This is a genomic window from Phytohabitans houttuyneae, from assembly GCF_011764425.1.
Lineage (GTDB): Bacteria > Actinomycetota > Actinomycetes > Mycobacteriales > Micromonosporaceae > Phytohabitans > Phytohabitans houttuyneae.
The window spans coordinates 627,638-1,078,959 of record NZ_BLPF01000003.1 but is presented as its reverse complement, the minus strand read 5'-3'; the positions used below and the strand labels follow the sequence as shown (position 1 = coordinate 1,078,959).

Annotated in this window: 421 protein-coding genes, 25 pseudogenes and 1 riboswitch (1 of these 447 cut by a window edge); of the genes and pseudogenes, 190 read left to right on the top strand and 256 right to left on the bottom strand. The window is 71.1% G+C overall.

Translation table 11 applies throughout. The features are described from left to right. Positions 1-314 precede the first annotated feature (314 nt). Positions 315-962 carry a TetR/AcrR family transcriptional regulator gene (locus tag Phou_RS39805; protein WP_173067452.1) on the bottom strand — a complete coding sequence of 216 codons (648 nt, stop codon included), beginning with the start codon at positions 960-962 and terminating at the stop codon, positions 315-317. A 226-nt stretch (positions 963-1,188) separates the two neighbouring features. Here Phou_RS39805 and Phou_RS39800 point away from each other — a divergent pair, with 226 nt between their 5' ends. Together Phou_RS39800 and Phou_RS39795 are read left to right on the top strand one after the other, a co-directional pair. Continuing rightward, entirely contained in the window at positions 1,189-1,818 is a 630-nt protein-coding gene (locus Phou_RS39800) for a DsbA family oxidoreductase (RefSeq protein ID WP_173067449.1), read from the top strand. Positions 1,819-1,915: 97 nt separating this feature from the next. Then, entirely contained in the window at positions 1,916-2,179 is a 264-nt protein-coding gene (locus Phou_RS39795) for an amphi-Trp domain-containing protein (protein WP_173067446.1), read from the top strand. A 38-nt stretch (positions 2,180-2,217) separates the two neighbouring features. Here Phou_RS39795 and Phou_RS39790 read toward each other — a convergent pair whose 3' ends face one another. From Phou_RS39790 to Phou_RS39780, 3 genes are all read right to left on the bottom strand, one after another. After that, the gene (locus Phou_RS39790) at positions 2,218-2,757 is read right to left on the bottom strand and encodes a GNAT family N-acetyltransferase (RefSeq protein ID WP_173067444.1); all 540 of its coding nucleotides are present in this window, start codon (positions 2,755-2,757) and stop codon (positions 2,218-2,220) included. 93 nt (positions 2,758-2,850) lie between these two features. Then, complete coding sequence (locus Phou_RS39785) at positions 2,851-3,828, bottom strand: sigma-70 family RNA polymerase sigma factor (RefSeq protein ID WP_173067441.1); 978 nt, start codon at positions 3,826-3,828, stop codon at positions 2,851-2,853. 51 nt (positions 3,829-3,879) lie between these two features. Continuing rightward, on the bottom strand, positions 3,880-4,644 hold the full coding sequence (locus Phou_RS39780; protein WP_173067438.1) for a hypothetical protein: 765 nt from the start codon (positions 4,642-4,644) through the stop codon (positions 3,880-3,882). Between the two features lie 148 nt (positions 4,645-4,792). Here Phou_RS39780 and Phou_RS39775 point away from each other — a divergent pair, with 148 nt between their 5' ends. Further along, positions 4,793-5,362: an RNA polymerase sigma factor gene (locus Phou_RS39775; RefSeq protein ID WP_173067435.1), complete on the top strand. Its 570-nt coding sequence runs from the start codon at positions 4,793-4,795 to the stop codon at positions 5,360-5,362. Further along, positions 5,355-6,242 (top strand): hypothetical protein, encoded by an 888-nt coding sequence (locus Phou_RS39770; protein ID WP_173067431.1) that lies wholly within the window; start codon positions 5,355-5,357, stop codon positions 6,240-6,242. The genes Phou_RS39775 and Phou_RS39770 overlap by 8 nt, the downstream gene beginning before the upstream one ends. Positions 6,243-6,250: 8 nt before the next feature. On the opposite strand, the gene Phou_RS39765 is transcribed toward Phou_RS39770, so the two are convergent. Beyond that, positions 6,251-7,528 carry an aminotransferase class I/II-fold pyridoxal phosphate-dependent enzyme gene (locus Phou_RS39765; protein WP_218579497.1) on the bottom strand — a complete coding sequence of 426 codons (1,278 nt, stop codon included), beginning with the start codon at positions 7,526-7,528 and terminating at the stop codon, positions 6,251-6,253. Beyond that, complete coding sequence (locus Phou_RS39760) at positions 7,525-10,566, bottom strand: putative bifunctional diguanylate cyclase/phosphodiesterase (protein ID WP_173067428.1); 3,042 nt, start codon at positions 10,564-10,566, stop codon at positions 7,525-7,527. The genes Phou_RS39765 and Phou_RS39760 overlap by 4 nt, the downstream gene beginning before the upstream one ends. A gap of 143 nt (positions 10,567-10,709) precedes the next feature. Between Phou_RS39760 and Phou_RS39755 the strand changes: the two genes are divergently transcribed. After that, positions 10,710-11,468 carry an N-acetyltransferase gene (locus Phou_RS39755; RefSeq protein WP_173067425.1) on the top strand — a complete coding sequence of 253 codons (759 nt, stop codon included), beginning with the start codon at positions 10,710-10,712 and terminating at the stop codon, positions 11,466-11,468. 52 nt (positions 11,469-11,520) lie between these two features. Here the strand turns inward: Phou_RS39755 and Phou_RS39750 are convergent, their stop codons facing one another. Then, positions 11,521-12,276, bottom strand: coding sequence for a class I SAM-dependent methyltransferase (locus Phou_RS39750; RefSeq protein ID WP_173067423.1), 756 nt, complete (start codon positions 12,274-12,276; stop codon positions 11,521-11,523). A 10-nt stretch (positions 12,277-12,286) separates the two neighbouring features. Continuing rightward, on the bottom strand, positions 12,287-14,023 hold the full coding sequence (locus Phou_RS39745; protein WP_173067420.1) for an aminotransferase class V-fold PLP-dependent enzyme: 1,737 nt from the start codon (positions 14,021-14,023) through the stop codon (positions 12,287-12,289). Positions 14,024-14,220: 197 nt separating this feature from the next. Between Phou_RS39745 and Phou_RS39740 the strand changes: the two genes are divergently transcribed. From Phou_RS39740 to rpmG, 5 genes and pseudogenes are all read left to right on the top strand, one after another. Beyond that, positions 14,221-14,427, top strand: a complete 207-nt coding sequence (locus Phou_RS39740; protein ID WP_173067417.1) for a hypothetical protein — start codon at positions 14,221-14,223, stop codon at positions 14,425-14,427. Beyond that, on the top strand, positions 14,424-14,672 hold the full coding sequence (locus tag Phou_RS39735; RefSeq protein ID WP_173067414.1) for a hypothetical protein: 249 nt from the start codon (positions 14,424-14,426) through the stop codon (positions 14,670-14,672). Before Phou_RS39740 ends, Phou_RS39735 begins: the two co-directional genes overlap by 4 nt. After that, positions 14,564-15,942, top strand: a pseudogene (locus Phou_RS39725) (amidase). The gene Phou_RS39735 and the pseudogene Phou_RS39725 overlap by 109 nt, the downstream one beginning before the upstream one ends. Before the next feature lie 77 nt (positions 15,943-16,019). After that, complete coding sequence (locus tag Phou_RS39720) at positions 16,020-16,400, top strand: VOC family protein (RefSeq protein WP_173067408.1); 381 nt, start codon at positions 16,020-16,022, stop codon at positions 16,398-16,400. A gap of 71 nt (positions 16,401-16,471) precedes the next feature. Then, a complete protein-coding gene (rpmG, locus tag Phou_RS39715; RefSeq protein ID WP_173067405.1) occupies positions 16,472-16,639 on the top strand; it encodes a 50S ribosomal protein L33 in 168 nt (55 codons plus the stop codon). 54 nt (positions 16,640-16,693) lie between these two features. On the opposite strand, the gene Phou_RS39710 is transcribed toward rpmG, so the two are convergent. The 4 genes from Phou_RS39710 to Phou_RS39695 are packed head-to-tail and all read right to left on the bottom strand — an operon-like array spanning position 16,694 to position 18,249. Beyond that, positions 16,694-17,104 carry a VOC family protein gene (locus Phou_RS39710; RefSeq protein WP_173067402.1) on the bottom strand — a complete coding sequence of 137 codons (411 nt, stop codon included), beginning with the start codon at positions 17,102-17,104 and terminating at the stop codon, positions 16,694-16,696. Positions 17,105-17,114: 10 nt separating this feature from the next. After that, entirely contained in the window at positions 17,115-17,489 is a 375-nt protein-coding gene (locus Phou_RS39705; protein ID WP_218579549.1) for a helix-turn-helix transcriptional regulator, read from the bottom strand. Between the two features lie 41 nt (positions 17,490-17,530). After that, positions 17,531-17,689, bottom strand: a complete 159-nt coding sequence (locus tag Phou_RS39700; protein ID WP_173067396.1) for a hypothetical protein — start codon at positions 17,687-17,689, stop codon at positions 17,531-17,533. Next, positions 17,674-18,249 (bottom strand): NAD(P)-dependent oxidoreductase, encoded by a 576-nt coding sequence (locus tag Phou_RS39695; RefSeq protein WP_173067393.1) that lies wholly within the window; start codon positions 18,247-18,249, stop codon positions 17,674-17,676. Before Phou_RS39695 ends, Phou_RS39700 begins: the two co-directional genes overlap by 16 nt. 60 nt (positions 18,250-18,309) lie before the next feature. On the opposite strand from Phou_RS39695, the gene Phou_RS39690 reads away from it, so the two are divergent. Together Phou_RS39690 and Phou_RS39685 are read left to right on the top strand one after the other, a co-directional pair. Continuing rightward, the gene (locus tag Phou_RS39690; RefSeq protein WP_173067390.1) at positions 18,310-18,672 is read left to right on the top strand and encodes a winged helix-turn-helix transcriptional regulator; all 363 of its coding nucleotides are present in this window, start codon (positions 18,310-18,312) and stop codon (positions 18,670-18,672) included. Beyond that, complete coding sequence (locus tag Phou_RS39685) at positions 18,669-19,211, top strand: GNAT family N-acetyltransferase (RefSeq protein ID WP_173067387.1); 543 nt, start codon at positions 18,669-18,671, stop codon at positions 19,209-19,211. Before Phou_RS39690 ends, Phou_RS39685 begins: the two co-directional genes overlap by 4 nt. Here Phou_RS39685 and Phou_RS39680 read toward each other — a convergent pair. After that, positions 19,208-20,176, bottom strand: a complete 969-nt coding sequence (locus Phou_RS39680; protein ID WP_173067384.1) for a zinc-binding dehydrogenase — start codon at positions 20,174-20,176, stop codon at positions 19,208-19,210. The two genes, Phou_RS39685 and Phou_RS39680, sit on opposite strands and share 4 nt — an antisense overlap. 34 nt (positions 20,177-20,210) lie before the next feature. Continuing rightward, entirely contained in the window at positions 20,211-23,126 is a 2,916-nt protein-coding gene (locus Phou_RS39675) for a glycoside hydrolase family 3 protein (RefSeq protein WP_246274258.1), read from the bottom strand. A gap of 314 nt (positions 23,127-23,440) precedes the next feature. Here Phou_RS39675 and Phou_RS39670 point away from each other — a divergent pair, with 314 nt between their 5' ends. The 4 genes from Phou_RS39670 (at position 23,441) to yicI (ending at position 28,690) form a co-directional block, all read left to right on the top strand. Next, positions 23,441-24,745 carry an ABC transporter substrate-binding protein gene (locus Phou_RS39670; protein WP_173067381.1) on the top strand — a complete coding sequence of 435 codons (1,305 nt, stop codon included), beginning with the start codon at positions 23,441-23,443 and terminating at the stop codon, positions 24,743-24,745. A gap of 103 nt (positions 24,746-24,848) precedes the next feature. Next, a complete protein-coding gene (locus Phou_RS39665; RefSeq protein ID WP_246274256.1) occupies positions 24,849-25,634 on the top strand; it encodes a carbohydrate ABC transporter permease in 786 nt (261 codons plus the stop codon). A gap of 490 nt (positions 25,635-26,124) precedes the next feature. Further along, entirely contained in the window at positions 26,125-26,451 is a 327-nt protein-coding gene (locus tag Phou_RS53835) for an ABC transporter permease subunit (protein ID WP_246274254.1), read from the top strand. Between the two features lie 13 nt (positions 26,452-26,464). Continuing rightward, a complete protein-coding gene (gene yicI, locus Phou_RS39655; protein WP_173067378.1) occupies positions 26,465-28,690 on the top strand; it encodes an alpha-xylosidase in 2,226 nt (741 codons plus the stop codon). On the opposite strand, the gene Phou_RS39650 is transcribed toward yicI, so the two are convergent. From Phou_RS39650 to Phou_RS39640, 3 genes are read right to left on the bottom strand one after another with little or no spacing between them, the layout of a single operon-like run. Continuing rightward, a complete protein-coding gene (locus Phou_RS39650; RefSeq protein WP_173067375.1) occupies positions 28,687-29,274 on the bottom strand; it encodes a hypothetical protein in 588 nt (195 codons plus the stop codon). The two genes, yicI and Phou_RS39650, sit on opposite strands and share 4 nt — an antisense overlap. 41 nt (positions 29,275-29,315) lie before the next feature. Next, positions 29,316-31,823 carry an NACHT domain-containing protein gene (locus Phou_RS39645; protein WP_173067372.1) on the bottom strand — a complete coding sequence of 836 codons (2,508 nt, stop codon included), beginning with the start codon at positions 31,821-31,823 and terminating at the stop codon, positions 29,316-29,318. A gap of 59 nt (positions 31,824-31,882) precedes the next feature. Next, a complete protein-coding gene (locus Phou_RS39640; RefSeq protein ID WP_173067368.1) occupies positions 31,883-32,995 on the bottom strand; it encodes an FAD-dependent monooxygenase in 1,113 nt (370 codons plus the stop codon). Positions 32,996-33,119: 124 nt separating this feature from the next. On the opposite strand from Phou_RS39640, the gene Phou_RS39635 reads away from it, so the two are divergent. From Phou_RS39635 to Phou_RS39620, 4 genes are all read left to right on the top strand, one after another. Continuing rightward, a complete protein-coding gene (locus Phou_RS39635) occupies positions 33,120-34,073 on the top strand; it encodes a TetR/AcrR family transcriptional regulator C-terminal domain-containing protein (RefSeq protein ID WP_173067366.1) in 954 nt (317 codons plus the stop codon). 78 nt (positions 34,074-34,151) lie between these two features. Next, entirely contained in the window at positions 34,152-34,940 is a 789-nt protein-coding gene (locus tag Phou_RS39630; RefSeq protein ID WP_173067362.1) for a DUF5919 domain-containing protein, read from the top strand. Between the two features lie 52 nt (positions 34,941-34,992). Next, the gene (locus Phou_RS39625) at positions 34,993-36,258 is read left to right on the top strand and encodes a DUF1800 domain-containing protein (RefSeq protein WP_173067359.1); all 1,266 of its coding nucleotides are present in this window, start codon (positions 34,993-34,995) and stop codon (positions 36,256-36,258) included. 12 nt (positions 36,259-36,270) lie between these two features. Then, positions 36,271-37,515, top strand: coding sequence for a DUF1501 domain-containing protein (locus tag Phou_RS39620; RefSeq protein ID WP_173067357.1), 1,245 nt, complete (start codon positions 36,271-36,273; stop codon positions 37,513-37,515). A gap of 197 nt (positions 37,516-37,712) precedes the next feature. On the opposite strand, the gene Phou_RS39615 is transcribed toward Phou_RS39620, so the two are convergent. Then, entirely contained in the window at positions 37,713-38,894 is a 1,182-nt protein-coding gene (locus Phou_RS39615; RefSeq protein WP_218579496.1) for a pyridoxal phosphate-dependent aminotransferase, read from the bottom strand. A gap of 19 nt (positions 38,895-38,913) precedes the next feature. Between Phou_RS39615 and Phou_RS39610 the strand changes: the two genes are divergently transcribed. From Phou_RS39610 to Phou_RS39600, 3 genes are all read left to right on the top strand, one after another. Next, the gene (locus Phou_RS39610; RefSeq protein WP_173067354.1) at positions 38,914-39,456 is read left to right on the top strand and encodes a helix-turn-helix domain-containing protein; all 543 of its coding nucleotides are present in this window, start codon (positions 38,914-38,916) and stop codon (positions 39,454-39,456) included. Between the two features lie 250 nt (positions 39,457-39,706). Beyond that, the gene (locus tag Phou_RS39605) at positions 39,707-40,801 is read left to right on the top strand and encodes a winged helix DNA-binding domain-containing protein (RefSeq protein WP_173067351.1); all 1,095 of its coding nucleotides are present in this window, start codon (positions 39,707-39,709) and stop codon (positions 40,799-40,801) included. A 19-nt stretch (positions 40,802-40,820) separates the two neighbouring features. Further along, positions 40,821-41,384, top strand: a complete 564-nt coding sequence (locus Phou_RS39600; protein WP_173067349.1) for a TetR/AcrR family transcriptional regulator — start codon at positions 40,821-40,823, stop codon at positions 41,382-41,384. A gap of 173 nt (positions 41,385-41,557) precedes the next feature. Here Phou_RS39600 and Phou_RS39595 read toward each other — a convergent pair whose 3' ends face one another. Continuing rightward, positions 41,558-41,782, bottom strand: coding sequence for a hypothetical protein (locus Phou_RS39595; RefSeq protein ID WP_173065073.1), 225 nt, complete (start codon positions 41,780-41,782; stop codon positions 41,558-41,560). Further along, a complete protein-coding gene (locus Phou_RS39590; protein WP_173067347.1) occupies positions 41,779-42,360 on the bottom strand; it encodes a TetR/AcrR family transcriptional regulator in 582 nt (193 codons plus the stop codon). Before Phou_RS39590 ends, Phou_RS39595 begins: the two co-directional genes overlap by 4 nt. 94 nt (positions 42,361-42,454) lie before the next feature. Between Phou_RS39590 and Phou_RS39585 the strand changes: the two genes are divergently transcribed. Next, positions 42,455-43,180 (top strand): peptidylprolyl isomerase, encoded by a 726-nt coding sequence (locus Phou_RS39585; protein ID WP_173067344.1) that lies wholly within the window; start codon positions 42,455-42,457, stop codon positions 43,178-43,180. A gap of 18 nt (positions 43,181-43,198) precedes the next feature. Here Phou_RS39585 and Phou_RS39580 read toward each other — a convergent pair whose 3' ends face one another. Further along, a complete protein-coding gene (locus tag Phou_RS39580) occupies positions 43,199-45,787 on the bottom strand; it encodes an ATP-binding protein (protein WP_173067341.1) in 2,589 nt (862 codons plus the stop codon). Between the two features lie 162 nt (positions 45,788-45,949). On the opposite strand from Phou_RS39580, the gene Phou_RS39575 reads away from it, so the two are divergent. Next, a complete protein-coding gene (locus tag Phou_RS39575) occupies positions 45,950-47,005 on the top strand; it encodes a class I SAM-dependent methyltransferase (protein WP_173067338.1) in 1,056 nt (351 codons plus the stop codon). Between the two features lie 61 nt (positions 47,006-47,066). On the opposite strand, the gene Phou_RS39570 is transcribed toward Phou_RS39575, so the two are convergent. Genes Phou_RS39570 through Phou_RS39555 form a run of 4 tightly spaced genes read right to left on the bottom strand, consistent with a single transcriptional unit; the run spans position 47,067 to position 50,672 of the window. Then, positions 47,067-48,347, bottom strand: a complete 1,281-nt coding sequence (locus Phou_RS39570) for an FAD-dependent oxidoreductase (RefSeq protein ID WP_173067335.1) — start codon at positions 48,345-48,347, stop codon at positions 47,067-47,069. Then, complete coding sequence (locus tag Phou_RS39565; protein ID WP_173067332.1) at positions 48,344-49,030, bottom strand: SDR family NAD(P)-dependent oxidoreductase; 687 nt, start codon at positions 49,028-49,030, stop codon at positions 48,344-48,346. Before Phou_RS39565 ends, Phou_RS39570 begins: the two co-directional genes overlap by 4 nt. Next, entirely contained in the window at positions 49,027-49,800 is a 774-nt protein-coding gene (locus tag Phou_RS39560) for a sugar isomerase domain-containing protein (RefSeq protein WP_173067329.1), read from the bottom strand. The genes Phou_RS39565 and Phou_RS39560 overlap by 4 nt, the downstream gene beginning before the upstream one ends. Then, positions 49,797-50,672 (bottom strand): ROK family protein, encoded by an 876-nt coding sequence (locus tag Phou_RS39555; RefSeq protein WP_173067326.1) that lies wholly within the window; start codon positions 50,670-50,672, stop codon positions 49,797-49,799. The genes Phou_RS39560 and Phou_RS39555 overlap by 4 nt, the downstream gene beginning before the upstream one ends. Before the next feature lie 102 nt (positions 50,673-50,774). Between Phou_RS39555 and Phou_RS39550 the strand changes: the two genes are divergently transcribed. Further along, complete coding sequence (locus Phou_RS39550) at positions 50,775-51,488, top strand: GntR family transcriptional regulator (RefSeq protein ID WP_173067323.1); 714 nt, start codon at positions 50,775-50,777, stop codon at positions 51,486-51,488. A gap of 65 nt (positions 51,489-51,553) precedes the next feature. Here the strand turns inward: Phou_RS39550 and Phou_RS39545 are convergent, their stop codons facing one another. After that, entirely contained in the window at positions 51,554-52,498 is a 945-nt protein-coding gene (locus tag Phou_RS39545; protein ID WP_173067320.1) for a phosphotriesterase family protein, read from the bottom strand. 143 nt (positions 52,499-52,641) lie between these two features. Here Phou_RS39545 and Phou_RS39540 point away from each other — a divergent pair, with 143 nt between their 5' ends. Next, positions 52,642-54,036 carry a glycoside hydrolase family 30 protein gene (locus tag Phou_RS39540; RefSeq protein ID WP_218579495.1) on the top strand — a complete coding sequence of 465 codons (1,395 nt, stop codon included), beginning with the start codon at positions 52,642-52,644 and terminating at the stop codon, positions 54,034-54,036. Between the two features lie 99 nt (positions 54,037-54,135). Continuing rightward, on the top strand, positions 54,136-54,900 hold the full coding sequence (locus tag Phou_RS39535) for a LamG domain-containing protein (protein WP_173067317.1): 765 nt from the start codon (positions 54,136-54,138) through the stop codon (positions 54,898-54,900). Positions 54,901-54,915: 15 nt separating this feature from the next. On the opposite strand, the gene Phou_RS39530 is transcribed toward Phou_RS39535, so the two are convergent. Further along, complete coding sequence (locus tag Phou_RS39530; protein WP_173067315.1) at positions 54,916-55,446, bottom strand: GNAT family N-acetyltransferase; 531 nt, start codon at positions 55,444-55,446, stop codon at positions 54,916-54,918. 202 nt (positions 55,447-55,648) lie between these two features. On the opposite strand from Phou_RS39530, the gene Phou_RS39525 reads away from it, so the two are divergent. Continuing rightward, on the top strand, positions 55,649-56,998 hold the full coding sequence (locus tag Phou_RS39525; protein WP_173067312.1) for an MFS transporter: 1,350 nt from the start codon (positions 55,649-55,651) through the stop codon (positions 56,996-56,998). A gap of 191 nt (positions 56,999-57,189) precedes the next feature. Here Phou_RS39525 and Phou_RS39520 read toward each other — a convergent pair whose 3' ends face one another. Beyond that, on the bottom strand, positions 57,190-57,564 hold the full coding sequence (locus Phou_RS39520; RefSeq protein ID WP_173067309.1) for a RidA family protein: 375 nt from the start codon (positions 57,562-57,564) through the stop codon (positions 57,190-57,192). 6 nt (positions 57,565-57,570) lie between these two features. After that, positions 57,571-58,830: an amidohydrolase/deacetylase family metallohydrolase gene (locus Phou_RS39515; RefSeq protein WP_246274250.1), complete on the bottom strand. Its 1,260-nt coding sequence runs from the start codon at positions 58,828-58,830 to the stop codon at positions 57,571-57,573. Between the two features lie 52 nt (positions 58,831-58,882). On the opposite strand from Phou_RS39515, the gene Phou_RS39510 reads away from it, so the two are divergent. From Phou_RS39510 to Phou_RS39500, 3 genes are all read left to right on the top strand, one after another. Next, positions 58,883-60,049: an alanine racemase gene (locus Phou_RS39510; RefSeq protein ID WP_246274248.1), complete on the top strand. Its 1,167-nt coding sequence runs from the start codon at positions 58,883-58,885 to the stop codon at positions 60,047-60,049. A gap of 105 nt (positions 60,050-60,154) precedes the next feature. Next, positions 60,155-60,520 (top strand): spore germination protein GerW family protein, encoded by a 366-nt coding sequence (locus tag Phou_RS39505; protein ID WP_173067300.1) that lies wholly within the window; start codon positions 60,155-60,157, stop codon positions 60,518-60,520. Positions 60,521-60,631: 111 nt separating this feature from the next. Further along, the gene (locus Phou_RS39500; RefSeq protein ID WP_173067296.1) at positions 60,632-61,474 is read left to right on the top strand and encodes a universal stress protein; all 843 of its coding nucleotides are present in this window, start codon (positions 60,632-60,634) and stop codon (positions 61,472-61,474) included. A gap of 146 nt (positions 61,475-61,620) precedes the next feature. On the opposite strand, the gene Phou_RS39495 is transcribed toward Phou_RS39500, so the two are convergent. The 8 genes and pseudogenes from Phou_RS39495 to Phou_RS39470 all read right to left on the bottom strand — a co-directional run bounded on the left by Phou_RS39495 (position 61,621) and on the right by Phou_RS39470 (position 70,319). After that, positions 61,621-62,313 carry a hypothetical protein gene (locus Phou_RS39495; protein ID WP_173067292.1) on the bottom strand — a complete coding sequence of 231 codons (693 nt, stop codon included), beginning with the start codon at positions 62,311-62,313 and terminating at the stop codon, positions 61,621-61,623. Continuing rightward, positions 62,310-63,038: an ATP-binding cassette domain-containing protein gene (locus Phou_RS39490; protein WP_173067288.1), complete on the bottom strand. Its 729-nt coding sequence runs from the start codon at positions 63,036-63,038 to the stop codon at positions 62,310-62,312. Before Phou_RS39490 ends, Phou_RS39495 begins: the two co-directional genes overlap by 4 nt. 23 nt (positions 63,039-63,061) lie before the next feature. Then, the gene (locus Phou_RS39485; RefSeq protein ID WP_173067285.1) at positions 63,062-63,964 is read right to left on the bottom strand and encodes an NADP-dependent oxidoreductase; all 903 of its coding nucleotides are present in this window, start codon (positions 63,962-63,964) and stop codon (positions 63,062-63,064) included. A 37-nt stretch (positions 63,965-64,001) separates the two neighbouring features. Then, the gene (locus tag Phou_RS39480; protein WP_308784944.1) at positions 64,002-66,494 is read right to left on the bottom strand and encodes a DNA topoisomerase (ATP-hydrolyzing); all 2,493 of its coding nucleotides are present in this window, start codon (positions 66,492-66,494) and stop codon (positions 64,002-64,004) included. Beyond that, a pseudogene (locus Phou_RS55145) lies at positions 66,480-67,181 on the bottom strand (LAGLIDADG family homing endonuclease); the annotation flags it as partial. The pseudogene Phou_RS55145 and the gene Phou_RS39480, both read right to left, overlap by 15 nt. Before the next feature lie 12 nt (positions 67,182-67,193). Further along, positions 67,194-67,454 (bottom strand): annotated as a pseudogene (locus tag Phou_RS55140) (DNA gyrase subunit A); the annotation flags it as partial. A gap of 15 nt (positions 67,455-67,469) precedes the next feature. Further along, the gene (locus Phou_RS39475; RefSeq protein WP_246274246.1) at positions 67,470-69,506 is read right to left on the bottom strand and encodes a DNA gyrase/topoisomerase IV subunit B; all 2,037 of its coding nucleotides are present in this window, start codon (positions 69,504-69,506) and stop codon (positions 67,470-67,472) included. A 66-nt stretch (positions 69,507-69,572) separates the two neighbouring features. Beyond that, complete coding sequence (locus Phou_RS39470) at positions 69,573-70,319, bottom strand: SDR family NAD(P)-dependent oxidoreductase (protein WP_173067279.1); 747 nt, start codon at positions 70,317-70,319, stop codon at positions 69,573-69,575. Positions 70,320-70,439: 120 nt separating this feature from the next. On the opposite strand from Phou_RS39470, the gene Phou_RS39465 reads away from it, so the two are divergent. The 3 genes from Phou_RS39465 to Phou_RS39455 are packed head-to-tail and all read left to right on the top strand — an operon-like array spanning position 70,440 to position 73,423. Beyond that, positions 70,440-71,279, top strand: a complete 840-nt coding sequence (locus Phou_RS39465) for a helix-turn-helix domain-containing protein (RefSeq protein ID WP_173067276.1) — start codon at positions 70,440-70,442, stop codon at positions 71,277-71,279. A 33-nt stretch (positions 71,280-71,312) separates the two neighbouring features. Next, a complete protein-coding gene (locus Phou_RS39460; protein ID WP_173067273.1) occupies positions 71,313-72,830 on the top strand; it encodes a DHA2 family efflux MFS transporter permease subunit in 1,518 nt (505 codons plus the stop codon). Next, on the top strand, positions 72,827-73,423 hold the full coding sequence (locus Phou_RS39455) for an acyl-CoA-like ligand-binding transcription factor (protein ID WP_173067270.1): 597 nt from the start codon (positions 72,827-72,829) through the stop codon (positions 73,421-73,423). Before Phou_RS39460 ends, Phou_RS39455 begins: the two co-directional genes overlap by 4 nt. Before the next feature lie 59 nt (positions 73,424-73,482). Here Phou_RS39455 and Phou_RS39450 read toward each other — a convergent pair whose 3' ends face one another. After that, the gene (locus Phou_RS39450; protein ID WP_173068989.1) at positions 73,483-74,091 is read right to left on the bottom strand and encodes a hypothetical protein; all 609 of its coding nucleotides are present in this window, start codon (positions 74,089-74,091) and stop codon (positions 73,483-73,485) included. Positions 74,092-74,565: 474 nt separating this feature from the next. Then, positions 74,566-74,898, bottom strand: coding sequence for a DMT family transporter (locus Phou_RS39445; RefSeq protein WP_218579494.1), 333 nt, complete (start codon positions 74,896-74,898; stop codon positions 74,566-74,568). 64 nt (positions 74,899-74,962) lie between these two features. Between Phou_RS39445 and Phou_RS39440 the strand changes: the two genes are divergently transcribed. The 3 genes and pseudogenes from Phou_RS39440 to Phou_RS39430 all read left to right on the top strand — a co-directional run. Beyond that, positions 74,963-75,520: a TetR/AcrR family transcriptional regulator gene (locus tag Phou_RS39440; RefSeq protein WP_173067264.1), complete on the top strand. Its 558-nt coding sequence runs from the start codon at positions 74,963-74,965 to the stop codon at positions 75,518-75,520. A 48-nt stretch (positions 75,521-75,568) separates the two neighbouring features. Beyond that, a complete protein-coding gene (locus tag Phou_RS39435) occupies positions 75,569-76,744 on the top strand; it encodes an ROK family transcriptional regulator (RefSeq protein WP_173067261.1) in 1,176 nt (391 codons plus the stop codon). Between the two features lie 56 nt (positions 76,745-76,800). Next, positions 76,801-77,859, top strand: a pseudogene (locus tag Phou_RS39430) (ABC transporter substrate-binding protein); the annotation flags it as partial. Here Phou_RS39430 and Phou_RS53830 read toward each other — a convergent pair. Continuing rightward, the gene (locus tag Phou_RS53830; RefSeq protein WP_246274446.1) at positions 77,823-77,963 is read right to left on the bottom strand and encodes a hypothetical protein; all 141 of its coding nucleotides are present in this window, start codon (positions 77,961-77,963) and stop codon (positions 77,823-77,825) included. The pseudogene Phou_RS39430 and the gene Phou_RS53830 sit on opposite strands and share 37 nt — an antisense overlap. Positions 77,964-78,127: 164 nt before the next feature. Here Phou_RS53830 and Phou_RS39425 point away from each other — a divergent pair, with 164 nt between their 5' ends. The 4 genes from Phou_RS39425 to Phou_RS39410 are packed head-to-tail and all read left to right on the top strand — an operon-like array spanning position 78,128 to position 82,030. Further along, positions 78,128-79,051 (top strand): carbohydrate ABC transporter permease, encoded by a 924-nt coding sequence (locus tag Phou_RS39425; RefSeq protein WP_173067258.1) that lies wholly within the window; start codon positions 78,128-78,130, stop codon positions 79,049-79,051. Further along, positions 79,048-79,863: a carbohydrate ABC transporter permease gene (locus Phou_RS39420; protein ID WP_173067255.1), complete on the top strand. Its 816-nt coding sequence runs from the start codon at positions 79,048-79,050 to the stop codon at positions 79,861-79,863. Before Phou_RS39425 ends, Phou_RS39420 begins: the two co-directional genes overlap by 4 nt. Next, positions 79,860-81,062: a family 4 glycosyl hydrolase gene (locus Phou_RS39415; RefSeq protein WP_173067252.1), complete on the top strand. Its 1,203-nt coding sequence runs from the start codon at positions 79,860-79,862 to the stop codon at positions 81,060-81,062. Before Phou_RS39420 ends, Phou_RS39415 begins: the two co-directional genes overlap by 4 nt. Continuing rightward, on the top strand, positions 81,059-82,030 hold the full coding sequence (locus Phou_RS39410; RefSeq protein WP_173067249.1) for an N-acetylglucosamine kinase: 972 nt from the start codon (positions 81,059-81,061) through the stop codon (positions 82,028-82,030). The genes Phou_RS39415 and Phou_RS39410 overlap by 4 nt, the downstream gene beginning before the upstream one ends. Before the next feature lie 3 nt (positions 82,031-82,033). On the opposite strand, the gene Phou_RS39405 is transcribed toward Phou_RS39410, so the two are convergent. Continuing rightward, a complete protein-coding gene (locus Phou_RS39405) occupies positions 82,034-82,666 on the bottom strand; it encodes a DUF4232 domain-containing protein (protein ID WP_173067246.1) in 633 nt (210 codons plus the stop codon). A gap of 32 nt (positions 82,667-82,698) precedes the next feature. Between Phou_RS39405 and Phou_RS39400 the strand changes: the two genes are divergently transcribed. The 3 genes from Phou_RS39400 to Phou_RS39390 are packed head-to-tail and all read left to right on the top strand — an operon-like array spanning position 82,699 to position 84,754. Beyond that, the gene (locus tag Phou_RS39400) at positions 82,699-83,679 is read left to right on the top strand and encodes a zinc-binding dehydrogenase (protein WP_173067243.1); all 981 of its coding nucleotides are present in this window, start codon (positions 82,699-82,701) and stop codon (positions 83,677-83,679) included. 5 nt (positions 83,680-83,684) lie between these two features. Next, positions 83,685-83,996: an antibiotic biosynthesis monooxygenase family protein gene (locus Phou_RS39395; RefSeq protein WP_246274424.1), complete on the top strand. Its 312-nt coding sequence runs from the start codon at positions 83,685-83,687 to the stop codon at positions 83,994-83,996. Positions 83,997-84,010: 14 nt separating this feature from the next. Then, complete coding sequence (locus tag Phou_RS39390; RefSeq protein ID WP_173067237.1) at positions 84,011-84,754, top strand: SAM-dependent methyltransferase; 744 nt, start codon at positions 84,011-84,013, stop codon at positions 84,752-84,754. On the opposite strand, the gene Phou_RS39385 is transcribed toward Phou_RS39390, so the two are convergent. Beyond that, positions 84,751-85,401, bottom strand: coding sequence for a response regulator transcription factor (locus tag Phou_RS39385; protein ID WP_173067234.1), 651 nt, complete (start codon positions 85,399-85,401; stop codon positions 84,751-84,753). The genes Phou_RS39390 and Phou_RS39385 overlap by 4 nt on opposite strands. Beyond that, positions 85,389-87,359 (bottom strand): sensor histidine kinase, encoded by a 1,971-nt coding sequence (locus Phou_RS39380; protein WP_173067231.1) that lies wholly within the window; start codon positions 87,357-87,359, stop codon positions 85,389-85,391. The genes Phou_RS39385 and Phou_RS39380 overlap by 13 nt, the downstream gene beginning before the upstream one ends. Positions 87,360-87,517: 158 nt before the next feature. Here Phou_RS39380 and Phou_RS39375 point away from each other — a divergent pair, with 158 nt between their 5' ends. Beyond that, positions 87,518-88,171 carry a hypothetical protein gene (locus Phou_RS39375; RefSeq protein WP_173067228.1) on the top strand — a complete coding sequence of 218 codons (654 nt, stop codon included), beginning with the start codon at positions 87,518-87,520 and terminating at the stop codon, positions 88,169-88,171. Positions 88,172-88,195: 24 nt separating this feature from the next. Here Phou_RS39375 and Phou_RS39370 read toward each other — a convergent pair whose 3' ends face one another. The 3 genes from Phou_RS39370 to Phou_RS39360 are packed head-to-tail and all read right to left on the bottom strand — an operon-like array spanning position 88,196 to position 90,571. After that, positions 88,196-89,041 (bottom strand): AfsR/SARP family transcriptional regulator, encoded by an 846-nt coding sequence (locus tag Phou_RS39370; RefSeq protein WP_173067225.1) that lies wholly within the window; start codon positions 89,039-89,041, stop codon positions 88,196-88,198. Then, a complete protein-coding gene (locus Phou_RS39365) occupies positions 89,025-89,543 on the bottom strand; it encodes a hypothetical protein (protein ID WP_173067222.1) in 519 nt (172 codons plus the stop codon). Before Phou_RS39365 ends, Phou_RS39370 begins: the two co-directional genes overlap by 17 nt. Beyond that, positions 89,540-90,571 carry a helix-turn-helix domain-containing protein gene (locus Phou_RS39360; RefSeq protein WP_173067219.1) on the bottom strand — a complete coding sequence of 344 codons (1,032 nt, stop codon included), beginning with the start codon at positions 90,569-90,571 and terminating at the stop codon, positions 89,540-89,542. Before Phou_RS39360 ends, Phou_RS39365 begins: the two co-directional genes overlap by 4 nt. Before the next feature lie 509 nt (positions 90,572-91,080). Between Phou_RS39360 and Phou_RS39355 the strand changes: the two genes are divergently transcribed. Continuing rightward, positions 91,081-91,821 carry an NAD-dependent epimerase/dehydratase family protein gene (locus Phou_RS39355; protein WP_173067216.1) on the top strand — a complete coding sequence of 247 codons (741 nt, stop codon included), beginning with the start codon at positions 91,081-91,083 and terminating at the stop codon, positions 91,819-91,821. Between the two features lie 61 nt (positions 91,822-91,882). On the opposite strand, the gene Phou_RS51730 is transcribed toward Phou_RS39355, so the two are convergent. Together Phou_RS51730 and Phou_RS53825 are read right to left on the bottom strand one after the other, a co-directional pair. Further along, on the bottom strand, positions 91,883-92,488 hold the full coding sequence (locus Phou_RS51730; RefSeq protein ID WP_218579493.1) for a GH12 family glycosyl hydrolase domain-containing protein: 606 nt from the start codon (positions 92,486-92,488) through the stop codon (positions 91,883-91,885). 155 nt (positions 92,489-92,643) lie between these two features. Then, positions 92,644-92,958: pseudogene (locus tag Phou_RS53825) on the bottom strand (cellulose binding domain-containing protein); the annotation flags it as partial. A 118-nt stretch (positions 92,959-93,076) separates the two neighbouring features. Between Phou_RS53825 and Phou_RS39345 the strand changes: the two are divergent. The 3 genes from Phou_RS39345 to Phou_RS39335 all read left to right on the top strand — a co-directional run bounded on the left by Phou_RS39345 (position 93,077) and on the right by Phou_RS39335 (position 98,202). Beyond that, positions 93,077-93,844: a DUF4184 family protein gene (locus tag Phou_RS39345; RefSeq protein ID WP_173067213.1), complete on the top strand. Its 768-nt coding sequence runs from the start codon at positions 93,077-93,079 to the stop codon at positions 93,842-93,844. Positions 93,845-94,225: 381 nt separating this feature from the next. Further along, the gene (locus Phou_RS39340; RefSeq protein WP_281365151.1) at positions 94,226-97,087 is read left to right on the top strand and encodes an AfsR/SARP family transcriptional regulator; all 2,862 of its coding nucleotides are present in this window, start codon (positions 94,226-94,228) and stop codon (positions 97,085-97,087) included. A gap of 359 nt (positions 97,088-97,446) precedes the next feature. Then, on the top strand, positions 97,447-98,202 hold the full coding sequence (locus Phou_RS39335) for a copper homeostasis protein CutC (RefSeq protein ID WP_218579491.1): 756 nt from the start codon (positions 97,447-97,449) through the stop codon (positions 98,200-98,202). Here Phou_RS39335 and Phou_RS39330 read toward each other — a convergent pair. Beyond that, positions 98,184-99,380, bottom strand: coding sequence for a phosphatase PAP2 family protein (locus Phou_RS39330; protein ID WP_173067204.1), 1,197 nt, complete (start codon positions 99,378-99,380; stop codon positions 98,184-98,186). The two genes, Phou_RS39335 and Phou_RS39330, sit on opposite strands and share 19 nt — an antisense overlap. A gap of 58 nt (positions 99,381-99,438) precedes the next feature. Here Phou_RS39330 and Phou_RS39325 point away from each other — a divergent pair, with 58 nt between their 5' ends. Further along, positions 99,439-99,795 carry a hypothetical protein gene (locus Phou_RS39325; RefSeq protein ID WP_173067201.1) on the top strand — a complete coding sequence of 119 codons (357 nt, stop codon included), beginning with the start codon at positions 99,439-99,441 and terminating at the stop codon, positions 99,793-99,795. Beyond that, positions 99,732-100,280: an EamA family transporter gene (locus tag Phou_RS39320; RefSeq protein ID WP_173067198.1), complete on the top strand. Its 549-nt coding sequence runs from the start codon at positions 99,732-99,734 to the stop codon at positions 100,278-100,280. Before Phou_RS39325 ends, Phou_RS39320 begins: the two co-directional genes overlap by 64 nt. A 43-nt stretch (positions 100,281-100,323) precedes the next feature. On the opposite strand, the gene Phou_RS53810 is transcribed toward Phou_RS39320, so the two are convergent. Beyond that, positions 100,324-101,166: an LPXTG cell wall anchor domain-containing protein gene (locus Phou_RS53810; protein WP_246274244.1), complete on the bottom strand. Its 843-nt coding sequence runs from the start codon at positions 101,164-101,166 to the stop codon at positions 100,324-100,326. A 293-nt stretch (positions 101,167-101,459) separates the two neighbouring features. Here Phou_RS53810 and Phou_RS39310 point away from each other — a divergent pair, with 293 nt between their 5' ends. After that, positions 101,460-104,153, top strand: coding sequence for a PQQ-dependent sugar dehydrogenase (locus Phou_RS39310; protein ID WP_173067195.1), 2,694 nt, complete (start codon positions 101,460-101,462; stop codon positions 104,151-104,153). Here Phou_RS39310 and Phou_RS39305 read toward each other — a convergent pair. Then, positions 104,098-104,718, bottom strand: a complete 621-nt coding sequence (locus Phou_RS39305) for an MFS transporter (protein WP_246274242.1) — start codon at positions 104,716-104,718, stop codon at positions 104,098-104,100. The genes Phou_RS39310 and Phou_RS39305 overlap by 56 nt on opposite strands. 229 nt (positions 104,719-104,947) lie before the next feature. Between Phou_RS39305 and Phou_RS39300 the strand changes: the two genes are divergently transcribed. After that, complete coding sequence (locus tag Phou_RS39300) at positions 104,948-105,889, top strand: LysR family transcriptional regulator (RefSeq protein WP_173067192.1); 942 nt, start codon at positions 104,948-104,950, stop codon at positions 105,887-105,889. Here Phou_RS39300 and Phou_RS39295 read toward each other — a convergent pair. From Phou_RS39295 to Phou_RS39275, 5 genes are all read right to left on the bottom strand, one after another. Then, positions 105,876-107,117: an SGNH/GDSL hydrolase family protein gene (locus Phou_RS39295; RefSeq protein ID WP_173067189.1), complete on the bottom strand. Its 1,242-nt coding sequence runs from the start codon at positions 107,115-107,117 to the stop codon at positions 105,876-105,878. The genes Phou_RS39300 and Phou_RS39295 overlap by 14 nt on opposite strands. Positions 107,118-107,189: 72 nt before the next feature. Further along, positions 107,190-108,011 (bottom strand): LLM class flavin-dependent oxidoreductase, encoded by an 822-nt coding sequence (locus Phou_RS39290; protein WP_173067186.1) that lies wholly within the window; start codon positions 108,009-108,011, stop codon positions 107,190-107,192. An 83-nt stretch (positions 108,012-108,094) separates the two neighbouring features. Continuing rightward, the gene (locus tag Phou_RS39285) at positions 108,095-109,156 is read right to left on the bottom strand and encodes a hypothetical protein (protein WP_173067183.1); all 1,062 of its coding nucleotides are present in this window, start codon (positions 109,154-109,156) and stop codon (positions 108,095-108,097) included. Positions 109,157-109,313: 157 nt separating this feature from the next. Continuing rightward, on the bottom strand, positions 109,314-110,705 hold the full coding sequence (gad, locus tag Phou_RS39280) for a glutamate decarboxylase (protein WP_173067180.1): 1,392 nt from the start codon (positions 110,703-110,705) through the stop codon (positions 109,314-109,316). Positions 110,706-111,070: 365 nt separating this feature from the next. Next, positions 111,071-111,745: a TetR/AcrR family transcriptional regulator gene (locus Phou_RS39275; protein ID WP_173067177.1), complete on the bottom strand. Its 675-nt coding sequence runs from the start codon at positions 111,743-111,745 to the stop codon at positions 111,071-111,073. Positions 111,746-112,030: 285 nt separating this feature from the next. Here Phou_RS39275 and Phou_RS39270 point away from each other — a divergent pair, with 285 nt between their 5' ends. Continuing rightward, complete coding sequence (locus Phou_RS39270; RefSeq protein ID WP_173067174.1) at positions 112,031-112,726, top strand: hypothetical protein; 696 nt, start codon at positions 112,031-112,033, stop codon at positions 112,724-112,726. A gap of 28 nt (positions 112,727-112,754) precedes the next feature. On the opposite strand, the pseudogene Phou_RS56220 reads toward Phou_RS39270, so the two are convergent. From Phou_RS56220 to Phou_RS39260, 3 genes and pseudogenes are all read right to left on the bottom strand, one after another. Further along, positions 112,755-112,802 (bottom strand): annotated as a pseudogene (locus Phou_RS56220) (hypothetical protein); the annotation flags it as partial. Positions 112,803-112,897: 95 nt separating this feature from the next. Next, a complete protein-coding gene (locus Phou_RS39265; RefSeq protein WP_246274238.1) occupies positions 112,898-113,533 on the bottom strand; it encodes a DUF899 family protein in 636 nt (211 codons plus the stop codon). 53 nt (positions 113,534-113,586) lie between these two features. Then, positions 113,587-114,810, bottom strand: coding sequence for an MFS transporter (locus Phou_RS39260; RefSeq protein WP_173067169.1), 1,224 nt, complete (start codon positions 114,808-114,810; stop codon positions 113,587-113,589). Positions 114,811-114,941: 131 nt separating this feature from the next. Here Phou_RS39260 and Phou_RS39255 point away from each other — a divergent pair, with 131 nt between their 5' ends. Further along, positions 114,942-115,292, top strand: coding sequence for an STAS domain-containing protein (locus Phou_RS39255; protein ID WP_173067165.1), 351 nt, complete (start codon positions 114,942-114,944; stop codon positions 115,290-115,292). Here Phou_RS39255 and Phou_RS39250 read toward each other — a convergent pair whose 3' ends face one another. Next, positions 115,293-116,684, bottom strand: coding sequence for a short-chain fatty acyl-CoA regulator family protein (locus Phou_RS39250; protein ID WP_173067162.1), 1,392 nt, complete (start codon positions 116,682-116,684; stop codon positions 115,293-115,295). It abuts the gene before it with no gap. A gap of 203 nt (positions 116,685-116,887) precedes the next feature. On the opposite strand from Phou_RS39250, the gene aceA reads away from it, so the two are divergent. From aceA to Phou_RS53800, 6 genes are all read left to right on the top strand, one after another. Next, positions 116,888-118,159, top strand: a complete 1,272-nt coding sequence (aceA, locus tag Phou_RS39245) for an isocitrate lyase (protein WP_173067159.1) — start codon at positions 116,888-116,890, stop codon at positions 118,157-118,159. 56 nt (positions 118,160-118,215) lie between these two features. Then, on the top strand, positions 118,216-119,811 hold the full coding sequence (aceB, locus tag Phou_RS39240; protein ID WP_345514878.1) for a malate synthase A: 1,596 nt from the start codon (positions 118,216-118,218) through the stop codon (positions 119,809-119,811). 126 nt (positions 119,812-119,937) lie between these two features. Continuing rightward, a complete protein-coding gene (locus Phou_RS39235) occupies positions 119,938-120,864 on the top strand; it encodes a hypothetical protein (RefSeq protein WP_173067153.1) in 927 nt (308 codons plus the stop codon). Between the two features lie 101 nt (positions 120,865-120,965). After that, positions 120,966-121,574: a MerR family transcriptional regulator gene (locus tag Phou_RS39230; protein WP_246274236.1), complete on the top strand. Its 609-nt coding sequence runs from the start codon at positions 120,966-120,968 to the stop codon at positions 121,572-121,574. After that, on the top strand, positions 121,571-122,890 hold the full coding sequence (locus Phou_RS53805) for a VIT domain-containing protein (protein ID WP_246274234.1): 1,320 nt from the start codon (positions 121,571-121,573) through the stop codon (positions 122,888-122,890). Before Phou_RS39230 ends, Phou_RS53805 begins: the two co-directional genes overlap by 4 nt. Next, the gene (locus Phou_RS53800) at positions 122,875-124,002 is read left to right on the top strand and encodes a vWA domain-containing protein (RefSeq protein ID WP_173067149.1); all 1,128 of its coding nucleotides are present in this window, start codon (positions 122,875-122,877) and stop codon (positions 124,000-124,002) included. The genes Phou_RS53805 and Phou_RS53800 overlap by 16 nt, the downstream gene beginning before the upstream one ends. Positions 124,003-124,012: 10 nt before the next feature. Here the strand turns inward: Phou_RS53800 and Phou_RS39215 are convergent, their stop codons facing one another. Then, the gene (locus tag Phou_RS39215) at positions 124,013-125,083 is read right to left on the bottom strand and encodes a CU044_5270 family protein (RefSeq protein WP_173067146.1); all 1,071 of its coding nucleotides are present in this window, start codon (positions 125,081-125,083) and stop codon (positions 124,013-124,015) included. A gap of 14 nt (positions 125,084-125,097) precedes the next feature. Beyond that, positions 125,098-125,646: an RNA polymerase sigma factor gene (locus Phou_RS39210; protein ID WP_173067143.1), complete on the bottom strand. Its 549-nt coding sequence runs from the start codon at positions 125,644-125,646 to the stop codon at positions 125,098-125,100. Positions 125,647-125,760: 114 nt separating this feature from the next. On the opposite strand from Phou_RS39210, the gene Phou_RS39205 reads away from it, so the two are divergent. After that, positions 125,761-128,895 (top strand): ATP-binding protein, encoded by a 3,135-nt coding sequence (locus Phou_RS39205; protein ID WP_173067140.1) that lies wholly within the window; start codon positions 125,761-125,763, stop codon positions 128,893-128,895. On the opposite strand, the gene Phou_RS39200 is transcribed toward Phou_RS39205, so the two are convergent. Both Phou_RS39200 and Phou_RS39195 read right to left on the bottom strand, forming a co-directional pair. After that, on the bottom strand, positions 128,886-129,671 hold the full coding sequence (locus tag Phou_RS39200; protein WP_173067137.1) for an ABC transporter permease: 786 nt from the start codon (positions 129,669-129,671) through the stop codon (positions 128,886-128,888). The two genes, Phou_RS39205 and Phou_RS39200, sit on opposite strands and share 10 nt — an antisense overlap. Next, complete coding sequence (locus Phou_RS39195; protein WP_173067134.1) at positions 129,668-130,615, bottom strand: ATP-binding cassette domain-containing protein; 948 nt, start codon at positions 130,613-130,615, stop codon at positions 129,668-129,670. The genes Phou_RS39200 and Phou_RS39195 overlap by 4 nt, the downstream gene beginning before the upstream one ends. Before the next feature lie 103 nt (positions 130,616-130,718). Between Phou_RS39195 and Phou_RS39190 the strand changes: the two genes are divergently transcribed. From Phou_RS39190 to Phou_RS39180, 3 genes are all read left to right on the top strand, one after another. After that, complete coding sequence (locus Phou_RS39190) at positions 130,719-131,948, top strand: MFS transporter (protein WP_218579489.1); 1,230 nt, start codon at positions 130,719-130,721, stop codon at positions 131,946-131,948. A gap of 76 nt (positions 131,949-132,024) precedes the next feature. Then, positions 132,025-132,765 carry a hypothetical protein gene (locus tag Phou_RS39185; RefSeq protein ID WP_173067128.1) on the top strand — a complete coding sequence of 247 codons (741 nt, stop codon included), beginning with the start codon at positions 132,025-132,027 and terminating at the stop codon, positions 132,763-132,765. 163 nt (positions 132,766-132,928) lie between these two features. Further along, positions 132,929-134,998, top strand: coding sequence for a penicillin acylase family protein (locus Phou_RS39180; protein WP_173067124.1), 2,070 nt, complete (start codon positions 132,929-132,931; stop codon positions 134,996-134,998). A gap of 122 nt (positions 134,999-135,120) precedes the next feature. Here the strand turns inward: Phou_RS39180 and Phou_RS39175 are convergent, their stop codons facing one another. The 3 genes from Phou_RS39175 to Phou_RS39165 all read right to left on the bottom strand — a co-directional run bounded on the left by Phou_RS39175 (position 135,121) and on the right by Phou_RS39165 (position 136,985). Further along, positions 135,121-135,747 carry a DUF305 domain-containing protein gene (locus tag Phou_RS39175; RefSeq protein ID WP_173067121.1) on the bottom strand — a complete coding sequence of 209 codons (627 nt, stop codon included), beginning with the start codon at positions 135,745-135,747 and terminating at the stop codon, positions 135,121-135,123. A 110-nt stretch (positions 135,748-135,857) separates the two neighbouring features. Beyond that, positions 135,858-136,304 carry a DUF6153 family protein gene (locus Phou_RS39170; RefSeq protein ID WP_173067118.1) on the bottom strand — a complete coding sequence of 149 codons (447 nt, stop codon included), beginning with the start codon at positions 136,302-136,304 and terminating at the stop codon, positions 135,858-135,860. A gap of 84 nt (positions 136,305-136,388) precedes the next feature. Next, on the bottom strand, positions 136,389-136,985 hold the full coding sequence (locus tag Phou_RS39165) for a TetR/AcrR family transcriptional regulator (RefSeq protein WP_173067115.1): 597 nt from the start codon (positions 136,983-136,985) through the stop codon (positions 136,389-136,391). A gap of 92 nt (positions 136,986-137,077) precedes the next feature. Here Phou_RS39165 and Phou_RS39160 point away from each other — a divergent pair, with 92 nt between their 5' ends. Then, entirely contained in the window at positions 137,078-138,487 is a 1,410-nt protein-coding gene (locus Phou_RS39160) for an MFS transporter (RefSeq protein WP_173067111.1), read from the top strand. A gap of 61 nt (positions 138,488-138,548) precedes the next feature. Here Phou_RS39160 and Phou_RS39155 read toward each other — a convergent pair whose 3' ends face one another. From Phou_RS39155 to Phou_RS39130, 6 genes are all read right to left on the bottom strand, one after another. After that, positions 138,549-140,417, bottom strand: a complete 1,869-nt coding sequence (locus tag Phou_RS39155) for a right-handed parallel beta-helix repeat-containing protein (RefSeq protein WP_173067108.1) — start codon at positions 140,415-140,417, stop codon at positions 138,549-138,551. A gap of 32 nt (positions 140,418-140,449) precedes the next feature. Beyond that, positions 140,450-142,240, bottom strand: a complete 1,791-nt coding sequence (locus Phou_RS39150; RefSeq protein ID WP_173067105.1) for a right-handed parallel beta-helix repeat-containing protein — start codon at positions 142,238-142,240, stop codon at positions 140,450-140,452. Further along, positions 142,237-143,451, bottom strand: a complete 1,215-nt coding sequence (locus Phou_RS39145; protein WP_173067101.1) for a glycosyltransferase — start codon at positions 143,449-143,451, stop codon at positions 142,237-142,239. Before Phou_RS39145 ends, Phou_RS39150 begins: the two co-directional genes overlap by 4 nt. A gap of 9 nt (positions 143,452-143,460) precedes the next feature. Further along, entirely contained in the window at positions 143,461-144,372 is a 912-nt protein-coding gene (locus Phou_RS39140) for a UDP-glucose/GDP-mannose dehydrogenase family protein (RefSeq protein WP_173067097.1), read from the bottom strand. Positions 144,373-144,629: 257 nt separating this feature from the next. Next, on the bottom strand, positions 144,630-146,999 hold the full coding sequence (locus Phou_RS39135; protein ID WP_173067094.1) for a hypothetical protein: 2,370 nt from the start codon (positions 146,997-146,999) through the stop codon (positions 144,630-144,632). A 97-nt stretch (positions 147,000-147,096) separates the two neighbouring features. Beyond that, positions 147,097-147,828 (bottom strand): SDR family oxidoreductase, encoded by a 732-nt coding sequence (locus tag Phou_RS39130; RefSeq protein ID WP_173067092.1) that lies wholly within the window; start codon positions 147,826-147,828, stop codon positions 147,097-147,099. Positions 147,829-147,941: 113 nt separating this feature from the next. Between Phou_RS39130 and Phou_RS39125 the strand changes: the two genes are divergently transcribed. Next, positions 147,942-148,781 carry a LysR family transcriptional regulator gene (locus Phou_RS39125; RefSeq protein ID WP_173067089.1) on the top strand — a complete coding sequence of 280 codons (840 nt, stop codon included), beginning with the start codon at positions 147,942-147,944 and terminating at the stop codon, positions 148,779-148,781. 386 nt (positions 148,782-149,167) lie between these two features. Here Phou_RS39125 and Phou_RS39120 read toward each other — a convergent pair whose 3' ends face one another. Further along, positions 149,168-151,000, bottom strand: a complete 1,833-nt coding sequence (locus Phou_RS39120; protein ID WP_173067086.1) for a DUF6461 domain-containing protein — start codon at positions 150,998-151,000, stop codon at positions 149,168-149,170. Positions 151,001-151,093: 93 nt separating this feature from the next. Here Phou_RS39120 and Phou_RS39115 point away from each other — a divergent pair, with 93 nt between their 5' ends. Together Phou_RS39115 and Phou_RS39110 are read left to right on the top strand one after the other, a co-directional pair. Beyond that, the gene (locus Phou_RS39115; protein WP_173067083.1) at positions 151,094-153,319 is read left to right on the top strand and encodes an ATP-binding protein; all 2,226 of its coding nucleotides are present in this window, start codon (positions 151,094-151,096) and stop codon (positions 153,317-153,319) included. Positions 153,320-153,342: 23 nt separating this feature from the next. After that, positions 153,343-153,798: a DUF5990 family protein gene (locus Phou_RS39110; RefSeq protein WP_173067080.1), complete on the top strand. Its 456-nt coding sequence runs from the start codon at positions 153,343-153,345 to the stop codon at positions 153,796-153,798. A 243-nt stretch (positions 153,799-154,041) separates the two neighbouring features. Here the strand turns inward: Phou_RS39110 and Phou_RS39105 are convergent, their stop codons facing one another. The 3 genes from Phou_RS39105 to Phou_RS53795 all read right to left on the bottom strand — a co-directional run bounded on the left by Phou_RS39105 (position 154,042) and on the right by Phou_RS53795 (position 159,543). Further along, on the bottom strand, positions 154,042-155,133 hold the full coding sequence (locus tag Phou_RS39105; RefSeq protein ID WP_173067077.1) for a sugar phosphate isomerase/epimerase family protein: 1,092 nt from the start codon (positions 155,131-155,133) through the stop codon (positions 154,042-154,044). 93 nt (positions 155,134-155,226) lie between these two features. After that, complete coding sequence (locus Phou_RS39100; RefSeq protein ID WP_173067074.1) at positions 155,227-158,550, bottom strand: ThuA domain-containing protein; 3,324 nt, start codon at positions 158,548-158,550, stop codon at positions 155,227-155,229. 420 nt (positions 158,551-158,970) lie between these two features. Then, complete coding sequence (locus Phou_RS53795; protein ID WP_246274232.1) at positions 158,971-159,543, bottom strand: hypothetical protein; 573 nt, start codon at positions 159,541-159,543, stop codon at positions 158,971-158,973. 215 nt (positions 159,544-159,758) lie between these two features. Here Phou_RS53795 and qcrB point away from each other — a divergent pair, with 215 nt between their 5' ends. The 3 genes and pseudogenes from qcrB (at position 159,759) to Phou_RS39080 (ending at position 163,133) form a co-directional block, all read left to right on the top strand. Beyond that, the gene (gene qcrB, locus Phou_RS39090) at positions 159,759-161,378 is read left to right on the top strand and encodes a cytochrome bc1 complex cytochrome b subunit (RefSeq protein WP_173067071.1); all 1,620 of its coding nucleotides are present in this window, start codon (positions 159,759-159,761) and stop codon (positions 161,376-161,378) included. Positions 161,379-161,560: 182 nt separating this feature from the next. Beyond that, positions 161,561-161,908 (top strand): YciI family protein, encoded by a 348-nt coding sequence (locus Phou_RS39085; RefSeq protein WP_173067068.1) that lies wholly within the window; start codon positions 161,561-161,563, stop codon positions 161,906-161,908. Continuing rightward, positions 161,905-163,133: pseudogene (locus Phou_RS39080) on the top strand (RNA polymerase sigma factor). The gene Phou_RS39085 and the pseudogene Phou_RS39080 overlap by 4 nt, the downstream one beginning before the upstream one ends. Before the next feature lie 10 nt (positions 163,134-163,143). Here Phou_RS39080 and Phou_RS39075 read toward each other — a convergent pair. From Phou_RS39075 to Phou_RS39065, 3 genes are read right to left on the bottom strand one after another with little or no spacing between them, the layout of a single operon-like run. After that, positions 163,144-163,650 carry an SLATT domain-containing protein gene (locus Phou_RS39075; RefSeq protein WP_173067065.1) on the bottom strand — a complete coding sequence of 169 codons (507 nt, stop codon included), beginning with the start codon at positions 163,648-163,650 and terminating at the stop codon, positions 163,144-163,146. Next, positions 163,647-164,411, bottom strand: coding sequence for a glycerophosphodiester phosphodiesterase family protein (locus Phou_RS39070; protein ID WP_173067062.1), 765 nt, complete (start codon positions 164,409-164,411; stop codon positions 163,647-163,649). Before Phou_RS39070 ends, Phou_RS39075 begins: the two co-directional genes overlap by 4 nt. A 14-nt stretch (positions 164,412-164,425) precedes the next feature. Then, on the bottom strand, positions 164,426-165,223 hold the full coding sequence (locus tag Phou_RS39065) for an NAD-dependent epimerase/dehydratase family protein (RefSeq protein ID WP_218579488.1): 798 nt from the start codon (positions 165,221-165,223) through the stop codon (positions 164,426-164,428). 71 nt (positions 165,224-165,294) lie between these two features. Between Phou_RS39065 and Phou_RS39060 the strand changes: the two genes are divergently transcribed. Beyond that, positions 165,295-166,080, top strand: a complete 786-nt coding sequence (locus Phou_RS39060; RefSeq protein ID WP_173067059.1) for an AAC(3) family N-acetyltransferase — start codon at positions 165,295-165,297, stop codon at positions 166,078-166,080. Between the two features lie 32 nt (positions 166,081-166,112). On the opposite strand, the pseudogene Phou_RS39055 reads toward Phou_RS39060, so the two are convergent. From Phou_RS39055 to Phou_RS39045, 3 genes and pseudogenes are all read right to left on the bottom strand, one after another. Then, a pseudogene (locus Phou_RS39055) lies at positions 166,113-166,810 on the bottom strand (isocitrate lyase/PEP mutase family protein). A 50-nt stretch (positions 166,811-166,860) separates the two neighbouring features. Then, positions 166,861-168,303, bottom strand: a complete 1,443-nt coding sequence (locus Phou_RS39050) for a DHA2 family efflux MFS transporter permease subunit (protein WP_246274230.1) — start codon at positions 168,301-168,303, stop codon at positions 166,861-166,863. 27 nt (positions 168,304-168,330) lie between these two features. Further along, on the bottom strand, positions 168,331-169,362 hold the full coding sequence (locus tag Phou_RS39045) for a sigma-70 family RNA polymerase sigma factor (RefSeq protein WP_173067056.1): 1,032 nt from the start codon (positions 169,360-169,362) through the stop codon (positions 168,331-168,333). 133 nt (positions 169,363-169,495) lie between these two features. Between Phou_RS39045 and Phou_RS39040 the strand changes: the two genes are divergently transcribed. From Phou_RS39040 to Phou_RS39030, 3 genes are read left to right on the top strand one after another with little or no spacing between them, the layout of a single operon-like run. Next, positions 169,496-170,431, top strand: coding sequence for a DUF6282 family protein (locus Phou_RS39040; protein ID WP_173067053.1), 936 nt, complete (start codon positions 169,496-169,498; stop codon positions 170,429-170,431). Then, entirely contained in the window at positions 170,428-170,997 is a 570-nt protein-coding gene (locus Phou_RS39035; protein WP_173067050.1) for a carboxymuconolactone decarboxylase family protein, read from the top strand. Before Phou_RS39040 ends, Phou_RS39035 begins: the two co-directional genes overlap by 4 nt. Continuing rightward, entirely contained in the window at positions 170,994-171,836 is an 843-nt protein-coding gene (locus Phou_RS39030; RefSeq protein WP_173067047.1) for an N-acyl homoserine lactonase family protein, read from the top strand. Before Phou_RS39035 ends, Phou_RS39030 begins: the two co-directional genes overlap by 4 nt. Here Phou_RS39030 and Phou_RS39025 read toward each other — a convergent pair. Then, positions 171,833-173,296, bottom strand: coding sequence for a flavin-containing monooxygenase (locus Phou_RS39025; RefSeq protein ID WP_173067044.1), 1,464 nt, complete (start codon positions 173,294-173,296; stop codon positions 171,833-171,835). The genes Phou_RS39030 and Phou_RS39025 overlap by 4 nt on opposite strands. Then, the gene (locus tag Phou_RS53790) at positions 173,293-174,990 is read right to left on the bottom strand and encodes an aldolase/citrate lyase family protein (RefSeq protein WP_246274228.1); all 1,698 of its coding nucleotides are present in this window, start codon (positions 174,988-174,990) and stop codon (positions 173,293-173,295) included. The genes Phou_RS39025 and Phou_RS53790 overlap by 4 nt, the downstream gene beginning before the upstream one ends. 159 nt (positions 174,991-175,149) lie before the next feature. On the opposite strand from Phou_RS53790, the gene Phou_RS39010 reads away from it, so the two are divergent. The 4 genes and pseudogenes from Phou_RS39010 to Phou_RS38995 all read left to right on the top strand — a co-directional run bounded on the left by Phou_RS39010 (position 175,150) and on the right by Phou_RS38995 (position 177,983). After that, positions 175,150-175,824, top strand: a complete 675-nt coding sequence (locus tag Phou_RS39010) for a GntR family transcriptional regulator (RefSeq protein ID WP_173067041.1) — start codon at positions 175,150-175,152, stop codon at positions 175,822-175,824. An 85-nt stretch (positions 175,825-175,909) separates the two neighbouring features. After that, on the top strand, positions 175,910-176,308 hold the full coding sequence (locus tag Phou_RS39005; RefSeq protein ID WP_173067038.1) for a carboxymuconolactone decarboxylase family protein: 399 nt from the start codon (positions 175,910-175,912) through the stop codon (positions 176,306-176,308). Continuing rightward, positions 176,305-177,237 (top strand): annotated as a pseudogene (locus tag Phou_RS55875) (thiamine pyrophosphate-binding protein); the annotation flags it as partial. The gene Phou_RS39005 and the pseudogene Phou_RS55875, both read left to right, overlap by 4 nt. 269 nt (positions 177,238-177,506) lie before the next feature. Next, entirely contained in the window at positions 177,507-177,983 is a 477-nt protein-coding gene (locus Phou_RS38995) for a thiamine pyrophosphate-dependent enzyme (protein WP_281365150.1), read from the top strand. Here Phou_RS38995 and Phou_RS38990 read toward each other — a convergent pair. The 12 genes from Phou_RS38990 to Phou_RS38940 form a co-directional block, all read right to left on the bottom strand. Further along, positions 177,976-178,731 carry a carboxymuconolactone decarboxylase family protein gene (locus Phou_RS38990; RefSeq protein ID WP_173067032.1) on the bottom strand — a complete coding sequence of 252 codons (756 nt, stop codon included), beginning with the start codon at positions 178,729-178,731 and terminating at the stop codon, positions 177,976-177,978. The two genes, Phou_RS38995 and Phou_RS38990, sit on opposite strands and share 8 nt — an antisense overlap. Then, entirely contained in the window at positions 178,725-179,615 is an 891-nt protein-coding gene (locus Phou_RS38985) for an NAD(P)-dependent oxidoreductase (protein ID WP_173067029.1), read from the bottom strand. Before Phou_RS38985 ends, Phou_RS38990 begins: the two co-directional genes overlap by 7 nt. Then, complete coding sequence (locus Phou_RS38980; protein ID WP_173067026.1) at positions 179,612-179,995, bottom strand: cupin domain-containing protein; 384 nt, start codon at positions 179,993-179,995, stop codon at positions 179,612-179,614. Before Phou_RS38980 ends, Phou_RS38985 begins: the two co-directional genes overlap by 4 nt. Continuing rightward, the gene (locus tag Phou_RS38975) at positions 179,995-180,888 is read right to left on the bottom strand and encodes an NAD(P)-dependent oxidoreductase (protein ID WP_173067023.1); all 894 of its coding nucleotides are present in this window, start codon (positions 180,886-180,888) and stop codon (positions 179,995-179,997) included. Before Phou_RS38975 ends, Phou_RS38980 begins: the two co-directional genes overlap by 1 nt. After that, the gene (locus Phou_RS38970) at positions 180,885-181,709 is read right to left on the bottom strand and encodes an SDR family NAD(P)-dependent oxidoreductase (RefSeq protein ID WP_173067019.1); all 825 of its coding nucleotides are present in this window, start codon (positions 181,707-181,709) and stop codon (positions 180,885-180,887) included. The genes Phou_RS38975 and Phou_RS38970 overlap by 4 nt, the downstream gene beginning before the upstream one ends. Before the next feature lie 3 nt (positions 181,710-181,712). Next, on the bottom strand, positions 181,713-182,483 hold the full coding sequence (locus Phou_RS38965; protein ID WP_173067016.1) for an N-acyl homoserine lactonase family protein: 771 nt from the start codon (positions 182,481-182,483) through the stop codon (positions 181,713-181,715). Further along, positions 182,480-183,421 (bottom strand): DUF6282 family protein, encoded by a 942-nt coding sequence (locus Phou_RS38960; protein WP_173067013.1) that lies wholly within the window; start codon positions 183,419-183,421, stop codon positions 182,480-182,482. The genes Phou_RS38965 and Phou_RS38960 overlap by 4 nt, the downstream gene beginning before the upstream one ends. Before the next feature lie 19 nt (positions 183,422-183,440). After that, complete coding sequence (locus Phou_RS38955; RefSeq protein ID WP_246274224.1) at positions 183,441-184,355, bottom strand: ABC transporter ATP-binding protein; 915 nt, start codon at positions 184,353-184,355, stop codon at positions 183,441-183,443. Continuing rightward, the gene (locus Phou_RS53780) at positions 184,352-184,561 is read right to left on the bottom strand and encodes a hypothetical protein (protein WP_246274222.1); all 210 of its coding nucleotides are present in this window, start codon (positions 184,559-184,561) and stop codon (positions 184,352-184,354) included. Before Phou_RS53780 ends, Phou_RS38955 begins: the two co-directional genes overlap by 4 nt. Before the next feature lie 2 nt (positions 184,562-184,563). After that, the gene (locus tag Phou_RS38950) at positions 184,564-186,273 is read right to left on the bottom strand and encodes an ABC transporter permease subunit (RefSeq protein ID WP_173067010.1); all 1,710 of its coding nucleotides are present in this window, start codon (positions 186,271-186,273) and stop codon (positions 184,564-184,566) included. Between the two features lie 5 nt (positions 186,274-186,278). After that, on the bottom strand, positions 186,279-187,301 hold the full coding sequence (locus Phou_RS38945) for an extracellular solute-binding protein (protein ID WP_173067007.1): 1,023 nt from the start codon (positions 187,299-187,301) through the stop codon (positions 186,279-186,281). A gap of 145 nt (positions 187,302-187,446) precedes the next feature. Next, on the bottom strand, positions 187,447-188,226 hold the full coding sequence (locus Phou_RS38940; protein WP_173067003.1) for an IclR family transcriptional regulator: 780 nt from the start codon (positions 188,224-188,226) through the stop codon (positions 187,447-187,449). 243 nt (positions 188,227-188,469) lie between these two features. Here Phou_RS38940 and Phou_RS38935 point away from each other — a divergent pair, with 243 nt between their 5' ends. Both Phou_RS38935 and Phou_RS38930 read left to right on the top strand, forming a co-directional pair. Continuing rightward, positions 188,470-189,198, top strand: a complete 729-nt coding sequence (locus Phou_RS38935; RefSeq protein ID WP_173067000.1) for an SDR family NAD(P)-dependent oxidoreductase — start codon at positions 188,470-188,472, stop codon at positions 189,196-189,198. A 104-nt stretch (positions 189,199-189,302) separates the two neighbouring features. Further along, complete coding sequence (locus tag Phou_RS38930; protein WP_173066997.1) at positions 189,303-190,493, top strand: AI-2E family transporter; 1,191 nt, start codon at positions 189,303-189,305, stop codon at positions 190,491-190,493. Between the two features lie 360 nt (positions 190,494-190,853). Here the strand turns inward: Phou_RS38930 and Phou_RS38925 are convergent, their stop codons facing one another. Then, the gene (locus Phou_RS38925) at positions 190,854-192,116 is read right to left on the bottom strand and encodes an aminotransferase class V-fold PLP-dependent enzyme (protein WP_173066994.1); all 1,263 of its coding nucleotides are present in this window, start codon (positions 192,114-192,116) and stop codon (positions 190,854-190,856) included. Between the two features lie 15 nt (positions 192,117-192,131). Then, a riboswitch (SAM riboswitch) is annotated at positions 192,132-192,250 on the bottom strand. Positions 192,251-192,291: 41 nt separating this feature from the next. Between Phou_RS38925 and Phou_RS38920 the strand changes: the two genes are divergently transcribed. After that, entirely contained in the window at positions 192,292-193,224 is a 933-nt protein-coding gene (locus tag Phou_RS38920) for a quinone oxidoreductase family protein (RefSeq protein ID WP_218579487.1), read from the top strand. A 10-nt stretch (positions 193,225-193,234) separates the two neighbouring features. Here Phou_RS38920 and Phou_RS38915 read toward each other — a convergent pair whose 3' ends face one another. Next, positions 193,235-194,410, bottom strand: coding sequence for a PP2C family protein-serine/threonine phosphatase (locus Phou_RS38915; protein ID WP_246274219.1), 1,176 nt, complete (start codon positions 194,408-194,410; stop codon positions 193,235-193,237). A 274-nt stretch (positions 194,411-194,684) separates the two neighbouring features. On the opposite strand from Phou_RS38915, the gene Phou_RS38910 reads away from it, so the two are divergent. After that, entirely contained in the window at positions 194,685-194,975 is a 291-nt protein-coding gene (locus Phou_RS38910; protein WP_173066988.1) for a DUF4193 domain-containing protein, read from the top strand. 42 nt (positions 194,976-195,017) lie between these two features. On the opposite strand, the gene Phou_RS50750 is transcribed toward Phou_RS38910, so the two are convergent. Genes Phou_RS50750 through Phou_RS51715 form a run of 3 tightly spaced genes read right to left on the bottom strand, consistent with a single transcriptional unit; the run spans position 195,018 to position 196,122 of the window. Then, positions 195,018-195,407 (bottom strand): hypothetical protein, encoded by a 390-nt coding sequence (locus Phou_RS50750; RefSeq protein ID WP_178135004.1) that lies wholly within the window; start codon positions 195,405-195,407, stop codon positions 195,018-195,020. A gap of 24 nt (positions 195,408-195,431) precedes the next feature. Next, positions 195,432-195,995 carry a DUF429 domain-containing protein gene (locus tag Phou_RS38900; protein ID WP_218579486.1) on the bottom strand — a complete coding sequence of 188 codons (564 nt, stop codon included), beginning with the start codon at positions 195,993-195,995 and terminating at the stop codon, positions 195,432-195,434. Next, positions 195,946-196,122: a DUF429 domain-containing protein gene (locus Phou_RS51715; RefSeq protein WP_218579485.1), complete on the bottom strand. Its 177-nt coding sequence runs from the start codon at positions 196,120-196,122 to the stop codon at positions 195,946-195,948. Before Phou_RS51715 ends, Phou_RS38900 begins: the two co-directional genes overlap by 50 nt. Before the next feature lie 121 nt (positions 196,123-196,243). Here Phou_RS51715 and Phou_RS38895 point away from each other — a divergent pair, with 121 nt between their 5' ends. Continuing rightward, positions 196,244-197,464 (top strand): PQQ-dependent sugar dehydrogenase, encoded by a 1,221-nt coding sequence (locus tag Phou_RS38895; protein ID WP_173066985.1) that lies wholly within the window; start codon positions 196,244-196,246, stop codon positions 197,462-197,464. Between the two features lie 27 nt (positions 197,465-197,491). Here Phou_RS38895 and Phou_RS38890 read toward each other — a convergent pair whose 3' ends face one another. Further along, entirely contained in the window at positions 197,492-198,154 is a 663-nt protein-coding gene (locus tag Phou_RS38890; RefSeq protein ID WP_173066982.1) for a GNAT family N-acetyltransferase, read from the bottom strand. A gap of 183 nt (positions 198,155-198,337) precedes the next feature. Here Phou_RS38890 and Phou_RS38885 point away from each other — a divergent pair, with 183 nt between their 5' ends. Next, positions 198,338-198,538, top strand: a complete 201-nt coding sequence (locus tag Phou_RS38885) for a DUF5957 family protein (RefSeq protein WP_173066979.1) — start codon at positions 198,338-198,340, stop codon at positions 198,536-198,538. A 52-nt stretch (positions 198,539-198,590) separates the two neighbouring features. Here the strand turns inward: Phou_RS38885 and Phou_RS38880 are convergent, their stop codons facing one another. The 10 genes and pseudogenes from Phou_RS38880 to Phou_RS38840 form a co-directional block, all read right to left on the bottom strand. Next, a complete protein-coding gene (locus Phou_RS38880; RefSeq protein ID WP_218579484.1) occupies positions 198,591-199,925 on the bottom strand; it encodes a hypothetical protein in 1,335 nt (444 codons plus the stop codon). Positions 199,926-200,061: 136 nt separating this feature from the next. After that, complete coding sequence (locus Phou_RS38875) at positions 200,062-200,808, bottom strand: sigma-70 family RNA polymerase sigma factor (RefSeq protein ID WP_246274217.1); 747 nt, start codon at positions 200,806-200,808, stop codon at positions 200,062-200,064. Positions 200,809-200,930: 122 nt separating this feature from the next. Continuing rightward, positions 200,931-201,152 (bottom strand): hypothetical protein, encoded by a 222-nt coding sequence (locus Phou_RS51710; RefSeq protein ID WP_218579483.1) that lies wholly within the window; start codon positions 201,150-201,152, stop codon positions 200,931-200,933. Beyond that, positions 201,134-201,835, bottom strand: coding sequence for an NAD-dependent epimerase/dehydratase family protein (locus Phou_RS38870; RefSeq protein WP_218579482.1), 702 nt, complete (start codon positions 201,833-201,835; stop codon positions 201,134-201,136). Before Phou_RS38870 ends, Phou_RS51710 begins: the two co-directional genes overlap by 19 nt. A gap of 170 nt (positions 201,836-202,005) precedes the next feature. After that, on the bottom strand, positions 202,006-203,142 hold the full coding sequence (locus tag Phou_RS38865) for an amidohydrolase family protein (RefSeq protein WP_173066973.1): 1,137 nt from the start codon (positions 203,140-203,142) through the stop codon (positions 202,006-202,008). Positions 203,143-203,510: 368 nt separating this feature from the next. Continuing rightward, positions 203,511-203,710, bottom strand: a pseudogene (locus tag Phou_RS38860) (transposase family protein); the annotation flags it as partial. Next, positions 203,677-203,835, bottom strand: a complete 159-nt coding sequence (locus tag Phou_RS38855) for a hypothetical protein (RefSeq protein WP_218579481.1) — start codon at positions 203,833-203,835, stop codon at positions 203,677-203,679. The pseudogene Phou_RS38860 and the gene Phou_RS38855, both read right to left, overlap by 34 nt. A 245-nt stretch (positions 203,836-204,080) precedes the next feature. Continuing rightward, a complete protein-coding gene (locus tag Phou_RS38850) occupies positions 204,081-204,887 on the bottom strand; it encodes a VOC family protein (protein ID WP_173066967.1) in 807 nt (268 codons plus the stop codon). Positions 204,888-205,025: 138 nt separating this feature from the next. After that, positions 205,026-205,565 (bottom strand): hypothetical protein, encoded by a 540-nt coding sequence (locus Phou_RS38845; RefSeq protein ID WP_173066965.1) that lies wholly within the window; start codon positions 205,563-205,565, stop codon positions 205,026-205,028. Positions 205,566-205,840: 275 nt separating this feature from the next. Next, positions 205,841-207,706 carry a glycoside hydrolase family 6 protein gene (locus Phou_RS38840; RefSeq protein WP_173068962.1) on the bottom strand — a complete coding sequence of 622 codons (1,866 nt, stop codon included), beginning with the start codon at positions 207,704-207,706 and terminating at the stop codon, positions 205,841-205,843. 628 nt (positions 207,707-208,334) lie between these two features. Here Phou_RS38840 and Phou_RS38835 point away from each other — a divergent pair. Next, positions 208,335-209,348 carry a LacI family DNA-binding transcriptional regulator gene (locus tag Phou_RS38835; protein WP_173066962.1) on the top strand — a complete coding sequence of 338 codons (1,014 nt, stop codon included), beginning with the start codon at positions 208,335-208,337 and terminating at the stop codon, positions 209,346-209,348. Between the two features lie 22 nt (positions 209,349-209,370). Here the strand turns inward: Phou_RS38835 and Phou_RS38830 are convergent, their stop codons facing one another. Beyond that, the gene (locus tag Phou_RS38830; RefSeq protein ID WP_173066959.1) at positions 209,371-210,090 is read right to left on the bottom strand and encodes a hypothetical protein; all 720 of its coding nucleotides are present in this window, start codon (positions 210,088-210,090) and stop codon (positions 209,371-209,373) included. A 328-nt stretch (positions 210,091-210,418) separates the two neighbouring features. Here Phou_RS38830 and Phou_RS38825 point away from each other — a divergent pair, with 328 nt between their 5' ends. Next, positions 210,419-211,333, top strand: a complete 915-nt coding sequence (locus tag Phou_RS38825; RefSeq protein WP_173066956.1) for a serine protein kinase RIO — start codon at positions 210,419-210,421, stop codon at positions 211,331-211,333. A gap of 315 nt (positions 211,334-211,648) precedes the next feature. Here the strand turns inward: Phou_RS38825 and Phou_RS38820 are convergent, their stop codons facing one another. Next, a complete protein-coding gene (locus tag Phou_RS38820) occupies positions 211,649-212,563 on the bottom strand; it encodes a helix-turn-helix transcriptional regulator (protein WP_173066953.1) in 915 nt (304 codons plus the stop codon). A 142-nt stretch (positions 212,564-212,705) separates the two neighbouring features. Between Phou_RS38820 and Phou_RS38815 the strand changes: the two genes are divergently transcribed. Further along, entirely contained in the window at positions 212,706-213,752 is a 1,047-nt protein-coding gene (locus tag Phou_RS38815) for a zinc-binding dehydrogenase (RefSeq protein WP_173066950.1), read from the top strand. A 41-nt stretch (positions 213,753-213,793) separates the two neighbouring features. Further along, a pseudogene (locus tag Phou_RS38810) lies at positions 213,794-214,120 on the top strand (YnfA family protein); the annotation flags it as partial. A gap of 56 nt (positions 214,121-214,176) precedes the next feature. Here Phou_RS38810 and Phou_RS53770 read toward each other — a convergent pair. The 5 genes and pseudogenes from Phou_RS53770 to Phou_RS51705 form a co-directional block, all read right to left on the bottom strand. After that, positions 214,177-214,560, bottom strand: coding sequence for a hypothetical protein (locus Phou_RS53770; RefSeq protein ID WP_246274215.1), 384 nt, complete (start codon positions 214,558-214,560; stop codon positions 214,177-214,179). Between the two features lie 39 nt (positions 214,561-214,599). Next, a pseudogene (locus Phou_RS53765) lies at positions 214,600-214,970 on the bottom strand (maleylpyruvate isomerase N-terminal domain-containing protein); the annotation flags it as partial. Between the two features lie 104 nt (positions 214,971-215,074). After that, positions 215,075-215,362, bottom strand: a complete 288-nt coding sequence (locus Phou_RS38800; protein WP_173066944.1) for a hypothetical protein — start codon at positions 215,360-215,362, stop codon at positions 215,075-215,077. A gap of 8 nt (positions 215,363-215,370) precedes the next feature. Further along, complete coding sequence (locus Phou_RS38795) at positions 215,371-216,228, bottom strand: hypothetical protein (protein WP_173066941.1); 858 nt, start codon at positions 216,226-216,228, stop codon at positions 215,371-215,373. 84 nt (positions 216,229-216,312) lie between these two features. After that, a complete protein-coding gene (locus Phou_RS51705; RefSeq protein ID WP_218579480.1) occupies positions 216,313-216,537 on the bottom strand; it encodes a HEAT repeat domain-containing protein in 225 nt (74 codons plus the stop codon). Between the two features lie 368 nt (positions 216,538-216,905). Here Phou_RS51705 and Phou_RS38785 point away from each other — a divergent pair, with 368 nt between their 5' ends. Both Phou_RS38785 and Phou_RS38780 read left to right on the top strand, forming a co-directional pair. Continuing rightward, a complete protein-coding gene (locus Phou_RS38785; RefSeq protein WP_246274211.1) occupies positions 216,906-217,418 on the top strand; it encodes a hypothetical protein in 513 nt (170 codons plus the stop codon). Positions 217,419-218,102: 684 nt separating this feature from the next. Next, entirely contained in the window at positions 218,103-220,145 is a 2,043-nt protein-coding gene (locus Phou_RS38780; protein WP_173066935.1) for an ATP-binding protein, read from the top strand. Here Phou_RS38780 and Phou_RS38775 read toward each other — a convergent pair. Next, positions 220,104-221,012 carry a hypothetical protein gene (locus Phou_RS38775; RefSeq protein WP_173066932.1) on the bottom strand — a complete coding sequence of 303 codons (909 nt, stop codon included), beginning with the start codon at positions 221,010-221,012 and terminating at the stop codon, positions 220,104-220,106. The two genes, Phou_RS38780 and Phou_RS38775, sit on opposite strands and share 42 nt — an antisense overlap. Before the next feature lie 315 nt (positions 221,013-221,327). On the opposite strand from Phou_RS38775, the gene Phou_RS38770 reads away from it, so the two are divergent. Further along, on the top strand, positions 221,328-221,945 hold the full coding sequence (locus Phou_RS38770) for a TolB-like translocation protein (RefSeq protein ID WP_173066929.1): 618 nt from the start codon (positions 221,328-221,330) through the stop codon (positions 221,943-221,945). Between the two features lie 44 nt (positions 221,946-221,989). Continuing rightward, complete coding sequence (locus tag Phou_RS38765) at positions 221,990-222,733, top strand: alpha/beta hydrolase (protein ID WP_173066925.1); 744 nt, start codon at positions 221,990-221,992, stop codon at positions 222,731-222,733. On the opposite strand, the gene Phou_RS38760 is transcribed toward Phou_RS38765, so the two are convergent. Continuing rightward, entirely contained in the window at positions 222,711-223,271 is a 561-nt protein-coding gene (locus Phou_RS38760) for a TetR/AcrR family transcriptional regulator (protein WP_173066922.1), read from the bottom strand. The genes Phou_RS38765 and Phou_RS38760 overlap by 23 nt on opposite strands. 53 nt (positions 223,272-223,324) lie before the next feature. Here Phou_RS38760 and Phou_RS38755 point away from each other — a divergent pair, with 53 nt between their 5' ends. After that, the gene (locus Phou_RS38755) at positions 223,325-223,804 is read left to right on the top strand and encodes a DUF1772 domain-containing protein (RefSeq protein ID WP_173066919.1); all 480 of its coding nucleotides are present in this window, start codon (positions 223,325-223,327) and stop codon (positions 223,802-223,804) included. A gap of 13 nt (positions 223,805-223,817) precedes the next feature. Here Phou_RS38755 and Phou_RS38750 read toward each other — a convergent pair whose 3' ends face one another. Then, complete coding sequence (locus Phou_RS38750) at positions 223,818-224,771, bottom strand: threonine ammonia-lyase (protein WP_173066916.1); 954 nt, start codon at positions 224,769-224,771, stop codon at positions 223,818-223,820. A 556-nt stretch (positions 224,772-225,327) separates the two neighbouring features. Between Phou_RS38750 and Phou_RS38745 the strand changes: the two genes are divergently transcribed. Genes Phou_RS38745 through Phou_RS38735 form a run of 3 tightly spaced genes read left to right on the top strand, consistent with a single transcriptional unit; the run spans position 225,328 to position 228,574 of the window. Further along, positions 225,328-226,530, top strand: coding sequence for a Fe(II)-2OG oxygenase family protein (locus Phou_RS38745; protein WP_173066913.1), 1,203 nt, complete (start codon positions 225,328-225,330; stop codon positions 226,528-226,530). A 14-nt stretch (positions 226,531-226,544) separates the two neighbouring features. Beyond that, the gene (locus tag Phou_RS38740; RefSeq protein ID WP_173066910.1) at positions 226,545-227,507 is read left to right on the top strand and encodes a transporter substrate-binding domain-containing protein; all 963 of its coding nucleotides are present in this window, start codon (positions 226,545-226,547) and stop codon (positions 227,505-227,507) included. Continuing rightward, positions 227,504-228,574, top strand: a complete 1,071-nt coding sequence (locus Phou_RS38735; RefSeq protein WP_173066907.1) for a hypothetical protein — start codon at positions 227,504-227,506, stop codon at positions 228,572-228,574. The genes Phou_RS38740 and Phou_RS38735 overlap by 4 nt, the downstream gene beginning before the upstream one ends. A gap of 20 nt (positions 228,575-228,594) precedes the next feature. Here Phou_RS38735 and Phou_RS38730 read toward each other — a convergent pair whose 3' ends face one another. From Phou_RS38730 to Phou_RS38710, 5 genes are read right to left on the bottom strand one after another with little or no spacing between them, the layout of a single operon-like run. Further along, complete coding sequence (locus tag Phou_RS38730) at positions 228,595-229,359, bottom strand: phosphotransferase (RefSeq protein ID WP_246274209.1); 765 nt, start codon at positions 229,357-229,359, stop codon at positions 228,595-228,597. 52 nt (positions 229,360-229,411) lie between these two features. After that, positions 229,412-230,299: a DMT family transporter gene (locus tag Phou_RS38725; protein ID WP_173066903.1), complete on the bottom strand. Its 888-nt coding sequence runs from the start codon at positions 230,297-230,299 to the stop codon at positions 229,412-229,414. Positions 230,300-230,309: 10 nt separating this feature from the next. Further along, positions 230,310-231,152, bottom strand: coding sequence for an AraC family transcriptional regulator (locus Phou_RS38720; RefSeq protein WP_173066900.1), 843 nt, complete (start codon positions 231,150-231,152; stop codon positions 230,310-230,312). After that, positions 231,149-232,372, bottom strand: coding sequence for an NAD(P)-binding domain-containing protein (locus Phou_RS38715; protein ID WP_246274207.1), 1,224 nt, complete (start codon positions 232,370-232,372; stop codon positions 231,149-231,151). Before Phou_RS38715 ends, Phou_RS38720 begins: the two co-directional genes overlap by 4 nt. A gap of 36 nt (positions 232,373-232,408) precedes the next feature. Then, positions 232,409-232,954 carry an OsmC family protein gene (locus Phou_RS38710; protein ID WP_173066897.1) on the bottom strand — a complete coding sequence of 182 codons (546 nt, stop codon included), beginning with the start codon at positions 232,952-232,954 and terminating at the stop codon, positions 232,409-232,411. A 96-nt stretch (positions 232,955-233,050) separates the two neighbouring features. Between Phou_RS38710 and metX the strand changes: the two genes are divergently transcribed. From metX to Phou_RS38695, 3 genes are read left to right on the top strand one after another with little or no spacing between them, the layout of a single operon-like run. Further along, entirely contained in the window at positions 233,051-234,256 is a 1,206-nt protein-coding gene (gene metX, locus Phou_RS38705) for a homoserine O-acetyltransferase MetX (RefSeq protein WP_173066894.1), read from the top strand. After that, a complete protein-coding gene (locus Phou_RS38700; RefSeq protein ID WP_173066891.1) occupies positions 234,253-235,575 on the top strand; it encodes an O-acetylhomoserine aminocarboxypropyltransferase/cysteine synthase family protein in 1,323 nt (440 codons plus the stop codon). Before metX ends, Phou_RS38700 begins: the two co-directional genes overlap by 4 nt. Next, complete coding sequence (locus tag Phou_RS38695) at positions 235,575-236,054, top strand: CoA-binding protein (protein ID WP_173066889.1); 480 nt, start codon at positions 235,575-235,577, stop codon at positions 236,052-236,054. Before Phou_RS38700 ends, Phou_RS38695 begins: the two co-directional genes overlap by 1 nt. Here the strand turns inward: Phou_RS38695 and Phou_RS38690 are convergent. Further along, positions 236,026-237,240 (bottom strand): MFS transporter, encoded by a 1,215-nt coding sequence (locus tag Phou_RS38690; RefSeq protein ID WP_173066886.1) that lies wholly within the window; start codon positions 237,238-237,240, stop codon positions 236,026-236,028. The genes Phou_RS38695 and Phou_RS38690 overlap by 29 nt on opposite strands. A gap of 185 nt (positions 237,241-237,425) precedes the next feature. Between Phou_RS38690 and Phou_RS38685 the strand changes: the two genes are divergently transcribed. The 3 genes from Phou_RS38685 to Phou_RS38675 all read left to right on the top strand — a co-directional run bounded on the left by Phou_RS38685 (position 237,426) and on the right by Phou_RS38675 (position 240,263). Beyond that, a complete protein-coding gene (locus Phou_RS38685; protein WP_173066883.1) occupies positions 237,426-237,938 on the top strand; it encodes a CGNR zinc finger domain-containing protein in 513 nt (170 codons plus the stop codon). Between the two features lie 239 nt (positions 237,939-238,177). Then, positions 238,178-239,266, top strand: coding sequence for a carboxylate-amine ligase (locus tag Phou_RS38680; protein ID WP_173066880.1), 1,089 nt, complete (start codon positions 238,178-238,180; stop codon positions 239,264-239,266). Positions 239,267-239,288: 22 nt separating this feature from the next. Continuing rightward, positions 239,289-240,263, top strand: coding sequence for an iron-containing redox enzyme family protein (locus tag Phou_RS38675; protein ID WP_173066877.1), 975 nt, complete (start codon positions 239,289-239,291; stop codon positions 240,261-240,263). Here Phou_RS38675 and Phou_RS38670 read toward each other — a convergent pair. The 10 genes from Phou_RS38670 to Phou_RS38630 all read right to left on the bottom strand — a co-directional run bounded on the left by Phou_RS38670 (position 240,255) and on the right by Phou_RS38630 (position 246,954). Beyond that, positions 240,255-240,455, bottom strand: a complete 201-nt coding sequence (locus Phou_RS38670) for a CDGSH iron-sulfur domain-containing protein (RefSeq protein ID WP_173066874.1) — start codon at positions 240,453-240,455, stop codon at positions 240,255-240,257. The two genes, Phou_RS38675 and Phou_RS38670, sit on opposite strands and share 9 nt — an antisense overlap. Then, on the bottom strand, positions 240,439-241,065 hold the full coding sequence (locus Phou_RS38665) for a methyltransferase (RefSeq protein ID WP_218579478.1): 627 nt from the start codon (positions 241,063-241,065) through the stop codon (positions 240,439-240,441). Before Phou_RS38665 ends, Phou_RS38670 begins: the two co-directional genes overlap by 17 nt. Positions 241,066-241,217: 152 nt before the next feature. Then, the gene (locus tag Phou_RS38660) at positions 241,218-241,475 is read right to left on the bottom strand and encodes a hypothetical protein (RefSeq protein ID WP_173066868.1); all 258 of its coding nucleotides are present in this window, start codon (positions 241,473-241,475) and stop codon (positions 241,218-241,220) included. A 66-nt stretch (positions 241,476-241,541) separates the two neighbouring features. Next, positions 241,542-242,480 carry an NAD(+) diphosphatase gene (gene nudC / locus Phou_RS38655; protein WP_173066865.1) on the bottom strand — a complete coding sequence of 313 codons (939 nt, stop codon included), beginning with the start codon at positions 242,478-242,480 and terminating at the stop codon, positions 241,542-241,544. Between the two features lie 7 nt (positions 242,481-242,487). Then, positions 242,488-244,026, bottom strand: a complete 1,539-nt coding sequence (locus tag Phou_RS38650) for an FAD-dependent oxidoreductase (protein WP_173066862.1) — start codon at positions 244,024-244,026, stop codon at positions 242,488-242,490. A gap of 104 nt (positions 244,027-244,130) precedes the next feature. Continuing rightward, a complete protein-coding gene (locus Phou_RS54770) occupies positions 244,131-244,253 on the bottom strand; it encodes a hypothetical protein (RefSeq protein ID WP_281365146.1) in 123 nt (40 codons plus the stop codon). A 129-nt stretch (positions 244,254-244,382) separates the two neighbouring features. Beyond that, the gene (locus Phou_RS38645) at positions 244,383-245,021 is read right to left on the bottom strand and encodes a DUF3618 domain-containing protein (protein ID WP_173066859.1); all 639 of its coding nucleotides are present in this window, start codon (positions 245,019-245,021) and stop codon (positions 244,383-244,385) included. Beyond that, positions 245,018-245,458 (bottom strand): phage holin family protein, encoded by a 441-nt coding sequence (locus Phou_RS38640; protein ID WP_173066856.1) that lies wholly within the window; start codon positions 245,456-245,458, stop codon positions 245,018-245,020. The genes Phou_RS38645 and Phou_RS38640 overlap by 4 nt, the downstream gene beginning before the upstream one ends. Then, on the bottom strand, positions 245,455-245,994 hold the full coding sequence (locus Phou_RS38635; protein ID WP_173066853.1) for a hypothetical protein: 540 nt from the start codon (positions 245,992-245,994) through the stop codon (positions 245,455-245,457). Before Phou_RS38635 ends, Phou_RS38640 begins: the two co-directional genes overlap by 4 nt. 153 nt (positions 245,995-246,147) lie before the next feature. After that, positions 246,148-246,954, bottom strand: a complete 807-nt coding sequence (locus Phou_RS38630) for an STAS domain-containing protein (protein WP_173066850.1) — start codon at positions 246,952-246,954, stop codon at positions 246,148-246,150. 269 nt (positions 246,955-247,223) lie between these two features. Here Phou_RS38630 and Phou_RS38625 point away from each other — a divergent pair, with 269 nt between their 5' ends. From Phou_RS38625 to Phou_RS38605, 5 genes are all read left to right on the top strand, one after another. Continuing rightward, the gene (locus Phou_RS38625; protein WP_173066847.1) at positions 247,224-248,354 is read left to right on the top strand and encodes a sigma-70 family RNA polymerase sigma factor; all 1,131 of its coding nucleotides are present in this window, start codon (positions 247,224-247,226) and stop codon (positions 248,352-248,354) included. A 213-nt stretch (positions 248,355-248,567) separates the two neighbouring features. Beyond that, on the top strand, positions 248,568-249,659 hold the full coding sequence (locus Phou_RS38620) for a hypothetical protein (protein ID WP_246274205.1): 1,092 nt from the start codon (positions 248,568-248,570) through the stop codon (positions 249,657-249,659). Beyond that, positions 249,652-250,221, top strand: coding sequence for a hemerythrin domain-containing protein (locus tag Phou_RS38615; RefSeq protein ID WP_173066841.1), 570 nt, complete (start codon positions 249,652-249,654; stop codon positions 250,219-250,221). Before Phou_RS38620 ends, Phou_RS38615 begins: the two co-directional genes overlap by 8 nt. A gap of 37 nt (positions 250,222-250,258) precedes the next feature. Continuing rightward, positions 250,259-250,837 (top strand): hemerythrin domain-containing protein, encoded by a 579-nt coding sequence (locus Phou_RS38610; protein WP_173066839.1) that lies wholly within the window; start codon positions 250,259-250,261, stop codon positions 250,835-250,837. 371 nt (positions 250,838-251,208) lie between these two features. Next, entirely contained in the window at positions 251,209-251,604 is a 396-nt protein-coding gene (locus Phou_RS38605) for a PPOX class F420-dependent oxidoreductase (protein WP_173066822.1), read from the top strand. A 17-nt stretch (positions 251,605-251,621) separates the two neighbouring features. On the opposite strand, the gene Phou_RS38600 is transcribed toward Phou_RS38605, so the two are convergent. Both Phou_RS38600 and Phou_RS38595 read right to left on the bottom strand, forming a co-directional pair. Next, entirely contained in the window at positions 251,622-253,565 is a 1,944-nt protein-coding gene (locus Phou_RS38600) for a potassium transporter Kup (protein ID WP_173066819.1), read from the bottom strand. A gap of 228 nt (positions 253,566-253,793) precedes the next feature. Beyond that, positions 253,794-254,369 (bottom strand): TetR/AcrR family transcriptional regulator, encoded by a 576-nt coding sequence (locus Phou_RS38595; RefSeq protein ID WP_173066816.1) that lies wholly within the window; start codon positions 254,367-254,369, stop codon positions 253,794-253,796. Positions 254,370-254,456: 87 nt separating this feature from the next. Here Phou_RS38595 and Phou_RS38590 point away from each other — a divergent pair, with 87 nt between their 5' ends. The 5 genes from Phou_RS38590 to Phou_RS38575 all read left to right on the top strand — a co-directional run bounded on the left by Phou_RS38590 (position 254,457) and on the right by Phou_RS38575 (position 258,994). Then, a complete protein-coding gene (locus tag Phou_RS38590; RefSeq protein WP_173066813.1) occupies positions 254,457-255,365 on the top strand; it encodes a zinc-binding dehydrogenase in 909 nt (302 codons plus the stop codon). A 74-nt stretch (positions 255,366-255,439) separates the two neighbouring features. Then, positions 255,440-255,685: a protease inhibitor I9 family protein gene (locus Phou_RS53760; RefSeq protein ID WP_246274202.1), complete on the top strand. Its 246-nt coding sequence runs from the start codon at positions 255,440-255,442 to the stop codon at positions 255,683-255,685. Further along, positions 255,682-256,617 carry a S8 family peptidase gene (locus Phou_RS38585; RefSeq protein ID WP_246274197.1) on the top strand — a complete coding sequence of 312 codons (936 nt, stop codon included), beginning with the start codon at positions 255,682-255,684 and terminating at the stop codon, positions 256,615-256,617. The genes Phou_RS53760 and Phou_RS38585 overlap by 4 nt, the downstream gene beginning before the upstream one ends. Positions 256,618-256,708: 91 nt before the next feature. Next, positions 256,709-257,899 carry a serine hydrolase domain-containing protein gene (locus Phou_RS38580; protein ID WP_173066810.1) on the top strand — a complete coding sequence of 397 codons (1,191 nt, stop codon included), beginning with the start codon at positions 256,709-256,711 and terminating at the stop codon, positions 257,897-257,899. Positions 257,900-258,565: 666 nt separating this feature from the next. Then, positions 258,566-258,994 (top strand): response regulator, encoded by a 429-nt coding sequence (locus Phou_RS38575; protein ID WP_308784754.1) that lies wholly within the window; start codon positions 258,566-258,568, stop codon positions 258,992-258,994. A 15-nt stretch (positions 258,995-259,009) separates the two neighbouring features. Here the strand turns inward: Phou_RS38575 and Phou_RS38570 are convergent, their stop codons facing one another. From Phou_RS38570 to Phou_RS38550, 5 genes are all read right to left on the bottom strand, one after another. Continuing rightward, complete coding sequence (locus tag Phou_RS38570) at positions 259,010-259,822, bottom strand: RNA polymerase sigma factor SigF (protein ID WP_173066807.1); 813 nt, start codon at positions 259,820-259,822, stop codon at positions 259,010-259,012. A 253-nt stretch (positions 259,823-260,075) separates the two neighbouring features. Further along, positions 260,076-262,541: an FtsX-like permease family protein gene (locus Phou_RS38565; protein WP_173066804.1), complete on the bottom strand. Its 2,466-nt coding sequence runs from the start codon at positions 262,539-262,541 to the stop codon at positions 260,076-260,078. Further along, a complete protein-coding gene (locus tag Phou_RS38560; protein WP_173066802.1) occupies positions 262,538-263,263 on the bottom strand; it encodes an ABC transporter ATP-binding protein in 726 nt (241 codons plus the stop codon). Before Phou_RS38560 ends, Phou_RS38565 begins: the two co-directional genes overlap by 4 nt. Continuing rightward, positions 263,260-263,841: a PadR family transcriptional regulator gene (locus Phou_RS38555; RefSeq protein WP_173066799.1), complete on the bottom strand. Its 582-nt coding sequence runs from the start codon at positions 263,839-263,841 to the stop codon at positions 263,260-263,262. The genes Phou_RS38560 and Phou_RS38555 overlap by 4 nt, the downstream gene beginning before the upstream one ends. A 422-nt stretch (positions 263,842-264,263) precedes the next feature. Continuing rightward, the gene (locus Phou_RS38550; RefSeq protein ID WP_173066796.1) at positions 264,264-264,476 is read right to left on the bottom strand and encodes a hypothetical protein; all 213 of its coding nucleotides are present in this window, start codon (positions 264,474-264,476) and stop codon (positions 264,264-264,266) included. 156 nt (positions 264,477-264,632) lie between these two features. Between Phou_RS38550 and Phou_RS51700 the strand changes: the two genes are divergently transcribed. Both Phou_RS51700 and Phou_RS38545 read left to right on the top strand, forming a co-directional pair. Continuing rightward, on the top strand, positions 264,633-264,797 hold the full coding sequence (locus Phou_RS51700) for an ABATE domain-containing protein (protein ID WP_218579476.1): 165 nt from the start codon (positions 264,633-264,635) through the stop codon (positions 264,795-264,797). Then, on the top strand, positions 264,790-265,137 hold the full coding sequence (locus Phou_RS38545) for a CGNR zinc finger domain-containing protein (RefSeq protein WP_218579475.1): 348 nt from the start codon (positions 264,790-264,792) through the stop codon (positions 265,135-265,137). Before Phou_RS51700 ends, Phou_RS38545 begins: the two co-directional genes overlap by 8 nt. Positions 265,138-265,474: 337 nt before the next feature. Here the strand turns inward: Phou_RS38545 and Phou_RS54765 are convergent, their stop codons facing one another. Next, positions 265,475-266,215: a GAF and ANTAR domain-containing protein gene (locus Phou_RS54765; RefSeq protein WP_281365145.1), complete on the bottom strand. Its 741-nt coding sequence runs from the start codon at positions 266,213-266,215 to the stop codon at positions 265,475-265,477. Here Phou_RS54765 and Phou_RS38535 point away from each other — a divergent pair. Next, on the top strand, positions 266,150-267,028 hold the full coding sequence (locus tag Phou_RS38535) for an IS5 family transposase (RefSeq protein ID WP_308784942.1): 879 nt from the start codon (positions 266,150-266,152) through the stop codon (positions 267,026-267,028). The two genes, Phou_RS54765 and Phou_RS38535, sit on opposite strands and share 66 nt — an antisense overlap. A gap of 5 nt (positions 267,029-267,033) precedes the next feature. On the opposite strand, the gene Phou_RS38530 is transcribed toward Phou_RS38535, so the two are convergent. From Phou_RS38530 to Phou_RS38505, 6 genes are all read right to left on the bottom strand, one after another. After that, positions 267,034-267,258 (bottom strand): hypothetical protein, encoded by a 225-nt coding sequence (locus tag Phou_RS38530; RefSeq protein WP_178135003.1) that lies wholly within the window; start codon positions 267,256-267,258, stop codon positions 267,034-267,036. 45 nt (positions 267,259-267,303) lie between these two features. Continuing rightward, entirely contained in the window at positions 267,304-268,026 is a 723-nt protein-coding gene (locus Phou_RS38525; protein ID WP_173066793.1) for a GAF and ANTAR domain-containing protein, read from the bottom strand. A 318-nt stretch (positions 268,027-268,344) separates the two neighbouring features. Further along, positions 268,345-269,079, bottom strand: coding sequence for a GAF and ANTAR domain-containing protein (locus tag Phou_RS38520; protein ID WP_173066790.1), 735 nt, complete (start codon positions 269,077-269,079; stop codon positions 268,345-268,347). A gap of 104 nt (positions 269,080-269,183) precedes the next feature. Next, positions 269,184-269,987, bottom strand: a complete 804-nt coding sequence (locus Phou_RS38515) for a GAF and ANTAR domain-containing protein (RefSeq protein ID WP_173066787.1) — start codon at positions 269,985-269,987, stop codon at positions 269,184-269,186. Between the two features lie 381 nt (positions 269,988-270,368). After that, positions 270,369-270,698 carry a MerR family transcriptional regulator gene (locus Phou_RS38510; RefSeq protein WP_173066784.1) on the bottom strand — a complete coding sequence of 110 codons (330 nt, stop codon included), beginning with the start codon at positions 270,696-270,698 and terminating at the stop codon, positions 270,369-270,371. 1,689 nt (positions 270,699-272,387) lie between these two features. After that, positions 272,388-273,911 (bottom strand): serine/threonine protein kinase, encoded by a 1,524-nt coding sequence (locus tag Phou_RS38505; protein ID WP_173066780.1) that lies wholly within the window; start codon positions 273,909-273,911, stop codon positions 272,388-272,390. 738 nt (positions 273,912-274,649) lie between these two features. Between Phou_RS38505 and Phou_RS38500 the strand changes: the two genes are divergently transcribed. After that, positions 274,650-274,991 (top strand): STAS domain-containing protein, encoded by a 342-nt coding sequence (locus Phou_RS38500; protein ID WP_503827014.1) that lies wholly within the window; start codon positions 274,650-274,652, stop codon positions 274,989-274,991. 29 nt (positions 274,992-275,020) lie between these two features. Here Phou_RS38500 and Phou_RS38495 read toward each other — a convergent pair whose 3' ends face one another. The 3 genes from Phou_RS38495 to Phou_RS38485 form a co-directional block, all read right to left on the bottom strand. Further along, the gene (locus tag Phou_RS38495) at positions 275,021-275,821 is read right to left on the bottom strand and encodes an alpha/beta fold hydrolase (RefSeq protein ID WP_218579474.1); all 801 of its coding nucleotides are present in this window, start codon (positions 275,819-275,821) and stop codon (positions 275,021-275,023) included. A gap of 203 nt (positions 275,822-276,024) precedes the next feature. After that, a complete protein-coding gene (locus Phou_RS38490; RefSeq protein WP_173066771.1) occupies positions 276,025-276,783 on the bottom strand; it encodes a metallophosphoesterase in 759 nt (252 codons plus the stop codon). Positions 276,784-276,924: 141 nt separating this feature from the next. Further along, the gene (locus Phou_RS38485) at positions 276,925-277,689 is read right to left on the bottom strand and encodes a hypothetical protein (RefSeq protein ID WP_173066768.1); all 765 of its coding nucleotides are present in this window, start codon (positions 277,687-277,689) and stop codon (positions 276,925-276,927) included. A 19-nt stretch (positions 277,690-277,708) separates the two neighbouring features. On the opposite strand from Phou_RS38485, the gene Phou_RS51695 reads away from it, so the two are divergent. Next, positions 277,709-279,127, top strand: a complete 1,419-nt coding sequence (locus tag Phou_RS51695) for a Fic family protein (RefSeq protein WP_218579473.1) — start codon at positions 277,709-277,711, stop codon at positions 279,125-279,127. A gap of 41 nt (positions 279,128-279,168) precedes the next feature. Here the strand turns inward: Phou_RS51695 and Phou_RS38475 are convergent, their stop codons facing one another. Further along, a complete protein-coding gene (locus Phou_RS38475; protein WP_173066765.1) occupies positions 279,169-279,843 on the bottom strand; it encodes a response regulator transcription factor in 675 nt (224 codons plus the stop codon). After that, entirely contained in the window at positions 279,840-281,849 is a 2,010-nt protein-coding gene (locus Phou_RS38470; protein WP_173066762.1) for a sensor histidine kinase, read from the bottom strand. Before Phou_RS38470 ends, Phou_RS38475 begins: the two co-directional genes overlap by 4 nt. Positions 281,850-282,009: 160 nt before the next feature. On the opposite strand from Phou_RS38470, the gene Phou_RS38465 reads away from it, so the two are divergent. Together Phou_RS38465 and Phou_RS38460 are read left to right on the top strand one after the other, a co-directional pair. Further along, positions 282,010-282,594, top strand: coding sequence for a hypothetical protein (locus Phou_RS38465; RefSeq protein WP_173066759.1), 585 nt, complete (start codon positions 282,010-282,012; stop codon positions 282,592-282,594). Positions 282,595-282,642: 48 nt separating this feature from the next. Beyond that, on the top strand, positions 282,643-283,248 hold the full coding sequence (locus tag Phou_RS38460) for a hypothetical protein (protein WP_173066756.1): 606 nt from the start codon (positions 282,643-282,645) through the stop codon (positions 283,246-283,248). A gap of 112 nt (positions 283,249-283,360) precedes the next feature. Here the strand turns inward: Phou_RS38460 and Phou_RS38455 are convergent, their stop codons facing one another. The 6 genes from Phou_RS38455 to Phou_RS38435 all read right to left on the bottom strand — a co-directional run bounded on the left by Phou_RS38455 (position 283,361) and on the right by Phou_RS38435 (position 289,805). Next, complete coding sequence (locus tag Phou_RS38455; RefSeq protein ID WP_173066753.1) at positions 283,361-285,814, bottom strand: non-reducing end alpha-L-arabinofuranosidase family hydrolase; 2,454 nt, start codon at positions 285,812-285,814, stop codon at positions 283,361-283,363. 759 nt (positions 285,815-286,573) lie between these two features. Beyond that, the gene (locus Phou_RS55870) at positions 286,574-286,735 is read right to left on the bottom strand and encodes a hypothetical protein (RefSeq protein ID WP_371872262.1); all 162 of its coding nucleotides are present in this window, start codon (positions 286,733-286,735) and stop codon (positions 286,574-286,576) included. Positions 286,736-286,885: 150 nt separating this feature from the next. Then, a complete protein-coding gene (locus Phou_RS55865) occupies positions 286,886-287,071 on the bottom strand; it encodes a hypothetical protein (protein ID WP_173066750.1) in 186 nt (61 codons plus the stop codon). 18 nt (positions 287,072-287,089) lie between these two features. Then, positions 287,090-287,461 (bottom strand): three-helix bundle dimerization domain-containing protein, encoded by a 372-nt coding sequence (locus Phou_RS55860; RefSeq protein ID WP_371872250.1) that lies wholly within the window; start codon positions 287,459-287,461, stop codon positions 287,090-287,092. Positions 287,462-288,476: 1,015 nt separating this feature from the next. Beyond that, positions 288,477-288,800 carry a YciI family protein gene (locus tag Phou_RS38440; RefSeq protein ID WP_173066747.1) on the bottom strand — a complete coding sequence of 108 codons (324 nt, stop codon included), beginning with the start codon at positions 288,798-288,800 and terminating at the stop codon, positions 288,477-288,479. A gap of 150 nt (positions 288,801-288,950) precedes the next feature. After that, the gene (locus tag Phou_RS38435) at positions 288,951-289,805 is read right to left on the bottom strand and encodes an META domain-containing protein (protein ID WP_173066744.1); all 855 of its coding nucleotides are present in this window, start codon (positions 289,803-289,805) and stop codon (positions 288,951-288,953) included. A gap of 206 nt (positions 289,806-290,011) precedes the next feature. Between Phou_RS38435 and Phou_RS38430 the strand changes: the two genes are divergently transcribed. Next, a complete protein-coding gene (locus Phou_RS38430; protein WP_173066741.1) occupies positions 290,012-290,413 on the top strand; it encodes an STAS domain-containing protein in 402 nt (133 codons plus the stop codon). Here Phou_RS38430 and Phou_RS38425 read toward each other — a convergent pair. The 5 genes from Phou_RS38425 to Phou_RS38405 form a co-directional block, all read right to left on the bottom strand. Beyond that, complete coding sequence (locus tag Phou_RS38425) at positions 290,364-290,990, bottom strand: hypothetical protein (protein ID WP_173066738.1); 627 nt, start codon at positions 290,988-290,990, stop codon at positions 290,364-290,366. The two genes, Phou_RS38430 and Phou_RS38425, sit on opposite strands and share 50 nt — an antisense overlap. A gap of 69 nt (positions 290,991-291,059) precedes the next feature. After that, the gene (locus tag Phou_RS38420; RefSeq protein WP_173066735.1) at positions 291,060-291,593 is read right to left on the bottom strand and encodes a hypothetical protein; all 534 of its coding nucleotides are present in this window, start codon (positions 291,591-291,593) and stop codon (positions 291,060-291,062) included. Between the two features lie 49 nt (positions 291,594-291,642). Continuing rightward, the gene (locus Phou_RS38415; protein WP_173066732.1) at positions 291,643-294,123 is read right to left on the bottom strand and encodes an FtsX-like permease family protein; all 2,481 of its coding nucleotides are present in this window, start codon (positions 294,121-294,123) and stop codon (positions 291,643-291,645) included. Then, positions 294,120-294,794: an ABC transporter ATP-binding protein gene (locus tag Phou_RS38410; protein WP_173066730.1), complete on the bottom strand. Its 675-nt coding sequence runs from the start codon at positions 294,792-294,794 to the stop codon at positions 294,120-294,122. The genes Phou_RS38415 and Phou_RS38410 overlap by 4 nt, the downstream gene beginning before the upstream one ends. Then, positions 294,791-295,315: a PadR family transcriptional regulator gene (locus Phou_RS38405; protein WP_173066727.1), complete on the bottom strand. Its 525-nt coding sequence runs from the start codon at positions 295,313-295,315 to the stop codon at positions 294,791-294,793. Before Phou_RS38405 ends, Phou_RS38410 begins: the two co-directional genes overlap by 4 nt. Positions 295,316-295,431: 116 nt before the next feature. Between Phou_RS38405 and Phou_RS38400 the strand changes: the two genes are divergently transcribed. The 3 genes from Phou_RS38400 (at position 295,432) to Phou_RS38390 (ending at position 299,533) form a co-directional block, all read left to right on the top strand. Beyond that, positions 295,432-296,814: a condensation domain-containing protein gene (locus tag Phou_RS38400; protein ID WP_173066724.1), complete on the top strand. Its 1,383-nt coding sequence runs from the start codon at positions 295,432-295,434 to the stop codon at positions 296,812-296,814. A 9-nt stretch (positions 296,815-296,823) separates the two neighbouring features. Continuing rightward, positions 296,824-297,261 (top strand): hypothetical protein, encoded by a 438-nt coding sequence (locus Phou_RS38395; RefSeq protein ID WP_173066721.1) that lies wholly within the window; start codon positions 296,824-296,826, stop codon positions 297,259-297,261. A gap of 118 nt (positions 297,262-297,379) precedes the next feature. After that, positions 297,380-299,533, top strand: a complete 2,154-nt coding sequence (locus Phou_RS38390) for a type 1 periplasmic-binding domain-containing protein (RefSeq protein ID WP_173066718.1) — start codon at positions 297,380-297,382, stop codon at positions 299,531-299,533. Between the two features lie 22 nt (positions 299,534-299,555). Here Phou_RS38390 and Phou_RS38385 read toward each other — a convergent pair whose 3' ends face one another. From Phou_RS38385 to Phou_RS38375, 4 genes are all read right to left on the bottom strand, one after another. Then, positions 299,556-300,089: a Rossmann-fold NAD(P)-binding domain-containing protein gene (locus Phou_RS38385; RefSeq protein WP_218579471.1), complete on the bottom strand. Its 534-nt coding sequence runs from the start codon at positions 300,087-300,089 to the stop codon at positions 299,556-299,558. A gap of 65 nt (positions 300,090-300,154) precedes the next feature. Then, the gene (locus Phou_RS51685; protein ID WP_218579470.1) at positions 300,155-300,361 is read right to left on the bottom strand and encodes an SDR family NAD(P)-dependent oxidoreductase; all 207 of its coding nucleotides are present in this window, start codon (positions 300,359-300,361) and stop codon (positions 300,155-300,157) included. A 28-nt stretch (positions 300,362-300,389) separates the two neighbouring features. Further along, a complete protein-coding gene (locus tag Phou_RS53745; protein WP_173066715.1) occupies positions 300,390-300,686 on the bottom strand; it encodes a CGNR zinc finger domain-containing protein in 297 nt (98 codons plus the stop codon). A 605-nt stretch (positions 300,687-301,291) separates the two neighbouring features. Next, a complete protein-coding gene (locus Phou_RS38375) occupies positions 301,292-301,438 on the bottom strand; it encodes a hypothetical protein (protein ID WP_173066712.1) in 147 nt (48 codons plus the stop codon). 208 nt (positions 301,439-301,646) lie between these two features. Between Phou_RS38375 and rox the strand changes: the two are divergent. Continuing rightward, positions 301,647-303,085, top strand: a pseudogene (gene rox / locus Phou_RS38370) (rifampin monooxygenase). Positions 303,086-303,176: 91 nt separating this feature from the next. Continuing rightward, complete coding sequence (locus Phou_RS38365) at positions 303,177-303,830, top strand: VOC family protein (RefSeq protein ID WP_173066709.1); 654 nt, start codon at positions 303,177-303,179, stop codon at positions 303,828-303,830. Here the strand turns inward: Phou_RS38365 and Phou_RS38360 are convergent. The 3 genes from Phou_RS38360 to Phou_RS38350 all read right to left on the bottom strand — a co-directional run bounded on the left by Phou_RS38360 (position 303,827) and on the right by Phou_RS38350 (position 305,594). Then, complete coding sequence (locus tag Phou_RS38360; protein ID WP_173068944.1) at positions 303,827-304,009, bottom strand: antitoxin; 183 nt, start codon at positions 304,007-304,009, stop codon at positions 303,827-303,829. The genes Phou_RS38365 and Phou_RS38360 overlap by 4 nt on opposite strands. Positions 304,010-304,679: 670 nt before the next feature. Further along, positions 304,680-305,201, bottom strand: coding sequence for a hypothetical protein (locus tag Phou_RS38355; protein ID WP_173066706.1), 522 nt, complete (start codon positions 305,199-305,201; stop codon positions 304,680-304,682). A 177-nt stretch (positions 305,202-305,378) separates the two neighbouring features. Continuing rightward, complete coding sequence (locus Phou_RS38350; protein WP_173066703.1) at positions 305,379-305,594, bottom strand: hypothetical protein; 216 nt, start codon at positions 305,592-305,594, stop codon at positions 305,379-305,381. A gap of 150 nt (positions 305,595-305,744) precedes the next feature. On the opposite strand from Phou_RS38350, the gene Phou_RS38345 reads away from it, so the two are divergent. The 5 genes from Phou_RS38345 (at position 305,745) to Phou_RS38325 (ending at position 309,541) form a co-directional block, all read left to right on the top strand. Then, a complete protein-coding gene (locus Phou_RS38345) occupies positions 305,745-306,446 on the top strand; it encodes a dihydrofolate reductase family protein (protein ID WP_246274189.1) in 702 nt (233 codons plus the stop codon). 14 nt (positions 306,447-306,460) lie between these two features. Continuing rightward, positions 306,461-306,922 carry a hypothetical protein gene (locus tag Phou_RS38340; RefSeq protein ID WP_173066700.1) on the top strand — a complete coding sequence of 154 codons (462 nt, stop codon included), beginning with the start codon at positions 306,461-306,463 and terminating at the stop codon, positions 306,920-306,922. A 176-nt stretch (positions 306,923-307,098) separates the two neighbouring features. Then, complete coding sequence (locus Phou_RS38335; RefSeq protein WP_173066697.1) at positions 307,099-308,118, top strand: sigma-70 family RNA polymerase sigma factor; 1,020 nt, start codon at positions 307,099-307,101, stop codon at positions 308,116-308,118. Continuing rightward, positions 308,106-308,708, top strand: coding sequence for a TIGR03086 family metal-binding protein (locus Phou_RS38330; protein ID WP_173066694.1), 603 nt, complete (start codon positions 308,106-308,108; stop codon positions 308,706-308,708). The genes Phou_RS38335 and Phou_RS38330 overlap by 13 nt, the downstream gene beginning before the upstream one ends. A 125-nt stretch (positions 308,709-308,833) precedes the next feature. Further along, positions 308,834-309,541, top strand: coding sequence for an SDR family NAD(P)-dependent oxidoreductase (locus Phou_RS38325; protein ID WP_173066691.1), 708 nt, complete (start codon positions 308,834-308,836; stop codon positions 309,539-309,541). Between the two features lie 554 nt (positions 309,542-310,095). On the opposite strand, the gene Phou_RS38320 is transcribed toward Phou_RS38325, so the two are convergent. From Phou_RS38320 to Phou_RS38305, 4 genes are all read right to left on the bottom strand, one after another. Then, positions 310,096-310,920, bottom strand: a complete 825-nt coding sequence (locus Phou_RS38320; RefSeq protein ID WP_173066688.1) for a carbohydrate ABC transporter permease — start codon at positions 310,918-310,920, stop codon at positions 310,096-310,098. Next, the gene (locus Phou_RS38315; RefSeq protein WP_173066685.1) at positions 310,917-311,840 is read right to left on the bottom strand and encodes a carbohydrate ABC transporter permease; all 924 of its coding nucleotides are present in this window, start codon (positions 311,838-311,840) and stop codon (positions 310,917-310,919) included. The genes Phou_RS38320 and Phou_RS38315 overlap by 4 nt, the downstream gene beginning before the upstream one ends. A gap of 62 nt (positions 311,841-311,902) precedes the next feature. Then, a complete protein-coding gene (locus Phou_RS38310; RefSeq protein ID WP_173066683.1) occupies positions 311,903-313,261 on the bottom strand; it encodes an ABC transporter substrate-binding protein in 1,359 nt (452 codons plus the stop codon). A gap of 9 nt (positions 313,262-313,270) precedes the next feature. Beyond that, a complete protein-coding gene (locus tag Phou_RS38305) occupies positions 313,271-314,263 on the bottom strand; it encodes an alpha/beta hydrolase (protein WP_173066680.1) in 993 nt (330 codons plus the stop codon). Positions 314,264-314,389: 126 nt separating this feature from the next. Between Phou_RS38305 and Phou_RS38300 the strand changes: the two genes are divergently transcribed. After that, positions 314,390-315,025 (top strand): TetR/AcrR family transcriptional regulator, encoded by a 636-nt coding sequence (locus Phou_RS38300; protein WP_173066677.1) that lies wholly within the window; start codon positions 314,390-314,392, stop codon positions 315,023-315,025. An 11-nt stretch (positions 315,026-315,036) separates the two neighbouring features. Here Phou_RS38300 and Phou_RS38295 read toward each other — a convergent pair whose 3' ends face one another. Both Phou_RS38295 and Phou_RS38290 read right to left on the bottom strand, forming a co-directional pair. Further along, positions 315,037-315,420, bottom strand: a complete 384-nt coding sequence (locus Phou_RS38295; RefSeq protein ID WP_173066674.1) for a VOC family protein — start codon at positions 315,418-315,420, stop codon at positions 315,037-315,039. Between the two features lie 68 nt (positions 315,421-315,488). Further along, entirely contained in the window at positions 315,489-316,202 is a 714-nt protein-coding gene (locus Phou_RS38290; RefSeq protein WP_371872249.1) for a helix-turn-helix transcriptional regulator, read from the bottom strand. Positions 316,203-316,322: 120 nt separating this feature from the next. Between Phou_RS38290 and Phou_RS38285 the strand changes: the two genes are divergently transcribed. After that, complete coding sequence (locus tag Phou_RS38285) at positions 316,323-316,718, top strand: RidA family protein (RefSeq protein WP_173066668.1); 396 nt, start codon at positions 316,323-316,325, stop codon at positions 316,716-316,718. A gap of 24 nt (positions 316,719-316,742) precedes the next feature. On the opposite strand, the gene Phou_RS38280 is transcribed toward Phou_RS38285, so the two are convergent. Next, on the bottom strand, positions 316,743-317,348 hold the full coding sequence (locus Phou_RS38280; RefSeq protein WP_173066665.1) for a YdeI/OmpD-associated family protein: 606 nt from the start codon (positions 317,346-317,348) through the stop codon (positions 316,743-316,745). 179 nt (positions 317,349-317,527) lie between these two features. On the opposite strand from Phou_RS38280, the gene Phou_RS38275 reads away from it, so the two are divergent. Then, a complete protein-coding gene (locus Phou_RS38275) occupies positions 317,528-317,965 on the top strand; it encodes a hypothetical protein (protein ID WP_173066663.1) in 438 nt (145 codons plus the stop codon). Between the two features lie 141 nt (positions 317,966-318,106). Here the strand turns inward: Phou_RS38275 and Phou_RS38270 are convergent, their stop codons facing one another. The 3 genes from Phou_RS38270 to Phou_RS38260 form a co-directional block, all read right to left on the bottom strand. Then, positions 318,107-318,313, bottom strand: coding sequence for an RNA-binding S4 domain-containing protein (locus tag Phou_RS38270; RefSeq protein ID WP_173066660.1), 207 nt, complete (start codon positions 318,311-318,313; stop codon positions 318,107-318,109). Positions 318,314-318,592: 279 nt separating this feature from the next. After that, positions 318,593-320,152, bottom strand: a complete 1,560-nt coding sequence (locus Phou_RS38265; RefSeq protein WP_218579469.1) for a DUF5722 domain-containing protein — start codon at positions 320,150-320,152, stop codon at positions 318,593-318,595. Continuing rightward, on the bottom strand, positions 320,149-323,382 hold the full coding sequence (locus Phou_RS38260) for a cutinase family protein (protein ID WP_173066656.1): 3,234 nt from the start codon (positions 323,380-323,382) through the stop codon (positions 320,149-320,151). The genes Phou_RS38265 and Phou_RS38260 overlap by 4 nt, the downstream gene beginning before the upstream one ends. A gap of 222 nt (positions 323,383-323,604) precedes the next feature. Here Phou_RS38260 and Phou_RS38255 point away from each other — a divergent pair, with 222 nt between their 5' ends. Next, entirely contained in the window at positions 323,605-324,786 is a 1,182-nt protein-coding gene (locus tag Phou_RS38255) for an FAD-dependent monooxygenase (RefSeq protein WP_173066653.1), read from the top strand. A 53-nt stretch (positions 324,787-324,839) separates the two neighbouring features. Further along, positions 324,840-325,616: a transglutaminase-like domain-containing protein gene (locus tag Phou_RS38250; RefSeq protein WP_173066650.1), complete on the top strand. Its 777-nt coding sequence runs from the start codon at positions 324,840-324,842 to the stop codon at positions 325,614-325,616. Positions 325,617-325,787: 171 nt separating this feature from the next. Here Phou_RS38250 and Phou_RS38245 read toward each other — a convergent pair whose 3' ends face one another. Beyond that, on the bottom strand, positions 325,788-326,186 hold the full coding sequence (locus Phou_RS38245) for a MerR family transcriptional regulator (RefSeq protein WP_173066647.1): 399 nt from the start codon (positions 326,184-326,186) through the stop codon (positions 325,788-325,790). Between the two features lie 59 nt (positions 326,187-326,245). On the opposite strand from Phou_RS38245, the gene Phou_RS38240 reads away from it, so the two are divergent. From Phou_RS38240 to Phou_RS38225, 4 genes and pseudogenes are all read left to right on the top strand, one after another. Continuing rightward, the gene (locus Phou_RS38240; RefSeq protein ID WP_173066644.1) at positions 326,246-326,917 is read left to right on the top strand and encodes an SDR family oxidoreductase; all 672 of its coding nucleotides are present in this window, start codon (positions 326,246-326,248) and stop codon (positions 326,915-326,917) included. Between the two features lie 296 nt (positions 326,918-327,213). Next, positions 327,214-327,678: a hypothetical protein gene (locus tag Phou_RS38235; RefSeq protein ID WP_178135002.1), complete on the top strand. Its 465-nt coding sequence runs from the start codon at positions 327,214-327,216 to the stop codon at positions 327,676-327,678. After that, positions 327,675-328,842, top strand: a pseudogene (locus Phou_RS38230) (zinc-dependent alcohol dehydrogenase). The gene Phou_RS38235 and the pseudogene Phou_RS38230 overlap by 4 nt, the downstream one beginning before the upstream one ends. A 258-nt stretch (positions 328,843-329,100) precedes the next feature. Beyond that, a pseudogene (locus tag Phou_RS38225) lies at positions 329,101-330,042 on the top strand (cytochrome c oxidase subunit I); the annotation flags it as partial. Here the strand turns inward: Phou_RS38225 and clpB are convergent. Genes clpB through Phou_RS38195 form a run of 7 tightly spaced genes read right to left on the bottom strand, consistent with a single transcriptional unit; the run spans position 330,039 to position 336,473 of the window. Next, a complete protein-coding gene (gene clpB, locus Phou_RS38220; RefSeq protein WP_173066641.1) occupies positions 330,039-332,663 on the bottom strand; it encodes an ATP-dependent chaperone ClpB in 2,625 nt (874 codons plus the stop codon). The pseudogene Phou_RS38225 and the gene clpB sit on opposite strands and share 4 nt — an antisense overlap. Continuing rightward, the gene (locus tag Phou_RS38215) at positions 332,645-332,953 is read right to left on the bottom strand and encodes a chaperone modulator CbpM (RefSeq protein WP_173066638.1); all 309 of its coding nucleotides are present in this window, start codon (positions 332,951-332,953) and stop codon (positions 332,645-332,647) included. The genes clpB and Phou_RS38215 overlap by 19 nt, the downstream gene beginning before the upstream one ends. Next, on the bottom strand, positions 332,950-333,477 hold the full coding sequence (locus Phou_RS53740; protein ID WP_246274188.1) for a J domain-containing protein: 528 nt from the start codon (positions 333,475-333,477) through the stop codon (positions 332,950-332,952). Before Phou_RS53740 ends, Phou_RS38215 begins: the two co-directional genes overlap by 4 nt. Next, positions 333,441-333,824: a DnaJ domain-containing protein gene (locus tag Phou_RS53735; RefSeq protein ID WP_246274187.1), complete on the bottom strand. Its 384-nt coding sequence runs from the start codon at positions 333,822-333,824 to the stop codon at positions 333,441-333,443. Before Phou_RS53735 ends, Phou_RS53740 begins: the two co-directional genes overlap by 37 nt. Before the next feature lie 6 nt (positions 333,825-333,830). Then, positions 333,831-334,328: a nucleotide exchange factor GrpE gene (locus tag Phou_RS38205; protein WP_173066635.1), complete on the bottom strand. Its 498-nt coding sequence runs from the start codon at positions 334,326-334,328 to the stop codon at positions 333,831-333,833. A gap of 23 nt (positions 334,329-334,351) precedes the next feature. Then, positions 334,352-336,247 (bottom strand): molecular chaperone DnaK, encoded by a 1,896-nt coding sequence (gene dnaK / locus Phou_RS38200; RefSeq protein WP_173066632.1) that lies wholly within the window; start codon positions 336,245-336,247, stop codon positions 334,352-334,354. Position 336,248: 1 nt separating this feature from the next. Continuing rightward, complete coding sequence (locus Phou_RS38195) at positions 336,249-336,473, bottom strand: hypothetical protein (protein ID WP_173066629.1); 225 nt, start codon at positions 336,471-336,473, stop codon at positions 336,249-336,251. Positions 336,474-336,651: 178 nt separating this feature from the next. Here Phou_RS38195 and Phou_RS38190 point away from each other — a divergent pair, with 178 nt between their 5' ends. The 4 genes from Phou_RS38190 to Phou_RS38180 all read left to right on the top strand — a co-directional run bounded on the left by Phou_RS38190 (position 336,652) and on the right by Phou_RS38180 (position 340,094). Beyond that, the gene (locus Phou_RS38190; protein ID WP_173066626.1) at positions 336,652-337,218 is read left to right on the top strand and encodes a hypothetical protein; all 567 of its coding nucleotides are present in this window, start codon (positions 336,652-336,654) and stop codon (positions 337,216-337,218) included. After that, complete coding sequence (locus Phou_RS53730) at positions 337,215-337,766, top strand: hypothetical protein (RefSeq protein WP_246274186.1); 552 nt, start codon at positions 337,215-337,217, stop codon at positions 337,764-337,766. Before Phou_RS38190 ends, Phou_RS53730 begins: the two co-directional genes overlap by 4 nt. Positions 337,767-337,780: 14 nt before the next feature. Beyond that, a complete protein-coding gene (locus Phou_RS38185) occupies positions 337,781-339,421 on the top strand; it encodes an alpha-amylase family protein (protein ID WP_246274185.1) in 1,641 nt (546 codons plus the stop codon). A gap of 247 nt (positions 339,422-339,668) precedes the next feature. Further along, a complete protein-coding gene (locus tag Phou_RS38180; protein WP_173066620.1) occupies positions 339,669-340,094 on the top strand; it encodes a DUF2267 domain-containing protein in 426 nt (141 codons plus the stop codon). A gap of 301 nt (positions 340,095-340,395) precedes the next feature. Here the strand turns inward: Phou_RS38180 and Phou_RS38175 are convergent. Continuing rightward, positions 340,396-341,463: pseudogene (locus Phou_RS38175) on the bottom strand (GNAT family N-acetyltransferase). Positions 341,464-341,493: 30 nt separating this feature from the next. Between Phou_RS38175 and Phou_RS38170 the strand changes: the two are divergent. After that, entirely contained in the window at positions 341,494-341,994 is a 501-nt protein-coding gene (locus tag Phou_RS38170; protein ID WP_173066617.1) for a MarR family winged helix-turn-helix transcriptional regulator, read from the top strand. Between the two features lie 46 nt (positions 341,995-342,040). Here Phou_RS38170 and Phou_RS38165 read toward each other — a convergent pair whose 3' ends face one another. Beyond that, complete coding sequence (locus Phou_RS38165) at positions 342,041-342,229, bottom strand: hypothetical protein (protein ID WP_173065069.1); 189 nt, start codon at positions 342,227-342,229, stop codon at positions 342,041-342,043. Between the two features lie 759 nt (positions 342,230-342,988). Here Phou_RS38165 and Phou_RS38160 point away from each other — a divergent pair. The 3 genes from Phou_RS38160 to Phou_RS38150 all read left to right on the top strand — a co-directional run bounded on the left by Phou_RS38160 (position 342,989) and on the right by Phou_RS38150 (position 346,270). Next, positions 342,989-343,441 carry a hypothetical protein gene (locus tag Phou_RS38160; protein ID WP_218579468.1) on the top strand — a complete coding sequence of 151 codons (453 nt, stop codon included), beginning with the start codon at positions 342,989-342,991 and terminating at the stop codon, positions 343,439-343,441. Positions 343,442-344,141: 700 nt separating this feature from the next. Beyond that, positions 344,142-344,825 carry a response regulator transcription factor gene (locus Phou_RS38155; RefSeq protein ID WP_173066614.1) on the top strand — a complete coding sequence of 228 codons (684 nt, stop codon included), beginning with the start codon at positions 344,142-344,144 and terminating at the stop codon, positions 344,823-344,825. Beyond that, the gene (locus Phou_RS38150) at positions 344,822-346,270 is read left to right on the top strand and encodes a HAMP domain-containing sensor histidine kinase (protein ID WP_173066611.1); all 1,449 of its coding nucleotides are present in this window, start codon (positions 344,822-344,824) and stop codon (positions 346,268-346,270) included. The genes Phou_RS38155 and Phou_RS38150 overlap by 4 nt, the downstream gene beginning before the upstream one ends. 296 nt (positions 346,271-346,566) lie before the next feature. Here the strand turns inward: Phou_RS38150 and Phou_RS51675 are convergent, their stop codons facing one another. Both Phou_RS51675 and Phou_RS38145 read right to left on the bottom strand, forming a co-directional pair. Continuing rightward, entirely contained in the window at positions 346,567-347,301 is a 735-nt protein-coding gene (locus Phou_RS51675; protein WP_218579467.1) for an MMPL family transporter, read from the bottom strand. Then, positions 347,223-348,716, bottom strand: a complete 1,494-nt coding sequence (locus Phou_RS38145) for an MMPL family transporter (RefSeq protein WP_218579466.1) — start codon at positions 348,714-348,716, stop codon at positions 347,223-347,225. The genes Phou_RS51675 and Phou_RS38145 overlap by 79 nt, the downstream gene beginning before the upstream one ends. 540 nt (positions 348,717-349,256) lie before the next feature. Here Phou_RS38145 and Phou_RS38140 point away from each other — a divergent pair. From Phou_RS38140 to Phou_RS38130, 3 genes are all read left to right on the top strand, one after another. Then, positions 349,257-349,706: a hypothetical protein gene (locus Phou_RS38140; protein ID WP_173066607.1), complete on the top strand. Its 450-nt coding sequence runs from the start codon at positions 349,257-349,259 to the stop codon at positions 349,704-349,706. 97 nt (positions 349,707-349,803) lie between these two features. Then, entirely contained in the window at positions 349,804-350,811 is a 1,008-nt protein-coding gene (locus Phou_RS38135; RefSeq protein ID WP_173068932.1) for an alcohol dehydrogenase catalytic domain-containing protein, read from the top strand. 19 nt (positions 350,812-350,830) lie between these two features. After that, positions 350,831-351,712, top strand: coding sequence for a LysR family transcriptional regulator (locus Phou_RS38130; RefSeq protein WP_173066604.1), 882 nt, complete (start codon positions 350,831-350,833; stop codon positions 351,710-351,712). A gap of 184 nt (positions 351,713-351,896) precedes the next feature. On the opposite strand, the pseudogene Phou_RS56100 reads toward Phou_RS38130, so the two are convergent. The 4 genes and pseudogenes from Phou_RS56100 to Phou_RS54760 form a co-directional block, all read right to left on the bottom strand. Continuing rightward, a pseudogene (locus Phou_RS56100) lies at positions 351,897-352,031 on the bottom strand (IS982 family transposase); the annotation flags it as partial. A 414-nt stretch (positions 352,032-352,445) separates the two neighbouring features. Next, complete coding sequence (locus Phou_RS38120; RefSeq protein WP_173066601.1) at positions 352,446-352,631, bottom strand: hypothetical protein; 186 nt, start codon at positions 352,629-352,631, stop codon at positions 352,446-352,448. Positions 352,632-352,877: 246 nt separating this feature from the next. Further along, positions 352,878-353,822: a C45 family autoproteolytic acyltransferase/hydrolase gene (locus Phou_RS38115; protein ID WP_173066598.1), complete on the bottom strand. Its 945-nt coding sequence runs from the start codon at positions 353,820-353,822 to the stop codon at positions 352,878-352,880. 43 nt (positions 353,823-353,865) lie between these two features. Then, positions 353,866-353,994: a hypothetical protein gene (locus Phou_RS54760; protein WP_281365144.1), complete on the bottom strand. Its 129-nt coding sequence runs from the start codon at positions 353,992-353,994 to the stop codon at positions 353,866-353,868. A gap of 1,036 nt (positions 353,995-355,030) precedes the next feature. On the opposite strand from Phou_RS54760, the gene Phou_RS38110 reads away from it, so the two are divergent. After that, positions 355,031-356,116 carry a nucleotide-binding protein gene (locus Phou_RS38110; protein WP_173066595.1) on the top strand — a complete coding sequence of 362 codons (1,086 nt, stop codon included), beginning with the start codon at positions 355,031-355,033 and terminating at the stop codon, positions 356,114-356,116. 84 nt (positions 356,117-356,200) lie between these two features. On the opposite strand, the gene Phou_RS38105 is transcribed toward Phou_RS38110, so the two are convergent. Both Phou_RS38105 and Phou_RS38100 read right to left on the bottom strand, forming a co-directional pair. Next, positions 356,201-356,464, bottom strand: coding sequence for an acyl-CoA thioesterase (locus Phou_RS38105; protein WP_173066592.1), 264 nt, complete (start codon positions 356,462-356,464; stop codon positions 356,201-356,203). Positions 356,465-356,531: 67 nt separating this feature from the next. After that, positions 356,532-356,891 (bottom strand): hypothetical protein, encoded by a 360-nt coding sequence (locus Phou_RS38100; RefSeq protein ID WP_173066589.1) that lies wholly within the window; start codon positions 356,889-356,891, stop codon positions 356,532-356,534. 26 nt (positions 356,892-356,917) lie between these two features. Here Phou_RS38100 and Phou_RS38095 point away from each other — a divergent pair, with 26 nt between their 5' ends. Continuing rightward, positions 356,918-357,283: a hypothetical protein gene (locus Phou_RS38095; protein WP_173066586.1), complete on the top strand. Its 366-nt coding sequence runs from the start codon at positions 356,918-356,920 to the stop codon at positions 357,281-357,283. A 126-nt stretch (positions 357,284-357,409) separates the two neighbouring features. Here Phou_RS38095 and Phou_RS38090 read toward each other — a convergent pair whose 3' ends face one another. Then, positions 357,410-357,895 carry a MarR family winged helix-turn-helix transcriptional regulator gene (locus tag Phou_RS38090; RefSeq protein WP_246274183.1) on the bottom strand — a complete coding sequence of 162 codons (486 nt, stop codon included), beginning with the start codon at positions 357,893-357,895 and terminating at the stop codon, positions 357,410-357,412. A 121-nt stretch (positions 357,896-358,016) separates the two neighbouring features. Between Phou_RS38090 and Phou_RS38085 the strand changes: the two genes are divergently transcribed. Then, complete coding sequence (locus tag Phou_RS38085) at positions 358,017-358,664, top strand: FMN-dependent NADH-azoreductase (protein ID WP_173066579.1); 648 nt, start codon at positions 358,017-358,019, stop codon at positions 358,662-358,664. A gap of 270 nt (positions 358,665-358,934) precedes the next feature. On the opposite strand, the gene Phou_RS53725 is transcribed toward Phou_RS38085, so the two are convergent. Together Phou_RS53725 and Phou_RS53720 are read right to left on the bottom strand one after the other, a co-directional pair. Next, entirely contained in the window at positions 358,935-359,327 is a 393-nt protein-coding gene (locus Phou_RS53725; RefSeq protein WP_246274182.1) for a hypothetical protein, read from the bottom strand. 2 nt (positions 359,328-359,329) lie between these two features. Then, positions 359,330-359,998, bottom strand: coding sequence for a hypothetical protein (locus Phou_RS53720; protein WP_246274181.1), 669 nt, complete (start codon positions 359,996-359,998; stop codon positions 359,330-359,332). A gap of 516 nt (positions 359,999-360,514) precedes the next feature. On the opposite strand from Phou_RS53720, the gene Phou_RS38075 reads away from it, so the two are divergent. From Phou_RS38075 to Phou_RS38060, 4 genes and pseudogenes are all read left to right on the top strand, one after another. Further along, positions 360,515-361,057, top strand: a complete 543-nt coding sequence (locus Phou_RS38075) for an SRPBCC family protein (RefSeq protein ID WP_173066576.1) — start codon at positions 360,515-360,517, stop codon at positions 361,055-361,057. Further along, entirely contained in the window at positions 361,054-362,229 is a 1,176-nt protein-coding gene (locus tag Phou_RS38070) for a zinc-dependent alcohol dehydrogenase (protein WP_173066573.1), read from the top strand. Before Phou_RS38075 ends, Phou_RS38070 begins: the two co-directional genes overlap by 4 nt. Before the next feature lie 81 nt (positions 362,230-362,310). After that, positions 362,311-362,610: pseudogene (locus Phou_RS55855) on the top strand (tylosin resistance protein TlrC); the annotation flags it as partial. Positions 362,611-362,629: 19 nt separating this feature from the next. Continuing rightward, entirely contained in the window at positions 362,630-362,767 is a 138-nt protein-coding gene (locus Phou_RS38060; RefSeq protein WP_173065066.1) for a hypothetical protein, read from the top strand. A 188-nt stretch (positions 362,768-362,955) separates the two neighbouring features. On the opposite strand, the gene Phou_RS38055 is transcribed toward Phou_RS38060, so the two are convergent. Next, the gene (locus Phou_RS38055) at positions 362,956-363,621 is read right to left on the bottom strand and encodes an Ig domain-containing protein (protein WP_246274179.1); all 666 of its coding nucleotides are present in this window, start codon (positions 363,619-363,621) and stop codon (positions 362,956-362,958) included. A 354-nt stretch (positions 363,622-363,975) separates the two neighbouring features. Here Phou_RS38055 and Phou_RS38050 point away from each other — a divergent pair, with 354 nt between their 5' ends. Next, on the top strand, positions 363,976-364,713 hold the full coding sequence (locus tag Phou_RS38050; protein ID WP_173066567.1) for a hypothetical protein: 738 nt from the start codon (positions 363,976-363,978) through the stop codon (positions 364,711-364,713). A 5-nt stretch (positions 364,714-364,718) separates the two neighbouring features. On the opposite strand, the gene Phou_RS38045 is transcribed toward Phou_RS38050, so the two are convergent. Continuing rightward, positions 364,719-365,531, bottom strand: coding sequence for an IS5 family transposase (locus Phou_RS38045; RefSeq protein ID WP_173068929.1), 813 nt, complete (start codon positions 365,529-365,531; stop codon positions 364,719-364,721). Between Phou_RS38045 and Phou_RS50740 the strand changes: the two genes are divergently transcribed. The 3 genes from Phou_RS50740 (at position 365,532) to Phou_RS38035 (ending at position 369,509) form a co-directional block, all read left to right on the top strand. Next, positions 365,532-366,629 (top strand): hypothetical protein, encoded by a 1,098-nt coding sequence (locus Phou_RS50740; protein ID WP_178135000.1) that lies wholly within the window; start codon positions 365,532-365,534, stop codon positions 366,627-366,629. Between the two features lie 2 nt (positions 366,630-366,631). Then, positions 366,632-367,789, top strand: coding sequence for a hypothetical protein (locus Phou_RS50735; protein ID WP_178134999.1), 1,158 nt, complete (start codon positions 366,632-366,634; stop codon positions 367,787-367,789). 703 nt (positions 367,790-368,492) lie between these two features. Continuing rightward, the gene (locus tag Phou_RS38035) at positions 368,493-369,509 is read left to right on the top strand and encodes a phospholipase D-like domain-containing protein (protein ID WP_173066564.1); all 1,017 of its coding nucleotides are present in this window, start codon (positions 368,493-368,495) and stop codon (positions 369,507-369,509) included. Between the two features lie 128 nt (positions 369,510-369,637). On the opposite strand, the gene Phou_RS38030 is transcribed toward Phou_RS38035, so the two are convergent. The 3 genes from Phou_RS38030 to Phou_RS38020 form a co-directional block, all read right to left on the bottom strand. Then, entirely contained in the window at positions 369,638-370,201 is a 564-nt protein-coding gene (locus Phou_RS38030) for a hypothetical protein (protein WP_173066561.1), read from the bottom strand. A gap of 415 nt (positions 370,202-370,616) precedes the next feature. Further along, positions 370,617-371,366, bottom strand: a complete 750-nt coding sequence (locus Phou_RS38025; protein WP_218579464.1) for a methyltransferase — start codon at positions 371,364-371,366, stop codon at positions 370,617-370,619. Positions 371,367-371,449: 83 nt separating this feature from the next. Then, positions 371,450-372,301 (bottom strand): oxidoreductase, encoded by an 852-nt coding sequence (locus tag Phou_RS38020; protein ID WP_173066559.1) that lies wholly within the window; start codon positions 372,299-372,301, stop codon positions 371,450-371,452. 430 nt (positions 372,302-372,731) lie between these two features. Between Phou_RS38020 and Phou_RS38015 the strand changes: the two genes are divergently transcribed. Then, entirely contained in the window at positions 372,732-373,373 is a 642-nt protein-coding gene (locus Phou_RS38015; protein ID WP_173066556.1) for a hypothetical protein, read from the top strand. 244 nt (positions 373,374-373,617) lie between these two features. Here the strand turns inward: Phou_RS38015 and Phou_RS38010 are convergent. Both Phou_RS38010 and Phou_RS38005 read right to left on the bottom strand, forming a co-directional pair. Further along, positions 373,618-374,732, bottom strand: a pseudogene (locus tag Phou_RS38010) (MerR family transcriptional regulator). Between the two features lie 68 nt (positions 374,733-374,800). Further along, the gene (locus tag Phou_RS38005; protein WP_173066553.1) at positions 374,801-375,196 is read right to left on the bottom strand and encodes a hypothetical protein; all 396 of its coding nucleotides are present in this window, start codon (positions 375,194-375,196) and stop codon (positions 374,801-374,803) included. Positions 375,197-375,341: 145 nt separating this feature from the next. Here Phou_RS38005 and Phou_RS38000 point away from each other — a divergent pair, with 145 nt between their 5' ends. Next, positions 375,342-376,085 carry an MtrA family response regulator transcription factor gene (locus tag Phou_RS38000; RefSeq protein ID WP_246274178.1) on the top strand — a complete coding sequence of 248 codons (744 nt, stop codon included), beginning with the start codon at positions 375,342-375,344 and terminating at the stop codon, positions 376,083-376,085. On the opposite strand, the gene Phou_RS37995 is transcribed toward Phou_RS38000, so the two are convergent. Both Phou_RS37995 and Phou_RS37990 read right to left on the bottom strand, forming a co-directional pair. Then, on the bottom strand, positions 376,065-377,648 hold the full coding sequence (locus tag Phou_RS37995; RefSeq protein ID WP_173066550.1) for an alpha/beta hydrolase: 1,584 nt from the start codon (positions 377,646-377,648) through the stop codon (positions 376,065-376,067). The two genes, Phou_RS38000 and Phou_RS37995, sit on opposite strands and share 21 nt — an antisense overlap. A gap of 84 nt (positions 377,649-377,732) precedes the next feature. Then, the gene (locus Phou_RS37990; protein ID WP_173066547.1) at positions 377,733-378,536 is read right to left on the bottom strand and encodes a hypothetical protein; all 804 of its coding nucleotides are present in this window, start codon (positions 378,534-378,536) and stop codon (positions 377,733-377,735) included. Between the two features lie 238 nt (positions 378,537-378,774). Between Phou_RS37990 and Phou_RS37985 the strand changes: the two genes are divergently transcribed. Next, the gene (locus Phou_RS37985) at positions 378,775-381,882 is read left to right on the top strand and encodes an AfsR/SARP family transcriptional regulator (RefSeq protein ID WP_308784728.1); all 3,108 of its coding nucleotides are present in this window, start codon (positions 378,775-378,777) and stop codon (positions 381,880-381,882) included. 16 nt (positions 381,883-381,898) lie between these two features. Here the strand turns inward: Phou_RS37985 and Phou_RS37980 are convergent, their stop codons facing one another. Next, positions 381,899-382,576, bottom strand: a complete 678-nt coding sequence (locus Phou_RS37980) for a sulfotransferase family protein (protein ID WP_173066542.1) — start codon at positions 382,574-382,576, stop codon at positions 381,899-381,901. Positions 382,577-382,656: 80 nt separating this feature from the next. On the opposite strand from Phou_RS37980, the gene Phou_RS37975 reads away from it, so the two are divergent. Then, positions 382,657-383,319, top strand: coding sequence for an O-methyltransferase (locus Phou_RS37975; RefSeq protein ID WP_173066539.1), 663 nt, complete (start codon positions 382,657-382,659; stop codon positions 383,317-383,319). Positions 383,320-383,324: 5 nt separating this feature from the next. On the opposite strand, the gene Phou_RS37970 is transcribed toward Phou_RS37975, so the two are convergent. Genes Phou_RS37970 through Phou_RS37930 form a run of 10 tightly spaced genes read right to left on the bottom strand, consistent with a single transcriptional unit; the run spans position 383,325 to position 398,821 of the window. Next, on the bottom strand, positions 383,325-384,401 hold the full coding sequence (locus Phou_RS37970; protein WP_246274176.1) for an HAD-IIIC family phosphatase: 1,077 nt from the start codon (positions 384,399-384,401) through the stop codon (positions 383,325-383,327). Continuing rightward, positions 384,398-385,513 carry an acyl-CoA dehydrogenase family protein gene (locus Phou_RS37965; RefSeq protein ID WP_173066533.1) on the bottom strand — a complete coding sequence of 372 codons (1,116 nt, stop codon included), beginning with the start codon at positions 385,511-385,513 and terminating at the stop codon, positions 384,398-384,400. Before Phou_RS37965 ends, Phou_RS37970 begins: the two co-directional genes overlap by 4 nt. Then, entirely contained in the window at positions 385,506-385,787 is a 282-nt protein-coding gene (locus tag Phou_RS37960) for an acyl carrier protein (protein WP_173066530.1), read from the bottom strand. The genes Phou_RS37965 and Phou_RS37960 overlap by 8 nt, the downstream gene beginning before the upstream one ends. Then, positions 385,784-386,638, bottom strand: coding sequence for a 3-hydroxyacyl-CoA dehydrogenase family protein (locus Phou_RS37955; RefSeq protein WP_173066527.1), 855 nt, complete (start codon positions 386,636-386,638; stop codon positions 385,784-385,786). The genes Phou_RS37960 and Phou_RS37955 overlap by 4 nt, the downstream gene beginning before the upstream one ends. Then, complete coding sequence (locus tag Phou_RS37950; RefSeq protein WP_173066524.1) at positions 386,638-389,124, bottom strand: type I polyketide synthase; 2,487 nt, start codon at positions 389,122-389,124, stop codon at positions 386,638-386,640. The genes Phou_RS37955 and Phou_RS37950 overlap by 1 nt, the downstream gene beginning before the upstream one ends. Next, positions 389,081-389,935, bottom strand: coding sequence for a phosphopantetheine-binding protein (locus Phou_RS54755; RefSeq protein WP_173066521.1), 855 nt, complete (start codon positions 389,933-389,935; stop codon positions 389,081-389,083). The genes Phou_RS37950 and Phou_RS54755 overlap by 44 nt, the downstream gene beginning before the upstream one ends. Next, a complete protein-coding gene (locus Phou_RS37940; RefSeq protein WP_173066518.1) occupies positions 389,857-393,537 on the bottom strand; it encodes a MupA/Atu3671 family FMN-dependent luciferase-like monooxygenase in 3,681 nt (1,226 codons plus the stop codon). Before Phou_RS37940 ends, Phou_RS54755 begins: the two co-directional genes overlap by 79 nt. Then, positions 393,534-397,331: a non-ribosomal peptide synthetase gene (locus Phou_RS37935; protein ID WP_246274409.1), complete on the bottom strand. Its 3,798-nt coding sequence runs from the start codon at positions 397,329-397,331 to the stop codon at positions 393,534-393,536. Before Phou_RS37935 ends, Phou_RS37940 begins: the two co-directional genes overlap by 4 nt. Positions 397,332-397,363: 32 nt before the next feature. Beyond that, complete coding sequence (locus tag Phou_RS53700; protein WP_246274175.1) at positions 397,364-398,584, bottom strand: AMP-binding protein; 1,221 nt, start codon at positions 398,582-398,584, stop codon at positions 397,364-397,366. Between the two features lie 30 nt (positions 398,585-398,614). Next, positions 398,615-398,821, bottom strand: coding sequence for an MbtH family protein (locus Phou_RS37930; RefSeq protein WP_281365142.1), 207 nt, complete (start codon positions 398,819-398,821; stop codon positions 398,615-398,617). Between the two features lie 730 nt (positions 398,822-399,551). Here Phou_RS37930 and Phou_RS37925 point away from each other — a divergent pair. From Phou_RS37925 to Phou_RS53695, 6 genes and pseudogenes are all read left to right on the top strand, one after another. Next, complete coding sequence (locus tag Phou_RS37925) at positions 399,552-400,880, top strand: MFS transporter (RefSeq protein WP_173066512.1); 1,329 nt, start codon at positions 399,552-399,554, stop codon at positions 400,878-400,880. Between the two features lie 9 nt (positions 400,881-400,889). Beyond that, on the top strand, positions 400,890-401,396 hold the full coding sequence (locus Phou_RS37920; protein ID WP_173066508.1) for a flavin reductase family protein: 507 nt from the start codon (positions 400,890-400,892) through the stop codon (positions 401,394-401,396). 124 nt (positions 401,397-401,520) lie between these two features. Beyond that, the gene (locus tag Phou_RS37915; protein WP_173066505.1) at positions 401,521-402,561 is read left to right on the top strand and encodes a helix-turn-helix transcriptional regulator; all 1,041 of its coding nucleotides are present in this window, start codon (positions 401,521-401,523) and stop codon (positions 402,559-402,561) included. Next, a complete protein-coding gene (locus tag Phou_RS37910) occupies positions 402,561-403,157 on the top strand; it encodes a hypothetical protein (RefSeq protein WP_173066502.1) in 597 nt (198 codons plus the stop codon). Before Phou_RS37915 ends, Phou_RS37910 begins: the two co-directional genes overlap by 1 nt. A 761-nt stretch (positions 403,158-403,918) precedes the next feature. Beyond that, positions 403,919-404,587 carry a TIGR04222 domain-containing membrane protein gene (locus Phou_RS37905; RefSeq protein ID WP_173066499.1) on the top strand — a complete coding sequence of 223 codons (669 nt, stop codon included), beginning with the start codon at positions 403,919-403,921 and terminating at the stop codon, positions 404,585-404,587. Between the two features lie 41 nt (positions 404,588-404,628). Beyond that, positions 404,629-404,846 (top strand): annotated as a pseudogene (locus Phou_RS53695) (DUF5926 family protein); the annotation flags it as partial. Here Phou_RS53695 and Phou_RS37900 read toward each other — a convergent pair. Continuing rightward, positions 404,843-405,376, bottom strand: a complete 534-nt coding sequence (locus tag Phou_RS37900) for a hypothetical protein (RefSeq protein ID WP_173066496.1) — start codon at positions 405,374-405,376, stop codon at positions 404,843-404,845. The pseudogene Phou_RS53695 and the gene Phou_RS37900 overlap by 4 nt on opposite strands. Positions 405,377-405,594: 218 nt before the next feature. Beyond that, positions 405,595-405,954 (bottom strand): winged helix-turn-helix transcriptional regulator, encoded by a 360-nt coding sequence (locus tag Phou_RS37895; RefSeq protein WP_173066493.1) that lies wholly within the window; start codon positions 405,952-405,954, stop codon positions 405,595-405,597. A gap of 80 nt (positions 405,955-406,034) precedes the next feature. Between Phou_RS37895 and Phou_RS51670 the strand changes: the two genes are divergently transcribed. Both Phou_RS51670 and Phou_RS51665 read left to right on the top strand, forming a co-directional pair. Then, entirely contained in the window at positions 406,035-406,487 is a 453-nt protein-coding gene (locus Phou_RS51670) for an alcohol dehydrogenase catalytic domain-containing protein (RefSeq protein WP_218579462.1), read from the top strand. Next, on the top strand, positions 406,418-407,014 hold the full coding sequence (locus Phou_RS51665; RefSeq protein ID WP_218579461.1) for a zinc-binding dehydrogenase: 597 nt from the start codon (positions 406,418-406,420) through the stop codon (positions 407,012-407,014). The genes Phou_RS51670 and Phou_RS51665 overlap by 70 nt, the downstream gene beginning before the upstream one ends. A 105-nt stretch (positions 407,015-407,119) precedes the next feature. On the opposite strand, the gene Phou_RS37885 is transcribed toward Phou_RS51665, so the two are convergent. After that, positions 407,120-407,707: a methyltransferase domain-containing protein gene (locus tag Phou_RS37885; RefSeq protein WP_246274174.1), complete on the bottom strand. Its 588-nt coding sequence runs from the start codon at positions 407,705-407,707 to the stop codon at positions 407,120-407,122. Between the two features lie 753 nt (positions 407,708-408,460). Here Phou_RS37885 and Phou_RS37880 point away from each other — a divergent pair. Beyond that, entirely contained in the window at positions 408,461-409,588 is a 1,128-nt protein-coding gene (locus tag Phou_RS37880; RefSeq protein ID WP_173066490.1) for a NucA/NucB deoxyribonuclease domain-containing protein, read from the top strand. 10 nt (positions 409,589-409,598) lie between these two features. Here Phou_RS37880 and Phou_RS37875 read toward each other — a convergent pair whose 3' ends face one another. The 12 genes and pseudogenes from Phou_RS37875 to Phou_RS37830 all read right to left on the bottom strand — a co-directional run bounded on the left by Phou_RS37875 (position 409,599) and on the right by Phou_RS37830 (position 423,367). After that, positions 409,599-410,222 carry a hypothetical protein gene (locus Phou_RS37875; RefSeq protein WP_246274173.1) on the bottom strand — a complete coding sequence of 208 codons (624 nt, stop codon included), beginning with the start codon at positions 410,220-410,222 and terminating at the stop codon, positions 409,599-409,601. Positions 410,223-410,389: 167 nt separating this feature from the next. Further along, positions 410,390-411,772 (bottom strand): carbohydrate-binding domain-containing protein, encoded by a 1,383-nt coding sequence (locus Phou_RS37870; protein WP_173066487.1) that lies wholly within the window; start codon positions 411,770-411,772, stop codon positions 410,390-410,392. A 111-nt stretch (positions 411,773-411,883) separates the two neighbouring features. Beyond that, positions 411,884-412,618, bottom strand: a complete 735-nt coding sequence (locus tag Phou_RS37865; RefSeq protein ID WP_173066484.1) for a polyphosphate polymerase domain-containing protein — start codon at positions 412,616-412,618, stop codon at positions 411,884-411,886. Next, positions 412,615-413,205 carry a DUF4956 domain-containing protein gene (locus Phou_RS37860; protein WP_173066481.1) on the bottom strand — a complete coding sequence of 197 codons (591 nt, stop codon included), beginning with the start codon at positions 413,203-413,205 and terminating at the stop codon, positions 412,615-412,617. Before Phou_RS37860 ends, Phou_RS37865 begins: the two co-directional genes overlap by 4 nt. Before the next feature lie 413 nt (positions 413,206-413,618). After that, the gene (locus Phou_RS37855; RefSeq protein WP_173066478.1) at positions 413,619-414,929 is read right to left on the bottom strand and encodes a ricin-type beta-trefoil lectin domain protein; all 1,311 of its coding nucleotides are present in this window, start codon (positions 414,927-414,929) and stop codon (positions 413,619-413,621) included. 71 nt (positions 414,930-415,000) lie between these two features. Further along, complete coding sequence (locus Phou_RS55850) at positions 415,001-415,750, bottom strand: RICIN domain-containing protein (protein WP_371872261.1); 750 nt, start codon at positions 415,748-415,750, stop codon at positions 415,001-415,003. Positions 415,751-415,804: 54 nt separating this feature from the next. Beyond that, positions 415,805-417,738: pseudogene (locus Phou_RS37850) on the bottom strand (glycoside hydrolase family 95 protein); the annotation flags it as partial. Positions 417,739-418,260: 522 nt separating this feature from the next. Then, positions 418,261-419,388, bottom strand: coding sequence for a ricin-type beta-trefoil lectin domain protein (locus tag Phou_RS37845; protein WP_173066475.1), 1,128 nt, complete (start codon positions 419,386-419,388; stop codon positions 418,261-418,263). A 262-nt stretch (positions 419,389-419,650) separates the two neighbouring features. Beyond that, the gene (locus tag Phou_RS51660; protein WP_218579460.1) at positions 419,651-420,007 is read right to left on the bottom strand and encodes a carboxylesterase family protein; all 357 of its coding nucleotides are present in this window, start codon (positions 420,005-420,007) and stop codon (positions 419,651-419,653) included. Further along, entirely contained in the window at positions 420,004-421,131 is a 1,128-nt protein-coding gene (locus Phou_RS37840; protein ID WP_218579459.1) for a carboxylesterase/lipase family protein, read from the bottom strand. Before Phou_RS37840 ends, Phou_RS51660 begins: the two co-directional genes overlap by 4 nt. 145 nt (positions 421,132-421,276) lie before the next feature. After that, the gene (locus Phou_RS37835) at positions 421,277-422,497 is read right to left on the bottom strand and encodes an MFS transporter (protein ID WP_173066471.1); all 1,221 of its coding nucleotides are present in this window, start codon (positions 422,495-422,497) and stop codon (positions 421,277-421,279) included. Positions 422,498-422,500: 3 nt separating this feature from the next. Beyond that, complete coding sequence (locus Phou_RS37830) at positions 422,501-423,367, bottom strand: alpha/beta fold hydrolase (protein ID WP_173066468.1); 867 nt, start codon at positions 423,365-423,367, stop codon at positions 422,501-422,503. Between the two features lie 63 nt (positions 423,368-423,430). Between Phou_RS37830 and Phou_RS37825 the strand changes: the two genes are divergently transcribed. The 4 genes from Phou_RS37825 (at position 423,431) to Phou_RS37815 (ending at position 426,147) form a co-directional block, all read left to right on the top strand. Beyond that, positions 423,431-424,057 carry a TetR/AcrR family transcriptional regulator gene (locus Phou_RS37825; RefSeq protein ID WP_173066465.1) on the top strand — a complete coding sequence of 209 codons (627 nt, stop codon included), beginning with the start codon at positions 423,431-423,433 and terminating at the stop codon, positions 424,055-424,057. Positions 424,058-424,153: 96 nt separating this feature from the next. Continuing rightward, positions 424,154-424,807: an MFS transporter gene (locus Phou_RS51655; protein ID WP_218579458.1), complete on the top strand. Its 654-nt coding sequence runs from the start codon at positions 424,154-424,156 to the stop codon at positions 424,805-424,807. Further along, a complete protein-coding gene (locus Phou_RS51650) occupies positions 424,795-425,277 on the top strand; it encodes an MFS transporter (protein ID WP_218579457.1) in 483 nt (160 codons plus the stop codon). Before Phou_RS51655 ends, Phou_RS51650 begins: the two co-directional genes overlap by 13 nt. A 102-nt stretch (positions 425,278-425,379) precedes the next feature. Continuing rightward, positions 425,380-426,147 (top strand): DUF899 domain-containing protein, encoded by a 768-nt coding sequence (locus Phou_RS37815; RefSeq protein ID WP_371872260.1) that lies wholly within the window; start codon positions 425,380-425,382, stop codon positions 426,145-426,147. Positions 426,148-426,409: 262 nt separating this feature from the next. Here Phou_RS37815 and Phou_RS37810 read toward each other — a convergent pair whose 3' ends face one another. Then, positions 426,410-427,597, bottom strand: coding sequence for an MFS transporter (locus Phou_RS37810; RefSeq protein WP_173066462.1), 1,188 nt, complete (start codon positions 427,595-427,597; stop codon positions 426,410-426,412). Between the two features lie 47 nt (positions 427,598-427,644). Between Phou_RS37810 and pdxR the strand changes: the two genes are divergently transcribed. Next, positions 427,645-429,099, top strand: coding sequence for a MocR-like pyridoxine biosynthesis transcription factor PdxR (gene pdxR, locus Phou_RS37805; RefSeq protein ID WP_173066459.1), 1,455 nt, complete (start codon positions 427,645-427,647; stop codon positions 429,097-429,099). A 300-nt stretch (positions 429,100-429,399) separates the two neighbouring features. Here pdxR and Phou_RS37800 read toward each other — a convergent pair whose 3' ends face one another. The 3 genes from Phou_RS37800 to Phou_RS37790 all read right to left on the bottom strand — a co-directional run bounded on the left by Phou_RS37800 (position 429,400) and on the right by Phou_RS37790 (position 432,559). Beyond that, positions 429,400-430,269, bottom strand: coding sequence for a carbohydrate ABC transporter permease (locus Phou_RS37800; protein WP_173066456.1), 870 nt, complete (start codon positions 430,267-430,269; stop codon positions 429,400-429,402). Continuing rightward, positions 430,266-431,228 carry a carbohydrate ABC transporter permease gene (locus Phou_RS37795; RefSeq protein WP_246274172.1) on the bottom strand — a complete coding sequence of 321 codons (963 nt, stop codon included), beginning with the start codon at positions 431,226-431,228 and terminating at the stop codon, positions 430,266-430,268. The genes Phou_RS37800 and Phou_RS37795 overlap by 4 nt, the downstream gene beginning before the upstream one ends. A gap of 89 nt (positions 431,229-431,317) precedes the next feature. Next, positions 431,318-432,559, bottom strand: coding sequence for an ABC transporter substrate-binding protein (locus Phou_RS37790; protein WP_218579456.1), 1,242 nt, complete (start codon positions 432,557-432,559; stop codon positions 431,318-431,320). 484 nt (positions 432,560-433,043) lie between these two features. On the opposite strand from Phou_RS37790, the gene Phou_RS37785 reads away from it, so the two are divergent. The 3 genes and pseudogenes from Phou_RS37785 to Phou_RS53685 all read left to right on the top strand — a co-directional run. Beyond that, positions 433,044-433,370, top strand: coding sequence for a TraR/DksA family transcriptional regulator (locus Phou_RS37785; protein WP_173066453.1), 327 nt, complete (start codon positions 433,044-433,046; stop codon positions 433,368-433,370). 81 nt (positions 433,371-433,451) lie between these two features. Continuing rightward, positions 433,452-433,568 (top strand): annotated as a pseudogene (locus Phou_RS53690) (hypothetical protein); the annotation flags it as partial. A gap of 54 nt (positions 433,569-433,622) precedes the next feature. Next, positions 433,623-433,760 (top strand): annotated as a pseudogene (locus Phou_RS53685) (SDR family oxidoreductase); the annotation flags it as partial. 131 nt (positions 433,761-433,891) lie between these two features. Here the strand turns inward: Phou_RS53685 and Phou_RS37775 are convergent. Continuing rightward, on the bottom strand, positions 433,892-434,299 hold the full coding sequence (locus Phou_RS37775) for a hypothetical protein (protein WP_173066447.1): 408 nt from the start codon (positions 434,297-434,299) through the stop codon (positions 433,892-433,894). A gap of 527 nt (positions 434,300-434,826) precedes the next feature. On the opposite strand from Phou_RS37775, the gene Phou_RS37770 reads away from it, so the two are divergent. Further along, entirely contained in the window at positions 434,827-436,320 is a 1,494-nt protein-coding gene (locus Phou_RS37770; RefSeq protein ID WP_173066444.1) for a carboxylesterase/lipase family protein, read from the top strand. Positions 436,321-436,581: 261 nt separating this feature from the next. Here Phou_RS37770 and Phou_RS37765 read toward each other — a convergent pair. Together Phou_RS37765 and Phou_RS37760 are read right to left on the bottom strand one after the other, a co-directional pair. Beyond that, positions 436,582-436,786, bottom strand: a pseudogene (locus tag Phou_RS37765) (cold-shock protein). A gap of 771 nt (positions 436,787-437,557) precedes the next feature. Then, complete coding sequence (locus Phou_RS37760; protein WP_246274171.1) at positions 437,558-437,818, bottom strand: DUF3052 family protein; 261 nt, start codon at positions 437,816-437,818, stop codon at positions 437,558-437,560. A gap of 169 nt (positions 437,819-437,987) precedes the next feature. Here Phou_RS37760 and Phou_RS37755 point away from each other — a divergent pair, with 169 nt between their 5' ends. Beyond that, the gene (locus tag Phou_RS37755) at positions 437,988-442,145 is read left to right on the top strand and encodes a P-loop NTPase family protein (RefSeq protein WP_173066441.1); all 4,158 of its coding nucleotides are present in this window, start codon (positions 437,988-437,990) and stop codon (positions 442,143-442,145) included. A gap of 373 nt (positions 442,146-442,518) precedes the next feature. On the opposite strand, the gene Phou_RS37750 is transcribed toward Phou_RS37755, so the two are convergent. Together Phou_RS37750 and Phou_RS37745 are read right to left on the bottom strand one after the other, a co-directional pair. Further along, complete coding sequence (locus tag Phou_RS37750) at positions 442,519-443,115, bottom strand: hypothetical protein (RefSeq protein ID WP_173066438.1); 597 nt, start codon at positions 443,113-443,115, stop codon at positions 442,519-442,521. Between the two features lie 359 nt (positions 443,116-443,474). Then, positions 443,475-443,771, bottom strand: a complete 297-nt coding sequence (locus Phou_RS37745; RefSeq protein WP_173066435.1) for a Dabb family protein — start codon at positions 443,769-443,771, stop codon at positions 443,475-443,477. A gap of 351 nt (positions 443,772-444,122) precedes the next feature. Between Phou_RS37745 and Phou_RS37740 the strand changes: the two genes are divergently transcribed. Further along, a complete protein-coding gene (locus Phou_RS37740) occupies positions 444,123-445,214 on the top strand; it encodes an IS630 family transposase (RefSeq protein WP_173066432.1) in 1,092 nt (363 codons plus the stop codon). Positions 445,215-445,253: 39 nt separating this feature from the next. Beyond that, the gene (locus Phou_RS37735; RefSeq protein ID WP_173066429.1) at positions 445,254-445,616 is read left to right on the top strand and encodes a tetratricopeptide repeat protein; all 363 of its coding nucleotides are present in this window, start codon (positions 445,254-445,256) and stop codon (positions 445,614-445,616) included. Between the two features lie 185 nt (positions 445,617-445,801). Here Phou_RS37735 and Phou_RS37730 read toward each other — a convergent pair. The 3 genes and pseudogenes from Phou_RS37730 to Phou_RS37720 all read right to left on the bottom strand — a co-directional run bounded on the left by Phou_RS37730 (position 445,802) and on the right by Phou_RS37720 (position 449,270). Continuing rightward, a protein-coding gene (locus tag Phou_RS37730; protein ID WP_371872259.1) for an IS5 family transposase occupies positions 445,802-446,679 on the bottom strand; the annotation gives its coding sequence in 2 pieces (ribosomal slippage) (positions 445,802-446,302 and positions 446,305-446,679; 876 coding nt in all). A gap of 181 nt (positions 446,680-446,860) precedes the next feature. Beyond that, positions 446,861-447,980 (bottom strand): annotated as a pseudogene (locus tag Phou_RS37725) (IS630 family transposase). A 522-nt stretch (positions 447,981-448,502) separates the two neighbouring features. Beyond that, complete coding sequence (locus tag Phou_RS37720) at positions 448,503-449,270, bottom strand: SDR family oxidoreductase (RefSeq protein WP_173066426.1); 768 nt, start codon at positions 449,268-449,270, stop codon at positions 448,503-448,505. A gap of 77 nt (positions 449,271-449,347) precedes the next feature. On the opposite strand from Phou_RS37720, the gene Phou_RS37715 reads away from it, so the two are divergent. Beyond that, on the top strand, positions 449,348-449,956 hold the full coding sequence (locus tag Phou_RS37715; RefSeq protein ID WP_218579455.1) for a TetR/AcrR family transcriptional regulator: 609 nt from the start codon (positions 449,348-449,350) through the stop codon (positions 449,954-449,956). 535 nt (positions 449,957-450,491) lie between these two features. Here the strand turns inward: Phou_RS37715 and Phou_RS37710 are convergent. Both Phou_RS37710 and Phou_RS51645 read right to left on the bottom strand, forming a co-directional pair. After that, entirely contained in the window at positions 450,492-451,103 is a 612-nt protein-coding gene (locus tag Phou_RS37710; RefSeq protein ID WP_218579454.1) for an imine reductase family protein, read from the bottom strand. Then, on the bottom strand, positions 451,100-451,322 hold the 3' portion of the coding sequence (locus Phou_RS51645) for an NAD(P)-binding domain-containing protein (RefSeq protein WP_218579453.1). It continues 59 nt past the right edge of the window; only the last 223 of its 282 coding nucleotides appear in the window; the start codon falls outside the window, past its right edge; its stop codon occupies positions 451,100-451,102. Before Phou_RS51645 ends, Phou_RS37710 begins: the two co-directional genes overlap by 4 nt.

Genomic DNA, 451,322 nt, shown 5'->3' with positions numbered 1-451,322 from the left:
CCGAGCAGCCGCAGCGTGAGTGCGCCCGCCCTACCGCAGGTTTCGGTGTGCTGACCTTGCCCGTCCGATATGTTGCATTGACACGGCTGCCCCACCTCGCCCCCCTCAGCGATAAACAGAATGTAGGGGAGCCACCACTCTGAGTTAATCCACTTGCCAATGGATTGCCCTAATCGAGTTGATTTGCCGCGCACGCCGTAATAGACCTTGAATCCGCCCGTCTAGGCCGGAGCCTGTTGATCAGGGACTTCATGGTCGGACACACCGGCCGACGCGCCCATTGACTCCCTGATCAACCGCCGCGGCGGGTCGGCTTAGAGGTGGCCTGCCTCGCCGAGGCGGAACATGACCTCTTCCATCTGGTCCCGGGTGAGCGGCGCGGCCGGCAGCGGGTGGGCGGCGCCGGCGCGCAGGCCGTCGAGGAGGAAGCCCACGCTGCGCCGCCACGCGTCGGGCGCGGCCTCGCTCGTGTGGCGCACCAGCATGGCGGTGGACCAGAAGATGAAGAGCAGGTCCTCGCGGGTGAAGTCGGCGCGGAGCAGGCCTTCACGCTGCGCGCGGTCGATGATGTACCGCTCGCGCTCCTCGGTCGCCCGGCAGATGACCGTGAGCTGCTCGGACGCGTACCGCCGGGAGATCACGTCGTTGAGGGCGGGGCAGCTTGCCTGCAGCTCGCACACGCCCATGACGTAGCCGGCGAACCCGGTCCACGGGTCGCGCTCGGCGATCGCCCGCCTGGCGACCGCGCCCAGGCTCTCGGCGGCCAGCTCGGGCATGACGGCGTCGATCAGGGCCTCGCGGCTGCCGAAGCGGTTGTAGAGCGTGCCGGAGCTCACCCCGGCCCGCTGGGCGATCTCGTCGAGGGGGACGTGCAGCCCCTTCTCCTGGAACGCCAGCAGGGCGGCCACGCGGAGCTTCTCGATGTTGCGGCGCGCGTCCGCGCGCAGAGTGCCCTTCGCCATGTCCCTGCCCCTAAGTTGACGGTGTCCCCAAGTTTAGTGCTACGGTTCGACACGCAAGTTGAGGACTACGTCAAGATACCGGGAGCGGCGTCGTGGACGACACCCAGGTGGAGGCCGTCGAGGCCCCCGAGGACGAGGAAGCGCCGGTCGCTCTCGTCATGGTGGAAGCGGACGGTGCGGACGTGTGCGCCGCCGACGGCACGTGCTGGTAGCGAGGAGGACACGCGTGAAGATCGAGGTCTGGTCCGACATCGTCTGCCCGTGGTGCTACATCGGCAAGCGCCGCCTGCAAAACGCGCTCGCCCGGTTTGACCACGCCGGTGACGTGGAGGTCACCTGGCGCAGCTTCCAGCTCGACCCGTCCCAGCCGCGCGGTGAAAACCAGCCGACGACCGACATGCTCTCCGGCAAGTACGGGGTGGCGCCCGCAGAGGCCAAGGCCATGCAGGACCGGGTCACGGCGCTCGCGGCCGAAGAGGGCCTCACGTACCACCTGGACAGGTCGCTGACCGCCAACACGTTCGACGCGCACCGGCTGACCCACTTCGCCGCCTCGCGCGGGCTGGCCGACGGGATCCACGAGCGGCTCTTCCAGGCGGCGCTCATCGAGGGCGAGGCGGTCGACGACACCGAGACGCTGGTCCGGATCGGCACCGACGCGGGGCTGGCGGCCGACGAGGCGCGCAAGGTGCTCGACACCGACGCGTACGCCGACGACGTCCGCGAGGACATCCGCCAGGCCCGCGCGCTCGGCGCCAACGGGGTGCCCTTCTTCGTCTTCGACCGCACGTACGGGATCAGCGGCGCGCAGCCCATCGAGGTCTTCCTGCAGACGCTGGAGCGGGCCTCCTCCTGAGTGGACGGTCCGGCACCGTGCGCGGCCGCCTCGCGCGCGGCTGGTTGAATGTCGGCGCAGGCGCGCCCACGGGGGCGGCCCCGACATCGGAGGTCCCGTGACCGACACGACGCGAGACGTCGAACGCATGTACTCCACGCAAGAGGTCGTCGCCAAGCTGCGGCGCCTCGCGGACGCGCTGGAGTCCGAGACGCCGTTCCGGATCCAGATCGCCGGCGAGCGGATCCGCGTTCCCGCCCGCGCCCAGTTCTCCATCGAGCACGAGCGGGGCGAGGACGAAGAGGAGATCGAGTTCCAGCTCAAGTGGACGCTCGGGGAGGACGACGAGGACGAAGACGGCGACGAGGACGCTGACGTCTAGCTCGCCCCGCGGGTGCCGGGCCGCGGGCCCGGCACCCCTCACCTCAGCTCGCCTTCGAGCAGCCCCATCGTGTACTTGTCGAGCCACCGGCCGCCGCGCCGGAAGACCTCGCGCAGCCGCCCCTCCTCGGTGAATCCGACCCGGCGGTACACGGCGAGGGCCGCCGCGTTCTCGGTCACCACGGTCAGCGTCACCTTGTGCAGGCGCATCGACTCGAAGCCGTACCGGCACGCGGTGCGCACCGCGTCGGTCGCGAACCCCTTGCCCCAGTACTCCTTCTCGCCGAGGTAGATGTCCAGGTCGGCGCAGCCGGTCTCCGGCTCCGCACCGTGCAGCCGCACCAGCCCGATGAGCTGCCACCCGGTCTCGTCGCCGGCCGGCGCGTCCACCCCGAAGAGCACGTCGTCGTACGTGTTGCGGGGGCGCTCCGCGAGCCACGCCCCCACCCGGGCGAGCGTCTGCGGGTAGCCGGCGTCCATCCAGCGCATGACCTCGGGGTCGTGGTTCCACCGCCACAACGCCTCCGCGTCCGCCGGCTCCATGGCCCGCAGCCGCACCCGCTCGCCGTGCACGAACATGCACCCTCCCCCGTCTGGCCGTCCCCGGCATCATCGCTCAAGGCCGGCGGCGGCTCACCCGAGTTCCACGGAGCCCGAGCGCGGGGCAGAGGCTCACCCGAGTTCTGAGGGACACCCGAACGCGGCGGCCAGGCCGGGCTCGCCGAACGCGTTGATCCGCCGGATCCCGCCGGCCGCGACGGTGAGCACGACCACGCCGTACGCCCGGTACACGCCGTCGCCGCCGTCCACATAGGCCACGACGGCGGGCTGCCCGTTGGCGCCGGTCGGCACCATCCGCCAGCGGCCCGCACCGAACACGTGCCGGACGAGGAAGGGCAGGCAGGTCGCCACGCCCGCGTACCAGGTGCGCTGCGGCGTCGCCTCCAGCACCAGGTCGTCGTGGAGCAGCCGGCGCAGCGCCTCGGGGTCGGCGTTCTCGATCGCCTCGATGTACCGGTCCAGCAGCGCCCGCCGCTCCGGCTCGCTCGGCTCCGCCACGTCGTCGCGGGCCGGGGCGACCTCGTCCAGCCGCCCGCGCGCCCGCTGCAGCGTGCTCTTCACGGCGGCGACCGTGGTGTCGAGGATCTCGGCGACCTCGGCCGCCGAGAACGCGAGCACGTCGCGCAGGATCAGCACCGCCCGCTGCCGCGCGGGCAGGTACTGCAGGCTCGCCACGAGCGCCAGCCGCATGCTCTCCCGCGACGCCACGATCTCGCCGGGGTCCTGCGCGGACGGCGCGACGAGCGCGTCCGGTACCGGCTGCAGCCACGCCACCGACTGGTCCGCGGCCAGCGGCGCCGCGGGGTCGGCGGCCGGCCCGCCGAGCCCGGACGGCAGCGCCCGGCGCTCGCGCCGCTCCAGCGCGGTCAGGCACGTGTTGGTGGCGATCCGGTACAGCCACGAGCGCACCGACGCGCGGCCCTCGAACCGGTCGTACGCCCGCCACGCCCGCAGGTACGTCTCCTGCACCGCGTCCTCGGCGTCCGCCACCGAGCCGAGCATCCGGTAACAGTGCGCGAGCAGTTCGCGACGCAGCGGCTCGGCCGCGGTCGTGAAGTCGCCCGGCGCCTCGGTCCTCGTATCAGTCATGGCACTCCCTCCGACCTTACGACCCGGCTCGCCGGCCAAAGGAATCGGAGGTCAGGAGGGTCGGCCGGCGATGATCTCGCTCAGCCGGTCGCCGAGCCGCGCGACCGGCTGGTGGAAGCGCTTCTCCCGGCGCTGCGCGCGGGCCAGCCGCCGGGCCCACCGCTCGCCCGGCCGGTGGTAGAACCACCGCGCCCACGGGGCCTTGGGCCGGGCCAGCCGGATCGCACCGGCGTAGAGCAGGATCGGAAAGAACAGCCCGATCAGGCCGGTCCACAGCTTGCCCTTGAGGACCGTCACGACGGCGAGCCCGAGGTTGAGCAGGGCCAATGCGATCCCGGCCACCCAGCCGGCGATGCCGCCCTCGTCGTCGGCCTTGATGAGGTCGGTGAGGTTTTCCGGGAAGACGCCGAGCACGAGCAGGCCGGTCACCGCGCAGGCGGCGAACACGGCGGTGACGGACTCGCGGCCCTCCTGCGACCAGTACACGTCCTGCAGCCGCAGGATCAGCGCGAACTCGTCCAGCACGAGCGCGGCACCCAGCCCGAACACCGCCGCCGCGACGGCGCGCCAACCGGCCAGGTCCGGCGCGAGCGAGAAGCCGACGATCCCGCCGAGCAGCATGAACCCGATGCCGAACACGGCGTGGTGGATGTGCAGCCCGCCGGGCGTGACGTTGCCCGGCCACCACCGCACCCCGGCCCGGATCATGCGAGTCGAAAACCGGATGGAGACAAACCCGAGCACCATCGCCGCGAAGAAGCAGAACAGCGGCAGCCGGCCGGTGTCCACAATGGTGTGTCTGAACCAGTCCCCCATGACGCCCCGAATGGAGGCTATCAGCGTGGCGGCGGCGCCGTGGCCGGGTCGTCACACTCCGCTACGAAAAAAGTTGACGCCGGCCGCAGCATGGTGGGTACGCCGTCCGTCTTCATCTCGAGTGCACGGCGAGGGGTGGGGACACCGGATGCGGGACGCGGACAGTTTCGACGAGTTCTACCGCAGCACGTCGGTGCGGCTGATGCGGTACGGGTACGCCGTGGTCGGCGACCTGACCGAGGCGCAGGACGTGGTGCAGGAGGCGTACACCCGGGCGTGGCAGCGGTGGCGGACGGTCGCCGCCCATCCACACCCGGAGGCCTGGATGCGGCTGACCGTGACGCGGCTGGCCATGGACCGGTGGCGGCGGATGGCCCGCTGGCACGCGTACCTGCGCCGCGCCGGACCGCCCGACAACGTCCACCCGCCCAACGAGGACACCGTCGTCGTGGTGGCCGCGCTGCGCCGGCTGCCGGTCGCGCAGCGGCAGGCGCTGGCCCTGCACTACCTGTTCGACCTGCCGGTCGCGGAGATCGCGGAGGAGACCGGCGTGCCGGTCGGCACCGTCACCTCCTGGCTGTCCCGCGGCCGCGCCGGCCTGGCTTCGGCCCTGGCCGGCGACGGGCCGCCCGGCACCGGCGCGCCGCCGAGAGCGACGCGGGTCGCGGGTGCCAGACCGGCCGCCAACGGCGTGTGGGAGGGAAACGGCGATGAGTGAGCTCGACCAGGCCTACCGCGCGCTGGCGCACGAGGCCGACACCGTGCGGATGGCCGCACCGCAAGCGCTGCGCACCCGCGGCGACCGGCGAGCCCGCGTCCGGGTCGCCGCCGTTGCGGTCGCCGCGGCGGTCGCGGTGGGCACCGCCCTCGCCGGTACCCAGTGGGTGTTCCGGGCGGACGGCACGTCACCGGCGCCGATACCGCCGGCCGCCACGCCGTCGGCCACTCCCCCGCCGCCCACGGCGTCGCCGGCCGCGACCACCTCGCCGACGCCTTCGCGGAGCACGTCGACAGCACCGAGCACGCCACCGCCGACGGCCGCGCCGAAGAGCATCCCGAACAGCGCGTTCCTGCAGAAGGTCGACGCCAACGGGCCGGAGCAGGTGGCCGACACGCCGAGCGAGGACGTGCTGCCGTCACTGTGCGGTGCCTCGTTCGCCACCGACCGGGACATCGACCTCGAACGCAGCCGCCGGATCACGTACTGGAACCCGCCGTACCGGGAAGGCTTCGTGCCCGACGGCACTTTCCGGCAGACCATCAGGGTGTACGAGGCGGGCGGCGCGACGCGGTTCCTCGCCGAGGTGCGCGCCGCGGTCGCCGACTGCCCGACCGAGGACGACCGGCGCTACCGCATGCTCTCGGCGCCCAAGCGCGGCGACGAGTCGCTGATGTTCGAGCTGCGGTACCCCTTCGTGCCGCCCGACGGCGAGCCCAACGGCAACTACGACGTGCGGATGGTCTCGGTGGTACGGATCGGTGACGCGGTGACCATCCTCTACGAGACCGGCTGGGAGGCGGGCTGGTCCGTCGAGCAGGACGTGATGAACACGTTCACCAGCAAGGCGTTCAACCGGCTCCGCTCCTGGTTGGACTGATCGACGGGTCAGGAGTGAGGGCCCGGTCGCGCCTGCCGAGGCGCGACCGGGCCCCGTACCGCGCGGAGGTCGCCCCGCTCGGCCAGCACCTCCAGCGCGTCGAGCAGCCGCTCCACGTCCGCGTCGGTGTGCGTGGCGGTCAGCTGCACCCGCATGCCGACGTCGGCCCGGGACACCAGCGGGTACGCGGCCAGCGTCACGTAGATCCCCCGCCGCCACAGCTCGGTCGCCACCTCCGACAGGTCCCGCCCGGTGGCCAGCGGCAGCTCGATGATGGGGGTACCGCTGGTGTTCGGCGTCGCCACGCCCAGCTCGCGGAGCCGGTCCAGCACCCGCGCGGTCAGCCGGTACAGGCGCCCGCGCAGCAGGTCGCCGCGGGTGTCGTTCACGTCGAAGCCGGCCAGGACCGTGGCGAGCGAGGCGGTCGGCGACGGTCCACTGTAGAGGTACGGCGGCGCGGCCACCTTCAGGTGCTCCTTGACCGCGGTGGGCACGGCGATGAAGGCGAGCAGCGAAGAGTACGCCTTGGAGAAGCCGCCCACCAGCACGATGTTCTCGTAGCTCTCGCCGGACCACCGCACGACCGCGTTGCCCCGCGCGCCGTACGGCGTGGTCTCGTCCGGCCGGCGCTCGCCGAGCAGGCCGAAGCCGTGCGCGTCGTCCACATAGAGCAGTGCGCCGTACTCGCGGCAGAGCCGGGCGTACGCGCCGAGGTCCGGCGGGTTGCCGGTCATGCTGTTGACCCCGTCGACGCAGACCAGCCGCGGCTCGCCCGGCCGCGCGGCGCGCAGGCGGCGCTCGAGGTCGGGCAGGTCGCCGGCGCGGAAGCGGTGCACGGTGGCGCCGAGCCCGCGGGCGTACTGGCAGGCGTCGAAGATGGTCCGGTGCGCGTTGTGCTCGTAGATGACGGTGCCGCTGCCGGCGAGCACCGGCACGACCGCCATGTGGATGAGCGTGACCGTGGGAAGCACGAGCGCGTCGGGCGCGCCGAGCAGGTCGGCGAGGCGCTCCTCGATCTGTGGATAGAGCGCGGGGCTGCCCAGCATGCGCGACCAGCTCGGGTGGGTGCCCCACTTCTGCACGGCCGGCCCGATCGCCGCCTGGATCTCGGGGTCGAGGTCGAAGCCGAGGTAGTTGCAGGACGCGAAGTCGACGAGCCAGTGGTCGCCGACCCGGATCTCGCGGCCGCGCACCTCGTCGATGACGGCATCCATCATCGGGTGGGTGGCGGTGAGCCGGGCCAGGTCGGTGAAGCGCCCGTCCACCGGCGTGTACAACGCGCTCATGCCGCGACCTGCGCGTCCGCGAGCCAGGTGAGCACGTCGGGATTGTTCATCGGGCGGCAGAAGAGGTAACCCTGCCCGTACCGGCAGCCGGCCGCGACAAGCGCCGCGCGGTCCGCCTCCTCCTCGATGCCCTCGGCGACCACCGTCAGCCCGAGCGTGTGCGCGAGCCGCAGGATCCCCTCGACCAGTGCCCGCTGCTGCGGCTGCGTGGACACCGCGTCGATGAACGACTTTTCTATCTTGAGCACGTCCGCGGGTACCTTCCTCAAATAGCTCAGCGACGAGTAGCCGGTGCCGAAGTCGTCGATCGCGACCCGGATGCCGGCCTGGCGCAGGCGGGCCAGGTCTTGGCGGGTCTGGTCGTCGTCCCTGAGCAGCAGCGTCTCGGTGATCTCCAGGACGAGCCGGTCGGCGGGGAGCGCGGCGGCGGCGAGGCGCTGCAGGGCGCGGTCGACGAAGCCGGGGTCGCTGAACTGGCGGGCGGAGACGTTGATGCTGACGTAGGGCCCGTCCTCGCCGGACCCGCGCCACTGGGCCGCGTCGGCGAGCGCCTGCTCGATCACCCAGTCGCCGATCGGCACGATCTGCCCGCTCTCCTCGGCCACGTCGATGAAGCGCCCCGGCGCGAGCAGCCCGCGCGTGGGGTGCTGCCACCGCACGAGTGCCTCCAGGCCGGACGCGGCGCCGGTGCGCAGGTCGACGATCGGCTGGTACTGCAGCACGAACGAGCGGTCCACGATCGCCTGGTCCAGCTCCGCGCGCAGCTCCAGCCGGTCGAGCACCTGGTTGTGCAGCGCGGCCTGGTACCGGCGCCACTGGCCCTTGCCGGCGCCCTTCGCCACGTACAGCGCGAGGTCGGCCTGGCGGAGCAGGTCGTCGCCGTCGATCGCCTCGGCGGTGGTGGCGATCCCGATGCTGGCGGGTCCGTTGACCACGTTGTCGCCGATCAGGTACGGCTTGCCGAACGCGGCGACCACGCGCTGCGCCACCCGCTCCACCTCTTCCGGGTCGCGGGCGTCCTCGATCAGCGCGACGAACTCGTCCCCGCCCATCCGCGCGGCGGTGTCGCCGGCGGACAGCTCGGCGGTGAGCCGCTGGCTGGCCGCGACGAGCAGCTCGTCGCCGCAGGCGTGGCCCATCGTGTCGTTGATCACCTTGAAGTCGTCGAGGTCGATGAAGAGCACCCCGACCATGGTCTCGTTGCGGGCCGCCCGCCCCAGCGCGTGCTGGAGCCGGTCGTGGAAGAGCACCCGGTTGGGCAGGCCGGTGAGCGAGTCGTGGAACGCGCGGTGGGTGAGCTCCTGCTCCAGCCGCCGCCGCTCGGTCACGTCGCGCAGCGTGAGGACCAGGCCCGCCACCGTCGGCTCGGCGCGCAGGTCGCGGCAGGACGCCTCCACCTGCACCCGGGCGTCGTCCGGCCCGAGCGCCACCCAGTCGTCCTGCGTCATGCCGCGCTCGCCGGTGCGCAGCAGGTTGAGCATGCGCCGGGCGACGATGCGGGACGCCGCGTCCAGCAGGTCCAGCACCGGCGTGCCGGGCAGCGGGTCGCCGCCGAACATGGCCCCCGCGGACGGGCTGGCGTACCGGATGCGGTCACCGGCGTCCAGGATCAGGATGACGTCGGAGTTGTTCTGCACCAGCGTCCGGAAGTACTCCTCGCTGCGCCGCCGCGTGATCTCCCAGGCCAGCCCGATGCGGTCCAGGGCGAGCGCGGCCTGCGAGGCCAGCACCTCGATGGCCTCGCGGAGCGTGGCGAGCGTGGCCTCCCCGGCGGCGACGAAGAGCGTGCCCAGGTACGGGTCGCCCGCCGCCCGGTGGGTGACCACGAGCGGGCACTTCGCGGCGACCTCCATGTGGCCGAGCCGGCTGGTCAGGTCGGGGCCGAGCGTCGCGGTGTACACGAAGCTGACGCCGCCCCCGGACAAGGTGGCCGCGGAGTCCGGCTCGGGCTCGTCGAGCGCGAGCACCACCCGGTGCGCGTGGCCGGGCGGCAGGAGGCGGCGCACCGCGGCCTGTACCGCCTCGCTGACGTCGGCCACGTCGCTCGCGGAGACCAGCGCGGCCCCCGACTCGCGCAGCGCCCGCTCCCGGGAGACGACGCCGCGGTAGCCGCTGGCCGCGCCGTACAGCCGGGCCAGCACCAGCAGGAACATGGCGGCGGCGACGGCCGCGCTGACCCCGACGTACCGGTCGTCGTGGCGGATCGCCTGGACGATCAGGACGGTCGGCGCGATCATGGTGGAAAGCGTCAGGAGGACGACGCGCCGCACGGTCAGGGCCGAGCGCGCCGGCACCCGCGGGTCGGTGAGCGCGACCATCGACGGGTGCAGGGCGGCCAGGCCCCACGCGGCGTAGAAGACGATCCAGCCGAGGTCGATCGGGCCGCCCATCAGCCAGGACGCGCCGATGCCGAGGCGGGAGAAGCCGTACAGGACGTCCGCGACGAGCATGCCGACGCCGCCGATCGCCATCAGCAGGACCGACGGGGTCAGCCGCATCGAGATCACCAGGCGGGCGAGGATCGCGAGGACCAGGACGTCGAACAGCGGATACGCGATGGAGATCGCCTTCTGTACCCAGGTCAGGTCGTCGGCGTGCACGTACGGGTCGATGAGGAACAGCCACGACAGCAGCCCGAGGCCGATGGTCAGCGCGAGCGCGTCGAGCAGGCTCGCGCGGTCCCGGCCGGCGGCGCTGGTGCGGGCCAGGCCGATCAGGCCGGCCGCCGCGAGCGGGAAGAACAACCCCAGGTAGATGGCGTCGGCCAGCGAGGGGAAGGGCTGCGGCTGGCCGAGCACGTCGGTGAGGAAGATGTACGTGCTGTCGCCCATCGCGAACGCGAAGATCCCGACGGACAGCAGCAGCCAGGGCAGCTTCCGGCGCGGGCGGTTGCGGGCGACGCCGACCGCCACGCCCACGGCGCTCGCCGTGCCGATCGCGGTCCAGATGGCGATGTGCCAGCCGGGGCGGGCGTAGTAGACGCCCGTAAGAACGATCATCACCACGGTGAAGATGGCGATGATCCGACGGCTGGACATGATCACCTCTCCCGCGTGCGCGACCGGCCGGGGGCCTGGCACCGATTTCCGGCTGGCAGGCCAATCCGCTGGCCCCACTGCCGGGCCAATATCCGTAGGCTAACCCTCGGATGATCCGTTGAAGCAGCGTTCAGGAGCGGCCTGTGGACCTTCAGGTGGCGACGATCGCCGAACGTCCGGATCTTGCCCCCCTACTTGACGACCTCCTGGGCACCTGGCCGCGCTTCCTGCATCACCATCCCCTCTCGGCGCTCTTCTACGCCTCCGTGGCCCCCCGCCACCCGGGTTTCTGCCTTGTCGCGGTCGACAGGTCGGCGCCGGACGAGCCGGTGGCGAAGGCGTACAGCTTCCCGGTCTCCTGGCAGCCCGGCAGCCTGCCGCCCGACGGGCACGATGCCGCGATCATGACGGCCGCCGCCGACCTGCTGGACGGCCGCATCGGTCGCCTGGTGGTGGGCGTGGAGGTGACCGTCGCGGCGCGGTGGCAGGGGCGCGGCGTCTCCCGCGTGATGGTGGACGCGATGCGCACCAACGCCGCACGGCACGGGTTCGGCACGCTGCTCATCCCGGTGCGCCCCACGCACAAGCACGAGGAGCCGGAGGTGCCGCTCGCGTCGTACGCGGCCCGCACCCGCCCGGACGGGCTCCCCGCCGACCCGTGGCTGCGCACCCACGTCCGCGCCGGGGGTGAGCTCGTCGGCATCGCACCGACGTCGATGACGCTGACCGCCCCGCTCGCCGACTGGCGCGAGTGGACCGGCCTGCCCTTCGACACGCCCGGCCCCGTCGAGGTCCCCGAAGCGCTGGTCCCCGTCCATTGCGACCCGGTTCACGACACCGCGGTCTACGTCGAGCCCAACGTCTGGGTCCGCCACCAGCTCCACCCCGGCCCCGCGGGTTGATCAGGGACCTCGCGGGCGGACACGCCGGCCGCCACGCCGACCAACTCCCTGATCAACCGCGGGTGGGGCCAGTGGGGCGGGTGGGGTCGCGGCGGGCGGAGAGCAGGATCATGCCGGTGTAGCCCCAGTCGGGCAGGTCCGGGTCGGCGTCGATGCGGCGCACCGCCAGGTCGACGGTGTGCGGGGCGAAGACCTCGGTCACCCGTGCGACGTCGACCGGGACGCCGGGCCAGTCCCGCCCGCCGGCGATGGAGTAGCGGCCCATGCCTTCCATGAAGGAGGCCACGAGGTGCCCGCCCGGGCGCACCGCGCGCGTGAACGCGCGGCAGAACGCCGCGAACTCCTCCCCGTCCTCGGTGACGCTCTCCGCGACGAAGTTCATCGAGCCGAGCGCGTACCGCCCTTCCGGCAGTGCGAATGCGTCGGCGCGGGTCACCCGTACCCGGGAAAGGGCCTGGGCCAGCGACGGCGGCAGCGCCGGATTGCGCTGCCGGCACCGCGCGTAGAACGGCTCCCAGCTGGGGTCCGGACCGTCGCGGAGCTGGCGGCGCAGGTAGCCGGCGGAGGCCGCGCTGGGCTCGACCGCGTGCACGAGCCGGCTCGCGGCGGCGGCCAGCGCCAAGGGGTACAGGTTGGGGCCGGCTCCACATTCGACGGTGCGGTCGAGGGAGTCGGGCGCCAGCCGTGCGTACACCTCGCTGTGGTGGTCGATGACCGCCTCGTCGGCGCGGTGCAGCCGGCGGTAGTTTTCCGTGAGGTAGTCCTCCACCGGCCACGCGTCCCAGTCGGCGTCCCGGTTGCGCAGCATGATGTGGATCTTAGGCGGAAACCCCGGTGTCGCCGCACGGACCGGGCGCGGGCGACTCGCCGTCGAGACATCCCGGCGGCAGGTGAAACCAGCGCAGCGCCTCGAAGTCGCCGGCCAGTCCGGTCGGCCCGTCGCCGGACGGCTCCGGGTGGTCGGCCAGCAGCCGCCGCGCCTCGTCCAGGTAGCCGGCCAGCGCCTCCTCCCCCGCCTTGCGCGGCCGTGCGGGGCGGGCGAGCGTGCCGTCCGCCGCGTACATGAGGTCGCGCAGCCGCAGCGGCGGACGGCTGGTGCCGGCGCGGTGCCGCCACAGCCCGGTGCGCGGGTCGAAGCGGTAGTCGGCGAGCAGGCGGTGGCCGTACCGCGCGATCAGGTCGACCGCGTCCACGAGGTAGTCGGCGACGGTGTCGGAGATGAAGTAGTTGAAGTTGATCCGGGTCCAGCCCGGCTTGATGCCCTCGCAGCCGTGGCTGATCTCGTCCTGGAAGCGGTGCGAGTGCACGACGTCGATGGCCAGCAGCCGGTGCCCGTACGGCCCGGCGCACGAGCAGCCGCCGCGCGACTGGATGCCGAACAGGTCGTTGAGCACCGCCACGACGAAGTTGTGGTGCAGGTACCGGTCGCCGCGGCGGACGCGCAGCGAGACGATCGACAGCCGCCGGGCGTCCGGGTTGCCCAACAGCTCGACGTCCGGGTTGGCCGACCAGCGGCGCAGCGCGCGCTTCCACAGCCGCTCCTCGCTGGCCTGGATCACGTCGGTGCCGACCGCCTCCTTCAGCGCGAAGACGAGCCCGGCGCGGATCGACTCGACGATCGCCGGCGTGCCGCCCTCCTCGCGGGCGACCGGGTCGTCCAGGTAGCGGTGCGAGGTCGGGTCGACGAACGCGACGGTGCCGCCGCCCGGCACCGTGGGGACGGCGTTGCGGACCAGCTCGCGGCGGACCACCAGCACGCCGGGCGTCTGCGGGCCGCCCACGAACTTGTGCGGCGACAGGAACACCGCGTCCTTGTGGTCGGCCGCTCCCGGCGCCGACTCGCGCACCCGGATCGGCACGTACGGCCCGGCCGCCGCGTAGTCCCAGAACGACAGCGCCCCGTGCGCGTGCAGCAGCGCGGCGACCCGGTCGGCGTTGGAGAGGATGCCGGTGACGTTGGAGGCGGCGGAGAAGCTGCCGATGCGCAGCGGGCGGTCGGCGTACCGGTCGAGCAGCGCGGCGAGCTCGTCGAGGTCGATGTGCCCGTCGCGGTCGGCGCCGATCGGCACCACGTCGGCGATGCTCTCCCGCCACGGCAGCTCGTTGGAGTGGTGCTCGTACGGCCCGACGAACACGACCGGCCGCCGCTCGGGACGTGGGTGCCCGGCGGGCAGGCGCAGCTCCAGGATGCCGATCAGCTTGTTGACCGCGGTGGTCGCGCCCGAGCCGCAGAAGATGACGAGGTCGTCCTCCGTGCCGCCGACCGCGTCGTGGATGATCTGGCGGGCCTCCTCGCGCAGCCGCCCGGTGGCGAGGCCGGTGCCGGAGCTTTCCGTGTGCGTGTTCGCGTACCGCGGGAGCACGTGCGCGCGGATCGCGTCCTCGATGAAGTCGAGGGAGCGGCCGGAGGCGGTGTAGTCCGCGTACGTGATGCGGCGCGGCCCGTACGGCCCGTCGAGCACCGCGCCCTCGCCGATGATGCCGGCCCGGATCCGCTCCAGCAGCGCGGCCTTTGTCGGCTCCGCCGCCCGCGTCGTCGCGATCACGCCGGTCATATGTCGAGAGTGCGCCTCACGTCGCGGCGGCGCCAGGCACTTTCGGGCAACGGCGCTGCGTAAACCGGACAGACCGGCCGGACGGGCACAGGCGCGTTAATACCCCGAGGCGACTTGGTTTCGACTGTTGATCTCTGGGCTGGCTGATCGCACGCTCAGTCCACATCGACCCGGGTCACCGTACCGGAGGGAGTGTCATGCCGCCCCCTTACACCAACGAGACCGCGCTCGAACTCGCCAGACAGCTTGCCCCACTCCTCGGCCTGTCCGACATCCACCTGCCGACCGCGATCGCCGCCGACGTGCTCAACGGCGCGGCCGAGTGCGACGCCCTGCTCGCCGGCATCCCGCAGGAGCGCACGCCGGGTCCGCTGACGCAGCTGGTACCGGAGTGGCTCCCGTGACCGCCACGGTGAGCCGCCGCACGCTCGTCGCGGGCGCGGCGGTGGCCGGCGTCGCCACCACCCTGGCCGGCGCGCCCGCACAGGCCTCGCCGTTCGGCGGCGGGGTGCCGGACGTGCCGCTGTACGACCTGGAGGTGTGGCAGGCGGCGCAGCTGATCCGCACCCGCAAGCTCTCCCCGTGCGGCTCGCGGAGGCCACCCTCGCCCGCATCGCGGCCGTCGACGCGAAGGTCAAGGCGTTCGTGAACCTGTACGCGGCCGCGGAGATCCTCGCCGCGGCCCGCGAGGCGGAGCGCGAGATCCGCCGCGGCCACTACCGCGGCCCGCTGCACGGCATCACCGTCGGCCTCAAGGACATCTACTTCACGAAGGGGAAGGTGACCGAGGGCAACTCGCGCCTGTACACCGGCTTCGTCCCGGACTTCGACGCGACCGCGGTGGCCCGCCTCAAGGCGGCCGGCGCCATCATCCTCGGGAAGGTCGGCACCAGCGAGCTGGCCACGTCGACCGCGAGCGAGGCGAACAACCCCTGGGACCTGGCCCGCACCCCGGTGGGTCCAGCTCCGGGTCCGCGGCGGGCGCGGGTGCGTCCGAGTTCATGATCGGCATGGGTACCTGCACCGGCGGCTCGATCCGCGGGCCGGCCGCCAACTGCGGGCTCACCGGCTTCAAGCCCACCTACGGCACGATCAGCCTGCACGGCATCTTCCCGCTGGCCTGGTCGATGGACCACCCCGGGCCGCTGGTGCACAGCGCCCGGGACGCCGCGCTGCTGGTCGACGCGATCGGCGGGGAGGACCCGCTCGACCCGTTCAGCCGCAAGGTGAAGCGGTACCGGCTCGCCGACGAGGTGGCCCGCAACACCGGCCGCAGGCCGCTGCACGGCATCGTGGTCGGCGTACCGGTGCCCGACGACTTCCTCAGCGGCGTGCCCAACGACGAGGAGGTCGCCGCGTTCGAGGAGGCGGTCGGTGTGATCCGGTCGCTGGGCGCCACGGTGCGGCCGGTGCGCAGCAAGGCGCGCCTGACCGGCCTCAGCAGCGTCAGCTCGTTCTACGACCCGATCCGCAGCGCCGAGGTCGCGGCGTTCCAGCACCGCAACCTCTTCACCCAGCCGCAGAACATGTCACAGGACTACCGCAACAAGGTCGTCGCCGGCCTCATGCTGCCGGGGACCGCGTACCTGCAGGCGCAACGGGTGCGGCGGCTGTGGCGGGACGGCTTCCTGTCGATGTTCGACGACATCGACGTCGTCATCCACGCCGCGGACAACATCGCGGGCCTCAAGGCCGGCGGCAACCCGCCGCTGCCGCGCCCGTCCAGCGGCAGCAAGACCAACATCTGGAACCTCAGCGGGGCACCGGCGGTCGCGATACCGACCGGCTTCTCCCGCGCGGAGCGGATGCCGCTGTCCATGCAGGTGGCCGCCAAACCCGGCGACGACGGCGTGGCGCTGCGGGTCGCGGACGCGTTCCAGTCGGTGACCGCCCACCACAAGGCGCGGCCGGCGCTCTGACGTTTCGCCCTCCGGCACCGGCGGGCCGGCGTAGCGTTCGAAAGTGGGGCAAGGCGTCAACGACACGGGAGGTCGCCATGCTGTCGGACTGCACACCGATCGCCACGCTGCCCACGGCGGATGTCGCGCGGGCCAGGAAGTTCTACGAGGGCACGCTCGGCCTCACCCCGCTGCAGGAGGCGGCCGGCGGCATCATGTACAGGTGCGGTGAGGGAAAGCTGTTCGTCTACGAGTCGGAGTATGCCGGCACGAACAAGGCCACCGCGGTGTCCTTCTCGGTGACCGACAAGCAGTTCGACGAAGAGATCGACCAGCTGCGCAAGAAGGGCGTCACCTTCCTGACCTTCGAGTACGAGGGCATGGAGTGGAAGGACGACGTCATGGTCAGCGAGGAGATGAGAGCCGTCTGGTTCAGCGACCCGGACGGCAACGTGCTCAACGTCGGCACCGAGATGTGAGCCCGGCGCGGGCATGAAACGCGCCGCCTCGTTGTTGGCAACGATTGTCAACAGCGAAGGAGGAGCTGATCATGGCTCGCCGCACCGACAACCGGCCGGTGATCTCCGTCCGGAGCACCGCCGGCACCGGCTACACATACGTGACAAGGAAGAGCCGCCGCAACAACCCCGACCGCCTCGTGCTGCGCAAGTACGACCCGGCGGTCCGGCGGCACGTCGAGTTCCGCGAGACGCGGTAGGCCCGACGAGTGCCTTGGCCGCCCGCCGCACACCGCGGCGGGCGGCCTTTCGCATCAGGCCTTCGCGCGCTGGTTGATCCGGACCTGGTTGCCGGCCGGGTCGCGGAACGCGCAGTCCCGCGTGCCGTAAGGCTGGTCGATCGGCTCCTGCATGACCTCGGCGCCGGTCGCCCGCACCGACTCGAAGGTGGCGTCCACGTCGTCGGTCTCCAGCACCAGGCCGGCCAGCGAGCCCTTCGCGAGAAGGGCCCGGAGCGCCTCCGCGTCCTCCGCCGGGCGGCCCACGCCCACGGTCGACAGGACGACGCCGAGCTCCGGCTGCGCCTTCGGCCCGACGGTCAGCCAGCGGGCCCCCTCCATGGCGACGTCCTGGCGCACCTCCAGGCCGAGGGCGTCGCGGTAGAAGGCCAGCGCGGCCTCGTGGTCGTCGACTTCGAGATATGTGTACTTAACGGAAAGATCCATACCCCGAACGTTACGAGGCGGGGCTGGCCTGCGCTTCTCGATTCCTGCTCGGCCTCGTGACGACTTTCGCCCAGCACCCGGGGATGGCGCCGAGGTCCGCGTGGTTGCGCGCCCGGTACGCGCTCGGCGACTCGCCGACCAGCTCGGTGAAGCGCGAGCTGAACGAGCCGAGCGAGGTACACCCGACGGCCATGCACACGTCGGTGACGCTCATGTCGCCGCGGCGCAGCAGCAGCTTGGCGCGCTCGATCCGCCGGGTCATCAGGTAGCTGTACGGCGTCTCGCCGTACGCCGCGCGGAACTGGCGGGAGAAGTGTGCCGGCGACATCAACGCGGTACGGGCCATCGCGGGCACGTCCAGCGGCCGCGCGTACTCCCGGTCCATGAGGTCGCGCGCGCGCCGGAGGTGTTTGAGCTCCTCGGGCTTCACCCGGCCAGCATAGGCAGGTCATCCACAGGCGGCGGCACGACGGCGGCCCGACCGCCGTGGAGGGTCGGCGCCCCCAGCTCGCCGGCGACGGCGTCCGCGTAGTCCGCGTGGGACAGCCCCGCCGTGGCCTGGCGCCGGGTCACCGGCTCACGCACGAGCGACCGTCCAGGGCCGGCCGGCGGCGCGAGGCCGAAACCTGACGGTGGTACCAACATCGCCCATTCCAGCCCGTGTCACGCAGCGCGTCCGCCTGCCGTGCGTGTGCGAGCGCGAACGGGCGCAGGAAGGGCGGAAACAGCTCCGGGTCGTCCATGACCAGCTCGCCGGTGTCCAGCCGGAGGGTGGCCGCCAGCCCGACCGCGACGAGCCGGCGGTGCGGCGCCGGCCAGTGCGCGGCCAGCCCGGTGACGATCGTGACGTAGTAGTCAGGATCGAAGCCGTCGAACGAGTCCGGCGGCGCGGTGAAGGGTGTGACCGCGAGCACCGCCGCCTCGACGGTGGCAAGCGCCGGCGCCAGCCCGTCGGGCCGCTGCGCGTCGCCCCGCGTGACGTGCAGCCGCGGGTGCGGCGGCAGGTCGTGCCGCTCCGGGTCGCGGACGACGGCGACGACGTCCCAGGAATCGCGCAGGAGGGCGGCGGTGACGGCGCGCCCGACCCGGCCGCCGGCACCGATGACGGCCGCGCGGCGGGACGGTTCGGCGGAGGTGTCTGGCATGGCGCGAGGCTAGATCGCGGGTACCCGGTCACCGCAACGTAACCGGGTAGCCTGGGCCGGATGGACGGGACCGTGGCGCCGCTGCCGGCCTTCGACCCGCTCTGCCCGAGCAGCGCCTTCCCGGTCCAGATCGGCGGCAAGTGGACCGCGATGATCGTGCTGTGCCTGGAGGCCGGACCGCGCCGCTTCGGTGAGCTGCGCCGGCATCTGCGGCCGATCAGCGCCAAGGTCCTCGCCGAGACCCTCGACGCGATGGAGCGCGACGGGCTGGTCACCCGCCGGCCGGTGGCGGACGGCGTCGAGTACCAGCTCACGCCGCTCGGCGGTACCCTCCTCGGCCTCATCGACCACGTCCGGGCCTGGGCCCGGGCCAACCTCGACGAGCTCTCGCGCGCCCGCGCCCGTGGCACCATGGCCGGGTGACCCGCGTAGAGATCCTCTTCGTGCCGCCGGCCGCGAGCGGCGACGCCGCGTTCCTGGCGGAGGCGACCGACCTCATCAACCGCGTCTACGCCGACGCGGAGAAGGGCATCTGGCGCGAGGGCACCGAGCGGACCACCGTGGAAGCGCTGGCCGGCATCGTGCGCGCGGGCGAGCTCGCCGCGGCCCGCGTGGACGGGCATCTCGCCGGCGCGGTGCGGGTGCAGCGCCTGGCGACCGGCGAGGGCGAGTTCGGCATGCTGGTGGCCAGCCCGGAGCACCGCGGGGCGGGACTCGGGCGGCGGCTGGTCGAGTTTGCCGAGGGGTGGGCGCGCGACCAGGGTCTGGCGACGATGCAGCTGGAGCTGCTGCTGCCGCGCGAGTGGGAGCACCCGGTCAAGGAGTTCCTGCGCGCGTGGTACACCAGGATCGGCTACCGGCCGGTGCGCACCGCGAGCTTCGCCGAGGAGTTTCCCGGGCTGGAGCCGCTGCTGGCCACGCCGGCCGACTTCGTGGTGTACCACAAGCGACTGTCGAGTTAGGACCCGACGAGCAGCAGCGACTTCCCGGCGACCGTCCGCGCGGCGAGCGCGCGGTGCGCGTCGGCCGCGCGCTCCAGCGGATATGTTGCCGCGATGACCGGGCGCAGGCGCCCCTCGACGGCGTACGCGAGCGCCCGCTCCATCAGCTCCCGCACGACCGGCGGCGGTGGCGGGCCGTCCAGCAGCGGGGTGGCCACCCGCAGGCCGCGGCGTTCCACCACCGCCGGGTCCGGGGCGGCGAGGCCGTCGCCCGAGCCGTACGTGACCAGGCGCCCGCCGTCCACGAGCGCGTCCACAGTGGCCGTCCCCAGTGCGCCGCCGGCTCCGTCGTAGGCCAGCGCGACCCCGCCGCCGGTCGCCGCGCGTACCCGCTCGGTCCAACCGGCCCGCGTGTAGTCCACCGTGACCTCGGCGCCGAGGTCGCGGGCGAGCGCGCGCTTGGCCTCGCTGGAGGCGGCGGCCACCACGCGCGCGCCGGCGGCGGCCGCCAGCTGCACCAGCAGCGAGCCGGCCCCGCCCGCGGCCGCCGTCACCAGCACCCACTCGCCCTTCTCGGGCGCGCCGAGCCCTTCCATGCTGAGCGCGGTCACGCCGTCGTGCAGCAGCGCCGCCGCGGTCGGAAGCGGCAGCGCGTCCGGCACGGGCGTCACCTCGCCGAGGTCGGCGGCCACCTGCTCGGCGTACCCGGCGGAGGTGCGCACCACCACCCGCCGGCCCACCCACGCCGGGTCGACGCCCGCGCCGGCCCGCAGCACCTCGCCCGCTCCCCCGCCGCCGGGCACGTACGGCAGCGGGCGCGGGAAGACCTCGCGCCCCCAGCCGCCGCGCAGGAGGGTGTCGAGGAGGATGACGTCGGCCACGGCCATGCCGACCACGACCTGGCCCGGCCCGGGGACCGGGTCGGGCAGGTCGACGGCCGTGAGCACTTCCGGACCGCCGAAGGCGGCCACCTGTATCGCACGCATGGGGCCGAGTCTTCAACCTCAAGCGTGGTTGAGGTCAAGCCAGGCGGACGGTGTCCAGCCGGGCGGCGCCGGTGAACACGAGGTACACGTCGTGCCGCCCGCCGGTGCGGGCCAGCGCGCCGGACACCTCGGTCCACGCGTAGCGCCCGCCGGTGGCCGGCACCGCGACCGTCCCCAGCAGCCGGCCCCGGGTCGGGTGGTCGAGGCGGACCTCGACGCCGGCGGGGGCGTCCGCGGAGACCCGCAGGGTGGCCCGGCCGGGGCCCCCGCCCAGGTCCACATCGGAGTACCGCACCCACTGCCCCGCCGCCGTCGCCGCTACCGCGGTGCCCGCCTGCTTCGTCGTGTCCACCAGCGTGGTGCCGGCGTAGTCGTCGAAGGTCCAGGCCGCGACCGGCGCGCGGAGGGTGCGCGGCGGGGTCGTCTCGCCCTTCACCTTCAGCGTCGCCGTGCGCCGGATGTCCGTGGCGGAGGAGCCGACCAGCAGGTCGTACGTGCCGCTCTCCACCACCGGCCGGCCGCGCGTCACGTCCCAGTAGGACAGGTCGCCAGCCCGCAGCGGGATGCGCACCGACGTCGTCTGGCCCGGCGCGAGCGACACCCGCGCGAAGCCGCGCAGCTGCTTGAGCGGCTGCTGGGCCCGGGAATGCCCGAGGCGGGTGTACAGCTGCACGGTCTCCACGCCCGGACGCCGCCCGGTGTTGGTGACGTCGAGCGATACGCCGGTCGCGTCCACGCGCAGCGGCGAGTACCCGAACGTCGTGTAGCTCAGCCCGTGGCCGAACGGGTACAGCGGTGTGCCGCGGTGGTAGAGGTACGTCATGCCGGTCTTGGCGATGTCGTACTCGAGGATGCTCGGCAGCTCCGCGTCCGAGCGGTACCACGTCTGGGTCAGCCGCCCGCTCGGGTTGGTGTCGCCGAAGAGCGCGCCCGCGACCGCGTTGCCGGTCTCCTGGCCGGCGTGGCTGGTCCACAGGATCGCCGGCACGTTCGCCTGCTCCCAGTTGACCGTCGTCGGGTAGCTGTTCTCCAGCACCACGACCGTGTTGGGGTTGGCCTTGCGGACCGCCTTGACGAGCGCGGCCTGGCTCGGCGCCAGCGCGGTCGAGACGCGGTCGTTTGTCTCCCGCCCGTTGATGGCCGGCATGCTGCCGACCACGACCACCGCGACGTCCGCGCCGGTGGCGGCGGCGACCGCGTCCTGCGTGCCGCTGCGCACGACCTCCTTCGCGAACCGCGCGGCGGTGGCGACCGTCGGAGCGCCGAGCGCCAGCCGGCCGCCTGAGTCGACGGTCAGGTACCGGTTTGCCGGGAACCACGGCTCGCGGGTCTCGTAGCCGGCGTACCGGATCGCGTACGTGCCGTCGGGCTGCGCCTCCAGCTTGAACTGCTGCTGCACGTACCAACCGTTGGGTTGGGTGTCGCGGGTGACGAACGGGCCCCAGTTGTAGCCGAGGTAGCGCCCGTTGGCCGCGCTGCGCAGCGTGAGCAGGCCCTCGCCCCAGTCGAAGACGTCGAACTGCGCCGCCTCCCCGGCCGCCGTCCCCGCCACGGTGACGGCGTCGGCGTCGGTGGTGCCGGTGGCCGTGACGTACCGCCCGGTGGCCACGTCCCGCAGCGCGATCCGGTCCACGCCCTCGCCGCCGACGACGGTGCCGCCGGCGCCGAGCCGGTCGGTGACGCCCTGCCGCGGGGTGACCGTGTACGGCGGGGTGCCGCTGTACCAGTCCGTGTAGACGGAGTCGGCGAGCGGCCCGACGACGGCGACGCGGCGGGCCTTCCCCGCGGACAGCGGGAGGGTCGCGCGCTCGTTCTTCAGCAGCACCAGCTGCGCGTCGGCGGCCTGGCGGGCGAGCCGGCGGTGCTCCGGCGAGTCGATGACGTCGGGCGTGATGGCCGCGTACGGGTTGCGCCCGGGCGGGTCGAACTCCCCGAGGCGGAAGCGGATCGAGAAGATGTGCCGCAGCGCGTCGTCCACATCGGACCAGGACAGCAGACCCTGCTCGGTGGCGGCGGTGAGGGCGGCCACGGTGGAGGCGGCGCTGCTCCCGTCCTGGGTGAAGCTGTCCACGCCCGCCTTGACCGCGTCCGCGTTCGCCTCGGCCTGGGTGGCGTAGTAGGCCTGGGATCCGGTGAGGTTGCCGGGCGCGTACGCGTCGCTGACCACCAGCAGGTCGCGGTCGGACCAGGTGCGCACCTCGGCGTCGAGCGACGGCTCCACAGTGGCCGGTCGCCCGTTCAGCAGGTTGTACGAGGTCATCACGCCGGTCGCCGCGCCGGCCGCGATGGCCGGGCGGAAGGCCGCGTACTCGTAGTCGTGCAGCAGCCGCGGCGGCAGCACGGAGGAGGCCGTGTCGCGGTTCACCTCGTTGTTGTTGGCCAGGTAGTGCTTGAGCGTCGGCGCCGACTGCAGGTAGGTGGGGTGGTCGCCGGCGAGGCCGCGCGCGTACGCGGTGGACATCACGCCGGTCAGGTACGGGTCCTCGGAGTACCCCTCCTCGTTGCGGCCCCAGCGGGGGTCGCGCAGCAGGTTGACGACGGGCGCCCACAGGTTGAGGCCGTTGTTCGCCGGGTCCTGTGCGTGGAAGCCGCGGGCCTCGCGCCCGACGGCGTCGCCGACCCGCCGGATCAGCTCCGGGTCCCAGGTGGTGGACAAGCCGATGGCCTGCGGGAAGACGGTCGCCTCGCCGAGCCAGGCGACGCCGTGCAGGGCCTCGGTGCCGGTGCGGAACGCGCCGATCTCAAGGCGCGGGATCGCGGGCTGGTACTGGTGCAGGAGCGAGATCTTCTCCGCCGGGGTGAGGCGGCCGACAAGGTCGTCGATCCGCACGGCGAGGGGTAGGTCGGGGTCGCGGAAGGGATACGCCGGCTCGGCCGCCCGCGCGGGAGCGACCGGGGCGAGCAGGACGGCGGTGACAGCGGCAGCCAGCCAGGCTCTCGGAACGCGCACGCGCACGACACTTGCCGAGAGCGCGAGAACCTGTCAATAGTTTAGACGCCATACGAACTATTCGGAGGAGCCGGTTTGCCGAAACCGTTACGAAATCATCGGTTGATTCCGTTGACACGGCGGCCGGTGGTCAAGTTAGCTTGCGAGCGGGTAGTCGAAGCGCTTCGACAAGGCGCTTCGACGGCACCGCATTCGACACGTCGCCCGACCGGGGCGCGGGCCCGTTGACGCCGGGCCGGCGAGCCGCACCCCGTACCCACCCCTGTCTCGCTACGCGGGCCCCGGTCCGCTCACCGCTCCACGAGGAGGCAGCAGTGTCAACTTCTCGCCTACGCGCGGGCACCGTCGCCGTACTCGCCGCCGCATCGCTGGTCCTGGCCGCCTGCGGCGCCGACTCCGACGACAGCGCCGGCAGCGGCGACGGCAAGACCCTCAAGCTCTGGCACTACGAGGGTGCGAACAGCGCCATGGGCATCGCCTGGGCCGAAGCGATCAAGCAGTTCGAGGCGTCTCACCCCGGCGTCAAGGTGCAGTTCGAGGAGAAGGGCTTCGAGCAGATCCGGCAGAACGCCGGAATGATCCTCAACTCGGACGAAGCGCCCGACATCATGGAGTACAACAAGGGCAACGCGACCGCCGGCCTGCTGTCGAAGCAGGGGCTGCTCACCGACCTCACCGAGGAGGCGGGCAAGCGCGGCTGGGACAAGATCGGCCCAAGCCTGCAGACGACCTCGAAGTACGACGCCGAGGGCATCATGGGCGACGGCAAGTGGTACGGCGTGCCCAACTACGCCGAGTACGTGATGGTCTACTACAACAAGGACCTCTTCGCGAAGCACAAGGTGCAGGTGCCTACGACGCTCGCCGAGTTCGAGGCGGCGATGGACACGTTCGTGAAGGCCGGCGTGGCGCCGCTGTCGGTCGGCGGCGCGGAGTACCCGGCGCAGCAGATCCTCTACGAGCTCGCGCTCGCCAAGGCCAACCGCGCCTTCGTGGACAGCTTCCAGCTCTACAAGGGCAAGGTCGACTTCAAGGGACCCGAGTTCACGTACGCGGCGAACACGTTCGCGGACTGGGTCAAGAAGGGGTACATCCCCAAGGACTCGGCCGGCATCAAGGCCGACCCGATGGGCGTCTCCTTCACCCAGGGCAAGTTCCCGATGGTCATCTCCGGCAGCTGGTGGTACGGCCGCTTCGTCGCCGAGGCGAAGTTCGAGTGGGGCACGTTCCTGTTCCCCGGCAACACGCTGCACCCGGGCTCCGGCGGCAACATCTGGGTCGTCCCCAAGAACGCCAAGAACAAGAGCCTGGCGTACGACTTCATCGACATCACGATGAAGCCGGAGATCCAGAACCTGCTCGGCAACTCCGGCGGCGTGCCCGTGCTGGCCGACCCGGCGGCGATCACCGACGCCAAGAGCAAGGAGCTGATCGACAACTTCAACAAGGTGACGTCGACGGACGGGCTGGCCTTCTACCCCGACTGGCCGGCGCCCGGCTACTACGACGTGCTCGTCGCCGGCGCGCAGCACCTGATCAACGGGACGAAGAGCCCCGAGGCGGTGCTCGACGAGATCGCCAAGCCGTACAACGACAACCTGACCAGCCTCGGCAAATGAGATCCAATCGGGGGTACGCCGCCTTCCTGATCCCCGGCGCGCTCCTCTCGCTGGTGGTCATCGTGGTGCCGCTCGTGATGAACGTGGGCATCAGCTTCACCCGGTGGCAGGGGGTGGGTACCCCGAGTGGATCGGGCTGGACAACTACACGCGGCTGCTGGAGGACGACAACTTCTGGGCGTCCTTCCGCAACATCATCTTCCTGATCGTGGCGATGGCGGTCGTGCCGACGCTGATCGGCCTCGTGCTGGCCGCGGTGCTCTTCGACTACGTGGCCAAGGCGATCGGCCCGCGCACCGCCAGCGCGCTGCGGTCCGGGTTCTACCTTCCACAGGTACTCCCGGTCGCGGTCACCGGCATCGTGTGGGGCTGGATCCTCAACCCCAGCTTCGGCGCGCTCAACGCGATCCTCACCGGCGCGAACCTCGACAGCCTCGCCAAGAACTGGCTGGGCGACCCGACCTACGCGCTCTACAGCGTCATGGTCGTGATGATCTGGTTCCAGGTCGGCTACCCGGTCGTGATGTTCATGTCCGGACTCCAGCGGGTCGACCCGGAGCTCTACGAGGCGGCGTCGATCGACGGGGCCGGCTGGTGGCGGCGCTTCACCCGCATCGCGGTCCACCAGATCAAACCCGAGATCTACGTGGTACTGGTGACCACCACCATCGCCGCGCTGAAGATCTTCGGGCAGATCTTCGTGCTCACCCGCGGCGGCCCGGGCAACGCCACGCTCGTGCCGTCGTACTTCGCCTACCAGAACTTCTTCGAGAAGGCTCAGGTCGGGTACGGCTCGGCGATCGCCACCGTGCTGGCGCTCATCATCGTCGTGCTGTCGGTGGTCTTCCTGCGCATCCAGGCCCGCGACGAGCGGCGGGACCTCGCATGAGCCGGGCACTGCGGCCGGCGGTCCTGGCCACGCTGACCGTGCTGGTGCTGCTGGTGCTGGCGCCGTTCGCGCTGGTGGCGGTCAACGCGGTCAAGAGCCCCGACGAGTACGCGACGGACGGGCCGCTCTCGCTGCCGAACGGGCTGTACTTCAAGGGGATCACCGACTTCTGGATCCGGGTCGACTTCGGCGAGAAGCTCTTCAACAGCTTCGTCATCGCCTTCTCCGTCGCGGTGCTGGCGGTCGTCATCTCGGTGCTCAACGCGTACGCGCTGGGCATCGGCCGGGTCCGCGGCCGCTCCGCGTTCCTCGTCTTCTTCCTGCTGGCCAACCTCCTGCCCCAGGAGGCGCTGGTCTACCCGCTCTACTACCTGTCCAAAGAGGTCGGTCTCTACAACAGCCAGCTCGCGGTCGTCATCATCTTCACGGCGATACAGAGCGCGTTCGGCACGTACCTGCTCTCCTCGGTCTTCGCCGCCTTCCCCGCGAGATGCTGGAGGCGGCCGCGATCGACGGCGCCGGCAAGGTGCGCACGCTGTGGCGGGTGGTCGTGCCGATCAGCTGGCCGAGCCTGTCGGTGCTCTTCACGTTCTTCTTCATCTGGACGTGGAACGAGTTCTTCCTCCCGCTCGTGTTCCTCATCTCGAACGACAAGCAGACCGTGCCGGTCGCGCTCGGCGTGCTGCAGGGCGACCGGCTGATGGACGCCACCACGACGAGCGCCTCGGCGCTGCTCGGCATCCTGCCCGCGATCCTGTTCTTCCTCATCTTCCAGCGGACCCTGTCCCGGGGCGTGATGTCCGGGGCGATCAAGTAGTAGTGGAGTCGCCTTGAAATTCTCCGACGGCTACTGGCACATGCGCGAGGGCGTGCGGCCCCTGTACCCCGCCCAGGTGCACGACCACACCGCCGACCGCGACTCGCTCACCGTGTACGCGCCGACAAAGCGCCTGGAGCACCGCGGCGACACGCTCAACCGTCCACTCGTGACGGTGCGGGCCGAGTCGCCGATGCCGGACGTGATCGGGTTGACGGTGTCCCACTTCGCCGGCGGGGTGTCGCGCGGCCCGTCGTTCGAGCTGTCCGGTGTGGACGGCGCGGCGTCGGTCGACGGGCTCACGCTCACCTCCGGGTCGCTGTCGGTGCGCTTCCAGCGCGACCCGTGGCGGGTGGAGTTCGTCGCCGGCGGGAAGGTGCTGACGTCCAGCGGGTACAAGGCGATGGCGCTCATCGAGGACGGCGGGCACCACTACGTGCGCGAGCAGCTGACGCTGGGCGTCGGCGCGTGCGTGTACGGGCTCGGCGAGCGCTTCGGCGCGTTCGTGAAGAACGGCCAGACCGTCGACATCTGGAACGCGGACGGCGGCACCAGCAGCGAGCAGGCGTACAAGAACGTGCCGTTCTTCCTCACCAACGCCGGCTACGGCGTCTTCGTCGACCACCCCGGCCTCGTCTCGTACGAGGTGGGGTCGGAGGCGGTCTCGCGGGTGCAGTTCAGCGTGGAGGGCCAGGCGCTGCGGTACTTCGTCATCCACGGTCCGACGCCGAAGGAGATCCTGCGCAAGTACACCGCGCTGACCGGCCGGCCCGCGCTGCCGCCGCCGTGGTCGTTCGGGCTGTGGCTGACCACGTCGTTCACCACCTCCTACGACGAGCAGACCGTTACGTCCTTCGTGGACGGCATGGCCGCGCGCGACATCCCGCTGTCGGTGTTCCACTTCGACACGTTCTGGATGCGCGAGTTTCACTGGTGCGACTTCGAGTGGGACCCGCGCACGTTTCCCGACCCGCGCGGGATGCTGAAGCGGCTGCGCGAGCGGGGCCTGCGCATCAGCCTGTGGATCAACCCGTACATCGCGCAGCGCTCGGCGCTGTTCGCCGAGGGCTCGGCCGCCGGCTTCCTGGTACGCACGCCCGACGGCGGCGTCTGGCAGACCGACAAGTGGCAGGCCGGGATGGGGCTCGTCGACTTCACCAACCCGGCCGCCCGCCGGTGGTACGCCGACAAGCTGCGCGCCCAGCTCGACCTCGGCGTCGACTGCTTCAAGTCCGACTTCGGCGAGCGGATCCCCACCGATGTGGTGTGGCACGACGGCTCCGACCCCGAGCGGATGCACAACTACTACACCCACCTGTACAACGAGACGGTCTTCGAGCTCCTGCGCGAGCACCGCGGCGAGGCCGAGGCGGTCCTCTACGCCCGGTCCGCGACCGCCGGCGGGCAGAAGTTTCCGGTCCACTGGGGCGGCGACAGCGAGTCCACACTGGAGTCGATGGCCGAGAGCCTGCGCGGCGGGCTGTCGCTGTCCATGTCCGGCTTCGGTTTCTGGAGCCACGACATCGGCGGCTTCGAGGGCCGCCCCGACCCGGCCGTCTTCAAGCGGTGGATCCCCTTCGGGCTGCTCAGCTCGCACAGCCGCCTGCACGGCAACCAGAGCTACCGCGTGCCGTGGCTCTTCGACGACGAGGCGGTGGACGTGCTGCGCGCGTTCACCCGGCTGAAGAACCGCCTGATGCCGTACCTGTTCGCGTCCGCCGTCACCGCACACCGCGAGGGCGTCCCCGTCATGCGCCCGATGGTCGCCGAGTTTCCGGACGACCCGGCCTGCACCCACCTGGACCGCCAGTACATGCTGGGCGACGGCCTGCTCGTCGCGCCGGTCTTCTCCACGTCGGGCGAGACGGCGTACTACGTCCCGGCCGGCCGCTGGACGCACCTGCTGACCGGCGAGGTGGTGGAAGGGCCGCGCTGGGTCCGCGAGGTGTGCGGCTTCGACATGGTGCCGGTCTACGTGCGCCCGGGGACTGCGCTGGCGTGGGGTGCCCGCGACGACCGCCCGGACTACGACTACGCGGACGGCGTGACGCTGCGCCTGTTCGACGTGGAGACCGAGACGGCGGTGGAGATCCCGGCCGCGGACGGGACGACGGTCGCGACCTTCACGGTCGGCCCGGCGGGCGTCCGGCGGAGCGGGCCGGCCGCGGCGTGGCGCATCGAGGCGGCCGGCCACCCTCCGGTCGACCTGCCGGCGGGCACCAAGAGCTGGCAATCCTAATCGTGATTGTTCTTCTCCTTCCGGCGTAGTAGTGAGACTGCCAGCTCTGGGATAAGGCGACGGGCAAGTTCGGGCGGCATCGCGATGACAGCGCGCCCTTCAGGGGTTGTTGCGTATTCTTCGGCCGCCTCGGACAACGCCTCCCGCCTCCGTGCGCCGCCTTCGTCGTCAATCAGGGCGGCGAGCTCGAGCATTACTCGGGCGAGTGGCACACGCCTCGCCACAAAACTGTCCGGATCCATCTCGGGAAGCCGAACACGAAGTGCGGCCCAGCTCTCCTCGGCTGAGTCTGTGCGATCGTCCTCAAGCAGGCTTAATGCGGGGGCCGCTGCACGCGCAGGTAGATAGGCGCCGTGGCGGTCGCAGACGGCCCGTGCCAGCCGTTGCAGATACCAGGGCAATTCGTCCGCCGCCGAAATGAGCGCGACGAACGGCTCCCCCGGCATCCATCTACGCAACAAGAGCGCTAACGATTCCGCGGTTGCGGGTGGGTCTAAGTCGCCGCCTACCGGGTGGTCCTCCGGTGCCATCAGGGCGCGGCCGGCCGCAAGCTTCGCCGCGCCATAGTCGTCGAGGGCGAGCATTGCGGCTGCGTCCTCGAAATAGCCGCTCGACGTTCTCCAGGTCAGAACTGGGCGAGTTGCCCCTCACGGCGGATCGAGCTGACGAGCGGCCCCCACTGAGCCATCGGCAACACCGCAGTCCAGAGTCGGACCTGCCTTGGCCACCATTCGTGTAGGTTTGCGCCCTTCGGACAGAGTCGGTGCAGAGGAACGGGAATGGTCGCCATCGACAGTCTCAAGGAGACCGCGTTTGCGGTATAAGCCGCGAGTCGAGAGGCGGCACTCAGCGCGGAGGGGTCATAGGCAGCGCAGCGCCCCTTGCCCCAACGCTCGTGGGCTAGGACCGTTATGTGCTCCAGGACCGCCGCGACCTCCTCGTCGTTTCCGACGAGTTCGCCGAAGAATTGAATGGCCCGCGAGCCGAACGCTACGAGCAGAGCGTGTGACAGGAGAGCAAAGAGAAGGTCGTCGTCCCACTGCTGCGAGGTCGTACGGAGCCTTCGGACGGCGGCGGCGTCACGCAACAGTTCCACGGTGTGATGGGCGATCAGGTAATCGCCGAACGTCGCGTGAAGAAACTCGTAGCTGCGCCCGCCCGCACCGGCCTCGGCCTCAGCTGTGTGAACAAAGAAGAACCGCCCCACCACGCGCCGCGCTGGCTCCAGGTTACGACCAACGTCGCGCCCTCTACTTTCCATAGGCGGAGTCGGCGGGGGAAGGGCCGCCAAGTCGGCTGCCAAGTCCTGCTCGTGCAGGTGTTGCTGCCCGCGGTTGAGCATGCCGAAGGCGACCAAGCCAAGCTTCCACAGCTCCGAGATCCGCCGCTCCGCATAGGTAAGGTGGTCCGAGCCGCGGTCGGGGCGAACGAGTTCACGCCGTATAAAGTCGTCGAGCAATAGGCGGTAGAGGTCCGCTGATGTTTCGCTCGACGGCAGCTCACGCTCCGCCGCGACGATGGCGAGCAGGAGGAGCAGGAGCGGTTGGCGCGCGAGGTCGCCATACTCGCGCAATGACGCGGCCTCGACACGCTTGACTTCGCCGCTAGCCACGGCAGTCGCGTTGGCTGCACTCCACCGATCAACCCAGGTATCGATCTGCTCGTCGGTGAACTCCTCCAACTTCACAATGATGCAACCCGGAGGGATCGTCGCCAGATCGGCAACCACTGTCCGGGATGTGACCACCACCGCAACAGGACCGGTGGACGCGGCCTCGGTGCGTTGGAAATCGACGACGTTGCGGAGGTACTGCGACTCGGTAGCACCCGTCGCTTGCATCAGCTCATCAAGGCCGTCGATAAGCACGACGCGGACGAGTTGCTTGCTGGCCTCGCACAGCCCGGCCCACTCCACCTTCCCATGGGTCGACTCCTGCAGGACATCCGCGATCTGTCGGTAGACACTCGCGGACGGGTCAGGTACGTCTCGCAGCGGGACCCGCACGGTGACGAACGCATCGGTTGCGGCCAGTCGCGCCGCGCATACCTTGGCGAACAAGCTTTTGCCAGCGCCGGGATGCCCGAGGATGACGAGTGGCCGGCAGGCTGCTTCAGGAGAAGCAAAGTGGGCCGCAAGGAAATGACCGAGGTCCGTCTCCCGCTTCTGACCCTTCCACCAGCCCTCGTCCGCAGGTCGAGCGCCGGAACCCGACGTTGCCCATCGGAAATGGGGCTCGACGTAGCCATCCGCGACGGTGGGGACGCGGACCGCTGTTAATCTCGCCGTTTCGTCCAGCTCCACGATGTCCCGGTCCAGGATGGAGCGGTTGATTCCAGCGATCGCCGCGCGGACAGCGGCCGGTCCGCGGGTGATGCTGACAAGCCCGCCGACTAGTTCCTCGAGCCGGCGGAGAGCGCTCTGCTCGGCGTGATGCTCGCCGAACTGGGCCCAAATCCCGAACTCTGGCACATCGGATGCTAGGGCGAGGTACTCCGCGCGGTACCGATGGGCGGCATGTGCTGCAATCTCGGTCCACAAGGGCCGGAGACCGTCGTGTTCGCCGAACCGTCGCACCCAGGCTTCCAGTCCCCGAAAGTACCGAAGGCACTCGGCGGCAAGATCCTGGTAATACGGATGGATACGTTGGGCGAGATTTTGTTCGAATCCGCCGTCGGCCCCTGGCAGTGGAAGTGTGCTCTGCGAAACCGCACGAACGATCCCGCTAAACCTCGTCAATGACGACTCCTCGACCGCCATTCGCTCGATGTCCCTTTCGGTCAGACCCAACTCCGCATAGGTCGGACCGATCACCTCGCGTAGGCTCGCGAAGAACGACCCTACGACGAGCGCCGTATGAGTCGCGGCGAGTACCTCGTACCGGCGGCCGCCGGTCGCATTGCGCAGCTTGCCGTGACCTTTCGCGACCAACTCGTGCAAGCGGGCGACCAGCTCGTTTTTCTGATCCATCCAGCCCCACGCCGCCAGCAGCCATGGCTGACCCGTCGCCACGCCTACCGGGCCGGCGGCAAGGATGCCGACGCCGAGGAGCCGGTCGAGCACCTTAACAGCCGACGACTGTTTGCCCGCCAGGATTTCGCGGGCAGCCTCCAACGTGTACTGCGAACCGGCCATGACAATTGACCCTAAGGGCCTTCGCAACACGCGCCGAGACGACTTGCCGACACCACCCGTCAGAGGGTGATGGCGTGATTGGCGCGCTCCATCGACTCCTCCGACGCCGGGCTGCCGGGGTTTTCGGTGGCGAGCGCCTGGTTGACTTCGGCGAACGGCCGCATCCTCGCCTCGTACCGGCCCAGCGCGCCGTCGAGGTCCCGGACCAGCGCGCCGTCGAATCCGCGCGCCAGCTCGTCAGCCAGGAGGTAGGCGCCGACCAGGGCCAGGCTCGTGCCCTGCCCGGACAGGGGTGAGGCGCAGTGCGCGGCGTCGCCGACGAGGGTGACGCGGCCGGCCGACCAGGTGTCCATGTGGATCTGGGCCATCGCGTCGAAGTAGAAGTCGGGGGCCTGCCACATCGCCTTGAGCAGCCGCGGGATCTCCCAGCCGAGGCCGGCGGTGCGGTCGGCGATCAGCTGGCGCTGCGCGTCGAGGTCGCGGCGGTCGTACGCCAGCGGGCCGGACATGAAGCCGATGTTGACGCGCAGCTCGGCGTTGTCGCGGGCGGTGTAGATGCCGGCACCCGCCTCGCCGTCGTTGAGCCACACCTGCCAGCGGTCGAGGCCGAGCACGTTGTCGGCGGTGAAGACGGCGACGTAGCTGCCCAGGTGTTGGGCGAAGCGCTCCTCCGGGCCGAACGCGAGGCGCCGCACGTTGGAGTGCAGGCCGTCGGCGCCCACCACAAGGTCGAATCGGCGTGGGGCGCCGCGCTCGAACGTGACGTCCACACCATCCGCGTCCTGGTGGATGGCGCGGATCGAGTCGCCGAAGATGTACTCCACGTCGCTGGTCCGCGTGGCGAGCAGTGCGGTGAGATCTTCGCGGAGCACCTCGATGTCGTCGCCGTCCAGGCGGCCGCCGCTCTGGGTGTGCTCGGTCGAGCGCATCAGCTCGTTGCCGGCGTTGTCCACCATGGACATGCCCAGCATCTGGGTACGGGCGGCGCGCACCTCCTCCAGCAGCCCCATGCGCTCGACCACGGTCAGCGCGGCGCCGCGCACGTCGATGGCCTGCCCGCCGGGACGGGGCGCGGGCGCGCTCTCCACGATGGTGGGGGTGACGCCGTGGCGGGCCAGCCAGTAGGCCAGCGCGGGACCGGCGACGCTCGCTCCGGAGATGAGAACCTTCATGACACTGCCTCCCGTGATCTGCATGTACCGTGTACGCATCTGACTGTACGGCGTACGCATACGGGCAGCAAGCGCGGATGTGTACTATGACAGGGCTATCTGTACTAGCTCAGGGAGGTCGAGGATGGCGGTCGCGCCGTACCAGCGGATCGTCAGCGACGTCCGTGCCAGGATCGCCGACGGGCGCCTCGCGCCCGGCGACCGCATGCCGTCCACGCGGCGACTGGCCAAGGAGTGGGGTGTGGCGCTGGCGACCGCGACGAAGGCGATGGCGCTGCTGTGCCAGGAGGGCGTGCTGGAGGCCCGGCCACGCTCCGGGACGTTCGTCGCGTCGACGGAGCCTTCGCCGTCCGCGCCGGCACCCGCCGCCCGGCCGGCCGCCGCCACCCGCGCTCCCGACGGTGACCTCACCCGCCAGCGGATCGTGCGGGCGGCCATCGAGATCGCCGACGCCGAAGGGCTCGACGGGCTGTCTATGCGCGGCGTGGCGGCGAAGTTGAGGGTGGCCACTATGTCGACGTACCGGCATGTGGCCAGCAAGGACGACCTGGTGCTGCTGATGGCGGACGCGGCGTTCGGCGAGCTCGGCTATCCCGATCCACAGCCCGACGACTGGCGCGCCCTGATCGAGCGGGCCGCACGCACCCTGTGGAAAACGTTCCGCCGGCACCCGTGGCTCGCCCAGGTCTTCCCACTGACCCGGCCGATGCCGCTGACCGGCCTGCTGACGCACAGCGAGCAGATGCACGCCGCGCTGCGTCCGTTCGGCCTCGACGCCACCGCCCGCCTCGACGTGCTGGTCATGCTCTACAGCCACATCCAGGGCCTCGCCATCCACCTGGAGCGCGAGACGCAGGCACAGGAGGCGTCCGGCCTCACCGACGAGGAGTGGATGGATCAAAACGCGCACGCCATGGAGGCGATCGCCGCATCGGGGCGGTACCCGGGCTTCGCCGGGATGATGGCCGAATTCGGCGAGGCGGGCTACGACCTCGACCTGGACAAGATCTTCGAGCTCGGCCTGCGCACGCTCCTCGACGGGCTTTCCGTCACTCTGGAGCGCCACACGCCGGCGTAGCGGCTACCGAGCCATTCTTGACAACGCTCACGACGATGGGCTGAGTACGTTTTTCCGGCGCCCGGATGTGAGTGACAAATGGATATCGTGGCCCGCCTGGACAAGCTGAGATCATCGACGATCATCTACCACCTCGTCCACATCCTGATGATTTCTCTCGGCGTATCGATCAGCCTCCTCGGCGGCGCGATCTGGACCTCCATCGGCACCTCGCTGATCGCCACCGGATCGGCCGGCGTGCTCATCTACCTGTACTACGCGCACAACCAGCGCAACGTCGAGCTTGTCGAAGGGCTCCGCGAGTTCGGCCTCCAGCAGATCTACGACGAGCGGAGCGGGCGCATCCGGCACGAGGAGTACGCGAGCCGCCTGCAGCGGGCGCGGTACCACGTGGACATCATCGGGTTCGGCCTCACCTCCTTCCGGGTCGACTACATCTCCGACCTCGGCGCGCTCGCCACCCGGGCCAAGGTGCGCATCCTGCTGCTCGACCCGGACTCGCCGTTCGCCGCGCAGCGCGACCGCGAGGAAGGCCTCTCCGAAGGCGTGATCGCGGGCGAGATCCGCGAGTTCGTGTCCCAGTACGAACGGCAGCGGTCCCTCAGCCCGAACGGCGCGACACCGCCCCGGATCGAGGTCCGGCTCTACACGTGCCTGCCATTGTTGAACGTGTTCAGAATCGACGACGAGATCTTCTACGGTCCCTATCTCGCCGGCCGCGCGAGCCGGAAGACGGTCACGATGCGGGCCCGGCGCGGCGTCATTTACGACCAGATGGTGCACCATTTCGACGAGGTGTGGGAGCGGCATTCGCGGCCGCTGCCGCACGTGCCGGTGGCGATCGCGGCCGGGCCGTCGCCCACCTGAGCCGAACGCCGCGCTTACGTTCCTCGAACGTGCAGGCCCTAGGGTCGGGGCAATGGCGGACAGGGAGCAGGTGGCGGCGCTGCTGCGCCGGGCCACGTTCGGGCCGACGGCGCAGGAGGTCGACGCGGCCGCGCGGGTCGGGTTCGCGGCCACCGTCGACCGGCTGCTCAGCCCGCGCGCGGCGGACGCGGGAGCGCGCCAGACGCCGCCGCCGGAGCTGGGCGCCGACCCGGCGGCGGCGCTCACCAAGGAGTCCACCCGCGAGCAGCGCCAGCGGGCCCGCCAGGAGCAGCGGGAGCAGGCGCGGCGGCTGGTGCTGTGGTGGCTTGACCGGATGGTGGCGGCGGACGACCAGCTCGGCGAGAAGCTCGTCTTCTTCTGGCACGGCCACTGGGCGACGAGTGTCCAAAAGGTACGGTCGGCGGTGCTGATGCGCGGGCAGCTCGACACCCTCCGCCGGTACGGGCGGGGCGAGCTGCGCGACCTCGCCACCGCGATGGTGACCGACCCCGCGCTGGTGCTGTGGCTGGACGGCCACCGCAACACGCGCAAGGCGCCCAACGAAAACCTCGCCCGCGAGCTGATGGAGCTGTTCACGCTCGGGCCGGGCCACTACACCGAGGCCGACGTGAAGGCCGGCGCGCGGGCGCTGACCGGGTGGACGGTCGACCGCGCCACGGGTACGGCCGTGTTCGTGCGGCGGCGGCACGACCCGGCGGCGCAGGCGATCCTCGGCGAGACGGCGGCGTACGACGCGCGGTCGCTCGTGGCGCTGCTGTGCCGGCAGCCGGCGGCGCGCACGTTCGTGGCCGGGCGGCTGTGGCGGCGCTTCGCGAGCGAGGCGGTGCCGCCGCCGGAAGACCTGGCCGGCACGGCCGCCGTCCCGCTCCTGCGGGCCGCCTTCAGCCATCCGGCGTTCGCGGCCACGGCCGGCCAGCACGTGAAGGAGCCGGTGGAGTGGGCGGTCGGCGCGATGCGGCAGCTCGGCGTGCGCCCGTCGGCCCTGAGCGAGCAGAAGCGCAAGCAGCTGCTGTCCGGGCTGGACGCGATGGGCCAGGTGCCGCTGCGGCCGCCGAGCGTGGGCGGCTGGCCCTCCGGCGCGGCGTGGCTCACCACCTCCTCGCTGCAGGCCCGCGCGCGGCTGGCGCGGCTGCTGGCCGAAGCCGCCACAGTGGACGCCCGCGGCGAGGACGAGCTCGCGCGGCTGCTCGCCGTCGACGCGTGGAGCCCGCGCACCCGCGCCGCCCTCGCCCCGATCCGAGGCGCCGCGCCGCGCCTGGCCGCCGCGCTGATCAGTCCTGAGTACACCGTCTGCTGAGGAGGCTCCACGATGGACACGGTGACGCGGCGCCGCTTTCTGCTCGCCAGCGGGGTAACCGGAGCGGCGGCCCTGGCGGCCGGCGCTGGGGCGTACACGCTGCGGGACATCCTCGCGACGGCGAGCGACCGGCCCGCGGACGCCCGCACGCTCGTGCTGGTCACGCTCTACGGCGGCAACGACGGCCTCAACACGGTCATCCCCTACGCCGACCCGGCTTACCACGACGCCCGCCCGGACCTCGCCTACGGCGCGGACGAGGTGTTGCGTGTCGACGGTGAGCTCGGCCTCAACCCCGCGCTGGCGGGGCTGCACACGCTGTACGGCGCCGGGCAGCTCGCGATCGTGCGCGGCACCGGCTACCCGAAGCCCAACCGCAGCCACTTCCAGTCGATGGACATCTGGCAGACCGCGCAGCCGGACCGGCCCGGCACCACCGGCTGGCTGGGGCGCTGGCTCGACGCGAGCGGCGGCGACCCGCGCCTTGCGGTCTCCTTCGAGCCGGCGCTGCCGGTGCTGCTGGCCGGCGAGCGCGGCGCGGGCGCGGCGGTGCCGGTGACCCGCCAGCTCGTGCGGGAGGCGCTCGCGGACCCGGTGCTGGCCGCGCTCGGCCAGCCGCAGGAGGGTGAGAGCGCGCTGCGCGCCCGGGCGTCCGCCTGCTTCGCCGACCTGCTCGCGGTCGACGCGCTCGTGGCCGGCGCCCGGCAGGCCGCCGCCGGTGACGACGACCCGGACGCCGGCGACGGCGCGGAGGGCGCGACCGCCACCGGCGGGGCGACGAGCCCGCTGCAGGCGCAGCTCGACCTCGTCGCGCAGTGCGTGGAGGCGGGCGTGGCGACGCGGGTGTTCTCGGTGTCGCTGGGCGGGTTCGACACGCACGCGGACGAGAAGCAGGCCCAGGCGGTGCTGCTCGGCCAGGTGGACAAGGCGCTGGCCGGGTTTGCCGAGCGGATGGCCCGCACCGACGCCGGGCGGAAGGTGGTGGTCGCGGTGTACTCCGAGTTTGGCCGGCGGGTGCGCGCCAACGCCTCGGACGGCACCGACCACGGCACGGCCTCGAACGTGTTCCTGCTCGGCGCGGCCGTCCACGGTGGACTGTACGGCGCCGCGCCGAGCCTGACCGACCTGGACGACGGCGACCTCAAGCACACGACCGACTTCCGCGACGTGTACGCCACCCTGCTCGAGCGTGTGCTCGACACCGGGGCGGACCGGGTGCTCGGCGCGTGGCGCGGCCGCCTGGACGGGCCCCTCTAGGAGACCGTCCGGCGTCAAGGTGGGCTGCGGTTCAGAAGATCTACTTCGAAGCAGATCCGGGCTACCGCGACGTCCGTCGTGGTCCGGACCGTCGCTCCCGCGGCCTCACCCTCCGCGGTGGGCGAGCTCAAGTGCGGTAACCACTCAGTGGGCATCGCACCAGCGACGCCGGCGCGCTCCGGGACATCCGATCCGACCTAGCGGAGGCCCGCCGCGGCCAGGCGCTCCGGCAGGGTGGCCAGGCGGTCGACCGGCTCGGCGCTGAAGACGAAGCGGATGTGGCGGGCGGCCACGGCGTCGCCCCAGCCGGTCATCGCGGTCGCGGCCACCGCGCCGTCGCGCAGCAGGCGGCGTGAGGCGTCGGCCGGGTCGATGCCCATGGCGACCGTGTCCAGCAGCAGTGACCAGCCGCCGGCCGGGCGCACCAGGGGCAGTCCGGCGAGGCCGGTCAGGATCGTGTCGCGGCGGCGCTGCAGCTCGGCGGCGGCCTCGGCCACGTGGGACTGGTCGCCGCGCAGGACGGCGGTGGCGCCGGCGCGGGCGATGCCGACCGGGGTCGTGGTGTTGTAGACGTGGGCCCAGCCGACGTGCTCCACAAGGGACCGTGGTCCGGCGACCCAGCCGACCCGCCAGCCGATCATGCGGAACTCCTTCGACAGGGACCCGATCACCAGCGTGCGCTCCGCCATGCCGGGCTCGCGGACCGGGTGGACGAACGGCCGCCCGTCGAAGAGCAGGCTCTCCATCGCGCCGTCGTAGATGAGCAGCAGGTCGCGCTCGCGGCACAGGTCGCAGACCGCGCGCCACTCCTCCTCGTCGAGCACCGCGCCGGACGGCATCGACGGGCTCATCAGCAGCAGCGCGCGGGTGGCCGGCCCGACGGCGGCGCGCAGCGCGTCCAGGTCGAGGCGCCACTCGCCGCCCACCACCCGGTACGGCGCGAACCGCGGCACGCCACCCACCAGGCGCACCCTGTTGACCAGCCCCGCGTACGTCGGGTCGCCGAGCACCACCTCGTCGCCCGGGTCGATCGTGGCGAGCAGGCAGTCGAGGGCGGCCTCGGTGCCGCCGCTGGTCACGATGACCTCCTCGACCGGGTCGTAGCGGTGGCCGGTGCGGGTGGCGAGCAGGTCGGAGATGGCCGCGCGCAGGTCGAGGTCGCCGGTGAACGGGAGCCACGAGTTGGCCGCCGCCGTCGAGAGCGCGGCGGCGGTCACCGGCACGGCCTCGGGCGGGAGCGGCAGGTCGGTGTCGAGGTTTTCCAGGCGCAGCACGGGCCAGCGCGCGGTCACGCGGTCGGCCGAGCGCGCCACCCGGTCGATGCCGAAGCCCACGATCTCGGACATGCGGCGCGCCGCTCTGACTCCTGAAGTAGTCATGGTGACTACTATAGTGCGCATGACCGACTCCCCCGCCAGTCGAATCGCCGCCAATCTCCGCGCCATCCGCGAGGCCCGGGGCCTCTCGGTCGTGGCCCTCGCGGAGCGGAGCGGGGTCGGCCGGGCCACGCTGACCAACCTCGAGGCCGGGCGGGGCAACCCCACGATCGACACCCTCTACGCGCTCGCGGACGCGCTCGGCGCCGCGCTGGGCGACCTCATCGGCGAGCCGGCGCGCACGCGGGTCGAGGTGGTGCGCGCCGGCGCGGGCACGCGGGTGGAGGGCGCGGTCTCCGCCCGCCTGCTCGACCGGGTGCGCGGGCAGCGGCTGGCCGAGTTCTACGAGGTGGAGTTCGCCACGACCGCCCGCCACGCCGACCCGCATCCCGCGGGCGTGACCGAGTCGCTGCTGGTGGTCGCCGGCCGCCTCCGCGTCGGCCCGCTCACCGAGCCGGCCGAGCTCGGCCCGGGCGACTTCATCCGCTTCCCCGGCGACGTCCCCCACCTCTACCAGGCGATCGGCGGCCCCGCGCGCGGCGTCCTGGTGATGGCCCACCCCTGATCAAGACCGAAGATGTGAGCTGCCGCGACGTCCGCCATGGTCCGGACCGTTGCGCGGTCGGGCTTGGCCGGCGGGCCTGGCAGCGGAGGTCGGGGATCTCGGCGAGCCCTGGCGAGCCGCCGACCTCCGCGTTGCCCGCGGGAAAGCACCCAAAGAAAACGCTCCGCTGCGCTTCACGTCTCCCCCGGGGCCCGCGCGTGCGGTCCGCAGGTGACGCGGGCGCGGGAAATGGTTGGCCTAGCCTGTGGGCGTGAGCTTGATCGCGGAGCGGCGCCTCGCGAGCGTGTTGCTGGCCGGCGGCCCGCAGCTGGGCACGCCGGCGGAGGTGGTGCGGTGGTTCGGCGCGGTGCAGGCGCAGGACTTCGGGCCGGCGAAGTGGTCGCTGGGTGAGCGGCTGCCCGGCACCGGTGACGCCGAGGTGCAGCGGGCCTTCGACGCGGGTGAGTTTCTGCGCACGCACGTGCTGCGGCCGACCTGGCACTTCGTGACGCCCGACGACATCCGGTGGATGCTGCGGCTCACCGGGCCGCGGGTGCACGCGACGAACGCGTACTACTACCGCCAGTCCGGCCTCGACGACGCCGTCTTCGCGAAGGCGCACGACCTGCTCGCGGAGGCACTTGCCGGCGGGGCGCACCGCACGCGTAAGGAGCTTGCCGGCGTGATCGGCGGGGCCGGGCTGCCGACGGCGGGCTTCGCGATGGCGTACATCCTGATGCACGCCGAGCTCGACGGCCTGATCTGCAGCGGGGCGATGCGCGGGAAGCAGCACACGTACGCGCTGCTGGACTCCCGCGTCCCGCCGGCACCGGAGCGCGACCCGGACAGCGCGCTCGCCGAGCTTGTCACCCGCTACTTCACCAGCCACGGCCCGGCCACCGCCAAGGATCTGCGGTGGTGGTCCAGCCTCACGCTCACCGACATCGCGCGCGGGGTCGCGCTGGCCGGCGACCGCCTGCGCCACGAGGTGGTCGACGGCGTGTCCTACTGGTCGGGGCCGCCCGCCGCGGCACGGCCGCGCTCGCCGATGGCGCACCTGGTGCAGGGGTACGACGAGTACGTGGTGGCGTTCGCGGAGAGCAAGTGGGTGCTCGACGCCTCCGGCGCGGCCCGCGCGGTGCCGGCCGGCACACTGGTGCCCAACGGGGTGCTACTGCTGGACGGGCAGGTGGCGGGGCACTGGCGGCGTTCATCCACAAGGGACACACTGCTCGTCGAGGCACTGCTCTACCGCGCGCTCACGCCGCCCGAGTCCGCGGCGCTGGATGCGGCCGCCGCGCGCCAGGCGGCGTTTCTGGGCCTACGCCCGAGCGTCGCGACGAGCGTGCTTGACGGCGCCGGCTAATAACGTTAGCTTGTCAGCTATGAAGCGTAGTCACCGTGCGGGCCTCTCCACCGCTGCCGTGGTCGAGGCCGCGCTCGCCATCATCGACGAGCAGGGCGCCGCCGCGCTCACCCTCGCGGCGGTGGCGCAGCGCACCGGCGTCGCCGCCCCCTCGCTCTACAAGCACGTGGGCAGCCTCGCCGGGCTTCGCACGCTGGTCGCCGCGCGCGTGCTGGAGGAGATGACCGAGCGCTTCTCCCGCGCGGTGATGGGCCGTTCCGGCGACGACGCGGTGGAGGTGCTGATGCGGGAGTACCGCGCCTACGTCACCGAGCACCCCGCCCGCTACGCGGCCGCCCCCGCCGACGCGCTGCACGAGCCGCGCACGGCCGAGGCGGGGCAGCGGCTGCTGGAGGTGTTCCTCGCGGTGCTGCGCGGCTACGGCCTGACCGACTCCGCGGCCATCCACACGACCCGGTGCGTGCGCGCGGTGGTGCACGGGTTCGCGTCGATCGAGGCGAGCGGCGGGTTCGGGCTGCCGGAGGATCTGGACACGACGTACTCCCAGCTGGTGCGCATGGTCCTCGCGAGCTTGCCGCGCTGATCCCTGGTCGCCCTGGGCCCGCTCCCCATTTTCGGGGCGGCTCTGCGTCGCGGGTGCTGGTGCGGCGTCACCCGGACCGCTCGCGAGTCTGCCGAGCTGATCGCCGGTCGCCCCTGGTTGGTGGCGCCGGCTCCCCACGTCGGAGCCGCTCTGGTTCGCGGTGCTGGCGCGCGTCACCGGACGGGGGCCAGGGTGCCGGTTGGAAGGCGGGTGGCCAGCGCGGCGCCGGTGGCGGCGACGGCGATGAGGTACGCGGTGCTGCTCCACTGCACCTGCGCGAACGTGGCGTGCAGGTCGTGCCGCAGCGTCGGGTACGCGACCGTGAGCACCGTGCCGTCCAGCGCGACCAGCATGGCGCCCGCCACGCTGACCGCGAGCGTGGTGCGCGCCCGCCTCACGCCGCCTCCGGGCCGGCGTGGGCGTCGACCGCCGCGCGCAGCAGGGGCTCGACGTCGTCCAGGTCGGTGGCGAGCTGGAGGCTGCCCCAGATCCAGAGCTGGGCGAGGCCGTGCAGGTTGGCCCAGAGCGCGGCGGCCGCCACCCGCGCGGACGGCGCCCCGGGCGGCGTCGAAGAGCCGGCCTGTGCGACCAGCTCGACCAGCACCTCGAACAGCGGCAGGCTTGTCTCCCGCAGGCCGAGCTGGTTGCTCTCCAGCAGGTCGTGCCGGAACATCAGCTCGAACATGCCGCGGTTCGCCGCCGCGTACTCGACATAGGCGCGGCCCAGTGCCACCAGCTGCGCGTGTGGCGTGCCTCCGCCGCTCAACAGCCGGGCGACCTGCTCCCCCAGCTCACGGAAACCCTGGCGGGCGATGGCGGACAGCAGCGACAGGTGGGTCGGGAAGTAGCGCCGCGGCGCGCCGTGCGACACACCGGCGCGGCGGGCGATCTCGCGGAGTGTGAGCATCTCGCTGCCCTCCCGCGTCACCAGCTCCACGCCGGCCGCGACCAGCCGCTCTCGCAGGTCCTCGCTCATAGACAGTGTCTACCACGGGCAGTAGACACTGTCTACACAGGTTGACGGATGCATCGATGTTCGTTAGACCAGGTGAGGACAACTACGCCGGTCAATGGAGGACAACGTGGTCCCACGCCGCATCGCCGTCACGGTGCTCACCGCAGCCCTGCTCCTGGCCGCCGGGGCCGCGCCCGCGCAGGCCGCCGACGCGCCGCCGCGCGTCACGAAGGGGCCGTGCGGGTACACCGAGACGCCCGACGACCCGGCCGCGCGCCCCGTCCCGCTGCCGCCCGACCCCCGGCGCACCCCCGACCGCGGCACGGTCACGACCACGCTGATCACCAACCTCGGCCTCATCCCGCTCACGCTCGACCGCGAGCAGGCGCCGTGCACGGTGCAGAGCTTCCTGCACCTGGTGCGGCACCGGTTCTACAACCGGACGATCTGCCACCGGCTCACCACGTACCCGACGCTGAAGGTGCTGCAGTGCGGCGACCCGTCCGGCACCGGCTCGGGCGGCCCGGGCTACCGGTACAAGGACGAGCTGCCGACCGGCCTTCCGCCGGCGCCGACGGACCCGACCGGCGAGCGCAAGGTGTACGCCCGCGGGGTGCTGGCGATGGCCAACGCCGGCCCGGACACCAACGGCAGCCAGTTCTTCCTGGTCTTCGCCGACTCGGCGCTGCGCCCCAACTACACGATCTTCGGCAGCGTCCGGCCGCTCGGCCTGCGCACCCTCGACCGGGTGGCGGCCGGCGGCGTGGCACCGACGCCCGAGGACCCGGCCCCGGTCGACGGCGCCCCGGCCCGGCGCACGGAGATCCTCCTGGCGCTGTAGCGACGTTCCGGCCTGGCGTCAGGAGACCAGGCCGAGCTCCCGCGCGCGTGAGGCGGCGTCGCGGCGGGTACGGGCGTCGAGCTTGTCCAGCACGGCTGCGACGTGCGTGTCGACCGTGCGTACCGACAGCACGAGCCGGGCGGCGATCTCCGCGTTGCTCAGCCCTTGCGCGAGCAGCCGCACGACCTCGACCTGGCGCTCGGTGAGGCCGGCCGGGTTGTCGCGTGTGGACGGTACCGGGCCGCGCGGCACCCGGGTCACGCCGAGGTCCTTGAGCCGCTGGCGGACCCGCCGGGCCAGCGGCTCGGCGTGCAGGCCGTCGAGGGTGGCGAGGGCGCCGAGCAGGTCGTCGGCGTCGTCGCTTTCGGCCAGGGCGCTCGCCCGGTGGTACGGGCAGCCCGCGCGCTCCCACAGCGCGGCCGCCTCCCGCCAGCGCCCGGCGGCCTGCAGCGCGTACGGGTGCGGCGAGTCCACCAGCGGCACCTGCGCACCGGCCAGGCGCATCCAGTAGCCCAGCTCGGCGGCGAAGGCGTTGGCGCCGTACCGCCGCACCTCCTCGTAGTAGGGCGCCACCGCGGACGCCGCGCCGGCCGCGTCGCCGCGCAGCCAGGCGGCCTCGATCAGCGCGTTCGCCGCGGGGGCGAGGCGCTGCGCCTCGCCCAGGTCCTTGGCCAACTCCCACGACGCGGCGACAAGCTCGTCGCCGCCCTCCTGGCCCCGGCGGACCCGGGCCCGGCCGGCGACCGCGAGCGCCGGGCACCGCTGGGTGGGCCCCTCGTGCAGCGCCCAGTCGGCCTCGCGCTCGGCGTCCTCCCACGCACCGCGCAGCAGGTGGAGCATGCCGAGCGTGAGGTGCAGGTAGCGCAGGAAACCGAGGAACTCGCCCTCGTCGGCGAGGTCGATGGCGTCGCGCAGGAGCCGGTCGGCCTCGTCGAGGCGCAGGTCGTCGAGGAGCTGCCAGGACAGGTTCGTGTACGACCGGCAGGCGTGCTCCACCTCCCCCGCCGCGAGCGCGACCGACAGGCTCTCCTCGAGCTTGCCCCGCCCCTCTGGGATCCCCGCGTGCAGGGAGGCGAAGCCGACGTTGTTGAGCGCGTGCGACAGGATGCCGGCGTCGCCGAGCGCGCGGGCCATCGCCTCGGCCCGCTGCCCCACCGCGATGGCCTCGGTGCTCCGCCCGGCCAGGGCAAACAGCTGGGAGCGGTTGCTGAGCGCCAGCGCCAGGGCCCGCTGGTCGCCGGCCGGCTCCAGGATCTCGATGGCCTCGGCGGCGCTCGCCTCGGCGCCGGCGCGCATGCCGGCCCACCACTGCATGCGGGACAGCCACCGCAGGCTGAGGCCGAGCGCGCGGGGGTCGCCGAGGCCGCGTCGCGCCTCGATCGCCTCCCGCTGGGCGGTCACGGACTCGACGCCGAGGCCGACCGTGTAGCACTCGATGGCGTACCCGTCGAGCAGGTCCGCCAGCTCGTCGACCGGGAAGTGCGCGCGGTGGGTGAGCACGAGGCGGTAGTGCGCGACCGCCTCGCGGTGCGAGCCCGCCGCGACCGCCTCGCGCGCGGCGGCCGGGCCGTGCCGGATGACGGCCTCGTCGCTGCCGGCCTCGGCGGCGTGGTGCATGATCCGGGACACGTCCACAGTGTCCGGACGTTCGAGCAGCGCGGACAGCACCGCCTGGTTGCACGCCACGCGCCGCACGGCCGGCATCGAGTCCACGATGGCGCGCCGGGTCAGCTCGTGGCGGAAGCCGATGCGCCGCGCCGAGGCGGTCAGGACCCCGCGCCGCTCCGCGGCCGCCAGCGAGGCGAAACCGCCGGGCACGACCGCGTCGACCAGCCAGCGTTCCACTGTGGAGGGTACGACGGCCAGCTGCTCCAGCGCGTCGCGGGTGCGGCCGTCGAGGTCGCGCAGCCGGGCGGTCACCGCCTCGGAGATGGTCGGCGGCACGCCGTCGGCGTCGCCGGAGGCGAAGAACTCGGCCACGTAGAAGGGGTTGCCGGCGGTCACCGCGTACACCCGGTCGGTGTCCATCCCGGTGTCGGCGCCGAGCCGCCGGACGGCGTCCGGGGAGAGGCGGGCCAGGCGCAGCCGCCGCACCCGGCGCGCGCCGGAGGTGAGGCCGAGCAGCTGCTGCATCGGGTGGTCGCGGGTCAGCTCCTCGTCGCGGTACGTCAGCACGAGCACCACCGGCAATTGCCCGATCCGCCGGACCAGGAAGCGCAGCACGTCGAGCGTCGCCTCGTCGGCCCAGTGCACGTCCTCCACGACGAGCACGGTGGGGTGGTCGGGCCAGTCCAGCTCGGCGCGGAGCGCGTCGATCACGGCGCCCCGGTCGCCGGACTCCAGCGCCTCGGTGAGCCGCTTGCCGACGCTGCCGATCAGGTCGCGCAGCGGGCCGAGGACGCGTGGTGTGGCGAGGTCGTCGCAGTACCCGACCAGCAGCCGCCCCTCGGCGGGCAGCACGCCGCGCACCGAGTCGACGAGGCTGGACTTGCCGATGCCGGGCTCGCCCATGATCAGCACGATCGAGCCGTCGCCGCCCTTGGCCTCCCGCGCGGCGGCGCCGAGTTCGGCGAGCTCGTGCTCGCGTTCGAGGATCTGCCGGCCCATTTTTTGGATCATTGCACGCCGGCCACCCGCCCGGTGTCGGCAATCCGGCGCAACCCGATGTACGTATGGCGCCGCCCCGACCTCGGTATTGAGCACGGATCCGCCGCACCCGTCGCGCGCCGTAGAACTGCCGTACGACGACGCGACACAGGAGGTAAGGCAATGGCAGTCGACGAAGACCGGCTCATGGAGTTCCTGCACAGGTTCGTGGGTGACCTCGGCGCGACGATGGCGGCCGGCGGCATCGTGGTCGGCGACCGGCTGGGGCTGTACCGCGCGCTGGCGCAGGGTCCGGCCCGGCCGCAGGAGCTGGCCGAACGGACCGGCACCGCACCCCGGTACGTCGAGGAGTGGCTGCGCGGGCAGGCCGCCGGCGGGTACGTGCAGTTCGACGCGGCCAGCGGCGAGTACTCGATGACCGAGGAGCAGGCGTTCGCGCTCACCGACCCGGACGGGCCGGTCTTCGTGCCCGGCGCGTTCCAGCTCGCGCTCGGCGCGCTCAAGGCCGAAAACGAGATCACCAGGGCCTTCCGCACCGGTGAGGGTGTGGGCTGGCACGAGCACGACGCCGATGTGTTCGCCGGGTGCGAGCGGTTCTTCCGGCCCGGGTACAGCGCGCACCTGGTCAGCTCCTGGCTGCCGGCGCTGGACGGGGTGGAGGCCCGCCTGCGCGCCGGGATCCGGGTCGCCGACGTCGGCTGCGGCCACGGCGCGTCGACGATCCTGATGGCGCGGGAGTACCCCGAGTCGACGTTCGCCGGCTCGGACTACCACGGCGACTCGGTCGCGGCGGCCCGCAAGCACGCCGAGAACGCGGGTCTCGACGGCCGGGTGCGGTTCGAGGCGGCCAGCGCGCAGTCGTTCGGCGGCGGCCCGTACGACCTGGTGACCACGTTCGACGCGCTGCACGACATGGGCGACCCGCTCGGCGCCGCCCGGCACATCCGCCGCCAGCTGGCCGACGGCGGCAGCTGGATGATCGTGGAACCCGCCGCCGGCCCCACCGTGAGCGACAACCTCAACCCGGTGGGCCGGGTCTACTACTCGTTCTCGGCGTTCCTGTGCGTGCCCAACGCGCTGTCCCAGGAGGGCGGCTACTCGCTGGGCGCCCAGGCCGGCGAGGAGCCGGTGCGCCGCCTGGCCACCGACGCCGGCTTCGGCAGCTTCCGCCGGGTGGCCGAGACACCGTTCAACATCGTTTACGAGGCGCGACCGTAGCGCCATTCGGGGGTCTCGGGCGGCACCGTCGGGGGCGGTGCCGCCCGAGCGCGTTTCCGGCTCAGAGCACGGCGCGGTCCGCGCGCAGGCGGTCCCGCAGCGGCGCGGGATCGAGGTCGCCGGGCAGGCAGCCCCGGCTGGCGGCGAGCGCGGCCGCCGTGCCGGCCGCCTGGCCCGTCGCCATGCACTGGGCCATCGAGCGGACCGAGGCGTGCGCGTCGTGGGTGGCCGACAGGCAGCGGCCGGCGACCAGGAGGTTGTCCAGCTCGGCGGGGAGCAGGCTGCGGTACGGCACGCCGTAGGTGCGGCCGGAGGGCTCGCCGCCGACGTACGCCCACACCGTCCGGTCGCCGCCGTCGTGGTCCTCGACCGGCGCGCCGCACCGGGCGACCGCGTCCGGGAAGTCGTGCGCGCCGAGCACGTCGTCGCGGGTGAGCACGTACCGGCCGACGAGCCGCCGGGTCTCCCGCACGCCGATGCGCACCGAGGACTGCAGCAGGTACGCGGACTCGTAGCCGGGCACCTCCGCGACGAGGAACCGGGTGTACTCGGCGACCTGCCGCCGCCCCTCGGCCTCGGCGGCGGACAGCTCCCAGGGGTCGGTGGGGTCGACGCCGCTGACCCGGGTGAGGTTGGTGTGCACCACGCCGGGCAGGACGGTGCGGTGCACGGAGCCCTCCCGGCGGGGCAGCCGGTAGGCGCCGGAGTCGGCGGCCTTCGCGATCCGCTCGTGCAGGTCGGCGGTGGACAGCCGCGCGGTGTCCACACCGCCGAGCCGGAACGTGGCGGTCAGCGGCTGCACCCGCCGGCTGGCCGACGGCCGCTCCAGCGCGGCACCGGCCTGCCAGGCCACCTCGGCGTCGCCGCTGGCGTCCACGATGGACCGCGCCGCCACCGTGCGGGCGCCGGCCCTGGTGTGCACGGCCAGGCCGGTCACCCGCCGCCCCTCGCGCCGCACGTCGACGCAGGTGGCGTGCAGCAGTACCGCCACGCCCGCGCCGGCGCACAGCTCGTCCCAGGCCAGCTTGAGCGCCTCCGGCTCGTAGGTGACGCCGGTGCCGGCTCCGTAGGTGTTCGGGCGCTCGAACGCCTGCCCCTCGCCGAGCAGCCGACCGGCCAGTTCCCAGCCGACCCCGCCGACGACCCGTTCGCGGCTGCCGCCCGGCGCGTAGAAGCCGTAGAACGTGTCCAGGACGGCCGCGCCGGTGCCGCCGAGGAAGCCGGCCGACTCGATCAGCAGCGTGCGGGCGCCGCCGCGCGCCGCCGCCACCGCCGCCGCGCAGCCGGCCGACCCGCCGCCGACCACGGCCACGTCCCCGGTCCAGATCACCGGCGCGGTCATCGCAGCGTCCAGCCGCCGTCGACGGGTACGACCGCACCGGTCACCCGCGCCGAGTCCGGGCCGAGCAGCCAGACCACCGCGGCCGCGACCTCGTCCGGGGTGCAGGCGCGGCCGCCGAGCGGCATCAGCTCCGGCAGGCGCGCGCGCAGCGGGGGGTCGCCGAGCGCGCGCCCGGCCATGGGGGTGTCGACGAGGCCGGGTGCCACCGCGTTGACCCGGACGCCGTGCCGGGCGCCTTCGTACGCGGCGAGCCGCACAAGCGTCTCCACGCCGCTCTTGCTCACCGCGTAGGCCGCGGTCAGGAAGTCGTCGTCGAGCGTGTGGGCCAGCGCCGAGCCGACCACGACGACCGAGCCGCCACCCGTCCTGGCCAGGGCCGGCAGCGCCGCGCGCAGCAGCCGGAACACCGACTCGAGGTTGACCCGCTGCACGCTCGCCCACGCCTCGTCGGTGCAGGCGCCGACCGGGCCGTCGCCGAGCGAGCGGCCGGACATGCCGATCGCGTGCACGACGCCGTCGAGGCCGCCGAGCCGGCTCGTCGCGTACCCGACCGCCTTCTCCGCACCGCCCGGCGCGGTGATGTCGACCGTGTCCCGGTCGACGCCGACCCCGCGGTCTCCGGCGGCGGCCAGGCAGGCGGCCCCGATGCCACCGGTGGCGCCGCAGACCAGGACGCGGGTCATGCCGCCGCCTCGTCCCGCAGCAGCGCGGCGGCCCGGCGGCCGTGTTCGGCGTACGCGGCGTCGAACAGCCGCGCGCTGCCCTCCTGGCCGACCAGGGCGGCGCTGGTGAGCACCGGCGGCAGCGCGCCGGACGCGGCAAGGATCTCGGCCACGCGCACCTTGATCTCGTTGACGACGGCGACCGAGGCCAGCGAGGTGCCCGGGCCGACCGGCACGTCCAGACCGTCCACATCGCACAGCGCGTCGGCGACCGGCGTGCACAGGTCGATCACCACGTCGGCGTGGTCCTGCAGGCGGGTGCCGGTGCTGTGCCGGGGCGGCGCGGCCGTCGACTGGGCCAGCGAGGTCACCACGATCACCGGGAGGCCGGCCTTGCGCGCCTGGGCGGCGATCTCGATCGGCACCGCGTTTCGCCCGCTCGCGCTGAAGACCATCATCGTGTCGGTGGGCCGCAGGTGGAAGTTGGCCAGGATCTGCTCCGCGAGCCCCTCGACCCGCTCGATGAACATCGCCTGCCGCTGCCCGTTGGCGCCCACGACCTGGGTGTGGAACGTCATCGACAGCTCGACGATCGGATGGAAGCCGGGGTACGACCCGTACCGCGGGAACAGCTCCTCGACCGGGATCCGGGAGTGGCCGGTGCCGAACGTGTGCACCACGCCGCCCCGGCCGATCGACGCCGCGCAGAGCCGGCTCGCCTCCTCGATCGCGCCGGCCTGGGTACGGCCGATGGTGTCCAGCACCTCGACCGCCCGCGGGATCCACCTCAACGTCCACTCCCCTCTTCCGCCGCCAGCGCGGCACCTGTCGCTCCTGCCTCGTCGCCGAGTTCGGCGGCGAGCACCCGTACCGGCCCGATGAACGGCTCCCGGGCCGCGAGCGCGGCCTCGACGTGCGGGCGCAGCGCGGGCAGCGCGCCGGCCACCCCGCCGCCGACGACCAGCGCGGTCGACGGGAGCAGCGCCGCCACGGACGCGATGCTCTCGCCGATCGCCCGCCCGGCCCTGGCGATGGCCCCGGCCGCTGCCGGCTCACCGCCCGCCGCGGCGCCCGCCACCTCGGCCGGTGTGCGCCCGCCACCCGCGGCGGCGGCGATGGCCGGGCCGCTCGCGTACATCTCCAGGCAGCCTCGGCTTCCGCAGCCGCAGGCCGGCCCGGCGCGGTCGTACGTGGTGTGCCCGATCTCGCCGAGCCGGTCGTCGGCACCGACCAGCAGGCGGCCGCCGGTCACGACCCCGCCGCCGACGCCGGTGCCGAGCGTCAGGAAGAGCACGTCGGTGAGGCCGCGCGCGGCGCCCAGGCGCAGCTCGGCGAGGCAGAAGGCGCGCGCGTCGTTGAGCAGGCGGGTGGGGCGGCCGGTGGCCCCGGTGACGGTGTCGCCGAGCGGGAAGCCGGACCAGCGGCCGGGCAGGTTGGGCAGGAATCGGACGACGCCGGTGGCGCGGTCGACGTGGCCGGGCACCGCGAGGCCGACGCGGTCGGGGTCGGCGGCGCGGGCGAGGGCGACCAGCGCCTCGACGATGGTGTCGCGGTCGCCCGGCGTGGGCACGCCGCCGCGGCCGGCCACCTCGCCGGTGGCGGTGTCGCGGGCGACCCACTTGATCGCCGTCCCGCCGACGTCGATGCCCAACGTGACAGCCACCCGCGGTCCTCCGGTCGATCAACCTGTCTAGACGGCTAGACTACCTATACTGCTGCGAGGGTCGTCAAGAGGCGGTCCACGCGCTCCGGAAGGGCGTCCCCGATGAGACCCGCCACGCCCGCGTACCTGCTCATCGAGCAGGAACTGCGCCGGATCATCAGCAAGGCCGAGCCCGGCGACCCGCTGCCCTCGGACTCCGAGCTGTGCGACCGCTTCGGGGTCAGCCGGATGACCGCGCGCCAGGCCGTGCAGCGCCTGGCCGCTGAGGGGCTGCTCTACCGCGTCTCCGGCCGGGGCACGTTCGTCGCGCAGCACCCGGTGCACCGGCGGATCAACACGCTGCTGTCGTTCACCGAGGAGATGGCGCGGCGCGGCCTCACCGCACGCTCGCAGGTCATCGACTCCGGCGTCCGCCCCGCGCGGCACGACGAGAGCCAGGCTCTGCAGCTCGGCACGGGCGGCTCGGTCGCCGCGCTGCGCCGGGTGCGCCTGGCCGACGGCGTGCCGATGGCGGTCGAGCACGTGCGGCTGCCCGCGGTCTGCGCCAGCGTGCTGCGCGGCGACCTCACCAACGCCTCGCTCTTCGTCGCCCTGGAGGGGCTCGGCCGGGTGCCGACCCGCGCGCTGGGCACGATCACCGCGGCCGCCGCCGACCCGACCGAGGCCAAGCTGCTCGACGTCGCGGTCGGCGCGCCGCTGCTGGTCGAGCTCCGCACGATCCTCGACCAGCACGACAAGCCGGTCGAGTACACCGAGTCGCGCTACGTCGGCGAGCGCTACCGCTTCGACATCGAGCTGCTCCGCGCGCAGCCCTGACCCCTGCCGTTGATCACGGAGCTCGTGGGCGTGTCGGCCGGCGTTTCCACCCACGAACTCCCTGATCAACCGCGGGTGGGGGTGAGCGCGGCGGCGGGGTTGGCGACCAGGATCTGGTCGACCAACGCCTGGCCCAGGCGGGCGGCGAGGCGCGGGGCGAAGGTCTCGCCGAGCACGGCCATGCCCGGGCCGCCGCCGTAGGCGCGGAGCATGCTCCGGCGGCCGACGTCGGTGCCGAGCAGCACCCGGTCGCCGTGTCCCGCCGACACGACGCGCTCGATGAGGTCGAGCAGGGCGGACTCGGGCCGGTACTTGACCCGGCCGACGGTGTCGTAGAGCAGCCAGGCGCCGCGGGCGGCGAGGTCCGCGTGCAGGTCCGGGTCCGGGTTGCGGTCCAGATGCGCCAGCAGTACCCGAGACGCGGCGACGCCCCCGTCGGACAGCGACTGGAGGATCTCGTGGCCCATCGTGCCGACCTCGCAGTGCACCGCGACCGGGACGCCGGTGCGCCGGGCCGCCTCGGCGCCGGCGGCCATGCGCCGGGCCTCGGAGGCGCTGATCCGCTGGTACGACGCGCCGAGCTTGATGACGCCCGCCCGGTGCGGGGTGGGCGCCGGCAGCGGGCCCTGCCAGTCGCGGCCGTCCATGCCCCGCTCGAGGTCGGCGAGCATCACCTCGACCAGCGTCTGGACCGGCTCGCGGTGCGCCCAGTGCCCGGCCGGGTAGTGCGCGTCGCGGTGGAAGCCGGTCGCGGCGACCACGTGCACGCCTGAGCGCTCGCTCAGCGCGGCGAGCTTGGCGGGCTCGCGGCCCAGCCCGATGGGCGTCAGGTCGACGATGGTCCCGATGCCGGAGGCGCGCACCTGGCCGGCCTCGGTGACCATCCGCTCCAGGTCGTCGAACTCGTCGCCGGGCAGCGCCGGCGTCCGCAGGAACAGGTGCTCGTGCGCGTCGACCGCGCCGAGCCGCCCGGCCGGCACGGGGCCGAGGACGGTCCGCACCTCGGTCACGGGCCGTCTCCCGCCGAACCACAACCCGCCATCTGGCTATCTAGACAGGTAGACACCCGCGCACCGTAACGCCCGCTCGACCGCCGGGTCAACGCGCGCCGGCCACCTTCCACCGCATAACATTGACGACTATCGTTGGCGCCGTGCTACGGCTACCCACCGTCGTCGCCGTGATCCTCACCGCGACCACCGTCACGACCACGCCCGCCCACGCCGCCTCCCCGCCCGGCATCGACCTTCGCCGGGCGCAGACCCACCAGCACATCGACGGCTTCGGCTACTCGATCGCCTTCCAGCGCACCTCCCTGGTGCACAACCTGTCGGAGGCCAAGCGGGAGGAGGCCCTCGACCTGCTCCTCGGCCGGGACAACGGCGCCGCCCCGAGCATCCTGCGCCTCGGCATCGGCTCGTCGGCGACCACCGTGTACGACAAGATGCTCTCCATCCAGCCCACCGACCCCGGCGGGCCGTCGGCGCCGCCGAACTACTCCTGGGACGGCTGGGACGGCGGCCAGGTGTGGTACGCGAAGGAGGCCCGCGAGCGCGGCGTCCACCGCTTCTACGCGGACGCGTGGAGCGCGCCCGGGTACATGAAGGACAACGGCACGGACACCAGCGGCGGCTCGCTGTGCGGGCTGCAGGGCGTCACCTGTGCCAGCGGCGACTGGCGCGAGGCGTACGCCCGCTACCTCGTGCAGTACGCCACCTTCTACCGGCAGGAAGGCATCCGGCTCGACGAGATCGGCTTCACCAACGAGCCGGACTACACCGCCTCGTACGCCTCGATGCGCTTCACACCCGCGCAGGCGGTCGAGTTCGTGAAGGTGCTCGGCCCGATCGCGCGGCGGGCCGGTCTCGGCGTGGCCTGCTGCGACTCGTTCGGCTGGCAGCACGCCGACCCGTACGCGCGGGCGATCGAGGCGGACGCGCAGGCGCGGCGGCTGGTGGACGTCGTGACCGGCCACGGGTACGCGAGCCCGGCCGACCGTCCACTGTCGACGCGCAAGCCCACGTGGATGTCGGAGTGGGCGCCGTCCAGCGTCGCGGACGGCTGGAACGAGGCGTGGGACAGCGGCAAGGGCACCGACGGCATCGCGCTGGCCCAGCGGATCCACGACACGCTCGCGCTCGCCGACAGCAGCGCGTTCCTGTTCTGGCTCGGCTCCTCGCGCGGCGGCACGGCGGCGCTGCTGCAGATCGACGACGCCAACGACCAGTACCGGGTGTCATCGCGCCTGTACGCGTTCGCCGCGTACAGCCGGTTCATCCGGCCGGGAGCCGTCCGGATCGGCGCGGAGACCACCGCGGAAGGGCTGAAGGTGTCCGCTTACCGCAACGCCAACGGCACCGAGGTCGTGCAGATCCTCAACACCGGCACCACCGCGGTCGCGACGACGATCGACATGCGGCGGCCGAACGTGTACCTGACCGACGCCACCCACCGCCTGGAGAAGGTGCCCGGCATCGTCACCAGGCACGGGCAGCGCTCGGCGATCGCGCTGCCGCCGCGCTCGCTGACCACCCTGGTACGCGCCTGAACGGATGAACCGCCCGCCAGGGTCCTTGTGGAGCCGTCCGCGCTCGGCTTCCATGAACCCGTGCGACCTGTCCGATATATCCGAAACTTTGTCGCGACCGTGGCCGCGGCCGTCATCGCCGTCACGGCGTCCGGCGCGGCCGCGGTCGCGGGGCCGCCGCTGGGCCAGGTCGAGCTGCGGTACGCCGGCGAGCTGCTGGACCCGGCGCGGGTCGCCGACAGCAGCGGCAAAGGGCTGCACGGCGCGGTGAGCACCGGCGGCGGTGGCGCGGTGACCTCGGTGGTGCCACCGGGTGGGGACGCGTTCCTGCGGTTTCCCGGCGGCAGCTGCACGCTCGCGCCGCCGTGCCCGCAGGCGATCGTCACGCCGGCCGCGAGCACGAGGCTCGTACCGGCGGGAGGCCGCTTCTCGTTCGGGGCGGACATCCGGCTCACCGAGCCGCCGTCACCGGCCGCCGGCATGAACGTGTTCCAGTTCGGCGCCGCGGCGGCCGGGCTCAGCCAGTGGAAGCTTCAGGTCGACGGCGGCCGCCCGTCGTGCCGCTGGTCCGACGGCGTGACCGCGGTGCTGCTTCCCGCCGGCCCGGACGGCTACGCGCTGACCGCGGGCCGGTGGTACCGGGTCAGCTGCTGGCGGCTGTCCCGCTCGGTCTTCCAGATCCGGGTGGACGATCCGCGGACCGGCCGGCCGGTCCTCGCGCCCGGTGTCGCCGTCGCCCACCTGGACGGCATCGTGCCGACCGGACAGGCGGTGATCGGCGGCAAGCGGGTCCGGGACATCCAGACGGACGTGGACACCGACCAGTTTCACGGTGATCTGGACAACATCCGCTTTGCCCGGCGCGGGGTGCCGATGGCCGGCTGAGCGGCGCGGTCCGGATCAGTCGACGTCGCCGGGGCGCAGCCGGAAGACCTGCAGGCGCAGCCCGTAGTACTTCTCGGTCTCGCCGACCCACTGCATACCGATGCGGCGGGCGGTGGCGCCGGCCCGGTCGTTGGCCGGCCGGGCGACCGCGAAGATCTCGTCCTGCCCCTCCTCGAACGCCCACTGGGCGAGCCGGCGACCGGCCTCCGCCGCGTATCCCTCACCCCAGGCGTCGGGCCGCAGCTGCCAGCCCATCTCCAGGTCCTCCCCGCCGGGCGGGAGCGGGAGCAGCACGGCGCCACCGATGACCTGCTTGTCCTCCAGCCGCTCGATGGCCCACCGGCCGGCCGGGGTGAACAGCCGCTGGTCCTCGGCGATCCACTGCTGCAGGATCAGCCGCATCGCGCCCAGGTCGGAGACCGTGTCCATGGCCGGACTGAGCCAGCGCGCCACGCCACCGTCGCCGTAGACGCCGAGTGCTGCCTCGGCGTCGTCGACCTCCCAGGGGCGCAGGGTCAGTCGCTCGGTTGTCAGACGTCCAGCCACCTGGCAACTCTATCCGCGGCGCGGCGCAGGACGACACGCCGAGTGTGGGAGCACACCGACCTGACGGCCGGCGGCAACCGGCCGTTCACCCATCCTCTGTCCGGTTTGCGCGGTGAGTCGGAAAGCCCGGTCCCAGAGATCGCGAGACTCTGTCGCACATCACGAATGGATAACGCAGAAACAGGGCCTACGCTAGGTCGTCATGGCCACCCGCGACACCCACAACCTCCGCTCCGTGCTCGCCGTCCGCGGCTTCCGGAGACTGCTGGGCGTGCGGCTGTCCAGCCAGCTCGCGGACGGCCTCTTCCAGGCCGCCCTCGCCGGCAGCGTGCTGTTCAACCCGGACCGGCAGACCAGCGCCATGGCGATCGCCGCGGGCTCGGCGCTGCTCGTCACGCCGTACTCGCTGATCGGGCCCTTCGTCGGCGTGTTCCTGGACCGGTGGAGCCGGCGCCAGCTGGTGGTCTTCACCAACCTGCTGCGGGCCGCGCTGGTGCTGCCCGCGGCCGCCCTGATCAACGGCGGCGGCAAGGGGGTCGCGTTCGTGGTGGTGGCGTTCGCGATCATCGGGCTCAACCGCTTCCTGCTGGCCGGCCTGTCCGCGGCGGTGCCGCACGTCGTCGAGGACCGGCGCCTGGTCACCGCCAACTCGCTGTCCGGCACCCTCGGATCGATCTGCTTCTCCGCCGGCCTCGGCATCGCCGTCCTGCTGATCAACGTGCTGGTCTCCGCGGGCGACTCCGGCTACGCGGTGATGGCGCTGGTCGCACCCATCGGGTACGTGGCGTCCGCGCTGCTCGCGTGGCGCTCGTTCCGGGTCGACGAGCTCGGGCCCGACCACGTGACCGCCCCTAAGCGCGCACCGATGCACTCGGCGATCGGCGACGTGGTGCGCGGCATGGGCGACGGCCTGGCACACCTGGCGAGCAAGCGCGGCGCGGCGTACACGATGGCGGCCAAGGCGGGCTTCCGCGCGCTGTTCGGGGTGCTGACGCTCGCCATGCTGCTGCTGTACCGCAACTACTTCGTCACCGACGACGACGTGCACGACTCGATCACGGGGCTGGCCTTCGTGGTGGTGGCCGGCACCCTGGGCGTGATGGTCGCCGCGCTGGTCACGCCGCCGGTGACCCGCCGGATCGGCGGCTGGCGGTGGGTCGCGGGCCTGATCGCCGGGATCGCGATCGCGCTGCCGCTGACCGTGTCCTCCTTCACCCAGCCACTGCTCGTGGTGGCGGTCTTCTGCGTCAACATCGCGGCGCAAGGCACCAAGATCGTGGTGGACACGTCGATCCAGCACGAGTGCGACGACGACTACCGCGGCCGTGTCTTCGCCGTCAACGACACGACCTACAACCTCTCGTACGTCCTCGGCCTCTTCGCCGCCGCCCTCACCCTCCCCGCCGACGGCCACTCCCCCACGGCGGTGTTCATCGTCGCCGCCGGGTTCGCGCTGATAGCCGGCTGGTACGCCGTGGTCGCCGGCCGCTGGGCCCGCCGCGTGGGCGACGACATAGCCCAACCCGACCCCGTCCCCACCCCCGTCGGCTAGCCTGCCCCGCGCGCGCGTCCCCCGCGCGTTGACCCATCTGCGCGTTGACCCCTATGGGCGTTGATCAGGGAGTTGGTGGGCGTGTCGGCCGGCGCGCCGTCCCACAAAGTCCCTGATCAACGCGCAGAGGGGCCTCGCACAGAGGGCCGCGCGCAGGGGGCCGCGCGCAGGGGGCCGCGCAGGAGCGGGGGTCAGGAGCCGGTGTAGAGGACTGCGTCCGCCTCGATGTCGAAGCCGGTCAGGGCCACCGGCAGCGTGGTGCGGACCGGCGGCACCGGGCCGGCGAAGTACTCGGCGAAGATCTCGTTCATCTCGGCGAAGTCGTTCCACTCGCGCAGGTAGACGCCCACCCGCACGGCGCGGTCGAGATCGGTGCCGGCGGCCTGCGCCGCCCGCGCGAGGTTGGTGAACGCGGCGCGCGCCTGCTCCGCGAACGCCCCGCGCACCCACGATCCGTCCGGGAGCCGCGGGACGGCGCCGGCCAGGTACACGAAATCTCCGGCAATGACCGCCTGGGAGAACGGGCCGCCGGGCGGCGCCGCCTGGTCGGTCGAGATCGCGCGCATGCTCGGTCATCCTTTCCTGGTTCGGGAGAACTGCTCGCTGAGCCCTTCCGGCCCGACGAGAGGCTGGCCGAGGAGGTCCCGCAGCGCCTTGTCGCGCCGCTCCAGCGCCGCCCGCTGCGACTCGGTCAGCGGTACCCACGGTGGCGGCGGCTCCGGCAGCGCCGGCGGGAGGGGACGCCCGGCGCGGTAGGTGGCGAGGTTCCGCAGCCGCTCCGGCGCCTGGCGCACCTGCCCGTGCGCGTCGACGACCGGATACGGCCCACTCTCCACCGCGAACACCGCCACATCCGCCGGCGCTCCCACGGCGAGCGTGCCGACCCCGCCGGGCAGGCGCAGCGCCGCCGCCGGCGTCACGGTGGCGGCGGCCACGACGTCTTCCAGCGCCATGCCCGCGGCGCGCAGCTTCGCCATCGTGGTGGGCAGGTCGAACACCGGCCCGTACCGGCACCGCACGTGCAGGTCCGTGGAGACGGTGTGCGGCGCGAGCCCGGCCGCGAGCTGCTGCTCCAGCACGTCGAACGCGAAGCCGCCCGCGCCGTGCCCGATGTCCAGCAGCACGCCCCGCTCGTACGCGGCGCGCACCACCGGCCCCGCACCGGTCGCGGCCACGCCGCTGGCGCAGTGGGTGAGGATGTCGCCGGGGCGCAGGAGGGGAAGCACGTCGGCGGGGCCGGGCGGGCCGGCCGCGACGTGCACCATCACCGGCAGGCCGGCCGCGCCCGCCACCTGGAGGGCGCGTTCGAGGGGGCGCAGCCCGTTGGCGCCCACCGTCTCGCGGTCGATCCGCACCTTGACGCCCACGACGAGGTCGGGGTGGCGGGCGACCGCGTCCAGCGCCGCGTCGACGTCGACGTGCTCCAGGTCGGTGGACTCGCCGGTGCGGCCGGTCAGGCCGAGCGCGGAGACGTTGAGGAGCGCGCGGACCCGTACCCGATAAGCGTCGGCCGCGGCCCGCAGCGCGTCGATCCCCCACGCCCCCGCGGAGCCCGCGTCGACCCACGTCGTCACGCCGGAGTGCCAGGCCACCGGATCGGGGTGGATGCCCCAGTAGGTGGCGCCCGGATGCACGTGCGTGTGCAGGTCGACCAGCCCGGGCGCGACCAGGCAGCCGGTCACGTCGACGACCTCGCGCGCGTCGTGCGGCGGCAGCGCGGACGCGACCGCGGAGATCCGACCGCCCCGGACCGCCACGTCGTAGCGGCCGACGTGCCCGCCGCCCACGTCGATCACGCGTCCGCCAGCCAGCAGCAGGTCGTGGATGGTCACCGCTCCTCGTCGGGCGCACATAAGATCAGCACGGGATCTTATCGGAGGTGCGGTGCTACTCGACAAGGGATTCTGGGGATCCGACAGTCCGGTGGGACAGAGCCTGTTCGGGGGTAGCTTCGGGTGGCCCCTGCTCGTGGCCAGGGCCGCCGCGGTCGACCGCAACATCGCCACCATCGCGGCGTACGCGGAGCGTCACGGCCTGCTCCTCGCCCCGCACGGCAAGACCACCATGTCGCCCACGCTCTTCGCCGCGCAGCTCGCGGCCGGCGCGTGGGGCATCACGGTGGCGACCGCGCAGCAGGCCCGGGTGTGCCGCGAGTTCGGGGTGCCGCGCGTGCTCGTGGCCAACCAGATCCTCGACCCGGCCGCGCTCGCCTGGGTCGCGGCCGAGACCGACGCCGGCCTCGACCTCTACTTCCAGGTCGATTCACCCGAAGGGGTGGCGGCCGCCGCGGCCACGACCGGCGTCCGCCCGCTGCCGGTCCTCGTCGAGATCGGGTACCCCGGGGGCCGCACCGGCTGCCGCACCGCGTCCTCGGCCCTCGCCGTGGCCCACGCGGTGGCCGCCTCGCCGCGGCTCACGCTGGCCGGCGTCACCGGCTACGAGGGCGGCCTGCCGGACACGGCGGCGGTGGCCGCGTTTCTCGACCAGCTCCGCGCCGCCGCGGCCGAGCTGTCCGAGCTGCTGCCGCCGTCGGTCGTCGTGTCCGCGGGCGGCAGCGCCTGGTTCGACGTGGTGGCCGCCCGACTGCCCGGCGACTGGCTGCCCGGCCACCAGGTGGTCCCGGTGCTGCGCAGCGGCGCGTACATCACCCACGACGACGGCTACTACCGCGAGCACACGCCGTTCAACCGGGTGCGTGGCGAGGGCATGCTGGACGCGGCCCTGGAGGTGTGGGCCCAGGTCATCTCGACGCCCGAGCCGGGCGTGGCGATCGCCGGCATGGGCAAGCGGGACGCGCCGTTCGACGAGGGGCTGCCGGTGCCGCGGGCGGTCCGCCGGCCGTCGGGCGAGGTGGTGCCCGCGGACGGCCTGCACGTGACCCGCCTGATGGACCAGCACGCGTTCCTCAGCGTCGACGGCACCGGTGTCGCCCCCGGCGACCTGGTGCGCTTCGGCATCTCCCACCCGTGCACGGCGTTCGACAAGTGGCGCGCGATCCCCCTCGCCGACGACACGGACCTGGTCGTGGACGTGCTGCGTACGTACTTCTGAGCCGCCGCTTCCCGCGCTTTGCCCCCGGCCGCCTTGCGGGGATCGCGCCCGGAGGGTTGCCAGAGGGGCGACGATGGGCGAAGACGAGACCTGGAGGTGTACGCCATGACGGACACGGCAGCGCGGACGCTGGAGCTGCTCGACAAGATTCGCGGCGGCATGACCGCCGGCACCGTGGTGTCGGAGCCGATCACGCAGGACGGCCTGACCGTCGTGCCGGTCGTGCGCGTGCTCGGCGGGGGTGGCGGCGGTGGTGGGACCGGCGCCGGTACCGACGGCGGCGAGGGTGACGGGACCGGCGCCGGCTTCGGTGTGTCGTCGCGGCCGGTGGGGGCGTTCGTCATCAAGGACGGCACGGTCCGCTGGCGCCCGGCGGTCGACGTCAACCGCATCATCCTGGGCGGGCAGGTCGTCGCCGTCGTGGCGCTGCTGACCATCCGCGCGATCGTCAAGGCCCGGCACAAGCGCTGACGCCCCGGGGCCTGGTGCGGTGGCCACCGCGCTAGCTCGTTCGGGGTGAACTGCCCGCCGGATTCGCCCGTTTCGGGTGCTTCGCCCGTCCGCGGTGCCTACGTTGTAAGGATGCCTGAGTCCGCACCACCGATCGTCGTCGGCTTCGACGCGTCCGACGGCGCCCACGCGGCGCTGCGGTGGGCGATGGACGAGGGCGCCCGCAGCGGGCGGCCGGTCTCTTTGGTGTTCGCGTTCGACTGGCCGGTGAACACCGGCGTGGCGGGCCTGGCCCCCGCCTTCTGGCCGGACTACGGCGCCCAGGAGGAGGCGGACGAGGTCGTCGTCGCCACGGTCGCGGAGGCGCGCCAGGCTCACCCGGGGGTGCCGCTGACCGGCACGGTCGTGCCCGGCGCGGCCACCGCCGTCCTGGTGGAACGCTCGCGGCAGTCCCACCTGGTGGTGCTCGGCGGGCGCGGCGCGGGCGGGTTCGCCGGCCAGCTGATCGGCTCGACGAGCATCAGCGTCTCCACCCACGCGCACTGCCCCGTCGTCGTGGTGCGCGGCCGCGAACCGGCCGCCAACGCCCCGATCGTCGCCGGCGTCGACGGCTCGGACTACGCGCTGATGGCGCTGGAGTTCGCGTTCGCGGCGGCGGCCGGACGTGGCACGGGCCTGCGCGTGGTCCGCGCCGCCGAACGCTCCGGCACGCGCGGCGACGAGGACCGGGCCGCGACCGCGGAGCTGGTGGCACGCTGGCGCGACAAGTACCCGCAGGTCGCCACCAGCGTCCACATCGACTCCCGCCCGCCGGCCGAGGCGCTGGTGGATGCCAGTGGCGGCGCGCAGCTCGTGGTGGTCGGCTCCCGCGGCCGGGGCGGCTTCCGCGGCATGCTGCTGGGCTCGGTCAGCCAGCAGCTGCTCTACCACGCCGACTGCCCGGTCGCCGTCGTCCGCGAGCTGCCCGCCCGCTGAGACCCACCCGCCGAGGCCCGCCCGCCAGCAGGCCGCCCGCTAAGGCCCGCCCACACGGTGAGCCCGCCCGCGGGCGGCCGCGCGATAAGGCCCGCACCCGCGGTGAGGACCGTCCGATGTCAGAAGCGGACGTCGGCGGTACCACGTCAGGTGTTGCGGCGACGGAGGGTGACGTAGCCCGCCAGGGCGACCCCCGCCCACGCCGCCGCGACCGCGGTCTGCAGCGCCAGCGGACCCGCCGCCAGCCCGTCCACAGTGGCGCGGGCGGTGGGCAGCAGCGGCGGCGCGAGCCACGGCACCGGCGAGTCCTTGGTGCCCACGACGAAGGCGAGCACCGTGCAGCCGGCCAGCACCGCGAGCCCGCGCGCCGCGTTGCCGACCGCGGCGCGGCTGGCCAGCGCACCCAGCAGCAGCGCGGGCGGCACCAGCAGCAGATGGGCCCACACCCCCGCGCCCACGCCGGCGGCCAGGGACGGGTCGCCGGGGTCCTCCGGGCCGGTGATGCCGCCCAGCGGCCACGGCAGTGCCAGCGCGACCGCGACGAGGGCGAGCGCGGGCACCAGGGCGGCGAGCAGGCCGGCGCCGATCTCGCGGGCCAGGCCGCCGGCGGCCACTGTGGACAGCTGCCGCTGGGTGTCGGGCTCCACGTTGAACAGGATCTGGGTCTGCCACGCCATCACCGGGAAGAGGACGGCGGCGGAGAAGCCGTACGCCTCGGCGGCCTGCGCCCGCCCGCCGCCGTAGATGACGCCGAGCACGACAAGGACGCTGAGCAGCGGGGTTAGGGCGCGGCCGGTGCGCAGGAACGCGGCGAGCCGCAGGCGGACGAGGGCGCTCATGACGGTGTGCGCACCCCCAGGACCCGGTGCCCCGCCGCGCGCAGGCTCGCCACGGCGGCGTCCACGTCGGAGCCGGCGACCGCCACCTCGATCACGCACTCGACGGGCGCCAGCGCGGGCGCGGCGAGCGTGCCGTCGGCCAGCTCCCACGTGCGCACCTCGGGCAGCGACGCCACGCCGCCCAGGTGGTCGCTGATCAGCACCCGGCCGCCGCGGTCGAGGGTGTCCCTCACGATCGCCGGGATCTCGGCGCGGGTGGCCGCGTCCAGGCCCTCCCACGGCTCATCGAGGATCAGCAGGTCGGGGCGGTGCACCAGGCCCTGGATCAGGCCGACCTTCTGCGCCGACCCCTTGGACAGCTCGGCGAGCGGGCTGTCCAGCAACCCGTCAAGATGCAGCCTGGCGGCCCACTCACCCACCGACCGGACCGCGTCGGCCGGCGCGAGGCCGTGGACGGCGGCCATCCCCAGCAGGTACCGGCGGGCGGTGAACGGCTGGTCGGCGGGGAACCGCTCCGGCACGTACCCCACGCGGGCCGGCCGGTCGCGGACCGCGCCCCGCTGCGGGCGCAGCAGCCCGGCGGCGAGCTTCAGCAGCGTCGACTTGCCCACCCCGTTGCGGCCGACCACCGCGACCGCCTCGCCCGGCGCCACCGAGGCATCGACGCCCCGCAGCACCCACGGCTCACCCCGGCGGTACCGGAGCCACACCCCGTCCAGTCGCACCGGTCGATGATGCCACGCGAACCTCAGTCCACCAGCAGCACGATCTTGCCGCGGCCGTGACCGGACTCCAGCGCGCGGTGCGCGTCGGCCGCCCGTTCGAGTGGATACGTATGCCGGACGTGGAAGCGCAGCTCACCCTTGGCGTACAGGTCGGCCAGCGCGGCCAGCCGCCCCGCCGAGCGCACCCCCTCCACCACCCGCACCCCCAGCTCCGCGGCGCGGGCGTGGTCGACCAGCGTGAGGATCCGGCCCCGGTCGGCGACCAGCGCGAGCGACGCGTCCAGCGCCGCACCGCCCGCACCGTCCAGCGCCACCGTCACGCCGAACGGTCGCAGCCGCTCGACAAGCCCCTCCCCGTACGCGACCGGGGTGGCCCCCAGCTCCCGCAGGTAGTCGTGGTTGTCCGGCGCCGCCGTTCCCACCACCCGCGCGCCGGACCGCGCCGCGAGCTGCACCGCCATCGTGCCGACCGCGCCGGCCGCCCCGTGTACGACGAGCACGTCACCCGAGCCGACACTCAGTGCCTCCAGGGCGAGCGACGCCGTCTGCGCACCCGCCGTGAAGCCGCCGGCCACCTCCCACGGCATCGCCTCCGGCTTCGCCGTCACGTGGTCGGCCGGCACGACGAGGTACTCCGCATACGCCTGCAGCTGCCCGAACCCGAGCACCTCGGCACCGGCGGACACCCCCGTGACGCCCGCCCCGACCTCGTCGACCACCCCGGCGAACTCGTTGCCCGGGATGCGCGGCAGCGGCCGCGTCCAGCCGGGCGGTGTCCACCCGGCGCGCACCGCCAGGTCGTACGGCTGCACGCCGGCCGCACGCACCCGCACCCGCACCTGACCGGCACCCGCCCGCGGAGTGTCCACCTCGGACACCCGCAGCACCTCGGGTCCCCCGTACTCGCTGAATATGGCCGCCCTCATACAGACAGCCTGCGACCTCAACCGCGCTTGAGGTCAATCACCCGCGCTCTATGAGGTGGCCCACAACAGCCGGGCCGTACATCGCGGCGCCCGACCCGTCACGCCGCATATCCACCTCCGGCAGCGTCACCGGCTCGCCGCTGCTGCTCGCCGCCGCCGGCCGCGGGCCCACCCAGGCCAGGGCCAGCCGCCGCTCCCCCTTGAGGAAACGCTGCGTGCGCACGCCGCCGGTCGCCCTGCCCTTGCTCGGGTACGCCGACAGCGGGGTCACCTTCACACTGCCGCCGCTGGAGGTCACCACCATCGGGTCGCCGTGCTCGGGATCGTCGGTGCGCACCGCCCCGAAGAACACCGCGTGCGAACCGGCCGTCAGGTTGATGCCGGCCATGCCACCGCCCTTGAGTCCCTGCGGGCGCACGAGGTTGGCCGGGTAGTACAGCAGGGAGGTGTCGGAGCTGACGAACGCGAGCATCTCGGCGCCGTCGGTGAGCCAGGTCGCCCCGACCACCTCGTCGCCCTCGCGCAGGGCGATCACCTCGAACTCGTCCGAACGCACCGGCCACTCCGGCGCGCACACCTTCACCACACCCTGCTTGGTGCCGAGCGCGAGACCCGGCGACCCCTCGCCGGCGAGGGGGGCGAGGCCGATCACCGTCTCCCCCGCGGCCAGCGGCACCAGCTCGGACGCGGACATGCCGCCGCTGAGCGAGACGGTGCCGGTCTGCTCCGGCAGCACCGGCAGGGGCAGCACGTCGGTCTTGAACGCCCGCCCGTGGCTGGTCACCAGCAGCACCCGGCCGCGGGCGGTCGAGTGCACCAGCGCGCGCACGCTGTCGTGCTTGACCCGGCCGCGGCGGCTGCGCCCCTCCGCCGCCTCCTCCGACTCGACCGCGGTGCGCGCCACCAGGCCGCTCGCCGACAGGATCACCTGGCACGGGTCGTCGCCGACCTCCAGCGGCCCGGACGGCACCGACGCCGCGAGGGTCTCCTTGAGGTCGCCGTCGATCAGCGTGGTGCGCCGCTCCCGCGCGAACTCCTTCGTCACCGCGGCAAGCTCGTCCGACACGACCTTCTTGAGCACCTCGTCGTCGTCGAGGATCTTGGAGAGCTCGGCGATCTCGCCGCGCAGCTTCTCCCCCTCGGTCTCCAGCTCCAGCCGGTCGAACTTGGTCAGCCGCCGCAGCGGAGTGTCCAAAATGTACGTCGCTTGGATCTCGGAGAGCTTGAACTGGCTCATCAGCCCGTCCTTGGCCGCCTGCGCGTTTTCGCTCGCCCGGATCAGGCGCACCACCTTGTCGATGTCGAGCAGCGCGATGAGCAGGCCGTCGACGAGGTGCAGGCGCTCCTCGCGCTTGCGCCGCCGGTAGGTGGTGCGGCGGGTGACGACCTCGTACCGGTGGGCGAGGAAGACCTCCAGCAGCGCCTTGAGCCCCAGCGTCTGCGGCTGGCCGTCGACGAGCACGAGGTTGTTGACACCGAACGACTGCTCCAGCGGCGTGAGCCGGTACAGGTCGGCGAGCAGCGCCTGCGGGTTGACGCCCACCTTGCACTCGATGACCAGGCGGGTGCCCGCCTCGCGGTCGGTGAGGTCCTTGACGTCGGCGATGCCCTGCAGCCGCTTGGTGCGGTTGACCTCCTCGGTGATCCGCTCGATCACCTTTTCGGCTCCCACACCGTACGGCAGCTCGGTGACCGTGATCGCCTGCCGCCCGCGGCTGCCCTCCAGCGGCCCGATCTCCACCTTGCCGCGCATGCGCACCACGCCGCGCCCCGTCTCGTACGCCTTGCGCACCTCGTCGAGGCCGAGCAGCAGCCCACCGGTCGGCAGGTCCGGCCCCGGCACGAACGTCATGAGCTTGTCGAGCGTCGCGTCCGGATGCTTGATCAGCCAGCGCGCGGCCGCGACCACCTCACCCAGGTTGTGCGGGATCATGTTGGTGGCCATGCCGACCGCGATGCCCGAGGTGCCGTTGACGAGCAGGTTGGGAAAGGCGGCCGGCAGCACGGTCGGCTGCTGCAGCGACCCGTCGTAGTTGGGGTAGAAGTCGACGGTGCCCTCGCCCAGCTCCCCGACGAGGAGCATCGCCTCCCGCGACATCCGCGCCTCGGTGTACCTCGAAGCAGCCGGTCCGTCGTCTGGGGACCCAAAATTTCCGTGCCCGTCGACGAGGGTCGCGTTGAGCGAGAAGTCCTGCGCCATCCGGACCATGGCGTCGTAGATGGCGCTGTCGCCGTGCGGATGGTACTTACCCATGCAGTTGTGCACGACGAAGCCCTCGGCCACGAAGGCGTGCTCGTCGCTGCCGACCTGGATGTCGAACGTGGTGTCGGGCTCGACCTCCTCGACCGACTCGACGCTCAGGAACGCCGCCTCGGGCCATGCCTGAGCGGCGAGGGCGGCGAGGGCGGCGTGCTTGTCGCCGACCCGCACGGCGGGCAGCAGCGCGGCGGCGAGCGCCGCGGCGTCACGGCCGGAGACGGCGAGGCTCCCGCAGCGGTAGCCGCCGTGGATTCCTACGTCGGCCAGCATCGAGTAGAGCTGGCGGATCAGGCGGTCGCTCGTGCTGGCGAAGACGATCTCGCGGTCGCGCACGTGTCCGTCGCCGTCGAACAGGCCGGCCAGGAACGGCACCCAGGTGGCGCGGTCGGCGAGCACGTCCGCGGGCACGGCCCTCGCCGCGCCGGGCGGGGTGGCCACGGTCAGCAGTCCCTCGTGCGGGGGGAACGTGAGGATTAGCTCGTCCTTGTGGTGCGGCTGCTTCGCCGCGCGTTTGTCCCGGGAGGCGTCCAGCCCGGCCTCGATCGCCCACGCGTGGGCGGCGTCGACCGGTCCGGTCTCGTGCGAGTGGAGGCTGACCCGCCCGCCGGCGGCCGCCGGGCTCGCGGCGGCCACCAAGCCGCGCACGTACGCGTACAGGTCGTCGCCCGGGGTCAGAAGGTCGTGCCGCGCCGCGCCGAATCCGACGGTGCGGCGGCCGGAGAGGTCGCGCGCGGCCACCCACTCGGTGTCGAGGTCCGCCCCCACGGCCCGGAAGCGCTGGCCCGGCGTGACGAGCATGGTGTGGCCGTTGGACCAGCGGACGCGGACCAGGTCGGAGAGCGGGTTTTCGTAGACGGCGGTGACCGGCACCGCGTGCCCCTGCACGTCCAGCACGAGGTCGCCGACCTCGACCTGCTCGATCGGCCGCAGGCCGGCCGGGGTGGAGACGAGGGTGCCGCGCACGAAGCAGTCGCCGACCACGCGGGCGGACTTGACGTGTGGGCGGTCCGGGCGGTGGCCCTGCTCGTACATCGAGAAGAGGATGCGGCGGTGGACCGGCTTGAGGCCGTCGCGGGCGTCGGGGAGGGCTCGGGAGTGGATGACGGAGACCGCGTACTCCAGGTAGGAGTCCTCCACCTCCTGGATCAGGGGGTTGTCGACGACCGTCGCGCCCGCCCGGTCGAAGGCGGAGAGGTCCACAGTGGACCCCTTGTCCTTGCGGCGTGCCATTGGTTCGCTTCTCCCTTACGCGTCGATGGCGTCGCGGTCGACGCGTGCCGCCTGGTCGATCAGCCACGCGCGGCGCGGGGGCACCGCGTCGCCCATCAGCAGGTCGAGCACCCGCTCGGCCGCGTCGACGTCCTGCATCGTGATGCGGCGCACGGAGCGGGTGGCCGGGTTCATCGTGGTGTCCCACAGCTCGTCGGCGTCCATCTCGCCGAGGCCCTTGAACCGGGGCACCGGCGTGACCACCTGCTTGCCGGACTTTTCCAGCTTGGCGACCGTGCCTTCCATCTCCGCCTGGGTGTAGGTGTAGATGGTCTTCGGGTCGCGCCCCTTGGTGGTGACCTTGTGCAGCGGCGGCATGGCGGCGAAGAGGCGGCCGGCCTCGATGACCGGGCGCATGTAGCGGGCGAAGAGTGTGATCAGCAGGGTGCGGATGTGTGAGCCGTCGACGTCGGCGTCGGCCATGATGAGGATCCGGCCGTAGCGCAGCGAGGTGAGGTCGAACGTGCGGCCGGAGCCGGCGCCGAGCACCTGCACGATCGCCGAGCACTCGGCGTTGTCGAGGACCTGCTGCAGGTTGGCCTTCTGCACGTTGAGGATCTTGCCGCGGATGGGCAGCAGTGCCTGGTACTCCGAGGAGCGGGCGAGCCGCGCGGTGCCGAGCGCGCTGTCGCCCTCGACGATGAACAGCTCGCTGCGCTCGACGCCGGTGGAGCGGCAGTCGACGAGCTTGGCCGGCATGGACGCGCCTTCGAGGGCGGTCTTGCGGCGGGCGGCGTCCTTCTGCTGCTTCTGGGTGAGCCGCACGCGGGCCGCGTCGACGATCTTCTGCAGGACGGTGCGCGCCTCGGCCTTGGTCTTGCGGGCGTCGACCCAGCTTTTCAGCTGCTGCTCCACGACGCCCTGGATGACCCGGGTGATGCCGGCGGTGGAGAGCTCGTCCTTGGTCTGCGAGGTGAACTGCGGCTCCGGGATCCGCACGTGCACGACCGCGGTCATGCCTTCGAGCACGTCGTCGAGTACCGGCGGATCCTCTTTGGGTTTGAGCAGGCCGCGCGTGTTGCGCACGGCCTCGACCAGGGCGCGGGTCGCGGCCCGCTCGAAGCCCTTGCGGTGGGTGCCGCCGTGCAGGTTGCGGATGGTGTTGGTGAAGCACTCGACGGTGCGCTCGTAGCCGGTGCCCCAGCGGAGGGCGACCTCGATCTCGGCCTTGCGCTCGACGTTGGACTGCATGACGCCGTTTTCGTCGGCGGCGTTTTCCCGGTAGGACCCGGATCCGTTGATCAGGACGGTGCCGCAGACGGGCCGGTCTCCGGCGGGGGCGAGGAACTCCACCATGTCGGAGAGCCCGTTGGGGAAGTGGAAGGTGTCCTTGCCCTCGGCGTGGGTCAGCACGTAGGTCACGGTGGGGACGAGGAACGCGGTGTTGCGCACCTTGGACCGCACCGCCTCCACGTCGAGCGCGGCGCCGGTCTCGAAGTAGCGCGGGTCGTGCCAGTACCGGATGGAGGTGCCGGTGGGTTTGCCTGCGCGGAGGCGGCCGGTCACGCGCAGGCCGCTCTGCGGGGTGAACGGCGCGTCGGGCCCGGTGCCGTCGAAGACGCCGGGCTCGCCGTAGCGGAAGGACATCTCGTGGACCTTGCCGTCCCGCCGGACGGTGACGTCGAAGCGGCGGGCGAGCGCGTTGACCGCGGAGGCGCCGACGCCGTGCAGGCCGCCGGAGGTCTTGTAGCCGGAGCCGCCGAACTTGCCGCCCGCGTGCAGCCGGGTCAGCACCAGCTCCACGCCGGACAGGCCGGAGCGGGCGTGGACGTCGGTGGGGATGCCCCGCCCGTCGTCGTCGACCTGCACCGACCCGTCGTCGTGGAGGATCACCTCGACCCGGCTGGCGTGGCCGGCCACGCCTTCGTCGGTGGAGTTGTCGAGGATCTCGTTGACCAGGTGGTTGACGCCGCGGCTGTCGGTCGAGCCGATGTACATCCCGGGGCGCTTGCGGACAGCGTCGAGCCCCTCGAGGTGCGTGAGGTCGTCCGCGCCATAGAGGGTCTCGGTCACCGTGCTGCTCCCGTATCGTGCGGCTGCGTCGCGGGCCAGCCTAACGGCCAGCCCCGACAACACCCCTCACGAACCGCCAGTGACGGCCACCACCTGCCCGTTCACCCCGGTGTTGGCGGCCGAGCCGAGGTACACGACGGTGCCGGCGACCTCGGCCGCGTCGAGGAGGCGGCCGAGCGGGCTGAACGCGGCGTACGCGTCGCCGGCCGCGTCCACGATGTGCCCGTTCGTGTCGGTACGGGTGAGGCCCGGCATGACCACATTGGACAGGATGTCGCCGTCCCTGCCCAGGTTGAAGGCGACCGAGCGGCTGAAGCCGTGCAGGGCCGCCTTGGCCGCGCCGTAGTACTCGCCGCCGGCCATCCCGTCGGTCGCGATGCTGGAGGAGATGTGCACCAGGCGCCCGAACCGGCGCTCCCGCATCGCCGGTGCGACCGCCCTGGTCAGCTGGATGGCGCCCTCCACGTTGGGGCGCACCACGGACAGCCAGCTCTCCTCCGCCAGCGACTCGAACGGGCCTTCGGAGAGGGCCTCGCCGCCCCACTGGACCGCGTTGTTGACCAGCACGTCGATGCGCCCGGTGCGGTCCAGCACCTCGCGCACCAGGTCGGCGGCCGAGTCCGGTTCGTCCAGCGCGTACCGGACCGCGACCGCGTCGAGGTCGCCGGCCAGCCGTTCGGCGGCCTCCTTCCCTGAGTGGTAGGTCAGGACGACGCGCGCGCCCTCCGCCGCGAAGCCGCGCGCGATGTGGCGCCCGATGCCGCCGGTGGCCCCGGTCACGATGACCGTGCGGCCGTTGAGTCCCAGATCCATGTCGTGCTCCTCTCGGTTCGAGGACCAACCTGCTCGTCCTGGGCCGGCGCAGGGAGACCGCGGTGAGAGTGGCCCCGCGAGGGCCACGCTGGGGGCGGGCGCCGCGGATAGGCTCGGCCCATGAGTGAGCTGGGCGAATATCTGCGCGGCCGCCGCGAGGCGATCACGCCCGCGCAGGTCGGGCTTCCGGACGGGCCCCGCCGCCGTACGCCGGGGCTGCGCCGGTCCGAGCTCGCCACGCTGGCCGGGGTGAGCGTGGAGTACCTCACCCGCCTGGAGCAGGGCCGCGACCGCCACCCGTCGCCGCAGGTGCTGGGCGCGCTCGCGGACGCGTTGCACCTGGACGCCGACCAGCGCTTTCACCTGCACCTGCTGGCCAAGGACGGCAGCGGGCCGATCTGCGCGGGCCGGGCCGTTCCGGCGAGCACGGTACGGCCGACGGTGCGGGCGTTGCTGGAGCGGCTCGAGCCGGCGCCGGCGTACGTGGTGAACCGGCTCGGCTCACTGATCGCGTACACGGCGGGGTTTCGGCGGCTGGCCGGCCCGGTGGGGCTGCTGGACGGCGACCCGCCGAGCCTGCACCGCTTCCTGTTCACCGACCCGCGGGCCCGCGCCGCGTACCCGGACTGGGAGCGGCGGGCGGACGAGGCCGCGGCGGCGCTGCGGTTCGAGTCGCGGGGCGGCGGCGGTGACGAGCACACGCGCGAGCTTGTCGACTGGCTGAGTGTGGCGGCGGGCGCGCCTTTCATCCAGCGGCTGTCGCGGCCGCCGGCGCTGGCCGCCAGTACCGGGGTGGACCTGCTGGTGCACCCGGAGGTGGGCGAGCTGCGCCTGGCGTACGAGACGCTCGACCTGCCGGCCGGCGACTACCAGCGGCTCGTGGTGTACCTGCCGGCGGACGGGCGGACCGAGGCGGCGCTCGACGCACTCACGAACGAGGTGATGGTCGCCACCTTTTGACAGCACCTAGATTTTGGCAGTTACTCTCATTTCATGGCTGCTATCAAGTCACGCTGGTGGGCGCTGATCGCGCTCGCCCTCGCCACGCTCGCGATCGGCCTGGACGCCACCGTGCTGAGCGTGGCGCTGCCGACCCTGGCCCGGGACCTCGACGCGTCCACGGGCGACCTGCAGTGGTTCACGAACGCGTACCTGCTGGTCATGGCCGCGGCGCTGCTGCCGGCCGGCATGCTCGGCGACCGGTTCGGGCGCAAGCGGATGCTGCTGGGCGCGCTCGCGCTGTTCGGCGCCGCCTCGCTCGCCTGCGCGTACGCCACCTCGACCGGCCAGCTGATCGCCGCGCGTGCGCTGCTCGGCCTCGGCGCCGCGGTGCTCATGCCGCTCACCGCGGCGGTGCTCACCGTGCTGTTCACGCCGCAGGAGCGGCCCCGCGCGCTCACCATCTGGGTCACCGCGAACGCGCTCGGCGTCCCGCTCGGCCCGCTGGTCGGCGGCTGGCTGCTGGACAACTTCTGGTGGGGCTCGGTCTTCCTGATCAACCTGCCGCTCGTCGCGGTCGCGATGCTCGCGGTCGGCGCGCTGGTACCGGAGTCCCGCGGCGACGAGCGGCGCGGCTTCGACCTGCCCGGGGTGGTGCTCTCCGCGGTCGGGCTCGTCGCGCTCACCTACGGCGTGATCGAGGCCGGCGAGCGCGGCTGGGGCGACGCCCGCGCGCTGGTCACGATGGTCGCCGGCGCGGCGGTGCTGGTGGCGTTCGCGGTGTGGCAGCGGCGCGCCCGCGCACCCCTCGTCGACCTCGACCTCTTCCGCTCGCGCGGCTTCACCTGGGGCGCGATCCTCGCGACGGTGGCGACGTTCGCGATGTTCGGGCTGCTTTTCACTCTCCCGCAGTTCTTCGGCACCGTATACGGCACCGACGCGTTCGGTACCGGCCTGCGCCTGCTGCCGGTCATCGGCGGCCTGATGGTCGGCGCCCGCCTGGCCGGCCGGATCGCGGAGCGGGCCGGCGCCAAGGCGGTGGTCGCGGCCGGGCTCGCGGTGATGGCCGCCGCCCTCGGCGCCGGCACCGCGACGGGTGCCGGCACCGGATACGGGTACGTGGCCGCGTGGATCGCCGTCGCCGGCGTGGGGCTCGGCTTCGCGATGCCGCCCGCGATGAACGCCGCGCTCGGCGCGCTGGAGCCCCGCCGCAGCGGCGTCGGGTCCGCGCTCATCCAGGCGATGCGCCAGGTCGGCAGCGCGATCGGGGTGGCGGTGCTGGGCACCGTGCTGAACGCCGCCTACCGCGACGGCCTGCCCGCCGGTGCCGGGGACGCCGTGCGCCGCAGCGCCACGGGCGGTGTCGAGGTGGCGGCCCAGCTCGGTTCGCCGGGGCTGCTGGAGTCGGTCCGTACCGCGTTCGCCGCCGGGATGGACGCCACGCTCGCCGTCTCCGCGGTCCTGGCCGCCGCCGGCGCGGTGCTCGCGCTGCTCTTCCTCCCGGCGCGACCCGCGCCGCACGCGGGCCAAGACGCCGAACCGGCCCCGCTGCCGGCAGAATCGACGGTATGACGACCACCCCCGGCCTGCGCGAACGCAAGAAGGCCAAGACGCGTGCCGCGATCCAGCGGCACGCGTTGCGGCTGTTCCAGGAGAGGGGGTACGCGGCGACCACGATCGACCAGATCGCCGAGGCGGCCGAGATCTCGCCGAGCACGTTCTTCCGCTACTTCCCCACCAAGGAGGACGTGGTCCTGCTCGACGGCTACGACCCGATCTTCATCGAGGCGGTGCGCAACCAGCCGCCGGAGCTGAGCCCGCTGGCCGCGATCCGCGCCGGCATCCGGGAGGTCAGCGGCCGCATGTCGCCGGAGGAGTGGGCGGCCGAGCGGGAACGCCAGGAGCTGGTCCGCACGGTGCCCGAGCTGCGGGCCCGGCACCTGCAGCAGTACGTGCAGGCAATCGAGCTGGTCGCCGGCGTGATCGCGGAACGGTCCGGCCAGCCCGACGACCACCCCGCGGTACGCGCCATGGCCGGCGCGGTGATCGGCGTGTCCCTGGCCGCCACACCGCACGTCATCGACGGCTCGCACGAGCTGGCCGACTACAGCTGCATCGACGAGGCGCTGGCGCTGCTGGAAGCCGGCCTGCCACTGCCGGGGTAGGCACACACGACGCGGCCGGGCCCTCGCGGTGAGGGCCCGGCCGGTACAACGTCACGGCGTCAGCTGGTCCAGTGCTCGGCCACGATCTTCGCGGCCTGCGACTCCCACTGCGCGTAGTGGAACGGGAACGCCGACACCTGCACCGCCTGCGCGGCGTCGGTCAGCGGCATGTCACGCCAACCGTCCACGTTCTTCAGCGCGGACAGGAACGCGATCGTCGCGTACTCCGGATCGGTGATCTGCGACACCGAACCCCAACCCGCCGACGGCCGCTGCTGGAACAGCCCCTGCGAGTCATGGTCGTTCAGCTCACCCAGATGACCCAGGTTCTCCAACTTGGACTCCTGCAACGCAGTGGCGATCGCCACCACAGCCGCACGCTCGTCCAAGCCAGCCTTCTTCGTCGCCGCCATAATCGCCTTCGCGTTCGTCACCTGCTCACCCGAAAGCCCGATGTACGACTGCTTGCCCTGCACACCGTGCGGGATCAGCTTCGCCATGCTCGGCTTGTCCGAACCGACCTGCGCCACCGCGACCATCGGCGACTTCGCCGCCTGAGCCGGCTGCGCCGGCGAAGCAAGCGCGGCCGTCGACGGACCGATCAGCACGCCACCGGCGAACGCGAAACCCGCGACCGCGGTAACCGTCTTACGCAGCATCGTGTTCATGCTCGACAACTCCAATCCAGGGGGATGCGCAAGCACACGCGAGATTCCAGGGGGATGCGCACGCACGCGCGAGCACCTTTCGGCGCTGTCAAAAGGGGGAACTCTGAACGCCCGGCGGTCTCTTCTCACCGGCGCCGGTCAGTCAACGACCCGAACCGGCGCGCCATTCCCACCGGACTTCGCCCACCGCCGCGGCCTTGCCGGGCCTATCTCCGTGGGCCGCATGCACAACGACGCCCGGCCGCGCGCCATTCCGCCCGGCGACCGGACATCCGGTCGCGGACCGCGCTTAGCGGACGCGGGGGCCTGCCGCCCGCCCGATGAGGCGCCGGCCGCACCGGATGCGAGGTTTCGCCTGGCGGCCCGGTGGCGGCCGCGGTGTTCCTGGTCGTGGCGGTGCCCAGCGAGGCGATCGTGGTGGGCGTGCGCACGTTCGCGGCACAGGGCAACCCAGCCAAACGCCGACGTCGCGGGTCAGGCGGGTGACGTGACGCGCGCAAGGACGATGCCGGCGACGATCAGGGTCAGCGCGGCCAAGCGGCCCGCCGAGACCGGGTCGTCGTGCACCACGACGCCGAGCGTGATCGCGCCCACCGCGCCGATGCCCGTGAACACCGCGTACGCCGTGCCCACCGGGAGTGTGCGCATCGCGTGTGAGAGCAGGTACACGGCGCCGGCGCCGAGGACGAAGCAGGCGGCCGTGGGCAGGGGCCTGGTGAAGTTCTGCGTCGGTTTGATGCTCTGCGACCAGACGATCTCGACCAGGCCGGCGGCGACAAGGATCAGCCAGTTCACGGAAACCTCCAAGTGGACACGATGTCCACTTAACGCTAGGACGGAAGCGGACGGGGCGTCCAGTAAGGTGGGCCACATGACCGAGCGGGCCGACGCGGCGCGCAACCGGGCCAAGGTGCTCGATGCCGCGGCCCGCCTGTTCGCCGACCGCGGCGCGGCGAACGTGACGATGGAGGACATCGCCCGCGCGGCCGGCGTCGGGCGGGGCACGCTCTACCGGCGGTACCCCGACCGGGCCTCGATCGCCGTCGCGCTGCTGGACGAGCACGAGCGGGCGCTGCAGGAGCAGCTGCTGCGCGGGCAGGCGCCGCTCGGACCGGGTGCGGCGCCGGCGCAGCGGTTGGCCGCGTTCTACCGCGCGATGGTCGACCTGCTCGAACAGCACGTGCACCTGGCGCTGGGCGCCGAGGTCGGGCAGAGCCGCTTCGCCACCGGGGCCTACGGCTTCTGGCGCGCCCACGTGGGCAGCCTGCTCCGCGCGGCCGGCGCCCCGGAGGCGCTCACCGACTCACTGCTCGCGCCGCTCGCCCCAGACGTGTACGACTACCAGCGCCGCGACCGGGGGCTCACGCCGCAGGCGATCGGGGACGCTCTGGCGGTACTCGCCGAGCGGGTCTTGACCGGCGAGCGGTGAGCCGTAATAGTTAATCAACTTACCTAACCATCGACCCCGGAGGGTGGGATGACGCGGCTGGCCGGCTCCTCCAAGCTGCTCCGAGCCATGAACGAGAGCGCGACCCTCGCACTCCTGCTCGACCGGGGCACGCTCACGCGGGGCGACCTGCGCGACCTCACCGGCCTGTCCAAACCCACGACGTCCGAGGTCATGCGGCGCCTGACCGACGCCGGCCTTGCCGTCGTGGTCGGCCACACCAGCGGCGGGCCGGGTCCGAGCGCGGAGATCTACGCGGCCAATCCGGCCGCGGGGCACGCCATCGCGATTTCGGTACGCGAGACGCAGCACCCGCACCTCACGGGAGTCCTGTGCGACCTGGCCGGGGCCGAGGTGGCCCGGGCCGAGGTCGCGGTCGCCGCCGACCCGGTGCCCACTGTGGTGGGGCTGGTCGACGGCTTGTCCCGCCGGGCGGGCCTGCCGGCGGGCAGCGTGCGGCTGGTCCAGATCGGACTGCCCGGCGCGTACGACGCGGCCGCCGGCGTCATCCGGCACATCGACGTGCCCGGGTGGGACCGGCCCGGCCTGGTCGCCGAGCTGGGCACCCGGCTGGGCGCCACCGTCGCGGCGGACAACGACGTCAACCTCGCCGCCATCGCCGAGCGCCACCACGGGGTGGCGGGCGAGGTGGAGAGCTTCGCGCTGGTGTGGTTCTCCGGCGGCCTCGGCCTCGCCATCGACCTTGGCGGCACGCTGCTGCGGGGCGCCCGGGGCGGCGCGGGCGAGATCGGGTACGTGCCGGTGGGCCTCGGCCGCGGCGCCGACCGCGCCGACCTGACCGACCTCGTCGGCGGCCCGGCGGTCCTCGCGCTCGCCCGCGAGCACGGCATCGACGCACCGACCCCGGAGGCGGCGGTCGCGGCCGGGGTGGCTGCGGCCGGCTCCGATCGGGCCGGCTCCTTCGTGGACGGGCTCGCCGAGCGGATCGCGTACGGGCTGGCCGCCGTGGCAGCCGTGCTCGACCCGCAGCTGATCGTGCTTGCCGGCGACGTCGGGCGGGCCGGTGGCGACACGCTCGCCCGCCGGGTCACCGCGGCGCTGCACTCCACCACGCCACTGGACACCGCGATCGCCGTCACCGGCGTCGCCGACGACCCCGTGCTGCTGGGCGCCCAGGTCGCCGCCCAGCGCGCCCTCCGCGATCAGATCATCGCCACCCTCCGGGACGCCGCACCCGCCGCATAGACCCCACACCCCACCCCCGATCCGCCGGAACACACCACCGGAAGGAGCGCTCCACCATGCCCTCAATGAGCCGAAAAATAGCTATAAGTAGCGCGATAGCCGTACTCGCTCTGGGCGCCTGTACGCCCGGCGAGCCGGAGAAGCCGGTCGCCTCCGCCGGCGCCGAAGCCTCCGGCAGTGTCGAGTTCTGGCACTTCTTCACCGATCGCGAGGCCAAGGCGATCGACACGATCGTGGCCGACTTCAAGGCCGCCCACCCGAAGATCGACGTGGTGGTCAAGTCGGGCCAGGACGACACCAAGATGCTCCAGGCGATCGGCGCCGGCCAGGGCCCCGACGTCGGCCTGTCCTACTCCACCGACACGGTCGGCAAGTTCTGCGCGAGCGGTGCGTGGCTGGACCTCAAGCAGTACATCGAGCGGGACGGCGTGGACCTCGCCAAGCTGCCGCCGACGGTGCGCAGCTACACCGAGTTCAAGGGCCGGCGGTGCGCGATGCCGTTCCTCGCCGACACGTACGGCTTCTACTACAACAGGACGCTCCTCGCCGAGGCCGGCATCACCGCGCCGCCCAAGACGCTGACCGAGCTGACCGACGCGGCCAAGAAGCTCACCAAGCGCAAGCCGGACGGCACGATCGAGCGGGCCGGCTTCCTGCCCCTGTTCGGCTTCTACGAGCACTCCCCCTCGCACCTCGCGCCCGCGGTCGGCGCCAAGTGGCTCAACGACGACGGCACCAGCGCGATCGGCTCCGACCAGGCATGGCTGGAGCTGCTGAAATGGCAGAAGGAGCTCGTCGACTGGTACGGCTACGACAAGCTGGAGAAGTTCCGCGCCAGCCTGGGCGACGAGTGGTCCGCCGACAACGCGTTCCACAAGGGACAGGTCGCGATGATGGTGGACGGCGAGTACCGGATCGCCTTCCTGCGCGACCAGGCCAAGGACGTGAAGTTCGGCACGGCACCGCTGCCGGTCAGCGACGCGCACCCCGACTGGTACGGCGGCGGCTACGTCACCGGCAACGTCATCGGGGTCTCCAAGACGGCCAAGAACCCCGAGGCCGCCTGGGAGCTGATCCGCTACCTGACCACCGACACGGCCGCGATCGTCAAGCTCGCCAACCTCATCAAGAACGTGCCGAGCACCACCGACGCCCTCGCCGCCCCGGCGACCTCGGCAACGACCCCGACTTCAAGGTGTTCCTCGACATCTTCGCCCACCCGCACACCTCGACCACCCGCCGAGCGCGGTCGGCCCGGCGTACGAGGAGGCGCTCGCCACGTACCTGCAGAAGTACCAGGCCGGGCCGGGCGGCGACCCGAGTGCCGGGCTCAAGGACGTGGACAAGCAGATCAACCAGCTCGTCCAGCTCGCGGGCTGATTGATGACCACCCTGGCACAACGCCGTCGGCGGGACCGGCTCACCGTGCTGAGCTTCATGGCGCCGGTCCTGCTCGGCCTGCTCGTGTTCCTCGTGTACCCCCTCGTCGCCAGCGTGTACTTCTCGTTCACCACGTTCGACCTGGTGAACGCGCCGCGCTGGGTGGGGCTGCGCAACTGGGAGCACCTGCTGCAGGACCCGAACGTGCGCACGGCGGCCGCCAACACGGCGTGGCTGGTGGTGGTGCTCGTGCCGGCGCGCATGCTCGGCGCGCTGGCCACCGGCATGCTGCTGGCACGGTTCAAGCGCGGCGCGGGCCTGTACCGCACGCTGTTCTACCTGCCCGCGCTCGCGCCGCCGGTGGCCGCCACGCTCGCCTTCGTCTTCCTCTTCAAGCCCGGCACCGGCCCGGTCAACACGCTGCTGGCGCAGATCGGCGTGCAGGGTCCACTGTGGTTCAACTCGCCGGAGTGGGCCAAGCCGTCGCTGGTGCTGCTGGGCCTGTGGGGCGTCGGCGACCTCATGATCATATTTTTGGCGGCGCTGCTGGACGTGCCGAAGGAGCAGTACGAGGCCGCCTCGCTCGACGGCGCCAACGTGGCGCACCAGTTCCGGTACGTGACACTGCCGAACATCGCGCCCGTGCTGCTGTTCGCCGCGGTCACCGGGGTGATCCAGACGTTGCAGTACTTCACCCAGGCGGCCGTCGCGGCCAGCGTCGCCTCCGGGCAGGCCACAACCGGCGGCGGGATCTCCTCCACGTTCGGCTATCCGGAAGGGTCCACATTCACCTATCCACTGTGGCTGTACGTGGTCGGCTTCCGGTACGGCGCGCTCGGCTACGCCAACACCCTCGCGGTCGTGCTGTTCGTCGTCGCGGCGGCGGTCACGGTCGTGATGCTGCGCAGGTTCCGGAGCTTCCTATGAGGTTGGCGTTCATAGCCCGGCACTCGATCGCGATCGCGCTCGGCGCCATGTTCCTGTGCCCGATCGTGTTCCTGGCGCTGACCTCCTTCATGGCAAGCGACCAGACCCTCACCGCCGACCTGTGGCCGGCCTCGTGGCACCCGGGCAACTACGCCGAGGTGTTCGCGCGCACCCCACTGCCCCGCTACCTGCTCAACACGGCCCTCTACGCCACCGGCGCGACGCTGTTCATGCTGCTGGCCAGCGTGCCCGCCGCGTACGCGCTGTCCAAGCTGCGGTGGCGCGGCCGCACCGCCATCTTCGTGGCGATCGTGTGCATGATGATGCTGCCGCCGCAGGTCACCACCGTCCCGCTGTACCTGATGTGGGCCGACTACGGCCTGACCGGCTCGCTGTGGCCGCTGGTGCTGCCGATGCTGCTCGGCGACGCGTTCTCCATCTTCCTGCTGCGGCAGTTTCTGCTCACCATCCCGGACGAGTACCTCGACGCCGCCCGGGTCGACGGCTGCGGCGAGTGGCGCACGCTGCTGCGCGTGGTGCTGCCGATGGCCCGGCCCGGCATCGCCGCCGCGGCCATGTTCCAGTTCTTCTACGCCTGGAACGACTACTACGGTCCGCTGCTCTACACCAGCGAGAACGAGTCCGCGTGGACGCTGTCGCTGGGGCTGGCCTCGTTTCGCACGCTGCACGCCGTCGAGTGGAACATCGTCTCGGCGGCCACACTGCTCACCATGGTGCCCATCGTCGTCGTCTTCTTCTTCGCGCAGAAGGCGTTCGTGCAGGGCGTGACACTCACGGGAGTCAAGGGATGAAGATCGCGGTCGTCGGCGGCGGTTCCACGTACACGCCGGAGCTTGTCGAGGGCTTCGCCCGCCTGCTGCCGGGGGCCGACCTGCACCTGCTGGACCCGGCCGCGGACCGGCTCGCCGTCGTCGGTCCCTTCGCGCGGCGGCTCAACCCCCGCGTCACCTGGACGACCGACCCGGACGAAGGGCTGGACGGGGCGGACATCGTGGTGATCCAGCTGCGGGTCGGCGGTCAGCAGGCCCGGATCCACGACGAGACGTTCCCCCTGGCCTGCGGCTGCGTCGGCCAGGAGACCACCGGGGCGGGCGGGCTGGCCAAGGCGGTACGGACGGTGCCGGTCGTCCTCGACATCGCCGAACGGGCCGCGCGCCGGGCGGCGCCGGGTGCCTGGATCGTCAACTTCACCAACCCGGTCGGCATCGTCACCCGCGCGCTGCTGGACGCCGGCCACCCGGCGGTCGGGCTGTGCAACGTGGCGATCGGGTTCCAGCGCCGCTTCGCCGAGCTGCTGGGCGTACCGCCCGACGCGGTCGACCTCGACCACGTGGGGCTCAACCACCTCACCTGGGAACGGGCCGCCCGTGTGGACGGCGTGGACCGCCTGCCGGCGCTGCTGTCGGAGTTCGGCGACGACCTCGCCGCGCAGGTGGGGCTCCCGCCCCAGGTGCTGTCCGCGCTGGGCAGCGTCCCCTCCTACTACCTGCGCTACTTCTACGCGCACGACCAGGTGGTGCGGGAGGAGCGAGGCCGCCCCACCCGCGCGCACGAGGTGGCCCGCATCGAGGCGGAGCTGCTGCGGCTATACGCCGACCCGGCGCTTTCGGAAAAGCCGCCGCTGCTGGCCCAGCGCGGCGGTGCGTACTACTCCGAGGCGGCGGTCGGCCTCGTCAACTCCCTCACCCTCGACGACGGCGCCCACCACGCCGCGAACGTCCGCAACAGCGGCACCTTGCCCTTCCTGCCCGACGAGGCGGTCATCGAGGTGACCTGCGAGGTCGGCGCGAGCGGTGCGACACCCCGGCCGGTGGCGCCGGTCGGGCCCGCGCTGTCCGGGCTCATCGCGGCGGTCGCGGCGTACGAGGAGCTGGCCGTCGCCGCCGCTGTCCATGGTGGACGGTCGCGGGTGTACTCGGCGCTGCTGGCCCACCCGCTCGTCGGCCAGCACGAGCGGGCCGAGGCCCTGGCGGGCGAGGTGCTCGCGTGAGCCGGCTCTTCCTCGCCGTCGACGGCGGCGCCACCAAGACCGCTCTCGTGCTCGGCACCTCGGCCGGCCAGGTGCTCGCGTCGGTGCGCGGCCCGGCGTCCAGCCCGCACTACGTGGGCGTACCCGGCTGTGTCGCGATCGTCGACGCGCTCGTGGCACAGGCCCGCGCGGCCGCCGGCCTGCCGCCCGGAACGGTGGTCGACCGGGCCGAGGTGTACCTGGCCGGCGCCGACCTGCCGGTCGAGGTGGACGTGCTGCACAAGGCGGTGGGCGAGGCCGGGTGGGCGCGCGAGCACCGGGTGGACAACGACACGTTCGCGCTGCTGCGGGCCGGCACGGACGCGCGAGACGCGGTCGCGGTCGTCTGCGGCACCGGCATCAACTGCCTCGGCCGCGACGCCGCCGGCCGCACCGCCCGCTTCCCCGCACTGGGGCAGATCACCGGCGACTGGGGCGGCGGCGAGCACCTGGCCGCGCTGGCGCTGTACCGCGCGGCACGCGGCGAGGACGGCCGCGACTCCCCCACCGCCCTGACCGCGGCGGTGGCCGCCCACTTCGGACGGTCCACAGTGGAGGATGTCGGCGCCGGCCTGCACCTGGGCGAGATACCCAAGGAGCGGATCAACGAGCTGTCGCCGGTGCTCTTCACGGTGGCGGCGGCCGGCGACCCCACCGCGCGGCGGATCGTGGCCCGGCAGGCGGACGAGATAGTACGGCTCGTGCGGGTGGCGGCCACGCGCCTGGACCTGCGCGACCTGCCGTACGCGGTGGTGCTCGGCGGCGGCGTGCTGGCCGCCCGGCACCCGCTGCTGATGGACGCGGTCGAGGCCGGCATCGCCGAGCACTCCCCGCACGCCACGCTCGCCGTGCTCGCCGCCGCGCCGGTGACGGGTGCGGCGCTGCTCGCGCTGGACGCCTTCGGCGCACCGGCGTCGGCCGGCCGGGCCCTGCGCGCGGCGCTGCCGTGACCGTCAGCGGTACGCGACCCAGGGCGCCACGCCCAGCTTGCCGGTGTTGCCGAGGTCGATGCCGCCGTCCGGCTCGATGACCTGCGACGGCGCGCCGTCCGCGACCGCGACCTGCACGTAGCGGCCCAGCGTGGCCCGCACCGAGGCGTCGGTGACCGTGTTGCGCCACAGCAGCGCGGTCATCGCCCGCTCCCCCGGCCGCAGCGTCACCGCCGTGGCCGCGGCGTCGAAGCTGGGCACCGTCGCGATACCGGACGAGCCGGGCGTGGCCGCGACATCGATCGTCCCGCGGTCCTCGTCCAGCAGGCGCACCGCCGGATGGCCGTGCAGGGTGCGCGGCACCGCGCCGCAGTTGGTCACGACGATCTGCAGCACCCGCAGCCCCATCGCGGCCTCGGCGCCGCCCGGCCGCACGGACAGGCCGGACTGCGGGCAGGCGGCCGGCGCCGGGCTGTGCGGCGGTGACGGTGAAGGCGCCGTCCGGCTGGGCAGGGCTCGCGCCGACGGCTGCTCGCCGCCGCCGCCGCCGTCACCGGCGAGCGCCCCGATGGCCACGACGGCGACCGGGGCGGCCAGCGCCACCCCGACCGCGAGCCGGATGAGGGGCCACATCCAGGGGCGGGGCGCGCGTTCCATGCCACGAGACTACGGGTGGGTAAGGTTTGATCATGCGAGCGGTCGTGCTGTCCGGGCCCGGTCCGGTGGAAAACCTCGAGCTGCGGGACATCCCGCTGCCCGAGGCACCGCCCGGCTGGGTGCGGATCGCGGTGAAGGCGTTCGGCCTCAACCGCTCCGAGCTGCACCTGCGCCTGGGGTACGCGGAGAACGCGCGCTTCCCGGTGGTACCCGGAATCGAAGCCGTCGGCGTCGTGGACGCCGCGCCGGACGGCGACCTCGCGCCCGGCCAGCAGGTGGCGGCCATGATGGGCGGGATGGGCCGCGCGTTCGACGGCGGCTACGCCGAGTACACGGTGGTCCCCCGCGCCCAGGTCATCCCGTTCCGCTCGCAGCTGCCGTGGTCGGTGCTGGGCGCGGTGCCGGAGACGCTGCAGACCGCGTACGGGTCGCTGACCACCGGCCTCGACCTGCGCGCCGGGCAGAGCCTGCTGATCCGCGGCGGCACCTCCGCGCTGGGATACGCGGCCGCCGCACTCGCCCGCGACACCGGCGCCACCGTGCTCGCGACCACCCGCCAGCCCGACCGCCTGGACGCCCTCGCCGCGCACGGCGTCGATCACCCGATCCTCGACGGCGGCGCGGTCGCCGAGCAGGTGCGCCGGATCGTGCCGGGCGGGGTGGACGCCGCGCTGGAGCTGGTCGGCACGCCCACGCTGCCGGACACGCTGGCCGCGACGCGGGTGCACGGCACGGTCTGCTTCGCCGGCATGCTCTCCAACGTGTGGACGGTCAAGGACTTCTACCCCATCGGGTACATACCGAGCGGCGTGCGCCTCACCGGCTACGGCGGAGAGGCCTCGGACCTGCCCGCAGCCGTGCTGCAACGCGTCCTGGACCGGCTGGCGGCCGGTGAGCTGTCGCTGGGACCGGTGCGGACCTACCGGTTCGGCCAGGTGCGGGACGCGCACCGCGACATGGAGTCCAACGCCGCCGGCGGCAAGCTCGTGGTGACGCTCGAGGACGGGAGTTGACGGCGATGGTGGTACGGGAGTGGTCCGGCACGGTGCGCGACGAGGACGCCGCCGCCTACCTGGAGCTGATGGTGCGGCACGCGATCCCCGACTACCGCGCGGTGCCGGGAAACCTCGGCGCCCAGGTGTGGCACCGCCCGGACGGCGACGGCGTGGTCCGGTTCGTCACCGTCTCGTGGTGGCAGTCGCGGGCGGCGATCACCGCGTTCGCCGGCGACGACATCGAGACCGCGCGGTACTACGACTTCGACGACCGCTACCTCGTCGACCGCGGTCCGGTCGTGCGCCACTACGACGCGGCCGGATCCCAGCCATAGGGTTGACTGCTGAGGTGGATCGTCAACGGCTGAGCAGCATCGCGCACTCGCACCATCCGATCGCGGCGCCGATCTTCGGCGTGAACGTCAACCGCCTCCTGCGCCGGGCCGGGCGCGAGCCCCGCGCACGCATCCTCGACCTCGGCTGCGGCGAGGGCGCCTGGGCGCTGCAGGCCCTGGCCCACTACCCGGACGGGCACGCGGACGGCGTCGACACCAACCCGTACGCGCTGGAGCGCGCCGCCGACGCGGCCGCGGCGCGCGGGCTGGCCGAGCGGCTCACGCTGCACGAGCGGGACGCGCACACGTACGTGCCGGACGGCGACTACGACCTGGTGATGTGCGTCGGCGCGACGCACGCGTTCGGCGGGTTCGCCGGCACGTTGCGGGAGGCCGGCCGGCACGTCAACGACCACGGCATCCTCCTGGTCGGCGAGGGCTTCTGGGCGGTACCGCCGACCGCCGCCGCCCTCGCCGCGCTGGACGCCGGGCCGGGCGACTACACCGACCTGCCGGGGTTGCTCGACACCGTCGACGAGGCCGGGTGGGCCGCGGTGTACGCGCACGTCAGCGACGCCGCCGAGTGGGACGACTACGAGTGGTCCTGGATCGGGTCGCTCACCGAGTGGGCCTTGGACAACCCCGGCCACCCCGACGCCGCGCAGGCCCTCGCCGCCGCCCGCGAGCACCGTGAGCAGTGGCTGCGCGGGTACCGGGACGTGCTCGGCTTCGTGACGCTCGTCCTGCGCAGGCGCTAAGGGATCCGGTGCACGGCGCGCAGGTGCGCCAGTACCGCGAGCACCCGGCGGTGGCCGCCTTCGCTTTCCGGGATGTCGAGCTTGGTCAGGATGTGGCGCACGTGCGCCTCGACGGTGCGTTCGCTGAGGACGAGGCGGCCGGCGATGCCGGTGTTGGTCAGGCCCTGCGCCATCAGCTCCAGCACGGTCCGCTCCCGCTCGGATAGCCTGCCCAACTGTCCACCGTGGACCGGTGCGACGAGGTGGGCGACGACGCGCGGCTCGAGGGCGGAGCCGCCGTTGGCGACCCGCTCGGCGGTGGCCAGGAAGTCGCCGACCTCCAGCACCCGGTCTTTGAGCAGGTATCCGAAGCCCGCCTGGGCGACCAGCGTCACGGCGTGCGCGGTCTCGATGTGCTGGGACAGCAGCAGCACGCCGACCTCCGGGTGCGCCGCCTTGATCGCCGTCGCGACGCGGGCGCCCTCGTCGGTGAACGTCGGCGGCATGCGGATGTCCAGCACGACGAGGTCCGGGAGGGTGGCCGCGACCGTCGCTGGCAGGTCCTCGGCGTCGGCGCGGGTGGCCACCACCTCGTGGCCGCCGTCCCGGAACAGGCGGGCCAGCCCTTCGCGGAGCAGGGCCTGGTCTTCGGCGATCACGACGCGCATGGAAACTCCGCGGTCAGCACCGTGCCGCGTCCCGGCACGCTGTCGAGGACGAGCGTGCCGCCGTGCGTGGCGACCCGGTCGGAGAGGCCGGTCAGGCCGGAGCGGTCACGCGGGCGGGCGCCGCCCACCCCGTCGTCGATGACCCGCACGACGAGCCTGTCCCGCTGCCGGCCGGCGCTGAGCACGACCGTGCTCGCTCCGGCGTGCTTGACCGCGTTGGTCAGGCCCTCGCAGACGGTGAAGTAGGCGGCCGTCTCCACGTCGGCGGGAAACCGGTCGGCGGTCGCGTCGACGCGCACGGGCAGCGGTGCGCGGCGGGCGAGCTCGCGCAGCGCCGGACCCAGCCCGCCGTCCAGGTGTGCCGGCCGCAGTCCCTGCGCGAGCTCGCGGAGCTCGTCGATGGCCACCGTGATCTCGGCGATCGCGCCGTCGATGGTGCGCACCGCCTCGCCCGCGCCGGACCCGATCGAATGCTGCGCGTGCCGCAGCGCCAGGCCGATCGACACCAGCCGCTGCTGGGCCCCGTCGTGCAGGTCACGCTCGATGCGGCGGCGCTCGGCGTCGGCGACGGCGACGATCCGGGCCCGGGACGCCTCCACCTCGCCCAGCCGCCGGCGCAGCTCCACCCGCAGCCGGGCCATCTCGACGGCCAGCGCGCCCACGTCCAGCAGCGTGGGCAGCAGCGCGTGGGCCCGCTCCGGCGCCGCGCCGGTCAGCGCCACGCCGAGCGTGGTGCCCCCGTGGCGGATCGGCCACCGCTCGCGCGCGTCGTCCGGCCGGTCCACCACCGGCTGGCCGCGCAGGTCGACGGCGGTCCCGCTGTCGGGCAGGTGGATGCGCACGTCGAGGTCGTCGACGTCGAGCGCCCTGCGCAGCACCCCCTGGATCTGCTCCGGCGCGGCCCGGCCGGCGCGCAGATCCTCCAAAAAGCCGCTCACCTGGCTGACCGCCGCGTAACGGGCCCGGTTGAAGCGGCGGTCGACGCCGGCCTGGAGGCGGTCGCGCAGCGGCCGGAACGCGACCGCGACCACCAGCGTCGCCCCGGCCGTGACCCACGCCGAACGGCCGCCGGCGACGATGCCGAGCACCAGCGCGCTGGCCGCGTACGCCGCGGCGAGCAGGGCGGTGAGCGTCAGGTAGACGACGGTGCGGCTGATGACCAGGTCGATGTCGTACAGCCGGTACCGCAGGATCGCGACGCAGGTGGCGACCGGCAGCGCGGCGAGCGCGACCGCCGAGACCGACTGCACGATCGGGAACACGCTCCACAGCAGCGCCACCAGCGGCAGGAGCCCGACGCTCACCGCGGCGCCGAAGACCACCCACTTGAGCTGCAGCCGCTCCACACCGGTCGCCCGCCGCAACCGCAGCACCAGCGGGACCACCGAGGCGACCAGCGAGGCCAGGAACAACGCCATCCCGGCCGCGACGAGAGGGCCGGCCGGCAGCTGCGGCACCACGTACGGGTTGCGGCCGGTCAGAAACTCCGACCCGAGGTCGGGGCCGAACGCCCACCCGGGCAGCAGCAGGGCGGCGCCGGCGACGTTGACCCAGGCGACGGCCCGCCAGCGGTCGCGCGGCAGCCGCCCGTCCGGAAACAACAGCAGCGTGAACACGATCGCGGTACCGGCCGGGATCCAGCTCACCGCCGAGATCCACTCACCCAGCGGCCCGGCCGGCCAGCCGTGCGCCGGAGCGCGCAGTCCCCAGCCCTGCGCCACGTCCGCGGTCACCGCGGTGGCCAGCGCCGTCGCGCTGAAGAGCCACCCGATCGCGTTACGCGGGTGCCGCGCGGCGATCAACGCGCCCGAAGCGGCGAGCGTGACCGTGTAAAGGCAGTACACGACCGTCTGGAAGCGCGGCTCGAGGCCCCACGACAGCGCGACCCCGACGGCCTCCAGCACCAGCGTCGTTACGAGCAACGACGCCGGCAGCGCACCCAGCCGCACACCCCTCACGTGCGGAATCCTCCCAACCGCCGCGGGCCGCGGGCAATCGTGCCAACGCGTGGTCCCGCTCAGTGCCAGCACTGACGCCGCGATTGCGATCCCGCACCGATGCCCCGGCCCGCCGCCCGTTCCTACGGTGCCTGCAACACCCCGGAACGGAGGAAACCATGAACACTTCCACTGTCGAGTCGACCAACCGGGCCGCGCTGGCCTTCATCGTCGGTGCGGCCGGCACCGCGCTCAGCGGCGTGATCGTGCAGCTCGCCGTCCAGCCGGCCAGCGACGTACCGGACGACCGGTGGAGCTACCCGTGGTCGGCGGACGCGTTCGTCGCCGTGACCGCCGTCTACGCGCTCTGGCACGTGCTCATCGCGATCGGGCTGGTGGGCTTCGGCCGCAGCGGCGCCGCCGGCGCGTCGTTCAGCGGGCGGTGGGGCGTGCGCCTCGCCGTGGTCGGCACGCTCATCCTCACCGCCGCCGAGCTGGCCTCGATCCCGATCCGCGACGCGGCGCTGGACGACACGGCCGCGGGCGCCGTCGGGACGATGTTCGGCCTCGGCACCCTTGTCTCCGCCGCCGGCCTGCTGCTGGCCGGCGCCGGAACGCTCGCCGCGGGCGTCTGGCGGGGATGGCGGCGGTACACGCCGATCGTGGCCGGTGCCTGGACCACCGCGCTGCTCGGCCTCGCGCTCACCAAGGCGCTCGCCGGCGGCGTCGGCGTGTACGGCCTGCTGCTGCTCGCGATGGCCGTCGCCCTGCACACGCGGCCGCGGGCGGCCGCCGATCCCGCCGCGCCGCGTGCGGCCACCGCCCGTGGCTGAGCCGGAGCCGGGCCGGCCGCGCACCTACGGGCGGGTGCGCGGCCGCAGCCTGGGGCGGTGGGCGCCGCGGCGGGCACGGTTGACGCGGCGCCCGGGTGCGGCCACCGCCGGGTCGTGCACGAGCACCGCGCGGTGGGTGGCCAGCAGCTCCCGGCCGGGCCGGACGCCGAGCTCGTCGGCGAGCAGCTCGCGGACCCTGCCGAACGCCTCCAGTGCCTCCGCCTGCCGGCCGGACCGGTACAGGGCCACCATCAGCCGGCACCACAGCGACTCGCGCAGCGGCTGGCGGGCGGTCAGGTCGCGCAGCTGCGGTACGAGGTCGGCGTGGGCACCGGTGGCCATCAGCAGGTCGACGCGGCGTTCGTTCGCGGCGTACCACTGCTCGGCCAGTCCCGGCGCGTACTCGGCCACGAGCGCGTCCGAGCCCACGTCCTGCAGCGGCTCGCCGTGCGCCCGCCAGCAGGCCAGCGCGCGGTCCAGCAGGTCCAGCTCGGCCGCACCGCCGGCGGTACGGGACGCGCGCAGCAGGGCGCGGAAGCGGTGCACGTCGACCGCGTCGGGCGGTACCGCCAGCGCGTACCCGCCGGCCGTGCCGCGGATCACGTCCATGCCGAGGTCCTGCCGCAGCCGGGTCACCACAGTGGACAGTGCCCGGCGGGCGTGCGACGGGACGTCCTCGCCCCACAGGTAGCGGGCCAGCGCGGCGGTGCCGACGCTCTGCCCGGCCGCGAGCGCGAGGGCGGTGAGGATCACCTGCCGCCGCGGCGCGGTGATGGTCACCGGCCGCCCGTGCGCGAGCACCCGCACCGGGCCGAGCAGCCCCACCTGCAGCGCGTCACTGGCCGCGAGCGCCCTACCAGCAGCCGCCACAGGTGCCGCCTCCCCCTTGGTCGAACGGGACAAAGCGCACCGGCCGGTCCACCAGCGGATCGCTGGTCGGCAACGGCTCCACGGCCACATATCCCGACGGGTACCGCTCCACGCGCACGCACCCGACCCGCACGTCGTAGTCGGTGACCACGCAGATGCCCAGCTCCGGCGCGTCGGGCAGCTTGGCGGTGGCGGCGAACAGCGTCGGCGCGGTCAGGGAGTAGATCTGCAGCCACTGCCCCGGCGCCACCGCCTCGCCCTTGCGGGGGTAGAGGCCGTGACCGAACCTGGCACCGGGCACGTCCGGCGACGCCGCGCAGTCCAGGTGCCACTCCATCGTGAGGTTCAGGCCGTCCGGGCTGGCGACGGCGCGGTCGATGGCGCCGGAGGTACACGGGATGCGTTTCCATTCGTCGGACGCGGCCCGCGCCGGCCCGGCGGTGGCCACCACGACGGACGCGGCGGCGAGCGCGGCCACCACCCGTACGAATGCGCGCCTCACGGCTGGCTCCCTTCCTCGTGCTCGCCGGCCGGCCCGGCGGGCGGCGTGACCGCGTGCATCGCGCCGAGGGCCAGGCCGAGCTGAAACCTGTTCTCCACGCCGACGCGGTCCATCAGGCCGCGCAGGGTGTACGTGAGCGTGCGCGTCGACACGCCGAGCTGCTTGGCGGCGGTGGCGTCCGTGTGCCCGTCGGCGAGCAACGCGATCACCGCCTTCTCCCGTTGGGTGAGCACGAGCGAGGGCACTCCGTTCCGGCATGGATCTGTCGCGCCACTCCACTGGCGGACAAACAGGCTGACCAGGGACTCGACCGCGGCCGGCTCGGTAAACTCCCAGCTGCCGTGGTCCAGGTCGAGCGGGTCGACCGCGACCAGCGCCACCCGCCGGTCGAAAATCATCATCTTGTGCGGCAGCCGGTCGGCGAGCCGGTACTCGCCGCCGAGCCGCGCGAACCGCACCGCGTACGCCGACGACCGGTCGCCGTCCGCCGGCGGCAGTCCGAGCGAGCGCACACGCACCTTGCGGCCCAGCAGGTCGGCGTCGATGGCCGAGCCGATCGCCAGCGTGTCGGAGCTGAACGCCTGCTCCGGGTTCATCGCCAGGTGCTCGGCACGCTCGACCGCCACCAGCTGCGCGATCCGCTGCCGGGTCGCCCGCAGATCCGGCAGCAGCCGCGCCGGCACCGGCCCCGGACCCGCGCGCCCCGGCGCGGGCACCCGGTGCAGCGCCCGCCGCCGCAACGCCTTGACCGCCGCGTCCGGCGGTACCGCATGCCAGCTGAGACCGTCGACCGCGCCCGCCGCCGGCCCTTGGCCGCCCCGCACCAGGTCCGCCGCGACGAGCTCGTCGAGCGCGGCGCGCACCCGGCGCGGGGCCAGGCCGAGGTCCGCCGCGACGTCGCCCGCCCGCTGCGCACCGAAGCTCACCAGGCACCGGTACACCAGGTCGGCGTCCGCCGAGACACCCCACCGCACCAGCGACGGCACCGCGCGGCCGACGGTCAGCACCCCCCGTTCGCTACCAGCCATGTACAACCTCCCCCGTTGATGGCCGATACGGACGCATACAAGCACAGGACGCCGACCATGTCTCCACCCACAAGATCCACTAGCGAGATCCGTTGCTGAATAGCGCAACCCTCACTGCTCGAACCGTCGGCGGTCCCGCCGCGGGGTCGCTCCCGACTTGGACGCACGCCCAGCTGAACCGAGGTCCGGCCCCACCGCCCTTCGCAGATCGTGGACGCCAACTGCCCACCCAGGGGCCGCTCGCGTCCACGATCACAAAGCGCCGGGACGTGGCTGTCCACCGCGGACGGTGGCTGCCCGAGCGCGGCAAGCGCGCAGCTTGACGGCGGGCGGGGCAGGACCTTGTCGTCGCGGAGGGTGAGGCCGCGGGAGCAACGGTCCGGACCACCGCGGACGTCGCGGTAGCCCAAGTCTTGATCGGTGAGGGACAACAGCCACCATCGTGCGGATCGTGGAAAGCTGTCCGGGTCGAGAGCTGGCTCGGCGGGTGATGGTGGGATGGTGAGCGCGTGAAGGTCCTGGTCACCGGTGCCGCCGGTGGGGTCGCGCGGCTGCTGCTCGGCGGCCTGGCCCCGGCGTTCGACCTGCGCCTCACCGACGTGGCGGGCGGCGCGGGGGTGGTCGCCGGCGACCTGTGCGAGCCGGCGTTCGCGCGGGAGGTGTGCGCGGGCGTCGACGCGGTCGTACACCTCGCGGCCAACGCCGACCCCGACGCGCAGTGGGCGGACCTGCGCGGGCCCAACGCCGACGCGGTCGTCAACGTCCTGGACGCCTCGGTCGCCGCGGGCGTGCCGCGGGTGGTGCTCGCCAGCTCGCTGCACGCGCTGGGTGGGTACGTCGACGCCGGGGTGGCCGAGGTGGGCGAGGACGCGCCGCCGTACCCGTGCTGCGCCTACGGGGCGCTCAAGGTGTTCGCGGAGGCGACCGCCCGGGTTTACGCGGACCGGTTCGGCCTGCGGGTCGCCTGCCTTCGCCTGGGCGGGGTGCGCGACGAGCCGCCGGCCCGCAGCTGGCTGCCCGGGTGGCTGAGCGGGCCCGACCTGGTGCGGCTGGTGACGGGCGCGCTCACCGCCGACGTGGGGTACGGCGTCTACCACGGCGTCTCGGCCAACTCGACCCCGCAGTGGCGCTGTGACCGGGCGCGCGCCGAGCTGGGCTACGCGCCGCGGGACGACTCCGCCCGCTACGCCGCCGGGCTCCCCGACGACCTGGCCGGCGCGGGCGGGGCGCGGCGACTGCACCTGACCTGAAGGCGCGTGGGACGTGAAAGGGGTGCGGGACCGCCGCGCCCACACCCCTTTTCCGCCCGGGTCAGCTGAACGCGACCGAGTAGCTGTTGGTCGTGAAGTTGAGGCCACCCGCCGACGAGGTGATCTCGTAGCCCAGCTGCACGTCGCCGATCAGCACGTCGCCGTACCAGCCCTGCGTGCGGATCCAGTTCATGACGGCCAGGATGTCGATGGAGCCGGAGTTGGTGTTGCTCGTGCGGATGAACGAGAACACCTCGTTGGCGCCATTCGAGCCGCGGTAGATCTGCCACGTGTGGCCGCCGACGCTCGCCGTGGTCTGCAGCGAGCCGAGCGGGCCGACCGGGCCGGTCTTGTTCATCCACAGCATGATCTCGTAGGCGTGGTTGTTGGCCCAGATGTCGTACGTGGTGGCGTACGCGCCGCTGCTCGGCACCGTCACGTTGAAGCTGCTCGTCAACGTGCGCAGCGCGCTCAGGTTGCGGTTCACGTTCCGGGTCGCGTTGGGGTACGACTTGACGCCGCCCGTGTTCGGGTGGTTGGCGGTGACGCCCCAGTTGCTGTACGAGTTGGCCCAGATCGTCTGCGTGCCGGCGCCGCTGCCCCAGATGTTGTTGTAGAGCGTGTACCCGCCGTTGGTCCACGTCCCCACTGGTCGGACGAGGTCCACGCGACCCCACCCGGCGGCCGCGTGGTGGGCGGCGCGGCGGTCGTGGGCGGCGCGGCGGTGGTGGGTGTGGGGTTGCCCGGCGTGGTCGAGCCGGTGCAGGCGACCCCGTTCAGCGTGAAGGCGGTGGGCGTCGAGTTCGTGCCGTTCCAGGTGCCGTTGAAGCCGGGCGTGACCGTCGCGTTGGTCCCGAGGCCGCCGTTGTACGAGGTGTTGGCCACCGTGACGCGTGAGCCGCTCTGCGTGAAGACGCCGTTCCACCCCTGGGTGACGGTCTGCCCGTTGGCGAAGCTCCACTCCAGTCGCCAGCTGGTGAGCGGGTCGCCGAGGTTGGTGATGGCGACGTTCGCGGTGAAGCCGCCCGGCCACTGGTTCGTCGTGTAGCCGACCCGGCAACCGGTGGCCGCGCTCGCCTGGGCGGCCACCACGACGGCCACGCCCGTGGCCAACGTGAGCACGGCCGCCAAGCCCATGCCGGTACGTGGTCTCATGTCGACCTCTCTCCATATAGTTGGGCGTCTATACAAACTTTTCCCACATCCTGCCAGCCCGGCAAGACCACGACAACTGTCAATGTTGTGGAATCGTCCGGTGCCGTTCACCGCCAGCCACGCCGCGGCCGTGCTGCCCCTCATGCGCTGGGGACTGCCGCCGTCGGCGCTGGTGATCGGCAGCATGTCGCCCGACCTGCCGTACTACCTGCCCACGCCCATGGACGGCGGCACGACGCACAGCGCGGCCGGCGTGCTCGGCGCCGACCTGCTGGCCGGTCTTGTGGTGTTCGCGGCGTGGCACGCGCTGCTGGCCCCGTTCGCGATCGCCGTCGCCCCGGCCGCACTCCGCGCGCGGCTTCCCCGGCCCGCGCCGGCCGGCGCCCACCCGGCCCTGCGCGCGGCGCGCGTAGTGGCCGCGCTGGTCCTCGGCGCCGCCACACACGTGGTGTGGGACTCGTTCACCCACATTGGACGGTGGGGACCCGCGCACCTCGACTGGCTCGCGCGCGCGCACGCCGGCCTGCCGGGCTACCGGTGGGCGCAGTACGCCAGCGGCCTGGCCGGCGCCGCCGTGATCGGGTGGTGCCTGGTCCGCTGGTGGCGGGCGACGCCTCCGGCACCGGCCGCGCGGCACCCACGGGCGCCACGCGGGTTCGCGGCCGCGAGCTGGGCACTCATCGCGCTGGCGACCGCGGCCGGCGCTTTGGTCGCCGCCCTGCCCGCCCTGCGGGACGCCGACCCGCGCGAGGCGCTCTTCCTGGCCGTCACCCGCGGCGGCGGCGCAGGGCTCGCCGCCGCGGCCCTCTGCGCCGCCGTGCTGGTTTCCCGCCCGATCCCGGCCGGCGACCGCGGCCCGACGCGTTGATCAGGGAGTTGGTGGGCGTGTCGCTCGGCGTGTCCACCCACGAAGTCCCTGATCAACCGTGCGGCGTCAGGACACGCCGGCCGCGGAGATCGGCGCCGTAAAGCGTGGGCTTTTCCATTGTCATTTGCCGTCTCTGGACACAATCCTTTCTTTTTATTTGGACCTGCGCATTTCTCCACACGCCTGTACAGTGATGCCTTTCATTGGGCTGGGCACGCTTTCCCGGAGGCGGTTGGTGGAGTTCCGCATCCTGGGGCCGCTGCGGGTGGTCACCGACACGGGTCAGGTGACGCTCGGCGGCCGGCGGCGGTCCACACTCCTCGCGGTCCTGCTCACCCATCCCGGCCAGGTCGTCTCCCTCGACGACCTGATCGACGCGGTGTGGGACGAGCGCCCCCGGCCACCGCCCGGCGCCAGATCCAAAACGACATCTCCGCCCTGCGCCGCCTGCTCGGTGACGGCTCGAGCGGACGGGCGATCATCGTCGCCGACGGCCGTGGCTACCGCGCCCAGCCGGCGCCCGGCGAGCTGGATTCCCAGGTGTTCGAGGAGCGGGTCGCGGCGGCCCTCGGGCTGGCCGACGAGGGCCGGCTCGCCGACGCGGTCGCCGAGCTCCGTGCCGCCCTCGCTCTGTGGCGCGGGCCGGCGCTGCTGGGGCTGGTCGGCCAGTCCGTGCAGGCGTCCGCCGCCCGGCTCGACGAGCAGCGGCTCGCCGCCCTCGAACACCGCTTCGAGCTGGAGCTGCGCCTGGGCCGGCACGACGATCTGGTCGGCGACCTCGCCGAGCTGGTGGCGGCGCACCCGCTGCGTGAGCGCCTCGTCGGGCTGCTGATGCTCGCCCTGCACCGCGCCGGCCGCCGCGCCGACGCCCTGCAGGTCTACCACCAGCTGCGCGAACGCCTCGCCGACGAGCTCGGCCTCGACCCGGGCCCGGCACTGCGGCAGCGGTACGCCGTGCTCCTGCAGGACGACCCCGCCGATCCGGCCGAGGCGGGACCGGCGCCGCAGGTCCCCCGGCAGCTGCCCGCCGACGTCTCCGGGTTCACCGGCCGGCGTGAAGACCTCAAGCGGCTCGACGAGCTGCTGCCCGACCACGACGGCCGGGACACCGCGGTCGTGATCTCCGCGATCACCGGCATGGCCGGCATCGGCAAGACCGCTCTGGCGGTGCACTGGGCGCACCGCGTCGCCGGCCGCTTCCCGGACGGGCAGCTCTACGTGGACCTGCGCGGGCACGCCCACGACGAGCCGGTACGGCCGATCGACGCGCTCGCCCAGTTCCTGCGCAGCCTCGGCGTGCCGGCCGGTGAGATCCCCGGCGAGGAGGCCGCCGCGGCCGCCCGGTACCGCTCGCTGCTCGCCGAGCGCCGCGTGCTGGTGGTGCTCGACAACGCGGCCGGCGCGGCGCAGGTGCGGCCGCTGCTGCCGGCCAGCCCGGGCTGCCTGGTGCTGGTCACCAGCCGCGACCGGCTCTCCGGCCTGGTGGCCCGCGACGGCGCCCGGCGGCTGAGCCTGGACGTGCTCGGTGCCGGCGAGGCACAGCTGCTGCTGGAGCGAATCCTCGGCGGCGAGCGGGTGGCCGCCGAGGCCGGCGCCGCCACCGAGCTGGCGCGTGCCTGCTCGTACCTGCCGCTCGCGCTGCGCCTCGCCGCCGCCACCATGCTCGACCGTCCCGCGCGCCGCATCGGGGACCTCGTCGCCGAGCTGCGGCGCGACGCACTGTCCACACTCGACACCGACGACGAGCGGTCCGGAGTGCGGGGCGCTTTCGAGCTGTCGTACCGCACCCTCGGCCCGGACGTACGGCGGCTGTTCCGGCTCGCCGGCCTGGCGCCGGTGCCCGACCTCACCGCCGAGGCCGCCGCCGCGCTCGCCGGCACCACGGCTCCGGCCACCGCGCGGCTGCTGGAGCGGTTGGCCGCCGCGCATCTGTCCACTGAGCACGGTGCCGGCCGGTACGTCAGCCACGACCTGCTGCGCCGGTACGCCGCCGACCGCTCGCACGCCGAAGACACCGCCGAGGCGCGGCAGGACGCGCTGCGCCGCCTGTTCGACTGGTACCTGCAGGGTGCCGACGCCGCGGCGAAGGTGCTGTACCCGGACCGGCTGCGCCTGCCCGTGCCACCGTCCGGGACCGCCGGACCGGCCTTCGACTCGGACGCGGCGGCGCTGGCGTGGCTGGACGCCGAGCGGCCCAACCTCGTCGCGGCCATCGTCCACACCGCCAACCACGGCCCCCGCCCCACCGCCTGGCTGTTGACCGACACGCTGCGCAGCTACTTCCTGCTGCGCGTGCACATGGTCGACCTGGCCCGCGCCACCCACGCCGCGCTGCGCGCCGCCGAGGCCGAGGGCGACCCGCGCGCGCAGGCCATCACGCTGCTCAGCCTCAGCAACCTCGACCACCGCCAGCTGCGGTACCCGGCCGCCATCACCCACGGCACCCGCGCGCTCGCCCTCGCCGAGAGCGCCGGATGGACGCAGGGACAAGCCACCGCGCTCGGTGTCCTGGCCACCGCCTACCGCGAGGCCGGACGCATCGAGGAGGCCGCCGGCGTGTACGACCGGGCGCTGACCCTCTACCGCCGCGAAGGCTCACGCGGCGGCGAGGCGCTCACCCTCAACCACCTCGCGCGCACCTACTGGTACCTGTGCCGCTTCCCGGAAGCCCTCGAGTCGGCCACACAGGCGGTAGCCCTGCGCCGCGAGGCCGGCTCGCGCGAGGGCGAGGCCGCCGCGCTGGACACCCTCGGCGAGATCTGCCACGCCGCCGGCCTGCTCGACGAGGCCCTGGACCACCTCACCCAGGCCCTCGCCCTCACCCGCGAGATCGGCGACCGCGGCGTCGAGGCATACACGCTGCGCGACCTGGCCGAAGTCCACCGCGACCGCGGCGAACCCCGGCGCGCCCTCGACCTGGCGCAGGCCGCCGTGGCGCAGGCCCGCATGCTCGGCGAGATGCGCATCGAGGTCGACGCGCTGAACACACTCGCCGCCGTCCACCACCGCCTCGGCCAGGACCGCGAGGCCCTGGACCTGCACCGCCAGGCACTCGACCTGGCCGGCGCGGGCCGCGAGCAGTTCCCACACATCGAGGCGTACCTCGGCATCGCCGCCGCCTGCCGCGGCCTCGGCCACACCGACCAGGCCGTCGAGCACGGGCAGCGCGCGCTGACCGCCGCGCGCCGCGCCGGCTTCCGCATCCTCGAGGAACGCGCCCGCACGATCCTCGCGCCCACCTGACAAACCCGTTCCAGAAGACATCGAGCTACCGCGACGCCCGCCGTGGTCCGGACCGTTGCTCCCGCGGCCTCACCCTCCGCGGTGGGCAAGGCACCCCCGCGCCCCCGACCGCGTCTCAAGCTGGGCGCACCAATGCGCCCAGCTTCAGAGCCTCCCCGACCCACGCCCCGGCCACGGCCGGTCACGCGTAGGCGCGGAGTGGCAATGGGCTTGGCCCGCGGGGCTGGCAGCGGAGGCCGGGGATCTCGGCGAGCCCTGCGAGCCGCCGGCCGGAGCGGTGCCCGCGGGAGCTTGCGGTCCGCAGGTGGCGCGGACCGGGGCATATGCGGTTGAAAGGGATGGTCTCGTAGGGTGTGCGGGTGCGGTTCGAGGTGTGCGTTGACGGTGTCGACGGCGTGCTCGCGGCGGGGGCGGCGGGTGCCCACCGGGTGGAGTTGTGCGCGGGGTTGTCCGAGGGCGGGCTGACGCCGAGTGCGGGCGCGGTCGCCGCGGCGGTCGGGGCCGGCGCGGTCGATGTCAACGTGCTCATCCGGCCGCGCGGGGGTGACTTCATCTACGACCGCCACGAGGTGCGGGCGATGCGGCACGATGTCGAGGCGGTGGCGGCGGCCGGCGCGCACGGGGTGGTTGTCGGGGCGCTCACCGCGGACGGTGATGTGGACGCGGCGGTTTGCCGGGAGGTGCTGGCGGGTGCGGGTGGGCTGTCGGTGACGTTTCATCGGGCGTTCGACATGGCGCGGCGGCCGCATGACGCGCTCGCGGCGGTTGTCGACCTTGGCTGCCAGCGGCTGTTGACGTCGGGTCAGGAGGCGACGGCGCTGGAGGGTGCCCCGCTGATCGCCGAGCTTGTCGCGGCGGGCGGTGACCACCTTGTCGTCATGCCGGGTGGCGGGGTGACGGCTGGCAACGTGCGGCGCCTTGTCGAGCTTACCGGTGCGCGCGAGGTCCACTTCACGGCACGGACCACTGTGGACAGTCCGGCGCGGTATCGCAATCCGCGGGTGGTGATGGGTAGTCGGGTGGGCGTCGAGGAGTATGCGCGGCGGCGCACCAGCCGCGCGGCGATCGAGGCGCTGATCGCGGCAGCCGGCTCCGGTCAGCTGTCGGGGCCGTAGGAGATCACGGTGCCGGTGCGGGCGTCGATGTCGACGTCGTACTCGACGGACTGCCGCATCACGTCGACGCTCCAGACCAGCGTGCCGTGCTCCCACTCCAGCTCGACCTCGGTGGGCGTGCCGTCGCCGGCGTGGTCCAGGGCGATCTGCCTCGCCTCGGCCGAGGTGAGGTGCGGGACCGCGGCCTCCGCCGTCGGGTCGGCGTCGTCCCGTCCGGCGGCGCCGGGCTCCTCGACGGCGGGTGTCCTCGGCCAGCCGGTGACCGCCAGGGTGCCGACGATGCCCATGGTGGCGGAGAGCACGGCGACCGCGCTCATCGACAGGACGGTGACGAACCTGCGGACGAGCAGCGGGTCGGCGGGGCGCCGGTCGCGGTCGGACCGCGGGCCGGGGTCGAGCTTCCAGGCGATCAGGACGGTGGTGAGCCACACGCCGCCGAGCGTCCAGCCGCCGATCACGTCGCTCGGGTAGTGCACGCCGAGGTAGATCCGGGACAGGCCGACCGCGACGGTGAGCAGCGCGGCGGACACCCACGCGGTGGCCCACACGGTGCGGTTGGCGGTCAGCCGGCAGACCAGCCAGGCGACAAGTGCCCAGCCCACCAGGGCGCTGGCCGAATGGCCGGACGGGAAGGCGAACCCGGACTCGGCGAGCGCCTGGTGCGGCTGGTCCGGGCGGGCCCGGCCGATCACCACCTTGATGCCGGCCACGAGGAGCGCGCAGCCGCCGAGCGCGCACAGGGCCAGCAGCAGCGGGCGCACCGAACCGAGCCGGCGTGCGGCCACGACCGCGGCGGTGGCGACGGCGAGGGTCAGCAGCACCTTGCTGCCCAGGTCGGTCACGGACACCACGAACGGGGTCAGCCACCCCGGCCGGTGGGCGGCGATCCACTCGACGGCAGGGCGGTCGATCGCGGTCAGGTCGTCGTTTTCCACGACCGCGTCGAGGACCTCGACGAACACCATGGCGAGCGCGAAGGCCAGCGCCGTCCCGGCGATGAGCACGAGCAGCTGGGCGGTCATCCGGGCGGTGAGCCAGGACAGCCCAGCCCGCATCGGGCGCAGGACGGGCGCCGCGTCGAGGCGGCGCGCGGTGCGCTGGGAGAACCGCACGAGGGCGTACGCGGACGCGCTCAGCGCCGCGGCCACCGCCAGGCTGACGACCACGCTCCAGACCATCGAACCCCTCCCGCCCTCCGCCGACACGGTACCCCGCGGCAGGCTAGCCTCGGCGGCGATGATCGTCGCCGCCGTACTCGCCGCCGCGGTGCTGCACGCGAGCTGGAACGCGGTCGTCAAGGGGGTCTCCGACCGGGCCGGCCTGTTCGTCCGCACGAGCGTGGTGGGCGCCGCGGCGTGCGCGGCCGCGCTCTGGTTCGTGCCGTGGCCGGCCGGCGGGTCGTGGCCGTGGCTGCTCGCCTCGGTCGCTGTGCACGTGCTGTACAACCTGGGGCTGCTGGCGGCGTACCGGCTGGGGCGTTCAACCAGACGTACCCGCTGGCCCGCGGCGTCGGCCCGATCGTGGTGGCGGTGGTCGCCATGCTGGCGCTCGGCGAGTCCCTCGCTCCGGCGCGGGCGGCCGGCGTGGTGCTGATCGCCACGGCCATCGCGGTGCTCGGGCTCACCCCGTGGCGGCTGGTGCGCGCCAACCGGCCGGCCGTGCTCGCCTCGGTGCTGACCGGGCTGACGATCGCGGCGTACACGCTGATCGACGGGGTGGGCGTGCGGGCCAGCGGCTCGGCGGCCGGGTACACGCTGTGGCTGATCGGGCTGGAGTGCTCGGCGACCGCCGTGGTGGCCGCGCTCCTGCGCCGGCGCACGGGCGTCACCGCCGGTTCGGACGCCCGGGGTTGGCTGCTGGCCGGCGCGGTCACGGTGATGTCGACGCTGGCGTACGGGCTCGTGCTGTGGGCGCAGACGCGGGGTGCGCTGGCGGCTGTCGCCGCGCTGCGGGAAAGCAGTGTCGTGGTGGCGGCGCTGATCGGCGTGGTGGTGTTCAAGGAGTCGCTGGGCCGCGTGCGGATAGCCGCGAGCGTGGCGGTCGCGCTTGGCGTGGTGCTGCTGGCCGTGCCCGGCTGAGCATCCTCGGGCCGACCCGCGCGGGCCGGCCCGAGGATCGCCACTACGCCACGAAGCGGGTGCGGCGCCGGCGCGCGATCAGGAACGCGACGCCGCCGGCGAGCAGGAGCACGCCGCCGAGGCCGGCCGCGGCGGCGGTACCGGCGCCGGTCACCGGCAGCCCACCACCCTCGCCACCCGCGGCGCCACCCGGCGCGGGCGCGGTCGTGGTGGCGGTCGGCGCCGGCGTCGCGGTCGGCTGGCCGGTGGGCGTGAGCAGCTTGACGCCGATGAAGCCGAGCGGCCCGCCGATCCCGCCGAGCTCACCGGACGGGGTGGACAGGCTCAGCGGGGTCTCGGTGCCCTGTGCCGCCTGCGTACCCGGGCCGGCCGCACCCTGGGCGAGCGCCTGGATGCCACCGCGCTCGTCGGCGTACGCCTTGCTGAACCACATGTAGATGATCGAGGAGATGTTTTCGGCGCGGGCGTCCGCCTTGGTGGCGATGCCGAGGCCGGTCACCCCGAGGCTGGCGCCCGCCGCGAGGCTGTCGCCGAACTCGCACCAGGCCGACTCCTGGTTGGTGTAGTCCGCGTACCAGCAGTTGTCGTACTTCTTGGTGAAGTCGAGGTCGTTGAGGATCCGCACGTTGAGGACCAGGCCCTCGACGGGTGCCTCGCCGCGGTTCGTCACACCGAGCAGGGCGGGCACGTCCTGGCCCTGCCCGACGAGGTGGCTGCGGTTTTTGCCGGTCTGCGGGTCCTTTTCGGTACCGGCGGCGAGCGTCGCCGGGTCGGGATTGCTCGGGGCCGGAGCGGCGGCCGCGGGCGCGGCGGCGAGACCGGCGGCGAGAAGCAGCGCGCTGACGGTGAATCCGGCGTACCGGCGGATCATCAGGAACCCCCCCATAAGTCCTTAAGACAACCGCGACACCATACAGTTCGTCCCTTGCCGGCCTCCGTCCCAAATAACGGCGCGAAATGCCCCTATCGGACCCTATGAATGTGATGCCGGACACATACGAACTCGCATGCGTCAATTGCAATGTCCCAATTGGACGGTCCGCCCGAACCATCGACAACTTGAAATGCACGTCCACGGGGCAGACGCGGGCAGTGGCCTTCGCTAGCGTCTTCCGTCACGTACCGTGCCGCCACGACTGCGCTGCGGTGATCACCCGTGCCTACCGTGCAGGAGACCGGATGTCGACGCGCCGCCGCTTCGCCGCTTCCATGCTCGTCGCCGCCCTGGCCGGAGCCGGGCTCGCCCCGCTGGCCGGTGCCGCGCCGGCGCCGGCCGCTGTGCCCACGGGCTTCCAGGAGCAGGTGGTGCTCAGCGGCCTCAACCAGCCGATGAACATCGAGTTCTCGCCGGACGGGCGGATCTTCGTGGCGGAGAAGGCCGGGATCATCAAGGTCTTCGACGGGCTCGCCGACACCACCGCGACGGTCTTCGCCGACCTGCGCACCAACGTGCACAACCAGAACGACCGGGGCCTGCTCGGGCTGGCGCTGCATCCGAGCTTCCCCACCACGCCGTACGTCTACGTGCTGTACACGTACGACGCTCCCCCGGGCGGGACGGCGCCGGTGTGGAACGACAACTGCACCGCGGTCGGCGGGGCCAACGGCGGCCAGTGCGTGGTGACCGGCCGGCTGTCCCGGCTGCAGGCCGCCGGCGACGTGATGACCGGCACCGAGCAGGTGTTCCTGCACGACTGGTGCCAGCAGTACCCGAGCCACTCCATCGGCGACCTGCGCTTCGGCCCGGACGGCGCGCTGTACCTCAGCTCGGGCGACGGCGCCAGCTACTCCGCGGTCGACTACGGCCAGCTCGGCACGCCACCCAACCCCTGCGCCGACCCGCCCGGCGGCACGATGACACCACCCGCGGCGGAGGGTGGCGCGCTGCGCTCGCAGGACGTGCGCACGCTCGCCGACCCGACCGGCCTCGACGGCACGATCCTGCGCCTGGACCCGGCGACCGGCGCGGCCGCGAGCGGCAACCCGCTCATCGCCAGCGCGGACCTCAACGCCCGCCGCATCGTGGCGCAGGGGCTGCGCAACCCGTTCCGCTTCACCTTCCGGCCGGGCACCGGCGAGCTCTGGCTCGGCGACGTCGGCTGGAGCACGTGGGAGGAGATCAACCGGGTGGTCGACCCGGTCGCCGGCGTGGCCAACCTCGGCTGGCCCTGCTACGAGGGCAACGCCACGCAGAGCGGCTACGACGGGGCGAACCTGTCGCTGTGCGAGACGCTCTACACCGGCTCCGGGCAGGTCGCGCCGCTGTACGCGTACCGGCACGGCCAGCCGGTGGTCACCGGCGAGACGTGCCCGGTCAACGCCGGGTCGTCCACGTCCGGCGTCGCGTTCTACCCGACCGCCGGCGGCACCTACCCGGCCGCGTACCGGGGTGCCCTGTTCTTCGCCGACTACTCGCGCGACTGCATCTGGGTGATGCCGCCGGCCACCGCGGGTGGCGTGCCCGACCCGGCCGCCCGGCAGGTGTTCGTCTCGTCCGCCGCCAACCCGGTCGACCTCGCCATCGGCCCGGGCGGCGATCTGTACTATGTGGACGCAGGCGGCAGCGTCCGGCGGATCCGCTACTTCGCCGGCAACACGCCGCCGACCGCGGTGCTGCAGGCCACCCCGACCTCCGGCACCGCGCCGCTGACCGTCAGCTTCGACGCCCGCGGCTCGTCCGACCCGGACCCGGCCGACGCCGGCCTGCTGCGCTACGAGTGGGACTTCACCGACGACGGCACCGTGGACGCGACCACGCCGACGGCGACGTTCACGTACCCGGCGGGCGGGTCGTACACCGCGCGGCTGCGGGTCTTCGACACGCTCAACGCCACCGACACCACGACGGTCGCCATCCAGTCGGGCAACAGCCCACCCACCGCGGTCATCGACTCCCCCGCGCCCACGCTCACCTTCGCCGTCGGCCAGACGATCAGCTTCGCCGGCCGCGGCACCGACCCCGAGCAGGGTGCGCTGCCGGCGTCGGCGCTGCACTGGCGCCTGCTGCAGCACCACTGCTTCACCGTGGACAACTGCCACGTGCACACCGTCCAGGACTGGGACGCGGTGGCGTCCGGCGCGTTCCCGGCGCCGGACCACGAGTACCCGTCCTATCTGGAGCTCGCCCTGACCGTCACCGACTCGGCCGGCCTGTCGCACACCACGAGCGTGCGGCTGAACCCGCGCACGGTCGACCTGACGTTCACCAGCAGCCCGGCGGGCCTGCAGATCGCGGTCGGCGGCACCGCGCAGGCCACCCCGTTCACCCGCCGGGTGATCCAGGGCTCGGGCAACTCGGTCAGCGCGGTGACCCCGCAGACGCTGGGCGGCACCACGTACACGTTCGCCAGCTGGTCCGACGGCGGCGCGCAGACGCACCTGATCACCGCCCCGGCGACAGCGACCACGTACCAGGCCACGTACGCCGCCACCGGACCGGTGCGGCTGCCCCAGTCGCAGCTGACCGTCCGCTCCGTCGACAGCCAGGAGACGCTGCTGCTCAACGGCCGCGGGACGAACGTGCTGGACGGCAACGGGACCACCGTCTGGATGAGCCGCATGCTGCTGCCCGCGCCGATGCCGCACGAGATCCAGCTCGACCTGGGCGCGAGCCGCTCGGTGGCCGCGCTGTACTACCTGCCGCGGCAGAGCAGCGCCAGCGGGCGCATCGCCAACTACGAGGTCTACGTCTCGACCGACGGCACGACCTGGGGTGCGGCGGTGGCCACCGGCACGTTCGCCAACGGCACCGCCGAGCAGGCGGTCACGTTCCCGGCCAAGACCGGGCGGTACGTGCGGCTGCGCGCGCTCAGCGAGGTCAACGGCAATCCGTGGGCGTCGGTCGCCGAGCTGAACGTCGGGGTGCTCCCCTGAGGAGCGGCCGCAGTCCGGGGTGGGTCAGCAGGTGCCGCCAGCCGTCGAGCAGGTCGCCGGCGCGGCGGCCGGCGGTGGTGCGCCGCCGACGGTCCTCACGGCCGCGGATGGCGGTGAGGCAGAGCGCGGAGCCCAGGTAGCTGACCGCGTCCGCGACCACGGTGGTGACCGGGCCGGACAGGCCGACCGCCGCACCGCCGAGCGGCGGCCCGACCGCGATCGCGCTCCACGTCGTCGACTCGAACCGCGCGTTCGCCACGAGCAGGTCGTCCGGGCGTACGACCGCCTTGAGGTAGGCGCCCGCCGCGGCGGCGAAGGCGATCTTGGCCGCGGCGACCACGGCCGACACGACAAGCAGCTGGCCGAAGCTGAGCACGCCGGCCGCGAAGGCGACCGGGACCGTCATCAGGGCCGCGAACCGGGCCAGGTCCATCGCGATCATCACCGGCCGCTTGCGGCGCGGCTCCACCCACGGCCCGAGCGGCAACGCGATCAGCGCGCCCACCGCCGGCCCCACCGCCGCCAGCGCGGAGACCTGGGCCGGGCTGGCGTGCAGCACCAGCACGGCGACCAGCGGCAGCGCGCCGAACCCGAAACCGAGCCGTAGGCGCTGACGGCGTACCCGGCCCAGAGCCAGCGGAGCCGCCGGCCCAGGGATCGTCCGGCCACCAATCCGGTACCTCCCCCACAACCCGCCGTTGACCGCGCCGATCCAAGCAACGGCGGCTGCTGGGGATCAAACAACGGCACTGGCGGCGAGCCACAACCCCGCGTTGTACCGGTAGGGTTCGCGCGTGGATCTCGACGGTGTGCGCACCTTCGTCGCCGCCGCGGACGCCGGGCAGTTCCAGGAGGCCGCGGCCACCCTGTCGGTCACCCAGCAGGCCGTGTCCAAGCGGATCGCCACGCTGGAAAGGGACCTGGGGGTGCGCCTGTTCACCCGCACCGCCCGGGGCGCCCGGCTCACCGTCGACGGCCAGGCGTTCCTGCCCCACGCGCGGGAGCTGCTGCGGGTGGCCGAGCGGGCCGACGCGTCCGTGCGCCCCGGCCGGCGTGCCCTGCGCGTCGACGTGATGAGCCGGCGGGTGGCGCCGGCGGTGGTGCTGCAGGACTTCTACCGCGCGTACCCCGAGATCGCGCTCGACGTCGTGACGCTGAGCGCCGACGTCGACGGTGCGGTGGCGGCGGTCGAGGCCGGGACGGTGGACGCCACCTTCCACGCCGTCCGTACGCCCGCGCGGCACCTGCCGGATCCGATCAGGACGGCCCGGGTGATCGACGAGCGGCACGAGCTGCTCGTCGGGCCCGGCCACGCGCTCGCGAACGCGCGGTCCGTCACGCCGGCGCAGCTGGTCGGGCACCGGATCTGGATGCCCGGGATGGAGCGCGGCACCGAGTGGGCGGACTACTACGACGCGCTCGCCGCCGCGTTCGGGCTGGCGATCGACGTGGTCGGTCCCGCCTTCGGCAACGAGGCGCTGATGGCCGAGATCGCCGACTCCACGCAGCTGGCGACGCTGGTCGGCGAGCGCTCGCGCTACCTGTGGCCGGACAGTTGGGACCTGCGGCGCATCCCGGTGCGCGGCCCGGCACCGGTGTACCCGATGTCGATCATCTGGCGCCACGACAACCCGCACCCGGGATTGGGCCGGCTGCGCGAGCACCTCCACGCCCGGCGCGCGGACCTGCTGCCCGACGCCGACATCTGGACCCCCGCCTGGCTCAGCTCACGGTGATCGCGCCGCCGGCCGCGCGGGTGCAGCGCACGCTCCGCGCCGCCGTGACCGCCGCGCCGGACAGGCACTGCCCGAGCACGCCGTGCCCGGCCGCGTTCGGGTGCCACGACTCCTGGCAGGTCTGGAAGTAGGTCACGCACGCGTTGGCGATGCGCTGGATGGCGATCTTGTCGTAGCCGTCCAGGTCGGTGACGAACACCCCGGTCGGCCCGTCCTGGAGCCGGATCGGCGTGGCCAGCGCCCCGTCCGGGCTGCCCAGCTGCTCGCACAGCCGCGCGCCGGTGAACGCGCCCTGCACGTTCAGGTACACAAGGTCGGCGCCGGCGAACTCGCCGCTCATCGCGGTGTGCACATCGGACACCAGCGTGCCCAGCCCGGTGGAGAACGTGTGGCCGGCCGGCAGGCTCGCCCGGTGGATCGGGCAGCCGGCGCGGTACCGCTCGGCGCCGAGGGCGCGGAACTTGTCCCGGTCGTCGGCCCGCCCGTCCTCGGTGTGCAGGCTCGTCTCCAGGTCGGTGGGGAGCGGGTTGGTGTAGTCCTGGAAGACCACGCGGTGGAAGCCGTCGGCGTCGACCTCGTCGAGGACGCGCAGCAGCTCGCGCACCGCCGCCGCCGTCTCGTCCCGCGCGGCGGCCAGCTGCGCCGCGGTGGCGAGGTCGGCGTTGGTGCAGGGCTCCTGCGGCACCGGTCCGCCGAGGTACGCCCAGAACTCCCACCAGCCGGTCCAGGCGTCGGCCACGAACCGGTTGGCGCACTTGGAGGCGACGTCGCCGAAGGTGAACGAGCTGTTGTTGGAGCCAAGGCCGAGCAGGACGAGGTCGATGTCGTGCGTGCCTGCCACGGCGCGCAGCTGGTCGATCTGCGAGGCCACCGTGCGGCCCTTCGCGCGGGCGCTGGACGGCGCGGTGATGTCGTGCGGCTGCGCCCCCGAGCAGGCCAGGTTGAACCGCTGCTGTATGCCGGGCAGGTCGGCGCGCAGCAGCGACGCGTTGGCCGACCGGTGGCAGAAGAAGGCGTTGCTGTTGGCCGCGGACCAGCCGGGGAAGCCCTGCGCCTGGCCGGCGGCGTCGACGACCGGCTGGTAGGCGCCGGCGCCCTCGCCGCTGACGAAGCTGTCGCCGAGCGCGACGGCGGCGGTCGGCAGCGCGGCGCTCGCGGGCGCGGACACGGCGGCGATCGGCACGAGGGCGAGCACGGCGGGAACGGCGAGTCGGCGCCAGAGCGACACGTCAGCCTCCAGAGATCCGGACTTAGCATCGGATCACAGGAGCGCCACGAACGTCAATGTCCGCCCGGGGACTCAGCCGGCGCGCCGCGCGGGACCGTCGCGGACCACGCCGCGGGCGGTGTCCAGTGTGGTGCCCGGGTCGATCTCGGCCAGCCACCAGGTCGCGCCGGCGGCGGCGTAGGGCGCGACGTCGGTACCCAAGGAGAGGGCGACGGCGATGTCGAACGGCGCCGGATCCGGGCCGCGCAGCTCGGCCAGCACGGACGCCATCTCCGCGACCTGGTCCGGGTGGGCGAGGTTGACCGGGACGAACCCGTCGTGGCGGGCGGCGCGGCGCAGCGGGGCGCGCTTGCCGGGCAGGCCGGCCACCCACACCGGCACGCCGGGACGCTGCACCGGGCGCGGCAGGAAGGTGATGTCGTCGACGGTGTGGTGCCGGCCGTGGTGGCGCACCGGCTCGCCGGACCAGGCCTGGCGGAGCACGTCGAGGGACTCGTCGAGCATGCCGGCCCGCTCCCGCTCGTCGAGCTCCTCGCCGGTCTTGGACCACTCGCTGCCGAACTGGTCGCTGCCCAGGCCGACGCCGAGCGTGAGGCGCCCGCCGCTGAGCAGGTCGAGGGTGGCGGTCTCCCGGGCGACCTTGGTGGGGCGCCGGCGGGCCAGCGGGGTCACCATCGGGCCGAGCCGGATCCGGCTGGTCGCGGTCGCGACCGCGGCGAGCGTGATCCACGGGTCGGCGAGGCTCTGGACCGGCGGCCGCCACCGCACGTGGTCCCAGACGAACATGCCGTCCCAGCCGGCCTCCTCGGCCTCCGCCGCCAGCCCCGCGACCGCGCGCGGGTCGGCCAGCTCGTCGAACAGTGGCAGGAACAACGCCGAACGCAACCCGGCCACGGCTTCTCCTCTCGTGCCCCTTTCGCCGCACAATAGCGGCGGGACCAGGGGTCCGCCGGCATCGGCGGACCCCTGGCCTGTGTTTACGCGGCCGCGACCGGCAGGACGTGCAGGCTTGGTGCGCCGCCCGACCAGTCCTGGCTCACCGCGTAGAGCCGGCGGCCACCCGGTGCCCAGGCCAGCGCCCCGGACACGAGGTTTTCGCCGAGCTCGAACGAGGCGACCTGGATGCCGTCCGGGCGCAGCAGGAACACGTCCGGGTCGTACGTGGCGTCCGAACCCGCCGCGATGAGGGTGCCGTCGCGGGACACCTCCACCGCGTTCGGGTACGCCGTCGTGGGGATGAACTGCGACTGCTGGTTGAGGTCGGCCACGGCGAAGGCCTGCACGCCGTACGGCGCGCCCTGCGCGAGGTAGACCGTCGCGGCGTCCCGGCTCAGCGCGAGGTCACGCAGGTTGCTGCCGGTCGCGCTGTGCGCGCTGCGCCGCTCGAAGGTCAGCGCACCGCCGGTGCCGACGCTGTAGACGTGCACCGAGGCGGGGCTGAGCGACGGCTGCCCGGCGATCAGCACCGACGGCGCGGCCGGCGTGGTGTTCAGGATCGGGTGGTCGTAGAAGTTTTCGGTGACCAGTCCGGTGCGGACCACGGCCGGCTGGCGGCTCAGGTCGACCAGCCCGATGTTGCCGCCCCACTGGTCGCAGCCGTACCCGAAGTACAGCCGGCGCCCGGACAGGGCCAGCGACGACGGGCACGCCCCGGTGCCGGTGGAGTAGCGCGCCGACTCGACAAGTGAACCGGTGTCGAACGCCACGATCTGGTTGGCGTTGGGCAGCGCCACGAACAGCGTGGTCTGGTCATTGCTGAGCAGCAGGTCGGACGGGCCGGGCAGCTCGCCGAGCACGCCGGTGACCGTGCCCGCCGCGTCGGTGACGACGACCGAGGTGGTCGCCGGGCCGCCGCTGACGAACACCCGGTCGCGCGCCGCCACCACGTCGTGGCCTCGCGTGAGCGGCAGCACGGTCTCGGTCGGGGCGGCTGCCTGTGCCCCGGGGCTGAACGGGTTGAGCAGGGTGCTCACGATGACCAGGCCGCCAACCAGGGCGAGCCTGGCGATCGAGCGGAACGGTCGTGTCGTCTGGTGCAACGATGCCTCCCGTAGCGGTGGTGCCGGTGGCTCCGCACAGTGCGGCCGGCACGCACGAGCGCACGCGGGAAGCAGCAGCAGCGCTCCCCGCAGCGCTTTCATGCTGGTCCATGTATAGCGGAGGGGTACGACAAAAACTGACCCGTGTCCGAAGTGGTCAGTGGTGGAAACTGGGCCGCTGCCCCTCGACCGGCATCGGAGCGCTCAGTCTGTCCAAATAGGCCACTTCGGCCCGCAGGTCGGAGACGAAGGCACCGGCCAGGTCGCGGCTCAGGCCGTTGCGGACCACGACGCGTTGCACGGTGACGTCCGCGAGGTCGTCCGGCATCGGGTACGCGGGGACCAGCCATCCTCTGGTGCGGAGGCGGTCGGAGAGGTGGTACAGGTTCCAGTTTTCGGTGTGGCCGTCGCGCAGGCGCCAGGCGAAGACCGGGATGTCGGCGCCGTCGTTCCAGAGCGCGAACTGTGGCAGCTTCGCGACCTCGCCGGCCAGGTACCGCGCGACGTCGTGGGCGGACTGCTGCACCCGCCGGTACCCGTCCATGCCCAGGCGCAGGAACATGTAGTACTGCAGGAGCACCTGCGCGCCGGGCCGGGAGAAGTTGAGGGCCAGCGTCGGCATGTCGCCGCCGAGGTAGGTGACCCGGAAGATCAGGTCTTCGGGCAGCGCGGCCTTGTCGCGCCAGACCACCCAGCCAAGGCCGGGGTACACCAGGCCGTACTTGTGGCCGGACGTGCTGATCGAGGCCACCCGCGCCACCCGGAAGTCCCACTCCAGGTCGGGCTGGACGAACGGTGCGATGAACGCGCCCGACGCGCCGTCGATGTGGATCGGGACGTCGAGGCCGGTCGCCGCCTGGATGCGGTCCAGCGCGTCGGCGATCCGCCGCACCGGCTCGTACATGCCGGTGTAGGTCACGCCGAGGATCGCCACGACGCCGATCGTGTTCTCATCCACATAGGACTCGAGGTCGTCGCCGTCGAGCACCTTGTGCTCCTCGCTGATCGGCACCAGCCGCGCCTCGACGTCCCAGTAGTTGCAGAACTTCTCCCAGCACACCTGCACGGCGCTGGACATCACCAGGTTGGGCCGGTCGGTCGGCTTGCCCGCCGCCCGCCGCGCGTGCTGCCACCGCCGCTTGAGGGCGAGGCCGCCGAGCATGCAGGCCTCGGACGAGCCGACCGTCGAGGTGCCGATGGTGTCGCGCGGGTCGGGCGCGTGCCAGAGGCCGGCGAGCATCGTCCAGCAGCGCGTCTCCACCGCGGCCGTGGCCGGGTACTCGTCCTTGTCGACCATGTTCTTGTCGAACGTCTCGGCGTACAGCCGCTCCGCCGGGCCGTCCATCCAGGTGCCCACGAAGGTCGCCAGGTTGAGCCGCGCGTTGCCGTCGAGCATCGCCTCGTCGTGCACGATCTGGTACGCCGTCTCGGGCAGCGACTCGCCCTCGGGAATAGCGAAGCGGGAAAGCTCGGTCGCCTCGCCCGGCCGCACGAACACCGGGTTCAGAGCGACCGTGTCAGAGTCGGCGGTGCGGCGCGTGACTGGCATGCCCCCCTCCAGCGGTCCGATCTTGACCGTACTCGGCGGGGCCGTGCCCGGCGGCCACAATCCGCGATCCCACTTGATCAACAGGTAAGGGTGGCTAACCTGCGGGCCGGTTGGGGAGCAGGTCGGCGATCGCGGTGCGGATCGCGCCACGGCGGAGGCCGTGTTCGCGGGCCGGAGCGGCGATGCCGGCACCGGCGCGGAAGGCGTCGCGTGCCTGGTCAGTCGCGCCGAGTTGGGCAAGGCGAGGGCGTCGGCCGGACGTGCTGCCGTTGGCCCAGGCGGCGAGGCCGTAGCGGGTGAGTTCGTTCCGCGGTGATGGATCGGAGCTGCGGTGCAGAGGGCCGCGCGACGGTCCGTGAGCGTTGCTATGCGGAGGCTCTCAGGGGCTCGAGGGCGGCCAGGATGAGGTCGAGGCCGAAGATGAACTCCTCTGCCGGGTCGTAGCCGGCGGCGACGAGTGCCGCGGCGGACTCGTTGAGGTAGGGGAACTCGTCAGGAGGAAGCTGGGGCAGGAAGACGTCCTCGGTCATGTCCGCGAGCTCGTCGGCGGTGTCGAACGGCAGGCTGGCTTCCTGCAGGGCGAAACCGTAGACGTAGCTGTCGATCAACCAGTTGGCGTGCGTCGCCATCAAGACCGGGAAGCCGGCCCTGCGCAGGCAGGCGGTGACCGCTTCGCGGTGGCGCAGGTTCGCGGGCCCGGGCGATGTCCGCGACTCCATCAGGCCGATCGCCCACGGGTGGCGTGCGAGAACCTGTCGGGCGGATACCGCCCGCCGTCGCATCGCTGACTGCCAGTCGGTCTGTTCGGGCGGGAGCTCGATCTCCTCGAACACGATGTCGATCATGGCGTCCAGCAACTCGTCCTTGTTCGCCACGTAGTGGTAGAGCGACATCGCGCCCGCGCCGAGCGCGCCAGCCAGCCGGCGCATGCTCAGCCCGTGGACCCCCTCGCGGTCGGCGAGCCGGATCGCCTCGGCCACCACCCTTTGCTTGCTCAGCCCCGCGTCTGACGCGACCTGGCGTTGTTCCCTCGCAGACACGGGTCTCCTCGCTCCCTCGAACGGCTTGACAATCGTACAGCGTACGACCCATAGTACGGCGTACGACGTACGGTGTACGAGACAGCGAGAGTCGCAGCTCGGACGCGAGGAGCTTCAGTGGGAACCGAACAGCGATCGAATGCCGGAGACCGCCTGGTGCCGTGGGCGAGTCCGGCCGGAGCGGCGACGATGCGGGCCGCCCTCCAGCACCGCTACGGCCCGCCCTCGGTGCTCAAACCTGCTCGACAACCCGCCGGCCATCCGACCGCAACGAAGGAGCAAAAGATGAGATCACCGAAGAACACCGCCGCCACGCTGGCCCGCAGGTGGTTCGTTCGAGGCCGGCTCGTCGGTGCCGCGGCGATCGCGTTCGCGGTGTTGGTGGTGATCGAGAACGTGTTGTTTGCGGTAACGGGCGCGCTGTCCTACGGCGCTCCGATCGAGGACGTGCTGGCCTACTACGCGGCCAACCGCGACGCGGTCGCGATCGTGTCCGGTCTGGTAGCCCTGTACCTGCCGCTGCTGCTCGTGTTCGTGACGGGCCTGCACGGCCTCGTGGAGCGGCGAGGCGGAGCGGGCGCCGACGGGTCGCGCCTCGCCGTGGCCGCTGGCGCGACGCTGTCGGCCATCTTCGTGCTTGTCAACGTCCTGCAGATCGGGCTCGCGCTCTCCGCCGGCGCGCTCGCCGAGCCGACGCCTGCGTTCGAGCTCGTCTGGCAGCTTCACGCGGCGGCGTTCGCGCTGGCGCTGCCGACGCTCGGCACCACCTTCATCGGCGCGGCCCTCGCCGCGCACGCGAGCGGGCTGACTCCGGCCTGGCAGCGCCTGCTCGGCCTGGTGGGCGGGAGCCTGCTGCTCGCCGCGGGGCTCGGCAACCTCGCGATCGCCGACGGCTCGGCGCTGATCTTCGTTGGGCTCCTAGGGTTCGCCGCCTGGCTCGTCTGGCTGCTCGCGACCGGCGTGCGCCTCGTCCGGTCGTGACCGAGGTGAGGGCGGCGCCGAGGTCGCGCACGCGGGCGAGGACTCCGTGGAGGGCCGCCTGATCGAGTCCCTCCAGCCCACCGCGGAGGGTGAGGCCGCGGGAGCAACGGTCCGGACCACGACGGACGTCGCGGCAGCCCGGATCTGTCCGAATTGGACCTTCTGAAACGGCTACACGATCGCACCCCGCCCTGACCCCGAAGGGCCGGCTCCGCGCGTCCCTGGGCCGCGGCGAGCTACGCGCCGGTGAGGTCGTCGGAGCAGGTAGCTGACCAGATGCATGAGCCCTATGTTGCGGCCGGCCAGGAGGGTGTCGAGGGACTCCTGCGCGGAGTACCACGGCATGTCCCAGCCCATGAAGTCTCGGTAGCGGCGGCTCTCGTCGTACGGGCCCTGGCACAGCACGGCGTACGTGATGTCGCGGGAGTGCAGGTAGGACAGCTCGCTGACCTGGGAGTTGTTCCACGTGCAGCCCTCGCACTGCTCGGCGGCGGGCCGGCCGGGATGCCACATGAAGTAGTAGGCGATCAGCTGGCGCCGCCCGCCGAACGCGTCGCGCAGGGTCATGGGCCCGTCCGGGCCGGTCAGCGGGGTCTGCGGATCCAGCTCGATCATGGGCAGGCGGCGCCGGGCCGCGGCGATCGCGTCGCCTTCGCGGGTGTGTGCCTTCTCGCGGATCCGCAGGCGCGCGATCTCCGCCTCGTACGCGGCGCGGTCGGCGACCTCGGGCTTGGCCGGCTCGCCGGCGGCCGGGGGTGCGGGCGTGGCGGCCTGCGCCGGCGAGCAGCAGTGGGCGGGGTCGTTCACGACTGTCTCCTCTCTCGGGTCACCGTCTGCGCGGCGGGCGTTTCGGTCCGGCTTCACGCCTGGCACAGGGCCGGCTCCCGGATCGGCGGCGGCGCCGCGGCCACCTCGACCGCCGGCGGCGTCAGGAAGCTTGTCGCCCATGCGACCGGGATCGCGATCACCGCGATGACCAGGCCGGCGATCACCGCCGCGGAGGTGTTGAAGGCGCCGACCGCGGCGCCGCCGGCGAACGAGCCGAGCGCGATGCCCACGTTGGCCGCCGAGGCCGGCAGCGACTGCGCGAACGCGCCGCCGGGGCCGGCCAGGCTGACCACGCGGTACTGCATGGAGGGGGCCATGCCCATCGCGAAACCGCCCACGGCCAGCAGCGCGAGCGCCACCAGGACCGGGACGGCGCCGACCAGGTACAGCGCGAGCAGGCATCCCGCGACGCCGGCGGTCCCCACGACGAGGGCGCGGGCGGCGTCGGCGTCGGCGAAGCGGCCGCCACCGAACGAGCCGGCCGCCGTGGCCGCCCCGTAGGCAAGCAGGAACACGCTGATCAGGCCGCCGGAGACGCCGGTGACGGTCTGCAGGAACGGGACGATGTAGGTCAGCGCCGCGTAGACCGACGCGAAGATCAGGCCGGTCAGGGCGAGCACGGCCAGCACGCGCGGGGCGACCGCGGACCGGACCTGGCCGCGCGCGCCGGCACCGGCACCGGGCACCGAGGGCACCACCGCGAGGGTGGCGACGAGGGCGGCGGCGGCGAGCCCGGTGGCGGCCGCGAACGCGCCGCGCCAGCCGAGCGCCTGGCCGACCAGCGTGCCCAGCGGCACACCCACCGCGCCGGAGACCGCGACTCCGGAGACGACGACGGCCATCGCCCGGCCGGCCCGCGCCGGCGGGACCACGGCGGTGCCGGCGGCGAACGCGGCGGCGATGAACAGGCCCTGGAACGCGCCGGTGAGGATGCGCGCCACGAGCAGCAACCCGTAGCTGCCGGTCAGCACCGCGACGAGGTTGGAGACGATGAACAGCGCGAGCGCGCCGGCCAGCACCGTCCGCTTGTCCAGCCGGATCGTCGCGGCGGTCAGGACCGGGCCGCCGACGGCGAGGCCCAGCGCGTAGACGGTCACCAGCAGGCCGGCGGCGGGGATCGAGACGCGCAGGTCGGCGGCGATCAGGTCGAGCACGCCGACGGCGAGCAGCTCGGTGCCGCCGATCACGAACATGCCCAGGAACAGCGTGGCCAGGACGAGATTCGCCCTGCTCGGGCTCGGTGCCGGCGCATCCATGACGGGCCCCCTCGCGAGATATAGCAACTAGCTGGTTGCTATTCAACCTATAGCAATCGCCCGGTTGCGTCAATCGGGGCGTCGCCGCGCGGTCAGGTGGGGATTCCCGTAGGATTTCGCGCGGAGGTCAGATGTCCGTCGAACCCGCGGCCGCACCGCACGACCTTGCGGTGGAGGTCAGCACCGATGCCGCCGGCACAGTCACGTTGGCGGTGACCGGCGAGATCGACGTCAGCACGTCGACGTTCCTGCGTGGACGGTTGGAGGAGGTCCTGGACGCCGAGCCCGCCGCCGTCGTCGTCGACATGGCCGGCGTCCCGTTTCTCGACTCGTCCGGCCTCAGCACGCTGATCTACGCGTTCAGCCGGGCCGAGCGGCAGCACGCGACGCTGGTCGTGGCCAGGCCGCAGCCGATCGTCGACCGGCTGCTGCACGTGACCGGGCTCTTCGAGATGCTCTGCGCGCCCGCCAAGGCGCAGTGATCAGCGCGCCTTGAGCGGGTACGGGATGAAGGTGCTCCGGTTTTCGTCCAGGTCGAGGCTGCGGCCGATCGGTGCCGCGGCCCGCTGCGGGCAGGACAGGCGCTCGCAGGTCTTGCAGCCGGGCCCGATCGGGGTGGCGGCGTCGGTGGCGTCGAGGTCGCGGCCGTCGGAGTAGACGAGCCGGCCGGCGTGGCGGGTCTCGCAGCCCAGGCCGATCGCGAACATCTTGCCGGGCTGCCGGAAGCCGCCCAGGTGGCGGGTGACGGTGCGGGCGATCCACAGGTACCGCTGGCCGTCCGGCATCGCCGCGATCTGGGTCATCACGCGGCCGGGCGCGCTGAACGCCTCGTACACGTTCCACAAGGGACACGTGCCACCCGAGCGGGAGAACGGGAAGCCGGTGGCCGACTGCCGCTTGGACATGTTGCCGGCGCGGTCGACCCGCACGAACGAGAACGGCACGCCCCGGGCCTTGGGGCGCTGCAACGTGCTCAGCCGGTGGCAGACGGTCTCCCAGCCCATCGCGAACTGGTTGGTAAGCAGGCCGATGTCGTAGCGCACGGCCTCGGCCGCGCCTAGAAAGCGCTGGTACGGGAAGATCAGCGCGGCGGCGAAGTAGTTGGCCAGCCCGACCCGCATGAGGATCTGCGTCTGCACGTCCTCGACCTGCTCCTCCTCGATGATCTCGTCGATCACGTCGGCGCACTCGAGCAGGCCGATCTGGGCGCCGATCCGGCTCGCCTCCTGGCCGGGGCGCATGGACGTGGACAGGTACAGCGTGCGGGTCTCCGGCCGGAAGCGGTGCAGCTCGCCGCCGAGCGTCTCCGGGCCCTCGCGGGCGATGCGGATGCCGTGCCGCTCGGCGAGCCGCTCGGCCAGCGCCGTGCGGGTCTCGCCCGGGCGCACCCCGATCTTCTCGGCCAGCGCCTCGGCCGCCTCGTCGAGGTCGGGGATGTAGTTCTGCCGGCGGTAGAAGAAGTCGCTGACCTGGTCGTGCGGGCTGCGCCCGGCCACCAGCTCACGGTCGCCGACGATCTCGGCGAGCTGGTCGCCCGCCTGCCGGTACCGGCGGAACAGCTCGATCACGGCCTCGGCCACCTCGGGCTGCTTGGTGGCCAGCTCGGTCAGGTCGGGCAGGCTCACCCGCGGCGGCAGCGCCTCGCGCAGGTCGTGCACCAGCCGGGGGATGTCGTGCGGCGCGAAGAACGTGGTGTCGACGCCGAACAGCTCCGTGATGCGGATGAGCACCGGCACGGTCAGCGGCCGGGCGTCGTGCTCGATCTGGTTGAGGTAGCTGGCCGAGATGCCGAGCTGCCGGGCCAGCTCGACCTGGCTGATGGCGCGCTCCTCGCGCAGGCGCCGCAGCCGCGCCCCGGCGAACGTCTTGGTCACGCGCGCTCCTTCCGCCATTTGCGCCGCCATTCGATCCGGTCAGATTAGCAGGCTTGAAAAGAAGCGAATTCGCAACTTTGCAAAACGGCGGCGAGGCTTTTCAATAATTGGCTCTTTCCGTCCCTTTACCGGCCATCGGCGCTGGTGCGAAGTTTGCGAATGCCCCCGAGGCGCGTTCGGGGACGTAATGAAGGAGGCACCGAATGAACGCGACCGCGCGACAGTTGCAGGACGAGTGGACGACCGACCCGCGTTGGCGTGGCATCGAACGGACATACACCGCCGAGGACGTGATCCGCCTGCGCGGCGCGATCCAGGAGGAGCACACGCTCGCCCGCCGCGGCGCCGAGCGGCTGTGGACGTTGCTGCAGGACGAGCCGTACGTGCACGCGCTGGGCGCGCTGACCGGCAACCAGGCCGTGCAGATGGTGCGGGCCGGCCTCAAGGCGATCTACCTGTCCGGCTGGCAGGTGGCCGCGGACGCCAACCTCGCCGGGCACACGTACCCCGACCAGAGCCTCTACCCGGCCAACTCGGTGCCGGCGGTCGTGCGCCGCATCAACAACGCGCTGCTGCGGGCCGCGCAGATCACCACGGCCGAGGGCGCCCCGCAGCCGTTCGACTGGCTGGCGCCGATCGTGGCCGACGCGGAGGCCGGGTTCGGCGGCGTGCTGAACGCGTACGAGCTGATGAACGCGATGATCACCGCGGGTGCGGCCGGCGTGCACTGGGAGGACCAGCTCGCCGCCGAGAAGAAGTGCGGGCACCTGGGCGGCAAGGTGCTGATCCCGACCGGCCAGCACATCCGCACGCTCAACGCCGCACGGCTGGCCGCCGACGTGGCCGGCGTGCCGAGCGTGATCGTGGCGCGCACCGACGCGCAGGCGGCGACGCTGATCACGACCGACGTCGACGAGCGGGACCGGCCGTTCATCACCGGCGAGCGGACGGCCGAGGGCTTCTACCGGGTGCGCGACGGCTTGGAGCCGTGCATCGCGCGTGGCCTGGCGTACGCGCCGCACGCCGACCTGCTGTGGATGGAGACGAGCACCCCGGACCTGGAGGTGGCCCGCCGCTTCGCCGAGGCGGTCAAGCGGGAGCACCCGGACCAGCTGCTGGCCTACAACTGCTCGCCGTCTTTCAACTGGCGCAAGCACCTCGACGACGCCACGATCGCCAAGTTCCAGCGCGAGCTGGGCCACATGGGGTACCGGTTCCAGTTCATCACCCTGGCCGGCTTCCACGCCCTGAACTACTCCATGTTCGACCTCGCCCGCGGCTACGCCGCCGAGGGCATGCCGGCGTACGTGTCGCTGCAGGAGCGGGAGTTCGCCGCGGAGGCCGACGGCTACACGGCGGTCAAGCACCAGCGCGAGGTGGGCACCGGCTACTTCGACCTGATCAGTACCGTGCTCAACCCGGCCGCCGAGACCACCGCGCTGCGCGGCTCGACCGAGGAGGCACAGTTCTCGTGAAGCACCCCACAGAAACGCTCCGCTTCGCTCCACATTTCCGCGGGGGCCCCGCGAGGATCCAGGTCACCGGAGCGATGGAGGACAGGTTCGCCGAGGTCCTGGACCAGAAGGCGCTGGACTTCCTGGTGGCGCTCGACGGGGAGTTCTCGACCCGGCGGGTCCAGGTGCTCGACACCCGCCGGGCGCGGCGCGCCCGCTACGCCGAGGGCCAGCTGCCTGGCTTCCTGCCGCAGACGCGGGCGATCCGCGAGGACCTGACCTGGCGGGTGGCGCCGCCGGCTCCCGGGCTCGTCGACCGGCGGGTGGAGATCACCGGGCCGACGGACCGCAAGATGACCGTCAACGCGCTCAACTCCGGCGCCAGGGTGTGGCTGGCCGACTTCGAGGACGCCACGTCGCCGACCTGGCACAACATCGTCAACGGCCAGCTCAACCTGATCGACGCGGTCGACCGCCGGATCGACTTCACCGCGCCCGGCGGCAAGCGCTACGCGCTCGGCCCGGACCCGGCCACCATCGTCGTCCGGCCGCGCGGCTGGCACCTGGCCGAGAAGCACATCGTGGTCGACGGCCGGCCGATCTCGGCGAGCCTGGTGGACTTCGGGCTGTACTTCTACCACTGCGCGCAGCGGCTGATCGACGCCGGCCGCGGACCGTACTTCTACCTGCCGAAGCTGGAGAGCCACCTCGAGGCGCGGCTGTGGAACGACGTGTTCCGGTTCGCGCAGACCTATGTGGGCATCCCGCAGGGCACCATCCGCGCCACCACGCTGATCGAGACGATCACGGCGGCGTTCGAGATGGAAGAGATCCTGTACGAGCTGCGGGAACACTCGGCCGGCCTCAACGCGGGCCGGTGGGACTACATCTTCAGCATCATCAAGAACTTCGGCGACCGCGACGACTTCGTGCTGCCCGACCGGGCCGCGGTCTCGATGACGGTGCCGTTCATGCGGGCGTACACCGAGCTGCTCGTGCGGACCTGCCACCGCCGCGGCGCGCACGCCATCGGCGGGATGGCGGCGTTCATCCCCAGCAAGGACCCGGCCGTCAACCAGGTCGCGCTTTCCAAGGTCCGCGCCGACAAGGACCGCGAGGCCGGCGACGGCTTCGACGGCTCGTGGGTGGCCCATCCGGGTCTGGTACCGGTGTGCCGGGAAGCCTTCGACGAGGTGCTCGGCGAGCGGCCGCACCAGGTCGAGCGCCTGCGCGAGGACGTCGCGGTCACCGCTGACGACCTGCTCGCCGTCGACCGGACGCCGGGCCAGGTGACCTACCACGGCGTGCGCAACAACGTCGCTGTGGCGCTGCGGTACTTCGACGCGTGGCTGGCCGGCACCGGCGCGGTCGCCATCTTCGACCTGATGGAGGACGCGGCCACCGCCGAGATCGCCCGCTGCCAGCTCTGGCAGTGGATTCACCACGGCACCCCGCTCGGCGGCGGTGGCCGGGTCACCGAGGACCTGGTGCGGTCCATCATGGACGAAGAGCTGGCGCGCCTGCGCGAAGGCCGGTCCGCGGCCGAGCTGGACCGGCTCGCGAACGCCGCCGACATCCTCACCCGGCAGGCGCTGGGCGAGGACCTGCCGGCCTTTTCCACCACCGTTGCCTACGCCCGCCACCTTGTCGGGCGGGGCTCGCGGGACGGCTGACGGCGCCTGGAACTTCCACCTCGCGGCACGCGCGCACACGCACCCGGTTCGGCTACCCTACGGCGTCGCGTCCGGCCGGCGCCGGACGCGCACGACCGTCCAATCACACCGGGGAGGAAGCTCCACATGACCGACATGGACAAGACCACCGACCGCCGGCGCCTGCTGCGCCGCGCGGGCACCGTCGCCGCCGGTGTCGCGGGTGCGGGCGTCGCGGGTGCGGTGGCCGCGACGCCCGCACAGGCGGCTGACGGCGACCCGGTCATCCAGGGAGAGGCGAACCAGGCCCAGAGCTCGACCGGGCTCACGACGAACAGCTCGACGGCTCCGACGCTCGAGCTGGCCAACACGTTCGAGGAGCCGGGCGGCGGTGGCGGCGGGCCGTCGCTGCGCCTGGTGCCGAGGGGCAATTTCCTGTACGACGACGCGCCGGCGGGCTCGCTCGGCGCCGACCAGGCCGGCGTCCCGTGGGTGTCGGTCCAGTACCCGGGCTTCACGTTCTCGCACCGGGTGCTCACCGACTACAACTCCAACACGACCGTGCCGATCCTGCCGACCCGCGTCTGCGACACCCGCAACGCCGCGGGCCGGGCACGGATCCTCAACCCCGCGGCGCTGGACAGTGCCTTCCGGCTCCGCGCCAACCAGGCGATGCACATCGACCTCAGCGACATCGCGTTCTTCCCGGACGCGGTGCTGCTCAATGCCACGGTGGTGGGCCAGGTCGGCCCCGGCTACCTGACCGTGTACGGGTACGGCAGCGCGCGCCCCGTGGCCTCCACGCTCAACTTCCCGGGCACCGGTGTGCTGTCCAACTTCGCGTTCACCGCGGCCGGCTACGACGAGGGCGCCCTTGTCGACGCCGCCTTCACCGTGCACACGATCATCGCCACCCACGTCGTGCTCGACGTGGTGGGCTTCGTGATCAGCACCGGTGGGGTCAACCCGGACGTGCTGCCCAGCGCGCTGTCGACGGCGGCGGGCTTCGCCGCCACCGACTCGGCGAAGCGGCGCGAGCAGGCAATCCGCAAGCGGAAGCCCTCCTGGAAGTAGCAGTCCCCCGATCTGGCGCCCGCCGCGTTCTCGCGGCGGGCGCTTCCGTTTGTGAACTCAACGACGTTGACAGTGTCATATGACAGTGTCATCGTGTAGGGGTGGCGGACGACGGGTGGACGATGAACGAGCTCGTGTCGCGGGTGGCCGCGGCACTCGGCGACGGATACCCGGGCGCGCCAAACGGCCGGGTCCGCGACGTGCCGGACGCGCGCGCCATCCGGTGGTATTCGACGATCGGGCTGGTCGACCGGCCGGCGGCGATGCGCGGCCGCACGGCGCTCTACGGCGAGCGCCACCTGCTGCAGCTCGTCGCCGTCAAGCGGCGCCAGGCCGACGGCCGCAGCATCGCCGAGATCCAGGTCGAGCTGGCCGGGGCGAGCGAGAGCGCACTGCGGCGGATCGCCGCGCTGCCCGACCCGACACCGGCCACCCCGCCCGCACCCCGGTCCGCCCGCTTCTGGACCGAGCGCCCCGCTCCCCCACGACCGCCCGCGCCGCCACGCGCGGACCCGCCGCTGCCCGCGGACCCGCTGCCTGCGAACCCGCCGCCTACGGAGCCGGTGCTGACCGGGGTTCCGCTCGAGGGTGGGGCGGTGCTGCTGCTGCCGGCGGCGCCGGACGCCGACGACCTGGCCGCCATCGCGGCGGCCGCCCGACCCCTGCTCGACCTGCTGTCCGCACGAGGCCTCCTGAGGAGCACACCATGACCGCTGTCACGCCGATGACCGAGGCCGAGCTCACCCAGGAGCGGGGCCGTGACCGCACGGACGACTCCGGGCTCGGCGCCCTGCGCACCGACCGCGGCAACCTGCCGCTGGACCGGCTCGACGTGCGCGCCGACATCACCGGCCTGGTCAGCCGGGTCGAGCTGACCCAGGACTTCCTGAACGTGCACGACGCGACGCTCGAAGCGACGTACGTGTTTCCGCTGCCCGACCGGGCCGCCGTCACCGGCATGCGGATGGTCGCCGCCGACCGGGTCGTCGAGGCCGAGCTGGCCGAGCGCGGCGCCGCCCGCCAGGAGTACGACAGGGCGGTCGCGGCCGGCCAGCGCGCGTCGATCGCCGAGGAGGAGCGGCCGGACGTCTTCACCATGCGGGTCGGCAACATCCTGCCGGGCGAGCGGGTCAGCGTCACCCTCACGCTCGCCGGCCCACTGTCCATGCAGGACGGTGAGGCGACGTTCCGTTTCCCGCTCGTGGTCGCCCCGCGGTACATCCCGGGAGCGCCGCTGCCGGGGCCGAGCGTCGGCGACGGGCACGCGTCCGACACCGACGCCGTGCCGGACGCCTCCCGGATCACCCCGCCGGTGTTGCTGCCCGGCTTCCCCAACCCGCTGCGCCTGTCCATCGACGTCGGCGTCGACCCGGGCGGGCTGCCGCTGGACGCGGTCCGGTCCAGCCTGCACACCGTCGTCGAGGAGGACGGGCGGCTCCGGGTGCGGCCGGGCGAGCGGGCCGACCGCGACTTCGTGCTCCGGCTGGCGTATGGCGCACCGCGGGAGGCGGCCGCGCTCGTCACGGTCGCCGACGCCGAGGGTGCGGAGGGCACGTTCCAGCTGACCGTGCTGCCGCCGGCCGGCTCCGGCCAGCCCCGCCCCCGCGACGTGGTCCTGCTGCTCGACCGCTCGGGCAGCATGGGCGGCTGGAAGATGATCGCCGCCCGCCGGGCCGCCGCGCGCATCGTGGACACGCTCGGCGACGCCGACCGGTTCGCGGTGCTGGCCTTCGACGACATCGTCGAGGAGCCCGCCGGGCTGCCGTCCGGCCTCGTCGCCGCCACCGACCGGCACCGCTACCGGGCCGTGGAGCACCTGGCCCGGACCGAGGCCCGCGGCGGCACCGTGATGCTTGAGGCACTGCGCCGCGGCCTCGGCTACCTGGCCCCGGGGCCGGCGGGATCCGATCCGAGGAGCGCAGCGACGAGGCCGGATGGCGCCGGCTTCCCGGGCCATCAGCGAGCGAAGCGAGCGCAACAAGCACGGCCCCGGACGGCGCGCGTGACCGGGTGCTGGTGCTGGTGACGGACGGCCAGGTCGGCAACGAGGACCAGATCCTGCGCGAGGCCGGCGACCTGGCCGGCGTTCGGGTGCACACGGTCGGGGTGGACCGGGCGGTCAACGCCGGGTTCCTCGGCCGCCTGGCCGCGGCCGGCGGCGGTCGCTGCGAGCTGGTGGAGAGCGAAGACCGGCTGGACGAGGCGATGGACAGCATCCACCGGCGCATCGGCGCGCCGCTGGTGACCGGCGTGACGCTCGCCGCCGACGGACTGTCCCTCGTGGACGGTGCGCGGACGCCGGACCGCCTGCCGGACCTGTTTCCCGGCGTGCCGTACGTGGTGACCGGACGCTACCGGGGCGCCCCGGCCGGCGGCCTGACGCTGCGCGGCACGACCCGCGACGGTCGCGAGTGGACGGTCGACGCTCCGGTGACGCCCAGCGCCAACGCCGCGCTCACCGCGATCTGGGCCCGTGCGCACCTGCGCGAGCTGGAGGACCGGTACGCGGCGGCGGCCGGCACCGACCTGACCGGGCTGGAGCGGCGGATCGTGGACGCGTCGCTGCGCTTCGGCGTGCTGTGCCGGTTCACCGCGTACCTGGCGGTCGACAGCCGCACGGTCGCCGGCGGCGGCCCCGGCCACCGGATCGTCCAGCCGGTCGAGCCCACCTCCGGCTGGGACATGCTGTCCGCGCCGCCGGGAGGCATGAGCCGCGGGATGGGCGGCTTCGCACCGGCGGCGGCCGGCATCGCACCGTCCGCGCGCGCCGCGTTCGTCGCCCGACCGGCCAAGCGGCGGGCCGGGGACGGCGGCGGAATGCCGGTACCGCTGCCGGCGTCCGCACCCGCGCGGCCCGCACCGCCGGTGGCCGACCTGGCCGGGCTGGCGGCCCGCGAGGCGCGCCGGCTGCGCGAGCTGGCTGGCCGTCCGGAGTACGAGCGCCGGGAGGCCCTCGAAGACCTCGGCAGCCGGCTGGCCGTCCTCGCCGGCAGCGGTCCGCTGCGCACGCTCGCCGAGGCGCTGCGCCCGCAGGCCATCGGCGGCCGCCCGTTCGAGGAGCTGTGGGCGCACGTGCTCGAGGTCCTCGACGCGGCGGCCGGCGGCACCGACCGCGGCTCGTCGTTCTGGCGCCGGTAGGGGGCGCGGATCAGCCGAGCCGGTCGGTGCGGTCATAACCGAGGTAGAGCGTCGCGCCGGCGACGGTGTCGGTCGGCCGCTCGACCTCGTCCCAGGCCAGCAGCCCACCCGTGCCCTCGTCGAGGATCAGGACCTGCCGGGTGGCGCCGGTGTCGACGCTGATCGCCACGCCCGCGCGTCCGGCGCGGTCGGTGACGCTGCCGTGCCAGGAGACGCCCGGCAGGTCCGCGAGGATCCGCAGGATGTGCGCGCGGGACGCTGGCGGCGGGGCGAAGACGGAGTACAGGTCACGCACGGCGGACAGCACGCGCTCCGGGCCGTACCGGTCGACCTCGCCGACGCCGAGCCGGGCGGCCAGCTCCGCGGGGTCGGTGGTCAGCGGCTCGCTCGGCCCGGCCCGGTCCGCCGGCAGGTCGTCGACCCGCGGCTCAGAGGTCGCCGGGAGGGCCGTGGCGTGCTGCTGCCAGTACCGCCGGGACTGCTCGTTGGGGTAGACCGGCGGCAGTGGCCGCACGGCCTGCCGGCCGGAGCCGTCGGCGGTGTACCAGAGCCGCTTGTCCTGCGGGAAGATGACCTGCGCGGTGCCGCCCGGTGCGTCGTCGAACACGGCGTTCCAGTCCACCGTGTGGACGTACGTGTAGCGGCCGGTGGCGCCGTCGTAGGGTGCCGGGCCGACCGCGCCGGCGAGAGCGCGCAGGCGGTCACCGGCGTCCACCGGACTCGTGCCGGCCCGCATGGCCACCGGCCGGACGACCGGCCCCAGGCGCAGCTCCGCCGGCGTGCCGGACGGCGTTGCCGAGCCGCCGGCCCGTCCGGGCGGTGCCGGGCCGTCCCTGGTGACGGAGTGGATCCCCGCCGTCGCGGCCACCGCACCCGCGGCGATCACCGCCGTCACTGCGGCCACCGCGAGCCGGCGCCGGGCCGGTCGCGCGGCACCCCGGTAGCCGGCCGGGTCTACGGGTGCGGGGGCCTCGGCGATGGCGATCAGCTCGGCCGCCGGCGTGCGGGGCGGCGGTACCGCAGCGTCGCGGGCCGGGTCCGCCGGCCCGAGCAGTGTTCTGATGCTGGTCTCGTCGACCATGTCCGGTGTCCTTTCTACAGTCGGATGGGTGCCGCGCTCGGTTCGTCGAGCGGGACCGCGCGCAGCGACTCGGCCAGCCGCCGCCGGGCCCGGTGCAGCCGCACCGCCGCCGTGGCGCGGCGGCAGCCCAGCACCGTGGCCGCCTCCGCGACGGTCAGCTCCTCCCACCCGACGAGCCGGAGGATCTCCTGGTCGGTCTCGGACAGCGTTGCCAGCGCGGCCCGCACCGCGGCCAGCCGGTCGGCGGCCCCGCCGTCGGACGGGTGCGCGACCGCGCGCTCGTGCGGGGCGCCACCCGCGGCGAGCGTCACGAGCGCGGGTGCGGCGTGCCGGGCGCGCCACTGGTTGGCCAGCAGCCGGCGGGCCACGCCGTACAGCCAGGGCAGGCCGCGGTCGGGCACCTCGACCCGCCGCCGCCAGGCGACGACGAACACCTCCTGCGCGAGGTCGACGGCGGCGTCCGGGTCCGCGAGGCGGCGCAGCGCGTACCTGAAGACCTGCGGGTAGTGGGTGGCATAGAGCGCGGTGAACCATTCCTCGCCGCGCTCCCGCGATGGTCGCATCCAAGCTCCTGACTGGTTCGACGGTGGCACCCATGCTTGTGTCACCGCCGGCCCGAGGATTACCGCACGGTCCCGACGAACTTCGCGCGCCCGCGCCGGGCCTACGCTGGCGGCGTGGCTGTCGATCTGGTCCTGCTGCGCGGGGTCTCCTACCGCGGCCAGGAGGTGACCGGGCAGCGGATGCGCGGCCTGCTGGCGCTGCTCGCCACCGACCTGCGCACCGGATGCAGCACCGGGCGGCTGGTGGACGGGCTGTGGCCCGACGAGCCGCCCGCCAACCCGGTCAAGGCGCTGCAGGTGCTGGTGTCCCGGGCCCGGGCGCAGCTCGGCGCGGCGGTGATCGCCAGCACGCCTGTGGGGTACCAGCTCGCCCTGACCGAGGACCAGGTGGACACCGGCGTGGTGCTCTCGCGGGTCGCGGCGGGCGCCCGGCAGCTGCGCGCCGGTGACGACGCGGCCGCGCTCGCGCACGCGGAGGCGGGCCTGGCTCTGTTCGGCGGCACGCCGCAGGACAGCGTCGGCACGGACGACCCGGTGGAGGCGCTGCGCGCCGAGCGGGTGCCGGCGCACCGGGCGCTGGCGCGTACCCGGGCGCTGGCCCTGGCCCGGCTGGGGCGGCACGGCGAGGCGGTCGAGCCGCTCACCGCGCTCGTCGAGCGGCTGCCGCGCGACGAGGAGGTGCTGCTGGAGCTGCTGCGCTGCGAGGCGGCCACCGCGGGCGCGCCGGCGGCGCTGGCCCGCTACGAGGCGTACCGCCGGTCGCTGCGCGACGAGCTGGGCACCGACCCCGGCGCGCCGCTGCGGGCCGCGTACCAGCGGCTGTTGCAGGGCGACACGCCGGTGGTGCGGCACGGCGTCGCGTACGAGCCGAACCCGCTGCTGGGCCGTGACGAGGACATGGCCGCGGTGACCGCGATGGTGCGCCGTTCCCGGGTCACCTCGATCGTCGGGCCCGGCGGCCTGGGCAAGACCCGCCTGGCGAACGCGGTCGCGCGGGAGGCCGAGCAGCGGGTGGTGCACGTGGTCCCGCTGGCCGGCGTGGCCACCGACGCGGACGTGGTCCGCCAGGTGGCGTCGTCCGTCGGCAGCGGCGAGCAGCGGCCGACCCCCGCGTCGGTACCGCCGGACGCGGTGGCCGGCATCGCCGCCGGGCTGGGCCCCGGCCCGGCGCTGCTGGTCCTGGACAACTGCGAGCACGTGATCGCCGGCGCCGCCGAGCTGGTCCGGTCCCTGGTCGCGACGATGCCCGAGCTGCGCGTGCTGACCACCAGCCGCACTCCCCTGGGCCTGTCGTCGGAGTCGGTGTACGCGCTGCCCGAGCTGAGCCTGCCGACCATGGTGGAGCTGTTCACCCAGCGGGCCCGGGCCGCCCGGCCCGGCGTCGACCTGCCCGCGGAGACGGTCGCCGGGCTGTGCCGCCAGCTGGACGGGCTGCCGCTGGCGGTGGAGCTGGCCGCCGCGCGGATGCGGGTGATGTCGGTGGCGGAGATCGCCGGCCACCTCGCCGACCGGTTCGGCCTGCTGCGCGGCGGCCCGCGCGACGCACCGTCGCGGCACCAGACTCTGCACGCCGTCGTCGACTGGAGCTGGGCGCTGCTGGACCCCGCGGGGCAGGCGGCGCTGCGCGCGCTGTCGATCTTTCCCGGCGGCTTCACCGCGGACGCCGCGCGGCACCTGCTCGCCGGTGACGTGCTGGGCACGCTCGAAGACCTGGCCGACCAGTCGCTGATCAAGGTGGTCGACACCGGTGCCGGCACCCGGTTCCGGATGCTGGAGACGGTACGCGAGTTCGGCGCGGCCCAGCGCGCGGCGGCCGGCGAGGACGACCAGGTCACCGCCGGCTTCCTGAGCTGGGCACGCGAGTTCGGGCTGGCACACCACCACGCCGCGATGGGCTCCGCCCAGCCGGCGCTGCGGCGGCTGCGGGACGAGCGGGACAACCTGCTGCAGGCGCTGCACCTGGGCGCCGAACGGGGCGACGGCGCGGCCGTGGCCTCCGCGACCGCGGTCCTGGCCGGCCCGTGGCTGCTGGAGTCGGACTACGCCCGGATGGCGGCGCTGATCGAGGAGTCCGGCCCGGTGCTGTCGCACTACCGGCCCGACGACGCCTTCGTCGAGGTGACCCGGACCGCCGCGGTGCTGTGCACGGCGTTCACGTTCAGCGTCGAGGGCCCGCGGGCGGTACGCGCGCTGGTCACCCTCCGCCGCCTCCCGCCCGCCCCGCCGGACACCCTGTTGCGGGCGGTGGCGACCGTGCTGGCGGCACTGCCGGAGCTGCTGGCCGAGGGCGGGCAGCGGCTGCGCGAGCTCTGCGACAGCGATCAGCCGCTGCTGGCCGGTGCCGCCAACGCGGTCGCCACCGCGCTGTGGGAGTACCAGGGCCAGCCCGACCTGGCCCTGTCCGCGGCCGAGCGCGCGCTCGCGGCGTTCCAGCGGGAGCCGACCCCGTGGGCGCGGCTGCTCGGCCACTCCCGGATCGCCGACCTGCTCATGCAGCGCGGCCGCGGCGACCTCGCCCTGCCGCAGCTCGACGCGGCAATGCGGGCGCTGGACGAGCTGGGTGTGCGGCACGAGACGCTCGGCGTGCGGCTCGGCATGGTGCTGGCACACCTGCAGGTCGGCGCCATCGACGCGGCCGAGCGGCACCTGGCCGTGGCCGAGCCGGACCAGCCCGAGGACGCGCTGGACGTGCGCTCGTTCAGCCTCGCCATACGCGCCGAGATCCTGCTCGCCCGCGGCGAGGACGAGGCCGGACTGCGGCTGTGGCGGCGGGCCGCCGGCCTACTGCGCGACAGCGTGGACAGCGGCGCGGCGGTCGGCTTCGACGGGTGGACGCTGGAGGTCGAGGCGGCGGCGGTGGTCGCGCACGTGCGGCGCGGCCGGCTCGACCTTGTCGCCCCGCTCGCCGCCGCGCTGCCGGACCGGCTCGCGGCACTGCTGGCCGCCCTCGACGCGAACGCCGCCTACGCGACGGGGTACCCGGTCGGCGGCGCGGCGCTGCTCGCACTGGCCACAGTAGACATTCATCGCGGCGCGGCCGCCTCCGGCGCCCGGCTGACCGCGATGGCCGAGCGGTTCCAGTTCACCCGCGGGTTCGTGTCCACCATGTCGCCGGAGCTGGCCCGGCAGGCCGCCGAGCGGGCCGACAAGGCGGCGTACGCGGAGGCCACCTCCACGTACGCCGCACTGGACCGGGACGCGCTGCCCGCCGCCGCCCTCGCCACGCTGCGCGGGCGGGTTCAGGACTGACGGTTGTACAGCCGCTTCGCCCACAGGTAGCCGGCCAGCGCGATGCCGGCGCACCACGCGGTGGCGGCGATGCCGCTGGTGCCGATCGCGGTGCCGAGCAGCAGCCCGCGGATCGTCTCGATGATCGGCGTGAACGGCTGGTACTCGGCGAACCAGCGCAGTCCGGCCGGCATCGAGTCGGTCGGCACGAAGCCGCTGCCCAGGAACGGCAGGAACACCAGCGGCATCGGCAGGTTGCTGGCGCTCTCCACGGTCTTGGCCACCAGGCCCATCGCGACCGACATCCAGGTGAGGGCGAAGGTCACCATCGCCACGACACCGGCTGCCGCCAGCCACTCCACGACGTTGGCGTTGGGCCGGAAGCCGATCGCCAGGGCCACGGCCACCACGGCGCCGACCGCGACGAAGGTCTGCAGCACGGCGCCGAGGACGTGGCCGGTCAGCACCGACACGCGGGCGATGGCCATGCTCTTGAACCGGGCCACGATGCCCTCGGTCATGTCCATGGCCACCGAGATCGCGGTGCCCTGCGCCACCGCGGCCACGGCCATCATCAGGATGCCGGGCGTGACGTAGTCGACGTACGCGCCGCGCCCGCCGGAGCCCGGGCCGAGGCCGTCGCCGAGGGTGCCGCCGAAGACGTACACGAACAGCAGCAGGAACAGCACCGGAACGCCGATCAGCTGCAGGGTCAGCGACGGGTACCGCCGCATGTGCTTGACCTGGCGGCGGACCATCGTGGCCGAGTCGGACAGCGCGAGTGACAGGGTGCTCATCGAACGACCTCCGGGGTCTGGGTCAGGCTGAGGAACACGTCGTCGAGGTCGGGTGTGTGCACGGTCAGCGACTCCACGTCGATCGACGCGTCGTCCAGCCGGGCCAGCAGCGCGCGCAGCGCGTGCACCCCGCCGTCGTGCGGTACCTGCAGCACCAGGCCCTCGTCGTCGCGGCCGGACGCGCCGAGCGTCCGCGCCGCCAGGTCCAACTCGGTCGGGTCGGCGAACCGGAGGGTGACGTGCCCGCCCGGGATGCGGCGCTTGAGCTCGTCCGGCGTGCCCTCGGCGACCACGCGGCCCCGGTCCAGCAGCGCGATCCGGCCGGCGAGCTGGTCCGCCTCCTCCAGGTACTGCGTGGTCAGGAAGATCGTCACCCCGCCCGCCGCCAGCTCGCGGATGATCTGCCACAGGCCTCGCCGGCTGCGCGGGTCGAGGCCGGTCGTCGGCTCGTCCAGGAAGATCACCCGCGGTGTGCCGACCAGCGTCATCGCCAGGTCCAGCCGGCGCTGCATGCCGCCGGAGTAGGTCGCCGCCATCGTGTCGCCGGCCTCGACGAGGTCAAGCCGTTCCAGCAGCTCGGCCGCCCGGCGGCGTCCCTCGCGCCGGCCCAGGTGGTGCAGGTCGGCCATCAGCAGCAGGTTCTCCCTGCCGGTCAGGAGCCGGTCCACCGCCGAAAACTGGCCGGTGAGGCCGATCGCGGCCCGTACCGCGTCCGGCTCCCGGTCCGGCTGGTGGCCGGCGACGCGGACCTCGCCGCCGTCCGCGCTGGTCAGCGTGGCGAGTATCCGCACGACGGTGGTCTTGCCGGCCCCGTTCGGGCCGAGCAGCGAGAAGATCGTGCCCTCGGCGACGGACAGGTCGATGCCGTCGAGCACGACCTTGTCGCCGTAGGACTTGCGGAGCCCGCGTACCTCGATCGCGGGCCGGTTCAGGTTCGCTGTCATGCCGCGAACCATCGCCGGTGCCGGTTTCAGCACGGCAACACGGCGGCAACGCGGCGGCCGCCCGGCTCGTTGCCGGGCCGCGGCCTGGGTGAGACTGGGCGGCGTGACCACCCTGTCCGAGCCGGCCCGCCCGTCGCTGCGCCGCAACCGCAGCTTCAACGCCTTCTGGGCCGCGCAGATCATGTCGGTGCTCGGCGACTCGTTCACCACGCTGGCCGTGCCGCTGCTGGTCCTGGACGCGACCGGCTCGGTGGCCACCGCCGGCCTGCTGACCGGTGCGATGGCGACGACCGCGGTGCTCACCGGGCTGTTCGCCGGGGTCCTTGTCGACCGGGTGGACCGGCGCCGCCTGCTGGTCGGCTGCGACGTGGTCCGGATGCTGCTGCTGGCCGCGGTACCGGTGATCTGGCTGCTGCCCGAGCCGCCGATCTGGCCGCTGTTCGTGCTGCTGCCGGCCGCGTCCGCGGTCGGGATCACGTTCCAGGTCGCGGCGGTCACCGCGGTGCGCGGCCTGGTACCCACCGAGGAGGTGACCCGGGCCAACGGCCGGATCTTCGCCGGCACGTCGCTGGCCGCGGTGGCCGGGCCGGCCGCGGCGGGCGGGATCTCGGGCTGGGTGGGGCCGGCCTGGGCGATCGGTGTCGACGCCGCCACCTTCGGCCTGTCCGCGCTGCTCCTGCTGCTCGTCCGGCTGCCGGCCCGGGCCACACCGGCCGGCGAGGGTACCGGCCGGCCGTGGGACGAGTTTCTGGCCGGGGCGCGGTTTCTGCTGCGTCACCCGGTGCTGCGCTCGCTGACCGCGCTGCTGACCGTGTTCATCCTGCTCACCTACGGCATCGACGACGTGGTCATCTACCACCTGCGGCACGACCTGGGTCAGCCGGACGGCACCATCGGCCTCGTGCTCATGGCCGGCGCGCTGGGCACCGTCACCGGTGCGCTGGTGGTCGCGCGGCTGCGCGAGCGGCTGGGCTTCGGCGCCTGCTGGATCGGGTCCGTCGTGATCACCGGCGCCGCGGTGGCCGGGCTCGCCCTGACCGGCCAGGCCGTCGAGGTCGGCGCCCTGATCGCGGTGTACTTCGCGAGCGTGAGCGTGGGCGGCATCTGCTCGATGTCGCTGCGCCAGCAGGTCACCCCGGAGCACCTGCTGGGCCGGGTCACGTCGGCGTTCTGGACGATCCACTTCTCACTGGGCGGCCTCGGCGCGGCCGCCTTCACCTGGCTGGCCGAGCAGCACGGCACCACCCTGACGTTCGTGCTGTCCGGCGCCGGCTGCCTGGCGGTCGCGCTCGCCGGGCTGGCCACACCGGTCCGCCAGGCGCACCCGTCCTGATCGGTTTGATCTTGGGTTCGCCCCCACCCTGACCGCGAAAGGGTCCTGAGTGGACCTGGTGCCCTACCCTGCGGGCATGTCACCGGTCGCGGGGCGCTGGTTCGCGCTGTGGATGTGCCTGCTCGCGTTCGCCGGGCGGCTGGTGGTCGACATCTGGGTCCGCCCCTTTGCAATGGGCATCGAGCCGACCGTTCCGAGTCTTTTGATCACCGTGGCCGCCGTCGTGATCAACATCGGCGTCCCGCTGGTGCTGTACGTCGCCGCCGCCTCCCCTCTGCCGTACCCCGCCGTGCTGGAGGTCGACGCCGCCCGGGCCGCCTTCGTCGCACCGGCCGGAGACGCCTGGCACCTGCAGGCGATCCTCCTTTCCTGGCTCGGCGCCGGCATCGGCCCGACACTGGCCGAAGGGCCGGTCGACGCGGGGTTCTGGTCGTCGACCGCGATCGTGGCCGTGACCGGCGCGGCCGTCGCGTTCCTGCTGTTCGGCAACCGCCCCCGCCTGGTCCTGGAGCCGGCCGGCCTCACCGTCCAGTACATGGTCCTACGGCGGAAAGTCCGGTGGAGCGAGCTGCTGCCGGGCGGCCCGCCACCGCCGGCCAGCCAGGGCTTCAGCGCCAAGATCAAGCTTCTCCTGCGGCCGCCGGACCCGCACACCGCGCCGGCCCGCGTCAACGTGCCGGTCGGGCAGTTGGCCGTGAGCCCGGAGTTCCTGGCCGCGACCATCCGGCACTACGCCGAGCAGCCGGAGCGGCGGCCCGCAATCGGCACCGGTGACGAGCTGGCCCGCCTGCGGTCGGAGCTGGCCGGAGCGCGCTGACCACCTGTCCACAGCGGGGGGCGCAATCTTGTGACGGCTTGCGTCACACCGCGACACCATATGTATGTGACGCGCGTCACCTTGTGGACCGTCAAACGATCCGGCGGCTGCCGATCAACGGACTAGCTGTGGCCGAAACTGACGGTTCGAAGGGGAGGCGCCGATGCGCCGATCGTTGTTCGCCCTGTTATGCGCGGGGGTTCTGGGTGCCGGTTCGCTGGTCGTGTCGCCGGCGGGGGCCGGCCACGCCGGCGTCGCCGGCCGGGTGGAGGTGCCGGGCCTGCGCGCCGCCGCGTCCGTGGTCCGCGATGTCGACGGGGTCTGGCACCCGATCGACATGCGCGGCGGCGGGTACGACGTACAGGGCGACAGCTTCGCCGGCGTGCCGTTCGTCGTCCTCGGCCAGAACAGGCACCTCGCGTTCGGCGCGACCCAGCACCTGATGGACGTGACCGACACGTTCGTCGAGCAGGTGCGCACCGACGCCGCCTCGCCGAGCGGCCTGTCCACTGTGTACAAGGGCAGGCGCGAGCCGGTCGTGGCCATCCCGGAGACGTTCCGGGTCAACCCGCGCACACCCGGGCGCCAGGACGTCCTGGACGTCGTGCCGCCGGGCGGCGCGATCCCGGCGCGGACGCTCGTCGTGCCGCGCCGCAACAACGGTCCGCTGCTGACCGTCGACGCCGTGGCCGGCACCGGGCTGTCCGTGCAGTACACCGGGTTCTCGCCGACCGCCGAGCTGGAAGCGTTCCGGCGCATCAACCTCGCGCGGGGCGTCGGCGACTTCCGCGAGGCGATCCAGCACTTCGACATGGGCGGCCAGCACTTCATCGTCGCCACCGTCAGCGGCGACATCGCCTACTTCACCAACGCCGAGGTCCCGGTCCGCGAGGACCTGCAGGCTGGCCGGGTACACGGCAACCCGCCGTACCTGCTGCGCGACGGCACCGGCGGCAACGAGTGGCTGCCGGTCGTCCACCGCCAGCCGCACCAGTCGGTGCCGTACGAGATCGTGCCGTTCCGCGAGATGCCGCAGCTGGTCAACCCGCCGGCCGGGTTCCTCGTCTCGGCGAACAACGACGCGAGCACCAACTCGTTCGACAACGACGTGCTCAACCAGACCCGGCCCGGCGGCGGCGTGTACTACCTCGGCTTCTTCCACAACGGGTTCCGCGCCGCCCGGATCACCGAGATGGTGCGGGCCGCGGTGGCCAAGGGTGGCGTGACGGCGGCCGACGTGGTCGCGATGCAGGCCGACACGACCACGCTCGACGGCCGGTACTTCGCATCGGTCATCACCGGCGCGCTGGAGCGGGCCCGGCGCAGCGCCACGCCCGAGCTGGCCGCGCTGGCCCGGGACCCGCGCGTCGTGGAGGCGGCCGGCCGGATCGGCCGCTGGGACAACACGTACCCGACGGGGATCCCGGAGGGGTACGACGCCATCGAGCGCGACGGCCGCCTCGAGACGCCGTCGCAGCGGGAGGTCGAGAACAGCGCGGCGGCCACGATCTACGTGCTGTGGCGCGGCCGGTTCATGGTCAACGTGCTCGACCGGCACGTCCAGCAAATCTCGCCGCAGCTGCCCACGGCCATCGACTTCTCCGCGTTGCAGGCGTTGCGGCGGCTGCTGGTCGACTTCGACACCCGCCACGGCGTGGGCCGCTCCGGTATCGACTTCTTCGCGGTGCCCGGTATCGCCGACCCCGCCGACCGGCGCGACTACCTGGTGCTCAAGAGCCTCGACGACGCCCTGAGGCTGGCCGCGGGTGACGCGTTCGCGGCCGCGTTCGGCAACTCGACGAGGCAGAGCGACTACCGGTGGGGCAAGCTGCACCGGCTCGTCATCGGCTCGCCGCTCGGCGCGCCGTACACGATCCCGTCCGAGGGGAACCGTTTCACCTCTCCCCTGCCCGGCCTGCCCGGCATCCCGGTCGACGGCGGCCCGAACGTCCCCGACGTGGCCGGGCATCCGTTGCGCGCCGACGCACCGGACCGGTTCACGATCGGGCTCGTGCCGAGCCGGCGGTTCGTCGCGCAGGCCACCGGCTCCGGTTGGCGGTCGGTCGACTCGCTGCCCGGCGGCGCCAGCGAGGACCTCGGCGGCCCGTTCGAGCAGAACCTGCTGCGCCGATGGCTCACCAACGACACCTATCCGATCCGCGAGAGTGCGCGGGACCTCGCCGGCGTCACCGACTCGGTGACGGCGTTCGTGCCGGCGCGGCGCACCGGGTAGGCGCAGGCATTACTGGGGGGCAAGCGGGGTCCGGGACGGTCGTCCCGGACCCCGCGCGGTGTCGGGCTCTCGGCTGGGCCAGTCCCACCCATGGCACCGGTTGGGACCACCGCCGGAACGGATCAGACCGTCGTCAGCATGGCTTGCATCTGCTGTATTTCGGCGGTCTGGTCTGTTTCGATCTTCCTGCTCAGGGCCGTGGCCTCCGGGTTTTGGCCTTGCCGTTGTTGCGTGGCGGCCATCTGGAGCGCGCCCTCGTGATGCTTGATCATCATCTCCAGGAACTTCATGTCGAAGCCGCGCCCACTGGCCTTCTCCAACGCCGACACGTCGGCGTCGCTCATCATTCCGGGCATGCCTTCGTGCGTGTCGTGACCACGACTGGTGACCGGCGGCGAGGCGCCCCATGCCGACAGAAGCCCGGTCATCTGAGTGATCTCCGGCCCCTGGGCAGCGGCGATCTTGGCGGCGAGATCCTTCACCTTCGGGCTCGCCGCGCGGGTTGCGGCGAGCTCGGCCATCTCGACCGCTTGCTGGTGGTGCGGGATCATCCCTTGGGCGAAAGCGACGTCCGCGTCGTTGTGCCTGGCCGCGTCCGTCGCGGCGCTTGCGCCGGCGGAGACGGCGGTCTGCTGGTCGGTGCTGTGCCCGCCGCTGTCGTGGTCGCCGCCGCATCCGCCGGTAAAGGCGAGGGCGGTGGCTACCGCGATGACGCCGGCGGCGCGACGGATGGCTGAACTGCTACGCATAACTTGATCGACTCCTTGGGTTTTCGTCGTCTGGGAAACGAAGGCGGACGGCAGCCAACGACCGCGCACCCACAACGAGGGCGCGGGCGGTCTGCCGTGAGTCGGTCGGCCTAAATGCGTCGCAGCGAAAGCTCGGACAGCCGGGGAGGACCGCAGCCGGTGCCGTTGCCAGCCTCGCGTGCGGCCGTTCGGGCGGTCAGCAGCGCGGGCTCCGAGGGCTCTTGGGGCAGCGGTGCGAGAGCGGGAATTCCGTCCGGGCCATTACCACTCTGGTGGGGCTGGCACACCTGCCCTGGGTGCCCGTGGAAGCGGTCCGGGCACTGCGCCCCGTCCGGGTGCGGGCAGTGATCGGTCGCTGCCAACACTGCGTGGATCCGCGGGGCGGCATCGTGGTCGTGGGAGTGGCCGGCCGGCAAGCCAGCGAGCTGATGCATCGCGACCAGGCCGAGCACGGCGCTGAGCAGAACCAGCCGGCCGACAAACGCCGCCGCCGCGGCCAGAAGGCCACGACGCACGGCGTGGACCTCGGCGACCAGCGGCGTCCGCGATTCACCCACGTCCTCTACCTACGTCAAGAACGGCGCTCCGGCTCAACCCGATGTCCCAGGCGGGCCGCCCGGCACGCCCACCGCCCGCCTCGGTCAGGACGCCCGTGCGGGGTCAGCCAGCAACGACTGTACGGATGCCGTCACGACGTGGGCGGCGTCGGCGGCGTCGAGGCGGCCGGCCCGCTGCTCTTGTGCGGCGCCCTTGAGCAGGTAGTGCACCGCGTTGACCAGCCAGGTGGTCGGCAGGTCGGCACGGAAGACGCGGTCGTCCTGGCCGCGGCGGATGAGGCGCTCCACCCGCTCGGCGGGCACGGCGTGCAGCTCGCGGACCCGTTCGGGAGACAGCACGCCTTCGGCCGCATCGAGCAGTGCCGCCGACTCGGCCACGAGCGCCCAACTGGATGCGAGCAGCCGGGTCAGCGCGGCGCGGGCGTCCCCACCGAGGTCCAGGCAGGACAGCGTCTGCTCGCCGGCCCGCATGGCGTCCGCCAGCGCGGCCTCGATCAGCAGCGCGCGGTTGGGGAAGTGGCCGTAGAGCGTCATCCTGCCCACACCGGCCGCCTCGGCGATGTCGTCGATGGTCGCGGCCGGGTCCCGCCCCAGGCAGGTCCGGGCCGCGGTCACGATGCGCGCGATGCTGCGCTCGGCGTCGGCCCGCCTGCGCCGGCCCTGGCCTGCGGTCGTCGACATGTCGCCATCTTAACTCGTACGGGAATATACGAGCTGAACCTCTGGTTTCTGAACTCGTACATACACATACGAGTTACGGCCGGAGGCAGATCATGATGTACGAAGCACCGCAGCAGCGGGCGCCGCACCCGCTGCGCTGGCGCATCCTCGGGTTCCTCGGGGTGGCGCAGTTGATGTTGATCCTGGACGTCACCGTGGTGGCGATTGCGCTGCCGCACATCGAAACCGACCTGGGGGCCAGCAGAGAGGCGCTGACCTGGACGGTGAGCGCGTACGCACTGGCGTTCGGCGGCCTGATGCTGCTCGGCGGGCGGGTCGCCGACCTGGTGGGAGCCAAGCGGGTGGTGTTGGCGGGGCTGTTGGTTTTCACGGCGGCTTCGCTGGTGACCGGGCTCGCCGAGTCGTCCGGCACGCTCATCGGCGGGCGCATCGCACAAGGTGTCGGGGCGGCGTTGCTGTCCCCGGCGGCGCTGTCGCTCGTCGTCACCCTCTTCGACGGCGACGAGCGGAACAAGGCGCTCGGCGTCTGGTCGGCCCTCGGCGGTGGCGGCGCGGCCCTCGGCGTGCTCCTGGGCGGGATCCTCACCGCCGGACCGGGTTGGCCATGGGTCTTCTTCGTCAACGTGCCGATCGGCCTGGCCATCGCCGTCGCGCTGGCCGGGATGCTGCCCCGCCAAGGCGCGGCCGGCACCGGCGGCCGACTGGACCTCCTCGGGGCCGTGCTGGTCACCGCGTCGTCCGGCGCCCTCATCTACGCGTTCATCACCGCCGGCGAACGCGGCTGGCTGACCGGAACCACCGGCCTGCTCGTGCTGCTCGCGGCCGTGGGGTACCTCGCGTTCGTGGTGTGGCAGCGGCGTGCCCGTTCGCCGCTGATGGACGTCCGCCTGCTCGCCCGCCGGCCGGTGGCGACCGGCACCTTCCTCATCCTGCTCGCGACGGCGCTCATGATCGCGGTGTTCTTCCTGGGCACGTTCTACTTCCAGCACGCCCGCGGGTACGGTGCCATGCGAACCGGGCTGCTGTTCCTGCCGGTCGCGCTGGCGACGATGGCGGGCGCGCACCTCACCGGTCGCGCCATCGGCCGGCTGGGCGCCCGTTCCCTCGCGGTGATCGGCCTGGTCGTCGCCGCCGCCGGGATGGCCCTGCCCGCGCTCGCGATCCACCCGGCGACCGTCGTCGTCGGCGTTTCGGTCGCCGCCGCCGGCACCGGCGCCCTGTTCGTCGTGGCTTCAGCGACCGCGCTCGGCCAGGTGGCCCCGCACGAAGCGGGCATCGCCTCCGGAATCGTCAGCACATTCCACGAGTTCGGGGCGGCCAGCGGCGCCGCGGTCGTGTCCAGCGTGGCGGCCGCCAGCCTCGTCGGCGACACACTCTCGGGGTTCACCAAGGGCTTCACCGTCGCGGTCATCGCCGCCGCGGTCGCCGCTCTCGTCGCCGCGGTCCTCACGCCTCCACGACCCGCACAGCCGGCAACGGCCCGAGACGACGTCTCGACCTGAGCCAGAAACTCGATGGCCGTTGAGCACTGAGCCATCGGACCACCGCTGACGTCGCGGTAGCTCAGAATCCCTGGATGGTGACGGCGTACTCGTGCGGTCCGGCGTGGGGTGCGGTGGCGGTGAACCGCACGACTCCCCCGTCGTCGGCGGTGACCGTGGAAAGTGCGGTCCCGTCGCGGGTGACGGTGTAGGCGACGCCGGGGCGCAGCCCGTCCACGGTGAACGCGACGGACGTGCCGGCGGCCGGCCCGGTGACCCGGACGGCGGTGGGGCCGGCCGGGGTGACCTCGGCGGTGCCGCTCGACGGCAGCACGGTGACCGGGTGCGGTGTGACGGTGGCGGTGGCCGCCAGCGGCAGCCGGCTTCCCGCCGCGGTGACCACTGTGGAGGGTCCGCCGGCGCCGGTGCCGAAGACCCTTCCGGCGGCGCTGGTCACCTCGGCGCTGCTGGCCGCGTCGAGGGTGAAGCGGATCGGGCCGGCGGGCTCGGTCACGCTCACCGAGGAGGCGGTGAGCTCGACGGCCTGCCCGGCGGGGAGCCGCACGGCGTCGAGCTCGGTGCCGGCCGAGTTGACGAACTGCAGCGGGGCGCGGCCGCCGGTGGCGGCGGCGCCGGTGACGCGGTTGCCGTCGGCGTCGGTGAACTTGACCAGGCTCGCGCCGGCGCCCTGGATGGTGTTGTCCTGGAAGAGGTTGCCGGTGGGGCGCCCGCTGCTGGTGCTGTACGCCGGCAGGTCCGTCCCGCGGAACAGGAAGATGCCGTACTTGCCGCTGTCGCGGATCACGTTGTCGCTGATCGTGTTGTGCGCCGAGCCGACCGACAGGCGTACGCCGACCATGTTGTCGTCGACCTCGTTGCCGGTGACCGTGTTGCCGGCGCTGTCGAAGATGGCGATGCCGGCGCCGTTGGGGTGGTTCCACACCCGGTTGCCGGAGATCACGGTGTTGGTGACGCCGCGATGGATCATGATGCCGTGCACCTGCCCGGCCACGTCGGAGTCGCCGGCCGCGCCGAGCCATGGCCGGCGCCCGTTGTCGTGGCTGTCGTTGTCGACGATCCGGAGCCGGTCGCAGCGCTGCGAGCAGATCACGCCGTGGTTGCCGTTGTAGGCGAACGTGTTGCCCTCGATGACCAGGTTGGAGGAGGCGTCGTGCGGGTCCAGGCCGTACGAGACGTTGCGCTCGTACCGGTTGCGCAGGAACGACACGTCCCGCGCGCCCCACGTGTACGTGCCCATGTAGTTGTGGTGGAAGTGGCTGCCGACCTGTGAGCCGGTCACCTTCACCCGGGCGCACAGGTCCGGCGCGGTCCGGGCGCAGGGGCGGGACTTGTACGTGATGCCGTAGCTCTCGGCGGCGTTGTAGCCCAGGTACGCGATCTCGCTGTCCACGATGTCCATCCGGGACTCCAGCGGGGTGCTGCCGTCGGCGGCGAGCGTGGACAGCACCCGGATGAACGCCCGGCCGCGGCTGCCGCCGGCCGGTACCGCCGGTTCGGTGTCCGGGCGGTCGGCCACGTCGTCCCAGGAGGTGACGGTGGTGGCGCGCAGGTCGACGGTGCCGTGGTTGGCCATGATCTGGCTGACCTCGGTCGGGGCGCCGCTGGAGCGGCTGCGCAGCCGGAACGTGTCCACGTCGCCGCCGTGCAGCCGCAGCGTGCTGCCGTTCTGCAGCACCAGGTCGGCGTCGAGCCGCCATACCCGCCGGGCCGCGTCCACCTGGACGAGCGGCGCCGACGGGCACGCCTGCTTGATGGTGGCGGGCGTGAACACCTGTGGGGCCGCCAGGTAGATGGTGTTGCTGGACGCGGCGTACCGCACCGGCGCGGTGCACGCGGCCGCCGAGGCGGGTGCGGGCAGGCCGGCCGGTGCCAGCACGGTGGTCAGGCAGGTGGCGAGGACGGTGACGGTACGGACGGTTCGGCGAGTCACGACTAGCGGTTCCCTCGGTCGGGTGCGGTCGGTCAGGCGGTGTTGGCGACGTGGTCGGGTGCGGTGACGGTGCGTTCCTCGCGGCGTTCGCGCAGCCGGCGCAGCACCTCGAGGGTGATCGCGGCGGCCACGACGAGCAGGCCGAGCAGGGCGATCCAGCGCACCGGCATCGCGGGCAGCTCGGTGGTGCCGGTCAGCCGCACCGGCCCGCGCGCGCCGGTGGGCGCCTCGACGCTGGTGTCCTCCAGCACGACGGCGGACAGGGCGTGTGCGCGTACCCCGACCGCGGCGCCGTCGAGCCGGCCGCGGGTGAAGGTGACGCTCGCGCCGGGCCCGGCGTAGAGCGCCTGGTCGGTGGCGGACACGCTGGTCAGGCGTACCGTGGCGATGCCCTTGAGGTGCATGCCCAGCGCCGCGCCGTCGACGTCGCTGTCCACGATGGACATTCCTTCGGCGGCGGATCGCAGCCCCTGCCCGCCGCGCTGGACGATGCGCAGGCGCTCGGCGGTGACGGTGCGGGAGCCGGTGTTGGCCTGCACGGCGGTGCGGCTGCCGTCGAGGCGTACCCCGGTGAGCGTGACGGCGGTGGCGTGACCGCCGATCCGGATGCCCGTGCCGGCGCCGGTGATCGTGGTGTCGGCGATCGCGGTGCCTTCGCCGTCGGTCGAGATGGCCAGCGCACCGCCGCGGAACGCACTGGACTCGACCCGCGCGCCGGTCACCGTGGGCGGCACCCGCAGGCCGGTCGCGACGGGGCCGGACTCGACGGTCATCCCGCGCAGGCGTACGCCGGCGGCGGCCACCATCACGCCTACCCGCTCGGCGTCGCGCACCGTGCCGGCGCTGACCGTGCTGCCGCCGGATCCGCGCTTGACCAGGATGCCGGTACGGTCGCCGCTGGCCTCGACGCGGTCGACGACGCACCCGGGGCAGCGGTCCAGGACGATCCCGGAGCCGCGGTTGTCCACGGTGCGCAGCGGGCCGACCGGTACCCCGCCGAGCCGGGACAGCTCGACGCCGGTGCCGTTGTGCGCGCTGGCGACGCGGGTCAGCACCGGTGCCCGCAGCGGCCCGCGCAGGACCAGCCCGGTGCCGGCGTTGTCGCTGGCCGCCACGTCGGTGAGGGACAGCGCGCCGGCCTGGTTGACCAGGATGCCGGCCTCGGTGTTGCCGGCCGCCCGGACGCGGGTGAGGCTGACCCGGGCCGCGCGGTACACGTCGATGCCGCGGCTGCCCGCCCGGAAGGTGCTGTCGACGGCCTTGAGCACGCCGCCGGCGCCGACGGTCACGCCGTGGTTGCGGGTGCCCGCCGCGCCGAGCCCTTCGAAGGTGCTCGACACGATGGACACTGTGGACCGGTTGAGGTAGCGCAGGTACGGGCGGTGCTTCGACTCCGGCGCCGGGCGGTCGCCGGCCGCGGGCGCGGAGGTCACCGTGACACCCCGGAAGTACACGCGGGCGCGGGTGCCGGTCAGGTACGCCGGCGAGGTGGCCGAGTCGACGAGGCGCAGCGTGCGGGCCGGTGCCCGGACGTAGAGCTCGGTGCCGGGACGCTGGGTGAGGCCGGCGCGCAGGCTCACCTCGCCGTGCGGGGACAGCGCGACCCAGGACGGGTCGCGGACCGCGTGGACGAGCGCGGCGATCGTGACGGCGCCGCGGGGCAGCGACACGGTGCGGTGTACGGCGCCGTCCCGCACGAGCTGGGCCTGTCCCGGGCGCACGACGATCACGCGGCCGCGGTCCGGTGCCGCCGCCGCGGCGGGCGGTGGGAACAGCGCCGTCACGGCCCCCACCGCGGCCGTGACGAACAGTGCCGCCCTCACGCGCTCTCCAGCGCGGGCTCGCCGGTGCGGACCACGGCGCCGTCCACGACGGCCACCTGGCGGGTCAGCCACCGCTGCCGGCGGATCGTGACCAGCGCGATGATCCGGATCACCGCCATGCCGAACGACAGCAGCACGAACGGTGGGATCAGGAAGAACGAGGACGGGCGGCGGCGCAGGTGCGGGAGCATCTTGACCGCCCGGCTGGCCCACCACCAGGCGGCGAGCAGGCCGACGAAGAACCAGTCCTGGCGGGCGATCGCGAGCGCCATGAAGACCGGCGAGGCGAGCAGCGTGAAGCAGCCGATCGCCTTGTCCAGCATGGTGTACGTCAGGAACGGGTACTGCCACGCCCACCGGTCGATGAACAGCGCGCGGATGTCCGAACGCCACGTGTTGCGGGACCAGCGCAGCCGCTGGCGGAAGAAGGTGCGCGGGTTGCCCGGAAACGTGGACCAGACCCGCGCGGTGCGCTGCAGGACGGTGCGGTGCCCGCGCTTGAGGATCTGCGAGGTCAGGCACTTGTCGTCGCCGGACATGCACGGTACGCCGAGAAACTGCTCGGCCATGAAGTCGGCGGAGACTTCCAGCAGCAGCTCGCGCCGGTACACGGCGGTGCGGCCGGACAGGCAGGAGATCGCCCGGCCCATCACGGTCTGCGCCGCGTTCTCGTCGAAGTAGCGGTAGTCCAGGTACATGTCGTTGACCCGTTGCAGGAAGCCGACCGGGTTGTAGACGTTCTGCCGCGTGCTGACCCCGCCGACGGCCGGGTCGGCGAACGGCATCTGCACCCGCGGCGCCACGTCGTGCGCCCAGATCGTGTCGGAGTCGACGAGCGCGACCAGCGGGGTCGTGGCCGCCTCCCAGCCCAGCCGCAGCGCGTCCCGCTTGCCGGGCACGTCGGTGACGACCACCCGCACCGGGTAACGGTCGGCGATGGCGCGGCAGGTGTGGTCGCTGGCGTCGATCACCAGGATGACCTCGGCCACGTCGTTGCGCAGCCACGACTCGATGGCGTACCCGAGGATCCGCGGGTCCTCCTGGTAGACCGGCACGACGACGGTCAGCGGCTCGCGGTGGTCGTTGTGGACGGGACGGTAGAAGGCGGCCGGCACGCGGCGGACCAGCCAGCCGATCCAGCGCAGCAGGCCGATGGTCGCGATCGGCAGGTAGTACAGCCAGTCGCTGAGGAAACGTACGTCCGAGCGCATCCGGCGGCCCTAGCGCGCCACGCTCGAGTCCGACTCGGCCTGCAGTGTGGCCAACTCCCGCTCGACGAGGTCGACAAGCCGCTCGTTCACGTCGACGACCGCGGAAAGCAGCGGCATCTCGATGTCGAGCTGTTCGGCGAAGCCGAGGAAGCCGTTGGTGTCCTTGGGCAGGCACACGCCGCCGTAGGGCGAGCCGCCGCGGATGCCGTACTGCGGGTTGTAGGACGCCTCGGCCGAGCGGGCGACGGTCGTGGCGACCTCGTCGTGGTCGACGCCGATCGTCCGGCACACCTGCCACATCTCGTTCCAGAAGCTGATCTTCGTGGCGTTGAAGATGTTGTGCGCGCACTTGATCATTTCGGCGGTGGTGGGCTGGTCGAACACCCGCAGCTCGCCGCCGAACGGGGCCAGCAGCGCCGACAGCCGCTCCCGCACCCGCTTGTTGCGCGCGCCGATCACGGTCATCCACGGCCAGCGGAAGTCCTCGACCGCCGAGGCCGCGCGCAGGAACTCCGGGTTGCTGGCCAGGCAGAAACCTGTGCCCTCCGCCTTGCCGGAGGCCTGCTCCAGCAGCGGCCGGACGAGTTCCTCGGTGGTGCGTGGCGGCACGGTGGAGCGCACCACGACGGTGTGCACCGCGCCGGCCTCGGCGAGCGCGGCACCCACGTCCCGCACGCCGCGCTCGAACGCCGAGAGGTCGTAGCGCCGGCCCGAGTGCGGCGTCGGGAGGGTCAGGAAGATGAACGCCTCCGGCTCGCCACGCAGGTCCAGCCCGATCCGCGCGTCGAGGCCCTCGGCCCGCAGCGCCGCCACCCGCTCCGGGAGGACGTCGACCAGCGTGACCTCGTGCCCGCGCTCGGCGAAGCCCTGACCGGTCGCCTTGCCCACGACGCCGGCACCCACGACGAAGACCCGTTCCATCAAAATCCGCCCCCATGGAATGAAAAGGTCAAACCTCCATAAACCCTATGGAGGGTACGAAGCATCAGCGGATTGCCACGCCTGCGATTCGCCTTTTTATCTACGTCACATTCGTGGGCGACGGCGTCGGCGTCGGCTCAGCGCCCGGTGTGGGGCTCGGCGGTGCCTCGGGCTCGCTGGGTGACGGGCTCGGCGAGGGCGGGGCGGGGCGGTCGCGCCCAGCACGAGGCGGCCCGGCCCGGTGAGCCGGAAGGTGGTCAGCTCGCCGTCGGTCTCCCCACCACGCCGGCGCCGTCGAACGTCGCGGTGGCATAGGTCCCGGCCACCCTCAGCGTGTACTCCTGCGTGGAGCCGGCCGCCACGTCCACCACCGGCAGGCGGGCGGCCAGGTCGGCGGTGAGCGAGAGACGCGCGCTCGCCTCCACATAGGACTTTCCACCGTGTGCGAGCCGGGTGCCGTCGACGAGCTGCCAGGCCGTGAGCGCCGGCCCCGCCTGCCGGGTCCAGGCGAGGCGGCCGTCGGTGGACAGGCTCCCCGCCGTCCGCTCGGTGTTCTCCAGCTGCTTGAGGACCGTGTCGGTGTGCCCGTCGTAGGCGACGCTCGCGGCCAGCGTGCCCGGTCCACTCTGGTCGGTGAAGACCGGCGCGGCCGCCGAGGCCGGCCGCGGCACGGCCACGCTCAGGAACTGCGCGGCGGCGGCGCGCTGGCGGCCGTGTACGAAGGTGGTCTGCTCGGTGTCCGGCGCGGCCTTCTTCGCGCCGAACAGGTTGCTCCAGCCGCTGCCGGTCGACTCGGCGCCGCCGCTGGGCAGCGTGAAGGCGTAGAGCTTCGCGCTGTCGCCGAAGACGTTGTCCGGCGTGGTCCAGACCGCGAGGGGCCCCTGCCGCTCGAACGTCCCGCGCGCCCGCAGGTAGCTGTCCCACTGCTGCTCCTGCGGCGAGTGCAGGCTGTCCGCCACGACCACGTAGTCGTGTGCCGCGAAGAGCACGCCGCGCCGCCACGACCTGGTGCCCGGCTCGCCCGGCACGCTCTGGTCGTAGTAGGCGAGCTTCTCGCTGTAGTCGGCGGCGGCGCCGTTGAGGTTGACCGGGTTGGCGAACACGTCGCGCACCCCGGCGCCGTCCATCGTCACCACGTTGTGCCGGTCCGGCGGGGTCCACGCCGAGCGCTCGGAAAACCGCTTCGGCCCGTACCCGCTGTCGTTGAGCAGCACGGTGTTCTCGGCGTTCAGCAGCACCTGCATGACGTCGCAGTGGTCGTGGTTGTTGGACTGCGGCGCGCCGTAGAACATGACCCAGCGGGTGGTGCGGTCGCCGTACCGCCAGTCGCTGCGCATGACCGTGGTGTTGCCGCCCCGGTCGTAGAAGTCGAACCCGTCCGCGTCCGGCGCCGTCTCGGCGATGTCCTGGTCGATGTGGATGATCTCGTCCGGCCACACGTACGCCTGGTTGGAGGCGCCGGTCCAGCTCTCCGGGTAGCGGGTGGCCGCCCAGTCCTGGGCGAAGAAGCGCCACTGCAGCACGTTGCCCAGCGCGGCGGTGCGGCTCAGCTTCGTGTCGGCGGACAGGTACGGTCCGGCGACCACCGCGGTCCACGCGGTCTTGACCCACGAGTCCTCGATGTTCATCAGCCAGCCCTGCGGGCCGCTGTCGCGCACCATCCACTCGAAGACCGGCCGCATGGGCGCGAACGCGTCGACGCCGGCGATGTTGCGGACCGCGTAGAGGAACGGCACGACCTGGAAGATCTGGTACGTCCAGTAGTACGCGTAGCCGTCGAGGTAGACGCCGTCGCGGGTGAACATGTACCGGTACACCGTGTTGACCTGCTCGACGGCCAGCGCCAGCCAGTCCCGTGCGGCCGGGTCGGCGGCGAAGACGAGCGACCACAGGCCGAGCGCGAGGGCCGCCTTTGAGCGGTGGTTGTGCGGGCGGGGGTTGCTGCCCTCCGGCTGTTCGCCGTTGATCCAGTCGGCCAGCCACTGCGCGCCGCGCTTGATCGCCGCGCGCGCCGGGCGCAGCTCGTCCGCGGCGCCGTCGCCGGCCACGTAGTCGTACGCCTGGGTGTAGTTGGTCAGCTGCGCGGCGATGTACGCGTCGTCGGAGTCGAAGCCGCGGAACGCCGACTCCATCGCCGACAGGGCCTGCTCGCGGTAGCTGGGGTTGCCGGTGACCGCGTACGCGAAGGCGTTTGCCTTGGCCCGGCGCGAGGCGGCGTCGTCGGCGCTGTCGCCGTCGAAGTCCCCGCTCGTCACGTCGGCGAGGATCCGCTGCCAGTTGCGCGCGTACAGCCGGTGCGGGTCGGCCGCTCCCCCGGTGGCCCGCTCGCGGATGCGGGGCAGGTCGGCCTCGGTGAAGTCGAGGCGCGGATGGCGCTCCCGTTCCGGCAGCGGCACGTCCGGCAGGGTGATCCCGCGGTCCGGGTAGGACGGCAGCTCGGTGTCGGAGTCTCCGCAGGTCAGCAGCGCGCCGGTGGCCGGCGCACCGGTAGCCGGTGCGCCGGCCTTCCCGCCGGAGGAGAGGATCGCGACGTCGGGCGTGTGGTTGGCCGCGACGACGGCGACGACCAGCAGCGCCGCGCCGATCCCGAACAGCGCGAGGCTGGTACGCCGCTTCAGCAGCTTCACGGGTCCCGTCCCATAATGTCGACTCACCCCAAATGTCTGCTTCGGACAAGCTAGCAGCGTTTCGGGCATTCGGGGCGAGCCACGCCGGGAGGTACCCCTACCAGGGCACCACGCCGTCGTCCTCGAAGAACGAGCCGCTGGGCCCGCCCGCGGGCAGCGTGGCGAGGCGGATCGCGATCGCGGCGCCCTGCTCGGGGGTACGGATCCCGCGGAAGCCGTTGAGGTCGGTCGCCACGTAGCCCGGGCAGGCCGCGTTGATCAGGATGTCCGTGTCCCGCAGCGCCTTGGCGTACTGGATCGTGACCGCGTTCAGCATCGCCTTCGACGGCGTGTACGCCACCGACAGCGGCCCCGTGCGCAGCACGTCGTCGGTGCTGCTCTGCCGGGTGAGGGAGCCGACGCTGCTGGACATGTTCACGATCCGGGGCGAGGCCGAGCGGCGCAGCAGGGGCAGCATCGCGTTGGTGACCCGGATGACGCCGATCACGTTGGTCTCCACCGCCGTACGCACGGTCGCCACGTCCACCGTCGTCGGCTCCTGCGGCACGCCGCCGGTCACGCCGGCGTTGTTGACCAGCACGTCGAGGCGGCCCGCGCGCTCCTCGACCAGCGCGGCCGCGGCGGCCACGCTCGCGTCGTCGGTCACGTCCAGCGGTACCCCGAACGCGTCGACGCCGTCCGCGCGCAGCTTCTCCACCGCGGCGTCCCGGCGGCCGCCGTCCCGAGCCCCCACCCCGACGCTCCAGCCGAGCGCGCCCAGGCCGGCCGCGATCTCGTACCCGATCCCCTTGTTCGCGCCGGTGACCAGCGCAATCGTCCGTTCGCTCATGCATCGATCCTGTCGACGCGCGGGCGACCCCTCCAACACCATCTGGGTGGCCGGCGATACTCCAGGGGTATCGATCCGGGCCGGATAGGCCGCGGCGCCGGTACCGTGGCGACATGGAGACGCGGGAGCTGCGCTACTTCGTCGCGGTCGCCGAGGAGCTGCACTTCGGGCGCGCCGCGCGGCGGCTCGGCATCGCGCAGCCGCCGCTGTCCCGGGCAATCCGGCAGCTGGAACGGCGGCTCGGCGTCGCCCTGCTGGAACGCACCAGCCGCGCCGTCAGCCTCACCGACGCCGGCGCGGTCCTGCTCCGCGAGGGCCAGGCCGCACTCGACGCGGTCGACGCCGCCGAACGCCGCACCCGCCGCACCGCATCCGGCCGCCCCGGCCTGGTGCTGGTGACCAAGGCCGGCGCCGCCAACGAGCTTGTCGCCAAGCTCCTGGACGCGTACGCCGCCGAACCCCACGCGGTCGCCGTCGACGTGCTGCTGTGCGGGATCGGCGAGCAGGAGGGCCTGCTGCGCGACGGCCGGGCCGACGTGGCGCTGCTGCACCACCCGTTCGACTCGACGACCGGGTTCGACATCGAGGAGCTGTCCACCGAGGGCCAGATCGCCGTCCTGCCCGCCGGGCACCCGCTCACCACCCGCACCCACCTTCGGATGGCCGACATCAGCGCCCTGCCCGACCTGCCCCTGCCCCGCTGGCCCTGCCGCGACGGCACATACCCGGACGGCCCCGGTCCGCAAATCCGCGACCACGTCCAGCTCTTCCAGCTGGTGGCGCTCGGCCGCACGGTCGCGGTCCTGCCCGAGTCGTCCCGCTCCCACCTGCGCAACGACGTCACCGCCGTACCGGTCCTCGACGCCCCGCCCGTGACGACCGTGATCGCCTGGCCGCCGCACAGCCGCTCCCTCGCCCTGGCCGGCTTGGTCCAAGCCGCCACCCGCCTCTAGCCCGCCGGCCGGCTGGAAGTGGAGCCCGCCCACCGCGGAGGGCGAGGCCGCGGAGCGACGGTCCGGACCGTCGCTCCCGCGGTCGCGGTCTGTGACTGCCGATCAGTGCATGCCGGGTGAGCTTCGAAATCTTGGTGAGTTAGCGCGTTATTCCGTCGCTAACTTGCCAAGATCTGCTGGTGCGGGCTCCTGGGTTGAGCCGGGCGACCGCGGAGAGTGAGCCGGCAACCGCGGGCACAGCACCGGCCGGTGGCTGGGTCCCACCCGGTCCAGCCCGCGCGCAGCCGGCGGCCGACGCAGGCCAGCAGGCTCGGGTCGTGGGTGCGCAGTTGGGTGGCGGCGGCCGCGAAGTGCGGCCGCCAGCCGGACGGTGCGTCTTCCATGCGTCAGGCCTGCGGGGCGATCCGGAAGCCGGTGCCCGCGGCCTCGATGCGGGCCACGTCGTCGGCGGTGACCGCGTGGCCGGTGAACCGCTGCACCGCCACCAGCCCTTTGGCGTTGCGGTCGCGGACGTCCTCGAAGTCGAGGCCGGTGAGGGCGGCGGCGACGGTGGGCGGCAGGTCGCCGGTGGCGGGCGGCTCGAACGCGGCGAGCAGCCGGCCGCCCTCGGCGAACGACAGGCGGCGGTCGGCGTTCACGCTCCAGTACAGGCTGGCCGCCCGGCCGTGCGCGGACGCCCGGACCAGCACGCTCTCGGACGCGCCCTGAAAGCCGTTGTACTCCACCGCGACCACGGCGTCACCGGCGTCCAGCGCCGCCACCCACGGATCGATCGATCCCCGTGCGGCCAGGTCGAGGGCGATCTCGCGCATCGGCTCGGGCCGGGCCGGATTGGCGCCGAACGCCTCGAGGACCTGCTCGACCCGCGCACCGGTGACCACCGTGATCGTCGCGGCGTCGGCGAGCGTGCCGCGCCGCAGCCACCGGTACGCCGCCTCGGGCCGCGGTGCCCTGGCCGGCTCCGGCTCGCCGCGCAGGCGGTGGCCGAGCAGGTCGGTGCGCAGGTGGACGACCTGCGGGGCGGGCGGGGCGGCCCACACGAGCAGCTCGTAGATCTCCTCCGCCTCGTCCGGGTCGTCGCGGCCCCGGGCGTGCACGCGCAGCCGGTAGTCGCCGGGCCACGGCGGTGTCATCAGCCGCAGCTGAGGGTCGCCGCCACCGTCCGGGCCGACCACCGAGGCGCTGCCCCGGGACGCGCGCCAGCTGACCTCCACCACCTCGTCCCAGCCGCTCGTGTCCACCAGCTCGGGCGGCTCGGCGAGCACCCGGGCGATGACCCGGACGGTGCCGTGGCCGGCGCCGGTGCGGACCAGCACGCCACCGTCCACAACGGACAGCAGGCCGTTGCCGTCGAAGTCGCCGCCGGCGGGCACCTCGCCTTCGGTCAGCGCGAACCGGTGGCCGGACACCGGCACCGTACCGCTGGTGTGCCGGGGCAGCAGGTACTCGGCGCGGACCTTGTCCAGCAGCGCCGCCTCGTACGCGGCCGGCATCGGTGCGGCGCGCAGCAGCATCGCCGCCGCGCCGACGGCGAGCCCCACCACGGCGGCCGGCCGGTCGACGAGGTCGGGTAAGGGCGCCTGGCCCACGACCGCGGCAGCGGTGGCCACCGCCAGCGCCAGGTGTGCCGCGCCGTGCCCGGCGGCCACCGAGGTTTCGTCGCCCGGCCCGACCGCCAGCAGCCGCCGGACCTGGTCGTGGGTGACGAGCCGCCCGCACAGCGAACCGACAAGGTCGGCCACGCCGGGGCACAGCTGCTCCACCATGCCGGCCGCTGTGACGGCCTCGCTTTGCACGGTGGTGTGCACGAACGCGTACCGGCCGGTGTGGACGGTGCCGAGGTAGGCCGCCAGGTCGGGCACATCGGCCAGCCGCAGGCCGGGCACCGCCAGCTCCAGCGCGCCCAGCAGCCGCTCCACCACCAGCGGCGACAGCTCGCCCAGCGCGGCGAGCAGCGGTGACTCGGTGCCGCCCGGCGGCATCGGGCGTACCCGAACCGGTCCGGCCGCCATCTGCGCCCCGCGCGGTGCCATCCGGGCCCGGAACGCGGCCACCGCCGCCGACCGCCCGACAAGCGGGTGCGGGCCGGGCTCGTCGGCGGCGCCGAGCCGCCCCAGCGCGGCGGCCGGGGCCGGCGGCACCCGCGCGGCGACCGCCGGAAGCACCGCACCCACCGCGACGGCGAGCCGCGCGACGTCGGCGCCGGAAACGTCCACCATCGAGCCCTCCCCCAAGGCATCGGCCACGGGCAAGCATACGGACGGGTCGGCTCGCCGACTCTCCCGTGTGGACGGATCGGCCATCATGTTCGTATGCCGGTGCGCGCGGGGAACGGACTGTCCTCATGGCGTGTCCGCATCGGCTGGGGCCTGCTGAGCTGGGCCGTGTTGATCGTCTGCGTCGCGCTGCCGGTGTGGGCGGTGACGTCGGGCGACCTCAACGAGGCCGCCGGCTGGGCAAACGTGCTCGCGTTGCCGATCACCGGCCTCGGCCTCGTCCTGGTCTTCGCCGACCAGCGGCGGGCGGGCGCGGCTCCGGCGGGGGCGGCGGCGGCCGTACCGCGGCAGCTGCCGCTGGACGTGGACGGGTTCACCGGCCGCGACGCCGAGCTGGCCGCGCTGGACGCGGTCGCCGGGACGCGTGCGCGGGGCCGCGGTGCGGGCGTACCCCTCGTGGTGCTCTGCGGCACCGCCGGCGTCGGCAAGTCCGCGCTGGCCGTGCACTGGGCGCACCGGGTCGCGGACCGGTTTCCGGACGGCCACCTCTTCGTCAACCTGCGCGGCTTCGACCCCTCCGGCGCGGCGCTGGAGCCCGGTGAGGCGCTGCGCGGGTTCCTCGACGCGCTCGCGGTGCCGCCGGAGCGCATCCCGGTGGGGCTTGACGCGCAGGCCGCCCTGTACCGCAGCCTGCTCGCCGACCGGCGGATGCTGGTGCTGCTCGACAACGCCCGCAGCGTCGAGCAGGTCCGCCCGCTGCTGCCCGGCACCGCCCGCTGCCTGGTGGTGGTGACCAGCCGCAGCCAGATGGGCGGATTGGCGGCCGCGGGCGCGCACCCGGTGACGGTCGACCTGCTCACCGAGGGCGACGCGCGGCGGCTGCTGGCCCTCCGGTGCGGTACCGGGCGCGCCGCCGCCGAACCCGAAGCCCTCCAGGCGCTGGTCGACCTCTGCGCCCGCCTCCCGCTGGCCCTCGCCGTCGTCGCGGCACGTGCCGCGACGCACCCCGCCTTCCCGCTGGCGGAGCTGGCGGCCGAGCTGTCCGGGCTGCCGCACCGGCTGGACGCGTTCTCCGGCGGCGACCCGACGACCGACCTGCGCGCGCTGTTCGACTGGTCCAGCCGCACGCTCAGCCCACCGGCCGAGCGGCTCTTCCGGAGCCTGGGCCTGCACCCGGGCCCGGAGATCTCGGCCGCCGCCGCGGCCAGCCTCGCCGCGATCCCCCGGCGGGAGGCCCGGTCCGCGCTGGCCGAGCTGACCCGCGCCCACCTGCTCGTCGAGCACCGCCCCGGCCGGTACGGCTTTCACGACCTGCTCCGCTCCTACGCCGCCGAGCGGGCCCGCGACGTCGAACGGGCCGCCGTCACCCGCCGCATGCTCGACCACTACCTGCACTCCGCACACGCGGCGGCGCGCCTGCTCAACCCGGTACGCGTCCCCATCGCGCTCGACCCGCCGTGCGCGGGCGTGGCACCGGAGTCGCCGGAGGGGCACCGGCGGGCGCTGGAGTGGTTCGCCGCCGAGCATCCGGTCCTGCTCGCGCTGGTGCAGCAGGCGCTGGCGGGCGGCCTCGACGCGTACACGTGGCGGCTCGCGTGGACAATGTGGACGTTCCTGGAGTGGCAGGGCCACTGGCACGACCTCGCCGCGACCCAGTCCGCCGCGCTGCGGGCCGCGGACCGCCTGGCCGACCCGGCCACACAGGCGTGGGCGCACCGCCTGCTCGGCCGGGCCTACACCCACCTGCGCCGGTACGACGACGCGGCGGGCCAGCTCGCACAGGCCCTCGCCGGCTACGAGGCCGGGCGGGACACGGCCGGGCAGGCGCACACCCACGTGTACCTCGCCCAGCTCGCCGGCCAGCGCGAGGACCACGACACGGCGATCGTGCACGCGTCGCGGGCCCTGGCGCTGTTTCCGGAGGCCGAGGACGACAGCGGCAAGGCCGACGCGCTGAACGTGCTGGGCACCTCACACGCCCGGCTCGGCCAGTACGACGAGGCACTGGCCGCCTGCCAGCGCGCGCTGACGGTCTTTCAGCGCCTCGACAACCGGTACGGCGAGGCGTACACGTGGGAGGGCCTCGGCTACGCCCACCACCGCCGCGGCGGGCACGACGAGGCGCTGTCCTGTTACGGGCACGCGCTGCGGCTGTTTCAGGAGCTGGGCGACCGGCACCGCGAGGCGATCGTGCTGGCCCGCCTCGGCGACACCCACCACGCCACCGGGGAGCACGCCGCCGCCGGGCAGGCGTGGGAGGCGGCGGCGGCCCTGCTGCGCGACATCGACCCGGCCGAGGCCGCGAGGCTGCGCGAACGGTGAAGCGCGTCTTCTAGAGTGCGGGTGTGCGCATCCGGATCGAGGGCCACGACCTGCCGGGCCGAGGCGGCGGGGCCGAGGCGTCGACGCTGCGGCGCGGCAACGTGCACGTGGGCGTACAGCGCAAGGCGGAGGTCGTCGACCGCTTCCCCGTCGACGCGGAGACGGTGACGTGGGAGTTCGAGGTCGCCAGCCGCGAGGTCGACGATCTGCTGGACGTCGGCGGGCCGTACGTGCACGGCCGCCCCGGTGCGCGATTCCTCTACCTGTGCTGGGGCGCGGTCAGCGGTGACGAGTTCGCCATGTTCAGGCGGATCAAGCTCATATTCGGCGACGTGCCGACCCAGGTGCTCCGTGCGGCGCACGACGGCGCCGGGACGCTCGTCGGCCGGCTCGGGTTGGCCGACGGCAAGGGCGAGCCGCGGGCCGCGCGGGTGCGTCCGCCCGACATCGTGTGGACGGTTTCTGACGACGTCCTCTGACGGATGTCGCCGTCGCAGCTGTGCGGCGGCGGGTTCGGGCGGCACCGTAGTGGCACGTCGGCACCCGCGTGGGGGTTCATGTCCCTGGATCGACACAGACCGATGCCCAGCCAGGACTACGGCTATCGGGCATCATCACGCTGACGAACTCATCGGCACCGTACCCGGCTCGCGGCGGCCGGCGAAAAGAGCCGGTGCGGGCCCCACGTCGACGGAGCCCGCACCAGCGGTGGCGGATCGGGGTCAGCCGCGCAGGCTGGCCATGTTCTCGTAGCTGACCGCGGCCGCGCCCAGGGAGCCGCCGCCGGTGTAGGACGGCGCGTTGTCCTGCTCGTACATCGGGTTGTGGTAGCCCTTCGCGCCCATGTTCGCGAAGAACGTGCCGTAGTCGATGTTGCCGGTGCCGAGCGGGACCATCACGTACCCCGACCCCACGCCGGGCGCGTCGGCGGTGCGCGCGCCGTCCTTGGCGTGGAAGAGCGGGAAGCGGATCGGCTGGGCCTGTACGAGCGCGAGCGGGTCGAAGGTGTCCGGCGTCGCCACGCCGTCCGGGTTGGTGTAGCTGATGAACCGGTGCTGGGCCACGTGCGCCCAGTAGATGTCCATCTCCAGGAAGACGTAGTCGGGGTTGGTCTGGGTCAGGAAGTACTCCAGCTTGCGGACGCCGGAGGACCGGGTGGGGCGGCCGAGCGGGTCGAGCGGTCCGCTGTCGAGCAGGAAGTTGTACGCCGCGTCGTGGTTGTGCGTGTACAGCTTGAGCCCGAACTTGGTCATCGCCCGCTCGCCGAGGATGTTCCACCGCTCCGCGGCGGCGTCCCAGTCGGCCTTGAAGTTGCTGTTGGTCGGGTCGCTGCCGGTGCCGATGTGCCCGAGGCCGAGGATCGCCGCGAGCTCGCAGGCCAGGTCGAACTGGCCGAGCGTGGTGTCGTTGAGCGTCGACGGGATGGAGGCGTGGTTGCCCTCGGCCTCCAGCCCGTTGTCGTCCAGCCACCCGCGCAGCAGCGCCGCGCCGGCCGGGTTGCCGAGGCTCGCGCCGCCCTCGGAGTTGGCGTGCTGGTTGTACCCGGCGAACTCGATCTGCTTGTAGCCGAGGCGGGCCAGCTCCTCCAGCACCCGGCGGAAGCCGGAGGGCTGCGGGGTGGTCAGCGGGTCGCGGCTGATCGCGTCGCGGACGGTGTACAGGATGATGCCCCGCTTGCCGGGCGGCACCAGCACCCCGTTGGCGGCCGAGGCCGCGCCCGGCCAGCCGGCGATGCCCAGCGCCGCGGCGCCGGCGGCCGCGCCGGCCGTGGCACCGAGGAACCGGCGCCGGCTCAACCCGTGGTTGTCGTTCATGTCGCACTGCCTTCCATCGATGGGTGACTGCTGTGTGGTCGAAGGAGTGGGGCGCCCCCAATTCCCGGTTGGGGGCGCCCCGGGGAGTGGTGCCTAGGGGGCGACGCCGATGCCCGCGCCGGTGAACTGGACCCAGTTGAGGTTGCCGAACCCGCTCGTCGGGCCGCCGCTCACGGGCTGGAACACCAGGTAGAGCTTGTGCGTGCCGCCCGGATCGGTGATCGGGACGGTGGTGCTGGTGAAGGCGTTGTTGCCGGTGGTCGCGTTGACCGTCGCGGTGGCGAGGAGCGGACCGTCCACCGCGTCGAGCCGCAGCTGTACGGCGAACCGGGGCTGCCCGGCCGTGGCCGCGCTGCCGCCCGAGGTGCGCAGGGTCACCGCGGTCATGTTCTGGAAGTTGACCGTGTTGTTGACGGCGATCCAGTCGCCCGGGTCGAGGCTGCCGCGCTGCTGCCCGCCGCCGGTGTCGGCGGAGTTGCCGACCGTCGTGCCGGACTGCGAGGCGGCGAACTCGACCTGCTGTAGCTTGTCCTGTATCACCTGCTGGTCCACTGTGGTCAGTGCCGGCTGGCCGTTAGCGCCGTTGTCGGTGTACCGGGCGCTGATCGCGCCGAAGATGTACCCGCCATGCGACGCGTCGTCGGCGAGCGTCGGCAGGACGCCGGAGCAGCCGAACTGGTTGGCCTCGCCGTGCCCGTGCTCGTCGTGGCCGAGCACGAACGTGACCTCGACCCGCGAGCAGTCGATCGGACCGTCCTCGGGGTCGGTGACGGCCACCGACCACGGGATGTTGTCGCCCCAGCTGAAGAACCCACCCTCGATCGGCAGGTTCACCGTCACCGACGGCGCGGTGTTGCCCACCGTGATCGTGGTGTTGGCCGACGCCGTCTTGCCGCTGGAGTCGGTCACGGTCAGCCGCGCCGTGTAAACGCCGTTGGTGGTGTACGTGTACGACGGGTTGGGGTCGATCGAGTCGGTGGTGCCGTCGCCGTTGAAGTCCCACGCGAAGGAGATCGAGTCGGCCGGGTCGGGGTCGTTCGAGCCGTCGCTGGAGAACGCCACGGTCAGCGGCGCCAGCCCGTTGGTCGGCGTGGCCTTGAGTACCGCGTTCGGCGCGCGCAGGCCCTTGACGTAGCTGAACTTCAGCATCGCGGCGTCGGGGTTGACGTTGAAGAACCCGTCGCCGTACGTGAGCAGGTAGAAGTTGCCGTCCGGGCCCCACTTCATGTCCATGGGGTTGTCGCACAGGAACGGCTGTGCCGGCGTGGTGGGCGCCTGCCCGCAGTTCAACAAGTTGTTGATCTTCAGGATGTCGCCCTGCGCGTCGAGCCGGATCTCCTTGAGCGTGTCCCGCGTGAACTCGCCGAAGAAGATCGCCCCGTCGTAGTACTCCGGGAACTTGGTCTCCGAGGCGAGGTCCGGGTCGTAGTCGTACTTCGCCGCGCCGTGCGGACCCACGCCGCCGGTGCCGAGCTCCGGCCAAAGCACGGGGCAGGTCTGGGTCGGCGTCGACAGGTACGACTCCGGGCAGGGCGTCGGCGCCTGGAACGAGTACCACAGCTCCGACTTCTTGACCGCCGGAAGCGCGGTGAGGCCGGTGTTGTGGCGAGAGGTGTTGCGCGGCGCCGCGCAGTCGAAGGGCGCGACCGGCGAGATGGGGCTGGTGGTCCAGTTCATCTCGATGTACGGCAGGTTCGGCTGCACGCACAGCGGCCAGCCGTAGTTCGCCGGCGCGTCCACGACCATCATCCGGCCGGTGCCGGCCGGCCCGCGCCCGACCTGCGGCGTGGAGGAGTCCGGCGAGTAGTCGGTGATGAACGCGACGTCGTTCTTGTCCACGGTGATCCGGAACGGGTTGCGGAAGCCCATCGCGTAGATCTCGGGGCGGGTCTTGTCACCCGGGTCCGCGGACTCGGGGAAGAGGTTGCCGGCCGGGACCGTGTACGAGCCGTCCGGCTGCACGGAGATCCGCAGGATCTTGCCGCGCAGGTCGTTGGTGTTGGCGGAGGAGCGGCGGGCGTCCGCGAACGGCGCCTGGTACACGCCGGCCGCGCTGACCGAGTCGTTGTGCGGCGAGAACCCGCCGGAGCCGCCGGAGCCGGCCGGCGTGTCGTCGCCGGTGACCAGCCACAGGTTGTTGTGCGAGTCGAACGCGATGTCGCCGGCCACGTGGCAGCAGGCGCCCCGGTCCACCGGTACCCGCATGATCTGCTGCTCGGAGGCCACGTCGAGCGACGGCGTCGGCCCGTCGACGAACTTGAAGCGGGACAGCTGGAAGTACCCCTTCCACACGTCCCAGGTCGCCGGGTTGGTGCTCGTGGTGGGCGCGGCGCCGGCGGGGGTGTCCAGCGGCGGCGCGTAGTACAGGTACACCCACTTGTTGGTGGCGAAGTCCCGGTCCACGGCCGGCCCGTACATGCCGTCCTCGCTGTGCGTGTAGACCGGGATCTGGGCCAGCACGGTGGTGCTGTTGGTGGCCGGGTTGTGCAGGCGCACCCCGCCGCGGCGGTCGGTCTGGATGACCCGGCCGTCGGGCAGCACGTCGAAGCCGATCGGCTCGTTGACGTTCGGCTGCGCGCCGACGACCGTCATCTGGTAGTTGGCCAGCACGGTCGCGCCGCAGTCGCCGTCGGTCACGCCGGCCGCCCAGCGGATCGCGCCGCCGAGGTGCGCGGAGAGGTCGCCGGTGCCGAAGCTGGCAGCGGTGCCGCCCAGCCCGGTGTAGAACGAGCGGCCACCCTGGTAGTCCTTGCACCAGGTGATGGGGTGGTCGGCGCCCATCGTGCCGCCGGTGTACGTGTTCTCGTCCACTGTGGCCAGTACGTGCGAGACGCCCCGCACGTTGGCCGCGAAGTTGTACCACCGGTCGGTGCGGTTCCACCGCTCCGGCAGCGTCTCCGAGGCCGGGTGCACGCGGTCGGCGACCTTGACGGTGGCCGGCGTGACGGCGGAGGCGCCGTTGGCCCGCGCGCCGAGCACGTTCGTGAGGAACGACCAGCCGGGCTCCGCCTCGATCGCGGAGTGGATGCCGACGAAGCCGCCGCCATCGCGGTAATACTCCTCGAACGCGGCCTGCTGGGCGTCGGTCAGCACGTCGCCGGCGGTGTTCAGGAAGACCACCACGCGGTACTGCTGGAGGTGCGCCCGGTCGAACTTGCGGGGGTCGTCGGTGACCTGCACGGCGAAGCGCTGGGCGTTGCCGAGCTTCAGGATGGCGGCCACGCCGGCCGCGGTGGACGGGGGCGGGGCGCCCTCGCTCTTGGTGAAGACCAGCACCTTGAACTGGTTGCCGGTGCTCACCGGCGCCGGCTCGGCCTGAGCCGGGCTACTGGAGGCGCCGCCGACCAGGGTGGCGGCGGCTAGCGCGAGGGCACCGGCGGCAGCCGAGACCCTGCGTCTGGGGGAGGTCGTGCGCATCGGGCTCCTTCACGGGCCCGGACCGGCCGGGCCCGCCTTCGGGGCAGCTGGAGCCGTCCGGTCGCGCTGGTGCGCGTCGGCGAGCTGCGAGTACGGCGAATGGGTCAGGACGCGCGCGCCGCGTGGCGGCGCGGGACGTCGGACACGCGGCCTCGCCGAAGATGCCGCCGGAGGGGGTGGGTTATGTCGCGGAAGGGGTGCCACACCCTCGCGCTGCCGAGCCTGGGGGGCGGTGCCAACGGAGCCCCTCGGCGTTCTTGTGTCTAGGAAGCTACCGCACCGTTTCTCAAAACTAAATACCCGTTCGCCTGAACTTTTGCTTGGGGTATGCAGTCTTTCAATTCATCGAGCAAAAGCTTTATTTATGAACGTGTGGGCGTGCTGCTCTCCGCTGGATAAGCGTCCGAAGGCGCGAACGCGTTACACCCCCGCCGAGAAGATCGTGCGCAGCTTGTCGGGGGCGGACCGGCGGCTGTCGCTGAGGTAGATCTCGTGATGCCGCCCCACCATGCGGGCCTCGTCGTCGATGGAACCGACGTGCGGGGTCTGCACGCACCGCCCTTCGGAGAGCGCCTCCAGGCCGACGGCGTCAAGGCGCGCCGGCTGGCCCTTGGCGGCGGCCCGCGCCACGGCGTCGGCGAACAGGTCGGGCTCTTCCTGAAGTCGACCTTGTCCGTCACCGCTCACCCCGGCGCGCGCCCGGGGCCCCGCACCGCGGTGTGGCGGCCGTGAAGGTCGTGGGCGGGTTGTGTGTGGAGTGTCGCGCGCGGGGTGGCGGCACCTACCGTCCCGGGTCTGCGGACTGTGCATGTGCTCGTCGTCGGCGCCGGTCCGGCCGGCCTGCACACCGCGCGCCTGCTGGCCGGGCGCGACTGGGCTATGTGCGTTCTTCGCCGCGTTCTTCGCCGCCGCCGTCGTGCGCTGCTGCTGGCGCGGCGATCCGCCGCAGCTCGCCTGGTGGAGGTAGCGCTGGGCGACCCGGAGACTGGCCACCCTCCTTCCTCGACAACTACTACATGCCGTAGTAATGTAGATCGAAGACAGTCGAGTGTCGATGGGCCATTGCCGATCGGCGGCGGGTGGCGGCGAATCCGATCGAGAGGGCCGCCGTCCGTCTGGACCATGAGCGGCGAACTGGAAGACGTATTCCTGGAGCCAACAATGTTGGGTAGCACGCGAGCCGACAGCACCAAGCTGGTGTCCCAGCCATGAAGCGCCGGAAGGTGGACGTCGCGGCAGTCCCGGCCAAGGTGGCCGGTGGTCTGGACGAGAGGTTCCAGGCGGCCACACCGCTGCGCAACATCCTCAACAAGGTCTTTCCTGACCACTGGTCGTTCCTGCTGGGCGAGATCGCGCTGTTCTCGTTCATCGTCCTGCTGCTGACCGGTACGTTCCTGACGTTCTTCTACGACCCCTCGCTGAGCACGACCACCTACGACGGCAGCTACGCGCCGCTGCGGGGCGTGCACATGTCACAGGCGTACGCGTCGAGCCTCAACCTCTCCTTCGACGTGCGCGGCGGCCTGATCATGCGGCAGATGCACCACTGGGCGGCGCTGACATTCATGTCGGCGATCGTGGTGCACATGTTCCGGATCTTCTTCACCGGCGCGTTCCGCAAGCCCCGTGAGACAAACTGGATCATCGGCTCGCTGCTGTTCTGGGTCGGCTTCCTGGCCGGCTTCACCGGCTACTCCCTCCCCGACGACGCGCTCTCCGGCACCGGCCTGCGGATCGCCTCAGCGATCATGCTGTCGATCCCGGTCATCGGCTCCTGGGTAACCACGTCGATCTTCGACGGCGAGTTCCCCGGCACCGTCATCATGGGCCGCTTCTACATCGCCCACGTGCTACTCATCCCGGGCGCGCTACTCGCGCTGATCAGCGTCCACCTCGGCCTGGTCTTCAAACAGAAGCACACCCAGTGGCCCGGCCCCGGCCGCACCGAGCACAACGTGGTCGGCGAACGCTTCGTGCCGCGATACACCATCAAGCAGGGCGGCTTCTTCATGATCGTCTTCGGCGTCATCGCGCTGATGGGCGGTCTGTTCCAGATCAACCCGATCTGGCTCTTCGGCCCATACGAGGCCCAGGTGGTCTCGTCCGCGAGCCAGCCGGACTGGTACGTGATGTTCCTGGATGGAGCAATCCGTCTGTTCCCGGCGTGGGAGATACGTTTCGACCTGTGGGGCTGGGGCGACGGCTATACCATCCCGTCGATGTTCTGGCCCGCGGTGGTGCTCTTTGGCATCTTGACGATGCTGCCGCTCGCCTATCCGTTCATCGAGGCCAGGCTGACCAAAGACCACCGGGCGCACAACCTGCTGCAGCGCCCGCGTGACGTGCCCGCCCGCACCGCGCTCGGCGCGATGGCGATCGCGTTCTGGCTCGTCCTGACGCTGTCCGGCGGCAACGACGTGATCGCCGACAAGTTCCACATCAGCCTCAACGCGATGACCTGGGCCGGCCGCATCGGCCTGCTGATCGCGCCACCACTGGCCTACTACATCACCTACCGGATCTGCCTTGGCCTGCAACAGCACGACCGCGAGGTCCTCGCACACGGCGTCGAGACCGGCATCATCCGCCGGCTGCCGGACGGACGCTTCATCGAGGTACACCAACCGCTCGCGCCAGTCGACGAGCACGGCCACGGCAGCCTGGACTACGCGGGCTGGGTGGTGCCGAAGAAGATGAACCGGCTCGGCGCGCTCGGCCCCGCGATCCGCGGCTTCTTCTTCCCGATCGAAAAGCCCGCCGAAGCCCCGGTCTCGCCCGGCCACCCACCGGTCACCGCACGCCCGGACCGCGCCGAGATCACCAAGTGAGGGCACGCACGCGGCAAGAGGCTGCGGCCTTTCAGCGCCGGCGACGAGGGCGGTTCTTATCGTGACAACCATTGGGGCGTGCGAGGGCTGAAAGCCGCGGTGGTGGGGATGTCCAGAATGAGGGCGGCGGCTCCGACCAACGGGCGCGCGCCCGCCCGGGCGCCGGGAGCCAGGGAGACGCGATGAAGTACATGATCATGATGTTCGGTGGGCTCGGGGCGTCGCTGGAGGGGCGTTCGCCGGAATGGGTCAAGGGCCTGCACGAGCTGATGGTGGCGATGGACACCGAGCTGAAGGAGGCCGGTGAGGTCGTCGCCTCGCACAAGCTGATGGATCCCAGCCGCGCCACCACCGTCCGCTTCGCCAACGGGGTGCCGGCGCCGACCGACGGGCCGTTCGCGGAGATCAAGGAGTCGCTGGCCGGGTATTGGATCGTCGAGGCGACCGAGGAGCGGGCGCTGCAGATCGCGTCACGGGTGGTGGCCTACACCGAGTACCCGATGGAGGTCCGACGGATCATGGAAGGGTGACCGGCGGGCCCGGTGTCGAGGATCTGCTGCGTGAGCTCGCGCCGCGGGTTCTCGGCACGCTCGCGCGCCGGCACGGCCAGTTCGACGCGTGCGAGGACGCCGTGCAGGAGGCGCTGCTCGCCGCCGCCCGACAGTGGCCGGCCGAGGGCCTGCCCGACCGGCCGCGCGCCTGGCTGCTGACCGTCGCCAGCCGCGCCCTGGTCGACGGTTGGCGCACGGACAGCGCTCGCCGCGACCGGGAACTGGCCGTCGCCACCGACCCCGCGCTTCGGCCGCCCGCGCACGCCGAAGCCGATGACACGCTCACGCTGCTCTTTCTCTGCTGCCACCCCGCCCTGTCGCCGCCCTCCCAGCTCGCGCTCACCCTTCGCGCGGTCGGCGGTCTGAGCACCGCCCAGATCGCGGCCGCCTTCCTGGTGCCGGAAGCGACGATGGCCAAGCGGATCACCCGCGCGAAGCGACAGATTCAGGAAGCCGGCGCCCGGTTCACACCGCCGCCCGACCCGCAGCGCGGCGCCCGCCTGGCCGTCGTGCTGCACGTGCTGTACCTGATGTTCAACGAGGGATACACGGCCAGCGCCGGCCCCGGCCTGTACCGCCCCGACCTCACCGCTGAGGCCATCTGGCTCACGCGACTGCTGCACCGCCTCCTGCCCGGCGACGGTGAGGTGGCTGGACTGCTCGCCCTGATGCTGCTCACCGACGCCCGCCGGGCCGCCCGCACCGACGCCGACGGCGCCCTGGTGCCCCTCGACGAACAGGACCGCTCCCGGTGGGACGCGGCCGCCATCCGGGAGGGAGTCGGCCTGCTCACCGCCGTCCTCGGGGCGGGCCGGTCGGGCCGTACCAACTGCAGGCCGCGATCGCCGCCGTGCACGACGAGGCACCCACCGCCGCGCAGACCGACTGGCCGCAGATCCTCGCCCTCTACGACGTGCTCGCCCACGTATCGCCCGGCCCGCTCGTCACCCTCAGCCGCGCGGTCGCGGTCGCGATGGTCCACGGGCCGCGCGCCGGGCTGGCCGTGGCCGGCACCCTCGACGCCGACGAGCGGATGGCACACACCCACCGGCTCGAGGCCGTCCGCGGCCACCTGCTGGAACGCGCGGGCGAACCCGCCGCCGCCCGGGCCGCCTACCTGGAGGCGGCGCGGATCACCGCCAGCGAGCCGGAGCGGCGGTACCTCACCCTGCGCGCCGCCGCCCTCCGCACACCTGAGCGGTGACACGGCATTGCTAGACCGCCTGGGGTGGGAAGCTGAGGGAGCCGAAGTAGCGTTCGGACTCGTCGCCGCGGATCTTGTCGGCGCGTTCGATCAGGGCCCTTGTGGCCTCGTAGGCCAGGCGCTCGCGTTCGGCCGGGTCGGGTTCGGACTCGGCGCGGCGGAAGTCGACCTGCCAGAGGTTGTGCGCGTGGGTGAGGTCGAAATGGGTGCGCCGCAGCACCGCCCACACCTCGTCCCAGCGGTAGAACGTGCGCAGGGCGGTGATGGCGGCGATGACCACGCCGGCGATCGCGACCACCAGGTCCTTGCGCGGGTAGCTGAAGGCGGCCAGCAGCGGCAGCCCGGAGCTGACCAGGATGATGAGGATGCCGCTGGTGCGGAAGATCCGGCGGTGCCAGTTCGCCCGCCAGTGGTACTTCTCCTGCAGCTGCTTGACGCAGTCGTGAGCCAGCTTGCGGTAGTCGTCGAGCGTGCCCGCCGGCACGGGTTGCGACGGTATCGACGTCGTGCTGGTCATGGTGTGGGCTCCTCCGGGCGGGGGGCGGCCTGGGGCCGGAAACCTGAGAAGATGATGTTGTCGGCGAGTGTGGCGGCGCGTGCCTCGTCGGCGGCGGAGGTGACCGGCCAGGCGATCACCGGGCGGCCGCGCCGGCGCCACCACGACGCGGCGCGGGACGGGAGCCCGGCCAGCTCGTAGGCGATGAAGTCGGGGCGGGACAGCACGTTGGCGACCATGCTCCGCCCGAGCAGCCGGCTTACTGCCGGCGCCGACCTGAGCAGGCCCGAGATCTGTCCGACGGGGACTTCGACGTCGGCGCGGCGCAGGTCGAGGACGAGCAGCGGGTCGAAGGAGGCGATGGCGTAGGGGCCGCGGTACGCGCGCATCGCGGTCAGGACGGCGCGCACGAGGCTCTTGTCGAACGCGGGCCGCGGCCGCTTCAGCTCGACCAGCAGCGGTACCCGCCCGGCGACGCAGGCGAGCACCTGGTCCAGCGTCGGGATGTGCTCGTCGGTGCCGGGCAGGGAAAGGCTGCGGCGCAGCGGCGCGGTCAGCTGGGCGGTGTGCAGCGGCTCGCCGGCGAGGGCGCGCAGCTCGTAGTCGTGTACGACCACCAGCTCACCGTCCTCGGTCAGCTGGACGTCGAGCTCGCACGGGTAGCCGGCGACGGCCGCGGCCTCGAAGGCGGGCAGCGAGTTTTCCGGGATGCCCCGTGCTTGGTCGTAGAGCCCGCGGTGCGCGATCGGCACCTCGGTCAGCCATTGATCCAAAGCTCGCATCCGCAGATTGTCCCTCAGGCGTGGTCGCCGTCGTGACGCCAGCCCAGGACGCGTGCGGCCTTGGCGCTGTCGAACAGGGCGGTGTGGCCGGGCAGCGGGTGGCGCAGCGGCACGTCCGGGTAGTAGGTGCGGCACAGCTGCTCGGTCGGGGTGTCCACGATGGTGCGCGGCGAGACGATGTAGAAGACCTCGTGGCCGGCGAAGTCGGCGGTCAGGGCGAGCAGGCAGGCCCGCGCGACGGCGGGAAACAGCACGTAGCCCCACAGGTCGCGGATGGCGAAGCCGTCCTGGTCGGGGTCGTCCGCCGGGTAGCCGGCGGGGCGGTCGGCGCGTACCCAGTGCAGGCGCAGGCTGGCGATGGACATCCGCTCGTAGCGGCGGGCGATGCTGTCGGCCTGGGCCTCGGCGATCCACTTGGAGAGGCTGTAGGGGTCCTCGTTGTAGGTCGGGTGGTCCTCGTCGATCGGGAAGTAGTCGAAGCGCGGGCGCCGGGAGAAGCCGCCGCCGAGGGCGTTGACGCTGGAGGCGAGGCACACCCGGTCGATGCCCAGCTCGGCGGCGGCATGCAGCGCGTTGTAGCTGGCGACCACGTTGTTGCGGTGTACCTCGTGTGCGGGGGCGACCTGCGGGCCGGGCAGCGCGGCCAGGTGCACGAGCGCGTCGCAGCCGTCGATCGCGGTGGCCACCTCGTCGTACACGGTGGCGTCGACCTCCGGCCGGTCTATCGCGACCACCTCGTGGCCGGTGGACCGTGCCAGGTCCACTACCGCCCGCCCCACCCGGCCGGCCGCGCCGGTCACCGCGATCCTCAACCCTTGTCCCCCGCCTCTCGCGCCGCTATGGCTCAAGAGTGAACCGGTAAGGTCGCCTCATCACCGCCGACATGCCGTACACGCGTGAAGGGCTCGCCGAGGAACTGGCGGCGCTCGGGGTGCGGCGCGGGTCGGTGCTGCTGGTGCACTCGTCGTTGTCGGCGCTCGGCTTCGTCGCGGGCGGGCCCGTCGCGGTGGTGTGGGCGCTGCTCGACGCGCTCGGGCCGGACGGGACGCTGGTGGTGCCGACGCACACGCCGGACAACACCGATCCGGCCGGCTGGCAGCATCCGCCGGTACCCGAATCGTGGTGGCCGGTGATCCGGGAGCGCACGCCCCCGTTCGACCCGGCGGTGACGCCCAGCCGGTGGATGGGTGTGGTCGCCGAGACGGTCCGCACCTGGCCGGGCGCGCGGCGCAGCGACCACCCGCAGGTCTCGTTCGCCGCGGTCGGCGCGGCCGCCGGCGCGGTCGTGGCGGGCCACCGGCTCGACGACATGCTGGGCGAGGCCTCGCCGCTGGGCGCCGTCCACCGCCTGGACGGTGACGTGCTGCTGCTCGGGGTGGGACATGGCCGCAACACGTCGCTGCACCTGGCCGAGTACCGGTTGCCGGATCCGCCGCGGCGGTGGGAGGGGTCGTCGGTGCGCGCGGGCGACGGCCAGATGTGGGCCCGCTGGGAGGATGTCGCCACCGACGAGGGTGACTTCGGGGAGCTGGGTGCCGCGTTCGACGCCACGGGTGTGACGCGGACCGGGACGGTGGGTGGCGCCGAGTGCCGGCTGATGCCGCTGCGGGCGCTGGTCGAGTTCGCGGTGGGCTGGCTGGCCGCCCGCCGCGTGCCCCCGCGAGCGTAAACAGGGTGCACGAGCAGCGGGCGGCCGAGGCGCTAACGATCGAGCAGGCCGCGGACGCTGGCTGCCAGGTCGGCCATGGCCGCGCGGTGGAAGCGCGGACCGTACGACACGCGGGCCACACCCACCTCGCGCAGGGTGGCCAGGTCCAGGTGTTCGCCGGTGTTGCCGTTGATCGGGCCGGGCAGCTCGGCGACGAGGGTGGCGATGTCGTGCCGGCGGCGTACGCCGATCGGGTAGACGCAGTCGGCGCCGGCCTCGCGGTAGAGCCGCCCCGGCGCACCGTCTCGGTGAGCCACGCGGGCTCCGATATGCCGCTGGTGGGCAGGAAGACGTCGACGCGGGCGTTGACGACGATCGGCACGCCGGCGTCGTCCGCGGCGGCGCGGACCTCGGCCAGCCACTCCGCCTGCGCGCCTGCCTCGACCAGGCCGCCCGCCTCGTGGTCGGTGTCCTCGAGGTTGCAGCCGACCGCGCCGATCGCGAGCAGCCGCTCCACCAGCTCGCGTGGCCGCATCCCGTATCCGGCCTCGGCGTCGACGGTCACCGGCACCTCGACTACCCGGGCGATCCGGCCGGCCGCGGCGAACATCTCCTGCCACGGCGCCCCTTGACCGTCGGGGTAGCCGAGGGCCGCGGAGACCGCGGCGCTGGCGGTGGCCACGACGGGGAAGCCCGCGTCGGCCACGACGGTCGCGCTGGCGGCGTCCCACACGTTCGGCAGGACGAGCATCTCTCCACTGTGGAGCTCGCGGAGCCGCTCGGCGTGCGCCTTCAGGTCGGTCATGACGGTACTCCCTCACGGATGGCGGTGGCCGGCACCGGCGGCGCGGCGGGCGCCGCCGCGGGCTTGCGGCCGGGCATGCCCAGGGCGATCAGCACGCCGCCGAAGGCGAACGCGGCGACCGCGGTCATCGCCGCTTTGAAGCCCTCGCTGAACTCTTCGGGCGAAGCGTAGCCGCCCACCCCGGCGAAGACGGCGACCGCGACCGCGACGCCGAACACCCCGCCGAAGATCCGCAGGGTCATGAACGCGCCGGACGCCTGGCCGATCTCCTGCGGCCGCACCGCGCCGACGACCGCCTTCTGCGCGGCGGGCATCGCCATGGTCAGGCCGGCGCCGCCGATGACCAGCGCCGGCAGCATTTCCAGGTACCCGGTGCCGGTGCCGGCCATGAGCGCGATCCAGCCCGAGCCGATGGTCTGCAGCGCCAGCCCGCCGACCACGAAGCGGCGCTCGCCGACCTTGTCGGCCAGCCGGCCGGCGATCGGCGCGCACACCATCAGCGTCGCGGTCCACGGCATCAGCCGCAGGCCGGCGCCGAGCGGGCCCTCGCCGGAGACCGTCTGGAAGTACTGCGCGAGGAAGAACAGGGTGCCGTACAGCGAGGCGAACACCAGCGCGTTGGCGACGTTGGCGGTGGCGAAGGCGCGCAGCCTGAAGAACCGCATCGGCAGCATCGGGGCGGGAGTGCGCCGTTCCCAGGCCACGAACGCGAGCACGAGCAGGACGCCGGCGGCGAGCGTGCCCAGCACCTCGGCACTGCTCCAGCCCGCCGCGTTGCCGCGGACCAGGGCCCACACGATGCCGAACGCGCCGGCCGTGACGAGCACGACGCCGGCGAGGTCGAGCCGGTTGTTGGGGCCGACGCTCTCCTCGACCCGCCGGGCGGTCAGCAGGATCGCGACGACGCCGATCGGCAGGTTGAGCCAGAAGATCCACTGCCAGGCGAGCCCTTCGGCGATGGCGCCGCCGATGAACGGGCCGCTGAACGTGGCGAGGCCGGTCAGCCCCAGGTACAGCCCCATCGCCTTGCCTCGCTGCTGCGGCGCGAACGCGGCCGTGATCAGCGTCAGCGACAGCGGCAGCACCATCGCGGCGCCGGCACCCTGCAGCGCCCGGGCCGCGATCAGCGTGCCGATGTCCGGTGCCAGCGCGCACGCCACCGAGGCCACGGTGAAGAGCGCGAGGCCGGCGGTGAACATCCGGCGGCGGCCGAACCTGTCCCCGAGTGCCGCGCCGGTCAGCAGCAGCACCGCGAAGGTCAGGTTGTAGGCGTTGACGGTCCACTCCAGTGACTCGACCGTCGCGGCCAGGTCCTGCCGGATCGTGCTCAAGGCCGTGGTCACGACCAGGCTGTCCAGGGCCATCATGAACGAGGCCAGCGAGGCGAGCCCCAACACCCAGGCCTGTTTGGACGTCATCCGACCACTGTCGGTACTCACGCTTTCTCCTTCGTTGCTCGCTGGTTCTCAGTGCCGCAGCGACCGCGGCAGGCCGAAGATCGGCAGGAGCGAGTTGTCCACGAAGCGGGTGATCCCGCTGATCCGGCTGCCGGTCAGGGTCAGCACGAGCACGCCGTGCGCGTGCAGGATCGGCGTACGTGGGTCGCGCAGGTAGCAGCCGAACGCCGGCTGGCCGTTGGCGCGGGTCGGCACCAGCACGTGCCGTACGCCGCTGCGCAGCGCCACGGTGGCCAGGAAGTTGCCGATGGCGTCCAGGCCCCGGTACTCCAGCGGCAGCGGCGGCATGCTCAGCGAGGCGTCGGCGGCCAGCATCGCCACGACCGCTTCGACGTCGCCGGCCTCGAACGCGCGGGCGAAGTCCTCCACGACCCGCCGCTCCTGCGGGGAGTCCGGCAGCGGCGCGCTCTTCCAGTCCCGGCCGGACAGCTCGCCGGCCAGCGTGGCGCGGGCGCGCCGGAGCGCGGCGTTGACCGCGTCCTCGGTGAGCTCGAGGATGCCGGCCGCCTCGGCCGCGCGGAAGCCGAGCACGTCCCGCAGCACCAGGACCGCCCGCTGCTTGGCCGGCAGCTGCTGCAGTGCCGCCAGGAAGGCGAGCGACACCGACTCGCGCAGCTCGTACCGGGCTTCCGGTCCGGGCTCGCGGTCGGCGATCTGCTCCAGCAGCATGTCGGGGTACGGCTCCAGCCAGCTCGGCTCGGCTCGCTGGTGCGACGGCTCGGGCAACGGAACCTCCGGTCGGTACGCCGGGTACTCGTGCGGGCGGCGGGACGCGGAACGCAGCGCGTTCAGGCAGTGGTTGGTCGCGATCCGGTACAGCCAGGTGCGGATCGAGGCGCGCTCCTCGTAGCCGCCGATCCCCCGCCACGCCGCCAGCAGCGTGTCCTGCAGCAGGTCCTCGGCGTCCTGCACGGAGCCGAGAATGCGGTAGCAGTGCACCTGCAGCTCGCGCCGGTACGGCTCGACGAGCCGGCGGAACGCCTCGCCGTCGCCGGACCTGGCCAGCGCCAGCAGCTCGCCTGCCGGCGGATCCCCACCCATGCGGACTCCTTCTCCGTTCGTCCTCTACATGGGTGGACACCGGCGGCGCCGAAAACTGGTCGCCGCACCTCGACGTTGGCCTCCGGCCGGCGACCGATTGTAGGATGATCATACGACTGGAGACGAGGTGGCGATGACCGATCCGAGGCCCGACCTGCTCCCGGCCGCGCAACCGGAAGGCTTCGACCGCCTGCTGCGCGGTGCCATCGACGTACACGTGCACGGCCAGCCCGACCTGTCGTCGGCGCTGCGCAACCGCGGCGCGGACCCCGACGTGGCGCGGCTGGCGCACGCGTACGGGATGTCCGGGTGGGTGCTCAAGTCCCACCTGTGGGCCACCATGGACCGGGCCCGTGCCATCGAGCGGGAGATGGCCGGCACCGGCTTCACCGTGTACGGCAGCGTCACCCTCAACCCTCCGGTCGGCGGCCTGGAGCCCGCGGTCGTCGAGCTCGCGGCCGCGCACGGCGCGCGGGTGGTGTTTCTGCCGACCTGGGGTGCCGCCGCCGACATCGCCCGCGACGGGTACATCTCGGCGCTGCTGCGGCGGATCTCGCCGTCCTTCGGCGAGTACAACGCCCGGACCGCCATCGCGCTGTGCGAGGCCGGCGGCACCCTCTCCGGCCGGGCGCGCGCGGTCGTCGACGCCTGCCACGGGCTCGGGCTCGCGCTGGCCACCGGTCACGCGTCCGCCGAGGAGAGCCGCGCGGTCGCGGCGTACTGCGCCGGGATCGGGCAGCGGCTGCTGGTCACCCATCCGCTGCACTACACGAAGGACCCCGCGCGGCTGCGCGAGCTCGTCGACATGGGCGCGTACGTCGAGTTCTGCAACGCGCCGCTGGTACACCCCGACGGGCACCTGAGCGTCCGGGACGTGCACGAGGCGCTGGCCACGGTCGGGCCGGAGCGGGCCATCCTCACCACGGACGTCTTCTCCCGCTGGGTGCCGCCCGAGCCGGAGTGCCTGCGTATGTTCGTCGAACAGCTCGCCTACCTCGGTTGGACGGCCGAGCAGATCGCCACGATGGTGGCCACCAACCCACGCGCCTTCCTGGGGGTACCGGCATGAGAGTCGACGGCGTCGACCCCGCGCGCATGAGCGAGGCCCAACGCGCGATCTACGACCGGTACGCCAGCGGGCCGCGGGCGACGCCGGACAACCCGTTCCTGCTCGTCGACGCCGACGGGCGGCTGCAGGGACCGCCCGCGGTGTGGATCCTCAGCCCCACGTTCGGGCAGGCGCTGCAGCAGATCGGCGCGGCCGTGCGCTTCGGCTCGCAGCTTCCCGCGCGGGCGTGCGAGATCGCGATCCTGCTCGTCGGCCACCGGCACCGCAGCCCGTTCGAGCTGTACGCGCACCGGCGCGCCGGGATCGCCGCCGGCCTGACCGAGGAAGACCTGGCGGCACTGGCCGCCGCGCGCGAGCCGGCCACGATGTCCGATGTGGAGGCGTGCGTCTTCCGGACCACGCTGCGGATCCTCGAACGCGGCACGCTGGCGGACGGCGAGTTTCACGACGCGGCCGGCGTGCTCGGCGAGGCCGGGCTCTTCGAGCTGGTCACGATCGTCGGCTACTACACAATGGTGGCCATGCAGCTCGCCGTCTTCGACGTCCAGCCACCGGACGCGCCGTGAACTACTCGATCTGGATCCTCGAGTACGGCTTCGTCGAACGCTTTCCGGCCAGCAACCTGTTCGCCGGGCAGCCCAACGAGGGGTACCGGCCGATGCCGTACTGCTTCGGGCTGGTCCGCTCGGCCGACCGCTGCGTGCTGGTGGACACCGGCTTCGTCGACCAGGCGGTGTACGACCGGCTCACCGCCAAGTACGGGCGCACCGCGTGGCGGCGGCCGGTCGACGTGCTCGCCGACGTCGGCGTCGCGGCCGAGCAGGTCGACACGATCCTGCTCACGCACAACCACTTCGACCACGCCGGCTGCGTCGAGGAGTTTCCCGCCGCGCACGTCCACATCCAGCGACGGGAGATCGACTCGTACCTGGCCGCGGCCGCCCGGCCGGCGCGGTTCGAGTTCCTGACCCGGTTCTGCCAGGCCGACCTGCCGCAGCGCCTGGCCAGCGGCGCGGCGACGCTCGTCGACGGCGCCGCCGAGGTCGCGCCGGGCATCGAGCTGCGGCCGGCCCACGACACCCACACCGCCGGCTCGCAGCTTGTCGCGGTCACCAACGACGCGGACGGGCCGTGGGTCTTCGCCGGCGACAACGTGTACAGCTACGAGAACATCGAGGGCCTGCGCGGCGACGGCGTCCTGGTGCCGATCGCGATGAGCACCGGCAGCGCCACCACCTGGCTCGACGTCGCCGACGCCATGCTGGACAGCGTGGGGCGGGACAGCCGGCGCGTCCTGCCCTTCCACGACGCGGCGGTGTGGGACCGCTTCCCCACGGCCACAGTGGACGGTGGTATGCACGTCGCGGAGGTCTCGCTCGCCGCCGGCCATGCCAGCCTCGTCTAGCGGCGCGTGCGCAGGCCCCAGCGGGCGAGCAGGCGGGTGGCGAGGGCGTACGCGAGGTGACCGCCGGGCCATTGGGTCACGTTGTGCCCGGCCGGGTCGTGGTAGTAGTTGTGGCAGCCGGATTCCATCGCTGACGCGCGGGTGGCCAGCCGCCGGTCGATCCAGGTGACGAAGCGCCGTGCCGCGGCCGGTGAGGTGTCGATGCTGCGCCGCCGGCGGCGGGCCAGGCGGCGCACGGCGCCGACGACGACCTCGGCCTGGCGTTCGAGTTGGGCGATGATCGACACGCCGCCGTTGGTGTTCGGTCCGTAGAGGATGAAGAAGTTCGGGAAGCCGGGCACGGTGATGCCCATGAACGCGCTGGCCCGCTCGCGCCAGGCGTCGTGGATGCCGCGCCCGTCGCGGCCTTTGACGTCGATGCTGGCCAGAAACCTCGTCGGCTGGAAGCCGGTGCTGAGGATCAGCACGTCGACGTCGCGGATGGTGCCGGTCGCGTCGACGACGCCGGTGGGCGTCACCCGGCTCACCGCGTGCGGAACGAGCTCGACGTTGTCGCGGTTGAGCGCCGGGTAGAACGTGGAGGAGATGACCGGCCGCTTGCAGCCCCAGGGGTAGTCGGGTGTCACCGCCGCCCTGGTCGCCGGGTCGTCGATGGCCCGCGCGATGAAGCGGTGGCAGACCTCGCGCATGCGCCGCTGGCGGCGGGAGCCGGCGTCGTAGCCCTTGAACCGGCGGTTGCCCTCGTGGAAGATCCAGGCCCGGCTGGCGCGCTGGGCCAGGGGCACGTTCCGGTACCACCACCGCTCGCGGGCGCTGAACTCGCGCTCGTGCTTGGGCTCGATCCAGCCGGGCTCGCGCTGGAAGACGTGGACGCGGCCGGCCGTCGACGCGATCGCCGGGACGATCTGTACCGCGGTCGAGCCGGTGCCGACCACCGCCACCGACTTTCCGGTGAGGTCGTGGTCCTCCCAGCGCGAGGTGTGGAAGCACGGGCCGGCGAAGGTGTCCAGTCCGGGCCACTCGGGATAGCGCGGCACGTTGAGCAGCCCGAGCGCGGAGATGACGACGTCGAACTCCTCGCTGTCGCCGTGCTCGGTGGACAGCGTGTACCGGCTTGTCGACTCCTCCCACACCAGGTCGGTGACCCGGGTGTTCAGGCGCAGGTGCGGCCGCAGGCCGAAGCGGTCGACCACGTGCTCGGCGTACGCGAGCAGCTCCGGCTGGGTGGCGTGGGTGCGCGGCCAGTCGTACTTGAGGAAGGAGAAGGAGTAGGCGTGCGAGTGCACGTCGACCTCGCAGCCGGGGTACCGGTTGTCGTACCAGGTGCCGCCGACGCCCGCGGACTGCTCGAAGATGACGACGGTGGCCGAGGTCCGGCGGCGCAGCTTGACCGCGGCGGCGATGCCGCCGAGCCCGGCGCCGATGACGGCGACCCGCAGCGGCGTGTGGTGGCGGCTCATCGGCCGGGCGGTGCCGGGTAGTCGGCGGCGTTGAACACCCAGCCCTCCATCGCCGAGAAGTCGAACCGCGGCGGGCAGAAGACGTCGATGAGGTGGTTTTCGCCGGCGCCGATCGCCTCGCTGGTGTGCAGGGACGGCGGCGGGATCACCGTGACGGACGGCGCCTCGGTCACCTCGTGCTCGTCCTCGCGCCAGTTGGCCCGGTTGGTCGTCCATGGCCAGCGGATGTGGTGCACGTACTGCCCGGCCAGGACGATGGAACACTGCTCGAAGTCGTCGTGCTTGTGCGGGGAGAGCTTGGCCGGGTCGCGCGGGCCCTGCTTCGGGTCGATGAAGTTGACCATGAAGGTGGTGCACCGGTACAGCCGGAACGGCGGGTTGGACAGCGGCGTGACGGTGAGGTCGTAGGCGCGCACCCGGTACCCGCCCACCGGCTCGGGCCACGGCTGGAACGGCGGGATGTTCTCGTGCGGCTCGGTGTAGGAGCCGGCGTTGGCGGCCAGCGAGGCGACGTCGGCCGAGCGGGTGGTCAGCAGGCGCAGCACCCGCCCCTGCCCGGTGACGGTCACGGTGCTGTCTCCCGGCGGCACGACGAGCATGGTGCGGCCGGCCGCCGCGACCTGCTCGCCGGGTGTGCGCACCTGGGCGGTCAGCGCGTCGTCGGCCAGCAGCACCACGTACTCGTCGGGCTGCCCGGTGCGGGCGAACGAGACCGTACCGTCCACTTCGGAGTAGCCGACGACGAAGTTCTGCCCGCGCGCGTACCAGGTCGCGGCGCCTTCGGTCTTTTCCACCGGCGCCAGGTCGCGGAACCGCACGTGCTCGGACCCGGAGAACCGCTCCGGCACCGCCGTGGTGGCCGCGGGCAGGGTCGAGCGCAGGTCGCTGGCGTCATACGCCATCGTTGTCCCCTCGGAGAGTCGGCTGCGAACGTCGGCGACGACGGCCGCCGCGGCGCTCCTCAGCACGCTGGTGTCGTTGCTGACCATCACGTACCGGTATCCCCGGTCGGCCGCCGCCGCGGCCTGCTCGGCGGTCTGCACCGCGGTGCCGGCGGGCACGCCGCGCGCCGCCGCGGCGGACAGCAGCTTGTCGACGAGCTTCTGGATCGACGGGTCGGACTGCGGCAGGCCGGATGAGAGCTGCAGGTCACCCATGCCGAGGAAGACCCCGTTGAGCCCGGGGACGGCGAGGATGTCGTCCACCGCCTCGATCGCCGCCCGCTCCTCCAGCTGCACGGCGCGCATGACCTCCTGGTCGCCGAAGCGCAGGTACTCCTCGCGGGCGAGGCCGCCCCACCGCCCGGCCCGGGACGTGATGCCGATGCCGCGGTCTCCGCCGGGCGAGAAGAGCATCTGCCGCACCGCCGCGCTCGCCTCCGCGACGGAGGTCACCCTCGGCACGAGGATGCCGTCGACGCCGGTGTCGAGCAGCCGCTGCAGGTAGCCGCCGCTGCGGTCGGGGACGCGGACGAGGACGGACATGCCGGCGCCCTGCGCCACGACCGTGGCCTGATATGCGAACTCGAGCGTCAGTGGCGCGTGCTCCTGGTCGATGACGATGAAGTCGAAGCCGGCGTCGGCCAGGATCTCCACCGGCTCCACGGCCGGGATCTTGACCCAGGTGCCCACCAGGCACCGCGTGGTCGACGCCAGTCGCCGGGCGAACCCCTGCCGGTTTTCCACCGCAGTCATGGCGCTCCTCACGAGGGGTTTTGGTGCGAGAAATTGTATCATCGTCATACGATCCTGAACAGCGGTGGGACGCGCCGATACGCCTCCCCACCAGCACACTTCGTCTGAGTACGATGTCAGGCACGACAGCTCAACCGAGCGCGGACGAGGAGGACGGCGGTGACCGGAGCCAACCCGCTGCGGGTTGAGCGCAACCCGGCTCTGATCCGCTCGCAGGTGGTGGCCAACCTGCGGCAGGCGATCCTCGACCGGCGGCTCGCACCCGGGCAGCGCCTGATCGAGCGCGAGCTCGTCGAGCTCACCGGCGCGTCCCGCACCAGCGTCCGCGAGGCGCTGCGCGAGCTCTCGGCCGAAGGGCTGGTCACCGCGATCCCCAACAAGGGCATGGTCGTCACCAGCGTCAGCGCCGAGGAGGCACGCCAGCTCTACCAGGTGCGCGCGGTCCTGGAGGCGCTGGCCGGGCGCCTGTTCGTCGAGCACGCCGGCGCCGCCCAGCGCAAGGCGCTCGTCCGCGCGCTGGAGAAGATCGAGCGGTTGACCGCTAAGGGCGCGCCGGTGCTGGCCGCGAAGGACGCCTTCTACGACGTGCTGTTCGAGGGCGGTGGCAACGACGCGCTGCGGTCGGTCGCCGGCGGCCTGCACGCCCGGGTCACCGTGCTGCGGTCGCTGTCGCTGTCGGTCCCCGGCCGGGTCGAGCACAGCACCAAGGAGCTGCGCGCGATCGTCGACGCCGTCCTCGCCGGTGACGCCGACGCCGCCGCCGCGGCCTGCGCCCGGCACGTCGAGGAGGCCGGTCGCGCCGGCCTTGTCGCCCTCGCCGAGCAGGACGCCTAGGCCCGATCCCCGTTCGCCAGGCCCTTCCGCACGGGTCGCAGGATTGTATGATGATCCCACATTTGCCAGCGGCAGGGAGCGGTCCATGAGTGTTGACGAAAGCCGGTTCGCGCGCGGCCTCGACATCCGGCGGGAGGTGCTCGGCGACGCGCACGTCGAACGCTCGCTGGCGCAGGCCACCGACTTCACCCGGGTGGTGCAGGAGTACGTGACGGCGACCTGCTGGGGCGACGTCTGGTCCCGACCCGGGCTCGACCGGCGCACCCGCAGCCTGCTCAACCTCGCAATGCTCACCGCGCTGAACCGGCCGCACGAGTTCTCGGTGCACGTACGCGGCGCGCTGCGCAACGGCTGCACCCAGCAGGACATCCAGGAGGTCCTGCTGCAGACCGCGGCGTACTGCGGCGCACCGGCCGCGCTCGAAGCGTTCCGCCTCGCCCAGCAGGTCATCGAGCAGCTGCGGCAGGAAAGCCTCACCACATGAGCGGCCGCACCGGCGCCCGCGTCGTCGCGGACATGCTCGACGGCTACGGGGTGACACACGTCTTCCTGGTACCGGCGATCCTGCGCCGCACCCTCGCCGAGCTCGAGCTGCACCACCCGCACATCCACCGGGTCGTGACGCACGGCGAGAAGGCCGCCGCCTACATGGCCGACGGCTACGCCCGCGCCAGCGGCCGCCCGGGCATCGCGGCGGCACAGGTGGTCGGCGCGCTCAACCTCGCCGCCGGCCTCCGCGAGCCGTTTCTTGCCGGCTCCCCGGTGATCGCGCTGACCGGCGGCCGGTCCCCGGCCACCAAGTTCCGGCACGTGTACCAGGAGATCGACGACCTGCCCGCCTTCGAGCCGGTGACGAAGTTCAACGGCACGATCGACGACGCCGACCGGTTTCCGGACATGCTGCGGCACGCGTTCCGGGTGGCGACCACCGGCGCGCCCGGCCCGGTCCACCTGCAGATCCAGGGCAACGAGGGCCAGCTCGACACCGCGCACGCCAGCGCCGAGCCGCTGGTGGAGCCGGCCTTCGCCCAGGTGCCACCGGTCCGCCCGGCACCCGACGAGCAGAGCGTCGCGGCCGTGCTGCGGCTGCTGGCCGAGGCGCGGCGCCCCGTCATCGTGGCCGGCGGCGGTGTCCGCGCGTCCCGCGCCGGCGCCGAGCTCGTCGCGCTGGCCGAGGCGCTGGGCATCCCGGTCGCCACCTCGGCCAACGGCAAGGACACCATCCCCGGCACCCACCCGCTGTCGGTCGGGGTGGTCGGCTCGTACTCCCGCGAGTGCGCCAACCAGGTCGTCGCCCGCGCCGACCTCGTCTGCTTCGTCGGCACCGCCACCGGCGGCATGACCACCCACCACTGGGCCGTACCGCCGATCGGCACGCCGACCGTCCAGATCGACATCGAGCCGGCCCGCCTCGGCCGCAACTACCCGCTGCGCGCCTCCGTCGCCGCCGACGCGAAGGCCACGCTCACCCGTATGCTGGCCCTGACCATCCACGGTGGACAACCGGACCGCACGGCCTGGCTGTCCGAGGTGGACGGTGCCAAGGCGGCCTGGCGGGCACGTTACCGCGAGGTGCTGACCAGCGACGCGGTGCCGATCCGGCCCGAGCGGATCGCCGCCGAGCTGACCGCCGCCCTGCCCGCCGACGCCGTCCTCGTGGTCGACACCGGCCACGCCGGCATGTGGATGGCGCAGTTTCACGACGTCACCGCGCCGGGCCAGGGCTACCTGCGCAGCGCGGGGCACCTCGGCTGGGCGTTCAGCGCCGGCGTGGGCGCCAAGTGCGCCGCCCCGACCGCCCGGTCGTGGCCTTCACCGGCGACGCCGGCCTCTACTACCACCTCGGCGAGATCGAGACCGCCGTCCGCCGCGGGGTCAACCTCGTCACCGTCGTCAACAACAACCACGGCGGAAACCAGAGCAGGCGCGGGTTCGACCGGGCGTACGGCGGGCAGGCCACCGACAAGGCCAGTGAGCTGTGGACATACCGGGACGTCGACTTCGCCCGGATCGCCGAGCAGATGGGCGCGCTGGGCATCCGGGTCGACCGGCCGGGCGACCTGGCCGGGGCGCTGGACCGGGCGCTGTCGGCCGGCCGGCCGGTGGTGGTGGACGTACACACCGACATCGGCGTGGCCGCTCCCCCACCGGTCAGCTGACATCGCGGGCCAGCTCCTCGGCCAGGATCGGCACCGCGGTCGTCGCGGCGTGGATGCCGATCACGCTGGCGATCTCCAGCACCTCGACGATCTCCTCGGTGGTGGCGCCGAGCCGGACCGCGTTGCGCATGTGCAGCTTCAGCCCCGGCACGTACAGGTGGGTCGCCGCGGCGTCGAACGCGATGTAGACGAACTCCTTCACCTTCGGCTCCAGGACACCGGTCTTCCACGGGACCGAGGAGAACTCGACGTACGCCTCGAACAGCTCCGGGTCCAGCTCCAGCAGGCCGTCCCAGAACTCGTGCCAGTAGCCGCGGTTGGCGGTGAACTCGGCCTTGAGCTGCTCCTGCCGCTCGGACAGCGGTGCCGGGCCGGTGCGCCTGCCCTCCTCCTCCAGCACCTCGACCAGCAGCGGGATGCCGATGTTGCAGGCGTGGATGCCCAGCGTGCTGGTCAGCTCCAGCACCTCCATCACCTCGTCCGCGGTGGCGCCGAAGGCCAGCGCGGCACGGATGTGCTGGCGGATGCCGGGCTCGTACAGGTGGGTGGCGGCCGCGTCGACCGCGATGTACATGAACTCCTTGACCTTCGGCTCGAGGTGGTTCTTGCGCCACGGCACGGCCGACCAGTTCAGGTAGGCGCGCAGGAAGGCGGGGTCGAGCTCCAGGATCCGCTCCCAGGTGTCGCTCCACGTGGAGCGGACCGCGATGAACTCGTCCTTGATCTGCTGCTGCTCGGCGGTCAGCACGTACCACTCCCTTGTTCGTCGGATGCCATCCGGGACATCAACCAGGCGGCGACCTGCGTGTGGTCGGCGTCGGCGGGCAGCGCCCCGGCCGCCTCCGCCCAGGCCGCCAGCGCCGCCGCGGAGACAGCGGCCGGTGTCCCGGTGGCCTCCTGCAGCCCCAGCGCGATGCCCATGTCCTTGACCATCAGGCGCAGGCCGAAGCCGGAGTCGTACGTGCCCGGCAGCACGAACTTCGGCCACTTGGTCTCGGTCGAGCCGCTGCGGCCGCTGGAGGCGTTGACGATGTCGAGCATCACCCGCGGGTCGAGGCCGAACGCGCGCCCGGCCAGCAGCGCCTCCGAGGTCACCATGAGGTGCGCGGCGGACATCAGGTTGTTCAGCGCCTTGATCGCGTGGCCGGCGCCGACCACCTCGCCGGCGTGCACCACGCGCGAGCCGAGCACGTCCAGGATCGGCCGCAAGGTGGCGAACGCGGTGGCCGGGCCGCCCACCATCACGGTCAGCGTCCCCGCGCGGGCACCGGCGACGCCGCCCGAAACCGGCGCGTCCACGAGCGTGACGGCGTGCCGCGCGGCGACGCCGGCCAGCTGGCGGGTGCGGGCCGGGTCGGAGGAGCTCATGTCGACCAGCAGGGTGCCCGGCTTGAGCCGGCCGAGCAGCCCGTCGGTGAGCAGGACCCGCTCGACGACCGCGGAGTCGGGCAGCATGAGCAGCACGGTGTCCGCTGTGGACACGCCGGTGACCGTGGCGGCGAGCGCCGCGCTGCCGGCGAAGCGCTCCCGGGCGGCCGGCACCACGTCGTACACGCACAGCTCGTGTCCGGCCTCGATCAGCCGGTCCGCCATCGGCCCGCCCATGTTGCCCAGCCCGACGAAGCCGATCATGGCCGGGCCAGGTAGTCGTCGTCCGCGACCGGCTCGCGCCACTCGGTCCTGCCCAGCGAGATCGCCAGGTGCACCAGGTAGGTTTCCGGGCCGCCGCCGTGCCAGTGCGCCTCCCCCGGCGGCACCCACACCGTGTCGCCGGGGTGCAGGACCTGCGGCACGCCGCCGGCCGAGCAGACCAGCCCGCCGCCGGCGGTGACGAGGAGGATCTGGCCCTTCTCGTGGCTGTGCCAGAAGGTGCGGGCGCCGGGCGCGAAGAAGACGCTCGCCATGGTGACGTCCGGGCCGGACCGCAGCGGGTCGGCGAACACGGTGCCGGTGAAGGTGGCGGTGCGCTGCTCGGACGGCAGCCGGTCGGCGTGCCCGCGGACGATCTCCATCAGTGCTCCTCCGTCGCGTACAGCCGGGTCCCGCCGGCGACGTCACCGATCGCGTCGACGACCCGGTTGCTGATCTTGTCGGCGTACCCGAGGTTGTTGGCGAGGCCGAACGCGGCGAGCGGGCCGGCCGCGGACAGCGAGGGCACGCCGAGCTGGCCGAGGCTGTCGACGTAGAGCGCGACGTCCTTGGTCATCAGCGCGCTGGTGAGCCCGCCCTCCAGATAGTCGCCCCGGATGATGTGCGGAAAGCGGTTGAGCGTGGCGAAGTTGACCCCGCTGCTGGCGTTGAAGACGTCCAGCACCTGGGCCAGGTCGAGGCCGGCCCGTTTCGCCGCGACCATCACCTCGGCGGTCGCGGCGAGGCTGACCGCGTTGAGAAAGTTGTTGAGCACCTTCGTCGTGTGGCCGGCACCCGACCCTCCCATGTGGACCACCTTGCTGGCGAAGGCGGCCAGCACGGGCTCCACGGTGGACAGTGCCCGAGGCGAGCCGCCGACCATGATGGTGAGGGTGCCGCGTTCGGCCGCCGCCGCGCCGCCGGAGATGCCCGCGTCGAGGTAGTCCACGCCGATGCCCGCCAGCGCCGCGTGGATGCGGACGGTCGAGGCCGGTGCGGCGGTGCTGAGGTCGACCACCACCTGTCCGGCCCGGCCGGAGGCAAGGACGCCGCCCGGCCCGAGGACGACCGCCTCGACCACCGCGCTGTCCGGCAGGGACAGCAGGACCACGTCGCTGCCCTCGACGACCGCCCGCACGCCGCCGGCCGGGGTGGCGCCCACCGCCGGGGCCCGGCCGGGATCGGTGTCGAAGCCCAATACCGGGGTACCGGCGTCGACGAGCCGGCGGGTCATCCGGCCGCCCATGTTGCCCAACCCGATGAACCCGACCCTCATCGCAGGTCCCTTCCGTACAGCGCGCGGTCATAACCGGCGAAGTCCCAGGCGCCCGCGCCGCCGGACGGCCGCACGGTGCTGACGATGCTGGCGCCGCCGTCGACGGAGACGACCTCGCCGGTCATGTACGCGGCCTCGTCGCTGAGCAGGAACGCGACCACGGCGGCGACGTCCTCGCCGGTGCCGGCCCGCCGCAGTGGCGTGCTGCTGGCCCGGCGCGCCATGTCGTCCTTGCCGCCGACCGCGTCCGGCGTCGCGGCGAACAGGTCGGTGGGCACGATGCCGGGCGCGACCGCGTTCACCCGCACGCCCAGCGGCCCGCCGTACATCGCGGCGCCGTGCAGGATGCCGAGCACCGCGTGCTTGGAGGTCTGGTAGGCCAGCAGGTCCGCGCTGCCGCGCAGGCTCCCGATCGACCCGGTGATGACGATGCCGCCGGTGCCGTCCTGCGCTTCGTACTGGCGGAACGCGGCCCGGACGCCGAGGAAGACGCCGCGCACGTTCACCGCCATCACCCGGTCGAACTCGGCGGCGGTCAGCTCTGGCAGCGTGGCGAACGAGCCGGAGATGCCGGCGTTGAGGTGATGCAGGTCGACCCGGCCGAACCGCTCGACGGCGGCGCTCATGTACGCCTCGACACCGTCCTCGGTGGACACGTCGGCGCGCACCCAGGCGGCCGCGCCGGCCGGCGGCGGCTGCGCGACGGCGGTGTCCACCGCGACGACCTGCGCTCCCGCCTCGACCAGCCGCCGCACGGTGGCCGCCCCGATGCCGCCGGCCGCACCGGTGACCACCGCGACCTTGCCCGCGAGCCCGCGCATCGGCTACCTCCCGTCCACGCTGATCCGCACGGCGAGCCCGTCGTCGCCGGTCGCGGGAAAGCGCCGCATCACGTCCGGGTCGTGCCCCGCGACAAGGCGGCGCGTGCCGGCCAGGTCGCGCAGCAGCTGGAACGCCCCGTACATCGCCGGCAGGTCGGCGACGTGGGCGAACGGGCGGTCCCGGTCGAGCTCCTCGTAGTAGTGCAGGGCGTCGGAGGCGAGCACGACGTCCCCGACCAGCACGATGAGCTGGCCGGGCGTGTGGCCGCCGACCTCGACGAGCTCGACGCCGCCGGGCAGGGTGGTGCGCGCGTCCACGAGGGTGAGCCGGCCGGCGGCGTGCGCCACGCGCAGGGCGGCGACGTCCTCGGGTTCGGCGGAGCCGGCGAACAGCGGCTTGCGCCCCATCGGGCCGGCCCAGAAGTCGTACTCGCGCCGCGACATCACGAACGTGGCGGCGGGAAAGGCCCCCAGGTTGCCGATGTGGTCGTAGTGGCCGTGGGTCAGCACGACCGTGGTGACCGCGGCCGGGTCGACGCCGAGCCGGTCCAGGGCCCGCGCCGGCGGGCAGAGCATGGTGCGCCCGCGGCGCGCGCCGCTCGCCTCGTTGAAGCCGCAGTCGACGACGGTGGTGTGCCCGCCGTGCCGTACGACCCAGAAGTAGTAGTCCATGACGATGCCGGTGTCCGGCTCGCCGTACGTGTCGAAGTGCAGGAAGACCTCGCTCCTGCGGGTGGTGCGGGTGCCGTACCGCACCGCGAGGACCTCGCTCATGGCAGCAGCAGCTGTGCCGCGTTGGTACCGACCAGCTGCCGCGTCTGCTGCTCGGGGACGCCCGCGTCCAGCAGCCCCCGGATGGCCCTGCGGTAGAGGGTGACCGGCAGCGGGTTGGCCTTCTGCCCCGAGTCCGAGGAGATGACGGTCTGCCCGGCGCCGACCGCCTCGATGAACGCCAGCAGCTCACCGAAGTCGCGCCGGCGCTCCGGGCGGCCGAAGTACATGACCGCGCAGTGTTCGATGTAGACGCCCTGGCGCGCCCACGCGGCCGCCTGTTCGATCGAGGCGCCGACGACGAAGCAGGGGTGGTTGACGACAATGCGCTGGACGCCGGCCTCCAGCGCGGCGTCGATGAGCCGCTGCGACTCGGTGACGCCGAGGTGGCCGCAGGTCAGCACCGCCTCCTCGGCCGCGATCACCGACAGGATGTCCCGGACCTCCGGCAGGACCCGGCCGTTGTCGTCGAGGATCGACAGGATCGGCTGGGGGCGCAGCTCCACCTCCGAGGTGGGAAAGCCGGTGTCGTGGTCCTCGTGGTGCCGGACGTGGGCGGCGGAGGAGAGCGTGGGAAACCACACCATGCGGCCACCCATCCGCAGGGCCAGCTCGACGGCGTACGGGTTGAGCCCGCCGACCGTCCAGTTCAGGGCGATCCCGCCGAAGACCTCGATCGGCAGGTCGGCCAGGCCCGCCGAGCGCAGCGCCAGGATGTCGGTGACCATGCTGTGGTGGTGCGACTTGGCCACGATCGCGCGGAAGCCCGCCCCGGCCGCGTCGCGCGCGGCGTCAAGGATGCTCATCCGCCGCGGAAACGGGCTCGGTCCGGGGTGCTGGTGCAGGTCGACCGCGCCGACCATGAGGCGGTCCGCCTCCTCGTCGGGGAGCCGGCGGTCCGCGTCCAGCTCGGCGTCCAACAGCGAGAGCTCTGCGATCATGTGGCTTCCTTACTGTGCTTCACGGGGTCACCAGGACCTGGTCTTCGGGCCGCCAGTGGGCGACGACCCGGTCGCCCGGGTGGACTGCCGCCGGGATGCCGACGGGTAGTGCGGCGCAGCCGACGGAGCCGTCGCCGTAGGTCAGCTCGACCCGGTTGAACGTGCCGTAGAAGGAGACGTCGGTGACCGTCGCCTCGGCGGCGTTGGATCCGGACGGCACCGGCTCGCCCACCACGGCCAGGCGGATGCGCTCGGGCCGCACGATCAGGACCCGCTCGCCGCCTCCGTCCGGCTCGCGGACCGTCCACGTGCGATCGAGCCACTCGTAGGCGCCACCGGGGACGTAGCGGCCGGCGAAGACGTTCGACTCCCCCAGGAACCGGGCCGCGAACTGGGTCGTCGGCCGGTGGTAGAGGTCGGCGGGGGTGCCGATGGAGTCGATCCGCCCGCGGTAGAAGATGGCGATGCGGTCCGACAGCGTCATCGCCTCGTCCTGGTCGTGCGTGACGAACACGAAGGTGAGCTTCAGCTCGCGGTGCAGGCGCTTGACCTCGCGCTGCAGCGACTGCCGCAGCTTGCGGTCCAGCGCGCTGAGCGGTTCGTCGAGCAGCAGCACACTCGGCGAGAAGACCACGGCGCGGGCCAGCGCCACGCGTTGCTGCTGCCCGCCGGACAGCTCGTGCGGGCGGCGCTTGTCCATGCCGGCGAGGTCGACGAGCTCCAGTGCCTCGCCGACCCGCCTGGTGATCTCCTCCCGCGGCGTCCTGCGCTCGCGCAGCGGAAAGGCCACGTTGTCGGCGACGGACAGGTGCGGGAAGAGCGCGTAGTTCTGGAACACCATGCCGAAGTTCCGCTTGTGCGGCGGGAGCCCGGAGATGTCCCGGCCGTTGAGGCGGATGCCACCCGAGGTCGGTGTGGTGAACCCGACGATCATGTTGAGCGTCGTGGTCTTTCCCGAGCCGCTGGGCCCAGCAGGGTGATGAACTCCCCCGGTTCGATGTCGATGTTGACGTGGTCGACGGCCGGCGGCTCGTTGGCCCCGTACCGTTTGCACAGGTCCACCAGCTCGATGCGGCCCCCGCTGCTGGCCGCCACCGCGGGCGCCGGCGCCACCGCTCGCTGCTCCATCCGGGTTCTCACGGCTACCTACCTTTTCCGCGCCGCGCGCTGATGACCTGGGCCAGCAGGATGGGGACGCTCACGAGGACGACGATCAGGCTCGACGCGGCGGAGATCGTCGGATCGATCTGGATGGTGACGCTGTTGAACATCTGGACCGGGAGGGTGATCGCTCCGGGCGCCTGCAGGAACAGGGCGATCACGACCTCGTCCAGCGACGTCACGAACGCCAGCACCGCGCCGGACAGGATGCCGGGCAGCAGCAGCGGGAAGGTGACCCGGCGGAACGCGGAAAGCGGGCTTGCGCCGAGGCTCGCCGCGACGCCGGGCAGGCGCGCGTCCATCCCCTGCAGCCGGGCGGTCACCGCGATCACCACGAACGGCACGGCCATCGCGGTGTGGGCCAGGATGATGCCCAGGAGGGTGCCGTTGAGGCCCGCCTGCAGGAACGCGGCGAAGACCACCAGGCCGACCAGGATGTGCGGGACGATCATCGGCGCGAGCAGGAAGCCGGTGACCGCGCCGCGCCAGCGGGGGGCCAGCCGCTGTACGCCGAGCGCGGCGGTGGTGCCGAGGACGGTCGCGAGGACCGCGGTGAAAAGCCCCGCCTGGATGGAGTTGAAGATGGCGGCGGTCCACTGCGGTGAGGTGAACAGCCGCTCGTACCAGCGCAGCGACCAGCCGTCCGGCGGAAACTGGAAGGTGCTGCCTGAGGAGAAGCTCATCGGGATGACCACGAGCGTCGGCGCGACAAGCAGGATCGCCACGAGCACCGTGTGCACCTTGAGCCAGGGCCGTACCTGCGCCGGCTGGCCCTCCTTGCCGTGCGACCGGGCCGGCTGGTAGCCGGGGGCGACGGCGGCAAGGCGCTGTCCGGCCAGGCGGCGGCTCAGGCCGAGCACGGCGAGCGTGACAGCCAGCAGGAACACGCCCATCGCGCCGGCGCCGCCGAAGTCGAGCAGCTCCTTGGCGCGCACGTTGATGACCTGCGCGATCATCGCGTTGCGGGTCGAGCCGAGCAGGGCGGGCGTGACGTAGAAGCCCAGTGCCAGCACGAAGACAAGGGACACGCCGGCGATGACGCCCGGCATGGACAGCGGCAGGTAGACCCGGCGGAAGGCGCGTGCGCGCGGTGCGCCGAGGCTCTGCGCGGCGGCCAGCAGCCGCCGGTCGATCTGGTCCATCGCGCTGTACATGGGCAGCACCAGAAACGGCAGGAGCACCTGGGTCATCGAGATTCCGACGGCCAGGGTGGAGCCGAGCAGCGTGACGTCGCCGAACCCGAACGGCCGGAGCATCCGCTGGATCACGCCCTCGTCCTGCATCAGGATCATCCAGGCGAAGTTGCGCGCCAGCATGCTTGTCCAAAATGGAACGAGCACGATCGTCACCAGCACCGCGCGCATCGTCGGACCGACAAGCGTCATGGCGTACGCGTACGGGTAGGCCAGCAGCACGCCGACGAGCGAGACGACCAGCGCGACCAGCAGCGTGCGGCCCAGCACCCGCAGCGTGTACCCGTCGGTGAACAGCGAGGCGTAGTTGCCCAGGCCCGTCTGCGGCTCGGTGACGCTGTCCACGACGACGCTGAGCAGGGGCAGTACGAAGAAGACGGTCAGTGCGACCAGTGCCGGCAGCAGGAGCAGCCAACCGCTGGCCCGCCCCCGGCCGGCGCGGGCCGGCGCGAGGCGCCCCGTGGAGGGCGCCCCGGCCGTGGCTGTGTCGACAGCCATCCGCGTCAGCCGACCTTCCAGGCGGTCCAGCGCTTGACGACCGCGTCGGTGTTGTCGATCCACCACTGCTTGTCCTGCTCGACGAGCCGGCCGCGGTCGGGCAGGAACGCGTTGAACGCCTTCTGCTGCTCGGTGTAGCCGATCGACGTGACGTCGACCTCACTGCGGGCGGGCGCCGTGCCGGTCAGCTTCGCGTACGCGGTGGCCTGTGCCGGTTCGGTGACGAAGACGAGCATCTCCTGGGCGAGCTGCTTGTTCGGGGTGCCCTTGGGGATCACCAGGGCGCCGATGTCGGTGGTGTTGAAGTCCCAGACCGGCACGAGGTTGGCACCGGTCTGCGCCGAGACGATCGACCGCGCCGTCACGGTGAGCACCATGCTGGCCTGGCGGTCCACGAGCTGTTGCTGGATGGCGCCGTAACTGGGTGCGAAGACCATCGAGCTCTTGATCGTGTCGATCTTCTTGAGCGCCCGTTCGAGGTCGATCGGGTACACCTTCTCCGGCGGTACCCCGTCGGCGACCAGCGCGGCTTCGAGCAGTCCGGCCTTCGGGTAGTCGTAGACGATCCGCTTGCCGGGGAAGCGTTTGACGTCGAAGAAGTCTTCGATCTTCGTCGGCTTCTCGCCGGGGAACAGGTCGGCGTTGTAGCTGAAGATGTTGGCGTAGCGGTACGTCGGCACGAAGCAGTCACCTGTCGTGCCCGGCGGAAACTTGCTGCGGTCCAGGCCCGGGTCGTCGAGCTTTTCGAACAGCTCGCCGCAGTAGGCGCCGGCGTAGATCCAGCTCATGTTGGCCAGGTCCCAGATCGTCTTGCCCGCCTTGACCATGGTCCGGACCTGGGCGATCTCGGCGGGCGTGACGTTTGTGAACTGGGTGCCGGTCTGGGCGGTGAACGGTTCCTGCAGGGCCTTCTTCTCGTCCTCCTGGAACTGGCCTCCGGTGCTCGCCCAGGTGAGCTTCTGCTCGCCCGTGCCGCTGTCGCCGCTGTCACCACCCGCACCACAGGCGGTCACCAATAGAGCACTCACCGCAACCACTGTGACGAAACGAAACGTCCTCATTTATTTCGCCTTTTCTCGATCGGGAACCGCCGCGCGTTCCCGCTCACGGATAACCCTCTGGGCCGGCGACTTCCCGGTCAGTGCGTATTGATTGCCGGCGCCGGCCGCGGTGTCAGTCCGCCGCGCCTTCGAGCGGATTGCTCAACCGCCGGCTGATCGTTTCCGCGCCCGCGAGCAGCGCACGCGCCATCGGGCTGTCGCTCCCCTCGGGCACGAACTGTGCGATGCCCACAATGGCCAGCGTGGCGACGACCCGGCCGGCCGGATCCCGGACCGGCGTGGCCACCGCGCTGACACCCTCGGTACGGCTCGCCCGGAACGAGATCCCGGTCCGGCGAACCTCCGCCAACTCTTCTTCTGTCGCGTCCGCCGCGCCCGCGCCGAACCGGTACAGCGACTCGCCCCGGAAGGCCCAGAAGACGACCGCCTGGGCCGTGCTGGGGCCGAGCCGACTCCCGACCTTGATCGACACGTGCGCCGTCCGGCTGCTGTCCTCGTGCACCCGCGCCACGACCGGAGACTGGCCGTTCCACACGCTGAGCACGACCGTCTGGCGCATCCGGACGCTGATCTCTTCCATCACCGGCCCGGCCAGGTCGGTGACCCCGAGCCGGGACAGCGCCATGGTCCCCAGTTCGGCCAGCAGCACGCCGAACTCGTACCGGTTTCGGTCCCGCCGCTGCAGCAGGCTGTGGTTTTCCATTGACGCCAGGTACCGGTGGGCGGTGGACTTACCCACGCCCAACTCCTCCGCGGCCGACACCAGGTCGATGGTCCCGTTGGACGCCAGTAGCCGCAGCAACTGGACGACGCGCGAGACCACCTGGATGTCCCCACTGGCGATCTCCAGGCCGTCGGCGACGGGCCGTGGACCGCGGGACGTGTTGGCCATCGGTTTCCCTTCCTCGTCACCTCGGGCGCCGTCCCGCATTGCGGGGCGACCATCCAGCTATCCGGTACGGCGAATCTAGGTGATCACGCCGGAGGCCTGTCAAGGCCTTGAACAAGATTTCCGTCGGATTTCGCAGAAGTTAGATCTTGGGCAAGGCAGCACCTTGACGGGCCGGCCGCAGGGGCCTAGCCTCGCTGCTCATCCTGGATAGCAGGATGCCCACCCCGGCAGACGGGATATCGCATGGACCTGACCGCTGTCGTGACCGGCGCCGCCCGGGGCATCGGCCGCAGCGTGGTGACCCGACTGCGCGAGGCCGGCTACCGCGTGGTCGCGGTCGACATCTCGCCTTCCGTGGCCGAGCTGGCCGCGGACGGGATCGTGCCGCTGCAAGCCGACGTGTCGGCAGCCGAGGCGCCACAGGCCGCGGTCGACCGCGCGGTCGAGGCGTTCGGCCGGCTCGACCTGCTGGTCAACAACGCCGCCCGCTTTCTGCGGCGGCCGATCCTCGACACCACCGACGCCGACTTCGACAACCTCTTCGCCGTCAACGTCCGGCCCGCCTTCCGGTTCGCCCGCGCCGCACTGCCCCACCTGACCGGCACCGCCGGCTGCATCGTCAACGTCGCCTCGATCTCGGGCCTGGTCGGCATCGCCAACCAGAGCGTCTACGCGATGACCAAGGGCGCGATCGTCCAGCTGACCCGCCAGCTCGCGATCGAGTACGCGGGCCGCGGCGTGCGGGTCAACGCGGTCGCGCCGGGCGCCGTCGACACCGAGTTCATGGCCGAGGCCCGGGCGGCCGACGCCGACCCCGCCGCCAGCCTCGCCGTCACCCTGGGCAACCACCCGATCGGCCGCATGTCGACCGCCGACGAGGTGGCGCGGGCGATCGCCTTCCTGGCCGCGCCCGAGTCCGCCGGCATCACCGGCACGATCCTCAGCGTGGACGGCGGCTACGTGGCCCGCTGACCGTCTAGCCCGGTGTGGCCGCACCCCGACCGGTGCGCCGGTTCACTACCCTGCCGAACAGCGGCGGGACCGCCGCCCACCGAGCGAACGCGGAGGTACCCAGGGTGTCCGAGCAGGCGCCGACCATCACGCCCGGGCCGGACAGCCCGCCGGCCGCCGATCCCGTCCCCGCGCCGCGGCAGGCCGAGGCGGACTCCTCGCCGGATCAACCGGCCGGCGACGCGACCTTCGACACGTCCGGGCCGGGCCGGTTCGGCAAGCCGGGGGCGCCGCTGTCGCGGTCACCGTTCGTCATCGGGTTCACGGCGGGGCTGGGCCTGCTCCTGGCGTACACGATGTTTCTGCTCATCCAGGACGCCGCCTCGATCCTCATCCTCATCTTCATCGCGCTGTTCCTGGCGATCGGCCTCAACCCGGCCGTGGTCCGGCTGCAGCGCTGGGGCCTGCCCCGCGGCCTCGCCGTCGCCGCGGTCGGGCTCGGCGTCCTGGCGCTGCTGGCCGTTGGCGCGCTCGCGCTCGTACCGCCGGTGGTCACCCAGACCGGCGCGCTGGTGGAAAACCTGCCCGACTACATCGACCAGATGCGCCGCAGCGAGACCCTCCGTGAGCTGAACGAGCAGTACCAGATCATCGACCGGCTCCAGTCCGCCGCCACCGCCTCCAACATGACCAAGGCGGCCGGCGGCGTGCTCGGCGGCGCCCAGGTGGTCTTCGGAGCCGTCTTCAACATCCTCACCGTGGTCGTACTGACCATCTACTTCCTGTCCGCCTTCGACCGCCTGCGGCTCGGCGCCTACAAGCTCGTGCCCGCCTCCCGCCGCCCCCGGGTGCAGGCGATCGGCGACGAGATCCTGGCCAAGGTGGGCGCGTTCATGGCCGGCGCGCTCGCCATCGCGCTGATCGCCGGCGTGTCCACCTGGGTGTTCCTGATGATCGTCGGCGTGACGTACCCGTTCGCCCTCGCCGTGGTCGTCGCCGTCTGCGACCTCATCCCCCAGGTCGGCGCCACCCTCGGCGCCGTGGTGGTCAGCGCCGTCGCGTTCGCCACCAGCAGCGTCAGCGTCGGCATCGCCTGCGTCGTGTTCTTCATCGTCTACCAGCAGCTCGAAAACTTCGTCATCTACCCCAAGGTGATGCGGCGCGCGGTCAAGGTCAGCGACCTGGCCGCGATCCTCGCCGCTCTGCTCGGCATCGCCCTGCTCGGCGTGGTCGGCGCGCTGATCGCCATCCCCGCGGTCGCCGCCGTCCAGCTCATCGTCCGCGAGGTGGTGCTGCCCCGACAGGAGCGCGGCTAGCCATGCAAATCCAGGCACGCGTACCGCTGGTCTGCACCTACGACAGCGGCGCCGACGCGGCATCACCTGGACATCGAGGTTCGACAACGCGGCGTGGGCCGAGCCCATCGTCGAAGACCAGTAGCTCGCCCACAACTGGTCGGAGCCCGGCAGCCGCGCCGCGGGTGCATCTCAACCTGGGCGCACCGATGCGCCCAGGAACCGATCCGTGGCCCCATACGCGGCTGGCCGTACCTGGTGAAGGGCCGTCCCTCCAACGCCGCGCGGTCCGGGGGTTGGCCGGCAACCGCGGAGGGTGAGGCCGCGGGAGCAACGGTCCGGACCACCGCGGACATCGCGGTAGCTCGCAATATCGTCGGGCTATCTCGCTGTGAGCAGCGCCAATCCCTCATTGCTGGCCACCGACCCGGTCTCGGCGGACAGCGCGGCCACGACGCGGTCGATGTCGCTGTCCGTGGTGCCCAGGCCGAAGCTGATCCGCAGCAGGGCGGCCGGACCCGTGGCGCAGCCGCCCGGCCGCGTGGCGCCGGTCAGGCGGCGGGCGAGCGGGTGTGCGCAGAACTGCCCGGCGCGCACCCCCACGCCGTGATCCGCGCCGAGCCGGTCGGCGACCGTGGCGGCGTCGTGGTCGGGCAGCGCGAGGGAGACGATGCCGACCCGCGGGTGGGTGTCGCTGAAAAGGCTGACGGGCACGGCGGCCGGTACGTCCGCCAGGCCGGCCTGCAACCGTGCCAGCAGCTGCTGCTCGCGGGCGTGGAGGGCGTTCCGGTCGGCGGCGGCGAGGGCCTCACAGACCGCGGCGAGGGACACGGCGCCGAGCAGGTTCGGGGTGCCGCCCTCGTGGCGTGCCGGGCCGGTCGCCCAGGTCACGTCGCCGGCGTGGTCGCCCACGGCCGCGCTCGCGCCGCCGCCGCGCAGGTAGGGCTCGGCGGCGTCCAGCCAGTCGGCGCGGCCTACCAGCGCGCCGGCGCCGAACGGGGCGTACAGCTTGTGCCCGGAGAAGGCGAGGTAGTCGGCGCCCAGCGCGTCGAGGTCGACGGGCCGGTGCGGGGCGAGCTGCGCGGCGTCGACGGCCACGCGGGCGCCGTGGGAGTGGGCCACGGCGGCCAGGCGGCGTACCGGCCAGAGTTCGCCGGTCACGTTGCTGGCGCCGGTGACCGCGAAGAGCGCCGGCCCGGCGATTCCGGCGAGTGCCCGGTCGAGCAGTGCGACCGCCGTGTCCGGGTCGGGTGGCGTGGGGAGGCGTACCGCGTTCGGCCACGGCAGCAGGTTGGCGTGGTGCTCACCGTCGAACACGACCGTGGTGGTGCCGGCGGGCAGCGCGTGGGCGAGCAGGTTGAGCGCGTCGGTGGTGTTGCGGGTGAACACCACCGTGTCGTCCGATCGTGCGCCGGTGAAGTCGGCGACCGCCTGCCGGGCCCGCTCGTACTCCAATGTGGACCGTGCCGACCGCGCGCCGGCGCCGCGGTGCACGCTGCCGTACCAGGGCAGGAGTCGCTGTACCGCGTCGGCGGCGGCGCGGGCGCACGGCGCGGAGGCGGCGTAGTCGAGGTGGGCGAAGCGGACGGTGGCGCCCGACCGCAGCCGCACGGGCAGGTCGGCGCCGACGATGTCCAGCGTCATGGGGGTGACCTCCGAGGCTCACGCTTACCCGCGGCGCGGCTCGGCCGAGGGTCTGGTCGTCACCCGGGGCACCCCACCGTGAACACGAGGGTTGCCGGCCAGCGAGCCGGGGCTTGGCGCTGGCACTCTTGACCTTTCGCGATCATACAAGACCGCGGTGCGGGAGGATCGACCGGTGAAGTGGATAGCGCCCGCGTTCGGCGGGCCGGAAGTGCTCACCCTGGTCGAGGACGAGGTTCGGTCGCCCGCCGCGGGTGAGGTGACCATCGACGTACGCGCCGCGGGCGTCAACCCGGCCGACTACAAGCACCTTGCCGCCGCGCGCGGCCCCGACCGGCCGCTGCCGCTGAGCATCGGGTACGAGGTCGCCGGCGTGATCAGCGCGGTCGGGCCGGACACCACGATCGGGTCCGGCGGCGGCCTGATCGGCGACACGGTCGTGGCGTTCCGGATCAGCGGCGGCTACGCCTCGCGGGTGACCGTGCCGGCCAAAGACGTCTTCGCCAAGCCCGACACGCTGGACTACCCGGCCGCCGCCAACCTGCTGCTGGCCGGCACCACCGCCGCCGAGGCGCTGCACGTCACCGGGGTACGGGCCGGCGACACGGTCCTCGTGCACGGCGCCTCCGGCGCGGTCGGCGTCAGCGTGCTGCAGCAGGCGCGGCTCATCGGCGCCACCGTGGTCGGTACCGCGAGCGAGCACAACTTCGCCGTGGTGCGCGGCTTCGGCGCGGAGCCGGTGACCTACGGGCCGGGCCTTGTCGACCGCGTGCGCGCCGCCGCGCCGCGGGGCGTCACCGCGGTCATCGACACCGTCGGCACCGACGAGGCCCTCGACTCCACGGTGGAGCTGCTGCCCGACCTGGGCCGCGCGGTCACCATCGCGGCGTCGGAGCGCACCCGTGCGGCCGGCGTCACCGCGATCGCGGGCGCGCTGCCGGACAGCGCGGCGTTCCGGGACGCCGTCCGGCCCCGGCTGCTGGCCTTGGCCGCGCAGGGCAAGCTCGTCGTCCCGGTCGCCCGCACCTTCCCGCTCGAGCAGGCCCGCGAGGCTCTCGAACTGGTCCGCACCGGGCACCCCGGCGGGAAGATCGCACTGATCCCCTGAACCGGCGTTGTCAGGGCCGCAGGCCGGGCGGTAGGACGTAGCCGGGCGGCTGCCACTGCACCAGGACCGCGGTGGCGTCGTCCTCCAACTCCTCGAACTGGTGCTCCACGACGGCACGCACCAGCCGGCGCATGCTTTCCGGCGCCGGCAGCTCGTCGTTGAGGGCCCGCTGCACGAGGTCGAGGAGGCGGCCGAGGCCGAAACGCTCGCCGGCCTCGTTGTAGGCGTCGGTGACGCCGTCGGTGTAGACGAGCAGCCGGTCGGCGGGTTGCAGGTTTTCCTCGTGTACCGTCGGCTCCCGCCCGGTCAGGTGGTGCAGACCGAGCGGCAGGGCGGTGGGTCCGGGCAGCTCCTTGACCGCTCTGCCGTCGCGCAGCAGCTGGACTCCGGGATGGCCGGCGTTGATCGTGCGCAGGGTGCCGGTGATGTGGTCGAGCTCGGCGAGGACCGCGGTGGCGAACTTGTTCGGGTGCTGCGCCCGCAGCCAGGTGTCGATCGTGCCGGCGATGCCGACCAGGTCCAGGCCGCTTCGGCGGGCGTTGCGGTACGCGTTGATGGTCAGGGCGGCCAGCGTGCTGGCGGTGATCCCGTGGCCGCAGGTGTCGAAGAGCGCGAAGCTGAGCACGTCACCGTTGAGGGCGTAGTCGAACACGTCGCCGCCCACGTCGTAACAGGGCTCCAGGATCGCGGTGATCACCACGTCGTTGGTGCCGAACGTCAGCGGCGGCAGCAGCCCCCACACGACCTCGGCGGCGATGTGCATCGGCATCCGGCGGCGGGCCCGCTCCACGGCGTCGCCGTACGGCCGCCGGTTCTTGACCAGCTGGGCGATGTACCCGGCCACCTCGCCGCAGGCCGCCTCCACCTCGTCGTTGACCACCGCCGGGGAGACGAACTCCACCACGCCGAGCCGGTCGCATCCGTCGACCAGCGGCACCCACAGCCGGTCCGGTTGATCCGGCGCGTGCTGGACCTCCAGGCTCATGTACGCCCGGCCGGCCATCGTCGCCTCGATCGGCACGGCCGCGCCCGACCCGGCGGGCAGCGGCACCAGGCACACCTGGGGGTAGTCGGCCAGGTAGATCACGACGTCGACAGCACCGACCGCCGCGGCGGCCCGACTCACCAGGGCGGGCAGCGCGTCCGGCCCGACCTCAGCGACGGCCGTCCGCAGCGACCGGATCACGCCGGTCACCCCTACCGGCAAAGTCTGCGACACACCTCACCGTATGCCCGTCACGACCCGACCGCGACCTCAGCGGGCCTGTCGCCACTGGTCGCCACTTTTACGGATTGACGGGGCGCGGCAGCGCCAGCGGGGTATGGTTCGCGGCGATCGGCGTCCGTGGTCTCGACGTCCAGGTGGACGAGCGCCGGCGGGTTCGCTGTCGGCGACTCGCTGGCAGCGGAATAGACCTGGCCGGGCGGATGTTGCCCTACCGCCTAGAGGAGATGAGCACATGGCAAAGACTGACTACGACGCCCCACGCACCTCCCCCACCGACGACGAGGACAGCCTGGAGGAACTCCAGGCCAGGCGCGCGGCTCCGCGCTCCGGCGCGGTCGATGTGGACGAGGCCGAGCTGGCGGAGGCGTTCGAGCTACCCGGCGCCGATCAACTCGATGAAGAGCTGTCGGTCGCGGTGATCCCGATGCAGGCCGACGAGTTCCGTTGCTCACGCTGTTTTCTGGTACACCACCGCAGCCAGCGGGCCGCCGCCGGCGTCGACGTCTGCCGCGACTGCGCCTGACCGGTTTCGTAGCCCTCGCCGTCGACGGTCGGTGACCCGGCCTCAGGCAGGCCCGGGGCAGCCGCACCGCAGGGCGGGCTCGAGCTCGTCGGCGCGTTCATGCCGGATGGCGTGGGCCCGGTCGTAGACCTGTCGCAGCTGGTCGGCGGTCAGCCGGCGGGCGTCCCAGATCAGGGCGGCGGCCTCGGCCGGGTCCTGCAGGGTGAGGTCGTCCGGCACCGGCCGGTCGGCGATGATGAACAGGTCGCTGCGGTGCAGGCCGAGGGCGGGCGCTAGCCGGCGCAGCAGTAGCGGCTCAGGCTCGCCGCCGCCGAGCACCGACGTGACCGCTGTTTCGGCGACCTCTGCCCGCCGGGCCAGCGAGCCGGCATCGACGCCGCGCGCCTCGATCAGCCGGGCCAGCTGCACGTCAAAGGCCGGCGGCGCACTCATCGGCCATGCTACGGGCCGCTCGGCCTACACCCAGATCGCTGTGGGCCAGCCATCGGAGTACACGACGGGTGGATCCGGCAGCGGCGTCGCCGTGCCTTCGGCGACCCGGGCGGCCGTCCACGCCGCGGCGCCGGCGTCGAGCACGTCGTCGACGGCCGCCTGGCGTCCCGCTTCGCCGAGGTCGTCGGCAATCTCCACTCCGGCGTCGGCGAGCAGCCGCCGGCGATGGTGCACTCCCGCCCACGTGCGCTTGCCGTCCGGCAGCGGTGAGTCGGCCAGCCGCGCGAACGACACCTCCGGATGTACCTCCACCACCCGCCGGCCGGCGTCGCGGGCCCAGGCGTCGACCTCGAGGATCTTCGACCGCAGCCCGTACATCTGCGCGGAGAACCCTTCGCCGGCCCGCGCCCTGTTCACCTCCACGGCCGCGGCGTGGCTGCCGGCCTCCAGCGCCGCGCGGACCGGCGTCATGAAGACCGATGCCCGTCGGGGCCCCACCAGCTTGTACGCGAGCACGTCGGCCGTGCGCCGCCCGGTGTCAGGAAGGCCGATCGGGGATGTCGATGCCGACGACGGCGAGGTCGCCATCCAGCTCCACAGCGGCGACAAGCGCGGCGACCGTCGTGGCGACATGCACGGCAGTGGCGCCATCGCCCAGGACGACGCCGACCCAGCCCGCCTTGCAGGCGTCCACGCCGAGCACCCGTGCCGCCACCTGAACAGGGTATCGACGCGCGGTCACCATCCCACCCGACAGGTTGGATATTGGTGGCAATCGATGTATGTTGGGAGGGCTCCCAGATTGCGTCCTCCACACTGCTCGAGGAGCCAAAAACATGTCGCCAAGGCGTCGTCGCCCGGCCACCGTTCTGGTCGGCCTGCTCGTTCTGGCCCTGTCCACGTTCCTGCTGCCACCGGCGTCGAACGCCGGCACCGCCGCGGCCGGCCCGTCCCCCACCAGCGCGGTGCCGCTCACGGAGCTGACCGTGTCATTCGAACAGGTGGCATTCGGGCTGCAGCGCCCGATCGCGCTGACCGGGCTGCCGGACGGCCGGATGCTGATCGCGGAGAAGGACGGCACCGTCCGCGCCTACCACCCCGATACCGGGTTGGCGGCCGAGCCGGTGCTCGACCTGCGCGCCCGGATCGACACGTCGGACAACGAGCGCGGCCTGCTCGGCATCACGCCCGCGCCGAACTTCGCGCGCACCGGGATCCTCTACGTGGCCTACACGAGCCTGCCGGCCGGCGCGCTCACCCTGGCGCGCGTGCCCCTCGGCGCTCCCGCGCGGCTGCAGGTGCTGCTCACCCAGGAGCACGCCGAGTACGGCAACCACAACGGCGGACAGGTGGCGTTCGGCCGCGACGGCTACCTCTACTGGTCCCTCGGCGACGGCGGCCACGCGAACGACCCGTTCAAGGCCGGCCAGAACCTCGGCACACTGCTCGGCAAGATCGTGCGGATCGACGTCAACCGCACGTGCGGCGCCAGGCCCTACTGCGTGCCCGCCGACAACCCGTTCGTCCGCACCCGCGGCGCGCGGCCGGAGATCTGGGTGTACGGCCTGCGCAACCCGTGGCGGTTCTCCATCGACGTCGACAACTCGCTGTGGATCGGCGACGTCGGCCAGGGCCTGATCGAGGAGGTCAACCACATCCGCCCGTGGCAGCGCGGGGCAAACCTCGGTTGGTCCTGCCGCGAGGGCACCCCGGTCTTCGACCAGGAGCAGTGCCGGCCGGGCGTGCGGTACACCGACCCGGTCTTCGAGTACCCACACTTCATGACCGAGAGCTGCTCGGTGACCGGCGGCGTGGTCTACCGAGGGTCTGTCACCCCGGAGGCGCGGGGCACCTACATCGCCAGCGACTACTGCTCGACCCTCGCGTTCGTCGTGCGCCCCACGTCCACGGGCGCATACGAGTCCGCCACGATCGGCAACTTCCCCACCCAGCCGACCGCGATCGACGCCGACGTGCACGGCGAGCTGTACGTGCTCAGTGACCTCCCGGGCTTCATGAGCAAGGTACGGTTCGGGCTGGTCCAGCCGGCCCGCTGAGCTGCCTGGTGCGGTGGCCACCAACCTTCACCGGGTGACCGGCGGCCTTCGGCCGCTGGTCACCCGTGCCGGCGAAGCCGGCCATGGTTGGCGGCCGCACCAAAGGGACGGCCGCCTCTTGGCGGCCGTCCCTTCGCGAACGGTAGCCTGCCACTCCCGCCTCAGCAGTCCGTAGACCCACGAGTCGGAGACGTCGCCGTTGACGACGCAGTCTTCCCGCAGCGTCCCCTCACGCACGAAGCCGAGCTTTTCCAGCACGCGGGCCGAGGCCATGTTTCGCGTATCGGTCTCCGCCTGGACCCGATTCAGGTCCAGCGTGTCGAATGCCCACAGCAGCAGGGCGCCCGCGGCCTCCGTCGCGTAGCCCTGACCCCACACCGCATCGTCGAAGCAGTAACCCAGCGACGCACTGCGGTAGTCGGCATTCCAGCGGCTCAGGCCGCACCACCCGATGAACGCTCCGTCGGCGACACGATCCACGGCCACCCGCGCCCCGGTGCCGTCCTCCGCCATCTGCCGGCAGGCCGTGACGAACCGTTTGGCACGCGCGCGCCCGGTCCACGGTGGCGCGTCCCAGAAACGCAGGACGTGGGCGTTGCTGTGCAGCGCGAAGAGGTCATCCTCGTCGGCGTCGCCGAAGGGACGCAGCCGAAGGCGAGCGGCGTGCAGCGTGGGGGTGGCCAGCACCATGCGCGTCGTTCCCTCTCGTGTTGTGCCCCCACCAGCCGACCTCCGATGCCGGCGACGTGCAACGGGTTTCCCGGTGGGCGGGGACCGACGGGCCTGGCCACCTCGCACGCACACGCCATCGCTCGCATAGGTAGACACGCAACATGTATGGTGGGTACTTAATTGTCGTGAGAGGGGTGCGAGATGCGAACAGCAGCGGCGGCGGGGGTGGGCGGTGTGGCCGGGTTCGTCGCCGGGCTCATGCTCGACGTGGTCATCGGCGTGGGCGGCGTGGCGACCGGCGGCGAACCGGGCGGCATCAAATTCCTGCCGCTCGCGACAGCGGTCCTCGGCGCACTTGTCGCGGTAGCGGTCTCACTTCGCATGCGCCGCAAGATCCGCTGAGCACCGCGGGTCACCCACCGCCCTCACGGCAGCCGACCAACGCGTCAGCCGGTCAGGGGCAGGCGGCGAACAGCCGGCGCGAGCCGACCCCCGCGGCGTACGCGGCCGGGTCGCTGAACCGGCAGCCGTAGTCCGCGGCGGCCACCGAACGGCGGTCGACGCGGTCGCCGGCGGGCCTGTCGCGGTGCTCGACCCAGTCGACGAGGTCGTTCCACGCGGTGGCCGCCTCGGCGGGCGCGAACTCGCAGTGCCCGGTGGCCCGGATCGCCCGCTGCACGAGCAGCGCGCCGCGGCCGTGCCGGTCGACGTCGGCGCGGTACTGCTGCTCCATCGAGAACGGCACGAACAGGTCGCCGATGTTGTGCAACGACAGCACGGGCACGCGCGGCCTGCCCTCGATCCTCGGGACCTGGGTGAGGCGGCTCGAGAGCCGCTCGGCGACGCGGTCCGGCGCCACCCGCTGCACAGTCCGGTTGACGTTGACCGGGGCGTTCGGGGAGTACACCGTAAAGAGGTTTGTCGCGATCAGCCCCGGGTCGTGGGCGACGGTGTCCGACGCGGCGGCCGGCGCGCCCAGGCCGAACACGAAGTCCTTCCACTGCGCGAACGCGGCGGCGGCGCCCGGCCGTGGCCCACCGGTCAGGTTGACCACGATGTCGCGGAACTGGCGGCCCAGCGCGTTGGTGGGCTCGGGCGCCAGCGGGTTGATCGTCGCGATGCCGAGCGTGCCCTGGATCCTCGGCACGACCGAGGTCAGGTAGTCCGAGCCCGGCGGGTAGGAGCGGATGCCGGACAGCGCCTGCGCGGTGACCTGGAAGTCCAGGAAGTAGTCGATCAGACGTTGGTCGCCCATCACGCCGCAGAACGGCAGGCCGCCGGCATAGAGACTCGGGTACTCCTCCAGCGACCGGCCGACGACGTAACCGCCCATCGACGCGCCGGCCACATAGGTGCGGTGCGGGCGCCGCTCCAGCCTGCCGAACAGTTCGGTGAGCGCCTTGGTGCTCAGCACGCCGGCGCGGATGTCGAAGCCGTTGGCGTAGTAGGAGGACGCCGCCCACGCGTACCCCTGGTCGAGCAGGTGTTGGCGCAGGCCGAAGCCGGGCGGCTCGGTCGTCAGGACCGTGCCCTGGCCGCGGTAGCCGTGCGCCCACATGAGGAGCTCGCCGTTCCAGCTCGGTGGCACCTCGATGATGTAGGCGGCGTGCGCGTGGATGCCCTGGCGCACCCGGGTCGGCACGCCGCCGACCAGCGCCGGCGCCAGCGGTGGGTTGCTCACGGTGAAGCCGGGAAGCGGCTGGTCACCGGGCGTGCCGGTGCCACGCCCGCCGTCGTGGCCGGCCGCCGCCGGGACGGGCGCGGCCGTCACCACGAGAGCCGTGACCACAGAAGACACGAGGGTACGGAACACGAAAGCACTGCGCATCGTCGTGATCCTCCGCGAGGGAGACGGGGGTAACGCGACGGTAGGCCCGGCGCCGACGACTGTCAATATGCACTGACAGTGCGGAAACCGGGGTGGCTCAGCGCGTGAGACCTCGGAGCTTGTCCGGGTTGCCCTGCATGCGTACCCCGGTGATCCGCTCGCCGTCGAAGTCCAGGCAGATCGCGCCGGCCGGTTGCCCGTCGACCAGGCCGAGGATGGCCGGCCCGCCGTTGATGTCGGTGATCACGAGCACCGTGCCCTGCGTCTGCGGCTTGGCGAAGACGCCGAGCAGCCAGCGGGCGACGTTGTCGGCGCCTTCCAGTGGCCGGCGGGCCGCGGTCACCTTGCCGCCGCCGTCGGACCAGCAGACCACCTCGGGGGCCAGGAGCTCCATCATCGCGTTCAGGTCGCCCCCGGCACAGGCCTTGCGGAACCGGTCCACCGCTTCTCGGCGTAGCCCTTGGTCGACGTCGAAGCGAGGCCGGCGGGCCGCGACATGCGCGCGCGCCCGGGCCGCGGTCTGCCGCACGGTGCCCTCGGGCTTGTCCAGAATGGACGCGATCTCGCCGTGGTTGTAGCCGAAAACGTCGTGGAGCAGGAAGATCGCGCGTTCGGCGGGGGTGAGCGTCTCCAGGATGACGAGCATCGCCATCGAGATCGACTCGGCCATCTCGACCTCCTGACCCGCGTCGGGCGCGGTGAGCACCGGCTCGGGCAGCCACGGCCCGACATAGGTCTCGCGGCGCGCGCGGGCCGAGGTGAGTTGGTTGAGCGAGAGGTTGGTGACGGTCTTGACCAGGTACGCCCGGGGTTGGCGACCTGGCCGCCGTCGACGTCGCGGCACCGCAGCCAGGCCTCCTGCAGGATGTCCTCGGTATCGGCGACGCTCCCCGTCATCCGGTACGCGACGTCGAAGAGCAGCCGCCGATGCTCGGCGAAGACCTGGCTATCGATCATGGAAACAGGCTAGACCTGCGCGGACGCCTGGGCCCGCAGCCCCTCCAGCACCGTCGGGTACACCGGCTGCCACCCCAGCTCGCGGCGGGCCTTGTCGCTCGAGACCCGCATGGTGACGCCGATCATCAGGTGCATGTAGGGCGCGACCGCCAGCACCCACCGCGGCACGGTGAACGGCTTGGGCGTGCCGAACGTCGCCGCTATCGTCCGGATCAGCTGCCCGAAGCCCATGTGGTCGTCGACGATGTTGTAGGCCTCCCCGGCCGGCCACGTTCGACCGCCGCGACGACGGCGGCCGCCGCGTCCGTCAGGTGCGTCCACGGCGAGACGTGACCGTGGTCGTTGAAGGCCGGCATCTGCCGCTTCCGCAGCATGTGCACCATCGCGTCGGTGCCGCCCGGGCCGTAGAAGAACCCGTACCGCAGCGAGATCGCCTCCAATCCCGACTCCAGGGCCAGGCGCTCCTTCTCCCGCATCCCCTCCAGGTGCCGGTTGATGTTCGGGTCGCTCACCGGCACCCCGAACTCGTCGGCCTCGGTCAGCACCCGGTCGCCGAAGTCGCGGTAGCCGTAGCCGACGGCGACGTTTTCGCCGATGAAGCGGCGCACACCCGCGAGCTTGGCCGCCTCGATCAGGTTCGCCGTCCCCGCAACCCGCAGATCATCGGTACCGAACATCCCCTTGTGCGACATCGGCGGCTTCCGCAACGCGGTCGCCGCGTGCACCACGACGTCGGCTTGAACCCCGTCGAACGCCCGCAACAACCCGTCCCGGTCAAGCAGGTCGGCGCGGATCTCATTGCCCTCGCCGCGCCCCAGACCGAGCACCGTGTGCCCGGCACCGTTGAGCGCCTCGCGGATGTGCCGGCCAAGGACCCCACTAGCCCCGGCCACGATGACTGTCTGGCTCTTCATCTCGTTCATGGCCATGGGACAAGGCAGCCCCACGATCCGTTACACCCACGGACGTGACCCCCGTCACCTGTCGTCCACCCCCGGCTCGCGCGAGCTGCCGCCGGGACGGCAAGCAGGTCTCCGGCCGCCTTACAGCAAAGCATTCTTTCACTCCGGCCGACGCTGGCGCGTCACTTCACGGGCACTTTCATTCGAAACAGTTTCTCTGCATTTCGGAACGCGATCTTTTCCTTGTCTTCGCGTGGCAAATCGACTCCGCGGAACCAGTCGGTCTGCGCCTTTATGTCCGCGAACGGGTAGTCGGTTGCGAACATCACTCGGTCCACGCTTATGAACTTGAGCAGGAGATCGAGCAGTTCGGTCTGGGGGAATGCGCTGGTTGTGATCCAGAAGTTGTCCTGGAAGTATTGCCCGAAGGGCTTCTCGAGCGAGTTTTCGGTGGGCTCGCCCATGTCTTCGATGATCCGCTTGTAGTAGAAGGGAAGACCTTCGCCCATGTGACCGATGATGATTTTCAGTTTGGGGAATCTGTCGAAAACCCCGTACGCGATCATCCGAATGCATTGGGTCAGCACCTCCTGGTGCCAGCCATATCCAGACCCACTGAAAATGTAGTCTTGGAACTCTTCCGTGTATTTAGACCGTGTGGTGCTGTAGTAGATCTGGAAGACTTCGTCAGCTGGATAGCCGGGATGCAGGTAGATCGGCACATCGAGAGCTTGGGCACGTGCCAGCACAGGCTCGAAATCGGGATGATCGAGGTACTTCTTCGCGATGTGTCCGTTGGTCAGTGCGCCCAAGAAGCCATCTTCCTTAACCGAGCGTTCCAGTTCGTCCGCCGCCGCCTCCGGGCTCTGCAAAGGCAAGGTGGCGAAAGCCTGGAAGCGGCCCGGATATTTGGCGATTGGCCCGTCTACAAGTTGCCGGTTAAGGCGATAGGCAAGGTCGATGCCCCTTTTCTCAGGGACATTTTGTACGGACGGCGTATGAGCAGAGAGGATTTGAACGTTGAGTCCCCCCGCATCCATATCGCCGATGCGGCGTTCGCCTAGATCCGAAAGACCAATTTCCTCAAGGAACGCTATGTGATCCTTATTGATGGAGTTCAGCTTCAACAACGTGGGAGTCGTAAAGGTCTCCTCCGTGCCGATGAAGGGCAGGTCCCGGTCTCGCGATGCAATGTCCGGAGTCTTGTCCGGAGTCTTGTTCCCGTCCGCTGCCGAAACAGCGGCATACGTGGACAAGCCGGCACCAGCGCCAAGTGCTGTGGCAGCGGCTAGAAAGCCGCGGCGTCCCATGGACTTCATGTCAATCTCTCTTCAGGTGTTTGTGTGGTGTGGTATCCGTACGGCATCCGTCTGCGAGATGCTTCAGTTCGACCCTTCGTCGCCGTCACCAGAGCCATGGCGCCCACCCCGAATCTCAACCGCCCGGGCGGCGCTTCCCTGACGGCGTTACAGTGACAAGCATCGAAACCTCCTACACAGGAGTTGCCTCGCTCATCTGACGCCGACTTCGTACCAAGCGAATCTGAGACGACCGTTAAAGCTCCTGACACGATCCCCTAGCGGATCCAGTTGATCAGTGAGCCGTTTTCCATCCTCAGTAGATCGGGTTCTCGACGTCGTGCAGGGCGAGGATGGCCAGCACGATCGCGGTGGTCCGGGACGGGCGTGATGCCGTGGGCGCGGGCGGCGGTCAGGTCGTGTGCCGAGCCGGGCAAGGCTGCCGACGCCCAGACGAGGCGGCCGGCCGGTTCGGCGATGACCTGACGTTCATGCCGTGACGGTGGTGTTTTCCGGTGTAGTACGGCTTCTGATCGGCGACGCGGTCGATCGGGATCAGCGTGCCGTCGCAGATCGCGTACGCCAGCCGGCCGGGAACGCGGCCAGCACGCCCGGCTCGAGATGGTCGGTGAGCTCGGCCAGTTCCGCGCCGTCACGCAGGCTCCCGTCGCCGTCGAGCGCCGCCACCCACTCGGCGGCAGCTCCAAGAGCCAACACCGCAAGCCGTGATCGTCTTGCTCAGCCGTGAACTCCGCGATCAACTCGTCTACGCTCGCGGCGGCGTCCGGTAGCAGAAGGTGGAGGCCGTCCTCGCGAGCCTGTGGATCGCGACGGCGCATCAACCGCATCGCCTGCTGAAATCGCGTCGTCACGCCCGCAGGCGATCGCTCATCGGCGCCTCTGCAGGTGGAGCCGTTGCCGAATGGGCCTGTGGCCAGTTGATAGAACGCGATGCCCGCCTACGCCAGGGGGGTCACCGCCAGCCGGCGGCCACCGCGGTAACTCCGCGAGTCCTGCCACTGAACCGGGCGCCGCCGCCGGATCTGAACACGGTGCCATCGGGGCGGCAACACCCGGAACTCGTTGCCGTCGGGATCGGCCAGCGCGACCGCGCCACCCTCGCCGCCTTCGAGTCGCGTAGCGCCCAGAGCGACAAGCCGGTCGACCTCGGCCTGCAGGTCACCGTGGACGGGCACAGCGAGATCGAAGCGCTGCCGGTTCCTTGCCTCCTTGGGGTGCAGCGGTGGTCCGCCCCAAGCGACCTTCGTACCACCGTGCGGTGACTGGATCGCGGTCTCCTCGTCCTGGTCCCACACCAGCGGCCAGCCGAGCGCTTCGCTCCAGAAATGGCCGACCTCGCGGGTGCCGTCGCAGGCGACCTCCCCCAGAAAGCCGCACCCGGCGAGGAAGTTGTTGTCCGGCTCGATCACGTCGAACGCGTAGCCCTCGGGATCGGCCAGCACGACGTGCCCCTCCTCGGGCAGCTGCCCGACGTCGAGATGGCTGGCGCCGAGCTCCAGAGCCTTCGTCACCGTGTGCTGCTGGTCGGCGAGGCTCGTGCTGGTCAGGTGCAGGTGCAGGTACTCCGGCCGCAGCTTCTCCGCCCGGCTCGTGACGAACCTGAGGCCGACCTGGGTGTCGTCGCCGGGCAACAGCGCGCCCCCAGCCTCCTCGACGACCTCCCGGCCGAGCAGTCCAGCCCAGAAACGCGCTAGGCCCAGCGGTTGGCGCGCATCGAAGCAGATCGCGAACAGTTGACAGGTCACCGCACATCCCCCGATCGCTGACCAACGCTGCCGCCCCGACGCGGTTTCCCGCCCCGGTCCAGCGGCTGGGAGCCTAGCGGAGCGCAGGCGGCTCCCGCAGCCGACTATTCAACGACAGCCCTACGGTGGCCCGCGCTGTCACACGCAGGTCCCGCAGGTCGGGCCGTCCGGGTCCACCGCTCCCCGCCTCACTCCAATCAGGACTCGCCGGTCGTCGGTGGAGATGGGGCCGACGACAGGCTGCTCCCCCGGGTCGCCCACGTCGATCCCGACACACGCCGCGCGGCCGTCGTAGGAGTGTGCGACGCACAGAGCCGTCATGGTGGGCAGCAGGACGCGGCGAAGACCGCCGACGTGGAAGGTGAACGACGTCGGCGCGGCCAGTGACTCGTACGGCACGAGCCGGCTGCGGAAACCGCCCTCGGGGTAGTACCGGACGATGGCGAACCCGTCGGTGAGCTCGTTGCCGGCGCACGGCTGGATCCAGCCGGATATCCAAAGCGTCGGGTTGTTCAGCCCGTCCACGTCAGGGCGGACGTCGGTGATCGCCCCGGTGGCGCAGGGGGCCGGTGACCAATCCGGCGGCGGCGTCCTGTCGGCCGAGGCGGGCGCGGCGAGCGTGAGGACGAGCGCGGTCGCCCCGAGCACTGCCAGCCCGGTGCGGTAGAAACCAGCCATCGCGACGCCTCCCCGTTACACGCGCGGTCAACTGCATGCAACCAAGCATCGACGGCGCCGTCACGGGGCTTTGCCGATTCGTGTCCAAGGCTGCGTGTTCACGCAGCGGCCCGCGGGGTGCGTGATCGCGCGGGAAACACCGGGCTGAACCGCGCAGCCGGGTCGGCGAAGCCGACCCGGCTGCGGCGCTTGAAACATCGATCCACTTGGTGTGAGCTGTCAAGGCGGTGGGGCCCGCGCCGCGCGACCAGACAGGCCCCACCGCCAGCTCGTGCCTACAGGGCTGGGTAGGCGTTCTGCATCAGTTGGGTGACCTGCGCCGGGAAGAACGCGCCGGAGATCGGTGCGTCGGGAAGAGCTCCGGACAGGTTGTTGCCGTTGAGGACGTTGCCGGTGTACGTGGGGTCACACATCCGGTCGAAGCCCTTGCCGTCCGGGTTATCGATCAGCCGGCTGGATCCGTCCGACTCGCCCGGCGGCTTGATCCACACGTAGGCGTCGATGCCGCTCGGTCCGGGGTTGGCCCGCGGACGCTCGCCGATGCCGGCTCCGGACTGGTTGCACCAGTTGCCCTTGTGCAGCCGCCGGTCGACCTTTGAGCCGTTGATCTGCTCGTCGAGGGTGCCGGTGGTGACTGGACCGGTCGGCCGGGCGGCGCCGCCCCACCCGTTGCGGGAGGTGTCGATCAGCATGCCGATGTTCGAGGGCATGCCCTGCGTGACCATTTCCTGGCGGAAGGCCTGGACGAAGCTGGTCTCGTCGTTGTACCGGTTCCAGTCGATCCACTTCGACGGGCGGGTCGTGTCGTTCACCGTGATGTACGGCTCAACCAGCGCCCCGTAGTTGGCCGTGTTGCTGATGAAGCCGTGCACGTTGTTGACGCTGCCCGACAGGCGGACCGTGTCGGCGATCAGCTGTGCGGTCGGGCGGAAGTTGTCATCCCAGCCGAGCCAGCCGTGGTGCCCGGCGTCGATGTAGTTGTAGACGTTCGGGATCGCGCCGAGCTTTTGCAGGGCGTACGCGATGCCGGCCTGGTAGTTGCCGTTGGCCTTCATCGTGTCGCACATCGGCTTCGCGGACGGGCGGCCGGACACGTTCGTGATCAGGTTCGGCAGCGAGTCGATCTCCACGATGTTGATGATCCGCACGCTGCGGAACCGGGCATCGTTCTGGTACACGGAGATCGGGTCGATGTACGCCGTCTTGTAACGGTCGATCTCGGTCGGGCCGAGCTCACCGTTGGAGGCCAGCGCCGAGCAGTCCCGGCCAGGCAGGTTGTAGATCACGAACTGGATGTACGACGCGCCCTGGCGCACCGCCTCCAGCAGGTGGTCCTCCACGCCCATCGGGCCGTTGGACTGGCTGCCGGCCGTACCCTCGATCGCGGCGATCCGGTCGATCCAGACCGCGGTCGGGTTGCTGGAGATCCGGCTACCGCCGGAGACACCCTCCACCTTGGCCTTCCACTCCGGGTTCACGTAGCCACGCCCACCCGCGTACGGGTTGTCGACGCGCTGTCCGGGCGGGCCGGTGGTCGGCGGGTTCGAGGTCGGCGGCTGGCTGGTCGGCGGCTGGCTGGTCGGCGGCGCCGAGGTCGGCGGCCGGCTGGTCGGCGGCGCCGAGGTCGGGTTGCTCGTCACGGGCGAGCCGGTGCACGCCACCCCGTTGACCGCGAACGAGGTCGGGTTGGTGTTCGTGCCGCTGTGGCTGCCGATGAAGCCCGGGTTGACGCTGGCGCCGTTGGCAACCGAGCCGTTCCACGACTCGTTGGCCACCGTCACCTGCGTGCCGCTCTGCGTGAAGCGACCGCCCCAGCCCTGCGACACACGCTGGCCGTTGGCGAACGAGAACGTCAGGTTCCACGACGTCCACGCGTCACCCACGTTGCGGATGACAATGTTGCCCTGGAAGCCGTTGTTCCATGAACCGGTGACCGAGTAGGTCACGCTGCAACCCGCGGCGGCGCTGGCTGGCAAAGCCTGGATCACCGACAGGCCGCCCAAGCCAAGCACAGCGACCGCACCAATGGCGAGGCGCTGTTTCCGGGTACGACTCGACACGAGTCTCACTACTGTTCTCCTAGTTTCGTCGCGGGCGCACACGCGCCTGACGGGTTGCTCGCCGGCCCGGATGGCGAGCATGTCGATGTCGAGTGCCTCGCCGCGTGGGCTGGCTCGCGCCAACCCACACGCCCTTGGCGAGGCGCACTCGCGTAGGCTCCCTATGCGTCAGCCGAGTCCATCAAGGTGACTCTGGCAATCGCAGCGTCTATCAGTGACTGCCTCCCGCCGTGGTGCGGCCAGAGGTGAATGTGCCGTTGACGTCCAATTTGTTCGCGTTAACGTTCCGCTCGTCTTCGTGCCGTGAGCGATACCGACACGAACACCGGATGCCTCCTGAGCGCGGGGTGGAAGCAGGTGGTCCCGTCAACGGCCGAATCTCGGCAAAGCTGGAAGCGCTTCCAGCAGCTCCCATCCGATGACGTCGATCTAATGTTGGGCACGTTACGGGCAGAAGTCAAGGCCGCTCCCCCAAGTCCTCGGTCAGGACGAGCCCTCTCTGGCGCCGCAGAACTGGAAGCGCTTCCAGGCTGAGGCGCGATCATGCGGGTCGTACCTCGCATCGACCGTGTCGACCCTGCCGTGGCAGGCCGATACCATCTATCGGCGGCCTTCGCGCCGGTAGCCGAGTCGGCGCCGACCAAGCCGCGCCGGGTGTCCCCGCTCGCCGGCCTGTCCCGACGTCAGCCAGGAAGGACGCGGCACCCACATGGAAACAGACACCAGCCGGCACCAGCCCACCCTCGACGAGGTGGCCGCCCGCGCCGGGGTGTCACGCTCTGCCGCGTCCCGGGTCCTCAACAAGGCACCGCACGTCAGTCGCGCCACCCGCGACGCGGTCGAGAGGGCCATCAAGGAGTTGGGATACCTGCCCAACCGCACCGCGCGCGCCCTGGCCACCCAGCAGACCGGGATCGTCGCCCTCGCGATCTCCCACGACGATCCCGAGTTGTTCGCCGATCCGTTCTTCGGCCAGGTCATCGTCGGCGTCTCCTCAGCACTCGAGGAAACCGACCTGCACCTGCTGCTGTGCCTGGCCAGCTCCGGCCGCGGCCGATCAAGGCTCACCAACCTGCTGAACACGCGCGGCGTCGACGGCATCATGCTGATGGCACTGCACGGAGACGACCCGCTGACCCACATCGTGCAGCGAGCCGGCCTACCGGCCGTCTACGGCGGCCGACCCTTGCACTTCCAGCCGCAGTGGTACGTCGACTCCGACAACCTCGGCGGCGCGCGGCTGGCCACCGAGCACCTCATCAGCCTCGGCCGGACCCGCATCGTCACCATCACAGGCGAGCTGACCAGCGAGGCCGGCGTAGCCCGCCACCGTGGCTACCGCGAAGCAATGATCATGGCGGGTCTCACCCCGTACGCCATGGCCGAAGGCGACTACACCGAGGCCAGCGGCGCCGCGGCCATGACCACACTGCTCGACACCCATCCAGACCTCGACGCCGTGTTCGCCGCCAGCGACAACATGGCCGCCGGAGCCCTACGCGTACTGAAAGAGGCCGGCCGATCCGTGCCAGCGGACGTCGCCGTCGTCGGCTTCGACAACCTGGGAATAGCCCAACACACCGATCCGCCCCTGACGACGGTTCACCAGTCGATCCAGTCCCTGGGGAAAGAAATGACCCGGGTGCTGATCGAACTCATCGCGGGCCGCGAAACCGCCTCGCTCATCCTCCCCACAAGACTGGTACGCCGCGACTCCGCATAACCCCTCGACCGGGCGGCACCCGTTATCGGGTCACCACGACCAGGTCGTACTCCTTGTTGCTGATCGCGGCCTTGCCGAACCCGTCGCCGTCGTCGCCCGACTCGACGTAGATCAGCAGGTAGATCGGGTCCGACGGAGCCGGCTGAGGTCCGTCGGTTGCCTCGAACTCCGACACGAACGCCACCATCTGCTTGCCGCTGATCGACACTCGGGTGTCCCCGAGGTAGTTGAACGCTTCCTTGTCGAGATACAGCGCACCGCTACCGGCAGCGGTGTCTGCCATGCCCTTGCCCGGCGTGAACGGTGACACCTCGTCGATGGGCTCGCCTTCCCGTACCGCGCCGAAGACGGAGGCATCCACCCATGCGCAAATCTTGATCGCAGCGTCGCTGTCGCCGGCCGGCAGCGGCGCACGGACCTCGAACGGCTGGCTGCCGACGTCAACCTCCATGACTCCATGCCCGCTAGCTGACCCTCCCGCGTCGGCGACGTCCGTCTCGTACAGCGGCAGCCGCTTGTCATCCTGGAAGAACTCGATCCCCAACCACGGCGTACGAGCGCGGGCACCCGAACGATCCGGAGGTACCGGTTGCGGCGAAGGCTGATTCGCCAGGATGACGGCGACAACAAGGCCAGCTATGGTCCCGACCGTTCCGAGCACGGTCGCTACTCCGGACCAGGACGCCCACCAATCGCGCGAAAACACACGAGGACGCTCAACCTGCGGCTCGATCGAAGGCACCCGCATCTCCTCTGTGGATCTACGTCTTGAGCCAGGCGACACTCCACGCCTACGGGGACGCCCGCACGCTGCCACCAATTGCACATCGTCGCAGCCATCGACCAACGCTGACCACATCCCCGCGTCGATGCCGGGGAGGTGCGGCCCCGTCTGCGGCGTGCGTACCCAAAATGCGTTGCGTCCTTCGGTCTTGCCTGTGAAGCTGGGCGACGTCGATCGGGAGCCGGCCGCGTGCCGGCCGAGCGGAAGGAGGCGAGCCGCGTGTTGAAGCCCGCCGTGGGCGCGATGCCGCCTGCCCTTTCCGCTTTCATCCCGAGGAGCACCTCCCTTGCGCGACTTCGAGCCGCGACGCCGTAGCAAACGGCGCTTTGACGACGACACACACTTCGAGCGCAGCCCCAGCCGCCTGCGCCTGTCCGCCGAAAACGCGTACGACGCCGTCGACGGGCTGCCCGAAGGCGACCGCTGGTCCACGTGGGACCAGTCGACCGCCGGACAGCGCGGGCCACAGCCACACCCCGACTGGTTGGTGACGGCGCTCGCCGCGGTCGACACCGAAATGGGCGTGCTGAAGACCGGCAAGGAAGCCGACGTCTTCCTGCTGCGGCGAGGCGTGCCCGGCACCGGCGAGTCCTGCCTGCTGGCGGCCAAACGCTACCGCAGCGCCGAGCACCGCCTGTTCCACCGCGACGCCGGCTACCTGGAAGGGCGCCGGGTCAAGGAGTCCCGCACCAACCGGGCGATGGCCAACCGCACCGCGTTCGGCCGGCAGGTGGTCGCCGCGCAGTGGGCCGACGCCGAGTTCGCCACCCTCTGCCGGCTGTACGAGGCGGGCGTCCCGGTCCCCTACCCCGTGCAGATCCTCGACACCGAGGTGCTGCTGGAGTTCATCGGCGACCCCGACGGCACGGCGGCACCCCGGCTGGCCGAGATCCGCACGCGCGGCGTCGACCTCGCTCCCCTGTGGGACCAGCTGGTGGACATGCTCGTGCTGCTGGCCCGCTTCGGGCTCGCCCACGGCGACCTGTCCGCCTACAACCTGCTGGTACACCAGGACCGGCTCGTCATGATCGATCTGCCGCAGGTCGTCGACGTGGTGGCCAACCCCCGCGGCGCGCACTTCCTCGACCGGGACGCGCTCAACGTCGCCAAATGGTTCACCGGCCACGACCTGACCGGCGGAACCGTCGCGCCCGACGAGCTCCCGGCCCTGCTCCGGAAGGAGGCCGGCTTGCTTGCCTAGTGCGGTGACCACTGACGTTTCCGGGTCCGCCCGCGCAGCGGGCGGACCCGGAAACCCTGCGCCTGGCAGGGCCCGGCGAACCGTAGTGGTCACCGCACCAGCGGCGACCGGCTTCGGTGCGGGCGAGCAGCCGGGCACGGCGCTCGCCGGCCGCCGTCGACAGGTTTGCCAGGAGCCCTCAGACGCCGTGACCGGACACCGGCGCACGGTGCCCGAAGGTGTCACCGGGAAACGGGGAACGCCAGCCAGGCCGCAGATCGTCCAGCTCCTCCTGACAGACCTGCCTGGCCTCCCGCCCGGCGAACCGCGACGGATTCAGCGCGGCGGCCCGACCTGCCCAGAGGGCTCTACCGCCCGAGACCGCGTAGCCGCCCAGCTGGCAAGCACTTTGAGCCGGTCTTCAGACGCGGTGCCGGGTTCGGCGGTATAGATGATCAGGTCGTGCACGGCTCGGCCGGCCAGGGGCAGGTCGAGGGACTGGAAGGTCAGCTCCAGGTGGCCGACGTCGGGGTGCTGGAGCCGCTTGATGCCGTCGTGGCGGATCAGGACGTCGTGCGCGGCCCACCGGCCGCGAAACTCCGGGCTGAGGGTGGACAGCTCGCCGACGAGCTCGCGCAGTGCCCGGTCGCGCGGCTCGCGCCCGGCCTCGGCGCGCAGCAGGGCGGCGGTGGCGACGCAGGCGGCGTCCCAGTCGACGAAGAAGTCGCGTGCGCCAAGGTCGAGGAAGATGTAGCGGGCGATGTTGGGACGGCCGCGCCTGTCGACGGTGGCGCTGTCGAACATCGGCGCGAGCAAGGCGCGGGCCAGCGCGTTGCTGGCGACGACGTCCATGCGGCCGTTGCGCACGAACGCCGACGACATCGTCATGGTGTCCAGCAGCCACTGGACCCGGGGCGGCACCTCGACATCCCTGCGACGCGACGGCGCGCGACTCGCCGGCCGCGATGAACGGGCCAGGTCAAACAGGTAGGTGCGTTCGTCGTCGTCCAGCTGCAGGGCGCGGGCCACCGCGTCGAGGACGTCCTCGGACACGCCGCCGATGTGCCCCTTCTCCAGCCGCGTGTACCACTCCGTGCTCACACCGGCAAGCACCGCGACCTCCTCGCGCCGCAGCCCGGCTACCCGGCGGCGGGCGCTGGTCGGCAGGCCGGCCTGCGCCGGCGTGATCTTGGCGCGCCGGCTGGCGAGGAAGTCGCGGATCTCGCCGCGGTTTCCGGGCCGCTGGTCCATGCCATTCACGGTAGCCGCAGGTCACGGCGCGAGGGGGGGTTGAGGCTAAACCCCGATAAACACAACCTTCTCCGGTACCGGCCATCGCCGTCTGCTGGGAGTCGAACGGCCCTACACGATCCCAGCCTTTGGAGCACACCACATGCGTGCGACCCTCATGCACCGCGCCGGCGACGTCCGCATCGAAAACGTCCCGGACTCCGTCATCAAGCACCCCACCGACGCGCTCGTGCGCGTCACCGCCTCCTGCATCTGCGGCAGCGACCTGTGGCCGTACGCCTCGATGTCGCCGGACGGCGGCCCGGCCCGGATGGGGCACGAGTTCATCGGCGTCGTCGAGGACACCGGCCGCGAGGTGACCACCGTCAAGAGGGGCGACCTGGTCGTCGCCCCGTTCGCCGTGTCCGACGGCACCTGCGGGTTCTGCCGGGAGGGCCTGCACACGTCCTGCGCCCACGCCCAGGCCGGCTTCTGGGGGCACGACGTGCCCGACGAGGGCGGCCAGGCCGAAGCCGTCCGCGTGCCGCTCGCCGACGGTACCCTCGTCAAGCTGCCTGTCGCGGCGGACTCGGCCCTCGTGCCGTCCCTGCTGACCCTCTCCGACGTTTTCGGCACCGGCCACCACGCCGCCGTCGCGGGCGGCGTCAACGCGCGCACCCGCGTCGCCGTCATCGGTGACGGCGCCGTCGGCCTGCTGGCCGTGCTGTCGGCCAAGCGCCTCGGCGCCGAACAGATCATCCTGATGGGACGCCACAAGGCCCGCACCGACCTCGGCCGGGAGTTCGGCGCCACCGACGTCGTGGTCACCCGCGGCGAGGAGGGCATCACCCAGATCCGCGAACTGACCGGCGGGCACGGCACCCACGTGGTCCTCGAATGCGTGGGCACGATGCCCGCCTACGAACAGGCCTTCGGCGCCGTCCGCCCCGGCGGCACCATCAGCCGCGTCGGCGTCCCCCAGTACGAAGCGGCCCCGATCGGCTTCGCCAGCCTGTTCCGCCACAACATCCGCCTCGCCGGCGGCCCCGCACCGGTCCGCGCCTACATCGAGGAACTCATGCCCGACATCCTCAACGGCACCGTCGAACCGGGAAAGGTCTTCGACACCACCACCGACCTCGACGGCGTCCCGGACGGATACCGGCACATGGCCGACCGCACCAGCCTCAAAGTCCTCATCAAGCCCTGAGCCGTACCCGCCCGACGCCAGCGGTGTGGTGGCATGGTCCGGTGACGATCATCCGGTCCATAGCCCTGTTCCTGGCCGCCGCCATCGCCGAGATCGGCGGCGCCTGGCTCATCTGGCAGGGCGTCCGCGAACACCGCGGGCTGCTCTGGATCGGAGCCGGCGTCGCCGCCCTCGGCCTCTACGGCTTTGTGGCCACCCTCCAGCCCGACGCCAACTTCGGCCGCATCCTGGCCGCCTACGGCGGCATCTTCGTCGCCGGCTCCCTCGCCTGGGGCATCGTCGTCGACAAGTTCCGACCCGACCGGTACGACATCGCCGGCGCCGTTCTCTGCCTGGCCGGCGTCGCCGTCATCATGTACGCCCCACGGGGTGACGCCGGATCCCGGGCTCACCGCGCGGTCCGGCCTTCGATGGCTCGCGATTGTCACACGGACGGGTCCCAGGCGATGAGCTGGTCGAAGATGCGGCGGTCGCCTTCCCACTTCAGGGAATCCAGCGGTATGCGGCCGTAGAAGAACAGGACCAGGTCACTGGCCGTGCCTCGGGCGGAGGCGTCGGCCGTGTCTGTGTCCGGGTCCTCGCCGGCGGCGGACGCGCCGAGGCGGGCGGCCCGTGCGCCGTCGCTGGACAGCCGGAGGCGCCAGGAGCGGCCCTCGGTGGCGTGGTAGTCCACGACGGCGGGTTCGTGTGGCCAGGCGACCGTCGTGGCGCAGAGCGTGAACTGGCAGTCGTCGAATCCGTCGAGGGCGACCTCGTCCGGTAGCGGCTGCGGGGCACCCACGGTGAGCTGGGCGTCGTAGGTGTGCACTGCGATCTCGGGAACCTGGCGCCGCGCCCAGGCACCGGAGGTTTGCGGTGATGGGGAGTCATCCCACCACGTCCAACAGCCGTGGTCCGGGCCGGCCTCGCGCAGCGTGCTCGTCAGTTGTTCGACGCACTCGGTCCACCAGGCCAGGAGGGCCCCCGTTCCCGAGGCGCACCCACGCCGTCCTCCCACGCCGACTTGTCCGGGGGAGCGTCTGCGGGCCCCGCGGCGATAATGGCGGCTGATTTGCGGCGACCCATGCCGACGTGCTGCACGAGGTCGAACAGCGTCCGCTCGGGATGCGTCGGCACCCGCAGGTCGAGGCTGGGTGCCGCGGAGACCGCGGCGCGGAAAGCGTTCGACCGTTCGTTGATCAGCCGCAGGTGATCGGGGAACGTGAGAATCCTGTGCACTCAGGCTTCCTATCACTGCGCTTCGGCCACCGGACAGCGATTTCACCCGTCTGCCGAGGGAACCCGGCGGCTTTGATACGCGTTCGGAACGGCGCCGCGTTGAATCAGCTGTGCGGGCGGATGACCTTCCCGTCTTGGGGATCGTAGATCGTGAGGCCGCATCGTCCGGCAAGGTCGAATATCAGATCGAGGGCAGGCCAGCTGCCTTCGCCGAAGCTCATGCACACGCTGACATGGTCGATGCCGACGTCCAGCGGCACGGACATCCAGGGCGAGTCGTCGGGGTAAGGCGGAAAGTCGGGGTAGCGGCCGCGGAGCGACTCGTAGAAGCCGACGACACGGTCATCAACCTCGCCTTCGGGATGCCCGTCGCCGCGGCACCGCCGCGCCATGGCACGCACTACTCGGGCTGGCCCTTCACGCACTCCTCCGGCGTGCCTGAACCGAAAGTCTCCCAGTAGGTGCAGGTGTGCGTGACGTTGCTGCGTCCAGTGACGCGGAACGGCTTTCCCTCGTCGTCGATCGCCACCGTCCCCGTCCTTCCTTGCGATGCCCACGAAAGATCGATGACGAAGGCACAGTCGCAGCGGTCGGTATGCGCGTTCACCAGAAACGACTCGGCCGCGGAGAGGCTGACCCGGTACGGGAACCGGATTGGCCGCAGCTCGTGCTCCTGCGCGAGGAAGTCGAACGCCTCGTCGACCGTCGGCGAGTGTGCGGGTGGGTCCTCGTCCAGGTCGACGTCGACGTACCGGTAGAACCCGGGATCACCGCCGGGGATCAGCACCACCGTGCCGCGGATCGCAGGCGCACGCTTGACGACGCGAACCCGCAAGCCGGTGAGCGTCACCTGGGCATCCGACCGCCCTTGAATGTTGATGTCGATCTCCAGCGCCACGGCCGGCACCGCCTCGGCGGCGGCCATCCACTTGTCCCACTCCGCGCCCCAGCGATCCCAGTCGCCGTCGAAGCCCGGCCGGTCCGGCAACTGCGGCAGCTCGCGGCCCGAGACCCAACCAAATGCTTGATCGTGGTACACCCGCACCGAGTGCGTAAAGGGCAGTCCGTCGTCGGCGGGTTGAGGGTCGTCGTTGGTGACGATCCACGCGGCCACGACGGTCGACACCACGGCCGCGGCCACGCCGGCGAGCCAGCCGCCGAGCGGTTTACCGCGCCGCAGCAGCCCGCCCAGTGTCGCCTTGCCTGTAGCGGCCGGCTCGCCGTCATTATCTTCGGGTGTCGGGGTGGTAGCCGACATTGCTACAGGATAGCGAGGAATAGACGCCGATAAGCCCGCCTCCTGGCCCTGACTCAGTCCCAGGCCGCAAGCCGGCGATGGTCTTTACCGCTCCAGGCTTCGCGCGGCTCGTTGCCTGACTGCCGGATGCCGGTCTTGCAGCGCTGCCAGGCACCGCTCACGGTGACCCGGCTCGCCGAGCTGGCGAAGCAGTTCGATGGAGATCTCACGCCGCTGAGGGCTCGTATCGGTGAGGCCACGCCGCGCGAGCGCGATCACCGCCGCGGCCAGCTGTGGTGACCGGGCAGCGACCGCGCGAAGGGTAGACATCGCCGCACCTTGCACCGACAGGTTCGGATCCGCCAGACCGTGCGGACAGCGACGGCGCCAGGGCACGCAACCCGCGAACAGCCTTGAGCCGAACCCTGGCGTCAGGGTCACCCGCCGCCCGCACAAGCGCCGGCGCGATCGCGTCATGCTCGACGCCGCCGGGCCGCGCCCGCCGGGCCACCGTCCCCAGCCCCGTGATCGCTACACGCCGTTCCGCCGCAACATCCGACGTGGAGCGACGCAGCAGATCCGCCACCTCATGGCGCATCGCCCCGCCGACTCCAACCACCACCCGATCCTTTCACCCGTGCGGCGTCCGGCAACCATCCTCATGACGGTCGGCCTCCGTGCCGTGGAACCATGTTCTGGTGGGCGAGGGCGCGGGTCGGAGAGACGTTCGCGGCCTTGTCCTCCCGGTTCTGTTGATCCAGCTCATCGAGACGGGCCGCTGGAAACACCCGGGCGAGCCCGCTCTCGCCCGCGCCATGCCTTGGTTCGAGGACCAGCTGGACTTCCTCACCGACGCCCACGAGATGGAACGCCAGTCACGCGCCCTCGACCGGCTCGCCGACGACGAGGAATCAAGCCGCCTCTTCCGCCTCGTCCGGCGACGCGGCTCGGAGGGCTCGGTCGACCTGCCGTGGTTGGAGGTCGAGCACGCCATCCTCATCGCCGTCAGCCACTACGCCGGGGACGACACCGCCGTCGCACTGGACTATCGCGTCGACCCCGCCAATCCCCGCGTCGTCGGCAGCGACATCTGGACAGTCTCTGGCCGGTATCAGTGGCGCACCATCGCCCCGACCTTCGCCGCCTTCGCCAACGCACTGGGCCTCGACGAGCCCGCGGGCGGCGGCCCACCGGGCCCGCCGGGTCGTTAGAGCATCCCGAGCGGAAGCCGCAGCGCGGCGGGTGGTCTCGTCGCGTTCGGCCGATCAGGCTCACGCCGGCCCGCGCGGTTGACAGGCCATGGTTTCTTCGAACTGGAACGTGGGGAGGCACGATGGATCCGAGCCTGAGCCCTACATCCGCGCCGAGCGACGTCTACGCAACAACCTCCCATCTGCCCGCGCGGCCACCACCTCACGGCCGCGCCGAGCGGCAGCCCCGCGGAGTCCTTGGCCACCCGTCTTATCCTGGGCTCCTACGGTCGCCGATGGGCTGAGGTGCGGTGTCGTGGCTATCGATCTGATCGGCGCGGTGGTTGGGTGGCTGACGGCCGCGGCCGCGTCGGGGACCGTCGCCGGTGGCCGGCGGTTGATGCTTGGTGATCCGCGGCGGCGCGCGCTGCGCCGGGTCGTCCGGTGCGCGGTGGTCGATGCCGTGGACGGCACGGGCCTGCCGCGATTGGACGCGCAGCGACTACGTGCCGCGTTGCTGGAGGGCAACGGCCCGGCGCGGCGGCTCCCGGTGGAGACGTACGAGCAGGTGCGCGCGGCGGTCGCGGAGTGGGTGCGGCCGTTCGTGCCAGCGGGCTTGGACCCGGCGACGTTTTCTGACGAGATCGTGAGTCGGATCGTGCGGGGTGTGGAGGCGGACGCGCGTGCGGGCGGTCCACTGTGGGGATGGCCGACTGGCTCTGGCGGGACGGCGCGACCCGGCGGCTGGAGGCGATCGACAGACGGTTCGGAGCCTGGCAGCAGGCGGGGGCCGGGCAGGTGCGGCGCGGGCTGCCCGGGGCGGTGTCCGACTTCACCGGCCGCCACGCGGTCCTCGCCGACCTGCGCGGCCGCCTCGCCCGGCACGACCCGGGCGGACCGTCTCCCGCGACCTGCGCGGTGACCGGCATGGGCGGCGTCGGCAAGACCACCCTCGCCGTCCACGCCGCTCGGGAGGCCGTCGGGCGGTACGCCGACGGCGCCTTCTTCATCGACTTGCACGGGTTCTCGCCGGGGATGGCGCCGCTGCTACCAGAAGCCGCCCTCGAGCAGCTGCTGCGCGACGCCGGCGAGCGCGGCGACGCGATCCCGCTTGCCCCGGCGGCCCGGCGGGCCCGCTGGTGCTCGATCATGGCGGAGCGCAAAGCGATCGTGGTGCTCGACAACGCCGAAAACAGCGCCCAGATCGGCCCCCTGCTCCCCGGCGCGCCCGGCTGCCTCGTCATCGTGACGAGCCGGCGCCGGCTGACCGCGCTCCCCGAGGTTGACGAGTTGGTGCTGGACGTGCTCAGCCCGGACGACGCCGAGGAGCTGTTCGTGCGGGTCGCCGGTGCCGAGCGAGCCTACGACCCGGCCGAGGTGCGCCAGGTCGCCCGGCTCTGCGACCACCTTCCGCTGGCCATCCGGATCGTGGCGGCCCGCCACCGGGACGAACCGACCCGCCCTTTGCGGGCCGTGCTGGCCGACCTGAGCGACCAGACCGGCCGGCTCGCCGAGCTCAGCCCCGAAGGCGCCGGTGTGCTCGGCGCCCTGCACCTCACGACAGCGCGGATGGGAGCCGAGCCGGCACGCGCCCTGCGCCTGCTGGGCCTGCACCCCGGACCGCTCTACCGCGCGCCGGCCCTGGCACACCTCGCGGAGGTCGGCGAAGCGGAGGCCCGAACGCTGCTGCGGACGCTGGCCGACCACCACCTCCTCACCCCCACCAAAGACGGGTACCAGTGCCACGATCTTGTGCGGGCCTTCGTGTGGGCGCAGTCCCGGGATCACATCGACCCGGCGGAACGGGACGCCGCCCACGCGCGGCTGCACGCCTGGTACGAGCGGGTGGCCGAGGAGAGCGCACCGGAGTGGCTCACCGTGGAGCGGGACAACCTCGTCGCGTTCTGCCTCGGCTCCCGCGCCAAGGAGGTGGCGCTGACCGGGCTGTCCGCCGCTGACAGGCTATCGGTGCTCGGCTTCTACGATCACGCGCGCGGGCTGTACAACCACTTCCGTCTGGTTTGCGTGGACGCGGCCACCCAAGCCAAGGCCCTGTTCGGCCTCGGCGACCTCGTCCGCCTCACGTTCGGTGAGATCGAACACGCGGTGAAACGCTACACGGAGGCCCGCGAGCGGTACCTCGCCGCCGGCGATCAGTGCGGCGCCGCCACCGCGCTGCTCGGCATCGCTCACATGGCCCGCATCACCGGAGACAACGCTTCGGCGCTGCTTCGGTACCAGGAGGCGGTGGAAACGTTCGTCCGGTTGCGGGACGTGCGCGGCGAGGCGTACGCGACGTGGGGCCTCGCGGCCATCCGAACGCGCCTCGGCGACCTCGACCAGGCCCGCGACCTGTTCGCCCACGCGCTCGATCTCGACATCCGCACCGGTTATGAGTTCGGGCAGGCGGAGGACGAGCGTGGTCTGGGCGGGGTCGCGTTCTGCGCCGGTGACATGGCTGAGGCGCGCACCCGCTTCAACCAGGCGTACGGGCTGGCGTGCACGATCGGCTACCGCCGTGGCCAGGCGCACAACCTCCTCGGCCTCGGCCGGGTCGCGCGGGCCACCGACGAGCTGGCCGAAGCCCGCCGGCTCTTCACCGAGGCCCTGATGATCTACGAGGAGCTCGGCCTCGACCTGGCGGAGAACGCCCGCACCGAACTGGCCACCGTCGCCGTCAGCGTGCCGGGCACGACCGTTGGCCGATCAGGTGGTGGGTACCAGGGTGGCCAAGAGTGCGGTGAGTAGCGGCGAGGCGATGCTCAACGCGCTTATCGGGCGGCGGAACAGGTTGGTGTCAAGACGCAGTCGGGCCTGTAGCCGGTCCTGGGCGTCCAGCCACGTCTGGTCCGGTATTCCCCACTTCGGCACGCCGAGCGCGGTCTCGACGAGGCGCACCGCAGTGGACCGCCAGGTCAGGACGAGCGGGACGACCGCGACGGCAAGCACGACGGCGAAGAAGGCCCCGTAGCCAAGGACCGCCGAGGCGGGAAACTCAGCCGCGTCCATGACGCCGGAGTTGATCAGGGCAAGGCGTAGTGCGCCGCCGAGGAAAACCGCGGTGGATACCAGGACCGCCAGCGCCAGCGCCGACGCTTCGATGACCCTCCACACCGCAAGGCTGTGCTCCACAGTGGCACTGATCGCTGAGCCGTCCAGCGTCTCCGCCGCGAACACCTCGGCCGGTTCGGGCGAACGGATCTGTTCGGCCTCGGCTCGCAGTGTCCGCAGCCGCTCGTGGGCCAGCCACACCGTCAACACCCAGGGGCCTGCGGCCACCCCGGCTACCAGCGTCAACGTGCGGGTGAACATGCGCCAACCGTCGATCGGCACGACGATTGTCGCCGTGGCGTCATTCAGCGCGAGCAGCGCCACGACGGCGCCGACGAACAGCACGTACGCACCGATGTGCCACGTCCACCAGAACCGGCTCTGAGGCCACGCCTGCCGGTGCGCACGCACCGTGGCCAGACCCCGGACGAACACGGCGGTCCAGACGCCGAGCGACAGGACCGCGACGCCGATCCACCCGCGGAAGTCCTCGACAAACGCGTCATTCGTGCCGTGCCGGTCGGCGTACCAGAGCATCACCCCGGCGACGAGGACCGCCAGCACCAGCGAACCCGCCGTTGTCGACGCGGGCCACCGCCACCATGCAACCGACCTCGGTCTCAACGCGCCCGCTCCTCCCCGCCAGCGTTCGGCCTGCTCCACATTGTGGCGGATCGCCACAGCGTGAAACCCGCAATCGCCCAGGAGGGACTCGACGCATCCGGGCCGAACGACTTCCGGGAGTAGGTGACCGGCCGGATGGACGTGCTGCCCAGGACGGCGTCGCGTCGGCGGCGCTGATACGGCTCCACCGCCACGGGCGCCGCGTGTCCACGATGGAGAACGTCGACGCGTACGTGCGGCGGACGCTGGCGCGAGGTGCCGGCCGGCGATGCGATGCCCGAGCCGCCGCCCGCACCGGCCCCGCAGGCCGATGACGGCATGGTCGAGGCGCGCGTGCTGATGGCTAAGGTGACCGGCGACCAGGTCGTGTGGATGCTGGAGGGCTTTCCCGCGTCCGGTGGCGGCGGCGTCCGTGAGCTGCGGGCGGTCCGGCTCGACGGCTCCCAGGCGCGGCGGCTGGCCCGGTTGGCCGACGGCGCGGCGCCCCGGTTCAGCGTGGCCGGCGACGCGGTCGTCTGGGAGCAGGGCGCACGTGGTACCGAAGATCCGACGAAGCCGCTGACCGACGTCTGGCAGGTACCCCTGGCTGGCGGCCGCGCGGCGCTCCTGCCCGGCGCCCAGGGTTGGACACTCGCCCACGACGGACCCTGGCCCACCGATAGCTCGGACTGGGCTCCCTGTCGTCCACTCAGGACGGTCGCCTCGCGGTCGGCCACCTCGTCGGGGAGGGGGCGACGCGGACGTGGTCTGGGACCGCGCGACCGGCCGGGCCGCGGTCACCACGCGCCACACCCCGGCCCACGACGCCCCGGCCGCTGGCATCCCCCGGTCGGCTTCGACTCGGACACCGTCGGCCTGGCCGCCATCCGCTGAGGCCAGCGAGCTCGTTCGAGCGGTTCCCGGAAGAATAGGTGTTCATGACCTACGAGGCCGCCGACGGCAGTGCGCTGCCCCTGCTGGTCTTCGAGCCCGCCGAGGGCACGCGGCCCGCCGCCGGCATCGTCTTGTTCCACGGTGGCGCGCTGCGCACGGGGTCGGCTGACGATCTGGCCCCGCACTGCCGTCGATTGGCCGCACGCGGGATCTTGGCTGCGTCTGCCGGATATCGGCTGCTCGGTCAGGGTGCGGCGAGCATCGAGGACTGCGTCGCCGACGTCCGGCGGGCGGTCGAGCGGTTCACGAGGCTGGCCGCGCAACGCGAGCTCCAGACGTCATGTCTTGCCTCGGGCGGCAGCTCGGCCGGTGCGCATCTGGCTCTGCTCGCCGCGATGAGCACCCCTGACCAGCCCGTGCCCGCCGCCGCCGTCGTGGCCTTCAACCCGGCGGGCCTGGATCTGCTTGCCTTTTCGCCGCAGCTGCGACGCTCCATCGAACAGCGGGCCGGCATCGCCGCAGGAAGGGCGGTCGAGTACTCGCTGATCGAGTTCGTGCGGCCGGGAAACCCTCCGACGCTGATTCACCACGGCACCGGCGACGAGGTGGAGCCGATCGACCACGTGCGGCGGTTTCGGGACGCGATGGTGCGGGCCGGCAACGAGTGCACCCTGATCGAGTACGCGCATGCCGCGCACGCGTTCCACTACCCCGGCCGCGGCGGCCACTTCGACGGCGTCGTCGACACCACGGCGCGGTTTCTCCTCAATCGGATCGCGGCGAACTGAGGCGGCCATCGGGTTGGAACAGGTCGATCAGCGTTTCGACCCGGGCCGTCTCGTGGTCGGGCCGCAGCCGGCTGTGCCGGGACAGGTCAGCCAGGCCGTGCAGTGCGCTCCACAGGACCTCCGCCCGGGTCTCGTCGCCCACGGTGGACAGCAGCGGGCCGAATCCGGCGCGCAGTGGCTCGGGCGTGGTCGGGCGGGCGAACTCCAGGTCGGTCGGCATCGAGAACATCGCCTCGTACGTCGCCGGCCGTGAGCGGGCGAACTCGAGGTACGCCGCGCAGATCCCGCGCAGGTCGCCGGCCGCGGTCAGCAGCTCGGCGAGCTGGGCGAAGCCGGCCAGTGCCACCGCGCGGATGATGCCGTCCCGGCCGTCGGGGAAGTGCCCGTAGAGAACCGGCTGGCTGAAGCCGATCGTGTCAGCGAGCCGTCGCACGGTCACCGCCGGCCACCCGTGCACCTCGGCGATCTCCCGCGCGGCGTCGACGATCCGATCCCGCCGGCCGGCACGGGCCAGTTGCGCTTTCGTCGGGGCCTTCACAAGCACATCCTAGCAGTGCTAGATTTCTAGCAACGCTAGATTTTGGAGAGATCGTGACCGTACTCCTCGACATCCTCGCCACCACCGCCGCGCTGGCCACGGCCGTCATCTTCGGCACCGACACGCTCGGCGCGCTGGTCATGCGCCCGACGTATGCCGCGGTCGACGACGCCACCCTGACCCGGGTGGTCGGCCTGTCGCACCGCTACGGCAACGCCCGCATGCCCATACCGGGAATCGTGAGCGTGGTGGCCGGCGCCGCGACCACGCTCACCGCATTCCTCGCCGGCCGCCCGATCGCCGGCGTCACCGCGGGTATCGCCCTGCTCCTGCTGCTGATCTGGCTGATCCTGTTCAACCGGATCTCGCTACCTATCAACAAGGTCTTCATCGAGGCGGCCGACGCCGGCCGGGTGCCTCCCGGAGCACGCCAGCTTCAGCAGCGGTGGGATTCGATCATCAACCTCCGCGCGGCCCTGCAAGGCGCCGCGCTGCTCGGCTTCTGCCTCACGCTCGCGCTCACCGCGGCCTGACCCACATACGATTTCACGGGCCGAGGCGGCCCAGGGTGGTAGGCGCGACGTTGCCGCCGGACATGACGAGTGCCACCCGCGCGCCGGGGTCGACCTCGATCGCGTGCTCGCGCAGCGCGGCCAACCCGACCGCGGCGGAAGGCTCGACCAGGAGCTTGCTGGCGTCGAGCAGTTCCCACCAGGCGCGCTCGATGGCGTGTTCGGGCACCTCGATCACGGCGTCGACGTACTTGTCGATGTGGTCGAGATTGTGCCGCCCGACGTACGGCGCGGTGAGCCCGTCCGCCAGCGACCGCGGTGGGGTGGGCAGCGGGACCAGTGCGCCGTGGCGCCGGCCGTGGGTGACCGCGTTCGCGGTGGCGGGCTCGATACCGATCACCCGGGTCGCCGGCGAGGCCTGCTTGACGGCGGCGGCCACGCCGCTGATCAAGCCTCCACCTCCGACCGGTACCAACACCAGGTCGACGGTGCCCGCGTCGGCGGCCAGTTCCGCGCCGACGGTCCCCGCGCCGGCGATGACGTCCAGGTCGTCGAAGGGGTGCAGCAGCGTGTATCCGCGCTCGGCGGCCAGCGCCTGGCAGGTGCCGACCAGATCGTCGGTGAGGACAACCTCGCCGCCGTAGCGTTCCACCGCCGCTACCTTCACCTCGACCGCGCCGGGCGGCATGCACACCACCACCGGCAACCCCAGGCGACGGCCGGCGAACGCCGCAGCGGCCGCGTGGTTGCCGGCCGAGAACGTCGCGACACCGGCCGGAAGCTGTCCCCGCTCGGAACGGGCCAGCAACGCGTTCTGCGCGCCCCTGGCCTTGAAACTGCCGGTGTACTGCAGGTTCTCCGCCTTCAGCAGGACGACCAGCCCGAGGGCCTCGGACAGCCGCTCGGAGAACAACAAGGGAGTGCGGACGACCCGCCCGGCCAGGCGCGCCGCCGCCGCGGCGATGTCCACACTCGCGACAAGTGACACGACCGCCAGCCTATGTACCGCACAGGCGATCAGCGGCAAACCAAGCACCTGATTTCAGCCGTGAGAACGCCCACGGATGGACGGTGTCGCCAAGGCATCGACTGGTGTAGTTCTAGCTGGTCACGATCGCCGCGCAAGTGGGCCTGGACCGGCCGTGGTTGCCGCAGCCGGCCCGAGCGAAGGGCTTGCTGGACGGCTGCGCAGTGCGCTGCGCAGCCGCGGCACGTGCCGGTTCCGCTCCGATACCGGGCCACCGACATCGGACTGATTGCACCCGATAGCCGGCGGCCACCAAAGCCCTCATCCGCCGAGGTCGGTCTCGACTCCTACCCGCATGCTCCCAGCAAGGCCGGCAGAACATATTAAGAAAGGAGACGCAAGCCATTGTTGAAGCTCGCGCCTGTTCCAACATCAAACACAATCGGCAAGCGGCGGGCCGATGAAATGATCGCAAGGTTTTGTCGCATATCTGACGGGCGTCTTCGCGAGACCGACTCGCTTGCCCGCCCGCCGATATGATGCATGCCAGTGCTGATGCGGATCACTGGAGGGCCGCATGGCTGAGTGGATCGACTATCGCACCGCCAATCCAGCCCGCTTCGACCGCGACGTGATCACCCCGATCCCGGCAGCCAGTATTGTCCCCATCTCGGCGGTCGAGCATACGTCGTTGCTCGAGTCTGCTATGACGATTCCGGCTTGCCCGTATATTCCGGAACAGCGCGAGGACTTTATCGCCGCAGCGCGCGAGGCGAGCCGAAAAATACTGTCTTCGGCCACAAGATCGGCGGCCACCGCGGTCCTGGATAGCGGCCCGGGCGCATTGCTGCTGGAGCACCTGCCGGTCGATCCGGGCGAGCCCCCGTCGCCCGCGGCTGGAGGTTCGCTGGACCCCGGTCACAAGTCGACCTTCGTCAGCGAGTTCGTCTGCGTCGCGCTCAGCGTGCTTGTGGACGCGGAGATCTTCAACTTCCGGCAGGAGGGCAGAGGCAGCGCCCCGTTGTTCGACAACGTGGTCCCCATCGAGTCGATGCGTCTGCAGCGCGGGGCAGGTGGCTTCGCCAACAACTTCCCGTTCCACTGTGACAGCACCTGGCATCGGATGCGCCCGGATTATCTGGCGCTCATCGGGGTGCGCGCCGCCCCTCAGGCATGGACGCTGTCGTGCTCGGTCGTGGACCTTGTGCAGACCGAGACGGCGCGTCGTATGCCACTGGAAAGCTTCCGGCTCAAGCCACCGCAGCTCTACACGCAGATGGCGGAACAGGGCATTCCGCTGGGTACGCCGGAGTGGCGCATGATGGATCCGGTCGACGCCGCGGCGACCGAGCTCAACGTCAACTTCAATGGCACCGACTGCGCCGATCCAGCGGCGGTGGAATGGCTCGCCGAGTTGGAAGAATTGGTCGAGGCCCGGGCGACCGGATGCCTGCTCGGGCCTGGCAACGCGTTACTGCTGAACAACCGGCGCGTGTGCCACACCCGCACCGGGTACACGCCGACGTTTGGGGCGCAAGCGCGTTGGTTCGTCCGTGCCAACTTCAAACGCGCCCTGTGGGATCAGTTGCCGGCCGACGATCACCACGCGGCACCGGTCATGCGTAAAAACGGGTGGCTCGACGACGCTGGCCGGCTCACCGAGGCGTTCCTTCCGTTCGTGGAGAATCCGGCCCGAGTCGCCGGCCTCACCGGTGAGGCGAAAGAGGTGGCCGCGCAGGCGCTGCATTACACACCCGTCCCGAGATCCCGGTTGGTTTAGACAACGAGGCCTGAATGACGGTAAGCGGACTGTCACGTCACCGATCCCTGTTCACCTCGGTAGCCGTCGTGCTGGCGCTTGTCCTGGCCGCGCTGCCCTCGTGCGAACGTGTCCAACCACAGCGTCGGACTTCCGTCCACGACAAGCTTGTCGAGGCAGGCCTCGCCGACCGCGCGAAACACCCGCGGCTCCGCATCGGCGTGTACGTCAACCAGCCGCTCATGGGCTACGTCGACGGCGGCGTCAACCGAGGTTTCGATCCGGACCTCGCACGGTATGTGGCCGGCTCGCTCGGTTTCGTCGGCAACGACAACATCGAATGGGTCGCAATCAACAACACCCGCGACCGCATCCAGTATCTCCAGAACGGACGGGCGGACCTCATCTTCGCGAGCTTCTCGATCACGAAGGAGCGGCAGGAGCAGGTATTGTTTTCCGGGCCCTACTTCATCACAGACCAACGGGTCATGATCAGAAATCCGTTGCGGGGAAAGCTTTCGACGATCGAGGATATGCAAAGCGACGCATACAAGGTTTGCACTTCCGCTGGCTCGACCTCAGAGCGGCTTCTGCTCCAACGCAACATCCATGCAACTCCACTGGACACGGTCAGGGCATGTGTCGACGGCATGCGGGAAGGGCGGTTCGACGCCGTCAGCACCGACCGGACCATCCTCGCCGGTTTCACGTCCCTCTACCCCGGTCAATTCACGATTCTCGACCTGAACCTCGCGCTGTCGGACGCGGCCACGGAACAACTCGGCGTGGGGGTCGCGAAGAGCAACCCAGCGCTCCGCGATCTGGTCAGCTTCTTTCTCAAGAAGAGTTACCTCGCCCAGGAGGCTGGTGACACGACCGCCTGGCAGATCGCCTACAACAGCAATCTTGGACCCTGGTATGGCTATCCTCCGGCGAGGCAACCCCCGTTGGACGCGCCGGACCTCGTCGATTTTGACGATATGGCACCGACACCGTGACGGCACCGCCGCCGGAAGGCGCGTCCACCAGCCGGGCGTCCGAAGGCTTCTGGACGCTGTTCGTCGCGCTACCGGCCGCCTTCTCAATCCTGCGGCTTTGGGTGGAATCCGGCGGCCAGTTGCAGACCATGCTCCTCCTGGTCAGCAATGTGAGCGCGACCACACTCGCGGCCGCCATGTTCATCACGGGCACGCCGCTGGTCACCGCCGCCATCGTCGCCGCGGCAACTATCGGATCCGTGCTGGAGGTGAGCCGGCGGTCCGGCGCGCCGGCGGAGAGCGCCCGGCCCTTGCTTGCCCGTTTCACCCGCGCGCTGCCCGGTTGGTTCCTAGCGGGGACCTTCGTCCTCGCGTTCGCGACCTGGAAGATCCTGTACCTACCGATGCTCGTCCTGGCGGCTGTGGCGGTACTTCAGCGGACGGCGTGGTACGGCAGGATCGGGACCGAGCCGGCCTGGATGCGCGTGGCGGTCGTCTCGCTTGCCCTCGCGGTCTACGCCTGGGTCGTGGCGCCTACGGTCTGGCATGCCTGGGCTACCCGGCAATCCCTCGGTGTGGCCCTGCTCGTGGCGCCGGCGTTGCTGGTACCGGCGATCACCGGTCCGGTCCACCCGTGGCTGGCGCGGTTGATATCCGTAGTCTGTCCGTCAGGGCTCGCCGTGCTGCTTCTCCTGAGCGCGGGCCCAGTCCTAGCCACGCCGGTCCTGCCGCTCACCGTGACCGTCATCGAAAACAATGTGGACGATGGGGCGGACCGGCTGGAGTACGTGCGCGGCCACGTGATCTCCGGTGACGAGAACAACACCATGGTCCTGCAGGAGAAAGGCGGCGTGCGGTACGTCCCGAACGCCACGATCCACCAGCAGGTGCTCTGCTCCGTCGCGGACGAGCTACCTCGATACCGGCTGCGGATCCGCGGACTTCACGTCGAGGACTCACTCCTACGCGCACTAGGCCGGCGGGTAAGACCGGTCGCCGTCACCGATGCGGCCTGCCGCGTCTCGCCCAGCGGCAACGAGCAGGTCTCCGCAGCCACACCCAATTTGGGGCCTGCACGGCACTCGTAGCCGTCGGGCTCGGGCAAGCCTCACAGCTGGGATCTGAGCACGGCGACCTCGGGGAACTCGTCCGGCGAGCCGTAGCCGTGCTCGGCCAGCCAGCGGACGCTGGTCAAGCATCGCAGCGACCACCACGCCTGGATGAGGTCGCGGTCGACGTCGGTGCCGTAGCCGGCGATGACGTCGCCGAGGTGCTCCTTGTGTCCGAGCGTGAGGATGGCGAGGTCGAAGAGCGCGTCGCCCTGGGACGCCTCGGACCAGTCGACGATGCCGGTGACCTCGTCACCGGCGACGAAGACGTGGTCGACCTGCAGGTCGCCGTGGATGAACACCGGTGTCCACGGCCGCAGCGCGGTCTCGGCGAGCCGGCGGTTGCGGGTGACCACGTCGGCGGGAAGGACGTCGTTGGCGACGAGCCACTCGCACTCGCCGGCCAGGCGCGACGCGAGCTCGTCGAGGCTCCGCCCGGGCCACGGCGGCAGCGGCGCGTCGTGCAGCGTACGGACGGCGGCACCCGCAGCGGCCCACGCCGCGGGCGACGCGGTCGACGGCTCGCCGAGGTGGCCGAGCGCCGTGCCTGGGAGGGCGGCGAGCGCGAGCGCGGGCGGCTTGTGCCACAGGATCGTCGGGGTCGGGATCGGCGCCATGGCCATCGCCTCGACCTCGACGTCGGTGCGGGTCTGATCAGCGTCGATCTTCAGGAACACGTCACCGACCCGCAGGGTGGCGCGCTCGCTGTGTGCGACGACGACCTCGACCTCCTCCACGCCGGCCATTGTCGCGGGGCTGATCACCGACGGCACCCGGTTTATCGCGTGCGACCGCGCGGGACAGCGCCGGCCTCGCTCATCCCCCGCCGGCGGCGACCGGCCGGCTGGGCTCGCGGCGGGTGGCCAGGACCGAGCCGGTCAGGATCAGCGCGAACGCCACGCCGGTCAGCAGTGTGACCTGCTCGCCGAGGACGGCAGCGCCGAGGACCACGGCCACGGCCGGGTTGACGAACGTGATGACCGTGGCGCGTACGCCGCCGACCTCGGCGATGAGGGCGAAGAACAGCACGAACGCCAGCGCGGTGCAGATGACCGAGAGGGCGAGCACGGCCAGCGCCGGCTGGAGGGTCACGGTGCGCGCCAGGTCCGGCAGGTCGGGTGCCGCGAAGGGGGCGAACATGAGCGCGCCGGCCGCCAGCGAGACCGCGGCGACGCCGTAGCGGGGCACGTCGCTGAGCCAGCGTTCGATGATGAGCGGTCCGGTGGCGTAGCAGATGACGACGCCGACGAGTTCGGCCATGGGGACGACGCCGCCGGTGTCGATGTGGAAGCCGAGCAGGAGGGCGACGCCGGCGAAGCCGGCCAGCAGTCCGCCGGCCCGGCCGGGGGTGAGCCGTTCGTCGCGGTTGGTGGCGCGGGCGACCAGCGCCGCGACCAGCGGCACGCCGGCGATGACCAGGCCGGTGAACGAGCTGTCGACGTGCCGTTCGGCGTCGGACAGCAGCAGCCAGGGCAGGCCGATCTCGACCACGGTGTAGGCGATCAGCGGCAGCCACGGACGCAGCGAGGCGCGGACCTCCTTGCGGGCCAGCGCGATCGGCAGCAGCAGGGCCGCGCCGAGCGCGGTGCGCACGAAGACCAGCTCGGCCGGGCCGATCTCGCGGACCGCCACTTTGATCAGCAGGTACGGGATGCCCCAGATCACGCACATGGCGGCGAAGAGGATCCAGCCTCGACGACTCATGGACCGAGCTTCAGGCCGGGCGGCGCATCCGGTCTTGAACGCTGTTGCGGTATGCGGCCGGAGTGACGCCCGTCACCCGCTTGAACCAGCGGGTGAGGTGGGCCTGGTCGGCGAACCCGACGGCGTCGGCGGTCTGTACCGGGCTGAGGCCGGCGGCCAGCAGGTGGCGGGCCTGGCAGACCCGCTCGAGCACCAGCCAGGTGTGTGGCGGGAAGCCGGTCGCCTCCCGGAAGACGCGCAGCATGTGGAACGGTGACAGGTCGACGGCCGCGGCGAGCGCGCGGAGGTTGGGCGGGCGGCGCAGGTCGGCCAGCAGCCGCTCGCGCACCTGGGTGACCTTGCGCACGGCGGCCCGGTCCGAGGCCCGCGGTGGCGGGGCACCGGAGGAGGCGCGGCCGGCCAGGCCGTGGCGGTGGACGACGGCTTGGAACGCCCACGCCAGCTTGGAGTGTCCGGCCAGCGGGTCGGTACCGGCGGTGAGCTCCTCGTGCGCGGCGCGGACCAGGTGCACGGTGCGCGGGTCGTGGACGATCGGGTCGGGGAAGGTGGGGCGGATCGGGTGTCCGTCGAGGAGCATGTCCTCGCTCGGGTAGAGCACCCGGTACGACCAGCCCTCCTCGGCGGCGGCCCGGCCGTCGTGCGGCTCGTCGGGCTCCAGGATCGCCAGGCTCCCCACGCCGGCGCGGCGCAGCTCGCCGCGGTAGTGGAACTCCTCCTGGCCGGAGACCACCACGCCGATGGCGAACGTGGCGTGCGCGTGCCGGGTGAACGCGTGCCGCCGGTACGAGGCGGTCAGCAGGTCCAGCTCGAAGCAGCCGTCGTCAACCCTCGTCCAGGTGGCGGAGTCGGTCATGCCGCGACGGTACCGCCCAGGTGCTTGGCGAGGTGGTCGACGATCTCGCTGGCGTCCTGCTCGATGCCGTGGATGAAGGTGGAGCGCCGCCGCCGCAGGACGGGCAGCCCCAGCACGTACAGGCCGGGGCTGTCGACCACCCCGCCGTCGTGGCGCAGCCGGCCCTTGTCGTCGAGGACCGGCACGTCGAGCCACCGGTAGTCGGGCCGGTAGCCGGTGGCCCACACGATCGTGCGGATGCGGCCGTCACGCAGGTCGAGCTGCCAGGGCGCCGTCGCGGGCATTCCGGTTGGCGCGAGGCGCTCGGGTGGGCCGACCTCGGCGTCGTGGCCGGTGCGCTGGGCCCATTCGTCGAACGTGTTCAGCAGGCGGCCTAGCTTGAGGTCCGCGAGGGACAGCACGTTGCGCAGGCCGCCGGAGAACAGCGCGCGGCCGTCGCGGACGGTCGAGAAGCGGCCGACAAGGTCGACGCCCTCGGCGGCGAGGGCGTTGAGGTCGAGCGTGGCGCGTTCGGGCGTGCCGACCAGCTGCGGCGATGGCAGGCGGCGCGCCCGGTCCAGGTCGTCGAGCTGGTCGTACCGCTCGTCCCACACGCCTGAGGCGTCCATCCACCAGAGCACGTCGCGGCCGCGGTACGTGCGTGGCAGCCGCACGTGCTCGCCGACCGAGAGGGTCACCGGGCGGCCGGAGCGGCGCAGCTCGGCGGCGAGCTGGACGCCGGTGGCGGACGCGCCGACGACGAGCACCCCGCCGTCGGGCAGCTGCGCCGGTTCGCGGTAGTCGAACGGGGTCAGCTGGGTGACGGACGCCGGCACCGCGGCGGCGAACGCCGGCACCACCGGCTGGTTGCACGCGCCGCTGGCGATGACCACCGTCCGGCAGCGCAGCTCGCCGCCGCTGGTCGTCACCCGGTACCCGCCGTCGTCCGGGCGCACGGACGTGACGGTGGTGCCGGTGCGCACGGGCGCGCGGGTGACGGCGGCGAAGCGCTCGATCAGGTCGATCACTTCGCCGGTCGTCATGTACCCGTCCGGGTCGGGGCCGTCGTATCGCAGGCCGGGCAGCCGGCTCTGCCAGTTGGGCGTGAGCAGGCGCAGTGAGTCCCAGCGTTCACGCCGCCACGAATTGGCCACCTCGCCGCGCTCCAGCACGACGTGGTCGATCGCGCGGTGGCTCAGGAAGTGGCTCGCGGCGAGGCCGGCGTGCCCGGCCCCGATCACGACCGCGGTGACGCGCTCGATGGCTCAACCCTCCGATCAGGCGACCTCGACGGTGACGTCCGTCGGGTTGGTCAGCGCGTCGAAGACGGCCGAGCGCTTCTGAGACTGGGCCACCAGCGCCTCGATCTCCTCCTTGGAGGCGTCGGCGTCGATGTTGAACGTCACCTTGATGTCGTTGAACCCGTTGCGCACCTCGCCGTCGCCGAGGATGCCGCGGATGTCGTGGTTGCCCTCCACGGTGGACTCGACCGAGCGCAGCTGGATGCCGCGGTTCTGCGCGACCGACGCCACCCCGGCGGTGAGGCAGCTGGCCAGGCCGACCAGAAGGTACTCGATCGGGGTGATTCCGTTGTCCTCCGCCGCGAACACCTCGGGGTGGTCGGCGTCGAAGACGGCCTCGCTCTTGTGGCTCTGCTCGGCGCCGAGGCCGAAGAAGTTCTGGATCGTCGTGGTGCTGTGTACGCCCTTGCGCCACGTGGAGGTCGCGCGCCAGGTGAACTGGGCGGCCTCGGGCGCGCCCTTGAGCGCCTGGCGTGCCTCGAGCAACGCCTGGACGTTGACCCCGTTGTCGACCGTCGTCATGTCGTGGATGCCCCTCTCGTACTCTTCCGATATTTCCCATCGGGAAGCCCGACAATACACTCGTCGCGGCTACCCGTACTAGCTATGATCGCTCCCATGCCACCTGCCCAAACGCTCTCCACGGGGTCGGTCGGCACGGTCGAGACACGGTATGTCGATCTGCCGGATCCCGTGGCGCTGGACTGCGGGCGGGAGCTGCATCCCGTCCGCGTGGCGTACGAGACGTACGGCACCCTCTCCCCCGGCAAGGACAACGTCATTCTCGTCTGCCACGCGCTCAGTGGCGACGCCCATGCGGCCGGCTTTTCCACCTCGCCGGCGGGCAGCACGCGCGACGGGTTCGGCGCGGAGGACCGCGACGGCTCGGCCGGCAAAGGGCTCGGCTGGTGGGACGGGATGATCGGCCCGGGTAAGGCGTTCGACACCGACCGTTTCTTCGTGGTCTGCACGAACCTGCTCGGCGGGTGCAGCGGGACAACCGGGCCGTCGTCGGTCGATCCGGCGACAAACCAGCCGTACGGGTCGAACTTCCCCGTCATCACGGTCGCCGACATGGTGCGCACCGAGCGGGCGTTCCTCGACGTGCTCGGCATCGAGCGGCTCGCCGCGGTCGCTGGCGGTTCGCTGGGCGGCATGCAGGCCCTGGAGTGGGCGGTGCTCTACCCCGACCAGGTCGACGCCCTCGTGGTGATCGCCAGCACCCACGCCCTGCACCCGCAGGGCGTCGCGTGGAACTCGATCGCCCGGGACGCCATCATGCGCGACCCCGCCTGGCAGGGCGGCGACTACTACGGCACCGGCGTCGCGCCGAGCGCCGGCATGGGTGTGGCACGCATGGTCGGGCATATCACCTACCTGTCCGCGCCGGCGCTGATCGAGCGGTTCGGCCGGCGGCTGCAGTTCGCCGAGGATCTCCGGTACACGATCACAGAGCCCGAGTTCGAGATCGAGAGCTACCTGCGTCATCAAGCCGACAGTTTCGTGCGGCGCTTCGACGCGAACACGTACCTGTTCACCTCGCGCGCGCTGACCTACTTCGACCTGGCCCGGCAGTACGGCGGCGGGTCACTCGCCGGCGCGCTGGACGGCGTTTCGGCGCGCACGCTGCTGATCGCGTTCAGCTCCGACTGGCTGTACCCGCCGGCCGCGTCCCGCGAGATCGAGGAGGCGCTGCGATCGCTCGGCAAGCCGGTCGAGTGTCACGTGATCGAAGCGCCGTACGGCCATGACTGCTTCCTCTTGGAAGAGGCGCGTCAGACGCCCATCATCCGACAGTTCCTGGCCAAGGAGAGGTCCTCGTGACCGAGCAACCACATGATTTCGGGTTCGAGACCCGGCAGCTGCACGCCGGGCAGCGGCCCGACCCGAACACCGGCGCCCGCGCGGTGCCGATCTTCCAGACGACCAGCTACGTCTTCGAGGACCCGGAGTCGGCCGCGGCGTACTTCAACCTGCAGGAGTACGGCAACACGTACTCGCGGATCATGAATCCGACGGTCGCGGTGTTCGAGGAGCGGGTGGCCAACCTCGAAGGCGGCAGCGGCGCGGTCGCGTTCGCCAGCGGCATCGCGGCGCAGGCGGCCACGCTGTTCACCATGCTGCAGCCGGGCGACCACGTGGTCTCCTCCGCGGCGCTCTACGGCGGCACCGTCAACCAGCTCAAGCACCTGCTGCGCAAGATGAACGTCGAGCTGACCTGGGTGGACCCCGACGACCCGGACGCGTGGCGGGCGGCGGTGCGCGACAACACCAAGGCGTTCTTCGGCGAGACGATCGGCAACCCGGCCGGCAACGTGCTGGACATCGAGACGGTGGCGGCGATCGCGCACGAGCACGGCATTCCGCTGATCGTCGACAACACCTTCGCCACCCCGTACCTGTGCCGCCCGATCGAGTGGGGCGCCGACATCGTGATCCACTCGGCGACCAAGTTCATCGGCGGGCACGGCACGAGCATCGGCGGCGTGGTCGTGGAGTCCGGCGTGTTCGACTGGTCCAACGGGCGCTTCCCGGTCGTGGCCGACCCGTCGCCGGCGTACCACGGGCTGCGCTTCCACGAGACGTTCGGCACCTACGGCTTCTTGATGAAGCTGCGCGCGGAGACGCTGCGGGACCTCGGGGCGGCGATGTCGCCGTTCAACGCGTTCCTTTTCCTGCAAGGGCTGGAGACGCTGTCGCTGCGGATGGAGCGGCACGTGGAAAACGCCAAGGCGATCGCCGAGTTTCTCGACGGGCACGCGCTGGCGTCCAATGTGACCTATCCGGGCCTGCCGGGCAGCCGGTACCGGCCGCTGGTGGAAAAGTACCTGCCGCGCGGTGCCGGCGCGGTCTTCTCCTTCGACTGCGCGGGCGGCCGGGCCGGCGGGCAGGACCTCATCCGCGGGCTGACGCTCTGGTCCCACCTGGCCAACGTCGGCGACGCCAAGAGCCTGGTCATCCACCCGGCCAGCACCACGCACCGCCAGCTCAGCGACGAGGAGCTGCGGGCGGCGGGCGTGGCGCCCGGCACGGTGCGGCTGTCGGTCGGCACCGAGTCGGTCGCCGACCTGATCTGGGACCTGGAGCAGGGCTTCGCCCACGTCGCCGCCGCGAAGGCGGAGGAAGAGATGGCGACCGCGTGATGGACCTTCAGCCCTACCAGGACACCCTGGCGATCCAGCGGGTGCTGCGCACGGCGGGCACGATCGCGGTCGTCGGCCTGTCGAGCAACCCGTTGCGCGCCAGCTACTTCGTCGGCTACTACCTCAAGCGGCACGGCTACCGGGTGGTCCCGGTCAACCCGCGCGAGACCGAGATCCTCGGCGAGACCTGCTACCCGAGCCTGCGTGACGTGCCTGTGCCGGTCGACGTCGTCAACGTCTTCCGCGCGCCCGACGCGCTGCCGGGCATCGCGCGGGACGCCGTGGCGATCGGCGCCAAGGCCCTCTGGTGCCAGTACGGCGTGATCAACTCCGACGGCACGCGGATCGCCGACGAGGGTGGGCTGACCGTGGTCGTGGACCGCTGCCTCAAGGTCGAGCACGCCCGCTACGCCGGCCGGATGCACTGGCTCGGCTTCAACACCCAGCGCATCACGTCCGTCCGGGCCGGCCTGCAGTAACCAGCTCGTCCACAGTGGACCGTGCCGGCTCGCCGGCGGTGGCGGGCGGAAGGCGCCGCTCGGCGAGCGCGAGCCCCAGTGCGGCGACGCCGAGCAGCGCGCCGACCAGCACACTGGCGCGCACACCGTGCTCGGGCAGCACGAGGCCGCCGAGCAACGCCCCACCGGCGATGCCCACGTTGACGGCGGCGGAGAGCGTGGCGCCGGCGAGGTCGGAGCGCCCGGGCGCGACCTGCAGCGCGAGTCCGCCGAGCGCCGCGGTGAACCCGGCGAACGCCAGCCCGGCCAGCGCCAGCAGCGTCACGGCCACGACCGGGCGGTGACCGGAGGCGAACAGCCCCACCAGCGCCGCCGCCTGCAGCGCGACGGTCGCGACGAGGGCGCGCCACGGGCTGCGGTCCACGACCGCGCCGACCGCGAGGATCCCGACCACGCTGGCCAGGCCGCGGACCAGCAGGATGGCGCCGACCGTGGCGGCCGCGAAGCCGCCGACCTCGGTCACGAAGAGGGCCACATAGGTGTACGCCGCGATGGCGCCGGCGGTCGTCAGGATCGCCACGGCGACCAGCAGCCAGAAGCGGCGGGCGTCCGGCGTCTCGCCCCGGGCCGCGTGCCCGGCGTCCGGCGGGGTCGAGGGCAGCAGCGCGGCCACGGTGACGAGCACGGCCGCGCCGAGCGCGGCCACCGCCAGGAAGGACACCCGCCAGCCTGCGTGCTCCCCCAGCCAGGTGCCGGCGGGCACGCCAAGCACGAGGGCGACGTTGCCGCCGGCGAACACGATCGCGACCACCCGCCCGCGCAGGCCGGGCCGGAACAGCTCGGCCGCGGCCGGCACCACCACCGCCCAGAACAGCGCGTGGGTCGCCGCCGTCGCCATCCGGGCCGCGACCACCAGCGCGAACGTGTCGGCGAACACGGTGATCGCGGTGCTGGCCACGAAGCCGGCCAGCAGTGCTGACAGCAGCCGCCGGCGCGGGACCCGCCGGGCCAGCGCGGTCAGCGGGATGGAGGCGACGACGACCACCGCGCCGTACGCCGTCACCAGCATGCCGACCCGCGACGGCGCGACCCCCAGGTCCGCGGCCATCGGCAGCAGCAGGCCGATCGGCAGTGCCTCCGCGGTGGCGTAGAGGAACGTGCCGCCGGCCAGTCCGGCCAGCGCTCCCACCGCCCGAGCGTGCGTCATCCGGTACCTCCCGAGGCTGTTTCCACCAAAAGAAGCTATGACGGAAACAGACTATCGGTCGGGTACGACATCGGGCTACTGGTAAAGTCGCTTTTGATGGAAACAGTGCGCCTGGTCGGCGGCAACCTGGCCGTGGACTTCGTCAACACCCGCACCGGCCCGCCCGCCGGCCCCCGGACGGCGACGTGCTGACCGGCTACGCCGAGCTGGTCGCCTGGGGTGTGTACGCGGGTGCACTCACCGAGCCGGAGGCGGCCCGGCTGCGGCGGCGCTCGCGCGACGACCCGGACGGCGCGCGGACCGCCTTCACCCGGGCCCGGGACATCCGCGACGACCTCGACGAGATCTTCCGGTCCCTGGCGGGCGGCGGCGAGCCGCGCCCGGCTGCGCTGGCCCGGCTGCGCGACGGCGAGTCCGACGCGCTCGGTCACGCCCGGCTCGAGCGCGGGAGCCCGTTCACCTGGTCCTGGCGCGACGACCACACCCTCGACCGGCCGCTGCGGCCGGTGGTGCACGCCGCGGTCGGCCTGCTCACCGCCGGCCCGCTCGACCGGATCAAGGGCTGCGGAGGGTGCTCCTTCCTCTTCGTTGACGAAAGCAAGAACCGCAGCCGCCGCTGGTGCAGCATGGAGGACTGCGGCACCAGCGAGAAGATCCGCCGCTACGTCGCCGCGCGGCGGAGCCGGTCGGCGCGCTGACCGCTCACCAGTGGTAGGCCAGGTTGACGACCAGGTTGGCCACGACGGTGACGAAGAGGATCGCCCACCCCCACGAGCTTGCGCGAGCCCACCCGCAGGTGCGCGACGAGCGCGCCCACGAGGTAGAGGACCAAGCCTGCGGCGGAGAGCGTACACGGCAAGGACGAGGCAGCCCGGCCGGATGTGACAGCCGGCCTGGGAAGGATTCACGCCCGGGCGGCGGGGGTATGACGCGGCCGATGGATGGCCACACGATGGGCGTCGAGGAGGAGTTCCTGCTCGCCGACCCGGCTTCGGGCGCGACGGTTCCCCTCGCGGAGAAGGTCGTCCCCGCCGCGGCCGTGGGGCTGCCGGCCGGCGTGACGATCCAACGGGAGCTGCGCGACAGCCAGGTCGAGGCGGCCACCGGCATCTGCACGGACGCGGCCGACCTGCGCGCCCACCTGAGCGCGGCGCGCCGGGCGGTGGCCGCCGCGGCCCGCGACCACGGCGCCGTCGTGGTGGCCAGCGGCTCGCCGGTACGCGGCTCGGGCGGTGCGGTGCCGTCGAGCCTGCCGCGCTTCGCGGCCATCGACGAGCGGTACGGCGAGGTGACCCGGGACTACGAGGCGTGCGGCTGCCACGTGCACGTGGGCGTCACCGACCGGGACACCGCCGTCGCCGTCGTCAACCACCTCGGCCCGTGGCTGCCCACGCTGCTGGCGCTGTCGGTCAACTCCCCGTTCTTCCGCGAGCGGGACACCGGGTACGGCAGCTGGCGAATCGTGCAACAGTCCCGTTTCCCAGGTTCCGGGCTGGCGCCGTACCACCGTGGCCACGCCGCCTTCCGCGCGGAGGTGGACCGGCTGGTCGAGTGCGGCGTGCTGGCCGACGCGGCGCAGACGTTCTGGTTCGCCCGCCCTTCGCCGCGCCTGCCCACGGTGGAGCTCAGGGTCGCCGACGTCGCCTCCACAGTGGACGAGGCGGTGCTGCAGGCGCTGCTCGGACGGGCGCTGGTGCGCACCGCGCTGGCGGACCTGGAGCGGGGGCGGGAGGCGCCGCCGGTACCGTCACAGGTTGCCGCCGCGGCCGTGTGGAGCGCGGCGCGCTACGGGCTGTCCGGGCCCGGCGTGCATGTGGGCCTGTCCCGGTCGATGCCGGCCACCGCGCTGGTGGCGGCGCTGCTCGACCACGTCCGGGAGGCCCTGGCCAGCACCGGCGACCTGGCGGAGGTCAGCGGGCTGCTGGACCGGCTGCGGTCCGGTGGCACCGGCGCCGACCGCCAGCGCCGCGCGGCCGCGAGCGCCGGGCCGGCCGGGGCTGCCGCCGCCGTCACCCTCCCCGCATGAACGCAGCGTCACCGGGTAACAGATGACCATGTCGCCGACCTCGCCACCCCTGCCCGCCAGCCGTGGACCGCTCTCCGCGGCGGTGGTGGCATGCCTGCAGGGCGGCAGCGCGCCACCGGCCACCCTCGGCGGCGCCGACCCGCTGGGCGAGGACGTCCAGCTGGCCCTGCACCTGTGCTACGAGCTGCACTACCGCGGCTTCGCCGGCGTCGACCCGGAGTGGGAGTGGGACCCGGACCTGCTGCGCCTGCGCGCCGAGCTGGAGGCGGTCTTTCTCGCCGAACTGGCCGGGCAGGTCAAGGGCGGTTCCGACGTCACCGAGGCGCTGGACGCGCTGCTGGTCGAGCCGGTACCCGGCACCGGTGTCAGCCACTACCTGCGCGACGAGGGCGAGTGGCCGCAGATGCAGGAGTACTTCGCACTGCGGTCGATATACCACCTCAAGGAGGCCGACCCGCACGCCTGGGTGATCCCGCGGCTGCAAGGCCGGGCCAAGGCGGCGCTTGTCGCGGTCGAGTACGACGAGTTCGGCGGCGGCCGGGCCGAGCGGATGCACTCGCGCCTGTTCGCCGACCTGCTCGCGGCGGCCGGCCTCTCCCCCGACTACCTGCACTACCTGGAGCAGGCCCCGGCCTGTGTCCTGGCCACGGTCAACATGATGTCGCTGTTCGGGCTGCACCGGCGGTGGCGCGGCGCGCTGGTCGGCCACTTCGCCGCCGCCGAGATCACGACCGCGCCGAGCGCGCAGCGGATGGACGAGGCGCTGGCCCGGCTCGGCGCCGACCCCGCCTGCCGGCTGTTCTACACCGAGCACATCGAGGCGGACGCGGTGCACGAGCAGGTCATGCGGCACGAGGTCGTCGCCGACCTGCTCGACCGGGAGCCGGACCTGGCCGCCGACGTGGTATTCGGCATCCAGGCCACCGACCTGCTGGAGGAGCGCCTCGGCGCCCACCTGCTGGACAGCTGGCGCGCAGGACGCTCGGCGCTACTCTGAGCGGACCTTGCGGCGGTGGCTGGTGTCGCAGAACGGGTACCGCTTGCTGCGCCGGCAGGCGCAGACCGCGACCATGAACCGGTCCGAGCGCACCGTCGTGCCGTCGGGCAGCAGCACCTCGACGGGGCCCTCGACGAGCACCGGTCCTCCGGCCTCGACGACCACCCGGCGCGGCTCATCGGCGGTCGGCACGGATCACCACCAGGTCCTCGTGGCGCTGCCCGCGCCGGATCAGGCCCATCGCCTCCAGGTAGGCGGCCCGCTGCCACATCACCGGGCCGAACGGCACCCGCCGCCGGGCCACCATCCGCACGCTCAGGCCGCCGGCGCGCAGCGCCGCCACCGACCTGTCCACGTCGGACACGTGGGACTGCACGAGCAGCAGGAAGCCGTTGTCGCTCAACATGTCCGGCGCGGCCCGGCACAACGGGTCGAGCGCCGACCGCCCGTCCGGGCCCGCGTCCCAGGCCCGCTTGCGCCCGGTCGGTACCGCGGCCGACGGGCACGGCACGTACGGCGGGTTGGCCAGGACGACGTCGTACCGGCCCTCGTCGGCGATGTCCGCGAACAGGCCCCGCCGTGCGGTCACCGGCAGCGTGCGGCGCCAGGCGTTCAGGCGCACGCACAGCACCGCCCGGCGCGAGACGTCCAGCGCGGTGACCCGACCCGCACCGAGCCGGGCGGCCGTCATCGCCAGGGCGCCGGTGCCGGTGTACGCGTCCAGGACGCGGGCGCCGGGCCGGATCGACGCGGACGCCGCCGCCTCGGCCAGCAGCGCCGTGTCCGCCTGCGGCCGGTACACGCCGGGCAACCGCCACAGTGGGAAATCGATTTCAACCGGCGGCGTACCGGCATGCGCGGTCGCGGTCATGTTCCCCCAAAGGACCGGACGAAGGTCACCGGTGATACCCCGGCCCGGACCCGCCAAACTCACCCGCCCCGCAGGAGGGCGGGTTAGCTCTCGTCCGCCAACGGCGAGGTCATCCGCCGCCCGGCGTCCTCGATCCCGTCCTCCGCGCCGGCCGGGTTCACCATGCCGTCGTAGTTGTAGACCGGCAGCTCGGCGCCGTCCGCCGGGCGGGTCTTCGTCGTCGGGATGTAGCGGTGGATCATGCCTCCGACCTCGATCTCCAGCAGGCCGGCACCGCCCGCCTGCACCGTCTCACCGTCGCGCGGACCACCGGCAAGTACCACGTCGTTCGTCACTGTCATGGCTGAGCCGTACCCCGCTGTGAGCAGGTCAAACACCCGGCGGGCCGGCATCGTCCGGCCCTCGGCTCACCGACCCGGCACGCCCGCGGCGGTGTCGAGGCCGGCCCACGCGCGCAGCAGCCACCCGCCGATCGAGTCGACCGGACCGGAGCCGGGACCGTTCACGATCCGCTCGACGATCTCGTCGCGGTTGAACCAGCGGGCCTCCAGCAGCTCCGACCCGTCGACCGCGATGCTCTCGTCGGCGGCCTGCGCGACGAAGCCGACCATCAGACCGGCCGGAAACGGCCACGCCTGCGAACCCTGGTAGGTCACCGCGCCGACCGTGACACCGGCCTCCTCGGCGACCTCGCGCCGCACGGCGCCTTCCAGGCTCTCGCCGACCTCGACGAACCCGGCCAGCAGCGAGAAGCCGTCCGGGCGGGCGCCGTGGTGGCGGGCCAGCAGGCACCGCGGCCGGGGGCCGGGGCTCTCGACCAGCGCGATCACCGCCGGCTCGATCCGCGGAAACAGCTCCCGCCCGCAGCCGGCGCCGCCGCACACCCGGACGTGGCCGGCGTGCGCGCTGCGGGTGGGTCCGCCGCACGCACCGCAGAACAGGGCCTGGCGGTTCCAGTACAGCAAGCCTCGCGCGTACGCCAAGGTCGCGGCGGCCGGACCGGGCAGGGCGGCCGCGAGGGTACGCAGGTCGGCGCTGGCGTGCCCGCCGGCAAGGCGCAACGCCTCACGCTCCTCGACACCGCTGAGGTCGGCGGCGAACACGGCCGCCGTGCCGTCCAGGCTCAGCAGCGCCGTCTGGCCCGCGGCCGCCAGCACGGCCCGCCCCGCCGGTCCGGTGGGGGTGGCCGGCATGCCGGCGGCGGTGAGCAGGACGCGGTCGCGCCACATCGGTACCGTGCGGGTGTCGTCGCGGCCCAGCCGCTCGGCGACCCACTCCGGATCCGCGCGCAGGGTAGCGGCCCGGTCACCCGGTGTCTGGGTGTACGCCAAAGTGTCGAACGCCATGCCTAGATCATTGCTCGCCGGCATCCTCGCTCGCGGCCTTGGCCAGCGGCTTGGTCGCCGGGCCGTGCAGGACCTCGCCGTCGACCGAGAAGCGGGAGCCGTGGCAGGGGCAGTCCCAGCTGCGTTCGGCCGCGTTGAAGGCGACCCGGCAGCCCAGGTGCGTACAGGTCGCGGACACCGCGTGCAACTCGCCGCCGGCGTCACGGTAGACGGCGCGGTGCTCACCGTCCACTTTCAACACGGCGCCGCTGTCCGGTGCGAGGTCGTCGGGCGAGTCGACCGGTCCGGACCGCAGCCGGTCGCCGACGAAGTGCGCCGCGACCGCCAGGTTTCCCTTGACGAAGGCCGGCGCCTCCGCCAGCGGGTGCACCCGCCCCGGGTCGAACAGCTTCGCCCACGGCAGCGACTGCCCGCCGATCAGCGCGGCCAGCAGCCGCCCGGCGGCCACCCCGTTGGTCATCCCCCACGCGTTGAAGCCGGTCGCCACCCAGGTGCGGGTCGCCTTGGGGTGCAGGCGGCCGATGTACGGCACGCCGTCCGGGGTGATGTTGTCCTGCGCCGCCCAGTGGTAGGTCAGCTCGGCCACGCCGAAGTGCCGCTCGGTCCAGCCGGCCAGCCGCTGCCAGCGCTCCTTGATGTCGGCGGCGCCGGGCCGGAAATGTTCACCGGTGACGATGAGCAGCCGCTGCCCGACGGCGTGCGGGGCGGTCCGCACCGAGCGGGTGCCCTCCTCGGTGGTCAGGTACATGCCGCCCGGGTCCGCCGCGGCCGGGATGGGCGCCGCGACGACGAGCTCGCGGCGGGGCACGAGCCGGGTGAACAGCGGCACCCGGTCCACGAACGGATAGTGGGTGGCGACCACGACGTGCTCGGCGGTGACGGTGGCGCCGGACTGCGTGGTCACCCGGCACGGCTCGCCCTCGTCGAGCTCCACCACCCGGGACTGCTCGAAGACCAGCCCACCGCGGCGCAACAGGTCCTCGACCAGGCCCAGCAGGTAGCGCCGCGGATGGAACTGTGCCTGGTCCTGCACCCGCACCGCGCCGGCCACCGCGAACGGCAGCCCGGTGTCGGTGACGAACGTGGCCGGCAGCCCGGCCGCCGCCGCGGCTTCGGCCTCGGCCCGGACCTGCTTGACGCCGTCCTCGTCGGTCACATAGGTGTAGGCGGGCAGCCGCTCCAGCTCGCACTCCAGGTCCAGTTCGGCGGTCACCGCCGCGACCCGGTCGATGCCGTCCTGCTGCGCCGCGGCGTACGAGGCGGCGGCGTCCGCGCCGAGCGAGGAGCGCAGCCGCTCGTAGATCAGGCCGTGCTGGGCGGTCAGCTTCGCCGTGGTGTAGCCGGTGGTGCTGCCCACCACGCGGCCCGCCTCGACCAGGGCCACCCGCCGGCCGGCCCGGGCCAGCTCCCAGGCGGTACAGACGCCGGCGATCCCCGCGCCCACGACCACCACCTCGACGGCGACGTCCTCGGCCAGCGGCGGGTAGTCGGTCCCGGCGGAGGAGTCCAGCCAGTACGAGCGCGGAGTCTCAGGCAGCGTGGGCATGCTCCCCCATACCCGCCGCGCTCGCCCCAGAACGGGTTCTGCCCAGTTGGTCTTCGATCGGGCCGAGGGCCGGCCCAGGAGCGCGCCGGTGGCACCCATAGGCCTCAGCGCCCGAACAGGTTTACGCCCACTGTGCACAGCACGGAGAGCACGAGCGACGCAAGGATCATCACCAGGCAGCCAAGTCCGCCGCCCAGCGGCCGGACCTCGGTGCGACCGATCCGCATGACGACTCAGGCCTCGTTCGGATGAAGGCCGCGTTCTTGCGACCGCACGTCCAGGTTGCGTTTCATGCGATCCTCCGACCGGCAGAGCGACGTTGATGGCTTGTGCCCGGGGACGGTCCCGCCGAACGGCTAGGAGCGGATCTCCTCGCGGGCGTGTTGGGTCTCCTGCTTGACGTGCGTGGCGGCAGAGCGCGCGTCGTCCTTGACCGTCTGCGCACCGTCCTGGGCGGTCGACTTGACCGACTGCGCGGCTTGTCGCGCCGGCTCCCGCAGGTTGTCGCCCATGTCGTGGGCGACGTCGCCGACGTGTTCCTTGATCGTGTCGCTGTGGTCCTGGACCGCGGACTTCACCTGACCGGCGGCCCGCTGCTCGCGTTGGCTGGCCGGCAGCAGGGAGGAGACCAGCCATGCTCCGGCGAACACGATCAGGCCGGCCGCGATCGGGTTGCCTTCGGCTTGACGCTTGAGCTGTGCCGGCGCCGCTTTGGCCGCACCGCCGACCGTCGACGCCGCGTCACCGACCGTCGAGGCGGCGTTCGACGCCTTGTCCGCGGTCGCCGATGCAGCCGAGCCGCTGGCATGCCCGGCGTGCGACGCGGTGCCCATGACCTTGTCGGTCACCCGCCGCACGGCTTGGCTGGCGCTTTGCTTACGGTCGTGCACCATCCGTCGAGGGCTGGCCTTGTACGCCAACGCGTCGACGTCGCCGCTCAACTCGCCCCTGGTGTGGTCGATGTCCTGGCGGATCTGGTCCGGGTGGGTGCTCATCGATAGCCTCCTGGCTCTGGCTTGAGTGCGTTCGGAATCTGCTTGGCGGTCTCGGCGGTACGGGTCAGGCCCCGCACCCGCCGTGCCTGCGCGCGGGCCACGGCGAACAGGACTGCCGCGGCGACCGCCCAGACGACGGCGACGATCAGGGCCGCCCATCCCTCGTCCATGCCGTTGGCCAACGCCCACCACAGGGCGAAGGACAGGAACAGCAGCACCATGTGTCCCGCCACTCCGGCTGCGCCGAACGCGCCGGCGGCGCGGCCGGCCTTACCGGCCTCCTGGCGCAGCTCGGCCTTGGCAAGGTCCATCTCCTGGCGGACCAATGTGGACAGATCCTGGGTCACATCGCCGATCAGCTCGCCGAAGGAACGCTGTGCCACATCGGGATGTGCTCCATTGACGCCGGTTCCGGCGCCGGGCGTGGTAGTGCTCATGACGCGCCTCCGCCCAACGGAGCATCGTGCCGCTGGCCCGCGCGGGTGCTGTCGCCCGGTTGTCCGGCCGCGTCAGGGTTCGCCGCCGGGGTGGCGTCCGCCGCGAGGCCGCGGGTCATCCGGCCGGCCAGGACGCCCAGCAGGGCGGTGCCGGCGAAGAACATGCCGGGATGCCGCCGCGCGTAATGCTTCACCTCCGCCAGCACCGCACCTGGTTCACGATCTTCCAGCCATCCGGCGAGGCGGTCGACAGTCCCCGAGGCGCGGGTGGCCAGCTCTGTCGCCGGGCCGGACCCGCCGCCCTTGTCTGCCATGGTGCGCAGTTCCTCGCTGACGGACCGCAGGCCGCCCGCGCCGCGCCGCTGTTGGTCGATGATCTGGCTGCGCATCTGCTGGCGCGCCTTGGTATACAGGTCACGGGCGCCAGTTCCCGCCTCCGCGCCGACCTGCCGGCCCTGTTCGGCCGCCGTCCGCAGTACCTGACCGCCGCCGTCCGCGGCGGTGTGGCCCACGTTCGCGGCCTGCTGCTTGGCCATCCGCGCCGTCGATTCTTGATCTTCGGACGGCGACCGTGACACGGCTATGTCTGTCATCATGCAACCCCTTGAGTTGAAAATTGCTGCTCATCAGGTGGCTACCCGGGGTCCACCCATCCATTCGGATCCGGTGGCATCCATCTGCGCCGGCGGCTATCCGCTTTCGGGCGAGCGTCGGCGTTGGTCGTGAATGGCGCTCAAACGGTCGGAGCGAAGCCGGGTCCGAATGTCTAGGGTCGCCCAAACGACCTTCCCGCCTTCGATGGCCAGGCTGCCCCAGTGCGCGGCGACCGCGTCAACCAGCGCCAGCCCGTGTCCCCATAACGCGGCCGGTGGCATGTCGCCGCGCAGCACCGGAGGCTCGGTGCTGCCGTCCGCCACGGCGATGTGCACGTAACGCCGGCGCGCGGACAGCCGCAGCCGCATCATCGTGTGCGCGTGGGCGACCACGTTGTTGACCAGTTCGGTCGCGACGGTGCAGGTCGGTCCGGCAAGGGTCGGAAGCTGCCAGCGCAGGCACGCCTCGGTGGCCATTTCCCGCGCTCGACGGCTTGCCCCTTCGACCGGCAAGAGGTCCTCGGCCAGCGTGGCCGCGACCGGTGCCCGGTCCTGCGCCAATGACCGCACGGCGGTCCCGACGTCCCGTACGACCGCCGTGTGCCAGTCAACAGGTCCCCTGCCGAGCAGGTCGGCGACCTCTGGTGTGGGCCCGCACAGGAACATCGGCACCTGCGGCCACGTTGCCGCTTGCCGGGCGACAGCGGCGAAGACCGACAGAGCCTGGCGGGGGGCAAGGCGCATGTCGGTCAGGTCGACGATGAGGGCCTCTGGCTGTTCGGCCAGGCACCCGAGCAACCCGTTGTGAAGCCTTATCGCGCCAGCCGCATCCAGCGTGCCGGTGATGCGGACGACCGCGTAGGAAAGCCGGTGGTCTATCAGGCACTTGAGGTCTGTCGGCATGGCGTTCCCAATCCGCGGGGGGTGGCCGGGCATACCCGCCGATCGGCCGGCGAAACCGGTTGCGGTGCTGTCCCCTTTCGCAGGTTTCCCGCCGCCGTCTCGTGCGGGCAGCCGCCGGTGGCCGGTTCGTGCCCGATCCGGCAGCCCGCGCGATTTTCGCCGCGTTTTCCGGTCAAGAGGGATAACAGCTCACGGGCAGGGTAGGAGGGTTGCGAATCGGACTGCGGGCTCCGTGCCGTGCTCCTACAAGAACGGCACAGAGGAGAGGCATGCGCCCGGAACTGGACACATCAACGCGCGACACGGCCGAGTTGGACCTCGATGTGGAGGCAGCCCGGTACAGCGCGCGGGTGGCGCAGGAACCGTCCGCGCGAGCGGAGTTCGTGGAGCTGTGCCTGCCCCTTGCCCACCGCCTGGCTCACCGCTACCGCGGGCGCGGTGAGCCCTTCGCCGACCTGGAGCAGGTGGCTCGGCTCGGCCTTCTCAAGGCCGTGGACCGCTACGACGTCGAACGCGGCTCCTTCACCGCGTTCACGGTCATCACGATCCTCGGCGAGCTGCGCAAACACTTCCGTGACCGCACCTGGGGCGTGCGCGCGCCACGGCGGCTGCAGGACTTGCTGGTCCAGATTCGGCGAGCCGACCCGGACCTGACCAACACGCTCTCCAGGGCGCCCACCCCCACCGAGCTCGCGGACCGGCTGCACACCACCACCGACGAAGTGGATGAGGCGATGCTGTCCGGCGCCGGATACAACCTGCGATCGTTGAACGCGCCGGTCACGAGCTCGGACTCAGGATCCGGCTCCGGTAACACCGAGCGCGGCGAGCTGATCGGCGAGATCGATGGCGACCTTGCCGCGATCGACGACCAGCTCACCATCCAGGCCCTGCTGAACCGGTTGCCCGAACGTGAGCTGGAGATCCTGATCCTGCGCTTCTACGGCAACCTCACCCAGTCAGAGATCGCGCAACGCTGCGACATCTCGCAGATGCACGTTTCGCGTCTGCTGTCCAAGACACTGACGTGGCTTCGCCATGCCATGCTCGGCGACTCGCCGCCCCGCTGGGGGGACCTGGACGGTGGCGCCCTGAGCGAGCCCCGGCTCCGCATCATCACGACATCCCAGCCGGGCGGCAGCCTGACCGTCGCGGTCGGCGGCGAGGTCGACCGAGACAGCGCCGACGAACTGCGCCAGGCCCTCCTCGACGGCGTGGCCCGCCGTCCGAACGTTCTGCATCTGGACCTGTCCAAGGTGCCGTTCATCGACGCGGCTGGGATCGCCGCGCTGGTCGCCGGCAACCAGGAGGCGCGGCGAAGCGCGGTCCAACTCCATGTGCGCGGCGCGCAACCACACGTCCGCCGGGTGCTCGGCACCACGCGGCTGCCCTTGCTTTAGGCGCCGGCTCTTTGCCGACGGCCAGCACCCTCCTCGTTTCGCCCGGCTTCTTTGGGGTACGCGCCGGGCACGACAGAGGGAGGGCACATGTTCAACCCGCTCGAGCACAAAGGTCTCCCGCTGGATCAGCAGTTGCGGTCCTGGCGGGAGTTGAATGTGGAACCGATAGATCCTGAGGCGGTCGACCCTTATACGCGGTGCCGGATCATCACGATGAACGGGATCGAGGTGGAGTCGATCCTGTTCTCGCACCAGTTCGCCCGTAACTGCCCGGACGACGACGTGCGCCGGCAGTTGGCCTACACCCGGTATGTGGAGAACCAGCAGCAGCGGGTGGTCAACTGGCTGCTGCCAGGGGTGGCCAGCGTGCTGGAGACGACGCTGGGTTATGAGCAGGTGGCGGTCGACCTGACCGCGTGGGTCGCGCGGCACGAGCCGGACCCGTACCTGCGCCAGGCGTACGAGTTCGGTGTGCTGGAGGACTTCGACCACCTGTACCGGTACGCGAACCTGTACGAGATGGTGGAGCGGCGCAAGGCGGAGAAGGTCGTGGACGCGTTGACCGAGGTGATGCCCGGCCGCCCGACCGTCTCCGAGCACCGGCACCCGTTCGACGAGGTGCGGGCGCCGTACGACAAGGACTCGGTCAACCCGCAGTCGAAGCTGAACGCGCTGACGATCCTGTCCGCCGAGCAGCAGGTGGCGATCTACTACATGAACGTCGGCCCGCAGTACATGGAGCCGATCGCCCGCCAGCTCTACCAGGAGATCAGCCTGATCGAGCAGGAGCATGTCACGCACTACGAGTCGCTGCTGGACGCCGGGGAAAACTGGTGGGAGCGGCTGCTGACCCACGAGTACAACGAGTGCTGGCTCTACCACTCGTTCATGCAGCAGGAGAGCGACCCGCGGATCAAGGCGGTGTGGGAGCTGCACCTGCAGATGGAGCTGGGCCAGCTGCAGCAGGCCGCGGACCTGCTGCGCCAGCACGACGGGCGTGAGCCGGAGGAGATCGTCGGCTCGGCCGGGGTGCCCGAGCCGCTGCTGTTCGAGCCGAACAAGGAGTTCCTGCGGCACCTGCTGGCCACCCAGATCGACCTGAACAAGCTGGGCGAGGGCTACGTCCGCGAGGCGCACGAGCGCTTCGAGTGGATGCAGGAGCAGCTGCACGCCGGGCAGAAGCCACCCAGCGAGCAGGTGATCGACATGCACCGCGAGCAGTTCGGCGACGAGTACCGCCTGGAGACCGAAGGCCCGCACCCGGTCGAGTCGCTGCGCGCCGTCGAAGGAGGCCGCCGTGGCTGACGCACCGGCCACTGCCGGCCCGAACGAGGACGTGGTCAGCCTGCTGCTGGCCCAGCACGCCCAGATCGAGGAGCTGTTCCTGCTCGTCGCGGGCAGCACCGGCCCCGCCAGGGCCGACGCCTTCAACGCCCTGGTCCGGCTCCTGGCGGTGCACGAGACCGCCGAGGAAGAGGTCGTCCACCCGCTGAGCCGCACGCTGCCCGGCGACAACGACGCCCTGATCGACGAACGCCTCGCCGAGGAACGGCAGGCCAAGGAGACCCTCAAGGTCCTGATCGAGGGCGGCGTCGACGCCGACGGCTTCGACGAAGGCGTGCTGCTGCTACGCACCAGCGTGCTGCAACACGCCCGCTACGAGGAGCGGTACGAGTTTCCGCGGCTGCGTCAACACGTGCCGCCGGACCGCTTGCGGCAACTCGCGACCGCCGTGCGTGCGGCCGAGGCCGCGGCGCCGACCCGCCCGCACCCCGGCACCGAGTCGGCCACCGCCAATGCCGTGCTCGGGATCCCGCTGGCGGCGGTCGACCGCATCCGCGACGCCATCCGCGGGGCCAGCAAATGACAACACCATTCCCCCTGGCACAGTAAGGAGCTTCGCCATGGCCGCGGACGCGATATCACTCATCGAGCAGGACCACCGTGCGCTCGAGACACTGTTTGACCAGGTCAAGGCCGGCGACGGCGACCGGGTCGCACTGGTCCAGGAGATCACCGCCCGGCTGGCCGCACACGCCCGGGCCGAGGAGTCCGAGGTGTACCCGGCCATCGTCCGCGCCGAACCCGGCGAGGATGAGGAGGTCGAACACGCCGAACACGAGCACCACGAAGCCGAACACCTGTTACGCAAGGCCACCAACCTCACCGCGACAGCGCACTTCGAGGAGGCGTTCGACGCGTTCGTCGCAGCCGTACGCCACCACGTCGAGGAAGAAGAACAGCAGATCCTGCCCGCGCTGCGCGACGCCGTCGACAAAGCCACCCTGGAAAAGCTCGGCGCCGCCTTCGAACAGACCCGCACCAGCCTGCTCGGCACCGAAACGACCGCCGGCCAGTCCCCCGGCGACCTCGAACAGGCCAGCAAGACCGAGCTGTACGAGATGGCCAAGGAGGCCGAAATCCCCGGCCGATCCACGATGACCAAGGACGAGCTCACGCAAGCACTACGCGAAAACGCGTGAGAAACAAGCGGGTCCCAGCCCCTGCCGGCTGGGACCCGCGTCTGTGCGGCCAGCATGCCGCTCGCCCGGCGCCGCACGCAGCTCGACCTCCACCGCATCGCCCAGCACGGCAAGCGGCTCAGGCAGCGCCACACGCGCGCACGGCGCCTTTGATCAAGTTCATGACGGTTCACCGCCTGGCTTCCGGATACCCTCTGGGGTCCGGCCAAACGTGCAGCGCGAGATTCGCCTCGCGGCTCCCCGGCGTGGATGCGACCGTCTATTCGGGACACTGAGCTGCGGTTCGGCGCGCGGGTGCCGTGGATGTGCGTCGGACCGTTACAGGGATGTTCCTTCTACCGGCACGTGGCCTGGGCGATCATGATGGTGGGGTGTCCGCTTCTCTCAACGACGCCGCGCGTCGACTCCTTGATGGCCGCAACTTCGCCACGATCGCCACCCTGGGCCCCGATGGACAGCCGCATTCCTCGGTGGTGTGGGTCGACCGTGACGGCGACACGATCGTGTTCTCGGTCACGGCCGACAAGCAGAAGGCGCGGAACCTGGCGCGGGACCCCCGGGTGTCGGTGTCGGTGTTCGACCTGGCGAACCCCTACCACTCGGTGGAGATCCGCGGCACGGCCGAGCTCGTCGAAGATCCGGACAAGGCGCTGCCGGAACGGCTTTCCCGCAAGTACCTGGATGCTTCGCCGCCGCCCGAGCCGGCCAGCGTCGTGCGTCTGGTCGCCCGGATCACACCGGAGCGGATCCACGAGTTCTCGGCCTGACCACGCGGCCGGCGCGGCTACACCTCGATGTGGGAGCCCATGATGACGGTGCGCTCGCGCGGCAGCGCGAAGTGTTCGGCGGCGTCGGCGGTGATGTGCGAGGTGGCGATGAACAGCCGTTTGCGCCACGGCGCCATCGCGCTTGACGGCCCGCGGCGCAGCTCGATCTTGGACAGGAAGTAGGACGCCTCGTCCAGCTGCGGCCGTCCCTCGGCGGTGGCCGGGTCGAGCATCGCCAGCGCGGCCGGTACGTCCGGGGACTCCATGTACCCGAACCGGATGCGCACGTGGATGATCCCGTCGTCGGCGTAGCCGAGATCGTCCACGGTGATCCGCCGTTCGGCCGGTACCCGCGGCATCGGCTCGGTCTCCAGCGACAGGATCAGCACGTGTTCGTGGCGCACGTGGTTGTGCTCGACGTTGGCCCGCAGCGCCAGCGGCGCGGTCTGCTTGCCGCGGTTGAGGAAGACCGCCGTGCCCGGTACCCGTGTGGTGGCCGGGTTGTTCGCGCGCAGCTGGGCGACGAACTCGTGCAGCGAGCCTTCGCGCCGTTCCCGTTCGGCCGTGACGATCTTCCGGCCGCGCTGCCAGGTGGTCATGATCGTAAACGCGGTCAGGCCGATCAGCAGCGGCAGCCACGCGCCGTGTACCAGCTTGGTCAGGTTGGCCGCGACGAACAGCAGGTCGACCAGCAGCAGCACGGCGGCGCCGGCGCCGAGCAGCCACAGCGGCGTGCGCCACCGCTGGCGGGCCACGAAGAAGAACATCAGGGTGGTGATGGTGATCGTCCCGGTCACCGCCATGCCGAACGCGAACGCCAGCGCCGCCGAGGTGCGGAAGGCGAAAACCAACGTCAGCACGGAGACCAGCAGCAGCCAGTTGATGAACGGCACGTAGATCTGGCCAATCGTGGACTCGGACGTGTGCGCGATCCGCAGCCGGGGCAGATAGCCCAGCTGCGCGGCCTGCGACGCGACCGAGTACGCCCCGGTGATCACCGCCTGGGCCGCGATGACGGTGGCCGCCGTCGCCAGCACCACCAGCGGCAGCCGCCCCCAGCCGGGGGCGAGCAGGAAGAACGGGCTGCTGATGTGGGCCGGGTCTTCGAGGATCAGCGCGCCCTGGCCGAGGTAGCTGAGCACGCAGGCCGGGAGGACGAGGATCAGCCAGGCGCGGGTGATGGCGCGGCGGCCGAAGTGACCCATGTCCGCGTACAGCGCCTCGGCGCCGGTGACCGCGAGCACGATCGCGGCCAGGGCGAAGAACGCGATGTGGAAGTGGCCGGCCAGGAAGCCCAACGCGTACGTCGGCGACAGCGCCTTCAGGATGCTCGGGTCGTGGGTGATGCCGGCGACGCCGAGGCCGCCGACGGTGACGAACCACAGGATCATGATCGGGCCGAAGAGGCGGCCGACGGCGGCGGTCCCGTGCCGCTGCACCGCGAACAGCACCACGATGATCACGGCGGTGATCGGCACGATCCACTCTTCCAGCGACGGTTCGACCACCTTGACGCCCTCGACCGCGGACAGCACCGAGATGGCCGGTGTGATCATGCTGTCGCCCAGGAACAGCGCGGCGCCGAAGATGCCCAGGCCGGCCAGCATCCCGGCGGCGCGCCGGCCGCGGCCGGCGGCCGAGCGGCGCAGCAGCGTGATGAGGGCCATGATGCCGCCCTCGCCGTCGTTGTCGATACGCATGGCCAGCAGCACGTAGGTGACCGTGACGATGATCATGACGGACCAGAAGATCAGCGAGACGACGCCGAAGACGTTCTCGGTGCTGACCGGCACCGGGTGCGGGTCGTTCGGGTTGAACACCGTCTGGATGGTGTAGATCGGGCTGGTCCCGATGTCGCCGAACACGACGCCCAGCGCGCCGACCACCACCGCCAGTCGCACGGTGTCCCGCACGTTCGGCGCCGGGGTGGGTCCGGGCTGCGGCCGCGGCCGGCCGGTCACGGCCTGCGCACCGCGCGGCGGCGCGGCGACGAGGCGGGCGATTCGGGTGGAGCCTCGCCGGCGGCGAGGTCAGCGGCATGCACGCGGTCAGCGTAGGTGCGGGTGCCGGCGATCTCCTGGATCTTTGACGTTTTCTTGACGCGGGCTCGCGGCGCGGGCCGCGCGGCCGGACCCGTGCTGTCGGGGCGGCGTCGCGGCCCGCTCACCCGTACCGGGTGGGCGGCAGCCTCATCCGACGCGTGCGGCGGGCAGGATCGTGGTGGCCAGGTCGCGGACCGCCGCCCGCAGCCGGTTGACCCCACCGTGGCCGGTGATCTGGCGGACCAGCTCGCCGTCGAACGAGGCGAGCAGCATGTGTGCCAGGAACTCGGCGTCGCCGCCGGGGCGGAGCTGGTCGATGAGGCCGGTCAGGTGCTCGTGCCAGCGCCGGTAGGTGGGGTCCTGGTGCTTGTCGGCGGCACACGCCTGCTCGTGGGCGGCGATCAGCGCGATGTTCTTCGCGGCGAGCTTCGCCAGCTCGTCGAGGAAGCCCAGCAGCCGCTCCGCCGGCGGCGCGCCCGGGCCCAGCGGTGGCGGGCCGCCCGCGATGGCGTCGCCGATGCGGGCCGCGCGCTCGGCGAGCAGCTCCTGGAACAGGCCGGTCCGGCTGCCGAACCGGCGGAACACGGTGCCCTTTCCCACGCCGGCCGTGGCGGCGACCAGGTCCAGCGAGATGCGCTCGGGCCCGTGCAGCGCGAGCAGCTTTTCGGCGGCCCGCAGGATCGCCTGGCGGTTGCGGGCGGCGTCCACGCGTTCGACGGCCATCACCCCTCCCAAAACCGGACCACGAGTCCGTATAGTATCGCAGCACATCCGGACCATCGGTCCGCTTTCTGCTGTGGAGGTGCCGTAGTGCGAGCGCTGATCGCCGCCCCCGAGACCGCCGACGGGTTCCGGCTGGCCGACGTGCCGGAGCCGGTGCCGCGGCCCGGCCAGGCGCTGGTCGAGGTACGGCACGCGTCGGTGAACTTCGGCGAGGTGCGTTACCTGGGCTTCCAGCCGGCCGGCGGCGTGCTCGGCTTCGACGCGGCCGGATACGTCGTCCAGCCCGCCGAGGACGGCACCGGTCCGGCCGAGGGTGCGCGGGTCGCCGCCCTCGGCGCCGGGGCCTGGGCCCAGCGGGCGGCGTTCGATACCGGCAGCCTCGCCGTCGTTCCGGACGGGCTCGACCTCGCCCAGGCCGCCGCGCTGCCGTTGGTGGGCATCACCGCGCTGCGGACCCTGCGCGCGGCCGGCTCGGTCCTGGGCCGCCGGGTCCTCGTGACCGGAGCCGCCGGCGGCGTCGGCCGGCTCGCCGTGCAGCTCGCCCGGCTCGGCGGCGCGCACGTGATCGCCTCGGTCGGCTCGGCGCCGCGCACGGAAGGCCTGGCCGCGCTCGGCGCACACGAGGTCGTGGTCGGCCTGGAGCACATCGACCAGCCGGTCGACGTGGTACTGGAGAATGTCGGCGGCGAACACCTGACCACCGCGTGGCGGCTGCTCAAGCCCGGCGGCAGCCTGCAGAGCATCGGGTGGGCATCCGGCGAGCCGGCCGTGTTCCCACCGAACTCGATCTTCGCCCTCGGGCCGGCCAGGACTCTGCAGTCGTTCGGCGACGCGTCCCACCCCGGCCCCGACCTGGCGGACCTGCTCGCCCTTGCCGCCGCCGGCACCCTCGAGGTGCAGGTCGGCTGGCAGGACTCCTGGGGGCACATCGCCGACGCGATCACGGCCCTGCTGGGCCGGCAGGTGTCCGGCAAGGCCGTCATCGACATCGACTAGGCGTGATCGTCGGCCCGCTTCGCCAGCACCAAGTGCTTAGCATATAAGACCTATAGGCGAAGTAGATTTTGGCCATGTTGGCGTTGCAGCAAGCGGCACCACGGCCCCAGCGCCGCCGTGCCGAAAACGTGGGCGCACTGCTGCGGGTGGTGCTGGATCGCGGCCCGGTACCCCGCAGCGTCATGGCCAGGCTGACCGGCCTGGTCAGCCGGGTGTACGGCCGCGCCGTGCACGGCTACGCCGCGACGCTCAGCGAACGCGCCGCCCGCCGGCTTGCCGCTGATCCGGCGGTCAGCTATGTCGAGCAGGACAGCGGGTGACCGCCAGCGCCACGCAGCTCAACCCGCCGTCGTGGGGCCTGGACCGGATCGACCAGCGCAACCTGCCGCTGAACCAGTCGTTCACGTACGGGCCCAGCACCGGCGTGCGCATCTACGTCATCGACACCGGCGTGCGCATCACCCACCGCGACTTCGGCGGCCGGGCGTCGTACGGCTATGACGCGGTGGACGGTGACAACGTCGCCGCCGACGGCAACGGGCACGGCACCTTCGTGGCCGGGGTCGCCGCCTGCGCCAGCTACGGCGTGGCCAAGAACGCGAACATCGTCGCCGTACGCGTGCTCAACAGCAGCGGCCAGGGCACCACCGCAGGCATCATCGCCGGCATCGACTGGGTGACCGCCAACGCTGTCCGCCCCGCCGTGGCCAACCTCAGCCTCGGCGGCGGCGCGAGCAGCAGCCTTGACGCGGCGGTGCGGCGCTCGATCAGCGCCGGCATCACGTACGCGATCGCGGCCGGCAACAACGGCGTGAACGCCAGCGGCACCTCCCCCGCCCGTGTGGCGGAGGGTTTGACGGTCGGTGCCACCGGCCGCACCGACGCCAGGGTGTCCTGGTCCAACTACGGGTCCGTGCTGGACCTGTTCGCTCCGGGCGTGGACATCACCTCCGACTGGCGCACCAGCGATACCGCCACCTACACCGGCAGCGGCACGTCCTTCTCGGCACCGCATGTGGCGGGCGCGGCGGCCATCTACCTCAGCGGCCACCCCTCGGCGAGCCCGGCCACCGTCAACGCGGCGATCGTCAGCGCGGCGACCACCGGGGTCGTCACCGGCCCGGGCAGCGGTTCACCCAATCGGCTGCTCTACATCGGCGGCCTCTGGCCGTCTCCGTACAGGTGGGCTCCTGGGGATACCCGGGAGCCCACCACCGGCACTCATGCCGGCGAGCGCGGCCGGCGGCGGTAACGCCACAGAAACGCGCCGGCGTGTTGTATCCCCACTGGCCGTCCGGAACCGATCCGGCGTACCACCCGGCCGCCCAGGTGAGGAGCAGACCTTGGCACACCAGGACAGGCGCGCGTTTCTGCGGCGGACCGGTCTGGTCGTCGCCCCGGCCGTCGTCGGCGGCGCCGCCTTGTCGCATCCCGTCGCGGCCACCGCGACACCGGAGCACCGCGCGCCCGTTCCGGCGGCGTTGCGGCCCGGCGGCGAACTCGACCGGTACCTCAGCGCGCTCGCCGCCGAAGACCGCTTCTCCGGCACCGTCCTGGTGACCCGCCACGGTCATCCGGTGCTGTCGCGATCGTTCGGCTACGCCGACAAGAGCAGGGGCATCCGGAACACCGGCGACACGATCTACTGCCTCGCCTCGGTCACCAAGCTGTTCACCGCGGTGGCCGTCGCGCAGCTGGTGCAGCAGGGCACGGTGGCGTTCGAGAAGACCGTGGGCACCTACCTGGATGGCTTTCCCGGCGCCATCGCCGACACCGTCACGGTCCATCAGCTGCTGACCCACACCTCCGGCATGGGCGACTACCACGGGATCGACGGCTACTTCACCGCCGCGGCCGGCTGGAGCACCGCCGAGCAGGTACTGAGCGGGACGCTCGACTTCATCAGACGGGAGCCGTTGAGCCTGCGGCCGGGCACCGGTCACCAGTACAGCAACTCCGGCTACACCACCCTCGGCGCGATCGTGGCAGCGGCCTCGGGGCTGTCGTACTACGACTACATCCGGCAACACGTATTCGCTCCGGCAGGCATGGCCGACACCGACTTCCACACCACGCCGCGGTGGCGGTCCGACCCGCGCATCGCCCACCCGTACAGCAGGCAGCCCACAGGGCAACGCGTCGACATCGTGGATCAGCAGCACCTGTTCGTCGGGCTGCCCGACGGCAACGCCTTCTCCACCGCGCCGGACATGGCCCGCTTCGCCGGCGCGCTGCTGGACGGCACGCTTGTCTCCCCCGCCTTCACCGACCTTGTCGTCGGCGCGAAGGTCCCGGTGGCGACCCTCCCACCAAAGCCGGGCCTGCCGGCCAAGACCCGCTTCCAGGCGTACGGCCCAGCTGCGACCCTCGGCAACGGCACGTGGGCCGTCGGGCACAACGGCGGCTCGCCGGGCATCTCCACGCTCGTGGAGTGGTACCCGCCGTCGGGGTGGCTCGCGGTGAAGCTCAGCAACTACGACCCGCAGGACACGATGGCCGTCGACGGCACGATCCAGGCGATCCTCACCCGGTAGGTCTCCTGCGCGCGCGCAGGACGTACGCGTCCAGCGGAAGCGGTTGGACGGCGACCAGCTCGAATCCGGCACCGGCGAGCTGATACCCAGCACGTCAACTCGGTGGGTGCCGCGGACCTCCAGCGGTTCCGGAACGCTCGGGCGAGCCTGCCTTCGGTCATCGTGCTCAAGGAACGCGACGACCGCTCGCTGGTACCGGACGTCTGTGTCAGCCGTCTGAGCTGCACGACACCGTGCGCAGCGGCATCGTCCTGTGGGCGGCCCACTGCCGGAGACCACCAGTGCTCGCTCGGGTTCACCGCCCGCGCCGGCGACGGCAGCCGCTGGGCCGTCACGGCCGGGCATTGCGGTGCGATACTGCGGGCCGGCGACGGGGTGTGCCTGTCCGCGTGGCACAGCGACGCGATCAACTGCGGCACGATCGTCACCGCTTCGGCTCCCGCGGCATGCCCCAGGTGACCTTCGACGCCTGCTCCAGTGACAGCGGCGGCGGCTGGTTCCAGCTGGGCCGGGCTCACCGCTCGGCCCCGGTGCCGTTCTGGTGCTCCCGCAGAGCCGCAAGCGCGGGCGGCGCTACGATCACTACCATGTCCGGGGTTGCGAGACACCCGGAGCAACCCACGAGGGATGGCTATGAGTGCCAGTCTGCCGCTGCTTCAGGTACTCGTGGTCGAGGACGATCCCGGCGATGTCGCACTTGTCGAGAGCGCGTTCGCCGAGCACAGCATCTCCAGCACGCTCCACCACGTGGCAGACGGCGCCGACGCGTTGGTGTTCCTGCGCCGGGAAGGCCCCTACGGCGACGCGCCGCGCCCTGACCTGATCCTGTTGGACCTGAACATGCCACGTGTCGACGGCCGGCAGCTGCTGCAGCAGATCAAGATGGATGACGATCTCAAGTCGATACCGACGATCGTCTTCACGACGTCGGCATCGGCCAGTGACGTCCTATCCAGCTACGCCGCGCACGCCAACGCCTTCATCACCAAGCCGATGAACCTGGATGACTACGAACGTGTCGTCATCGAGATCCGCAACTTCTACGGTCACACCGCGGCGCTGCCACGGCGTCACTCGGACGGCACCGCCACCTGATTCTTCGGCTCCTGCTCAGTTGGCATCGGTCAGGTGGCCGCGCAGCTTCGCCATAGCCCTGCTCAACAGGCGGGAGATGTGCATCTGCGAGACGCCGATCTGCTCGGCGATCTGGCTCTGGGTGAGGTTGCCGTAGAAGCGGAGCATCACGATCTTCTGCTCGCGCGGGTCGAGCGTCGCCAGCGCCGGTTCCAGGGCGATGCGCAGTTCCGCCAGCGCGAACTGCGGGTCCGGCCCGCCCAGCATGTCCCCCAGTTCGGCGCCGCTGTCGCTGGAGACCGGCGCGGACAGCGAGACGCTGTTGTAGGCGCGAGCGCCTTCCAGGCCTTCCAGGACCTGTTCCTCGGTCAGGTCGAGGTGGGTCGCGATGTCGGCGACGGTCGGTGACCGGCCCAGCTGGTGGTAGAGGACGGCGTTGGCCTCGGCGATGACCTGGCGCAGCTCCTGCAGCCGTCGCGGCACCCGCACGTCCCAGGTGCGGTCCCGGAAGTGGCGCTTGACCTCACCGATGATGGTGGGGATCGCGTAGCCGACGAACTCGACCCCGCGCGACGGGTCGTACCGGTCGACCGCCTTGATCAGCCCGATCATCGCGGTCTGGACCAGGTCGTCGAGCGGCTCGCCGCGGCCGTGGTATCGGTTGGCCAGGTACCGGGCCAGCGGGGCGAACGCGTTGATCGTCCGTTCCCGCAACGCGGGGCGGGACGGATGGCCGGCGGGCAGGGCCGCCAAGGCTGCCAGCAGCTCGACGCCGCCGTTGTTGCGCTTCGGCTCGCTGGCGGTTGTGGCAGCAGCGGTGGTGGTTGGGGAAACGAGGGTGACGGTCACGGTGGTCCTCCCGGGTCGGCGTCACAGAGACCTTGCCGGCATCCGGGTGCCGCAGAGCGCTTGAGGACATCCGCCCGGACCGTCGAGAACGTCGACCTTGCCGGGTGCTTCCCGGGCCTCTGGCAGAGGCGTCGGCCATGTCGACCAACCTCACCGTAGCCCATTCGGCCAGCCCAGTGCCAGCCGAAAGGCTGAGTACCTTAACGGTCGTTACCCCTCAATAAGGCACCAAAAGGCGACAACGGTCGTGCCGTCAGTCCAGCGGCTGGCGGGCAAACGTTCGCGCCTCCCGTCCGGCCAGCAGCCATCCGGCGAAATACGCGACGATCGGCAGGCCGACGAGGATGGCGGCCAGGTTGAGCACCGGCGGGTGGGCCAGCCAGTGCGCCTCCCGGTGGTACCAGGCCAGCAGCGCCAGGTAGGCGCAGCCGGTACCGATGACGGCCCCGCAGAGCGCCAGCGACCCGGCGGTCGCGGCGGTGAGCGCCCGCCGGGTCCTGCGCCGTGCGCCGGCCGCGGTCAGCGTGCGCAGATCACGGGCGCTCTCGCTGCGGATCAGCCCGACGGTCATGGCGAGCACCCCGAGGGCCATCGCGATCCCGGCCGCGGTGAAGTTGTCGGCCAGCCGGGCCTGGTCCACACCGGTCGGGCGGGACTCGACGCTGAGCCCGGCGGCGGCCGCGGTCTGCTGCGCCTCGTCGACCTGCGCCGGCGTGAGTGCCTGTGGCGCCGTGACCAGCCAGCCCACCGGGATTGTTGTCAGCCGCATCCGATTGCCGGTCATGCCGTGCGTGGTGATCAGTACGTTGGGCAGCGAGCTGTACGGGGGCAGCGTGACCCGCTGCAGTGTCGGCTGCCAGTCACGGGCTCCGCTGCTGACCAGGTCGTAACCGGCAAGGCTCGGCCGCGAGGTGAGCACATCGGTGTCGGCGTTGATGCTCGCCGGGTCGATGCCGTAGTGGGCGAGGATTTCGGGAGTGGCGACGAACACGGGGATCATTTCGTTGCCCCGGTACTCGATGCCGTCGTCGACGGTGTGCGGCTTGCCCAGGATGACCGGCGGGCGGCCTTCCCGGCTGGTCGGCCCCGCCGGGTTGACGGCCCCGGTCAGCGGCAGCACCGAGGTGGCGCGCAGGTCCGCGGCGAGTGCGTCGACCTGGCGGCGCAGGGCGTCGGCCTGGCTGGCGGACAGGGTCGGCACGGGCCCGTCGGTGCCCTCCGGCTGCAGCCAGATGATGATCTGGTCGGCGGGCAGGTTTCCCCCGCCGGGGGCGGTGGCCTTCGCGGCGGAGACGGCGGCGGCCAGGGCGACGACGGCGGCGATGCCGACGGCCAGGCCGATCGCGGCCAGGGCGGCGCTGGACCGGGCGCGGTAGCGGGCCAGGTCGCGCATCGCCAGGCGCGGCGCCAGGGGCGCGTGCCGCGCGAGCCTTCCGAGGGCGGCGACGCCGACCGGAGCCAGCAGCAGCAGTCCGATCGCCGTGGCCAGCACGCCGCCGATGATGTACGGCGGCTTCGTCTGCTGCGCCAGGACCAGCGCGGTCAGGCCGGCGGCCAGCAGCACCACACCGAGTGCGGCGAACCGGTGTGCGGGACGGGGTGGCGCCGGCCGTGCGGACAGCGCGGCGACGACGGGGATGCGGGCGGCGGCGCGCGCCGGCCACCAGGCGGCGAGGATCGCGGTCACGGTGGCCAGCCCGATTGCTACCAGCAGCAGTGCCCAAGGCAGGTCGAACCGGTCGATGCGGTGGCCAAGTAGCGGCTCCAGCTGAGGACTGAGGGCGATCCAGGCGGCGACCCCCACGATCGCGCCGGCGGTCGCGCCGGCCGCGCCGATGACCGCACCGTGCACGAGCAGGACCAGCCGGATGTGCCGGTGGCTCGCGCCGACCGCGCCGAGCATGCCCAGTGCGCGCAGCCGCCGTTGTGCCATGACGGTGAACCCGGCCACCGCCAGCAGGCCGACGAAGACCAGCCCGATCGTGGCGAGCACGAGCACCATGACGCTGGCCGCGTCCGTTCCGGTGGCCTGGCGTTCCTGAGTGGACATGTCCTGCGGTCGGGCCTTGCTGACGAGGGTTGCGCGGGTGGTGCGAAGAAGCACGTCGACGTGCTCAGGTGCGGCGATCTGGCCCGGCGCGACGAGGGCGAACGTGTCGTGCAGGTTCAGCGGGTTCTCCACCAGGCCGACGACGGTCCGCCGTGTGCCGCTCTGGTCCCAGGTGCCGCCGGCGTGTAGTCGAAAGGCGGTCGCCACGCGTTCGGTGACGGCGATCTCGTCGGGGCCTTGCGGCCAGCGGCCGTCGTTGAGCCGCAGCATCGCCCGCCCGTACGGCCCGGTGGGATCCTGAGCGCGCAGGTCGACATTGTTCGCTGAGCCGGGCATCGGGATCGTGTCGTCGTGCGCGATCACGTCGATGGTCTCGAACGAGGCCCGCAGGGTGGCGAGGTCCGCATCCAGCTGCGCACCGGTGCTGTGCAACGTCCCCACGTAGTTCGCGGTGCCGAACACCGACGCCTCCGATGGCGCGCTGGCACCGACGCCGAGGCCGACGGTCGTGGCCGCCACAGCGGCCAGCAGCAGCGACAGCACGATGACCTGCTGGCGCCACTCGCGCCGGAACAGCCGCCAGGCCCAGCGCGCCACGGCGCGACGCGCCGGCGTACCGCCGTGGCCGGTGCCGAGCACCAGCGGTCGATCCTGCACGGCGAGGCTCATCGGGGCGCCTGCTCGGCCAGCAGTGAGTCCGGCCCGGGGCGGGGTGTGGTGCGGTCGACGATGCGGCCGTCGCGGATGAACACGACCCGGTCGGCCCACGAGGCGAGCTGCGCGTCGTGGGTCACCACGACGGCGGCCATGCCGCGCTTGCAGGCGGTCAGGATCAGCCGCATCACGGCCTCGCCGTTGACCGAGTCGAGGGCGCCGGTCGGCTCGTCGGCCAGCAGCAGCCGGTGATCCCCGACGACGGCGCGGGCGATCGCGACCCGCTGCCGCTCGCCGCCGGAAAGCTGGTCCGGGAACCGGGAGGCGCGCTCGGCCAGGCCCAGCTCCTCCAGCGCGCGCAGCCCAGCCGCGCGCGCCTTGCCGGCCTTGAGCCCGTCGAGCTCCAGCGGCAGGGACACGTTTTCGGCAGCGGTCAGGCCGGGCAGCAGGTTGAAGTCCTGGAAGACGTAGCCGATCGCGCGTCGCCGCAGGCGGGCCCGATCATCGCGCGACATCGCCGCGAGGGGCTGGCCCGCGACCAGCACCTCGCCGGCGGTCGGTGTCTCCAGCGCCCCGGCGATGGTCAGCAGTGTGCTCTTGCCCGAACCGCTCGGGCCCATGACCGCGACCATCGCACCCGGCTCCACGCTCAGGTCCACCTCGCGCAGCGCGTGCACCTCGTCGGCACCGTCCAGGTAGGTCTTCCAGACCCCGTGCAGTGCCAACACTTCACTCATCGGCGCACCCCCGCCCTGCGTCGAATCTGGGGCGCCGCCGTCTTGGCCGGGGCGGGCGGCTGCGACGCGGCCCGCTTGAGCCGGCCGTCCGCGGTGTCCAGCCACCGCACGACCGAGTCCAACCGGTACACCTCGGCGTCGATCACCAGCGCCAAGCCGAGGTCGACGTCGCCCTCCTCCTCCTTGAGCCTCGTCCACTGCTGCATCAGCTCGACGAGGTAGCGCCGGTGCGCCTGGATGACCTCGTGCACGTCGGCGCCCGGCAGCCGTACCGCGATCAGGATTTTGATGACCAGCTCGTCGCGCGGCGGCGAGGCCAGGTCCGGCGGCGTACGCAGCCACCCGTCCAGCTCCTGGGTGCCCTCGGCGGTGATCCGGAAGCTGTTCTGCGGGCCTGAGGCTGCCTCGTCGTCGGACTCGACCAGGCCGTCGCGCTCCAGCCGCTGCAGGGTGGTGTAAACCTGGCCGACGTTCAGCGGCCACACCTCACCGGTCCGCGCCTCGAACTCCTCGCGCAGCTGCAAGCCGTACTTCGGACCCTCGCTGAGCAGCGCCAGCAGTGCGTGGCGGACGCTCATGACCTCACCAAACCCGATATCATGCCGCGTAGCATACTGGGTATAATTCCCGGTGTCTACGAGATCGACCTGCGACGTGCAGTTCCAGCTCTTCTTCGACTACCGCAACCACGTCGCGCGCTTCGCCGAGATCGCGGCCTACCACCGGGAGCATCAGCCACCGTGCCTGGTGCTGTGGGGGCGGCACGACCCGTTCTTCGACATCGCCGAGGTGCTGGCCTACCACCAGGAGATGACCACATTCCAGGCCATGTGTACGACGCGCGGGGCACCTCATGCTGGAAACGCACGCCGCCGAGGTCGCCGCGCTGCTGGTCACGTTCGTGGGCGACGTGTTCGATCGGGCGGCGGTGGCCTCATGAGTGCGGCAGTGATCACGGTCAGGCCGTTGGCGCCAGCCACCTGGGCTGACTTCGAGTCGGTCATGGGCGCCAACGGTGGAGCCCGCGGCTGCTGGTGTATGCATTGGCGGCTGAGCGCGGCCCGACGACCACTTCGTCGCCGGCGACGTGGCTCTCCAGCGCCTTGAGCCCGTCCTCGGCCGTGAGCAGGCCGTCCGGCTCGGCGCCGCCCACCCAGTCGCGGAAGGCGAGGAGCAGATCGCGATAGCAGGCCTCGTACCGCTCCTCGCCCACGAGATCGACGTAACGCCGGCCGGTCCACGGCTCGTCGACGCCCTGGATCTCGGTCTGCGGGCTCTTCTGGGCTGCGGGTTGGAGGTGGTAAGGGCCTGGTTCATCGCGGAGAGGAACGGCAGCTTCGCCGCCACCTCGGTGTTCGTGTAGAAGTCCTTGGACTTCGCCAACACCGTCTACCGGCGATGGCCCGAGCTCGGCGCGGACCTGTTCAACAACGTCGAGGCGCTGACCACCTGGCTGGCCCGCGCCGGCCTGCTTCCAGCCGCCGGCGGCTTCACCGACCGCTGCCGCGCTCGGCGAGGCGTGCGCGTTGCGTGAGCTGTTCTGGACGGTCTTCGACGCCCAGCTGCACGGCCGCGATATACCCGCGCATGCCCTCGCCGGCCTGCTGGACACCGCACGCGGCGGCGTCGCCGGCACCACTGTGGACGCCGAGGGCACTGTGGCACCGGTGGCCGTTGACAGCGTGTTCGCGGTCCTGGCACTGCGTGGGCTCAGGCTCGTGCTCAGCCCACTCCCCCAGCGTGTGCGTGCCTGCGACCGCTACGGCTGGTTCTTCGTCGACACCTCCCGCGGCCGGCGGCGCCGATGGTGCAGCATGAAGACCTGCGGCAACCAGACCAAGGCCGCCCGCTTCCGCTCCGCTCACCCGGGATGAGGCGCGGGCCGCTCACTCGTTTGCGGACGCCCACCTTTGCGGAACGCGTTGCGCAGGCTGGCAGTGGCACTCCTAGTTCACCGGATGCATGCCGGATCACCGGCGCGGCTCGTCCCCATCGCGGTCGCCGGGTTCGCCGGCGCTCCAGAACCGTTCTGCCGACTCGGCTTCGGGCAGGTGTCCGCCTGGCTCGGTGGGCCCGTCGGCCCCCGTTGCGCGCAGCCCAGGTCGACGCCAGCGGCGGCGACCCCGTCCCGCTTGTGTGTGCGATGTGCCGCGCGTTGAGCCGCCGGCAGGCGGACGCCAGTTGCACCGACGTGGCGGCGACTTGGCTGGGTCATTGGTGAGGTGCGGCGAGTTCGGGGAGGCTGTGTAGGTCGCTGATGATGAGGTTGGCGACGTCGTTGAGGCGACGGTTGTTGCGGCGGGCGTAGGCGCGGATCAGGTTGAAGGCGACGTCGACATCGACGTTGTGCGCTTGCGCGATCGCGCCCTTGGCCTGTTCGATGACGATCCGGCTGTTGAGGGCGCCTTGCAGTTGTTCGGTGAGGATCTCCCCGCGGCTGATGGCCCGCTGCTGGAGCAGACCGATCGCGGCGACGTCGGTGAGGGCCTGCACAATCTGAGCGTCGGTGTCGTCGAAGTCGCCGACGTCGTTGCCGAAGACGCCCAGCGCGCCGATCACCTCATTGCGCAGCCGCAAGGGGAACGCGTGCACCGACCGGTAGCCGGCGGCCGTAGCGTGCGGCGCGAACCGCGGCCAACGGGGCCCGGCTCCGCGCAGGTCGGTGTTGATCACCGGGGCGGCGGTGCGGTAGGCGTCCAGGCAGGGACCTTCCTGGTTCTGCAGCTGATACAGCTCTAAGAGCCTGGTAAATAATGGGTTCCGGGTGGTCGGTGGTCCGGGTGGAGATTGATGGTCACGCTCGTCCGGTGTGGTGGCGTGACATGAGGATGGGCCTTCGGTACGAGCAAAGGCGACTAAACCAGCACCACACCCGAAGGCCCAACCCTGTCTGTATACCTTGTCGCCGGCGGCGACGTCGCCCCGGCCACGCCGGCCACCGCCGCCGATCACCTGCCCACCGCGCGGCCACGCCGCTACCGGTCGGATACCAGCGACGCCGAGTGGGCCGTGCTGGCCCCGCACGTACCGGCTGGGACCGGACGCGGCCGGCCCATCGTGTACCCGCGCCGGGACGTGGTGGACGCGATCCGCTACCTAGACCGCACCGGCTGCCAATGGGACGCCCTACCGGCCGACTTCCCGCACCACAAGCTGGTCTACCACTACTTCAAAACCTGGACCGCCGACGGCACCCTGAACCGGATGCACAACAGCCTGCGCGAACAGGTCCGCACCACCCTGGAGGGCCGTAACCGGCAGCCCACCGCCGCAGTCGTCGACTCCCAGACCGTGCGCGGCGCGGAGACCGTCGCACGCACCTGCCGCGGCTACGACGCCGGCAAGAAGATCAACGGCCGTAAACGCCACATCGCGGTAGACACCTGCGGTCTGCTGCTGGCCATCCTGGTCACCGCCGGCAACGTCCAGGACCGCGACGGCGCCCGACCGCTGTTGTGGGCAATACGCGCCTGCTTCCCCACCATCGCACTGGTCTGGGCCGACTCCGGCTACGCCGGCAAACTCGTCCACTGGGCCACCAACCACCTGGCCCTGACCGTCCAGATCGTGGCCAAAATCGCCGGACAGACCACCTTCGTCGTGCTGCCCCGCAGATGGTGCGTCGAGCGCACGTTCTCCTGGATCAACCGCTGCAGACGGACCGTACGCGACTACGAACGGCTGCCCGACCACCACGCCGCAATGGTCCAATGGGCCATGATCATCCTCATGGCCCGACGCCTCGCCCGCCACCAACCGACGTGAAACCCTTATTTACCAGGCTCTAAGAGTTTGGTGTTCTCGTCCGAGGCGGCCATGAACTGCAGGTGGCCGCGCGGGTCGGCCAGTAGCAACCCGACGGTGGAGTCATCGATGAGCCTAGCGACCCGGTCGGTGAGCATCTGCAGGAACTCGATCAGGTCGAACTCGTCGACGAGGGTGTCGGCGACCTCGACGAAGACTTTCGCGAGACGTTCAGCGGATACGGTTGTCATGCCAGCCTCCGGCGGGTACTTCTGTGGTCGTCATGACGCTCATGGTCAGTCCCGGTCGAAGCGCAGTCGGCGGGCGACGATGTCCGCGGCGACGTCGTTGAGGGGGCGGTTCTCGGCGTAGGCGTAGGCCCGGATCCGCACCAGCGCCTCGGCGATCGGAACACCCAGTTGCACCATCACCATCCCTTGGGCCTGGAACAGTTCAGCGCGGCGCTCGATCACCTCGTCCAGTCCGTCCAGTCCGTTCGGTGTCGTGGTGGCACGCTGCTGTCCGTCGAGCAACGCGGTCACGGCGCGGTCGGCGAAGGTGAGCGCTCTGCCGAGTTCCTCCCGGGACAGCGAGCCCGGCAGGGTGCGGAACACGTCCAGCACGCCGAGGCGGACTGCGCCGATCTGCATCGGAAACGCGAACACCGCCCGGATGCCGGCATCGTGTACGGCGGGTGCGTAGATCGGCCAGCGACCCATCGCCCCGTCCGCCAGATCGGGCACCAGGACCGGCCGGCTGGTGGCGAAGGCATCCACGCATGGCCCCTCACCGACGGTGAACTGTAGCTCCTCGATACGTTCGGTGGCCGGGTCGGAGGCGGTAGCCATGCCGCGGACACCGTTGCCGGCCATCACACTCACCCCGACACCAGATGCAGACAACGCCCGCACCGCGTCGCGGCAGACCCCCTTCAACCGGCCAATCACGCCGTCGCCCGGGGACGACGTCTCAGCAGGCGTCGTGCCGGCGCGCGGTTCATGGACAGCCTCATCATCCATGCCGGCTCACCCCACCTGGTGGAACGACGTGCCCGGCCGCGTACCGGCAGCGAATCGTTCTGAGCACGCACCCATGCGGCACCTTTCCAGGAAAGGTGCTGCCGAGGGCTGGGGCAGCAAAACACCACTGACGCTTGTCCCCGTCGATCCTACCGCCGACGGTGAGCACCGTGTTTCGGACCTCACCGCATCCGAACTCGCTACGACGGGATGTCCCACAGACAGGCGGCCCCAGCTGACTGACCACCAATTGGGCATCCGGGGGCGTCGCGCAGGCAAGCACGACGATGGCTTCCGCAGTGGTCTGCCGGTACACAGTCAGGTCGGGACCGTCGGGTCGAACGGGAGCTGGCAGGCGCGTACCTCGGCGATCACATCGCGCATCGGCCGGCCGCTGGAACGGGCGTAGACCCGCAGCCGGTGCAGCGCGGTGGCCGCGTCCACGCCCGCGTACTCCATCACGACGCCGATGGCCTGCTGGACCTCGCCGGTGTCGGCTGGAAGTGCCATCGCGACCGGTCGGGCGCTGCTGAGGTCCAGATCGTCCAGGAGCAGAATCGCGGCGGCGTCGGCGTAGCGGCGCGCCCGTTCGTCGTCGGTGGCGCGCAGCGGCCCCGGCACTGCCCGGTACAGGCTCAGCACGCCGACTGGTTGGGTGTCCGACCGGACCGGGTAGGCGAACACCGCGCGGAGCCCGCAGCTCAGCGCCAGCTCCACAAACCGTGGCCATCTCGTGCGGGGCGCAGCGTCGTTGAGATCGGCCGCCGTGACGATCTCGTTGGTCCCGGCCGCGTCTATGCCAGGCCCCTGCTGGATGGTGGCGTGCAGATCCTCCAACTGGTCGCCGCGCGGACCGCTGTCGCTGAGGATGATCCACCCGGCATGAGCGGCGAAGACGCTCAGCACCACCCCATCCACGTCCGGCAGGTCACGGTGGCATTCGGCGCCCAGCGCACCGACCCCACCGCGAGCGCGTAGCGCCGACACCACCTGCCGCACCTGGCGCTGCTGCTCGCGGTCGGGCTGACCGGCGCCCCGTCCCAGATCTGTCATCGGCCCTCGCCGAGTCCCTGGCCCGCCGCTGGGGCATCGTCCCGGCGGCGATCTCGCGCACCACGGACAGAGGTCACCAACGTCATCGACACTGCAGCCCTCCGTCAGTCCGCGCCGGCGGCATCGGGCGGCCGGGAAGCGATGGACAACGGCAGGGTGATGGTGGCGGTCCCGGCAACCACACTGTTGGCCAGTCGTCCGACGTTGAGGTCGCGGTCCGCCGCCACCCGTTGCAGCACCGCGTGCGCGGTGTCGATGTCGATCCGTAGCCGTGCTGCGAGCATCCCGGTGGCCCGCTGCACGATCGCCGCGTCGGCGATCGCCGCGGCCAGTTCCGCGCCGCCCAACCCCGTCCGCGGCCCTGGCCGTGTCGCGGCCCGGCGGTGGACGGCGGTGCCGGCCATGCCGGCGAGCGCTTGGGCCAGCGCCGCCTCTACGTCGCTCAACCCGCCGGGCGTCATCCGGAACAGGTTCAACACCCCGATCGCGGCGCCCTCACCGACGACCGGCACCGCGTGCACAGCACGGACCCCGCCGGACCACGCCAGAACTCCGAACTCCAGCCACCGGGAATCGGCCACCTGCATGTCGGGGTGGACCACCACAGCGGCCGTGCGGTGGGACTCCACGCACGGACCCCGCCCGTCGCGCAACTCCGCTGCCTCCAAGGCGCGTACCAGATCCGAGGTGACTATCACCGAACGCAGCGACCCATGATCGTCGGTCAGCATCACCCCGGCGCCGCTGACGTCGAGCAGCCGCATACTCCACCGGACCAACGCATGGGCCGCCTCAAGCGCATCCCCCCGCTCAGCGGCGCCGATCTCATCGAACGCGACCGCGATCATCCGTTCGCGGTTGCCTGAACTGTTGCCGCCGACATCCTGCACGATCCACCCCAGCTTCATCGGTGAAACACCGCTGTCTGAGGGCCAGCTGCAGCAACCAGATCGCCATGCGTCGACCACCACCCTACGCCGCCATCGACCGCATCCGGCATATCGCCGACGACGACCAACCCTCACCCGGTTACCTGGCGTGCGGTGCCGGCGGGCCAGTTCGAGGACGGCGTCCGTGACGAGGGGGCGTTGGTCGGGCGACAGGTGGCCGCGCGTTCGATGTCGTCGGTCAGCGGCCGCGGCTCACCGCATCCGTCCAGACATCGAAGACTCATTCACCGCTTCGTTCGACGCAGCCTGGCGAGGAGCGGCGTTGAGCCGCTGGGTGTCGGGAGTGCGCCGTGTCGGGCCGTCCTGCGAGGGCCAAGGTCAGTCTTGCCTGGGTCGAGTTCAGTCGGCTGGTGCTTGGTGGTGTTGGTGGCGGGCGTTGATTTCGAGGGCTTCGGCGAGTTGGTCTTCGAGGATGACGATGCGGCAGGCGGCTTCGATGCCGGTGCCCTGGTCGGCGATCTCACGAACTCGGGCGGCCAGGCGCAGTTGGTAGCGGCTGTAGCGGCGGTGTCCGCCGTCGGAGCGGGTGGCTTCGAACAGGCGGGCCTGCTCCACCGCGCGCAGGAAGCCTGGTGTGGCGCCGATCATCTCGGCGGCGCGGCCCATGGTGTAGGCGGGGTAGTGCTCGTCTTCGAACTTGTCGGTCGAGCCGTTGGAACCAGAGGTCATAGACACCTTTCCGGTAAACGCGTGCGAGGATCCCGGCGCCGTGGGGACGCCGGGATCCTCGGAGAGTGACTTTGTTGCATACCATCACCGGCTGGCTGCCGGTTCATCGTCGTCCCGCCCACCCGCTAGGGGGAGGGTGCGGGGCGGCGGGAATTCGGCTGGATGTGACCGTGGACCACCTTCCGTTCTTGGGGGTCTGCGGCTCCTGCCGGGCATCGTCACGCCGGGCAGGGATCCGATGGCATTCACTCCTCTCGTCGTACACACCTTTTTGAACTGCGGCCTTACTGGTCTTGCATGTACCTGTGGTGCTGGTGGTGCATGACGCCCGTGATTGTCCGGGCGTTGAGCCCGGGTCCAGCCCCGTTACGCCGGCTCACCATCGTGAGCGGGTCGGCGCCGGACCGCGCGGGCCGTTTACCTCGGTGCGCCAGGTCGGCTGTCGCACTGGATCTCTCTTCGCAACACTTAGAACCATACACAGGCCCACGCCGCATGTCTACCTTCGCGGAAGAAGATTTCCTCGTGTCTGAGGTGATGGATTGAACGGCCCGGCAGCCGGTGCCGGTGTGTATCGTGTCGGCTCAGCGAGCGTCATACGCGGCCAGGCAACTGGAGGTGGCGTCATGATCAACCTGTCCGATCGGCTTCCTTCCCACTATTCGAAGCGCGCCCGTACCGAACTGTCGGCGGCGTGGGAGCACCTGTTGACCGCCGCTTCCGAAGCCGCCCGCCAAGTCGGCGACACATCCCGCACCGGCGGATCGGTGGCCCGGGAGCGGGTCGCACTGGCCCGGCTCGCGCTGCGCGGACAGCGGCCGACTTCGCACTGGCGGTGGGCCGGCGCCGGCCTGGCCGCCGGGGTGGTCATCGGCGCGGTCGCGGCAGTGGTGATCAGCCGGCGGGCGCACCCAGCGGACCCGGACGCACCGCAGCAGCCGGCCAACGCCCCCTCGACGGACCAAACCCAGGGCGACGTCACAGGCCGCGACCAAGCAGCCGACCCCCGCCTACACCGACCCCGCCGGCAACCGACAGCGGCGACTAGCGCCCTGCGGTCACGGCAAGCGGCGCCTACCGTGGTCAACGCGATGGAGCGCGACGGTCCGGACTGCGCGGCCTGCGGCGGCGCCGTCGACACGGTGCGAACCTCCCCACATCCCAGCGGCGTCACCGTCGAGTACGGTCGCTGGCTACACTGCAGAGCTGTCCTGCGCCGCCTGCGCCACACCGACGGTGAATCACCCGCAGGCAACGTCGGACCCTGGATCGCAGTCTGCGTCGACCCACCAGCGCTCATCCCCAGCCAAGCAGCACGGCGACGGCCGACGCGATCAGTCTCCACCCGACCACCCCAGCAACGCGGTCCAGGCCGGCCGGCCCGATAAGCCCCGGGCCAACGCCTCACCGGCCGAGCCGTACCGCGGCAGACATCAGACGGAACCGCTTGGACTAGGAGAGGTAGGAGTTCGGCCTCGATCCCGCCGGTAGCGGGTACCGCGTAGCCGCACCGCAGGCCGGGCGGGTCGATACATCTGGGGCGATCGAGGCGAAGTAGCCGGACCAGCCCGGCGCACTGGACTCGCGAACCAACGCTTCGGTGCTCTCAGCGTGGTCCGGACCAACGATCTCACCGGGCAGCGTAAACCCCGCGCACCACACGGCTTGCTGCTTGCAACGCCGTCGCGGTTACTGCTGGCTTTCCTTGATCCTCGGCAGCGGTCCGTTCGAACCGCACCTGACTTTGATCTCGCTTTCGTTGGTTGCGGACTGCAGCACGACCTGGACTTCGGCGGCCGGTCCGGCGTCATAATCCTTGATCGTGTAGCCAGCCGCGGGTTGAACGTCCAGGACCTGGGCCGTACGACCGGCACATTGCACCCGGACCACCCCGCCCAGCGCGGTCACCGTGGTGCCCGGCGCGGGTCCCGGCGTGGTGCCCGGCGGCGGCACGCTGGTGCGGCTAGCCGCCGGCGAACCAGTGTCCGAAGAGGCAGCCGATGGTGAGGGCTTCTGGTCGGGCGCGGCACCCAGGTTTGGGCGGGTTGACGGGGGCGTCACCGTACTGCCGCTCGAGGCAGCCGGCAGGCTCTGCGGTGTCTGGGTCGCTCGGGTCTGCGCGGCATCCTGGGCAGGCTGTCCCGTCGACAGCGGTCCCCCGGCGGTGCTGGGCCGGTCGTCGGCCTGGCGGAGCGCGGCCGCGGCGGCGGTGACCAACGCTATGACGAGCGCACCCACGAGCAGAACCCGGCGGGCGACGCCAGGCCGGCCGGGTGAAGCTGGCAATGCCGGCGACGCTGGCATCGCATCCGGTTCGTCGTCCGGACGCGGTCGTTGTGGCGGTGGCGCCGGCGCGGCCGCGAGGTCACCGTCATCATCGGCCACGACCGCCAGCCCGGCGGCCGTCGCGAAGATGCCAGCGACGACGGCGGCCTCGGGCCGGTCCCACGGATCTCGCGCCAGGCACCTGGCGGTGACCTCATTGATCTCGAACGGGACGCCCTCGATGGCCGGCAGCGGCGCGGGTTCGGCGAAGATGTGGGCGTTCAGCATCTCCATCGTGGTCTCGACCGTCCACGGCAACCGGTTGGTCAACACCCGGTGGATGAGGACACCGAGGGCGTACACGTCAGAGGACGGCAACGCCAGGTCCGCGGTGATCCGCTCCGGCGCGATGTACGCCGGGGTGCCGAGCAGGCGGCCGTCAGCCTCGGGCTCCTCCTGGCCAGCGGCGACCGCGATACCGAAGTCGAGCACCTTCGCCCCGGCCGGCGTCAGGATCACATTGGACGGTTTCACATCACGGTGCACCAGTCCCCGAGCGTGCGCGGCGGCCAGCGCCTCCGCGATCTGCGAGCACAGCCGCATCGCAGCCCGCGGCGGGATCGGCCCGTCGGCGAGACGCTGCGCGAGCGTCTGCCCGGGCAACAGTTCCATGACCACGTACGGAAGTGACGCACCGTCCTCGCCGACGCACTCGCCATAGTCGTGCACATTGGTCACGTGCGGATGGGACAGGCTGGCCGCCGCGCGAGCCTCGGCCCGGATCCGGCTTCTGGCTCCCGGATCAGTGCTGTACGGGCCGGCGAGCACCTTCACCGCCACGACCCGGTCAAGGACCTCGTCATGGGCACGCCACACGGTGGCCATCCCGCCCGAGCCGAGATGACAAAGCAGCCGATACCGGCCACCAAGAACCTGATCGATCCGCACCAGGCCACCTTGCCAAAGCACGGGCCCGCCCGCAGCCCACGACGAGGAAGACCCGGCGGCTCGCGCCGGGCGCTCCGTTCACCGAGGGGCGACACGAGTTGCACCAGGATGGTCGCCGCGACGAAGATCAAAGCATCACGCTCAGACGGCAGGACCTGCGGCGTCGCGCAAGCCGATCATCGTGACGCTCGGCGGACGACCGGCACTGCCGGGTGGATCGCCTCGGTCGGATCACGCAGCGAAGACGCTCACCGGGCCTGGCCGGTCCGATCCGCGCGACGGCAGGACGAACGTGCCGAGTTTGGCCCGGCGGCCACAGGAAACGGCCGTGGAATGTTGCATCGGTCGGCGGTGGGGACAACTCAGGGACGGGCGCTGCGGGATGAGGCGCCGACGCGGACGTCCACGATGGATAGCTCGCCGCACCTCAACCCGATCAGGTCAACGTAACCAGCCGTGGGCGCCACACCGCCGCGCTGTTCACCAAACCCCCTGGGCTTCACCGACAGCCTGACCGGCTAAGCCCGAGCCTGCGCACGATCTAGGCGAAGGTGGCTCGGGCGGCGCGGCGGCGGGACCGGTCCCGTCGCCGCGCCGCCCGGGTGTTGCGTCGATTGCGCCCAGGATCGGCCGGGGTTAGTCTCACCAGTGACGGACCAATTGCCTCGGACCCCGGCGTTGGCGGTTGAGGGGCAAGTTAGCCGACTTGTTCCGGTTCGGGCCGAGGGCAGGTACGTCATGATTCTTTCGCATCAGGTGTGCAGCGAGTCCGACACGGTGCGGGTTCTGCTGTCCGGCGAGGTCGACATGGCCGTCAAGGAGCAGCTACACGACGTCCTGCACGTCGTCGCCGACTCCGCGAGGGTCACCGAGGTAGACCTACGCCATGTCACCTTTATGGACTGTGCGGCGATCGGCGAACTCGTGCGCGCCCACGTCGACGCGCGCCACCGCGGAAAAACCGTGGTGGTGACCCAGCCTCAAGGGTTCGTCCGCGAGGTGTTGGACTTCGCGAACGTCCTGACCATGCTGACATCCGACCACCCCAACGGTCGGCAGAGACCCAGACCGGGCAGGTGAGGTGCGTCCGGCTACGCCGGGCACCCTGCTCAGCTGGACCGGGAACTCAACCGCCGCCCTACGGCCACAGCGAACTCTCGCGGGCACTCCAGCGGTAGAAAATGTCCGCCGTCAACGTGCTGTATCTGTAGGTCGGCGAAGAACTGGCCGAGCCGGTCGGACCAGTCGACAGGAAACAACGGGTCGTGTTCGGGCCACAGCACGGTGGTAGGCACACCGATGCGCTGCTCTGGTCGCGAAACCGGTTCGGCCGCGACCTTGGCCAATCCGCCGGAGCCGACGCGGTACCAACCGATGGACGCGGTGAACGCGCCCGGCTCGGCGTAGAGCGCAACGAGATGCTCCAGGTGCTCCTCGGCGAGGGCGAACGCAGGGCCCGACCAGTGCGTCCAGAAATGCCGCAGGTAGCAGCGCACAGCCTCGGGCCTGCCATCGATCAGCTCGTCCGCGAGCGGAAGCTGATGCAAGCCCAGATACCAGAACTCCTGATGCGCCGACGGCGCGAGGATCCGCTCGCCGATTCCTGGCAGCGGTGGCGTGAGTACCATCGCTCGGACCAGGTCCGGACGACGCCGGACCACTGCCAGCGCGATCCGGCTGCCAATGTCGTGCCCACAAAGGACCGGTCGGTCCAACCCGAGCTCCTCGATCAGCCCGATGATGCTGCGAGCCTGCGCGTCGGCGCTGTAATGCTGCGTAGGGTCGGCCGCGTGCTTGTCAGAGGCACCGAAGCCGCGCAGGTCGGGGACCACCACGTCGGCCTCTGGCAGCAGGGGCACGACCTCGCGGTACTCGGTGCGGTCGCTCGGCCACCCGTGCAGCAACACCACCGCGGGACCAGTACCGGTCCGATCGTAGGCAAGCCGGAACCCGTCAACGGCAGCCGTCCGATACACGCCCGCCACCATATCCAGCCGATACAGCGCGCTCGGTAGGCCATCCGTCGCACGAGATCGCGGGCTCTCGATTCACGTGTGGCGCCCGGAGGCTATCTTCCCGCATCGGCCCAGCGGCGCAGGGTTGGGTCTGCTGATCAGGTCAGTAGGACGGCGTCGTGGAGGATGAGTGGAGACCAGGTCGGCGCGCCGGTGTTGCCGTGTTTGGGATCGATGCCAATGAAGCGGCAGCCGCCGATGCGAGTGATGGTGTGCCGGGCGGTCCAGTCGACGGTCGCCCGCTGGCGGATCCGTTCGCCGCATAGCCAGGTCTCCCGCCGGTAGCTGACGATGGTCGAGTGGCCGTGGACCTGGCCGAACGGGACGGGCTCGCGGGCGTACATCCAGGACTGGTAGACGTCTGGGCCGGCTTCGGCCCACAACGGCCCGCGATCGTTCCACAGCAGCTGCTCGGGTCTGGTGTTGAGCAGGTCCGCGGCAGTGCTCGCGGTCACCGGTGCGCCCAGGTCCCGCCACGCGTCGACGCTCAGACCGGCGTGGGTTACCAGAAGCTCCTCCCCGTCGGCGGTACGCACCGCGGCGGCCACCCGCAGCCACTCTTTCATCCACCACGTCTGCAGCAGCTGAGCATCGTTGGATGCGAGTTGATGCGGCCAGAACCGCCCGCCGCCGAGGTACTGCGCCTCGTGGTTGCCGATGAGCTGGATCCAGCTGTCTGTTCCGGCGTCGAACCGTCGGCGGACCAGCGCCAGCACCCCCGAGCTGTCCGGACCTCGGTCGATCAAGTCACCAACCTGGATCACCAAAGCGGCAGGGTCCTCGACTATCGGCTCGATCGCCTCCGCGAGTTGGTCGGCGCACCCGCCGACGTCACCGATAACCACGATCTTCGCCATGCCGCCTCCGTGCGACCGACAATAGCGCCGCAGTGAACGCAACGAGCAAGACCGGATCGTCGCAGTAACATGCGGCGGTAGGCGGGGCGGGTTCGACGTGCCCGGGAGGTGGACTCGGCGGACGATCGTCTCGCGATGCGGCTATCGGGATTCGTCTCGGACGACTGCGGTGATGTGATGTAGCCATTCGCCCCCGGGACGTTTGTATCGCTCGTAGTGCCCTCGAACGATGGCGGCGATTGGCCCCTTCACTGCTGGACGACTGTGGTCGTACTTGACGACGCGGGCGGGACCGGAGTTCAGCCACACGGACGGATCGAGCCCGAATGCCGCCATCGCAGCGAAGACTCCGCTTCCGCTGATGTCCTCGATCGGATGCGCCTTCTCGCAGGGCAGCGGCTCACCGATTGCCATGCCACGCGTCATGGCGGCGTGCGAAACGAATACATGTCGTAGGGGCTGGCCGGCCCGGGCGGCCGTTAGCCAGTACGAGCCGGAGGTCGTCTCGGCGCCGCAACCGACGACGGTGCCCAGGGTGGTCGACATGGTAACGATCATGTCTGGGCTGTCAGACAAAGTCATCGATGTGTCGAGCAGGCACGCCCGGCCGTCGATCTCGCCGAGCAGCATGTCGAACCCGGCGGGGTCAATATCGGCGTCTGCCGTGCGGTCGACGACCGATTCGAGCGTGAACTCGCCGGTGTGCCGGGCCAACTCCTCAAGCAGCGCCGTAGCCGAGGCGGTCGCCACGATGTACCCACAGTGCAAGCCCATGCCGCACCTTATCCAAGGTCCGCCGCGCCAGGCTCCCGCCTCGCGCTCGCCGCGCGGGATCTGCCGCTGTCTGCGCGTAATCAGCCGCTCGCGCTGGTAGCGACGTTCGCGGTGCACGCTCTTGGCATGCACCGTGGCACGATGGCCGGCGATGACGGTCGAGCCTGACGATCCGCGGCTGCGGATCGAAACCCTTACTTGGGCGGACGTCGAGCCGGCACGGCACCCGTTCGACCCGGACACTGTGCTCGACGTCGTGCGGGCGGTGGCACCGGCGGGCGGCGTGCCCGAGCCCTACCGGTACCACCCTGGCCGCGGCTTCGATCGCGCCGCGGACGACGCGCGCTGGGACTGGCAGCGGGTGATGGGCGCCGCCCTCGTCGAGCACTACGGTTCCTGGGCCTGTGGCTGGACCGAACAGATGGCCGGCCACACGGCGGACGGTGCGCTGGTCGTGCGGTGGAGCGGCGCCCGTGACTCGATCACGACACCGGAGCAGACGCTCGTCGCCGTCGCCGGGGCGTTGCTGGATTGGCGGACGTTCCTGGAAGACCTGGCCGAGCTGTTCACGCGGCACCTGCCACTACCGGCCGAACCCCGCGCGGCAGCTGTCGCCTGGGAGGCCACGGCCGCCTCCCTGGTCGCGGCGGTGGCGGCGCGGTCCGGCGCGGACGAACACTGGTACCCCGTCTGCGCCTTGACCCTGAAGTGGTTTCTCGCTGTCGCGGAGGTGCCGGGCGAGGACCACGACGCTCTGGTCGACGACGCGATCGGCGGGCGGTTCTGGAGCTCGGTCTCCCCGTTGGGTGCTGAGGTGGCCGACGCTGCGGAGTCCCTCGCGGCGAGGCTCACCGGTATCACGCCGCCACCGGACGACGCGTGGCCCGACACCTGGCCGCAGGACTGGCCGAGTTGGCGCAGCACCGAGCTGCCCACCGCCGCGCGGGCGCCGCGGGTCTGGCCACCGGTGGTTCCCGACGCCCTCGCGGTCTGGCGGCAGGTCCGGCAGACGGTCCGGTGGGAGCAGGGCGCCGAGCACGTCTCCGGGCCGGCGCGCACCACCCGCGACGGCGTCGCCGAGCACCTCGCCAGACGAAAGTACGGCGCCGAACAGGTCCTTGCCGCAATGGACCTGGTGCGCGCGGACGCGGCCGAAGGCGGCCCCCTCACGTTCGCACGACTTGAGGCGTGGCAACGAAAGGTGCTCGGTGTGGCCACCGCACCCTTCCGCACGACGCCCGCCTGGGCGCGGGCCGGCAGGGAACGGTACCCGTACCGCGACGAGCTACCGGAGGTGTTCGAGGCGTGTCTGGCCGAGGCAACCGACCCGGCCGTACCGCTGCCGTCGCGAGCCACGCGGGTGTATCTCGACGTGCTGCACTTTCACCCGTTCGTCGATGGCAACGCGCGATCGGCGGCGCTCGCTCTGTACTTCGTGCTTGCTCGCGAAGGCGTGGTGTTGGACCGGGCCGCGCCGCTGCTGATGACCCGCTGGCCGGCATCCGACCCACGCGACGCCGAAAGGCTGGCCAGATTCGTCGCCACGCTCGTCGAGCAGACCCGCCGGTAACGAGGGATACGTTTGCGCTACCTGCCGCCCGTACAGCCTCGTCATGCGGTGGGTGGCTGGCGGAGGAAGGTCAGCACCGCGGCAACGCGGCGGTGCACCGGCTCGTCCGCCAGGCCAAGCTTGCCGAAGATCGAGTTGACGTGTTTCTCGACCGTTGAGCTCGACAGGTGCAGCGCCTGTTCGATGCCGGCGTTGGTCTTGCCTTGGGCCATCTCACGCAAGACGTCGAGCTCGCGCTGGGTCAGGGCGGCGAGCACGGACTTCGTGGTGCGGGTGCGGCGTGCGACAAGGGCATCCACCACTTGGGGGTCGATGACCGAGCCGCCGCGGGCTACCTCCCGGAGCGCGCGGATCAGGTCTTCCAGGTCGCCGAGACGGTCTTTGAGCAGGTAGGCCAGCCCGCTGGTGCCGTCGCGCAGCAGTGCGAACGCGTAGCTCTCGTCGGTGTGCTGGGACAGCACGGCCACGCCGATGCCGGGGTGCTCGGCGCGGATGGCGTGGGCGGCTTCGATGCCCTCCATGTGGTGACCCGGCGGCATGCGGATATCCGTGAGGACGGCGTCGGGAGTCAGGCGGCGCACCGCGTGGCGCAGCTGCTCGGCGTCACCCACCGCGGCGAGGACGTCGATCTCGCCGGAGTCCTCGAGCAGCTTGCGCGTACCCTCGCGGACCAGGTAGTTGTCTTCGGCGATGACGACGCGCAGACGGTCGCTCATGTGGCAGTACCTCCGATGGGAATCTGGGCGCGCAGGCGCGTTCCGGCGCCGGCCCGGCCCTCGATGTGCATCGTGCCGTCGAGCGTCTCGATGCGGTCGCGCAGGTTGGTCAGGCCGTGGCCGGCGGTGGCCGTGCTGGGAAAGCCGATGCCGTCGTCGTGTACGACGATCTCCAGGTGGCCGTCGGCGACGGCCAGGGCGATGCGTACCGCCTCGGTGCCGGCGTGTTTCACGACGTTGGTCAACGCCTCGCAGACGACGAAGTAGGCGGCCGCCTCGGTGGCGGCGCCGAATCGCCGTTCACGCAGGGCCGGCTCGGCCTCTACGAGGATGTCGAGCGGGAGCCGGTCGGCGCGGGCCTCGACGGCGGCCACGAGACCACGGTCGGACAGCACGGGCGGGTGGATGCCGTGCGCCAGGTCGCGCAGGTCGCCGAGCAGATCCCGGGCGTCGGCCTGAAGCTCGTCGAGCGCTTCGGCGGCGGAGCCCTCGCCGCGGGCCAGCTGGTTGCGGACCAGCCGCAGTTTCGTGAGCAGCGCGACGACATGCTGCTGGGCGCCGTCGTGCAGATCTCGCTCGATGCGGCGGCGCTCGCTGTCCTGTGCGGCGACAATGCGGGCCCGCGATCGGGACAGCTCGTCCAGCCGCTGCGCGAGCTCGGCCGTCAGCTGTACGTTGGCGATGGCGGTGGCGGCCTGCCCGGCCAGTGTGGCTAGCAGCTGCACGTCGTCGGGGTCGTAGCCGCCATCCTTGGCGCCGCACTCGATGTGCCCGACGGTCTCGCCGTTGCGCTTCAGCGGCACGTCAAGTGCGGCGCGGCCATCCGGCTTGCCCGCGACCGCGGCGGTGCCGGGCAGCGATACCCGGACCCAGCTCGCGGCGAGCCCGCGTCGCACCGTGGCGGCCAGCTGCGGCAGCAGGTCGCGCAGGTCGAGCGTCTGTTCCAGGCCGGCGCCGAACGCGGTGAGCAGCTGGTAGCGGTTTACCCGTGGGCCGAAAACCCACCGATCCGCCAGGGCGTCCAGGCGTCGCCGCATCGGCGCGAACGCGACCGCGGCGACGATGGTCAGCGTCACGGCCAGCTCGACCGGAATCCGGTTGCCCAACGTGAGGCCCGGAGCGGCGGCCAGGGCCGCGTACACCGCGGTGATGCCGAGGGACAGGACGCCATAGACCAAAGAGCGGCGCACGACCAGGTCGATGTCGAAGAGCCGGTACCGCAGCACGGCGAACATGATGGCCACCGGAATGAACGCCAGCGCCAGAAACAACAGCACCGACCCCACACCGAACAGTGGCTGCGGCACCAGCGCGACCGCGGACAGCAGAGCGGCCAGCAGCAGCCAGCGGACCTGTTGGCGCAGCACCCTGTCTCCGCCCCGGTACCGGACCACCAGGCTTGCCAGCACCACCGCGTTGATCGCGACGTTCACGATCTTGGCTACGAGCCACAGCGTGTCGAGGTGGTCATATCCGGGCACCTCGATCCAGGCCTGGGCCAGCGAGGTCTTCAACCGCGCGCCCTCCCCGCCGAGCGCGGCGACGAAGAGCAGGCTGCCGGCCGCGACCAGCCAGACCACCGGCCGCCACCGCCGGCCGGGCAGTGTGCCGTTCGGGAACAGCAGCAACGCCAACGGTACGAACAGGGAGATCCCCCACGGCCAGGCGTACGCGTAGACGGTCGCGATGCTCCGCAGGACCACCTCCGGCCAGCCCTCGCGGGCGCCGAAGTCGAGCCAGGGCACCGCCGCTGCGGTAGCCGTCTGCACGCAACCGGCCGACAGTACCAGCCACCCCACCGGGTTGCCCGGGCGCTGCCACGCGATGAGCACTCCGCTGACCGCGAACGAAGCGCCGATGACGGCCTGCGGGAGCAGGAATCCCTGTATCGCCTCGTCGAGGTCGTAGCCGGCCACGATCGCGCCCGTCACGGCGGCGGCCGCGCACACCGCCGCCAGCCCGAACAGGCCGAAGGGGACCACCGTCCGCCGGATCCGACTCACCACCCATGGATCGTCTCCCGACGCGTTCGTACCGGTCCAGGAGGCGTTCCCCTCCCCCACCCCGGGGCTGGCCTCGGGGTCGTCTGTGTGTGCCCGCCACGTTCCGGGCGCACCCCGGTGATCCCTACCGTCGGCTCAATCACCGACTGAGCGGAGAGAAGCCATGGACGTCACCAGGCTCGGCCGAGCGGCCACGTCTACCTTGATCGCCGGCGCGCTGCTGCACGTGGCCGTGGGCGTTGTCCAGTTCATCAACCCGGTGGACCCGGAGCACCCCGGCCTGCCGTTCACGATCGCGACGACCACCTCGCACCTGCTGGTCCTCACGGGCGTGCTGGCACTCGCCACCTCGGGCGCCGCCGGCTCCGGCCGGCTGCCCAGGATCGGCCTGCCGCTCGCCGGCCTGGGCTGGACGTTGATCGCGGTGGCGGAGCTGACGGTCGGGGCCGACTTCACAGTCGCCGAGACCCTGTTCGGCATCGGTGACCCGCTTATCGGCCTGGGCATGATCCTGACCGGCATCGCCGCGGTACGCACCAACCGCTGGCACGGCTGGCGCCGCTTCGCCCCGCTGGCCTGTGGCCTGTACCCCTTCGCCATCGAACTGCCCGCCTTCGTGGTCTTCGGTATGCCGAACACACCCGCGATCACCGGCATCGGCCTGGTCTGGCTCGCCCTGGGACTCGCGCTGCGCCGTGAGGTTCCAGCGATCTCGCCGGCGAAGCCCCGCGAGGTCACGATCCGCTGACCAACCGGCGTGCCCATGCCGCGATGGGTGCGGCGAGAAGGGAGAGACATGAACTCAAGGAGCCTTACCGAGCAGGAGTGGCGACGGCTGCGCGAGGCTTTCGTCCAGTCGGCGGCGGGATTCTTCTTCGGTCCGGCCGGACCGGTCGTCGCGTGGGCGGGGCAATGCCTCTACGACCGCCTGACCTTCAACCGGTCCGGAGCGCCGGCGCGGGCGTTCGACGCCACCGGACGGGCGCTGAACCTGTCCACAGTGGGGCGTCCGTCGGCGGCACGACCCGCCACGCTCTCCCTCTACACCGGACTAACCGGCGCCGTCCGTCAGCTCGGCCTCCGCGAGGGCGATCCGGTCACTCTGGTACTCGTCGGCCAGCCTTACCTGCGGTCCGCCAGCGGCCTGGTCGTGCCGGCGCTGGTCGGCGACCAGGTCGAGCTCGCCGTTCCGCTGGGGCCGTACACGCTGACCGCGTTCGCCAGCCGCCGCGACGCGCTGTTCACCGAGCCTGACCCCTTCCGCGCCGTGGCCGCCCGGCAGGTCAACCTCGGCGCACGCCAGACCCTCGCGCTGCCCCTGACACCCCGGCAACCGGTGCCGTCCGTCCTGCCGCGCTGCACCTGCCCGCAATGCGCTCCGTCACAACGCTGGTGGCGGTGAGACTTCCTCTCGGACCCGCGCAGCCACCCATTACCGCCATGGCGCCATAAGCGGCATCGGGTGTGTCCGGCGCGGGTCGGCGCCGGACACACCCGAACTGTCAGCGAAATGCCTAGCGTTGCAGGGTCAACACACCCGGCCGCCACGGCAGCCGGTTGTAGTCGCCGCCGGCGCTGGGGTCCTTGCCTTGGTAGAGGAGCTGGAGGTTGCACGCGTCGATGGTCTTGGTCTGGTCGGGGTTGGTGCGGACCAGGTCACCGTGGCTGATGTCGTTGGTCCAGGTGGCACCGCTGTTGACCCTGCCGGCGAACGGGTTGCTCTCGCTGGCGGCCTGCGGGGTCCACGACCCGCCGAGGCTGCTGGAGGTGAACGAGCGGAAGTAGCGCTGCCCCTGGCTTCCGATCGCCTCGACGATCATCAGGTACTGGTTCTGGCCTTGGACCTTGTAGACCTCGACCCCTTCGAACAGGTTGTTCGTGGAGTCGGTCATGATCGTCGTGTAGCTCGAGCCGAAGCTGCCGGGGAAGTTCCCGATCGGCATGCTCGACCGGTAGATCTTGCCGTTGTCACCGGCGAAGAACAGGTACATGTTCTGGTCGTCGCCGATGAGGGTCTGGTCGATCACACCATACGGGGCGTCGGGAAGGCTGGCGGTGGACAGCGTCTGCGCCCCGGACCAGCCGTTGGCGTTGGTCGGGTCACTCGACGTCTTGTAGCTGAACGAGGTCGGCCCCCACTGGTAGGCCAGCACCCAGATGTTCCTCGGGGCGAAGTAGAGCAGCGTGGGCGCCACCGTGGCCTGGCTCATCCCGTTCTGGCTGGCCGAGGCCATGTCGGACCAGTTGGTGAACAGGCCGAAGTTCATCGAGCCATACGTTCCTCCGCTCGAGACGTTCGACGCGTAGACCAGGTGCCTGCCGTTGTAGACCACGTTGGTGAAGTCCTTGAGCGACAGCCAACCGTTCTGCGGGCTCGTCAACGGGCCGGTCGACGACCAGCGGTACGTCGACGGAAGCGCGCAGCCGCCCGGGGGCGATGAGGTCGGGGGCGCCGAGGACGACGGGGGCGGCGTGGTGGGGCTACTCGTGAAGTTGGTCCGCCACTGCTGGTTGGTCTGCCCGTGGCAGTCGTACAGCTGGATCTGCTGCCCGTTGGCGGTGCCCCACACGTCCAGGCACCGGCCGGACTGCACGCCGCTGATGGTGCCGTTGGAGTTGACGTTCCACTGCTGGTTTGTCCCGCCGTTGCAGTCCCAGATGATGATGGCGGTGCCGTTGGCTGTGGCGGCGCCGTTGGCGTCCAGGCACTTGCCGCCGTACACCCGCAGTTGTCTGTTCGAGGTGTAGCTCCACGTCTGGTTGGTCTGGCCGTTGCAGTCGTAGAGCTGTACGCGCGTGCCGTTGGTCTGCGTCGCGTTGGGCACGTCGATGCAGCGGTTGGACTGCACCCCGGTGATCGCGCCCGAGCCACTCGGCGGGTTGGGTGAGGCGCTCGTCGTCGGGCTCACGGACGGCGAGGTGGTGGGGCTGACGGAGTTGAGGACGTTCAGCACCGACGTGTAGGCGGCCTTCTTGTTTCCGTTGCCGTCGAACAGCAGTGGGCTTTCGCCGGACCGCCACGAGTCGCTGTCACGCACGCCCCACACCGTGATCCCGATGCAGCGCGGCACGTTCAGGCACGCCTGGGTCAGCCCCGCGTACTGCGACGTCGACGCGTTGGTGACGTCGGCCTCGGTCAGGGCCACGTCCACGCCGAGGGCCGCGAAGCTGGACAGCGTGGTCTGGAAGTTGCTCGGCAGCGAGCTGCCGCCGGTGAAGTGGGTCTGCAGGCCGACGCAGTCGATCGGCACTCCCCGGGACTTGAAGTCCTGGATCATGCGGTACACGCCCTGGGTCTTGCCGTACGACCAGTTTTCGATGTTGTAGTCGTTGTAGCAGAGCTTGACCGACGGGTCAGCGTTGCGGGCCGTGCGGAACGCCACTTCGATCCAGTCGTTGCCGGTGCCCTGCAGGTTCGACGAGCGGCGGCTGCCGTCCTCGTTGAACGCCTCGTTCACCACGTCCCAGGCGGCCAGCTTGCCCCGGTAGTGACCCATCACCCCGTTGATGTGATCGATCATGGCTTGGCGAAGCGTGGAGCCGGACAGGCTCTGCATCCACCCGGGCTGCTGTGCATGCCACGCCAGGGTGTGGCCACGCACCTTCAGCCCGCGCTGGGTGGCCCAGTTGTAGATCTGGTCACCGGAGCTGAAGTTGAACTGCCCCCGCTGGGGCTGGGTGGCGTCGGGCTTCATCTCGTTCTCGGCCGTGATCATGTTGAACTCACGTCCGGCGATCGTGGTGTACGTCGAGTTGCTGAGCCGGCCAGCCGCGATCGCCGTGCCGAAGTACCGGCCCGACTGCGCGGCCGCCGCACCCAGTGTGCTCTCCGCCGCGTCCGCCGACGGCATCATCACCGCGGCCGAGGCCGCCGTCACGACACCGACCACGCTGGCAACCACCGCTCTGACGACGAGCGATCTCTTGCGCCGGGTCCCGCCACGATGGACGGAGGGACTCGTAGCCACCTTTACCTCCTCTTCGGCCCAGCGCCCGAGCCGCCTTGGCGGGGACGACGGGATGTTCACGTTAACTCCATTTTGGGCAAACATTTTTCAGAAACATTTCGGAACTATGGTTTGCGTCTGGGCAGCGAAAAGTGGAGCCAGGCGCGGCGGTGGCTCCCAGCCGAGATCGACCTTGCGTCGACAGTGCGAGCCGCCCCAGATCCGAAAGTTTCGGAGATCCGGGGCGCCAGTGCCTCCATCGAAATCATTGCCGCCTTACTTGTTCCTATTGCGGGGACAGTCGCTTCGGCGTGCCCGCGGAAATGTTGCGCGATCAACACCGGCCGAAGGCGCCCTTCCGTCGGCGGCGGCACCAACACAGATCCGACAAACCGCCTGCGTACATCCTGCTGGCGGAGTTCGGATAGGGGTCCCCACGCGGCCCGGCGAACCGACTGGGGGAAACATAGATCACACGTCATACGTGTGTCAAGTTACGACTGTCGATGTGTGGCTCGAGGTTCTCCGTCCCACCAACCCCACCGCCGCGAAGGGCCACGGTCGCGAAACTCGCACCGACGCCGCAACCGCGCCAGCCGCCGCCCGACCGTGTCGCCGCAGTGGCCTTCCGCCCTGCATCCTTCAGCGCGGGATCAGCGCGCCGCGACCTCGGCAGCGCGCGATGCCGCCCAAGGCGACTGATCTTGGCATCCGGATCCGCTGCGATCTACGCAGTGGTGGCCGCTAGACCGGCTGCGCGCGTGGTCGCCGACAACGCGCTTAGGCGGCTGAGTAGGCCGCTGCGCTCGTCAAGGATGACGATCTCGTCCTCTCCGAGGCGGTCACGGTGGTAGGCCGGACCAGCCGGATGTCCGCGGCGATCTCGCAGACCTCGGGCACCACCGCCGAGATGTCGATGATCGGCTTGGCTGCCAATCCCACCACGCTGGTCGACCCGATGTGCTCGATGCTCAAACCCCGGCAGCACGCGCACCAACCGCTGCCGTTCAAGCTCGAACTGGCCACGCCAGTTCGGGTCGTAGGGGACAACCTCAACGACCAACCACTATGCGGCGAGGCCACAGCGCCCGCTCAACTGTCTTGCTTGGCCCCGCTCATGGCTGACATGCGGGCGGGGTCGATGTGGAGCATCCGCAACAGTGAGCCATTCTTTGCTGTATCGATGACCAGCGGCAGTGTCCGGTCGACCCAGTCGGCTCTTTCCCACAGCCCTCTGGACCGCAGGACCGCGATGATCTCTGCCTTGTCAATCTGCATCGTTTGTCCTCACCCTTGTCAGGTCGATGGCACGTGCCGTCGCGTCCGCCGCGAGCTGCGCCAAGGCGATCTCAACCCGCTCGACGCCGCCACCGGGTTTGGCACGGCCAAGGAGGGCTCCTCGATGGAACGCCGCACGAGGCGCTCAACGAGGATGGTGACGAAGGTTCGGACGCGGGCGGTGTCGAACTGGCGGTAGGCGCCGCGGACCCGACCTTCGAGGTCAAGTCCGGAGACCGCCGCACGCGGGTACCGCTGCTGAAGCCTGTCGACGATCCCCGCGATCTGCTCCTCGTAGGCAGACGTCCCGTCCGCTGCGTCCTCGCGCGGGGCTGTACCTGGCGGACCGAGCCGGGCAGGGGTCTGCGGAGGATCCTGCGCTGTTGACATGGAGTCACGGCCTTAGCTGGAAGGATTCAATCATCTCATGGCCCAGCCGCCCTCGCCGCGAGTCGAACATGAACGTACGTCTTCCGACTACTCAACGGACACAGGCCCAGCTGCGCCGCGATGCCCGGCCGACCTGCCGCTGACCGGCCCTCGAACGAGTCGAGGCCCGCTGGTACGAGAGCAGATGTGGGGGTTACGCAGCGACCGCCAGTTAGGTTGCTGAGTGCGCCGCAGTTGCCAGCCGGCGGGAAACCGCAGGGCTCGCTCGGGGCTCCCCGCAACCGGCGGGGTCGCCGGTGCTGTGTTTGGCCGAGGCGTTGCGGACCGTCGGCGGCGGGCCTGAGGCTGGTGGGCGCTCACCGGCTTCGTGGTCGGTGTCCTCGGATCCGGGATCTTCGCGTGGGGCATCGAGCGACGGCAGACCGGCGCTGGCACCCCAGTGCGATCCGCCGGTAGCCCGAAACAGCGCTCAATGTGCTGCGCCAGGAGGATGACTCGCATCGCGCTCGACGTGAGCGGTGAACGCGACCGTCGCGGACACCAGCCCTCCCCACGACGTTCGCGGAAGAGCCTGCGTTGGCCGAACTTGTCACCCAGCCGTCCGCCGACCACGAGCAGGACACCCATGGCGAGCATGTACGCCGGCCCCAACCACTTGATCAAACTCTCTCCGCCGTCGAGCTCGCTGGCGATGGTGGGAGCCGCGATGTTCGTGACCGTCGCATCGATGACGTCGAGAGCGTCGGCGAGCAGCACCAGCCCCAGGATCGCCCACATCCGGCGACTGGAGCGGTGTGCAGCGGGTGTGCTCGGCTCCGTCAAGGTAGTCATATGAGGAACGTCCTTCTCGGTTCCGTCGGGGGCGCCCTTCTGGGCGGCCTCTCACCCCCACCACGAACACCGATGACCCGATCCGACAACCCGGCACCTCCGAGTTCCTGCGCCGTTGCTCTCCACGTCGCCTCGGCGAGGGACCGAGGCGAGGCACGTGCCCGCATCACCTCGTCGATGTCGCTCACCGGAACGGCCGCACCTCGATCTTCCGATCGCAGACCTTCGACGCCTCGGAAGCGAGCTTGAGCGCCACATCCAGATCGGGGACCTCCCACACCCAGACACCGGCGAGGTACTCCTTCGTCTCCACGAAAGGCCCGTCGGTGAACACCACCCGCTCGCCCCGGTTGTCGACGACCGTGGCGGTGTCGGTATCCGCGAGTCCGCCCGCGAAGACCCAGTAGCCCTCGGCGATCAGTCGTTCGTTGAACGCGCTGATGGCAGGCCGCCGGTCCGTGCTGCCGGGATTGTTCTTGTCATCGATCACGGAAACCAGGTATTGCATCGAAGATCATCTCCTGTGGTGTCAGGACAGCGGGCGGCGTCACCCCTCCTACGAACCTCACCGCGCCGATCCGACACCTCCTCCCGGATTTCCTTGGGGAGTTTCCGGCGCCCGTCGTCGCAGACGTCCGCGGCGACTTCCGGACAGCAGCTACGACACGTCGTCGCGGCGCAGCAGCTCCCGCCCGCTGGCGTCCAGCGCGATCCAGGACGCCTTGGCCACGGGCCTGTCCACGAAACCGCCGAACACCTTCCCGATCGAGACGCCGGGCACGTCGTACAGCGTTAGCTCGACAGGATCGGCCTCCGGTGACGGCTTGTAAATCACGCGAGCCGTCTTCGGTGGTGCCACACCGCCGAGAAACAGCGCGTCCCCCACTGAGTCCACGATTCCGGACAAAGACGGCTCGGAGAACGCCGTCCCCGACGTCCCCCACGGCTGTCCTGCCGCGTCGCGCCGCTCCCAGGTCAGGCAGATGTCCGGGTCGCAGCGTTGCCAACCGAACCGGTACTCGTACGGACCCCGCCGCCCCTGCGCCAACCCTTGCACGTCCGACCTGGGGTAGATCTGGTCGCTGACCCGAAACCGCAGGCCCCAGCCGTCCCCCTTGTCGATCCGCAGCGTGCCCGCCTCGACCGCCCAGCTCGCCTGTCCACTCAGGACCTTGCCGAACGCCTGCTCGAGCCTGCCCCTCTCCCCCGAGCACGCCATTTCGGTGCCCCCGCCGGCTTCGAAGTGGGCAGTCGTGGACTCGAGGCGCGCCGCGCCGGTGAGGTGGTTACACGGCTCACCACTCCAGCCGCCGTCGCCGTCGAACCGCAACCGGGCCTCCGCCCCCGGCTGTGGCGACCAACGGCCGGACGGCTCGACGACCTCGGTCAGCTGCCACTCCACGCCGACGAGTTGATCGGCGCCGGCGGGCGCACTGTCCGCGGGTCGCTGGGCGTCCGCGGCGCAGCCGCCCACCATCAGGACCGCCGCCACGCCAAGCACCGCCGTACGCATGCCGTTACGACGCCACCACGCGCTCCCCGGTTCCGAGAAGGAGGCTGGGGACCGACCCGAAAAGTCACCGGTGTCCGGCTCGGCGTGTCGTCCCGCGGCCCAGTTATGGACTAGCCTCGTGGCCGGAAAGTGCCTCTAGTCATGGCGCTTCACCCGGCCGCGCGGCGCTCGGGTGCGAGATGGTCGTGCCCGCGGAGGAGGTACGGGTGGCAACCGAGTACGCCATCAGTACGCAGGTACACGTCGACCACGTCCGCGTCGCCCTCAGCGGCGAATTCGACCTGGCTGCCCTGGGCGACCTTCAGACGGCATTCGCACGGGTCGCCGCCGATCACCCGCGCCAAGCGGTACTGGTCGACCTGGCCAACGCCACCTTCATCGACTCCACGATCGTCGGTGCTCTGGTCGCCGCCCACCAGCACGCCAGCACCCGCGGCGTCACCGTCACCGTGGCCAATGCGCGCGGCCTGGTGGAGCGGGTCCTGGTCGTGACCGGCGTCTATCCGCTCCTGCGAAACCCTGACCTGCGCAAAACCGGGTTTGCGGCGAAAGAGCCCGCTAGTCCTCTGGCTGCTGGAGACGAACCCGCTGGATCGGATGGGCCTTGAGCACATCGATAGCCGACAACGCTACGTCGATCTGTTCGGCTGGAGCGCCCTCCTGTGCATTGTGGCGCGCGACGAAGGCACTCAAGATCTGAGCGAGGTCAGGTTCCTGCCGCCGATCACCCGGTTCCGATACCAGCTGTCCTGATGGGGCCGCGCTGTTACGTGCCTGCTGTAGCTGCTGGCGGTGGACCTGCCAGTCCATCACCAGCCGGATGATCCGTTCGAGTCCGACAAGGACTGCACCGCCGTACATCAGGGGCGCGGCACGCTCTGCGGCAACCGTCAGGAAGACCTCCCACGGACTGGCGATCGACATCTGCCTGATGCACAGGACCTCCGGCCCTGGCCAGTCGTCGTCCCCGTACTGGACCCACCGCGGGTGCGGGACGGCGGTCAGGCGTCGGGCGGTCGGCTCGTGCCACTGCTCCGGGAAAACCGGCATCGACATGACGACGCTGCGGGAGAACTCCCACAACTGCACGATCGCCTGCGTCTGCTTGGCGAGTTCGACCATGCTGGGTCGGACACCGAGGTCGATCGACAGTTCCAGCACGGGCATCGCCCGGTAGTCCGACATGCCGAGAATAGAACCACGAGACGGCCACAGGCACGCCGCCGCGTTCGCCGCGCGGACGGATCCTCTGGCCTACGTGCGTTCAGTGCGAGGCGGGGCCTGGTGGGCGGCGGCCAAGCGCAGTTGATCGTCGCAGGCTTGGCGGGTGACGGTGCGCAGTTCTGCGTCGGTGCGGCCCCAGCCCGCGCCCCATTCGTCGTCCAGGTCGTATAGCTGCCCGAGCGGAAGAGCGATGACCTCGTTGGCGTAGCCGGACCTGCGAAGGATTTCGGCCACCTTGTCGACGATCCACCGCTCGCCGGCCCTGCCCTCGACACAGAGCTGGGCGAGGTGGGTAAAGGTTTCCATCGCGGCCGCGGCCTCGGCTGCTGGTACGGCCACGCGGCACTCGGCGAGCGCGGCGGGAAGCAGGTCCCGGACCTCGCGAGGGTCGTCGCCGTGCAGCCCGGCGAGCTCGATGAGCGCTGGCCCGTCGCACCCGTCGACGAGCCAGAACGCTGCCCAGCGAGGGATCCGCTCAGCGGGCACCATGTCCAGGGTCAGCCAGGCGGCGACCAGGGTCGGTGAGGGCACCTCGCCGCCGGCATGTCCGGGCCAATCGTGCACGTGGTCATGGTGCCGGTCAGGTGGGCGGGGTGCGAGGTGTTTTGCTTCGCTACTCGGTGCGCAGCGCGTCTGGCCGGGTTGCGGCTTGTACGAAGGGTAGTGCGGCGACGTTCGCGAGTAGGCACGTGCCGAGGGCGACGGCACCGATAGCGGCGTAGGCGGCCCACGGCAGCGGGGGCACGGTGGTGGATTCGTCGGCTCCCAGTCGCAGGTAGAGCCAGGACGTCGTGGCCGTGACGGCGACTGCTACCGCGACTGTCAGCAGCAGCGGCGCCGCCGTGTGCAGTAGCACGCCGCGCCGGAGCACCGTTACCGGCGTTCCTATCGCGGTCAGCGCCGAGTTGGCCCGGTGTCGCTCGCGCACCCCGTCTGCCGTGGTCACGGCGAGCGAGAGGCCGCCGACCAACACCACGGCCAGGGCGGCCAGTACGGCACCTGTGATGTACCCATCCTGCTCGGCCCGGGCGAGCGTGACCGACTCCTCCGCGGTCATCGGCGGGTAGGCCGTTCGCGCTGCGCCGAGCCTGGTCCGGATCGCCTCCAGCGTGGCGGTCCGCCCGTCGGTCGAGACCAGCAGGGTGGGCGGGGTCCAGTCGTCGACCGCCGGCATCAGCGGTGGCGGCACGAGTACGTCGCCGTCGAAGACGAGGCCGTCACGGCGGTTGAGCAGCGCGTCGGGCAGGGTCACCGAGGTCACGTCGGCGGGCACGCCGAATACCGGCCCTGCCGTGGTCGTGACCGCCGTCCCGGCTGTGGTGAAGTCGGTTGTCAGCTTCTGGAGCCGCCCCACCGCGGCCAGCTCGGCCGGGTCGAACCAGCTGCTGTCGATGAGCTGCACCTCGTCGGGGCGGCATCCAGGCAAGGGAGCCCGGAGCACGGTCGCCAACTCGGCGCAGTCGGCTACGAGTCCGAGTACCCGTTGCTGTCCGACAGTGGGAGCGCCGTCGGCGCTGTAGCTGTCCGCGAGCCGTACGCCCGGTGGCAGCAGGTCGACGTGGCGGATGGCGGCGGTGCCGCCGATTCCGTCGACGCCCTGAAGCGCGGACCGTGCGGTGGTGAGTTCCGCGTGGGACTTGAGCGTCACCACCATCGTGTGGGGCCGCAGTGTCGCGGTGAGCCCGTCCGCGTCGGTGGCCTCCCCCGGCTTGACCAGGATGGGGAGCAGCGCGGCCGCCCAGCCGAGCAGCACCACCATCAGGGCGGTGCCGGTGAGCGCCCGCGCCGCCCCGGCGGGGTCGGCGACCAACCGCCGGCCGGCGAGCTGACTGGCGAGGCCGCGCCCGTACCGGCACAGCAGCTCACCGGCGAGCCTGGTCAACGCCGCCGCACCGATCGCCAGCCCGATCAGACACAGCGCCGCGCCGCCGAGCAGCAGCCCTCGACCATGCCAGGCGCCGGCGAGCAGCGCGCGTCGGTCCAGGTAGGCGCCGACGAGCAGCAACAGGCCCAGCGCGAGCGGCGTCAGCAGCAGCACGCTCGACGGTGCCCGGCCCGCTTGGCGGCGCACGCTCAACGGCGCGGTGACAGCCCGGCGCAGCGCCAGGAGCCCGGCGCCCGCCGCCAGCACCGGCACCCCGGCGAGGACGGCGAGCAGCGCCTCGGCCGGCGGCGCGAACTCGGCGGCGTAGAGGCCGTCTCGGATCGGCAGCAGACCGGCGACGGGTGTGCGCAGCGCATAGAACAGCACCGTCCCGAACCCCGCGCCGACGACACCGACGAGTCCTGCCTCGACCGCTGCGAACATCCGCAACTGCCGGGCACTGGCACCGACCAGGCGCATCGCGCTGAGCCGCCGCTCACGCGTCGCGGCGGAGAGCCGGGTCGCGGTGCCAATCAACACCAGCAGGGGTACCACGAGCCCGAACACGGCCAGTCCCGCGACCATTATCAGTTCGTCGACCGGCCCGGACTCGCCCCGGCTGCCCGAGCCGTCCGTGTAGGCGGCTTGGGACATCCACTGTGGACCGGGTTCGGGGCGGGCGAACCGGGGTGCCCAGTCACCGCGACTGCCCGGGGCGGCGTCGAGCTGGCCCGGCCGGGCGCCCGCGACGGCGTAGAGCTCATCGGGGCCGACCAGCCCACCCCGGTCCACGGCGCCGACGACGGCGCCGGGGATCCGCGGCGACAGCTCAGCCGCGCCTGGGCCGGCCAGCGCGCGGGCGAGGGCGGCGGAGACGAAGACCTCGCCCGGCAGCGGTGTGCGTGGCACGCCCATCGGCGGCTCGGCGCGGATCCCGTCGCCCACCTCGACGTAGAGCACCTTGATCTGCTGACCCCGCCAGTAGCCGACGGAGAGGTTGGCCCGCACGCCGGTCGTGTGCACGACGCCATCGCCGTCGAAGGCGACCCCGCGGCCGGCGGTCTTTCCGATCCGCGCGGCCATCGCCGGCATAACCGCGGCGGCCGCCAGCAGGATGGCCACGGCCACCGTGACCGCGCCGACCATCATCACCAGCCGCGCCCGGCCGTCCCGGCCGGCCCGGCTCACGTCGCGAAACGCCAGGCCGGCCGCGAACACGAGCGCCCTCACACCGGCACTCCCGCCAAGCGGCCGTCGCGCAGCTCGATCTCGCGGTCAGCGTAGGCAGCGATCCGTTCCTCGTGCGTCACCAGCACCACCGCAGCGCCCTCTTCACGCACGGCGGTCATCAGTTCGCCCATGACCAGCTCGCCGTTGAAGCTGTCGAGGGCGCCGGTCGGCTCGTCGGCGAAGACCACGGTCGGCTTGCCGACCAGCGCCCGGGCGACCGCGACCCGTTGACCCTGTCCACCGGACATCTCGCCGGGCCGCTTCGCCGCGACCTCGCCGACCCCGAGCCGGTCCAGCCACGCGCGCGCCCGCGCCTCAGCGGGGCGCCGGCGCACACCCGACAGGCGCAGCGGGAACGCGACGTTTTCCACCGCCGTCAGCTCCGGCACGAGGGAGCCGAACTGGAAGACGAAACCGAACCGCTCCCGCCGCACGCGGCTGCGGACCTCGTCGCCGGCGTCATCGATCCGCCGGCCCGCATAGACAACGGTGCCCCGGTCCGGACGCAGGACACCGGCGAGGCAGTGCAGGAGTGTCGACTTGCCGGAGCCGGAGGGACCAACGAGCGCGAGGACCTCGCCAGGCCGTACCGCGACGCTGACCCCGTCGAGCGCCCGGGTCGGCCCGAACGCCAGATGCACGTCGGTAGCGGTGAGCAGGTCAGCGCTCATCGGGCGGCCTCGCCAGCCAGGTGGTCGAGTCGGGCGGTGGTGTGGTCGAGCCAGCGCAGATCCGCCTCGAGATGGAAAAGGGTGAAGTCCCACGCGACCTTCGTGGCGAGGTCGGCCCCGGTCTTGCGGGCGGTGACCTCGCGCATCACCTGGCGGTGCGCCGCGCGTTGGTCGCCGAGAATCCGCCGGGCGTCGCGGCCGGAAAGCAGCGCGAGCATCACCTTGACGAAGACCACCGACTGCAGGAACGGTGTGACCGCCTCCGGCGTGTCCAGCCACCGCTCCAAATGGGTAACCCCGTCCGGTGTCAACGCGTAGGTGGTGCGGTCGGGCCCACCGACCCGCTCCACCGAGACGATCTCCACGTCGCCGTCGCGACGAAGCCTGCTCAGCGTGGCGTGCACCTGGGCAGCCTTGACCGGCCGCTGCCAGCCGAAGCGGGCGTCGTACTCGCGGCTGAGCTCATACCCGTGCCGTGGGCCATGCTCCAGCAGCCCAAGCAGAATCTCCGGAACCGACATAGACGAGACTAGACACCGAGTTACTAGTTCTTGTCAAGGAACGGGTCGGCGGCCTCGAGGAACACTTGTGCGTTCCTGTGGTCGCCCGTCGAGGCGGTTGGTGGACGATCGATGTCGTGCTGCCACTTCGTTCGGACGACGTCCTGGCGACCACGCGGATCGTCGTGCCGTTCGAGGGTGACGGCGAGGGCGTGGAGGACCTGTCGTGGGGCCAACTGGAGCTGTGGCAGGGCATGCGGCGGCGAAACACGTGGATGCCGGTCGGCTACGCGTTACCGGCGGAGCCCGGCACCACGGTGGCGGACGTGGTCGCGGAGCTGCGGTTCGCGATGGGCAGGTACCAGCCGATGCGCACCAGGTTGCGGTTCGACCCGGACGGGCGGACCCGGCAGGTGGTGTCCCGGCGAGGTGAGGTCACCCTGGAGGTCGTCGACGTCCGCGACGACGGCGACCCCGCCGAGGTCGCCGAGCAGGTGCGGCGGCGGTACTGGGACAGCGACTACGACTTCGTCGAGCAGTGGCCGGTGCGTGCCGCGGTCGTCCGCCACCGTGGACTGCTCACGCACCGGGTGATGGTCCTGTGCCATTTGGTGACCGACGGCTTCGGCGCGTTGGTGATGCTGCGTGAACTGTCCGAACGGGACCCGCACACCGGCCCGGGCACACCGGTGGCGATGCAGCCGGTACAGCAGGCGCGGTGGCAGCGGTCACCGGCCGGGCGGCGGCAGTGCGACGCGGCGCTGCGGTACTGGGAGCAGGCCCTCCACAGCATGCCCGCCGGGCGGTTCACCGGCGGAGGTGCGGCCGCTCAGCAACCGCGTCACTGGTCGGCGCGGTTGACCTCGCGTGCGATGTACGGAGCGTTGCTCGTGCTGGCGGCCCGCCTGAACTCGGATACCTCTCCCCTGCTGCTGGGGGTCTTCGCGACCGCCTGGGGACGGGTGACCGGCAAGGATCCGGTCGTGGCGCGGGTGGTGGTCAACAACCGGTTCCGGCCGGGGTTGGGCGAGTCGGTGAGCCAGGTCGCGCAGACCGGCCTGCTTGTGGCGGAGCTGGCGGGACTGAGCGTGGATGCGGCGTTGGATCGCGTGCGGCGGCGGGCGATCGTCGCGTACAAGCACGCCTACTACGACCCGGAACGGCTGGAAGCGTTGGTGCGGCGAGTCGGCCGCGAGCGCGGCGAAGAGCTCGACATCGGCTGCTTCTACAGCGATCGCCGCCTGATCGAGCGGGACCCGTCGGTCGACGCACCGGTTCCGGACGAACGGGAGGTGCGCGCCGCGCTGCCGGAGACCACGTTTCGCTGGGAGTCCAAGGGTGACGAGGCCAGCGAGCGGCTGTTCGTGTTCATCAACCCGGCCGACGGCGTGACCGACATCAACATCTTCGGCGACACCGCGTACGTGTCGCCGGCACAGATGGAGGCATGCCTACGCGGGATGGAGGCGGTCGCGCTCGAGGCCGCGTTCCAGCCGACCGCTGCCGCGCTGACTGCTTAGTCTGCTCTCATGGAACGTATCGAGTTCCGCACGGTCGAGCAGGAGCTCGGCGGCGACATGGTGCCCACGCTCGTGCCGTTCCTCGGTGGCGTATCCCTGCGCGACCTCGTCCGCACAGTGGAGCTGCCCTTCGCCCGCCGTGAGGGCAACCCGGACCTGGCGGGCAGCTACGCCGGCCTGGCCGGCGACGGTGTCCGCTGGCCGAGCCGGCACTTCCTCGGCGAACCGGTCCTCAGCTGGTTCGGTGACGGCGACACCGTCCTGCTCGGCTGCGTCTGCGGCGACTGGGGCTGCTGGCCGTTTACCGCGACCGTCGCGGTGGCTGACGAGGTGGTCACCTGGTCCGGCTATCGCACCGGGCATCGCGATTGGGACTACCGCGAGCTGCGGGACATCACGTTCGACCGCGGCCAGTACGAGCAGGCGCTGCGCGAAACAACCCGCTGACGACGCTGCGTTTGCGCCGGTTCGTACCATCGATGGCGACCTTTGGCCGTCGCCCTTCGTGAGGTACCCATTGTCGGACCGTGAGCAACCGGGCAGTCTCTGGCGCTCCCTGCTGACCGTGGATGTCGTTCTCCGCCTTGCGGCGGTGGTGCTGGCCGGCCTCATCGTGGTCCGCGCGTTGCTGGCCGGCGCGTCCGGCCTCTGGTCGGTCGTGCTGGTGCTGGCCGTGTCCGCGGTGCTGTGGGGGACGGTCCGGTTCTTTGAACGACTGCGTACGCTGCTGGCCCGGGCCAGGACCGGGTCCGGGCAGTGGCTGCCGCCCTCCCGCGTGCCCGCAGTGGTCAGCCGCGCCCGCTCCCGGCTCGCCGCGATGCTCGCCCTGCTGATCCTGGTGGTCCACGCCGCGATCACCGGCTACGTCGGCGTGTGGACGATCCTGGTGGCGATCGCCCTGGCCGCGATCGCCACCCTCCTCAGTCCTGACCTGCGGTTGGTGGCGTTGCTGGGCGGCACGGCCCTGGTCTTCGCGGCCGCCACCGTCTTCGTGGCCGAGGTGTTCCGCGGCAGCACCGAGGCCCGCGCGCTGGCCATCTCCATCGCCGCGGTGGTCCTTCCCGCGCTTGTCTCGGAAAAGATCGGCAAGCTCGCCAGGCAGCCGGCGCTGACCACCACCCACCACGCGATCCTGGCGATACTCACGCTGGTGCTGGGCTTCCTCGGCTGGACCCGCGCCGACTGGCTGCCCGGGGTCATGAACCGCTGCTACACGCTGCCGACCTCCACCGGGATCACCGTGCTGCGGGCGACCGCCGACGGCGAACGCTGCTATGGCCTGCTCGACACCGACGACCCGGGCGTGTTCGCCACACCCTCCTTCGGGCCGGACCCGGTGACCGTCGCACTGGAACGCGAGATCCTGGCCAACAACAGGCCGCTGCGCGACGGCGACCTCACCGTGGTGTGGCTTGGCGCCCTCTCCTGCGATCCACACCCGACCGATGCCACGCGGTGCGCGGACGGCCGGGACTACCCGTCCGAACGCGACCAGCTGCGCGCGCTGCTGTTCGCACAGACGCAGATCGAGGCGGCCGGCGACCACCGCCTGCACGTGGTCATCGCCGACGCCGCCCAGGACGTCCGGCACGCCGACGACGTCGCGCAGCTGATCATCTCGCGCCGGGAGGCGCTGGGCGAACGCCTGGTCGTCATCGGTGGCGGCGACAGCCGCGACGTCACGCAACGCGCAATCAACAGGCTGCTCGACGCCGGCATCCCGTTCATCGCCCCGAACCTGCTGGCCGACCTCGGTGCGCCGGACCGCCCGTTCGTGGACCGACCCGGATACCTGCAGCTGGCTCCCTCCAACATGGACTACGCGAGGGACACCGTCGCCCGGCTCACCCAGCGCTTCCCCGAAGGTTTCCGGCTGGACATCTACCAGCACCGTGACCCCACCGACCAGTACACGACGTCTCTGGTCAACGACCTGCTCGCCGCCGTGAAGCCGGCCGCCGGCGCGAGCGCGCGGCACGTGCCCGGCCTGGACCAGATCAACGCCTCCGCGTGCACCGCACACACCGACGGGCCGCCGACCGTGCTGTACTTCGCCGACCGGTGGACACGCTTCGCCGACTTCGTCCAGCAGATCAACCACGTCTGCGGCCACTCCAGACCACGGTTGGTCATCGCCGACGTCTCGGCCAGCCGGTTCATGGCCAACTACCAGCTGCGCGCGGCCAGCAGCGCCGACTGGCGGGTCGACTACTACGTCAGCGGTCCCGGATGCGCGGACCTGACCGAAGAGACCTTCGCGACGCTCACCACGCAGATGGACGCCTCGCGCGACGTGCTGAACCTCCGCCCCGGCGAGACCTTCGCCTGCGCGGACCGTGCCGACAGCGCCAGCGCCGGCGAGGTCCGCAACGCCTGCACCCTCGACGCCGCCGCGAAGCTGACCAGCCAACCGTGCCGCCCCAACGACCTGGGCACCTACCTGATCCCCATGTGGGACGCCGTGCTGTTGGCCGACTCGCTGCTGCCCGACCGGCCACCGGCCGGCAAGGACTACCTGACCAGCCTCGAAACGACAACGACACTCACCACCGGCGCCCAGGCCACCGTCCGCGAAGGCCGGCTGACCGAGCCCACCATCCCGGTCCGGATGTGGCACGTCGACCCACTCAACGACCCCAGCCGCCTCTGGGAGCGACCGAACCCCGAGCTCCGCCTCCCCACCGACCCGACAACCACCACGCCCCAAGAGGTACGGTGACCGGCCCGGCATGCTCCACCACTCAGGCGGGCAGGATCGCGGCCGTCATCTCGGCCAGTACCGACGCCTGCGCGGGTGAGAAGAGGTCGCTGTCGACGGTCAGCGGCCGGTACATGTTGAACGCGCTCAGTGGGGCGGCCGGCGGGTCGTCGAGCAGTCGCATGATCGCGGGCGCCACGTCGGCGGCCGGCTTGGCCACCGCCTTCTGCTGCTCGATGAAGCGTGCCGTCGCCGGGTCGAAGTCGCCGACGAAGCCGGTGGAGGTGGTGCCCGGGTGCATCAGCACGTACCGGACCGGTCCCCCGCCGTGCCGCTCGGCGAAGCTGACGCCGAGCAGGTCGTTGAGGCGCCCGGTCAGAAACATCGCCTCCACGCCGTCGTACCGCTTCTGGCTCTGCAGGTCCGTCCAGTCGATCGGCGTGCGGTGACCCGGGCCGGCGACGTTGACGATGACCGGCCGGCCGGCGGCCGTGAGCGGCTCGAGCAGCCCGTAGCTGAACAGCGCGCGGCTGAGATAGAACAACGCGAAGTTGTCCTCGAAACCCTCCGCGGTCACCCTGCGCCGGGAGCGGAAGTAGCGGGCGCAGAGCACGAGGCCGTCGATGACCGGATGCGCCTGCTTCAGGACATCGATGGTCCGCCGGGTGTCCGATACGAGGGACAGGTCGGCGGGACGAAGGTGATCTGCCCGGCCTCCCCGGCGGCTATCCGCTCCGCCTTGCCGCGATTGGTGCCGATGACGACGGCGTGATCGCCGCGGGCGAGCAGTGCGCGGGCCAGGGCGGCGCCGATGCCGTCGGTACCGCCGGTGATGACGTACGTCCTCATCGCGCCGCCCCTCGGCGGCGCGGCCGGGTCAGCGCCCGGTCTGGCTCGCGTAGTAGCGCTGCGCTTTCACCCTGGACCCGCAGACCGCCATGTCGCACCAGCGGCGCCGGCCGTTGCGGCTCGTGTCGAGAAACAGCCGGTGGCAGGCCGGGCACTCGCCGACCCGATCCAGCGGGCCTTCCAGCAGCAGCCGCACTGCGGAGGTCGCGACCCGCCAGGTGAGCTTGCGGATGGTGCACGGCGGGGTCCACGACAGGTCGCACCGCGCGCCCTCGCGCGCCAGGCCCGCCGAGGCGAGCGCCTCCCCGTAGAAGCTCAGCACCACGGCGGCGTCCGCCGCCGGCGGCTCGGCGCCCCCGCCACAGCGGAGAAGACGCCGTAGACCGCCTCGCGTAGGCGCACCGCCTCGGCGAGGGAGGCGGCCGCCGCTTTCCCCGAGCCAGCGGCTGGTGGCGGGGCATCGGGATCCCCGCGACGGACGCCCACCGCACCAGGGAGTGCGGCGACTCGAGGTCGTCGCGGTCCGGATCCGGCCGCTTGTTCACCGTGTTCACGAAGTCCAGGCACAACGTGTTGCCGACGAGGGCGGTGTCGCTCACGAACCGATTCTCTCACCGTTCACCGACTCTTGACCGGTTGCACATGCCGTCGACGATCTCACCGGTAAACCGCGGTTCGCTAGTAAGAAGCGGTGTATGTCACAAGGCCCCCCAGCTCCAACCTCGGCGGCCGGGCGGACATCACAAACGTGGGCGCCACCGTCCTCGAAGGGCCGGCGCCCGGCCCGACCGCGTTCACCGTCGAGGCGGTCGACGGCTCCGGCAACGTCCGCGCTGAGCGACAACCTCGTGCTCGACGTCGACGCGTGCTGAGGCCGCCGCCGCGGTGGTGCGGGCCGCCGCCCACTCGCGCGGGCGTCCTCGGTCGCGGTCAGCCGGTCAGAACCGGCCAGGCGTAGCCGGCCAGAGCGGCCGCGGCGGCCAGTGGCGCCAACCTGATGCCGCGCGTGGGAACCGGCAGCGCGGCGAGCACCAGAAGGATGATGGCGATGATGTAGAGGACAGCCTGGGTCGACATGCGAAACCTCCGGGGGTGACTGGTCCCGCAGTCGATGCCCAGCGACCGTCCACATGAAACCCCGCGCTGTCCTGGAAACAGCAAAGGCAAGGAGGAGAACTCCTTGCCACTCTTAACATATACCGCACCCCCGCTCTTGCGGCAAGACCCCGTTCGTGGCGCACAATCGTCGGCCGGGCACAAGAATCGGTACACCGAGGGGGAACGCGTGTTCGATGTGATCATCGCTGGCGGCGGACCGACCGGCATGATGCTGGCCAGTGAGCTGCGACTACGCGGCGTCGACGTGCTCGTGCTGGAGAAGGAGGCCGAGCCGCCGCCGTTCGTACGCTCGCTCGGGCTGCACGTGCGCAGCATCGAGATCCTGGACCAGCGAGGGCTGTTGGAGCGGTTTCTCGAAAACGGCGCGCAGTACCCGATCCGGCCCGGCGAAATCCGGGGATTCTTCGCGGGTATCGAAAAGCCCGCCCCCGACGGGCTGGACACCGCCCACGGTTACGTGCTGGGCATTCCGCAGACAATCACCGACCGGCTGCTCGCCGAACACGCGGCCGAGGTGGGAGCCGAGATCCGCCGCGGCTCCGCGGTGGTCGGGCTGGAGCAGGACGGCGACGGCGTGACCGTCCACCTTGGAGCGGGAGCAGCGTTGCGGGCGCGCTTCGTCGTCGGGTGTGACGGTGGGCGCAGCACGGTACGGAAGCTGCTCGGGGTCGCCTTTCCGGGCGAGCCATCCACAATGGACACGCTGCTGGGCGAGATGGAGGTGACGGCGTCCCCGGAGCACATCGTCGAGGTGATGACCGAGGTGCGCAAGACCGAGAAACGGTTCGGGGTCGGGCCGTCGGGCAAGCCGGGCGTGTTCCGCGCGGTCGTGCCGGCGGCGGGCGTGGTCGAAGACCGTTCGGTGCCGCCGACGCTGGAGGAGTTCAGGCAACAGCTGCTCACGTACGCCGGCACCGATTTCGGCGTGCACTCCCCCGCTGGCTTTCGCGGTTCGGCGACGCGACCCGCCAGGCGGAGCACTACCGGGTCGGGCGGGTGTTTCTGGCCGGGGACGCCGCGCACGTCCACCCGCCGATGGGTGGGCAGGGGCTCAACCTCGGCATCCAGGACGCGTTCAACCTGGGTTGGAAGCTGGCGGCGGCCGTCGGCGGCTGGGCGCCGGACGACCTGCTGGACAGCTACGAGGCCGAGCGGCATCCGGTAGCCGCGGACGTGCTGGACAACACCCGGGCACAGATGCAGCTGACGACCAACGAGCCCGGCCCGCAGGCGGTCCGGCGGCTGGTCGCGCAGTTGATGGACGTCGACGACGTCAACCGGTTCCTCATCGAGAAGATCACGGCGATCAGCATCCGGTACGACTTCGGCGCCGGCCACGCCCTGCTCGGGCGGCGGCTGCGCGACGTCCCGCTGAAGCGCGGGCGCCTGTTCGAGCTGATGCGCAGCGGCAACGGGCTGCTGCTCGACCAGACGGGGCGGCTCTCCGTGGACGGCTGGGGCGGGCGGGTCGACCACGTCGCCGACAGCAGCGACGAGCTGGACATGCGAGCGGTGCTGTTGCGGCCGGACGGGCACGTCGCGTGGGTCGGCGAGGACCAGCAGACGCTCGAGGTCGCCCTTGCCAGGTGGTTCGGAAACCCTTAGGCCGGGGCCAGCGCTGGTCCGATTCGGCAAACAGGTCGGGCCAGGCGGTGAACGGGCTACCGTCATCCTGAGATCACTCGCGGGAGGCCCGATGAGTTCCACCGAGGACCGCAGCACCGTCGACTTCAAGCTCGAGGCGATCGTCATCGCGGTGACGGACGTCGACCGGGCGAAGGACTTCTACGGGAGCCTGGGTTGGCGGCTCGACGCCGACTTCGCCTTCGACAACGGCTTCCGGGTCGTCCAGTTCACGCCGCCCGGCTCGGGGTGCTCCGTCCAGTTCGGGACAAGGATCACGCCCGCGGCACCCGGCTCGGCCCAGGGCCTCTACCTGGTCGTCTCCGACATCCAGGCGGCGCGTGCCGAGCTCGCCGCCCGTGGTGTCGAGGTCAGCGAGGTGTTCCATCCCACGACGCCGGGCGCGCAGTTCCAGCCGGGTGGCGAGGACGGCCGCGCCAGCGGCCCGGCGGCCGAGCAGGCGAGCTACGGCTCGTTCGCCACGTTCAGCGACCCGGACGGCAACGGCTGGCTGGTCCAGGAGGTCACCACCCGGCTGCCGGGACGGGTCGAGACCGCCGGGACCGTGTACGCCACGACGGCGGAGCTGGCCAGCGCGCTGCGACGGGCGGCAGCCGCGCACGGCGAGCACGAAAAGCGCGCCGGCGGGCAGTACGACGAGAACTGGCCCGACTGGTACGCCGACTACCTGGTCCGCGAACAGACCGGCGCGCAACTGCCCACCTAGGCGACCTGGTCGCCTTCGCCGGTGCGCTGTTGTGCCTGGTCGACGCCCTTGTCGATCTTCTCGCCGTACTTGCCGCCGGTGCGCTCGTCAGCCTCGTCGCCTGCGCGTTCGAGGCCCTTGTCGACCTTGTCGTCGTGCTTGTCAGCCAAGTCCTTGGCTCGTTCCGTGAAGTCACCCATACAAGGCGAGTTCCCCGGCATGGCCGCACCAAACGAACGGACGATGAGCGTCACGCGTCGCCGGTCTGGGCAATCAGCTGACCAAAGGCCTGCACGAAGTTCCGCACGGGCGCCTTCGCGAGCGACGCCGACGTCACGAGCGGTCGACCCCGAGGAAATCTTCATGTACGCCGCGAAGGCGGCAGATCAACGACACGGCCAATACATCGTTTACTCGACATCACAGTCCGCCTTCTAGCCGAGGCGGCGATCATAGCCACGCCTCACGGTGGTCCGCGGTGCGCTACCGACGCCTGACGGCGGACAGCGAGCTGTCCGACGGCCGGCCGCGCCACGCCGGCCGACCGTAAGGAGGCCAGTCCCACGCTCGCCGAGCGAGTCCAAGCGCGCCGTCAAGACGGCGGGCGGCCCGGCCGCCACCTTGACGGTCATCCTTCAGGTGGTTTGATCGGACGATCAGCTCAGTGAACCCTGCTACAGGGGGCAGGCCGCCCATCCCTCGCGATCGGTGCGGGATCGGCAGGCCTGCGATGGCGGGTCGGCGGCAAGGCGTTCGCTGTCGACCTCGACTCCGAATCGCTACCGCGGGCCAGGACCGGCCGACCCGGCGCCCGCGCCCCACGACGATCAATTTCGCGCCCGCGCGGCGAGCGCTACCATTCGGACCACCTCAAGATGAGAGTCCCGTGACTGACGGTTGGTGGGCTGGTTTGCTGCCCGTTCTGATGGCCGGGTAGAGCCGAGGACCGTCGATTCCGAGTTCATTTCGTGCCGCCTCCATGAACTCGGCACGGTACTCCTTCTGCCTGGCTGGTGATCCACCTGCCGATGAGGACGCCAGGGAGTGAAGGGTCGACGTGTACTTGTGCGCGACCGACGCCAAGCCGAAGCTGCAGACGAGTTCAAGCAGCTTCTTGGAAAGCCACAATGCATGCAGGAGATCGTGCACTGACGCGTCATCGGGCGGGACGCGATGCATTCTGTCGTCCACCACCTGTTCCACTCGCTGAACAGCGTCAAGAAAGGCAACGATGGCCTCCTTGCGCTCCGCCCGAGCCGCAGCGGCGCGCTGGTCAGCGTGTCGCCTGGACTCTCCGCGGGTTGCAAGGTATTGACCTGTCAGCGTTCCTGCCGTTCCCAGTGCAACTCCAACGAGGGGCAGGATTGCGGCACCGACGGTGGCTCCATCCATGCCGACGATTCTCGCCCAGATGTGCTCTGAGCGGAACGCGCTGACATCACGGCCGGGCGTCGCAGCTCCACGAGAGGACCAGCCGCCGGCGCATCAACGGCCTGGAGCACGAAGGACGACAGGTGCAGGAGCGGCGCTACCGCTTCTCCCCGCCGGGACGGTCAACGGCGAGGGCATCTACTCGCACCCGCCGGCGAGGAAGTCCCGAACCTCCGGCGCCCAGTGCCACCGATCCACACCGCGGCCGTTCCTGGCCGGCTCGCCCCACATGGCCCCGGGTGTGTACAGCTGGCGGACCACTTCCGCGTGGAGCGGGTCGTCGTCACGGTGTCGCAGGGCGAGCTCGCGTTCGGCTTCGGTCAGGCCGGCCCACCACTCGTCCACCTCGAGCATGATCAAGACGGTACGCGGTTAGGACGCGGTCAGTCGGGCCCTCGACATGTGATCCACCAGCAAGGTTCTCGTGTCGGCGCCGGCAACCCGACAGCGCGCTGAGCCTGGCACTATGTAACGAAACGGTAACGGCTCTGCGTGATCTGTCGGATGCGGGTCGCGGCCTTCGTGGCTCCATTGAGCGTGGTCGACTGGACCACCCCGGATGAGGAGTACCGAGATGACGACAACCAGGACCGGCGAGCGGGGGAGGATCTGATGGCCACCCTGACGGTCGACTTCTTCAGCAGCCTCGACGGCAATGGCTCGGCGCGCGGCTGGCCCGGGTACTGGGGCAAGGAGGGCCCTGAGCTTCGGGACTACCTGGTGCGGAAGTACGCGCAGGACCAGGTGCTGGTCTACGGAGCAACGACATTCCGCGAGTTCCGCAAGTTCGTCGTTGAGTACGACGAGCCTTACTACGACAGCCTCACGGCCTTGCCGAAGATCGTGTTCTCCAGCACGCTGAGCGAGCCGCTCGGATGGTCGAACTCAACCGTCATCTCGGAAGATGCCGTGACCGAGATGGCGCGGCTCAAGCGCGAGACCGATGTGCCGATGCGATCCCACGGCAGCATCTCGCTCAATCGCGCCCTGCTTGCGGCGGGACTCGTCGATTTTCTCGAGGTGATGGTCTTCCCGGCGATCACCGGAAAGGCCGGCTACGCGTCCCTGTTCCACGACGGCCCGGAGTTCGACCTCGAGCTCATCGAGTCGACCGTGCTCGACGGCCGCACGCAGAAGCTCGTGTACGTTCCGCACCTGCACACGGGCATACCGGACGGCGTCGGGCCGCAACGACGCGCAGCGTAGCGAGGGGATCGGCTATGGCGGTCAGCGACAACGCGGGTGGACATTCGCCAACGAAACCTCATTACAAGCTCGTCGAGTTGACCGAGCGTTTGAGCGGACGATGGCGAGTCACTGGGTCTGGAATCGACGGCAAGGCTGAGTACAAGTCTCTGCGTGGAGGTCTTCTTCTCGTAATGAACGTCGATTTCGTCGTCAGCGGCACCGAGATGAAGGTAATCCAGCATGTCGCCTACGATCAAGACAGTGACACGCTCCAGGCTCGTTACATGGACACCATGGGCGATGAGTCCACCTACACGTGGGTCCTCGATGGCCAGAAACTGCGCGTCAGCCTGGGCGGCAAAGAGTCAGATACGTTCTTTGAGGCTACCTTCAATGACGAAGATACGGAGTATATCGGCACCTGGCACTATCCCGACGATGTTGACAGCGGCGCAGCCGACGAGCGGATTGTATACAGCCGAATTCAGAATTAAAGGCAAGAGAGCGCACTGCCACCGCCCAAGTGGCGAGCGCCGGGGTCCGGCACTCGGAGGTGCCTGCCAGGCGTGCGAGCGAGGTGCGCGACGATTCTGCGCTGGCCGCCGGGTCTGTATCTACAGGGGGCCAGCGGGGTCGCTGGCGTTCGCCTGGGAGAGTTCGGGGGAAGTCGATGACGGTCAGCGAGGATTTCACCAGTCTCACCGGCCGGTTCCGGGGTGAGTTGCTGGCTCACTGCTACCGGATGCTGGGCTCGGCCGAGGAGGCCGAGGACATGGTTCAGGAGACGTACCTGCGGGCGTGGCGGTCCTATAAAGGGTTTGAGGGCCGTTCGTCGGTGCGGACCTGGCTGTACCGGATCGCAACCAACGTGTGCCTGACCGCGATTGAGCGCCGCGGGCGCCGGCCGCTGCCGTCTGGGCTGGCTGGCCCGGAGGAGGACCCGGAGGCGCCACTCGTGGCCGGGCCGGAGGTGCCGTGGCTGCAGCCGTTTCCCGGCGCGCTGTCGGCCTGGGAGCAGGATCCGGCCGCGGTGGCCGTGTCGCGGGCGGGTATCCGGCTGGCCTTCGTAGCGGCGCTGCAGTACCTCTCCGCCCAGCAGCGGGCGCTGCTGATCTTGCGGGACGTGTTGGAGTGGCCGGCTGCACAGGTGGCGGATCTGCTGGGCACGACGACTACCGCGGTCAACAGCGGCCTGCGGCGGGCCCGCGCCCAGTTCGCCCGCGCGCTGCCCGCCGAGGATGATCTTGCCGAGCCCGCCGAGCCGGACCGGCGGGCGCTACTGGACCGGTTCGCCGCGGCCGTCGAGAACGCCGACGTAAGCGCGCTGGCAGAGCTGTTGCGGGAGGATGCTGTCCTGGAAATGCCCCCGGTGCTGAGCTGGTTTGCCGGCCGTCAGGCCGTGGCGCGCTGCGCCGCGTTGCACTTTCTGACCGAGCCCGGACGGCTCCAGCTGGTTCCGGTCATGGCGAACGGGCAGCCGGCGTTCGCGGTCTACCAGCGCGAACCAGGCGGGGCATATCACGCGCACGCCGTGCTGGTGCTCACCCTCACCACGACGGGGATCGCGCGGATCGTCGCCTTCCTCAGCCCGGACCTGTTCGGGTCGTTCGGCCTGCCCCGCGAGTATAGTTCCGCGGCAGCCTGGCCGGTGCCGGCGCAGGACCCGGCGGTGTCTCCGTGGCTCCTCTGAGCAGAGGGCTGGAGCTGCTCGAATCCGCAGTCGACTACGCGCTGGGCGGTGCCGCGCTGGTCACTCCCCAGCTCCTGTCGCGACCCACTCCGTGCCCGGGCTGGGACCTGGAAACGCTGCTGGACCATGTCAGCGACTCCATCGCGGTGATGCGGGAGGCGATAGCCACCGCATGCGTCGGCGCCGGCCCAGCGGCAGGTCACCCCGCGGTTTGGCCTGACCCGGTTGCGCGGCTGCGCGGCCAGGTAGCCGGGCTGCTGGGCGCCTGCGCCGCGGCCCGGACACCAGAGCGGTGGGTCGCCATCGGCGACCATGACCTGACCGCGAGCATGGTCGCGGTGACCGGCGCCATCGAGATCACCGTCCACGGCTGGGACATGTCGGTTGCATGCGGCGCCGCCCGGCCGGTCCCTTCGGGCCTCGCAGCGGTCTTGCTGCCGATCGCCCCGCTACTCATCACGCCAGCCACCCGGCCTGGTCTGTTCGCCGACCCGGTCCGGCTGCCGGGCCCAGCCCGCCCCGGCGACCAGCTCGTCGCCTTCCTCGGCCGCCAGCCGCGCTACGCCGCGCCCGGGCCCGCCAGCGCCTGAGCCCGGGCACCCAGTTTCAGGCCGGCTCGCGGCGATTCCCCGGTATCCCGCTGGTCTGTATCAGTAGGCCGTCAAACGAGCGGCGCGGAGCCCCGCAGGGATGCGGCAGAACCGGAGGTACAGACATGACAATCGCCGACAAGACAGTCCTGGTGACCGGCGCCAATCGCGGCATCGGGCAGGCGTTGGTCGAGGAAGCCCTACGCAGAGGCGCGAAGCAGGTGTATGCCGGCACCCGCCAGCCGCTGACCCACCCGGATGGACGGGTCACGCCGCTGACCCTGGACGTGACCAGCCCGGCGCAGATCCAGGCAGCCGCCGGCCAGGTCGAGTCCCTCGACATCCTGATCAACAACGCCGGCGTGTTCCTCTACGACGACCTCAGCGATCGTGGAGCATTCGAGCAGCACCTTGCCGTCAACCTCTTCGGCACCAACGCCGTGACCCAGGCCTTCCTGCCGCTGCTGACGCGGTCTCGGGGAGCCGTCGTCAACAACGTGTCGCTGGCGGCCCTGGCCCCTGTGCCGCTCACTCCGGCGTACTCGATCTCGAAGGCGGCCGCGTTTTCGCTGACCCAGTCGCTGCGAGCCCTGCTGGCCCGACAAGACGTGCGGGTCCATGCCGTCCTGACCGGCCCCACCGACACCGACATGACCCGGGGCCTCGACCTCCCCAAGGCCTCCCCGGAATCGGTCGCGCGAGCCATCCTTGACGCGGTCGAGAACGGGGAAGAGGACATCTTTCCCGATCCCATGTCACAGGCCGTGGCCGACAGCTGGCGTGCCGGCGCGGCCAAGGCGCTCGAGCGCCAGAACGCGGCCCTCGTCGCATAACAGCCCGTTGCACCACAAGCAGCGCGAGGTGCTGAACTGGTACGGTTCACGCACCGTTCTGTGGGAGCCCGGGGCTGTGATTCCCCGGGCCACCCGACTTGACCAGGACTGGCGAGCCGAGGCGAGGCGGCCGCTGGTGGTGGGCTCGGTGAGGACGAGCGTGCCGAGTTGGCGCGGTTGCGGTTACACCACCGACCCGCGCGACGCGTCTGTTGGGTCGATCCCGACCTCATCGAAGCGTTGCTCCAGGGCTTCGGTGCCGTGCTCTCGCCGGTACGCAAGCTGACGAGCAGATGATCGCACATCGAGTCGGGCAGCCAGGGACCACCGATCGGCATTGTGTGCCAGTGATCGAGGTGATGGGCGCCGGTACCTCTCGCCGAGCTCGTCGCCCCGCTCGACCACGACCCTCGTCTCGACCATTCCGTCCACTCCACTCCACGCCACACGCACCCGTACGCGTCCGACCATTCCACCGGCACACACGCCGAAGCGCCCCGGGGACGACCGGTCGACCAGATGCGATGCAACGTCCAGGTGCGAGACTCAAGCGGTCACTTGACGGCTCCCTGCATCAGCGCCTTGACGAAGTTGCGCTGGAAGATCAGGAAGATCACCAGCGAGGGCAGGATGATCAGCAGGGATCCGGCGCAGAGCAGCACGATGTCGGTGCCGTACTGGCCCTGGAAGGCGCCTAACCCGCCGGCCACGGTCCGCTTCGTCGGGTCGTCGACGAGGACGAGGGGCAGCAGGTACTGGTTCCAGCTGGCGAGGAAGAAGAGCACGGATAGTGCGGACCACGCCGAGGTGGCGAGCGGCAGGTGGATGCGGCGGAACGTCTGCCAGGTGTTGGCGCCGTCGACTTTCGCGGCTTCGGTGATCGCGGGCTCGGCGCCGAGGAAGTGTGCGCGCATCCAGAAGACGCCGAACGGCATGAGCAGTCCGATGAGTGGCAGGACGATCGCCAGCCGCGTCCCGAGCAGTCCCATGCTGCGCAGGTCGTAGTACAACGGGGTGATCAGCGCCTCGAACGGCAGGGTGAGTCCGATGAGGAGAAAACCGTAGATCGCCTTACCGAAGGGCACGTTCAGTTGAGCGAGGGCGTAGCCCGCGGCGGTGGCCATCGCGACCGTGGCCGGTACGACGCCGAGCACGATAAGGGTGCTGGAGCGAAACAGCGCGACGAAGTTCGCCGCGCTCCAGGCGTCGACGAAGTTGTGCCAGTGCGGGTCGCTGGGCCAGCTGAGGCCTTGCGGCGTGCTGCCCGGCGCCGCCAGTGCCGTGGTGAACATGCTCAGCAGCGGCACCACGGCGAACAGCATCAGCGCGAGCAGGATACCGGTGCGCGTTACGCGATGGGCGAGGCCCGATGTGGTCATTTCTCCCTCCCGAGACGCTGGATCGGCCAGATGACCACCAGCACGAGGACGGCCAGGAACACCGCGAGCGCCGAGGCCTGGCCGACGTGCTGCTGCAGGAACGTCAACCGGTAGATCTGCACGCCGGGCACCATCGTCTGGTAGCCGGGGCCGCCTTGCGTCGCGATCTGGACGACGTCGAAGCTCGCCAGCGCGGCGATGATCGTGAACGTCGTGCACACGGCGAGCTCGCGCCGCAACCCGGGCAGCGTCACGGCGAAGAACTCCCTGACCGGCCCTGCCCCGTCCAGTCGGGCCGCCTCGTACAGCACCGGGTCGATCTTGCCGATGCCCGCGAGCAGCAGCACCGTGCAGAAGCCGAGCATGACCCAGACCCCGATCACACCGACGGCGGGCAGAGCGAAAGTGAAGTCACCGAGCCAGGCCCGTGTGTACTGATCGAGGCCGACCGCGCGCATGACCTGATTGACAAGGCCGTCCGAGGAGTACATCCACGTCCACGCGATACCGGCCGCGACCAGCGGAAGCACCTGCGGGACGAACAGTACGACCCGGGCGGTGGTGCTGAACGCGCCGGGCTTCAGTTCGCGGATGAGCGACGCGGCGACCAGACCGAGCCCGACCGGCAGGACCGTGTAGAACAGGACGAGCACGAACGCGTGCACCACGGATTGCAGCAGCTCCGGCTGGGTGAAGATCGCTTTCCAGTTGTCCAGTCCGGCAGGCGTCGCGGGGCCGATGCCATCCCAGTCGTAGAACGAGTACTGCACGGACTGGAGCATCGGGAACAGCACGAAAACGCCGTACATACCGAACGCTGGCGCAACCCAGAGGAGCGCGCTCCACCTCCGCCGCCGGCGCGCGGATGGGCGCCGTGCGGCGGGTTGTCGCGCCGCGGGAACGCTCGACGGGTCGGTCATCGCCGGAGCGTGCGGGGTCGAGACGGACGGCACCGCATCACCCCTGGGTCGGCTCGCCGCGATCATTGCCCGAGATCGCGCTCGTAGTCGGACTGCACCTTGGCCGCGAACGCCTCGGGCGTGGTCTTGCCGGCCAGCAGGAGCTGCGTTTGCGGGATGAGGCTGTTGACGTGGATCGAAGCCGTCGCGTCAGCCATGAAGCCAACCAGCCCGTTGTTCTTCAGCACCTCCTGGAACGCGCTGACGGTGGCGGCGACCGCCGACCCTTCGGGCGCGGTCGGCGCTGGCGCGTCCGACGGGCCCGCCGGCACCAGCCCGCCGAGCGCCACCGTCTCCTGCCGCGCCTGCTGGTCCGTCTGCACGAAGTCCAGGAACGCGGCCGCCACGTCTGCGTTGGGTGACTTCGCCGGGATCCCTAGGTTGGCGGCAGCGGTCATCGCGTACGACGGCCCACCGGCAACGCCGGGCGGGAACAGGAAAAACCCGAACTGACCGGATCCGGCCTTGTCGAGTCCCGGAGCCTGCCAGTTGCCGCTCGGGAAGAACACACCGTTGCCTTTGATGAACTCGGCCGGCGCCCGGGTCTGGTCGATGTCGTTCACGTCGGCCGGCAGGTATCCCGCCTGCCCCCAGCGTTGCAGTGTCGTGGCGGCCTTGACCGTCGCCGCCGTGTCGATACTCGCGCCGGGCTTGCTGTAGTTCCAGTCCTGGACGGCTTGCGCGTCGCCGGCGGACGACATCGCCAGGTTCTGCAACGGATAGACGCTGCCGCCGTCCTTGCCGTTGATCATGATCGGCTGCAGCCCGGCGTCCTTCGCCTTGGCGAGCAACTGCTCGAACTCGGCGACAGTCGCCGGTGGCCGCGTCATACCAATCCGCTGCGCAAGCGCCTTGTTGTAATACACCCCGGTCAGGCCAAAACCAGCGCCCGCGGCGTACAACGAGCCCGTCCCCCGCTGTCTGCCGTCCGCCGCGACACGGGTGGAGGCGAACTGCGACTGCGGCCACTCGTTCCACCCGTACGCCTCCGCATACGGGTCGAGGCTGATCAGCAGGTGGTCCTTGGTCAGGTTGCCGAGCTGCGGCACGCGGACGAGGTCGGGCACGTTGTTCCCGGCGAGGGTACGCGCGATGGTCGTGGTCAAGGTGGCGTAGTCCTGGTTCTCCACCTCGACGGTCACGTTGCTGTACTTGGCGTGGAAAAGCTTGCCGAGAGCGGTGTAGAACGGGACGTCGACGCCGCTGGTGACGAGCAGCTTCAGGGTGACCGGTTCGCTGCCGATACCGGTGGAGACCGGCTTGGACGGCGCCGGGCCGGCTTCGGAGTTGCCGCCGGGTGCGCAGGCGGCCAGCAGCAGGGCAGCCGCCGCGGCGACGGCGGCCGCCCGGAGGGTTCCGCGGTACTGGGTCGGTGATCGCACGAGAAGTCCTTAAGGCTCGATGGTGTGGGTTGACTGGAACGCGCGGCGTACGGCGTCGCCAGCCTTGCCAACGGCGTGATGCGCGTCGGTCATCACGGCGAACATCTCGAAGAAGCCATGGATCTGCCCCACGTACTCGGTCAGCTCGACCGGCACGCCGGCCGCCTCCAGACGCCGGGCATAGTCCTCGGCCTCGCGGCGGAGGAAATCGTGCTCGGCCGTGATGATCATCGCAGGCGCGACACCGCGCACAGATTCAGCGTGCAGCGGGGATACGTACGACGCCTTGCGGTGTGCTGGGTCGGGAACGTACGTCGCCCAGATGTACTGGAGCCGTTGGTAGCTGTTGGAGCCGAAACCCGACTGGCCCGCGAAGGTCTCGTACCTCCGCCGGAACGCGACCTTGTAGTCGGTGTTCTCGACGCTGTCGAGTGCCGGGTAGACGAGGAGTTGGGCGGCCAACCGAACGCCTTCATCACGCGCTTTGAGCGCGACCGCCGCGGCGAGATTGCCGCCCGAACTGTCCCCACCGACAGCCACGCTGCCGAAGTTGTCGCGTGCCCAGGTGACGGCCGTCCACATGTCGTCAAAGCCGGCTGGAAACGGGTGCTCGGGCGCGAGCCGGTAGTCGATGGACAGGACGGCGCACGCGGCCCGGTTCGCGAGTGCCCGGCAGACGCCGTCGGCGGTGTCGAGGTCTCCGTGAATCCAGCCGCCGCCGTGCGCCCAGACCAGGACTTCACGTTCCGCGCCCGTGGGCCGGTAGAGCCGAGCCGGTACGCCGTCCGCGTCAACCGACTCGACTGAGGCCACCGGCGCCGGCTCGCCCGTCACGGCCAGGACCTTCGCACGTGCGTCCGCCCGCACGGCCGCGATGTCGGCGGCCCACGGGTCGGGTGATGATACGGAGCTGTCCAGGAAGGCCTGAACCTGCTCGTGCGGCCGCAGCGGAGCGTCTTCTTCACGGACGACCGGGGTTCCCCGCCGGGAAGCTGCACTCATTCGATCGCACCTCTCGCCCACAGTTCAGACTGAGCACTCAGTCTGTTTCGCAGAAGCTACCGAGTACTCAGTCGGTTTGTCTATACTCAGCGATAACCCGGCCCGACCACCGCGAGGAGATCAACCGTGTCCCCTGCCCAGAAGCCCAAGACCTCAGCGAAGGGCCTCGAGACACGGGACCGCATCGTCGACGTCGCCGTACGATTCATCGCCCGCAACGGAGCGCGCGGCACCAGCCTCGCCGACATCGCTGCCGAGGCCGGCGTGTCACAGACCGGGCTGCTCTACCACTTCCGCAGCAAGGAGGCCCTGCTCAACGCCGTCATGGATCGCCACCTGGCCTTCTCCGAGGAGTGGCTGTGGGGCCGCGGACCCGACCCCGGCATCAAGATCGTCGACATCATCGCCAAGCACATGGCCAGCTGGCCCAGCGAGCACGACGGCAAGGTGGCCAGCCTGCTCGGCATGAACACCGTCGTCCTCGGCGAAAACGTCAGCCCCGACACCGACCTCCACCCACGGCTGGTCGATGGCTACCGAACAACGATCAACCGCGTGACAGCGACCCTGCGGGCCGCACAAGAGCGCGGCGAGATGCGGGACGACATCGACCCGCAGCTCAAGGCAATGGAGATCATCGCTTTCTGCTACGGCCTCGAGGCCGCGTGGTTGGTAGACCCGACGATCCCGGTCGCCGCGGCAGCCGCCCACTGGGCGGCACAGCAGACCAAGCAGTTGGCGACCGGCTCGCCGACGCCCTGACGCCCGATGCGTTAACGGCGTCGTAGCGGCGACTTGTCGCCCACGAGCCAGAGATGCCCGTACGGATCGAAGAAGCCCCCTTGTCGATGTGTCCCCCACGGCGCTTCATGGTCTCGTACCGGATCGTGGTATTCCGCCCCCGCAGCCGCGGCACCGCTGGCGAACGAGTCCGGGTCGTCCACGAAGAGCTCGACCCGCACCGTCGTGGTGCCCACCTCAACCGGGCTCTCCCAGCGGTTGCCTTCCGGCTGGGCCAGAAAGAACGGCGCCCCTCCGACCTCCAAGCCGATCACCGAACCGAGGTTCCACAGCTCGGTGGCGCCCAGAGCGCGTTGATACCAGGCAGATGCCGCAGCAGCGTCCGGCACCGCGAGCATCAGAGAGATGGCGGTCACGAGCCGCACGATACGCACCGGAAGTCCCGCCCGCAGTCCTGCGGCAGAGTGTCGGCCTGGCTGCCAGATCAGTTTCTACTGAGGGCGGGCGTGCGGTCGACGAGGTCGCAGGTGTGCAACGTGAAGTCCTCGGGCGAGTTGGCCGGCGATGGCTCCCCCGTCGGTACGGCCTCGACGATCCGGTCGAGACGGAAGGCCCGCGGACCGCCACGCAGGCGGCACCGGCCCAGCAGGTACCAGTGCTTGCCACGCACGGTCGCGAACGATACGGGCTCCACATCCCGCTCGGTGCGGGCTCCGTCGCGGTCGAGGTAGGTCAGCCGCAGCACCTGGCGGTCGGATATGGCGTCCTGGATCAGCGCGGGAACCGGGGACCGCTCGTCGGCAGGGTGGTCAAGCAACCTCACTCGGCGGGCGAGGTGCTGGGCAGCCGAGACATCCCGCGCTGACATGGCTGTGACGATCTTGTGGACCGCGCTGCGGGCCACCCGGGCGAACGGTGTGCCGTCGACCCGGCCGACGGCGATCGCGACCGCCACCGCCTCTGCCGGCGTGAAGTTCAGTGGCGGCAGGCTCATCGCCTTGTCCAGCGTGTATCCACCGTGCCGGCCGACATCGGCGTAGATCGGCACGCCGGCCTGCTTGAGCGCGTCGAGGTCGCGCTCGATCGTGCGCACACTCACCTCGTAGCGGGCGGCCAGCTCAGCAGCGCTGCGCCGGCCCGGCGCGGCCGCGCGCAGCTGCTCCACGATGGCGTAGAGCCGGTCGGTGCGGTTCACCATCCGGACGCTAGACCCAACCTCCGACAATCACCCAAAGCTCTGGGAAACACCGACACAGGGTTGTCGCATCGACCGCCGATCGTGGGCCTTGACCGTTCAACGAGGGAAGGGAACCAACCGATGGAACGCACCGCAGTCAACCCTTGGCCGTGGTCGGTGCAGCTCGGCTTCGACCAAGCACAACTCGTCGAGGGCCGGCGCCGGGAGCTCGTCTGCAGCGGCCAGGACGCCGTCGACGCCAGCGGCAACCCGCAACATCCGCACGACATGGCCGCCCAACTCCGACTGGCCCTCGACAACCTCGACGCGGTCCTCACCGGCGCCGGTATGACCTTCACCAACGTGGTACGGCTCAACGTCTACACCACCGACATGGACGCCCTGCTCCAGAACTTCACGGTCGTCAACCAGCGCTTCGAGGGCACCGGCGTACGCTTCGCGACCACCCTGCTCGGCGTAGCGAGCCTCGCCGCGCCCGGCCTCGTCGTCGCCATCGAGGCCACTGCCATGGATTAAGACACGACGGACGCAACCGCAGGTCTACGGCGAGTTGGCAGGCTTGGCCTTCTGCGGGTAAATCGTCTCCTGGCGGGCCAGCATGGCGACGAACTCGCCGATCTTCCGCTCGCGGGTCTCCGCCCGCTTGACGGCGTTGAGGCGGTGGATGAGAGCGAACCGGTTGGCGCTGGTGAGTACCTCGAACATGGCCTGGGCGGCGGGGTCGGCAGCGACGGCGGCGAGGAGGTCGGCCGGCACCTCGGCCTCCGACGGCGGGGCGTAGGCGGCCGCCCACCGCCCATCCGCCTTCGCCGCTTCCACCGCGACGCGGCCCGCGGCCTGCATGCGGCCCTGCGCCTCCAGCCGGGCCACGTGGGCGACGTTGCGTTGTGACCAGGCACTGCGAGGCCGGCGAGGAGTGAACCGGATGCAGGAGGTTTCCTGATCCCGTTTACGGGCCTGCCCGTCGATCCAGCCGAAACACAGCGCCTCGTCGACCGCCTGCTGCCACGTCAGGGTCGTGACCGTGCCGCCCTTCTTGGTCAGGACGAGCCAGACACCGGGTGACACCGCGTGGTTGGCCGACAACCACGCCCGCAGCGCCTCGGCGTCCGCGACGATCAACTCATCCAGCTCGGCACTCGTCATGACGGCAGGCTATCGCTGCACCTGTTGCCCCCAGCCGCTACCTGCGGGCCGCCCAGCCCCGACCCGCCGGGCCGCCCGCGAGCCGGACGCTCGGCAGACCGTCACAGGCCGAGCGGTGAGGCGGTTGGCGGCCACGTGGGTAGGTTGCCGTGACTCGGCTCAGGCTGCATCGTGGCACCGTGACCCTGATCGCCGGCGTGACCACGGCCCACGTCGATCCCATCATGGCCAGGACGTGGCTCGCCGCGGTACACCAGGTCGCTCGAGAAACCGGCGGACACGTTCTCAGCCCCGTTGAGCCGCCGACCGTGGGCCGCAACCACTACCGGGTCTGTGTCGACATCGACGACGGACGGCTCCGACTGCTGTTGAACGCGGGCGCGTCCCTGGTTGCGGCTACCGAGGACGCCGACCCTCAGGCGCTCACGCCAGCATTCCGTGTCGTTCCGCGTCCAGACCTGTTCACCGTGGTCGGCCTGCACGTCGCCGCACCAGCCGAACTCGAACAACCGCTGACAGAGGCGCATCTCACCCACCTGAACGCCAGCGAGAGGCATGACATCGCCTACCACCGGCCGGCACGCCTCGGCGACGCCCTCTTCAACTGGTTCGACTAACCACTCACCAGGACACCTCCGAGAACCGCACCAACCAGTGCTCACACCGGACTAGGCACGCGGTCGCGGCAGATCCGTGCACGTTGCCGCGGCGAGCATCCAGGGCGGGCGATTCCTCCCGGCCGCGTTCGCCGCCCAGCTTCAAGCCACCCGAAGGCGTTCCCCGTCGATATCGACGACATCACCACGATGAAGCTGCCGACCACGGCGCAACTCGACCTCGCCGTTGACTTCAACCTCGCCTGCCGCGATAGCGGACTTGGCCTCACCACCCGACTCGATGACGCCGGCCAACTTGAGGAACTGCCCAAGGCGAATCATGTCGTCGCGGATCGGAACATCTCTCATCACCGCATCATCGAACCTGCGAGGCGACCAGCCGGTGCGACTCGCGGATAGATCGCACGACGCCCTGCGATGGCTAAACACCTGTACCCCAGCCACGACCCGTCTACGAACGAACCATCCGCCTGGCCGGCGGTAGCCGCTCACTGGCGCCGGGCCGTTAGCATCGGCGGCCGTGCCATCCACACAGCCGACGACAGCACCCGGCCCACCGCCCGGTGACGACCCGCCGCGATCCACACCAACTGACCCGGTGCAGGTCGGCGATCTCGCACGCGGGGGTCAGGGCAGCGCGTAGCCGAGCAGGCCTTCCGTGCGCTGCCCTTCGCAGGTGGCGCTGCTGGAGACGAAGTGGTCGCCGTTGCCGGGGACGAGACAGCGGTACAGGGGTGCCGTGCCGGCCACCGGCTGGGTGTGGACGTGCCCGACCGGGCCGAGCGGAGCCTGCCCCTCGCAGCCCGCGGCCCGGGTGAGCAGGTTGTGCCCCCCGACCTTGCACTCGAAGAGCGGGACCGTGCCCGCGACCTGGTCGCGCCAGAGCCGCCACGAGCGTTCGGCGGTGAAGCCGGCCGGCAGCAGCCGTGACGAGGCCCAGTGCCCGCGCGCGGGGTTGTAGCCGCGAACGAGCCGGGTGTGTGGCAGTGACTCGAAACCGCAGGAAAGCCTCGGCGGCGTCAGGTCGTTGCGGTTGGCGAGAGCCCAGGTGCTCCACGCGGGCTTGGCCGTGCCATCGGGGTTGCGCAGGCCGAGCGCGAGCCCGCTGGCCACCTCGTCGGGGTGGTCGCGCATCCGGTGGTACACGTAGTTGCTGATCCCCGGGGTGCCCAGCACGTTGCGGAAGGAGTCGCAGACGGCGGCCGCCTGCCGCTGTGGGGTGGAGGGCGCGGCCGAGCTGAGGCCGCTCTCCGTGAGCTGGATGTCCCAGGTGTGCGGCCGGGTGGGGAAGGTGGCGCGCAGCCAGCCGGCGAGCACGCCGATGTTGCCGTAGGTGACGTGCGGGTAGTCGTCCGGGCTGGAGGCGGGGTCGCGCAGGTTCTTCGGGTACGGGTGGAACGCGACACGCCACGCCCGGTCGCCGGCCCGGTCGGCCAGCCCGCGCAGTACCGTCTCGCCGGCGAGCGTGGCGTCGGACGCGGTGGGGCGCTGGAGTGCGGCGCCGAACTGGTGGTCCAGCGAGATGAGCACCTTGGCGGTCGGCTGCTCGGCGATCACCCTGTCGTAGGCGGCGCTGTAGGTGCCGGCGATCTCGTCGAGCCAGGCGTCGACGTCACAGGCCACGCCGCCGCCGCAGCCGATGTCGAACCACGCGTTGGAGTTGACCTCGTTCATCACGACGAAGTCGGCGATCCGGCCGTGGCCGCCAAGGCCGTTGTACCGCCTGGCGAGCATGCCGGCGAAGCGGCCGTAGTCGGCGGGGTCGTTCGGCGTGCAGAAGATGTCGAACCCCGGCGCGACCGGCGAGCACACCTTGTCGTGCCGCGCCCAGGCCGGCACGCCGTAGACGACGGACGTGACCGCCAGGCCCCGCGCGGTCCAGTCCGCGATGTCGGCGTCCACCTCGGCGGGCACCGCGAAGCAGTACCCGTCGTAGGTCTCCTCCCCCGCCGCGCAGGGTGCCGCCTTGCGGGTCGGCTGCCACTGCGCCCAGACCAGGTTCATCGCCACGCCACCGGTGTTGTTGCCGGCGATCTCCGCCTTGTCCGGCCAGGCGTCCGGCTGGATCGCCTTGATCCGGTACCCGTCGCGCTCCGGGTAGGGCACCGCGTCGGCCGCCGCTCGCGCCGGCGCGGGTCCAACGGTGGCGAGGAGGGCGGCGGCGACCACCGCGGCCAGCCGCCTCACGGCCGCACCCGCACGTACCCGAGGAGGAACTCGGTGTTGTGCCCCTCGCAGGTGGCGCTGACGGAGTCGAAGTGCTCGGCGGTGCCGCTGACCGTGCACCGGTACAGTGCCGCCGAGGGACCGTCCGCCGGTGGCTGCTGCCAGATCCACCCCATCCTCCCGAGCACCTCGCGCCCTTCGCAGTCGGCGGCCGCGGAGGTGAACGAGTCGGTGCCGTTGAGCAGGCAGGAGTACAGCGGGCGGGTGCCCGCCTCGCTGACCGCGGAGAGGTAGCCGAACGTGTGCTCGTGTCGATAGCCGGCGGGGTAGATGCCGGCGCTGGTGCGGTGGTCGGAGCCGCGCATCGCGCGGGTCAGCAGGGTCCGGGCCACGAGGTGGCCGAGCGAGCGCTCGACCGTCTTGCCCTCACAGGTCGCGCTGATCGAGTCGAAGTGCTCCCCGGTCGCGGTCATGCAGCGGAAGAGCTCGATTGACGGCCAGCCCGCCGGCGGCGCCGTGTAGATGTACCCGAGGTGGCGCACCACCTGCTTGCCCTCGCAGGCGGCGTCCCGCGCCAGGAACGTGTCCGACCCGTTCTGGCACGAGTAGAGGGGAAGCGTGCCGGGCTGCGATACCAGCGAGAGCATACCGAGTGTCCACTCTGGCTGGTGGCCGGCTGGGACGCCCGCGGTCGTGGTGTTGTGGTCGGTGCCGTCGAAGTAGCGGGTCAGCGGTGCCAGCGCCGGCACGAACCCGAGCCGGAACTCCACCGTCTTGCCCTCACACGTGGAGCTGAGCGAGTCGAAGTGCCCACCGCCGGGGGCGATGCACCGGTACAGCGCGATCGCCGCCTGGTCGGCCGGTGCCGCGGCGTAGATGTGGCCGAGGTACCCGACGACGGTCTGACCCTCGCATGTGGACGACGTGGAGCTGAAGGTGTCGGTGCCCAGCCGGCAGGCGTACAGCGGCACGGTGCCGGGCTCGGCGGTGCGGGCGAGCAGCCCGAAGGCGTACTCCAGGCGGTAGCCGGCGGGCACGCCGCCGACGGTCGTGAAGTGGTCCACACCGTTGAAGTAGCGGGAGAGCACGCCGTAGGCGGGGCCGCGGTTGGCGACGCCGTGGGCGATCGAGTCGACGGACTTCTGGTTGACGGCCACCGCGTTGGCGCAGCCGGTCTCGGCCGGGCACTGCCCGGCCAGGTCGGCCTCACCTCCGCGGGTACGGTACAGCGTGCCGGTCTCCACCGCCCGCAGGTTGGTGGCGTCGACGGGCAGCCGGTGCATGTGTTCACGGGTGTCGATCGTCCACTGTGTCACCTCGGCCGGATCGCCGCACCCGGAGGCGCAGTCGGACAGCCACAGCGGTGCGCCGCCGGCAAACTTGTACACCGCGCCGGTCTCGGTCCGCACCGTCGCGTGGTCGGCGGGTACCGCCCGCATGTGGTCGAGGTTGGCGACGCTGGCGCCGCTGATCCGGACCATCGTGTCGCAGCTGACCTGACAGTCCGGCACGCGCAGCGGCGCGCCGCCGGCGAAGACGTACGTGTCGCCGGTCTCGCTCACGATCGTCGTACCGTCGTCGGGTACCGGCTTCATGTGCTCCAGCGTCGCGACGCTCCACCCGGTGATGGGCACGGGGTTACCGCAGCCGACGGCGCAGGAGGCGAGCAAGATCGGGGCGCCGCCGGCAAACTTGAAGATGTTGCCGGCCTCGTCCCGGATGGTCGAGCCGTCGTCCGGCACGGCGCTCATGTGCTCCAGCGTCGCGATGCTCCACCCGGTGACCGGCACCGGGTTGCCGCACCCGACCGAGCAGCTGGACAGGTGGATGGGCGCCCCACCGACAAACTTGAAGACGTTGCCCGCCTCGTCCTTGGCGGTCGCCCCGTCGGCAGGTACCGGACGCATGTGCTCGTAGGTGGCGACGCTCCACGCCGTGATCGGCACGGGGGTACCGCATCCGACCGAGCAGCTGGACAGGTGGATGGGCGCCCCACCGACAAACTTGAAGACGTTGCCCGCCTCGTCCTTGGCGGTGGCGCCGTCGGCGGGTTTCGGGCGCATGTGGTCGTAGTTGACGATGCTGCTGGCGGTGATCGGCACCGGGCTGCCGCATCCCACCGAGCAGCTGGACAGGTGGATGGGCGCCCCACCGACAAACTTGAAGACGTTGCCCGCCTCGTCCGAGGCGGTGGCGGCGTCCCGCGGCACGGCCGGACCCGCGTTGATCACCGCCTGCGTGGTGGGGCGAGGGTTAGGGCAGAGGTTGTTCGCGCAACTGGAGATCCAGATCGGTGCCCCGCCCACCATCCGGTACACCCGGCCGGTGTCCGAGGTGACGAGGACGGTGCCGTCCGCCAACCCGTTGACCGAGGTGACCGGCGGCGGGCCTGTTGGCGGCGCCGGTATCTCCGGCGGTGCCGGCCGCCCGTACCCCAGCTGCCCCAGCAGCCGCGTGGCGAACTCGCCGCCGAGGTAGGCGCGGTAGTTCCGGTGGCCGCAGCAGACCGTGTAGCCCTCCTTGTGCACCCGCTGGTTCATCAACGCCGACAACGCGTTCCACAGCGTGTTGGACGATCGTGAGTTGCACACCTTGTCTTCGACGATGCAAAAGTCGGTCGTGCGCCACTCGATGTCCGAGGGGATGATCTCTCTGCCGAGCATGCCGTGGCCCTGCCGGTAGGCGCTGCCCGGACTGCCCCCTTCCTCCAGCCACTTGCTGTAGTTGGAGCGTCCCCAGCTGATCGGATCGGCGAGGAGCAGCACCGCACGCACCGAGTTCCGCGCATCGGCGGACATCAGCCTGAGGGCAAGGTTGATCACATATGCGCCCTGCGAGTAGCCCATCAGGCCGATCCGGATCCCGGGGCAGGAGCTGACCATCTCGTACACGAGGCTCACCAGCAGCTCCGCGCCCCTGGTCGCCGAGCCCCACCAGGTGAGCGGGTTGGTCACGGGTGCGGCCGCGTAGTCGAGCGTGTGGTAACGCGTATCGACAGCGGGTAGCGCGTTGGAGGCCGCCTGGGCGTACGCCCCGGCGCGGTGCCCGAACCCGAACGGCCCCACCTTGTCCTCACCCGAGCCGCGCACGCCGATCACCAGGTACGGCGAGCAGATCGGAGCGGCCGCCACGGACGTCGCCGCCTTCGCCGCCGGAGGCTGCGGCGCGGCGCTTGCCGGCGGAGGCGCCGGTACAACAAGGACCCCCACCACCGCCAGCACGGCGGCGAGTCCACTCAAGAGGGTTCGCATCGAGATTTTCCCCGTCTCCCCGTGGCGCGGCGATCCGCAGCCGACGAAGGGATCCGAACATAGGGCGGCTTCAAACCGGCTTCACGGAACTGGACAGCGCGATCGACCTGCCGTGCGCACGACCGGGTGTCACGGTTTGAGGTGTGGCGGGGGTGTGAAGGTACCGGGTGGGTTGTGTGCCGATCGTGGTGTGGCCGGGTGTCGCCTTCTAGCGTCGGGCGTGTGCGGACCGTTGATGTACTGGTGGTGGGTGCCGGCCTGGCCGGGTTGCACACCGGCCGCCTGTTGGCGGCGCAGGGCCTTGATGTGCTGGTGGTCGACCGCCGCAGGTCGCTGTCGGCCGGCATCCGTACGACGGGGATCTTCGTGCGCCGCACCCTCGACGACTTCGACCTGCCGGACCACCTCCTCGGCCCCGGTGTCCGGGACATGCTGTTGTATCCGCCGTCCCGGCGGGCGCCGATCCGGCTCACCAGCGACCGGGACGAGTACCGGGTGGCCGACATGGCGGCCGTCTACCAGCACGCGTATCGCGCGGCGCAGTCGGCCGGAGCGCGGGTCCTGCTCGGAGTGCGGTACACCGGCGGGTCGGCGGGCCTGGCGCGGTTCGCGGACGCGGAGCCGGTGACAGTGCGGTTCGTCGTCGGCGCGGACGGCGCCCGCTCCCGCGTGGCCCGCGAGCTCGGCCTCGATGTCAACCGGCGCTTCCTCGTCGGTGCCGAGATCGTCCACCCGGTCGCGCCGGGCACGACCCTGCCGGCCTTCCACTGTGTACTCGACCCCCGGTTCGCGCCCGGGTACCTGGGCTGGGTCATCGACGACGGCCGGCACGCGCACGTCGGCGTCGCCGGATATCCGCACGCGATGCGCGCCGGTATCCGCCACCTGCTGGACGCGTTCACAGTGGACGCTCCCGGCCGCGCGGCGCCGAGCGGCCCGATCGAGCGCCGGGGCGGTCCGATCCCGATCGGCGGTGTGCTGCGGCGGCTGGCGTGCCCCGCCGGGCTGCTCGTCGGCGACGCGGCGGGCGCGGTGTCGCCGCTGACGGCCGGCGGGTTGGACCCCTGCCTGCGCATGTCCGAGCTGGCCGCGGCAGTGGCCGCCGCCTACCTGCGCACCGGCGACCAGCGAGTGTTGGACCAGTACTCGGGAGACGCGCTGCGGGCCCGATTTCGCGGCCGGCTGCTGTTGCGCCGCACCTTCGCCGGCATCCGATCCCCCGCCGCGGCGGAAGCGGCGGTGGCCCTGCTGCGCGGCCGTGCCGGTCGTGCGATGGCGGCGCGGATCCTGTTCGGCGACCGCTCGTTTCCCACGGTCGACCCACCGCTCAGCGACGGTCCAGTCCGCGCAGTGCCCGCTCGCTCACCGCGCAACGGACTCGCCGCACCCCGCCCTCCTGAGTAAACCCGAGCCGTTGCCGGAGTGCGGACGGCGTGCGGCGGCTCGACAATGGCGGCATGCGGGTCGCCACCACCCTGTCGTACGAGGTCGACGGGCCAGCGGAGGTCGCCTTCCAGGTGGCTGTCGCCGGCCCGGTCACCTCCGAGCAGCTCACCGTCACGCTCGACGGGGCGGACGTCGCCGCCACGGCCGTCGACCGCACCCATCTGGTACGCGTAGGGTCGGGACGGCTCGTCGTCACCTACAGCGCAGAGCTGCCGGACCGCCGCCAGCCGCCCGCGCCACTGACCGAACACCAGCGGCTCGTGGCGCTGCGCCCCAGCCGCTACTGCCCGTCCGACCGGCTCGCCGGATACGCCACCGACAGGTTCGGCGCACTCCCCCAAGCTGACGCCGTGCGCGCTATCGAGGCACACGTGCATCGACACCTGTCGTACACCCCTGCGACCAGCGGACCCACCACGGACGCCGTGGACACACTGCTGTCGGGCCAAGGAGTGTGCCGCGACTACGCACACCTGGTCGCCGCGCTGTGCCGCGCGGTCGGCATACCAGCCCGGGTGGTCGCCGTCTACGCCGCCGGCCTCGACCCCATGGACTTCCACCTGGTCACCGAAACCGCACTCGACGGCCGTTGGTGGATATGGGACGCCACCCGCCTGGCACCGCGCGGCACGCTGGCCCGCATCGCGACCGGCCGGGACGCGGCCGATGTCGCCTTCTCCACCACGCTCACCGGCACGCTGAACCCGGTCGAACAACAGATCACCGCCGCCACCGACGGCGACCTACCCGCCGACGACCACACCTCGCTCATCGCACTACCCGACTGACCCCCACCTCTCTGGCCACCACCACCGCCAGCCGACGACCACGCAGACACCGCCCCGGCCAGCACCAAACTCCCACCAACCGACGGAGACCCTCCGACCCAAGCCCGCCGCAACTGCGGTGTGCAGTCACCCGTTCGGGTGTCAGGGCGCCTGCCACCGTACGGACAGGAGCTAGCCGACCTCGACCCGATCCGCCTGCGGCGCGGGCGGGCGGGACAACTGCGGCGCTACCGCGCGCTCGGCGGCGGCGATCACACTGTCGAGGCGGTCGCGGGTCTCGATCAGGCCGATGATCTGCTCGTCGATGCGGGCTCGCTCGGCAGCCAGCAGCGCCAACGAATCCGGGGTGCTCACCCCGGCGTGGATGCAGGGCAGCAGGTCCCGGATCCGGGCGCTGGAGATCCCGGCGGCGTAGAGCTGCTGGATCAGCTGAACCCGCTCGACCGCGGCCTCGGCGTAGTGGCGCTGCCCGCTGACGCTGCGCGTCGGAGCGAGCAGGCCCTGCTCCTCGTAGTAGCGCAGCGCCCGCACACTCACCCCGGCCCGCGCCGCGACATCTCCGATACGCATCGTGACCACCCTCACGACTCTTGCCTCTGACGTCAACGTCAGGTCTTAGCCTAGCCGCCATGCAGATCTCCGACTCGGTCGCACTCGTCACCGGCGCCAACCGTGGCCTCGGGCGACACTTCGCCCAACAGCTGCTCGAACGCGGCGCCCGTAAGGTCTACGCCACCGCGCGCACGCCGGAACGTGTCGACGTTCCCGGCGTCCAGGTGCTCCGCCTCGACATCACCGACCCGAGCCAGGTCGCGGCCGCCGCGGCCAGCGCACCGGACGTCAACCTGCTCGTCAACAACGCCGGCATCTCCACCTCCCAGAACCTGGTCACCGGCGACCTGGAAAAGATCCGCCTGGAGATGTACACCCACTTCTTCGGCACGCTCGACGTGATCCGGGCGTTCGCCCCGCTGCTGGGCACCAACGGCGGCGGCGCCATCCTCAACGTGCTGTCGGTGCTGTCGTGGGCGCCCTTCGACGGAGCCAACGCCTACAGCGCGGCCAAAGCCGCCCAGTGGAGCCTGACCAACGCCGTCCGGGTGGAACTGGCCCGCCAGGGCACCCTCGTCACGGGCCTGCACCTGGGCGCCGCCGACACCGACATGATGGCCGGCTGGGACGTCCCCAAGAACGACCCGGCCGCGGTGGTCCGCACCGCACTGGACGGCCTCGAGTCCAACCGCACCGAGGTCCTGATCGACGAGGCGAGCATCCAGGCCAAAGCCGCCTTGGCCCGCTAGCGGTAGTTTGTCCCCTGGCTGGCACGCCGGGAGTTGGTGTTCGCTGATAGCGGGTTGTCGATGCGCTGCAGGTGAAACGGTCCCGAACGCGGCGCGCGGAGCTCCTGGCTTGCTGGCACAGGCTGCTCAGCGGAATCGTGTCCTGCAGAAGCCATTGCGGCCTTGTTCCGTGAGGTTGCGTCCACCGGCACGAACCAGTGGATCCGACTCGACTGCTGGGCCTGACCTATAAACCTCGCGTTCGGGCGTTTGGTCCATGCCTCGCGGGTATCCCGCTGGTTCGGGGGGTGGACAGAATGAAGTTGATCAAAGTTGCCTTCGCGGGTGCGGCCGGCGTGGCGGTGGTTGGTGGTGTGTTGGCGGCCCGGATCCGGGAGCGCCGGATGGAGCCGGACCCGCGCTGGCATGTGCTGACCGTCTACAAGCCGGTGGACGAGGTGCGCGCGGCGGCGCTGCCTGAGCCGCTTGCCGTGCTGGGCGATGCGGTGGAGGTCGAGCTGCGTGCGGCGCCGGGCGAGCGGGGTACGGAGATCGCGGTGCGGCTGCGCGGCGGCGAGCCGGCCGGCCTGTCGGCGATCGCCGCGAGGGTCACCGACCGGGACCCGCGACATGCGGTGCGGCGGGCGTTGCGGGAGGCCCGATGCCTGATCGAGACCGGTGAGGTGCTCGAGCCGGACAGCCGCCCGTCCAACCGCCGCACGATCCTCAACCGCCCGCTGGCGTACGCCACCAGCCACGGACGTGAGGAGGGCTTGCTGTGAAAGCCCTGACCTGGGAAGGCATCAACAAGGTCGCGGTACGCGAGGTACCAGACCCGCGGATCGAAAACCGCCAGGACATGATCGTGCGCGTGCGGCGAAGCGCCGCCTGCGGCTCCGACCTGCACCTGCTCGGCGGGTACATCCCGTTCATGCAAGCCGGCGACGTACTCGGCCACGAGTTCATCGGCGAGGTCGTCGAGGTCGGCCCGGACGTGCGCACACACAACACCGGCGACCGGGTGGTCGTCTCCTCGTTCATCTCCTGCGGACGGTGCTGGTTCTGCGCCAACGACCTCTACTCCTGCTGCGACAACGGCAACACCAACCCCGCCATCACCGAGACGCTGTGGGGTCAGGCGCCGGGCGGCTGCTACGGCTACTCGCACGCGATGGGCGGCTTCAAAGGCAGCCACGCCGAGTACATCCGCGTGCCGTACGCCGACGTGGGCGCGTTCCGGATCCCAGACGGTGTCAGCGACGAACGCGCCCTGTTCGCCTCTGACTCGGCCCGACCGGCTGGATGGGCGCCGACCTCGGCGGCGTCAAGCCCGGCGACGTCGTGGCGGTGTGGGGCGCCGGCGCGGTGGGCCAGATGGCCGCACGAGCCGCCATGCTGCTCGGCGCCGCACGCGTCATCGTGATCGACCGCTTCGACTACCGGCTGGCGATGGCCGAACGGCACATCGGCGCCGAAACCATCAACTACACCGGGACGAGCGTGGAAGCCGAGCTGCGCGAGCGCACCGGCGGGCGAGGCCCCGACGTGTGCATCGAGGCGGTCGGCATGGAAGCGCACCACACCGGCCCACAGCACGTGTACGACCAGGTCAAACAGCAGCTGCGGCTGCAGCAAGACCGGCCCACCGCGGTACGCGAGGCAATCCACGCCTGCCGCAAGGCCGGCAGCGTCTTCGTGCTCGGTGTCTTCTCCGGCATGGTCGACAAATTTCCGCTCGGCGCACTCATGAACAAAGGCCTCACCCTACGCAGCGCCCAAATGCACGGCCAGCGCTACATCCCCATGCTCCTGGACCGCATGCAACGCGACGAACTGATCACCGAACACCTCGCCACCCACGTGCTCCCCTCGACCAAGGGCCAACCGGCTACCAACTGTTCAAAGACAAACAAGACCACTGCGTCCGCGCGGTGTTCACGCCCTAGATCTTTGACTCAACGGGGGTTTGTCGGATGGCGACTGTCGTCGAGCCGGGCACGGCGCCCCGCTTTCCGGGGCCGGTGCACCGGCCTGTGCGGGGCAGCGCGCTGGGGCGGCTGCTGCGCACCACGGATGCGAAGCAGATCGGGCTGTTGTACCTGACGACGTCGTTCGGCTTCTTCCTGGCCGGCGGTCTCATGGCGATGCTGATGCGCGGCGAGCTGGCCAGACCGGGGCTGCAGTTCCTGTCGCCGGAGCAGTACACCGAGGTCATCCCGGTCTTCTCCCGCAAGCCACTGTTCTGCTACAAGGGCATGGTCGCCGCCACGGTCGTCATCTTCGCCTACTCGATGATCGTGTGGGCGCACCACATGTACCCACCGGCTTCGTGCTGCTGCCATTCTTCTCCGCGGCAACGTTCATCATCGCCGTACCCACAGGTGTGAAGTTCTTCAACTGGATCGGCACCATGAGGCGCGGGCAGCTCACCTTCGAGACGCCGATGCTGTTTCCATCGGCTTCCTGGTCACGTTCCTGTTCGGTGGACTGTCCGGCGTGCTGCTGGCCAGTCCGCCCATCGACTTCCACACACACGACAGCTATTTCGTCGTAGCCCACTTCCACTACGTCCTCTTTGGAACGATCGTCTTCGCCGCCTTCGCCGGCATCTACTTCTGGTTTCCAAGATGACCGGGCGGATGCTCGACGAACGCTTGGGAAAGGTGCACTTCTGGACCATGTTCGTCGGCTGCCACATGACTTTCCTGGTCCACCACTGGCTGGGTAACCGCGGCATGCCCCGCCGGTACGCCGACTATCGCCAGTTCGACGGCTTCACGCTGCTGAACACCATCTCCACGATCGGCTCGTTCGTGCTCGGCCTCTCCACCCTTTTCCTGATGTACAACGTGCGGAAGTCCCTACGGTTCGGCGAAAAGGTCGAGGTCGATGACCCCTGGGGCTACGGCAACTCCCTGGAGTGGGCGACAAGCTCGCCACCACCCTTGCGCAACTTCGACAAGATGCCCAGAATCCGCTCCGAACGGCCCGCCTTCGGCCTGAAGTTTCCCCACCTGGCCGCCGGGCACCAGTCCGCGGCCGGCCCCCCGGAGGGCGGCGCCAAGCCGCTAACCAGCGAGTCGAGGGGCGGCGCCAGCTACCAGGAAGACACCGAAACCGAACTCGACCGGCCTCACGACAGCTAATGCGCGCCGGCCGCGGCGAACTCCACCACGGGTTCGCCGTCGCGGGCGTCGACCCGGATCGTCGCCCCGTCCGGCAGGTCCCCGGCCAGCAGCGCCCGGCCGACGCGGGTCTCGATCTCGTGCGCGATGTACCGGCGCAGCGGGCGGGCGCCGTACACCGGGTCGAAGCCGTGCTCGGCGATCAGTCGGCGGGCTTTCTCGGTCAGCTCGATGTCGAGGCGTCGCTGCTCCAGGCGGTGGCGCAATTCCGCGAACTGCAGGTCCACGATCCGCTCGATCTGCTGCAGGCTGAGCCGTTGGAAGAGCACGATGTCGTCGACCCGGTTGAGGAACTCGGGCCGGAATTGGCCGCGCAGCTCGGCCATCACCCGGTCTCGTGCGGCTTCGTCGATCTCGGTGCCGCCGAAGGCGTCCCCGCCGAGCAGGTGCATCGCCCCGATGTTCGAGGTCATGATGATCACCGTGTTGCGGAAGTCGACGGTGCGGCCCTGCGCGTCGGTGATCCGCCCGTCGTCGAGTACCTGCAGCAGGGTGTTGAACACGTCCGCGTGTGCCTTCTCGATCTCGTCGAAGAGCACCACCGAGTACGGCTTGCGCCGCACCGCCTCGGTCAGCTGCCCGCCCTCTTCGTACCCGACGTAGCCGGGCGGGGCACCGACCAGCCGGCTGACTGTGTGCCGCTCCTGGTACTCGCTCATGTCCATCCGCACCATGTTCTCCTCGGTGTCGAACAGCGCGGCGGCCAGTGCCTTGGCCAGCTCGGTCTTTCCGACGCCGGTGGGGCCGAGGAAGATGAACGACCCGATCGGGCGGCGCGGGTCCTTGATGCCGGAGCGGGCCCGGATGATCGCGTCCGCGACCAGGCGGACCGCCTCGTGCTGGCCGATCACCCGCTCGTGCAGGATCTGGTCCAGGCGCAGCAGCTTTTCCCGCTCGCCCTCGCGCAGCCGGCTTACCGGGATGCCGGTCCAGGCGGACACGATCTGGCTGATCTCGTCCTCGGTGACCACCTCGCGCAGCAGCCGGGTGGTTCCCTGCTTGGTGGCGAGCTGGTCCTCCTCGGCGTGTAGCCGGCGTTCGAGTTCGGGCAGCTTGCCGTGGCGCAGCTCGGCGGCGCGGTTGAGGTCGTACGCCCGCTCGGCCTGCTCGGCTTCGTGGCGCACCCGCTCGGCCTCGCCGCGCAGCTGCTGGATCCGGCGGATCGCTTGCCGCTCGCTTTCCCACTGGGCCCGCTTGGCGTCCGCCTCGGCGCGCAGGTCGGCCAGCTCGCGGCGCAGCTGGTCGAGCCGGGCACCGCTGGCCGGGTCGGTCTCCTTGGCCAGCGCCGCCTCTTCGATCTCCAGCCGGGTGACGCGGCGGGTGAGTTCGTCCAGCTCGGCTGGCATCGAGTCGATCTCGGTACGCAGCCGCGCACAGGCCTCGTCGACCAGGTCGATCGCCTTGTCCGGCAGGAACCGGTCGGTGATGTAGCGGTGGCTCAGAGTCGCCGCGGCGACGAGCGCGGCGTCCTGGATCTTGACCCCGTGGAAGACCTCGAGGCGCTCCCGCAGGCCGCGCAGGATCGATACGGTGTCGGCCACCGTGGGCTCGTCCACCAGCACCATCTGGAAGCGCCGGGCGAGCGCGGCGTCCTTCTCCACCCGCTGCCGGTACTCCTGCAGTGTGGTCGCGCCGATCATGTGCAGCTCGCCGCGGGCCAGCATCGGTTTGAGCATGTTGCCGGCGTCCATCGCGCCCTCGGCCGCGCCCGCGCCGACGAGGGTGTGCATCTCGTCGAGGAAGAGCAGGATCCGGCCCTCGCCGGCGCGTACCTCGTTGAGCACCGCGCGCAGCCGTTCCTCGAACTCGCCGCGGTACTTGGCGCCGGCCACCAGCGCACCCATGTCGAGGGCGAAGACGGTCTTGTCGCGCAGGCCTTCGGGTACGTCGCCGTGCAGGATCCGCTGGGCCAGCCCTTCCACGACCGCGGTCTTGCCGACGCCCGGGTCGCCGACGAGCACCGGGTTGTTCTTGGACTTGCGGGACAGGATCTGCACCACGCGGCGGATCTCGCCGTCCCGCCCGATGACCGGGTCGAGCCGCCCGGCGCGGGCATCGGCGACGAGGTCGCGGCCGTACTTCTCCAGCGCCTCGTACGTGCCTTCCGGCGTCGCGGAAGTGACCCGCTGGCTGCCGCGCACCGAGGTCAGCGCCTGTAGCAGCTTGTCCTTGGTGACGCCCTGGTCGCGTAGCACCCGGCCGGCGGCCGCCTGCGGCCCTTCGTCCGCGAGCGCCAGGATCAGATGCTCGACCGAGACATACTCGTCCTTGAGCCGCTTGGCTTCCCGGTCGGCGGCGTCAAGCACGCGGTTGAGCCGCTGGGTGATGAAGACCTGGCCGGGTTCGGCGCCGGGCCCGGTGACCCTAGGCCGCCGTTCGAGCTCGGCCACCGCCTCGCGCCGGGCCGCGGCGGCGTCCGCGCCGGTGCCCTCCAGCAGGCGGGGTACCAGCCCGTCGGCCTGGTCGAGGAGTGCGAGCAGCAGGTGTTCACCGTCCACTTCGGTGTGTCCCTGCCGCAGCGCCGCGGTCTGCGCGTCGTGCAGCGCCTCCTGGGATTTCTCGGTCAGCCGGTTGATGTCCACCCTCGCCCGCCCTTTCGCAGCGTGGTTTGCAGCTCCTCGATCCGTTCCAGCAGGTCCAGCACCAGCCCGATGGCCGCGTAGTTGAGTGGCAGCCCGGCATGCAGCCGCTGCACCCGCCCGGCCCGGGCCAGCTCGGCGGGGCGGAACCACAGCTCGCCACCCGGGTCTCGATGCGCGTCCAGCAGGCCCAGAGCCACGTACCGCCGTACCAGCTGGGGATGCAGGCCCAGCTGGCGAGCGAACGCGTCCAGCCGCAACCGGTTCGGGCGGGCCAGTGCGAAGCCGGTCATCTACTCTCCCGCGGGTCGAATGTGGACACCTTCCCCAGCTCCTCGTAGAGGTCGCGTTCCCGGCCGGTGACCCGCGTGGGCACCTGTACCTCCAGCTCCGCGTACAGGTCGCCGGCCGGGCCCCGCGGGTTGGGCATACCCTGGCCCCGCAGCCGCAGCCGCCGCCCGGTCGTCGAGCCGGCCGGTACGCTCACCCGCGCCTCGCCGCCGGGCGTGCGCACCGGCACCCGCGCGCCGAGCACCGCCTCCCACGGCGCCACCGGCAGCCGGGTGTGCAGGTCGCGACCCTCCACCCGGTACCGCGGATCCGGTGCGATCCGCACCACCAGGTAAAGGTCGCCCGCCGCCGCGCCACCACGGGAGCGGCCGCCCTGCCCGGCGAGGCGGATCCGCTGGCCATCGGTGACGCCGGGCGGGATGTTCACGTCGTAGCCGCGGCCGTCCAGTGTGATGCGGCGCCGGCCGCCCCGGAACGCCTCGGCCACGCTCAGCTCAAGCTCGGCCTCCTGGTCGGCACCGGCCATCGGCCCCGCCCGCCGAAGCCGAACAGCCCGCCGAACAGCTCGTCCAGGTCCAGGTCCGCGTCGGTGAAAGGCGTTCCACGGGTACCGGCGCCGCGCGCGCCGCCACGACTGCTTCCGTCCTGCGGCGCACGCCGGAAGTCCGGCCCGAAGCGGTCGTACCGCTCGCGGCTCTCCGGGTCGGAGAGCACCTGGTACGCCTCGTTGATCTGCTTGAACCGCTCCTCCGCGTCCGGACTGCGGTTGACGTCGGGGTGGAAGCGGCGGGCCTGGGTCCTAAAGGCCCGCTGCACCTCCTCCGGCGACGCGTCCCGGGAGATCCCGAGCGTCTCGTAGTAGTCACGCGGCATGAGGCGCTACGCTCCCGGCGTATCGGCGGAGACCACCACGGCGGCCGGGCGCAGCTGGCGGTCGCCGTCGCCGTATCCGGGTCGTAGCACCTCGATGACCGTCCCGGGCGGCACATGGTCGTCCGCACGGGCGACCACAGCCTCGTGCCGCTCCGGGTCGAACGGGATGCCGGTCTCGTCGTGGCGCTCGTATCCAAGTCCGGCGAGCACCACGATCGCCTGGTCCCGCACGGCGAGCAGGCCCTGCGCCAGGGGCCCCGAGTCGTGGCTGAGATCGCGCTGCGCGTGGTCCAGCGCCAGCTCCAGGTTGTCCAGGACTGGCAGCCAGGCGCAGGCTACCCGGGCCCGCTCGGCGGCCCGCTCCCGCTCCAGCTCGCGGGCGTACCGCTTGCGCAGGTTGTCCAGGTCAGCCAGCGCCCGCCGCCATCGGTCCTCCAGCTCCGCCACCGTGCGCTCGTCGTCCACTGTGGATTTGGTATCGACGGGGACCGGGCCGTTCTCCATCTGTTGATCAGACACGACAGCGCTCAGCTCGGCGTGAAGTCGGCGTCGATCACGTCGTCGGCGCCTTGGTCGCGGGGCTGTCCTTGCTGCTGTGCACGGCCGTCCCCGTCGGGACCCCCGCTGGGCTGACCGCGTGCCATCAGAGCCTGTGCCACCTGTTGCAGCTCGTTGGTCAGGCCGCGCAGCCGGTCCAGCGCCGCGCCTTCCTTCAATGCCTGCTGCGCGTCGGCGACCAGCATCTGCGCGCGGGCCCGCTCGTGCTCTGGGGCCGCGTCGCCGATCTCGCCGAGGCGGCGCTCCACCTGGTGTGCCACCGACTCCAGCGTGTTGCGGGCGTCGACCGTCTCGCGTAGCCGGGCGTCCTCCTCGCGGTGCCGCTCGGCCTCGGCGATCATCCGCTCCACATCGGACCGATCCAGGTTGCCGGTGTCGGTGATGGTGATCGTCTGCTGCGCCCCGGTGTCCTTGTCCCGGGCCGAGACGTTCAGGATGCCGTTGGCGTCCACGTCGAACGTGACCTCCACCTGCGGCTCGCCGCGCGGCGCGGGGCGGATGCCCTCCAGGCGGAACCGGCCGAGTACCCGGTTGTCCGCCGCCCGCTCCCGCTCACCCTGCAACACCACGATGTCCACGGCGGACTGGTCGTCCTCCGCGGTGGAGAAGACCTCGGTACGCCGTACCGGGATCGTGGTGTTCCGCTCGACAATCTTCGTCATCACGCCGCCGAGCGTCTCCAGCCCCAGCGACAGCGGGATCACGTCCAGCAGCAGCACGTCCGGGCCCTCACCGGTGAGCACCCCGGCCTGGATCGCCGCACCCATCGCGACGACCTCGTCCGGGTTCACGGTCATGTTCGGGTCCTTGCCACCGGTCAGCCGCCGGACCAGCCCCTGCACCGCGGGCATCCGGGTCGATCCGCCGACCAGGATCACCTCGTCCAGGTCGTTGTCGGTGACCTTCGCGTCCGACATCGCTTGCCGCACCGGCCCGAGGCAACGCTCGATCAGGTCGGTGGTGATCTGCTCGAACGTCGACCGGGTCACGGACGCGTTCAAGTGCTTGGGCCCGTTCGCGTCGGCGGTGATGAACGGCAAGCTCACCTGCGTCTGGGGCACCGAGCTCAGCTCCACCTTCGCCTTCTCGGCGGCCTCGAAGAGCCGTTGCAGTGCCTGCGGGTCGTTGCGCAGGTCGATGCCCTGCTCCCGCTGAAACTCGTCGGCCAGGTGGTCTACCAGGCGGCGGTCGAAGTCGTCGCCGCCCAGGTGCGTGTCTCCTGCTGTCGCGCGTACCTCCACGACGCCGTCGCCGACGTCGAGCACGCTGACGTCGAAAGTGCCGCCGCCCAGGTCGAAGACCAGCACCGTCTCGTGCTGACGCTTGTCCAGCCCGTAGGCGAGGGCGGCCGCGGTCGGCTCGTTGATGATGCGCAGCACCTCCAGGCCGGCGATCCGCCCGGCGTCCTTGGTGGCGGTGCGCTGGGCGTCGTTGAAGTACGCCGGCACGGTGATCACGGCCTGGTTGACCTTTTCACCGAGGAACTTGCCCGCGTCGTCGGCCAGCTTGCGCAGGATCATCGCGCTGATCTCTTCGGGCGAGTACAGCTTGTCCCGCACGTTGAACCGCGCGGCCCCCTCCGGGCCGGGCACCACGTCGAACGTGACCGCCTTGGCCTCCTCGCTCACCTCTTCGTACCGGCGCCCGACGAACCGCTTGGCCGAGTAGATGGTGCCCTTCGGGTTGAGGATCGCCTGGCGGCGCGCCAACTGCCCGACGAGCCGCTCGCCAGCCTCCGTGAAGCCGACCACGGAAGGGGTGGTACGCGAACCCTCGGCGTTCGGTACCACCTGCGGCTGGCCGCCTTCCAGCGTGGCGATCACCGAGTTCGTCGTGCCGAGGTCGATCCCCACTGCCTTGGCCATGTCAGGAGTCCTTGATCTCGATGCGGCGCGGCCGGCCGGCATTGGACTTGCCGACCCGGACGTCGGTCTCCTCCAGGTCGGCCAGCGGCGCCGGCATTGCCCGGCCCGGCTCGGCCAGACCGTCCATCAACTGACCGACCCGCTCGTACATGTCCTCCAAGTCGCGGAACGGGTCCCATCGCGAAATCACGGCCCGTGGACTGTCCTGCCGGGTTGCCAAAGTCATTTGCTCGGCATCCTCTCCATGAGCGGGTGAGATGACACGAGCCTTGGTCGGTACCGGGTGAGGCCGAATCGCCCTACCAGTGTGATTGAGGCAATTCCCATCGGCTCCGCCGTGACGTGAATGGGCCGGCGCCGGCCGGGTACCCGGCCTGGGAAGACGCAGACACGGAGGATGAACCGTGACAGACACGCTGGACCGCATAGAGGCCGACTGGCCGGCGGAGGCAAGCGCGGCCGCGCGGCGCACCGCGGCGCGGTACGGGCCACCCGACGAGGCGATGCCCAGCCGCCTGGTGTGGCACCACGCCCGGCCCTGGAAGCGCGTGGTGGTCAACAGGGATCCCGTCGAGCACAGGTTCCCGCAGCCGCACCAGGACCGGGTCGAGGGCTGGATCGACTTGGAGGTGCCCCGGGAGGGCACAGCCGACCTGGCCGCGTTCAACGGCAGCATCCGGGTCGAGCGCACCCGTGGCGAGTTGGCGGCCAGCTGTGACGTCGAGGCGGTCAACTTCCTCGCCGTCAACCTCGCCCACGACCTGATCACTGGCCGGATCGGCGTGGACGAGGCGCGCCGCGAGTACACCGAGATGGTGGCCGCCCACCTGATGGGTCGCGCGCAGCCGCAAACGAGCGGGTTCGCCTTCCAGCCCCTGGACGCCGGCGCGGGCACCGCGGACGAGGACGAGCCGGTCGCCCGGCACAAGGTACCCACGGTGGCGGCCCGCAGTGTGGGGAGGCCGGCATGAAACCGCAGTTGACCGAGGGGTGGCCTACCAGCGCGCAGGCCGCGGCCATGGCCACGACCGACCGGTACGGCCCGCCGGACGAGGCGAGCCCCAGCCTGCTGATCTGGCACGACCGGGAGCCATGGAGGCGGGTGGTCGTGTCGCGGGCGATGGTCCCGCACCGCTTCCCGCACACCCACGTCGACGTCGTGCGGCATGTCGTCGACCACCCAGTGCCGACGGACCGGATCACCGACCTGGCCCGCTTCAGCGGCAGCGTCGTGTACGACCGCACCCGCGGCGAACTCTCGTCGCACTGCGAGGACGAGGAGGGCAACATCCTTGCTCTCAACCTCGCCCACGACGTGGTGGCGCACGGCCTCGACGTCGATTCCGCTCGGCACCGCTGCCACGAGGCGATCGAGACCCGAAACACCGAGGACCGCGACCCGTATCTGGACCGGCTGATCTTCGAGCCGGGCCGTGGCGCGGACCCGGACGAGGTGACGATCGACGACGAGATGCAGGACCGGCTTCGCCAGGCGCTGGGCGCCGACCGCCCTGCCTGACCTCCGGAGGTCAGGTGGACCGCTGGTACCGCAACTCGGTGATCTACTCGTTGGACGCGGGTTTGTTCCAAGACTCCAATGGGGACGGTCACGGCGACATCCCGGGCCTCACCTCGCGCCTTGACTACCTGTCCCGGCTCGGGGTGAACACGATCTGGCTCAACCCCATCCACCCCTCCCCGCGCCGCGACGGCGGGTACGACATCACCGACCACTACGGCGTCGACCCACGGCTGGGCACCCTCGGTGACCTCGCCGAGCTGCTCGACAACGCCGACGAGCGTGGCCTGCGCATCATGCTCGACCTTGTGCTCAACCACACCAGCGACAAGCACCCGTGGTTTCAGCACGCGCGCGCGGACCGCGACTCACCCTTCCGCGACTGGTACGTGTGGTCGGACACCGAGCCCGCCGACCGGTGGAACGGGCAGGTCTTCCCCGGCGTCGAGTCGGAGACCTGGACGTACGACGAGACAGCGGAGGCCTGGTTCCGGCACCGCTTCTACACCTTCGAGCCGGACCTCAACACCGACAATCCCGCGGTACGCGCGGAGATCCGCAAGATCCTGGAGTTCTGGCTTCGGCTCGGCGTGGCCGGCTTCCGGGTGGACGCCGCGCCGATGCTGATCGAGAGCCGGGCGACCGGGTACGCCCGGGCCACCCGTGACTACGCATTCCTACGCGAGCTGCGCGAGACGCTCTCCTGGCGGCGCGGCGACGCGGTGCTGCTGGCCGAGGCGAATGTCGGCGACGGCGAGCTGCTGGAGTACTTCGGCGAGGCGGACGGCTCGGCGACCCGGCTGATGATGGTGTTCGCGTTCCGCCTCAACCAGTCGATCATGCTGAGCCTGGCCCGCCAGGACGCGACGCCGATCAAGGCGACTCTCCGCGAGCTGCCCGACCTGCCGCGGCACGCCCAGTGGGCGACGTTCCTGCGCAACCATGACGAGGTCGACCTGGAACGGCTCACGCCGAGCGAGCGGCGTGAGGTGATGGCCCAGTTCGGCCCCGAGGAGGGCATGCAGCTGTACCACCGCGGGCTGCGCCGCCGCCTCGCGCCCATGCTCCACGGCGACCGGCGCCGGCTGGAGTTGGCCTACAGCCTCCAGTTCACGATGCCAGGCACCCCGGTCATCCGGTACGGCGACGAGATCGGCATGGGCGAGGACCTGTCGTTGCCCGAGCGGACCGCGATCCGTACCCCGATGCAGTGGTCGGCAACCGCGAACGCCGGCTTCTCCGACGCACCCGCCGCCGACCTCCTCACACCGGTGATCAGCGCCGGGGACTACCGCGCCGACCTGGTCAACGTCACCGACCAGCGGTTGGATCCCAACAGCCTGCTGGTGTGGTTCGAGCGGATGCTGCACACGCTGCGCGAGTGCGAGGAGATCGGGGGCGGCACCGACGACGTGTTGGAGATCGGCCCACCGCACCTGCTCGCGCACACCGCCACCGGGTCCAGCGGGTGCATGATCTTCCTGCACAACCTCGCACCCGCGCCGTGCCGCGTCGCCCTGCCCGCGCACCTGCGCCGCGAGGCAGCTCCACTCAACGTCGCCGCCGACAGCGCCTACGGCGAAGATCTCAAACGCGACGCAGTCGAAGTCGACGGCTACGGGTACCGCTGGATCCGGTTGTCCCGCCGCCCATAGCCCGGTTCGTCGAGAAATCATGGTCACCCACGTTGCCGGGCCGGCAACCGGCAGGCTCACCCGCGTTCGGCGATCACGGTTCACCTGATCCGGCGACAACGTTGGCCAAAAGCAGGGAGCGGAACGGGTGGCCTGGTCCGCGCCGGGGCGTCACCTCGGTGATCAACCGGATCACCATCGAGCCTTGACCACGGATCGGAGGGCCCGGACCGGCTACGGTTCCGGGGCTCGCCGGGAGGGCAGCCGGATGGGTAACGCACACGAGTACCTCGGCGACACCATCGAGAAGACCGACGTACTGCTCAAGGACATCGAAAGCGCACTGGGAATGCCGAAGGAGCGCCGCGACCTGTCGTACAAGGCGCTGCGCGCGGTGCTGCACGCACTACGCGATCGGCTCTCCGTCCAAGAGTCCGCACACCTAGCCGCCCAACTGCCCACGCTGGTGCGGGGCGTCTACTACGAGGGCTGGCGGCCCCAAGACGTACCGGAGAAGATGACCCTCGATCAGTGGCTGCGGCGGATCCGCGCCGAGTGCCCGCTGGACATCGACGGCGGCACGCCCCGCCTGGTCGAAACGGTCCTACGCGCCCTGCGCCGTCACGTCACGCCGGGCGAATGGCATGACGTGCGCTCCAGCCTGCCGGACGAGTACTCCTCGGTGATCCCGTAATGGCGATCAAAATCAATGCCACCGGTCCGACAGCTCCCCCACGCCCGAACGTCACTCAACCGGGGAGAACCGTCCCGACTCCCGGTGACGTCGCTGCCCACACCACGGCCGTCCTTTCACCTCCGCAATCTACTTCCTGCTATCGCGGCCACGGTTTGGGAGTCGCCGAGTTCCCGGCGAAGGTCCTGCTGCCACCCCGAAACCAATGGAATCAGCTCACCCAGATCCAGAGCCCTCGGATCGCGGCATGTCCGGATGTCGAGGCCGAGGGCGGGCGTCGAGTCGGTCGGCGGCGGCGGTGCTAGTGGGTTACCTTCTTGACAAGGTGGGTGGTTGTGTCGGAGTCGGGGTGTGGCATCGACTGGTAGCCCTGGCTGTAGTAGAGGTCGAGGTTCCGGATGCTTTTGGCGCCGGTGGACAGCAGGATGCGAGAGCAGTCCGGGTCGGCGGCGGCTTCGGCGGTGTGTAGTAGCCACCGGCCCAGTCCTCGGCCTCGAAGGTCGGGCACGACGGCGAGCCGACCCACGTGCCAGTCGGTCTCGACGCGACGGGCGCGCACCATGGCCAGCAGTCGGCCGTCGAGCCAGATGCCGGTGGCGTGCCAGGTTGCCAGCCATTCGTGTACCTCGTCCAACGACTCGTGCAGGGCCGGTACGGCCGTGGTGTCGTTGATGAGGGCCTCGTCCACTCAGCAGCACCGCTGCAGCACGGTGACCTCGGGGGCGTCGTCGGGCGTCAGCTGTCTGGCGTAGGAGCCCGGCAACGGACCGGACGGCGTCCCGGCCCGTACGCGTTCACGCATCGGCCGTAGGGCGTGGCAGAGGCGAACCAGTTCGTCCAGCAGGCCGACACCGGCTGCGTCACGGGCCGGGTCGGGCCGCAGCCGCCCGTGCTCCACAGCGTCGGCGATGCGGATCGCGACCGTGGCGCCCAGTGGGACCAGACGCAGCGTCGTCACCACCTGCTTGGCGTGCTGGACCGATCGGGTGCCCGCCGATGTGTTGCCGTAGCTGACGAAGCCGATCGGCTTCCACGCCCATTCGCGGCTGAGGTAGTCCAGCGCGTTCTTCAGGACCGCTGGCATCCCGTAGTTGTACTCCGGGGTGACCGCGACGAACCCGTCGGCGGCCTCGACGATCGCGCTCCACCGACGGGTGTGTTCGTGCCGGTAGACACCGGACGAAGGATGCTCCTCCTCGTCCAGGAACGGCAGGTCCAGGTCGCCGAGGGCCACCGGCACGAGCTCGACGCCGAGCTCCGCGGCACGAGGGGCGATGGTATCGATCAGCCACCGTGCCACCGCGGGGCCGAGGGCGCCGGGACGGGTGGTGCACGCCAGCACCAGGACACGAACAGGTTTTGTTGACATGGAAACGAGTCTAGGTGCTAGGTTATTTACATGTCAACGAAACCTCCCGCCGGTACCGTGCGCTGGTTGAACCCCGACGAGGAGCGGGCGTGGCGGGCGTTTCTGCGGGTGATGGTCACCGTCCAGAGCGGCACGGCGCACGATCTGGCCGCGGTCGGCCTCTCCCCGCCCGACTACGAGGTACTCAGCACGCTGTCGGAGCGGCCCGACCACACCAGCACCCTGGGGGAACAGGCCGACAAAATGGGCTGGTCGCGCAGCCGGCTGTCCCGCCACGCCACACGGATGGAAGCGCGCGGTCTCCTGCGGCGCGCACCCGACCCGACCGACGGCAGGGGTTGCCTGCTCGCACTCACCGATCAGGGCCTGGAGGTACTCGACAACGCCGCACCCGCTCACGTCGCGTCGGTTCGGCACCACTTCATCGACCGACTTACAGCGGACGATCTCATCGCCATCGAACAGATCGCCAGAAGGCTGGAAGGACCCCAGCCCGCAGACGGTCCACCCGAACCGCGCCCATCGACATGATCATTTGACACCGTTCGGATGGCTGCGCACGACCGCCACGCCTGCGCTACGCAGGTTCCCGTACGCCGCCCTCCTCGCCGTCATCCGGCAGCGGCTCGACCGGGGCGGCCGGCAGCTCGTCCGGCGTATCCGGCAACAACTCGCCGGCATCGTCCGGCACGGGCTCGCCGGGATCGATCGGCGGATACTCCTCAGGGTCCAACCCCGGCAACGACATGACCCCATCATCGGTCATGCCGGGTCCAACCGCTCCTCGGGCGCACCGGCGAAGGGCGCCGACGACTCCAGGCCCGCTGCCCACGCCGACACGCTCACGCTCGGCGGCACGATAGTGCGTTTCGCTCGTATCGAGCCACACCACGTGCCTGCCTGCCGTCGGACGAGGTTTGCGGTCCGCTCCTACGATCGCCGCCAGCGGCGACGAGGCTTCGACCAGTCGTCCGACTGACAAAGCTGAGGTCCTGCCCGGTACAGATCCCAGAACCTCGGGCCGTACGACGCGCCTGTGGTGCGAGTCGACTTGCCACCGGACGACGTGGTCGCTCTCACTGGCATCGATGGACAGGGTTGTCGGGTGAGGCACGGATGTCGCCGCCGCGTCGGTTCCGGCGCGCGCTACAGGGCGTAGCGGCAAGTCCTGCAAAAGGCTTCAGCGCATCAACGCCTCGAGGGCCTACGCAGGTGCCACAACCCTTCCACAACAGATCCGCTGCACCTCGGTGCGAGCCTTCCGGCAGGTTGCTGACGAGCCCGATCGAGGGTTCGCGACCGGCTCGTGAAGGGAGCCCTCACGATCAGATTCCTCCAGCGGTTTGCGCAGGCTGCCGGGACGGCGGGCACCACGCGTGGACAGGGCGCGAAATCCGGGTTGGCCAGCACCAGCCGTCGGCTCCGAACCCGGCTATTTACCAGGCTCTCATAGGGGAGAAATGTCATGACTCACAAACCCATTCGGTCGACCCGCCTCACCCGACCCGGTGTGACGGCCCTATTGATGCTGTTCACCATGCTCGGTTTGATGATCGGCGCGGGTCCGGCGCAGGCCGCGGCGCCCAGCCCGGTGGGGAAAACCACAACCATCGTCGCACCGCTTTCCCTGCCGGGCAAAGGCGGACCGACCACGAACGCCACTGTGACAGGCAACTGCGGCTCGATCCACCTCGAGCTGGAACTCGTTAGCCCCGGCATCGACATGAGGATCACCTTCGGCTACAAGAGCATCCTGGGACCGGTGCGCTCACACAACCTGCAAGGTGTGTACGTAAACGCCCCGACCTTCACGGCCGGCCTCTTCGGCGACGTGGGTTTTCCGAACCTTGCTGAATTCGAAACCTCGGATTTGGTTACCATCGGGAATCCTGTGGCTGCGACGGCTACGTTGACCGTGCAGGTCCTTACCCCGGCGGGCCGGTGTTTCGGCGTCGTCGGCGACGGGCTCCTGGGCTAGTCACCTGATTCGGCGGGCAACCGGGATGTCTCGGTTGCCCGCCTCGCCTGTGGGTTACCAGCCTGCGATGGCCCGCGACACAACGGTGCTGAGCACCCGGATGCCGTGCACCGTGCCCGGATCGATCCCGGTGAGCTCCCGGATTCGGCGCAACCGGGTAATCGCCGTGCGGTGCCGCCTCCCGGGTAGATCGCATTGTGCCCGTGATGGCACCAGGCCACATGACCCGGCATGAACACCATGCCGTGTCGGCGGCGGGGCACCGGGTCGGAGAACGCGACCACGCCGCGCACACCGACAGCGCGGCGGCGTGACGGGAACACCCGGCCAGGAACCAACTCTGACTCCGGGCTGCAACGGTCATGGAAGGACGGCGCTGCCGCCGGCCGTGACGTCACGACGTAATGCGCCCGCGGGAACGCGGCGATACCGCGGCTTCGGGTGCGTCGATAGGTGCGCCAGCGCCGGCGACCAGGTACAACGTCATATTGGGCCTGAGGATGAGAGCAACAGGTGTGGTTACCCGCGCTCTTACCTCAAAACCCACCCATGACCAACCCGCCACACCGACACCCACCCAGTTACCGGACAGGCTCTACGAGCGCGGTCCCCAGCGACGCGCTAATCCTGGCCTCAGGTTGATCGGGGACCATGAGCGGCAAAAGCATCGACTGGAAGGGGGCGGGCCGGCGTGCGGATCATGATCGCGGACGACGACGCGGCCATCCGTGAGTCGCTGGAGCGGGTGCTCCAGGTCGAGGGTTACGACACCAGCACCGTCGCCAACGGTCTCGCCGTGCTCGACGGGGTCGGTGGGGCCGGCGGTGAGACGCTGGATCTGCTGATCCTCGACGTGATGATGCCTCGCCTCGGCGGGTTGGAGACCTGCCGGCGGTTGCGGGCGGCGGGTCGGGATCTGCCGGTGCTGATGCTGACCGCCCGTGACCAGGTCTCCGACCGGGTCGCGGGGCTGGACGCGGGCGCCGACGACTATCTGCCCAAGCCGTTCGCCACCGAGGAATTGCTGGCCCGGGTGCGGGCCCTGCTGCGCCGGCGCACGCCGGGCGACGACGAGTCGCAGATCCTGTCGTTCGCCGACGTCCGGCTCGATCTCGACAGGTTCGAGGCGTGGCGGGGCGAGCGGCCGCTGCGCCTGACCCGGACCGAGTTCTCCCTGCTGGAGGTCCTCGTGCGCAACGCGACCCGGGTGTTGACCCGAGACGCGCTGTTCGAGGCGATCTGGGGCTTCGACATGAGCGCCACCGCCAACAACCTCCAGGTGTACGTGAGCTACCTGCGCCGCAAGATGGAGGCCGAGGGTGAGCCGCGATTGATCTACACGCTGCGCGGCCTGGGATACACGTTGCGGGAGACTCCTCCGTGAGCGGGCCCGCCGGCCGGGAACCGCGCCGGCTGACCCGATGGTGGCGGCGGCGGTCCCTGCGGACGAGGCTGACGGTAATCGCGGCGACGGCCATCGCGGTCAGCGTGTTCGTGGCCTTGCAGGTGGCCATCGAGCTGCTGGACTCGGAGCTGCAGGACACCGTCGAGGATCAGCTGCGCGCCGACTCCCGCGTCCTTGCGACGGACGCGGAGCGCGCCGGTCTGGCGCAGGTCCAGCTGCCGCCGTATCCCGGATCCGGTCGGCTGGTGCGGGTCATCCTGGCCGACGGCTCGACCCGGACGCCGGCCGGCCAACCCGCGCTGCCCCCGGTCAGCGAGCAGGCCGGGCGCGTGGCGCAGGGCGCGTCGGCCGATCTGATGGAGTCGAACGACAGCGACGGCGGCTACCTCATCTACACGCTGCGGGCGGGCGACGGCGCGGTCCAGGTGGCCCGCGTCGTCGACGACAGCCCGACCACCCGGTTCGGGTTGGGCATGCTGCTGATCGGGCTGTTCTGCGTGGTCGGCGGCGCCCTTGTCGGGCGGACCGTGGCGCGGACCGGGCTGGCACCGATCGACCGGCTGACCGCCGCCGCGGTACGTGTCGCGCACACCCAGGATCTCGACGCCGACATCCCGGATGAGGGCGGTGGGGAGATCCGGCGGCTCATCCAGTCGATCAACGACATGCTCGCCGCGCTCCGGGACTCCCGGCGGGCCCAGCGGCTGCTCGCCGAGGACGCCGCCCACGAGCTCAAGACCCCGCTCACCAGCCTGCGCCTCAACGTCGAGCTGCTGATCCGGCTCGATCGGCGCGGCACCCTCGACAGCGCACTGCCGGCGGAGAGCCGGACCCGGCTGCTCAACGATCTCGGCGCCCAGGTGGCCGAGTTGAGCACCCTTGCCGCCGAGCTGACCGACCTGGCGCGCGGTGACGTCAGCGACGAGAGCACCGAGCTGCTCGACCTCGCCGACGTGGTGGTGGCCGCCGCGACCCGGGCGCGTTCCCGCGTGCCCGACATCGAGGTCGCGCTCGACGTGACCTCCGTGTGGGTGAGCGGGCGTCCCGCTGCGCTCCAGCGGGCGGTGCTCAACCTCATCGACAACGCCGGCAAGTGGTCCCCCGCGGACCAGCCGGTCCAGGTCCGGCTCCGGGCCGAGGGCGCGTCGGCGGTGCTCGAAGTCGACGACGCCGGGCCAGGCATCGACGCCGCCGACGTACCGCGGGTGTTCGACCGGTTCTACCGTGCCGATAGCGCCCGGGCGTTGCCGGGATCCGGTCTGGGGCTGTCGATCGTGCAGCGGGTCGTCGACGCCCACGGCGGCCGGGCCACCGTCGCCCGCTCCGCACGCGGTGGCGCGCTGCTTCGGGTCGACCTTCCGGCCGCGGCCCCGCCCGCCCCGATCGCGCGGCTCACCGCCGGGGAGGACACCGCGGCGCGCTGACCCGCACCGGCGGCGCGGCCCAGGACAAGGGACGGCGGCCCTCGGGCATGGCCCGCGCGGCTCACCGTCGAAGCAGGACACCGCGGTGCGCCGCCCCCTAGCCCCGACCGCACGGGGCAGGGCCAAAGGGCGGCGGCCGTCGGGCAACGGCCCGCGGCCCACCACCGGGGCGGGGCCCGGTGCGCCGACCCCAGCCCCGGCGCGTGGCGCAGGACGAAAGGGCGGCGACCGTCGGGCGCATGAAAGATCCGGGACGGGCCTGGGTCCCGTCCCGGATCTCGTCCGTGCCGCCGCGCTCACCGTTGCAGCGCGGGCTCCTCGTCGTCGACGAGCGACTGTTGACCGTCCGGCAGCTCCACCGCTGGACGGGACAGCCGGCTCGGCCACCACATCCGCCGGCCGATCAGCATGGTGAGGGCGGGCACCAGGACCGACCGCACCAGCAGGGCGTCGAGCAGCACGCCGAAGGCGACCAGGAACCCGACCTCGACCAGCATCACCAGCGGAAGTGAGACGAGGACCGCGAACGTGGCCGCCAGGACCACGCCGGCCGAGGTGATGACGCCGCCGGTGGCCGACAGGGCCTTGAGCATGCCCTCTCTGGTGCCGAGACGCACGGTCTCCTCTCTGGCCCGGCTGGTAAGGAAGATGTTGTAGTCAACGCCGAGCGCCACCAGGAACAGGAATGCCAGCAGTGGCACCGAATAGTCGATCCCCTTGAACCCGAGGATCGTGTCGAAGACGAACACGCTGCCGCCGAAGGCTGCGGCGAACGAGACGACCACGGTGGCCATAAGGACCAGCGGGGCCACGATCGCGCGCAGCAGCAGCCCGAGCACGATCAGGACGACGGCGAGCACCAGCGGGATCACCAGCTTCTCGTCGCGCCTGGTGGTCACCTCGGTGTCGAGGTTCTCCGCACTCGGCCCGCCGACGATCGCCTCCGCCCCGCTCACCGCGTGCACGGCGGTGCGCACCCGCTTGATCGTGTCGTACTCCGCGGCGGTGTCCGGCGCATCCTTCGGGAACACGGAGATGTCGACCCAGCCAGCCTTGGTCTCACCCGGGAAGGCCTGGGCCACACCGGGGTGCCCTTGACGACGTCGAGCACCCGCACCTGGTACGCCGGCCGCGTATAGATCGTCATCGGCATGCCGCCGAGCTCCGGGAAGTGCTGACGGAGGACGGTGAAGCCGGTGACCGACTCCGGCGCGGACAGGAACTGGTCCTGCTCCCGCAAGGCGCCGGTGTTGCCCGCCAGCCCGACGGTGAGCACGCCGAGGACTCCGAGCGAGGCGGCCGTCGCCACCCACCGGCGGCGGCTGATGACGGCGCCGAGCCGTCCCCATATCCCCACCTTCTCCTCCACGGACGTGCTGAACCGCGGGATGGCCGGCCAGAAGATCCGCCTGCCGAGCACCACGAGCACCGCCGGGAACAGCGTCAGCATGGCCACCAGCGCGCACATGATGCCGGCCGCACCGATCGGACCCAACCCGCTGGTGCTGTTCAGGTCGGCGGCGAGCAGGCAGAGCAGGCCGGCGACCACGGTGGCCGCGGACGCGACGATCGCCGGCGCCGCGCCGCGCAGCGCGTGGACCATCGCGACCCGGACGTTCTCGTGGTGGCGCAGTGTCTCCCGATATCGAGCGATGAGCAGCAGCGCGTAGTCCGTGCCGACGCCGAACACCAGGATCGTCAGCAGCGCCGAGTTCTGGTTGTTGACCACGATGCCGAAGCCCTTGACGAGCAGGTAGACAGTCGCCATCGCGGTCAGCGCGGCCGCGCTCACGGCCATCAGCGGGATGAACCACAACACCGGGCTGCGGTAGGTGAGGATGAGCAGGAGCGTGACGACGATGACGGTGGTGAGGAGGACCTGCAGGTCGATGCCGTCGAAGACGGCGTCCATGTCGCCGTCGATCGCGGCCGGGCCGGTCACCTCGAGTTCCAGGCCGGCGGGGCGGTCCTTCGCGGCGTCACGCAACGGGCCGACGAGGTCCTCCGGTGCGCCGTAGGTCGTGCTCACATCGAGGGTGAACATCATCGCCTTGCCGTTGGTGGAGCGGCTCGTCGGTGGGCCCTCGTCGTCCTCGTCGGCCGGGGCCGCCACCTTCGGCGGGTACCGCTTGGCAAGGGTGTTGTAGTGGCGCTCGACCGTCGCGCGGTCGGCGTCGGTCACGCCGCCGGCGCGGTGGTACACGAAGACGAACGTGTTGTCCTCACCGCCGGGGAGACTGTCCTCCAGCGCCGCGACCTTGGTGGACTCGGCACCTGCCGGCAGGAGGTCCACGGCTCTGTCGGTGGTGACCGAGCTCAACTTTCCGCTCAGCGGCACCATGACCGCCGCCAGCGCCACCCACAGGCCGATCACCAACCACGGCACCCACCGGCCTGCCAACCGACCGGCCGGCGCTTCCCCGGACGGCGCTGCGTTGACTGCCATCACTAGCCTCCTACATGCGGGTTGCATCGCTTATCTGATGCAGACTTCGTACCGAGCGAATCTGAGACGACCGTTAATGCGGCGCTCAGGCCGGTTGGCCGAACCAGGTGCCCAGCGCACGTGCGGGCGGTGACGGTTGACCCGTCCGGTCCAGGCGACCGCGGCGTCGCGGACCTCCGCGTGGTCGACGAGGTCGAGGCAGGAGCCAACGCCCGTCACGCAGCAGGTCCGCCGACCGGGTCACCGCGATGGCGACGTCCGAGTCGGGCCGCTCCAGCGTCACTTCATGTCGGGGCACAAGATTCCGACGAGCCGGTGGTCGTCGCCCAGGTCGTACCAAACGTCCATGCCGGCGAGGTACGGGTGGGCGTCGTCGAGCGGCGGACCGTCGAACTCCACTGTGGACAGTCGACGGCGAGCCAGTCAGCGCCGTCGAGCAGATGGACGCGCGGGTCGCTCCAGCCACGCCCTCGCCTGGGCGAACAACGCCAGCGCACCCTCCGCTGCCCTCCTCGATCGGGGATGCGCGACGATGCGCTGTTGGCGAAGCCTTACACGGCCCCAGGCATCGACGTCCCGGCGTCGAGACCGGCATGGCTCTTCGGGGCGGTCACCATGGCGCTGGCGACGGCGTTCGCTGTCGTCGCCGCCTGCGGGTCGGATGCCGACAACAGTGCGGGGCCCGCCGCGGCCGGCTCGCACAGCGCGCACGCGGGCGGGTCGTCGGCTCCACCGCAGCCGCTGCGCGCCGGCGAGCGGTTCGTCGACTTGAAGATGGCCGAGGCCTACACGCCCGCGCCGCCGGAGGGCGGCACGGACGGGTACCGGTGCCAGGTGATCGATCCGGGCCTGACCAAGGCGGCGTTCCTGACCGGGACCCAGTTCACGCCGGAGAACGTCGCCATCGCGCACCACGCCATCGTGTACGCGGTGCCGCCGGGCGGCGCTGCCGCGGCGCACGAGCGGGAACACCATGCAGGACAGGCATGAAGGGGATGCGGAACAGGTCTTGGACGCCTGAGTCCGGCCGTTCGTAGCGTCAAGCCGTGATCTCTCGAGCCGAGGAGGAGTGGACATGGCTACCCAGATGCAGGCGGTCGTCGTTCCGAAGGTGAACGCCCCGTGGGAACTACAGAACGTGGACCGGCCGGAGGCCGGCCCCAACCAGGTGCTGGTGCGCGTCCACGCCTGCGCGATCTGCGGCACGGACGTGTGGATGGCGAACGGGACGTTGTCGTTCCGCGAGTTCCCCTTGGTGCTCGGGCACGAAGGCGTCGGCGAGGTGGTGGCCGTGGGCGCCGGTGTCACCCAGCGCGCGGTCGGCGACCGCGTCGGCCTCCCGATGGTGCAGAAGCGGTGCGGTAGGTGTGATTTCTGCCGTGAGCAGCACCCGAACAGCTTCGTCACCGCCGCGAACTGCGCGGCCCCGATCCTCACCGGCGTCAACGTCGACGGCGCGCACGCGGAGTACATCGTCGCCGACGTCGATGGGACCGTACTGCTGCCCGACGGGGTCTCGTACGAGCTCGCGGCGCCGACCCTGTGTGCCGGCTTCACCGTCTGGGCCGGCTTGCGCCGGGCGGAGGTCAAGCCGTCCGGTCGGGTCGCTGTGGTCGGCATCGGTGGACTCGGTCACCTCGCGATCCAGTACGCGACGGCCGCGGGTTACCACGTCACCGCGGTTACCCACAGCCCCGACAAGGAGGACCTTGCGCGGCAGCTCGGCGCCGACAAGGTCGTCGCCGACGGCGCGGGGCTCAAGGCCGCTGGCGGCGCTGATCTGATCATGTACACGGGCAGCAACCACGCGGCGCTCGCCAGCGCGATGGACGGCCTGCGTCCGTGGGGCAAGGTCGTCATGATGGGCATCGCCACCGACGAGCTGACGCTGCCCGCGCTGCCACTGGTGTCGAACAGCCACCAGATCATCGGCTCCGCCCACAACGGCTACGAGTACCTCGTCGAGGCGCTCGACTTCGTCGCACGCGGCGCCGTCAAGCCGATGATCGAGCTCTTCCCCAAGGATCGCGTGGCCGAGGCGTACGACAGGGTCGCCAACGGCGACGTCCGGTTCAAGGCTGTAGTGACCTACTGACTCTCCCTATCATGTGTGCATGGCGGACCTCGACCTCCGACTGGTGCGGTACTTCACGGTCGTGGCCGCTCATCAGCACATCGGCCGGGCCGCCGCCGAGCTGCGCGTCGCGCAACCGTCGCTGAGTCGTCAGATCCAGCGGCTCGAGGAGCAGCTCGGTGTGCGGCTGCTCGACCGCACCGCACACGGCAGCCAGCTCACGCCGGCCGGCCGCGCCTTCCTCGTGCAGGCGAACGAGCTGCTCGGGGCCGCCCGCCACGCCGTCACGAACGTCCGCGCCGCCGCGACGTCGGGAACGATCACCATCGGCTACATGCCCGGCCTGCCGATCACCCCGGCGGTGCGTGACCTGCGCGAGCGCCACCCCGACGCGGAGATCCACACCCGCTACCTGACGTGGGAGGACACCCGGTGCCTCGCGGAGCACCGGGTCGACGTGGTGATCGCCTGGCAGCCGTTCGTGTTCCCGATGGAGGGTTACCGCGTCACGGTGCTGTACGAGGACCCCCGGGTGCTCGTGGTTCCCACCACGCACCGGCTGGCCGGGCGCACGTCCGTCACCTTGGCCGACTTCGCCGACGAACCGCTGGTGGAGTTCCCGATGCCCGGCGCGTCTGCGGAGTGGCGGGCCTTCTGGTGGCCGGAGCATCCGGACGGCGGCCGGCGCCCGGTGGGCCCGGCCGTGCACACCGTGCAGGACAAGTTCGAGGTGGTCGCGTGCGGCAAGGCCGTGATCATGCATCCGCGCAGCGACCAGGGCGGTCTCCTCCGCCCCGACCTGACCTCGATCCCGATCGACGACCTCCCGCCGTGCCAGGCCGTGATGTTGACCCGCCCCGTCGAGGAAAACACCATGGTCGACGAGTTCCGCAGGTCGGCGCTGAGCTGTCTCCCCAGCTGAGGAGACGACGTCAGCGCCCGCGATGTGACCGGCGGCAGCCGGGTCGGTCAGGATCGTGTGGGTTGCAGTCGGGCACCAGGTGAGTCCTGAGCGGGCTCTCCCCCGGTCCAGCGGGTCGACCAGCGGCTGCGGCAGCAGGCCCGGTTCCGGGCCAAGCACGCCGCATGGTGCGTTCAGCAGGAGCGTTCGCGATGATCAGCTGGCCGGGGCGGGCGGCGAGCAGATTCGGGTCTTCTTCCAGCGCCGCGGCCAGGACCTGACGTTCGTCGGCCTTGGCATCGGCCAGCGACCAGGCGATCGGCAGCCCTGAGGGCGTGCAGCCCGGAACGCTGTCCCCCGGGCGGGCCGTTTCGACCCGTTGCCGGGAGAACCCGAGGACCTGGGCGGCGGCCGCCCGTAGGTTGTCGTAGCGGATCTTGCCGGTGGGGATGCCGCCGAGCGTGGTGAACGCGTGAACGTGGCCTTCCAGGAATGCTTCGGAGCCACCCCGGGCGCAGATTCGGTGGACGGCCTTGCCGGAGAAGGAGAGCCGGAACGCGAACAACATGCAGATCACCGGTTCACCGCGCAGGTTGACGGTGACCTCGCCGAAGCCGACCTCCGCCTCTCGCCGGGCCGGTGGGTCTGCGGGACGAACACGTTGACCGGGCCTCGGCGCGGATCTGCGGCTTGCGGTCGACGACGTAGGCGCGCACCACCGGGTAGGACACGTCGTGCATGCCGTGCCCGTCGATCAGCCGGCGTAGATCCGTTTGACGGTGTGCCGCTGCTTGCGCGGCGCGTCCAGGTCGACGCGCAGCATGTCGTCGATGACCGGCTTGAACGGGGCCAGCTTCGAGGCCGCGGCGGTATCGGCTTGCGCGGCTGCGGCCAGGCCGACGTCAGCGCGGCGCGGACCGTGCGGCGGCTGACCTGACACTTCTGAGCGATCGTCCGGCCCGACATTCCCGCGTGGGAGTCACGCCGGATCGCCGCGAACAGGAAACCCTGGTGGCGCCCGGACAAGCGAACAACCCAGCACAATGGCGGTGGAGCCGTTCAACAATCGGTGGAATGTCAGCAAGCCCGTGCGTCGCGGGACTGTCAGCCGTCTTGCAGGGCAAATCTGGCTCTGGCCAGAGTGAGCAGGCCGAGGTCGACCCAGATGTCGCGGGCGGAAAGCCTCTCAGCCGGCCCCGCCCAAGGTCACAGTGCGGGATCCGGGCGCGAAGTCACCGAAGGACTGTTGCCAGGACTCGCCGGGCCAGTAGTACGTCACACGGCCCTCGATGGGCTGGTAGCGGGCTGTGTAGAGCGTTCTGGACCCGTGCTCGTCGACGGATCGATAAAGCGGCGGCCTCAGCATCGCCGCCACATCCGCACCCGCGGCGCGGATGGCTCGCAGCCGCTCCTGCGTCCGCATGGCCCGTTCCTGCTCGTCGGTCACCGGCAGGTGCTGGTGATTGGCGGCGCAGGCGTCCGGTGCCACCGTCGGCGAGATATCCGGCCCCACGAACACCGTCATCGCCTTCTTGGGATCGACAAGGGTGAGGTTCTGGGGGACGGCGACCGGTAGGAACCGCACCCTGTCGACCGCCTCATCAACGGTGTCGCACCTCTCCAGTAGGTAGCGCACGAGGATGAGAATGGCGAAGCCTCGTCCGTAGACGGAACGTCCGCCCCAGGTGAGCGAGACCGCGAGACCGGCGTCGTTCATCCCGTCCAGCAGCCCCCACAGCAGGTCCTGCATCCCGATCACGGGGCGCAGGAGGCAGGAGGAGACGATGGTCCCTTCGCACTGGTCGGGCCGTAGGTCATAGTTGCGCAGCAGAGTGCCGTTCCCGCCGATCTGGGTGCAGCCCTGCGAGAACGGCCGCAGTGCCGCGTGGGTAAGGAAGGCTTCCGCCTCGGGCCGGTCGAGTTGGCCGGCAAGGCGGTCCAGAACCGGGACCAGTTCCGGCATGTGCGCACGGAACAGCGCCCGAACACGATCCGCGCCCTCCGCAGTCCGGCCCTCCTCGGTCAGCAGGCCCTCCATCTCCTGCCACAGGCCCCGGGCGTAGGCGGCCCACCGCCCGTCGCCGCCGTCGCCGACCTCGATCGCCCGGAAGGTCTTGCGCTGTTGCCGCACGACTGCCACCTCCGCTGCGAGGATCGGATGAGCTGAGGGCAACCTAGCCAATTGGGCAGGTATTCACCAGGTGACCGCCGTCGGCGACCGCCGGGCGCTGGACCAGGTCCCGCTCGTCATCCAGCAGCGTCCAGCGCACGACCAGCTCATCGAGATCCAGCGACCGCGCCATGGCCGCAGATCCTTGCCCACCCAACCCCGAACCCGCAGAGCGGGATTACCTGAAAGGACGCCGGGTAGCGCTGACCAGTGCGATCACTGTCCTCTGTGGCTGGTGACACGTTTCTTACCGGCACCCCTGGTCCGAACCTCACGAACACCGACTCGTGATCCAAAACGATGGATCCCGAAATCGCGAACAGGTGGAGCCCACACTGGCGAGCAAAGCCAGCCGCCCATCGGGAACATCGAATCGCGCCCGCACGAAGATGCTCATCGGCCCATCCCACCACACCACCGCGAATCAGCCGTCCGCTCATCGGCTTGAGCGTGCGTCCGCCGCGGTGGCTGCTGAGCACGCCTCGCGCCGGCTGTTAGCGTCCCGTCCTCGGTGTTCGCTGCTCGGCACTTCGATGGCGGCTCATAGAGTCCGGCACCAGTCTCCTCTGCTGTCGGATGGTAACGAGATGGATGGCCCAAGGCCGAGATGTTTGCACCGTGTTGGACGCTGAGGTCGGACTGATTGCCTCGCGGCAGCCGGGCGGCGCCGCCCGCCGATGCTCACCTATGTCGGCGAGGTCGGCGCCAGCCAGGCATACGTCCCGCATGCGCACGTGCCAGAGAGAGAGCAACCGTGCAGGTTCGCGTTCGGCAGGTCGGTGTGGGCGACGTCGGCGGTGAACCGCTGCGGCCGCACCACCCCGGGGTTCGATCCAGTGCGTAAGGGTGGTCAGTGCCGCCTGGCGGTCGCTCGCCCGGTGTGCCTGTTGTCGGGACGACAAAGATCATGGCAGGTGGTCGTGGGCGCGGACAGCCAGTTACGGGCGTCGACCTGCCGTAGAGCGCGTTGTCTGCGGTATGAGAGAGAGTCGATCTTCCCGCTATCACAGAGCCCTTTGACTCGAGCCTTCTATGGAGTGGTTCTGATAGCTGATCGCGGATGCCGTTGACGGATCATTGCGGTTGTCTGGGGCTACCAGAGTGGTGCGGTGGAGACGGGATGCGATCCGCTAACGTCGAAGGCCCTCGGACTGCGGATGGGAGACTGGATGACACGGCAGGCACGAGTCTTCGTTGGTTCATCCACGGAAGGGCTGGGAGCGGCGCAGGCAATCAGAAGTTTGCTTGCCTCCGACGCCCGGCTGACACTCTGGAATGAGGGCCACTTCCGCAGTGGCGACGGCTTTCTGGAAACGCTGGTCAGGTCGTTGGACGAGTTCGACTTCGCGATCCTGGTGGCGACACCGGACGACTCAGTTCTCTCGCGCGGAGTCTCCGCGCTGACACCCAGGGACAACGTGCTATTCGAACTCGGACTGTTCATGGGACGACTTGGCCGGGGACGAACCTTCCTGGTCCATCCGAAGCAACACGAGCTACGCCTGCCCTCGGACCTGCTCGGCGTCACCACGCTATCGTGCCGATGGCCCGACGCCACAGCGGACCGCAGGGCAGGGCTGCAGGACTTCATGTCCGCGCTGGGAGCCGCGTGCGACACGATCCGAGACACGATCAACGGCTGGACCGAGATGTCGGCCCACCACGCCCTGGAGGCGCCAGGGCTGTTGCGCTGCTACACCAACGCGACGGAGGCGCAAGCCGCCATCGGCAAAGCGATCCGAGCGGCCAGACGAAGCATCCTGCTAATGGCAACAAACCTTGCGTACACACCTGCTCTCAACGTCGCTGAGTTGCAGCAACGGATTCTTGAAGGCGTCGACATCAGATTCCTGATCCTTAACCCCCACAGCCAGCACGTGGAGACGACCGCGCACGAGTTCATGATCTCCGCACCGCAACTACGTGAGGAAAACCGCCTACACCTGCGATCACTAATTGATCTTCAGCACTTCTCCCTCGCCCGCGAGGCCGAATCAGAACTGGTCGGAGGGGTCCAGATCCGCTTCTACGACGCCCCGCCGCGCATGCGTTGCTACTGCTTCGACCATCAAGACGGCACAAGCTTCTTCGTGCCATATCTCAATCGAACGCCCTCCCGCCCGCTGCCCGTCTTCGAGGTCAGCAACCACGGCGCCATCGCACGACGGTACCTGTCCTCGATCGAAAACCTATGGTCCGCACCCGACTCGCTGACCGCAGAGACGTTCCTCAAGCAAAACCCGGCGTACCTATGACCAGCGGACCGCCGCAGCTGATTGCCGCGGCGGGCTCAAGCCTGATCGCCCTCCGGGCAGTCGGCCAGGTCGACGACGGCTAGGTCACGCAGGAACTCGGCCTATACCGCGGCGGCGTTGTCCACCAGCCGCCGCTCCGCGATGTCCATCAGGCGGGGCCGGATACTCGAAGCGGGTAATGACGTCGACCTCGTCCCCGAGGACCAACTCGTGCAGGTACTTGATCGACACGTCCAGTTCCACCGGTCCGAGGCCCGCCGCCGCCAGCTCCTTGATCGACAGGCCGGCGTCGGCGAGAGCGGCCCACCTCGCCCGGATCGAGTAGTCGATCACGCCGGCGTCGAACACGACGGTCTGGCAACACTGTCGGCCCGCGACTTCACCGCCCGCCAGGAGCTGGTGACCGGCAACTTACTCAGCCCCAGCCGTAGCGGCCGGGGTAGTCGCCCGGGTCGGGATAGTCGCCGTCCCAGCCCTTCCACGGTTCGTATTCGCGGCCGTACTGGGAGGGCCGTCGCTCGACCCCGACGGGCTCCGGGGTCAGCGCGCCGCCGCCCGGTGGCCGCGCGGCCGCGCGCATCGCGAAGATGCCGAGGTCCACGTTGTAGTCCATGGCGTTCGGCGCCATCACGCCATGGGTCCGGTCGATGGACGCCCGCAGCGCGCCATCCCGGGCCGCCGTGAGCTTCCAGCTGTCGTACCCCCATCCGACGTTCCACACCCCGCCGAGCGTGTTCCAGTCCGCCGGCAGCGTCCACAGTGGCCACAGGAACACGTCCCGGCGGCGTGCCGTACTGGGAAATGAGTGTCCTGCCGCGCGGCGTTGGTTGGGGCGTGGTTCTGGATCGCGGGCATGAGCCCGTGCGGCTGAGGGCGGCAGAGTTGACGCAGCTTGGCCAGGGCTTGTACCAGTTGCTCACCCAGTTCATCGGTTACCAGGCCGCCCAGGTCGGCTGGGACCCGCAAGGGCGCGTGGATCCAGCCGAGCTGCGGCATGAGTGGGCCGACGAGATCGCGGCCGGTGAGCTGCCGGGTCTGGTACTGGCTGAAGACGTCCTGCCGGATCTACGCGGCTCGGCCTTCGTGCCGTTCGCCCGAGGCTTCCTCCGGATCCCGTATGCAGGCGAGCACTCATCAACACTCATCAGCGACGAAGGAATTGCCTGAGAACTCTCGCGGACGAGTTCCCTTTGCCCTTTGCTCCAGGCCGCACGTCGGCGCGCTGCGTCCGTCACGTGGCGCGCCGCCCACGTCGCGGCTTCTTGTTGATCTTGGTGTGGTGGCCGGGCGGGGTTAGCCGCGTCGCGGGCCTTCCTCTGCGGCCCTGTCGAGTTGCTGGGTAACGTGGCAGGCGATGTCACGGAGCACGTTGACCTGCTGCTCGGTGAGTCCGTCGATGACGTAGCGCCGCACGGCCGCGACGTGGCCCGGTGCCGCGGCGACCACGACATCCCACCCGGCGTCGGTGAGCGTGGCCCTGGTGTAGCGAGGGTTTTCCGGGTCCGGCTCGCGGCGCAGCAGGTCCCGCTGCTCCAGGCGTTTGACGACGTTCGACAGCCGGGACAGTGAGCTGCCGATGTGGCCGGCCAGGTCGCTGAGGCGCTGTGTTCGGCCCGGTGTCATCGAAAGGTTGCTGAGCACGAAGTAGTCGAACAGGGTCAGCCTGCTGTCTTGCAGCAGCTGCGCGTCGAGCGCGCCGGGCAGGTTGAAGACGAGCTTGGCCAGGGCGATCCAGGCATCGCGCTCACAGTCGGTCAGCCACCGTGGTTCGTCCGGCACGCTGTCCAGCCTACGAGCCATGACTTCAGCCGTGAAGTGAGACACGTCGCATTCGGTTCAAGCTTGAAGTGAGGTCGGGTAGGTTCGGCTTCAAGCTTGAACCTCATCCTTAGGAGTGGTCGTGACCCTGTTCCGGCTGGATGCCAGCATCCGTACCCACGGCTCCGCGAGCCGCGAGATCGCGGACATCGTCGAGGAAGAGTGGCTCGCCGCCCACCCGGGCGACCGGGTCGAGCGCCGCCACATCGGCGTCGACACCCTGACCGCGACCGCCTGGGCAGCGGCGGTCACCGCCGGCATGACCGCACCACAGGAGCGCACCGCCGAACAGCGGGACGCCGTCGCACTCGCCGCGACGCTGGTGGACGAGCTGCTGTCCGCGGATGCGATCCTGTTCGCCGTGCCGCTCTACAACTACGGTGTCTCCCAACACTTCAAGACGTACATCGACGTCGTCTGCACCGACCCGCGAGCGTTTGGCACACCGTTCCTGGCCGGCAAGCCGGTGGTGCTGGCCACCGTCCGCGGCGGCGCGTACGGCGGCGGCACCCCGCGGGAGGGCTGGGATCACTCCACCCCATACCTGCGGCGTATCCTCGCCGACTGCTGGGGCGCCGACCTGTCCGTCGTCGAGCGGGAGTTCACCCTCGTCGGCGTCAACCCCGCCCTGGACCCGTTCACCGAGCAGGCCTCGCAGATGCACGCCGGCGCCCTACTGGCAGCCCGCGAGGCCGGCCGCGCGCTCGGCGCGCTGCCCGTACCCGCCTGAGAGCCGGCCAGCCACAACCGGTGACGATGGCGACCGATCAGTTCGGCCGCGCTGCGTAACCGCCGCACTGCTGCTGGCCTGTCGATCTGTGTCACCCGCGCCGCTGCGCTGTTCGGCTCGCCACTGAGGTGCTCGGTGGCGTGCTTGCCCGCTGCGTTGGCGTCGGTATCGGTCGCCGTCATCTGGCAACGCGCAGCCGCAGGGAGCCTGGCATGCCTACGCCGTCCGAACCGCCGGCGGGGCGGCGGCATCGTGTCGTCCTGACAGGGTTCAGCGGTCTGTCTGGTCCTGCCAGCCGTCGTGCTCGGGGTGGTATCCGTAGGCGGCGGCCCGTACCGTTTCTTCGTCTTCTAGTCCGGAGCCGATCGCGCCGCCGACGGTGGCCAGGGAGCTGATGATCCAGGCGAGGGTGAGGTAGTCGGTGGCATGGGCCGGTCGTTGCAGGGTCTGTTCCAGCACTGAGGTGTCGATCAGCAGCGCCGCGGCGAGTGCCGTTCCGACGAAGAGCGCGACGTAGGCCACTGCGGTGGCCAAGGTCAGGGTGAGGGTGGTTCCCCAGTTGAACATCCGGGCCAGCTCGGGCGGTGTGTGCGGGTCCGGCTTCTCCCACAGGTCGTGCGCAATGATCAGCCAGGCCACCAGCGCGGTCAGCCCGAGCAGCATGATCACGGTGAGGCGTAGGGGTCGAGGGCGGCGCCAATCTGCCAAGTGGTGCTGGTGGTGAGCGCGAATGCGGCTGTGCCGAATGCGCCGACCAGCAGTTTGGACAGGCCCAGCAGGGCGCGTCCGGGGCGGTTGGCGCGGACCATTCCGGTGAGCAGCCGCAGCGGGCCGGTCAGCCGTGAGGCGACATAGCGCAACTCTCCGGCGTCGCCCTCGCCGTCTACCCGGTGAACGGCGGTTACCCGGCTCGCCAGCGCGGCCGGTTCTCGATCGGCCGGCGGTACCCGCTGGTCGGAGGCGTCGGTGAGCAGCTGACCCACGAGGTCCGGGACGACCGTACGGACAGCCCGGAGCTGGCGCAATCCGAGCGCGGGCAGGGATACCAACGCGGCTCGGCGTTGGGCGGAGGTCTGCGCGACCAGTGGCGCCCGGTCGGTGTGCAGCGGCAGATCGGTCAGGCAGACCGCGATGTCCCACCGGTCGTCGGCGCTTCGCCGGGCGAGGTCGTCGAGCAGCGCGTCGGCGCCGCCGTCGCGGCGCGGCGGTACGTCACCCCAACCTTCCCGGACTGTCCATCGCACGTCGGCGCCCACCCGCTTGGCGAGTCGGTCGGCCAGCTCGGCGCGGAGCTGCCCGGTGACCCGCGCAGGGTGGTCCGGCGGCGTTGCCACCAGTCCGACGACGATCTCCGGGCGCTCTCGTCCACTGTGATTCATCATCGCTTCCTTACCGTCGGCAGGTCCTCGGCACGGCAGCGGCGGTGCCCGTCCCGGACGCACAAGCCAAGGTCTACCCGAGGATCCCGCAGGCAATCCGGAAGGTTGCACATTTGGGTAGTACCGGGCTGAATTCCTACTCGTCCATCAATGGACGAACCCCGGTTTGGATTGATTCTCGACGGATATACAACGGGTACAGAGCAGATGAAGTCAGAGCCGACGCGGCGTGGCCGTGAGTTCGGCTGCATGAATTTTCGTCTAGGCGTGGCGCAGCTGGCGCACACCGAAGGATCTGACCTCGTTCGGCGCGGCCGTCGCGCTCTGTTGCATGCCCGCCGGTGACGGCCTGGCGCTGTCACCGGCGCGGCCGCCGCGATCACGGCGTAAGACGTTTGACTGCGGTCCGGTCAACTGCGGCAAAGAAGATCGGCTCCGTGCCGACGGCGCGGGGCACCCAGAGGAGGAACTATGGACTTGACTGCCACGACAACCATCCGTAAACCGGCGTCGGAGGTGTACGGATTCTGGCGAGATCTGGAGAACCTTCCGACGTTCATGGCACATCTCGAGCAGGTCCGCGCCACCGGTGGCCGGACAAGTCACTGGTCCGCCGCTGCCCCGTTCGGCACCAATGCCGAGTGGGACGCGGAGATTAATGACGAGGTCCCGGGCGAGAAGATCGCCTGGCGTTCCACCGGTGACGCCGACGTGCCGAACGCCGGTACGGTCCGGTTCGTGCCCGCCCCGGACGGGGTGAGCACCGAGGTGCACGTCGTGCTGGTGTACGACATCCCGGGCGGCGCGGTCGGCAAGGCGGTCGCGAAATATTTCGGCGAGGAACCGCATCAGCAGCTCGACGACGACCTGCGCCGGCTCAAGCAGGTGCTGGAGACCGGCGAGGTGGTCCGCTCAGACGGTGCCCCGTGGGGCAAACGCGCCCGTAAGGAATTCCCGCAGCGCCCGGCGCAGCCGTTGTCGGACGCCGAGTTCGACAAGGGGGCAGACGCATGAGGGCGAACACCTGGGCCGGACGTAACAAGGTCGAGGTTCGTGACGTGCCGGACCCGAGGATCCTGAACAGCCGCGATGCCATAGTCCGGATCACGTCGACCGCGATCTGCGGCTCGGACCTGCATCTGGTCGACGGCTACATCCCCACCATGCAAGACGGTGACGTCTTGGGCCACGAGTTCATGGGTGAGGTGGTCGAGGTCGGGTCGGGCGTGTCCACGGACAAGCTGCGGGTCGGCGACCGGGTCGTCGTGCCGTTCCCGATCGCGTGCGGCGCGTGCGCGGCCTGCGCCGCCGAGCTTTACTCGTGCTGCGAGAACACCAACCCCAACGCCGGGATCGCGGAGAAGATGTTCGGCCATCCCGTCGCCGGGATCTTCGGCTACTCGCATCTGACCGGCGGTTTCGCGGGCGGTCAGGCACAGTACGCGCGGGTTCCGTTCGCCGATGTCGGCCCGCTGAAGATCGATTCGGACCTCAGCGACGAGCAGGTGCTGTTCCTGTCCGACATCCTGCCCACCGGCTTCATGGGTGCCGAGATGTGCGACATCCAGCCCAGCGACGTGGTGGCGGTGTGGGGTGCCGGCCCGGTGGGGCAGTTCGCCATGGACAGCGCCCGGATCCTCGGCGCCGCGAAGGTCATCGCCATCGACAAGGAGCCGTACCGGCTGCGGATGGCCGAAAAGGCCGGCCACACACCGGTGAACTTCGAGGAGGTCGACGTCCGGTCGACGCTGCTGGAACTGACCGGTGGGCGCGGGCCGGACAAGTGCATCGACGCGGTCGGTATGGAAGCCACCCACGGCAGCGTGCATCTCGCCGCGTACGACCGGGTCAAGCAGGCCGTCCGGTCGGAGACCGAACGGCCGCACGCGCTGCGCCAGGCGATCATGTCGTGCCGCAGCGGCGGCGTGGTCTCGGTGATCGGCGTCTACGGCGGGCTGATGGACAAGTTCCCCGCCGGCGCCTGGATGAACCGGTCACTGACCCTGCGCACCGGGCAGTGCCATGTGCAGCGTTACATGAAGCCGCTGCTGCAGCGCATCGAACGCGGGGAGATCGACCCGACCCGGATCATCACCCACACCCTGCCACTCGACCAGGCGGAACACGGCTTCGACATCTTCAAGAACAAGCAGGACAACTGCGAAAAGATCGTTCTCAAACCCTGACCAACCCGGCTCCGGCCACCGCTAGTGCGGTGACCACTGACGTTTCGGGGTCCGCCCGCTGCGCGGGCGGACCCCGAAACCCTGCGCCTGGCCGCCACGCTGGCGTCCGCGCCCGAGCTGCTGCTCGACGAGCCGACCAACGACCTGGACGACAAGGCCGTCGCCTGGCTCGAACAGCACCTGCGCGCCCGCCGGGGCACGGTCGTGGCCATCACGCACGATCGGATGTTCCTGGGGCGGGTGACCACCGCCATCCTGGAGGTCGCCGACGGACAGGTGCGCCGCTACGGCGACGGGGTCGCCGGAGACCTCCACGCCAAGGCGGCCGAACGCGTGGCTCAGGCGCCCGCCCACGACCAGTGGAAGGCGGAGCAGGACCGGCCGGCGCCGGTCGCCGCGAGTGGATAGGGCTGGCCGTGTCGGCCCTCCCACTCTGCTGCTCGCGCTCGACGTGAGCGTCCTCTACCTCGCCCTCCCCCAGCTCAGCGCCGACCTCGGCGCACATCGCCGGCTGCTCAACCTCCCGTCGCCGCCGTAGGACAGATCTCCGCGACACCAACCGCGCGTCGAGCAGCCGATCGACCACCAGCCAGCCCAACCCGACAGCCGAACTCCGTATCTAATCCGCGTCCGCAGCGCCAACGCCGCCGCCGGACCTGTGACGTACGCGCGGCGATCCGGCGGCCCGTGACTTGCTCGGCCCGCCGGATCGTCAATGTTCGGGTGTCAGCAGGTTCGACAGCCTTCGCGGCGGACCCGCCAGGAGAACGTGGTGCTGCCAGGGTTCGCACCGCTGGCGGCGGTCGCGGTCACCGTGACCGAATAGAGGGCCAGCACGGTAGGCCGACCACTGATCAGGCCCGTGCCCGAGTTGATCGACAGCCCGGTGGGCAGCCCGCTGGCCGACCAGGTGTAGGGGCCGGCCCCGCCGGACGCGGTCATCTGAAGACTCACGGAGTCCGGGTAGAGCGTCGTCTGGGCACCCGGGTTGGCCACCACCACCGTCGGTACGCAGTTGTAGTAGATGGCCCCGGTCGCCCGGCTGATCGTCTCGGATGCCGGAATGTGCCCGAACGGGTACCAGATAGTGGCCGAGGCCGTCGCCTGGTAGGTACCGGGCCGGCAGGTCTCGGCCACGAGCGCGGACGCGCCCAACGTGCCGCCGGTGAGCGCATCGTCCACCAGGACCCCGTCACGGTACAGAAACAGCGACAGGTTGATGCCCGAGGTGAAATCGTTGCAGTTGACGAACGAGTTGGCGGTGACCACTCCCCCACTCAGCAGCGGCGTGCCGATCGACATGGAACAGGAGATGGCAGCCGACGCCGGTGCCGCGGGAACGACCACCGAAGCCAGGACCACCACCGCCGCGACCAGCAACCTACGGCCCAAGAGCCATCGTCTGATATTCATGCCACGCAGTCCCTTCCGGCAGCGGATGTGCGCTCAGGGTAGGAACAGCCGCTCGAACAATCATCAACAATCGGTATAGCGGTCGATCCTGGGCCCACTCCCAACCTGGCTTTGTGTGCCGCAGGTAGCAGCCGTTCAAGATTCACGTATTCGCGGACCGCGTCGGCAAGGACAGAAGCCGCGCGAAGTGCGGCAGGCATCCGGCCTTTCAGGGTCGTTGAGTCGCACCGGATATCGACCCATTCGGCCAGGTTGGCGATGACTTGGTACCGATCAAGGTGATAGGAAGCGCAGACTCGGAGTCGCGATTTCTCTATGCATTGAGGAGTCCCTATGGCGATCGTCGTGAGTTTCCTCGGGACCTTTTCGATCCCCGTGCCGGAGTCTGGCACCGCGTACCGAGTTTGGTCGTATCGGGTCGATGGCACCGGCTCGGAAATTCCTCAGGGCCAGCGGATGGCCCTCACGCTGCCCGCCAACGTCAGTCTCCTGGATCCGAGTTTGTTTCCCGATGTGGACGCGCTGGACGGCACGTTCCTGTGGCGCGATCCGGTGTCGGGACGTCATTTGGTGGGGCGTACGGCTACGTCGCCCGGTGGTCTGATCGTCTCCTTCGTGGCCCCGGCTCGCACGTCGACGGGCGAGCTACAGCTGCTGCGGGCGACGTCGCCGGCGGGTTGGGCGCCGGTGTCGTTCCTCACCGGTCCGGGTGGGAGCCCCGCCGCGGTGCAGACGCTCGTCCTGCCGGCTCCTGGTGCGCCGGCGCACACCGGCCGCCCCGTGTACGACTTCGCCGGCACGCTGCCCTACGCCAGCGAGCTCTTCGGGGTCTACCAACCCCTCATCGGGTGGATTGGCGCGCAGACCACGATGACCTCCGCCATGGTGCTTCCCGATTCGCGGCACCCGGCGCTGAGCCATGAGCGGTTCCTTGGCGAAGCGGCCCGTACCTTGAGCGACGACGCCCTGGCGGCGGTGGCTGATCGGCAACGGGTCATGGCGGCGGGTGGGCTGTCGCCGGTGGGTCTGGTGAGCCTGTTCCGGCAGTATTTCTTCGAGCCTGGTAAATAAGGGTTTCACGTCGGTTGGTGGCGGGCGAGGCGTCGGGCCATGAGGATGATCATGGCCCATTGGACCATTGCGGCGTGGTGGTCGGGCAGCCGTTCGTAGTCGCGTACGGTCCGTCTGCAGCGGTTGATCCAGGAGAACGTGCGCTCGACGCACCATCTGCGGGGCAGCACGACGAAGGTGGTCTGTCCGGCGATTTTGGCCACGATCTGGACGGTCAGGGCCAGGTGGTTGGTGGCCCAGTGGACGAGTTTGCCGGCGTAGCCGGAGTCGGCCCAGACCAGTGCGATGGTGGGGAAGCAGGCGCGTATTGCCCACAACAGCGGTCGGGCGCCGTCGCGGTCCTGGACGTTGCCGGCGGTGACCAGGATGGCCAGCAGCAGACCGCAGGTGTCTACCGCGATGTGGCGTTTACGGCCGTTGATCTTCTTGCCGGCGTCGTAGCCGCGGCAGGTGCGTGCGACGGTCTCCGCGCCGCGCACGGTCTGGGAGTCGACGACTGCGGCGGTGGGCTGCCGGTTACGGCCCTCCAGGGTGGTGCGGACCTGTTCGCGCAGGCTGTTGTGCATCCGGTTCAGGGTGCCGTCGGCGGTCCAGGTTTTGAAGTAGTGGTAGACCAGCTTGTGGTGCGGGAAGTCGGCCGGTAGGGCGTCCCATTGGCAGCCGGTGCGGTCTAGGTAGCGGATCGCGTCCACCACGTCCCGGCGCGGGTACACGATGGGCCGGCCGCGTCCGGTCCCAGCCGGTACGTGCGGGGCCAGCACGGCCCACTCGGCGTCGCTGGTATCCGACCGGTAGCGGCGTGGCCGCGCGGTGGGCAGGTGATCGGCGGCGGTGGCCGGCGTGGCCGGGGCGACGTCGCCGCCGGCGACAAGGTATACAGACAGGGTTGGGCCTTCGGGTGTGGTGCTGGTTTAGTCGCCTTTGCTCGTACCGAAGGCCCATCCTCATGTCACGCCACCACACCGGACGAGCGTGACCATCAATCTCCACCCGGACCACCGACCACCCGGAACCCATTATTTACCAGGCTCTTCGAGTTCGACACGTTCCTCGGCACACCGGCCGGTCACATCTGGGTCAGCCCGGGCGGCACCGTCGAGGTGGTCGAGACCAGCACGCGCCGCACGCTTGTCGAGCGGGTCGCCGAGGTGTCGGAGGAAATCACCCGCCGCACCGAGGAGACGCTCACCGAGCAGGACGACGTGGCGGACGCGGTCAAGGAGGAAAACTCCTCCGACACCAAGCTCGGCGTCAGCGCGACAGGTGGGGTCAACGCGAAGATCTTCCACGCCGACGCCAGCGCCAGTTTCAGCACCCAAAACACCGTCCAGCGCGGGTCAGAGGCGACTCACAAGCACACTCGTACACAGACCGCCAAGGCCAGCAGCGAGATCAAGCGAAACTTCAAAACGAGCTTCAAGACGGTGACCGAGACCACCGACACTTCCAGTCGCCGGTACATCTTGCAAAACACGACCGGGCAGTTGGTGAACTACGAGATCCGGCGAAAGATGCGCAAGGTCGGCGTGCAGCTGCAACACGTCGGTTCGCGGCTGTGCTGGCAGGTGTTTCTCGGCGATCCGGGCAAGGATCTCGGGCTTGGCGACATGGTCCACGTCGTCGAGGCACCGGACCTGACCGCGATACAGCGCCCCGAAAAGCTGCCGCCCCTGGAAGACAAGCTCATTCCTTTCCACTTCGAGGTGCCGTTCCTGCACGACAAAGGACCGGATGACGAGGCCGAGCTCACCTACCTGCCCAATCCCGACAACCGCTGCCGGGGCATCAACCACAGTGGCCCCGGCGCGGAGGATGACACGGTCCAGTTCTGCTTCGAGCTGACGCTTCCCCCGCCCCGCCCGGCTATCAGCACCGCACGACGCCGCAGGGACAGCCGCCGCGCACCGGCGTCGTGACCGTGGACAAGCACAGCGCGCAGGTGGAGTTCGCCCCGTTCGACTCACCCGATCTGATGCCCAACCCCGATCCGGCGAAGAACACCCTCAAGGTACGACTCACCTACGCCAACTGGCAGGGCAGAAAGTCGCTGCCGATGGACGCCATGCTCGCCTACGAGCCGACCGAGGCGGCGAAGCAACAGGTCGTGGCGGCGAACGCCGAGGCCGAAGCGGCGTACCAGCAGGCGGTGGAGCGACTCCAGCACGAGGCGTACGGGCGGGCCGTGCGCGAGCGGCTGCGCCTGGTCAGCGAGATGCGCGCCCGCCGCGCCGAAGACCTGCGCAGTGAGGAGCGCAGGTGGGTGTTCAGGAGCCTGCTGCGCCGGCTGCAGAGCGGCGGCCACTACCCGCAGGAGCCGACGCAACTGCCGTACGCGGACGCCGAGGAGATCCAGCGCTACTTCGACGTCGACGAAATGCTGTACTTCGTCGCCCCCGACTTCTGGCGACCCGGACCGCTGAATCCTCCACCGGTGACAAAGGACAGTGAGGGCAGGTACCCGGTGCCACCGGTGCAGGAGCCGGTGCCGGCGGGTGCTCAGCCGCCGCCGCTGGCAGGCCAGACGGTGGCCGGATGGTACTCCCGGACCGACGAGTACAACTCCGCCAACGTCCCGCCCGCCGCTGAGTGGCGGGTCAACTACCTGATCACCGAACAGAGCACGCCCGCGCCACTGGGTAGCTCGCTGGGCTGGCTCATCCAGATCGACGGCGACCCACGCCGCAACGAGTTTCTCAACGCCGCCTGGGTGAAGGCGGTCATGCCCGTGCGGCCCGGTCAGGAGGTAGCCGCGCTCGAGTGGCTCATCGGCGTCGAAGGCGAAGCTGGCATGGGCACACGCTACGACCCTGTTGCCGGTGACCCACCGGAGTTCGCGGACAGCGACGTCGGAGAGGCGCTGCGGACGCTCGCGCGGCAGCTTCAAGACATGAACATCAGCGTCGACAACACTCTCACCTCGGAGAAGGTGTTCGAGAAAGGCTTCGATCCGCTGGAAGGCGGGTTCCGGCCCGCCGCGCCGTACCAGATCTTCGACCAGTGGGTCGAGGTCCTGCCGACCGACCAGGTGGCCGCCGTGGCGGTGCGGTACGACCCCAGGACGGGGCAGCAGCTGTAGCCGCGCGCGTCAGTCAAGGAGCCCACGTGGGCATCGACCCGATCAGGCCACCCACGCCGCCGGTCAAGCCATCCGTGGCGGCGCCGGTCCCACCGGCGCCGCCACAGCCGCCGGAGGAGCGCCGCACCTGGTTCAAAGACGCTCGCCGCCCGCTCGGCGCCTGGGACCGGGGCAAGCCGCCGCTGCCGGTGACCGGCAACCGTGTCACCGTCTACCTCGAAGTCATGGACTACTACATGGCCCTCGGCCAGGCGATCCGCGCCACCCGCCAAAGCCTGGCCGACTTCGTCTACATCGCCGGGTGGGGCCTGGACCTGGCGACGTTTGTCGACCGCCCCGGCACCAGCCCTCGCCAGACCATCGGCGAGCTGCTCCAGCAGGCCGTCCAGCGAAAGGTGGACGTACGCGCGATTCTCCCGTCGCAGCCCGCGGAAGGTCAGGCGGCGAGCCTGGCGAAGCTCGCTTCCTTCGGCGCGGGAGCGATCCTCGACCCCTACCTCAAGCTCCTCGGCACCCACCACCAGAAGTTTGTGGTTATTCGCAACGCCGAAGGCATCTGCGCATTCTGCGGCTGCGACGACATCGACAACATCCGGCTCGGCCGCGACAGCGTTCCGGCCGGTCAGCAGCCGAGCGGCGCGCAGCTCTCGGCGGCGTGGCACGACCCCCAGGTCAAGATCCAAGGGCCGGCCGCCGCCGACCTGTGGAACTCGTTCGTCCAACGCTTCAAGGAGGTAGCCGCCGGGTTCAGGGCAGCCGAGGTGGGACGGCTCCTCATGCCACTGGGAGCCTTGCGGCCCGGCATCACCGCCTATCCCCGCTGTCGCTGCACGAGCCCGACCAAGCGGCGAGCCAGACCGACCAAAGTGGACTGGACATCCAGGTCGTCCGGACCTACCCCAACAAGGCGAAGAAGCTGCTCGGCGACGAGCTTGTCGCGCAGCCGGGCTACATGTTCGCGCCGAACGGCGAGATGGGGATCTACAGCCTGCTCGTCGACGCACTCGACAAGACCACCAGGACGATCTACCTCGAAGACCAGTACCTCGTCAACACGTTGCCGATGGCCGGTAACCCGCCGATCACCGACGCCATCAGGCGGGCGATCGAGAGACCGTCGTTTCAAAAGATGATCATCCTTGTCGCCGGCACCGGGACCGTCCAGGTCGAGCTGCTCCAAGCCGGCACGCGCCGCGCCGACTTCATCCGGCAACTCGGACCGACGGCGGCGAGCAAGGTCTCCACCTATGTCTACCGCGCGGACGCCAACTCTCCGTACTGGCTGCACTCAAAGCTGTGGATCTTTGACGACCAGTTCGCCGTCATCGGATCCGCCAACTGCAACCGGCGCGGCTACTCCCACGACAGCGAGCTCAATGTCGGCATCGCCGATCCGGAAAGGCGCACCGGCGGCAAGCACTTCGCCCACCGGCTCCGGATGGACCTCTGGCTCAAACACCTCAACGGTCAACCTGCCGGCGCCGGCAACACCAAGGCGGGCCGGCTCGGCGACCGCGACGTTCTCGACTTCGTCGCCGCCAGCCCACTGTGGGACAAGGCACCTCTTCTCATCAAGACGGACTTCACCGCGAGCCCAGAGCCGGACCTACCCCTGACCAAGAGGATTGTGGACGCGCGGTTCCCGCGGGCGGCTCGCCTGTACGGTGTGCTCTCCAGCCGCGAGCTGGACTGGAGCTTCGTCGACCCCAACGGCGCATAGCTTCGGGGACCAGGGTGACGCCGGTGGCGGCGACTCATCTGGTGATCGTGGAGTTGGTGCATCGCCGCCTGGTGGTCCTGGGACGGTGCCAGGGTCCGGGCGAGCCCGGACCCTGGCACGTTCCCCAGTCAGCTGGTGCTGAACCGCCAGCCCTCAAGCACGGTGGGCGCGACCGTGGACGCGGCCACGTTGCTCCGCTCCCAGCAGTGGCCGCCGAAGCCGCCCGGCCGCTGGGCGTTGTAACTCTGCCAAACCAACTGGCCCGTGTAGGCGACGTTGAACACCTCGACGCCGTACCTGCCGACGACGCGGCTCTGCGGCGGCACGGTGACCGTCGCGTTGATCCCGATCTGGGTCGTCCGGGACTGCACGATCTGGACGCTCACCGTCGACTGGAGCTTCTCGGTGAGCTGCGCCGACGTTCCGAGTGTCACGGTCACCGTGTAGGTGTTCGACACTGACGAGGTGAAGGTGGCCTCGATCGGCGAAGTCAGCGTGTTGTCGACAACCCGCCCGTCGCTGACCGCGAACGCCGGCGAGGCGGAATTGACCGTGTAGTTCACGCCTTCCCAGACCAGGACGTTCCGGCTCGCGGCCCGGACCTTCCAGACGATGCCCGGGTCAGTCGGGCACGCGATGTCGGGACCGTACACACCCGCATGCGCAGGTGTGGGCGCGACCAGCGTCGCCACCCCGCGGCGACCGTGACGAGCACGGCAGCGGCGGATCGCCGCCGCGACAGGACTCTCAACGCGCTGGTAACGCAGACCGCAGCAAGGTAGGCCATCAGCCGGACACTCCGTCTGGTGTGCGAATTCGACAGTTCGCGCCCGGCCTTCGCCGAGCGTCTCCGGAAGACCATGAAGCCTCCATATGGGATGGATGAAGGTGGTGCGTCGTGGGCCGCCTGTGTATTGCCACGCACCACCCCGCGACTGGTCAAGGAATTGGCTGGCGTCAAGCGCTCGCGAACCGGAGACTGCGTTTTCGCGCGGGTCGGATACTGCGCGATCGCGCAATGCGCCGCGAAACACGGGTGCATCCCCTGCCCATGGCGTGGCACCGGTTGGTTACGACTGGGCGGTCAGCCGCGGGTAGCGCTCAGCGTCATATGACGTACGGGATCAGAGCGCGGCGCTTCGCCGGGTATCCGGGGAACTGCTGGTGGTACCAGGCATGGTGGTCCATCGCCCGGGGCGCGAGATTCGCCACCGTGTAGACCATGAATGCGAGCCCGGCGGGTGACCAGGTGGCGAGTGCCCAGCCGGTCCATTCCACTATCTCGCCGAGATAGTTTGGGCAGGAGACCCATCGGTACGCGCCGCCGTATGGAATGTGGTATCCATCGCCGGCGGACGCCCGCAGGCGGCGGAGTTTACGGTCGGCCCACACGTGCAACGTCAGGCCACTGGCGAAGAGCGCCACGCCGATCAGAAAACGCGGGTCGGCCAACCAACCAACCGGGTACTGCCCGAGCGTGCCAATCCAGTAGGCATTGATCGAGGCGTTGAGCACATTGAACGCGATGGCGAGCAGGACCACCACAACCGGCATACGTCTTCCACCCCGCAGCAGAAACGGATAGACAAAGGCGCGGTACAAATAGTGGCTCTGCCACATCGCGAACAGCAGCAGCGCCACCAGGTCGGTCCGCCTCGGCCCGAACCAGAAGACAACCACGAACAACAGCGACGAGACGCTCTCCATGACCAGCCAGCCGGCCCGCGCAGGCACGGTAACGCCCCACCCCTCGCGCAGGTAGCGACCATACGGCGCAGTTATGAAACGCAGCGCGCCGAAGGTGACCACGGCGAGCGCGAACTCCAGAAACACCAGCATCCAGTACCAAGTCGGCACCAGCGAAGTATAGTCACAAATCGATGACCGCGAGGACCTTATGAGCTTTGACAGCGACCCGACCGTAGGGCCGCACCGGAGCCTCAGACACGTTTGGCGCTCCGGGCGGCAACGATGGCAATGAGGCTGAACAGCCCCACCAACACGCGATCCAAGGCACGGTCGGGCAGAAGCCACCGTGCGAGCAACGCGGCTTTCGCACCACGCCCGACCGCGTACCGAGCACGCGGCCGCCGCGCCGTAGCGGCCCGGCCGATCGCCCGGGCGACGACCGAGGGCGATGAGATGCCCTTAGCCTCCGACGACAGCGTGGCCGCGTACCGACGGGCGTACTCGGCATAGGCGCCGTTGCCGGAGACGGCGAGCAACCGATCGCCGGCGACCCCAGAGAACTCGGTGGCGATGCCGCCGGGCCGAATCAACACCACGTCGATGCCGAACGGCCTGAGCTCCACCCGTAGGCAGTCGCTAAGGCCTTCGACCGCGTACTTCGTCGCGTGGTACCAACCACCCAGCGGCTGGTACATCCGCGCGCCGACCGATGAAACATTGATGATGCGTCCGGAACCCTGCACCCGAAGATGGGGCAGCACGAGCTGGCACAGCCGGGCCACGCCGAAGAGGTTGACCTCGAACTGCCGCCTGGCCTCGTCCAACGGCACGTCCTCGAGCGCGCCGAAGGATCCATACCCGGCGTTGTTTACCAGCACGTCGATCCGGCCCGATTCCCTGACCACCCGACCGACCAGCGCCACCAGGTCGTCCTCGTGGGTGACGTCCACCCTGACCACACGGATACCGATGGCAGCGAGCGGAGCCATCCGATCCAACCGGCGGGCGGCCGCGTAGACCTGGAACCCCCGCTCGTGCAGCCATCGGCTAGCGGCCGCGCCGATCCCCGACGACGCACCGGTCACAATGGCGACCCTGCCCATATGCCCACCCTTCGCTGGCCGCACGGGGACCGGCAAGGTGCTCAGGGTATCGATGTCCACGACGGGCCACAGCCGTTGAGGCACATGTCCGACCAACCCCCACAGAGCGCGGCAATGCACCCCGATCATGGAGCCACAGAGATCCTTGCCACGCAGGATCGGCGGCAGATGCGGAAGTCAAGATCATTGCAAGGTGTCTCGACCCGCGGTCGCCGGACCAGCGCGATCGGCGGTGACGAGCGCCCCGTAACCCTTGCCCCGGCCGACTTCGATACGTAGCCGCCGGCATCGATTCTTCATCCCCCGCTGCGTAATCCTGACGTTTTTTCGCCTCGTGATCCCGCAAAGGCGATTGCATCTGATTGACCGCCGACGATATTAATCTGATTGTCGCTGGCGAAGGTCTTCACTACGTCAGCGAAGGAGACCCATGTCCAGAAAACGCATAGCCGCCCGCGCCGGTCTGGTGACGGCGTTGGTCGTGAGCGTCCTGCTCGGCGTCGCGGTCCAGCCCGCCAGCGCGACACCGGCGCCTACCGGCCCGACAGGCGTCCCCGCGGCGAGCGACGGCACCACCGTCACACGCACCACGATCGGCACTTACGCCGGCGAGGAGTACGTGGCGGAGCAGACCGTCGCTGTCGCGGCCGCGGTGGCGCCGCAGGCGCTGTGTCCCGCACCGCCTCCGGGCGCCGCCAGGGCGGCGATGACCTGCCTGCCACCGGTCAGGTGCCGCACCATGGAAAGCACGTACATCATCTACGTCATCCCGACCTACCAGACCCTGGTCCGGTGGCGCGTGCACTACCAGTGGTGCTGGGAAGGTCCCACGGTCATCAGCGCCACGCACACCGAGACGACGCCGGACATTCTCAGCAGCACGATCCGGGTGTCGGGCTCGATCACCCGTCGCACCACCAGCGTGCCGGCGCTGGGCAGCGTCGACGTCTTCACCGAGGGTCTCCAGTTCGACGTCGTCATACTCGGCGTCTCGGTCAAGGCCTTTAACCCCAAGCTCCGCTTTGTACTCACCAGCAGCGGCATGGCATACAACCTGTCGGTCCTGGCCTGACCCCGAGAGGGCGTTGGCGGCCGCGGTCGTCAACGCCCTCTTCCGGTACCGTCACAGCACTGCGGGTGTCCGCGATGGTGCGGTTGCCCCACATCGCGATGGCACCAGGCCGCCAGCGCAGCCGGCCCCGTACTCGGCGCGGGTCGGCTGCCCGAAGAGCTGGCCCGACAGGTCGAGCGCGCCGTGGGGGCCAGGCGTCGACGCGGCGGCAGCTACTGATCCCGACGTTCTCCCGCGCGGTGGTTCAGCCAACGAGCAGACGGAGGCCGAGCTCAGCCGCGTCGAGGGTGACCAGGTCGCGGTTGCGCTCGGCCCACCGACCTGCCGAAACGTCTTCGTGGAGTCTGCTTACTGCCCGCTGCTCGGCCTGCGGTCCGACTCTGGTCCACACCGACACCGCGCGGCGCACATGCTCGTCCAGGTAAGCCTCGGGCCGGCGCCAGTAGGCCTCGAAGAAGCCGTCAGCACAGTCCCACGGGATGAGCACCGGCTCCGCGCGTCCCCCGACCGCCCGGGTCAGGTCGGCCAGGGACGGCCAGCCGACGAGAAGGTCAGCGAACTCAGGCAGGTAGTCGCGGGTGAGCCAGAACCGCTGACGCCAGCCGGTGCCATCGGCGTCGTACGTCAACACCACCACGCGGCGGGCCACACGCCGCATCTCACGCAGCCCGGCGACCGGGTCCGGCCAGTGATGAACGGTGCTGATCGCCATCGCGGCGTCGAAGGACTGGTCCTCGAATGGCAGGCTCTCCGCAGTGGCGGCCACGCACGGCGCCGCGTCCGCGGGACGCAGCGCTCTCATGACCGCCGACGGTTCCACCGCCGTGACGTCGCGGTCGCGGGGTTCGTAGGAGCCGGTTCCAGCTCCGACGTTCAGTACCGTTCGTGCGTCCCCAGCGCGTCCCAGATGCGCGCGGCGATCCGCGGTTCGGTGCGCCGTGTCGCTGGGTAAGCGGATCCGATCGCGTCGTACAACTGCGCGCCGAACACCTTCAGTTGCTCCTCTGGCGTTGTCCTGATCCCCATCGCCCGTGCTTCCAGTTCCCTGTCTATGGCCGTCACCATGGCAGCGGCACGGTCACGCTGTTCCAGCAGCAGGCCACGCAGCCGGCGCAGGCGCGCGACCGTGTCGGTGGCCGGGTCATCAACCAGATCCGCGATCTCACGCAGCCCGAAGCCCAGCCGCCGGTAGGCGAGCACCTCCCGGAGTCGCTCCACGTCTTCCGCGGAGTAGGCCCGGTATCCGGCCGCAGACCGCATAGACGGCCGCAGGAGGCCGATCTCGTCATAGTGATGCAGCGTGCGGACAGTTACGCCGGCCAGCTCGGCTACACGTCCCACGGTCAGGCGCTCCTCCACGCCACCGACTATGTGGCATGACGCCACGTGAGGGACAAGCGCTCTGCTCCCTGACATGAACGGCCGCGTCAGACCAGGCCCAGCATCCACCCCAAGCCGCGGCGAGCGGCGGCGGCGCCAGGCTCGCGGGACTGCGCGGTGAAGACGAGCGCGCGGCCGTCCCTGGAGCCAAGCGGCCAGACCGCCTTGAAGCCGGTCGTCTCGATGACCCAGTACGGGTGTCCCGGCCCAGGCTCCACGTCCACGGTGCCGGGCATGGTGTGCGCGTCCGACGGTTCGACGAACGCCCTCGCCGGGCCGTCCGGTCGCCAGTTCGTCACCACCACGACGTCAGAGGCGGCGTCGGGACGTTCGAAGGTGTACGGCCAGTACGGCACCAGCGCCAGACCGTAACCGGCGAGGCGGGCGAGGACGTGTCCGGCGGCAAGATCCACAAGTGGTGCCGGTTCGAAAGCCGCGAACATCTGGCCCAATCTCGCGAACGATGCCACCCGGGCCCGCACCAGTAACGTGCCGCACTTCACAGCCGTGGGCGTGGCGAGCCCGATATTGTCCTGGGATACACCCGCCGACGCTGTCGGGTCGGTCGCTACGTCGAAGGGGTGTTGCGTGAAGATCCTGCTTTTGACCAATGTGGAAGGTCGCGCCCGGACGGATGCCCTTCCCGCGCTTGATCTGCTGCCGCACACCGTCCGGTGTGCCTTGCGGGACGCGCCCGCCGCCATCGACGACGGACCGTCGCCGGATGTGGTCCTGGTTGACGCTCGAAGCCAGCTGGCCGAGGCGAAGGCGACGTGCCGGATGCTGCGAAGCACCGGGCTGAGCGGTGCCCTGATCGCCGTTGTCGCCGAGTCGGGCCTGGTAGCCATATCGGCCGACTGGTGCTTGGACGACGTCATCCTGGGCACCGCCGGACCCGCGGAGATCGACACCCGCCTGCGGTTGGCGGTGAGCCGTCTTGCCGCCACGGACAAGGCGGACGGCATCGCCACCGGCTGGGGGGATCTGGTCATCGACGCGGACACGTACGCCGCGAGGCTGCGGGGCGCGCCACTCAGCTTGACCTACAAGGAGTTCGAGCTGCTCAAGTATCTCGCCCAGCACCCTGGCCGAGTGTTCACCCGGGAGCAGTTGCTGCGTGAGGTCTGGGGCTACGACTACTTCGGCGGTACGCGCACCGTCGACGTGCATGTGCGGCGACTGCGGGCCAAGCTCGGCCCATCACATGAGGCGATGATCGGCACGGTCCGCCAGGTCGGCTACAAGTTCGTCACCCAGCCCGCAACAGAGCAAGCCGACAAGCCGTGGGCGGCCGACCGCACGCGTGAGTCGCTACCGGCCATCAGCACGTAGCCCGTACGGCGTCGGAAACGCCGGAGGGCGCGGGGCCGACCGCTGGTCGGTGACGGCTCCTGGCCGCTGTCCCGGGCACAGACGATCGTGCTCGGGCAGTACCCCTGTGCTCAGAAACGCGGTGGCGATCTGGCTGGCGCAGGGCGCGTTCGTGACCCCGTACACGCCGTGTCCGCCCTGGTCGACGCTCACCATGACAGCGCGGCGCCCGAGGGCCTGGCGCAGTCCGAACCCGGTGATCCACGGGGTGGCCGGGTCGCGCAGGTTCTGCAGGATGAGCATGTTGCGCGGGCCGTTGGAGGTCACCCGTACCGGCGGTTCGACCGGTTGGTTGGCCCAGAAGGCGCACGGCCATGCGTTCGCCGGGAAGCCCGCCGTCCGCGGGAACGTGCGGCGGTCGACGGCCACGTTCCGCTGGTACATCCGGACGTCGCGCGACCACGCGGCGTCGTCGCAGACGACCGCGTACTGGGCGGCGCGGAAGTTGTCGACTGGCACCTCGACTGCGGCTCCGATAGGCGTCCGTGCGGCCGCGGCGGCGGTCGGGCCGGCGCCCGGTCGCGTGAACAGCCGCCAGAACGCGGCGAGCTGCGGGAAGTTGAGGTCGTGGTAGAGCCGGTCGAACGTGACCAGCCGGAAGACGTTGCCGTTTACCACGAAGCCGTCCGGCAGTGTGACGGGCGCGCGATCGAGCTGGGCGGTGATCTGGTCATACAGTCGGCTGACCGCCTGCTGCGTGGCGCCAAGCTGGTAGGTCGCGTCGCGGGCGGCGGCCCAGGCGGTGAAGTCGGGGAACCGCAGTGTGAACCCGATGCTGAACGTGTGCCACTGGTCGGACCAGACCCGCTTCGGGTCGATCGCGCTGTCCAGCACGAAACGGTCGCTGTGCTGCGGGAACAGCGAGGCGTACACGGCGCCGAGGTAGGTGCCGTACGAGTAGCCGAGGTACGACAGCTCACGCTCACCGAGGGCCACTCGAATGCCGTCCATGTCACGGGCGGTGTTGGCGGTGGTGATGAACGGCAGCAGGTGGCCGGATAGGTTCGCGCAGTCCCGCGCGGTCTGCTGCCCGAAGGCGATGTTGCGGTCGATGGAACCGTCCGGCGCCGGGAACGGCACCTGCAGATCCAGTGGTGTGTCCACGCTCATTCCACAGGTGACCGGCGTGCTGTGGCCGACCCCACGCGGGTCGAAGCCCACCAGGTCGTACCGGTCGAGCACCTCGGCCGGCAGCAACGCCGCCAGCCGGCTCGGCATGTCCAGGCCCGGGCCGCCGGGTCCACCGGGATTCGACAGCAGAATGCCCCGTCGCAGGGTGGGCTTGGCGGTGGCGATGCGAGAGATGGCGACGCTGATCGTCGGACCGGACGAGCGGCGGTAGTCGAGCGGCAGGTGGAGCGAGGCGCACTGCTGGCGGGGATCACGTTCCAGCTCCGGCGGCACCGCGGGACAGTCGCCCCACACCAGGGCTCGCGTTCGTTCACCGCCCAGCGCGGGCGACGTGGGTGGGCCGGCAATCGCGACGGCCAGGATGGTCGCCGCCGCAAGCAGCTTCGATCGCATGGTGTACTCCAATCCTTGTGACCTCTAGTCGTCCCGGCCAGGTGGGGTGGGTCTGATGGCTCCAGGCCCACCCCGGCGTGGTTGTCAGCAGCGGGTCCAGCGCACCCCGCGGACGCCGCCCGGGAGCCCGTTGTTGTGGAAGCCGACTACCGTGCCGTTGTCGGCGATTGCGCGGCCACCGACGGCCTGGTCCGGACTGGGCGAGGGCAGCGTCACCACGGTGCTGCCGCGCTGCAGCGTGGTGCCGGCCAGCACGACTGCGCGGGCGTTGACGTCGGTCGGGGCGGAGTCGAGCCGCCGGTCGAGCACGACAACCCGGCCGGTGCGTAGATTCCAGCGGAGTCCGAGCAGGACACCGTCGTGGAATATCTGGCCGACCGCCCAGTGCCCACCGACCGCGGTGGCCGCCGCTCCAATGGCGTCAGGGCCGGTGAGGGGCCGCACCGCGCCGGCCGGGGTACGCAGCCATGAGGTGGGATCGAAGTAGCTGCCGGAGATCCCGACGATCGTGCCGTTGTCGGTGATACCCGCGAGGTCGACAAGGTCTGGCGGAGTGTCGAGCACTCGTACAGTGCCCGGGTGGCGTGCGGGCCACAGCAACGCGTACATATGACCGGCCGGGGTACGGCCGACGCCCACGATGTCGCCGCGGGAGTTGATCCCCTCCGCCGTGACCTCGTCGGCCTTGTCGACCAGCGGCAGCAGCGTCGCCGCACCGGCCTGGTAGCGCCACGGTCGCAGCAGCGAGCCGTCGCGGCCGTTGCCGATCACCACGCCACGACGGTTCACGTCCACCGCAACCGGGCCCAGCAGGTCCGGCACGTCCACCTCGACGAGCCGCTCACGGTCCCACAGCAGCACCGGGTAGTCGTCACTGGATTGCCCCACGACCGCCGATCCCACGATGTACCGGCCCGATGGGTCGACCGCCAGCGCTTCACTGTGGTAAGTGTCAGGCGGTACCGGCAGCGTTGTCATCGTGCAAAGCCCTGCGGTCGCAGCCGGCCCGGCCTGAGCGGGTCCCGCCACGACGGTCGAGCAGACCAGCCAGAGGCTGGCCGCTGCCAACACCGTCGCACGTGTCAGGCCCCGCCATGAACTCTCTGGCACCCTGGTGCTGATCTTCATGCCCCTTTACCTTCCCGCAGATCGTGGCTGTCGATTCGTCGACAGGTGCAGGGTGCTGTATCGGGCTGGGGCGGATACTCAACGCATTCTTAGCGGCCAATCGGTAAGAGATCGGCTTGGGATGATCGGTCAGGCGGTGGAGATCCGGCTCTTGGGCCCGCTGGAGGTGTACGCCAAAGCGCGGCCCCTGCCGGTTGGCCCGCCCCAGCAACAACGTCTGCTAGCGGCGTTGGCCGCAGATGCCGGGCGGATGGTGACAGTGCCGACGTTGGTCGACCGGGTGTGGGACGAGGCGCCGCACGGCGCCCGTCATACATTGCACATGCTGATCAGCCGGCTGCGCCGGGTCCTGCGACAAGAGGACTCGACGCTGAGACCGATCGTCTATCGCTCCGGCGGATACGTGCTGACGTGCGACCCACAGCAGGTCGACTTGCACCGATTCCTCGCCCTGGTCGCGCTGGCCCGCGATCCGACCCGTCCGGAGCATGATCGGGTCGAGGTGCTGCGGCAGGCCCGTGACCTGTGGCGCGGCGATCCGCTGGCGGGCATCGCGGGGCGGTGGACGGCGTCGGTGCGTGACGCGTGGCGGCAGCAATACCTGGACGCCGTGCTGGCCTGGGCGCAAGGCGAGCTGTCAGTCGGCAACGCGGGTGCGGTCATCGGCCCGCTGACCGATCTGATCAGTGCGTATCCACTGGTGGAACCCCTTGCCGCGGCCCTCATGCGCGCTCAGTGCGTTCTCGGCCGCACCGCCGATGCCTTGCAGCACTACACGTCGATCCGCGAGCGTCTGGTTGAGCAACTCGGCGTGGATCCCGGACCGGACCTGCAGCGGCTGCATCAGGCGATCCTCCGCGGCGAACCGGATCCTCCAGCCGCCTCCGCGGCGGGGACTGCGAGCGTCGACCGACCGTCCGGGCGGCCGGTCGCTGCCCAGTTGCCCTTGGACGTAGCGGGTTTCACCGGCCGCCGTGAGCAGTTGGACTGGCTGACGGCGTTGCTCGACCGCGACGGCGTCCACCCGACCGCGGTGGTGATCTGCGTTGTCTCGGGGACAGCCGGGGTGGGCAAAACCGCCCTCGCGGTCCACTGGGGACACCAGGTGCGCGGTCGCTTCCCGGACGGGCAGCTCTACATGAACCTGCGTGGCTACGACCCCGACCAACCCATGGGCGCCGCCGACGTGCTGGCCCGGCTCCTGGCCGCACTCGGCGTGCCAGGGCACGACATACCGCTCGACGTCGACGAGCGGGCTGCCCGGTACCGCACCGAGGTCGCCGGGCGCCGGCTGCTGATCGTGCTGGACAACGCCTCAACCGTCGAACAGGTCCGTCCACTGCTGCCCGGCTCACCCTCCAGCGTGGTGGTGGTGTCCAGCCGCGACAGCCTGGCTGGCCTGGTCGCCGTGCACGGCGCCCGTCGCCTGGACCTCGACCTGCTCCCCCAGCCGGACGCGATCATGTTGCTGCGTCAGCTGATCGGCCCCCGCGTCGATGCCGAGCCTGACGCCGCCGCCGCGCTCGCGGACCAGTGTGCCCGGCTACCGCTGGCGCTCCGGGTGGCCGCCGAACTCGCTGCCGCCCGCCCCGCCGCCACCCTGGCCGAGCTGGTGCACGAGTTGTCCGACCGGCAACAGCGACTGGACCTGCTGGACGGCGGCGGTGACCCGCGGGCGGCGGTACGGTCGGTGTTTTCCTGGTCGGTCCGGCACCTCCCCCGCGCTGCCGCCCGCACTTTCCGGCTCCACGGCCTGCACCCCGGCCCTGACCTCGACGTCTACGCCGCGGCCGCGCTCACCGACAGTAGCCTCGACGACGCCGGCCGCACCCTCAGCCGGCTCGTCCGTGCCCACCTGGTCCATCCGACCGGGGTCGGCCGGTTCGCGATGCACGACCTGTTGCGCGCCTACGCCATCGACCTGACCACCACCGAAGACGCCGCGGACGAGCGCCGTGCGGCCATGGGCCGGCTGTTCGACTATTACCTGGCCACCGCCGCCGCCGCGATGAACACGCTGCATCCCGCCGACGCATGCCACCGGCCACACATCGCCCCACCGGCCACACCCATTCCGGATCTGACCGACCCGGACCCGGCCCGATCCTGGCTGGACACCGAACGGCCCTGCCTTGTCGCGATGGCCGGACACACCGCCACTCACGGCTGGCCGGACCACACCGTGCGCCTGTCCGGCATCCTGTTCCGCTACCTCGAGGGTGGCTACCACACCGACGCCCTGACCATCCACGACCACGCCTGCCGAACCGCCCGAAAGGCCGGCGACCAACCCGGCGAAGCCCTGGCCCAGTTCGGCCTCGGTTGCGCGCACACGCGGCACGGCCGCTACGGGCCGGCGACCGACCACCACGAGCGGGCACTAGCCCTGTTCCGGTGGGCCGGCGATCCGGTCGGTGAAGCCCGCGTCCTGAACCGTCTCGGCAGCATCCACCGCTTGCTCGGCCGCTATCCGGCAGCCGCCGTCCACCACCAACGCGCGCTGGCGCTGTCCGTTCAAGCCGGCGACCTCACCGGCGAGGCCAGAGCACTCTGCCATCTCGGCTGTGTCCAGCAGCTGCTGGGCCGCTACGAGCCAGCGGCCGACCACCTTCAGCGAGCCCTGAACCTGTGCCGGCAGGCTGGCAACCACTTCGGTGAGGCCTGGGTGCTCGACGACCTCGGCACCGTCCAGACCCGCCGTGGGCGCCCCCACCACGCGGTCGAACACCACCGGCGAGCCCTTACCCTCTTCTGCCAGTTCGCGGATCAGGACGGACAAGCCTCGGCACACAACGGACTCGGCGAAGCCGCGAACACCTCCAACCAGCCCGCCGCCGCCATCGCCCACCACACCAACGCCCTCACTACCGCCACCGGCACCGGCGCCCGTGACCAACAAGCCCGCGCCCACACCGGCCTCGCCCACGCCCACCGCACGCTCGCCAACCACCACCACGCCAACCACCACTACCGACAAGCCATCTCCATCTACACCCAGCTCGGCATGCCCGACGTCGACCACCTACGCGCCCAGCTGACAACAGCCAGCAGGACAGGCACGGCAGGGCGGCAACCGACCGAAACGGCCACCATCCGAAAAGGATGAAGCAAGCAGCGCGCGATCAGGTCGGGTCGGAGCTGGCGGCGGTCTGGGCGAGGCGGTCGCGGACCTGGCCCCAGAAGGCATCTTGGTCGTTGAGGCGCGGAAACGGCTCATCTGGTACGGGCACGCCGAGGAAGTCGCACAGCGGTTGCCAGCCTTCGGTCACCTGGAAGATGAGCAGCCGCTCAGGCGGCACCTCCCGGCGCACGGCGGCGTTGTGTTCGGCGTATGCGCGCTGGGCGTGGTCGCGGTCGGCGAAGCGGCCGCCGAAGAAGCCTTCCCAGATCAGCGTTCGGTTGAACCTGTGCATGGCGTTGACGCCGGGTAGCTGCTGGCGGGCCGCCTCGGCGAGCTCGCTGTCGGTGCCGCCGCCGTTGAGCTCGTAGACGGTTTGCCGCATGCTGTCGTACCACCGGTCGGGGTCGCGCTCGGTCAGGACGGCTTTCGCATCCGGGTAGTAGGCGAGCAGCTGCCGCCAGAAAGCCGCGCCCGGCCAGGCTGCGGTGGACCCGTAGCCGTCGAGGAGCGGTCCCCATTCGACCGGCTCCCCTCTCGCGGCGGCCTCCCACTGCGCAAGCTTGTCAGGGTTGTCGAGCACGTGGCGGCTGTGGAAGCAGGGGCCGAACCCCAGCCGCTCCAGCGCGGCCTTGAGCGACACCGTGCCCGTTCGCGCGACGCCCACACCGATGACCTTCATGACCGTTCGGCCTCCTCGTTCACATTGGACAGCCGCTGTCGCGGCTTACCTTCATATCGACAGGGCGGTACGATCGTGTGGTGGCGGACCAGATCGTTGCGACGCAGGAAATCCGCGACTACGTAAGGGAAATCTCCCTGCGTGAGGACCCGGTCCTGGCGGAGCTCAGGGAGTTGACGGCGCGGCTTCCGGCTGGCGCGGCCATGCAGGTGATGGCGGAGGAGGCGCAGCTTCTGGCGCTTCTCGTGAGCCTGGCCGGTGCCACTTCGGTGTTGGAGGTCGGCACTTTCACCGGCTACAGCACGCTGTGCATGGCTCGTGCGCTCGCACCCGGCGGCACGGTCGTCACCTGCGACATCAGCGACCGGTGGCCGGCGATCGCCGCGGAGTACTGGCGACGCGCCGGAGTGGACGATCGCATCGAGGTCCGGATCGGCGACGCGCGGCAGACGCTCGCCGCCCTCGCCGACGAGCGGGGCCCTGACAGCTTCGACTTTGCGTTCATCGACGCGGACAAGGCCGGTTACCCCGCCTACTTCGAGGCTGCGGTGGCGCTTGTGCGGCCCGGCGGCCTGATCGTCATCGACAACACGCTCTTCTTCGGTCGGGTCGTCGACCCGGCCGCGCAAGACTCCGACACGGTCGCGATCCGGGCGCTCAACGCGTCGCTGCGCGACGACCCCCGGGTGGACATCTCGCTGCTCACGATGGCCGACGGCATCACGCTCGCGCGCAAGCGGTAGCCGGGTCACGTCGCCGCCAACCGGACGGCGCTCAGGCGCGTCGTGGCCGGTGCCGGTCGCGGTCCCGGCGTGAGGTGCAGGCGCTGCGTATCGCTGTCGTCTGCGGGTCGCAGGGTGTCACGGCATTGACAGTGCTCGTCGGTGAATCCGGCGAACCGGTACGCGACCTCCATGATGCGGTTTCGCGTGGTGGGCCGGAAGTCCGCGACGAGATGCGTGCCGGCCTCCGCTGCCTCGCCGATCAGCCAGTTGAGCACGGTGGTGCCGGCGCCGTAGGAGACGACCCGGCATGAGGTGGCCAGCAGCTTCAGGTGCCACAGCGCCGGGCCGACCTCCAGAAGCGCCACGCCGACCGCGCCGTGCGGCCCGAACCGGTCCCCCATCGTCACGGTGAGCACCTCGTGGCCCGGGTCGTCCAGCAGTGCGCGCAGGTCACCGCCGGAGTAGTGGACGCCGGTCGCGTTCATCTGGCTCGTGCGCAGCGTCAGCTCCTCCACACGGGACAGATCCTCCACAGTGGCCCGACCGATCTGCATCGTCAGGTCCAGCGAGCGCAGAAACTCCACCGACGGCCCCGTGAACGACTCCTGCTCGGCTTGGCGCAGCAGGTTCGCCTGGTACATCTGGCGGCGCCTGCGCGAGTCGACCGTCACCGCTTTCGGTGTGAGCTCGGGCAGGCTCAGCAGCTGCGGGATCCGGTCGGCCGGATAGCAGCGCACCTGTGGCAGGTGAAACTCGACCTCCGCGCGTTCGGCCGGCTGGTCGTCGACGAACGCGATCGTGTCGTACGCGAAGCTGAGCTCGTCGGCGATCTGCCGGATCGACTGCGACTTCGGGCCCCAACCGATCCGGGCGACCACAAAGTACTCGGCGATGCCGAGAGCCACCAGGCGTTCCCAGGCATGGTCGTGGTGGTTTTTGCTGGCGACGGCCTGCAGGATGCCCCGCGAGTCCAGGCCCACGATGACCTCGCGCACCTGGTCGTCCAGAAGCACTTCGCCGTCCTCGAGCAGGACGCCTTTCCACAACGTGTTGTCGAGGTCCCAGACCAGGCATTTGACGGTACTGCTGAGGCCGCTCACGGCTTCTCCGCTGTCGCAAGGGCGTGTTTCGCGAGCAGGAGCTGGCATATCTCGCTGCTTCCCTCGATGATCTCCATCAGCTTCGCGTCCCGGTAGGCACGCGCGACCTCGTGGCCGTCGCAGGCGCCCGCCGACGCCATCACCTGCACGGCGGACGTGGCGCCCCGCATGGCTTGGGTCGCGCCGACATGCTTGGCGAGCAGGGTCGAGACCACGAGGTCCGGCGAGCCGGAGTCCCAGCATTCGCTGGCGTGCCGGCACACGCTGGTGGCGACCTGCTCCGCGACGTAGATCTCGGCGACCAGGCGGGACACGAGCTGGTGTTCGGCGATCGGCTTGCCGAACTGGACCCGTGTCCTCGCATGCCGGGTCACCGCGCCGAGGCAGGCACGCAGGATGCCGACGCAACCCCAGGCGACCGACATCCGGCCGTACGCCAGGGCCGACCCGACCAGCAGCTGCAGCGACTGTCCGGTGCCGCCCAGGACGCTCGTGGCCGGCAGGCGGACGCCGTCGAGCTGGACGTGCGCGTGTCCGGCCGCGCGGCAGCCGAGCGGGTGCGGGACCTTCTCGATGTGTACGCCGGCGGTGTCCGCCGGGACGACGACCGCCGCCGCGCTGTCACCCGTCCGGCCGAAGATGACGAGCAGGTCGGCGTAGGCCGCGGCGGTGACCCATGACTTGCGGCCGTCGACGATCACGGTGTCGTCGACAAGACGCAGCTCGGTGCTCATCGCCGACAGGTCGCTGCCCGCGGCGGGCTCGCTGAACGCCACTGCCGCCAGCCGCCCGGCGGCCAGCTGCGGCAGGAGCATGTTCCGCTGGTCGCGGCGTCCGAGGCGCTGGATCGTCCAGGCCGCCATGCCCTGCGACGTCATCACGCTGCGCAGCGAGCTGCACAGGCTCCCGGCGTAGGCGGTGAGCTCGCCGTTGTCCTGGCTGCTCAGCCCGAGGCCGCCGTACTGTTTCGGCAGTGCGGCGCACAGCACGCCCGCGGCGCCAGCCTCCCGCAGAACCTCCCGCGGGATCTCACCGGCGATGTCCCACCCGCCGGCGTTGTCGGCGACCAGGCGCCGGACCGCGGCGTGCTCGGTCGCGAGCAGGTCAGGCATCGCCGTCGGCGGCCTCTTCGGCCCGGAGCCGGCCGACCAGCGTGGCCATGCTCGCGACGGTGGCGAAGTTGGGCAGCTGCAGGTCGGCGCCGGCGACCGTCACGGCGTAGCTGCGTTCCAGGAAGACGACCAGCTCAAGGGCGAACATCGAGTTGGCCAGCCCGGTGGCGAACAGGTCCTGGCTCGGATCGGGCAGGGTGCCGGTCTTCTCGGCCACGAACCTCGCGATCTCGTCTTCCACGGCGTCCGACGCGACGGGCTGTTCCGCGCTCATGGGCCTGCCTCTCTGTAGACGTAGAAACCTCGGCCGCTCTTGCGGCCGAGCTCGCCGCGCCGGACCTTCTCCAGGAGCAGGTCGCTGGGCCGGCATCGCTGGTCTCCGGTCCGCAGGTGCAGCATCGTCAGGGCGTCGACCAGGTTGTCGATGCCGATCAGATCCGCGGTGCGCAGCGGGCCGGTGGGGTGGCCGAGGCAGCCCTGCATCAGGCTGTCCACCTCTTCGACGGTGGCTGTGCCTTCGCTGACGATCCGCGCGGCGTCGTTGATCATCGGATGCAGCAGGCGGCTGGTCACGAAGCCTGGCGCGTCACGCACCACCACCGCGCGCCGGCCGATCCGGGTCAGCAGAGCCAGCACCGACTCGACGGTCGCCTCGACGGTCCGGGGGCCGCGGATCACCTCGACCATCGATATCAGGTACGCCGGGTTCATGAAGTGGGTTCCGATGAGCTCGCCCGGCCGCCGCAGGTCGGCCGCCAGCTCGTCGATGGGTATGCCGGAGGTGTTGGAGATCAGCGGAGTGCCGGGGCGGACCAGGCCCGACACCTTTGCCAGCAGCTCCGCTTTCAGGTCGGCCCGCTCGGTGACCGCCTCGATGACCGCGCCGGCTGGCTCGACCTCGTCGAGGCGGACGGTGGTGTGCAGCTCGGCGGGCTGGCTCCCGGCCGGCAGCGCACCGACCAGCCGCGCGTGCCGCAGCCCGGTGGCGGTCGCGGCGCGGGCCCGCTCCAGCGCGGCCTCGTCGACATCCACCAGCACCACGGGCAGCCCATGGCCGGTGACGAGCGTCGAGATCCCGGTGCCCATGACACCCGCGCCCACGACGGCGACGACTGGGACGTCCATCACGCCTCCCCGTGCCCCATGGGGGCGTAGCGACCGGAGTCGGGCGCCACCCAGTAGCGGCGTCGCTGAAACGGATAACCCGGCAGCGGTACCCGCCGTGGTCGCGCGGCGCCGTGGAATGCGCGCCAGTCGAGCTTCAGGCCGGCCTCCCACAGCTGGCCCGCGGCGCCGATCAGGTGGTCGAGGGCGCCGTAGCCGCTGTCCCCGGCGGGTGGCAATGAGGACACCATGGGCCTGGTCAGCGTTTCGCCCGCCCCCATAAAAAGCGGTACCCGGCCGGGCTCGCGGAGGATCTCTCGGATGCCGTCGGCAAGCGGCGCCGGCCGGTCGAGCTGGCGGACCCAGTGTGCCGGCTCCACGGCCTCCTCCGGGCTGATCCACGTGCCGGTCGCGCCGGAGATGTAGGGCACCTGCGGCGGCTTGCGCTCGTAACCCGCGACGATCTGGGCAAACCTGCCAAGCCCTTCCGGCTCGCCGGCGGAGATCTCCGCCCGGGCGACCGTGACGTCGAGCGCGTCCGCCAGGTCGAGCACGCCGGCCAGGCAGGCCGCGACGTACTCGCCGTCGCCGTCGCCGAGCATCGCCGTGGGCCTTACACCCCACGACTGCCACAGCCCGGCGAGGGCCCACTGGGTGGCGAACGCCGCCGCGGCCCCCGCCCGCGGATCGGCGCTGTCGACGCCGGGATGGTCCCGCGCCGGCGCGAGGAGCAGCCGGCGCAGGTCGTACCCGAGCCGAGGTCGCAGCAGTGCCGCACACTCGTCCACGTGTGCGACGAACGCCGGCTCGCCGCGGTAGACCTCGGCGGCGGCGTCCGGGCGGTACGAGCCGCTGCCCGGAAACACGAAGACCACCTGCCGGGCGTCTGCGTCACCGGCGGCTGGCACCGCCTCGGGCGCTGCCAGCGCGCGCAGCGCGGCGGCCGCCTCGGCCCGGTCGCGGCAGACCACGTGCCGGCGCACGGAGAAGCGGTGTCGGCCGGTTTGCAGGGTGTAGGCGACGTCGGCGATGTCCAGGTCGCCATCGCGGTCCAGGTGCGTGGCGAGCCGGCCCGCCGCGGCCGCGAGTGCCTCGCCGGTACGCGCGGACAGCAGCAGCAGTTGCCGGTCGCGCCCGCCGGTCGCGGCCGGCCGGGGCGCCGGCGCCTCTTCCAGCACGACGTGGGCGTTCGTGCCGCCGACGCCGAAGGCGCTGACGCCGGCACGCCGCGGTGTCGTGCCCCGGGGCCAGGCGCGGGCGGTGGTCGGTACGTAGAACGGGCTGCGGTCCAACCGCAGCGCCGGGTTGGGCGTCTCGAAGTTCAGGCTCGGCGGGATCTCGCCGTGCTCCAATGCCAGCACCGCCCGCGCCAGACCCGCCACTCCGGCGGCGGCGTCCAGGTGGCCGATGTTGGCCTTGACCGAGCCGAGCGCGCAGTACCCGCGCCGTGAGGTGCCGAAGGCCTGGGTGAGCCCGGCTACCTCGATCGGGTCGCCGAACGTGGTGGCCGTGCCGTGCGCCTCGACGTAACCGATCGTCTCCGGGTCCACCGCCGCGACCGACAGGGCGGCGGCGATCACGTCGGCCTGAGCCTGGACGCTCGGCGCGGTGAACCCGAACTTGGCCGAGCCGTCGTTGTTGACCGCGGTCCCCCGGATCACCGCGCGGATGTGGTCGCAGTCGGCCACGGCGTCGCGCAGCCTGCGGAGCACCACGATCGCGGCACCGTACCCCGGCACTGTTCCCGTGGCGGCGGCGTCGAACGGCCGGCAGTGACCGTCCGGGGCGAAGAGGCTGCCGGCGACGACGGGATAGCCGCTGACCAGCGGGATCGGCAGCGCCACCCCGCCCGCCAGCGCCATGTCGCACTCGTAGGCAAGCAGCGCCTGGCAGGCGAGGTGGACCGCGACGAGCGAGGTCGAACAGGCCGTCTGCACGCTCATCGCGGGCCCGCGCAGGTCGCACAGGTACGCCGCCCGGGTCGCGAGAAAGTCCTTGTCGTTGTACGGGCGCGCGGACAGGGCCATCGGGGAGCGCATGAACTCCGCGTTCGCCGCGAGATTGAGCGGTAGGTACTTGTTGGCGAAGCAGCCGGCGTACACGCCGATGGCACCGTCGAACTCGGACGGGTCGTGACCGCTGTCCTCCAGCGCGTGCCAGGCGCATTCGACGAATATCCGCTGCTGCGGGTCGCTGATCTCCGCCTCGCGCGCACTGTACCCGAAGAACTCCGCGTCGAACTGGTCGGCCCCGTCGATGACGCCCGCGGCGGGCACGAAGCTGGGCTTCTCCACCATCTCCGCGGGCCATCCGGCCTCGATCAACTGCTCCGGCGTGAACCAGGTGACCGACTCGACACCGCCGCGCTGGTTGTGCCAGAACTCGTCGATGGTCGCGGCCCCGGGAGGCGTCCGGCCAGCCCGACCACGGCGATCGGCTCGACGCCGTCTTCCACCGGGGCGCTCACCCCGCCCGCCCCGCCCGCCGCGCGACCGCCCGCGCCGCACCGCGACGCGCCGCTCCGCGGGCCGCCCCCTCGCTGACGTCCGGATCAGACCGCTCGGCCGGCGCGCGGTCGATCACCTCCGCCAGCGCCCGCACGGTCGGGTACCGGAACATGTCCACAAGGGACAGCTCGCCGCCGACCCGCTCGAGCAACCTGGCCCTCGCCCGTACCACGAGCAACGAGGTCCCGCCGAGGTCGAAGAAACTGTCGTCGACGCCCACCCGGTCGATGTCGAGCACCTGTGCCCACACCTCCGCGACAGCGCGCTCGGTCGCGCTCGCCGGTGGCGCGTAGGCCGGTGTGCCGTCTGGCCGTGCACCCGTCGGGTTGGGCAGCGCCTTGCGGTCGACCTTGCCGTTCGGGGTCAGTGGCACCGCGTCGATGAGCTGAAAGGCCTGCGGCACCATGTAGCCCGGCAGCCGGCTGGCGAGGAAGGTGCGCAGCTCGTGACCGGTCGGTGGTGGATCGGCCTGGGATACATAGTGGACGGTGATGCGCTGGTCGACGCCCTCACCGCGGACGGCGGCCACTGCAGAGCGCACGCCCTGGTGCGCCGCGAGCACGGTCTCGATCTCGCCGAGCTCGATCCGGTGCCCGTGCAGCTTCACCTGGTCGTCGAAGCGCCCGAGGAACTCCAGTGCTCCATCGGGCCTCCAGCGGGCCATGTCCCCGGTGCGGTAGATCCGCGCGCCCGGCTCGGCGACGAACGCGTCCGGTGCGAAGCGCGGCGCGGTCAGTGCGGCGCGGTCCAGGTACCCGCGAGCCAGGCCGTCCCCGCCCAGCAGCAGCTCACCGGGCACCCCGCGGGGCACAGCCGGTCCTGCTGGTCGACCACGTATGCCCGCACATTGGCCATCGGACGCCCGATGGACACCCGGCCACCGGCCGGTGGGACCACCGCCGTCGTCGCCCACACCGCGGCCTCGGTCGGCCCGTACATGTTGTGCACCGTGCCGCCGACCGCGGCGGCGAGGTCGCCGGCCAGGTCGGTCGGAAGTGCTTCGCCGCCCACCAGCAGCCGCCGCAGCCGCCGCAGCTGCGCCCGCGCTTCCGGGTCGGCCAGCAGCAGGCGGGCCATCGAGGGCGTGCACTGCAGGTGGGTCACAGCGGAATCCCGCAGCTGTGCCGCGATCGGCTCCTGCGGCTCCGCCGTCTTCTCGGCCGTCGCGAGCGCGGCCGCGCGGCGCTCCTCGGTGATGTCGCGGACACTCGCCAACCGCGCCAGTGCGCCGAGCGCCGCCTCCTCGTCGACCCCGAAGTCGATCAGGCAGGCGACCTCGTCGACGCCGATGCCCTTCATCCGGTCGACCACGTCGGCGCAGCCCTGCGGTGTGCCGAGCAGGCTGGCGGTGGCCACGAAGCGGTCGAACGCGCGGTCGATCAGCGCCCGCAGCTCGTGCGGCGGCAGCGCGGCGAAGTCGGTGGCGCTGCCCGTGGTCTCGCCGAGCGACGCGATCAGGTCGAACGAGGTCTCCAGGTACCGGCTCAGCGGCTCACGGACCAGCTCCCTGACCTGCTCGACGTCGTCGCCGACGAACGTGTGGACCATGACCGCCACGTGGCCGTCGCCGGGGCCGTGCCCGTGCTCGCGCCACGCCTGCCGGTACAGTGCGATCTTCTCGGCCAGCTCGTCGAGGCTGTGGCCGAGCAGGTGGGTCAGCACGCCGGTGCCGGCCTCGCCGGCCATCCGGAAGGTGTCCGGGTGCCGTGCGCTGGTCAGCCACACCGGCAGCACCGGCTGGACCGGCCGCGGAAACGCACCGACCTCGACCTCGGCGTCGACGCCGTTGCGCCGCGCCACCTTCTCACCCCGCCACAGCCGCCGCACCTCGGCCAGGCCGTCCATCATCAGCTTCTTGCGCTGCTGGTAGGCCTCCGGAGCGAGCGCGAAGTCGTTCGCGTGCCACCCGGAGGCGAACGAGATGCCGGCCCGGCCTGCCGAGATGTTGTCCACGACGGACCATTCCTCGGCCACCCGCAGCGGGTCGTGCAACGGCAGCACCACGCTGCCCGCTCGGACCTGTACCCGCTCGGTGATCGCGGCGACCGCCGCGGCCGTCACGGACGGATTCGGGTAGAGCCCGCCGAACTGGTGGAAGTGGCGCTCCGGGGTCCACACCGCGGCGAAGCCGTGCCGGTCGGCGAACCTCGCGCCTTCCAGGAGCAAGCGGTACCGCTCGCTCGAGCCGCGTTCGGAGTCGCTGCCGAAGTAGAACAGGCTGAAGTCGATCGGTCGTGCCTGGGTCGCGCGGAGCGCTGCCGCCTGCGCGTGCGCCGCCGGGACCGGACGGGGTGGGTCACCGCGCACCACGACGCGGTAGCCGCGCGCCAGCGTCCACAGCAGCTCGACCACGGAGATGTCGAAGGACACGCTCGTCACGGCGAGCCACGTGCCGGGCTCGTCGGCGCCGAGGACGCCGTCGATGCCCGCCAGCAGGTTGACCACGTTGCCGTGCGTGACCATGACGCCCTTCGGCCGCCCCGTCGACCCGGAGGTGTAGATCACGTAGGCCAGGTTGGCCGCGGTGGTCGCCACCGCGGGCAGGTCCGAGACCTCGTCCGCGCCGGGCGGGTCGAGTTGCTCGGGGACCACGACCTCAGCGGCGCCGAGCTCCCGGGCCGCCGCCTGCGACCGGGGGTCGGCCACGATCACCCGCGTCCGGGCGTCCTTGACCATGTACGCCAGCCGGTCGCGGGGATAGTCGGGGTCGAGCGGCAGGTAGGCGGCACCCGCCTTGAGGATCCCGAGCAGGGTGACCACCAGCTGTGCCGACCGGCCGAGGTGGACTCCGACCGGCTCGTCCGGCGCCACACCGAGCGCGCGGAGGCGGTGGGCCAGCCGGTCGGCGAGCCTGTCGAGCTCCCCATAGGTCAGGGTGGCGTCGGCGGCGACCACCGCGGCCGCATCGGGTGTCGCGATCGCCTGCCGCGCCACGATCTGGTGCACCAGCGCGTCGGCGATCTCGACCCGGTCGCCGGCCTGCCAGCCGGCCAACGTGGCGGCCTCGGCCGCGGGCAGCACCGGCAGCTCGTCGATCGGGCGGTCCGGCGCCGTCGCGGCGCCGGTCGCCACGCTGGCGTACCGCGCGGCGATGCGCTCGGCGGTGGCCGCCTCGAAAAGGTCGGTGCTGTACTCCAACCGGCCGGTGACCCCGGCGGCGGTGCGGGCCAGGCTCAGCGTCAGGTCGAACCGGGCCGTGCCGGTGTCGCCCAGCACGGGACACACCTGGCAGCCGTCGAGGCGAAGCTCCGCCGCCTCCTCGTACCGGTAGCTGAACAGCACCTGGAACAAGGGATTCTGGGCGAGGTCACGCTCCGGGTGCAGCTCCTCGACGAGCTTCTCGAACGGCAGCTCCTGATGGGCCAACGCCTCCCGCACCTCAGTCCACAAGCGACGGACAAGCTGGCGGAACGTCGGCTGGGACGCGAGGTCGCAGCGCAGCACCAGGGTGTTGGTGAAGAACCCGATGAGCCCGGCCAGCTCAGGTCGTTCGCGGCCGGCGACCGGAGTGCCGATCACGATGTCGTCTTCGTCGATGTGTGCGCGCAGCAGCACCGCGAAGGCGGCGAGCAGGACGGTGAAGAGCGTGACCCCCTCCGCCTTGGCCAGCTCCTCCAGCCGCTGGACCGTGTCGGATGGAAGCGCGAACCTGAGCGCCGCGCCGCGATAGCTCTGCATCGGTGGGCGCGGGTGGTCGGTGGGCAGGTGCCGGGTGGGCAGCCCGGTCAGCCGCGGCTTCCAGTAGGCCAGCAGCCGGTCGAGCTCGGGCCCGGCCAGCGTCCGCACTTGCCATTCGGCGAAGTCGGTGTACTGCATGGGCGGGTCGGGATCGCGTCGCACGTCGCCGGCCAGCGCGGCACGGTAGCCGGCTTCAATCTCCGCGCCCAGCACGCGCACCGACTCGGCGTCGCAGGCCAGGTGGTGCACCGTGACGAGCAGCCGGTGCCGGTGCTCGTCCAGGCGCAGCAGGCGGGCCCGGATGACCTGCCCGGCCACCAGATCGAAGGAGGTACCGGCCTCGTCCCGCGCGATGGCCTCCACCTCCTGCTCCGGGTGGGCCGACGCGGTCAGGTCGACCACCGGCACGGGCACCGTGGGCGGCGGCAGGATCACCTGGCGCGGTGTGCCGTCCGCCTCCCGGAACGCGGCGCGCAGGATCTCGTGCCGGCGCACCGCCTCGGTGAGCGCCCGCTCCAGAGCCGGGACGTCCAGCGGTCCGGTGATGTCGTAGCCGAGCGGGACGTTGTAGACCGCGCTGTGCGGCTGCAACTGGTCGAGAAACCACAGCCGCCGCTGCGCGTACGACAGCGGGTAGCCGGTCTGCGCCCGCGAGCGGCGCTCCAGCAGGTCGGCCAGCAGCGCCCGCCGCTGCTCGGTTGTCGTGGTGTCCGGCGTCGTCCGCCCCGCCGTCACTGTTCCACCTCCGTCCCGTCCAGGTCGTGCAGCAGGTGCTCGACCTCCTCGTCGCTGAGCTTGTCGATCTCGGCCAGCAGCTGGGCGCTGGCCCGGCGAGGGCTCGGCATGACGGGACCGTGGTGGGTCAGTGGACGGGCGGTCGCCGCCGTCACCGCCGCGGCCAGGCTGGCCGCCGTCGGTTGCTGCAGGAAGCTGGCGACCGGCACGTGGACCGCGAAAACGTCGTTGACCTGGGCCACCAGCTGGGCCGCCAGCAGGGAATGGCCGCCGATCCGGAAGAAGTTGTCCTCGCGCCCCACCGGCCGGCCGTGAAGCAACGTCGAGGTGAGCTGCAGGACCCGCTCTTCCGTCGCGGAACGGGGGGCCGGCGTCGCCGCCGGCGGGACCGGCGACCGCGGTGCCAGGCCGGTCAGCGCGCCGTGGTCCACCTTGCCGTGCTCGGTCAGCGGGAGGGCGGGGAGCATCACGACCTCGGCCGGCACCATGTACGTGGGCAGCCGCTCGCGCAGGAACGCCAGCACGTCTTCGTCACTCGCCGCAACACTGTCCACATAGGCCACCAGGGAAGGCTCGGCATCGACCCGGGACGTACGCGCGATGACGGCGGCATCGCGGACGTGCGGATGCTCGCGGACCGTTGCCGCCACCTCCTCGGGTTCGATCCGGAACCCGCGGATCTTCACCTGCTCGTCGGTGCGCCCGAGGAACTCGAGCTGCCCGTCGGGCCGCCAGCGCACCAGGTCACCGGTGCGGTACAGGCGGGCCCCGGGGCGGCGCGGATCGGCGACGAACCGGTCCGCGGTCAGCGCCGGGCGGTTCAGGTAGCCGCGGGCCAGTGCCGTACCGCCCAGGTACAGCTCACCGCTGACGCCGATCGGCACCGGCTGCCGCTCGGGATCCAGCACATACGCGTGTACCCCGCTGATGGGCCGCCCGATCGGCGGCTGCCGCCCCGGCGCACTCGCCGGGATGTGCCCCGCCGTGGCCACCACCGTGTTCTCTGTCGGTCCATAGTGGTTGAACACCTCGAACGGCGTTCCCTGCGCGGGAGCCGCGGGCAGCACGTCGCCACCGGTCAGCAGTGCCCGCAGCGAGGTGCCGGCCGGCCACGGCTGCGACAGTGCGGCCGCCGCGACCGGCGTGGGCAGGAACGTGACGGTGATCCGCTCGTCGGCGAGCCAGCGCACCAGCTCGGCCGGCGCCGCCCGGACCTGCGGCGGGACGACGCACACCGTGGCGCCGGCGGCCAGGGCGGGCCAGATCTCCCACGTCGAGGCGTCGAACCCGGGGCTCGCGAACAGCGCCGTGCGGTCCGCCGGACCCAGCGTGTACTCGGCCAGGTGCCAGCCGATCAGGTTGGCCAGCCCGCGATGCGCCAACGCCGCCCCCTTGGGCCGGCCGGTGGATCCCGAGGTGTAGATGACGTACGCCAGGCGATCGAGGGAGACCGGCCCGGTGTCCGCGACCGCCGGTGGCTCCTCGCCGGTGGCGCCGTCCAGGTCGATCACGGTACGGCCGGATGCCGGCAACCGGCCGCGCAGCGCCGCCGTCGTGAGGACCGTCCGCACGCCGGCGTCGCCAAGCATGAAGCCGATGCGTTCGGCCGGGTAGCTGGGGTCGACGGGCAGGTAGCACCCGCCCGCCGTGAGGACCGCGAGCTCACCGACCACCAGCTCGGCGGAACGGTCGACGCACAACGCCACCGGCTCCTCGGCGGCGACGCCGGCCTCGCGGAGCCGGCCGGCAAGCCCGATGGCGCGCCGCCACAGCTCCCCGTAGCTCAGTTGTCCCTCCGGCCAGCGCACCGCCACCGCGTCCGGCCGCGTCTTCGCCTGCTGGGCGATCAGCTCGGTCACCGGCCGGTCACCGGCGACCGCCGGCCCGCGGCTCCAACGCTCGAGCTGCCCCGCCTCCGCGTCCGGCAGCAGGCGCAGCTGCCCCACCCGCGCCGCCGGCCTGCTCACCGCGTCGGCGAGAAGGGTCAGGTAGTGCGTGACCATCCGCGACATCGTCGACTCGTCGAAGAGGTCGGTCGAGTGCTCCCAGATCAGGTGGATGTCGTCGTCTTCCGGGCTGGGCGCCCGGCCGACACGCTGCTGGGCCCGCGGCACCACGATGACGTTGAGGTCCGACTTGGCGGTGCCGTTCGCGCGCTCGCGCACCCTGCCGGTGATCCCGCCGAAGTCCAGGTCGGGCACGGCCGAGTCGTGGAAGCTGAACATGATCTGGAACAGTGGGTTGCGCGACGGGTCGCGGGCCGGGTCGATCGCGTCGATCACCGCGTTGACCGGTGTGTCCGGCCAGGCGAGCGTCTCGGCGACCGAGGTACCCACCTGGTCGAGCAGGTCGCTGAACGGCTGGTCGGCCGACACCCGCGTACGCAGCACCAGAGTGTTGACGAGCATGCCGAGCAACGGCTCCAGCTCGGGCACGGTGCGGCTCGCGACGCCGGTACCCACCAGCAGGTCCCGCTGTCCGGTGTAGCGGTACAGCAGCGCGGCGAAACCCGCGTACATGGTGGTGAACAGCGACACCCGGTGCTCGCGGCTGAAGGCGCGCAACGCGCGGGACAGCGCGGTCGGGATATGGATCCGCGGCGCCGCGCCGCGGAAGGTCATGACCGGCGGCCGTGGCCGGTCGGCGGGCAGCTCCACCGCGTCCGGCGCACCGGCCAGCCGCTCGGTCCAGTGCTCGACATGCGCCCGCAGCACCTCACCGCGCATCCAGTCGCGCTGCCAGAACGCGTAGTCGGCGTACTGGACGGCCAGGTCGGGCAGGGGCGACGGCTGGCCGGCGAGGCAGGCCGGGTAGAGGGCGGCCAGCTCGGACAGGAAAACCGAGAGCGACCAACCATCGTGTACGAAGTGGTGCTCCACGTGGACGAACGTGCTCTCCTCGCCGGTGTGGCGCAGCAGCAGCCAGCGAGCCAGCGGCGGAGCCGTCAGGTCGAACGGCTTGCGCACCTCCTCGGCGATGACGTCGTCGGCGCGCTCGGCCGGCACGTCGAGCACGCGCAGCGGTGCCTTCGCCTCGGCCAGCGGGTGCTGCTGCCCCACCCCGTCGACCGCGATGAAGCCTGTCCGCAGGATTTCGTGGCGGCGGACGATCTCGTCCAGCGCCGCCCGCAGCGCGTGCACGTCGACCCGGCCGTGCAGCGACACCGAGGCCTGGAAGTTGTAGGCGAGGTTGCCCGGCGACAGCTGCTCGAAGAACCAGACCCGCTCCTGCGGCAGGGACAGCGGGATCGGCCGGTCCCGGCGGGCAGGGCGCAGCGGCGGCGGGACCGGCGCGACCGACGGGGATGACGGCTCGAAGCCTTGTGTTTCGGCCGCCGCGGCACGCCGGTCGACGATCACCGCGATGCCGGAGACCGTGCGGGTGGCGAACAGCTCGGGGATGCTCACCGTGACGCCCAGCTTGGCTGCGATCTGGATCGCCAGTCGGCCGACGACCAGCGAGGTGCCGCCCAGGGCGAAGAAGTCGTCGTCCGCACCGACGTCCGCGACGCCGAGCAGTTCGGAGACGATTGCGGCCACCGCCGACTCGGTCGGGGTGCGGTGTGCCGCGGCGGTGGCGGCCAGCCCGGCCGCCACCCGGTCCGGGGCGGGCAGCCGGGCACGGTCTACCTTGCCGTTGGGTGTCATCGGCAGTGCGGGCAGCACGACGATCGCGGCCGGCACCATGTAGCTGGGCAGGCGGGCCCCGAGGAACCCGCTCAGCTCGTTCGGCGCGGCGCCGCTGACCACGTAGGCGATCAGGCGTGCGTCCGGGCGACCGGAGTGTTCGACCACGACGAAGGCGTCGCGGACCGCCGGGTGTTGCTTCAGCACGACGGCCACTTCGCCGGGCTCGACCCGGAACCCGCGGATCTTGGCCTGGTCGTCGTACCGGCCGATGTACTCGAAGACGCCGTCGGGCCGGCGGCGGACCTTGTCTCCGGTCCGGTACATCCGCCGCCCGGGGCCCCGATGTCGGGGACGAACACCGCGGCGGTGGTCGCCGGGTCGTCCAGGTAGCCGCGGGCCACGCACTCGCCGGCCAGGTACATCTCCCCGACCTCGCCGTCGGGCACCGGGTCCAGCCCATCGAGCACGTAGCAGCGAACACCGTCGATGGGCACGCCGATCGGCGGCGGCACCGGGCCGCCCGGCAGCACCGGCGTGGTCGTCACGCCCACGGTGCACTCGGCCGGGCCGTAGAGGTTGACCAACGTGAACGGCAGCTCGTCGGGCACACCGCGCTGCAGCGCCGAACCCGCGGCGTGCATGACCCGCAGCACGGTGTGTGCCGGCCACGGCTCGTCGAGCACCGCCTCGGCCAGCGGCGTCGGCAGGAAGGTGCGGGTGATCGCTTCGTCGGCCAGCCAGGCGGCGAGGGCGGGCGGCGAGGCGCGCACCTCGGCGGGTGGCACCACCAGCGTGCCGCCCGCGGCCAGGGTGGGCCAGGTGTCCCAGACCGCCACGTCGAACCCGGGGCTGATCAGGAGCGTCGTCCGGTCCGTCGGGCGCAGCTGGTAGGTCCTGCGGTGCCAGCCCAGCAGGTTTTCCAGGCTGGCGTGGGTCACCGCGACACCTTTAGGCCGGCCGGTGGTGCCCGAGGTGTAGATGACGTAGGCCAGCGTGTCCGGGTCCGGGCGCAGTGGCGCCGCCATGGGTCTGTCCGGTGCGCGCTCGGTCAGGTCGACGACGAGGGAACCGCCGGGCAGCGATGTTTCACCGCGGGCCAGCGGACCGGTGGTGACGACCGCGGCGGCGCCGGAGAGCGCCAGCAGCTGGGCGATCCGCGCGGGCGGATGAGCCGGGTCCAGTGGCAGGTAGGCCGCACCCGCCAGCAGGACCGCCAGCTCGCCCACCACCAGCTCCGCGGAGCGGTCGGCGTAGACGGCCACCACACTGTCCGGGCCGACCCCTCGCTCGACGAGCTCGGTCGCCAGCCGGGACGCGTGCGTGGCCAGGCCACGGTAGGTCAACCGCAGGTTGCCGTCCTGCACCGCGACCGCTTCCGGTGCCTCGGTCATCCGGGCGTGGACATCGTCAAGCAACACCTTGCACGCTCCTTCACCGGTGACCGGGTGCTATGACCGGGCTTGCTCCATGGACCGACGCAGGCTCAGCGGGCGCATGTCCGTCCAGACCTCGCCGATGTGGGCCAGGCAGTCCGCCTTCAAACCGCCGAAGCCGTCGCCGCGCCAACCGGGCGGCAGGTCACGGTCGGCGGGCCAGATCGAGTACTGCTCCTCGTCGTTGAGCACAACCAGGTAACGCCGGGTGTCGTCGTCCACAGATTCCTCCGGTTCGTCGGCGATACAGGTGCATGTGTCGCTGTCCGGCGGCATGACCAGCGGCCCGGCGCCCGGCCGGCGACTGCGCGGGACGATCCGGTCGGCCGGCGTTGTCTGGCACCGTCCGCTCCGGACAGATGTCGAGGGAGCGTTACGGAACGCAAAATTCTTACTGCCATTGCGGCGGAGGTCGACGCCAGTAAAGCGAATCGTCCGCAGCGCGTCAAGAACACTGTCCGACGTGACCGTAAACGCGCCGCCGCATCGACACGCGTTTCCGGAACCCGCACGATCATTTTCCGTATCACGAAACGTTTTGATATTTGATCGCGGCCACTTCCTGTGCAAATTCACGAGACATTACCGTCCGTCGCAAGAACTTCACCTGACTACGAGGAGTACACATCAAATAGTCGCCACAACGTCGAATGCAGCGAAAACTCAAAATCGCACTCCGACCCCACTCGGGGCGACCGGACGCGCGGCACCGTCCGACGAACCCACCTCTGAGCTGGGGTTTCATCGAGTCAGGCCGACACACAGAGCCAGTCAAGACGATCACTGTAGGTCATTGCCGAGAGCAACTTGTCGATCGTGATCAATAGACGTCGTGAGGTACAGTGCGAGAATTCCGGGGCGCGAAGATTGTTGTGTGGCACTTCAGCGGACGGGGGAAGATCCGGATGTCCGAGGTCGACAGCGCTCATTTTTCCTGGAAACACCGCCAATCATGACCCCAGAGAAAAGCCTCTTCTCCGATAGGAATTTCGCCTTTCTTTTCGGGGCGGACACCGCCAGCAAGCTCGGCACCCAGGTCACTATCCTGGCGCTGCCGCTAATTGCGGCCGTGACGCTAAGGGCGACGCCACTACAGATCGGGTTGCTGACCGCCGCCCAGATGCTGGCGTTTCTGCTGATCGGGCTTCCCGCCGGGGCGTGGGTCGACCGGGTCCGGCGGCGGCACGTCCTGATCGTCAGCGACCTGGGCAGGTTCGCCCTGCTCGCCTCGATCCCCGTCGCGTGGTGGCTCGATGTGCTGGGCCTCCCCCAGCTCTACGTGGTCGCGCTGCTCAACGGTGCGTTCACCGTCTTCTTCGACGTGGCACACCAGAGCTACCTGCCGCATCTGGTCGGCCGTGACCGGCTGGTCGAGGCCAACTCGAGGGTGGCGACAGTGGACTCGGCCGCGATGACAAGCGGCCCCGCACTGGCCGGCTTCCTCATCCAGATCCTCACCGCTCCGGTGGCGATCGTGGTCGACGCCGTGAGCTACCTGTTTTCGGCGGCGTGCCTGGCCGTGATACGCCGCCCGGAGCGAAGACCCGAGCGGGCACCCGACCGGCACCTGGGCCGAGAGGTTGCCGAGGGCCTGCGATACGTGTTCGGGCACCGGCTGCTGCGGCCGATCGCGATGGCGACCGCGACGTTCAACCTGTTCGCCAGCATGCGCAACGCGATGCTGATCGTGGTCGTGGCCAGCGTGCTGCACCTGCCCGCCAGCAACATCGGGCTGCTGATGGCCTTCCTCGGCGCTGGCGGTCTGGTCGGCTCGCTGGTGGCCCGACGGGTCGGCGCCCGGCTCGGCCCCGGGCCGGCGATGTGGATCCCGATGGTCGCCGCGACACCGTTCGTCTTCCTGGTGCCGCTGGTGCACACCGGCTGGCGGCTGTGGCTGGCCGGCCTCGCGTTGGGCGTCTCCGGCATCGCGATCGCCTGCTACAACATCACCCAGCTCAGCCTGCGGCAGCGGGTCACGCCGGAACGGCTGCTCGGCCGCATGAACGCCACGATGCGCTTTCTGGTGTGGGGCACACTCCCGCTCGGCGCCGCGGCGGGCGGGCTCATCGGGCAGTACGCGACGCCGCGCGCCGCACTGTGGACGGCCGCGGCAGGTCTCGCGCTGTCCTGGCTTCCCGTGTTCGTATCGCCGCTGCGGACGCTGCGACAGCCGCCACCGGCACAGCCACTGCCCAATCCACCCGCACCCGCCCAGCCGCCTTCCCACCAGCCGGCGACCGCAAGCCCGCCCGTCGAGACGCCGGCCTCCCAGGCCCGTTGAGGACCGGCCATGACGACGACCGACGACCACGCCGACTCACCGCCACCGACGCCCCTGGCGCCCAACACCTTCCGCACGCTGCTACGCCGCCTGGCCGCCACCGTCGTGGTCGTCACCGCCGACTGCCACCCACCGGTCGGCTTCACCGCCACCTCGCTCACATCGGTCTCGCTGCGCCCGCCCCTGCTGTCCTTTTGCGTCGACCGTTCCTCGTCGAGCTGGCCGGCCGTCCGCGCGGCCCGCCACGTCGGGATACACCTGCTCAGCCAGCGCCAGGAAGACGTCGCCCGCCACTTCGCGACCCGAGGCATCGACCGCTTCGGCGGCGTCGAGTGGCACTGCGGCCCGCACGGCGTCGCACTGCTGGCCGACCCGCTGGTCTGGCTGGTCTGCCGGGTCGCACACCGGATCGTCGCCGGTGACCACATCATCGTGCTGTCCGAGCCCCTGGAGGGCGGCCACCTCGACGAGGCCCTCTCCCCACTCATGTACCACATGGGCGGCTACCTGACTTAACCCACGGTGACGGTGATTGATGGTCTTGCGGGATCCAGAAAATTCGATGACACGGAATGGACACAAGGGTGGTGGCCCACCGGGACGGTGAGGTTCCATGCCTTTGTCACGGGGGTGATGACGCATGGTGCCTGAAGCGGGGACGGTCGTGGTCGGTGCCGCCGTGCCGTCCCTGGTGTCCTGCGGCCTGTCACCGGACGCCGATCTGGTCTACCGGACCCTGGTCACGTTCGGCGCCGAGTGCGCGGCGCAGCTGGCCCGCGCGCTCGGACTGCCCCGCCAGCGGGTCCTCGACGCGCTCGACGAGCTGTCCGCCTGGGACGCGGCGTATCTCGCGCCGGCCGCCCGCCCGGACACGGCGGTGTGGCGCGCCCATCCGCCGGACACGGTCGTGCCCGCGCTGCGCCACAGCGCGGCTCGGCCACGCGCACGGCACGACGCGGCCCGGATGAGCGCCGGCAGCACCGCGCCGGAGCTGGCCAGCCTCACTCTGGGTGACGGACTGCGCCACCTGCCCACCCGGGAAGCCGCCCGGAGCCGGATGGCCGAGCTGGTCACCATGACCCGCGGCGAACACCTGGCGATGAACCCCGAGCCCGCGTTCGAACAGCAGGCCACCCAGGCGGCCGCCCCGCTGGACCGGGTCCTGCTCGGCCGCGGGGTGCGGATGCGGGTGCTCGGCGTACACCCGGCCGACCTTGACCCACTGGCGCCGCACGGCCGCCGCCCATCGGAGAAGATGCCCGACTACCGGCGGATGCCGGTCGTACCGATGAAGCTCATCGTCGTTGACCGCACGGTGGCGCTGTTTCCCGTCGACCCCGGCGACTTCGGCCGCGGCTATCTGGAGGTCGCCCAGCAGCCCGTGGTCGACGCGCTGGTATCCCTCTTCGAGCGCAACTGGGACGTCGCGTCTCCGCCGGCGAAGCCGGTCCCGCCACCGCTCAGCGCCCGTGAGCGTGCCCTGGTCGCGCTGCTGGCGGCGGGACACACGGATGAGACCGCCGCGCGCCAGATCCGGGTCACCTCCCGCACGGTCACGAACACCTTGCGCGCACTGATGGACCGGCTCGGCGTGCAGAACCGCTTCCAGCTCGGCCTGGCCCTCGGCGCGCTGTACGCGGTGACCCCGCCCCTCACCCCTTCCGCACACGAGGAGAGCTGATGAACACGTACCTCCGGGCGGTGATCGCCGGCGCCGCCGGCCTGCTGCTGGTCGTCGCCGCCCCCGGTTCGGCGGCCTTCGGGGACGAGCTGTGGCCGGACACCGCCGACTGCGCCACCGGCGAGTTCTCCGATCCGGTCATCCGGCCATCCGACCAGCTCGGGCCGGTCCTGGAGCTGCGTGGCCGGGTGGGACCCTGCCCGAAGTCCGACAAGGATCCCGACCCGCGGGTCAGCGGCCGGTTCGGATTCGCGTACGTGGGCTGGACCGCGGTGCTCTCGCCGGGGCGGCAGCCGACCGTGCGGGCGGCCGGTGTCGTGTACGACAAGCGGCTGCGGCCGTACGAAGCGGCGACCGAGCCGACGGAGTTCGCCGGACGCTTCGACTTCGCCGCGGGCGAATACGTCGGCGACGGGGCGGCGGCGATCTGCCTCATGCGCGACCCCGCCACGCGGCTCGCCTGCCTGGTGGTCGAGCTTGACGACGACCTGCCGACGGTGACCCCGGTGCCGGTGACCGATCCCCGCGTGCAGGCCCGGATGACCGTGGTCCCAACGGGCGGCAACACCTGGCCCAACTGCGGGACCTGCCTGTAGCGGGAGCATCCATGTGTGGTGAAGGGTCAACCGGGATCCTGCGCAGCAGTTCCGCGACGCAGCTGCGTGGTCTTCGCACAGCAGCGACTCGTCGCTGTCGCGCCACCTGGCCGGTCGCGCTGGGCAGTTGAGTGCCCCGGGGTCTGGTAGCGACTGTTCAGGATGCCGTTCGTGCATCACGCGTACGACTGCCCCGTCTGTCGTCTCATACAGCTACCAGTTCGGCCTGCGGCCTCGGGCACCCCGGTATGCCTGTTGTCGGGACGACAAGATCATGGCACGTGGTCGCGGGCATCGACAGCCGGTTACGCCCCAACTCGGCGCTGCAGTGCAACGGACGGTGGTCGACGGCGAACTACCCGCACTCACTGTGATTCATACGGCCGACAACGCCTGGATCGTCCTCGACGGCGTCAGCGACCCGAATCCCCACGGTGCCTGCGTCGTCGACGCGATGGTCCACCTCGTGCGGGACGATCCATCACTCGCCGTAGTCGCTCAACTGTAGATCGATGGCGCCCCAGGGCCACGACCGTTGCAACGCTGGCTATACCCATGCGAGTTCCGGGGCCGTAGCCGCTTGAGCTTCACGCCGCGGATCCTAGTCCGGACGGCTGGCGATCGGAGTCCGCACGTCGGCTGCGCGCGCTCGATTGGCTGGGCGCTGCCGTGGTCGGAGCTCACGGCGGATTAGCGGTCCACGCCGCCGAATCCGCCAGCCCCGCGGCTGGACACGTGCGGCTGTGCCGCACACTGCGGGCATGCGTCGCATCGAGGGGCTCACCGCCACCGGGATCGGCCACCTGCACGGTGGTCGTTGGGGTGCGGTCCGCACCGGCCTGGCGATGCTCCACTCGCGTGAGGCGGTGGTCGCCGGCCGGGAAGGCATGGTGGAGCGTGCCGGCTCGCGGCCGCCCGGCGCCGAGCCGCTCGAACGGGCCTTGTTCGCCGCCCTCTACGGCGACATGGGGCCGCGCGAGTTGGCCGAACGGCCGCGCGTGCGGGAGGCGATCGGTGACGTGCGGCGCGACCTGGTCCGCCGAGGGCTGGTCCGCCCGCGGTGGCGGCGGGTACTGGTGCCGCTGGCCTTGGCGGTCGTGCCGCCGTTGATGCTGGCCCGGCTCATCGACGTGATCGGCGCGTCGATCGGCCTCGCCGCGTCGGTGGTGCTGGTCGGCGCCGCGTGCTGGTTCCTGCCACGGCGTACGGTCGCCGGCGCCCGCGCTCTGCGCCAGCTGCGCTCTCTGCACCCCGCGCCGGCCGGCCCTGGCGGCACGCCCGCGACGTTAGGGACCGCGGTCGCCCTTTACGGCGCGCAGGCGCTGCTCGCCACGATGCCCGTGTTCGCGCGCAACAGCGGGCTGCTCGACGGCGGCCGGTGGTCGGTCATCCACAGCGACAGTTCACTGCGGTCCTCCTCGGCGACATAGCTCGCGTTACCTCTCCGTCGCGCTGCTCTCCGTGCTGGGGACCGAGCCGGGAGGCGTCGTTGGAGCGGGCCAGCGCGTCGATCTACCCGCCCGTGCGACTGGCGGCTGCCAAGGCGGCGTGCTGGTGCCGCGTGCGCGAGAAGGGTACGTGCGCTGGGTGCTGTCGGACCACCAGGACGCCGCGCTCAACGCCCTCGCGCGGCTCGCCGGCTCGGGCGAGCCGCTGCTTGGCGAAGGCACGAACCTGGCGAGGGTCTACACCGGGAATTGGTCGGAGTCAGCGCCTGGCACAGCGAGCTCCAATCGGATGAGGCGCAAGAGTTCCGACTCCGCTTTGAAATACTTCGCCCGCAATTTCTCTCGCGTCCCTTCGTCGAGAGACGTCTCGGTTCCCCATTGGAGCAATGCAAAGTAGACGTCCGAGGCGAGGAGCGCCACTGAGGCAGATCCAAAGATCGCCAACGCGAGGGCGTCAGCCAGCGCCTGATCGCCCCAGCCCTCAGGCAGCGGCTCTGACTTCATGTCCTTGGCACGCTGGTCGGCGAGTCGGGCCATCGCCCGAATTGATTTGTAATACGCAACGTAGGCCTGCTGGCGTTGATCAAAGGTCCGCACCATATCCTCGCGAGCCCAGTGCTCGCGTTCGCGTCGACGCTCTCGATCCCACATCTGTTGCTCTCGCCGATCGGCACTCCGTTGTGTTATCAGCACCCCGGCTGTGCCGGCGGTGACAGTGCCAAGTAAGCCAAGTCCAGCGACCACCAATGGAACCCACAAGGAGGTTTGCATGAGCCAATGCTGTCCGACCCGGTCAACCTGAGCTCTAGCATCTACATCGACCCGCACGTACTGAAATCGGCTTGAGTGATTCCGGGCCGACGCCTCAGACGAACCTCTGCCAAGTACTGTGCGCGTAGGTCAGCACGGGACCGGTGCTGTCCTTGTATTTCCGCACGGCTGCCCGCACAAAGCGAAGGCGAGGTCGTGCGGCAGGTCTGCAGGTAGGTTCAGAACTCCTTCTGTTCCTGGAAGTCGACGATGGCTTCGCCGTTGTCGCGGGCCCAGTCCGTCAGGACCTTGATCGGCTCGACCAGGGTCTGCCCGAGTTGGGTGAGGCTGTACTCGACGCGCGGGGGCGCCTCGGCGTAGGCGCGGCGTTCGACCAGGCCGTATGCCTGCAGGCGGCGCAGGGTCTGGGTGAGGACCTTGCGGGAGATGCCGCCGATAAGTTGGGTCAGTTCGCCGGGGCGCTGGGGTTGCAGGCTGAGCGCGAACAGCACGAGGACCGCCCACTTCTCGGCGATGATCTCGACGGCCAGGCGGGTGGGGCAGTCGGCGAGGAAGACCTGGCCGGGGGCGTTGTGCACAAGGTCAAAAGGTACCAGCGGGTTCCTATCGGCTCCGTAGCGTTCGCGGTGAATCCCATCAGGAGCACAAGGAGCCACCCATGCCACGAGTAGTCGTGTTCGACGAGACCGGCGGTCCGGACGTTCTGCGCGTCGTCGACGAGCCGGTCGTCGAGCCCGCGGCCGGCGAGGTCCGCGTGCGGATCGAGGCCTTCGCCGTCAACCCGCTCGACCAGATGATCCGGGCCGGGCAGTCCCCGCGGCCCGTGCAGTTGCCGCACGCGCGGCTGGGCGTCGAGGGGACCGGCGTGATCGACGCGGTCGGGTCCGAGGTGACGGGGGTGGCCGTCGGCGACCCGGTCATCCTCGGTGCGATACCCGACTTCGAGACCAGGGGGCGTACGCCGAGTACACCACGCTGCTGGCCGACCGGGTGGTGCCGCGGCCCGCGGAGCTGGAACCCATCGGTGCGGCGGCGCTGTGGGTGTCGTACTTCACCGCCTACGGCGCGCTGGTTGAAAGAGCCGGGATGCGGCCCGGGGACCGGGTCCTGATCACCGCGGCATCGGGCGGTGTCGGGCGGGCCGCGATCCAGATCGCGAACCAGATCGGCGCCGTGCCGATCGCGGTCACCCGGCAGAGCGCCAAGGCGGAAAGCCTGTTGGTCGCCGGTGCCGCCGCGGTGATCGCCACCGACCGGGAGGACATCGGGGAGGCTGCCTTGCGGCACACCGGCGGGGTGGGCGCCGATATCATCCTGGACGCCGTCATGGGCCCCGGCCTGGCCGAACTGTCGCGGGCCGCGAAGCTCGGCGGCACGTTGGCCGCGGTGGGCTGGCTGGACCCGCGACCGGCATCGTTCCCGGCGAACCCCTCGTTGACGATCCACCGCTACATGAGTTTCGCGGACATGGTCGATCCGGTGACCGCCCGTCGCGTCGCCGCGTTCCTGGCCGCCGGTGTCCGCACCGGCGTGCTGCGGCCGACGGTGGACCGGGTGTTCACGCTGGACGACATCGTCCAAGCGCACCGATACCTGGAGACGGCAACGCCGGCGGGCAAGATCGTGGTAACGCCGTAGATCGTCGGCGAGGCATCTGCGTTACGGCCTGACGAGCAAGACGACGATCTCTCCACAATCCTCTGACCCGGCTTCCAAGACGACCCCGATCGGATGCACCAAGGGCTAGCCCGGGCGGCGTCCCCATGCCGAGATCAGCGGCGCGAGGGTGAGGTCGAGCTCGCCGGCATCGACGGCGGCAAGGTGCGCGTCGATCTCGGCGTCGTCGGTCAGCCCGGCGGCGAGCAACTCGGCGCGGACCATCCGCACCGTCGCGGTCTCCAGCCGGTCGCAGGCCACCCCGCCGACCGGGAAGCAGCCGGCCGCCGCGACATCGACCAGGCCGGCCGCACGCAACACCCGCGGCAACGTACGCCCGAAGCGCAGATCGGCGCCGCGGCCGGCCATCAACTCCCGGACGGCGCGGCGCAGCCGGTTGGCGCGCCGCTGTGCCGGGCCAACCTCATCGAGACAGGCAAACGGCTGCAGCTCGGTGTCGGCATCCTCCACCAGCAGCCAGCCGCCGGGCCGCAGCGCCGCCACCATCGTCGCCAACGCCCGGGCACGATCCGGCACGTGGACGAGCACGAGCCGGGCGTGTACCAGGTCAAACGTGCCTCGTTGCGGCGGCGGGTCCCCGACGATGTCGTGCCGAAGCACCTCGTACCCGCCGCGCGGGTCCAGCCAGGCCGGATTGATGTCCGTGGCCAGCACGTAACGGTCGGTCCGACGGCCGCGGCCAAAGCCTCGGGAATGCTGGGCCCTCCGGCGCCGACTTCCCAGCAGCGCCAGCCGGCCCTCACACCGAGCCGGTCGAAGTGTCCCCGCGTGACACCGTCGAACAACTCGGCCAGCCACCCGAACCGCTCCCCCGCCTCCACCCGGGCGTTGTCGAGCAGGTAGCGGTGATCCGGCGCAGACCCCGGGATGTCCGGCGCTGGAGGCCCGGACCGCGGGCCAGCAGTATTCACCGACCCGCCTTCGGTGTGCCCTGCTCGCGCCCAGGGTCGACGGCAAGCTGCGATGAACTCATGCCCCCATCCTCACGACCTGGCGGATGCTGTGTCAGCGCAACGCGGGATGAAGTCAGACACAACCCGGGCTCCAGCCAAGCAGGTCGAACCCTCGCCCGACCCGGTCGCGTAGGAGCAAGCCTCCACACGGCAGACGAACCCGTTGCCTGGCGGGCGATGACCCACCGAACTGGCAATGCCCGATGGATGAGCCTGGATCACCCGTGGCAGAGCTGCTTCCCGCGAGCCAGCTGCGGGCGGGTCGGGGTCAAAGGCCAGGAGCGCCGATGGTACGGGATGACGCAGTTATGGGCGCAGGATGACGCAGTTTTCTGGGCCGCGGTGGTGGATCGCTTGACTGGGCTCGGGTCCAGAGGTGGCAATGAGTCGGTCGGTGGTTCTCTACGACCGGGAGTCGAATGTGGACAGACGAGGCTGGCTACGGTACGCGCGGATGTGTGTGGTCCTTCTTCTCACCGCCACCGGTGCTGTCGCGCTCGGCGGATCGGCGGCGGCCGCGCCGGCCGCGGTGTGTGGAGAGAGTGTCGCGGCGGGCGAGACGGTCGGCTGCCTCACCATTACGGGTAGCTCGACGATGGCGGCCAAGACCGGTGTCAGCGCCGCCGTGCCGCCCGGTTGTGGGGCCAATTCGTGGACGCTGACCAGCCGGCTGGGCGCCTGCCAGTGGTTTACCGGCGTGTATTCGGTGGTCCAGGTTCAGGTCCCGAACAACATACTGGTGGGCGAGATCTACTTCAGCGTCGTCAGCGTGGTCGGCACGCGTGGATCGGCCGGTGACTACTGGCACCAGACGTTCGAGTACGACCCGGAGATGGCGTGGGGTTACGTCGCTCCCACCGAACTCGTGCCGTTCGGCGAGTGCTTCCAGGCCTGTAGCTACATGGGCACCACGCCCGTGCTGCGCGGCCCCGCCCTGGCCAGCGCCTCAGGGACCCAGCTGTTTTCCACGTCCGGCCCGCTCGGCGGCACCTGGCCGGCCCGGTCGGACTTCGGGTTCTACTTTTACCACCCGGGCACCGTGAACCAGGTCACCAACACCCTATGGCTCAACTACCCCGGACACCGCTGCGACAACGCCCTGCCCGGCTACCAGACCCGGCCCGGCTGCGTCCAGGCCGGCTGGCAGCCGACCCTGTCCATCTCGCAGGCCCGCTACCCGAACTACTTCAACCACATCGCCTCCTCCCAGACTGTGGGCACGCCCAAGGTGCTGACCCGCACCACCGACGACGCGATCCAGTCGCTCAACCGGACCATCTCCTGCGGCCAGTCGACGGGCCTGCCGGCCGGGTACACCTGCGACGAGTACCCGTTCGCCTCCACGTGGGAGGGAGCGGGTATGCGGCCCGGCGGGTTCACGATGAGCGTGCACACCAAGCGGCTGGACATCGAGTGCCACGTGGGCTGGCTGCCGAAGCACACCCAGACCACCAACCGCTCGTGGAGCGCGTGCATGATCCCCGCGATCGAAAACAGCACCGGCGGCGGTGACCTGGGTGAGTTCTACCGGGTCAACCGCGTCCTCAACCGGGACGCCTTCACCGTGGCCCTCGCTCCATAGCGGACCACCCTCAGAGGCACGGCGGGCGGTAGCCGTCGATGCGCAGCCCGCGGAACTCCAGTACGTTCGGCGTCTTGCCGACAAAGACGAACCCGCGGGCCTCGGCCAAGGCGGACGCGAAGGTGTGGGCGGGCTGGCCCAACTCGGCCAGCCACGTCCAGGCCGACGGGCGGAAGCTGAAGAACCTGGTCACCAACCGCCCGTGAGTGGACGGGACGCGGGTGAGCCACTGTGCCCCGCCGCTCCAATGCGACGCCGACCGCAGTTGCAGGTACACATCGTCAGTGGCGCTGTAGGTCATCCAGAAGCCGGCCGACCGGGTGAGGTCGGCCTCGGCCTCGAACTGGTTGGCGAGCCAGACGACGATCACGTGCCACTCGGTGTTGACGAAGGTCACGCGGGCCGCGTACGAGTGCCGGAGCGGGACGAGCAGGCTACCGGTCGCCGGCACGGTGGTGCCCTCGCCGCTGGCCAGCCACTGCTGCAGCCGGTCGATCGACGGCGTCGCGCACTCCCGCCAGCGCGTGTCGGCCGCGGATGGCACCGGCGCGGCGGCTGCAGCGCCCGGGGGCAGGCAGAGGCTGGCGACCAGACCCGCCAGGGACACCGCGACCGTCATCGTCAGCTTCTTCACGCGTACGCTCCCCTAGTCCAGTTAACTTTGTTTAGAGTTTGGCGCCACACCCCCATCGAGTCAAGGTGATCGATCAAACGGACCGGCATGGCGAGGCCCTCGAGACGGTGGCGAGGCCTCCGGACGGACCGAGCGTCACTCGTCCGGAGGCCTCGCCGGTCGACGGTTCAGGGACGGGAGCGGGTGTACCTGCCCGCGGTGACGGTCAGCGCCTTGGTGGCGCCGGAGATGCTGCCGCTGGTGTACAGACCGCCGGTGCTGGTCCCGCTCACGCTGCCGCCGGTGTAGACGTCGTAGCTCTGGCCGTTGGTGATCCGGTTGGAGGAGAAGACGACTTCGTAGAAGCTCTTCTGCGCTTGGTAGGACGCCAGCACGGTGGTGCCCGAGACAATGTGGACAATGGTGCCGGCGCTGCGGTTGGTGCTGAAGACGGGGGCGACCCAGCCCTGACCGTTGGCCGGCACGGTGTTGAATACCGCCAATGAGGTCATGCCGGCGCCGAGCACGGTGCCGGCGTTGAAGGAGAGGGTGCCGCTGGCGTCGAACGCGCCGTCCCCGCCGCGGGCGCCGCTGGTCGGGCCGTTGACCACCACCGTGCCGCCGGCCAGCGTGAGCGAGCCGTTGGAGTCGAAGCCGTCCTTGCCGGAGTTGGTGACGACCGTACCGCCGGTAACCCTGATGAAGGCCTTTGTGGACGTCACGAACTCATTGAGCCCTTCCTCGGCGGCGTTTACCGAGTCGTCGCTCGAGACCACTGTGGACCTGCCGCCGCTGATCGTCAGCTCCATCGCCTCCAGCGCCTCGTACGACCTGGTGACGTTGATGGTGCCGCCGGAGATGTTCAGCGTGTTCTGGCCTTTGATCGCGTCGTCGGCCACGGAGACGGTGATCGTGCCGTTCGTGATGTTGACGACGCCCTTGCCGGCCTCGGTTTCGTTCGACTTGATCCCGTCGCCGCCGGTCGAGGTGACGTTGAGGCTGCCGCCGTTGATGGTGAGTGAGTCCTTGCCGCGGATGGCGTCGTCCACCGAGTTGACCGTGATCGTGCCGGACTGGATGACGAGGTCGTCCTTGCTGACGATGCCGTCCTGGTAGTTGGCACGCACGGTCAGCGAGCCGGTGCCGGAGACGGTCAGGTCGGCGGCGCTGAAGAGGGTGGCGTCCGGCTCGTCGGCGTTGGTGTAGGTGGCGGCGTCGGTGAGCGTGTTGCTCGTACCGGCGGCCAGCGTGACAGTGACGGCTTGGGCGTTGGCCACGTACAGCGGTGAGGAGCTCTGGTTGGTGATCGCGGCGCCCTTGAGGACGATCTCGACGGTGCCGGCGCCGGCCGTGTCCACCTTGACCTGGCCGTTGTTCAAGGTGCCACTGATCTCGTACGACCCCGGAGCAGTGATCGTGATGGCGCCACCGGCGACGGTGACGTTGCTACCCGAGACGCTCGCGCTGGAGCCGTTGAGGGTGATGGTGGCCGTCGCGGCGAGGGCGGGGATCGCGAGCGGACCGGCCACCAGGCCGGCGACGACGACGGCGACGACGGCGGTTCTGCGCACGCTGCGTTTCATGAGGCTCACAGCCTTTCCAGACGGCCCGCGGGTCGTTGCCGAACGCGGGCAGGGTTGGTCAGCCCGCATGGACGGCGGGCTGAAATTTCCGGCGGTACGTCAGCGGGTGAAGTAGCGCCGCAGGGTGCGCCGCCAGGGCGCGGCGGGCAGGTCGGGCCGGAGCGCGGCGAGCCCGGTGGCGTATTTGGAGATCCTGGTGGGGCGGTACCCGCTGGCCCAGAGCAGCCGGTCGACCGGGGAGGCCGCCGATCCGGTCTTCGTCTCGACAACCGCGACGTCCGGCAGCCTCAGCTGGCGCCCTTCGGTGTCGGTCCAGCTGAGGTCGATGTCGATGGTCGCCCGCGAGTTTCCCGCGGCCTGGTAGAGCGTCGTGCGCCGGTAGCGGGTGAACAGGGTGGGCGCGAAGTGCGGGCGGGCCTGTTCGCCGAGCACGCTCTCGACGAACCAGCGGCCCGGGGTGACGCTGTCCTCGTCCTGGCGCTGGTACGGAAGCCGGCTCTTGACCGTCCCACCGCGGTATCCCTCGGTCTTCACCTCGAGCCAGCAGAGCGCCGAGTCGAGGTAGGTCCGCGTGCGAATCTTGAATCGGCGGCGCCGGCGGTGGGCGGTGAGCCGGAAGCTGACCAGGTCGTCGGTGTCGAAGTAGACAGACTGGTAGCGGAACACCCTGCTCCCCTCGATCTCCAAGGCTCGGGTGTCTGGGGACACGCGGCTCAGCAGTGCCAGCGCGTCGGTCACCGGCAGCACGTACTTGCGGTCGACCCTGGTCTGCAGTTCGGCTTTCTCGGTGAGCTCGGCCAGCGAGATCGGGTCGAGGCGACAGAGCGCGTTCACTGGCGCACCCCCACAAGCTCGGTCTGGCGGGCGAGGGCACGCTTCGGGTCGAGCGAGTACCGCACCTCGACGGTGGTCGTGTCGTTCACGAGATCCACCCGCTCGACCGAGGCGGAGTGCACTCGGGCACCGAGGATCCGCTCGAGCTGGACGACGAGCGCCAGCTGGTCGATCACCGCGGTGTCGAGCACCATCACCTGCCGGCGGTAGTGGCGCAGCAGCCGCGGATGGTCGCCCACGTACATGACGGCGAGGATCAGGCCCATCAGCGCCGGGCTGAGCCAGGCCGGATCCTCGCCGAGCGGACCCAGGATGCCGAGCGCGAGCGCAGAGAAGTAGTACGCCACCTCGTGCTGGTCCAGCTCCGTCGAGCGGAGCCGGATGATCGACAGCACGCCGAAGAGCCCGAGCCCGAGGCCCGCGCCGACCGTGCTGGAGCTCAGCAGGCCGGCCACCGCGAGCACGCCCACGTTCACTCCGAGGTAGGCCACTACCAGGTCACGTCGCCGGTGCCGGGGAAAGTACAGCCCGAAGACGAGCAGAGTCACTGCGGCAAGGTCGAATGCGTAGATCGCGATCCTGGGCATGCTGGGGCGTCCTCCTGAGGGCGTCCGGCCGGGGACTACGCGCTGAACGGTCCCTGACCCATTGGTAGCAAACAGATGAATTTCTATGTTTCGATCGAAGTGTAAGGCCTTTCCGGTACTTTCGGAGGCGTCAAAACCTCATAGATCCCTGGGAATGTGACGTACGGATACGCCAGGCATCGAAGCGGTCATTCGGACACCACAGCCCCGGCATGAACCCCGCAGAGCCGCTGGAAGGTCCCGGTCGCAGCCCAGGAGCGTTGTGGTGTTCGCCAATGACTAGGGCCCCGCCACCGCTCAGGCGTCGAAGCATGGCGGCGGCGGAGCTGGTTTGCGGGAACCGGAACCTGGCATCGCCCGGCGACGTTTCCGCGTTGCCCGCCCCGTCGGGCGGGCAACGACTACGGGTTCACTCAGGCGCGGGCCCAGCGTTGGTTGGCGCCGGTGTGGCAGTTCCACACGATCACGGCGGTGCCGCTGGCGGTGTTGCCGCCGTTGACGTCCAGGCACAGGCCGCTCTGTCCATTGGAGATCGTGCCGTTGGCGTTGAGAGTCCACCGCTGGTTGGCGCCCGCGTTGCAGTCCCAGATGCCGACCCGGGTGCCGGGCGCCGCGTTGGGCGCCACGTCCAGGCACTTGCCCAACACCCGGAGTTCCTGCCCGTTCTGGCTGAACTGCTGGTTGGCGTTGGTGTGGCAGTCCCAGATCTGGGTCTGCGTGCCGTTGGCCGGGCTGGCGCCGCTGACGTCCAGGCACCGGCCGGAGGCCTCACCCCGCAGCCGGAACCCGGTCGGGTTCGGGTTGGGGTTCGGCGCCTCACCGGTGAAGAACCGCCACACTTCCTCCTTGACCCAGCTGCGGGCACCGCTCTCGCAGCCGGCGCACCCGTCCACGGGGCCTTGCTGGTGGCCGCCGTCGAACGCCGCCCAGACCACCGGGTACCCGGCCCGGCAGCCGGCGTAGGTGGTGGTGATGTGTGTCCGGCTGCCCGCTGCGGGCTCGGGCGCGTTCTGTGGGGTGCAGCCGTTGTTGCTGACGAACCTGTCCCGCAGCGCCCGTCCCGCACCGGGGTTGTCGCCGACGCCGTGGATCCCCATGTAGGCGAAGGGCTGGGTGCCCCCGCTGCATCCGCTGATCGGTCCGGGGGCGGCGATGGCCGCGACGGCGCGGAAGACCGTCGGCCGGGCGCACGCGAGCGCGTAGCTCATCGCGCCGCCGTAGCTGAACCCCAGCGCGAAGCGCTGCGCGGTGTCCACACAGAGGTCGTTGTCGATCCGCCGGATCATGTCGTCGACGAACGTCACGTCTTCACCGCCGGAGTTCGCCCAGCCGTTGCTGATGCCCTGGGGCGCGACGAAGATCGCTCCGTTGTTCGACAGGCGCCGCAGTCCGTAGTGCGCGTACACGTCGCCGTCGCTGCCGCCGGAGGCGACCGCCTCGGCGGTGCCGCCCCACCAGTGAAACCCGAAGATCAGCCGGTACTGCCGGGTGTTGTCGTAGTTGGCGGGGATGCTCAGGATGAAGGAGCGGTTCTTGCCGCCGCTCTGGATGGTGTGCGTCCCGTTCGTCAGCGTCGGTGCCTTGCCGCATCCGGCGGTCGCTGCGGCCACGGCCGCCGCCGGTGCCGTGGCGCCGGCGTCACCGCCCCATGCGGTCGCGCCCGTGGCCAGGACGAGCAGCGCCGCGGCTGCGGCCGACCCGAAGACGACTCTGAGTTTCACCATCACACGGTTCCTTCGCTCGGCACGGTCGGGGGTCTGCGGGCAACGCCCTCCGAAGGGGATCCCCAGCTCCTTCAGATGCGTTGGAGTTGGAAGCGCTGGTTCGCGCTGCCGGTGGTGTTCCACTGTGAGATGCGGGCGCCGTCGGCGGTGGAGGCCTGCCAGACGTCCATGGTCAGCCCGCTCTGCCGGTTGACAAGGCTGACTACTCCGCCGCCGTGCTCGACGAGCCGCCACTGCTGGCTGGCGGCGTTGGTGTCGGACTGCTGGGTGATGTTCGCGCCGGTGCTGTTGCTGGCCACCTGCAGTACCAGTCCGCTGTGCCGTGCCCGGATCCGGTAGTGGCCGCCGTCGGAGGCCAGGAAGTCGAACTGCTGGTTGAGCCCCGCGGCGACCGACCACTGGATCAGCTGCGCGCCGGCGGCGGTGGAGGCGCCGTTGATGTCGGCGGCCTTGCCGCTGTGCTGGGCGACGAGCCGGTAGTAGGCGCCCGGTTCGACCGGGCCCGCGCTGGCGGCGGAGGCGCGGTAGGTGTGGCCGGCCTGTCCGGCGAACTCGATCAGGTCGGTCTCCAGCCGCGTCGGCTGTACCGCGGTGCCGCTCGTCTCGTCGCGCAGCTCGAAGGTGCCGGTGAAGATCCGGCTGCGCACCCGGACGGCGCCGGCGCGGTCGGGCGTGACGGCGAGCTCGGTCCGGCTGCCGCTCCAGGTGGCACCGACCGTGTACCCGCCGCGGCCGCGCAGGCCCGTGACGCTGCCCGCCGGCCATGCGGACGGCAGCGCGGGCAGCACGTGCAGCTCACCGTTGTGGCTCTGCAGAAGCATCTCGGCGACGCCGGAGGTGGCGCCGAAGTTGCCGTCGATCTGGAACGGCGGGTGCAGGTCGAACATGTTCGGCGCGAGCCGGTCGGTGCGCACCAGGTCGCGGATGAGCTTGTGGGCGCGGGTGCCGTCTTCCAGCCGCGCCCAGTAGTTGATCTTCCAGGCGAGTGACCAGCCGGTGCCGTCGTCCCCGCGCAGCTCCAGTGTCTGCCGGGCGGCCTGGTGCAGCTGGGGTGTCCCCGCCGGGTGATCTGGTTGCTCGGATGCAGGCCGTACAGGTGCGAGACGTGCCGGTGGTTGCGCTCGGTCTCCACCCAGTCCGCGAGCCACTCCTGGATGTTGCCGCGGGAGCCGACCCGCATGGGCGGCAGCCGGTCCCGGGCCGCCAGGACCTGCGTACGAAATGTCGTGTCCACGCCGAGGACCTCGCTGGCCCGCGCGCAGCCGGTGAACAGGTCGCGCAGGATCTGGTTGTCCATGGTGGGTCCGGCGCACACGCTGGCGTTCGCGTGGTGGGGCAGCTCCGGCGAGTTCGACGGGTTGGTGACGAGGTGGCCCAACGTCGGATGGGTGACCAGGGTGTCGAGGAAGAACTGCGCCGCGCCCTTCATCGCCGGGTAGTTGGCCCGAAGGAAGTCGAGGTTGCCGGTGAACAGGTAGTGGTCCCAGATCATCGTGGCCAGCCAGGCGCCCCCGGTCTGCCACATGCCCCACAGCGCGCCGTCGACGACGGAGGCACCGCGCCAGGCGTCGGTGTTGTGGTGGGTGACCCAGCCGCCCGCGCCGTACTGTGCCTGAGCCACCCGCGCGCCGGTGACCGTCAGGTCTTTGATCATGTCGAAGACCGGCAGGAAGCACTCGGCCAGGTTGGTCGTGTCAGCCGGCCAGTAGTTCATCGGCAGGTTGGCGTTGATCGTGTACTTCGAGTCCCACGCCGGCGCCATCTCCTCGTTCCAGATGCCCTGCAGGTTGGCCGGCTGGGTGCCCGGCCGGGAGGAGGAGATCAGCAGGTACCGGCCGTACTGGAACAGCAGCGCGGAAAACTGGGGGTCGTTGACGCTCGCGTGCTGGGCGATCCGCACGTCGGTGGTCTGGTCGGCCGCCGCGGTGCGGCCCAGGTCGATCGTCACCCGGTTGAACAGTGCCTGGTAGTCGGCGACGTGGCGGGCGCGCAGCTGGTCGTAGCCCACGGTGCGGGCGGCGCTGAGGCGGCTTCGGGCGATGCCCTGGTAGTCGCCGTTGACCGTGCGGAAGTTGACGTAGCTGGAGCCGATCGACACCAGCACGGTGACGCTCGTGGCGCCGGAGACCCGCAGCGTGCCGCCGGAGCTGCTGACCGTGCCCCCGGTGGCGACGGCGCTGGCGAGGGCGAGGAACCGGACCTGGCCCGTGATGCCCTCCATGGTGCCGGAGATGCCGTCGAGCCCGATGGTGGTGCTGTCCGGACTGGACACTGTCGTCCGTTGTGGACTGTCGAATGTGGCGTTGAACGTGATCGAGTTAGCGCGGTCGGCGGTCAGCCTGGTCACGATGACCTGGTCCGGCGCGCTCGCGAACACGTCCCGCTGGTACCGCACGCCGTTGAGCACGTAGGCCGTGGTGGCGGTGGCGGTGGTGAGATCGAGCGTCCGGTTGTACTGCGTGGCCCCGCTGGCGCTGCCGAAGGCGAGTCGCAGGTTGCCGACGGTCTGGTACGCCAGCTGCCCGCCCGGGGTGCCCATCATGGTCTGGTTGATCAGATCCTGCGCCTGGGTCCACTGGTCGGCGAAGACCCGCCGCCGGATCTCGGCCAGGTTGGCCGCGCCGCGGGTGTTGGCCGAGTCGTAGGGACCGCCGGCCCAGATGGTGTCCTCGTTGAGCTGTAGCCGCTCGGTGTCGATGTTGCCGAACACCATGGCGCCGAGCCGACCGTTTCCGATCGGCAGCGCGCGCAGCCAGTCGGCGCCGGCCGGCTCGTCGTACCACAGTGCCAGGTCGCCCGCGGCCAGCACCTGCGGTGGTGCCGCCGCACCGGCCTTGGCGGCCGCGGTCCAGCCGGTCGGCACCAGCGCGGCGCCCGCCCCGCCGCCCCGGCCGCGAGAAGTCTTCTTCGGGTCACTTCCGACATGTTGGTTCTCCAAGCGACGACGTCATTACCGAAGGTCCAGCGCCCGAGCTTCACGCGGTCGAGGACGGCCTCCGGCCGCGGCGCGGTCGGGCATGCCGGATCGGACCGTTAGCGCTAACATTTCTAGCCTCCGATCGGGCTCCGCTCTCATGGTGGGGATTGGAGGAAGCACTCCGCATCGATGGATGTGAGATTGCCAGATTGTTTCGAGGTGTTCAAGAGGGAAATGCCGATGCGCGCGTGAAAAGGCTCAGTGAGAGGCGCGACTCTCAAAGCCCTCTGCGGATAACACTTTTCTCGATACGCGAGGGAATGACAGCACGCGCGAAAAGGGCGCGCGAATTTCCTGTTATCGGGACGACCGCCCGGCGGTCGCCGTCGCCACCGCCGGGCAGGCTCGCCGCGGCTACGCGCGTGTCCAGCGTTGGTTGGCGGCGCCCGTGCAGGTCCACAGGACGACCACGGTGCCGTTGGCGGTGTTGTTGCCGCTGACGTCCAGGCACAGGCCCGACGAGACGCTGCTGACGGTGCCGTTGGCGTTGAGGTTCCACCGCTGGTTGGCGCCCCCGTGACAGTCCCACAGCTGCGCCTTGGCGCCGGCGGTGGCGTTGGTCGGGGCGTCGAGGCACTTGCCGAGCACCTGAAGGGCTTGACCGCTCACCGTCCAGCGCTGGTTCGTACCGCCATGGCAGTCCCAGATCGTCGGCTGGGTGCCGTTGGCGCTGTTGCCGCCGGGCACATCCAGGCACCGGCCGGACGCGGCGCTGACCAGGGTGGACGATGACGAACCGCTGCTGGTGCCGATGCTGCCCGGTACCGACAGCAAGGCGGAGTACCACGTCGCGGCCATCTTGTCGTAGCCGCCCGCCGTCGGGTGGATGCCGTCGATCAGGTCGGCGGTGGTCAGTGCGGCGTGCATGTCGACCAGGTGCACCCGCTTGCCGGCATTGACCTTGCTCTGGACGATGCCCGGAATCGCGGCGTTGTAGGTGCGGGCGGCGGACTCCTGGCCGGCGTTCGACAGCGGGATGATGGTGGCGACGAACACGTCCGCGCTCGGCACCGCGGCGGTGATGCGGTCGATCAGCGCGGAGAGCCGGCCGGGCGCGCCGGGCACGTTGACGTTCTGCAGGATGTCGTTGGTACCGATGTGCAGCAGCACCGTCCGCGGGTTCTGGGTGCGCAGCCAACCGGCGATGTTGGCGTCGATCTGGTCGATCCGCCACCCGGGATGGCCCTGGTGGTCGTGGTCGCCCAGGCTGCTCGGCCCGTTGAACTGGGAACCGACGTAGTCCACCCGGTAGCCCGCGGACACGAACCGCTGCCACAGGCCGATGCGGTAGCCGCCGGGCACCTGGGTGCCTTCGGTGATGGAGTCGCCCAGAGGCATCACCTTCACGCCGCCGTTGCTCTCGGCATGCGCGGCGCCGACGTTCGTCACGGCGCCGAACGCGGTCAGCGCGACCGCGAGGGCCGCCGCGAAGAACCACCGGACGTGGTAGCGCGTCCTCCCCCGCCGTTCACGCTCGCGCATGTGAGCGTTAACATTCGGATCCTCCATTGGCCCTCCCTACGACAGCGTGGATACGGCGACATCGAGCCCGCCAATGGTGACGGTCGATGTCTGATGAACGGTGCCAGATCATCTCCGCGCGTTCAATAGGGACGGCGGGTCGAATCTGGCTGCCGCCCGCAGGCCGCTTCGCGTTTCCGTCAGCTAGGTCGTTGGCGCGGCTACGGGGTGGCGGCCCGGGCAGAACCTGGGCTGCCACCCCGTCGACCCGGTGTTGCGGGGGTCAGGCGTTGGCCCAGAATCCGCATTTGTGGTCGGTGGCGAATGGCGTGCGTGCGATCGTGCCGCCGGCCAGGCCGAGCGTGGAGGTCGAATCGTGGCGGGTTCGCGCCCATCGGGGCTGGCCTGCGGTGTTGGGGTCGCCGCGGTGCGCGAACGCCGTCCAGTAGTCGGTCATCGCCCGGCTCAGTCGCTGTTGGTCGGGCGTCATGTCCTCGTAGTCGGGGTACTGGCTCAGCGGGATCGAGGTCTTCCACAGAAACGGCAGGTCCCAGCCGTGGTAGGCGCCGAACGGCGGGGCGCCGTCCAAGAGCTCGTAGGCGTAGACGGGCGCGTGCCGGCTCGCGGTCCGGGCGGTCACGAGAGTCGGGCAGCTGCCGATCCCGCCGCCCCAGTCGGTGAGCACTGTGGACAGTGCGAGCGCGGGGTGGCGAAGCCATCGGCCGGGTACTCGCGGAGCACGTCCTGGGCTCGGTCGCCGAACGTGGCACGGACCTGAGCGGCATAGCCTTCCGCGGTCAGGTCGTGGTGCCGGCTGAGCACGAATCCGCTCATCTCGTCGTGCGTGCTGCCGATCAGCAGGGGTACGCCGGCGGCCGAACCCTGCCGGATGGCGTCGATCGGCTGCTGGGGCAGCCACCGCGTGCCGGCGACCGGTCCCCACGGGTCGTCGCGGCGCTCTGAGGTGACCGGCCGGTTCGGGTCGGCCAGGACGGGCACCAGCTTCGCCATCGCGGTCTGCCGCAGGCAGGAGGCGATATCAGCGGCGTTGGCGCAGCCCGCCTGCTCGATCGCCTGGACCCCCTTTCGTTCGGCGTCCGCCTTCGTCATGACCGGGTTGGCGCAGGCGCCGCTCTGGACGATCGCGCGCTGGAACAACCCGCGCGAGGTGGGTGCGGCCAGCTGGGCACAGACGGCACGCGCGCCCGCCGACTGGCCCGCCAGGGTCACCTGACGTGGGTCACCGCCGAAAGCGGAGGCGTTGCGCCGGACCCAGCGCAGCGCCTCGGCCTGGTCGAGCAGTCCGTAGCTGCCCGAGTCGACGCCTTCGGCGTCGAGTGCGGCCGAGGAGAGGAAGCCGAGCGCGCCGAGCCGATAGTTGACGGTGACCACGACGACGTCGCCGCTGGTGACCAGACGAGCGCCGTCGTACTGCGAGCCCGCGCCGGAGGCGAAGCTGCCCCCGTGCAGCCACACGATCACGGGCAGGCGGCCTGGCCGGCTCGGCCTGGTCGGCGCGACGACGTTGACGTAGAGGCAGTCCTCGGCGCCCATGACGACCGGGTTGAACTGCTCGTCGCGGCCGGTCTGCGGGCAGATCGGGGCTGGGGCGGTGGCGTCCCGGACTCCGGTCCAGGGTCGTGGCGGCCGGGGTGCGGTCCAGCGCCGGTCACCAACCGGCGGGGCCGCGTACGGGATGCCGGAGAAGCGGATGACGTCGGCGTCGGTCTTGCCGCGGACCGTACCCGAATCGAGCCGTACCACGGTTTGTCCGACGGCTCCCGCGGGGGCTGCTCGAGCCGCCGGTACGGCCGATGGGGCAGCGATTGTCAGGGCAGCCGCAGCCGTCAGGAACAAGGATCGAACTATTGTCATACCGGCAGCCTTGTCGTTGACGCCCCCGGCCGGGTCAGTCCACGATCGACTCCTCGCCTACGCAAACGGACGTAGATGGTCGGCGGAGTGTCCGCGCCAGGCGGACCGCGACCGCGATCGTGGCGAGGGTGCCGGCAGTGCCGGCGATCAGGAACGTCGTGGGGGCCGAGGTGGCGTCCAGCAGCAGGCCGCCGGCCACATAGGACAGTGCAGCGGCGGCGCCGATTCCGCCGTACAGGGTGCCGAAGACGCGGCCCAGCATGCCGGCCGGGACGAGTCGCTGGACGAGGGTGTTGGTGGCTACGTCCATCGCGGCGATGCCCAGCCCGCGCACGGTCTGCAGCACGACTGCCGCGGCGACCGCCCAGGCCAGGCCGGTGAGCAGGTTGCCGATGCTGCTGATCGCGAAGCCGGCCACCAGCAGCCCGGCCATGGCGAGTCGGCCGGCGTACCGGGACAGCAGCGCGTAGCCGGCGAATAGGCCGATTCCGACGCCGGCGAGCAGGATGCCGATCGCCGCGTCACCGGCCTCGAAGGTGTCCTTGGCGAGCACCACCAGCGCCACGTCGTCGATGCCGTTGCAGGCGACCACGGCGCAGAAGCCGAGCGCGATCACCCGTACCGCCGGGGTGGACCAGATGAAGCGCAGCCCTTGGCGGGCGCCGGCGAGCAGCGCGGGCGCGGCGGGCGCCGACGGGATCGGGCGCAGCGTGGCCAGCAGGAGCGCGGAGACCAGGAACGTGGCCGCGTCGACGAGCAGCGCTCCCCGTACCCCCGCGAAGGGGATGAGGGCGGCGGCGAGCAAGGGGCCGACGGCCTCGGCCCCGTTGGTGCCGAAGCCCAGGGTGGAGTTCGCGACCGGTAGGTCGCGGTCCGGCACCAGGGCGGGTACGGCGGCGCGGGAGGCCGGCAGGAAGACCTGGCCGGCCAGCGCGCGGAGGCCGACCAGGACGAGTACCAGCGGCAGGTGGTCCAACGAGACGGCGATGGCCACCAGCAGTGCGGCTTGGACCAGCTCGCACCCGATCATGACGCGGCGTAGGTCGAACCGGTCGCTGATCGCCCCGGTCAGTGGCCCGAACAGCGACGGCGCGAAGTCCCCCACCAGCAGCAGCACCGACACCGCCAGCGCCTGACCGGTCGAGTCGGCGACGTGCACCATGAGCGCGACCAGGCTGAGCGCGTCGCCCGCGCTGGACAGGAAGCGGGCCGCGAACAGCGACCGGAAGCCGCGGTTGGCGGCGAGCAGCCCCATTGGCTATGAACCTGATCCGTCACTCCTGGTCGGGCTATGCGCCATGCTTGCGATGGCGTCGGCGAGTTGCCCTGGAGCGTCGAGCGAGACCAGCGTCTTGGCGTTGGGGACCTCGACGAAGTCGGCGTTCTTGAAGGCGCGCTGCAGCCGGCGGCCGAGCGCCGGTGTGAACGCGCGGTCGGCGGTCCCCCACACGATGGTGACCGGGCCGGCGAACCGGCTCAGCCGGGTCGACACGTCCAGCAGGTCTTTGCGCTTGGCCCCTTTGAGGAACGCGACCGCGTCTCTGCGGATCGCTTCGTCGCTGAGGCTCGGCTCGATCCAGGACCGGGTCTGTGCCGGGTCGAGCCTGTTGGCGAGCAACCCCAGTCCCAGAGGCGAGTGCCGGATGGCGCGCCATCGCATGGGCTGCAGGTTGACCTTCATCCGCGTCTCGCCCTTGAGGAGGTGGAATATGACGCTGAACGGGAACGGTGGGAACTTGTCGAACGCATCGCAGTTGGTCAGGACGACCCGGCCGATCCGGCTGGGGTCGGTGTCGAGCAGAAACTGGCACAGCGCGCCGCCGGTGTCGCCGCCCACGAGCGTGACGTCGCGAAGGTCCAACGCCTCGATGAACGCGATGATCTGTCGGGCTACTCCGCGCGGTGACTGGTCGGTTCCCGGCTTTACCGGGATGCGGTGGGCGCCAAGTGGCCAGTCCGGCGCGTAGGAGCGGACGCCCTGCGCGGCGAGAAGGTCGGCAACGCTCGACCAGAGTGATCCGTCCATCAAGAACGGGTGGACGAACAGGACCGGCGGTGCGGCCGAGTCGGCGGGACCGGCGACCCGGTAGCTCACTACTCCGTGTGGGAGCTCGATCGATGTCACGTTGCGTCTCCCTATGATGTGCAACACTTACCGACAACCTCCACTTACATACAGGCAGATTGTATGAATCTTCGTCGTCGCACGCAAGCCGACCGCACGGCCGCCACCCGGACCGCGCTCATCAGCGCGGGACGCCGCCTCTTCGCCGAACACGGCTTCGCCGGCGTGGGCACCGAGGCGATCGTCCTCGAGGCCGCCGTCAGCCGGGGCGCGCTTTACCACCACTTCGCCGACAAGACCGAACTGTTCGCGGCGGTCCTCGACAACGTCGAAGGCGAGGTGTCGGCCGAGCTCGCCGCCGTGGTGGGCGCCGACACGTCCGGCGGATTCGTGGAGGTCATGCTCCGCAGTGCCGAGGCCTGGCTCGACGCCTGCCAGCGGCCCGAGGTGCAGCGCATCGTCCTGGTCGACGGGCCGTCGGTGCTGGGCTGGGCGCGGTGGCGGGAGATCTGTCAGCCGCACATCCTCGGGCTGGTGTCGGCCGTGCTCGCGCAGGGCATGGCGGACGGCTCACTCGATCCCCAGCCGGTCACCCCGCTCGCCCACCTGCTGCTCGCCATCGCCGACGAGGCGGCGATGTACGTGGCCACCAACGCCGACCCGGTCACCGCCCGTCGCGAAATGATCGCGATCATCCGCCGCTTCCTCCAGGCGCTCACGGCCAGCACCGAGCCACCCCATCGAACCTGACCAAGGCCGGCTCGCCTTGACGCAACCAACTGATTGCCATAGCGTCGATAGCAACCATACGGTTGCTATATGAGATGGCGAGAGGAAGGTTCAGTCATGAGTACGGGTCAGGCGGCACCAAGCCCGGACCGGGGAAATCTCGCGCTGGCCGCGCTGTTCATCGGCATGTTCGTCATGGGCGGCACCGAGCTGCTGGTCGTCGGCATGCTCGACCTGATCGCCATCGACCTGCGGATCTCCATCCCGGCGGCCGGTGCGCTGGTCACCGCGTACGCGCTGGGCCTGGCCATCGGCGGCCCGATGCTGACCGCGGTGTCGATCCGGCTCAACCGGCGCACCGTCCTGGTCGGCGCGCTCGCGCTGTTCGTCCTGAGCAACCTCGTCGCGGTGCTCACCACCACCTACGCCGTTCTCGTGGCGGCGCGGACCGTCACCGGCGCGCTCGAGGGCCTGTTCATCGCCGCCGCCATCGCGGCCGGGATCGCCGCCGTCCCACCGGCGCGCGCGGGCCGCGCGATGGCGGTGGTGATCTCCGGTGCCGCGGTGTCGGGAGCGCTGGGCGCGCCGCTGGGCGCACTGCTCGGCCAAGCCTTGGGCTGGCGCGGCACGTTCGCCGCGGCTGGCGCAGTGGCCGTGGCCGCGTTGATCGCCACCGTGGCGCTCGTGCCGTCCGCGCCGTCGACGGGTGGCGGCGCCGTCCGCCAGGCGCGGCACGCCTTCGCTCCCGGGTGCTGGCCGTGCTGGGCCTGACCGTCCTGGTGTTCGCCGCGGTGTACGCGCCGCTGACCTACATCGTGCCGTTCCTGCACAGCGTCACCGGCATCTCCGGCGCGCTGATCAGCGTGTTCCTGCTGGCCTACGGCGTCGCCACGACGGTCGGCTCGTCCGGTGGCGGCCGCTTCGCCGACGCCAACGCCGCACGCACCCTGACCGTCGGCACCATCGGCTTCGCGGCGTGCCTGGTGACGCTGTACGTCGCCGGCACAAGCGCCGTCGCGGTGGCGGTAGCGGTGCTCGGCCTGGGACTGTTCGCCATGGGTATGGCACCCTCCATGCAGTACCGCGTCGTCAGCCTCGCCGGGCCCGGCAGCGACCTTGCCCAGTCGCTGCCCGCCTCCGCGGCCGGTCTGGGCACCGCCGCGGGCTCCCTCGCCGGCGGCGTGGCGATCGGCGGCTACTCCCCCGCGCGGCCGTCATCACCGGACTGGCCATCGCCCTGATCGGCATCCCCGCAGCGTGGGCGGCCAGCTTCCTGCGGCCGCCGGCCACGCGGGAGGACACGCGCCCGGCCCCGGCCGAACTCGCCGTGAGCCACGCGTGACATCGGTAGACCGAGAGGAGACAGTCATGAGCACGGACCTCCCGAGATCGTCGACGCCGCGACATGGCGCGCCGCCCGCCTGAGCCTGCTGGCCAAAGAGAAGGAGCTGAACCGGCACCGGGACGCGGTCACCGCCGCACGCCGGGAGCTGCCGATGGTCGAAGTCGACAAGCCCTACGTCTTCGACGGCCCGGGCGGCCCGCTGAGCCTCGCCGACCTCTTCCAGCAGCGGCGCCAGCTGCTGATCTACCACTTCATGTTCGAACCGGACTGGACCGAGGGCTGCCCGTCCTGCTCGTACGTCATCGACAACGTCGGGCACCAGGCACACCTGCACGCCCGCGACACCACCCTGGCCGTCGTCTCCCGCGCGCCGCTTCCCCGCCTCCAGGCGTACCGGGAGCGCATGGGCTGGAACGTCGACTGGTACTCCTCCGGCCGCTGCGACTTCAACCTCGACTTCGGCGTCACCTTCGACGCCGCGTCCGGCCACTCGGAGTACAACTACCGCGACCTGTCCACCGACCCGGGCTGGCAGGGGTGGACCGGCGAGCAGCCCGGCGTGAGCGCGTTCCTCACCGAGGGTGGCCGGATCTTCCACACCTACTCCAGCTACGGGCGGGGCTTCGACCTTCTCATGGGCACCTACAACTGGCTCGACATGACCGCACTGGGGCGCCAGGAGGACTGGGAGCGGCCGCAAGGCCGATCGGACGGCCCGGCCATGAACTGGCTGCACCGCCACGACCAGTACCCGGCCGGGGACTAGCCGACCACGGTGCAGCTTCGCCGTCAGCCACCTGCGGTTAGTGCGGCCGCCGCACAGGCGCTGTTCCTCGTACTGCAGCGGCCATTGCTGGACCGCTACACCGGGTTCGAGCTCACCACCTACGCCACCTGGATAAGGCCTTGGTCGCCCTCCCCGCGGCGGGTGAACGTGCCGGCGACCTGACCTCCGGCCCCAACCGGCCGCGCTGGCCAGCATCGTTTTCCTCGGCGTCGGCCCCAGCGCGCATCTCATGCCCTTGTGATCAGGCAGCGCTGCGGTCGCGCCGGGCGATGGGTAGGCCGACGGCCACCACCAGTGCGGTGAGGACGAAGGCGATCGGGTAGCCGGTGCCGGCCATGATCGCGCCGAAGGCAACCGCACCGATGCCGAGGCCGGCGTCGTAGGCGAGATTCCACAGTGCACTGACGGTGCCGTAGGCAGACTGCGGAACCCGCGAGTACATGGTGGCCAGCGTGGCGTTCTGAGCGATGCCGAAGCCCGCGCCGAAGATGACGGCCGCGCCCAGCACTGCGGCGGTGCTACTGGTGAACACGAGTAGCGCCATCCCGGCGGCCGCGGCGAGAAGGCCGGGTACCAGGAGCGCGGCGAAGCCGTGCCGGTCACCGCGCCGGCCGGCCCACCAGCGGGCCGCCGTGGACGCGGCGGCCTGCGCGAACAGTGCCGCCGCGACGACGCCGGCCGATCCGGGGCGCACGGCAAGTGGAAGGAACGTCACGAAGACGCCGGCCGCGGTGGTGGTGAGGGCGAAGATCAGCGCCGGACGGCGCAGTTGCGGCATGCGCATGCCAGCGAACACGCCGATGGCGTTCTCCTTGCCGGCGGTCGCGGCGCGGGCGGGCAGCCACGGGACGGTGGCAAGCGCGATCAGCGCGGCGACCGCGGCGGCAACGAACACCGGCGCGTAGCCGTGGTGCGCGGCCAGCCACAGGCCCAGCGGCAGCGCGGCCAGCGCCGGCACGCCGGCGACCACGCCGGTCAGGGCCAGTCCCTCACCGCGCCGTTCTGCTGGAATCAGCGTCGCGGTCATGGCACCACCGGCCACGACAGTGAGCGCGAAACCGAGTCCACGCACGAGGCACACCGCCACGACGGCGGCGATGTGGGTCGAGGCCATCAGCGCGAGCGACGGCACACCGAGCAGCGTCAGGCCAGCCGCGAGCACCCAGCGGTAGCCGAAGCGGGCGACGAGGCGGGGCGTGACCATCTCGCCGAGGACGGTGGCCAGCATCAGCGCGCCGGTGACCGCACCCGGGGCTGCCCCGCCGGCGGCCGCGACATAGCTCGGCACCACGGACAGCAGCAGGTAGAAGCTCGTGGCCGAGCCGACCATCGAGACGAAGCGGATCAGCAACGGCCGCGTGATCAGGGCCGGTCGCGCGGCCGGGCCGGTCGCGGTGACCACGGGGTACGCAAGCGTCGAGGTCGTCATGGCTTCGACGCTATGAGCCAGCTGGATTTCCAGTAAGCTCCAGTTTCATGCCGGTCGAGTGGTCCAGTTCGGCTCCAGACCTGCTGCTGACGCTGGACCGTGCCAGCGGCGAGCCGCTCACCTCACAGCTCGAGCGGCAGCTGCGCGACGCGATCCGCACCGGCCGGCTGCAGATCGGCGAGCGGCTCCCCTCGTCCCGTCAGCTCGCCCGGGATCTGGAGCTGTCCCGTGGGCTGGTGCAGGACTGCTACAGCCAGCTGCAGGCAGAGGGCTACCTGTCCACCCGGGCCGGATCCGCGACCCGGGTCGCGGCGGGCACCGCCACCCCGCCGGCCGCATCGCCACCGCCGGCCCGCCCGGAGCCGCTGATGGCCGACTTCCAGGCGGGCGTCCCCGACCTGGCCAGCTTCCCGCGCGGCGACTGGCTGTGGGCTCTGCGCGAGGGGTCGAGGGCGGCGCCCAACGCCCTGTTCGACTACGGCGATCCCCGCGGTAACCAGTCACTGCGCGAGGTGCTCGCCGGATATCTGCGCCGGGTACGCGCCGCCGCGGCCGAGCCGCAGCACCTGGTCATCTGTGCCGGGTACCAGCAGGGCCTGTCGCTGGCCTTGCGCACGCTCGCGCGCGGCGGGGTTACGACCGTCGCGTGCGAAGACCCCGGCCCGATCAACGGAAACGCGGCCGTGGCCGCCCGCGCCGGGCTCCGCCTGGTGCCCGTGCCGGTCGACGACGACGGCATCGACGTCGCCGCGCTGGCCGCCACCGACGCCCGCGCAGTCATCCTCACCCCCGCGCACCAGTGGCCGACCGGCGTCGTACTAGCCGCGGCGCGGCGTCTGCAACTCGTTGACTGGGCGAACCGGCACGATGCGACGATCATTGAGGACGACTACGACGCTGAGTTCCGTTACGACCGCGAGCCCGTCGGTTCGCTGCACGGTCTGGCGGCCGATCGCGTGCTGTCGCTAGGCACCGTGAGCAAGTCGCTGGCCCCGACGATCCGGCTCGGATGGATGCTGTGCCCGCCCGCGATGACCGAGGCGTTGGTCGAGGAGAAGCAGATCCACGACCGCGGCTGCCCCGGCCTCGACCAGCTCGCACTGGCCACCCTGATCTCCTCCGGACGGTACGACCGCCACCTGCGCCGGATGCGCTCGCTCTACGCCGCCCGACGCTCGGCATTGGCCGAGTCACTGGCACGCCACGCGCCCACCGTCCGCCTGACCGGCCTGGCCGCCGGCTTTCACGCCATCGCCCACCTGCCCGACGGCGTCACCGAGGCCGCGGCGATCACGGAGGCCCGGCGACGCGGCGTCGGTCTGTACGGGCTCACTCCCCTGACGTCCGGCGGGCGGGCGGTGCCGGCACGACTCGTGCTGGGGTTCGGCAACCTGTCCGAACGCACCATCAAGGCCGGCATCGCCGCGGTCGCCGACCTGCTCTCCGGACCTGTTCCGCCCGAGAAGGCGACGCATCGGCTTCAAGGCCCGCATCGAACGTGATCGGGCTGGTCGCCGGCGGTGACCGCGCGGATCAGTGCGGCGCCGACGACGTCACCGCGTCACAGACGCCACGCCCACGAGCTGGACGATGCGCCGCCATTCCTGACCGCAGCCAGGCCCCCGGCCTTCGACGCCTTGAAGAAGACCCTTTGCCGTAGCCGTACTTGTTCGTCCGGCACGGGCCACACGATCGCTTCGACGCCGCGCACGGCGACCTCGCCGCCTTTGCGCGGCGCCGCCGCCGGCCTGGGCCCACGTCGCCACCGAGGCGGCATCCGCCACTGGTGAGCACTGAGCTGGTCAGCCCTTGAAGGCGCCTTCCATGATGCCCTGCACCAGGCGCCGCCCGACGAAGACGAACAACACCAGCACCGGCACCGTGGCCAGGAACGAGCCCGACATGGCCAGGCCGAGGTCGATGTCTCTGCTGTTCTGCAACGCCTTGATGGCGATCTGGACCGTGTAGCGCTCGGGAGACTTCAGGACGATGAACGGCCACAGGAAGTCGTTCCAGGCGTTGACGAAACCGAACAGTCCCAGGACGAACGCCGCCGGACGGACGAGTGGGAAGGCGATGCGCCAGAAGATCTGCCAGGTGGTGGCGCCGTCCACGCGGGCGGCGTGCATGAGCTCGTCATCGATGGTGCTGCTGATGTGCTGGCGCATCCAGAAGATCCCGAAGGCACTGACCAGCCCGGGGACGATCACCGCCTGAAGGGTGTCCACCCAGCCGAGCTTCGACACGATCAGGTACTGCGGGATGACGGCCAGCTGGGCCGGGACGGTCATCGTCAGCACGACGATGAGGAACAGCGTGTTGCGGCCGGGAAAGCGCAGCTTGGCGAAGGCGAAACCGGCCAGCGCGCACAGCAGGGCCTGGCCCACACCGATCGAGGTGGAGACGGCGACGCTGTTGAGGAGCGCCTGCACGAACGGCACGATGTCGAAGACGAGGCCGGCCAGATGGAAGAAGTTGCCGCCGGGCACGACGTGTGGCGGGAGGCTGTACGCGGTGGCCGAGTCCGTGGAGGCCACCACGAACATCCAGTAGAGCGGGAAGACGCTGACGAACGCCATGACGCCGAGCAGCGCGTACACCCAGAGCGGGAGCCGGTTGACGGGGCGCCGGCGGCGGGTTGCCCGCCGGGTGGTCGAAGGTGCGGGGTTCATGGGCGCTCCGAGCGGATGCGGGTGACCAGCAGGTAGTTGATCGCGGCGACGATCACGACGACGACGAAGAGTGCGACGCCCACCGCCGCGCCGTAGCCGAAGCTGAACCGGCCGAAGCCCTGCTCGTAGAGGAAGAGGGTGAGGGTCTGGCACTGCCGCGCCGCCCCGCAGGTCAGTCCACCCACCGGGTTTGCCAGCAGCGGCTCGGTGAAGATCTGCAGTCCGTAGATCGTCGAGGTGACGACGGTGAACACGATGATCGGCCGCAGGGCGGGGATGGTGATGTGGCGGAACTGCTTCCAGCTGTTGGCACCGTCCACGGCGGCGGCCTCGTACAGATCGCGGGGCACCGCCTGGAGCGAGGCGAGATACAGCAAGGTGTTGTACCCGGTCCACCGCCAGGCGATCATCGCAGCGATCATGACGTGGCTGCCCCACACCGACGCGGTGAAGTCGATGTGCTGGAAACCCAGCAACCCGAGGAACCAGTTGAGCATGCCGTAGTCGCGGTCGAAGAGCTGGGCGAAGACGATGGTGGTCGCCGCTACGGAGGTGACGTAGGGAACGAGCACCGACATGCGGAAGAAGGCGGCCGCCCGCAGACGTACGTGGTTGAGCACGTGCGCCAGGCCGAGCGCGAGCAGCAGCTGCGGCACCGTCGACAGCAGCCAGATGCTGAACGTGTTGCGCAGCGCGCCCCAGAACCGCGGGTCGTCGAGGAGTTCGGAGAAGTTGGCCAGCCCCACGAACTCGCGCTCGCCGATCGGGTTCCAGTCGAACAGTGCAATGTAGAACGTGAACAGCAGTGGGAAGAGGCCGAAGATGAAAAAGAGCAGGAAGAACGGTGCGATGTACGCGTAGGGCGCCAGTCGCTCGCGCAGGCCCTGCTGAACGCGGCGCTTCCGGGTCGGCTGCCCGGTGGCCTTCGCGGCCGCGGCCGGTCTCAACACGGTGGTCACATCGTCACCTTCCCGGCGCGCGACGGCCGGGCTCGCCCAGCCGTCGCGTCTGTCGTCCGTTCAGCCACGCAGGGCGTTCTTGACGTTGACTAGCGCGGTGTCCCACGCTTTGCCGGGGGTAGTTTGCCCTGCTCGACGCTGATGATCGCGTTGATCAGCTCGCTGCCGATGGTGGCGTCGTCCGGACCGATGTAGAACGGCTTGACGCCCAGCACGGACTCGGTGTAAATCTTGCCGACCGGCGCGTCGGAGAAGAACGGGTCGGTCTTCCCGACCAGCCGCGGGTCGGTGTAGACCGACGGCGTCGTGGGGAGGTTCCCCTTGGAAAGGAAGTTCTCGAGCTGGCCCTCCGGCGACTGCATCTCCGCGATGTAGTCCCAGGCCGCCTTCGGGTTCTTCGCCCGCTTGGGGATGGCGAGGTAGCTGCCGCCCCAGTTCCCCGAGCCGCCGGGGATGGTGGCGACGTCCCACTTGCCGTTTGTCTTGGGGGCGTTGGTCCTGATCGCGTTGAGCATCCAGGCCGGCGCGGAGACGACCGCGAAGTCACCCTTGCTCATGCCCGCCGTCCAGCCGGTCGACCAGGAGGTTATCTTCGAGGTGATGCCCGACGCGTGAACCTTCAGCGCCAGGTCAAACGCGGCCTTGACTTGCGGGTTCTTGTCGTACGACAGCTGCCGGTTCGCGTCGTAGTAGCGCTCCGTGCCCTGGTTGACCGCCTGGAAGAAGACGCTCGTCGAGGTGTTGTCGACGAACGGCTTGCCGGTCGCCTGGACGTACTTCTTGCCGGCGTCGATGAACCCGTCCCAGGTCGGCCATAGCTTGGACACCTGGTCGCGGTCGGTGGGCAGGCCGGCGGCCTTGAACAGGTCCGTACGGTACGCGACCGCCAGGCCGCCAACATCCGTCGGTATCCCGATGATCTTGCCGTCCTCGGTCATCGACTGGTTCATCACCCAGTCGAGGTAGTCGCCCTTCTTCTGGTCGGCGCCCAGCGTGGACAGGTCCACGAAGTTCTCCGGGGACTGCATGAACTTCGGCAGGTCGTCACCCTGGATCAGCACGAGGTCGGGCACCTTGCCACCGGCCAGTGCGGTGGTGAGCGCCTGGGCCGTCTCGGTCGTGCTGCCCACCTCGGTGAGCTTGACCTTGATGTCCGGGTGCGCTTTGGAATAGGCGTCGACGTCGACCTTCTGGTTGATCCCGGTGAAGGACCAGAACTCGAACGTCTTCGGGTCAGACGATCCGGCGTCCCCGCCCGATCCTGGCGTACAGCCGACCACCAGGAGCGCGGCTACGGTGGCGGCGGCTGCGGTAGCGATGACACGCTTCACGTGCCCTCCAAACGGTGGTCGCGAGAGGCAGGCGGTCCAGAGCGATCACGGTGAGTACTTGCGGCTCGGCGGTGCCGCTCCGGCCGATTTCACGCTGGGAGCCTGGACCGGTGTTGTCGATCGACATCGATGTCACCTCGTATGACGTGTGACGATAGCCAAGGCATCGAGCACGGTCAACACAAGTTCCGGAAAATGCTCGATACCTGTCTGCCGCCCGAGGAAGGGCTCGAGCCCGTACCACCATCGGGCTTACGTGGTCGTCCGGCGGTGCGTGTGGCCCACCGAAGCGTCCGCTGGCGGCGACAGTTACGAAGAACTACCGATAGCCGCTGCCCTCGATGCGGCGGCGCCCGCCGGGGCGATGGCCGCCTCGGCGGTCGTTCCCGCCAGAGAGCCGGCCGGCCGTGGTCAAGGAGTCCTCGCCGCCCGGCGCGTGCCGGTGGCCGGTAGGCGCCCGACGAGGGGTCGTTAAGCTGCGGAGATGGTTCGGGACGAGCTGCTGCGGCTGCGAGCGAGCACGCAGGCAGAGGCGGCGACGCTGGCCCGGGACCTGGAGGCGCTGTTCGCGGCATCGCGCGACTCGAACGCCGACGACGAGCACGACCCGGAGGGCGTCACCATCGGCTTCGAACGCGCTCAGCTGACCGCGCTTCTGGCCACCGCGCGGGAGCGGATCGCCGAGGTCGACGAGGCGTTGCGTCGGGTGGACACGGCGACCTACGGCATCTGCGAACGCTGTGAGCGGCCGATCGCCGCGGAACGGCTCGCCGTGCGGCCGTTTGCCCGCTGCTGTATGGCGTGCGCCTAGTTCCGTGCCCCTGGCAGCCCGCTCTGTGCCGAGAGCGGGGGGCACGCCGCGAGTCATCAACATGATCGTTATCGTGGCGCCATGGCAGGTGGTTCTCGTCTTGCGGTGGTGTCCGGTGGCGGCACTGGCGTCGGCAAGCAGATCGCTCACACCCTCGCCGGCCAGGGTGACCGGGTAGTGATCATCGGACGGCGGCGGGAGCTGCTGGCTCAGGCACGCGCTGAGATCAACGAAGCCACCGGGACGGATCACGTGGCCGACACCCTCGTCGGGCGGGCCGGAACACCCGCCGACGTCGCAGCGGCCATCCGCTACATCACCTCACCCGAAGCCGGCTACCTAACCGGACAGATCATCGGCCTCAACGGCGGCGCGGTCCTCGGCCGTTGACGGCGGCTGAACCGAGCGGGCGCCGGCCCGACCCGGCCACGCCCCACCCACTATCCACAATGGTCGACCTCCACGACGCCTACGATCAAGTGCGGTTCGGGCTGCCCGTTTCCGCGCTCGTTCATGCTCTCCTACGGCGCATTGGCCTCTCCGCGCTCGATCTCGGCGAGCTGCTCCGCGGCGAGGCGGCGGGTCCGCTCTGAGACACCGGCCTGCAACTGCCGGAGTCGGTCGTTGAGTGTTCGTAGCGTGGTGCGGATGCCGTCTGGGTTGTTGAGGCGGCCGTGCAGGCCGATGGCGCGCTGGTAGAGGTGTTCGTTGTACGGGTCGACGTTGATCGCGTCCTGGATGAGGGCGAGGTGGGCCAGGATCTGCAGACTGTCGGTGCGGCGGATCCGCAGCGAGGTTCCGTCTGGGGCGGTGACTGTCGGCCTGCCCAGGACGGTCAGTTGCCGCCGCGGGGTGGGTAGTGGCTTGGTCGGGCCTGGTGGCGGTGCCGTAGCCGCCTGGGGTGCCGGCGCCGCGGGCGTGGAGACCATGCTGGGTTCGGTCCCCGGGCTTCTCCGAGGGTGTCGAGCGCTTGGCGGGTGGCGTTGACGTCGAGCACGTTGAGGCGGGCCGTGGTGGCGCCCGGGTGGTCAGAGGCGTGGACGGTGCCGTCCCGGAAGCCGCCACGGGGTGATGCGCACCAATCCCCCTCCCCGATCACGGCGAAGTCGCGCACTCGGGCAGAGGCGGCAAGGTCGGGGCTGGAGCGGCTGGTGGCAGCGGCATCGCCGGGCTCTTCGAGACGGCGGCGGCGGACGCGCTGGTGTGTAATCGGGTCCGCAGGGTGTGCGGGTCCGCCCTAAAGGGACGGTGTGCAGCCTTCGACGGACGCGGCGCGCGGTTTGTCATGGCCCTGCCGAACTCCGACCCGGCGCCGCGAACTGTCGACCTTCATGGGCACTGGCCGAGCGGCGGACCTCCTGCAATGGTCCCGGGACGACAACACGGTCTGAGCCCAGGCCTATTCAGGTCGACGTAGCCTGGCGATGGACAGCATCGGGATGGGGAGGCGTACAGAATGGAGCGTCGCACGCTGCTCGGAGGTCTGGCGCTGGGCGTTCCGGCTGGCTGGCTGGTCCGCAGTGGTGACTCTGACCCGGTGGTGCGGACAACCGCCGGGGCGGTGCGCGGGCGCCGGGCCGGTGGGATCAGCATGTTCGCCGGCGTGCCGTACGCGGCGGCCCCGGTCGGTGAGCGGCGGTTCAGGCCGCCCGTCCCGCCGGCGGCCTGGCGCGGGGTACGCGACGCGGTCCGGCCCGGACCGGCCGCGCCGCAGTCGCCGTCGCGGTTGACGCAGGTGGTCGGGCCGATCCGGCTCCCCGGCCAGTCCGAGGACTGCCTGTCGGTCAACGTGTGGACGCCGGGCCTGCGCGGCCGGCGGCCGGTCCTGGTCTGGCTGCACGGCGGTGCGTTCGTGGCCGGGGCCGGTGGCCAGGACTGGTACGACGGCGTGCGCCTGGCCGCGGATGGCGACCTGGTCGTGGTCACGGTCAACTACCGCCTCGGCGCCCTCGGCTTCCTGCACGCACCGGACCTGGGCTGGAGCAATGCCGGGCTGCTCGACCAGCTCGCGGCGCTGCGCTGGGTACGCGACAACATCGCCGGCTTCGGCGGCGACCCGGGCCGGGTGACACTGGCAGGCCAGTCCGCCGGTGCGCTCACCGCGCTGGCGATGATGTCCGCGCCGCAGGCCCGCGGCCTCTTCCACCGGGTGATCCTGCAGAGCACGCCGACCGGCATCGCCCCGGCGGCACCGGCCGAGGCGGCCGCGGTCACCGAGCGGTACCTCGCTGCCCTGGGGATGCCGCCCGGCGAGGCGTACCGGCTGCGGGACGTGCCGGTCGAACAGCTGCTCGCCGCCCAGGGAGTATTGATGCAGGCGGCCGCGCCGCTGCAGCTCGCGCCGCCGTTCCACCTCGTGGCCGCCGGGGACGTCGTGGCGCCCGACCTGGTGGGCGCTGCCGGCCGGGTCAGCCACATCGGCCGGCTGGTCGGCGCCACCCGGGACGAGGCGGCGGCCTGGGCGGTGCTGGATCCGCGCCTGCGCGGCGTCGACGAGGCCCGGGCCATCGAGATCGCGCGTGGCTTCGCCGGTGCCGGCGCCGAGCACGAGTACGCCCGGATCAGCCGCACGGCACCGGGCGCCGCCCCCGAGCTGGTGCTCCAGCTGCTGGCCACCGACCACTACTTCCACCGGGACGTCCCGCGGCTTGCCGGCCACGCCCGGTCGTACGCGTACCGTTTCGACTGGCACCCGGCCGGCAACCCGCTCGGCGCCTGCCATTGCCTCGAGCTGCCGTACGTCTTCGGCACCCTGCCAGCCTGGCGTGCGGCGCCGATGCTCGCCGGCGCGGACCCCGACCACGAGGCGGCGCTGGTCACGGCGACGCTGCCGGCCTGGGCGGCGTTCGTCCACACCGGATCACCCGAGCACGGTGGCCTCCCACGCTGGCCGAGGTACGACCACCGCCGCACCACAATGCACATCACCGAGCAGCCGCACGTGCGATGACCGGACGTGCGCCCATGCCGCACACTGCCGGCATGGGCGAGTGGTAGGCGGGCCGGCGGGGCAACCGAAAGCCTGCGCTCACCCGAAGATTCACGCCTTCTGGGCGGTTGACGTGGCCGCTGGGGCACCGCCGACGTAACGAGTCGGGTGGCGGCTAGCCCGCGTCCCTCACTCCACAACAGAGCCTGCTTCAGCGTCGAATCCGGCGCAGCTTCCCGGGTACGACAAGCCTGCGGGCTCCCAGCCGCGGTACTGGACACGTCAGAGAACACGGACGTCGCCGGCCTGCGAGACCTCGGCTCCCTGAGCGATCCCGAACTCCACCCACTGGTTCTCCTCCAGGCTGCGGTACCCCTCGGCAGCAATCGCGGAGAAGTGAACGAAGACGTCCTTGTAGCCTCCGTCCACCGCGATGAAGCCAAAGCCCTTGTCTCCGTTTTAGCCACTTCACAGTGCCCTCTGCCATACCTAACTCCTCCTCGGAGCGCAGGACCGCACCATGCGTCCCCACCAGCCGTCGTCGCAGGTGGTTCCGTCCAATGAGAGATAGCAACGCCCGCAAAACCTGACCTGCGGGCTTCATAGATCAACCACGAACACGCAAGAAAGTCACAACCAACCAAACGCGACCAGGGTCCGGCCCCACCGAATCCCACCCGCGCAGTGCCGAGACACGCCGCCGCCTGGCCACCCAGCGGACAACGCCGCCGCTCATCACGCATCCCCACCACCAGACCCCGGACCACCGCCGCGTTCAACTCGATCGCAGCGATCCCGCACCCCGCCGCTGTGACCTCGACCAACAGCACCACGCCAGCAAGAACAGGCGGCTGGCCTGACGGTCGTGCTGGCCGAAGGGACGGCGGTCACGGCACAAAACGTCAGCCGAGTCGACGCGGGACTCCCATCGGATCCCGCGGCTCAGGCCATCGGTGTCACGAGCCCGCTCATCGGCCGCCCTGCGCACCGGGCCGCAAGCCGCCATTACGTTCAGTAGCGAGCGGATCGCGGCAGATCCGGGCATCGCGTGAGGCGGATGGAGTGCTCGTCGTGCTGGAGATTGATTTCCTGGCGGAAGCGCTCAACCCGGAGCCCGAACAACCTGCTCCAGGCTGGCGGCCTGTTCGGTGCATCCGCCCTCTACGAGCCCACCGTCACCTCAGTCCCGCCGCCGGGCTGTACGCATCGAGGCGCGTCGCGGCACCCGTCTTGCGTCGAGGGGATCCGGCGAGACACCTCACTTGGCTTGTGTGCGGTATTCGCGGCGGATGACCAGCCGCAGGCCCGACCAGATCTCGTCGATCGCACATACCTTGTTGTCGACCAACCCGGTCGGCAGCGCGACTTCACGGACGACGTCCTCGGTAACGTCCGTGGGCACCTTCGACGCTCGTTTCGGCCAGGCGACCCAGAAGCCGCCGTCCTGGGCCATGCCGCGTCTGACCTCGTCGAGGCGGGCCTGCAACTCCTGGCGTCCGGTCACGAACAGCACGATCACGTCGCTCGGCGCGTCGGCAGCCAGGCCGTACCGGATGACGACCCCGTCGGGCAGGCCATCGAATTTGGCCTCGAGCTACGTATCGTTTGTGCGTGGCAGTCGCGGTCGAGCTCGTCGATACTGCAGCCGGTGGCGGACGTCTGACGCTCCGCTGGCGTAGCCTGTCGCAGTGAACGGTGCCGGTGGCGGACACCTGGCTGCGTCTCCGTACTCGACCGGAGGCGGCGGCACGGTGCTCGAGCATCGCTACGGTGCCACGCTGCTGTCCTGCCTGCTGAGCGGCAACCCCGCGCCCGAGCTCGGCGACGATGCCACGCTCGAGTCCGTGACCTTCCAGGCCAGCGGGATCAGCCCGGTCGACGACCTGGTCGTGGCCGGTCGTTCGCCTGATGGCGGCGAGCGCCGGGTGTCGATCGGGGTGCGGCGAGCCCCGGCGCTCGTCAGGAGCGACCACGCCTCGGCCGAACTGCTGACCTCCTACGTCCGCATCGTCGCCGAGCACTGGCCGGCGGTGCGCGCCGGACGGTGGCGCCTCGCTCTGGCCGTGGCCAGCCCGAACCCGGCCGTGCACCAGCTCCGCGAGCTGACCGTGATCGCCCGGGCGGTCGGGGACGAGGCAGCGTTCCGCGCCGAGGTCGCGCGGCCGGGGCGGACGAACGACGACGTCCGCGGCCGGTTGGTCCACATCGATGCGCTGGTGACGAAGGCCGCCGGCCGCATTCACGTCGACGGCGTGGAGCTCGGCGAGCTCACCTGGCGCCTGCTCCTTGCCCTGTACACCCGGGAGCTGCGGCTCGAGGGCGGGGACGAGACGGATCGGACCGTCGCCGTCGGACAGCTCCGGGCCGTGGTCGTCGACGACGTCGTGACACCGCCACACCTGCTGTTCCCGCGGCTCGCAGAACTGGCGGCCCGCTACGCGCCCTCGGGTGCCCACGTCACCGAGTCCGTGCTCCGCAGAGACCTCTCCGGCACGCCGTTGCGGACGACCACGGCCCACCGATCGGCGTACCTGCAGTTCGTCCGGGACGCGGCGCCGGCCGTCCTCGTCGGGCGGGAACGTGAGCTCGCCGAGCTCGAGCAGTTCTGCCTCGACGACGGTCCCGGCTACCGTTGGCTGCGGGCCGGACCATGGGCGGGCAAGTCGGCGCTCATGCGATGGTTCGTGCTGCACCCGCCGGCCGGCGTCGCGGTGGTCTCGTTCTTCGTCACCGCCCAGCACCCGGGACAGCACGACCGGGCGGGCTTCGTCGACGTGCTCCTCCAGCAGATGGGGGAGCTGCTGGGCGGGCCACCGCCGCCGCTGACCCAGGCCACCCGCGAGGTGTACCTGATCGAGTGGCTGCACCGGGCCGCCGCGGAGCTTCGCGGGCGGGATCTCCGCCTGGTGCTCGCCGTCGACGGCCTCGACGAGGACCGGGGCGTCACCCCGGGACCAGACTCGCACAGCATCGCTGCGCTGCTGCCGCGGCACCTGCCGGAGAACCTGAAGGTGATCGTCACGGGGCGGCCGAACCCGGAGCTGCCGTTCGACGTCCCGGACGACCACCCGTTGCGGAAGCCGGAGGCAGCCCGGCAACTGGAACCCTCGCCGGAGGCGCAGATCGTCCGCGCCGAGATGGAACGCGAGCTACGGCACCTGCTGCACGGCACGAGCCAAGAGCGCGATCTGCTCGGTGTCCTGGCGGCCGCCGGCGGGGGCCTCACCGGAGCGGATCTCGCGATGCTGAACGGCCTTGATCCGCTTGACATCGACAAGCTGCTCAAGGCCGTGTCGGGCAGAACCTTCGTGGCGTCGTCCGGTCCCTGGCGTGCCGACGAGCGGTACTACGCCCTCGGCCATGAGGAGCTCCAGCAGGAGGCGGTCCGGGTCATGGGCCGAACCAGGCTCCTGGCCTACCGCGAGCGCATCCACGCCTGGGCCGACCGCTTCCGCAACGCCGGCTGGCCCGGAGACACCCCCGGCTATCTGCTCGGCAGCTACGTCCAGCTCCTGATCGACACCGCGGACCTGGATCGACTGATCATGTTCGCCACCGACGGGGGCCGACACGACCGGATGCTGGATGTCAGCGGCGGCGACAACGCCGCTCTGACCGAGATGGCGGCGGCCGCCGCGCTGCTGCGACGGCCGGCCCACCCCGATCTGCGCGCGTTGCTGCGCCTGGCCGTGCACCGCGACCGCCTGCTCCGCCGCAACGAGCGGATGCCGGAGGAGGTCCCGGCAGTGTGGGCGGCACTCGGCAACCGCAACCGCGCCGAGGCGTTGGCCCGCGCGATCCTCCGTAGCGACGGCGGCGCGGACGAGGCCCTGATCCTGCTGGCGGAGGAGATCGCGCGGAACGGCGACTACGACAAGGCACGGCAGCTCGCGGAGGAGATCCATCTGTACAGACGCGCCGGCGCGTTCTGCCGCTTGGCCATGCTGGCCCATACAGGCGGAGGCGACGAGCAGCTCAAGGGGCTGTTGGCGGCCGCCGAGACGGCCGCCGCGGCTGTGACGACCGACGTGGAGATTCGCAGTTCCGCGTTCGGGCAGGTCGCGGTCGTACGCGCCACAGTCGGCGACCTCGCCGGTGCGCTCGATGCGATCGACAAGATCGAAGTCCTGGATCGCCGCTTCGGTGAGGTACTGATTCGTGTGGCGAAGCTCGCCGCGGCTATGGACGAAGAGCCGATCGTTCGCGCGATCGTCGATTACTGGCGACCGGACAGCTTCCAGGACCCGCCACAGTGGTTGATCGCGCAGTCTGTGACGCTGGCGGAGCTGGTCGGTGACCTCGAGCGAGCCGAGGCCGAATCGGCCCTGATCACGTCGGTGGTAAGCCGGTGTGCAGCACTTGCGTTCCGTGCGCGCGCGGCCGAGGCTCAGATTGCCGCAGATTACGCCCGCTCGGCAGGGGACATCGCTCTGTCGGCGCCGGACGAGGATCGCGTCACGGCGCAACTCCATGTCGTTCGCGCATGGATCGCGGCACGGGACCTCCAGGCGAGCGTCCAGGCGCTGCACGCGATGACCGTCCGCGAGGACCACCATTTCCCTGATCGATCCGCACTCGAGCGTGCCCTTGAGGCGGTCGCGGAACAGGCGTTGGCGAACGGCGAGGTCGAGCTGGCGGCCGGGCTCGCGGTGGTCGCCGCGGAGCGCGGTCTGGCTCGGGCGAACGCCGACATGATCCTGATCCACGCCCTCGTGGACAACGGGGAGTTGTCACGGGCCGAGAGCATCGCGCGTGCGGGCACGGACTTAGCGGCGAACGCGAACGCCTTGGCGGTCGTCGCATACGCCCGCGCCCGCGCTGGCGACCACGAACGGGCGGCCGAAATCGCCATTGAGATCGAGCGATCGGTCCGCGCCGCCGCCCGTCTCGATTCGCCGGTCGCGCTCACCGAACTCGCCCTCGTCCTGCTGAAAACGGGCTCACACGACCATGTCGGCTGGCTTGTCGCACAGATTCACTGCGGCATCATGTCCGATGCGCATTACGACGACCGCGATCTCGTGACGATGAGACTCGTCGGCGAACTGGTTCGGTGGGAGCGGTTCGCCGAGGCGGAGGCGCTGGCGAACGCGCTGGACCCGGGCGGCGACTCGCTGATCACCGAGATGTACACCTACCACCGGCGCAACGCCGGTCGACGCGGGCAGGTTACCGCCGAGCCGGCGGACGCGGAGCCGGTCGAGGTCCGTATCGGCGTGTCGGTCCAGGGAAGCAGTGACCAAGAGATCCGCGACCTGTTCGAGGCGGCGGACCGGAGGGAGCGGCCGGACTACACGGCGGCGCTGGCGGAGGCCGGACGCGTCGAACTCGCGGAGTCGCTGGCCCTCGGTCTCGACGATCTTAACGAGCGGACCTGGGCGCTGGCGCCGATCGTCCGGCCGGCCTGCGAGCGTGGCGACGTCGAGCTCGCCGAACGGGTCAGCTTGGCGATCCCGCAGGACCATGAGCGCGCGAAGGCACTGGCGACGATCGCTGGGCAGGTGCCGGACGATAAGGAGCGGGCGGACCGCGCGGAGGCGGAAGCGCGCGGCGTCCGGTTTGCCGAGGAACGGTCCGAGGCGCTGGCGGCGTTCGCGGCCGCGATGTTCGCCGTCGGCGACGTCGACCGGGCGCTGTCGGTCGCCCGCAGCATCGACCTTCCGCCCGAACGGGCCAAGGCTCTCCTAGCGATCGCAGATCAGCTATCGCCGCCTGCGCGGCGGCGATTGATCGCGGAGGCGCTGTCCTTCGCCGCCTGGGACGTCGTCCTACCGTGGCTCGTCGCGCATGAGCCGGCCACGTTGGACGTCGTGGTCGAGGAGCTCGGCGTGACCGGCGACGCCTGATCGGCAGTACTGGCGAGGTTTGGCGGTCAGCCTGAAGCGCTTCCCCGAGTTACCGGCGAAGTGCCGGTAGTTGCGCGGGCCACCGCCGAACTGGCCAGCCTGGTCGAGCGTCCGAACATCGGCATGTCCGGATGGTTTGCTCAGCGTGTCGGTATCCATCGCGGTTGACTGGAGGCTTACGGTGACGAACCCGCGGGCTGTAGCGCCAGCGAGTGCCTGGCGCAGCAGAGTCGTGGCCAGAGCACGACGGCGCGCCGACTCGCTCGTGGTGAGGAACGAAACGTCGACGTCGGTGTTGCCGGGATGGGCCCGAGTCCCGATTCGAATCCCTTGGCGGCGAACGTCCACCGTCCTGGTACACCCCCGGGCCTGGCTAGCTCAGGCCGCGGGCCGCGCACTCCTGCTCGTACCGCTTGCTGTGCAGCACGCCCGGGTTGACGACCGCCCGACGGTAGAGCAGGTCGTCCGCTCGCCGCGCGGTTATCGGCAGCCCGTGCGCCTCGTACAAGTCCGCGACCGAGGCGAACCGGTCGTCCTCATATCCGGCGTAGTGGTAGATCACAGCCTCCACCAGCGATTCGCCGGGCCGGATGTCGAACTCGCCCTCGGTGCTGAAGGTGACGACCAGCGGTGGCTCGCCGACCGGTTCGTCGGGGTGCAGCCAGTAACCGACCACGTCGCCGTCGGCCAGTGTGCCGATCCACGCGGCGTGTAGGAGCACGGTATCGATCGCGGCGATGTTGGCCATGATGTCGGGGTCCGCGCGATCGTTGTCGGTGAGGTAGCTGTGATCGAGCAGGGCGTGGGACTCACCCGGTTCGAAGATCACCGTCCTGGTGTGCAGCAGCGGGTCCCGCGACCGCCCGGCGTCCGCGGGCCGCTCGGCCTGGATCGCCGCGAGCCGCCGCAGATCATCAGGTACGGGCCGGCCACGCAGCCGTTCGGCAATCGAGGCCAGGAGCTGATCCACAGCCGCCACCCTGGAGCCTCCCGATCGCTTGAGGACAACGCGGCACCACGGTAGCGTCCCAGGACCAGCGGTCGCTGATAGCGGCGACGTACTGGCGCTCGAGCACCCGGATCACTTCGGCGGGCGTCGCATTCGGATTCCGGCGGCGGGCCCACAGCACGAACCCTGCGCGCGATCGAGTGTCGAACCCTGACCGCCTTGGCGATACCTCGGGCAGCCTCCTCCTCCATCCTGATCCGAAGCTGACTCCGTCGCACAAGATCGGCGACAGACCCCGTTCAGGCGTACGCGGCTGAGCACCCCAGTCTGTACGCCGACACTTGTGTAGCCGAGCCTTCGGGCGGCGGTTCCGGGAGGCGTCAGCGGGCGACGAAGTCGTACTCCTGGAAGGCGTCGACCTCGGCCTGCCACCGCGTCTCGACGAACCCAACGTGCGCCGGATGCGCGTTGTACCCGTCGTAGGCGGCCTGGTCGGCGAAGACCATCGAGAACTGCCACGTGAAATCGCTCTTGGGGCTGACCTGCCGGTTGACCGCGAAGGCAGTGACGCCAGGGATGGCGGTCAGCGTCGCCCGCCCGCTCTCCAGAAACTCGATCTCGGCGGTCGATCCCGGCTCGTGGACGAGCCGGAAAACGACGGTGTGCTGGATGGACATCAGGTCTCTGTCTCCAACCTTGCCGCACTAGCAGGCGGCCCACTCCGCCCAGTCCTGACAGGTTCTCATACCGACCGGAGCGGCAAGTTCGTTGCCGCCAATCGATCCGCGCATGCTCGACGGGGCGTCGCGGTCCGGCTCGCTCGCGCCAGGCTTCGTCGATTAGTGGGAGAGCGGATTAGATACGCGACTCTTCGACGAACACTGGGATGAGTGACTTCTCAGCACGCCACGGTCATCCCACCGCCGTAACGGACTTGTCCCCTGGCGGCGGATGCTGGGTATAGCGAAGTGGCTAAGGCGCTAGTGTTCCGTCTCGCAAATAGGTTGACGGTGGTTTAGGGTGCCGGTATGAGCCATGCCGCAGCGGCGTTGAGGGTGGATCAGGGGCAGCGGGATTTGCTGGAGCAGATCGCCGGATCGCGTACCGCCGAGCATCGGATGGTGCAGCGGGCGCAGGCGTTGTTGTACGCGGCTGACGGTGTGTCCAACAGCGACATTGCCGGGTTGGTGGGGGTGTCGCGGCCGACGGTGCTGGCGTGGCGGCGCGAGTTCGTCGAGCGTGGGGTTGCCGGTCTGGGCAAGGTGGCGCCGGGGCGGGGTCGTAAGGCGTCGATCCCGCAGGCGACGATCGATCGGATCGTGGAGTTGACCCTGCAGGAGCGGCCGGAGGGTGCCACGCACTGGTCGTGCCGGTCGATGGCCGCCGCGGTCGGGGTGAGCCCGGCAACGGTGCAGCGGGTGTGGGACGCGCGGGGGCTTAAGCCGCATCTGACCGAGACGTTCAAGCTGTCCACCGACCCCCGGTTCGAGCAGAAGTTGGTCGACGTCGTGGGCCTGTACCTCAATCCGCCGGACTCCGCGATCGTGCTGTGCATGGATGAAAAGTCCCAGATCCAAGCCTTGGACAGGACTCAGCCCAGCCTGCCGTTGAAGAAGGGCCGGGCGGGGACGATGACCCATGACTACAAGCGGCACGGCACCACCACTCTGTTCGCCGCGCTGGATGTGTTGACCGGCAAGGTGATCGGCAAATGCTTCGCCCGGCACCGGCACGATGAGTTCCTGCGCTTCCTGCGCATCATCGATACCAGCGTGCCCCGCAAGCTGCAGGTCCACATGATCGTGGACAACTACGGCACCCACACCCACCCCGACGTACAGGCGTGGCTGGCCAAGCATCCCCGTTTCCACCTGCACTTCACCCCGACCTCCTCGTCCTGGCTGAACCTGGTGGAACGGTGGTTCGCCGACCTGACCGGCAAGATGATCCGCCGTGGCGTGTTCGGCAGCGTAGACGAGCTCATCGACGCGATCACCGAGTACCTGAAAGTTCACAACGACGACCCGAAACCCTTCGTCTGGACCGCCACTGCAGAGTCGATTCTGGAGAAGGTCAGGCGTGGACGCGTAACCCTTCAACAAGTGTCAACTCAAAACTGAGACGGAACACTAGCTGATGCCGCGTCAACCTTTGAGCAATTGATCAACGACCAGCTTCGGGTGCTCGGAATTGATCACCCCGATACGATCAACACCCGCGCCAATCTTGCCTTGTTGCGAGGCCAGGCCGGCGACCCGGCAGGCGCTGTGACCGCCTTCGAGCAGATACTTCCCGACGTGCTCAGGGTGTTCGGTCCCGACCACCCCTTCACCCTGGAGCTCCGAAACCGCCTCGCCTGGTGGCGGGGCAAGGCCGGTGACCCGACTGGTGCTGTGGCCATCTACGAGCTGTTGCTTCCCGACGTACTGGGCACGCTCGACCTTGCCCACCCCCGCACCCGGGCCATTCGCAACAACCTCGCCTACTGGTCCGGCCAGGCAGGTGACCCGCCGATGCGGTAGCCGCCGCAGACCGCGGCGACGAATTCGGTTGGCCGGTTGCCGTGTACGAGTGATTGCCGCCGGCAATCTTCGGGTACGTCGCTTCCGGCGCCCGGTCGGAAAGTTTGGCAAGCACCCTCCTGCAGATCTGGCTGCCTGGGCCCGCCGAAGACGGGCGTGGGGACTAGGCCGTGTATCGAAGTCGCTCATAGCCACTCGTTGATAGCGGCGATGTGCAACGTTGCTTCGTAGCGAACGGCAAGTTTGTCGAACCTGGTGGCGACGGCACGGCTGCGTTTGAGCCGGTTGATACCGCACTCGACGGCGTGACGTTGTTTGTAGATGGCGGGATCGAAGGCCGGTGGGCGGCCGCCCTTGGATCCTTTGCGCAGCCGGCTGGCGTCGTGGTCGGCCTTGGACGGGATGGTCGCCTTGATCCCGCGTCGGCGCAGGTAGGCCCGGTTGGCCCGGGACGGGTATGCCTTGTCGGCCAGCACCCGGTCCGGGCGAGTGCGTGGCCGGCCGCCGCCGGGCCGGGGTACCCGGATGCCGTCCAGTACGACGGTGAACTGCGGGCTGTCGCCTCGCTGCCCCGCGGTCAGCACGATCGACAGCGGCTTCTGCCCCTGCTCACAGCCCAGGTGCAGTTTCGTGGTCAACCCGCCCCGGGACCGACCTAACGCGTGGTCGTCCGGCTCGGTCCGGACCCCACCGGGCGGCTCCTTCTGCAGATCCCCCTTTTCCGGGCGCCGGCGGCATGCTGGTGTGCCCGGGCGATCGTCGAATCGACCGACACATCCCACACGATCCGCCCGGCCGCGTCGGCGATGGCCTGCAACGCGGTCAACACCGCAGCCCACGTGCCGTCACGCTGCCAACGGCGGAACAGTGCGTAGACCGCCGACCAGGATCCGTAACACGGCGGCACGTCCCGCCACGGCGCCCCGGCCCGGGTCCGCCACCGTATCCCGTCGATCAACTGCCGCCTACTACACCGAGGTGGCCGACCCGGCCGCTTTCCCGCCGGCAGCAACGGCTCCAGCACCGCCCACTGCTCGTCAGTCAGGTCGAACCGCCTCGTCACCGCTAGGGTGTCCACGAGGTCTCCGGTATTCAGGTCTGTCTTGGTCGACGAACCATCTACCGAAGACCTCGCTACATGTCGATCTCCGACACGCCCAACATCTCAACTCACGCCAGCCACCACAGCCGACTTCGATACACGGGCTAGTGCGGTGACCACGAACGTTCACCGGGTCTGATGGTCAGCCGGCTTTGGTGCGTGGTCGGCCCCAGCGTTGTTGGCGTTCGCTGCGGATGCGGGCGCGTTCGCGGCGTTGGGCGGCTAGGACGTCGGGGTGGCGGGCGTTGGCGTTGCGCCAGCGTAGGTATGCGTGCATCTCGCGGGCTAGGACGGTGTGGTTGGGGTAGTTGGAGTTGGCCATGGTGAAGGCGCGTAGTGGCCCGAACTGGGCCTCGATCGGGTTGGCCCAGGAGGCGCTGGTTGGAGTGAGGACCAGTTCGACCTTGTTTCGCGCGCACCAGGCCCGGATCGCCGGGGTGGTGTTGGCGGACAGGTTGTCGCAGATGATGTAGATCGGCGCGCCGTCCGGGCGTGCGGCCCGGATCGATTTGTAGGCCGCGAGGGTGTGGTCGCCGCCTTTACGGCGGCGCATCACGCCCCAGAGCTGGTCGTCACCGAGGCTGTAGCAGCCGTGGAAGTAGCGGATCCCGTGCGTGCGGGTATAGGTGGCCGGTAACCGATCAGGTCTGCTCTTGGGTGACCACGAGCTGCCGTGGTGCGGCCGGATCGACAGCGGTCCGAACTGGTCGAAGGCGAAACACCGGTCCGGGAACTGCGAGGTGACCTGCTCGATGCGGTCGAGCTTGGCTTTCCTTGTTCGGATCTCGCGATTCTTTCCAGGTGCGGGTGCGTTGGAACGTGACGCCGTGCTCGCGTAGCAGCTGGCGGAGCCGTTCCCGGCCAACAGCCATCGGCCGGTGGGGATTGGTGGCCAGGTAGTCAGCCAGCTTGCGGATGCTCCAGCGGGTGAACGGGCGACCCACCGTGGTGGGCCGCCCGGTGGCCGTCGCGACGATGAATGCCTCGTCGTCTGTGCTGATCCGGCGGGGACGGCCGCCCGCCCAGTTAGGGTCCAGCGCACGCAGTCCGATCTCGTTGAAGGCGTGGATCACATCGCGGACGGTGTCCTCGTGCGCTGCCACAAGGCGGGCGATCGCTGGCACCGGCGTACCGGACGCCGACGCCATGATCATCATGGCGCGGCGGACCCGGATGGTTCCGTGCTTGCCCCGCCGCACGATCTGTTGCAGCCGACGGCCTTCCTCGTCAGTAAGCCGCCGCGCCCGTACCGGCTCAGCCATCCACCCACCTCACGCTCAACAACGGTGTGACCGCTGTTGAGCGTGCCCGCGACCTCACCAGAACCGACCGACCACGCCCGGCGTGTCAGCAACCCGGTAAACATTTGTGGCCAGCGCACTAGCTATGACTTCCTGCTCGCCGACATCCTGCGGCCGGGACTGACGGTGGTCGCCCAGGACGACGCGGACATCGGCTGCGCGGCGATCGAGCTACTCATTGCCCGCGGCTCCCACCCCACCCATCCGGTACGGACCGTGACGCTCCCGGGAATGGCGGTCCCCCGCGGGCGCCGGCGAACTGCCGCCGTCCCCGAGCTTTTGAGCTACCGCGACGTTTGCTGTGGTCCAGGCCCGGGGCCACCGTCCCGACATCTTCTTCCTACGCGTTCCGGAGGGTGAGTTAGGCCGGTCGAGAACTGGTCTCTGCCTTGACCTCGTGTATGTCGGGCCTGTGTCTGCTGCGTTGGGCGCTGTGGGCTGGGCCGGGCTGACCGGTCCGGCCCGTCTTGAGTGGGGTCTGGTCTAGAGCTGGGAGCCGCCTGTGGCGTCGAGGTTCTGGCCGGTTACCCACCGGCTGGCCGGGGAGGCCGCGAACGCCACCACGTCGGCGACGTCGTCCGGCTCGCCGACGCGGCCAAACACCGAGTACACGGCGGCAGCAGCCCGTGCCTCGGGCTTGTCGCGCAGCCAGTCCGCGTTCATGTCAGTGTCGATGATGCCGGGCGACACTGAGTTGACGGTGATCCGACGGGCGCCGAGTGCCTTGGCCAGCGCCAGGCCGAAGGTGTTGATCGCTCCCTTGGTCATCGCGTACGCGATCTTCTCGGGGTAGGCGACCCGGGTGACACCGGAGGAGACGTTCACGATGCGGCCGCCGTCGCGCAGCCGTGGCAATCCCTTTTGGACGATGAAGAAGGGCGCCTTCACGTTCACCGCGAAGAGGCGGTCGAACTGCTCCGGCGTGAGGGTTTCGATGTCGGCGAAGTCGCCGATGCCCACGTTGTTGACGATGATGTCCACCCCGGCGGGTGCGCCGAGCTCCTTCAGGCCGCTGTCGAACTGCGACCACAACGTGTCCGCGTCACCGGGTACGCCCAGGTCGGCCTGCACGGCAAAGGCCCGGCCGCCGACGGCGGCGATCGACTCGACGGTCTGCTTCACGGCTGCTTCGTTGTTCCCGTAGTGCACCGCCACCAGCGCACCATCTGCCGCCAGGCGCTGCGCGATCGCCCGGCCGATGCCGCGGCTGCCTCCGGTGACCAGTGCGGTCTTCCCTTCGAGGGGGCCCATCTCGCTCCTTCAGATTATGTAGCGATCGATACAGAAACCGTAGAGAAGTTCTCTAGCGAGCGCTATAGAATGGCGGTGTGACGACCACAACAGGAGCCGCCCGAGGCCGTCCCCGCGCATTCGACCGCGACGAGGCGCTGCGCCAGGCGATGACCGCTTTCTGGAAACACGGCTTCGAAGCCACGTCCGTCGCCGAGCTCACCACCGTCATGGGGATCGGCGCGCCAAGCCTCTACGCGGCCTTCGGCGACAAAAAGCAGCTCTTCGGGGAGGTCGTCGAGGTCTACGGGCGTACGCACGGAGCGTTCGCGATGCGGGCCCTCGCCGAGGAGAAAACCGCCCGAGACGGGGTGGCCCGCATGCTACGTGAAGCCGCCGGCGAGTTCACCCACCGCGACCACCCGCGGGGATGCCTGGTCGTCTCCGCGGCGACGAACTGCACACCCGCCTCCGCCGACGTCGAGGAGCAGCTACGACGCCAGCGCAACGCGAACATCGCCGAGATCCAGCGCCGTATCGAGGCGGACGTCGCGGCGCGTGTGCTTCCCGCCGGCACCGACGCCGCGATGCTCGCCCGATTCACCGCCGCCACCTTCCAGGGCATGTCCCAGCAGGCCCGCGACGGCGCCACCCGCCAGCAGTTGCAATCCGTGGCCGAGGCCGCAATGCGCGCATGGCCCCACTGACTTCCTGAGCGAGAAATACGCGATCGGTTGCCCACCTGGACCATCACCATCCGGTGCGACCCGTACCGGACCGGCCGCCCACGCACATCCGGTCACCTCATTCGCCGCGGCCACGTCCTCGACGAAACGGCTCGTCGAAGCGTTTACGGACGCTGGACGCCGGCAACGGACGCGACCTCGGCGGGAGGTGGCCAGGAGCTTGGCATTCGAGCCTATTCACGGAACCGGATGTGAGCCGCCACGGCATCCCCGGCCAACCACCGTCATCAGGGCATCTCCGCCCCTGCGCCTGACCTACCCAGGTCGTCGCGATGGACGAGGAGCGCGTTGGGGTTTAGTAGTCGCGAAGCTGAAGAATGTCTACGGGCGCGTGGCCGACCTAACCTCGTTGAGCAGCACGTAGAGCGGGATCAGCAGCGTCAGGGCGACCGTGAGCAGCTGCCCCCGCCCGGCGACACCCGGCTACGGGTGGCACCGAGCGAGAGCGGCCTGCGCCTCCCGGTCTTCGGCGGAAGGCCGGCGCTGGGCTGCCGGCCTACCTGCCGGCCTTGATCACCTCGTAGAGAGCCGTCCAGTTTTTCGTGCCGTGGCCGGCGGCGATCGTCCGGTCGTAGTGTGACTTGACCGCCGTGGGCAGCTCGATGTCGACGCCGGTCTGCGTACTGGTCCGCAGGATGTGGTCGGCGGTTGCGCCCATCATCAGTGCCGTGCTGAGGTCGCCCGGGTGTTCGCCGGCCTCCAGCTCGCGGGCGAGCTGGAGGCCGTCGCCGATCATCGTCGGGATGCCGGTGAGGGTTTCCAGTGCGCCGGGAAGGAACTCGGCCGCCGGCACGCCGGCCGCCGTGACGAGCGCCGTGGCGTGCAGGAGGCTGGACAGGGCGGTGAGGAAGACGTCGAGATGAGCCTGGTAGAAGAGCTGGGCCAGCCCGGGATCGCCGCCGAGGTACTTGGGCTCGCCGATCACCTTCAGCGCCGGCTCGTGCAGCGCGAAGACGTCCCGGGGTCCGCTGTAGAAGACGTACGCACCCCGCCCGCCGACCGTAGGAGCGGGCACCATCACCCCACCGGTGACGAAGGCCGCGCCGTGTTTGGCGGCCCACTCCGCTGCCTCGCGGGACGCGTCGGGCGTGTCGGAGCTGAGGTTCACCAAGACTTGCCGGCGAGGAGACTCACGATCGGGCCGAGGATGTCGTGCATCGCCGGGTAGTCGGTGAGGCTGAGGACGATCAGGTCGCTACCGGCTACAGCGGCCGCAGGCGAGGCCGCCCGTGTGGCTCCTTGGGCGACGAGGCTGTCAGCGCGACCCGGCGTCCGGTTCCACACCGTGACCGGGTGCCCGGCCCGCATCAGGGCGGCGGCCATCGCT

Excerpts from the sequence above, each read along its gene's own strand:
- Phou_RS39805 (WP_173067452.1), bottom strand. The coding sequence starts at position 962 with ATGGCGAAGGGCACTCTGCGCGCGGACGCGCGCCGCAACATCGAGAAG.
- Phou_RS39790 (WP_173067444.1), bottom strand. The coding sequence starts at position 2,757 with ATGTTCGTGCACGGCGAGCGGGTGCGGCTGCGGGCCATGGAGCCGGCG.
- Phou_RS39785 (WP_173067441.1), bottom strand. The coding sequence starts at position 3,828 with ATGACTGATACGAGGACCGAGGCGCCGGGCGACTTCACGACCGCGGCC.
- Phou_RS39780 (WP_173067438.1), bottom strand. The coding sequence starts at position 4,644 with ATGGGGGACTGGTTCAGACACACCATTGTGGACACCGGCCGGCTGCCG.
- Phou_RS39775 (WP_173067435.1), top strand. The coding sequence starts at position 4,793 with ATGCGGGACGCGGACAGTTTCGACGAGTTCTACCGCAGCACGTCGGTG.
- Phou_RS39770 (WP_173067431.1), top strand. The coding sequence starts at position 5,355 with ATGAGTGAGCTCGACCAGGCCTACCGCGCGCTGGCGCACGAGGCCGAC.
- Phou_RS39765 (WP_218579497.1), bottom strand. The coding sequence starts at position 7,528 with ATGAGCGCGTTGTACACGCCGGTGGACGGGCGCTTCACCGACCTGGCC.
- Phou_RS39760 (WP_173067428.1), bottom strand. The coding sequence starts at position 10,566 with ATGTCCAGCCGTCGGATCATCGCCATCTTCACCGTGGTGATGATCGTT.
- Phou_RS39750 (WP_173067423.1), bottom strand. The coding sequence starts at position 12,276 with ATGCTGCGCAACCGGGACGCCGACTGGGACGCGTGGCCGGTGGAGGAC.
- Phou_RS39745 (WP_173067420.1), bottom strand. The coding sequence starts at position 14,023 with ATGACCGGCGTGATCGCGACGACGCGGGCGGCGGAGCCGACAAAGGCC.
- Phou_RS39740 (WP_173067417.1), top strand. The coding sequence starts at position 14,221 with ATGCCGCCCCCTTACACCAACGAGACCGCGCTCGAACTCGCCAGACAG.
- Phou_RS39720 (WP_173067408.1), top strand. The coding sequence starts at position 16,020 with ATGCTGTCGGACTGCACACCGATCGCCACGCTGCCCACGGCGGATGTC.
- rpmG (WP_173067405.1), top strand. The coding sequence starts at position 16,472 with ATGGCTCGCCGCACCGACAACCGGCCGGTGATCTCCGTCCGGAGCACC.
- Phou_RS39710 (WP_173067402.1), bottom strand. The coding sequence starts at position 17,104 with ATGGATCTTTCCGTTAAGTACACATATCTCGAAGTCGACGACCACGAG.
- Phou_RS39705 (WP_218579549.1), bottom strand. The coding sequence starts at position 17,489 with ATGGACCGGGAGTACGCGCGGCCGCTGGACGTGCCCGCGATGGCCCGT.
- Phou_RS39695 (WP_173067393.1), bottom strand. The coding sequence starts at position 18,249 with ATGCCAGACACCTCCGCCGAACCGTCCCGCCGCGCGGCCGTCATCGGT.
- Phou_RS39690 (WP_173067390.1), top strand. The coding sequence starts at position 18,310 with ATGGACGGGACCGTGGCGCCGCTGCCGGCCTTCGACCCGCTCTGCCCG.
- Phou_RS39680 (WP_173067384.1), bottom strand. The coding sequence starts at position 20,176 with ATGCGTGCGATACAGGTGGCCGCCTTCGGCGGTCCGGAAGTGCTCACG.
- Phou_RS53835 (WP_246274254.1), top strand. The coding sequence starts at position 26,125 with ATGCTGGAGGCGGCCGCGATCGACGGCGCCGGCAAGGTGCGCACGCTG.
- Phou_RS39650 (WP_173067375.1), bottom strand. The coding sequence starts at position 29,274 with ATGCTCGCCCTCGACGACTATGGCGCGGCGAAGCTTGCGGCCGGCCGC.
- Phou_RS39645 (WP_173067372.1), bottom strand. The coding sequence starts at position 31,823 with ATGGCCGGTTCGCAGTACACGTTGGAGGCTGCCCGCGAAATCCTGGCG.
- Phou_RS39640 (WP_173067368.1), bottom strand. The coding sequence starts at position 32,995 with ATGAAGGTTCTCATCTCCGGAGCGAGCGTCGCCGGTCCCGCGCTGGCC.
- Phou_RS39635 (WP_173067366.1), top strand. The coding sequence starts at position 33,120 with ATGGCGGTCGCGCCGTACCAGCGGATCGTCAGCGACGTCCGTGCCAGG.
- Phou_RS39630 (WP_173067362.1), top strand. The coding sequence starts at position 34,152 with ATGGATATCGTGGCCCGCCTGGACAAGCTGAGATCATCGACGATCATC.
- Phou_RS39625 (WP_173067359.1), top strand. The coding sequence starts at position 34,993 with ATGGCGGACAGGGAGCAGGTGGCGGCGCTGCTGCGCCGGGCCACGTTC.
- Phou_RS39620 (WP_173067357.1), top strand. The coding sequence starts at position 36,271 with ATGGACACGGTGACGCGGCGCCGCTTTCTGCTCGCCAGCGGGGTAACC.
- Phou_RS39615 (WP_218579496.1), bottom strand. The coding sequence starts at position 38,894 with ATGACTACTTCAGGAGTCAGAGCGGCGCGCCGCATGTCCGAGATCGTG.
- Phou_RS39610 (WP_173067354.1), top strand. The coding sequence starts at position 38,914 with ATGACCGACTCCCCCGCCAGTCGAATCGCCGCCAATCTCCGCGCCATC.
- Phou_RS39600 (WP_173067349.1), top strand. The coding sequence starts at position 40,821 with ATGAAGCGTAGTCACCGTGCGGGCCTCTCCACCGCTGCCGTGGTCGAG.
- Phou_RS39590 (WP_173067347.1), bottom strand. The coding sequence starts at position 42,360 with ATGAGCGAGGACCTGCGAGAGCGGCTGGTCGCGGCCGGCGTGGAGCTG.
- Phou_RS39585 (WP_173067344.1), top strand. The coding sequence starts at position 42,455 with ATGGAGGACAACGTGGTCCCACGCCGCATCGCCGTCACGGTGCTCACC.
- Phou_RS39580 (WP_173067341.1), bottom strand. The coding sequence starts at position 45,787 with ATGGGCCGGCAGATCCTCGAACGCGAGCACGAGCTCGCCGAACTCGGC.
- Phou_RS39575 (WP_173067338.1), top strand. The coding sequence starts at position 45,950 with ATGGCAGTCGACGAAGACCGGCTCATGGAGTTCCTGCACAGGTTCGTG.
- Phou_RS39570 (WP_173067335.1), bottom strand. The coding sequence starts at position 48,347 with ATGACCGCGCCGGTGATCTGGACCGGGGACGTGGCCGTGGTCGGCGGC.
- Phou_RS39565 (WP_173067332.1), bottom strand. The coding sequence starts at position 49,030 with ATGACCCGCGTCCTGGTCTGCGGCGCCACCGGTGGCATCGGGGCCGCC.
- Phou_RS39550 (WP_173067323.1), top strand. The coding sequence starts at position 50,775 with ATGAGACCCGCCACGCCCGCGTACCTGCTCATCGAGCAGGAACTGCGC.
- Phou_RS39525 (WP_173067312.1), top strand. The coding sequence starts at position 55,649 with ATGGCCACCCGCGACACCCACAACCTCCGCTCCGTGCTCGCCGTCCGC.
- Phou_RS39520 (WP_173067309.1), bottom strand. The coding sequence starts at position 57,564 with ATGCGCGCGATCTCGACCGACCAGGCGGCGCCGCCCGGCGGCCCGTTC.
- Phou_RS39505 (WP_173067300.1), top strand. The coding sequence starts at position 60,155 with ATGACGGACACGGCAGCGCGGACGCTGGAGCTGCTCGACAAGATTCGC.
- Phou_RS39500 (WP_173067296.1), top strand. The coding sequence starts at position 60,632 with ATGCCTGAGTCCGCACCACCGATCGTCGTCGGCTTCGACGCGTCCGAC.
- Phou_RS39495 (WP_173067292.1), bottom strand. The coding sequence starts at position 62,313 with ATGAGCGCCCTCGTCCGCCTGCGGCTCGCCGCGTTCCTGCGCACCGGC.
- Phou_RS39485 (WP_173067285.1), bottom strand. The coding sequence starts at position 63,964 with ATGAGGGCGGCCATATTCAGCGAGTACGGGGGACCCGAGGTGCTGCGG.
- Phou_RS39480 (WP_308784944.1), bottom strand. The coding sequence starts at position 66,494 with ATGCTGGCCGACGTAGGAATCCACGGCGGCTACCGCTGCGGGAGCCTC.
- Phou_RS39470 (WP_173067279.1), bottom strand. The coding sequence starts at position 70,319 with ATGGATCTGGGACTCAACGGCCGCACGGTCATCGTGACCGGGGCCACC.
- Phou_RS39465 (WP_173067276.1), top strand. The coding sequence starts at position 70,440 with ATGAGTGAGCTGGGCGAATATCTGCGCGGCCGCCGCGAGGCGATCACG.
- Phou_RS39460 (WP_173067273.1), top strand. The coding sequence starts at position 71,313 with ATGGCTGCTATCAAGTCACGCTGGTGGGCGCTGATCGCGCTCGCCCTC.
- Phou_RS39455 (WP_173067270.1), top strand. The coding sequence starts at position 72,827 with ATGACGACCACCCCCGGCCTGCGCGAACGCAAGAAGGCCAAGACGCGT.
- Phou_RS39450 (WP_173068989.1), bottom strand. The coding sequence starts at position 74,091 with ATGAACACGATGCTGCGTAAGACGGTTACCGCGGTCGCGGGTTTCGCG.
- Phou_RS39440 (WP_173067264.1), top strand. The coding sequence starts at position 74,963 with ATGACCGAGCGGGCCGACGCGGCGCGCAACCGGGCCAAGGTGCTCGAT.
- Phou_RS39435 (WP_173067261.1), top strand. The coding sequence starts at position 75,569 with ATGACGCGGCTGGCCGGCTCCTCCAAGCTGCTCCGAGCCATGAACGAG.
- Phou_RS39425 (WP_173067258.1), top strand. The coding sequence starts at position 78,128 with ATGACCACCCTGGCACAACGCCGTCGGCGGGACCGGCTCACCGTGCTG.
- Phou_RS39420 (WP_173067255.1), top strand. The coding sequence starts at position 79,048 with ATGAGGTTGGCGTTCATAGCCCGGCACTCGATCGCGATCGCGCTCGGC.
- Phou_RS39415 (WP_173067252.1), top strand. The coding sequence starts at position 79,860 with ATGAAGATCGCGGTCGTCGGCGGCGGTTCCACGTACACGCCGGAGCTT.
- Phou_RS39405 (WP_173067246.1), bottom strand. The coding sequence starts at position 82,666 with ATGGAACGCGCGCCCCGCCCCTGGATGTGGCCCCTCATCCGGCTCGCG.
- Phou_RS39400 (WP_173067243.1), top strand. The coding sequence starts at position 82,699 with ATGCGAGCGGTCGTGCTGTCCGGGCCCGGTCCGGTGGAAAACCTCGAG.
- Phou_RS39395 (WP_246274424.1), top strand. The coding sequence starts at position 83,685 with ATGGTGGTACGGGAGTGGTCCGGCACGGTGCGCGACGAGGACGCCGCC.
- Phou_RS39385 (WP_173067234.1), bottom strand. The coding sequence starts at position 85,401 with ATGCGCGTCGTGATCGCCGAAGACCAGGCCCTGCTCCGCGAAGGGCTG.
- Phou_RS39375 (WP_173067228.1), top strand. The coding sequence starts at position 87,518 with ATGAACACTTCCACTGTCGAGTCGACCAACCGGGCCGCGCTGGCCTTC.
- Phou_RS39360 (WP_173067219.1), bottom strand. The coding sequence starts at position 90,571 with ATGGCTGGTAGCGAACGGGGGGTGCTGACCGTCGGCCGCGCGGTGCCG.
- Phou_RS39330 (WP_173067204.1), bottom strand. The coding sequence starts at position 99,380 with ATGGTCTGGAGCGTGGTCGTCAGCCTGGCGGTGGCCGCGGCGCTGAGC.
- Phou_RS39325 (WP_173067201.1), top strand. The coding sequence starts at position 99,439 with ATGATCGTCGCCGCCGTACTCGCCGCCGCGGTGCTGCACGCGAGCTGG.
- Phou_RS53810 (WP_246274244.1), bottom strand. The coding sequence starts at position 101,166 with ATGGGGGGGTTCCTGATGATCCGCCGGTACGCCGGATTCACCGTCAGC.
- Phou_RS39310 (WP_173067195.1), top strand. The coding sequence starts at position 101,460 with ATGTCGACGCGCCGCCGCTTCGCCGCTTCCATGCTCGTCGCCGCCCTG.
- gad (WP_173067180.1), bottom strand. The coding sequence starts at position 110,705 with ATGCCAGTCACGCGCCGCACCGCCGACTCTGACACGGTCGCTCTGAAC.
- Phou_RS39270 (WP_173067174.1), top strand. The coding sequence starts at position 112,031 with ATGAGATCACCGAAGAACACCGCCGCCACGCTGGCCCGCAGGTGGTTC.
- Phou_RS39260 (WP_173067169.1), bottom strand. The coding sequence starts at position 114,810 with ATGGATGCGCCGGCACCGAGCCCGAGCAGGGCGAATCTCGTCCTGGCC.
- Phou_RS39255 (WP_173067165.1), top strand. The coding sequence starts at position 114,942 with ATGTCCGTCGAACCCGCGGCCGCACCGCACGACCTTGCGGTGGAGGTC.
- aceA (WP_173067159.1), top strand. The coding sequence starts at position 116,888 with ATGAACGCGACCGCGCGACAGTTGCAGGACGAGTGGACGACCGACCCG.
- Phou_RS39235 (WP_173067153.1), top strand. The coding sequence starts at position 119,938 with ATGACCGACATGGACAAGACCACCGACCGCCGGCGCCTGCTGCGCCGC.
- Phou_RS53805 (WP_246274234.1), top strand. The coding sequence starts at position 121,571 with ATGACCGCTGTCACGCCGATGACCGAGGCCGAGCTCACCCAGGAGCGG.
- Phou_RS39215 (WP_173067146.1), bottom strand. The coding sequence starts at position 125,083 with ATGGTCGACGAGACCAGCATCAGAACACTGCTCGGGCCGGCGGACCCG.
- Phou_RS39210 (WP_173067143.1), bottom strand. The coding sequence starts at position 125,646 with ATGCGACCATCGCGGGAGCGCGGCGAGGAATGGTTCACCGCGCTCTAT.
- Phou_RS39200 (WP_173067137.1), bottom strand. The coding sequence starts at position 129,671 with ATGAGCACCCTGTCACTCGCGCTGTCCGACTCGGCCACGATGGTCCGC.
- Phou_RS39195 (WP_173067134.1), bottom strand. The coding sequence starts at position 130,615 with ATGACAGCGAACCTGAACCGGCCCGCGATCGAGGTACGCGGGCTCCGC.
- Phou_RS39185 (WP_173067128.1), top strand. The coding sequence starts at position 132,025 with ATGTCACCGGTCGCGGGGCGCTGGTTCGCGCTGTGGATGTGCCTGCTC.
- Phou_RS39180 (WP_173067124.1), top strand. The coding sequence starts at position 132,929 with ATGCGCCGATCGTTGTTCGCCCTGTTATGCGCGGGGGTTCTGGGTGCC.
- Phou_RS39175 (WP_173067121.1), bottom strand. The coding sequence starts at position 135,747 with ATGCGTAGCAGTTCAGCCATCCGTCGCGCCGCCGGCGTCATCGCGGTA.
- Phou_RS39165 (WP_173067115.1), bottom strand. The coding sequence starts at position 136,985 with ATGTCGACGACCGCAGGCCAGGGCCGGCGCAGGCGGGCCGACGCCGAG.
- Phou_RS39160 (WP_173067111.1), top strand. The coding sequence starts at position 137,078 with ATGATGTACGAAGCACCGCAGCAGCGGGCGCCGCACCCGCTGCGCTGG.
- Phou_RS39145 (WP_173067101.1), bottom strand. The coding sequence starts at position 143,451 with ATGCGCTCGGACGTACGTTTCCTCAGCGACTGGCTGTACTACCTGCCG.
- Phou_RS39140 (WP_173067097.1), bottom strand. The coding sequence starts at position 144,372 with ATGGAACGGGTCTTCGTCGTGGGTGCCGGCGTCGTGGGCAAGGCGACC.
- Phou_RS39130 (WP_173067092.1), bottom strand. The coding sequence starts at position 147,828 with ATGAGCGAACGGACGATTGCGCTGGTCACCGGCGCGAACAAGGGGATC.
- Phou_RS39125 (WP_173067089.1), top strand. The coding sequence starts at position 147,942 with ATGGAGACGCGGGAGCTGCGCTACTTCGTCGCGGTCGCCGAGGAGCTG.
- Phou_RS39120 (WP_173067086.1), bottom strand. The coding sequence starts at position 151,000 with ATGGTGGACGTTTCCGGCGCCGACGTCGCGCGGCTCGCCGTCGCGGTG.
- Phou_RS39115 (WP_173067083.1), top strand. The coding sequence starts at position 151,094 with ATGCCGGTGCGCGCGGGGAACGGACTGTCCTCATGGCGTGTCCGCATC.
- Phou_RS39105 (WP_173067077.1), bottom strand. The coding sequence starts at position 155,133 with ATGAACGACAACCACGGGTTGAGCCGGCGCCGGTTCCTCGGTGCCACG.
- Phou_RS39100 (WP_173067074.1), bottom strand. The coding sequence starts at position 158,550 with ATGCGCACGACCTCCCCCAGACGCAGGGTCTCGGCTGCCGCCGGTGCC.
- qcrB (WP_173067071.1), top strand. The coding sequence starts at position 159,759 with ATGAAGCGCCGGAAGGTGGACGTCGCGGCAGTCCCGGCCAAGGTGGCC.
- Phou_RS39085 (WP_173067068.1), top strand. The coding sequence starts at position 161,561 with ATGAAGTACATGATCATGATGTTCGGTGGGCTCGGGGCGTCGCTGGAG.
- Phou_RS39075 (WP_173067065.1), bottom strand. The coding sequence starts at position 163,650 with ATGACCAGCACGACGTCGATACCGTCGCAACCCGTGCCGGCGGGCACG.
- Phou_RS39070 (WP_173067062.1), bottom strand. The coding sequence starts at position 164,411 with ATGCGAGCTTTGGATCAATGGCTGACCGAGGTGCCGATCGCGCACCGC.
- Phou_RS39060 (WP_173067059.1), top strand. The coding sequence starts at position 165,295 with ATGCCGTACACGCGTGAAGGGCTCGCCGAGGAACTGGCGGCGCTCGGG.
- Phou_RS39045 (WP_173067056.1), bottom strand. The coding sequence starts at position 169,362 with ATGGGTGGGGATCCGCCGGCAGGCGAGCTGCTGGCGCTGGCCAGGTCC.
- Phou_RS39040 (WP_173067053.1), top strand. The coding sequence starts at position 169,496 with ATGACCGATCCGAGGCCCGACCTGCTCCCGGCCGCGCAACCGGAAGGC.
- Phou_RS39035 (WP_173067050.1), top strand. The coding sequence starts at position 170,428 with ATGAGAGTCGACGGCGTCGACCCCGCGCGCATGAGCGAGGCCCAACGC.
- Phou_RS39025 (WP_173067044.1), bottom strand. The coding sequence starts at position 173,296 with ATGAGCCGCCACCACACGCCGCTGCGGGTCGCCGTCATCGGCGCCGGG.
- Phou_RS53790 (WP_246274228.1), bottom strand. The coding sequence starts at position 174,990 with ATGACTGCGGTGGAAAACCGGCAGGGGTTCGCCCGGCGACTGGCGTCG.
- Phou_RS39005 (WP_173067038.1), top strand. The coding sequence starts at position 175,910 with ATGAGTGTTGACGAAAGCCGGTTCGCGCGCGGCCTCGACATCCGGCGG.
- Phou_RS38985 (WP_173067029.1), bottom strand. The coding sequence starts at position 179,615 with ATGATCGGCTTCGTCGGGCTGGGCAACATGGGCGGGCCGATGGCGGAC.
- Phou_RS38980 (WP_173067026.1), bottom strand. The coding sequence starts at position 179,995 with ATGGAGATCGTCCGCGGGCACGCCGACCGGCTGCCGTCCGAGCAGCGC.
- Phou_RS38975 (WP_173067023.1), bottom strand. The coding sequence starts at position 180,888 with ATGAGGGTCGGGTTCATCGGGTTGGGCAACATGGGCGGCCGGATGACC.
- Phou_RS38970 (WP_173067019.1), bottom strand. The coding sequence starts at position 181,709 with ATGCGCGGGCTCGCGGGCAAGGTCGCGGTGGTCACCGGTGCGGCCGGC.
- Phou_RS38965 (WP_173067016.1), bottom strand. The coding sequence starts at position 182,483 with ATGAGCGAGGTCCTCGCGGTGCGGTACGGCACCCGCACCACCCGCAGG.
- Phou_RS38960 (WP_173067013.1), bottom strand. The coding sequence starts at position 183,421 with ATGATCGCAGAGCTCTCGCTGTTGGACGCCGAGCTGGACGCGGACCGC.
- Phou_RS38955 (WP_246274224.1), bottom strand. The coding sequence starts at position 184,355 with ATGATCGTCGGGTTCACCACACCGACCTCGGGTGGCATCCGCCTCAAC.
- Phou_RS38950 (WP_173067010.1), bottom strand. The coding sequence starts at position 186,273 with ATGGCTGTCGACACAGCCACGGCCGGGGCGCCCTCCACGGGGCGCCTC.
- Phou_RS38940 (WP_173067003.1), bottom strand. The coding sequence starts at position 188,226 with ATGGCCAACACGTCCCGCGGTCCACGGCCCGTCGCCGACGGCCTGGAG.
- Phou_RS38935 (WP_173067000.1), top strand. The coding sequence starts at position 188,470 with ATGGACCTGACCGCTGTCGTGACCGGCGCCGCCCGGGGCATCGGCCGC.
- Phou_RS38925 (WP_173066994.1), bottom strand. The coding sequence starts at position 192,116 with ATGACGCTGGACATCGTCGGCGCCGACCTGCCCGTGCGGCTGCGGTCG.
- Phou_RS38910 (WP_173066988.1), top strand. The coding sequence starts at position 194,685 with ATGGCAAAGACTGACTACGACGCCCCACGCACCTCCCCCACCGACGAC.
- Phou_RS50750 (WP_178135004.1), bottom strand. The coding sequence starts at position 195,407 with ATGAGTGCGCCGCCGGCCTTTGACGTGCAGCTGGCCCGGCTGATCGAG.
- Phou_RS38900 (WP_218579486.1), bottom strand. The coding sequence starts at position 195,995 with ATGGCGACCTCGCCGTCGTCGGCATCGACATCCCCGATCGGCCTTCCT.
- Phou_RS38895 (WP_173066985.1), top strand. The coding sequence starts at position 196,244 with ATGTCGCCAAGGCGTCGTCGCCCGGCCACCGTTCTGGTCGGCCTGCTC.
- Phou_RS38890 (WP_173066982.1), bottom strand. The coding sequence starts at position 198,154 with ATGGTGCTGGCCACCCCCACGCTGCACGCCGCTCGCCTTCGGCTGCGT.
- Phou_RS38885 (WP_173066979.1), top strand. The coding sequence starts at position 198,338 with ATGCGAACAGCAGCGGCGGCGGGGGTGGGCGGTGTGGCCGGGTTCGTC.
- Phou_RS51710 (WP_218579483.1), bottom strand. The coding sequence starts at position 201,152 with ATGGGCTTCGGGCAGCTGATCCGGACGATAGCGGCGACGTTCGGCACG.
- Phou_RS38870 (WP_218579482.1), bottom strand. The coding sequence starts at position 201,835 with ATGAAGAGCCAGACAGTCATCGTGGCCGGGGCTAGTGGGGTCCTTGGC.
- Phou_RS38865 (WP_173066973.1), bottom strand. The coding sequence starts at position 203,142 with ATGAAGTCCATGGGACGCCGCGGCTTTCTAGCCGCTGCCACAGCACTT.
- Phou_RS38845 (WP_173066965.1), bottom strand. The coding sequence starts at position 205,565 with ATGGCTGGTTTCTACCGCACCGGGCTGGCAGTGCTCGGGGCGACCGCG.
- Phou_RS38840 (WP_173068962.1), bottom strand. The coding sequence starts at position 207,706 with ATGCTCGCCATCCGGGCCGGCGAGCAACCCGTCAGGCGCGTGTGCGCC.
- Phou_RS38835 (WP_173066962.1), top strand. The coding sequence starts at position 208,335 with ATGGAAACAGACACCAGCCGGCACCAGCCCACCCTCGACGAGGTGGCC.
- Phou_RS38820 (WP_173066953.1), bottom strand. The coding sequence starts at position 212,563 with ATGGACCAGCGGCCCGGAAACCGCGGCGAGATCCGCGACTTCCTCGCC.
- Phou_RS38815 (WP_173066950.1), top strand. The coding sequence starts at position 212,706 with ATGCGTGCGACCCTCATGCACCGCGCCGGCGACGTCCGCATCGAAAAC.
- Phou_RS38800 (WP_173066944.1), bottom strand. The coding sequence starts at position 215,362 with ATGGCGCGGCGGTGCCGCGGCGACGGGCATCCCGAAGGCGAGGTTGAT.
- Phou_RS38795 (WP_173066941.1), bottom strand. The coding sequence starts at position 216,228 with ATGTCGGCTACCACCCCGACACCCGAAGATAATGACGGCGAGCCGGCC.
- Phou_RS51705 (WP_218579480.1), bottom strand. The coding sequence starts at position 216,537 with ATGTCTACCCTTCGCGCGGTCGCTGCCCGGTCACCACAGCTGGCCGCG.
- Phou_RS38780 (WP_173066935.1), top strand. The coding sequence starts at position 218,103 with ATGGCCGACTGGCTCTGGCGGGACGGCGCGACCCGGCGGCTGGAGGCG.
- Phou_RS38765 (WP_173066925.1), top strand. The coding sequence starts at position 221,990 with ATGACCTACGAGGCCGCCGACGGCAGTGCGCTGCCCCTGCTGGTCTTC.
- Phou_RS38745 (WP_173066913.1), top strand. The coding sequence starts at position 225,328 with ATGGCTGAGTGGATCGACTATCGCACCGCCAATCCAGCCCGCTTCGAC.
- Phou_RS38740 (WP_173066910.1), top strand. The coding sequence starts at position 226,545 with ATGACGGTAAGCGGACTGTCACGTCACCGATCCCTGTTCACCTCGGTA.
- Phou_RS38725 (WP_173066903.1), bottom strand. The coding sequence starts at position 230,299 with ATGAGTCGTCGAGGCTGGATCCTCTTCGCCGCCATGTGCGTGATCTGG.
- Phou_RS38720 (WP_173066900.1), bottom strand. The coding sequence starts at position 231,152 with ATGACCGACTCCGCCACCTGGACGAGGGTTGACGACGGCTGCTTCGAG.
- Phou_RS38710 (WP_173066897.1), bottom strand. The coding sequence starts at position 232,954 with ATGACGACGGTCGACAACGGGGTCAACGTCCAGGCGTTGCTCGAGGCA.
- metX (WP_173066894.1), top strand. The coding sequence starts at position 233,051 with ATGCCACCTGCCCAAACGCTCTCCACGGGGTCGGTCGGCACGGTCGAG.
- Phou_RS38695 (WP_173066889.1), top strand. The coding sequence starts at position 235,575 with ATGGACCTTCAGCCCTACCAGGACACCCTGGCGATCCAGCGGGTGCTG.
- Phou_RS38690 (WP_173066886.1), bottom strand. The coding sequence starts at position 237,240 with ATGACGCACGCTCGGGCGGTGGGAGCGCTGGCCGGACTGGCCGGCGGC.
- Phou_RS38680 (WP_173066880.1), top strand. The coding sequence starts at position 238,178 with ATGGATGGCCACACGATGGGCGTCGAGGAGGAGTTCCTGCTCGCCGAC.
- Phou_RS38675 (WP_173066877.1), top strand. The coding sequence starts at position 239,289 with ATGACCATGTCGCCGACCTCGCCACCCCTGCCCGCCAGCCGTGGACCG.
- Phou_RS38660 (WP_173066868.1), bottom strand. The coding sequence starts at position 241,475 with ATGACAGTGACGAACGACGTGGTACTTGCCGGTGGTCCGCGCGACGGT.
- nudC (WP_173066865.1), bottom strand. The coding sequence starts at position 242,480 with ATGGCGTTCGACACTTTGGCGTACACCCAGACACCGGGTGACCGGGCC.
- Phou_RS38650 (WP_173066862.1), bottom strand. The coding sequence starts at position 244,026 with ATGCCCACGCTGCCTGAGACTCCGCGCTCGTACTGGCTGGACTCCTCC.
- Phou_RS54770 (WP_281365146.1), bottom strand. The coding sequence starts at position 244,253 with ATGCGGATCGGTCGCACCGAGGTCCGGCCGCTGGGCGGCGGACTTGGC.
- Phou_RS38645 (WP_173066859.1), bottom strand. The coding sequence starts at position 245,021 with ATGAGCACCCACCCGGACCAGATCCGCCAGGACATCGACCACACCAGG.
- Phou_RS38640 (WP_173066856.1), bottom strand. The coding sequence starts at position 245,458 with ATGAGCACTACCACGCCCGGCGCCGGAACCGGCGTCAATGGAGCACAT.
- Phou_RS38635 (WP_173066853.1), bottom strand. The coding sequence starts at position 245,994 with ATGGCCAAGCAGCAGGCCGCGAACGTGGGCCACACCGCCGCGGACGGC.
- Phou_RS38630 (WP_173066850.1), bottom strand. The coding sequence starts at position 246,954 with ATGCCGACAGACCTCAAGTGCCTGATAGACCACCGGCTTTCCTACGCG.
- Phou_RS38625 (WP_173066847.1), top strand. The coding sequence starts at position 247,224 with ATGCGCCCGGAACTGGACACATCAACGCGCGACACGGCCGAGTTGGAC.
- Phou_RS38620 (WP_246274205.1), top strand. The coding sequence starts at position 248,568 with ATGAACGGGATCGAGGTGGAGTCGATCCTGTTCTCGCACCAGTTCGCC.
- Phou_RS38610 (WP_173066839.1), top strand. The coding sequence starts at position 250,259 with ATGGCCGCGGACGCGATATCACTCATCGAGCAGGACCACCGTGCGCTC.
- Phou_RS38595 (WP_173066816.1), bottom strand. The coding sequence starts at position 254,369 with ATGGCCGTCGAACGCGTGGACGCCGCCCGCAACCGCCAGGCGATCCTG.
- Phou_RS53760 (WP_246274202.1), top strand. The coding sequence starts at position 255,440 with ATGTTGGCGTTGCAGCAAGCGGCACCACGGCCCCAGCGCCGCCGTGCC.
- Phou_RS38565 (WP_173066804.1), bottom strand. The coding sequence starts at position 262,541 with ATGAGCCTCGCCGTGCAGGATCGACCGCTGGTGCTCGGCACCGGCCAC.
- Phou_RS38560 (WP_173066802.1), bottom strand. The coding sequence starts at position 263,263 with ATGAGTGAAGTGTTGGCACTGCACGGGGTCTGGAAGACCTACCTGGAC.
- Phou_RS38555 (WP_173066799.1), bottom strand. The coding sequence starts at position 263,841 with ATGAGCGTCCGCCACGCACTGCTGGCGCTGCTCAGCGAGGGTCCGAAG.
- Phou_RS38530 (WP_178135003.1), bottom strand. The coding sequence starts at position 267,258 with ATGACAACCGTATCCGCTGAACGTCTCGCGAAAGTCTTCGTCGAGGTC.
- Phou_RS38525 (WP_173066793.1), bottom strand. The coding sequence starts at position 268,026 with ATGGATGATGAGGCTGTCCATGAACCGCGCGCCGGCACGACGCCTGCT.
- Phou_RS38520 (WP_173066790.1), bottom strand. The coding sequence starts at position 269,079 with ATGACAGATCTGGGACGGGGCGCCGGTCAGCCCGACCGCGAGCAGCAG.
- Phou_RS38515 (WP_173066787.1), bottom strand. The coding sequence starts at position 269,987 with ATGAAGCTGGGGTGGATCGTGCAGGATGTCGGCGGCAACAGTTCAGGC.
- Phou_RS38510 (WP_173066784.1), bottom strand. The coding sequence starts at position 270,698 with ATGACCTCTGGTTCCAACGGCTCGACCGACAAGTTCGAAGACGAGCAC.
- Phou_RS38500 (WP_503827014.1), top strand. The coding sequence starts at position 274,650 with ATGATTCTTTCGCATCAGGTGTGCAGCGAGTCCGACACGGTGCGGGTT.
- Phou_RS38490 (WP_173066771.1), bottom strand. The coding sequence starts at position 276,783 with ATGGCGAAGATCGTGGTTATCGGTGACGTCGGCGGGTGCGCCGACCAA.
- Phou_RS51695 (WP_218579473.1), top strand. The coding sequence starts at position 277,709 with ATGACGGTCGAGCCTGACGATCCGCGGCTGCGGATCGAAACCCTTACT.
- Phou_RS38475 (WP_173066765.1), bottom strand. The coding sequence starts at position 279,843 with ATGAGCGACCGTCTGCGCGTCGTCATCGCCGAAGACAACTACCTGGTC.
- Phou_RS38465 (WP_173066759.1), top strand. The coding sequence starts at position 282,010 with ATGGACGTCACCAGGCTCGGCCGAGCGGCCACGTCTACCTTGATCGCC.
- Phou_RS38460 (WP_173066756.1), top strand. The coding sequence starts at position 282,643 with ATGAACTCAAGGAGCCTTACCGAGCAGGAGTGGCGACGGCTGCGCGAG.
- Phou_RS55865 (WP_173066750.1), bottom strand. The coding sequence starts at position 287,071 with ATGCAGATTGACAAGGCAGAGATCATCGCGGTCCTGCGGTCCAGAGGG.
- Phou_RS55860 (WP_371872250.1), bottom strand. The coding sequence starts at position 287,461 with ATGTCAACAGCGCAGGATCCTCCGCAGACCCCTGCCCGGCTCGGTCCG.
- Phou_RS38440 (WP_173066747.1), bottom strand. The coding sequence starts at position 288,800 with ATGCAATACCTGGTTTCCGTGATCGATGACAAGAACAATCCCGGCAGC.
- Phou_RS38435 (WP_173066744.1), bottom strand. The coding sequence starts at position 289,805 with ATGCGTACGGCGGTGCTTGGCGTGGCGGCGGTCCTGATGGTGGGCGGC.
- Phou_RS38425 (WP_173066738.1), bottom strand. The coding sequence starts at position 290,990 with ATGTCGGACTACCGGGCGATGCCCGTGCTGGAACTGTCGATCGACCTC.
- Phou_RS38410 (WP_173066730.1), bottom strand. The coding sequence starts at position 294,794 with ATGAGCGCTGACCTGCTCACCGCTACCGACGTGCATCTGGCGTTCGGG.
- Phou_RS38405 (WP_173066727.1), bottom strand. The coding sequence starts at position 295,315 with ATGTCGGTTCCGGAGATTCTGCTTGGGCTGCTGGAGCATGGCCCACGG.
- Phou_RS38395 (WP_173066721.1), top strand. The coding sequence starts at position 296,824 with ATGGAACGTATCGAGTTCCGCACGGTCGAGCAGGAGCTCGGCGGCGAC.
- Phou_RS51685 (WP_218579470.1), bottom strand. The coding sequence starts at position 300,361 with ATGAGGACGTACGTCATCACCGGCGGTACCGACGGCATCGGCGCCGCC.
- Phou_RS38375 (WP_173066712.1), bottom strand. The coding sequence starts at position 301,438 with ATGTCGACCCAGGCTGTCCTCTACATCATCGCCATCATCCTTCTGGTG.
- Phou_RS38365 (WP_173066709.1), top strand. The coding sequence starts at position 303,177 with ATGAGTTCCACCGAGGACCGCAGCACCGTCGACTTCAAGCTCGAGGCG.
- Phou_RS38360 (WP_173068944.1), bottom strand. The coding sequence starts at position 304,009 with ATGGGTGACTTCACGGAACGAGCCAAGGACTTGGCTGACAAGCACGAC.
- Phou_RS38355 (WP_173066706.1), bottom strand. The coding sequence starts at position 305,201 with ATGGATGGAGCCACCGTCGGTGCCGCAATCCTGCCCCTCGTTGGAGTT.
- Phou_RS38350 (WP_173066703.1), bottom strand. The coding sequence starts at position 305,594 with ATGCTCGAGGTGGACGAGTGGTGGGCCGGCCTGACCGAAGCCGAACGC.
- Phou_RS38345 (WP_246274189.1), top strand. The coding sequence starts at position 305,745 with ATGCGGGTCGCGGCCTTCGTGGCTCCATTGAGCGTGGTCGACTGGACC.
- Phou_RS38340 (WP_173066700.1), top strand. The coding sequence starts at position 306,461 with ATGGCGGTCAGCGACAACGCGGGTGGACATTCGCCAACGAAACCTCAT.
- Phou_RS38335 (WP_173066697.1), top strand. The coding sequence starts at position 307,099 with ATGACGGTCAGCGAGGATTTCACCAGTCTCACCGGCCGGTTCCGGGGT.
- Phou_RS38325 (WP_173066691.1), top strand. The coding sequence starts at position 308,834 with ATGACAATCGCCGACAAGACAGTCCTGGTGACCGGCGCCAATCGCGGC.
- Phou_RS38320 (WP_173066688.1), bottom strand. The coding sequence starts at position 310,920 with ATGACCACATCGGGCCTCGCCCATCGCGTAACGCGCACCGGTATCCTG.
- Phou_RS38315 (WP_173066685.1), bottom strand. The coding sequence starts at position 311,840 with ATGACCGACCCGTCGAGCGTTCCCGCGGCGCGACAACCCGCCGCACGG.
- Phou_RS38305 (WP_173066680.1), bottom strand. The coding sequence starts at position 314,263 with ATGAGTGCAGCTTCCCGGCGGGGAACCCCGGTCGTCCGTGAAGAAGAC.
- Phou_RS38290 (WP_371872249.1), bottom strand. The coding sequence starts at position 316,202 with ATGGTGAACCGCACCGACCGGCTCTACGCCATCGTGGAGCAGCTGCGC.
- Phou_RS38285 (WP_173066668.1), top strand. The coding sequence starts at position 316,323 with ATGGAACGCACCGCAGTCAACCCTTGGCCGTGGTCGGTGCAGCTCGGC.
- Phou_RS38280 (WP_173066665.1), bottom strand. The coding sequence starts at position 317,348 with ATGACGAGTGCCGAGCTGGATGAGTTGATCGTCGCGGACGCCGAGGCG.
- Phou_RS38270 (WP_173066660.1), bottom strand. The coding sequence starts at position 318,313 with ATGAGAGATGTTCCGATCCGCGACGACATGATTCGCCTTGGGCAGTTC.
- Phou_RS38260 (WP_173066656.1), bottom strand. The coding sequence starts at position 323,382 with ATGCGAACCCTCTTGAGTGGACTCGCCGCCGTGCTGGCGGTGGTGGGG.
- Phou_RS38250 (WP_173066650.1), top strand. The coding sequence starts at position 324,840 with ATGCGGGTCGCCACCACCCTGTCGTACGAGGTCGACGGGCCAGCGGAG.
- Phou_RS38245 (WP_173066647.1), bottom strand. The coding sequence starts at position 326,186 with ATGCGTATCGGAGATGTCGCGGCGCGGGCCGGGGTGAGTGTGCGGGCG.
- Phou_RS38240 (WP_173066644.1), top strand. The coding sequence starts at position 326,246 with ATGCAGATCTCCGACTCGGTCGCACTCGTCACCGGCGCCAACCGTGGC.
- Phou_RS38235 (WP_178135002.1), top strand. The coding sequence starts at position 327,214 with ATGAAGTTGATCAAAGTTGCCTTCGCGGGTGCGGCCGGCGTGGCGGTG.
- Phou_RS38215 (WP_173066638.1), bottom strand. The coding sequence starts at position 332,953 with ATGACCGGCTTCGCACTGGCCCGCCCGAACCGGTTGCGGCTGGACGCG.
- Phou_RS53740 (WP_246274188.1), bottom strand. The coding sequence starts at position 333,477 with ATGGCCGGTGCCGACCAGGAGGCCGAGCTTGAGCTGAGCGTGGCCGAG.
- Phou_RS53735 (WP_246274187.1), bottom strand. The coding sequence starts at position 333,824 with ATGCCGCGTGACTACTACGAGACGCTCGGGATCTCCCGGGACGCGTCG.
- Phou_RS38205 (WP_173066635.1), bottom strand. The coding sequence starts at position 334,328 with ATGGAGAACGGCCCGGTCCCCGTCGATACCAAATCCACAGTGGACGAC.
- dnaK (WP_173066632.1), bottom strand. The coding sequence starts at position 336,247 with ATGGCCAAGGCAGTGGGGATCGACCTCGGCACGACGAACTCGGTGATC.
- Phou_RS38195 (WP_173066629.1), bottom strand. The coding sequence starts at position 336,473 with ATGACTTTGGCAACCCGGCAGGACAGTCCACGGGCCGTGATTTCGCGA.
- Phou_RS53730 (WP_246274186.1), top strand. The coding sequence starts at position 337,215 with ATGAAACCGCAGTTGACCGAGGGGTGGCCTACCAGCGCGCAGGCCGCG.
- Phou_RS38180 (WP_173066620.1), top strand. The coding sequence starts at position 339,669 with ATGGGTAACGCACACGAGTACCTCGGCGACACCATCGAGAAGACCGAC.
- Phou_RS38170 (WP_173066617.1), top strand. The coding sequence starts at position 341,494 with ATGTCAACGAAACCTCCCGCCGGTACCGTGCGCTGGTTGAACCCCGAC.
- Phou_RS38165 (WP_173065069.1), bottom strand. The coding sequence starts at position 342,229 with ATGACCGATGATGGGGTCATGTCGTTGCCGGGGTTGGACCCTGAGGAG.
- Phou_RS38160 (WP_218579468.1), top strand. The coding sequence starts at position 342,989 with ATGCTGTTCACCATGCTCGGTTTGATGATCGGCGCGGGTCCGGCGCAG.
- Phou_RS38155 (WP_173066614.1), top strand. The coding sequence starts at position 344,142 with ATGATCGCGGACGACGACGCGGCCATCCGTGAGTCGCTGGAGCGGGTG.
- Phou_RS38145 (WP_218579466.1), bottom strand. The coding sequence starts at position 348,716 with ATGGCAGTCAACGCAGCGCCGTCCGGGGAAGCGCCGGCCGGTCGGTTG.
- Phou_RS38135 (WP_173068932.1), top strand. The coding sequence starts at position 349,804 with ATGCAGGCGGTCGTCGTTCCGAAGGTGAACGCCCCGTGGGAACTACAG.
- Phou_RS38130 (WP_173066604.1), top strand. The coding sequence starts at position 350,831 with ATGGCGGACCTCGACCTCCGACTGGTGCGGTACTTCACGGTCGTGGCC.
- Phou_RS54760 (WP_281365144.1), bottom strand. The coding sequence starts at position 353,994 with ATGGCGCGGTCGCTGGATCTCGATGAGCTGGTCGTGCGCTGGACGCTG.
- Phou_RS38110 (WP_173066595.1), top strand. The coding sequence starts at position 355,031 with ATGACACGGCAGGCACGAGTCTTCGTTGGTTCATCCACGGAAGGGCTG.
- Phou_RS38095 (WP_173066586.1), top strand. The coding sequence starts at position 356,918 with ATGAGTGTCCTGCCGCGCGGCGTTGGTTGGGGCGTGGTTCTGGATCGC.
- Phou_RS53725 (WP_246274182.1), bottom strand. The coding sequence starts at position 359,327 with ATGCTGCTCGGGCTGACCGCGCTGGTGGCCTGGCTGATCATTGCGCAC.
- Phou_RS38075 (WP_173066576.1), top strand. The coding sequence starts at position 360,515 with ATGGACTTGACTGCCACGACAACCATCCGTAAACCGGCGTCGGAGGTG.
- Phou_RS38070 (WP_173066573.1), top strand. The coding sequence starts at position 361,054 with ATGAGGGCGAACACCTGGGCCGGACGTAACAAGGTCGAGGTTCGTGAC.
- Phou_RS38050 (WP_173066567.1), top strand. The coding sequence starts at position 363,976 with ATGGCGATCGTCGTGAGTTTCCTCGGGACCTTTTCGATCCCCGTGCCG.
- Phou_RS38020 (WP_173066559.1), bottom strand. The coding sequence starts at position 372,301 with ATGGGCAGGGTCGCCATTGTGACCGGTGCGTCGTCGGGGATCGGCGCG.
- Phou_RS38015 (WP_173066556.1), top strand. The coding sequence starts at position 372,732 with ATGTCCAGAAAACGCATAGCCGCCCGCGCCGGTCTGGTGACGGCGTTG.
- Phou_RS38005 (WP_173066553.1), bottom strand. The coding sequence starts at position 375,196 with ATGTTCGCGGCTTTCGAACCGGCACCACTTGTGGATCTTGCCGCCGGA.
- Phou_RS37995 (WP_173066550.1), bottom strand. The coding sequence starts at position 377,648 with ATGCGATCGAAGCTGCTTGCGGCGGCGACCATCCTGGCCGTCGCGATT.
- Phou_RS37985 (WP_308784728.1), top strand. The coding sequence starts at position 378,775 with ATGCCCCTTTACCTTCCCGCAGATCGTGGCTGTCGATTCGTCGACAGG.
- Phou_RS37980 (WP_173066542.1), bottom strand. The coding sequence starts at position 382,576 with ATGAAGGTCATCGGTGTGGGCGTCGCGCGAACGGGCACGGTGTCGCTC.
- Phou_RS37965 (WP_173066533.1), bottom strand. The coding sequence starts at position 385,513 with ATGCCTGACCTGCTCGCGACCGAGCACGCCGCGGTCCGGCGCCTGGTC.
- Phou_RS37960 (WP_173066530.1), bottom strand. The coding sequence starts at position 385,787 with ATGAGCGCGGAACAGCCCGTCGCGTCGGACGCCGTGGAAGACGAGATC.
- Phou_RS37955 (WP_173066527.1), bottom strand. The coding sequence starts at position 386,638 with ATGGACGTCCCAGTCGTCGCCGTCGTGGGCGCGGGTGTCATGGGCACC.
- Phou_RS37925 (WP_173066512.1), top strand. The coding sequence starts at position 399,552 with ATGACCCCAGAGAAAAGCCTCTTCTCCGATAGGAATTTCGCCTTTCTT.
- Phou_RS37920 (WP_173066508.1), top strand. The coding sequence starts at position 400,890 with ATGACGACGACCGACGACCACGCCGACTCACCGCCACCGACGCCCCTG.
- Phou_RS37915 (WP_173066505.1), top strand. The coding sequence starts at position 401,521 with ATGGTGCCTGAAGCGGGGACGGTCGTGGTCGGTGCCGCCGTGCCGTCC.
- Phou_RS37910 (WP_173066502.1), top strand. The coding sequence starts at position 402,561 with ATGAACACGTACCTCCGGGCGGTGATCGCCGGCGCCGCCGGCCTGCTG.
- Phou_RS37905 (WP_173066499.1), top strand. The coding sequence starts at position 403,919 with ATGCGTCGCATCGAGGGGCTCACCGCCACCGGGATCGGCCACCTGCAC.
- Phou_RS37900 (WP_173066496.1), bottom strand. The coding sequence starts at position 405,376 with ATGCAAACCTCCTTGTGGGTTCCATTGGTGGTCGCTGGACTTGGCTTA.
- Phou_RS51670 (WP_218579462.1), top strand. The coding sequence starts at position 406,035 with ATGCCACGAGTAGTCGTGTTCGACGAGACCGGCGGTCCGGACGTTCTG.
- Phou_RS37880 (WP_173066490.1), top strand. The coding sequence starts at position 408,461 with ATGTGTGTGGTCCTTCTTCTCACCGCCACCGGTGCTGTCGCGCTCGGC.
- Phou_RS37860 (WP_173066481.1), bottom strand. The coding sequence starts at position 413,205 with ATGCCCAGGATCGCGATCTACGCATTCGACCTTGCCGCAGTGACTCTG.
- Phou_RS37855 (WP_173066478.1), bottom strand. The coding sequence starts at position 414,929 with ATGGTGAAACTCAGAGTCGTCTTCGGGTCGGCCGCAGCCGCGGCGCTG.
- Phou_RS55850 (WP_371872261.1), bottom strand. The coding sequence starts at position 415,750 with ATGCTTCTGCAGAGCCACAACGGTGAGCTGCACGTGCTGCCCGCGCTG.
- Phou_RS37845 (WP_173066475.1), bottom strand. The coding sequence starts at position 419,388 with ATGCGCGAGCGTGAACGGCGGGGGAGGACGCGCTACCACGTCCGGTGG.
- Phou_RS37835 (WP_173066471.1), bottom strand. The coding sequence starts at position 422,497 with ATGGGGCTGCTCGCCGCCAACCGCGGCTTCCGGTCGCTGTTCGCGGCC.
- Phou_RS37825 (WP_173066465.1), top strand. The coding sequence starts at position 423,431 with ATGAATCTTCGTCGTCGCACGCAAGCCGACCGCACGGCCGCCACCCGG.
- Phou_RS51655 (WP_218579458.1), top strand. The coding sequence starts at position 424,154 with ATGAGTACGGGTCAGGCGGCACCAAGCCCGGACCGGGGAAATCTCGCG.
- Phou_RS37810 (WP_173066462.1), bottom strand. The coding sequence starts at position 427,597 with ATGACGACCTCGACGCTTGCGTACCCCGTGGTCACCGCGACCGGCCCG.
- pdxR (WP_173066459.1), top strand. The coding sequence starts at position 427,645 with ATGCCGGTCGAGTGGTCCAGTTCGGCTCCAGACCTGCTGCTGACGCTG.
- Phou_RS37800 (WP_173066456.1), bottom strand. The coding sequence starts at position 430,269 with ATGAACCCCGCACCTTCGACCACCCGGCGGGCAACCCGCCGCCGGCGC.
- Phou_RS37785 (WP_173066453.1), top strand. The coding sequence starts at position 433,044 with ATGGTTCGGGACGAGCTGCTGCGGCTGCGAGCGAGCACGCAGGCAGAG.
- Phou_RS37775 (WP_173066447.1), bottom strand. The coding sequence starts at position 434,299 with ATGGTCTCCACGCCCGCGGCGCCGGCACCCCAGGCGGCTACGGCACCG.
- Phou_RS37770 (WP_173066444.1), top strand. The coding sequence starts at position 434,827 with ATGGAGCGTCGCACGCTGCTCGGAGGTCTGGCGCTGGGCGTTCCGGCT.
- Phou_RS37745 (WP_173066435.1), bottom strand. The coding sequence starts at position 443,771 with ATGTCCATCCAGCACACCGTCGTTTTCCGGCTCGTCCACGAGCCGGGA.
- Phou_RS37740 (WP_173066432.1), top strand. The coding sequence starts at position 444,123 with ATGAGCCATGCCGCAGCGGCGTTGAGGGTGGATCAGGGGCAGCGGGAT.
- Phou_RS37720 (WP_173066426.1), bottom strand. The coding sequence starts at position 449,270 with ATGGGCCCCCTCGAAGGGAAGACCGCACTGGTCACCGGAGGCAGCCGC.